Source organism: Bradyrhizobium sp. SZCCHNS1022, from assembly GCF_032484835.1.
GTDB lineage: Bacteria > Pseudomonadota > Alphaproteobacteria > Rhizobiales > Xanthobacteraceae > Bradyrhizobium.
Window position 1 is genome coordinate 2,119,898 of record NZ_JAUETT010000001.1, and the last position, 461,373, is coordinate 2,581,270.

Annotated in this window: 404 protein-coding genes, 1 tRNA gene, 2 other RNA genes, 5 pseudogenes and 1 riboswitch (2 of these 413 only partly in view); of the genes and pseudogenes, 256 read left to right on the forward strand and 156 right to left on the reverse strand. The window is 64.6% G+C overall.

Annotation, left to right across the window (positions count from 1 at the left end):
* Positions 1-49: the start of a hypothetical protein gene (locus tag QX071_RS09600; RefSeq protein ID WP_315701059.1), read on the reverse strand. 230 nt of this gene lie to the left of the window's left edge; 49 of the gene's 279 nt are visible here — the first part of the coding sequence; the start codon lies at positions 47-49; its stop codon lies beyond the left edge, outside the window.
* Positions 50-185: 136 nt separating this feature from the next.
* Here QX071_RS09600 and QX071_RS09605 point away from each other — a divergent pair, with 136 nt between their 5' ends.
* From QX071_RS09605 to QX071_RS09620, 4 genes are all read left to right on the forward strand, one after another.
* The gene (locus QX071_RS09605; RefSeq protein ID WP_315703085.1) at positions 186-551 is read left to right on the forward strand and encodes a hypothetical protein; all 366 of its coding nucleotides are present in this window, start codon (positions 186-188) and stop codon (positions 549-551) included.
* A 197-nt stretch (positions 552-748) separates the two neighbouring features.
* Positions 749-1,675 carry an SMP-30/gluconolactonase/LRE family protein gene (locus QX071_RS09610; protein WP_315701058.1) on the forward strand — a complete coding sequence of 309 codons (927 nt, stop codon included), beginning with the start codon at positions 749-751 and terminating at the stop codon, positions 1,673-1,675.
* A gap of 115 nt (positions 1,676-1,790) precedes the next feature.
* Positions 1,791-2,384 carry a GNAT family protein gene (locus tag QX071_RS09615; protein WP_315701057.1) on the forward strand — a complete coding sequence of 198 codons (594 nt, stop codon included), beginning with the start codon at positions 1,791-1,793 and terminating at the stop codon, positions 2,382-2,384.
* A 69-nt stretch (positions 2,385-2,453) separates the two neighbouring features.
* Positions 2,454-4,088, forward strand: coding sequence for a GMC family oxidoreductase (locus QX071_RS09620; protein WP_315701056.1), 1,635 nt, complete (start codon positions 2,454-2,456; stop codon positions 4,086-4,088).
* Between the two features lie 25 nt (positions 4,089-4,113).
* Here QX071_RS09620 and QX071_RS09625 read toward each other — a convergent pair whose 3' ends face one another.
* The gene (locus tag QX071_RS09625; RefSeq protein ID WP_315728520.1) at positions 4,114-5,796 is read right to left on the reverse strand and encodes a PAS domain-containing methyl-accepting chemotaxis protein; all 1,683 of its coding nucleotides are present in this window, start codon (positions 5,794-5,796) and stop codon (positions 4,114-4,116) included.
* A 212-nt stretch (positions 5,797-6,008) separates the two neighbouring features.
* Here QX071_RS09625 and QX071_RS09630 point away from each other — a divergent pair, with 212 nt between their 5' ends.
* The 8 genes from QX071_RS09630 to argC all read left to right on the forward strand — a co-directional run bounded on the left by QX071_RS09630 (position 6,009) and on the right by argC (position 16,269).
* Positions 6,009-7,214, forward strand: coding sequence for a PAS domain S-box protein (locus QX071_RS09630; protein WP_315701054.1), 1,206 nt, complete (start codon positions 6,009-6,011; stop codon positions 7,212-7,214).
* Between the two features lie 223 nt (positions 7,215-7,437).
* Positions 7,438-9,564 carry a phosphocholine-specific phospholipase C gene (locus tag QX071_RS09635; RefSeq protein WP_315728518.1) on the forward strand — a complete coding sequence of 709 codons (2,127 nt, stop codon included), beginning with the start codon at positions 7,438-7,440 and terminating at the stop codon, positions 9,562-9,564.
* A gap of 397 nt (positions 9,565-9,961) precedes the next feature.
* Positions 9,962-11,194 carry a branched-chain amino acid ABC transporter substrate-binding protein gene (locus QX071_RS09640; RefSeq protein ID WP_315701051.1) on the forward strand — a complete coding sequence of 411 codons (1,233 nt, stop codon included), beginning with the start codon at positions 9,962-9,964 and terminating at the stop codon, positions 11,192-11,194.
* Between the two features lie 136 nt (positions 11,195-11,330).
* Positions 11,331-12,278: a branched-chain amino acid ABC transporter permease gene (locus QX071_RS09645; protein ID WP_315701050.1), complete on the forward strand. Its 948-nt coding sequence runs from the start codon at positions 11,331-11,333 to the stop codon at positions 12,276-12,278.
* Positions 12,275-13,579 carry a branched-chain amino acid ABC transporter permease gene (locus QX071_RS09650; RefSeq protein ID WP_315701049.1) on the forward strand — a complete coding sequence of 435 codons (1,305 nt, stop codon included), beginning with the start codon at positions 12,275-12,277 and terminating at the stop codon, positions 13,577-13,579. The genes QX071_RS09645 and QX071_RS09650 overlap by 4 nt, the downstream gene beginning before the upstream one ends.
* Positions 13,576-14,325, forward strand: coding sequence for an ABC transporter ATP-binding protein (locus tag QX071_RS09655; protein ID WP_315728516.1), 750 nt, complete (start codon positions 13,576-13,578; stop codon positions 14,323-14,325). The genes QX071_RS09650 and QX071_RS09655 overlap by 4 nt, the downstream gene beginning before the upstream one ends.
* On the forward strand, positions 14,325-15,020 hold the full coding sequence (locus tag QX071_RS09660; RefSeq protein WP_315728514.1) for an ABC transporter ATP-binding protein: 696 nt from the start codon (positions 14,325-14,327) through the stop codon (positions 15,018-15,020). Before QX071_RS09655 ends, QX071_RS09660 begins: the two co-directional genes overlap by 1 nt.
* Before the next feature lie 271 nt (positions 15,021-15,291).
* The gene (gene argC / locus QX071_RS09665; RefSeq protein ID WP_315728512.1) at positions 15,292-16,269 is read left to right on the forward strand and encodes an N-acetyl-gamma-glutamyl-phosphate reductase; all 978 of its coding nucleotides are present in this window, start codon (positions 15,292-15,294) and stop codon (positions 16,267-16,269) included.
* A gap of 160 nt (positions 16,270-16,429) precedes the next feature.
* Here argC and QX071_RS09670 read toward each other — a convergent pair whose 3' ends face one another.
* Together QX071_RS09670 and QX071_RS09675 are read right to left on the reverse strand one after the other, a co-directional pair.
* On the reverse strand, positions 16,430-17,935 hold the full coding sequence (locus tag QX071_RS09670; protein ID WP_315701045.1) for an ATP-binding protein: 1,506 nt from the start codon (positions 17,933-17,935) through the stop codon (positions 16,430-16,432).
* 137 nt (positions 17,936-18,072) lie between these two features.
* Positions 18,073-19,542 (reverse strand): annotated as a pseudogene (locus QX071_RS09675) (chloride channel protein); the annotation flags it as partial.
* Between the two features lie 249 nt (positions 19,543-19,791).
* Between QX071_RS09675 and QX071_RS09680 the strand changes: the two are divergent.
* Together QX071_RS09680 and QX071_RS09685 are read left to right on the forward strand one after the other, a co-directional pair.
* Entirely contained in the window at positions 19,792-21,555 is a 1,764-nt protein-coding gene (locus QX071_RS09680) for an ATP-dependent Clp protease adaptor ClpS (protein WP_315701044.1), read from the forward strand.
* Between the two features lie 12 nt (positions 21,556-21,567).
* Positions 21,568-22,716 carry an AAA family ATPase gene (locus QX071_RS09685; protein ID WP_315701043.1) on the forward strand — a complete coding sequence of 383 codons (1,149 nt, stop codon included), beginning with the start codon at positions 21,568-21,570 and terminating at the stop codon, positions 22,714-22,716.
* Positions 22,717-23,474: 758 nt separating this feature from the next.
* On the opposite strand, the gene QX071_RS09690 is transcribed toward QX071_RS09685, so the two are convergent.
* The gene (locus QX071_RS09690) at positions 23,475-24,053 is read right to left on the reverse strand and encodes a TetR/AcrR family transcriptional regulator (RefSeq protein WP_315701042.1); all 579 of its coding nucleotides are present in this window, start codon (positions 24,051-24,053) and stop codon (positions 23,475-23,477) included.
* A gap of 208 nt (positions 24,054-24,261) precedes the next feature.
* Between QX071_RS09690 and QX071_RS09695 the strand changes: the two genes are divergently transcribed.
* Complete coding sequence (locus tag QX071_RS09695) at positions 24,262-25,401, forward strand: MFS transporter (RefSeq protein WP_315701041.1); 1,140 nt, start codon at positions 24,262-24,264, stop codon at positions 25,399-25,401.
* 242 nt (positions 25,402-25,643) lie between these two features.
* Here QX071_RS09695 and QX071_RS09700 read toward each other — a convergent pair whose 3' ends face one another.
* Positions 25,644-26,486, reverse strand: coding sequence for a MoxR family ATPase (locus QX071_RS09700; protein ID WP_315701040.1), 843 nt, complete (start codon positions 26,484-26,486; stop codon positions 25,644-25,646).
* 97 nt (positions 26,487-26,583) lie between these two features.
* Positions 26,584-26,829: a GlsB/YeaQ/YmgE family stress response membrane protein gene (locus QX071_RS09705; protein WP_315701039.1), complete on the reverse strand. Its 246-nt coding sequence runs from the start codon at positions 26,827-26,829 to the stop codon at positions 26,584-26,586.
* Between the two features lie 117 nt (positions 26,830-26,946).
* Between QX071_RS09705 and QX071_RS09710 the strand changes: the two genes are divergently transcribed.
* The 3 genes from QX071_RS09710 to sseA all read left to right on the forward strand — a co-directional run bounded on the left by QX071_RS09710 (position 26,947) and on the right by sseA (position 29,630).
* On the forward strand, positions 26,947-28,122 hold the full coding sequence (locus QX071_RS09710) for a VWA domain-containing protein (protein WP_315703084.1): 1,176 nt from the start codon (positions 26,947-26,949) through the stop codon (positions 28,120-28,122).
* 128 nt (positions 28,123-28,250) lie between these two features.
* Entirely contained in the window at positions 28,251-28,664 is a 414-nt protein-coding gene (locus QX071_RS09715; protein ID WP_315701038.1) for a rhodanese-like domain-containing protein, read from the forward strand.
* Between the two features lie 108 nt (positions 28,665-28,772).
* Positions 28,773-29,630, forward strand: a complete 858-nt coding sequence (gene sseA / locus QX071_RS09720) for a 3-mercaptopyruvate sulfurtransferase (RefSeq protein ID WP_315701037.1) — start codon at positions 28,773-28,775, stop codon at positions 29,628-29,630.
* Positions 29,631-29,642: 12 nt separating this feature from the next.
* On the opposite strand, the gene QX071_RS09725 is transcribed toward sseA, so the two are convergent.
* Positions 29,643-30,827, reverse strand: coding sequence for a hypothetical protein (locus tag QX071_RS09725; protein WP_315701036.1), 1,185 nt, complete (start codon positions 30,825-30,827; stop codon positions 29,643-29,645).
* 228 nt (positions 30,828-31,055) lie between these two features.
* Between QX071_RS09725 and QX071_RS09730 the strand changes: the two genes are divergently transcribed.
* Entirely contained in the window at positions 31,056-32,300 is a 1,245-nt protein-coding gene (locus QX071_RS09730; RefSeq protein WP_315701035.1) for a L,D-transpeptidase, read from the forward strand.
* 65 nt (positions 32,301-32,365) lie between these two features.
* On the opposite strand, the gene QX071_RS09735 is transcribed toward QX071_RS09730, so the two are convergent.
* Both QX071_RS09735 and QX071_RS09740 read right to left on the reverse strand, forming a co-directional pair.
* A complete protein-coding gene (locus tag QX071_RS09735) occupies positions 32,366-33,328 on the reverse strand; it encodes a D-2-hydroxyacid dehydrogenase family protein (protein ID WP_315701034.1) in 963 nt (320 codons plus the stop codon).
* A gap of 126 nt (positions 33,329-33,454) precedes the next feature.
* Positions 33,455-33,673 carry a hypothetical protein gene (locus QX071_RS09740; RefSeq protein ID WP_315701033.1) on the reverse strand — a complete coding sequence of 73 codons (219 nt, stop codon included), beginning with the start codon at positions 33,671-33,673 and terminating at the stop codon, positions 33,455-33,457.
* Positions 33,674-33,961: 288 nt separating this feature from the next.
* Between QX071_RS09740 and ettA the strand changes: the two genes are divergently transcribed.
* Both ettA and QX071_RS09750 read left to right on the forward strand, forming a co-directional pair.
* A complete protein-coding gene (ettA, locus tag QX071_RS09745) occupies positions 33,962-35,614 on the forward strand; it encodes an energy-dependent translational throttle protein EttA (RefSeq protein WP_315701032.1) in 1,653 nt (550 codons plus the stop codon).
* An 8-nt stretch (positions 35,615-35,622) separates the two neighbouring features.
* Positions 35,623-36,849, forward strand: coding sequence for a lytic murein transglycosylase (locus QX071_RS09750; RefSeq protein WP_315703083.1), 1,227 nt, complete (start codon positions 35,623-35,625; stop codon positions 36,847-36,849).
* Between the two features lie 73 nt (positions 36,850-36,922).
* Here QX071_RS09750 and QX071_RS09755 read toward each other — a convergent pair whose 3' ends face one another.
* Both QX071_RS09755 and QX071_RS09760 read right to left on the reverse strand, forming a co-directional pair.
* Complete coding sequence (locus tag QX071_RS09755; protein ID WP_315701031.1) at positions 36,923-37,207, reverse strand: hypothetical protein; 285 nt, start codon at positions 37,205-37,207, stop codon at positions 36,923-36,925.
* 219 nt (positions 37,208-37,426) lie between these two features.
* Positions 37,427-37,753, reverse strand: coding sequence for a hypothetical protein (locus QX071_RS09760; protein ID WP_315701030.1), 327 nt, complete (start codon positions 37,751-37,753; stop codon positions 37,427-37,429).
* Positions 37,754-38,385: 632 nt separating this feature from the next.
* Between QX071_RS09760 and QX071_RS09765 the strand changes: the two genes are divergently transcribed.
* Both QX071_RS09765 and bfr read left to right on the forward strand, forming a co-directional pair.
* Positions 38,386-38,664 carry a bacterioferritin-associated ferredoxin gene (locus QX071_RS09765; RefSeq protein WP_315701029.1) on the forward strand — a complete coding sequence of 93 codons (279 nt, stop codon included), beginning with the start codon at positions 38,386-38,388 and terminating at the stop codon, positions 38,662-38,664.
* Positions 38,665-38,782: 118 nt separating this feature from the next.
* A complete protein-coding gene (bfr, locus tag QX071_RS09770) occupies positions 38,783-39,265 on the forward strand; it encodes a bacterioferritin (protein ID WP_315701028.1) in 483 nt (160 codons plus the stop codon).
* Positions 39,266-39,420: 155 nt separating this feature from the next.
* On the opposite strand, the gene QX071_RS09775 is transcribed toward bfr, so the two are convergent.
* The 3 genes from QX071_RS09775 to QX071_RS09785 all read right to left on the reverse strand — a co-directional run bounded on the left by QX071_RS09775 (position 39,421) and on the right by QX071_RS09785 (position 41,187).
* Positions 39,421-39,774: a hypothetical protein gene (locus QX071_RS09775; RefSeq protein WP_409977735.1), complete on the reverse strand. Its 354-nt coding sequence runs from the start codon at positions 39,772-39,774 to the stop codon at positions 39,421-39,423.
* 20 nt (positions 39,775-39,794) lie between these two features.
* Positions 39,795-40,856 (reverse strand): alpha/beta fold hydrolase, encoded by a 1,062-nt coding sequence (locus QX071_RS09780; protein WP_315701027.1) that lies wholly within the window; start codon positions 40,854-40,856, stop codon positions 39,795-39,797.
* Between the two features lie 85 nt (positions 40,857-40,941).
* Positions 40,942-41,187 (reverse strand): DUF2188 domain-containing protein, encoded by a 246-nt coding sequence (locus tag QX071_RS09785; RefSeq protein WP_315701026.1) that lies wholly within the window; start codon positions 41,185-41,187, stop codon positions 40,942-40,944.
* 119 nt (positions 41,188-41,306) lie between these two features.
* Here QX071_RS09785 and QX071_RS09790 point away from each other — a divergent pair.
* A pseudogene (locus QX071_RS09790) lies at positions 41,307-41,571 on the forward strand (DUF2277 domain-containing protein).
* A gap of 33 nt (positions 41,572-41,604) precedes the next feature.
* On the opposite strand, the gene QX071_RS09795 reads toward QX071_RS09790, so the two are convergent.
* Complete coding sequence (locus tag QX071_RS09795) at positions 41,605-42,129, reverse strand: collagen-like protein (RefSeq protein WP_315701025.1); 525 nt, start codon at positions 42,127-42,129, stop codon at positions 41,605-41,607.
* 125 nt (positions 42,130-42,254) lie between these two features.
* The gene (locus QX071_RS09800) at positions 42,255-42,530 is read right to left on the reverse strand and encodes a helix-turn-helix domain-containing protein (protein WP_315701024.1); all 276 of its coding nucleotides are present in this window, start codon (positions 42,528-42,530) and stop codon (positions 42,255-42,257) included.
* Positions 42,531-42,795: 265 nt separating this feature from the next.
* Here QX071_RS09800 and QX071_RS09805 point away from each other — a divergent pair, with 265 nt between their 5' ends.
* Together QX071_RS09805 and QX071_RS09810 are read left to right on the forward strand one after the other, a co-directional pair.
* A complete protein-coding gene (locus tag QX071_RS09805; RefSeq protein WP_315701023.1) occupies positions 42,796-43,281 on the forward strand; it encodes a J domain-containing protein in 486 nt (161 codons plus the stop codon).
* A gap of 148 nt (positions 43,282-43,429) precedes the next feature.
* Positions 43,430-43,870, forward strand: a complete 441-nt coding sequence (locus QX071_RS09810) for a hypothetical protein (protein ID WP_315701022.1) — start codon at positions 43,430-43,432, stop codon at positions 43,868-43,870.
* 668 nt (positions 43,871-44,538) lie between these two features.
* On the opposite strand, the gene QX071_RS09815 is transcribed toward QX071_RS09810, so the two are convergent.
* The 6 genes from QX071_RS09815 to QX071_RS09840 all read right to left on the reverse strand — a co-directional run bounded on the left by QX071_RS09815 (position 44,539) and on the right by QX071_RS09840 (position 47,246).
* Positions 44,539-44,754 (reverse strand): hypothetical protein, encoded by a 216-nt coding sequence (locus tag QX071_RS09815; RefSeq protein WP_315701021.1) that lies wholly within the window; start codon positions 44,752-44,754, stop codon positions 44,539-44,541.
* Between the two features lie 43 nt (positions 44,755-44,797).
* Complete coding sequence (locus tag QX071_RS09820) at positions 44,798-45,334, reverse strand: mismatch-specific DNA-glycosylase (RefSeq protein WP_315701020.1); 537 nt, start codon at positions 45,332-45,334, stop codon at positions 44,798-44,800.
* Positions 45,331-45,849 carry an IS1096 element passenger TnpR family protein gene (locus QX071_RS09825; RefSeq protein ID WP_315701019.1) on the reverse strand — a complete coding sequence of 173 codons (519 nt, stop codon included), beginning with the start codon at positions 45,847-45,849 and terminating at the stop codon, positions 45,331-45,333. Before QX071_RS09825 ends, QX071_RS09820 begins: the two co-directional genes overlap by 4 nt.
* Positions 45,850-46,052: 203 nt before the next feature.
* A complete protein-coding gene (locus tag QX071_RS09830; RefSeq protein WP_315701018.1) occupies positions 46,053-46,328 on the reverse strand; it encodes a hypothetical protein in 276 nt (91 codons plus the stop codon).
* A gap of 261 nt (positions 46,329-46,589) precedes the next feature.
* On the reverse strand, positions 46,590-46,889 hold the full coding sequence (locus tag QX071_RS09835; RefSeq protein ID WP_315701017.1) for a hypothetical protein: 300 nt from the start codon (positions 46,887-46,889) through the stop codon (positions 46,590-46,592).
* 132 nt (positions 46,890-47,021) lie between these two features.
* Positions 47,022-47,246 (reverse strand): hypothetical protein, encoded by a 225-nt coding sequence (locus tag QX071_RS09840; protein WP_315701016.1) that lies wholly within the window; start codon positions 47,244-47,246, stop codon positions 47,022-47,024.
* A 255-nt stretch (positions 47,247-47,501) separates the two neighbouring features.
* Here QX071_RS09840 and QX071_RS09845 point away from each other — a divergent pair, with 255 nt between their 5' ends.
* Entirely contained in the window at positions 47,502-48,098 is a 597-nt protein-coding gene (locus QX071_RS09845) for a DUF4145 domain-containing protein (RefSeq protein WP_315701015.1), read from the forward strand.
* A 12-nt stretch (positions 48,099-48,110) separates the two neighbouring features.
* Here QX071_RS09845 and QX071_RS09850 read toward each other — a convergent pair whose 3' ends face one another.
* Positions 48,111-48,494, reverse strand: a complete 384-nt coding sequence (locus QX071_RS09850; RefSeq protein WP_315701014.1) for a RidA family protein — start codon at positions 48,492-48,494, stop codon at positions 48,111-48,113.
* A gap of 161 nt (positions 48,495-48,655) precedes the next feature.
* Here QX071_RS09850 and QX071_RS09855 point away from each other — a divergent pair, with 161 nt between their 5' ends.
* Entirely contained in the window at positions 48,656-49,456 is an 801-nt protein-coding gene (locus QX071_RS09855; protein ID WP_315701013.1) for a GNAT family N-acetyltransferase, read from the forward strand.
* 48 nt (positions 49,457-49,504) lie between these two features.
* Here QX071_RS09855 and QX071_RS09860 read toward each other — a convergent pair whose 3' ends face one another.
* The 7 genes from QX071_RS09860 to QX071_RS09890 all read right to left on the reverse strand — a co-directional run bounded on the left by QX071_RS09860 (position 49,505) and on the right by QX071_RS09890 (position 56,786).
* Positions 49,505-50,035, reverse strand: a complete 531-nt coding sequence (locus tag QX071_RS09860) for an REP-associated tyrosine transposase (RefSeq protein ID WP_315701012.1) — start codon at positions 50,033-50,035, stop codon at positions 49,505-49,507.
* A 479-nt stretch (positions 50,036-50,514) separates the two neighbouring features.
* Complete coding sequence (gene thiC, locus QX071_RS09865; protein ID WP_315701011.1) at positions 50,515-52,413, reverse strand: phosphomethylpyrimidine synthase ThiC; 1,899 nt, start codon at positions 52,411-52,413, stop codon at positions 50,515-50,517.
* A 341-nt stretch (positions 52,414-52,754) separates the two neighbouring features.
* Positions 52,755-53,381, reverse strand: a complete 627-nt coding sequence (locus QX071_RS09870; RefSeq protein ID WP_315701010.1) for a thiamine phosphate synthase — start codon at positions 53,379-53,381, stop codon at positions 52,755-52,757.
* Complete coding sequence (locus tag QX071_RS09875; RefSeq protein WP_315701009.1) at positions 53,368-54,150, reverse strand: thiazole synthase; 783 nt, start codon at positions 54,148-54,150, stop codon at positions 53,368-53,370. Before QX071_RS09875 ends, QX071_RS09870 begins: the two co-directional genes overlap by 14 nt.
* A gap of 328 nt (positions 54,151-54,478) precedes the next feature.
* On the reverse strand, positions 54,479-54,676 hold the full coding sequence (thiS, locus tag QX071_RS09880) for a sulfur carrier protein ThiS (RefSeq protein ID WP_315701008.1): 198 nt from the start codon (positions 54,674-54,676) through the stop codon (positions 54,479-54,481).
* A complete protein-coding gene (locus QX071_RS09885; protein WP_315701007.1) occupies positions 54,667-55,683 on the reverse strand; it encodes an FAD-dependent oxidoreductase in 1,017 nt (338 codons plus the stop codon). Before QX071_RS09885 ends, thiS begins: the two co-directional genes overlap by 10 nt.
* A riboswitch (TPP riboswitch) is annotated at positions 55,671-55,782 on the reverse strand. Its footprint overlaps the gene before it by 13 nt.
* Before the next feature lie 71 nt (positions 55,783-55,853).
* Positions 55,854-56,786, reverse strand: coding sequence for a lytic transglycosylase domain-containing protein (locus QX071_RS09890; protein ID WP_315701006.1), 933 nt, complete (start codon positions 56,784-56,786; stop codon positions 55,854-55,856).
* 642 nt (positions 56,787-57,428) lie between these two features.
* On the opposite strand from QX071_RS09890, the gene QX071_RS09895 reads away from it, so the two are divergent.
* Entirely contained in the window at positions 57,429-57,677 is a 249-nt protein-coding gene (locus QX071_RS09895; protein ID WP_315701005.1) for a hypothetical protein, read from the forward strand.
* A gap of 156 nt (positions 57,678-57,833) precedes the next feature.
* A complete protein-coding gene (locus tag QX071_RS09900) occupies positions 57,834-58,367 on the forward strand; it encodes a PRC-barrel domain-containing protein (protein WP_315701004.1) in 534 nt (177 codons plus the stop codon).
* A gap of 65 nt (positions 58,368-58,432) precedes the next feature.
* On the opposite strand, the gene QX071_RS09905 is transcribed toward QX071_RS09900, so the two are convergent.
* Positions 58,433-59,761, reverse strand: coding sequence for an ATP-binding protein (locus QX071_RS09905; protein ID WP_315701003.1), 1,329 nt, complete (start codon positions 59,759-59,761; stop codon positions 58,433-58,435).
* Between the two features lie 43 nt (positions 59,762-59,804).
* A complete protein-coding gene (locus tag QX071_RS09910; protein WP_315701002.1) occupies positions 59,805-60,548 on the reverse strand; it encodes a response regulator in 744 nt (247 codons plus the stop codon).
* A 284-nt stretch (positions 60,549-60,832) separates the two neighbouring features.
* Here QX071_RS09910 and QX071_RS09915 point away from each other — a divergent pair, with 284 nt between their 5' ends.
* Positions 60,833-61,444 carry a GNAT family N-acetyltransferase gene (locus QX071_RS09915; protein WP_315701001.1) on the forward strand — a complete coding sequence of 204 codons (612 nt, stop codon included), beginning with the start codon at positions 60,833-60,835 and terminating at the stop codon, positions 61,442-61,444.
* Positions 61,445-61,637: 193 nt separating this feature from the next.
* Here QX071_RS09915 and QX071_RS09920 read toward each other — a convergent pair whose 3' ends face one another.
* Positions 61,638-62,855 (reverse strand): ABC transporter substrate-binding protein, encoded by a 1,218-nt coding sequence (locus QX071_RS09920; protein ID WP_315701000.1) that lies wholly within the window; start codon positions 62,853-62,855, stop codon positions 61,638-61,640.
* A 714-nt stretch (positions 62,856-63,569) separates the two neighbouring features.
* Between QX071_RS09920 and QX071_RS09925 the strand changes: the two genes are divergently transcribed.
* The gene (locus tag QX071_RS09925; RefSeq protein ID WP_315700999.1) at positions 63,570-65,066 is read left to right on the forward strand and encodes a porin; all 1,497 of its coding nucleotides are present in this window, start codon (positions 63,570-63,572) and stop codon (positions 65,064-65,066) included.
* Positions 65,067-65,243: 177 nt separating this feature from the next.
* On the opposite strand, the gene QX071_RS09930 is transcribed toward QX071_RS09925, so the two are convergent.
* Positions 65,244-66,878 (reverse strand): DUF4403 family protein, encoded by a 1,635-nt coding sequence (locus QX071_RS09930; RefSeq protein WP_315700998.1) that lies wholly within the window; start codon positions 66,876-66,878, stop codon positions 65,244-65,246.
* Between the two features lie 617 nt (positions 66,879-67,495).
* On the opposite strand from QX071_RS09930, the gene QX071_RS09935 reads away from it, so the two are divergent.
* The 3 genes from QX071_RS09935 to QX071_RS09945 all read left to right on the forward strand — a co-directional run bounded on the left by QX071_RS09935 (position 67,496) and on the right by QX071_RS09945 (position 70,071).
* Positions 67,496-68,551, forward strand: coding sequence for a glycosyltransferase family 1 protein (locus QX071_RS09935; RefSeq protein ID WP_315700997.1), 1,056 nt, complete (start codon positions 67,496-67,498; stop codon positions 68,549-68,551).
* Positions 68,552-68,599: 48 nt separating this feature from the next.
* Complete coding sequence (locus QX071_RS09940) at positions 68,600-69,289, forward strand: class I SAM-dependent methyltransferase (RefSeq protein WP_315700996.1); 690 nt, start codon at positions 68,600-68,602, stop codon at positions 69,287-69,289.
* Positions 69,290-69,435: 146 nt separating this feature from the next.
* Positions 69,436-70,071, forward strand: a complete 636-nt coding sequence (locus QX071_RS09945) for a hypothetical protein (RefSeq protein ID WP_315700994.1) — start codon at positions 69,436-69,438, stop codon at positions 70,069-70,071.
* A gap of 320 nt (positions 70,072-70,391) precedes the next feature.
* Here QX071_RS09945 and QX071_RS09950 read toward each other — a convergent pair whose 3' ends face one another.
* Positions 70,392-72,056, reverse strand: coding sequence for an aminotransferase class III-fold pyridoxal phosphate-dependent enzyme (locus QX071_RS09950; protein ID WP_315700993.1), 1,665 nt, complete (start codon positions 72,054-72,056; stop codon positions 70,392-70,394).
* A gap of 35 nt (positions 72,057-72,091) precedes the next feature.
* Here QX071_RS09950 and asd point away from each other — a divergent pair, with 35 nt between their 5' ends.
* The 3 genes and pseudogenes from asd to QX071_RS09965 all read left to right on the forward strand — a co-directional run.
* Positions 72,092-72,958, forward strand: a complete 867-nt coding sequence (asd, locus tag QX071_RS09955; protein ID WP_315700992.1) for an archaetidylserine decarboxylase — start codon at positions 72,092-72,094, stop codon at positions 72,956-72,958.
* Positions 72,959-73,094: 136 nt separating this feature from the next.
* Complete coding sequence (locus tag QX071_RS09960; RefSeq protein ID WP_315700991.1) at positions 73,095-74,093, forward strand: NUDIX hydrolase; 999 nt, start codon at positions 73,095-73,097, stop codon at positions 74,091-74,093.
* Between the two features lie 210 nt (positions 74,094-74,303).
* A pseudogene (locus QX071_RS09965) lies at positions 74,304-74,821 on the forward strand (molybdopterin cofactor-binding domain-containing protein); the annotation flags it as partial.
* A gap of 25 nt (positions 74,822-74,846) precedes the next feature.
* Here the strand turns inward: QX071_RS09965 and QX071_RS09970 are convergent.
* A complete protein-coding gene (locus QX071_RS09970; protein WP_409977796.1) occupies positions 74,847-76,256 on the reverse strand; it encodes a type II and III secretion system protein family protein in 1,410 nt (469 codons plus the stop codon).
* A 449-nt stretch (positions 76,257-76,705) separates the two neighbouring features.
* Between QX071_RS09970 and QX071_RS09975 the strand changes: the two genes are divergently transcribed.
* The 4 genes from QX071_RS09975 to QX071_RS09990 all read left to right on the forward strand — a co-directional run bounded on the left by QX071_RS09975 (position 76,706) and on the right by QX071_RS09990 (position 80,189).
* Entirely contained in the window at positions 76,706-77,632 is a 927-nt protein-coding gene (locus tag QX071_RS09975) for a DUF3313 domain-containing protein (RefSeq protein ID WP_315700989.1), read from the forward strand.
* A gap of 68 nt (positions 77,633-77,700) precedes the next feature.
* A complete protein-coding gene (locus tag QX071_RS09980) occupies positions 77,701-78,585 on the forward strand; it encodes a DMT family transporter (protein ID WP_315700988.1) in 885 nt (294 codons plus the stop codon).
* Positions 78,586-78,680: 95 nt separating this feature from the next.
* Positions 78,681-79,067 carry an ester cyclase gene (locus QX071_RS09985; RefSeq protein ID WP_315700987.1) on the forward strand — a complete coding sequence of 129 codons (387 nt, stop codon included), beginning with the start codon at positions 78,681-78,683 and terminating at the stop codon, positions 79,065-79,067.
* A 201-nt stretch (positions 79,068-79,268) separates the two neighbouring features.
* On the forward strand, positions 79,269-80,189 hold the full coding sequence (locus QX071_RS09990; protein WP_315700986.1) for a DUF3313 domain-containing protein: 921 nt from the start codon (positions 79,269-79,271) through the stop codon (positions 80,187-80,189).
* Positions 80,190-80,208: 19 nt separating this feature from the next.
* On the opposite strand, the gene QX071_RS09995 is transcribed toward QX071_RS09990, so the two are convergent.
* Genes QX071_RS09995 through QX071_RS10005 form a run of 3 tightly spaced genes read right to left on the reverse strand, consistent with a single transcriptional unit; the run spans position 80,209 to position 84,999 of the window.
* Positions 80,209-82,191: a MacB family efflux pump subunit gene (locus QX071_RS09995; protein WP_315700985.1), complete on the reverse strand. Its 1,983-nt coding sequence runs from the start codon at positions 82,189-82,191 to the stop codon at positions 80,209-80,211.
* Between the two features lie 2 nt (positions 82,192-82,193).
* The gene (locus tag QX071_RS10000; protein WP_315700984.1) at positions 82,194-83,507 is read right to left on the reverse strand and encodes an efflux RND transporter periplasmic adaptor subunit; all 1,314 of its coding nucleotides are present in this window, start codon (positions 83,505-83,507) and stop codon (positions 82,194-82,196) included.
* Between the two features lie 25 nt (positions 83,508-83,532).
* Positions 83,533-84,999 (reverse strand): efflux transporter outer membrane subunit, encoded by a 1,467-nt coding sequence (locus QX071_RS10005; RefSeq protein ID WP_315700983.1) that lies wholly within the window; start codon positions 84,997-84,999, stop codon positions 83,533-83,535.
* 230 nt (positions 85,000-85,229) lie between these two features.
* Here QX071_RS10005 and QX071_RS10010 point away from each other — a divergent pair, with 230 nt between their 5' ends.
* Positions 85,230-86,006: a response regulator transcription factor gene (locus tag QX071_RS10010; RefSeq protein ID WP_315700982.1), complete on the forward strand. Its 777-nt coding sequence runs from the start codon at positions 85,230-85,232 to the stop codon at positions 86,004-86,006.
* The gene (locus QX071_RS10015; protein ID WP_315700981.1) at positions 85,993-87,375 is read left to right on the forward strand and encodes an ATP-binding protein; all 1,383 of its coding nucleotides are present in this window, start codon (positions 85,993-85,995) and stop codon (positions 87,373-87,375) included. The genes QX071_RS10010 and QX071_RS10015 overlap by 14 nt, the downstream gene beginning before the upstream one ends.
* A 52-nt stretch (positions 87,376-87,427) precedes the next feature.
* Here QX071_RS10015 and QX071_RS10020 read toward each other — a convergent pair whose 3' ends face one another.
* Together QX071_RS10020 and QX071_RS10025 are read right to left on the reverse strand one after the other, a co-directional pair.
* Complete coding sequence (locus QX071_RS10020) at positions 87,428-88,738, reverse strand: FecR domain-containing protein (RefSeq protein ID WP_409977738.1); 1,311 nt, start codon at positions 88,736-88,738, stop codon at positions 87,428-87,430.
* A gap of 121 nt (positions 88,739-88,859) precedes the next feature.
* On the reverse strand, positions 88,860-89,597 hold the full coding sequence (locus QX071_RS10025; RefSeq protein ID WP_315700980.1) for a DUF2147 domain-containing protein: 738 nt from the start codon (positions 89,595-89,597) through the stop codon (positions 88,860-88,862).
* A 360-nt stretch (positions 89,598-89,957) separates the two neighbouring features.
* Here QX071_RS10025 and QX071_RS10030 point away from each other — a divergent pair, with 360 nt between their 5' ends.
* Positions 89,958-91,211, forward strand: coding sequence for an extensin family protein (locus QX071_RS10030; protein ID WP_315700979.1), 1,254 nt, complete (start codon positions 89,958-89,960; stop codon positions 91,209-91,211).
* Between the two features lie 200 nt (positions 91,212-91,411).
* Entirely contained in the window at positions 91,412-91,654 is a 243-nt protein-coding gene (locus QX071_RS10035) for a hypothetical protein (RefSeq protein ID WP_315700978.1), read from the forward strand.
* Between the two features lie 24 nt (positions 91,655-91,678).
* Here the strand turns inward: QX071_RS10035 and QX071_RS10040 are convergent, their stop codons facing one another.
* Positions 91,679-92,293 carry a class I SAM-dependent methyltransferase gene (locus QX071_RS10040; RefSeq protein WP_315700977.1) on the reverse strand — a complete coding sequence of 205 codons (615 nt, stop codon included), beginning with the start codon at positions 92,291-92,293 and terminating at the stop codon, positions 91,679-91,681.
* A gap of 42 nt (positions 92,294-92,335) precedes the next feature.
* Entirely contained in the window at positions 92,336-94,681 is a 2,346-nt protein-coding gene (locus QX071_RS10045) for a TonB-dependent receptor (RefSeq protein ID WP_315700976.1), read from the reverse strand.
* 201 nt (positions 94,682-94,882) lie between these two features.
* Between QX071_RS10045 and nikR the strand changes: the two genes are divergently transcribed.
* From nikR to QX071_RS10080, 7 genes are all read left to right on the forward strand, one after another.
* Positions 94,883-95,368: a nickel-responsive transcriptional regulator NikR gene (nikR, locus tag QX071_RS10050; protein ID WP_315700975.1), complete on the forward strand. Its 486-nt coding sequence runs from the start codon at positions 94,883-94,885 to the stop codon at positions 95,366-95,368.
* 378 nt (positions 95,369-95,746) lie between these two features.
* Positions 95,747-96,664 (forward strand): HlyD family secretion protein, encoded by a 918-nt coding sequence (locus tag QX071_RS10055; RefSeq protein ID WP_315700974.1) that lies wholly within the window; start codon positions 95,747-95,749, stop codon positions 96,662-96,664.
* Positions 96,661-99,396, forward strand: coding sequence for a ribosome-associated ATPase/putative transporter RbbA (rbbA, locus tag QX071_RS10060; RefSeq protein ID WP_315700973.1), 2,736 nt, complete (start codon positions 96,661-96,663; stop codon positions 99,394-99,396). Before QX071_RS10055 ends, rbbA begins: the two co-directional genes overlap by 4 nt.
* Position 99,397: 1 nt before the next feature.
* Entirely contained in the window at positions 99,398-100,582 is a 1,185-nt protein-coding gene (locus QX071_RS10065; RefSeq protein WP_315700972.1) for an ABC transporter permease, read from the forward strand.
* A gap of 62 nt (positions 100,583-100,644) precedes the next feature.
* Positions 100,645-101,457, forward strand: a complete 813-nt coding sequence (gene ppk2 / locus QX071_RS10070) for a polyphosphate kinase 2 (RefSeq protein WP_315700971.1) — start codon at positions 100,645-100,647, stop codon at positions 101,455-101,457.
* Between the two features lie 391 nt (positions 101,458-101,848).
* A complete protein-coding gene (locus QX071_RS10075; RefSeq protein ID WP_315700970.1) occupies positions 101,849-102,787 on the forward strand; it encodes a hypothetical protein in 939 nt (312 codons plus the stop codon).
* Positions 102,788-103,109: 322 nt separating this feature from the next.
* Positions 103,110-103,787: an HAD hydrolase-like protein gene (locus tag QX071_RS10080; protein ID WP_315700969.1), complete on the forward strand. Its 678-nt coding sequence runs from the start codon at positions 103,110-103,112 to the stop codon at positions 103,785-103,787.
* 1,744 nt (positions 103,788-105,531) lie between these two features.
* Here the strand turns inward: QX071_RS10080 and QX071_RS10085 are convergent.
* Entirely contained in the window at positions 105,532-106,164 is a 633-nt protein-coding gene (locus QX071_RS10085) for a TetR/AcrR family transcriptional regulator (RefSeq protein ID WP_315700968.1), read from the reverse strand.
* 187 nt (positions 106,165-106,351) lie between these two features.
* Here QX071_RS10085 and QX071_RS10090 point away from each other — a divergent pair, with 187 nt between their 5' ends.
* From QX071_RS10090 to QX071_RS10100, 3 genes are all read left to right on the forward strand, one after another.
* Positions 106,352-107,683, forward strand: coding sequence for an HlyD family secretion protein (locus tag QX071_RS10090; RefSeq protein WP_315700967.1), 1,332 nt, complete (start codon positions 106,352-106,354; stop codon positions 107,681-107,683).
* Positions 107,684-107,948: 265 nt separating this feature from the next.
* Complete coding sequence (locus QX071_RS10095) at positions 107,949-109,541, forward strand: DHA2 family efflux MFS transporter permease subunit (RefSeq protein ID WP_315700966.1); 1,593 nt, start codon at positions 107,949-107,951, stop codon at positions 109,539-109,541.
* Positions 109,542-109,851: 310 nt separating this feature from the next.
* Positions 109,852-111,669 (forward strand): ABC transporter ATP-binding protein, encoded by a 1,818-nt coding sequence (locus tag QX071_RS10100; RefSeq protein ID WP_315700965.1) that lies wholly within the window; start codon positions 109,852-109,854, stop codon positions 111,667-111,669.
* A gap of 70 nt (positions 111,670-111,739) precedes the next feature.
* On the opposite strand, the gene rnpB is transcribed toward QX071_RS10100, so the two are convergent.
* Positions 111,740-112,175: RNase P RNA component class A (gene rnpB / locus QX071_RS10105), an RNA gene on the reverse strand.
* A 137-nt stretch (positions 112,176-112,312) separates the two neighbouring features.
* Between rnpB and QX071_RS10110 the strand changes: the two genes are divergently transcribed.
* Both QX071_RS10110 and QX071_RS10115 read left to right on the forward strand, forming a co-directional pair.
* The gene (locus QX071_RS10110) at positions 112,313-112,663 is read left to right on the forward strand and encodes a YciI family protein (RefSeq protein WP_315700964.1); all 351 of its coding nucleotides are present in this window, start codon (positions 112,313-112,315) and stop codon (positions 112,661-112,663) included.
* A 156-nt stretch (positions 112,664-112,819) separates the two neighbouring features.
* Complete coding sequence (locus QX071_RS10115; protein WP_315703080.1) at positions 112,820-114,067, forward strand: RNA polymerase sigma factor; 1,248 nt, start codon at positions 112,820-112,822, stop codon at positions 114,065-114,067.
* 4 nt (positions 114,068-114,071) lie between these two features.
* Here QX071_RS10115 and QX071_RS10120 read toward each other — a convergent pair whose 3' ends face one another.
* Complete coding sequence (locus QX071_RS10120) at positions 114,072-114,914, reverse strand: N-acetylmuramoyl-L-alanine amidase (RefSeq protein ID WP_315700963.1); 843 nt, start codon at positions 114,912-114,914, stop codon at positions 114,072-114,074.
* Between the two features lie 522 nt (positions 114,915-115,436).
* Here QX071_RS10120 and rsmH point away from each other — a divergent pair.
* The 7 genes from rsmH (at position 115,437) to murD (ending at position 124,222) form a co-directional block, all read left to right on the forward strand.
* Entirely contained in the window at positions 115,437-116,432 is a 996-nt protein-coding gene (gene rsmH, locus QX071_RS10125) for a 16S rRNA (cytosine(1402)-N(4))-methyltransferase RsmH (protein ID WP_315700962.1), read from the forward strand.
* Positions 116,433-116,435: 3 nt separating this feature from the next.
* Positions 116,436-116,831: a hypothetical protein gene (locus QX071_RS10130; RefSeq protein ID WP_315700961.1), complete on the forward strand. Its 396-nt coding sequence runs from the start codon at positions 116,436-116,438 to the stop codon at positions 116,829-116,831.
* The gene (locus QX071_RS10135; RefSeq protein WP_315700960.1) at positions 116,828-118,603 is read left to right on the forward strand and encodes a penicillin-binding protein 2; all 1,776 of its coding nucleotides are present in this window, start codon (positions 116,828-116,830) and stop codon (positions 118,601-118,603) included. The genes QX071_RS10130 and QX071_RS10135 overlap by 4 nt, the downstream gene beginning before the upstream one ends.
* Positions 118,604-118,651: 48 nt before the next feature.
* On the forward strand, positions 118,652-120,130 hold the full coding sequence (locus tag QX071_RS10140; protein ID WP_315703079.1) for a UDP-N-acetylmuramoyl-L-alanyl-D-glutamate--2,6-diaminopimelate ligase: 1,479 nt from the start codon (positions 118,652-118,654) through the stop codon (positions 120,128-120,130).
* Positions 120,127-121,506 (forward strand): UDP-N-acetylmuramoyl-tripeptide--D-alanyl-D-alanine ligase, encoded by a 1,380-nt coding sequence (gene murF / locus QX071_RS10145; protein WP_315700959.1) that lies wholly within the window; start codon positions 120,127-120,129, stop codon positions 121,504-121,506. Before QX071_RS10140 ends, murF begins: the two co-directional genes overlap by 4 nt.
* Positions 121,507-121,713: 207 nt before the next feature.
* Positions 121,714-122,820, forward strand: coding sequence for a phospho-N-acetylmuramoyl-pentapeptide-transferase (gene mraY / locus QX071_RS10150; RefSeq protein WP_315700958.1), 1,107 nt, complete (start codon positions 121,714-121,716; stop codon positions 122,818-122,820).
* 1 nt (position 122,821) lies between these two features.
* Positions 122,822-124,222, forward strand: coding sequence for a UDP-N-acetylmuramoyl-L-alanine--D-glutamate ligase (murD, locus tag QX071_RS10155; protein ID WP_315700957.1), 1,401 nt, complete (start codon positions 122,822-122,824; stop codon positions 124,220-124,222).
* Positions 124,223-124,475: 253 nt separating this feature from the next.
* Here murD and QX071_RS10160 read toward each other — a convergent pair whose 3' ends face one another.
* The 4 genes from QX071_RS10160 to QX071_RS10175 all read right to left on the reverse strand — a co-directional run bounded on the left by QX071_RS10160 (position 124,476) and on the right by QX071_RS10175 (position 128,028).
* The gene (locus QX071_RS10160) at positions 124,476-125,009 is read right to left on the reverse strand and encodes a DedA family protein (RefSeq protein WP_315700956.1); all 534 of its coding nucleotides are present in this window, start codon (positions 125,007-125,009) and stop codon (positions 124,476-124,478) included.
* A gap of 71 nt (positions 125,010-125,080) precedes the next feature.
* Positions 125,081-125,662: an SAM-dependent methyltransferase gene (locus tag QX071_RS10165; protein ID WP_315703078.1), complete on the reverse strand. Its 582-nt coding sequence runs from the start codon at positions 125,660-125,662 to the stop codon at positions 125,081-125,083.
* Positions 125,663-126,188: 526 nt separating this feature from the next.
* Positions 126,189-127,217, reverse strand: coding sequence for a glycosyltransferase family 1 protein (locus QX071_RS10170; protein WP_315700955.1), 1,029 nt, complete (start codon positions 127,215-127,217; stop codon positions 126,189-126,191).
* 85 nt (positions 127,218-127,302) lie between these two features.
* Positions 127,303-128,028 (reverse strand): phosphatase PAP2 family protein, encoded by a 726-nt coding sequence (locus QX071_RS10175; protein ID WP_315700954.1) that lies wholly within the window; start codon positions 128,026-128,028, stop codon positions 127,303-127,305.
* A 257-nt stretch (positions 128,029-128,285) separates the two neighbouring features.
* On the opposite strand from QX071_RS10175, the gene QX071_RS10180 reads away from it, so the two are divergent.
* From QX071_RS10180 to recN, 13 genes are all read left to right on the forward strand, one after another.
* Positions 128,286-128,960 carry a response regulator transcription factor gene (locus QX071_RS10180; protein ID WP_315700953.1) on the forward strand — a complete coding sequence of 225 codons (675 nt, stop codon included), beginning with the start codon at positions 128,286-128,288 and terminating at the stop codon, positions 128,958-128,960.
* The gene (locus QX071_RS10185; RefSeq protein WP_315700952.1) at positions 128,957-130,345 is read left to right on the forward strand and encodes a HAMP domain-containing sensor histidine kinase; all 1,389 of its coding nucleotides are present in this window, start codon (positions 128,957-128,959) and stop codon (positions 130,343-130,345) included. The genes QX071_RS10180 and QX071_RS10185 overlap by 4 nt, the downstream gene beginning before the upstream one ends.
* 114 nt (positions 130,346-130,459) lie before the next feature.
* A complete protein-coding gene (ftsW, locus tag QX071_RS10190) occupies positions 130,460-131,611 on the forward strand; it encodes a putative lipid II flippase FtsW (protein ID WP_315700951.1) in 1,152 nt (383 codons plus the stop codon).
* Positions 131,612-131,716: 105 nt separating this feature from the next.
* Positions 131,717-132,820, forward strand: coding sequence for an undecaprenyldiphospho-muramoylpentapeptide beta-N-acetylglucosaminyltransferase (murG, locus tag QX071_RS10195; RefSeq protein WP_315703077.1), 1,104 nt, complete (start codon positions 131,717-131,719; stop codon positions 132,818-132,820).
* A 159-nt stretch (positions 132,821-132,979) separates the two neighbouring features.
* Positions 132,980-134,383, forward strand: a complete 1,404-nt coding sequence (murC, locus tag QX071_RS10200; RefSeq protein WP_315700950.1) for a UDP-N-acetylmuramate--L-alanine ligase — start codon at positions 132,980-132,982, stop codon at positions 134,381-134,383.
* 209 nt (positions 134,384-134,592) lie between these two features.
* Entirely contained in the window at positions 134,593-135,516 is a 924-nt protein-coding gene (gene murB / locus QX071_RS10205; protein ID WP_315700949.1) for a UDP-N-acetylmuramate dehydrogenase, read from the forward strand.
* Positions 135,517-135,583: 67 nt separating this feature from the next.
* Positions 135,584-136,573 (forward strand): D-alanine--D-alanine ligase, encoded by a 990-nt coding sequence (locus QX071_RS10210; protein ID WP_315700948.1) that lies wholly within the window; start codon positions 135,584-135,586, stop codon positions 136,571-136,573.
* Positions 136,574-136,883: 310 nt separating this feature from the next.
* Positions 136,884-137,915: a cell division protein FtsQ/DivIB gene (locus tag QX071_RS10215; protein WP_315700947.1), complete on the forward strand. Its 1,032-nt coding sequence runs from the start codon at positions 136,884-136,886 to the stop codon at positions 137,913-137,915.
* Positions 137,912-139,231 carry a cell division protein FtsA gene (gene ftsA / locus QX071_RS10220; protein ID WP_315700946.1) on the forward strand — a complete coding sequence of 440 codons (1,320 nt, stop codon included), beginning with the start codon at positions 137,912-137,914 and terminating at the stop codon, positions 139,229-139,231. The genes QX071_RS10215 and ftsA overlap by 4 nt, the downstream gene beginning before the upstream one ends.
* An 87-nt stretch (positions 139,232-139,318) precedes the next feature.
* Positions 139,319-141,142: a cell division protein FtsZ gene (gene ftsZ, locus QX071_RS10225; RefSeq protein ID WP_315700945.1), complete on the forward strand. Its 1,824-nt coding sequence runs from the start codon at positions 139,319-139,321 to the stop codon at positions 141,140-141,142.
* Positions 141,143-141,488: 346 nt separating this feature from the next.
* Positions 141,489-142,454 carry a UDP-3-O-acyl-N-acetylglucosamine deacetylase gene (gene lpxC / locus QX071_RS10230; protein ID WP_315700944.1) on the forward strand — a complete coding sequence of 322 codons (966 nt, stop codon included), beginning with the start codon at positions 141,489-141,491 and terminating at the stop codon, positions 142,452-142,454.
* A 374-nt stretch (positions 142,455-142,828) separates the two neighbouring features.
* Entirely contained in the window at positions 142,829-143,713 is an 885-nt protein-coding gene (locus QX071_RS10235) for an outer membrane protein assembly factor BamD (protein WP_315700943.1), read from the forward strand.
* 183 nt (positions 143,714-143,896) lie between these two features.
* The gene (recN, locus tag QX071_RS10240; protein ID WP_315700942.1) at positions 143,897-145,567 is read left to right on the forward strand and encodes a DNA repair protein RecN; all 1,671 of its coding nucleotides are present in this window, start codon (positions 143,897-143,899) and stop codon (positions 145,565-145,567) included.
* A 117-nt stretch (positions 145,568-145,684) separates the two neighbouring features.
* Here recN and QX071_RS10245 read toward each other — a convergent pair whose 3' ends face one another.
* The gene (locus QX071_RS10245) at positions 145,685-145,972 is read right to left on the reverse strand and encodes a GIY-YIG nuclease family protein (protein WP_315700941.1); all 288 of its coding nucleotides are present in this window, start codon (positions 145,970-145,972) and stop codon (positions 145,685-145,687) included.
* Between the two features lie 75 nt (positions 145,973-146,047).
* Here QX071_RS10245 and ligA point away from each other — a divergent pair, with 75 nt between their 5' ends.
* Positions 146,048-148,201: an NAD-dependent DNA ligase LigA gene (gene ligA, locus QX071_RS10250; protein WP_315700940.1), complete on the forward strand. Its 2,154-nt coding sequence runs from the start codon at positions 146,048-146,050 to the stop codon at positions 148,199-148,201.
* 195 nt (positions 148,202-148,396) lie between these two features.
* Here ligA and QX071_RS10255 read toward each other — a convergent pair whose 3' ends face one another.
* The 3 genes from QX071_RS10255 to QX071_RS10265 form a co-directional block, all read right to left on the reverse strand.
* Positions 148,397-149,677: a multidrug effflux MFS transporter gene (locus QX071_RS10255; RefSeq protein ID WP_315700939.1), complete on the reverse strand. Its 1,281-nt coding sequence runs from the start codon at positions 149,675-149,677 to the stop codon at positions 148,397-148,399.
* A 243-nt stretch (positions 149,678-149,920) separates the two neighbouring features.
* Positions 149,921-151,744: an aminopeptidase P family protein gene (locus tag QX071_RS10260; protein ID WP_315700938.1), complete on the reverse strand. Its 1,824-nt coding sequence runs from the start codon at positions 151,742-151,744 to the stop codon at positions 149,921-149,923.
* Between the two features lie 432 nt (positions 151,745-152,176).
* Positions 152,177-153,091 (reverse strand): 50S ribosomal protein L11 methyltransferase, encoded by a 915-nt coding sequence (locus QX071_RS10265; RefSeq protein WP_315700937.1) that lies wholly within the window; start codon positions 153,089-153,091, stop codon positions 152,177-152,179.
* A 308-nt stretch (positions 153,092-153,399) separates the two neighbouring features.
* Here QX071_RS10265 and QX071_RS10270 point away from each other — a divergent pair, with 308 nt between their 5' ends.
* Entirely contained in the window at positions 153,400-153,564 is a 165-nt protein-coding gene (locus QX071_RS10270; protein ID WP_315700936.1) for a Flp family type IVb pilin, read from the forward strand.
* A 176-nt stretch (positions 153,565-153,740) separates the two neighbouring features.
* Here the strand turns inward: QX071_RS10270 and QX071_RS10275 are convergent, their stop codons facing one another.
* Positions 153,741-155,348 carry an NAD(P)/FAD-dependent oxidoreductase gene (locus tag QX071_RS10275; protein WP_315700935.1) on the reverse strand — a complete coding sequence of 536 codons (1,608 nt, stop codon included), beginning with the start codon at positions 155,346-155,348 and terminating at the stop codon, positions 153,741-153,743.
* Between the two features lie 213 nt (positions 155,349-155,561).
* On the opposite strand from QX071_RS10275, the gene QX071_RS10280 reads away from it, so the two are divergent.
* Entirely contained in the window at positions 155,562-157,841 is a 2,280-nt protein-coding gene (locus QX071_RS10280) for a fused MFS/spermidine synthase (RefSeq protein WP_315700934.1), read from the forward strand.
* 123 nt (positions 157,842-157,964) lie between these two features.
* Here QX071_RS10280 and QX071_RS10285 read toward each other — a convergent pair whose 3' ends face one another.
* A complete protein-coding gene (locus QX071_RS10285) occupies positions 157,965-158,744 on the reverse strand; it encodes a L,D-transpeptidase (RefSeq protein WP_315700933.1) in 780 nt (259 codons plus the stop codon).
* 276 nt (positions 158,745-159,020) lie between these two features.
* Between QX071_RS10285 and QX071_RS10290 the strand changes: the two genes are divergently transcribed.
* Positions 159,021-159,371, forward strand: coding sequence for a hypothetical protein (locus QX071_RS10290; RefSeq protein ID WP_315700932.1), 351 nt, complete (start codon positions 159,021-159,023; stop codon positions 159,369-159,371).
* A gap of 17 nt (positions 159,372-159,388) precedes the next feature.
* Here the strand turns inward: QX071_RS10290 and QX071_RS10295 are convergent, their stop codons facing one another.
* Together QX071_RS10295 and QX071_RS10300 are read right to left on the reverse strand one after the other, a co-directional pair.
* Positions 159,389-160,150, reverse strand: coding sequence for an ABC transporter permease (locus QX071_RS10295; protein WP_315700931.1), 762 nt, complete (start codon positions 160,148-160,150; stop codon positions 159,389-159,391).
* On the reverse strand, positions 160,147-161,067 hold the full coding sequence (locus QX071_RS10300) for an ABC transporter ATP-binding protein (RefSeq protein WP_315700930.1): 921 nt from the start codon (positions 161,065-161,067) through the stop codon (positions 160,147-160,149). The genes QX071_RS10295 and QX071_RS10300 overlap by 4 nt, the downstream gene beginning before the upstream one ends.
* A 294-nt stretch (positions 161,068-161,361) precedes the next feature.
* Here QX071_RS10300 and QX071_RS10305 point away from each other — a divergent pair, with 294 nt between their 5' ends.
* Together QX071_RS10305 and QX071_RS10310 are read left to right on the forward strand one after the other, a co-directional pair.
* Positions 161,362-162,090 (forward strand): hypothetical protein, encoded by a 729-nt coding sequence (locus tag QX071_RS10305; RefSeq protein ID WP_315700929.1) that lies wholly within the window; start codon positions 161,362-161,364, stop codon positions 162,088-162,090.
* A gap of 126 nt (positions 162,091-162,216) precedes the next feature.
* Positions 162,217-163,299 carry a LysM peptidoglycan-binding domain-containing protein gene (locus tag QX071_RS10310; RefSeq protein WP_315700928.1) on the forward strand — a complete coding sequence of 361 codons (1,083 nt, stop codon included), beginning with the start codon at positions 162,217-162,219 and terminating at the stop codon, positions 163,297-163,299.
* Here QX071_RS10310 and QX071_RS10315 read toward each other — a convergent pair.
* The 6 genes from QX071_RS10315 to QX071_RS10340 form a co-directional block, all read right to left on the reverse strand.
* Positions 163,251-163,874, reverse strand: coding sequence for an isoprenylcysteine carboxylmethyltransferase family protein (locus QX071_RS10315; RefSeq protein ID WP_315700927.1), 624 nt, complete (start codon positions 163,872-163,874; stop codon positions 163,251-163,253). The two genes, QX071_RS10310 and QX071_RS10315, sit on opposite strands and share 49 nt — an antisense overlap.
* 42 nt (positions 163,875-163,916) lie before the next feature.
* A complete protein-coding gene (locus QX071_RS10320) occupies positions 163,917-164,942 on the reverse strand; it encodes an NAD-dependent epimerase/dehydratase family protein (protein WP_315700926.1) in 1,026 nt (341 codons plus the stop codon).
* The gene (locus QX071_RS10325; protein WP_315700925.1) at positions 164,943-165,494 is read right to left on the reverse strand and encodes a DUF962 domain-containing protein; all 552 of its coding nucleotides are present in this window, start codon (positions 165,492-165,494) and stop codon (positions 164,943-164,945) included.
* Between the two features lie 441 nt (positions 165,495-165,935).
* Positions 165,936-166,643 (reverse strand): OmpA family protein, encoded by a 708-nt coding sequence (locus QX071_RS10330; protein WP_315700924.1) that lies wholly within the window; start codon positions 166,641-166,643, stop codon positions 165,936-165,938.
* A complete protein-coding gene (locus QX071_RS10335) occupies positions 166,643-167,056 on the reverse strand; it encodes a hypothetical protein (RefSeq protein ID WP_315700923.1) in 414 nt (137 codons plus the stop codon). Before QX071_RS10335 ends, QX071_RS10330 begins: the two co-directional genes overlap by 1 nt.
* A gap of 94 nt (positions 167,057-167,150) precedes the next feature.
* Positions 167,151-169,760, reverse strand: a complete 2,610-nt coding sequence (locus tag QX071_RS10340; protein WP_315700922.1) for an ATP-dependent helicase — start codon at positions 169,758-169,760, stop codon at positions 167,151-167,153.
* A 290-nt stretch (positions 169,761-170,050) separates the two neighbouring features.
* On the opposite strand from QX071_RS10340, the gene QX071_RS10345 reads away from it, so the two are divergent.
* Positions 170,051-170,224, forward strand: a complete 174-nt coding sequence (locus QX071_RS10345; protein ID WP_315700921.1) for a DUF1328 domain-containing protein — start codon at positions 170,051-170,053, stop codon at positions 170,222-170,224.
* Positions 170,225-170,354: 130 nt separating this feature from the next.
* Here the strand turns inward: QX071_RS10345 and QX071_RS10350 are convergent, their stop codons facing one another.
* The 4 genes from QX071_RS10350 to QX071_RS10365 all read right to left on the reverse strand — a co-directional run bounded on the left by QX071_RS10350 (position 170,355) and on the right by QX071_RS10365 (position 173,470).
* Positions 170,355-170,996, reverse strand: a complete 642-nt coding sequence (locus tag QX071_RS10350) for a hypothetical protein (RefSeq protein WP_315700920.1) — start codon at positions 170,994-170,996, stop codon at positions 170,355-170,357.
* Positions 170,993-171,844, reverse strand: coding sequence for an OmpA family protein (locus QX071_RS10355; protein WP_315700919.1), 852 nt, complete (start codon positions 171,842-171,844; stop codon positions 170,993-170,995). The genes QX071_RS10350 and QX071_RS10355 overlap by 4 nt, the downstream gene beginning before the upstream one ends.
* A 2-nt stretch (positions 171,845-171,846) precedes the next feature.
* A complete protein-coding gene (locus QX071_RS10360; protein WP_315700918.1) occupies positions 171,847-172,608 on the reverse strand; it encodes an MBL fold metallo-hydrolase in 762 nt (253 codons plus the stop codon).
* A gap of 64 nt (positions 172,609-172,672) precedes the next feature.
* Positions 172,673-173,470: a roadblock/LC7 domain-containing protein gene (locus QX071_RS10365; RefSeq protein WP_315700917.1), complete on the reverse strand. Its 798-nt coding sequence runs from the start codon at positions 173,468-173,470 to the stop codon at positions 172,673-172,675.
* Between the two features lie 342 nt (positions 173,471-173,812).
* On the opposite strand from QX071_RS10365, the gene QX071_RS10370 reads away from it, so the two are divergent.
* Entirely contained in the window at positions 173,813-175,312 is a 1,500-nt protein-coding gene (locus QX071_RS10370) for an amidase (protein WP_315700916.1), read from the forward strand.
* A 2-nt stretch (positions 175,313-175,314) separates the two neighbouring features.
* Here QX071_RS10370 and QX071_RS10375 read toward each other — a convergent pair whose 3' ends face one another.
* On the reverse strand, positions 175,315-175,824 hold the full coding sequence (locus QX071_RS10375) for a thioesterase family protein (RefSeq protein ID WP_315700915.1): 510 nt from the start codon (positions 175,822-175,824) through the stop codon (positions 175,315-175,317).
* A gap of 73 nt (positions 175,825-175,897) precedes the next feature.
* Here QX071_RS10375 and QX071_RS10380 point away from each other — a divergent pair, with 73 nt between their 5' ends.
* Complete coding sequence (locus QX071_RS10380) at positions 175,898-177,319, forward strand: FAD-binding oxidoreductase (RefSeq protein ID WP_315700914.1); 1,422 nt, start codon at positions 175,898-175,900, stop codon at positions 177,317-177,319.
* 1 nt (position 177,320) lies between these two features.
* On the opposite strand, the gene QX071_RS10385 is transcribed toward QX071_RS10380, so the two are convergent.
* Positions 177,321-179,012 (reverse strand): SulP family inorganic anion transporter, encoded by a 1,692-nt coding sequence (locus QX071_RS10385; RefSeq protein ID WP_315700913.1) that lies wholly within the window; start codon positions 179,010-179,012, stop codon positions 177,321-177,323.
* Positions 179,013-179,052: 40 nt separating this feature from the next.
* The gene (locus QX071_RS10390; RefSeq protein WP_315700912.1) at positions 179,053-179,970 is read right to left on the reverse strand and encodes a LysR family transcriptional regulator; all 918 of its coding nucleotides are present in this window, start codon (positions 179,968-179,970) and stop codon (positions 179,053-179,055) included.
* A 102-nt stretch (positions 179,971-180,072) separates the two neighbouring features.
* On the opposite strand from QX071_RS10390, the gene QX071_RS10395 reads away from it, so the two are divergent.
* The gene (locus QX071_RS10395; protein WP_315700911.1) at positions 180,073-180,507 is read left to right on the forward strand and encodes a DoxX family protein; all 435 of its coding nucleotides are present in this window, start codon (positions 180,073-180,075) and stop codon (positions 180,505-180,507) included.
* 37 nt (positions 180,508-180,544) lie between these two features.
* Positions 180,545-181,357 (forward strand): class III extradiol ring-cleavage dioxygenase, encoded by an 813-nt coding sequence (locus QX071_RS10400; RefSeq protein ID WP_315700910.1) that lies wholly within the window; start codon positions 180,545-180,547, stop codon positions 181,355-181,357.
* Positions 181,358-181,447: 90 nt separating this feature from the next.
* Here the strand turns inward: QX071_RS10400 and QX071_RS10405 are convergent, their stop codons facing one another.
* The gene (locus QX071_RS10405; RefSeq protein ID WP_315700909.1) at positions 181,448-181,942 is read right to left on the reverse strand and encodes a cytochrome family protein; all 495 of its coding nucleotides are present in this window, start codon (positions 181,940-181,942) and stop codon (positions 181,448-181,450) included.
* A 107-nt stretch (positions 181,943-182,049) separates the two neighbouring features.
* Here QX071_RS10405 and QX071_RS10410 point away from each other — a divergent pair, with 107 nt between their 5' ends.
* The 12 genes from QX071_RS10410 (at position 182,050) to QX071_RS10465 (ending at position 198,779) form a co-directional block, all read left to right on the forward strand.
* Positions 182,050-182,970, forward strand: coding sequence for a LysR substrate-binding domain-containing protein (locus tag QX071_RS10410; RefSeq protein WP_315700908.1), 921 nt, complete (start codon positions 182,050-182,052; stop codon positions 182,968-182,970).
* A 769-nt stretch (positions 182,971-183,739) separates the two neighbouring features.
* Positions 183,740-185,041 carry an MFS transporter gene (locus QX071_RS10415; protein WP_315700907.1) on the forward strand — a complete coding sequence of 434 codons (1,302 nt, stop codon included), beginning with the start codon at positions 183,740-183,742 and terminating at the stop codon, positions 185,039-185,041.
* Positions 185,042-185,128: 87 nt separating this feature from the next.
* A complete protein-coding gene (locus QX071_RS10420; RefSeq protein ID WP_315700906.1) occupies positions 185,129-186,376 on the forward strand; it encodes a cytochrome P450 in 1,248 nt (415 codons plus the stop codon).
* Between the two features lie 172 nt (positions 186,377-186,548).
* Positions 186,549-190,295 carry an AsmA family protein gene (locus tag QX071_RS10425; protein ID WP_315700905.1) on the forward strand — a complete coding sequence of 1,249 codons (3,747 nt, stop codon included), beginning with the start codon at positions 186,549-186,551 and terminating at the stop codon, positions 190,293-190,295.
* Between the two features lie 31 nt (positions 190,296-190,326).
* Positions 190,327-191,265 carry a LysR family transcriptional regulator gene (locus QX071_RS10430; protein ID WP_315700904.1) on the forward strand — a complete coding sequence of 313 codons (939 nt, stop codon included), beginning with the start codon at positions 190,327-190,329 and terminating at the stop codon, positions 191,263-191,265.
* Positions 191,266-191,387: 122 nt separating this feature from the next.
* Positions 191,388-192,269, forward strand: coding sequence for a shikimate dehydrogenase (locus tag QX071_RS10435; RefSeq protein WP_315700903.1), 882 nt, complete (start codon positions 191,388-191,390; stop codon positions 192,267-192,269).
* Positions 192,270-192,341: 72 nt separating this feature from the next.
* Positions 192,342-193,481, forward strand: a complete 1,140-nt coding sequence (locus QX071_RS10440; RefSeq protein WP_315700902.1) for an ABC transporter substrate-binding protein — start codon at positions 192,342-192,344, stop codon at positions 193,479-193,481.
* A gap of 70 nt (positions 193,482-193,551) precedes the next feature.
* Complete coding sequence (locus QX071_RS10445; protein WP_315700901.1) at positions 193,552-194,427, forward strand: branched-chain amino acid ABC transporter permease; 876 nt, start codon at positions 193,552-193,554, stop codon at positions 194,425-194,427.
* Positions 194,424-195,422 (forward strand): branched-chain amino acid ABC transporter permease, encoded by a 999-nt coding sequence (locus QX071_RS10450; RefSeq protein WP_315700900.1) that lies wholly within the window; start codon positions 194,424-194,426, stop codon positions 195,420-195,422. Before QX071_RS10445 ends, QX071_RS10450 begins: the two co-directional genes overlap by 4 nt.
* Positions 195,419-196,162 carry an ABC transporter ATP-binding protein gene (locus QX071_RS10455; RefSeq protein ID WP_315700899.1) on the forward strand — a complete coding sequence of 248 codons (744 nt, stop codon included), beginning with the start codon at positions 195,419-195,421 and terminating at the stop codon, positions 196,160-196,162. The genes QX071_RS10450 and QX071_RS10455 overlap by 4 nt, the downstream gene beginning before the upstream one ends.
* A gap of 11 nt (positions 196,163-196,173) precedes the next feature.
* A complete protein-coding gene (locus tag QX071_RS10460) occupies positions 196,174-196,911 on the forward strand; it encodes an ABC transporter ATP-binding protein (RefSeq protein WP_315700898.1) in 738 nt (245 codons plus the stop codon).
* The gene (locus QX071_RS10465) at positions 196,908-198,779 is read left to right on the forward strand and encodes a bifunctional sugar phosphate isomerase/epimerase/4-hydroxyphenylpyruvate dioxygenase family protein (RefSeq protein ID WP_315700897.1); all 1,872 of its coding nucleotides are present in this window, start codon (positions 196,908-196,910) and stop codon (positions 198,777-198,779) included. Before QX071_RS10460 ends, QX071_RS10465 begins: the two co-directional genes overlap by 4 nt.
* Before the next feature lie 2 nt (positions 198,780-198,781).
* Here the strand turns inward: QX071_RS10465 and QX071_RS10470 are convergent, their stop codons facing one another.
* Positions 198,782-199,705 (reverse strand): LysR family transcriptional regulator, encoded by a 924-nt coding sequence (locus QX071_RS10470; protein WP_315700896.1) that lies wholly within the window; start codon positions 199,703-199,705, stop codon positions 198,782-198,784.
* Positions 199,706-199,796: 91 nt separating this feature from the next.
* On the opposite strand from QX071_RS10470, the gene QX071_RS10475 reads away from it, so the two are divergent.
* Complete coding sequence (locus QX071_RS10475) at positions 199,797-200,588, forward strand: NAD(P)H-dependent oxidoreductase (RefSeq protein WP_315700895.1); 792 nt, start codon at positions 199,797-199,799, stop codon at positions 200,586-200,588.
* 20 nt (positions 200,589-200,608) lie between these two features.
* On the opposite strand, the gene feoB is transcribed toward QX071_RS10475, so the two are convergent.
* The 7 genes from feoB to ssrA all read right to left on the reverse strand — a co-directional run bounded on the left by feoB (position 200,609) and on the right by ssrA (position 206,196).
* The gene (gene feoB / locus QX071_RS10480) at positions 200,609-202,480 is read right to left on the reverse strand and encodes a ferrous iron transport protein B (RefSeq protein ID WP_315700894.1); all 1,872 of its coding nucleotides are present in this window, start codon (positions 202,478-202,480) and stop codon (positions 200,609-200,611) included.
* Between the two features lie 18 nt (positions 202,481-202,498).
* Positions 202,499-202,774 (reverse strand): ferrous iron transport protein A, encoded by a 276-nt coding sequence (locus QX071_RS10485; RefSeq protein WP_315700893.1) that lies wholly within the window; start codon positions 202,772-202,774, stop codon positions 202,499-202,501.
* Between the two features lie 107 nt (positions 202,775-202,881).
* Complete coding sequence (locus QX071_RS10490) at positions 202,882-203,169, reverse strand: ribbon-helix-helix domain-containing protein (protein WP_315700892.1); 288 nt, start codon at positions 203,167-203,169, stop codon at positions 202,882-202,884.
* Positions 203,169-203,354, reverse strand: coding sequence for a DUF4169 family protein (locus QX071_RS10495; protein WP_315700891.1), 186 nt, complete (start codon positions 203,352-203,354; stop codon positions 203,169-203,171). The genes QX071_RS10490 and QX071_RS10495 overlap by 1 nt, the downstream gene beginning before the upstream one ends.
* Positions 203,355-203,611: 257 nt before the next feature.
* Positions 203,612-205,036: a class II fumarate hydratase gene (fumC, locus tag QX071_RS10500; RefSeq protein WP_315700890.1), complete on the reverse strand. Its 1,425-nt coding sequence runs from the start codon at positions 205,034-205,036 to the stop codon at positions 203,612-203,614.
* 101 nt (positions 205,037-205,137) lie between these two features.
* Positions 205,138-205,653, reverse strand: coding sequence for an SspB family protein (locus QX071_RS10505; RefSeq protein ID WP_315700889.1), 516 nt, complete (start codon positions 205,651-205,653; stop codon positions 205,138-205,140).
* Between the two features lie 186 nt (positions 205,654-205,839).
* Positions 205,840-206,196: a transfer-messenger RNA gene (gene ssrA, locus QX071_RS10510) on the reverse strand.
* A gap of 95 nt (positions 206,197-206,291) precedes the next feature.
* Here ssrA and QX071_RS10515 point away from each other — a divergent pair.
* The 11 genes from QX071_RS10515 (at position 206,292) to QX071_RS10565 (ending at position 216,114) form a co-directional block, all read left to right on the forward strand.
* Positions 206,292-206,888: a chromate transporter gene (locus QX071_RS10515; RefSeq protein ID WP_315700888.1), complete on the forward strand. Its 597-nt coding sequence runs from the start codon at positions 206,292-206,294 to the stop codon at positions 206,886-206,888.
* Positions 206,885-207,418 (forward strand): chromate transporter, encoded by a 534-nt coding sequence (locus QX071_RS10520; RefSeq protein WP_315700887.1) that lies wholly within the window; start codon positions 206,885-206,887, stop codon positions 207,416-207,418. Before QX071_RS10515 ends, QX071_RS10520 begins: the two co-directional genes overlap by 4 nt.
* Positions 207,419-207,517: 99 nt before the next feature.
* The gene (locus QX071_RS10525; protein WP_315700886.1) at positions 207,518-208,297 is read left to right on the forward strand and encodes a tripartite tricarboxylate transporter TctB family protein; all 780 of its coding nucleotides are present in this window, start codon (positions 207,518-207,520) and stop codon (positions 208,295-208,297) included.
* Between the two features lie 8 nt (positions 208,298-208,305).
* On the forward strand, positions 208,306-209,817 hold the full coding sequence (locus tag QX071_RS10530; RefSeq protein WP_315700885.1) for a tripartite tricarboxylate transporter permease: 1,512 nt from the start codon (positions 208,306-208,308) through the stop codon (positions 209,815-209,817).
* Positions 209,818-209,967: 150 nt separating this feature from the next.
* A complete protein-coding gene (locus QX071_RS10535; protein ID WP_315700884.1) occupies positions 209,968-210,762 on the forward strand; it encodes a thymidylate synthase in 795 nt (264 codons plus the stop codon).
* Between the two features lie 4 nt (positions 210,763-210,766).
* Positions 210,767-211,252 carry a GNAT family N-acetyltransferase gene (locus QX071_RS10540; RefSeq protein ID WP_315700883.1) on the forward strand — a complete coding sequence of 162 codons (486 nt, stop codon included), beginning with the start codon at positions 210,767-210,769 and terminating at the stop codon, positions 211,250-211,252.
* Complete coding sequence (locus QX071_RS10545; protein WP_315700882.1) at positions 211,249-211,761, forward strand: dihydrofolate reductase; 513 nt, start codon at positions 211,249-211,251, stop codon at positions 211,759-211,761. Before QX071_RS10540 ends, QX071_RS10545 begins: the two co-directional genes overlap by 4 nt.
* A gap of 256 nt (positions 211,762-212,017) precedes the next feature.
* Positions 212,018-213,172, forward strand: a complete 1,155-nt coding sequence (gene hflK / locus QX071_RS10550; protein ID WP_315700881.1) for an FtsH protease activity modulator HflK — start codon at positions 212,018-212,020, stop codon at positions 213,170-213,172.
* A complete protein-coding gene (gene hflC, locus QX071_RS10555) occupies positions 213,169-214,095 on the forward strand; it encodes a protease modulator HflC (RefSeq protein WP_315700880.1) in 927 nt (308 codons plus the stop codon). Before hflK ends, hflC begins: the two co-directional genes overlap by 4 nt.
* Positions 214,096-214,217: 122 nt before the next feature.
* Positions 214,218-214,424 carry a DUF2065 domain-containing protein gene (locus QX071_RS10560; RefSeq protein ID WP_315700879.1) on the forward strand — a complete coding sequence of 69 codons (207 nt, stop codon included), beginning with the start codon at positions 214,218-214,220 and terminating at the stop codon, positions 214,422-214,424.
* A 193-nt stretch (positions 214,425-214,617) separates the two neighbouring features.
* Complete coding sequence (locus tag QX071_RS10565; RefSeq protein ID WP_315700878.1) at positions 214,618-216,114, forward strand: Do family serine endopeptidase; 1,497 nt, start codon at positions 214,618-214,620, stop codon at positions 216,112-216,114.
* 731 nt (positions 216,115-216,845) lie between these two features.
* Here the strand turns inward: QX071_RS10565 and arsH are convergent.
* The 4 genes from arsH to QX071_RS10585 all read right to left on the reverse strand — a co-directional run bounded on the left by arsH (position 216,846) and on the right by QX071_RS10585 (position 219,333).
* On the reverse strand, positions 216,846-217,559 hold the full coding sequence (gene arsH, locus QX071_RS10570; protein ID WP_409997635.1) for an arsenical resistance protein ArsH: 714 nt from the start codon (positions 217,557-217,559) through the stop codon (positions 216,846-216,848).
* A 176-nt stretch (positions 217,560-217,735) separates the two neighbouring features.
* Positions 217,736-217,972 carry a thioredoxin family protein gene (locus QX071_RS10575; RefSeq protein ID WP_315700877.1) on the reverse strand — a complete coding sequence of 79 codons (237 nt, stop codon included), beginning with the start codon at positions 217,970-217,972 and terminating at the stop codon, positions 217,736-217,738.
* A 12-nt stretch (positions 217,973-217,984) separates the two neighbouring features.
* Positions 217,985-219,040 (reverse strand): permease, encoded by a 1,056-nt coding sequence (locus QX071_RS10580; RefSeq protein ID WP_315700876.1) that lies wholly within the window; start codon positions 219,038-219,040, stop codon positions 217,985-217,987.
* Positions 219,037-219,333 (reverse strand): metalloregulator ArsR/SmtB family transcription factor, encoded by a 297-nt coding sequence (locus QX071_RS10585; RefSeq protein WP_315700875.1) that lies wholly within the window; start codon positions 219,331-219,333, stop codon positions 219,037-219,039. Before QX071_RS10585 ends, QX071_RS10580 begins: the two co-directional genes overlap by 4 nt.
* Positions 219,334-219,440: 107 nt before the next feature.
* On the opposite strand from QX071_RS10585, the gene QX071_RS10590 reads away from it, so the two are divergent.
* Entirely contained in the window at positions 219,441-219,971 is a 531-nt protein-coding gene (locus QX071_RS10590) for a helix-turn-helix domain-containing protein (protein WP_315700874.1), read from the forward strand.
* A gap of 12 nt (positions 219,972-219,983) precedes the next feature.
* Entirely contained in the window at positions 219,984-221,246 is a 1,263-nt protein-coding gene (gene fabF / locus QX071_RS10595) for a beta-ketoacyl-ACP synthase II (protein ID WP_315700873.1), read from the forward strand.
* Between the two features lie 89 nt (positions 221,247-221,335).
* On the opposite strand, the gene QX071_RS10600 is transcribed toward fabF, so the two are convergent.
* The 3 genes from QX071_RS10600 to serB form a co-directional block, all read right to left on the reverse strand.
* Positions 221,336-221,623: a hypothetical protein gene (locus tag QX071_RS10600; RefSeq protein WP_315700872.1), complete on the reverse strand. Its 288-nt coding sequence runs from the start codon at positions 221,621-221,623 to the stop codon at positions 221,336-221,338.
* A 263-nt stretch (positions 221,624-221,886) separates the two neighbouring features.
* Complete coding sequence (locus QX071_RS10605; RefSeq protein ID WP_315700871.1) at positions 221,887-222,321, reverse strand: GNAT family N-acetyltransferase; 435 nt, start codon at positions 222,319-222,321, stop codon at positions 221,887-221,889.
* 70 nt (positions 222,322-222,391) lie between these two features.
* The gene (serB, locus tag QX071_RS10610; RefSeq protein WP_315700870.1) at positions 222,392-223,282 is read right to left on the reverse strand and encodes a phosphoserine phosphatase SerB; all 891 of its coding nucleotides are present in this window, start codon (positions 223,280-223,282) and stop codon (positions 222,392-222,394) included.
* Between the two features lie 16 nt (positions 223,283-223,298).
* On the opposite strand from serB, the gene miaA reads away from it, so the two are divergent.
* From miaA to QX071_RS10655, 9 genes are all read left to right on the forward strand, one after another.
* Positions 223,299-224,225: a tRNA (adenosine(37)-N6)-dimethylallyltransferase MiaA gene (miaA, locus tag QX071_RS10615; protein ID WP_315700869.1), complete on the forward strand. Its 927-nt coding sequence runs from the start codon at positions 223,299-223,301 to the stop codon at positions 224,223-224,225.
* 31 nt (positions 224,226-224,256) lie between these two features.
* Positions 224,257-224,514 carry a FitA-like ribbon-helix-helix domain-containing protein gene (locus QX071_RS10620; protein ID WP_315700868.1) on the forward strand — a complete coding sequence of 86 codons (258 nt, stop codon included), beginning with the start codon at positions 224,257-224,259 and terminating at the stop codon, positions 224,512-224,514.
* Positions 224,511-224,936: a PIN domain-containing protein gene (locus tag QX071_RS10625; RefSeq protein WP_315700867.1), complete on the forward strand. Its 426-nt coding sequence runs from the start codon at positions 224,511-224,513 to the stop codon at positions 224,934-224,936. The genes QX071_RS10620 and QX071_RS10625 overlap by 4 nt, the downstream gene beginning before the upstream one ends.
* 496 nt (positions 224,937-225,432) lie before the next feature.
* Positions 225,433-227,202, forward strand: coding sequence for an acetolactate synthase 3 large subunit (locus QX071_RS10630; protein ID WP_315700866.1), 1,770 nt, complete (start codon positions 225,433-225,435; stop codon positions 227,200-227,202).
* Between the two features lie 151 nt (positions 227,203-227,353).
* The gene (ilvN, locus tag QX071_RS10635) at positions 227,354-227,896 is read left to right on the forward strand and encodes an acetolactate synthase small subunit (protein WP_315700865.1); all 543 of its coding nucleotides are present in this window, start codon (positions 227,354-227,356) and stop codon (positions 227,894-227,896) included.
* A gap of 3 nt (positions 227,897-227,899) precedes the next feature.
* Positions 227,900-228,589, forward strand: coding sequence for a class I SAM-dependent methyltransferase (locus QX071_RS10640; RefSeq protein WP_315700864.1), 690 nt, complete (start codon positions 227,900-227,902; stop codon positions 228,587-228,589).
* Between the two features lie 5 nt (positions 228,590-228,594).
* Positions 228,595-229,197, forward strand: coding sequence for a LysE family translocator (locus QX071_RS10645; RefSeq protein ID WP_315700863.1), 603 nt, complete (start codon positions 228,595-228,597; stop codon positions 229,195-229,197).
* A 150-nt stretch (positions 229,198-229,347) separates the two neighbouring features.
* Entirely contained in the window at positions 229,348-230,367 is a 1,020-nt protein-coding gene (ilvC, locus tag QX071_RS10650; RefSeq protein ID WP_315700862.1) for a ketol-acid reductoisomerase, read from the forward strand.
* Positions 230,368-230,970: 603 nt separating this feature from the next.
* A complete protein-coding gene (locus tag QX071_RS10655) occupies positions 230,971-231,240 on the forward strand; it encodes a hypothetical protein (RefSeq protein WP_315700861.1) in 270 nt (89 codons plus the stop codon).
* Positions 231,241-231,263: 23 nt separating this feature from the next.
* On the opposite strand, the gene QX071_RS10660 is transcribed toward QX071_RS10655, so the two are convergent.
* The 7 genes from QX071_RS10660 to QX071_RS10690 all read right to left on the reverse strand — a co-directional run bounded on the left by QX071_RS10660 (position 231,264) and on the right by QX071_RS10690 (position 237,079).
* A complete protein-coding gene (locus tag QX071_RS10660) occupies positions 231,264-232,532 on the reverse strand; it encodes an MFS transporter (RefSeq protein WP_315700860.1) in 1,269 nt (422 codons plus the stop codon).
* Positions 232,529-232,858 carry a hypothetical protein gene (locus tag QX071_RS10665; RefSeq protein ID WP_315700859.1) on the reverse strand — a complete coding sequence of 110 codons (330 nt, stop codon included), beginning with the start codon at positions 232,856-232,858 and terminating at the stop codon, positions 232,529-232,531. Before QX071_RS10665 ends, QX071_RS10660 begins: the two co-directional genes overlap by 4 nt.
* Before the next feature lies 1 nt (position 232,859).
* Entirely contained in the window at positions 232,860-233,423 is a 564-nt protein-coding gene (locus QX071_RS10670; RefSeq protein WP_315700858.1) for an isochorismatase family protein, read from the reverse strand.
* A gap of 44 nt (positions 233,424-233,467) precedes the next feature.
* Positions 233,468-233,923 carry a MarR family winged helix-turn-helix transcriptional regulator gene (locus tag QX071_RS10675; RefSeq protein WP_315700857.1) on the reverse strand — a complete coding sequence of 152 codons (456 nt, stop codon included), beginning with the start codon at positions 233,921-233,923 and terminating at the stop codon, positions 233,468-233,470.
* Between the two features lie 405 nt (positions 233,924-234,328).
* Complete coding sequence (locus QX071_RS10680; protein WP_315700856.1) at positions 234,329-235,564, reverse strand: ABC transporter substrate-binding protein; 1,236 nt, start codon at positions 235,562-235,564, stop codon at positions 234,329-234,331.
* Between the two features lie 68 nt (positions 235,565-235,632).
* Complete coding sequence (locus QX071_RS10685) at positions 235,633-236,169, reverse strand: MFS transporter (protein ID WP_315700855.1); 537 nt, start codon at positions 236,167-236,169, stop codon at positions 235,633-235,635.
* A gap of 31 nt (positions 236,170-236,200) precedes the next feature.
* Entirely contained in the window at positions 236,201-237,079 is an 879-nt protein-coding gene (locus QX071_RS10690) for an IclR family transcriptional regulator (RefSeq protein ID WP_315700854.1), read from the reverse strand.
* 147 nt (positions 237,080-237,226) lie between these two features.
* Here QX071_RS10690 and QX071_RS10695 point away from each other — a divergent pair, with 147 nt between their 5' ends.
* Entirely contained in the window at positions 237,227-237,622 is a 396-nt protein-coding gene (locus QX071_RS10695; RefSeq protein WP_315700853.1) for a rhodanese-like domain-containing protein, read from the forward strand.
* 17 nt (positions 237,623-237,639) lie between these two features.
* Here the strand turns inward: QX071_RS10695 and QX071_RS10700 are convergent, their stop codons facing one another.
* Both QX071_RS10700 and QX071_RS10705 read right to left on the reverse strand, forming a co-directional pair.
* Positions 237,640-238,299 (reverse strand): response regulator transcription factor, encoded by a 660-nt coding sequence (locus tag QX071_RS10700; protein WP_315700852.1) that lies wholly within the window; start codon positions 238,297-238,299, stop codon positions 237,640-237,642.
* Complete coding sequence (locus QX071_RS10705; protein WP_315700851.1) at positions 238,296-239,711, reverse strand: HAMP domain-containing sensor histidine kinase; 1,416 nt, start codon at positions 239,709-239,711, stop codon at positions 238,296-238,298. Before QX071_RS10705 ends, QX071_RS10700 begins: the two co-directional genes overlap by 4 nt.
* 224 nt (positions 239,712-239,935) lie before the next feature.
* Between QX071_RS10705 and QX071_RS10710 the strand changes: the two genes are divergently transcribed.
* Entirely contained in the window at positions 239,936-240,883 is a 948-nt protein-coding gene (locus QX071_RS10710; protein ID WP_315700850.1) for a DUF2380 domain-containing protein, read from the forward strand.
* Positions 240,884-240,906: 23 nt separating this feature from the next.
* On the opposite strand, the gene QX071_RS10715 is transcribed toward QX071_RS10710, so the two are convergent.
* Together QX071_RS10715 and QX071_RS10720 are read right to left on the reverse strand one after the other, a co-directional pair.
* Positions 240,907-242,469 carry an ABC transporter permease/substrate-binding protein gene (locus QX071_RS10715; protein ID WP_315700849.1) on the reverse strand — a complete coding sequence of 521 codons (1,563 nt, stop codon included), beginning with the start codon at positions 242,467-242,469 and terminating at the stop codon, positions 240,907-240,909.
* Entirely contained in the window at positions 242,466-243,260 is a 795-nt protein-coding gene (locus QX071_RS10720; protein WP_315703075.1) for an ATP-binding cassette domain-containing protein, read from the reverse strand. The genes QX071_RS10715 and QX071_RS10720 overlap by 4 nt, the downstream gene beginning before the upstream one ends.
* 167 nt (positions 243,261-243,427) lie before the next feature.
* Between QX071_RS10720 and QX071_RS10725 the strand changes: the two genes are divergently transcribed.
* The 5 genes from QX071_RS10725 to QX071_RS10745 all read left to right on the forward strand — a co-directional run bounded on the left by QX071_RS10725 (position 243,428) and on the right by QX071_RS10745 (position 248,086).
* The gene (locus QX071_RS10725) at positions 243,428-244,240 is read left to right on the forward strand and encodes an ABC transporter ATP-binding protein (RefSeq protein ID WP_315700848.1); all 813 of its coding nucleotides are present in this window, start codon (positions 243,428-243,430) and stop codon (positions 244,238-244,240) included.
* A 172-nt stretch (positions 244,241-244,412) separates the two neighbouring features.
* Positions 244,413-245,198 carry an ABC transporter permease gene (locus QX071_RS10730; protein ID WP_315700847.1) on the forward strand — a complete coding sequence of 262 codons (786 nt, stop codon included), beginning with the start codon at positions 244,413-244,415 and terminating at the stop codon, positions 245,196-245,198.
* A 219-nt stretch (positions 245,199-245,417) separates the two neighbouring features.
* A complete protein-coding gene (locus QX071_RS10735) occupies positions 245,418-246,446 on the forward strand; it encodes an ABC transporter substrate-binding protein (protein WP_315700846.1) in 1,029 nt (342 codons plus the stop codon).
* A 15-nt stretch (positions 246,447-246,461) separates the two neighbouring features.
* A complete protein-coding gene (locus QX071_RS10740; protein ID WP_315700845.1) occupies positions 246,462-247,178 on the forward strand; it encodes an NUDIX hydrolase in 717 nt (238 codons plus the stop codon).
* Entirely contained in the window at positions 247,175-248,086 is a 912-nt protein-coding gene (locus tag QX071_RS10745; RefSeq protein WP_315700844.1) for a polyphosphate kinase 2 family protein, read from the forward strand. Before QX071_RS10740 ends, QX071_RS10745 begins: the two co-directional genes overlap by 4 nt.
* A gap of 122 nt (positions 248,087-248,208) precedes the next feature.
* Here QX071_RS10745 and QX071_RS10750 read toward each other — a convergent pair whose 3' ends face one another.
* Together QX071_RS10750 and QX071_RS10755 are read right to left on the reverse strand one after the other, a co-directional pair.
* Positions 248,209-250,971 (reverse strand): EAL domain-containing protein, encoded by a 2,763-nt coding sequence (locus QX071_RS10750; protein WP_315700843.1) that lies wholly within the window; start codon positions 250,969-250,971, stop codon positions 248,209-248,211.
* Between the two features lie 38 nt (positions 250,972-251,009).
* On the reverse strand, positions 251,010-252,323 hold the full coding sequence (locus QX071_RS10755; RefSeq protein WP_315700842.1) for a FecR family protein: 1,314 nt from the start codon (positions 252,321-252,323) through the stop codon (positions 251,010-251,012).
* Positions 252,324-252,451: 128 nt separating this feature from the next.
* On the opposite strand from QX071_RS10755, the gene QX071_RS10760 reads away from it, so the two are divergent.
* The gene (locus QX071_RS10760) at positions 252,452-254,254 is read left to right on the forward strand and encodes a ShlB/FhaC/HecB family hemolysin secretion/activation protein (RefSeq protein WP_409997636.1); all 1,803 of its coding nucleotides are present in this window, start codon (positions 252,452-252,454) and stop codon (positions 254,252-254,254) included.
* A gap of 7 nt (positions 254,255-254,261) precedes the next feature.
* On the opposite strand, the gene QX071_RS10765 is transcribed toward QX071_RS10760, so the two are convergent.
* Positions 254,262-255,512: a multidrug effflux MFS transporter gene (locus QX071_RS10765; RefSeq protein WP_315703074.1), complete on the reverse strand. Its 1,251-nt coding sequence runs from the start codon at positions 255,510-255,512 to the stop codon at positions 254,262-254,264.
* 210 nt (positions 255,513-255,722) lie between these two features.
* Here QX071_RS10765 and QX071_RS10770 point away from each other — a divergent pair, with 210 nt between their 5' ends.
* From QX071_RS10770 to QX071_RS10785, 4 genes and pseudogenes are all read left to right on the forward strand, one after another.
* The gene (locus QX071_RS10770) at positions 255,723-256,043 is read left to right on the forward strand and encodes a YqfO family protein (RefSeq protein ID WP_315700840.1); all 321 of its coding nucleotides are present in this window, start codon (positions 255,723-255,725) and stop codon (positions 256,041-256,043) included.
* A 604-nt stretch (positions 256,044-256,647) separates the two neighbouring features.
* A complete protein-coding gene (locus tag QX071_RS10775; RefSeq protein WP_315703073.1) occupies positions 256,648-258,636 on the forward strand; it encodes a TonB-dependent siderophore receptor in 1,989 nt (662 codons plus the stop codon).
* Positions 258,637-258,653: 17 nt separating this feature from the next.
* Positions 258,654-259,778 (forward strand): annotated as a pseudogene (locus QX071_RS10780) (PepSY-associated TM helix domain-containing protein); the annotation flags it as partial.
* A gap of 371 nt (positions 259,779-260,149) precedes the next feature.
* Positions 260,150-260,794 carry a CAP domain-containing protein gene (locus tag QX071_RS10785; RefSeq protein ID WP_409997637.1) on the forward strand — a complete coding sequence of 215 codons (645 nt, stop codon included), beginning with the start codon at positions 260,150-260,152 and terminating at the stop codon, positions 260,792-260,794.
* Positions 260,795-260,839: 45 nt separating this feature from the next.
* On the opposite strand, the pseudogene QX071_RS10790 reads toward QX071_RS10785, so the two are convergent.
* From QX071_RS10790 to QX071_RS10810, 5 genes and pseudogenes are all read right to left on the reverse strand, one after another.
* Positions 260,840-260,995 (reverse strand): annotated as a pseudogene (locus QX071_RS10790) (Crp/Fnr family transcriptional regulator); the annotation flags it as partial.
* 85 nt (positions 260,996-261,080) lie between these two features.
* A complete protein-coding gene (locus tag QX071_RS10795; protein ID WP_315700838.1) occupies positions 261,081-262,157 on the reverse strand; it encodes a HAMP domain-containing sensor histidine kinase in 1,077 nt (358 codons plus the stop codon).
* Complete coding sequence (locus QX071_RS10800) at positions 262,144-262,836, reverse strand: response regulator transcription factor (protein WP_315700837.1); 693 nt, start codon at positions 262,834-262,836, stop codon at positions 262,144-262,146. The genes QX071_RS10795 and QX071_RS10800 overlap by 14 nt, the downstream gene beginning before the upstream one ends.
* Positions 262,837-262,950: 114 nt before the next feature.
* Positions 262,951-263,424, reverse strand: a complete 474-nt coding sequence (locus tag QX071_RS10805) for a hypothetical protein (RefSeq protein ID WP_315700836.1) — start codon at positions 263,422-263,424, stop codon at positions 262,951-262,953.
* A 168-nt stretch (positions 263,425-263,592) separates the two neighbouring features.
* Positions 263,593-265,050 (reverse strand): hypothetical protein, encoded by a 1,458-nt coding sequence (locus QX071_RS10810; RefSeq protein ID WP_315700835.1) that lies wholly within the window; start codon positions 265,048-265,050, stop codon positions 263,593-263,595.
* Between the two features lie 207 nt (positions 265,051-265,257).
* On the opposite strand from QX071_RS10810, the gene QX071_RS10815 reads away from it, so the two are divergent.
* From QX071_RS10815 to QX071_RS10845, 7 genes are all read left to right on the forward strand, one after another.
* Positions 265,258-265,458: a DUF2905 domain-containing protein gene (locus QX071_RS10815; protein ID WP_315700834.1), complete on the forward strand. Its 201-nt coding sequence runs from the start codon at positions 265,258-265,260 to the stop codon at positions 265,456-265,458.
* 1,230 nt (positions 265,459-266,688) lie between these two features.
* Entirely contained in the window at positions 266,689-268,260 is a 1,572-nt protein-coding gene (locus QX071_RS10820; RefSeq protein ID WP_315700833.1) for a 2-isopropylmalate synthase, read from the forward strand.
* 391 nt (positions 268,261-268,651) lie between these two features.
* Positions 268,652-269,614, forward strand: a complete 963-nt coding sequence (locus QX071_RS10825) for a TRAP transporter substrate-binding protein (protein WP_315703072.1) — start codon at positions 268,652-268,654, stop codon at positions 269,612-269,614.
* A 92-nt stretch (positions 269,615-269,706) separates the two neighbouring features.
* Positions 269,707-270,279, forward strand: a complete 573-nt coding sequence (locus QX071_RS10830) for a TRAP transporter small permease (protein WP_315700832.1) — start codon at positions 269,707-269,709, stop codon at positions 270,277-270,279.
* Complete coding sequence (locus QX071_RS10835) at positions 270,279-271,562, forward strand: TRAP transporter large permease subunit (protein ID WP_315700831.1); 1,284 nt, start codon at positions 270,279-270,281, stop codon at positions 271,560-271,562. The genes QX071_RS10830 and QX071_RS10835 overlap by 1 nt, the downstream gene beginning before the upstream one ends.
* Before the next feature lie 153 nt (positions 271,563-271,715).
* Positions 271,716-272,351 (forward strand): Spy/CpxP family protein refolding chaperone, encoded by a 636-nt coding sequence (locus QX071_RS10840; RefSeq protein WP_315700830.1) that lies wholly within the window; start codon positions 271,716-271,718, stop codon positions 272,349-272,351.
* A 177-nt stretch (positions 272,352-272,528) separates the two neighbouring features.
* Positions 272,529-272,604 (forward strand) — tRNA-Lys (locus QX071_RS10845).
* Positions 272,605-273,059: 455 nt separating this feature from the next.
* On the opposite strand, the gene QX071_RS10850 is transcribed toward QX071_RS10845, so the two are convergent.
* Entirely contained in the window at positions 273,060-273,431 is a 372-nt protein-coding gene (locus QX071_RS10850) for a c-type cytochrome (RefSeq protein WP_315700829.1), read from the reverse strand.
* 187 nt (positions 273,432-273,618) lie between these two features.
* On the opposite strand from QX071_RS10850, the gene QX071_RS10855 reads away from it, so the two are divergent.
* Together QX071_RS10855 and QX071_RS10860 are read left to right on the forward strand one after the other, a co-directional pair.
* Positions 273,619-274,791, forward strand: a complete 1,173-nt coding sequence (locus QX071_RS10855) for an FIST N-terminal domain-containing protein (RefSeq protein ID WP_315700828.1) — start codon at positions 273,619-273,621, stop codon at positions 274,789-274,791.
* The gene (locus tag QX071_RS10860; RefSeq protein WP_315700827.1) at positions 274,788-276,131 is read left to right on the forward strand and encodes a hybrid sensor histidine kinase/response regulator; all 1,344 of its coding nucleotides are present in this window, start codon (positions 274,788-274,790) and stop codon (positions 276,129-276,131) included. The genes QX071_RS10855 and QX071_RS10860 overlap by 4 nt, the downstream gene beginning before the upstream one ends.
* Here the strand turns inward: QX071_RS10860 and QX071_RS10865 are convergent.
* From QX071_RS10865 to QX071_RS10880, 4 genes are all read right to left on the reverse strand, one after another.
* Positions 276,085-276,834 (reverse strand): response regulator transcription factor, encoded by a 750-nt coding sequence (locus QX071_RS10865; protein ID WP_315700826.1) that lies wholly within the window; start codon positions 276,832-276,834, stop codon positions 276,085-276,087. The genes QX071_RS10860 and QX071_RS10865 overlap by 47 nt on opposite strands.
* Before the next feature lie 188 nt (positions 276,835-277,022).
* Positions 277,023-277,712: a response regulator transcription factor gene (locus QX071_RS10870; protein ID WP_315700825.1), complete on the reverse strand. Its 690-nt coding sequence runs from the start codon at positions 277,710-277,712 to the stop codon at positions 277,023-277,025.
* A gap of 57 nt (positions 277,713-277,769) precedes the next feature.
* On the reverse strand, positions 277,770-278,981 hold the full coding sequence (locus QX071_RS10875) for a c-type cytochrome (protein ID WP_315700824.1): 1,212 nt from the start codon (positions 278,979-278,981) through the stop codon (positions 277,770-277,772).
* 153 nt (positions 278,982-279,134) lie between these two features.
* Positions 279,135-280,826 carry a PQQ-dependent methanol/ethanol family dehydrogenase gene (locus QX071_RS10880; protein ID WP_315703071.1) on the reverse strand — a complete coding sequence of 564 codons (1,692 nt, stop codon included), beginning with the start codon at positions 280,824-280,826 and terminating at the stop codon, positions 279,135-279,137.
* 1,174 nt (positions 280,827-282,000) lie between these two features.
* Between QX071_RS10880 and QX071_RS10885 the strand changes: the two genes are divergently transcribed.
* Entirely contained in the window at positions 282,001-282,591 is a 591-nt protein-coding gene (locus tag QX071_RS10885; RefSeq protein WP_315700822.1) for an AraC family transcriptional regulator, read from the forward strand.
* Positions 282,592-282,657: 66 nt separating this feature from the next.
* Here the strand turns inward: QX071_RS10885 and nadC are convergent, their stop codons facing one another.
* The 5 genes from nadC to QX071_RS10910 form a co-directional block, all read right to left on the reverse strand.
* The gene (nadC, locus tag QX071_RS10890; RefSeq protein WP_315700821.1) at positions 282,658-283,506 is read right to left on the reverse strand and encodes a carboxylating nicotinate-nucleotide diphosphorylase; all 849 of its coding nucleotides are present in this window, start codon (positions 283,504-283,506) and stop codon (positions 282,658-282,660) included.
* Positions 283,503-285,044 (reverse strand): L-aspartate oxidase, encoded by a 1,542-nt coding sequence (locus QX071_RS10895; protein WP_315700820.1) that lies wholly within the window; start codon positions 285,042-285,044, stop codon positions 283,503-283,505. Before QX071_RS10895 ends, nadC begins: the two co-directional genes overlap by 4 nt.
* On the reverse strand, positions 285,041-286,027 hold the full coding sequence (nadA, locus tag QX071_RS10900; protein ID WP_315700819.1) for a quinolinate synthase NadA: 987 nt from the start codon (positions 286,025-286,027) through the stop codon (positions 285,041-285,043). The genes QX071_RS10895 and nadA overlap by 4 nt, the downstream gene beginning before the upstream one ends.
* Before the next feature lie 54 nt (positions 286,028-286,081).
* Entirely contained in the window at positions 286,082-287,032 is a 951-nt protein-coding gene (locus QX071_RS10905; protein WP_315700818.1) for an NrtR DNA-binding winged helix domain-containing protein, read from the reverse strand.
* 326 nt (positions 287,033-287,358) lie between these two features.
* The gene (locus QX071_RS10910; protein WP_315700817.1) at positions 287,359-287,778 is read right to left on the reverse strand and encodes an NUDIX hydrolase; all 420 of its coding nucleotides are present in this window, start codon (positions 287,776-287,778) and stop codon (positions 287,359-287,361) included.
* Positions 287,779-288,291: 513 nt separating this feature from the next.
* Here QX071_RS10910 and QX071_RS10915 point away from each other — a divergent pair.
* Positions 288,292-288,570 (forward strand): hypothetical protein, encoded by a 279-nt coding sequence (locus QX071_RS10915; protein WP_315700816.1) that lies wholly within the window; start codon positions 288,292-288,294, stop codon positions 288,568-288,570.
* 557 nt (positions 288,571-289,127) lie between these two features.
* Here QX071_RS10915 and QX071_RS10920 read toward each other — a convergent pair.
* A complete protein-coding gene (locus QX071_RS10920) occupies positions 289,128-289,682 on the reverse strand; it encodes a DUF4142 domain-containing protein (protein ID WP_315700815.1) in 555 nt (184 codons plus the stop codon).
* An 848-nt stretch (positions 289,683-290,530) separates the two neighbouring features.
* Positions 290,531-291,217, reverse strand: a complete 687-nt coding sequence (locus QX071_RS10925; RefSeq protein WP_315700814.1) for a Crp/Fnr family transcriptional regulator — start codon at positions 291,215-291,217, stop codon at positions 290,531-290,533.
* Positions 291,218-291,489: 272 nt separating this feature from the next.
* On the opposite strand from QX071_RS10925, the gene QX071_RS10930 reads away from it, so the two are divergent.
* From QX071_RS10930 to QX071_RS11040, 23 genes are all read left to right on the forward strand, one after another.
* The gene (locus QX071_RS10930) at positions 291,490-291,693 is read left to right on the forward strand and encodes a hypothetical protein (RefSeq protein WP_315700813.1); all 204 of its coding nucleotides are present in this window, start codon (positions 291,490-291,492) and stop codon (positions 291,691-291,693) included.
* A 453-nt stretch (positions 291,694-292,146) separates the two neighbouring features.
* Complete coding sequence (locus QX071_RS10935) at positions 292,147-293,181, forward strand: HoxN/HupN/NixA family nickel/cobalt transporter (RefSeq protein WP_409977794.1); 1,035 nt, start codon at positions 292,147-292,149, stop codon at positions 293,179-293,181.
* A gap of 108 nt (positions 293,182-293,289) precedes the next feature.
* Entirely contained in the window at positions 293,290-295,626 is a 2,337-nt protein-coding gene (locus QX071_RS10940) for a DUF1565 domain-containing protein (protein WP_315700811.1), read from the forward strand.
* Positions 295,627-295,811: 185 nt separating this feature from the next.
* Entirely contained in the window at positions 295,812-296,825 is a 1,014-nt protein-coding gene (locus QX071_RS10945; RefSeq protein ID WP_315700810.1) for a HupU protein, read from the forward strand.
* Positions 296,822-298,258 (forward strand): nickel-dependent hydrogenase large subunit, encoded by a 1,437-nt coding sequence (locus QX071_RS10950; protein WP_315700809.1) that lies wholly within the window; start codon positions 296,822-296,824, stop codon positions 298,256-298,258. Before QX071_RS10945 ends, QX071_RS10950 begins: the two co-directional genes overlap by 4 nt.
* Before the next feature lie 245 nt (positions 298,259-298,503).
* Positions 298,504-299,607, forward strand: coding sequence for a hydrogenase small subunit (locus tag QX071_RS10955; protein WP_315700808.1), 1,104 nt, complete (start codon positions 298,504-298,506; stop codon positions 299,605-299,607).
* A 21-nt stretch (positions 299,608-299,628) separates the two neighbouring features.
* Positions 299,629-301,419, forward strand: coding sequence for a nickel-dependent hydrogenase large subunit (locus QX071_RS10960; protein ID WP_315700807.1), 1,791 nt, complete (start codon positions 299,629-299,631; stop codon positions 301,417-301,419).
* A gap of 15 nt (positions 301,420-301,434) precedes the next feature.
* Positions 301,435-302,178, forward strand: a complete 744-nt coding sequence (cybH, locus tag QX071_RS10965; RefSeq protein WP_315700806.1) for a Ni/Fe-hydrogenase, b-type cytochrome subunit — start codon at positions 301,435-301,437, stop codon at positions 302,176-302,178.
* 10 nt (positions 302,179-302,188) lie between these two features.
* A complete protein-coding gene (locus QX071_RS10970; RefSeq protein WP_315700805.1) occupies positions 302,189-302,770 on the forward strand; it encodes a HyaD/HybD family hydrogenase maturation endopeptidase in 582 nt (193 codons plus the stop codon).
* Positions 302,771-302,796: 26 nt separating this feature from the next.
* Complete coding sequence (locus QX071_RS10975) at positions 302,797-303,087, forward strand: HypC/HybG/HupF family hydrogenase formation chaperone (protein WP_315700804.1); 291 nt, start codon at positions 302,797-302,799, stop codon at positions 303,085-303,087.
* Positions 303,088-303,303: 216 nt separating this feature from the next.
* Complete coding sequence (locus tag QX071_RS10980; RefSeq protein WP_315700803.1) at positions 303,304-303,765, forward strand: hydrogenase accessory protein; 462 nt, start codon at positions 303,304-303,306, stop codon at positions 303,763-303,765.
* A complete protein-coding gene (locus tag QX071_RS10985; RefSeq protein WP_315700802.1) occupies positions 303,762-304,625 on the forward strand; it encodes a hydrogenase expression/formation protein in 864 nt (287 codons plus the stop codon). Before QX071_RS10980 ends, QX071_RS10985 begins: the two co-directional genes overlap by 4 nt.
* Positions 304,622-304,831, forward strand: a complete 210-nt coding sequence (locus QX071_RS10990) for a rubredoxin (RefSeq protein WP_315700801.1) — start codon at positions 304,622-304,624, stop codon at positions 304,829-304,831. The genes QX071_RS10985 and QX071_RS10990 overlap by 4 nt, the downstream gene beginning before the upstream one ends.
* Positions 304,828-305,346, forward strand: coding sequence for a [NiFe]-hydrogenase assembly chaperone HybE (gene hybE / locus QX071_RS10995; protein ID WP_315700800.1), 519 nt, complete (start codon positions 304,828-304,830; stop codon positions 305,344-305,346). The genes QX071_RS10990 and hybE overlap by 4 nt, the downstream gene beginning before the upstream one ends.
* A complete protein-coding gene (locus tag QX071_RS11000) occupies positions 305,343-306,428 on the forward strand; it encodes a hydrogenase assembly protein HupF (protein ID WP_315700799.1) in 1,086 nt (361 codons plus the stop codon). The genes hybE and QX071_RS11000 overlap by 4 nt, the downstream gene beginning before the upstream one ends.
* Positions 306,421-306,762 (forward strand): hydrogenase maturation nickel metallochaperone HypA, encoded by a 342-nt coding sequence (gene hypA / locus QX071_RS11005; protein ID WP_315700798.1) that lies wholly within the window; start codon positions 306,421-306,423, stop codon positions 306,760-306,762. Before QX071_RS11000 ends, hypA begins: the two co-directional genes overlap by 8 nt.
* Positions 306,762-307,748 carry a hydrogenase nickel incorporation protein HypB gene (gene hypB / locus QX071_RS11010; protein WP_315700797.1) on the forward strand — a complete coding sequence of 329 codons (987 nt, stop codon included), beginning with the start codon at positions 306,762-306,764 and terminating at the stop codon, positions 307,746-307,748. Before hypA ends, hypB begins: the two co-directional genes overlap by 1 nt.
* A gap of 2 nt (positions 307,749-307,750) precedes the next feature.
* Positions 307,751-310,006, forward strand: a complete 2,256-nt coding sequence (hypF, locus tag QX071_RS11015) for a carbamoyltransferase HypF (RefSeq protein WP_315700796.1) — start codon at positions 307,751-307,753, stop codon at positions 310,004-310,006.
* A complete protein-coding gene (locus QX071_RS11020) occupies positions 310,006-310,239 on the forward strand; it encodes a HypC/HybG/HupF family hydrogenase formation chaperone (protein ID WP_315700795.1) in 234 nt (77 codons plus the stop codon). Before hypF ends, QX071_RS11020 begins: the two co-directional genes overlap by 1 nt.
* A complete protein-coding gene (gene hypD / locus QX071_RS11025) occupies positions 310,236-311,363 on the forward strand; it encodes a hydrogenase formation protein HypD (protein WP_315700794.1) in 1,128 nt (375 codons plus the stop codon). The genes QX071_RS11020 and hypD overlap by 4 nt, the downstream gene beginning before the upstream one ends.
* Positions 311,360-312,400 (forward strand): hydrogenase expression/formation protein HypE, encoded by a 1,041-nt coding sequence (gene hypE, locus QX071_RS11030; protein ID WP_315700793.1) that lies wholly within the window; start codon positions 311,360-311,362, stop codon positions 312,398-312,400. Before hypD ends, hypE begins: the two co-directional genes overlap by 4 nt.
* Before the next feature lie 19 nt (positions 312,401-312,419).
* On the forward strand, positions 312,420-313,874 hold the full coding sequence (locus QX071_RS11035) for a sigma-54 dependent transcriptional regulator (RefSeq protein ID WP_315700792.1): 1,455 nt from the start codon (positions 312,420-312,422) through the stop codon (positions 313,872-313,874).
* Entirely contained in the window at positions 313,849-315,216 is a 1,368-nt protein-coding gene (locus QX071_RS11040; RefSeq protein WP_315700791.1) for an ATP-binding protein, read from the forward strand. Before QX071_RS11035 ends, QX071_RS11040 begins: the two co-directional genes overlap by 26 nt.
* A gap of 15 nt (positions 315,217-315,231) precedes the next feature.
* On the opposite strand, the gene QX071_RS11045 is transcribed toward QX071_RS11040, so the two are convergent.
* Positions 315,232-316,539: an MFS transporter gene (locus QX071_RS11045; protein ID WP_315700790.1), complete on the reverse strand. Its 1,308-nt coding sequence runs from the start codon at positions 316,537-316,539 to the stop codon at positions 315,232-315,234.
* Positions 316,540-316,702: 163 nt separating this feature from the next.
* On the opposite strand from QX071_RS11045, the gene cyoA reads away from it, so the two are divergent.
* From cyoA to QX071_RS11115, 14 genes are all read left to right on the forward strand, one after another.
* Positions 316,703-317,875 (forward strand): ubiquinol oxidase subunit II, encoded by a 1,173-nt coding sequence (gene cyoA, locus QX071_RS11050; RefSeq protein ID WP_315700789.1) that lies wholly within the window; start codon positions 316,703-316,705, stop codon positions 317,873-317,875.
* 9 nt (positions 317,876-317,884) lie between these two features.
* Positions 317,885-319,894 (forward strand): cytochrome o ubiquinol oxidase subunit I, encoded by a 2,010-nt coding sequence (gene cyoB / locus QX071_RS11055; RefSeq protein ID WP_315700788.1) that lies wholly within the window; start codon positions 317,885-317,887, stop codon positions 319,892-319,894.
* Positions 319,891-320,520, forward strand: coding sequence for a cytochrome o ubiquinol oxidase subunit III (gene cyoC, locus QX071_RS11060; protein WP_315700787.1), 630 nt, complete (start codon positions 319,891-319,893; stop codon positions 320,518-320,520). The genes cyoB and cyoC overlap by 4 nt, the downstream gene beginning before the upstream one ends.
* Positions 320,517-320,894, forward strand: coding sequence for a cytochrome o ubiquinol oxidase subunit IV (cyoD, locus tag QX071_RS11065; RefSeq protein WP_315700786.1), 378 nt, complete (start codon positions 320,517-320,519; stop codon positions 320,892-320,894). Before cyoC ends, cyoD begins: the two co-directional genes overlap by 4 nt.
* Positions 320,895-320,929: 35 nt before the next feature.
* Positions 320,930-321,688 carry an SURF1 family protein gene (locus QX071_RS11070; protein WP_409977544.1) on the forward strand — a complete coding sequence of 253 codons (759 nt, stop codon included), beginning with the start codon at positions 320,930-320,932 and terminating at the stop codon, positions 321,686-321,688.
* 92 nt (positions 321,689-321,780) lie between these two features.
* A complete protein-coding gene (locus tag QX071_RS11075) occupies positions 321,781-323,124 on the forward strand; it encodes an ATP-binding protein (protein WP_315700785.1) in 1,344 nt (447 codons plus the stop codon).
* A complete protein-coding gene (locus QX071_RS11080; RefSeq protein WP_315700784.1) occupies positions 323,114-323,647 on the forward strand; it encodes a response regulator transcription factor in 534 nt (177 codons plus the stop codon). The genes QX071_RS11075 and QX071_RS11080 overlap by 11 nt, the downstream gene beginning before the upstream one ends.
* A gap of 299 nt (positions 323,648-323,946) precedes the next feature.
* On the forward strand, positions 323,947-325,101 hold the full coding sequence (locus QX071_RS11085) for a glycosyltransferase (RefSeq protein ID WP_315700783.1): 1,155 nt from the start codon (positions 323,947-323,949) through the stop codon (positions 325,099-325,101).
* 27 nt (positions 325,102-325,128) lie between these two features.
* On the forward strand, positions 325,129-327,408 hold the full coding sequence (locus QX071_RS11090) for an exopolysaccharide transport family protein (protein WP_315700782.1): 2,280 nt from the start codon (positions 325,129-325,131) through the stop codon (positions 327,406-327,408).
* Entirely contained in the window at positions 327,405-328,562 is a 1,158-nt protein-coding gene (locus tag QX071_RS11095) for a glycosyltransferase family 4 protein (RefSeq protein ID WP_315700781.1), read from the forward strand. The genes QX071_RS11090 and QX071_RS11095 overlap by 4 nt, the downstream gene beginning before the upstream one ends.
* On the forward strand, positions 328,559-330,079 hold the full coding sequence (locus QX071_RS11100; RefSeq protein ID WP_315700780.1) for a lipid II flippase MurJ: 1,521 nt from the start codon (positions 328,559-328,561) through the stop codon (positions 330,077-330,079). Before QX071_RS11095 ends, QX071_RS11100 begins: the two co-directional genes overlap by 4 nt.
* Positions 330,076-331,098 carry a polysaccharide deacetylase family protein gene (locus tag QX071_RS11105; protein ID WP_315700779.1) on the forward strand — a complete coding sequence of 341 codons (1,023 nt, stop codon included), beginning with the start codon at positions 330,076-330,078 and terminating at the stop codon, positions 331,096-331,098. The genes QX071_RS11100 and QX071_RS11105 overlap by 4 nt, the downstream gene beginning before the upstream one ends.
* Positions 331,091-332,275, forward strand: coding sequence for a glycosyltransferase (locus QX071_RS11110; protein WP_315700778.1), 1,185 nt, complete (start codon positions 331,091-331,093; stop codon positions 332,273-332,275). The genes QX071_RS11105 and QX071_RS11110 overlap by 8 nt, the downstream gene beginning before the upstream one ends.
* A gap of 207 nt (positions 332,276-332,482) precedes the next feature.
* Complete coding sequence (locus QX071_RS11115) at positions 332,483-333,394, forward strand: acyl-CoA acyltransferase (RefSeq protein WP_315700777.1); 912 nt, start codon at positions 332,483-332,485, stop codon at positions 333,392-333,394.
* Between the two features lie 65 nt (positions 333,395-333,459).
* Here the strand turns inward: QX071_RS11115 and QX071_RS11120 are convergent, their stop codons facing one another.
* Positions 333,460-334,458: an adenylate/guanylate cyclase domain-containing protein gene (locus tag QX071_RS11120; protein WP_315700776.1), complete on the reverse strand. Its 999-nt coding sequence runs from the start codon at positions 334,456-334,458 to the stop codon at positions 333,460-333,462.
* A gap of 336 nt (positions 334,459-334,794) precedes the next feature.
* Positions 334,795-336,069 carry a DUF2130 domain-containing protein gene (locus QX071_RS11125; protein WP_315700775.1) on the reverse strand — a complete coding sequence of 425 codons (1,275 nt, stop codon included), beginning with the start codon at positions 336,067-336,069 and terminating at the stop codon, positions 334,795-334,797.
* A 228-nt stretch (positions 336,070-336,297) separates the two neighbouring features.
* Here QX071_RS11125 and QX071_RS11130 point away from each other — a divergent pair, with 228 nt between their 5' ends.
* The 5 genes from QX071_RS11130 to QX071_RS11150 all read left to right on the forward strand — a co-directional run bounded on the left by QX071_RS11130 (position 336,298) and on the right by QX071_RS11150 (position 340,659).
* Positions 336,298-336,558 carry a hypothetical protein gene (locus tag QX071_RS11130; protein ID WP_315700774.1) on the forward strand — a complete coding sequence of 87 codons (261 nt, stop codon included), beginning with the start codon at positions 336,298-336,300 and terminating at the stop codon, positions 336,556-336,558.
* Between the two features lie 771 nt (positions 336,559-337,329).
* Positions 337,330-337,935 carry a secretin and TonB N-terminal domain-containing protein gene (locus tag QX071_RS11135; protein ID WP_316171701.1) on the forward strand — a complete coding sequence of 202 codons (606 nt, stop codon included), beginning with the start codon at positions 337,330-337,332 and terminating at the stop codon, positions 337,933-337,935.
* A complete protein-coding gene (locus tag QX071_RS11140; protein WP_315700772.1) occupies positions 337,932-338,663 on the forward strand; it encodes a TonB family protein in 732 nt (243 codons plus the stop codon). The genes QX071_RS11135 and QX071_RS11140 overlap by 4 nt, the downstream gene beginning before the upstream one ends.
* Before the next feature lie 176 nt (positions 338,664-338,839).
* Positions 338,840-339,382, forward strand: a complete 543-nt coding sequence (locus tag QX071_RS11145) for an RNA polymerase sigma factor (protein ID WP_315700771.1) — start codon at positions 338,840-338,842, stop codon at positions 339,380-339,382.
* A 278-nt stretch (positions 339,383-339,660) separates the two neighbouring features.
* A complete protein-coding gene (locus QX071_RS11150; protein WP_315728454.1) occupies positions 339,661-340,659 on the forward strand; it encodes a FecR family protein in 999 nt (332 codons plus the stop codon).
* Positions 340,660-340,693: 34 nt separating this feature from the next.
* On the opposite strand, the gene QX071_RS11155 is transcribed toward QX071_RS11150, so the two are convergent.
* From QX071_RS11155 to QX071_RS11165, 3 genes are read right to left on the reverse strand one after another with little or no spacing between them, the layout of a single operon-like run.
* Entirely contained in the window at positions 340,694-341,341 is a 648-nt protein-coding gene (locus tag QX071_RS11155; protein WP_315700769.1) for an ATP-dependent Clp protease proteolytic subunit, read from the reverse strand.
* Between the two features lie 32 nt (positions 341,342-341,373).
* Positions 341,374-343,734, reverse strand: a complete 2,361-nt coding sequence (gene gspD, locus QX071_RS11160; protein WP_315700768.1) for a type II secretion system secretin GspD — start codon at positions 343,732-343,734, stop codon at positions 341,374-341,376.
* 46 nt (positions 343,735-343,780) lie between these two features.
* Positions 343,781-345,784: a hypothetical protein gene (locus QX071_RS11165; RefSeq protein WP_315728452.1), complete on the reverse strand. Its 2,004-nt coding sequence runs from the start codon at positions 345,782-345,784 to the stop codon at positions 343,781-343,783.
* Between the two features lie 482 nt (positions 345,785-346,266).
* Between QX071_RS11165 and QX071_RS11170 the strand changes: the two genes are divergently transcribed.
* Entirely contained in the window at positions 346,267-346,791 is a 525-nt protein-coding gene (locus QX071_RS11170) for a hypothetical protein (protein WP_315728450.1), read from the forward strand.
* A gap of 432 nt (positions 346,792-347,223) precedes the next feature.
* On the forward strand, positions 347,224-359,286 hold the full coding sequence (locus QX071_RS11175) for a filamentous hemagglutinin N-terminal domain-containing protein (protein ID WP_315728448.1): 12,063 nt from the start codon (positions 347,224-347,226) through the stop codon (positions 359,284-359,286).
* 552 nt (positions 359,287-359,838) lie between these two features.
* Here QX071_RS11175 and QX071_RS11180 read toward each other — a convergent pair.
* Positions 359,839-361,674, reverse strand: a complete 1,836-nt coding sequence (locus tag QX071_RS11180; RefSeq protein ID WP_315700764.1) for a substrate-binding domain-containing protein — start codon at positions 361,672-361,674, stop codon at positions 359,839-359,841.
* A 366-nt stretch (positions 361,675-362,040) separates the two neighbouring features.
* On the opposite strand from QX071_RS11180, the gene QX071_RS11185 reads away from it, so the two are divergent.
* The 11 genes from QX071_RS11185 (at position 362,041) to gspM (ending at position 373,878) form a co-directional block, all read left to right on the forward strand.
* Positions 362,041-364,236: a tetratricopeptide repeat protein gene (locus tag QX071_RS11185; protein WP_315700763.1), complete on the forward strand. Its 2,196-nt coding sequence runs from the start codon at positions 362,041-362,043 to the stop codon at positions 364,234-364,236.
* A 76-nt stretch (positions 364,237-364,312) separates the two neighbouring features.
* Complete coding sequence (locus QX071_RS11190; protein ID WP_315700762.1) at positions 364,313-365,767, forward strand: tetratricopeptide repeat protein; 1,455 nt, start codon at positions 364,313-364,315, stop codon at positions 365,765-365,767.
* Positions 365,768-366,030: 263 nt separating this feature from the next.
* Positions 366,031-366,669, forward strand: a complete 639-nt coding sequence (locus QX071_RS11195; protein ID WP_315700761.1) for an RNA polymerase sigma factor — start codon at positions 366,031-366,033, stop codon at positions 366,667-366,669.
* 88 nt (positions 366,670-366,757) lie between these two features.
* Positions 366,758-368,476, forward strand: coding sequence for a GspE/PulE family protein (locus tag QX071_RS11200; RefSeq protein WP_315700760.1), 1,719 nt, complete (start codon positions 366,758-366,760; stop codon positions 368,474-368,476).
* A 5-nt stretch (positions 368,477-368,481) separates the two neighbouring features.
* Positions 368,482-369,687 carry a type II secretion system F family protein gene (locus QX071_RS11205; protein ID WP_315700759.1) on the forward strand — a complete coding sequence of 402 codons (1,206 nt, stop codon included), beginning with the start codon at positions 368,482-368,484 and terminating at the stop codon, positions 369,685-369,687.
* Positions 369,684-370,133: a type II secretion system protein gene (locus tag QX071_RS11210; protein ID WP_315700758.1), complete on the forward strand. Its 450-nt coding sequence runs from the start codon at positions 369,684-369,686 to the stop codon at positions 370,131-370,133. Before QX071_RS11205 ends, QX071_RS11210 begins: the two co-directional genes overlap by 4 nt.
* Positions 370,123-370,575 carry a type II secretion system protein gene (locus QX071_RS11215; RefSeq protein WP_315700757.1) on the forward strand — a complete coding sequence of 151 codons (453 nt, stop codon included), beginning with the start codon at positions 370,123-370,125 and terminating at the stop codon, positions 370,573-370,575. The genes QX071_RS11210 and QX071_RS11215 overlap by 11 nt, the downstream gene beginning before the upstream one ends.
* Complete coding sequence (locus QX071_RS11220) at positions 370,572-371,324, forward strand: prepilin-type N-terminal cleavage/methylation domain-containing protein (protein WP_315700756.1); 753 nt, start codon at positions 370,572-370,574, stop codon at positions 371,322-371,324. Before QX071_RS11215 ends, QX071_RS11220 begins: the two co-directional genes overlap by 4 nt.
* Positions 371,321-372,259, forward strand: a complete 939-nt coding sequence (locus QX071_RS11225) for a type II secretion system protein GspK (protein ID WP_315700755.1) — start codon at positions 371,321-371,323, stop codon at positions 372,257-372,259. The genes QX071_RS11220 and QX071_RS11225 overlap by 4 nt, the downstream gene beginning before the upstream one ends.
* Positions 372,249-373,304, forward strand: coding sequence for a PilN domain-containing protein (locus QX071_RS11230; protein ID WP_315700754.1), 1,056 nt, complete (start codon positions 372,249-372,251; stop codon positions 373,302-373,304). The genes QX071_RS11225 and QX071_RS11230 overlap by 11 nt, the downstream gene beginning before the upstream one ends.
* 1 nt (position 373,305) lies before the next feature.
* Entirely contained in the window at positions 373,306-373,878 is a 573-nt protein-coding gene (gene gspM, locus QX071_RS11235) for a type II secretion system protein GspM (protein ID WP_315700753.1), read from the forward strand.
* 23 nt (positions 373,879-373,901) lie between these two features.
* Here the strand turns inward: gspM and QX071_RS11240 are convergent, their stop codons facing one another.
* The 5 genes from QX071_RS11240 to QX071_RS11260 all read right to left on the reverse strand — a co-directional run bounded on the left by QX071_RS11240 (position 373,902) and on the right by QX071_RS11260 (position 377,884).
* Positions 373,902-374,858: a UDP-glucuronic acid decarboxylase family protein gene (locus QX071_RS11240; protein ID WP_315700752.1), complete on the reverse strand. Its 957-nt coding sequence runs from the start codon at positions 374,856-374,858 to the stop codon at positions 373,902-373,904.
* Between the two features lies 1 nt (position 374,859).
* On the reverse strand, positions 374,860-375,315 hold the full coding sequence (locus tag QX071_RS11245; RefSeq protein ID WP_315700751.1) for a hypothetical protein: 456 nt from the start codon (positions 375,313-375,315) through the stop codon (positions 374,860-374,862).
* A gap of 147 nt (positions 375,316-375,462) precedes the next feature.
* Positions 375,463-375,846: a VOC family protein gene (locus tag QX071_RS11250; RefSeq protein WP_315700750.1), complete on the reverse strand. Its 384-nt coding sequence runs from the start codon at positions 375,844-375,846 to the stop codon at positions 375,463-375,465.
* 12 nt (positions 375,847-375,858) lie between these two features.
* Positions 375,859-376,998 carry an MFS transporter gene (locus QX071_RS11255; protein WP_315700749.1) on the reverse strand — a complete coding sequence of 380 codons (1,140 nt, stop codon included), beginning with the start codon at positions 376,996-376,998 and terminating at the stop codon, positions 375,859-375,861.
* 109 nt (positions 376,999-377,107) lie between these two features.
* Positions 377,108-377,884, reverse strand: a complete 777-nt coding sequence (locus QX071_RS11260) for a DeoR/GlpR family DNA-binding transcription regulator (protein WP_315700748.1) — start codon at positions 377,882-377,884, stop codon at positions 377,108-377,110.
* 788 nt (positions 377,885-378,672) lie between these two features.
* Here QX071_RS11260 and QX071_RS11265 point away from each other — a divergent pair.
* From QX071_RS11265 to QX071_RS11295, 7 genes are all read left to right on the forward strand, one after another.
* Entirely contained in the window at positions 378,673-379,605 is a 933-nt protein-coding gene (locus tag QX071_RS11265) for a 2-dehydro-3-deoxygalactonokinase (RefSeq protein WP_315700747.1), read from the forward strand.
* A gap of 2 nt (positions 379,606-379,607) precedes the next feature.
* On the forward strand, positions 379,608-380,243 hold the full coding sequence (locus QX071_RS11270) for a 2-dehydro-3-deoxy-6-phosphogalactonate aldolase (protein ID WP_315700746.1): 636 nt from the start codon (positions 379,608-379,610) through the stop codon (positions 380,241-380,243).
* Between the two features lie 102 nt (positions 380,244-380,345).
* On the forward strand, positions 380,346-381,017 hold the full coding sequence (locus QX071_RS11275) for a phosphatase PAP2 family protein (protein WP_315700745.1): 672 nt from the start codon (positions 380,346-380,348) through the stop codon (positions 381,015-381,017).
* Positions 381,014-381,361 (forward strand): DUF3147 family protein, encoded by a 348-nt coding sequence (locus QX071_RS11280; protein WP_315700744.1) that lies wholly within the window; start codon positions 381,014-381,016, stop codon positions 381,359-381,361. The genes QX071_RS11275 and QX071_RS11280 overlap by 4 nt, the downstream gene beginning before the upstream one ends.
* Positions 381,361-381,933: a hypothetical protein gene (locus QX071_RS11285; RefSeq protein ID WP_315700743.1), complete on the forward strand. Its 573-nt coding sequence runs from the start codon at positions 381,361-381,363 to the stop codon at positions 381,931-381,933. Before QX071_RS11280 ends, QX071_RS11285 begins: the two co-directional genes overlap by 1 nt.
* Positions 381,934-381,986: 53 nt before the next feature.
* On the forward strand, positions 381,987-382,439 hold the full coding sequence (locus QX071_RS11290; protein WP_315700742.1) for a MarR family winged helix-turn-helix transcriptional regulator: 453 nt from the start codon (positions 381,987-381,989) through the stop codon (positions 382,437-382,439).
* Positions 382,436-384,331 carry an FUSC family protein gene (locus tag QX071_RS11295; protein ID WP_315700741.1) on the forward strand — a complete coding sequence of 632 codons (1,896 nt, stop codon included), beginning with the start codon at positions 382,436-382,438 and terminating at the stop codon, positions 384,329-384,331. The genes QX071_RS11290 and QX071_RS11295 overlap by 4 nt, the downstream gene beginning before the upstream one ends.
* Here the strand turns inward: QX071_RS11295 and QX071_RS11300 are convergent.
* The gene (locus QX071_RS11300; RefSeq protein ID WP_315700740.1) at positions 384,328-386,988 is read right to left on the reverse strand and encodes a flavin-containing monooxygenase; all 2,661 of its coding nucleotides are present in this window, start codon (positions 386,986-386,988) and stop codon (positions 384,328-384,330) included. The two genes, QX071_RS11295 and QX071_RS11300, sit on opposite strands and share 4 nt — an antisense overlap.
* Before the next feature lie 275 nt (positions 386,989-387,263).
* Between QX071_RS11300 and serA the strand changes: the two genes are divergently transcribed.
* Positions 387,264-388,511 carry a phosphoglycerate dehydrogenase gene (serA, locus tag QX071_RS11305; RefSeq protein WP_315700739.1) on the forward strand — a complete coding sequence of 416 codons (1,248 nt, stop codon included), beginning with the start codon at positions 387,264-387,266 and terminating at the stop codon, positions 388,509-388,511.
* A gap of 6 nt (positions 388,512-388,517) precedes the next feature.
* On the opposite strand, the gene QX071_RS11310 is transcribed toward serA, so the two are convergent.
* Genes QX071_RS11310 through QX071_RS11320 form a run of 3 tightly spaced genes read right to left on the reverse strand, consistent with a single transcriptional unit; the run spans position 388,518 to position 391,054 of the window.
* Positions 388,518-389,279 (reverse strand): ABC transporter ATP-binding protein, encoded by a 762-nt coding sequence (locus QX071_RS11310; RefSeq protein WP_315700738.1) that lies wholly within the window; start codon positions 389,277-389,279, stop codon positions 388,518-388,520.
* A gap of 3 nt (positions 389,280-389,282) precedes the next feature.
* Positions 389,283-390,050, reverse strand: coding sequence for an ABC transporter permease (locus tag QX071_RS11315; protein WP_315700737.1), 768 nt, complete (start codon positions 390,048-390,050; stop codon positions 389,283-389,285).
* Positions 390,047-391,054 carry an ABC transporter substrate-binding protein gene (locus QX071_RS11320; RefSeq protein ID WP_315700736.1) on the reverse strand — a complete coding sequence of 336 codons (1,008 nt, stop codon included), beginning with the start codon at positions 391,052-391,054 and terminating at the stop codon, positions 390,047-390,049. The genes QX071_RS11315 and QX071_RS11320 overlap by 4 nt, the downstream gene beginning before the upstream one ends.
* Positions 391,055-391,332: 278 nt before the next feature.
* On the opposite strand from QX071_RS11320, the gene QX071_RS11325 reads away from it, so the two are divergent.
* Complete coding sequence (locus QX071_RS11325) at positions 391,333-391,812, forward strand: TOBE domain-containing protein (protein WP_315700735.1); 480 nt, start codon at positions 391,333-391,335, stop codon at positions 391,810-391,812.
* Here the strand turns inward: QX071_RS11325 and QX071_RS11330 are convergent.
* From QX071_RS11330 to QX071_RS11360, 7 genes are all read right to left on the reverse strand, one after another.
* Complete coding sequence (locus QX071_RS11330; RefSeq protein WP_315700734.1) at positions 391,721-392,143, reverse strand: winged helix-turn-helix domain-containing protein; 423 nt, start codon at positions 392,141-392,143, stop codon at positions 391,721-391,723. The genes QX071_RS11325 and QX071_RS11330 overlap by 92 nt on opposite strands.
* A complete protein-coding gene (locus tag QX071_RS11335; RefSeq protein WP_315700733.1) occupies positions 392,140-392,730 on the reverse strand; it encodes a DUF2478 domain-containing protein in 591 nt (196 codons plus the stop codon). Before QX071_RS11335 ends, QX071_RS11330 begins: the two co-directional genes overlap by 4 nt.
* An 11-nt stretch (positions 392,731-392,741) precedes the next feature.
* The gene (locus tag QX071_RS11340; RefSeq protein WP_315700732.1) at positions 392,742-393,605 is read right to left on the reverse strand and encodes a xanthine dehydrogenase; all 864 of its coding nucleotides are present in this window, start codon (positions 393,603-393,605) and stop codon (positions 392,742-392,744) included.
* 200 nt (positions 393,606-393,805) lie between these two features.
* A complete protein-coding gene (gene modC, locus QX071_RS11345) occupies positions 393,806-394,909 on the reverse strand; it encodes a molybdenum ABC transporter ATP-binding protein (RefSeq protein ID WP_315700731.1) in 1,104 nt (367 codons plus the stop codon).
* Positions 394,906-395,589: a molybdate ABC transporter permease subunit gene (modB, locus tag QX071_RS11350; RefSeq protein ID WP_315700730.1), complete on the reverse strand. Its 684-nt coding sequence runs from the start codon at positions 395,587-395,589 to the stop codon at positions 394,906-394,908. The genes modC and modB overlap by 4 nt, the downstream gene beginning before the upstream one ends.
* Positions 395,590-395,679: 90 nt before the next feature.
* A complete protein-coding gene (gene modA / locus QX071_RS11355; protein ID WP_315700729.1) occupies positions 395,680-396,450 on the reverse strand; it encodes a molybdate ABC transporter substrate-binding protein in 771 nt (256 codons plus the stop codon).
* Positions 396,451-396,783: 333 nt separating this feature from the next.
* On the reverse strand, positions 396,784-397,716 hold the full coding sequence (locus tag QX071_RS11360; protein ID WP_315700728.1) for a LysR family transcriptional regulator: 933 nt from the start codon (positions 397,714-397,716) through the stop codon (positions 396,784-396,786).
* Between the two features lie 152 nt (positions 397,717-397,868).
* Between QX071_RS11360 and QX071_RS11365 the strand changes: the two genes are divergently transcribed.
* The 8 genes from QX071_RS11365 to QX071_RS11400 are packed head-to-tail and all read left to right on the forward strand — an operon-like array spanning position 397,869 to position 406,488.
* Positions 397,869-398,894: a class 1 fructose-bisphosphatase gene (locus QX071_RS11365; protein ID WP_315700727.1), complete on the forward strand. Its 1,026-nt coding sequence runs from the start codon at positions 397,869-397,871 to the stop codon at positions 398,892-398,894.
* 9 nt (positions 398,895-398,903) lie between these two features.
* Positions 398,904-399,779, forward strand: coding sequence for a phosphoribulokinase (locus QX071_RS11370; protein ID WP_315700726.1), 876 nt, complete (start codon positions 398,904-398,906; stop codon positions 399,777-399,779).
* A complete protein-coding gene (gene tkt / locus QX071_RS11375; RefSeq protein WP_315700725.1) occupies positions 399,776-401,803 on the forward strand; it encodes a transketolase in 2,028 nt (675 codons plus the stop codon). The genes QX071_RS11370 and tkt overlap by 4 nt, the downstream gene beginning before the upstream one ends.
* Before the next feature lie 30 nt (positions 401,804-401,833).
* The gene (gene fba / locus QX071_RS11380) at positions 401,834-402,916 is read left to right on the forward strand and encodes a class II fructose-bisphosphate aldolase (RefSeq protein WP_315700724.1); all 1,083 of its coding nucleotides are present in this window, start codon (positions 401,834-401,836) and stop codon (positions 402,914-402,916) included.
* A gap of 37 nt (positions 402,917-402,953) precedes the next feature.
* The gene (locus tag QX071_RS11385) at positions 402,954-404,414 is read left to right on the forward strand and encodes a form I ribulose bisphosphate carboxylase large subunit (RefSeq protein WP_315700723.1); all 1,461 of its coding nucleotides are present in this window, start codon (positions 402,954-402,956) and stop codon (positions 404,412-404,414) included.
* 12 nt (positions 404,415-404,426) lie between these two features.
* A complete protein-coding gene (locus QX071_RS11390; RefSeq protein ID WP_315700722.1) occupies positions 404,427-404,846 on the forward strand; it encodes a ribulose bisphosphate carboxylase small subunit in 420 nt (139 codons plus the stop codon).
* On the forward strand, positions 404,846-405,766 hold the full coding sequence (gene cbbX / locus QX071_RS11395) for a CbbX protein (RefSeq protein ID WP_315703069.1): 921 nt from the start codon (positions 404,846-404,848) through the stop codon (positions 405,764-405,766). Before QX071_RS11390 ends, cbbX begins: the two co-directional genes overlap by 1 nt.
* Complete coding sequence (locus QX071_RS11400; RefSeq protein WP_315700721.1) at positions 405,763-406,488, forward strand: HAD-IA family hydrolase; 726 nt, start codon at positions 405,763-405,765, stop codon at positions 406,486-406,488. The genes cbbX and QX071_RS11400 overlap by 4 nt, the downstream gene beginning before the upstream one ends.
* A gap of 8 nt (positions 406,489-406,496) precedes the next feature.
* On the opposite strand, the gene QX071_RS11405 is transcribed toward QX071_RS11400, so the two are convergent.
* Positions 406,497-407,813 (reverse strand): DUF3422 domain-containing protein, encoded by a 1,317-nt coding sequence (locus QX071_RS11405; protein ID WP_315700720.1) that lies wholly within the window; start codon positions 407,811-407,813, stop codon positions 406,497-406,499.
* A gap of 211 nt (positions 407,814-408,024) precedes the next feature.
* Positions 408,025-409,443, reverse strand: coding sequence for a M20 family metallopeptidase (locus QX071_RS11410; RefSeq protein WP_315700719.1), 1,419 nt, complete (start codon positions 409,441-409,443; stop codon positions 408,025-408,027).
* Between the two features lie 408 nt (positions 409,444-409,851).
* Between QX071_RS11410 and QX071_RS11415 the strand changes: the two genes are divergently transcribed.
* Positions 409,852-410,634, forward strand: a complete 783-nt coding sequence (locus QX071_RS11415; RefSeq protein WP_315700718.1) for a creatininase family protein — start codon at positions 409,852-409,854, stop codon at positions 410,632-410,634.
* 108 nt (positions 410,635-410,742) lie between these two features.
* A complete protein-coding gene (locus tag QX071_RS11420) occupies positions 410,743-410,988 on the forward strand; it encodes a hypothetical protein (protein ID WP_315700717.1) in 246 nt (81 codons plus the stop codon).
* A 43-nt stretch (positions 410,989-411,031) separates the two neighbouring features.
* Here QX071_RS11420 and QX071_RS11425 read toward each other — a convergent pair whose 3' ends face one another.
* Both QX071_RS11425 and QX071_RS11430 read right to left on the reverse strand, forming a co-directional pair.
* The gene (locus QX071_RS11425) at positions 411,032-411,220 is read right to left on the reverse strand and encodes a hypothetical protein (protein WP_315700716.1); all 189 of its coding nucleotides are present in this window, start codon (positions 411,218-411,220) and stop codon (positions 411,032-411,034) included.
* 567 nt (positions 411,221-411,787) lie between these two features.
* Positions 411,788-411,943, reverse strand: a complete 156-nt coding sequence (locus QX071_RS11430; protein ID WP_315700715.1) for a hypothetical protein — start codon at positions 411,941-411,943, stop codon at positions 411,788-411,790.
* Between the two features lie 176 nt (positions 411,944-412,119).
* Between QX071_RS11430 and QX071_RS11435 the strand changes: the two genes are divergently transcribed.
* From QX071_RS11435 to QX071_RS11465, 7 genes are all read left to right on the forward strand, one after another.
* The gene (locus QX071_RS11435; protein ID WP_315700714.1) at positions 412,120-412,695 is read left to right on the forward strand and encodes a cytochrome c oxidase subunit 3; all 576 of its coding nucleotides are present in this window, start codon (positions 412,120-412,122) and stop codon (positions 412,693-412,695) included.
* Between the two features lie 3 nt (positions 412,696-412,698).
* On the forward strand, positions 412,699-412,974 hold the full coding sequence (locus QX071_RS11440) for a cytochrome C oxidase subunit IV family protein (RefSeq protein WP_315700713.1): 276 nt from the start codon (positions 412,699-412,701) through the stop codon (positions 412,972-412,974).
* 124 nt (positions 412,975-413,098) lie between these two features.
* On the forward strand, positions 413,099-413,551 hold the full coding sequence (locus QX071_RS11445; RefSeq protein WP_315700712.1) for a cytochrome c: 453 nt from the start codon (positions 413,099-413,101) through the stop codon (positions 413,549-413,551).
* A 39-nt stretch (positions 413,552-413,590) separates the two neighbouring features.
* Positions 413,591-414,937 (forward strand): cbb3-type cytochrome c oxidase subunit I, encoded by a 1,347-nt coding sequence (locus QX071_RS11450; RefSeq protein ID WP_315700711.1) that lies wholly within the window; start codon positions 413,591-413,593, stop codon positions 414,935-414,937.
* 59 nt (positions 414,938-414,996) lie between these two features.
* Complete coding sequence (locus QX071_RS11455) at positions 414,997-415,809, forward strand: CbbQ/NirQ/NorQ/GpvN family protein (protein WP_315700710.1); 813 nt, start codon at positions 414,997-414,999, stop codon at positions 415,807-415,809.
* Between the two features lie 3 nt (positions 415,810-415,812).
* Positions 415,813-417,726, forward strand: a complete 1,914-nt coding sequence (locus QX071_RS11460) for a nitric oxide reductase activation protein NorD (protein ID WP_315700709.1) — start codon at positions 415,813-415,815, stop codon at positions 417,724-417,726.
* Positions 417,727-417,976: 250 nt separating this feature from the next.
* Positions 417,977-418,165 (forward strand): hypothetical protein, encoded by a 189-nt coding sequence (locus QX071_RS11465; RefSeq protein ID WP_315700708.1) that lies wholly within the window; start codon positions 417,977-417,979, stop codon positions 418,163-418,165.
* Between the two features lie 6 nt (positions 418,166-418,171).
* Here the strand turns inward: QX071_RS11465 and QX071_RS11470 are convergent, their stop codons facing one another.
* A complete protein-coding gene (locus tag QX071_RS11470) occupies positions 418,172-419,122 on the reverse strand; it encodes a LysR family transcriptional regulator (protein WP_315700707.1) in 951 nt (316 codons plus the stop codon).
* 173 nt (positions 419,123-419,295) lie between these two features.
* Here QX071_RS11470 and QX071_RS11475 point away from each other — a divergent pair, with 173 nt between their 5' ends.
* The 8 genes from QX071_RS11475 (at position 419,296) to QX071_RS11510 (ending at position 427,502) form a co-directional block, all read left to right on the forward strand.
* Complete coding sequence (locus QX071_RS11475; RefSeq protein ID WP_315728438.1) at positions 419,296-420,240, forward strand: N-carbamoyl-D-amino-acid hydrolase; 945 nt, start codon at positions 419,296-419,298, stop codon at positions 420,238-420,240.
* Positions 420,241-420,262: 22 nt separating this feature from the next.
* The gene (locus QX071_RS11480) at positions 420,263-421,087 is read left to right on the forward strand and encodes an ABC transporter substrate-binding protein (protein WP_315703068.1); all 825 of its coding nucleotides are present in this window, start codon (positions 420,263-420,265) and stop codon (positions 421,085-421,087) included.
* Positions 421,084-421,941 carry an amino acid ABC transporter permease gene (locus tag QX071_RS11485; protein WP_315700705.1) on the forward strand — a complete coding sequence of 286 codons (858 nt, stop codon included), beginning with the start codon at positions 421,084-421,086 and terminating at the stop codon, positions 421,939-421,941. The genes QX071_RS11480 and QX071_RS11485 overlap by 4 nt, the downstream gene beginning before the upstream one ends.
* The gene (locus tag QX071_RS11490; RefSeq protein ID WP_315700704.1) at positions 421,938-422,702 is read left to right on the forward strand and encodes an amino acid ABC transporter ATP-binding protein; all 765 of its coding nucleotides are present in this window, start codon (positions 421,938-421,940) and stop codon (positions 422,700-422,702) included. Before QX071_RS11485 ends, QX071_RS11490 begins: the two co-directional genes overlap by 4 nt.
* Positions 422,703-422,712: 10 nt before the next feature.
* The gene (locus tag QX071_RS11495; protein WP_315700703.1) at positions 422,713-423,531 is read left to right on the forward strand and encodes an ABC transporter substrate-binding protein; all 819 of its coding nucleotides are present in this window, start codon (positions 422,713-422,715) and stop codon (positions 423,529-423,531) included.
* Positions 423,518-424,405 carry a polysaccharide deacetylase gene (locus QX071_RS11500; RefSeq protein ID WP_315700702.1) on the forward strand — a complete coding sequence of 296 codons (888 nt, stop codon included), beginning with the start codon at positions 423,518-423,520 and terminating at the stop codon, positions 424,403-424,405. The genes QX071_RS11495 and QX071_RS11500 overlap by 14 nt, the downstream gene beginning before the upstream one ends.
* A 146-nt stretch (positions 424,406-424,551) precedes the next feature.
* Entirely contained in the window at positions 424,552-426,135 is a 1,584-nt protein-coding gene (locus QX071_RS11505; protein WP_315700701.1) for an ABC transporter substrate-binding protein, read from the forward strand.
* The gene (locus QX071_RS11510; protein WP_315700700.1) at positions 426,132-427,502 is read left to right on the forward strand and encodes an amidohydrolase family protein; all 1,371 of its coding nucleotides are present in this window, start codon (positions 426,132-426,134) and stop codon (positions 427,500-427,502) included. The genes QX071_RS11505 and QX071_RS11510 overlap by 4 nt, the downstream gene beginning before the upstream one ends.
* A gap of 49 nt (positions 427,503-427,551) precedes the next feature.
* Here QX071_RS11510 and upp read toward each other — a convergent pair whose 3' ends face one another.
* The 3 genes from upp to QX071_RS11525 form a co-directional block, all read right to left on the reverse strand.
* On the reverse strand, positions 427,552-428,181 hold the full coding sequence (gene upp, locus QX071_RS11515; RefSeq protein WP_315700699.1) for a uracil phosphoribosyltransferase: 630 nt from the start codon (positions 428,179-428,181) through the stop codon (positions 427,552-427,554).
* Positions 428,182-428,336: 155 nt separating this feature from the next.
* Positions 428,337-429,560 carry a URC4/urg3 family protein gene (locus tag QX071_RS11520; protein WP_315700698.1) on the reverse strand — a complete coding sequence of 408 codons (1,224 nt, stop codon included), beginning with the start codon at positions 429,558-429,560 and terminating at the stop codon, positions 428,337-428,339.
* Positions 429,561-429,570: 10 nt separating this feature from the next.
* Positions 429,571-430,827: a GTP cyclohydrolase II gene (locus QX071_RS11525; protein ID WP_315700697.1), complete on the reverse strand. Its 1,257-nt coding sequence runs from the start codon at positions 430,825-430,827 to the stop codon at positions 429,571-429,573.
* Between the two features lie 316 nt (positions 430,828-431,143).
* On the opposite strand from QX071_RS11525, the gene QX071_RS11530 reads away from it, so the two are divergent.
* Positions 431,144-432,373, forward strand: a complete 1,230-nt coding sequence (locus QX071_RS11530) for an amidohydrolase family protein (protein ID WP_315700696.1) — start codon at positions 431,144-431,146, stop codon at positions 432,371-432,373.
* Positions 432,374-432,753: 380 nt separating this feature from the next.
* On the forward strand, positions 432,754-433,683 hold the full coding sequence (locus tag QX071_RS11535) for an N-carbamoyl-D-amino-acid hydrolase (protein WP_315700695.1): 930 nt from the start codon (positions 432,754-432,756) through the stop codon (positions 433,681-433,683).
* Positions 433,684-433,686: 3 nt separating this feature from the next.
* Here QX071_RS11535 and QX071_RS11540 read toward each other — a convergent pair whose 3' ends face one another.
* The gene (locus QX071_RS11540) at positions 433,687-434,346 is read right to left on the reverse strand and encodes an aspartate/glutamate racemase family protein (RefSeq protein ID WP_315700694.1); all 660 of its coding nucleotides are present in this window, start codon (positions 434,344-434,346) and stop codon (positions 433,687-433,689) included.
* A gap of 145 nt (positions 434,347-434,491) precedes the next feature.
* Here QX071_RS11540 and hydA point away from each other — a divergent pair, with 145 nt between their 5' ends.
* The 8 genes from hydA (at position 434,492) to nikE (ending at position 444,603) form a co-directional block, all read left to right on the forward strand.
* Positions 434,492-435,961 carry a dihydropyrimidinase gene (hydA, locus tag QX071_RS11545; protein WP_315700693.1) on the forward strand — a complete coding sequence of 490 codons (1,470 nt, stop codon included), beginning with the start codon at positions 434,492-434,494 and terminating at the stop codon, positions 435,959-435,961.
* A 15-nt stretch (positions 435,962-435,976) separates the two neighbouring features.
* A complete protein-coding gene (locus tag QX071_RS11550) occupies positions 435,977-436,948 on the forward strand; it encodes an NAD(P)-dependent oxidoreductase (protein ID WP_315700692.1) in 972 nt (323 codons plus the stop codon).
* A 1-nt stretch (position 436,949) separates the two neighbouring features.
* Entirely contained in the window at positions 436,950-437,711 is a 762-nt protein-coding gene (locus QX071_RS11555; protein WP_315700691.1) for an SDR family oxidoreductase, read from the forward strand.
* 163 nt (positions 437,712-437,874) lie between these two features.
* Positions 437,875-439,323 carry an NAD(P)/FAD-dependent oxidoreductase gene (locus tag QX071_RS11560; RefSeq protein WP_315703067.1) on the forward strand — a complete coding sequence of 483 codons (1,449 nt, stop codon included), beginning with the start codon at positions 437,875-437,877 and terminating at the stop codon, positions 439,321-439,323.
* 79 nt (positions 439,324-439,402) lie between these two features.
* On the forward strand, positions 439,403-441,022 hold the full coding sequence (locus tag QX071_RS11565) for an ABC transporter substrate-binding protein (RefSeq protein WP_315703066.1): 1,620 nt from the start codon (positions 439,403-439,405) through the stop codon (positions 441,020-441,022).
* A 22-nt stretch (positions 441,023-441,044) separates the two neighbouring features.
* Positions 441,045-442,076, forward strand: a complete 1,032-nt coding sequence (locus QX071_RS11570; RefSeq protein WP_315700690.1) for an ABC transporter permease — start codon at positions 441,045-441,047, stop codon at positions 442,074-442,076.
* A complete protein-coding gene (locus QX071_RS11575; RefSeq protein ID WP_315700689.1) occupies positions 442,073-442,933 on the forward strand; it encodes an ABC transporter permease in 861 nt (286 codons plus the stop codon). The genes QX071_RS11570 and QX071_RS11575 overlap by 4 nt, the downstream gene beginning before the upstream one ends.
* A gap of 23 nt (positions 442,934-442,956) precedes the next feature.
* On the forward strand, positions 442,957-444,603 hold the full coding sequence (gene nikE, locus QX071_RS11580) for a nickel ABC transporter ATP-binding protein NikE (protein ID WP_409977543.1): 1,647 nt from the start codon (positions 442,957-442,959) through the stop codon (positions 444,601-444,603).
* A gap of 122 nt (positions 444,604-444,725) precedes the next feature.
* Here the strand turns inward: nikE and QX071_RS11585 are convergent, their stop codons facing one another.
* From QX071_RS11585 to QX071_RS11595, 3 genes are all read right to left on the reverse strand, one after another.
* A complete protein-coding gene (locus QX071_RS11585; RefSeq protein ID WP_315700687.1) occupies positions 444,726-445,451 on the reverse strand; it encodes an energy transducer TonB in 726 nt (241 codons plus the stop codon).
* A 258-nt stretch (positions 445,452-445,709) separates the two neighbouring features.
* Positions 445,710-447,083, reverse strand: coding sequence for an MFS transporter (locus tag QX071_RS11590; RefSeq protein WP_315700686.1), 1,374 nt, complete (start codon positions 447,081-447,083; stop codon positions 445,710-445,712).
* Positions 447,084-447,118: 35 nt separating this feature from the next.
* Positions 447,119-447,871: a GntR family transcriptional regulator gene (locus QX071_RS11595; RefSeq protein WP_315700685.1), complete on the reverse strand. Its 753-nt coding sequence runs from the start codon at positions 447,869-447,871 to the stop codon at positions 447,119-447,121.
* Between the two features lie 152 nt (positions 447,872-448,023).
* Here QX071_RS11595 and QX071_RS11600 point away from each other — a divergent pair, with 152 nt between their 5' ends.
* Positions 448,024-449,220, forward strand: a complete 1,197-nt coding sequence (locus QX071_RS11600; protein WP_315700684.1) for a mandelate racemase/muconate lactonizing enzyme family protein — start codon at positions 448,024-448,026, stop codon at positions 449,218-449,220.
* 10 nt (positions 449,221-449,230) lie between these two features.
* Here the strand turns inward: QX071_RS11600 and QX071_RS11605 are convergent, their stop codons facing one another.
* Together QX071_RS11605 and QX071_RS11610 are read right to left on the reverse strand one after the other, a co-directional pair.
* A complete protein-coding gene (locus QX071_RS11605) occupies positions 449,231-450,712 on the reverse strand; it encodes a mannitol dehydrogenase family protein (RefSeq protein WP_315700683.1) in 1,482 nt (493 codons plus the stop codon).
* Positions 450,713-450,720: 8 nt separating this feature from the next.
* Positions 450,721-451,731: a Zn-dependent oxidoreductase gene (locus QX071_RS11610; protein WP_315700682.1), complete on the reverse strand. Its 1,011-nt coding sequence runs from the start codon at positions 451,729-451,731 to the stop codon at positions 450,721-450,723.
* A 176-nt stretch (positions 451,732-451,907) separates the two neighbouring features.
* Between QX071_RS11610 and QX071_RS11615 the strand changes: the two genes are divergently transcribed.
* From QX071_RS11615 to ytfQ, 9 genes are all read left to right on the forward strand, one after another.
* Complete coding sequence (locus tag QX071_RS11615) at positions 451,908-452,912, forward strand: TRAP transporter substrate-binding protein (protein ID WP_315700681.1); 1,005 nt, start codon at positions 451,908-451,910, stop codon at positions 452,910-452,912.
* Between the two features lie 48 nt (positions 452,913-452,960).
* Complete coding sequence (locus QX071_RS11620; protein ID WP_315700680.1) at positions 452,961-454,823, forward strand: TRAP transporter large permease subunit; 1,863 nt, start codon at positions 452,961-452,963, stop codon at positions 454,821-454,823.
* A gap of 18 nt (positions 454,824-454,841) precedes the next feature.
* Positions 454,842-455,567 (forward strand): GntR family transcriptional regulator, encoded by a 726-nt coding sequence (locus tag QX071_RS11625; RefSeq protein ID WP_315700679.1) that lies wholly within the window; start codon positions 454,842-454,844, stop codon positions 455,565-455,567.
* Positions 455,568-455,629: 62 nt separating this feature from the next.
* Entirely contained in the window at positions 455,630-456,826 is a 1,197-nt protein-coding gene (gene uxuA / locus QX071_RS11630; protein ID WP_315700678.1) for a mannonate dehydratase, read from the forward strand.
* Positions 456,827-456,918: 92 nt separating this feature from the next.
* Positions 456,919-457,686, forward strand: coding sequence for a glucose 1-dehydrogenase (locus QX071_RS11635; RefSeq protein WP_315700677.1), 768 nt, complete (start codon positions 456,919-456,921; stop codon positions 457,684-457,686).
* A 21-nt stretch (positions 457,687-457,707) separates the two neighbouring features.
* Positions 457,708-458,739 carry an L-idonate 5-dehydrogenase gene (locus tag QX071_RS11640; protein ID WP_315700676.1) on the forward strand — a complete coding sequence of 344 codons (1,032 nt, stop codon included), beginning with the start codon at positions 457,708-457,710 and terminating at the stop codon, positions 458,737-458,739.
* 11 nt (positions 458,740-458,750) lie between these two features.
* Complete coding sequence (locus QX071_RS11645) at positions 458,751-459,674, forward strand: sugar kinase (RefSeq protein ID WP_315700675.1); 924 nt, start codon at positions 458,751-458,753, stop codon at positions 459,672-459,674.
* A complete protein-coding gene (gene eda / locus QX071_RS11650; RefSeq protein WP_315700674.1) occupies positions 459,671-460,315 on the forward strand; it encodes a bifunctional 4-hydroxy-2-oxoglutarate aldolase/2-dehydro-3-deoxy-phosphogluconate aldolase in 645 nt (214 codons plus the stop codon). The genes QX071_RS11645 and eda overlap by 4 nt, the downstream gene beginning before the upstream one ends.
* Before the next feature lie 284 nt (positions 460,316-460,599).
* Positions 460,600-461,373 carry the 5' portion of a galactofuranose ABC transporter, galactofuranose-binding protein YtfQ gene (gene ytfQ, locus QX071_RS11655; RefSeq protein ID WP_315700673.1) on the forward strand. Its footprint extends 195 nt past the window's final position, so 774 of the gene's 969 nt are visible here — the first part of the coding sequence; the start codon lies at positions 460,600-460,602; the stop codon falls past the right edge of the window.

A 461,373-nucleotide genomic window follows, 5' to 3' on the forward strand; every position in this document is an offset into this window, starting at 1 on the left:
GTTCGCCGCTGCCATCGAACTGCGCCAGCCGTTTTTCGCGCGTAGCCATTCTGTGCATCTCCCTCGAAACGGGTCCCAGCGCTTGCAACCTCAATGCGGGATTGAGGTCGCAGTATGGTATCATCAGGACAAGCGGTCTGTTCCATGCAAATTCATGTGTTTGGCGACGTGATGAGGAAATTGTGATGTGGTTGATTCGCGGCTTGTCTCCGCTTTGTTTCTGCGTTGCTCTTGCTGGTCAAACGGCACATGCGCAGGACGTTCCGGGAATCGAGATCTGCACGGTCGAGAAGACGATGGAACGTCGCACCTCGTGCCTGCAGAGCAATGTGGATTTCCTGCAGAAGACGATCACCAAGCTCTCACTCGACCATCAGCAGAAGATCGACGTCGCAAGCCGTCAGATCCAGGCGCTGAAGGCTGCGTTGATCAGCCAGCAAGGGACGATCGACGAGCTCAAATCGGCGCAGGCAAAGCTGCTCGATGAGCTGAAGAAAAAAGCAGATGCTCCGGTTGCGAAGGATGCCGCGCCGGCAGCAGCCGGTAAGTAGCTATAGAACCCGGCGCAGAAGGCCGCGGCGTAGCTTGCAACGCAGCCTTGCAACGCAGCCCTGCAACTCAGCCCTGCAGCGCATGGCAAGCCGGCTTGCTTGGCAAGCTCGTGCGCCTTTGCCATAAGAGCCCGCATAAGAACGTGCGGCGGGCGATCGAACATCCGCTTGCAGTCATAGAAGCGGGAGGTTGTCCGATGTCCAATCTGCGGGTGCTTGCTACCGATCTGGAATTTCCGGAAGGTCCGGTCGCGATGCCGGACGGCTCGGTCGTGCTGGTGGAGATCCGCGGCCGGCGCCTGACCCGCGTTTGGCCCGACGGCCGCAAGGAGGTGGTGGCGCAGATTCCCGGCGGTCCGAACGGCGCTGCGCTCGGTCCCGATGGCAAGATCTATATCTGCAACAATGGCGGCTTCTCCTGGATTCCGACGCGCAATACCGTCATGCCCGGGCCACAGCCGGAGGATTATCTCGGCGGCTCGATCCAGCGCGTCGACCTGCAGAGCGGCACGATCGAGACCGTCGTCACCAGATGCGGCGAGCATGCGTTGCGCGGGCCGAACGACCTGGTGTTCGACCGGCATGGCGGCTTGTGGTTCTCCGATCTCGGCAAGCGTCGCGCGCGCGACATGGATCTCGGCGCCGTCTACTATCTCAAGCCGGGGATGACCGAGATCGTCGAGGTGGTGCACGGCATGCTGCCGGCCAACGGCATCGGCCTGTCCCCGGACGAAAACACGGTCTATGTCGCGGAGACGCCGACCGCGCGGCTCTGGGCGTATGAGCTCTCCGAGCCGGGCACGCTGAAGCCGCGCGACGTGATCTACCGCGGCGAACGCGGCAAGCCGATCGCGGGACTGGGCGGCTATCAGATGTTCGATTCGCTCGCGGTGGAGGCGTGCGGCAATGTCTGCGTCGCGACTCTGGTGAGCGGCTGCATCAGCGTGATCGCGCCGGACGGCACCATCGTCGAGCAGGTGCCGACCGGCGATCGTGTCACGACCAACATCGCCTTTGGCGGGCCGGGACTGAAGACGGCCTATATCACGCTGTCCGGCAAGGGCGAGCTCGTCGCCATGGACTGGTCGAGGCCCGGATTGCCGCTGAATTTTTTGAACAAGTGACGAGGGCGTGGTAGTCCCGCCGTCATTGCGAGCGAAGCGAAGCAATCCAGCGCCCGAGCAGGATGGCACCGGATTGCTTCGTCGCTTGCGCTCCTCGCAATGACGGAAGTCAGCAATGCCGTTCCTCAATCCCATCACCCTCCGCGGCCAACACGCCAGCCTCCAACCGCTCTCGCCCGCGCATCACGACGCGCTCGTCGAGGCGGTGAAGGACGGCGAGCTGTGGAAGCTTTGGTACACGTCGGTGCCATCGCCCGAGACCATGGCCAAGGAGATCGAGCGCCGGCTGGGCCTGCAGGCGGCAGGCACCATGCTGCCCTTCACCGTATTCGACGCCGAGGGCCGCATCTCGGGTATGACCACCTACATGAATGTCGATGCGACCAATCGCCGGGTCGAGATCGGCTCGACCTGGTATGCGAAGCGTGTGCAGCGCAGCGCGCTGAATACGCAGTGCAAACGCCTGCTTCTCGCACATGCATTCGAGGCGCTCGATTGCATCGCGGTGGAGTTCCGCACCCATTTCTTCAACCACCAGAGCCGGCGCGCGATCGAGCGGCTCGGCGCCAAGCAGGACGGCGTCCTGCGCAGCCATCAGGTTGCGCCGAACGGCACGTTGCGCGATACCGTGGTCTTCAGCATCATCGCCTCCGAATGGCCGACCGTGAAAGCCCATCTCGACCATCAGCTGCATGACAAGCTGCGCTGATCGCGCTAAGGCGCGAGGTGCGCGCATGATGTGTTCGTGCGGCAGATGATGAGTGAACAGAAGATCAAGATGGATACATTCGACTATGTGATCGTGGGCGCCGGATCGGCCGGCTGCGTGCTCGCCAATCGTCTGAGCGAGGATCCGTCGGTAACGGTGTGTGTGCTGGAGGCGGGGCCACGCGACTGGCACCCTTACATTCATGTGCCGGCCGGCTTCATCAAGACCTTCTACATGAAGAGCATCAATTGGGGCTATCAGCAGGAGCCCGGGCCCTATACCGCCGGTCGCAGCATCTACGCTCCGCGCGGCAAGACGCTGGGCGGCTCCTCCTCGATCAACGGCCATATCTATAATCGCGGCCAGCACCAGGACTTCGACACCTGGGCGCAGATGGGCAATCGCGGCTGGAGCTATGCCGACGTGCTGCCTTACTTCAAACGCATGGAGCGGCGGATCGGGGTCGGCGAAGCCGAATATCGCGGCCGTGACGGCAACCTGACGGTCACCACCATGGAGTGGAAAGACCGATTGTGCGAGGCCTTCATGGATGGCGCGGTCTCGCTCGGCATTCCGCGCAACCCCGATTACAACGGCGCCATCCAGGAGGGCGTCTCCTACGTCCAGCGCACGATCCAGAACGGCCGCCGCGTGTCGTCGGCGACCGCGTTCCTGCGTCCGGCCAGCCGCCGGCCGAATGTCGAGATCCGCACGCATGCGCATGCGACCGGCGTCATCCTCGAAGGTAAGCGCGCCGCCGGCGTGCGTTACAGTCGCGGTGGTCGCGGCGGCGTGCCAATGGAGGTGCGCGCGCGCAAAGAGGTGATCCTCTCCGGCGGCGCCTACAACTCGCCGCAACTGCTGCAGCTGTCCGGCATCGGCGCACCGGATTTGTTGCGTGAGCGCGGCATCGAAGTCCGCCACGCGCTTTCAAGCGTCGGCGAAGGCCTGCAGGACCATTACGCGCCGCGCACGGTGGCGCGGGTCAAGAACATCAAGACCATCAACGAACTGGCGCGCGGTCTCAACCTCTGGGGCGAGGCGCTGAAATGGGCGGTGACACGGCGCGGCATCCTGTCGCTGTCTCCGACCATGGTCTACTGCTTCTGGCACTCAGGCGAGACCGCCGAGAGCTCCGACCTGCAACTGACCTTCACGCCCGCAAGCTACAAGGAGGGCGTGCAGGGTCAGCTGGAGGACGAGCCGGGCATGACGGTTGCCTCCTGGCAGCAGCGCCCCGAGAGCCGGGGCTATGTGCGGTTGCGCTCGGCCGATCCGTTCGATCCGCCGGTCATTCAGACCAATTATCTCGCGGCCGAGCTCGATCGCCGCGTCGTCGTCGCGGGCATGAAGCTCGCGCGACGGCTGCTGGCGTCGGCGCCGCTTGCGCCGTATTTTGCTTATGAGGATTTCCCCGGCCCCAAGGTGCAGAGCGACGACGAGTTTCTCGCCGCCGCCACGCAGCGCGCCACCACGACGTTCCATCCTGGCTGCAGCTGCCGGATGGGACCGGCCGACTCGACCTGGGCCGTGGTCGACGATCGCCTGCGCGTGCACGGGCTCGATGGTCTGCGCGTGGTCGATGCCTCGGTGATGCCGCGCATGATCTCGGCCAACCTCAATGCCTCGACCATGATGATAGCCGACAAGGCCGGCGATCTGATCCTGGGCAAGGGCACTGTCGCCGCGGAGCTTGGCGCTTAACGACGCCGGCAGGCAGGCTTGGTCCTTACGCGTTGGCGCGTGCGGCGATTGCCTGGGCTTCCGCAGCGGCTCTTTGCATGCTGGACGACATCTCGCCGGTCACCGTGCTCTGCTCTTCGATCGCGGCCGCCGTCGAGGTGACGTATTCGCTGACGTTCTGGATTTCCGTCTTGATCGCGTTCAAGGCGCTCACGACCTCGCTCGAGATCCCGGTCAGGCCGCCGATCTCCGCACCGATCTTGTCGGTGGCCGCCTTGGCCTGATTGGCCAGGTTCTTGACCTCCGAGGCCACCACGGCAAAGCCGCGTCCGGCATCGCCGGCGCGCGCCGATTCGATCGTGGCGTTGAGCGCCAGCAGGTTGATCTGTCCGGTGATGTCGCTGATGATCTCGACGATCCCGCTCATCGCCTGTGCAGCGTCGCTCAGGCGCTTGGCCTGCGAGTCGGCCGATGCAACGCGCTCCACCGCACCCATCGCGGTCTCGCGCGACTTCGTCATAGCTTCGGAGATCTCGCGGACGGAGGCGTTCAGCTCCTCGGCGCCTGCTGCGACCGATTCCATCATGCCGCGGACGCGCTCATTGCCCATCCGCACCAGCACCTGCTTGGTGACGTCGCTCGCGTATTTCACCACCTTGAACGGCTTGCCGTTGAGATCGAGGATCGGGTTATAGGACGCCTGAATCCAGACCTCGCGCCCGCCCTTGCCGATGCGCTTGTACTCGTTGGCCTGATATTCGCCGCGGTTCAGCGAGGCCCAGAACTCGCGATAGGCGGCGCTGCCGCGCTCGTCCGGATCGACGAACATCGAGTGGTGGCGGCCCTTGATCTCGGCGAGTGTGTAGCCGAGCGCGTGAAGGAAATTATCGTTGGCCGTGATGATGGTGCCGTCGAGATTGAATTCGATCACGGCCTGCGACTTGCTGATCGCCGCGATCTGACCGGCGAGATCGGCATTGCGGAGCTTCTGCTCGGTCACTTCGGTCGCGAACTTGACCACCTTGAAGGGCTGGTTCTGCTCGTTGAAGATCGGATTATAGGAGGCCTGGATCCATACTTCTTTACCGCCTTTGCCGATGCGCTTGTATTCGGCCGCCTGGTATTCGCCGCGGTTCAGCGCCGCCCAGAACTCGCGATAGGCGGCGCTGTCGCGCTCGCGCGGATCGACGAACATGCTGTGATGCTTGCCCTGGATCTCGGGCAGGGTGTAGCCGAGCGCTTTCAGGAAGTTGTCGTTGGCGGTCACGACGGTACCGTCGAGATTGAATTCGATCACCGCCTGCGACCGGCCGATCGCCGCCACCTGCGCCGCATAATCGAGGTTCTGCAGGCGAACGCTGGCATCGGACCACTCGACCACCGTCCCGGCGCGGGTTCCGTCCGGATGCTTCAGCGGCGTCGCGACGAGGTCAAAGACCCGGTTGCCGATCTTGATCGTTGCGCGGTGCTCGGAATTGAGCGCCTGGAGCATGCGCCTTTGGCGTGCCGGCTCCTTGTGGAAACCGTCGATGTTGGTTCCGATCAGTCTGTCGACGCTGAAATTCGGCAACTGCTTCTGCAGGTCAGCTTCGGCTTCGCGCAACAGCGTCTTCACCGCCTCGTTCATGTAGACGATGTTGAGCTTGTCGTCTGCGACCATGACCTTGGCACTGATCGCGCTCGCGGCCAGGGAGGCCAGCACCTCGCTTTGGTTCTTGCGGCCAAACATGAATATCTCCAATCGACCGAGTTCGAAAATACCGGCGGTCTGAGTCGTCCACATCTCCGCGAGATCGCATTGCTGGCGGTCCGGAGATGCAGGGAACGCTTCGTCGCGCGCGTTCGAACTTTCAAAATATCCGGGAAATTCCGGGGTTATCTCAATCTATCAGCTCGGCAGTAAGATTTGGTTAGGCAGTTTTCTGCAGCTCGGTTGGAATTGTGCACGGATGCCCGGCGTCGGAGATCCGACAATCACTCGGAATCGTACTAGCTTGTGTTGAATCAAATTTTCAGCGATTGCGCGCGTTAAATTGCGCGGCCAATCCAGGAGCGCCTCCGTCTCACTCCATGCCAGAGAAAGATCTTGCCGAAATCATCCAGATGCCGAGGGTGTTTCTCGACAGCCTAGGCATCGGCATTTCCGTGACGGATGTCGAGGAAGGCCGTATTCGCTTCGCCAACGCGGAGTATTGTCGCATCGTCGGCTATACGTTCGATCAGTTGAGGACGGACCGGATCTGCTTTCTCGAACTGACCCATCCCGATGATCGGGAGCGGAACCGCCTCCAGCATGCCCGCCTTCTCGCCGGCGAGATCGATCTGTACCAGATCGACGAGCGCTACCTTCGCAAGGATGGAAGCCTGGTATGGGCCCGCGTGACCGCCAGTCCGATACGCGACGTCGACGGCAGCATCCGATGGTATTGCGCTGTCGTCGAAGACATCACGGAAAAGAAGATCCTGGAAGGCCAGCTTGCGGCGGCCGAAAAACTGGCCGGCCTCGAGACGTTCAACCTCGTCGTCGAGGCCGAAGGGCGATCGCCCGGGGCTTCGATGTCGTCATCTCCAAGTCTGGCGGATATGATGCGACACGTTCACCCGGACGACAGGGACGCGCTGGAGAAGGTGCTTCGTCGGGCGATCGTGAAGCGGACCGGCTACACGCAGGAATACCGGATTGTCGCCGATAGCGGTGCCATCCGCTGGGTTCGCGCCATCGGGACGTGCGTCTACAGCCCGTCGGAAGCATGCACGCACCTCGTCGGCTCGACGATCGACATCACCGAAACCAGGGCAGGCGGCGAAGCGAACACGCCGGAGCCGATCCGCAAGATCCTGGATCACATCGAGAAGCACTGGAACCAGAAGATTTCGATCGAGCAGCTCGCAGCTCAGTACGGGATCAGCCCGCGCGCGGTTTATCAATATTTTTCCGCGCACGGCGCCTCCCTGGGAGAGAAGATCAAGCAGAACCGGATGCAGCATGCGCGCCGCATGCTCTGCAATCCCGATCCGGGCGAAACGGTGACATCGATCGCGCTGAAGTGCGGGTTCAACAATCCCGGTCATTTCGCCAAGGAGTACCGGAAGATGTTTGGCGAGACACCGTCGGAAACGCTGCGACCATTGCCGCCGCTCCAATAGCGACCGCGAACATCATCCCAGGGCGGCCTCTCGTGACGCAAGCGGCCAACTGTCTGCAGCCTCGTTCAGGGCGCGGGGCTCGCGTGCTGTTGCGCGTGCGGTCAATCGACGCGCCTCTGCTCGACCAGTTCGCGCTCCCGCCACACATCTTTAATCGTTCGGTCACGCAGCTGTTACCGGGCGCCCCTAATCGAGCCGACGCATCACTTTGGGGAGTGAATAGATGTCGAATGACAAGCGTCATGATCGTCGTGAATTCTTGCGCCTGCTGGGCGCGTCGGCCGCTACGGCCGCGCTGACTCAGAGCATCGAGCGGGCGCATGCGATTCCGGCCTTCAACCGTCAAGGCACCATCGAGGACGTCAAGCACATCGTGGTTCTCATGCAGGAGAACCGGGCGTTCGATCATTATTTCGGCAGCATGCGCGGCGTCCGCGGCTTCAACGATCCGCGTGCGGTGAAGCTGCCGAACGGCAATCCGGTCTGGCAGCAGCCGAACGGCAACACCAGCGTGATGCCGTTCCGCGTCGACAATGCGGCCAACACTTACGTCGAAGACGTGGCCCACGGCTGGAACGACGGCCAGAGGGCCTGGAATCACGGCAACTATGACCAGTGGCTCCCGAACAAGGGGACCACGACCATGACCTATATGAACCGTCAGGATCTGCCCTGGCACTACGCGCTGGCTGATGCCTTCACCGTCTGCGATTCGTATTTCTGCTCGGTGATGGGGCCGACCGATCCGAACCGCTATTACATGTGGACCGGCTGGGACGGCAATGACGGCAAGAACGGCGGCCCGGTCATCACCAACGCGGAAGCCGGCTACGATTGGTCGACCTTCCCTGAACTGTTGGAAAAGGCTGGGATCTCCTGGAAGATCTATCAGGATATCGGCGTCGGCCTGACCGCTTCCGGCTATTGGGGCTGGACCGAAAATCCCTGGATCGGCAATTACGGCGACAACTCGCTGCTCTATTTCCACCAGTACCAGAACTCGCAGCCCGGCAGCCCGCTCTATGAGAAGGCGCTGCGCGGCACCAACATCGCCAATGGCGGCAACTTCGAGAACCTGTTCGACATTCTGCGCAACGATGTCAGGAACGGCACGCTGCCGCAGGTGTCGTGGATCGCGGCGCCGGAGGCCTTCAGCGAGCACCCGAACTGGCTGCCCGGCCCCGGGGCCTGGTACGTATCGAAGGTGCTGGACATCCTGACCTCCAATCCGGAGCTCTGGAGCAAAACCGTTCTGCTGATCAATTATGACGAGGGCGGCGGTTTCTTCGACCACGTGGTCGGGCCTTATCCGGCGCCGTCCAAGGCGTATGGCCAGTCGACGGTGGACACCAGCACCGATCTGTTCGCCGGCGACGGCAGTCATGTCCCGGGTCCGTACGGGCTTGGCGTCCGCGTGCCGATGCTGGCCGTCTCGCCTTGGTCGCGCGGCGGCTTCGTCTGCTCGCAAGTGTTCGACCACACTTCGGTGATCCAGTTCATCGAGAAACGCTTCCATCGCACGGCGCCCGGCCTGTTCGAGAAGAACGTCCCGGCATGGCGTCGCGCGGTCTGCGGCGACCTCACCTCGGCCTTCAACTTCCGTTCGCCGAACGAAGGTTTGCCGCCGCTGCCGCCGACGGTTGCGCCGCCCGCCAGCGACGTCACCACCGGCACCCGCTATGATAACTATCATCCGGTCCCGCCGGCCAAGCAGGTGATGCCGGTGCAGGAGCAGGGCGTCCGTCCCGCCCGGCCGCTGCCCTATAATCTTCAGGTCGACGGCTCTGCCAATCTCGCGCAGAAGAGGTTCGCGATCCGCTTCGCCAATCCGGGCGATGCCGGCGTCTGCTTCCACGTGCGTTCGGGTAACAGCAATCTGGGTCCGTGGAGCTACACGGTCGAGCAGGACAAATCGCTGAACGATGTCTGGGATCTTGCCGGCACTGCCGGTCAGTATGATCTCTCGGTCTACGGGCCGAACGGCTTCTTCCGCAGCTTCAAGGGCGGCGGCTTGGGGGCCAATGTCGCCAACGTCGACATCGATTCGTTGGATTTCTCCAATGAGGACGCCGACAACGACGTGTACGGTCTCGGTCTGATCCTGACCAACAAGGGCGCGATCTGCACCGTGACGCTCGTCGATAACTACACCGGCAGGAGCCGGACGCACCGGCTGCGCCATGGCGAGAAGTTTGAGACCATGGTCCATGTGCACAACAACAACGGCTGGTACGACCTGACGGTGACGACCGATACCGATGCCGGCTTCAGGTGGCAGCTCGCCGGTCACGTCGAGAACGGCCGGAGCACGACCAGCGATCCCGCGATGGGCAAGATCGCGGCGACCTGACATTTGGTTCGGCAGCCATCGAGGAACGCCCGGGCGGAAGTCCGGGCGTTCCGCTTTTTGAAACTGACGCTGCCGATCCTACCCGGCAATCGTCCGCGTCCAGCATGCGGACGCGTTCGGTTGGCGCGGCAGGTGCCGGATCGCAGTTGCCTGTCGTGTGCGGCTCACGGAATTTCCAGCACGCGAGATAACGGCGCCATCGGCCGAGGCGACAGTGGCCGAGAGGCAGCGGCTCTCGCGCTTCGCCGTTAAATATCGCGAGACATTCTGAAGCAGGCGCACAGCTTGCGTCGCAGCAGGACTTGTCAACGCGGTTTCGTTCCCGCAGTATGACCGCAATTGTGCCGTGCGAGAGGCACCAATGCCAAGCGATCATGTCAGTGAGGAAACGAAGAAGATGCTGAAGATGACGAGGGTCATCGCCTTGACCCTGCCGATGCTGTGTGGAACCGCCTACGCGGAGGATACGGTCAAGATCGGCTATATCGATCCGCTCTCCGGTGGCGGTGCCAGCGTTGGCGAAGGCGGACTGAAGACGTTCCAGTTTCTCGCCGACGAGATCAACGCCAAGGGCGGCATTCTCGGCCGCAAGGTCGAGATCCTGCCGCTCGACAACAAGACCAACCCACAGGAAAGCCTGGTCCAGGCGCAGAAGGCGATCGACGCCGGTGCCCACTACATCACCCAGGGCAACGGCTCCTCGGTCGGCGCGGCGCTGGAGGATTTCGTCGCCAAGAACAACACGCGAAATCCCGGCAAGGAAGTGCTCTACTTCAACTATGCCGCGGTCGATCCGAGCATGACCAACGAGAAGTGCAGCTTCTGGCATTTCCGTTGGGATGCGAACTCCGACATCAAGATGGAAGCGCTCACCAACTACATGAAGGGCATTCCGTCCATCAAGAAGGTCTATTTGATCAACCAGGACTATTCGTTCGGTCAGTCGGTCCGCACCGAGGCGCGCAAGATGTTGGCCGCCAAGCGCCCCGACGTCCAGATCGTCGGCGACGAGCTGCATCCGCTGCTCAAGATCACCGACTTTTCGCCCTACATCGCCAAGATCAAGGCGTCCGGCGCCGACAGCGTCGTGTCCGGCAATTGGGGCCAGGACATCGCGCTGCTGCTCAAGGCCGCGGCCGATGCGGGCCTCAAGGTCAACTGGTACACCTACTATGCCGGCGGCGCCGGCGGCCCGACCGCGATCAAGCAGACGGGGCTCGACCATCAGGTGTTCCAAATCACCGAGGGCTTTGCGAACTCGGGCGATCAGGCCGCGATGGATTTCGAAAAGGCGTTCCGCGCCAAGACCGGCCTGTCGCTGTGGTATCCGCGCGCAGTCAACGAGATGCGCATGTTCAAGGCTGCGGCCGAAAAGGCCAATTCGCTCGACCCGGTGAAGGTCGCGGCCGCGCTCGAGGACATGAAGTTCGACGTTCTCGATGGCGGCAGCGGCGTGATGCGCAAGGACGACCATCAGTTCTTCCAGCCGATCTACATCTCCTCCTTCGGCAGCCGCAGCGAGAAGGAGCCGTTCGACGAGGAGAATACCGGCTGGGGCTGGCGCCTAGTGGCGAAGGTCGACACGCCGCAGACGATGTTGCCCACCACCTGCAAGATGGCGCGGCCCTGATGCGTGCCCGGCGCCTGTTCCGGATGGCCGGAGCAGGCGCCGAGATTTGCGCCGCCGTCCTGCCCGCGGGGCCGGGCGGGGCCGCTTTCAATTCTGCTGCTCCGCGCTTAGCGGAGCGAATGCTTATGGATGAATCGTGCTCGAGTTGATCGTGATTTCGACGCTCAACGGCGTCCTGTTTGGGATGCTGTTGTTCCTGTTGTCCAGCGGGCTGACTGTGATCTTCAGCATGATGGGCGTCTTGAACTTCGCCCATGCCAGCTTCTACATGCTGGGCGCATTCTTCGGTTATCAGCTCACGGTCTGGATCGGCTTCTGGCCGGCCCTGGTGCTCGCGCCTTTGCTGGTGGGCGCGGTCGGCATGGCGGTCGAGCGCTACGGCCTGCGCAACGCCCATAAGCATGGCCACGTCGCGGAATTGCTGCTGACCTTCGGTCTTGCCTTCGCCATCGAGGAAATCGTCTCGATGATCTGGGGCAAGAGTCCGGTGGATTATCGCGTGCCGGCGGCGCTGGATTTCCCGGCGTTTACGATCTTCTCCACCAACTATCCCGCCTACAAGCTCTTCATGCTCGCGGTCTCGATCGCGATCTTCGTCGCACTCCTGGTCGTGCTCAAGCGCACCCGGGTCGGGCTGATCGTGCAGGCGGCGCTGACGCATCCCCACATGGTCGGGCATCTCGGCCACAATGTCGGGCGTGTCTTCATGCTGGTGTTCGGGGTCGGCAGCGCATTGGCCGGGCTGGCCGGCGTCATTGCCGGGCCGGCGCTGGTGACGCAATCGGACATGGCGGCCTTGCTGGGGCCGATCCTGTTCGTCGTCATCGTGTTCGGCGGCCTCGGCTCGCTGCCCGGCGCCTTCATCGCCTCGCTCTTCATCGGGCTGGTGCAGACCTTTGCGGTTGCGCTCAACGGCTCGCTCTCGAGCGCGTTCGGGCCGCTCGATCCGGGCGTCGGCCCCTCGGTCCTCACCGACATCTGGAATGTCACGATCGCTCAGATCGCCCCGGTCCTGCCCTATGTGCTGTTGGTGGTGATCCTGATCGTGCGTCCCATGGGCCTGCTCGGAACCCGCGAAACATGACCTCGACCGTGACCTCAGCTCCGCCCATCGCCGCAACCCCATCCACCCAGAGCCTGCGCTTCTATGGCATCTGGGTGATCGGCGGCCTCGCGCTCGTCGTGCTGCCGCTGATCTTCTCCTCGGGCGGCTCGCTCACCTCCTTCAGCCTGATCGGCATCGCGATCATCTTCGCGCTGTCCTACAACATCCTGCTCGGCGAGACCGGGCTGTTGTCGTTCGGCCATGCCGTGCATTACGGGCTCGGCGCCTTCGCTGCCGTCCACGTCATGAATGCGGTCACCAGCTATGGCTGGCCGATCCCGCTGCCGCTGATTCCGCTGGCCGGCGGGCTTGGCGGGCTCTGCTTTGCGCTTCTGATCGGCTGGGTGATGACGCGGCGCGCCGGCACCGTGTTTGCGATGATCTCGCTCGGCATCGGCGAATTGGTCGCATCGTCCTCGCTGATTCTGCGCAGCGTGTTCGGGGGCGAATCCGGCATCACCACTGATCGCACGGCGCTGCCGCATGTGTTCGGCTGGAGTTTCGGGCCGCAGATCCAGGTCTACTATCTCATCGCCGCCTGGCTGTTGATCTCGGCGATCGCGATGTATGCGCTGACGCGCACGCCGCTCGGCCGCATCTGCAATGCGGTGCGCGACAATCCCGGCCGCGTCGAGTTCATCGGCTACGATCCGCACGTCGTGCGCTATCTCGCCTTCGGCTTTGCCGGGTTCTTCGCCGGCATTGCCGGTAGCCTTGCCGCCATCAATTTCGAGATCGCGAACTCCGCCTATCTCGGCGCGGTGCAGTCGGGCCTGGTGCTGTTTGCGACCTTCATCGGCGGCACCTCCTATTTCTTCGGTCCGATCGTCGGCGCCATTCTCGTGACCTACCTGCAGCTTGGGCTGACCAACCTCACCAGCGTGTGGCAGCTCTATTTCGGCATCATCTTCATCGGCATCGTGATGTTCGCGCCGAACGGCATCGCCGGCCTCCTGATGATGCACCGGCCGCTGATCCGGGCGCGGTCGCTTGGGCTGGTGATCCCGTCCTACCTGGTCGCGGCGCTGCCGACCCTGGCGCTCGCCTGCGGCGTCATCCTCTCGATCGAGACGGTGGCCCGCTATAGTGCGACCGCAAGCGAGGGCAGCATCATCAACCTGTTCGGCATCGCTTTCGATGCGACCAAGCCCGCGACCTGGGCGGTGGCTGCCGTCCTGGTCGTCGGCGGCGGCATCGCGGCGCGCATCACCTGGCGGCGGATTGCGGAAGCCTGGGACCGTGCCACCACTGTTGCCCGTGACCGGGGGGTTCTCGCGTGACCGCAGCCATCGAAGTCCGTGCCGTCGAAAAGCGCTTCGGCAATGTCAGCATCATCCACGACCTCAATCTGAGCGTCGCGCAAGGCGAGCGGCACGCCATCATCGGCCCCAACGGCGCCGGCAAGTCCACGACGTTCAACCTGATCAGCGGCTACATCAAGCCGACCTCGGGCGAGATCCGGCTGAACGGCGACCTCATCTCCGGCCTGCGGCCGTTCGAGATCAACCGGCGCGGCCTGTCGCGTTCGTTCCAGGTCACCAACGTCTTCGCGCGCATGAGCGTGTGGGAGAACGTCCGCTGCGCCGTGCTGTGGGCCACCGGCCATCGCTATGCCTTCTGGAAGAATGTCGACGATCTGCCGGAGGTGCGCCAGCGAACCGCCGAGATCCTGGAGGACATTCATCTGAGCCATCGCCGCGACGTGCCGGCGGGCCTTTTGACCTATGCCGAGCAGCGCGAACTGGAGATCGGCATCACCATCGCCGGCGGCGCCAATGTCATCATCCTGGACGAGCCGACCGCGGGCATGAGCCATGCCGAGACCGAGCGCGCGGTGGCGCTGATCCGCCGGCTCACGGAAGGGCGCACGCTTGTCATCGTCGAGCACGACATGAGCGTGGTGTTCGGCCTGGCCGACCGCATCTCGGTCCTGGTCTATGGCCGCATCATCGCCTCCGGCACGCCGGAGGAGATCCGCGGCAATCCCAAGGTCAAGGAAGCCTATCTCGGGCAGGAGGCGAACTGATGATCGAGGTCAGGGACCTGCACGCCTATTACGGCAAGAGCCACATCCTGCAGGGCGTCGACATGTCGATTGCGGCCGGCGAGGTCGTGAGCCTGCTCGGCCGCAACGGCGTCGGCCGCTCCACCACGGTGAAGGCGATCATGGGCGAGGTGCCGCCGCAGGGCGCCATCCGCTTCAAGGGCAAGGATATCGCGGGCCTGCCGAGCTACAAGATCGCGCGGCTCGGGCTCGGCTACGTGCCGGAGCATCGCGACATCTTCCCCGGGCTCACGGTGCGGCAGAATCTCCTGCTCGGCATCAAGGACACCCGCCGTCCCGGCAAGTGGCGGTTGGAGCAGATGCTGGAGATGTTTCCCAATCTCGCGGCGCGCGCCGACACTGCGGCCGGCGTGTTGTCCGGCGGCGAAAAGCAGATGCTGACGACCTGCCGGACGCTGATGGGCGACCCCGACCTGATCATGATCGACGAGCCGACCGAAGGCTTGGCGCCGCTGATCGTGCAGCAGGTCGGCGATCTGATCGCGCATATCGCCAAGGCAGGCGTGGCGATCCTCCTGGTCGAGCAGAAGCTGTCGATCGCGCTGCGGATCTCGCACCGGGTCTACATCATGGGCCACGGCCGCATCGTGTTCGAAGGCACGCCCGAGGCGCTCCGCGCCAACGACGCCGTCCGCAAGGAGTGGCTGGAGGTCTAGCAGGCTGCTGAGAAACTCTCGCTGCTGCGCAAGCTGCCGCTGCAATCACCTCCACCCGATCCGCTCGGACCGGCAACTGACGGAGCAATCCGCTGGTTTGTCAGCCTGGCGATGGATGTGCCGTTCAGCAAGAATCGCGACCGGTTCGCTTGACATGCCCGGCGACCCGCGCAACTGGCTGGTGTTCGTGGAACGCCAGCCTGGCCTGAGCCACCCTGCCGGCTGCGCGAGTTCGCTAAACTTGTCGCTCACTCAGCAGTAGGACACCACCATGAGCATTCGCGTCGGCATTGTCGGGATCAGCGGTTTTGGCGGCGGCGAGGCGATGCGCTTGGTCGCGAGCCATCCGTCTTTCGAGCTGATCTACGCCGCGGGCGAGGGCAGCGCCGGCAGCCGGTTGGTGGACCGCTTCCCCGGTGTGCCGGCCAAGCTGGCCGAGCTGGTGATCGAGAAGTGGGACCCTGCGAGCCTGCCGAAGCTCGACGTGCTGTTCGCGTCGCTGCCCACGGGCGCCTCGGCCGAGGCGCTGGCGCGCGTCCCGAAGGACGTGAAGATCGTCGACATCGGCGGCGACCACCGCTACGTCGAGGGTTGGGCGTACGGCCTGGCCGACGTCTGGCCAGCCCAGATCGAGGGCCAGATCCGCGTTGCCAACCCCGGCTGCTTCCCCGCGGCGACGCTGAACGCGCTGGCGCCGCTGCTGGTCAACAAGCTGATCGAGCCTGGCAACATCGTGATCGACGTCAAGACCGGCATCTCCGGTGCCGGTCGGGGTGGTGCCGACAGCAAGTTCGGCTACGCCGAGAGCAACGAGAACTTGCAGCCCTACGGTTTGCTCAAGCACGTCCACATGCCCGAGATTGCCAAGACGATCGAGCGGCTGAGCGGTGGCAGCGCGGCCGGGCTGGTGTTCACGCCACACTTGGTGCCGATGACCCGCGGCGTACTCGCCACCATTTACTGCCGCGGCAGCGCCACCACGGGCCAGTGCCTGGACGCGGCTAGGGGCTTCTACGCCGGGCGGGCGTTCGTCCGCGTGACCGACAAGCCGCCGCAGACCAAATGGGCTACCGGCTCGAACCTCGCCTTCGTCAGCTATGCGGCGGATCCAGAGCGCAACTTGGTGATCGCGATGGGCGTGGTCGACAATCTCGGCAAGGGAGCGGCCGGTCAGGCGGTGCAGAATGCGAACCTGATCTGCGGCCTGCCAGAAACCGCGGGACTGGACGGCGCACCTGTTTGGCCATGAAATTTTGCGCTCATGAAGCGCCTCGCTTCACCCACGCCTGTAGCGCCTGGCGTCACATGTGAAAGCATGGTCCGCCGCAAATTTGCGGCGGCTATCTTATGGCGGCTTGTTGCGCCTCTGAAAGAGATGAGATGATGCGATTCCTTCCTCGCATCATGATCTAAGAGCCGCAGCCTTGCTCGGCCGGCATCTCCTCGGCGTTGGGATCGGCCGGCGCGGTGGCCCAGGCGAGCTCGACCAGCGTCACGGTGCGCCGTCCGGCGCCGTCGAGCTGGCAGACGATGAGGCCCTGGTCCTCCATGTAGGTCAGCAGGCGCTGCGCGCGGCGCAGCGAATGCGAGCCATAGGCCCGTGCGATCGCGGCATCGCTCGGGCACGGCCGGCCTTCCTTCGCCGCACGCGCGATCATCATGAACACGCCCTGCATGTCCTCCGGCAGCAGCGAGGCGCGTAGCGAGACATCCTGCCAGGCCTCGTCCTCCGCCACATCGGCGCCGAGGCCGGCGCGGGCGCGCGCCAGCATGCGGCGGAAGTCGCTCAAGTCGGGCACGTCGGTGCCGAGACCCTCGATGCGGCAGCGGACCACGAATTCCTGATACAGCACGCCGACGGCGCGAAAGCCCGCCTCGGGCTCCGCGAGCAGCGCGACCAGGACGCGGTCGACGCGCGCGCGCCGCTCGGCGATCTCCTCGGCGCTGAGCGGCTGAATGGCCGGCTCAGGCGCCGCCTCCAGCGCGGCTGATTTCGCCGCCATCAGCTGCTCCAGCAGGTCGGGCGCCGGCGTGCGGCGCTGCGGCCGGGTGGTGTCCGGCGGCGGCGCGGCCAGGATGATGGCGCGTGCGTCTTCGAGGCTCGCTTCCGGCAGCGGCAACAGCCGCGGCGTCGCATTGCGCGGCTTGGTCTCGGTCGCACCGATGCGCAGGGCCAGCGGCCGGCGCGAGAGGGCAGGGCCGAGCGCCATGAAATGCCCGCGCTCGAGGTCGCGGAAGGCCTCCGCCTGCCGCCGCTCCATGCCGAGCAGATCGGCCGCGCGCGCCATGTCGATATCCAGGAAGGTGCGCCCCATCAGGAAGTTCGAGGCTTCCGCCGCGACGTTCTTGGCGAGCTTCGCCAGCCGCTGCGTGGCGATCACGCCGGCCAGCCCGCGCTTGCGGCCGCGGCACATCAGGTTGGTCATCGCCGACAGCGACAGCTTGCGCGCTTCGTCCGAGACTTCGCCGGCCACCGCCGGGGCGAACAGCTGCGCCTCGTCCACCACCACCAGCATCGGATACCAATGGTCGCGCCCGACATCGAACAGCCCGTTCAGGAACGCAGCCGCGCGCCGCATCTGGTTCTCGGCGTCCAGCCCTTCGAGATTGAGCACGGTGGAGACGCGATGGATGCGCGCGCGTTCGCCCGCGACTTCCAGGCCGCGCTCGGTCTGCTCCTCGCCATCGATGACGAGATGGTCGAACCGTTCCGCCAGCGTGACGAAATCGCCCTCGGGATCGATGATCGTCTGCTGCACCCAGGGTGCGCTCTGCTCCAACAGGCGCCGCAGCAGATGCGACTTGCCGGAGCCCGAATTGCCTTGCACCAGCAGGCGCGTCGCCAGCAGTTCCTCGAGGTCGACAGACGCAGGGCCCCCTGCCATCGTCTGCCCCATCTCGATCGCTACCGTCATGTGCCCCGACTCAAGACCAGCCTCGAAGAGAGAGGCGGTTAGCAAGCCGCAGCCGCCGCGTCGAGCGGTGAAGGCGGGTTGTCCCGCGTTCCACATGCGGGTGTGGATTCTTGGATCGATCGGGACGGCGCGCCCGATCACTCCACCGCGGCCGGGCGGGCGAACGAGGTGAAATAGGCCACCCTTGTCTCCTCCGCGGCCCGCCAGGTGCGGCGGATGTGCAGCAGGTCCTTGCGCGCAACCAGCCCGACGAGCTGCATCGTGGCGGGATCGACGATCGGCACCCGGCCGACGCCCTCGGCCGCCATGCGATCGGCGAGCTGGGACACGGTCTCGTCTGCATATCCCAAGATCATGGCATCGCCCGACAAGCGGTCGGCGAGGGTGACCTCGCCGGCGGGCGCTTCCGTGCGCCAGCGCAGGATGTCGGCCCGGCTGACCATGCCGACGATGCGGCCGTCCTCGGTCCGGATCGGATAGGATTTGTGGCGCGGCTCCTCGGTCGAGAAGAAATCGATTGCCTCTTCCAGGCGCATCTCGGCCGGAAGCGTGTCGACATCGCGCACCATGACGTCGCCGGCGCGCAGCAGCTCGAACGGATCGATGGCGTATTCACGCACGATGTGCTGGCCGCGCCGCGCGATCTTCTCGGTCAGGATCGATCGCTTGAGCATCAGGACGGTGATGGCGTAGCTCGTGCCGGTCGCGATCAGCAACGGCATGAGCAAAGAGAGATTGCCGGTCAGCTCGACCGCGAACAGCACGCCGGTCAAGGGCGAGCGCATGGTGCCGCCCATCATGGCGGCCATGCCGACCAGCGCCCAGGCGCTGGCATCGCCGGGCAGGTATTGCCCTTCGAGCCAGCCCAGGCATCCGCCGAAGATGAGCAGGGGCGCCAATACGCCACCGGAGGTGCCGGAGGCCAGCGCGACGATCCAGATCGTCGATTTGACGATGAGGATGAGCGCGACCTCCTTGGCCGTCACATGGTTTGCGAGCAGGTCGCCGATCACGTCATAGCCGACCGCCAGCGCCCTCGGCTCGATCAGACCGCCGAGCCCGACGGCAAGCCCGCCGAGCGCCGGCCACCACATCCAGTGGATCGGCAGCGCGCCGAACAGATCCTCGGCCTTGTAGAGCAGCCCGGTCAGCAGGCCCGATTGCAGTCCAGCGACGAGACCCACGCCGACGCAGATCAGCGGGACCCAGCCTGAGAGGTTCAGACTCCCGGAAAATGCGAACAACGGCCCGGAGCCGAGCACGTAAGGACGCAACACGGCCGAGAGTGCGCATGCCGTGAGCACCGGAATCAGGCTGCGCGGCTTCCATTCGAACAGCAGCAGCTCCACCGCCAGCAGCACGGCGGCGATCGGCGTGCCGAAAATCGCGGTCATGCCGGCGGTCGCGCCGGCCACCAGCAGGGTCTTGCGTTCGTTGGCGCTGAGGCTGAAGCACTGTGCAAACAGCGAGCCGATCGCGCCGCCGGTCATGATGATCGGCCCTTCGGCGCCGAACGGTCCGCCCGAGCCGATCGAGATGGCGGAGGAGAGCGGCTTCAGGACGGCCACCTTCGGCGACATGCGGCTCTCGCCGATCAGGATCGCTTCGCCCCGTCATGGTGCTGTGAGTTCGCGAACGGGTGTGTCTGCTGTTCGGAGCATCGTTTACGGCTAGCCGAAGTAACGCCGATGCAGGTGCGACAAAGCAACGCAAGCTGCAGTGTGACGCGGAGGGGACTAACCCGCGCGTTGATCGCTGCAATCTCTGAGCTCCCTGCGCGGGCTCTCTTGCAGTCGTGCGCGAGGGCGCGTAATCAGAACATTTGAGGTTGCAATTTCAATCACGGATTTTTTTTGATGCGTGATAGTCCGGTCGGGATCGGCGATCTGCAGATCATTTTCCACGATGACGACGAGACTCCGTTCGAGTTCGTCGTCGATCTCCTTCGTTTCGTCTTTGGGCGCTCGGAGATCGAGGCTGCCGCCTTTGCAGCGAGCGTCGGTCAGCTCGGCAGAGCGGTGTGCGGCACCTATCCCGCGGCTGTCGCCGAAGCGATGCTGCAGGCGGCCCGGCAGCGAATTGAGGCGGCACGCCATCCGTTGCTGGTGACCACGATGGCTTTCGGCGCGACGGCTGAAGATGGCGAGCCTCGCTGCGCGCTGTGTGGCGGCAGCGGTGAGGCGCAGCAGGATTCCTTCAAGGGAGAGCGTGGTTTCATTTGTGCGCCGTGCGCTCTGGCTGCCAGCACTCATCTGTCCCATGCCTTGCCGAGCGGGAAGTTCAAATATGCTCACGAAGCGATCGCCTGGCATTTTGCCGGACGGCAGCAGGATGAGATCGTCACGACATCGCGACAGTTTCCAGGGCATATGCGCGCCGACGTCCAGATCGCGTTCGACAAACTGTTTTCGGCGTCGCGGCTGCGCTTCTTCGGGCTCTATGACCAGTATCGCTATGAGACGCTCGGCTACGCGACCTTGATGAAGGAGAACCAGTATCCGGTCGCGATCGCGGCGGCGCAATTTCAGGAGGTCGATGTCGGCGAGGATGCGCCGATCAGGTGCCTCAACAATGGCTTGTGGTTGGGCCGCGAGGACGATTGCCCCTACGCGGTCGTGCTGTCGTTCCACCGCGAATACAGCCGGGAGCTCGGCATCTGCGTCGAAATCGCCGTTCCGGTCGGAGAGGACGGCCTCGATCTGGTGCAACGTTGTTTCGCAGAGCTGGAAGCGGCGATCGCCGTCGCGCGATCATATCGCGGCAAGGTGCTGTCGCTCGAAGGCGAGACCAATTACCGCGGCCGTGCCAAGGGCATCCTGGTTCACCGGCTGCCGCAGGTCCGGCGCGAAGAGGTGGTTCTGCCCACGCAGACATTAAATCTGCTCGATCGCAACGTAATCAGCTTCGTCGAGAGCCGGGACGCATTGCGAAAGCTCGGGCAGTCGACGCGCAAGGGCATTCTGCTGTATGGACCGCCGGGCACCGGCAAGACGCATACGATCCGCTACCTTGCGGCTAACCTTCCCGGTCACACGACGCTGATCATCACGGCCGATCAGATGGGGCTTCTGTCGCATTACATGGCGCTGGCGCGTCTGTTGCAGCCGGCCATGGTGGTGATCGAGGACGTGGATCTGATTGCCCGGAATCGCGAGTCCATGAACGGCGGATGCGAGGAAACCTTGCTCAATGCACTGCTCAACGAAATGGATGGGCTCAAGGACAACGCCGATATCCTGTTCGTGCTGACGACCAATCGGCCGGAGCAACTCGAGGCCGCGCTTGCCGGACGACCCGGTCGGATCGACCAGGCCATAGAAGTGCCGCTACCTGACGAGATCGGTCGCGAGAGGCTGGTGCGCCTCTATGGCGGTGGACTGACGCTGGCGAATGCCGTTGTGGCGGAGGCCGTCGTCCGCACGGCGGGCACCAGCGCCGCCTTCATCAAGGAGCTGATGCGGAGGACCGCGCAATCGAACATCATGCGCGGCGACGGCGGACTCGTAACCTCGGAGGACCTTTCGGAGGCACTGGACGATATGCTGTTCATGGGTGGCCGGCTGAATGCGACGCTGCTCGGGGGAGCGGACGGCAGGCCGCGAGCCTCGCGCGAGGCTTAGGACGAACCCGTCATGCCGCTCTCAGCCGTCCATATCGAGAACTACCGCTCGGTGCGTCATCTCTGGCTGCCCGTCGAGCAGCTGACCATCTTCGTCGGCGCCAACGGCGTCGGTAAGACCAACCTGTACAAAGCGCTGGCGCTGCTGCGCGCCGCCGCCGAGGGCAACATCACGCGTGCCATTGCAGAGGAGGGGGGCCTCGAATCCGTGCTCTGGGCCGGCCGGCGCAGGCATGGCAAGCCGATGCGGCTGGTGCTCAAGGCGCAGTTCGACGAACTCGAATATGGCCTCGAGATCGGGCTGCCGCATTCCTATGAGATCGAACTCGGCCTGTCGCAGCCCACCGAGGCAGCGTTCGGGCTGGAGCCACTGGTCAAGACCGAGCGCGTCGTCGTTCGCCATGGCCGCCGCGACGCCGTGATGATGGAGCGCAAGGGGCCGATGGTCATGCTGCGCAACGACAACGGCGAACGGGAAACTCACAAATCCGCGGTGCTGGCGTCGGAAACCGCGCTCGCCTCCTTCCGCGACGCGGCCCGCTATCCGGAACTCGAAGCGATCAGGCGCGAGATGCTGGAATGGCGACTCTATCACGATTTCCGCACCGACGCCGCCTCGCTGATCCGCCAGCCGTGCCATGCCATCACCACGCCGACGCTTTCAGCCGATGGACGTGATCTCGCGGCGGTGCTGGCGACCTTGTCGGTCATTCGCCAGGACACGACCGACCTCGATGCCGCGATCGATGATGCCTTCCCTAGGGCGAGGCTTCGTGCATGGGCCAAAGGCAGCTGGTGCCGGTTCAGCCTGACCTTCCCGGACATGCCGCGGCCGTTCCAGGCTCATGAATTGTCGGACGGGACACTCAAATATCTCTGCCTGCTCGGTGCGCTGATGGGTTATCGGCTGCCGCCGCTGATCGCGCTGAACGAGCCGGAGGCGAGCCTGCACCCCTCGCTGCTCGCGCCGCTCGCCCGCCTGATCGCGCGCGCTGCAGGCCGCGCACGCATCTGGATCGTCACGCATTCCGAAGATCTCGCGCGTCATCTGCAGGAGGAGACCGGCAAGCAGGCTCGCCGCGTCATCAAGTCCACGGGCGCTACGGGGATCGAGGGGCTGAAGCTCTCGGGCGAATATACCGAAGAGGAAGAGGAGGAATGATTGCCGGCTTCAGCTCGGTTGCTGCCGCCAGCCCATTCGCGACGGCTGACGAAATGCACTATTCGCATAACAGGGCTGGTATATGCGAACGCAATGTCAGGACATCGAAGCTGCGCAAGCCGTGCGCCAAAACGCGAAGTTCGCCAGCGATTTCAACCTGACTCGGCCTGTCCAGTCCTTCTGCGAAAAATTTTTCTGTTTCGTTTTTTCAGAAATTGTGGTTCTCTATGTGCATCCCGCCTCGAGCAAGGGGCGCTTCGCGATCGTCACGAACGTTGGGTGCGGGATGCGGTGGGCGTGTCGGGCTGCAGCGTGTTCATTCACGCCGACGAACAGCGCGACGCGCACGGTCAAGCCGCGTGGTCCTGGCGCCCCGGTGCTGGCGCTAAGTTCGCGATGATGCGTTTGGCGCGTCACGGACGACAGGGGCAAGAAAGCCGGTCCCTGGGGAGAGCGCGGAGTAAGCCGTAAAGCCATCGCGCAGGGAAGGCCGGGATGTTTCGGCCAAACCTGTGGTGACTGCCGCCTGCTTTTCTTTCTGCAGGCGGGCCATGGGGGCGGCGAGCTCCCGGCCTTCCCTGCTCCCTCTCGATTTCGAGAGGAGGCAAACCGGCAGCATCACTCGGGCACAACGTGCCGCGAGAATGAAATGGCATGTTTGGAACGGTCGTCCAACAAGCTCACCGTCATTCGGGGGACGCGTTCGGTGCGACGCGATGACAACGGAGAGAGCCTCTCGACGTCGGCGCAGGCCCAGGTCAGTCAGCGGGCTTGGCTGCCGCGGGCAGCGACCGCAGCCGCGCCAGCAGTTGACGGCAATAGGCCGGCGTCAGCGCGCAGTCGTCAAACAGGATGTGATAGACGATCGGGGCCACCACGTGGTCGATCACCTCTTCGATGTCGAACGGCTGTTCGCCTCGCGCCTTCGCCCGTGCCACGATGGTTGCAAGATGCGCGCGCGTGAAGCTGCAGCATTGTGCGGGGAAGCTTTCGCCCGAGGCCGACAGCACGTCGCGCAACAGGGATTGCCCGACCGGCGAGGACATTTCTTCCGCATATTGCTCGATGAAGGCGCGCAGGTCGGTCGCGACCGCGCCGGTGTCCTCGGGATCGCAGGCCGGCCGCAGCCGTTCGACCGCGACGTCCGCCAGCAAGGCGGGCAGGTCGCCCCAGCGCCGGTAGATGGTCGATGGGGTCACGCCGGCTTCAGTGGCGATCTGCGGCACCGTCAGCGCCTCGCGGTCGGTCGTCGCGCTCAGGCGCTTCACCGCCTCGTGCACGGCCGCTTGGATGCGCGCGCTGCGGCCGCCAACCCGGACACGTTCTTTGACCGCCACCATCCTGCTCCGTGCAGCCTTGCCATGCGAAAAGCGAAGCCGATCTTAAAGCAAATAATTTGCTTTAGCGTACGGGTTCACCTATCCTTAAAGCAATATATTGGCTTTAGGAGGTCCCATGCAAGGTGGTCCGGCCCCAGCGGTGGCTCCAGCAGTGGAGGTATCCGCGACGCCCAAACCAGCGGCCCGGGCGTTTTCGCTGGCCGCGATGACCCCATACAGCTTTGCCGGCGCGATGCTGATCGGGGCCAGCAGCAGCGCGGTGACGCCGCTGTACCGGCTCTATCAGCAATCGATGCAGCTGACGCCGTTCTGGATCACGGTCGTCTTCGCAAGCTATGTCGTGAGTCTGCTCGCCGCGCTGCTGACCGTCGGCGGGCTGTCCGACTATGTCGGGCGACGGCCGGTCATTTTCGTGGCGCTGCTCCTGAACGCCGCGGCGATGCTGATCTTCGCCGAGGCCGGCGGTCTGTGGCAGCTTATTGCGGCGCGCATGGTCCAGGGGCTGTCGGTCGGCATCGGCACCACGGCGTTTGGCGCGGCCATCCTCGATACCAGCCGGATGCGCGGTCCGTTGCTGAACAGCGTCACCGCCTTTCTGGGTCTGACGGCCGGAGCACTCGGGACGGTGGCACTGATGATGTTCGTTCCCGATCCGCTGCATGCCGTCTATTACGTGCTGCTGGGCCTTACGCTGCTCCTGCTCCTGCTGCTCCGGTTCATGCCGGAGAGTTGCTCGCCCAAGGACGGTGCGCTGGCCTCGCTGCGTCCGCATGTGGCCGTCCCCGCGCAGTCGAAGCCGGTTCTTGCGCGGTTGACGCCGGCCAATGTGGCGGCTTGGTCGCTCGGCGGGTTCTATCTGTCGCTGATGCCGACCGTGGTCGCGACGGCGATGCACGTCAACTCGCCCTGGGTCGGCGGCCTCGTGGTCTCAGCATTGATGCTGACGGCAGCCGTTGCGGTCGCGGCGTTCCGGAACTGGCCGGCGCGCCGGCTGATCCTGAGCGGCACCAGCATGGTCCCCGTCGGAGTCGCGGTCTCGATGCTTGGGATTGGGCAGCAGCAGGTGGCGGCGCTGTTCGCCGGCACCATGATCGCGGGTGTAGGCTTCGGTGCGACGTTCTCTGGGACGCTCCGCACATTGCTGCCGACGGCTCACGCCCACGAGCGCGCCGGGCTGCTCTCGGCGTTCTACCTGCAGTCCTATCTGGCGTTTGCCATCCCCGCTGTTGCCGCCGGGCTCGCGGTGCCGTGGATCGGGCTGTCGATGGTGGCCTATGTCTATGGTGCCGTCATCATCGTGCTGACGGTGATCTCGTGGGTAGCGTCACTGCTTGTGGAGCGCTGAAGATTGGCGATGGTGGTGTAGGATGGGTTGAGCGAAGCGATACCCACCTCCATCGTGCAGATCTATCGGTGGGTTTCGCTACGCTCAACCCACCCTGCGGACCTACGATCTACGGACCTGCGATCCCTGCGTTCGTTATTGCGAGCAAAGCGAAGCAATCCAGAGTCGCAAGGAAAGTCTGGATTGCTTCGTCGCCTTCGGCGACTCGCGATGACGGCCGTAGTTGTCGCCCCGTCGAGGTCTCACACTTCTCGCCGGCTGAGGAACGCCAGCCGCTCGAACAGATGCACGTCCTGCTCGTTCTTGAGCAGTGCACCGTGCAGTGGCGGGATCAGCTTGCGTGGGTCGCGCTCGCGCAGCTGCTCCGGGCCGATGTCCTCGTTGAGAAGCAGCTTCAACCAGTCCAGCAGCTCGGAGGTCGAAGGCTTCTTCTTCAGGCCGGGAACGTCACGCACCTCGAAGAAGATGCGCAGGGCTTCCTCGACCAGGCGCTTCTTGATGTTGGGGAAGTGCACGTCGACGATGCGCTCCATCGTGGGCGCATCGGGGAACTTGATGTAGTGGAAGAAGCAGCGGCGCAGGAAGGCGTCGGGCAGCTCCTTCTCGTTGTTCGAGGTGATGATGACGATCGGGCGCAGCTTCGCCTTGATCGTCTCGCCGGTCTCGTAGACGAAGAACTCCATCCGGTCGAGCTCGAGCAGCAGGTCGTTGGGGAATTCGATGTCGGCCTTGTCGACCTCGTCGATCAGGAGGACAGGGCGTTTCTCCGCGGTGAAGGCTTCCCACAGCTTGCCGCGCTTGATGTAGTTCTTGATGTCGGAGACGCGGCTGTCGCCGAGCTGGCTGTCGCGCAGCCGCGACACCGCGTCATATTCGTAAAGGCCCTGCTGCGCCTTGGTGGTCGACTTGATATGCCAGGTGAGCAGCGGCGCACCGATCGCTTTCGCCACTTCCTCGGCCAGCACGGTCTTTCCGGTGCCCGGCTCGCCCTTCACCAGCAGCGGCCGTTCAAGCACGATCGCCGCGTTGACGGCCACTTTCAGGTCATCGGTGGCGACGTAATCCTGGGTACCGGTAAATTTCATCGAGCGTTGCCTGTCTTGTTACTTGCGTTGAGTGGCTACGCGACCGTTCCGCCGCGCGCTGTGCTGGCGGTATCGCTGCCATTGCTGACCGATTTAATCAAGCGCGCCGGATCAGCGAGAGGATCACGAGCACGATCACGGCGCCGATCGTGGCGTCGAGGATGGCCCCGAGCGTGCCGCTGGCGAGCGCAATATGCAGCGCCGGCAGCAGGTAGCTTGCGACCAGGGCGCCGATGATGCCGATCACGATATTGCCGATCAGCCCGAAGCCGGCGCCGCGCACGATCAGGCCGGCCAGCCAGCCGGCGATGGCGCCGATGATGATTGCCGCGATAAGACTCATAGGAAGCCCCCATTCAGAACTCTGTTCCAGCGATTGTAGAGCAAAAAGGCGACCGGTCCAGTGCTGCAGGTTTCCGCAGCCCTTGACGTGTCAGCGGAGGCGGGCAATCTAAGAGCCATGTTCCTGCAATTCTTCACAGCACTGCGCGAGGCGCAGGTCCCGGTCTCCTTGCGTGAATATCTCACGCTGATGGAGGCGATCGACGCCGATCTGGCCGAGCAGTCGGTCGAGAATTTTTATTACTTGTCGCGCGCCGCGCTGGTGAAGGACGAGCGCAATCTCGACAAGTTCGACCGCGTGTTCGGCACCGTGTTCAAAGGTTTGGAGAGCCTTCTGGATGCGATGGAGAAGGCCGAAATCCCCGAGGAATGGCTGAAGAAGCTCGCCGAGAAATACCTCACCGAAGAGGAGAAGCAGCAGATCGAGGCCATGGGCTGGGACAAGCTCATGGAAACCTTGCGCAAGCGTCTCGAGGAGCAGAAGGAGCGGCATCAGGGCGGCAGCAAGTGGATCGGCACCGCCGGGACCTCGCCGTTCGGTGCGTATGGCTATAACCCCGAAGGGGTCCGGATCGGCCAGGAGAAGAACCGCAACAATCGCGCCGTGAAGGTGTGGGATCGCCGCGAGTTCAAGGATCTCGACGGCAATGTCGAGCTCGGCATCCGCAACATCAAGGTGGCGCTGCGCCGCTTGCGCAAATTCGCCCGCACCGGTGCGCCGGACGAGCTCGATCTCGACACCACCATTCGCGAGACCGCGAACCACGGCTATCTCGACGTGCACATGCGGCCCGAGCGGCGCAACGCCGTGAAGGTCCTGGTGTTCTTCGATATCGGCGGTTCGATGGATTCTCATGTCGAGCAGGTCGAGGAGCTGTTCTCCGCGGCGAAGAGCGAATTCAAGCACATGGAATATTTCTACTTCCACAACTGCCTTTACGAGGGCGTGTGGAAGCAGAACAAGCGGCGCTTCACCGACCGCACGCCGACCTGGGACGTGCTGCACAAATATCCGCACGACTACAAGGTCGTGTTCGTCGGCGACGCCTCGATGTCGCCATATGAGATCATGGTGCCCGGCGGCTCGGTCGAGCATGTCAACGAGGAGCCGGGCTCGGTGTGGCTCGATCGCATCGTCCGCACCTATCCGCATGCGGTCTGGCTCAATCCGGTGGCGCAGAAGCATTGGGACTATTCGGAATCCACCACGCTCATCCGCCGCATCTTCTCCGACCGGATGTATCCGATCACGATCGAGGGACTGGAGAACGCGATGAGGGAATTGGTGCGCTAATTCAATCCGGTCATTCCGGGGCGCGGCGAAGCCGCGAACCCGGAATCTCGAGATTGTTTCATTAGCTCCAGATTCCGGGTTCGGTCCTGGCGGACCGCCCCGGAACGACGGAGCAGGGAGGTCCAAGAATGGCCCAGAGCATCACCCGCGGCATCAAGGCGCTACTCGATGAGGCCAATGCCGAGATCAAGACGCTGTCGGCTGCGGAGGCGATCGAGGCCGCCACGCGCGACGACGTCGTGATCGTCGACATCAGGGATCCGCGCGAGATCGAGCGCGAGGGGCGCATCCCCGGCGCCTTCTCCTGCACGCGCGGCATGCTGGAATTTTGGATCGATCCGCAGAGCCCTTACGCCAAGCCGATCTTTCAGCAGGACAAGACCTTCATCTTCCACTGCGCCGGTGGCTTACGTTCCGCGCTGGCGGCCAAGACCGCGCAGGATATGGGGCTGAAGCCGGTCGCCCATATCGGCGGCGGCTTCGCCGCATGGCGCGAGGCGGGCGGGCCGGTGGAGAGATGGGAGCCGAAGAAGAAGGATTGATGACATCTGTCACACGCGGGCTTGACCCGCGTGTCCATCATTTTCACAGGATGGACGGCCGGATCGGATCCGGTCATGACGATCGAAAGCGATGCTGGAGTCTCGCAAATGACCACCCCCGACCATCCTCTCGTCTCAACGGAATGGCTTGCCGCGCATCTCGGCGATCCCAAGGTGAAAGTCCTCGACGCCACCTTCAAGATGCCGGGCGTGCTGCCGCTGCCGAAGGACGATTACCTGAAGGCGCATATCCCAGGCGCGGTGTTCTTCGATGTCGACGAGGTCGCCGATCATTCGAGCTCGCTGCCGCATATGTTTCCGAGTGCCGAGCAGTTCGGCCGCGACGTCGGTCGTCTTGGAATCAGCAATGACGACACGGTCGTGATCTATGATGCCGGTGGTTGGGTTGCGGGCCCGCGCGCCTGGTGGATGTTCCTGTCGTTCGGCCACCGCGATGTGCGCGTGCTCGACGGCGGCCTGAAGAAGTGGCTGGCGGAGGGCCGTCCGGTCGAGAGCGGTGCGGTCACGCCGAAGCCTGAGAGCTTCACCGCGACGTTCGATCAGGCTCGCGTGCGCAAGATCGAGCAGATGGTGGCAAACCTCGCAAGCCAGGCCGAGCAAGTGATCGACGCCCGGCAGGCGCCGCGTTTTGCAGGAGCAGTGCCTGAGCCGCGGCCGGGCCTGCGTTCGGGTCACATCCCCGGCAGCCGCAATCTGCCCTATGCCGAATTGTTCGATGCCGCGACCGGCATGATGAAGCCGCTCGATCAGCTGCGCCAGGCATTCGCCACGGCCGGTGTCGATCTGGCGAAGCCGATCGTCACCTCCTGCGGCTCGGGCGTGTCGGCGGCGGTGCTGACGCTCGCGCTGTACCGGCTCGGTCTCCGCGACACCGCGCTCTATGACGGCTCATGGTCGGAATGGGGGCTCGACGCCGGCCCGCCGGTCGCGACCGGACCGGCCTGATGCAAGCGCCTGCTATCGCCTTCGTGGCATGGCGGGCTGTTGCCCAAACCCAGGCTGTTGCCCAAAGGCGGCTTGCTGACCAAAGGCGGCTTGTTGACCAAAGGTCGCCTGCGGGCCGAACGGATTGGCAGCTTGCTGCTGCTGGGCAATCGCGGCCTCCTGCGCCGCGCGCGCCCGCTGCGCGAGGCGGCGCTGCTGTTGGACGCGCCGTGCCGCCAGCCGCTCCCGTTCCTTGGCGATCCGTCTCTTCGCGACGCTGCGGCGCAACTGCACGCTCGCGACCTTCACCGATGCCTTCTTCTCGCTATCCGCCGCGTGCCTGTCGCTGGGTGTGGACTGCTCCGCGAGTGCCGCGAGCTTCAGTGCGATCGGATCCGACGTCTTCCTCTCGGGCTCTGCCGCGGCAGATACAGGTGATGTCGCCGTCGCGCTGCTTGCCGGCTCGGCGCTCGCAGCCGGTTGGGCGGCGGGTGACGTTGCGTCGGGCTGAGAGCGGACGGCCTCGGTTACGATTGGTGTTGCGTCGGCGCTCTGCGCGGCCGGTACAACGGCGGATTTGGCAGTTTCCGGCGGGGCCGGATCGGGAACCGTCGGGACGCTGCGGGTGGCCTCGGAAGCACTGGTTTCGACGCTCGCGATGTCGGCCCGAGCCTCAGCTGGCGGAGATGCCGGCTGGTCGGCGGTCGCCGCTACCGTCTCCGGAGGTGTTGTGACCGGAGCGGCGTCGGTGGCCTGCTTGGGCGAGTTGCTGGGATCGGCAGCAGCGGGGCGGTTGGCGGATGCCACAACGCCGACGGTATCTTCTGCCGACTTGGGTGCCAGTTCGGTCACCGTCGTCGGGGCAGCCATCGGATCGGCCGGTTTCGGCTCGACCTGCAACATGGCCAGAACCGGCGGATCTGGCTGTGGCAGCAAGGTGCCGAAGCCTGTCGCAGGTGCCGCCCGCCATGTCGCATTGCTGGCGAATTGCTCGTGGGCCGCCCGCAGCAGCGCGGCGGCGCCGAGGCCGAAGACGAGAAGCGACAGCGAGCAGATGATCGCGGCGAGCAGAAAACGAAAGCCGGGAAGCATGGATGACGAACTCTCGCCTCGGCAATCGGGCCGATGCCATCGAGTCAGCGGGAACGCGGTGATCACAGGGATGGCCGCGTTCGCGATCGGGCAGCCATTGCTGCCGGGTCGCGAATCAGGCTGCAATCAGATTACCGCAGGCGACTTGTTTGGCTTGTTAATTCGAAGGCCCAGAATGCCATCGTAGGCGCTGGAAGCGATTTTTTGGCGGCGTGAGACTTCCGTGCAACGACGGAAACCGATCACAAATTGCCGAAATGGGGCAGGGTTGGTCGAAATTGTCTTGAATGCGCCGCTATCTTCGGCCATTTGGCGGATAACAATCCCGGTCGGCTTGGGGATTTTGCAAGGGCAATGATGATCAGACAGATCCTGACGATTTGCGCTGTCGCGGCGGCGGCGGGCGCGACGGCGGTTTCGCATGCCGAGGCACAGCAGGTCTATCAGACCGCACCCGGCGCCTACTCTCCGGCCCCAACTCCCTATCCGGTGGACGCGCGCGGCGCGGGGCCTGATTTCGATGCGACCGACGACGAAGCCAATGCGAACGGAGCTGCATTGCCGCCGCCTGGACCGGTGCTGTCGCCGGACGATCCGCGATATGGCCGACCGGCGAATGCGCCCGCCTATAGCAACGTCCCGACCGGACCGATTCTTTCCCCCGATGATCCGCGCTACGGCCGCCCTGCCAACGCGCCGGTCTATGGCGCTGCGCCCACCGGTCCGGTGATGTCGCCTGACGATCCGCGCTATGGCCGGCCGGCCGGACCTCCGCCCGTGATCTATGCCGACCGTCCGGCGTCTCCGCAGCCCTATGGTGGCGTGTATGGCAACAGTGCGCCCAATGGCGACGGCTCTGCACCGCGGCCGCCCGAGGGTGTCGGTGCCGCCGTCACTGGTGCTACGCAGCCGCCCGCCGGCGCAACGCCAGACAATCGCCCGATGACCGTCGCGGCCCTGCCGCCTGAGGAGCAGCCGGACGCGGCTCCCGCCGAGCTGCCGCCGAACCTGCGTCGGCAGGAGGTCGATTTCGTCACCAAGGAGCCGCCGGGCACCATCGTCGTCGATACGCCGCACACTTACCTCTACCTGGTCCTCGGCAATGGGCGGGCGATGCGCTACGGCGTCCGCGTCGGTCGTGACGGTTTCACCTGGACCGGCGTGCAAAAGATCTCGCGCAAGAAGGAATGGCCGGATTGGTATCCGCCGAGCGAGATGATCGAACGCCAGCCTTATCTTCCGCGCTTCATGGCTGGCGGTCCGGGTAATCCGCTTGGCGCACGTGCGATGTATCTCGGCTCGACCGTTTATCGCATCCACGGCACCAACCAGCCGTCGACCATCGGTAAGTTCGTTTCCTCCGGCTGCATCGGCATGCTGAACGACGACGTTTCCGACCTGTTCGACCGCGTCAAGGTCGGCACCCGCGTGGTCGTGCTGCCGGGCGGTCCGCCGCCGGGCGGAGCCAACACGGCGACCGCCTCGGCCGCGCCGGTGCCGGGCTCTACGGCCGCCACTCCTGTGCAGGCCCAGGCGGCTGTTCCCGGCACGCAGCCATCCACGATGCAGCCGCTGCCCCCGGCAGTGACGATTCGCTGAGCCAAACTCTCCTGAAATAAAAACAGCCTCCCGGTCGGGAGGCTGTTTTTATTTGTGGGAGCGGTTCACGCCAGCCGGCGCGGCGGCTCGCCGCCCTTGAGCCAGGTATCGATGCAGTCGACCATCTGGCCATAATGAGCCCGGAAGCTTTCCTCGGTCACGTAGCCGAGATGCGGTGTCAGCACCACGTTGTCGAGCTTGCGGAGCGGGTGCTCGACCGGCAGCGGCTCGACAGAGAAGGTGTCGAGCGCGGCTCCCGCGATCCTCTTTTGCTGCAAGGCCTGGAGCAACGCGGTTTCATCCACGATCGGCCCGCGCGCACTGTTGACGAGATAGGCGGTCGGTTTCATCCGCGCGATATCGGCAGCGCTCAACAGCCCGCGCGAGCGCTCGCTCAGGACCACATGGATGGTAATGATGTCGGCCGTGGCAAAGAGCTCGTCCTTGCTCGCGTAGCCGACCCCGGCTTCGGCGCAGCGCTCGGGCGTCAGGTTCGGACTCCAGGCGATCACCTTCATCCCGAATGCCTTGGCGAGGCTTGCCACCTTGGTGCCGAGCTTGCCGAGCCCGATCACGCCCAGCGTCTTACCTTCGATCTCGGTGCCGCCGAGCTTCTGCCAGGGCTCCCCGGCATGCATGCGCGCATTCTCCTGCCCGATCTTGCGCGTCAGCTCCAGGATCAGACCCATGGTCAATGGCGCGGTCGGATCGCGGCCATATTGGGTACCGCAGACGATCACGCCGCGCGCTTTCGCGGCGTCCATGTTGATGGCTGCATTGCGCATCCCTGAGGTAATCAGGAGTTTCAGTTTCGGCAGAGCCTCGATCAGCGGACGGGGAAAGGGCGTCCGCTCCCGCATCGCGCAGACGACGTCGACGTCCGCGAGCGCACTGGCCGCCGCCTGTTCGGAGGCGAAAGGATGTACGAAGGTGGTTACGTCGAGGCGGTCGCCGAGTTTTGGCCAGTCAGCCAGGGACAGGGCTGTATCGTAATAGTCATCAAGGATCGCACAGCGCAGCCGCGTCATCGGCAAAGGTCCATTCATGGCGTGGAACAGCGACGGGAAACGTCGCGGGATGGACGCGATGGTCGCGCGCGGAGGAACGCTGCGCAAGGACCCCAGCTTCAAAAGCCGGTGCGGGACGACGGGAAATCAGTCCAGATCGGCCTTCAGGCGGAAGGCTGCGGTGTTGCCGTATTTCGCGTGCCACGCTGGCCCCGGCCCGCGCATATAGTGCAGTTCCGGCCGATAGGGGCTGAAAGCCTGGGCGAAAAAGGCGCGCCAGAAGCTCTTGATCTCGGCGACTATGCCGGATGGTTCAACGGGTTTGACCCGCCCAGAGGGCAGGGAGGTTGACGTAAGGGTCGCCATGACGGGCTCTCGCTGTTGTCACTCTCGGCTTTTCGCCGTTGGACGCGCATTAGCGCGCCGGAAGCGAGTTTCCCGCCCAGTTGATTAAAAGATGGTTTCAATTGTCGTGATCGACCGCACACATGGTTATGATCCCGTAGTCATCCGTGGTGCGCGGAGGCTTGGCGCTGGCATTCTCCGATCTTTGCCCGGTCCGAACACCGGCTCGCCGGGTTGCCCTTTGGGTGCGGCGCAGTTACATCAGCGGCAACAATTTTCCGTAAATCCGGTGGTTTCCAAGGACACGCGATGGCGCGCCAATTCGTCTATTTCATGCAGGGTCTGTCCAAGACCTATCCGGGCAACCGCAAGGTGCTCGATAACATCCACCTGTCATTCTACCCGGATGCCAAGATTGGCGTGCTCGGCGTCAACGGCGCCGGCAAGTCGACCCTGCTGCGGATCATGGCCGGCATCGACAAGGATTATACGGGTGAAGCCTGGGTCGCCGAAGGTGCGCGCGTCGGCTATCTCGAGCAGGAGCCGCAGCTCGATCCGAAGTTGAGCGTCCGCGAGAATGTGATGCGGGGCGTCGCCAAGCAGAAAGCGATCCTCGACCGTTACAACGAACTCGCGGTCAATTATTCGGACGAGACCGCCGACGAGATGACCAAGCTTCAGGACGAGATCGAGGCCCATGGCCTGTGGGATCTCGACAGCAAGGTCGACCAGGCCATGGACGCGTTGCGTTGTCCGCCGGACGATGCCGACGTCACAAAGCTCTCCGGCGGCGAGCGCCGTCGCGTCGCGCTCTGCCGACTGCTGCTCGATCAGCCTGAACTGCTGCTGCTGGACGAGCCGACCAACCATCTCGATGCGGAGTCCGTGTCCTGGCTCGAAGGGCATCTGCGCAACTACCCGGGTGCGATCCTGATCGTCACCCACGATCGCTACTTCCTCGACAACGTCACCAGCTGGATCCTGGAGCTCGACCGCGGCAAGGGCATCCCCTACGAGGGAAATTATTCGTCCTGGCTGGTGCAGAAGCAGAAGCGGCTGGAGCAGGAGGGCCGCGAGGAAGCGGCGCATCAGCGCACGCTGGCGCGCGAGCAGGAGTGGATCGCGGCTTCGCCGAAGGCTCGTCAGGCCAAATCCAAGGCCCGCTATCAGCGCTACGAGGACCTGCTGAAGAAGGCGAGCGAGAAACAAAGCCAGACTGCGCAGATCATCATTCCCGTCGCGGAGCGACTGGGCAACAACGTCATCGATTTTGAAGGCTTGACCAAGAGTTTCGGCGATCGGCTCCTGATCGACAATCTCACCTTCAAGCTGCCGCCCGGCGGCATCGTCGGTGTGATCGGACCTAACGGTGCCGGCAAGACCACGCTGTTCCGGATGATTACCGGACAGGAGAAGCCCGATGCGGGCACGATCACGATCGGCGAATCCGTGCATCTCGGCTATGTCGACCAGTCGCGCGATGCGCTCGACGGCAGCAAGACCGTCTGGGAAGAGATCTCCGGCGGCAATGAGCTGATCCTGCTCGGCAAGCGCGAAGTCAATTCGCGCGGCTATTGTTCGGCGTTCAACTTCAAAGGGGCGGACCAGCAGAAGAAGGTCGGCTCGCTATCGGGCGGTGAGCGCAACCGTGTGCACCTTGCCAAGATGCTGAAGTCAGGCGCCAACGTGCTGCTGCTCGACGAGCCCACGAACGATCTCGATGTCGACACGCTGCGAGCGCTCGAAGAAGCGCTGGAGGATTTCGCCGGCTGCGCCGTGATCATCAGCCACGATCGCTGGTTCCTCGACCGTATCGCCACGCACATGTTGGCGTTCGAAGGCGACAGTCACGTCGAATGGTTCGAAGGCAACTTCCAGGACTATGAGAAGGACAAGATGCGCCGGCTGGGCCAGGACAGCGTCATCCCGCATCGGCTGAAGTACAAGAAGTTGACGCGGTGACGGATCTCATGAGGGGCGTGGCGCTCGTTGCGATAGCCATCGCCGCCTTATGTTGTGCGCCACCATCACGCGCCGCCGATGCGGCCTTCACACAATTCGTTGCCTTGCTGTGGCCGGAAGCCAAAGAGCAGGGCGTCTCCCGCGCGACCTTCGAGGCCGAGACGCGCGGGCTTGAGCCCGACTACAAGCTGCCGGATCTGCTGCTGCCTGGTCGTCCGGCGACGGGCGCTCCAGCCCAGGCCGAGTTCGTGCAGGTCCCGGCCGACTATATCAAGGAAGCTGGGATCGCACGGCTTGCGGCGTATGGCCAAAAGCTGATGCAACAATATCGTCCGGCGCTGTCCGAAATCGAACGGCGCTTCGGCGTGCCGGCGCCGTTCGTTCTGGCGATCTGGGGCCGGGAGACCGATTTCGGCCGGTACAAGTTGCCCTATGACGCGCTGCGCGTGCTGGCGACGCAGGCCTATGTCGGTCGCCGCAAGGACCAGTATCGCACCGAATTCATCCTGGCGCTGAAGATGCTCAGCGATCATGTCGTGACGCGCCAGGATTTGCGGGCATCCTGGGGCGGTGCCGTCGGCCTCACGCAGTTCCTGCCATCGGAATATTTCAAGCATGGCGTCGATCTCGACGGTGACGGCAAGGTCGATCTCTGGCACTCGGTACCCGACGCGCTTGCGTCGGCAGCGCAGCAGCTTGTCAACAAGGGCTGGCAGAGCGGGTTGCGCTGGGCCTATGAGGTGAAAGCGCCGGCCAATGTCGACTGTACGATGGGCGTGCCTGAGGTGAAGAAGCCAATCGGCGAGTGGCTGCGCGCCGGCTTCGTCCCCGTGCGCGGGCAGAGGCTCAGCACGGCTGAGAAGGCGCAGCCAGCCTCATTGTTGCAGCCTGAAGGCATCTATGGCCCGGCCTTCCTGACCACGGCGAACTACTTCGTGATCAAGGAGTATAACTTCTCCGATCTGTACGTGCTGTTCGTCGGCCATCTCGCCGACCGCATGACGAGCCCGCTGCCATTTGCGACGCCTTGGGCGGCCTCCGAACAATTGCGCACGAAGGATGTCGAGGCCATGCAGAAGGGCCTGACTCGGGTGGGTCTCTACAAAGACAAGCTCGACGGTAAGGCGGGCATGCAGACCCGCGCCGCGCTCGGCGCGTTTCAGAAATCTGCAGGTCTGAAAGTGGACTGCTGGCCGAGTGAAGCAGTGCTGCAGGCGATCGATGCGGCTCGCTGAGCGCAGATAGCAGCAGATAGCAAAAGCCCGGCCGTCGAGGCCGGGCTTTGCGTGTTATCGAACAGAATAGCGATCAGTAGCAGACGCGAACCGGGCGGACCACCCAGCCGTAACCGTCCCAATAGCGCTCACGGCGCCAATAGCACGGCGGGGGAGCCGGGGGCGGGGCTTCTTCGACGTAGACCGGGCCGCCATAGGCCGGGCGGCTTGAGGCGATCGCACCGCCGAGCAGCGCACCGCCGATCAGGCCGGCCGCAACGCCCGCACCGACGTCGCCAGCCTTGGCGGCGGGTGCAGACACGGCCATCGAGCCTGCGATTGTGGCAACCGCCACCAGGGCGGTCAGGATCTTCTTCATCTTCCGCGATCTCCTCGAGGAGGCGCCCGATCCGGACGCCGGGTTAGGGTGACAGACACACGATCAGGGGCGGCAGCTCGCAAGGAAACACGCGAATCTGTCAACCCTCCGTAAACTTTGTCCGTTCAGGTGCGCTGGAAAAGCGGTTTTTTCTGGTCATCCCGCGCGCCGAAGGCCGAAGTTCCAGTGGACCTTCAGCGATTTAATGAAGGTGAACCGCTATTCGCACACCCTGACGCGACGGACCCGCCAGCCATAGCCGTCCCAGAACCGCTGCCGCTGCCAGTAGCAGGCATAGCCGGGATCCGCGACATAGGCCGGGCCGCCGTAATAATAGGGGCCTGGCGCGTAATAATAGCCGGGGCCGTAGCCGTACCCATAGTAGGGACCGCCGCCAGCAATGGCGCCGCCGATCAGGGCACCACCAATAAGGCCGGCGGCGACGCCTGCAGCAACCCGACCGCCCCCCGCTTCGGCTGGGGCAGGTGCCATGGCCGATGCGGCCAGCGCGGCGGTGGCGACGAGGGCCGTGAGTGTCTTCTTCATGACCGTACCTTTCTCACAGGGTCTTCGCGGCGAAAAGACCTTTCGGCGCGAAAAATTTCACACTCCGCTTGAATATTCAATGAACGGGCAGCCTCCATAGGACGACTCGACAGGAGAAATGGTTCGATTTTCGTATCGCAAATGACCCGGAATGAAGCATGACCAGCGCCATAGGCCTGATTGTCGCAGTCGGAATGACCTCGGTGTTCTTCTACCTGCTCCTGACGACCCCGGCGGATCGGCAAGGATTCCGAGGACGATCGAGAGGCGATACTTCCGGCCCAGACGGAGGCAGTTCCTCCGATCATCGCGACAGCTTCAACTCGGCAGGTTGGTCGGGTCATTCCGCGACCGACAGCATGGGTAATCCGCTCGATAGCGGGGGCTCGGACGGCGGTAGCGATGGCGGCGGGGGAGATGGCGGCGGTGGCGGTGATTGAAGGCCCGCCCTTCCGAGGGCTACCGGGCCATGTCTTCACTGACCGGGTTTGATCTGCAGCAACAGGTCTCACTTGGATTCGTTCTAGGTTGAACAGGCAGTTTGGAATCGCTTCAAAAGACCTGTTTTGCCTTTGCGCCGCCCGGCGCGGATCACTATCGATGATGGAGCATCTCGGAAGGCTAGACGGTTCATGATTGTCTGCTCCTGCAACGTCCTCAGCGACCACGACATCCGCCAGGCGGTGGAAACGGCGGAGGAACTGCCACGCAACCCCAAGCAGCTTTACGGCTGTCTCGGATGCAGCGCGGAGTGCGGCCGGTGTGCCCGTACGATCAAGACCATCATCGACGACGCGTTGGGCCCCTGCGCACGTGCCTGCCAGGCTGGCTGCCTGCACCGCCAGGATCATGCCCACGCCGAGACTCCCGCCGAAGACGTCCAGAGCCGGTTTGCGCTGGCTGCCTGCTAACCCCCCCTCACCCAAGCATCCGTCGTGGTTGTCCCTGGCGGAGGCATGATCGGAGTCGTCTCGGCTCGGCGAACCTGTTATTGACCGAGCCGCGGTGTCTAATTTTCGGAGCACATCAATGCAGGGCGACCCCAAGGTCATCGAATATCTCAACAAGGGACTGCGGAGCGAGCTGACGGCCATCAATCAATATTGGCTGCATTACCGTTTGTTGCAGAACTGGGGTCTGCTCGAGATGGCCAAGGTGTGGCGCAAGGAATCGATCGAGGAGATGAACCACGCGGACCGCTTCACCGACCGCATCATCTTTCTGGATGGCTTTCCGAACATGCAGGTGCTGGACCCGTTGCGGATCGGCCAGAACGTCAAAGAGATCATCGAGTGCGATCTCGCGGCCGAAGTTTCGGCGCGCTTGCTTTATCAGGAAGCCGCAACGTATTGCCATGGCGTCAAGGACTACGTCACGCGCGACCTGTTCGAAGACCTGATGAAGGACGAAGAACACCACATCGACTTCCTCGAGACGCAGCTCGACCTGATCAATCGGATCGGCCTCGAGCTTTACACGCAGAAACACGTCGGCGGTCTCGAATCTTCGTAGTCCTGCTCGTGCTCCGCGTCCGAAGTTCGCATTTAAATCGAGGCACTCTCGCTGGCGAACTTCGGATCGTAGAGAGCACCAGCAAGTGATTGAAAGCCGGCTCCGGACAGATCGCCGTGCCGGCTCGTTACGTGATGGTGCTGCGCTCGGCCCTCTTACACGGCGTCGGCCGGAACGAAGCAGCTGATGACGATGCTGCCGCGGTGGTGGACGTACCACACCACGGCCTCACCGACGGGATTGCCGCGGTCGCGGATGACGGCATGCGCGGGAACCTGCATCCATTGCCCCTCGATCGGAACCCAATAGCTGCCGTCGCGCACTTGGTAGTCCGTCCGATGGCCATCGGAGATGTCGCAGCAGGGGACACCATTCGGCGCGATCACGCTCTTGAACCATGCGCGGATATCCGGCGGCACGTTCTCGAACTGGCCGTTGTCGAAAGCGAAGGCTGCCGTTGCGAAGGCCGCCAGACATGTCAGCATCGCGACCTGCGGGAGTCTTGGCATGGCAGCCTCCGTGGAACACGTCACTCCGCCCGCCGCGGCGCCGTCGCGAGCAGCTCGCGCAGCGGCTCGAGATAGAATTTCGCCGAGCCCGTCGTCAGATGGCCTCGCGTCTCCGTGGAAGCCGGGATCAGGTAGACCCTGCCGTTCTTGACCCGCTTCATAGCCTCAGCGGTGACGCCGGTCTCCGGCGGATTGCGCTCGTCATCGGCTGAGTTGATCAGGAGTACGCGCGCCTCGATCTTCTCGAGGTCCGCCGACGGATTGTAGTCGTGCGAGGACTCCCACTGGTAGATGAAGTCGTTGGCATCGGCCGGCATCGGCGCGGCAAGGCGCGCATCGACCATCTTGTCGGCCTTGGCGGCGGTCGGAGCCTGCGCCTGATAGGCCAGCGTGCCGCCGGCCGACGCGATGCCGTAGGCCACGACGGCGTATTTCATCATGCGCGGCTGGCTCGTGTAGTTGCCGCCATTGTAGTCCGGATCGTTACGGATCGTGTCCAGCATGATCCGGCGCAGCATCCAGTTGCGCGCCGCCATCTCGGTCGGCTGTGAAGCCATCGGCGCCAGCGCATCCATGAAATCAGGGTAGCGCGTGCCCCAGATCCAGCTGTGCATGCCGCCCATCGAATTGCCGATCACGAGCCTGAGATGCTTGATGCCCAGTCCTTCGGTCACCAGCCGGTATTGCGCGTCGACCATGTCGGCATAGTCGTAAGCGGGGAACTTTGTCTTCAGCCCGTCGGACGGCTTGGACGATTTGCCGTGGCCGATGCTGTCGGGAAGAATGATGTAGTATTTTGTGGCGTCGAGCGGCTGGTCCTTGCCGAACAGCTCGCCGGCAAAGGCAGGTGACAGCATGCTTGCCGCCGAGCCGCCGGTGCCATGCAACACCAGCACCGGTTGGCCGCTGGGCTCGCCGACGGTCACATAATGTAGCCGCAGCTCCGGCAGGCGCTCGCCGGTGTGGAACTTGAAATCCTTGACGACGAAGTCGCCTTGCTTGGGTGCCGGATAGTCGCTCGCCAGTGCCGCTATCGAGCTCAGCAGCAGCGCCGCAATAGCGGCGATGACTGATCGTGTCATGTTCGTCTCCCCCGGATGGACGCGCTCTGATGGCGGGCCTTGGTCGCAGATTAGCACGGAACCATCCGGCAGCCGAAAGGGCGATTCACGGCTTGTCCTCGATCTCGGTCTCGGGGCGATCGCCGCCGGAGGCCGTCTCGGTGTGCCATTTTCCATCGGCCGTCTCGTATTCGATCGCCTCGGTACGGCCCGGCGTGCGCTGTTCCTCAGCGGCGCGCTTGGCGGCGGCGAGCGCTTCGGCATGGGACGGAAAACTCTCCGAAAAAGCGCCGTCCACCGTGTAGGCCCAACCGCCATCATGCTGAACGATCCGATAGGTCACGTGTGTCATTCATGCCTCGCTTTGTCGACGTCGATTGCCGCAGGTGAAACGGCCGTCATTCTAGGCCAAGATAAGCGCGAGGCGATGTCTTTCGAGACCGGGAACCCCTATCCGAGCGGAGAAACGGGATGTGCCGCAACATCAAGACGCTGTTCAATTTCGAGCCGCCGGCGACGGAGGATGAGATCCACGCCTCCGCGCTGCAATTCGTGCGTAAGCTGTCCGGCTTCAACAAGCCGTCGCAGGCCAACGAAGCGGCGTTCGAACGGGCGGTGCAGGAGGTCTCCGAGGCGGCGCGGCGGCTGCTTACCTCGCTGCACACCCAGGCGCCGACGCGCGATCGAAGCGGCCAAGGCCAAGGAGCGCTCGCGGGCGAGATTTGCCGGCCGCTGAAACAGCACGATCGGCGCGCGGCGTGCGACAGCGTCAGAACGCCTCGTCGGGCTTATGCTTCTTGTGCTTCTTCTTTTTCTTGTCTTTTTTCTTCTTGTGATGGTGCGCGTCGTCGAGATGCGGATCGTCGTCCTCGAAGGCGTCGTCCAGCGCATCGTCGTGTTCGACGGCGGCAAAGATGTCGCGCACCGCAAGCTGGGTGGCGTCGCGCTCATGCGCCTCGCGCTCGCGCGTCCGCTTGTACTCTTCATACGCCTCGAAGAGCTGATGCAGCCAGGGCATGATCTGATCGATCGTCGGCAGGGTGCCGGGCGGACCCTGCTCGCCGCGGGGCCCTTGCGGACCCGGGGCGCCGGCCGGACCCTGCGGACCGATCGGGCCCGGTTTGCCGGCTTCTCCCCGCGGTCCTTGCGGCCCCGGCTTGCCCTGTGGACCGGGCTTGCCGTCCGGCCCCGGCTTGCCGCGCTGGCCGTCCGCTCCGCGTCGTCCCGGCTGCCCCTGTGGTCCTCGCGGACCCGCAGGTCCCTGATGCCCTCGACTCGCCGGATTTCGCGCCACGCGTACAACTCCTGATTCGCACGCGAATCTAGCAGACGCGCGACGAGACCAGCAATTATACGCGCCGGCCTTGCCCGATCGATCAACATCAAACGATGGCCGGCGCCGCGCTGTAAGCCCTGTGCTTACGTCCCATAGGCCGGCACGTCGACGCCATCAGCCGCATAGATCCGGATCTTGTTGCGCAAGGTGCGGACCGGCATCCCAAGCAGCCTGGCAGCATGGGTCCGGTTGCCGTGGCAGCGCGCGAGCGTCTGCACGATCAGCTCGCGCTCGACCTCCGAGAGCGGCATTCCGATCAGGAGCGGAACGACCTCGTTGGCGGGGCGCGCCGCCGCCGCGATCGAGCCAGGCTCGATGATGAATGGGCTTGCGGCATAGGGTGTGAACTCGCGTGACATGTAAACCTCCGGATTGAAGTCCCGCCTAAGTTGTATGTGGAGTCGAGACTCAACTAGCACCTGCCCGTAAACAAACTGGTCCGACAAAGTTAACGAGACCTTAACGAGGACTACCATTGCGGGTATTGGCGTGGGAAATCGCCAAAATGCCATTCTTTCGCGAGATCTCCGACCCATTTCGGCGCGGAATGTGGCGAAATGCAAAATTAACGGCCGCGCCAGCCGATGCTTGGCAGCCCGGCAACCGCGCGCCAGTGTGGCCGCCATGGCCGCGACCACCACGATATCCGCCGCATCGCTCAGAGCCGGGCTCGAACGGCTGCTGCAGGCGCCCGAGATCGATTGGCAAGAGGCGGCCGAGCTCGTCTCCGAGATTGCCCGGGACAGCTCCGAGCTGGCCTTGCGCCAGGCGGCAAGCCAGGCGCTGTCGATCGTGCGCGCGGCGGCGATGTCCCTCGCTGACCATGCCACGCACGAGGCGGCGCGCCGGCGCCTGCTCGTCGTGCTCGACGTGCTGGTCGAATTGACCACGCCGCGGTTCGGCCGGCGCGGCACCCAGCCGAAGCCGCTCAGCCCCGACCAGCGCGCCCGCAAGCTGTTGGGCCTGCCGATCGACGGCCCGCTGTCCAGCGCCGAGATCCGCGGCGCCTTTCGCCGTGCCGCCAAGCTGATGCATCCGGATACAGGCGGCAGCGCGGAGGCGTTTCGCGAGCTCGCGGCCGCGCAGGATGCGCTGATGAAAGCTCGCTGAGGTTGTATTTTGCCTCGCGGTCTCCGTCATGGGCGTCTACGCCAGGCGCCACATGTACTTCGCCGTGCCAGGAGCTAAATTCGGCCCTACCGATTCGATTGGTCTCACCGCGGCATCTCCCGTTCGACACCCACTGGAGCGTTTTTCAATGACCATTGCGTCCTTCCTTCGCACTGCGCTGGTGGCACTCACGACTGCCGCCGCCGCCGTGCTGCCCACCACGGCGCATGCGGATGGCGGCTTCATCACGCTGACCATCTACAAGGCCGGATGGATCATCGGCGGCTCCGGCGGCAGCGGCGTTCTGAACTTCCACGGCCGCGCCTATCCGCTTTCGACCGGCGGCCTCGACTACGGCCTGGTGTTCGGCGGCTCGCGCACCGTGCTGCGCGGCCGCGTCAGCAACATCTACCGTCCGTCGGACGTCGAGGGTGTCTATGGCGCGGCCGGCGCCGGCCTTGCGGTCGGCCGCGGCGTGCGCGGCATCGTGCTCACCAACCAGAAGGGCGCGGTGCTGGAGCTCTCCGGCGAGCAGGTCGGCCTGCTGGCCAATGTCGATCTGTCGGGGCTTGCGATTACGCTGCGGTAGACGGCGGGTCTTTCGACCGAACCAGCTGTCGTCACCCGCGAAAGCGGGTGATCCAGCATTCCAGAGACGCTTGTCGTCATCCAAGCCGTCTCGGCGCACGGGATCGGCGGGCAAGGTGGGCGCTGACAGCTGAGGGGCCGGCTTGCGGCCTGCCACGTGCTCCGTCGTGTCGAGCGAAGCGACATCGCTCACGCCGGTACATGACACGTCTGGCGACATCCCGAACTCCCCCTCCAAACAGCCTGGCACGGCTTCGCAGTCTCGCGGCGCATGACGCCCGAGTGATGCGGCAGTCAGTCCCTCCTGAAAATCGAGAGGGCGCAGGGAAGGCCGGATGCTTGGCCAGCACCCATGGCCCGCCTGCGAAAAAAATGCAGGCGGCAGGTACCACAGGTACGGCCGAACAACCGGCCTTCCCTGCGCGAAGGCTTTACGGCTTATACGTGATCTCCTCGGGGACCGGCTTTCTTGCCCCCGTTGCGACAATGCGCGGAGCGCATCGCGTGCGACAACGCTGACGCGTTGCGCAGGCATCAGCACCGGGATGCCAGGACCACACGACTTCACCGTCCGCGAAACGCCGGCGTTCGTCCAACGCGGCGCTCACGGCCATCGCAGCCCGGCTCCGCGTATCGTGACGACGCGTACGCCCTCTGCATGGAGGCGGGTCAGGCGTAGGAAAGCACAATTTCTGAAAAACGGAAGTAGAATATTTTTTGCCCGGCGGCTTTACATCGCGCGACGCGTTGAAAGTGCGGATGAAATTCGTCTGTCGGCGCGAGGATTTTCGGTGCGATTTTCCGGCTTTCCGCGAGGCCGTCGTGAGGCCATCGCGCATCGATTTGCCCGGCGGGCACAGGACCTGGCCAATCCATCGCCGTCATTGCGCGCGCGCTCGCTGTGCGTCCCGGAACGAGAGGAGAGCAGCTAAGCGCTCGCCACATGCGCCGCCAGTTCCAGCCACGGCTGAAGCGTCCAGGCGCCCGACGCGGCGCCGGAGGGGGAAGCAAGCACGAAGATGTCGGGGAAGTCAGCCGCCGGCGGCTGCCGGCCGAGTGCGATCCGGGTCGTCGGCCGGCCATAGAACAGGCTTGCAGCCTTCTTGCTGGTGAAAGCGACCGTGCGCGGCCGATGGCGCCGCATCTTCTCGACCAAGCCGGCGACATCGACGCCGGCCTGCAGCGCGACATGGTCCATGCCGGCGCCGTGCTTGCAGAGATCGGTGAAGCCGATGCCGAGCTTCAGCAATTCGGGAAACTCATGCGGCTGATACAGCCGCGGCGTCAGCCCTGTCGCGTGCAGAGTGCGCCAAAAGCGGTTGCCGGGATGCGCGTAATAGTGGCCAGTCGCGGCCGACCGCTCGCTCGCCGCCGTGCCGACGAAGACGAGGCGGAGGTTCGGTGCGAGCTGGTCGGGCAGGCGGTGCCGCACGTCCGCGCCGGCATGCCCAGGCGCTTCTTTCAAGATTTTCCGATCTTGATGATTTCGCCGGTGCGCGGATTGATCGCACGGGGCGGCCCATCCTCGTCGTCATCATCCTCGTCCGGCCCGGGATATTGCTCGGGCGCCTTGCCCTTGGCCGCAACCACGCGCGGATAGCGCAGCTTCGGCTGCTTCGTCCCGGTGGCCTTCAGCGTGATCCGGAACAGCCAGTCGTCGCCATAATCGAACAGGAACAGCAGCGTATGGCCGACCTCCGGGAAAGCCTGCGCGATCCGCGTCTTCTCGACGCCGAGCACTCCGGCGGCGGCCTCGCCGATATCGGCAAACAGCTCATATTGCGGATGGACGACCTTGATCTTCGACAGCGTCAATCCGGTGTAGAAGCCGAAGGCGTGGTCGAAGTCGAAACCGAACGCCTGCACGATCGCTTCGGCCAGCCTGTACAGCGACTTGGTCGGATCGATTTCGATGTCCCGATAGACCGAGCGCCCGCCGTCGAGCGCGGCGCGGAGGATGAACGTCTCGGTCTGAGCCATGCCGGTCTCCCCGGGCGAGCGGCAGCAGCACGCCCGCGACCAGCATATACGGCCGCGACCGTCCAAGCGAGGCCGGGAGCCGGCGTCGAACGCGATTGTCCCCCGTCACATGGCCCGCGGCAGAACTGTCAGCGCTCCGCCCATGGATCGGCGACCGCCATGTGGCGGCCGCCGTGGCACGGAGGCATACGCCGGGCCGGACCTTACAGGGTGCAGCGGCGCTCGTCGCGCAGCTTGAGCTGGATGGCGTTGGCTTCGCCGAAGGTCGCAACCGGCTGGCTCACGACCTTGTAGGTCGACGGCCATTCGACCGGCTTGGACTGCAAGTTGGTATTCCAGATCTGGCAGATGCCGGTGTTATCCCAGCGGATCACGTAATAGCCGGCCACGGGCGCAGCATGCCGAGGCGCGGCGAGTGCGGGCACGACGGAAGCGGCAGCAATACCGGTGGCGGCAACGAGAGCGGTCAAGCGACGCATCGGAAATCTCCCCTAACGAACAGAACCCCAGCCGCCACGGCCGACAACGCGCGCGACGACGCCGATCCGCGCCTGCGGATGGGCGATGGACTCCTGCGACAAAAGCGCGCTGCTGGCAAGGTGGCAGCGTGACCGCTCACAGCGATGTCAGGGGAGGGGCAGTGCGGCGACGCCGCAATGTGGGGCAAGATCAGAGGCGTGCTTCTCGGTCGTGCCAGATGCGCGTGATCAGGATGTCCTGCATTGAACCGATCCTTAGTCTCACTCGGGGTCGTCGTAGCAGATGTCGTGGGTCGTGATCCACTGCGTGCAGTTGCCGTTCGCGTCCCAGCCGATGCATTCCTTTCGGAAGTTGCACGGATGGATGTTGAAGCCCTGGCCGAACTGGCCCTTCTCCAGCACGGCAACTGGATCGATCTCGACCCCTCCGCCGATCGTCGCGGTCATCGGGCCGAAGGAGCGGACCCGTTCAACGAATTGTCGCACGGGTTTGCCGGTGGCATCGAGCAGGAATCGTCCGTCGGGTGAGATGGTCAGGGTTTCGCGCTTTTGATTCGACATCCGTTAGTCTCCGGCTGGGAGGAACTGTCTGGCACCAGGACTGTCGTGCGTCGGGCCTATGGAGTGTTGGACCGGCCCGGCTCGCAGGCGGGCCATACGCGCAGGTCTCGTGACGTTCAGACGGCGAAGGCCTCAGCACGTGATCGACGGCAAAGACCCCGTGCAGTCGCAGGTCGGCGACGGTGGCTCGCCGTCGGGATATGTGCAGGTCTTGCTGACGCAGCCCATGCCTTCACAGCAGCAGGTGACCGTGTAGCTGCCCTTGCCGCGCAAGCGGTGGATCAGCATGTAGCCGTGCGACGTCGGGCGGACGTCGATCTCGACTTCGATCCCCTGGCCCAGCGAGCGAACCTCCATCCCATCCTCCCACGGCTTGTCAGAATGGGAAAAAGGCTACCACAACCTGTGGATGTCGTTGCGTTGACATGTATCAAATCTAAGGGAGTGTCGGCGCCCTCAGCCGCTGCCGGGTCGTTCGCCGTGATACCGGAGCTATCATTTCCGAAGCGTGGCGATGCCCTCGATCTCGATCAGCATCTTCGGATCGGGCAGCGCTTGGCAATTCGCTCAACTTATGATCGATTGCAAATCCTCTAGACTTACGAGGCATGCATGGACTGGAAGCAATTCTTTGCCAGTGTTATCGGCGCATTGGCTTGGCCGGCGGCAACGGTGATAATCGTTCTGGTGTTTAGGGAACAATTGCGGCTCATAGTTCGCCATATTCGGAAATTTGGCGCCGGACCGCTGAATGTAGAACTCTCGGAGAAACTCGAACAAGTCGAGGCTGCTGGCGCAGCTCTGCAGTCGGAGCAGGGCGTGGAAGCGCCAGACCCGTCCTTGGATCCTGCAACTCTGGAGCTTGTCAAGTCCGCGCCGGATATGGCTTTCATTAAGTCTTTCAAGCAACTCGAACAGCTTCTTCTCGAGATTCGTACGAAGCTCCCGGATGGCAAGCCATACAGGAATCTGTATGAGGTGTTGCGAGCGTTAGAAAAGCAGCAGTACATCCCTGCAAGCGTGATCGCCTTGTTCCAAACGCTGCGCGAAGCGCGGAACGCGGCCGCTCATGGGACGGCTAGTGATGCATTGTCGTCAGCCGACGCTCTGGAATTTATTCGTCAGATAAAGTTGCTTCAGGGAATTTTGGAAACGGTGTCGGGGCAGCTCTCGGCGCAACCCAAGCGTATTGCTGACAGACGCATCTAGTAGATAGTAGCTTCACCTGACCAGCGCCGCCACGCCCTCGATCTCGATCAGCATCTTCGGGTCGGGCAGCGCGGCGACGACGCAGGTGGTGCGGGCCGGATAGGGCGCCGGGCCGAACGCCTCGGCGTAGAGCTTGTTCATGGTCGCGACATCGGAGGCGCGGGTCAACAGCACATTGACCTTGACGAGATCGCGCATCGTGGCGCCGCCTTCGGTGAGCACGCGCGTGAAGTTGGTCACGACGTTGGCGAACTGCGCCTCGAAGCTGTCGGGCAGCGCGCTATCAGCGTCGAAGCCGGGAATGCCGGAGATGAAGAGGAGATCGCCGATCCGAGTGCCGAACGACAGCGGCGGCGCCTCGACGTTCGATGGAGCGGGGATGTGGTGGAGGGGCATGCGTAAACTAGGGTGCGTACTCATAATTGCGACCATGTCCGCTTCGCTCCGATAGTGACCATCGATGTGCAGCCATAGCAACTGACGCGATGCGCCAATTGCTGACTTTCGAGGTCGAATGCCTTAGACAGAACATTCATCTGATCTTAGGACCACAAATTATGACCGCTGATCTGGCTCAGGAGATCGCCGAAGCTTACCGGTGGCAGCGTCGGCTCGGTAACACGAAGATCATGGGACCGGGTTGCCACCTCGTGGTCGATCCGGCACACCCGGATGTGTGGGACTCTAATCATGCCGACGAGGTCACTGCTCGGACCGACGCCGAGATTGACGCCGTTTTTGCAGCTATGGATCGACATCTCGATCACACGCCCTGGCGCGTGATCCATACCGATTGCTTCACACCAGATCCGTTTCTCGCCCGCCTCGCCTTCGATGATTTCGAAGAACGTCCCGTCACCATCCAGATGGCCTTACAAGGCGACCTCGCAAATCGGGATACAGAAGTCGAGCTGCGCCCCGTCATTAGCGATGCTGATTGGCAGATATTGCTACAACTCGTTCTCGCCGATCATGCCGAGGGCCGGCGCACTAGCAACACTCACGTGCCGCCGGACGTTAGTGCTGGCATGGTGGCCGGCTATCGCGCCAAGAGCCGCACGTATCATTTTCATCTTGGGGCACACAACGGTGTTCCGGTCGCGTACGGTGCCTACGCTGCTGCGCCCAATGGCGTAGGCATGATTGAGGATCTGTTCACACTACAATCTGCCCGGCGTCGTGGCATCGCGAGCGCCATTATAGCCGCATTCACCGAGCGCCTGCGCGCCGCTGGCTGCCACACCATTTTTCTTGGAGCGCTCGCCACCGAACAACCCAAGCGCCTTTACGCTCGTTTGGGCTTCAAGCCAGTGATGCTTGCCCGCACCTGGGTTCGGAGATTGTCTAAGATCGGTTGAGCAAGCGTAGGGTGGGCAAAGGCGCGTTTGCGCCGAGCCCACGCGGCGTCACTCTCCGAAGCTGCGGGTCGTATCTGCAGCATCGCCGCTCCAATCCGATGGCAAGAGGCCGCGTTCAACAAACCGATGGAAGCTGGAGTGCGACCAGTCCATGACACGGGACACCAAGCCGTGCTTGACCGGATTGTAGTGGATGTAATCGACGTGGCGCTCGAAGTCTCGGTCGTCGCGGATCGCGTGCTCCCAATAGCGACGCTGCCAGATGCCTTTCTCGCGCTTGGCGATCTTACTGTTGGACCGGGCGGCAGCGGCTGGCAGGCCGCGCGAAAATCCAGATTTGATCAGCATCCATCGCGTCGCGAAATCACTGTCGTTCACCGGCAGTGACCATAGCGCGTGCACGTGGTCGGGAAGAACGCAGATTGCGATCGTCTCGAATGGATCGCGATTCTTGGCGGCACGGTAGGCAGACCGGAATCGTTCGATCTCGTTGATCAGCAGATCGCTGGAGCGGTCGGCTAGGGTGACAGTGAAGAAGAATGTGCCGCCGGCGATCCCGGCCCGGCGATATCGCGACATGGCGTCCACGTCCCTCGCGGAGCAAGTAAGGTGGGCACGGCGCTTGCGCGCCTTTGCCCACCCTACGTAGGGGGCTTTAACTCATCATAACCGAAGAGCACGCGCCATGATTTCCCCCGTAGACTTGGGGAGGCTTCCAAAAATTCCTACCAGCGCGAAAGCTATCGGCCACAAGCAAGCGGCCAAGCCGAACAGCCAGTGTTGCTGCGACGCGCGTGAAGATCGCCCGGGCATCGGAGTCTCCTGCTTCGTTCGCGCGAAGGGTGCTGTCGTCCGCTAAGGGTGTTCCCTGTGGATAACTCGCTAGTCCTTCAAAATCGCGCTAAGCACTTGAAAGTAAACGTGTGCGTTACTCCTCCGCATGAGATTGCCTGCGGCCCGTATCTTTACTCACAAAAAAAGCCGGGCTTTCGCCCGGCTATGATGGATGGCCGGGTCTGCGCCCGGCCATGACGGTGGAGAGAGCTGAGCAGGCCGCCTCACAACGCCTTGTTGCTCTCCTTCACCTTCTCCGCATCGAGATAGACGCTGGAGCCCATCTCCTTGAACTTGGCGCTCATCTGCGCCATGCCGTCTTCGATGGTGCCTGAGATGCTCAGACCCACGCTCGCCGGATCGTTCAAGGTCGCCGCATAGTCGCGCACGTCCTGGGTGATCTTCATCGAGCAGAATTTCGGCCCGCACATCGAGCAGAAATGCGCGACCTTGTGGGCTTCCTTGGGCAGGGTCTCGTCGTGGAAGCTTTTGGCGGTGTCGGGATCGAGGCCGAGGTTGAACTGGTCGGTCCAGCGGAATTCGAACCGGGCGCGGGACAGCGCGTCGTCGCGGAGCTGCGCGGCCGGGTGGCCCTTGGCGAGATCGGCGGCGTGGGCGGCGATCTTGTAGGTGATGACGCCGGTCTTGACGTCGTTGCGGTCGGGCAGGCCGAGATGCTCCTTCGGCGTCACGTAGCAGAGCATGGCGCAGCCGAACCAGCCGATCATGGCGGCGCCGATCCCTGAGGTGATGTGGTCGTAGCCCGGCGCGATGTCGGTGGTCAGCGGCCCGAGCGTATAGAACGGCGCCTCGCCGCATTCCTTGAGCTGCTTGTCCATGTTGATCTTGATCTTGTGCATCGGCACGTGGCCGGGGCCCTCGATCATGACCTGGCAGCCCTTGTCCCAGGCGATCTTGGTGAGCTCGCCAAGCGTCTCCAGCTCCGCGAACTGCGCGCGGTCGTTGGCGTCCGCGATCGAGCCCGGACGCAGGCCGTCGCCGAGCGAGAACGAGACGTCATACTTGCGCATGAGGTCGCAGATCTCGTCGAAATGGGTGTAGAGGAAGCTCTCCTTGTGATGCGCCAGGCACCACTTCGCCATGATCGAGCCGCCGCGGCTGACGATGCCGGTGACACGGCTGGCGGTGAGGTGGATGTATTGCAGGCGCACGCCGGCATGGATGGTGAAGTAGTCGACGCCCTGCTCGCACTGCTCGATCAGGGTGTCCTTGTAGAGCTCCCAGGTCAGCTTCACCGGATCGCCTTCGCACTTCTCCAGCGCCTGGTAGATCGGCACGGTGCCGATCGGCACCGGCGCGTTGCGCAGGATCCATTCGCGGGTGGTGTGGATGTTGCGGCCCGTCGAGAGGTCCATCACGGTGTCTGCGCCCCAGCGGATCGCCCACACCATCTTGTCCACTTCCTCTTCCACGGACGAAGTCACCGCCGAGTTGCCGATATTGGCGTTGATCTTAGTGAGGAAGTTGCGGCCGATGATCATCGGCTCCAGCTCGGCGTGGTTGATGTTGCAGGGGATGATGGCGCGGCCGCGCGCGATCTCGTCGCGGACGAATTCCGGGGTGATGAAGGCGGGCACGGAGGCGCCGAAGCTCTCGCCGTCGGCGAGCGCGGCCTCGGCGCGCGCGAGCTGCTGCTTGCGGCCGAGATTCTCGCGCTCGGCAACGTAGATCATCTCCTTGGTGATGATGCCGGCGCGGGCGAATTCGAGCTGCGTCACCTTGTGGCCGGGAAGGCCACGCAGCGGCTTGTGATAGGCGGAGAAGGCTTTCGCTGCATGCGTGGCGCCGACATTGCCGTTGTCCTCCGGCTTGATGACGCGGCCCTCATATTCCTCGACGCCGCCGCGCTCGAGCACCCAGGCCTGGCGGTTGCGAGCAAGGCCCGCATTGACGTCGATGGTGACGTTGGGGTCGGTGTAGGGACCGGAGGTGTCGTAGACCGGCAGGTTCGGCTCGGCGGCGGCGTCGGAGAGGATGATCTCGCGCAGCGGCACCCGCAGATCGGGCGCCGTATCCGGCGTCGCATAGATCTTGCGCGAGGAGGGCAGGGGACCAGTGGTGACGGCGGGAACGGTCGTATCGGGATTGGAGCGGACGTTCATGGAGTCCTCCTTCTCTCAATTGTTGTTGTTCCGGGGCGCGAAGACGCGAGTCCGGAATCCAGAGGCGTTGATGGATTGAAGCGAGATGTCAGCGCGAAATGCGGTGCGCCCCCCTCCCCCTTGCGGGGAGGGGTTGGGGGTGGGGGTATCAGGAAGGCGGTGCCTACGATTGAGCGCTCTTCTGGAATGCAAAGTGCCGAGGGGTTTGGTCGCAACACCGACAGTTTTTGCGTGGACCCCCACCCCCGACCCCTCCCCGCAAGGGGGAGGGGAGGACACCGTGTTCGCGGCTGGCTGCCGCCAGCACTCACTCTCAGACGCATTCGCAATATCGGCGCGCATCATGCCAGCTCCGCGGTGGCTTCGAGCCAGGCGCGCACGCGCGCATCTGGATCGGCGTTCTGCGTGACGTCACTGACGACGGCGATGGAATCGGCACCGGCGGCGAAGATATCTGCGGCCTGCTCCAGCTTGATGCCGCCGATCGCGACCAGCGGAATGCTGCCGGCGCGCTGTTTCCATTCGGTGATCTTCGGGATGCCCTGCGGCGCGAAGCGCATCGCCTTCAAGGTGGTCGGGAAGATCGGGCCGAGCGCGATGTAGTCCGGCTTGGCGGCGAGCGCGGTCGCAAGCTCGGCATCGTCATGGGTGGAGAGCCCGAGCGTCAGCCCGGCCTCCTTGATCGCCGCGACATCGGCGTCGACCAGATCCTCCTGGCCGAGATGGACATGCGCGGCGCCGGCGACGATCGCGGCGCGCCAGTAGTCGTTGACCACCAGCTTGGTGTTGCTGCCCTTGGTGATGGCGAGCGCGTCGGTGACGATCTGCAGCGCCTCGCCGTCGTTGAGGTTCTTGGCGCGTAGCTGCACCGTGCCGACGCCCAATTTGGTCAGGCGCTCGACCCAGGCGAGCGAGTCGACGACCGGATAGAATTTATCAGGATACGCGTAGCGATCAGGATACGGCATGCCAGAACGGGGTCCCAACGACAGGGGTGGAGGGCGAGGCGAAATCGCGGGCGTCCATCAGCCCGGCCTCGTAGGCGGTGCGGCCGGCCTCGCAGCCGAGCCTGAAGGCGCGCGCCATCGCGACCGGATCGGCGGCCTTGGCGACCGCGGTGTTGAGCAGCACGGCGTCATAGCCGAGTTCGAGCGCGTGCGCCGCGTGGCTCGGCGCGCCCAGCCCGGCATCGACCACCAGCGTGATGTCGGGCAGGCGGTCGCGCATGAGTCTCAGGGCATCGCGGTTGATGATGCCTTTCGCGCTGCCGATCGGCGCCGCCCACGGCATCACCACCTTGCAGCCGGCATCGACCAGGCGCATGGCGACGGAGAGATCCTCGGTGCAATAGGGGAAGACCTCGAAGCCCTCCTTGACCAGGATGTTCGCCGCTTCGACCAGGCCGACCACGTCGGGCTGCAAGGTGTCGTTATCGGCGATCACCTCGAGCTTGATCCAGGAGGTGCCGAACAATTCGCGCGCGAGCTTGGCCGTGGTCACCGCCTCGCGCACGCTGCGGCAGCCGGCGGTGTTCGGCAGCACGGTCACGTTCAACTCGCGGATCAGCTTCCAGAACGCATCGCCCGACTTGCCGCCGGCGGATTCGCGCCGCAGCGACACCGTGACGATCTCGGCGCCGGAGGCGCGGATCGCCTCCTGCATGATTGCCGGCGAGGGATACAGCGCGGTGCCGATCAGGAGGCGCGAGGCGAAGGTCTTGTCGTAGAAGCTGGGCATCAGCGGTCTCTGTCATTCCAGACTGTGTTCGCAACGGAAGCCGTCATCCCTGCGAAGGCGGGGATCCAGTATTCCAGAGACGGTTCGGCCAAATCGATCGGCCGCGGCGTACTGGATCGCCCAGTCAAGCCGAGCGACGACGATAGAGCGGGTGGCGCGTTCTTTCTCTCCATGTCGTCCCGGCGCAGGCCGGGACCCATACCGCGTGATTTCGCGATCGGGCAGAGTGGCAGATATCGAGCGCTCCTACGACGGCCGGTGGCTATGGGTCCCCGCTTTCGCGGGGACGACAGTGAAGTATGTGGCGTGAGCGAGCGACACATGATGATCACCCTCCCTGCCGTGGCGTGATGATCTCGATCTCGTCGCCGGCCTTCACAGGCGTCTCCGCCCAGCGGCTCTTCGGCACGACGTCGTAGTTCAGCGCGATCGCGAAATGCGTGCCTTCGTAGTCGAGCTCGGAGAGCAGCGCGGCGACCGAGGTCGAGGAGATGTCGCGCGCCTCGCCGTTGACGGTCACGCGCATCGCATCACCTCATTGTCGATCTGGCCGCGCGCGACATAATTGAGCGTGAGTTCGGCCAGTGCCGGCGCGATCAGGAAACCGTGGCGATAGAGCCCGTTGACGCGGATCTCGGTCTCGCCCTTCACCGTGATGCGCGGCAGATTGTCCGGGTAGGCAGGACGCAGGCCCGAGCCGAATGCCAGGATGCGCGCTTCGCCGAAAGCGGGGTGCACCGAATAGGCGGCGCCGAGCAGCTCCAGCGCCGAGCGTAAGCTGACGCCGGTGTCCTCGGCTTCCAGCGAGGTCGCGCCCAGCATGAACAGATTGTCGGCGCGCGGGATCAGGTACAGCGGCCAGCGCGGATGCATCAGCCTGATCGGGCGGGCGAGTTGCACCTCCGAGGTCTCGATCAGGATCATCTCGCCCTTGACGCCGCGCAGCTCCGGCTCGGTGTCGCGGGCTTCGAGGCCGCGGCAGTCGATTACGAGGCCATCGAGGTCGTCGGCGGCGACGTCGCTGTTGAACAGAATCGTGCCGCCGGCCGCGATGATGCGTTCATGCAGCTTCGGCAGCACGCGGCGCGGCTCGACATGGCCTTCGGTCGGATAGAACAGGCCCTCGCGGAAGCGGCCTTCCAGCGACGGCTCGAGTTCGGCGAGCTGCGCGGCATCGAGCCGCCGATAGCCGGAAGTGCGGCGGGCGAAGCGCTCATAGTCGGAGCGGTCGCGCGGATGGGCGATCACCAGCGAGCCGTTGAACGGGGTGTCCGGCAGTTCGCGCCGCCACAGCTCCAGCGAGGCGAGCCCGAGCCGGCTGATCACCGGTTCGGAAATCTCGCTCTCGCAATAGGGCGCCAGCATGCCGCCGGCCCAATGGCTGGTGGAGAGCATCAAATCGGCGTTGCTGCGCTCATGCAGGGTGACCGCATGGCCGGCCTTGGCGAAGAGCAAAGCCTGCCAGGCACCGGCAATGCCCGCGCCGATGATGGAAACGGGGGACTCCCCGCGTGGAGATTTGGTCTGCTGCATCCCTGTCCCTTCGCCGGCATGACCCGGATCAGGTTCAAAGGGTCACCGCATCTCGCTGCGGTATCTCAGCTCCCCCTCGGAGCTCCCCTCGGAACGGCGCTAATGTAGACCGATCGCCGCGTCTGTCAACGGACTGTCATGCCCGCGGGAACCGGCTATGCCCGGCGAGGCTATCTCGCCGCGGTCCCGGCGTGCTTGGCCGGCTTGGCCGGCATGGCCTGGGCGACATGCTTCAGGCCCGCGAGCTTCGGGGTGATATCGAGCGGCGCGTGGACGCGCTCGGGCCTGCCGATGGCGGACGCCTCGGCGAAGCGTTGGCGCTTGGCCACCTCGTAGTAGCCCTTGGCGAAATAATGCACGGCGCGGTCGTGATCGCCATTGGCGGCGCGATAGGCGCCGGCCAGGTATTTCACGCCATAGGTCAGGTTGGTGTTGGGATCGTGCAGGCCCTGCGCATCGCCGGCGTAGCCGAGCCCGCGCGCGGTGCCGAGCTTGATCTGCATCAGCCCGATGCAGCCGCAGCTGCCGACCAGATCCTTCCGGTATTTGCTCTCGCGCACGATCACCCGATGCACCAGCGCTTCCGGCACATTGTTGGCCTTGGCGTGGATCGCGACCAGCGCGTCGATCTGCGGATGGCCGGTGTTCATGTGCTTCGGCTCTGCCTCGGCCGCCTTTTTGTCGGCATCCGGGCTCGCGGCGGCATCGTCAGGTCGTTCGGTGGCGCTGGCGTCCGCCGTTTGCGGCTGGCTGCTCGCCTCGGAGGCTGGCGCCTCGGCCGTCTCGGTTGCGCTCGCCAGCGGCACGGATGAAGGGTCGGTGGTGCTGACGGCCTCGATGGCTTCCGCCTCCCGCGCCGTCTTGGTCACCGCGGTCGGCATTTTGCGCAGCGCGGCGGCGGACGTCTTGCTCTGAGCCTTGCCGGTCTTGGTCTGGGTTTTGGCACCGGCCAGCTTCGCCGCGGCCGAGCTGCCGGTCTTTCCCGCGTCACTTTTGCCCGGCTTGGCGGCGGCTTCGGTGGAGGCATCTTCAGCCGCGGTGACCGGCGCAGCGCCCGCGAGCACAAGGCCTGCGAGCCAGGCCGACAGCACGAGACGTTTCATCGTTTCAGGATCCCCCGGGAACCAGGCGCGCGAAGCAACCCCCGCCCGCGCGCATACATGATTTACGCACCGTAAATGGCGCGTTCGCCGGGCAAGAATATGGCGAAAATCGGACTTACATTGCCGTGGCAGGCATGCTTGGGGGGCATTTACCCGAATTCTCGCCGGCGATGGGTTGGCGGATGCCGTCCAGGGACCTGCACGCGATGACGCCGTTCGTCGCCTACGCTGAGACTGCCGCTCACCCCGCAGGCGGCCTATTGCCGCTCTGGGTCGGGCGGGGCCTCTACGCGCTGCTCCTGGTCTCGCCGCATCTGCTCGCGCAGCCACCTGTGTTGGGCCGTTCCCGCTGCTGGTGGCGCTGCGGGCCGATCTGCACGGCGGCTTCGTCTTCGGCCTGCTCGTCGCCGATTTCGGCGCGCAACCATTCCAAACTGTTAGTTGAGGAAATTAGTTCCGCTACAGATCAGTTCCATCAAATAAAGTCGATCAGGCGAGGCGAGGTGTCGCACGCGTGCCGAAACGTCGTGAAAAAGCCGCGGTCCGGCCGTATGCTTCATGACAAGCAGATGAGTTGGACAGCCAAGCTTACTCACTCGAGCTTACTCATCAAAAAATCTTAAAACCGAGAGGGAGCGCGCCATGGCCCGCATGTCATCCGCCGATCTGTCGAATGGCTTTCTCCGCTCAACTCTTGCCGCGTTTGTCGCGGAGCTGCCGCATAACAACCCCTGCGCCCAATGTGGCAAGCCGATCGCTCTGCCCGAATGGGTGGAGAGCAGGGAGAACGGTACGGCCTATCTTTGGTACTGCAGCGCATGTGATTACCACTTCGAGGCGTTCGCATTTTCTCCCGATGCTGATTACGGCCACGGCGCGCTTGCGGCCTGATACGACCGGCGTGCGGTGCTCATTCCGATTGCGGCGTTCGCGCCATATCGCGGTGCACGATGGACGGCGCCGCCAATTGCGAAATCGTGGTTCCCGCGGAACGCTGACAGGCTCTTGCAGTTCTCTCGTCACCATTCACCGAGAGGGAGACATCCGATGGTGACGAAGACTGTTTTGACCGGCCTTGCCGGCTCACTGCTGCTTGCAAGCGCAGCATTCGCTGCAGAGACCTCAACCACCAGCACGACAACGACGGTTCGCGGCGATACCACCGCAGCGTCTTACAAGGGCGACTGGCGTGCCTCGAAGCTCTCTGGCGTCAAGGTCTACAACAACAACAACGAGAATATCGGTTCGATCGATGATCTGCTGACCGACAAGAACGGGCAGATCAAGGCGGTCGTCATCGGCGTCGGCGGCTTCCTCGGCATGGGCGAGCACCTCGTTGCGATCCCGTTCGACCAGGTGAAGTTCTCCGAGCAGCCGGTCGCCGCGAATACGGCCTCCAATGCACCGGCTTCGGGCTCCAACTCGGCAGCCCCGCCGGCTTCGACCACCACGACGGGCGCCGTCACGGGCTCTTCGTCTTCGAGCACCTCGCGCGCGAGCCGCTGGTATCCGGACCACGCGATGGTCAACGCGACCAAGGATCAGCTCAAGCAGATGCCCCAGTTCAAGTACTCGGAGTAAGCGGGTCCGGGTGATCTCGGCTGTGTCATGACAAGAGCGCGCTCGGCCTGTCCGGGCGCGCTTTACTATGCCGCGGGACGCAGCCGCGGCGCCTGGCGGAGGGGGAGGCGAATGCGGGCGATCAGCCCGTGCGGCTCGCGATCGTGCAATGATAGTTCCCCGCCATGCGCCGCAACGATCGATTTTGCGATCGACAGCCCCAATCCGAAGCCGGTGGCCTCATCCATGTTGCGGGCCTGGTCGCCGCGCACGAACGGCTCCAGCATCTGCGGCTTATGCGCATCCGAAATGCCGGGGCCGTCGTCCTCGACATCGATGGTCAAGACATCCGGCGCGACCGTGAGGCGGATGACGGTCTCGGTTCCGAACTTGACCGCATTGTCGACCAGGTTGGTGACGGTGCGCAGCAAATCGTCGGGCCGTACGGTTGCCATCGCATGCGCGGGACCGACATAGCAGACCTTGTGTCCCATGTCGGTGAACTGATCGGCCACGAGCTGCAGGATGCTGGCGACCTCGACCAGGGTCATCGGTTCGAGCTTGCGGCCGTGACGCAGGAACGACAGCACCGAACCGAGCATCGCATGCATCTGGTTGAGATCGGCGAGCATGCGGCCGCGCTGGATCTCGTCCTCGACGAATTCGCAGCGCAGCCGCATGCGCGTCAGCGGCGTGCGCAGATCGTGACTGATGGCGGCCAGCATCTTGGTGCGATCGTCGATCAGGGTGGTGATGCGCTCGCGCATGCGATTGAGGGCGCGCGCCAGGGAGCGGATCTCCTGCGGCCCGCGTTCGGGCAACAGCGGCGCGTCGCCGTCGAGGCTGAAGCTTTCGGCCGCCCTCGCAAACGAGGTCAGAGGGGCGGTCAACGCACGCGCCGCCCACAGGCCGAGCATGGTGATGCTGATCAGCGCGAACATCACCGTGGTGAACCACGGACCGCCCCAGAACGGTGGGCGGTGCGAACGGTTGCCGAATCTTGCGGAGATCATGCTGCCGTCGGGAAAGACGACGATCTCGCCCGGCCTCTCGCCCTCTGGCGGCAATGGGAAAAACTGGTAGCTCGGCCCGAGCGCCCGAAACCCGTGGTACACTGGCCGCGGTGCTTCGCCGCTCGGCAGCGGCCCTGAATAGCTCTTGATGTCGAAATCCGGAAAGGCCCGCGTGACGTCGGCCATGACCCTCGGCCGGTCGGATGCAGGCGCGTGGGCGAGAATCCGAACCACGGTGGTGAGCTGCGACGGTCCGAATTCGCTGTCCGGCTCACGCTGCTCCGCGCGGTGGAACACGAAGACGGCGGTGATGATGACGTGCAGCGCGATGATCGAGGCCGCCACCAGTGCCGTGATCTGGCTGCGGATTCCTACGAGCCTGAGAGAGCGAAACAACCTCATCGCGCGCGTTTGCCGGTTGCCGTCATCCGCACTCCTGCGAAGGTCAGTGGCTCTGTGTGGTCGTTGTCAGCACCTCGACCACGGGAGTGAACATGTAGCCGCCGGAGCGCACGGTCTTGATCATGGTCGCTTCCTGCGGGTCCGGCTCGATCTTGCGGCGGATGCGGCTGACCAGCACGTCGATCGACCGCTCGAACGAACCTGCGCTGCGGCCTTGCGTCAGGTCGAGGAGGCTGTCGCGCGACAGCACCCGGCCGGGCCGCTCGCAGAAGGTGCGCAACAGGTCGAACTCGGCGCTGGTCATCGCGACGCGGGCGCCCTCCGGGTTGCGCAATTCGCGCAGGCGGAAGTCGATCTTCCAGCCGAGGAAGGTCAGCGCGCTTGCGCCTTCGGTCGTGCTCGCGGTCATGGCCGCGGCCTGACGGCGCAGCACCGCATTGATGCGGGCGAGCAGTTCGCGCGGATTGAAGGGTTTCGGCAGGTAGTCGTCGGCGCCCATCTCCAGGCCGAGGATGCGGTCGACGTCCTCGCCGCGTGCGGTCAGCATGATGATCGGCACCTGCGATTCCGCACGCAGCTTGCGGCACAGCGTCAAGCCGTCTTCGCCCGGCAGCATCACGTCGAGGATCAGCAGATCGACGCGGTGGTCGCCCATGATCTTCGTCATCTCGCGGCCGTCGGTCGCGGTGGTCACGTTGCAGGAGTTGTTGCGCAGATATTTCGCGATCAGCGTCCGCGTCTCGCGGTCGTCCTCGACGACAAGGATATGGGGTGGTGTCTGGGCCATAAGCTCAGCATTGACCTAAGATTGGGACGGTTTGCGAAGAATTTTGTTTCGGAATATTTCCATCCAGTGCACTGAAACAGCAGGACAATCCCTGCACATCAGCTGGCAGATGAGGCGGCGCGCGTCAATCCGACCGTGGTGGAGATCCGGAAAGCACGTTCACACTCAGACATGATGGTTAGCGGCCATACTGGGCGAGCGCAGCCCCTCCACCTGCATGATGCTACCGACGGCACGTCGAAACGCCGATTATAGAGGCTCGCTGCAGGCAATCGGACCTCGTCATGCCGACAATCCGGCCGCTTCACGCCGATGATCTCGATGCGCTCTACCGCATCTCGCTTGCGACCGGCTTGGCAGGCCAGGATGCCTCGCAGCTCTATGCCGATCCGAGGCTGATGGGTCACATCTATTCCGCTCACTATGCGGTGCTTGAGCCGCGGCTTGCCCTGGTCGTTGAAGATCCGGACGGCGTCGCCGGTTTCGCAGTCGGCACGGCCGATACGATCGAGTGGGAAGACAGGCTCGAAACGCTCTGGTGGCCCGCGCTCCGCAAGCAATACGCATTCCCCGTTGAAGAGGATCCGGCGCGCTGGAGCCATGATCAGCAACGGATCGTCATGATTCACCACCCTACAGCTGCGCTCGCCTCGGTCGCCGCCAATTTCCCCGCGCATCTGCATCTGAACCTGCTGCCGCGGCTGCGGGGACGCGGTCTCGGCAAGAAGCTCTTTGATCAATGGCTGACTACCCTCGATGGCCAGCGAGCGGCGGCAACGCATGTCGCGGTGAATGGCGCCAACTCCGGCGCACTGCGCTTCTGGGAGAAAATGGGTTTTCGCGGCCTGCCACTCGGCGAGCCGGCGGGGCGCACCATCTGGATGGGGCGGTCGTAGTTCGGAGGGAGTCCGCCGATGCGCTGGTCCCGCTCATCGAACAGTTCTGCTGTTCGCTGAGCGGCATGACGCGGGACGCTTGAAGCCGGATCGCCGGCCGCCCGCCGGAGGCGGGCGTCCAAAGCTCACCGTGACGAGGCTGCCAGATGTCGGGATCTGGCAGCTCAAGGTTAGGCTGGCGGAGCCGACCCCGTCAGTTCGTCTTCACCAGCGGACAGCCGCCCTTGTCGAGCGGGCGGAAGGCCTCGTCGCCGGGCACGGTCGCGATCAGCTTGTAGAGATCCCACTCGCTCTTGGACTCCGAGGGCTTCTTGACCTCGAACAGATACATGTCGTGCACCATGCGGCCGTCGATGCGGATCTTGCCGTTCTTGGCGAAGAAGTCGTTGACCGGGGTCGCCCGCATCTGCGCCATCACCTTGGGCGCCTCGTCGGTGCCGATCGCCTCGATCGCCTTGAGATAATGCATCGTCGCCGAATACAGCCCGGCCTGGATCATGGTCGGCATATGCCCGACGCGTTCGTTGAAGCGCTTGGAGAAGGCTCGGGTCTCGTCGTTCATGTCCCAATAGAAGCCGTCGGTGACGATGAGCCCCTGGGTGGCATTGATGCCGAGCGAATGGGTGTCGGTGATCTCCTGCAGCAGCGCGATCATCTTCTGGCCGCCTTGCGTGAGCCCGAACTCGGAAGCCTGTTTCAGCGCATTGGTGGTATCGCCGCCGGCATTGGCGAGCGCGACCACCTTGGCTTTCGACGCTTGCGCCTGCAGCAGGAAGGAGGAGAAATCGGAATTGTTGAGGGGATGGCGGACATCGCCGAGCACCGTGCCGCCGTTCTCCTTGACGACGTTGGCCGCGTCCCGCTGCAGCGCCTGGCCGAAGGCGTAGTCCGCGGTGATGAAGAACCAGGTGTCCTCGCCACGCTTGACCATCGCCTTGCCGGCGACGTTCGAGAGCGCATAAGTGTCGTAGGTCCAATGCACCGTGTTGGGCGAGCACTGCTTGCCGGTGATGTCGGAGGAGCCGCCGCCGGAATTGATGTTGATCTTGTTCTTCTCACGCGTGAGCGCGGAGATCGGCAGCGCGACCGAGGAGGTCGGCACATCGAAGATGGCGTCCACTTTTTCGTTGTCATACCAGTTGCGGGCGATGTTGACGCCGACGTCCGGCTTGTTCTGGTGGTCGGCGGCGACCACGACGATCGGCTTGCCTCTGACCTTGGCGCCGTAATCCTCCACCGCCATCTGCACCGCCGCGAGCGAGCCCTTGCCGGTGGCATCGGCATAAAGGCTCGACATGTCCGTGAGCACGCCGATCTTGACGACATCGTCGGAAATGGTCTGCGCCGTGGCAGGCGCGCACAAGGCTGCAAGCGCAAGAATAGCGATGACGGCTTGGGCCGCGGATTTCATGCTTCTCTCCCTGATGTGCTCTTCTTGAACGTTTTGGCGAGCGCATGGAGTTTTACCCGGCCTTCAGGCTCTGTGCAAAGCCAAATGGCCCGCGACACGCTGGCTATCCGCCTGAAAACGGCGATGGCATTGGCCGGACTACCCTGTCCTTCCCGCCAGAGGAGAGCAGCCGAGAGTCCCGCCGCGTACGGGGGGCGTTCGCGATGCGTACACGCCCGAGCGCTTCTCGGGGGCGTGCGCCGGCTGAGCGTTCGTTGTGTGACGGCGTGTTCGCGAATGCCTCGGGTGCCCCGATCGCACGCACTCGTCCGCGAATCGGACACGGTCCGGTTGCGGACGATATCGTTTGTCTACAAATGAATTGTCATCTTTTTTAGTTCTGTGATTTTATAAGTGTTATTAGTTGACGAATTGCTCGCGTGATTTGCGAGTTCATGTGCCGACCTTCCATCAGCGGTAGTGAAGCATGCGCGTTCGCATGTCCTTCTTGCGTGGAGTGCGTGCATGTTTCCGTTTTCGCGATTTGTTGATCGCCATATTTCAGACGTAACCGGTTCGTCATTTTATATGATGACCGTCATCAGATATTACGGCGACATTTCGCGCGGGTGTCATCCGAAACCAAGCGGAGGGCAGGCGCGAAAATTTCGCTGAGCAAGAGGCGGCCGCGCGGGGGTTCGCGCGCGCCGCCGGTCAAGTTGGAGATTTTCTCAAATGAAAACGATTCGGGGCCTGCTTCTCGGTTCGGGAGCAGTGATGATGGCGTCCGTGGGGGCTCATGCCGCCGATCTTCCGTTGAAGGCCAAGGCGGTCGAATATGTGAAGGTTTGTTCGCTTTACGGTGCCGGCTTCTATTATATTCCCGGCACCGACACCTGCATCAAGCTGGGCGGTTACCTGCGCGCCGAAACCGCGCTTTGGACCAACAGCAATTATGGCGGCGCCTATAATGGCGTGGCCGGCGCCGACAACCGTCTGAGCAATCGTTACCAGGCTCGTTCGCGTGAAGACTTCAACATCGACACCCGGACCGCGACGGAATACGGCGTCGTTCGGACGTATTTCGATGCCGTGCTCACCTGGACTTCAGGCACCACCAGCGGTGCGGGCGGCGGTGCGACCTCCTACAGCGGCGACGGCATCTCCGGCGGCACGCTCGGCGTCTACTACGCCTTCATCCAGTTCGCGGGATTCACGATGGGTAAGGCGGTGTCGCAGTTCGACGCGCCCTGGACCAACTATCCCGGCAACAATTTCGACGGTCTGGTGGGCGGCGGCGGTACCGTCAATGGCGTCAACCAGTTCACCTATACCGCCGATTTCGGCCAGGGCATCACGGCTGCGATCTCGCTGGAGGACCAGGCTCAGTTCTTCACCAGCAACCTCTGGAACACTGCCGGCATCACCGCCGCCGGGGTCCTGAGCGGAACCTACGGGACGAGCAGCTTCGGCGGCAATGTGGCGCCGGACATTATCGGCATGGTACGGGTCGACCAGGCCTGGGGCCTGTTCCAGGCGTCGTTCGCGGCGCATGACAACCACGCCGCTTACAATGGTGCGACCGAGGTCACGGGGCACCCCGAGGACAAATGGGGGTGGGCCGCACAGCTGGCGCTGTCGATCAAGAACATCCCGACCGGTCCTGGCGACACTGTGAACATCCAGGGCGTCTATACCGATGGCGCAAGCCGTTACAACTTCCAGAGCCTCGCCGCGACCTCCTATGCGATGTATGGCGGCACCGGCATGGCCAATGCCTATCAGAGCATCGGCTTCGCCGGCGTTGCGGATGCGGTGTTCGCGCCTGGACGCGGTCTCTCCACGGTGCAGACCTGGGGCATGCGCGGCGCCTATAGCCACAATTGGGATCCGCACTGGAATACGGCGCTTTACGGCGCTTATGCCCAGGTGCGTTATGGCAGCACCGGCTCTGCTCTGATCTGCGCCGGCATTGCCGCGAGCGGCGTGCTGTCCGCCGGTTCGACCTGCAATCCGGACTTCAACCTGGGTCAGATCGGCCTGATCACGCGCTGGACTCCGGTCAGGAACCTGACCTTCTCGGCGGACGTGACCTACAGCCATCTGGACCAGAAGTTCTCCGGCACGGCGATCGCACCGACATTGGCGAGCGTTGCCAAGCCGGCCGCCGTTTATGAGCTCAAGGACCAGAACACCGTGAGCTTGCTGCTCCGCGCTCAGCGGAATTGGTGAAGTTGATCTGTTAAACCTCCAACAGCACCACGGACCTCCGGCGATGCCCCGCCGGAGGTTTGTGGTTTTGGCGCCTTTGCGTTGCGCGCCGATCGCCACTTTTCGCTGCTGATCGAATTCCCGCATGATCCAACGCGGTCGCGGCTCGCGCGTGATGAGAGGCGATGCTCGCGGGGCCTATAGGGCCGGCAGCGCGTTGACGCGAACGGTCATCGTACCCTCCGCCGAGGCGATGACGCGAAGTACGGTCGCGTCGAAGGCAATGTCGGTCAAAGCAAGATTGTTGATGTCGGTATCGATCCGGATACCGTTATCGTTCTTCTGGAACTCGGCGATCGATGCGCCGATCCGCTCGCGCAGATTGTCCGCGAAGGGCTTCAAGTCGATCACGGATTTCTGCAGCAGCGCGTCCTGGAGATATGGCACCGCGGCGCGGGCGGCCGCGCCCAGCAGCCCGAATGCGGCATCCGATTCGACGGCGAGCTGCAGGTCGGCCAACTGCAAGGTCTGCCGCGCCTGGTTGACGAGCGGGCGGCCCCAGATATGCAGGGTGGCGTCGGCACCGAGGCCGAAGAAGCTCGTCTTCTCCTTGGCCCGGACCTGCAGCGAGATCAGCAGCCGATTGCCGGACGGGATCACGCTCGCATGCTTGACCGTGACGGCGACCTGACCCGAGCCGTCCTCGGGAAAGGTGCGGCCCGACAGCTGGCTGTCGACCAGCTTGGTCAGTTCGGTGAAGGGTACGTCGATCGGCACCGCGACGTTGACGCCGCCCGATGTCGGCGGGATCACGGTGAGCTTGTCCGGGAAGGGGCAGTCGGGCCTGGTCTCGGTCGGCGTCACGCGCGTTTCAGCCTCGATGCCGATCACGGTGGTCACCGTATTGGCGTCGATCGCAGGCTGCGCCGCCAGCGCCCGCGTCGGCTTGATCTCCAGCCAGACCGTGGGCAGCCCGACGGCAGAGCCCTGCAGCGGCACCGAGCGGCAGGCCCTGGTCCATTGCGCCTGTGCGCTGCGCATCAGGGTCTGATCCTTGCGGATGCGCTCGCCGAGCTGGTTGAGCTGCTCACCAACGGTCTTGTCGATCACCGGCTTGACCTGGGCCGGAACGTTGACGCGGGCGCCGGCGACCGACAGCGTGGTGTCGCCGAGGTTGACCTGGGCGCCGAAATTCGGCTCCAGGAACCACGCCGCCGCGAGCCGCGGCCGCATCGTGATGATGACATTGCCCTTGATCTCGGCCGTCGCGTTGAGATTCTTGATGTTGATGGCGCCGACCTTGCTGGCGGCGTCGGCGCCGAGCAGGCTGCCGATGGCGTCGGTGACCGCGCCGGTCGCTTTCCCCGACAGCGTTCCCGTCACATTGAGTTTGCCGGTCAAAGGCGTCGCCAGCGACAGCGTGTCCTGCGCGCCGGCTACGGCGATCGCCCCGCGTGATGCGGTCCAACCGATGTCGGCATTCTGCAGCAGTTGAGACGCCGGATTGTCGGCTTTGCCGGCGAAGCTGCGCGGGGTGGCCTTTTCCGCGACGTCGCGGATCGCGCTCAAGGAGATCGACACCGGCGCCATGATGATCGAACTCTTCGTCATCGGCGGCAGCGGCGGCAGCGCGACGATCGGTGGCGTCGGCGTCGTGCCGCCCCCCGAAATCAGCTCGATGGCGATGACGCCGAGCAGAACCAGCGCAGTGGCCGCCGCCGTGCCGATCAGGATGAGGTTCAGCCGGCCTGGGCCGCGCGGCGGCCGCGGCGATTTCGGCGCGAGCGGATGCGGCTTGGCCTGCCAATCGGGGCGCGACGTCGGAAGCTTCATGTCGGTCTCAACACTTAACGAGAAATCATGATCGGCCCCGATCGGGCTGCCGGCGCCGCATCGTGCGGAACCGGCGGCGAGGTCATCGGCCGAACCAGCAAGTCTATAGGGGAGGGGACCGCGGCGCCAGATCGGCCAAAAATGCCGTGGGGCGGTCGGCCATGAAGGGCAGGCCTTCCGAACATGTCGACACATATGGCAACAGATGACGAGAGCGCCGGATCGAGGCGTGCGTCACGACCGCCATTGCGCTGGTATCACTCTTCGGGTCGGCGGGGGGCTACGCGGGGATCGCTCGAGCTAACAACTAACAGGAAGATACGAGCATCGGGGCCATGAATGAATTGGTCATAGGAGGCCGTCGAAGTTCATCGCCCACGCGTCGTGCGGATTGCCGGGACTCTGGCCATTTTAGCGCGGCAGAGAGGATTGGAGCGGGATCGTCGCCGGTCGCGCGCTCCAGTCCAGCCATTTGGTCTTTATGACGGTTTCGCGACGCGTCGCGTCGCGTTGGACCGCAAAAAGAATCTTCAACAGTTCGATGACGTCACACGTTTGAAATATCAATGTCGGATTTTGCAGCCGTTAAGAATCGATGCAGCTTATTCGGATCGCTCATGCGGATTTTAATCGCGACCGATGCCTGGCACCCGCAGGTGAACGGTGTCGTACGGACCTTGACGTCGCTGGCCCGCGCGGCAAGCGGGCTTGGTGCCGAGATCACGTTCCTGACACCGGAGGGGTTCCCGTCGTTCCAGGTGCCGACCTATCCGGGCTTGCGGCTCGCCATCACCAACCGCCGCGAGATCGCCAGGCGGATCGAACAGGCCGCGCCCGAGGCGATCCACATCGCCACCGAAGGCACGATCGGCTGGGCCGTGCGCAGCTACTGCCTGCGCAACAAGCTCGCCTTCACCACCTCCTACACGACGCGCTTTCCCGAATATGTCTCGGTGCGCACCGGCATTCCCGATGCAGTCGGCTATTGGGTGATGCGCCGCTTCCACGATGCGGCGGCGATGACCATGGTCGCGACTAACTCGCTGAAGCAGGATCTGGCCGCGCGCGGCTTCAAGCGGCTCGGCTTCTGGACCCGCGGCGTCGACACCAACCTGTTCAATCCGGATGAGCCGGCCAAGCTCGATCTGCCGCGCCCGGTGTTCATGACCGTCGGACGCGTCGCGGTCGAAAAGAACCTCGAGGCGTTCCTGTCGCTCGATCTGCCGGGCTCGAAGGTCGTGATCGGCAACGGCCCGCAGAAGGACGAGCTGGCACGCCGTTTCCCGGCGGCACATTTCCTCGGCGAGAAGAGCGGCAAGGATCTCACCTCGCATATGGCGGCCGCCGACGTCTTCGTGTTCCCGAGCCTCACCGATACCTTCGGCGTGGTGCAATTGGAGTCGCTCGCCTGCGGCACGCCGGTGGCGGCCTTTCCGGTGACCGGTCCGCTGGACGTGATCGCGGACAACCCGATCGGCGCCATCGACAACGATCTGCACGCCGCGTGCATGCGTGCGCTGACCATGTCGCGGCAGACCTGCCGGGCGTTCGCGCTCGAACGCTCCTGGGAAAACAGCGCGCGCCAATTCATCGGCAATCTGGCCGTGCTGCAGCCGAACCGGGCGCCGCGGCCGGCGCCCGTCGTCGCGGCACAGAGCGCGGTGCGCGGCTGACAGAACTTCGCGTCCACAAACCACGTCTAAAGTAAGCGAGATCTAACGATGGCAGAAACCATGAAGCTTGACGGTGCACGGGAGCTGGACTTCGACCGCCAGTCGGTCGAACAGGCCTATGACCGCTGGGCTCCGATCTACGACCTCGTGTTCGGGGGGGTGTTCGAGAAGGGCCGCAAAGCCGCGATATCAGCCACCAACAAGATGGGCGGCCGCGTGCTGGAAGTCGGTGTCGGCACCGGCATCTCGCTGCCGCTCTACGCGCCCAATGTCCGCGTCTTCGGTACCGATATCTCGGAAGCCATGCTGGCCAAGGCCAAGCGCCGCGTCGCCGAGCAGCGGCTGAAGACCGTCGAGGGGCTGGCGGTGATGGATGCCGAGCATCTCGAATTCCCCGACAACTCCTTCGACGTTGTGATGGCGCAATATGTCGTCACCGCCGTGCCGAACCCGGAAGCCGCACTGGACGAGTTCGCCCGCGTGCTCCGCCCCGGCGGCGAGCTGGTCATCCTGACCCGCGTCAGCGCCGACGACGGCCTGCGCCGCGTCATCGAGCAGGCGCTGCAGCCGGTGGTGCGCCGGCTCGGCTTCCGCACCGCCGAGTTCGCCTGGTCGCGCTATACCAAGTGGCTGTCGGGCGCGAAGGACATGGAGCTCGTCGAGCGTCGCCTGATCCCGCCGCTCGGGCACTTCTCGCTGGTGCGCTTCCGCAAGGTCGAGCTCGCTGCCGCCGCGTAACCGCGCGGCAGCTCCCCCCTCAGGGCGCTTTTGCCTCCCTTTTCCCTCGCGTGTTGTTGCGTCTGGCTATGTGACATTATGATGATGTCACATGATTTACACCGAATCTCTGTATTGGACGTGCAACTCACTCTTAGGAGCCACCGATGATCAAGAATTTCCTGGAGCAGCTGCGGATCCAGCGCTGGGATGACCACCGCTACTATCATCACAGCCGCATCAACCAGAGTCTGCACTTCGTCAGCGCCATCAGCTTCATGGTTGCTTACGTCATGATGTGGTTCGATCCGCTGGTGTCGGCCCTGATCGGCTGGCTCGTCTCCATGACCTCGCGCCAGGCCGGGCATTTCTTCTTCGAGCCGAAGGGCTATGACCACGTCAACCAGGCGACCCACGAGCACAAGGAAGAGATCAAGGTCGGCTACAACCTGCAGCGCAAGGTGGTGCTGATGTCGATCTGGGCCGCGGCGCCGGTCGTGCTCTACCTGCAGCCGAGCTTTTTCGGCCTGCTCTCGCCCTGGACCTCGGCGATCGACTTCGCCCGCGAGACCGGCAAGCTGTGGCTTGTGATCGGCATCGGCGGCCTGCTGTTCCGCACCGTGCATCTGTTCTTCATCCGCGATGTCGAGACCGGCCTCGTCTGGATGACCAAGATCATCACCGATCCCTTCAACGACTTCATGCTCTATCACAAGGCGCCGCTGGCGCTGCTCCGCGGCGAGCTGATCGATCCCGGCGTGCACCTGATGGAAGAGCATGGCCTCGAGGAACAGCACGCCTGAGCGGCTTCCGGTTCTGGATTAAGATGATGCCCGGGCTGGTCCCGGGCATTGTCGCTTTTGGTACTCGCCTTGATCCGGTGTCGTTGCCCCAGCGCAAGTGCGCTCCCTCCTCCCTTGCGGGGAGGGTTGGGGTGGGTGTCCTCAACGGCAGTCCTTGGGGGCTCCTCCCACCCCGAGCCCTCAGAGCGAGCTTCGCTCGTCTCGACCCCGCAAAGGGGGAGGGGAGCAGAGCGCAGGGCGCCGAAGCGACGAACTTCTTAAACGCAGACGGCCGGGACGAGACCCGGCCGCAAGACGACGATGACGTGAGAGGAGCGCCCTTACCGCCCGAAGGCGTGGCCGAGCATCTCTCTCAGGATCTTGCGCTTGATCGCTTTGTTGGTCAGCGAGCCGTCGTTCCACCACCATTGGTCCTGCTTCATCTTCTCCGCCGCGGCGACGAAACGTTTGGAAACTTCGGCAAAGTCGGCGTCGGTGTAGTTGAGGCTGAAGATGAAGCGGCCGGTGCCGACCCAGCTCAGGGCCAGGCCCTCGGCGCGGAGGTAATATTGCAGCATCCAGTTGTAACGCGAGGGGGTCGTGTACTCCACCATCCAGATCGACTGCAAATTGGAGACGTGGACCGGCAGGTCGCGCGCCTTCAGCATGTCGTTGAGCTGTTTGGCGCGACCGTTCCAGGTCTCGTCGAGGCCGTTGTAGATCGCCGAGAAGTTCGGGCTTTTCAGCCGGCTCAGGAACTCGTCCATCGCCGTCATGACGTAAGGATGCGAGTTGAAGGTGCCGCGGGCAAAGCAGATGTCGGCCGGTGCGTCGTCGCGGAAGCGCCGCATGAACCTGGACTTGCCGCAGACGACACCGATCGGCAGGCCGCCGCCGAGGCTCTTGCCGTAGGTGACCATGTCGGCGGGGACGCCGAAATATTCCTGGCAGCCGCCCGGCGCGAGCCGGAAGCCCAGAAACACCTCGTCGAAGATCAAGATGATACCGCGCTCGGTGCAGACCTCGCGCAGCTTCTTCAGCCATTCGGTGTAGGCCTCGCGGTCGAAGCCGCCCTTGCGCGAGGAATCGACCAGCGCGGAATCGCCGGGCGCGTTGCCGTTCGGATGCAGCCCCTGCAGCGGATTGACCAGCACGCAGGCGATGTCGCGCCGCGTCCGCAGCACATGCAGCGTCCGCTCCGACATCTCCGCCAGCGTATAGGTCTCATGCGGCGCGATCGGATTGCCGACGCCGGGCTGCACATCGCCCCACCAGCCGTGATAGGCACCGGCGAAGCGCACCAGATGCGTCCGGCCGGTGTGATAGCGGGCGAGCCGCACCGCCTGCATCACGGCTTCGGTCCCGGACATGTGGAACGAGACCTCGTCCATGCCGGACAGTTCGAGCAGCCGCTTCACATTCTCGGCCACGACCGGGTGATAGAAGCCGAGCACCGGACCCAAGGTCTGCGCGCGCTTGTCGGCGTTGGCGATGCATTCCTTGTAGAAATCATAGCCGAAGATGTTGACGCCGTAGGACCCGGCCAGATCGTAGAAGACATTGCCATCGAGGTCGGTCAAAGTGACGCCCGACGAAGCCTGCATGAAGGAGCCGGCGCCGAGATGTTCCTTGACCAGCCGGCTGTATTGGAACGGCACCCGGTAGACTTGCGTGAACTGCAGGTCGGAGATGCCGGCGGCCGCCTCGGACGTCAGGGCCCGGCTCTTGGCGAATTTTTCCTGGAACTGGGCGCCGAGCCGGAAGAATCCGTCCTGCCGCCTGGTCGCGACATCGCCCGGCGCGCCGTCCGAACGGAAGAAATCGTCGATCTCGAATTCGTAGCGCGGGATCAGTTTCGAGATCCGGCGCGACATCTTGGAATGCCCGGCGAGCGAGCGGTGCTTGGCCCGTGATAATTCGATGCGGGCCTTGACCTTCGGGGCGACAGCGGCTGTGACAGCAACCGCGCCGGCCGCGAGCGACAACAGAGGAATCGAGTTTTCCATGTCCACAAGCGCTACCCAGTCCTGCTGACAGATTCATGACAGTCAAGAGCCTGATCTCCACCTTCACCCAGCAGGAAGACCTCAACTTCCTGCTGACCAATCGCGTCCCGCGGGCGGCGCTGACCCGCTTCATGGGCTGGTTCAGCAAGATCGAGAACCCGCTGGTTGCGGATGCCTCGATCGCCCTGTGGAAGCTGTTCTCCGATCTCGACCTCTCGGAGGCCAGGCAGACGCAGTTCAAGAGCCTGCACGACTGTTTCACCCGGGAGTTGAAGCCTGGTCTGCGGCCGTTCGATCCGGATCCCGCCATCGTGACGAGCCCGTCCGACGGCATCATCGGCGCTCATGGCACGATCGAGGACGGGCAACTGTATCAGATCAAGGGCGCGCCGTATTCGCTGGCCGAGCTGGTCGCCGATCCCGCGGTGGTTGAAACCCACCGCAACGGCCGCTTCGTGACCCTGCGGCTGACCTCGAGCATGTATCACCGCTTTCATGCGCCCTACGACATGACGCTCGAGCACGTCGGCCTGATCCACGGCGACACCTGGAATGTCAATCCGATCGCCTTGAAGCGGGTCGAGCGGCTGTTCTGCAAGAACGAGCGCGCCGTCATCCGCACCCATCTCGCCACCGGCGAGCCGTTCACCATCGTGCCCGTCGCGGCGATCCTGGTTGCGAGCATCCGCCTGCATGCGCTGGGACGCGTCCTGAATGCCCAGACCGAACGTCCGCTGACATATTCCTGCGCCACGTCCGTGCGTAAAGGCGACGAACTCGGCTGGTTCGAGCACGGCTCGACCATCATCCTGCTCGCGCCGCAGGATTTCGAATTCTGCGGCGAGGTGCAGGAAGGGGCGCGGATCAAGGCCGGCGAGAAGCTGTGGCGCCGGCGCGCCTGAGAGCGGCGAATGCAAACGGTGCGGCGGCAAAACCTCGATTTCGCCGTTCACCGTCGCTATATCGTTTGCCTTAATCGACGAATCGCAGCGGGCGTTCCAAACCTGCGGATGCGAAACTGAAGATCTGGGAGACGCGATGGCGAGAGCGCCGGTCATGGCGGCGGGCGGCATTGTGCTGCGGCGGGAGCAACCGCCGCGGATCGCGGTCGTACGCCTGCGCAAGCGCGACGAATGGGTTTTGCCGAAGGGCAAGCTCGATGAGGGCGAGACTCCGCGCGAGGCTGCCAAGCGCGAGGTGCTGGAAGAAACCGGCCACAATGTCACGGTGCACGAGTTCCTCGGCACCTTGGTTTACGACACCGGCGCGCGCGCCAAGATCGTGCATTACTGGCGCATGGAAGCGAGCGGCGCACCGGCCCGCGCGTTGATGGACGATGTCCGCGCGGTCGATTGGCTGCCGCTCGACGCCGCGGTGGAGCGGCTGTCGCGTGACCATGAGAAGACGTTTCTGGAGAATGTCGGTCCGTATGCGCTGGCAGGGCTGATCCGCAAGACCAAGGACAAGGTCGCCGCCACGAGCAAGCCTGCGGCGGCCGTGGCCAAGCCGGCCGCGAAGGCTGCGCCGGCGAGCAAGCCCGTTGCAACACGCAAGCGCCGCGGCCGGGTCGCTGAGGAGCCGGCACAGCCGCTGCCGGAAGTTGCGGCTGCCCCTGCGGAGCCACCGAGTTTGCTGGCCGCAGATGCGGCCTTCGCGCAGATCGCCGCTGACATCATCGAAGCCGGGCGCTCGGCGGTCGCGGAGGAGGCTCCGATGGCGAGCGCCGAAGCAACACCGGCTGCGACGGCAGATGCAGGAGCCGAGCCGCCAGAAACCGCGACGTCCATGCTGGACGATGTCGATCGGGTCGAGGCCGTGGCTGCCGAGATCAAGTCGATGATCCCCGACGTAAGGCCGTCATCAAGGCCGTCGAACGATGCCATCGATCCAGGATTCCCGGAGCAGGATAGGGGGTCTGCCGGCGGCCAATCCGATGATGGTGCGGGTGATGACTCCGACGATCCGCGCGATCCCGACGATCCGCCACGCCCGACCTTGGCGCAGAAGATGCGTGCCTGGCTCGGACGCGCGGCCTGAGACGAGGCCGCTCGTTTTTTCCAAAGTGCGCTGCATTCTTCCAAATGGCACGCCTGCGCCAGGCTGTTGCCAGTTGGCGAAGAACTTCCTCTCTCTCATCCCGGGTTAAGGTGAGCTGTTTTGCGGCGGTCGAGACATGCCCGGAGAGGCACCGGTCTGCCGCCGCCACTCCGGAGAGATGTGGATGAGCTCGCCTCCGCCGCCCCATGCGGCGCCATCGTTGCGATCGCGGATCGCAACCGCAGCTTGGCCATGGCGGACGTGATGCGGCACGGCGGGCTGGAGCGCATCGAGAAGGAGCGCGGCTCGGATTTCGAACGGGTCCATAAGCACGCCCACAACGCCCACTCGGCGGTATTCGCGGAAGTGAAGGTCGCCGAGGAGCTCGGCGTCATCAGGGTGACGCGGGTGGTGAGCGCGGTCGCGGCCGGATGCATCATCAACACCAAGAGCGCGGCGAGCCAGATCAGGGGCGGCGTAGTTTGGGGCATCGGCATGGCCCTGCACGAAGAGGCGTCGATCGACCACCGCTTCGGCCGCGTCATGAATGCCACATCAAGGTGATCTTCGTCGACGAGCCCGATAGCGCCATCAACCGGATGGGCATCAAGGGCGTCGGCGAGATCGGCATCGTCGGCGTGGCAGCGGCGATCGCGAACGCGGTCTACCACGCGACGGGAAAGCGCGTGCGCGACCTGCCGATCACGCTGGATAAGCTCGCGGGCTGATCGTGCGCGGATTCCGGCACGCGGATCAGTCGATGATGAAACCGATGGCGCTGCCGCGGGATTCGCTTGGAGGCGGGCTGCCCTTGGTGCCGTAAATGCGGTTAATGGCGCCAATGAGATTGGCGTTTGAATCGCGTTCCGTAACGAAGCCGTCGTCGGGCCGCGAGAGGTCTCGCGGGGCCACCGCGCGGACGATATAGGGGGTCACAAGAACCATCAGCTCGGTTTCGTTGTTGACGAAGTCTTGGCTTCGAAACAGCGCGCCGAGAACTGGCACCTGCGCCAGTCCAGGCAGGCCGTTGACGGCTCGCTTGGTCTGATTTTGTATCAGTCCGGCGATGGCCATCGCGCCGCCGGAAGGAATCTCGAGTGTGCTTTCGGCCCGGCGCGTCTTGATGGACGGGACAGTCAGCGAGTTGGTCGTCGTCGAGCTTACCGCTTGGGAGAGCGTTATCGCGTTGTCATTCGAGGTCTCTGAGACCTCGGTCATGAGATGCATGCTGATGCGTCCTCCTGACAGGACCACCGGCGTGAAATTCAGCGAGATCCCAAACTTCTTGTAGCTGATCTGGGTCGTGCAGACATGCGTGGTCGGGTCGCATGAATAGCCGGCCGGAACCGGGAACTCGCCGCCGGAAGTGAAGGTCGCCGACTCTCCCGATATCGCCGTGAGCGTCGGCTCTGCCAGGGTGCGCACGACTCCGGTGCTTTCCATCGCCCTCAAGGTCGCGGTCGTTCCTCCCGCGGAAAGCGTCACGTTGTTGCCCGACACCAGGTTTTGTCCGTATGCGGTGAACGGATTCGAGTTGGTGAGGCTCACGGCGGTCGTGCCTGAACTCAGGCTCGAGCTGAGATCGATTCCAAGCTGTTTGACGATCGACCGCGAGACCTCCGCGACCGTGACCTTCAAGGTGACCTGGTCACGGCCTTGGACGGCGATGGAATTCATGACTTTGTCCGACGAGCCCACCAGGCGAGCGGCAATGTCGTTTGCTTGTTGCGCTTCGATCGGGCTCGCAACCACGCCGGTCAGGACGACGCCGTCGCCGAGACCGTCGATTTGGATATTGGAATGGGGCAAGAGCTGTCTCAGGGCCGCACGAGCACCGTTCAGGTCACGCTTCACGGCGATGTCGTAGGCGACCATCTGGTCGCCGCTCGCGTCGAAAAACACCACGCTGGTTTGGCCGATCGTCGCGCCGATGATGTAGGCGCGCCTTGCCGAGCGCACCACCGCATTCGCGATCTTGGGATCGGCGACCAGGACATCCTTGGCGTCGCGCGGCAGATCCACCACGATCGATTGACCGACGCCGAGTGATAGGAAACGCGGGTTGGATTGATGCGCCGCCGGCCCAGCCTGCGCGGGGGGCGAATGATCGGCTCCTGCCATGGCCTCTCCAAGGCGCGAGAGGACGACCGAGACAAGGAGGATTGAGAGCCATCGACGCAATGGTCGTGGCGAGAACCGTCCGACGCTGTTCACCGGGTATCCTTTCGACGCCATTCCGAAAACTCAACGGATCAACGCAGGCATTGCGCGACGCGTGCTTGAACGGGAGAGCGCATCGGGTCTGGCGCGGGAAAAAGGAAACGAAACAAATCTGGCACTCACGGGAGGGTCCGGAAACGGAAATCCGCCTCCCGTTACTTGCCGATGCTCCAACGAACTAAGTGAAAAGAATGGGAATAATAGGCGCCTGTCGTTATGGCTGCGCCTGCAAGCTGCGATGGCGCCGCATCGGTGGCGGCGAGCTGGCTGCAATAATTCATTACGCTTCGTAATATTTCTTAATCTCGTCGCTCCCATGTATTCACTATTGCTCACATAGATGTCGTGCGTCCGCGTGTCACGCGCGCAACGATGAGAGTGGGGGTAGCCGGATGCGTGGGGAAGACGTCGTGTCGCAGCCGGCGGCCGCGGTCGGCATTTGCGTGGCTGCCCGTCTGGCGCGCATTGCGACGCATGGCGCGGGCTTCATCGGCCTCGGCCTTGCGATCACGTTGTGCGGCTGCGCAACAGCGCCGATCACCCAGAGCGGCGCGCTTGCCTCCTATCAGGATCTCGCGCCGTCGAACGGCGTGCTGGCGAAGTCGTTGCTCCGCATTGACAAGGACGCCGTGCTGGCCGCGAAGACGGTCCGCATCTCGCCTGCCGCATTCTCGCCGACTGCCGCACCTGCGTTGTCGGACGAGCAGCGCAAGCTGGTCGCCAACGCGGTGAACCGGGCGCTTTGCATGGACTTGAGCGAGCGTTTCAAGATCGTGGGGCCGGGTGAGCCGGCCGATCTGACGACGCGTGCCGTTGTCACGCAGGCATCGCCGACCGACAAGGTGGCTGCCGGCGCCTCGAAGGTGGTTTCGGTGGTCCCGAGTGTGCTCGGTGTGCCGGCGCCGGTGCCGAGGCTGCCGATCGGGCTCGGCAGCCTCACGATCGAGGCCGAGGCGCTGGACCAGACCGGCCGGCAGCAGGCCGCGATGGTCTGGGCGCGCGGCGCCGATTCCTTCACCAACTCGCCGACCGTATCGAGTGCCGGCGACGCTTATGAGCTCGCGGTCGCGTTCGGCGGCGACTTCGGTCAGCTGCTGGTGACGGGCGAGACGCCGTTCGGCAAGCCGCCGAAATTGCCGTCGTTCGATAAGATGGGCTCCTCGCTCGGCGGCAAGCCGAAATATGCCGCCTGTGAGATGTTCGGTCGTGATCCCGGCCTCGTCGGCATGGTGGCCAACCGGCTTGGCGCGCCGCCGGAGTGGTCCGACAAGGGCGCGCCTCCCGAGCAGCAAGCAACCGAGACCGCATCACGACAATAGAGCAGTTTAATCGTAAGCTCGGCTCATTGGACGCGTAACATCGTCCGGTCGGGAATGGGCTTTCATTCGTGCTGTACGATCTGGCGGCGCTCGCAGCTGCGTTCAGTATTGCGCTGAGCAATTTGATTGCTCCCAGCGCCGTACGTCATCTCGGTCCCGTCGTCTTCAACGGCTGTCGGCTTGCGGCGGCGCTGGCCGTCGTAATCGGCCTCGTTGCGATCCGTGGCCGCTGGGTCTGGCCGCCGGCGGACCAGATCGTGCTGCTCGCCGCCTCCGGCGCGCTCGGCATCGTGATCGCGGATTCCTGCTTTTATGCCGCGCTGGCGCGGCTTGGCCCGCGACGGAGCGCGGTGGTCTACACCAGCTGGGCGGCCTTTGCGACGATTCTGGGTTACCTCGTGCTCGGCGAGAGAGTGTCGCTCATCAAGGCCGTCGGCATGGGCTTTGTCGTGGGCGGGATCGTGCTGGCCGTCATGTATCGACCGTCTGCCGCAGCGGATGCGGCTGACGGCAGCAAGGGAATCTCAATCTCAGGCGTGTTGTTCGGGCTGGCCGCAGCGCTGTGCGCGGCCGGCGCGGTCCTGATCGCGCGGCCGGTCATGGCCGCCGGCGTCGATCCGCCAACCGCCACCGCGATCCGGGCCGCGGTCGGCCTGCTCGGCCTTGTCGCAATGTCTCGCCTGCCGGGTTTTCGTGTGTCTGCGCCATGGACCGCCGCGATCGCGTTCCGATCAGCCGCGAGCGGTGTGTTGGGGATGGGCGTCGGCATGACATTGGTGCTGTTCGCGCTCGCCGGCCAACCGGTCGGCATCGTCTCGACGCTGTCCTCGACCACGCCGATTGCGATCCTGCCGCTGCTCTGGATGACGAGCGGAGTTCGGCCGCCGGCCGTGGCCTGGCTCGGTGCCGCGTTCGCTGTCGCTGGCGTTGCCGTGATCGCGGGCGGATACTGACCGGGAGGCACTACTCCCCGCGCCAGCGCGGTGGCTCGATGAAGCCGCGAGGCGCTGCGGCATGCAACCGAAGAACGGGAGCACGGAGGACTGCCATGACCAGGAACGAACTCTCTGACGTCTACCGTGACTACATCGCCTATCTCAACCGGCAGGACTGGCCGCAGCTCGGGCAGTTCGTCGCGGACGACGTGCACCACAATGGCCGGCTGATCGGGCTGTCAGGCTATCGCGCGATGCTGGAGCAGGATTTTCGCGAGATACCCGACCTTCATTTCAACATCGATCTGTTGATCTCGGATCCGCCCCATATCGCGAGCCGGCTGCGGTTCGAATGCACGCCGAAAGGAGAATTCTTAGGCCTTCCGGTCGACGAAAAGAAAGTCTCGTTCGGCGAAAATGTATTCTATCTGTTTCGTGAGGCCAGGATCTGGCGGGTCTGGTCGGTCGTCGATAAGGCAGCAATCGAGGCTCAGTTGTAGCGAAAGCGTGTCCAAAGCGGAAAAAGCGCGCAGCGCGCCGGCAGAGTGACGGCGACGGCGCGGCAGCAAGAGAAGCGAACTAAGCGCCTCAACACTTCGTTAGGCCGCGCAATATTCTTAATCACGCCACTCCCATGCACTCACTATTTTTCACACAGAGATCGCGCGCTTGCGTGTGGGATGTGATGTTGGGGCAGCCGGATGCGTGATGAAGACGTCGAGCGGCAGTCCGCCACCGCAGTCGGTATTGGCAAGGCCTGCGCTTCGGTATGCAACAGGGCGCGTCTCGTCAGTTTCGCGCTCGCCCTCATATTATGCGGCTGCGCAACTGCTCCGATGACGCAGAGCGGCACGCTCGCCTCCTATCAGGAGCTGGCGCCGTCGAACGGCGTGCTCGCGAAGTCGCTGCTCCATGTCAACAAGGATAGCGTGCTCGCCGCGAAAACCATCCGCGTGTCGCCGGCGGTCTTTCCGCAAAACGCGGCGCCCGCATTGTCGGACGAGCAGCGCAGGCTCGTTGCCAATGCCGTCGACCGCGCGCTGTGCGTTGATTTGAGCGAACGTTTCGTCGTGGTGGGGCGCGGCGAGCCTGCCGATCTGACCACCCACGCCGTGATCACGCAGGCGACCCCGACGGACAGGATAGCGGCGGGAGCATCGAAAGTGGTCTCGGTGGTGCCCGCGGCGCTCGGTGTCGCGGCGCCCGTCCCGGTGCCGCGGTTGCCGATCGGGCTCGGCAGCCTGACCATCGAGGCCGAAGCGCTCGATCATGCCGGCAAGCAGCAGGCCGCGATGGTCTGGGGGCGCGGCGCCAACTCCTTCACCAACTCCCCGACGCTGTCGATCGCCGGCGATGCCTACGAGCTCGCCGTCGCCTTTGGCGACGATTTCGGCCAGATGCTGGTCACGGGCACGACGCCGTTCGGCAAGCTGCCGCAGCTGCCGTCGCTGGACAAGATCGGATCGTCGCTCGGCGGCAAGCCGAAATACGCAGCCTGCGACGCATTCGGTCGCGATCCCGGCGTCATCGGACTGGTGGCCAACCGGCTGGGCGCACCGCCGGAATGGGCCGACAAGGGCGCGCCGGCTGACCAACAGGTGACCGAGACGGCGTCGCGATAATAGTGCCGCCAGCCAGCATCTACTCTCTTGCCAATGCGGTCGCCGGATCGAGCTGCGAGGCGCTGCGGGCCGGCATGTAGCCGAAGCCGATCCCGATCGCCATCGAGCTCGCGGCTGCGCCGACCATGGCGAGTGGCGAATAGATCAGGCGGAAGCCGACATCGAAGGCGTTGAAGACCGTGCCGAAGAGCAGCGCGGCGGCGATGCCGAGCGAGCCGCCGAGCAGGCAGATCAACACCGCCTCGATCAGGAACTGCATCAGGATGTCGCTGCGGCGGGCGCCGACCGCCATGCGCACGCCGATCTCGCCGACGCGCTCGGAGACCGAAACCAGCATGATGTTCATCACGCCGATGCCGCCGACCAGAAGCGAGATCACGGCGATGGCGGCGACCAGGAGCGTCAGCACCTGCGCGGTGCTCTGAATGGTCTGGCGGATGTCGTCGGTGTTGAGGATGAAGAAGTCCTTGGTGTTGTGGCGCGCCGTCAGCAGCGAGGTGACGGCGCGCTCGGCAGCGTCCATCGGCGTGGTTTCGGCGACGCGAATGCTGATCGAGCGCAAGATCTGATTGCCGAGGAAGCGCGCCTCCACCGTGGTATAGGGCAGGTAGACGGTCGGGTTGGCGCTGGAGCCGAAGCCACCCTGCTGCTGCTTGGTGACGCCGACCACCCGGCAGGGCACCTTGCCGATCAGGATCACGCTGCCGAGCGGACTGACGTCGGGATCAGGAAACAGCGCCTTGCGTGCATTGTCGTCGATGACGGCATCCTGGGCGTAGGAGCGCACGGTATCATGATCGAAGAAGCTGCCGTCAGCGAGCTTGGTGCCCTTGACTTGAAAATAATCTTCGCTGACGCCGCTGACCTGCGCGCTGACCTCAATCGCGCCGAAGCGCAGCGTGCTGGTGGTCGAGACCGTCGGCGAGATCGCGTCGACATAGGTCTCTTGCGCGAGCACACGCGCATCCGCCAGCACCAAGGTCCTGATCTTGCCGGAGCGGGTGTCGCCGAAATCCTTGCCCGGAAACACCTCGAGCGTGTTGGTGCCGAGGCTGTTGATGTTTTCCAGCACGCGTTCCTGCGAGCCGAGCCCGAGCGCCAGCACGCAGACCACCGAGGCGACACCGATGATGATGCCGAGCATGGTCAGGAAGGCGCGCAGCCGGTGCGCGTTCATCGCCAGCAGCGCCATTCGCGCGGCTTCGCGGAAGCGGTCGAGCCGGGCGTGCCAGGAACCTGACGTCGCATCGCCTGATGCGGCGGTCTCCTGCGCGGCTATGTCGGACGCGCGCGAGACAGCCATCCCTGTGCGTTCCGTATTGGCGCGATCGGACAGGATGCGGCCGTCCTGAAGCTCGATGATGCGGCGGGCGCGACGGGCGACGCCCGGATCATGCGTCACGATGATCACGGTGCGGCCGGTGGCGCTGATCTCGTCGAGGATCCGCAGGACCTCCTCGCCGCTGCTGCTGTCGAGCGCGCCGGTCGGCTCATCCGCCAGGATGACGTCGGGGTCGTTGACCAGCGCGCGCGCGATCGAGACGCGCTGCTGCTGGCCGCCGGAGAGCTGGCCCGGCCGGTGTTCGACCCGGCCGCCCATGCCGAGCCGCTCGAGCAGCCCCACCGCCTTGCGGCGACGGGCGCTCGGCGACAGTCCGGCATAGACCGCAGGCACCTCGGCATTGTCGGCGGCCGTGAGCTCGCCGAGCAGATGGTAGCGCTGGAAAATGAAGCCGAAATGCTCGCGGCGCAGCTCCGCCAGTTCGTCCGGATCGAGCGAGTTCATCTCGCGTCCTGCGATCCGGTAGCTGCCCGAACTCGGCCGGTCGAGACAGCCGAGGATGTTCATCAAGGTCGATTTGCCGGAGCCGGAAGCGCCGATGATCGCCACCATCTCGCCGCGCGAGATGGTGATGTCGAGCTCGCGCAGGGCATAGACCGTGTTCTCGCCGGAGGCATAGACACGGCTGACCTTCTCGATCGCGATGAGAGGCTCGGCCATGCCTATGGCCCTCCCGGCGGGGGCATGGTCGTCTTCTTCGGCGTCGTGTCCTCGACCGCGCTGGTCACGACGCGCTCGCCCTCACGCAGGCCCGACTGCACCTCGGCCGTGATCTTGTTGTTGAGGCCGATTCTGACCGCGCGCTTCTCGACATTGCCGTTGTTGCCGACGACGCGGACGGAATAGCTGCCGTCCGGACCGGCACGGCCGAGCGCGGATGCGGGCATAGTCAGTACGCGATGCGCTTCGCCGAGCAGGATGTGCACCTCGGCCGTCATGTAGGTCATCAGCTTGCCGTCGGCATTTCCGATGTCGAAGACGCCGATGTAGTAGATCGCCGACGAGCTGGTTGACGATGAGGAGGAGGACGAGGAGCTGCTGCTCGAGGATGTCGTGGTGCTCGACGACGAGAAGCTCGAGTCGCTCTTGATCGATTCCGGGGCCGGCTCGATATGGTGGAGTGTTGCCTCGAAGCGGTGATCGGGATCGCCGAGGATGGTGAAGTAGACCTTCTGTCCCGGCTTCACCTTGACGACGTCGGCTTCGGAAATCTCGGTCCGTACGGTCATGGTGTCGACCTGGCCGAGGACCACGATGGTCGGCGCCGACTGCACCGCGTTGACGGTCTGTCCCTCCTGGGTCACGATCGCCAGCACGGTGCCGTCGATCGGCGCGGTGATGCGGGTGTAGCCGAGATTGACCTTCGCCGTCTCGATCGCGACCTCGGCCTCGACGATCTGCGCATCGAGCTGCGCGATCTGGGCTTCGGTCTGCTTCTTGGTCGCCTCGGCGGAATCATAATCGGCGCGGGACGAAGCCTTCTGCGCCAGCGTGGTCTGCTGTCGCACCAGGTTGGCTTCGGCGAGCGCCAATGTCGCCACCTTCTCATCGCGCTGGGCGCGGACGTTGCGCAGGGCGGCCTCATTGGTGCGCAGCGTGTATTGCTGGGTCAGCGAGTCGATCTGGCCGATCAGGTCGCCGGCCTTGACGCTCTGGCCGAGCTGGACGTTCAGCTTCACCAGCCGGCCGGAGGCTTGGGCGCCGACGGCGACCAGCTTCACGGGCTTCAACGTGCCGGTCGCAAGCACCGTCTGCTCGACATTCCCGATCGTGACCGACGCGGTGGTAAGCTTGGAGGCGGTGTTGTCCGGCCATCTGGCGCGGGCAAACAGGCCGGCAGAGGCGACCGCGCCGGCAACGAGGACCCATAACAGCCAGCGGCGCGGCTGACGCGGCTTTGGCTGCGACGGCTTGCCGGGATCTTGCGGCTGCGCCGCCTCGATCGGACGCGGCGGATTGGCAAAGGGAGCGTTCATGCGGTCAGCCTCTCACAGCGGCTCATCAGCGGCTCTGACTCAGATGCGGGCCGGTGCCGACATCGACGACCTCCGGCTTGCGGACGTCGATCTCACCGTCCCAGCCGCCGCCAAGCGCCTTGGCGAGCGCGACATAATACTTCGCGACGTTGGCGCGGCTGGCGAGCAGGCTGTCTTCGGCGGAGAATTGCGAGCGCTCGGCATCGAGCACGTCGAGAAAGGTGTTCGATCCGGTCTCGTAGAGCGCGCGGGACAATCGCGCCGCCTCGCCATAGCGCTTGGCCGAATCGGCGAGGCTTACAATGCGCCGCCGTTCCTGGCTCAGATTCACGATCGCGTTCTCGACGTCTTCGAGGGCGCTCAACACCGCGCTGCGCCAGGCGACGTGATACTCATCGCGCTGGGCTTGCGCGATCTCGACCGCGGCCTGCAGCTTGCCGCCGTTGAAAATAGGAACGCTCACGCTCGGCCCGATCGACCAGCCGATGGTCGACGTCTTGCCGAGGTCGCCGAGCTTCAGCGCCGTGGTGGAGACCGAGCCGCTCAGGCTGACATCGGGATAGAGCGCGGCCTCGGCCTGGCCGATCTTGGCGGTGTATTGCGCGAGCTGGCGCTCGGCCTTGCGCACGTCGGGGCGCAGCGTCAGCACGTCGGCGGGGATGCCCTTCGGCAGCGGCAGGGTTGGCGCGGGGATCGGCGCGGTTTTGGCGAGCGACGCCGCGAGCGCGGTCGGGTCGCGCCCGAGCAGTACGCCGAGCCGATGCACCTGCTGCTGATAGGAGGCCTCATAGGTCGGGATCGTAGCTTCGGTGCTGGCGGCGAGCGCGTTGGCCTTCTCGCTGTCGACCGCGGAGGCCGAGCCGGCGGCGAGCTTGCGCTCGGTCAGCGCCGCGGTTTGCCGCTGCGAGGCGGCGGTCCGGCGCGCAAGCGCCGCGCGGGCCTGATAGCCGCGCGCGTCGATGTAATAGGACGCGACGTCGCCGACCAAGGTGAGCAGCGTCGCGCGCAGATCGTCGTCGGCGGCATCGACGCCGTACGTTGCCGCTTCGACGGCGCGACGGTTGGCGCCGAACAGATCGAGCTCCCAGCTCGCATCGAAGCCGGCCTGGTATTGGCCATAAGTCGCCGGACTGACGTCGAAGCCGCCGGTCGAACTCGCTGCCGTGCGGTTCTCGGTCGCAGAGCCGGAGCCCGTGATGGTCGGAAACAGCGCGCCCACGGCTTGCTGCCGCGTCGCGCGCGCCTCGCGGATGCGGGCCTTCGCCGCAGCGACATCGAGATTGCCGTTGACGGCTTCCGCGATCAGGTCGTCCAGCAACGGGTCCTTCAGATTGCGCCACCAACGCGCCAGCGCCGCCGGTTTCGGCCGCGTGTGGCGATCGCCGCTCCAGGCGGTCGGCAGCGTGAGCGCAGGCGTTACATAATCGGGACCAACGGCGCAGCCGGCGAGCGGCAGGGTGGCGAAACACAACAGGAGGAGAGGAGCCTTCACGTTCGACAATTTTGCTGCGCTTTTCGAAGATGGCCGCGCCGGCCAATCAGCCTTGCTGCGAAGACATCCCTGTGATCGGTTCGATGAGGCCGCACGATAGGCGCAGTGCCGATTGCGCTGGATTAAGAGGTGTCAAGAAATGTTTCCGCGTTAACAATTCAACTTGTTTTCGCCATGTTTGGCTGGGCTTCGCACTATTCTTTGCGACGGAAATCGACCATGTTACGCCCATGATGTCGTCACATAACGCGACCGCGGCTGCTGCGGATGTGGCCCTGCCGGGCAGTGCGCGCATCCTCTGCGTGGAGGACGATCGGGAGATCGCCAGCCTTCTGACCGAGGTGCTGCAGGATCACGGTTTCTCGCCACGCTTCGTCACTTCCGCCGCTGCGATGAGCGACGTCCTGCAGCGGGAGCCGGTCGATCTCATCATGCTCGACCTGATGCTGCCCGACGAGGACGGCATGAGCATTTGTCGGCGATTGCGCCAGACCTCGCGCGTTCCGATCATCATGGTCACCGCCAAGGGCGAGGACATCGACCGCATCCTCGGGCTCGAGCTCGGTGCCGACGACTATGTCGTCAAGCCATTCAATCCGCGTGAGCTGGTGGCGCGCATTCGCGCGCTGCTGCGCCGCGCCCAGGGCTATCCCGGCGCGGCAGGCGCACGCCGCTTGCCGCCGATGTCGTTCGACGGCTGGCGCATCGAGCCGGTGGCGCGCTCGCTGGTGGACCCCGACGGCGTCAAGATCACGCTGACCAGCGCGGAGTTCGACATCCTGCTCGCGTTTTGTCGCAATGCCGGGCGGGTGATGTCGCGCGAGCAGCTGATCGAGCTGGCGCATGGCGGCCAGGCCGGGCCGGTCGAGCGCAGCATCGACGTGCATATCAGCCGCATCCGGCAGAAGATGGAGCCGGGCGCGAAGAGCTGGACCATGATCAAGACCGTCCGACTGGGCGGTTATGTCTTCACGCCACGAGTCGAGACGATCGATGATGGAATTTAAACGGTTGCGATTGCCGTTCGGCATCACCACCCAGATCGTCGCGCTCGCCTCGCTGTCGGTGCTGCTCGGCGTGGCGCTGGTGATCGCGGCGGTGATGCTGATCTTCGATCCGCCGGACGAGCAGGAATCGCCGGCCTATGGCATCGTCCGCGTCGCCGACATTACCCATTTCATTCGGGCGGCGAAGGATGCGGGTGCCGTCGAGAGCGTGCTCTCGGGGGCGCGCGCCTCCGGGATCAACGTCTCGCTCGCGCCGTTGGCCGCGCTCACGCCGGTCGGGCGCGGCGATAAGCAAGGACCCTGGACCTCGCAGCTGGCGCGGCGCCAGCTTGCCGCGCAGCGTGACATCGGCGTCCTCAGCGGCGTGCGCTATGCCGACGGACCGCCGACGCAGGTCGTCGTCCAGGTCGACGCGGAGCGGGCGCTGGTGTTCGAGGACATTCCCCGCCCGCGCATCTGGCCGCTGCTCCTGAAGCCCACGGTGGGGGCTCTGATCATCACCGTGTTGATGGCGCTGTTGCTCTCGATCTATGTGGCGCGGGCGATCATCCAGCCGTTGTCGGCGGTGGCCGGCGCGGCCGCAGCCTTCGGCCGTTCGCCGGATGCGCATGTGCGCCTCACCGACCGCGGGCCGCGCGAGATCGTGCAGGTCAGCGAGGCCCTGAACGAGATGCGGGCGCGCATCCGCGCCCTGCTGGACGATCGGACGCGGATGCTGGCTGCGATCAGCCACGATCTGCGCACGCCGCTGACCCGGCTCCGGCTGCGCTCCGAACGCATCGCTCAGCTCGAGCTGCGCAACGCGATGTTACGCGACATCGATCAGGTCAGCCGCATGCTGGACGAGACGCTCGATTACCTGCGCGACGATTCCAAGGCCGAGCAGCTGTCGCGGATCGAGCTATCAAGCCTGCTCGAAACGATCTGCTGCGACTTCTCCGACGTCGGCCATGCCGTATCCTATGGCGGACCGGATCGGCTGGTCTGTGAATGCCGGCCGCGGGCGCTGGCGCGCGCGGTGACCAATGTGGTCGAGAACGCCGTGAAACACGGGACCGAAGTCGTCGTCAGTCTGGCCGCGTCGGCTGATGGCGTGATTGCGATCGAGGTCGCCGATGACGGCCCGGGCATTCCGCCGGCGTTGCAGGCGCGGGCGCTGGAGCCGTTCGTCAAGCTCGATCAGGCGCGCTCCGCCAGTGGCAGCGGCTTCGGCCTGGGCCTCTCGATCGCGCACGAGATCCTGAAGAAGCACGACGGCAGCATCGCGCTGATGCCGAACGAGCCGAGGGGATTGCGGGTCCGGCTGTCCCTGCCGTTGCGCGTGGCTGCACCCGTTGCGGCAGCCGACCGACCGGCAAAGGTCGCTTGATCCGAAAATTCGAACCGGCGCGGCCGAGATCGGATGCTCCGGTCCTGCAGTCTCATCGCGGCTCCAGCTGACGGCCGTCCTTCGGCGCCGGACGCCGGCGCTGTTGTGCCGGCCGCGGTGGCAAAGCCGGCCGCTGCAGCCGCGGTGCGAGCCGTTGCGCGGCCCCGGGCCGCACTTGCGCAGGAGGCGGAGGCAAGGTGGTCGCGGCCGGGCGTGCCACATCATTTGGATTTGGCTGCTGCGGCTGACGCTGGCCCTGCCGGCCCGGCAGCGTCGGCGGTTGCGGTTGAGCTGGCTGCTGATGCTGCCCGCCTTGTGGATGATCCAGCCGGCCGCCGCGGCGATCGGGCTGCGGCAGCTGCTTCTGCTGCGGCTGGCCCTGTCGGCTGTTCGGCGCGACGGGCGGCTGTCCACCCGGACGGTTGTTGTTCTGGCCGGGCGTTGGAGTCGGCCGCTGCGGTGCTTGCGGCGCGTTGCGGTTCGGCGCGAGGCCGGGATTGGCTCTGCGGAAGGCGCGCTGTTCGGTCACGATCTGGCGGCCGACGCTTTGCGTCGTATGCACCTGCCGTACGATGCCTTGGTCGCGCTGGATCTCGCGCGCGGCGATCACCATCGGCACAGCGGCAAAGCGCGCGCCGGCCGCGCCAGGCCGGATCGAGAAGCCGCTCGCCGCCGTCGTCAGCGCGCCCAGCCGTGCGCCGTTACGGTCGTTCACCTCGATGTGCCCGACGCGTCCATCCGCGTCCGGATAGAGCTTGATCGCGACGTTGTTAGCGGCCCCGCTTGCGGCCGAGATGGTTTTGGGCACGTCGACCACGCCGGTGGTGCCGCGAATGCCGAGCGTTGCGGTCGGTGTGTCGATCTTCATGTCGCCGGTCCTCGCCACCGCGGCGGCGACGAAGGCGACCGTGCCGCGGCCGATATTGAATACGGCGCTATTCTGCTTGCCGCCGTCCTTATAGACGTAGTTGTCGATCGCGATCTTGGCATTGGCCGACAGGTGAAACGTGGTGCCATCGTCGAAGGTGATGCCGAGCGAGGAGGAGGCCGAGGTCTGCACGACGTCGTTGAGGAAGATGTCGTCGCGCAGCTTGAGTGGCCGCGAATCCTTGTTGCGGATCACCGTGACGGTGCCGGTGAGCGCGGCGACATTGCCGATCGGCTCGGAGATGGCGGGCGCTGCCGCGCTATCAGCGGATGGCGGCGTCACCGGCTGTTGTGCCGGCTGCGCCTGTGCGATCTGCGTGCCGCCCGGTGCTGTCGCGCTTGCCGCCGGTGGCAGCGACGGGGCCGCACCAGCGGGGGCGCCGATCAGCACGGCGGCGACCAGCCAGGTTGCGAAGGCAAGCCGAAAAACGATCACGATCAAGTCCGCGGGAGGAGGTGAAGGGAGACTCGCGCGGATTTCAGCGGCACATGGCTGAATGCGTGATGAATGCGAAAGGCCCGGCAGTCCGGCGCCTTCTCCTAATGGCGAAGATCGCTTAGCTGATGCGCTTCCAGGTCTGGCCGCCGCAGAACAGGCCGCCGAACGCGCAGCCCTGGACCCTCAGCGTATTCGGCCCCTTCAGCGCGATGGTCGAGTCGTAATTGCCGCCGCCGTCGGGATCATGGATGCGGCCGACCCATTTGTTCTCCTTTGGCTTCATGTTGATGAGAACCTTCTCGCCGCTCTTCTCGGCGAAGCCGCAGAGATTGGCGCCGCAGGGCTCGATCCGCACATTGCCTTTGTTGTCCTCGGTCGCCCATAGGCCGGTCGGAGAGTTCTGCCCAGGCGAAAGCGCGGCGGCTGAAGCAGCCGGCGCGGTGACCGCGGGCGCGACAGGTGCCGCGGTGCTGGTTGCGACCGGGGCCGATGTCGAGGCGGCCGTCGCGGGCGTAACGGCCGGAGGGACCGCAGTCGCTGCGACCGGCGCGGGCGTCGCCGGAGCAGGGGCGGTGGCCGGTGGATTCATCGGAGCGGCCGGAGCGGTAAGCGTGGCCGCTGCGCTCGGTGCAGAGGCAGGAGTCGTGCGCGGCGCATCGTCGTCATCGGCGCTCCTGCCGCCGGATGTCAGGCCCTGCAGATCGATTCCGGAAATCTGCAGGCAGGACAGTGACTGACAGTTGCGCGGCGCGGTGACGCGGATCGTGTGGCCGTCAACATCGAAGGCGATCGAACTGCCGGCATGAGCGGCCTGGCTGGCCAGCACGAGCACAGCGGCAATACAGACGGATTTCATGGAGGGCTCCTCGGCGGCATCGACAAGCCGACCCTAGGCGCCCGCAGGAGCATGCTCTGTGACGGGCGTCACAGCAGCTCTGCGAAGCTGAAACAGATCAAGTTTTCTTGTTCAGAGCAGGCCGAGCACGATGGCGGCGACGAATGCAAACGCGAAATAGGCGGCGACCATGCTCAGCCGACCGGCTACGGTCATCGGAATGGCTCCGTTTTCGCGATCAACTCTGCGAGCACCGGATCATAGCGGATCAGAGGCGGCAAAAAGGACAGCCGCATTGCCACTTCCGTCGCTGTGCGGGGCACGCGGTATCAATGCACGGCATTGACAAGTCCTTAAGCAAATTGCCGCAAATCTCTGCGTATGACGCGCGGAGTTCGTTTGTATCTCGTCGGCTCCATCGTCCTTGTCACGCTTGCGGGTTGCGGCCGTGGATTTTTCCAGGAGCGCGAACCGTGGCGTGCCGAGGCCGAGATCGCCTGCCTGAAATCCGGTGCGGTGAAGGAAAGCGCCGAGATCGTGCGCATCGAGCCGATCTCCGGGCCCGGGATTTGTGGCGCGGACTATCCGCTGAAGGTGGCCGCGCTCGGCGACAGCGCGAGCTCATACGGCTTTGCCGACGAGGATTTGCGTCCGCCGGCTCCGATCGGCAATCAGCCGCGCTGGCCGATCAATCAGCAACAGAGCTCGCCGCCGCCGACCTATTCGCCGTCGTCCTATCCGGCGCCGCAGCCCTATCCCGCGCGGCCGCCTTATCCGCAGCAGTCGTCATATCCGCAGTCGTCCTATCAACCGCCGGCCGCCTATCCAGCCGACACAGTGCGGCAACCCTCTTACGCGGCGCCGAGCGGCCCGCTGTCGCTCAACCCGCCCGGCACGGCGCCCGGTGAGGACGACATCAATTTGCCGCCGGAAGGCACGCCGGGCGGATCCTATCCGCCGTCTGCGGCCGCGCCGCTGCGGCCCTATGGCCAGCAGTCCGATGCGCCGCCCCGGCTCGGGCCATCGCGCGGCGATCCTGTCGCGGCGGTCGGACCCGTCGCGGTGAAGCCGACCGCGACCTTGGCGTGCCCGATCGTCTCGGTGCTCGACCGCTGGATTGCCGAGACGGTGCAGCCGGCGGCGATGCGCTGGTTCGGCAATCGCGTCGTCGAGATCAAGCAGATCTCTGCCTATTCCTGCCGTGGCATGAACGGCAATTCGCACGCCCATATCTCCGAGCATGCCTTCGGCAATGCGCTCGACATCGCCGCGTTCACGCTCGCCGACGGCCGGCGGATCACGGTGAAGGACGGCTGGCATGGCTTGCCGGAGGAGCAGGGCTTTCTGCGCGATGTGCAGGGCGGCGCCTGCCGGGAATTCACCACCGTGCTCGCGCCGGGATCGAACGTCTATCATTACGATCACATCCATGTCGATCTGATGCGCCGTGCCAGCCGCCGTCTGATTTGCGAGCCTGCAGCGATCTCGGGCGAAGTGGTCGCCGCGCGCGCCCAGCAGCGCCGCTTTGGCTATGGGGTGCGCGATCCCGATCTCACGAGCTCCATCTCGAGCCGCAAGGAGGCGCGCTCGAAGCGGGAGAGGATCAACGAGGAAGACGAATTCCGGGACGAATGAGCCGCGAGGATTGAGCCGCTGTCGCACAGGCGCGATCCCACCCGCACGACGTCCTGGTTTGAGGCAGAGCGCTGCGGTTCGGCGAGCCTGCTAACCACTCGTTTACCAGATCAGAGGTCCGCCTTTGGCCGACACTAGACCTGCCACAGTCGCCAGGAACAAGGCGCGCGGGATCGTGTTGCCGGGGGTTGGAGGCGCATATGGCAGTGTATCGCATCGAGGCGCTGGGCTCGGGCTTCGCGGTCGGCAGCGAGGAGGGCGCCGTCTTGCTGTGCAGGACCATGAGGGCCGCGCGTCGGATCGTGGCCGACGCCGTGCGCCTGGAGCGAACACCGCGGCGTCCGATTCCTTCGCGCGCATCGCCCGCCTGCGACGAGGCTGGCGCCGAATTCGTCGACGTTGCCGAGCTGGATGATGCGGACCTGATGTGGCGTACCGCGTGAGGAACGGCGTCTTTTGCTGCGAGCTTACTTCAGCCGAAAGCGGCTGAACTGGAACTGCTGGACCGCGCCCCATGGCGTGTGATGTGCCTCGCTGCAGCTGTCGAGCAGCTCGAAAGCCGGCCCGAGCGTGCCGGCGAGACTGGCAGCGTCATAGCGCTGCACCGGAAGCCCGCTGCATTTCTCCGGACCATCAAGTGCAAAGGTGCCGATGACGATCTGTCCGCCAGGCATCACCGCTCGGCGCAGGTTCTCGATATAGGCGCGGCGATCGCGCTCCTCGGTGAGAAAATGAAACGCCGCGCGGTCGTGCCAGATGTCGTACTGCCGCTGCGGCGTCCATGTGGTGACGTCGGCCGCGATCCAGTCCACCTCCGCGGCGCGCTCGCCGATCCGCGCCCGCGCCACCTCGAGCGCCGCGGCGGAAATGTCGAGCACTGTCACTGCGCGGAACCCGGCGGCGAGCAGCGCGTCGACCAGCCGCGAAGCGCCACCCCCGATATCGATGATACGCGAAGCCGGCGTCGCGTTCGCATCGTGGATCAGGCGCAGCGATGTCGCAGGGTCATCCTGATACCAGCTGACGTCGGTCTCGGCCTTTGTGGTGTAGACGTTCTGCCAATGTGATGTGCGGTCGGACATGGGCTGCGTCAGGTTGAGGGGCGAGGTGCAGAGTAGCACGCTTCAAAACGTCCCCGCCACGGTCACCCGAAACGCCAGCGGCTCGACCGGATGCAGCACCCGGTCCATGACCCCGTTCTGGCACACCGCTGTGGGCACAGTGCTCGTCGGCGCCCCGTAGCAGGCCTTGTAGAGCTGGTCGGTCGGGAGCAGCGAGCCGTAACCGTAGGAGATCTGGTTGGCCTTGCTGTTCAACAGATTCAGCACGTCGAGCTGGATGCGCCAGCCATTGGCGTCGCGAAAGCCGATGCGGCCGTTGAAGATGCTGGTCGCGGTCGAGCGGAAGTAATTGTCCTCGGTCAGCGGCGTGGAGCCGAGATAGCGCCAGCGCAAGGTGCCGAACCAGCCGGTCTTCTCGCCGAGCGTGATGCCGGCGGAAGCCACCATCGCCGGCGCGTTCGGGATGTAGTTGCCGGGCGCGTTGCCGAGCTGGGCTTCCGGGTAACCGGCGAGCGAAGCATAGGTCGCAGCCTGCGCGCTGTCATAACCGACGAACCGGGCATGGGTCATGGCGAGATCGGCGTCGACATCGATCCAGGAGGCCGGGCGGTAATGGTTGGTGAGCTCGAAGCCATAGCGCCGGCTCGGCCGGCTGGCCTCGGTATCTCCGGCATCGCCCGAGAACAGGATCTCGGAATCCTGGTCGAGCATGAACAGGCTCAGCGACGAATCGAGCCCCGGGATGACCCGTGTGCGGACGCCGACCTCCGCGCCCTTGGTGCGGACCAGCAGCGGCGAGGAGGCGAGCTTGTTGGTCGGATCGGCCGGATCCTCGGTCGTGGTGGCGCCGCGCGCGTCGTTGCTATGCATGCCATAGCCTGCACCGACGAAGAACTCGGTCTTGTTGAAGGGTCCGATGGTCATGCGGAATTTCGGGCTGCCGATCCCGGCGCCGGCATTCCCGGTGTTGTTGCCGTTGAACAGCGAATAGACGTGTGCCTGGTAGGCGTCGCCGCGATAACCGACAGTGGTGCGCAGCCAATCGGTCCATTTGACCGTGTTCTCGACATAGATCCCGATCGAGCCTTCGCCGACCTTGTCGCTGCGGACGTTCGAGAGGAACGCGCGCTGGGCCGTGTAGCTGAGGGCGAGCGCGATATCGTCGTAACGCGTCTGTACGCCGAATGTGGTCTGCATCGGCAATCCATTGAGGCTGCCGTCGAGCGTGCGCGAGGCGTTGGCGCCGAGCATGAGCCGGTCGTCGTGCTGGTGGAACTGGTCGCCGGCCTGCTGATCGCGAAGATAGTAGGTGAAGTTGTTGTAGAGATCGAGCTGGCTCTTCACGGCGTAGGCGTTCGCCTTCCACGAGCCAGCATCGTCGGTCCCTGCCATGCGGGTCGACAGCGCGAAGCGGTTGGTCTTGCCGCCGTCGGTCGGGTCTCCCGAATCGTAGCGGCCGAGCAGGCCAGAGGTGATCGCACGTTCCGGCACCTGGTCGGTCGAGGTCCAGCGGTTGGCATAGGCCATGCCGGTGATCGAGAGGCCATCGGTCGCCGTGCCCTGGGTGTAGCGCACCAGGCTGTTGAGCTTCTGCATGTCGTCGGGCGTCGTCCACGGCCCGTCGTAATGCGCCGCTTCGCCCGCGATCAGAAGATTGCCGTTGCCGACCTTGGTCGAATCCATGCCGAAGAAGCGGCGATAGTCGAAGCTGCCGGCCGTGACCTGCGCGATCGCCTTCGGCACGCTGTCGATCAGGCCGATATGCACGCTGCCGGCGGACGCGAAATCGCCCTCGTCGGCGTAATAGGGGCCCTTGCGCACGTCGATCCGGCCGATCGTCTCCGGCATCAGCCAATTGAGGTCGGCATAGCCCTGGCCGTGCGCGTGGGTGCGCATGTTGACCGGCACGTCGTCGACATAGAGGGCGAGGTCGGTGCCATGGTCCAGATTATAGCCGCGCAAAAAATACTGATTGGCTTTGCCTTCGCCGGAATGCTGGGTCACGATCAGTCCGGGCACGGCTTCCAGCACTTCGCCCGGCCGCGACACAGGGCGCGCATTGATCTCCTCGCCTGAGATCACCACCTCGCTCGCCATGCTCTGCACAGGGGTAGGGCCTGAAGCGACGTTGGGCGCACCGGAGGGACCGCCGGCCGTCGGCTGCGGCGTGGGTGCCGTCGCCGCGGTGCTGCGGGTGCCGCTGGATTGCAGTCGCCGCGCCTCGCGCTTGATCTGGGGTTTCGGCCTGGCACTGTGCGCAGGCGCCTCGACATTCACCGCCGGCAGCGTGGCTGCAGCGGCTGACGGCTTGTCGGCCGTTGGCACCGTCGCCGTTTGTGCACATGCCACTCCGACCTGCTGGGCGATTGACAATGCCAGCAGACCGGCCCCCATCCCACGCAAACGCATTCCGTAACCGAGCCCCACCGTCCGATGCGGGCATGCATCGTCATTCGCCGCAGACGTTTGACTGGCCTGCGGCGAGGTCGCTTGGATCGCCCGCTTGTCGAATGTTAAACAACGCTAAGGTGACGCTGGTATGATGTCAACGTGGAAAGATCATACTCAGGCGGGTGGAAAACGCGCTTCAGTGCGCCCGGGAGACGATGCATGCAACGCCTGACGATCACGATCGACCACGACCTCTTGGCCGAAGTCGACGACTTCATGGCGCAGCGTGGCTATGCCAACCGGTCGGAAGCGTTCCGCGACCTGTTGCGCGGTGGGCTGGAGCGCGCCAACACCGAGAGCAGCGACAGCCGCAACTGCATCGCCACCTTGAGCTATGTCTATGATCACGCGGCGCGCGAACTGCCGAAGCGGCTGACGCAGGAGGCGCACGATCACTCCGGCCTCGCCCAGGCGACCTTGCACGTGCATATCGATCACGAGAGCTGCCTCGAAGTGACGGTGCTGAAAGGCAAGAGCACCGAAGTGAAGGCCTTCGCCGATCACGTCATCGCCGAGCGCGGCGTGCGCCACGGCCATGTCGCGATGATGCCGATCGAGGCTTCGCATTCTCATCCTCACGGGCACGGCCACGCGCATGAGCATGGCCACAGCCACGCCCATGGCGGGAAGGGCGGCAGGAAGTAGCACGCCTCAGCTCAGTCTCTATCGCAATGAGGAACTTGGACGCCGGCTGATCCGGCGCCAACATCTGCGCGTGCGTCGGCCGGAGCGACTGCCAGACCGGTCCGGTTTTGATCCAGCGCAACAACGCCGGGATCAATAGCTTCCATAGTTTCAACAATTGGATTTTCGGCCGGATCGTATCGGCCAGCGATATTCGACCTCGTTTCGTGAGAAGGTTTTCGCATTCGGAAGAGGCTCATAATGCGTTCTCGTCTATGCGGCACGCTGTTGGCGGCTTTCGTGAGCGCCGCGGTCCTATCGCTTGCACCATCTACGACCTGCTGTTCGGGAGTTGACTGGTTCGCCTCTGCCGCAGCGCGCCCCCAGCCGGTACGCAACATGATCGCACGGCTCCGCGGCAAGAAGATGCCGGCCGGCATCGTGCAGACCAACGGACGCATCGAGGCGACCCAGGTCGATGTCTCTGCCAAATACGCGGGGCGGCTGGCCGATGTCACCGTCGAGGAAGGCTCCAGCGTCAAGGCGGGGCAGGTCGTCGGGCGTGTTTCGTCTCCGGAAGTCGAGGCCCAGCTGAAGGCGGCGCTATCCGACGTTGACCGGGCCAAGCAGACCTTGACCCAGGCCGAGGCGGAGATCGCTTCGCGCCAGAGTTCGCTGGACTATGCCAAGACCGAGTTCGACCGCGGCGGCGAATTGATCAAGACCGGCGCCATCACCCAGAAGGACCTGGATCAGCGCCGTCGCAACTATGAATCGGCGGACGCATCGCTCAAGGCGATGCTCGCGCAACGGGACCAGGCGCTGTCTGCCATCCGCAAGGCGCAAGCCGAGGTCGAACGTATCCAGTCGATACTGCAGGACCTTGTGCTCGTCTCTCCGCGGATCGGACGGGTGCAGTATCTGCTCTTGCGCAGCGGTGAAATGGTCGCCGCCGGCGCCCCGGTCCTCACCGTCCTCGATCTGACCGACGTCTATATGACGATCTTCCTGCCGGCCGACGCGGCCGCCAAACTCGAGTTGGGAGGCGAAGCCCGCATCATCCTGGACGCCGCTCCACAGTTCGTGATTCCCGCGACGGTGAGCTTCGTTGCCGCCGACGCGCAGTTCACGCCGAAAACCGTCGAGACCAAGGACGAGCGCGAAAAGCTGATGTTCCGCGTCAAGCTGAAGATCGATCCGAAGATGCTGCTGGAGCATATCAGCAAGGTGAAGACCGGTGTGCGCGGCATGGGCATCGTGCGCACGGATAGCGAGACGCCCTGGCCGGCAGATCTTCAGGTCTCGCGGCCCAAATGACCGAGGCCGTCGCCAGACTCGTGAACGTATCGCACCGATACGGCGCCACGATCGCGGTGAATGACATCACCGTCGCGATCCCCCAGCGCGCGATGGTCGGACTCATCGGCCCTGACGGCGTCGGCAAATCGACCCTGCTGGCCCTCATTTCCGGCGTGCGCAGGATCCAGTCCGGCGCAGTCTCGGTGTTCGGCGGCGACATGGCCGACCAACGGCATCTGACCAGCATACGGCAACGCATCGCCTATATGCCGCAGGGGCTCGGTCGCAATCTCTACCCCACCCTCAGCGTGTTCGAGAATATCGACTTCTTCGGACGCCTGTTCGGACAAAGCGAGCCTGAGCGGCGGGCGCGCATCACCGAACTGCTCGGCGCCACCGGAATGAGCCCCTTCGAGGCGCGTCCCGCCGGCAAGCTGTCAGGGGGCATGAAGCAGAAGCTCAGCCTCTGCTGCGCGCTGGTCAACGATCCCGATCTGCTCATTCTCGATGAGCCGACCACCGGCGTCGATCCGCTGTCCCGGGGCCAGTTCTGGGATCTCATCAACACCATCCGCGGGCGGCGACCGCAGATGAGCGTCGTCGTGGCGACCGCGTATATGGACGAGGCGCAGGGCTTCGATTGGCTGGTGGCGATGGACGACGGCAGGATCATCGCCGAAGACACTCCGCAGCAGCTGCTCGCCAGGGCCGGCGAGAGCAGCCTCGACGACGCCTTCATCCGCCTGCTGCCGGAAGCCAAGCGCGTCGGATACGAGAAGGTCGTGGTGCGTCCGCGCGTCGCGCCGCTGGACGAGACCCCGGCGATCGAGGCCGAAGGACTGACGCGGCGGTTCGGCGACTTCGTCGCGGTCGATCATGTCGACTTCCGCATCGGCCGCGGCGAGATCTTCGGCTTCCTCGGCTCGAACGGGTGCGGCAAGTCGACGACGATGAAGATGCTGACCGGCCTGTTGCCGGCATCGGAAGGCCGCGCGACGCTGTTCGGCAGCCCGATGGGCGCCAACGACATGGAGATGCGGCGTAATGTCGGCTACATGTCGCAGGCGTTCTCGCTCTACGGTGAGCTCACCGTCCGGCAGAATCTCGAACTGCACGCGCAACTCTACCGTCTGCCGGCTGACAAGGCCGCGGCTCGGATCGCGCTGCTGCTGGAGCGCTATGATCTTCGCGGCGTCGCCGATAGCAGGCCCGAGAGCCTGCCGCTCGGCCTGAAGCAGCGGTTGCAGCTCGCCGTCGCCGTGCTGCACGAACCGCCGCTGCTCATTCTGGACGAGCCGACCTCGGGCGTCGATCCGATCGCGCGCGACGCCTTCTGGCGGACGCTGATCGATCTCTCGCGCGATGACGGCGTGACGATCTTCCTGTCGACGCATTTCTCGAATGAGGCCGAGCGCTGCGACCGCATCTCGCTGATGCATGCAGGCAAGGTGTTGGCGGTCGGCACGCCGAAGGAGCTGGTTGCCGCGCGAGGCAGCAGCTCGATCGAGGACGCCTTCATCGGCTACCTCGCCGATGCCGCAGGGATCGACCGTTCCAAGAAGGTCGAGCCTCCGCAGCAGGGCGCGACGGCGGCGGCGGCTGGCCCGGCGACGCCGATGCACGCCTTCAATCCCGGCCGGCTCTGGGCCTATGCGCGGCGTGAGACGCTGGAATTGCTGCGCGATCCGATCCGCCTTGCGTTCGCGGTGCTGGGTCCGGTCCTGCTCATGCTGGCGTTCGGCTACGGCATTTCCTTCGACATCGAAAACCTGCAGATGGCGGCGTTCGACCAGGACGACACGCCGCAGAGCCGGCAGTTGCTCGACGGCTTCAACGGCTCGCGCTATTTCTCGGTTCAGCCGCCGATCCGATCTGCCCAGGAGGCCGACCAGCGCCTGCGCAGCGGCAACACGCAAATCGTGGTCGAAGTGCCCGCGGGGTTCGGCCGCGACCTCTTGAACAAGCGGCAACCCGAAGTCGACGCCCGCATCGACGGCGCCATGACGTTCCGCGGCCAGACCGCGGTGAACTACGTCAACGGCGTCATCCGCAAGGAAGGGGATGAGCTGACCTCCAGACGCGCGGCCAAGACCACGGCCTGGAGCGATGACAACATCGAATTGCGCTTCCGCTACAATCAGGCGTTCCTCAGCGTCAACGCCATGGTGCCGGGCGTCCTGATGCTGCTGCTGTGCCTGATCCCGGCGATCATGTCGGCGATCGCCGTGGTGCGCGAGAAGGAGACCGGTTCGATCGCCAATTTCCGCTCGACGCCCATCACGCGGCTCGAATTCCTGCTCGGCAAGCAGCTTCCCTACGTGGCGATCTCGCTCGTGAGCTTCGTCGCGCTGATGTTGCTGGCGGTGTTCGTCTTCGACGTGCCGCCGAAGGGGCCGCTCCTCGTCCTGCTGCTCAGCACGGTCATCTATGTGATCGCGACCACCGGATTTGGGCAGCTGGTGTCGTCATTCACGCAGACGCAGGTCGCGGCGGTGTTCGCCACCGCGATCCTGTCGATGGTGCCGGCCGTCAACCTGTCCGGCCTGCTCGCCCCGGTGTCGTCGTTGTCGGGAACGGCCAAGCTGATGGGCCTTACCTTTCCTTCCGCATGGTACCAGCCGATCGCGGTCGGCGTGTTCGCGAAAGATCTCGGCATGGCGGATCTGTGGCCCGATATCGTCGCCATCACCGTCATCGCGGTCGCGTTCCTGCTGCTGTCGCTGCTGTTCCTTCGCAAGCAGGAGGCGTGATATGGCCGCATCCTCCGACACGCCAGCCTCGCCCCTCGTCAAAGCCAAGCCGCTAACGCTCGTCGATCATGTCGTCAACACCCTCAGGCTGGTGGTGAAGGAGCTTCGCAGCATCCGCGCCGACCCGACCATGCTGGTGCTCGTGGTCTACGCCTTCAGCATCTCGGTGAACACGGTCGCGACCGGCGCCGTGACCGATGCCACTCACATGTCGGTCGGCATCGTCGACGAGGACGGCTCCTCGCTTTCGCGCCAGATCGCCGAGGCGTTGCTGCCGCCGACCTTCCAGCCCGCGGTCCAGATCCGCGCCACCGAGATCGACGCCAAGATGAATCATGGTGACCTCCTCTTCGTGGTCGAGATCCCCCCGAACTTCGAGGCGGATCTTCGGGCGCAGCACAAGACGTCGCTGCAGATCAACATCGACGCCACGGTGGTGGCGCAGGCCGGCAACGGCGCCAACTACCTCAAGACCGCGATCAGCAACGAGATCCGGAGCTTTCTCTCAGGGCGTCCGGGCGCGAAGTCGGCGCCGATCAATCTCGTCGTACGGACCGATTTCAACCCCAATCTCATCACCTCGTGGTTCTCGGCCATGACCCAGGTGATCAATCAGATCACGCTGCTTACGGTCATTCTCACCGGCGCCGCACTCATTCGCGAACGCGAGCAGGGCACGGTGGAGCATCTTCTCGTGATGCCGGTGGTGCCGGCCGAGATCATGCTCGCCAAGATGCTCGCCAACGGTCTCGTCATCCTGGTCGCCGCGATGCTGTCGCTGCAGTTCGTGGTCCATTGGTGGATCGGCTCGCCGATCGCGGGGTCGCGGTTGCTGTTTCTGCTCGGCGCGGCGGAATACGCGCTGGTGGTTGCGGCGCTGGGCATCCTGCTCGGCACGCTCGCGACCACGATGGGACAGTTCGGTCTGCTCGCGATGCCGGTCCTGATGGTCACGCAGCTGTTGTCCGGCAGCAGCACGCCCATGGAGAGCATGCCGGTCTGGCTGCAATACCTGGTGCAGACGGTCAGCCCGACGCCTCATTTCGTCGCTTTCGGGCAGGCGGTTCTGTTTCGGGGCGCCGATCTTTCCCTGGTGTGGCAGCCGCTGGTGGCGATGCTCCTGATCGGCAGCGTCTATTTCGTATTCGCTCTCAGTCGTTTCCGCCGCGTCATTTTCGGAAGCTGAAAGGCCCGACGCGTCGCGACGAAAGGAAGACAGGTCCGGCGACAATTTTCGGAGAGATGGCGATGGCAAGACGGCAGACGGACATCCAGGCGCCGACGAAGATGAAGCGGAAGGCCTATGAAACGGCGCTGCGCAAGCTTCAGATCGAGCTGTGCTATCTGCAGGATTGGATCAAGCTCAAGGGGCTGCGCGTCATCATCGTGTTCGAGGGCCGCGACGCCGCCGGCAAGGGCGGTGCCATCAAGGCGATCACGGAGCGTGTCAGTCCGCGGGTGTTTCGGGTCGTCGCGCTTCCGGCCCCATCGGACCGGGAGAAGACGCAGCTGTTCATGCAACGTTACATCGAGCACTTTCCCGCCGCCGGCGAGATCGTGATCTTCGACCGCAGCTGGTATAACCGCGCCGGCGTGGAGTACGTCATGGGCTTCTGCACGTCCACGGAGCACGACCGGTTTCTCGCGCTCTGCCCCGCAGTGGAGAAGTACATCACCGACGGCGGCATCATTCTCATCAAGCTGTGGCTCGAGGTTGGCATGAGGGAGCAGGAGCGCCGCTTCATGGCCCGGATCGACGATCCGTTGCGGCAGTGGAAGCTGAGCCCGATGGACCTCGAATCGTACCGGCGATGGTATGACTATTCGCGGGCGCGCGACCAGATGCTCAAGGCCACGCATTCGATGCATGCGCCGTGGCACGTCGTCCACTCCGACGACAAGAAGAGCGCACGCCTCAATTGCATTTCACATATCCTGAATTCGATTCCGTTCAGTCGCGTGAAGCACGACAAGGTCAAGCTGCCGAAGCGCACGACCAAGGGCCGGTACGACGATCAGGCGTCCCTGCGCGATCTGGGGTTCGGTGCCGAGCCCGGCTGAAAGCCGGACACCGTCACGCGCAGAGACGCCAACGTTGTGCGCATCATGATGCGGATGAGCGCGCCGATTCCAGGGCATCGACCTTTCATCCGGCGCAGGATGAGAGCCCAACCGGAGCCCGAGCCGTCACGAGCCAGATCGCTGCATTCGGCTTCACTCCATCAGCTCTCCATCGTACGCCACCCAGACGCGTGATTTGCATATCTCACGATGGAAGGATCTATTAACTACGTCTTGCGGTATCATGATAGAACACACGTAAAGATTGCTTTTCTCCTCCATTTTTGAGTATCACCGTACCGGTTAGAAAGAGCGAGATTGCGCGCGCTCTCCGGAGCGTGATTGCGCAGAATATCAATTTTAACGTGTTTAGTTAAATAGAAGCAACCAGATGAATGTGCCTGCCCTCGTGATTGCAGCAGGCGTCGGCGCAGCGTTCTTCGCTGCGGGCTGCAGGTGGTACTACCAGCCCGACGTGATCAACCCGGCTGTTCTGAAGAGCACCTTCTCGACAGAACACATGAGAGCTCGCGCGGCGGTTCGACGGGTGCTGATCGATCCGGATTCTGCGCAATTCAACGGATTGCGTTCGGTCGAGGCGGATGCTGCGAAATACGTTTGTGGTGCGGTCAAAGCACGCGACAAAGACGGAAGCTTCGCCGATGTCGCCTTTGCCTATGCCGTGTCGCTCGACTTTGCCTACATCGACGATGACGGACGGCTGACGCACCAGCGCTCTTCGTTCAGACCCTGCCCGGCGACCGCGGAGGAAAAGGCAGGCAAGCCGGATGTGGCGATATCACCCGGAGCGATGTCGATGGTGAAGGCCGTCCAGAAGATCACTCCTCCCAAGGCTGATCCTTCGACGCTATCGACCCTGGCAACGCTGGCCCCCTCAGCCGGCGGCACGTCGAGTGGCGATACCATGGAGCAGCAGATCGGCCAGCTGGCTGGACGGACGGCAATGGCCGCGGACCAGGTGACTGGGCAGCAGCCGCATTCGACCGAGCAGGCCGGCGGCGGCAACGCCGTTGACTGGCGAGTCGATCAGCCTCCGCTCGCTTGGCCCACTTTCCCGTCGGCCCATCCTTTGGCCAAGCCGACCCGGAAGCGGACCACGTCCGAGGCACTGGCTTTGGCGGAAGATGTCGAGGATCGCTGGCACCGATCGGAGGCCGCCAGAGATACGACCAAGCGGCCTTCAGCGGAAGAAATCCATGAAGCCTGCAGAGCCTTGCTTACGATCGATACCTTGGACACGGAATATCGAAAGGCATGGGCGTCCTTTGTGCGACTTCAAGGAATGCATCGACAGATAGCCGCGAATTGAATCCGCACTCCCGCCATCCTGGCCCAAAACAACTAGGGAAGCGCGGGGGGCACTCTCATCGCCCACAGGCTCGGAATGTCGAGCCAGCCTGGGAGGAGCCCGGACGCTTCCGACGCCAGCTTGCAGTTGCGTCGACTGCCGCATCGGCCACCGAGATGGTAGCTTGTAGCCCTCATGAGCGAAGCGACATGCGGGGGCAGAGTCCCGGATCTTGCTTCCTTCATCAGGGCTACGCCGCTGGTCCAAAACGGACACTTTCCCCCGACGCCGGCGCGGATCAAATAGCCGTTTACCGGTCTCTGGCTGATCGCTATCTTCGGTCATGTCCGCGACCCACGCCGTTCTTCTAGACCTCGACGGTACTCTGATCGATTCGCAGCCCGGCATTGTCGCAAGCTGCCTGGCTGCGCTGCGCGCGCTCGGCCACGAGCCGGACGAAGCGCTCGATGTGAAGCGCTTCATTGGACCGCCGCTTCAGGACGTCATGCAGGTCTTGCTGCAGTCCTATGGAGATGATCGGGTTGACGAGGCGGTGCTCGCCTTTCGTCAGCACTACGGCGAAAGCGGTCTGCTCGGCAGCGAGTCGTATCCGGGAATTGGCCGTGCCCTTCAGCAATTGCGAGAAGTCGGATTGCGTCTCCTTCTGGCGACGTCAAAGCGCGAAGCTTTCGCGCGTCGCATCCTGCAGCACCTGGAATTGGCTGCATGCTTCGACGGCATCTACGGCTCGGTGCCGAGCGGAGAGCTGGATCATAAGCCGGAGCTGCTCGCGCACATCCTATCCGAACAGAGGATTCCGGCCTCGCGCTGCCTGATGATCGGAGACCGCCGCTACGACATCGCCGGCGCTCATGCAGTCGGGATGCGCAGCCTCGGTGTGCTTTGGGGGTATGGCAGCCGAGACGAGCTTGAAACCGCCGGAGCGGACCGGCTGGTGGAACAGGCCTCGGATCTGCCTTCCGCCGTTCTGTCAATGCTGACTAAGCATAGCCCTGGCTAAGGCCGGTTCTGACCTGCTGAATGACGACGAGCATCGATGCTCAGCGGCGTGACCATGGAATTTGGCGGCTGGCTTCCACGTCTCCCCCTGGAAAGCCGAAGGTGTTTGACGAGGTCTCACTGTTCACAGGCCGCCCTGATCGACGTGAACAGCGAGTAGCCCGCATGAGCGCAGCGACATGCGAGGTCAAAGTCCCGGATATCGCTTCGCTCATCCAGGCTACACGGCTGAGCAAGCCTCATGACCGATAGCCGGGGCATGTCGAAGCGGTTTTGCTGCGCGAGGTGCTTGGCGCCTAACCTAAGCTGATACGATTTTTGAGGTCCGGCTTCCGGACGAGAAGGGGTATCAGCCACGATACACATCGCTGCGCGGCGTCTAGTGCGTCAATTGATGAAGCGTAGGTCGCATCGGAATAGAACTGAACGGGCGTCCATCGGCCGCCATCTTCAACGTCCCGTCTGAATTCCTCAAATCCGTAGCTGCGGTCTGCCCTGCAGAAGAAATCCACGCACCTGTCGTGCTCCGAATTCTCGACGCTGACGAAGACCGTCCACGAGCTATCGATACGTCTCGACATCGGCTTCTCTCGTCTTTTTCCAAACCCGCCGCTGCGCGCCTCATAGGCCGCCCAACAGGTGAGATCAACCGCCGGCTTTGTAGTCTTTCATCTGTAGACGGACGAGAACCATGTGAAGTGACCGCAAATGTCTCCCTGCCGAAGACGCCCGCGACGTGAGAGCGATAGGTCCGCAATCACCGATGGTGGGTCGGATGGCCCTCGACAGCGGATAGCCCCGCGGCCCCCGGTGCGCACCTTCGAGGAGATGGCGGTCGAGCAGAGCGTCGATCCCGCCAGCCGAAATCGCGCGAAGGCCGCAGAGTCGCGTCCCAAAACGCGTGCGCCGAAACGCGAAGTTCGCCAGCAGTTTCAACGCGACTCCGCCTGTCCAGTCCTTCCGCTAAAAATATTCATATTTCTCTTTTTCAGAAATTGTGCTTGTCTATGGCCATCCCGCCTCATGCAAGGGGCGTACGCGCGGTCGTCACGATACGTGGAGTGCGGGAATGCGGTGGACGTCTCGAGCTGCAGCGTGATCTTTCACGCCGACGAACGGCCCGATGCGTACGGTCAAGTCGTGTGGTCCTGGCATCCCGGTGCTGATGCCTGCGCAATGCGCTTCGCGCATTGTCGCGACGCGATGATGCTTCGCATCACGCGGACAGGGGCAAGAAAGCCGGTCCCTGAGGAGAGCACGAAGCAGCCGTTAAGACCATCGCGCGGGGAAGGCCGGGATGTCTCGGCCGATCCTGTGGTGACTGCCGCCTGCTTTTCTTTCTGCAGGCGGGCCATGGGGGCGGCGAGCTCCCGGCCTTCCCTGCACCCTCTGCCTTTTCGAGGGTGATCGATCTGCAAGGCTCGGGCGCATGAGCGTCGCGAGAAGGAGAGCGCGTGTCTGTTGACGTCCACGATGCCCGTGGCGCAATCCCCGGCGTCATTGTCCGCCGCAGGGTCTCGCCTTCGGCTTACCCGAGGGCAGGCTCCAGCGGACGGTCTCGTACTCCGCGCTCCGCCGGCTCAATCACTGCGGTCCCTAGAGTACGTCGTCGTCCGGTCACGTCTTCGCCAAGGCCTCGACGAGGCTACAGGTTCATGGCACGCCGAAGCGTCAGCGAAGGCGGCAAGCCGAACGACGACAGCGAGGTAACCGAGCGGCAGCGCCCACGCCGCTCTGTCCGGCCGCTACCCTTTCACTCCATACGCCGCCAGGAACATCCTGACGGCGCTGGCGACCACTTCGCGGATGCGTTCGGAGGAGGGCGCCGGCGCGGCCTGGAAGATGAAGGGCAGGAACAGGGTGGCCTGGCACATCAGCTGGAATTGCGAGGCGGCAAGCTGGCAGTCGTCAATGGCGAGCTCGCCGGCTTTCACACGGCCGTCGAGATAGGCGGCGAGGCGGTTGATGGTGCCCTCCAGCACGCGGTCGTAATAGCGCCGGCCGACATCCGGCATCCGCTCGGCGATCGCCATCACCGTGCGGATGGCCGAGCCGCCGCCGGGGCGGCAGATCAGCGCGAGGTACGCCTCGCCGAAGCCGGCGAGATTGGCGGAAACGTCGCGCGAAAGGTCGAACCTGAACAAAAGAGAGGTGCGCGTCTCCTCCTCGACGATGGCCTGGAACAGCGCGTATTTGTCGGTGAAATAGACATAGAGCGTGCCCTTGGACACGCCGGCGGAACGCGCGATCTCCCCCATGCTGGCGCCGTCGAACCCGAGATCCATGAACACCTTGCGGGCGCCTTCGAGGATCTGGCGCCGCTTCGAGGTCTCTTCCTCGCCATGGGCCTGGACGGTGTCTGGGTGGGCTTCAATCATTGGTTCAGCGTCTTGGCAAAGATTCTGTCGGACGAAAAGGTCAGGGAAGGATGTGACCGCCTAGTTTGCACGTGCGAATGGATATATTGACCGAACCGTTCGGTCAATGCTATTGATTGGCAACGGGCCGGATGCCGGCCCAGGTGATGGTTTCGTGATCGCTCATGCGATCGTTCAGGGGTGTCTTATGGCCGTAGCGAGAGATCAGGCCGCACGAGTGCGCCGTCCGGAGCCGGAGGAGGCGACGGGCTCGGCCGCGCGCGAGAGCGCCGGGCTGGGTGAACAGCTGCGCGGCCATGTCGGTGACGAGGCCAAGCGCCGCGGACTGGAGACCTCGAACGAGGCGCCCGCCGGCACCCCGCCGGCAGCCACTCCGCCCGCCGACGAGCCGCCCGCAGCCACGGAAGCCGCCGCATCGGCGCCGCCGAAATCCGGCAAGCGCAAGCGGGTGATGATGGGCGTCGGCCTTCTGCTCGCGCTGGCGGCCGCCGGATATGGCGTGCATTATTATCTGGTCGGCCGCTTCTTTGTTTCGACCGACGACGCCTATGTCCGCGCCAACAACACCATGCTGGGAGCGCGCGTGTCCGGCCACATCGTCGAGATCCTGCCGCGCGACAACGCGGTGGTGAGGAAGGGCGACGTGATCTTCCGGATCGATGACGGCGATTACCGGATCGCCGTCGATGCCGCCCGTACCAAGATCGGAACGCAGGAGGCGACGATCGCCCGCATCGGCCGCCAGGTCGCGGCCCAGCAGAGCGCGGTCGAGCAGGCGCAGGCCAATCTTGCCTCGGCGGAAGCCGGGCAGAAGCGGGCCGATCTCGACTATGATCGCCAGCAGGCGCTGAGCACCAAGGGTTTCGCCTCGCACGCGGTCTTCGAACAGTCCGAGGCCGCCCGCGCCCAGGGTGTGGCGGCAGTGAAGGCGGCAGTGGCCGCCTACGATGCCGCGCGCGACAATGTCGAGGTGACCAAGGCACAGCAGGTCGAGGCGCAGGCGCAGCTTGCGGAATTGAAGACGTCGCTGGCGAAAGCCGAGCGCGATCTCGATTTCGCGACTGTGCGCGCGCCGGTCGACGGCACCTTCTCCAACCGTCTGGTCAACACCGGTGATTTCGTCGCGGTCGGCCAGCGGCTCGGCAATGTCGTGCCGCTCGAGGACGTCTATATCGACGCCAATTTCAAGGAGACGCAGCTAAGGCGCATCCGTCCCGGCCAGCCGGTGACGATCAAGGTCGATGCCTACGGCTCGCGCAAGTTCAAGGGCACGGTCGACAGCATCTCGCCGGCCGCCGGCTCGGTGTTCACGCTGCTGCCGCCGGACAATGCGACCGGCAATTTCACCAAGATCGTGCAGCGGCTGCCGGTGCGCATCCGCGTGCCGAAGGCGGTGGCGCGGCAGAATCTCCTGCGCGCGGGCATGTCTGTCTACGTCACCGTCGACAGCACGGATGGAGCCAAGGATGCCGACAGCGAGGAGGACCTGGACTCGCCGATGATGATCCATCCGCAGTGACGCGGCCGCTTTCGACTCATGGTCACGACGCGTTCGAACGCGCATGACTGATTTCTTGTGAGATGCTGCAGCATCGGAAGTGAGCTCCCTCCCCCCTTTGCGGGGGAGGGTTGGGAAGGGGGGTACTCCAAGCGAGACTGCAGTTGTGGACCCCCACCCCCGACCCCTCAGAGCGAGCTTTGCTCGTCTTGGCCCCGCAAGGGGGAGGGGAGCAGAGCGGAAGATGCGGCGGCGTTGAGGTTCCTCTCGACAACCGAACACACCCATGGCCAACGCGACGACAGCCAACCCAACCATGATCGAAGCGCCGGGCGCCGCGTCCGACTACGTGGCGCCGCGACGGTTGTTCGCGTTCCTGATCATGGTGTTCGGGATGTTCATGTCGATCCTGGACATCCAGATCGTCTCGGCTTCGCTGACGGAGATCCAGGCCGGGCTGTCTGCGAGCTCGAGCGAAGTCTCCTGGGTGCAGACCGCCTATCTGATCGCGGAAGTGATCGCGATTCCGCTGTCCGGCTTCTTGTCGCGCGCATTGGGCACGCGGCTGTTGTTTGCGATTTCGGCGGCCGGCTTCACACTGTCGAGCTTTTTGTGCGGTTTCGCCTCGAGCATCGAGGAGATGATCCTGTGGCGCGCGCTGCAGGGCTTCCTCGGCGCCGGCATGATCCCGACCGTGTTCGCCTCGGCCTATACGGTGTTTCCGCGTTCGAAATTCTACATCGTCGGTCCCATCATCGGCCTGGTCGCGACCTTGGCGCCGACCATAGGTCCGACCATCGGCGGTTACATCACCGATGCGATGTCCTGGCATTGGCTGTTCTTCATCAACATCCCGCCGGGCATCCTCATCACAATCGGCGTCCTGGCGCTGGTCGATTTCGACGAGCCGCATTTCGAGTTGCTCGACCATTTCGACTGGTGGGGCCTCTTGTTCATGGGCGGCTTCCTCGGCTCGCTCGAATATGTGCTGGAGGAGGGGCCGCAATATGAATGGATCCAGGACACCAGTGTCGCCGTCTGCGCCGCGATCTGTATCGTCTCGGCAGTGGCGTTTTTCTGGCGCGTGCTGACGGCGCGGGTGCCGATCGTCGACCTCTACGCGTTCGGCAATCGCAATTTCGCGGTCGGCTGCCTGCTGCAGTTCTGCATCGGCATCGGGCTCTATGGGCTCACCTACATCTATCCGCGCTATCTCGCGGAAGTGCGCGGCTACAGCGCGATGATGATCGGCGAGACGATGTTCGTCTCCGGCGTCACCATGTTCCTGATGGCGCCGATCGTGGGGCGGCTGATGCAGCGCTTCGACATGCGCTACATCATCGCCTTCGGCCTCGTCGTGTTCGCGATGGGCTCCTATCAGATGACCGGCATCACCCGCGACTACGATTTCTGGGAGCTGTTCCTGCCGCAGGTCTTGCGCGGCATCGGCATGATGTGCGCGATGGTGCCGACCAACAATATTGCGCTCGGCACGCTGCCGCCGGACCGGGTCAAGAACGCCTCCGGCCTGTTCAACCTGATGCGCAATCTCGGCGGCGCGGTCGGGCTCGCCGTCATCAACGAGGTGCTGAACGACCGCACCGACCTGCACATCAGCCGGCTGCATGACCGCGTCACCTGGGGCAATGCCGCCGCGGTCGAGACCTTGAACATGCTGCAGCAGCGGCTGCAGGGCATGGGCGATTCCACCGTGATGGCGATGAAGCAGCTGTCGCAGATCGTGCATCGCCAGGCCGTGGTGATGGGCTATGGCGATGCGTTTTTCATGCTGACCCTGTTCTATATCGGCCTCAGCCTGACCGTGATGCTGTTGAACAAGCCGAGCTCGCCGATGGCCGCTGTGGGCGGGGATCACTGACTGCGCACGCGCATGTGATGCATGCGTGTTGCCAAATCATACCGCCGCGTATATAGAACGATCATTGTCGCTCGAACCGGGGAGATTTGCATGGATATGTCGCATCTGCAGATCACATGCCCGCGTCCGAAGCTTGCGCCGGGGTCCCGCTCTTTTCGTTGAGCGCTGCCGACACCCGCTACGACTGCTAGCGCGGTCGCCGCACTTCCCACTAAGTCACTGATATTACGCCTGACGCTTGCGCGGCCTGCCGCGCGCGCTGGCATTGAACTGGAGCCGATCCGCGCGACACGCGTGGCCGGATGATGCCATGACCATTGAAGTCACTAAGTCGAAAGCCAAGGAGCGACCCGCCGCCATCCGCGTCGTGATGCCGTTCGTATTCCGGCACTGGCTGAAGCAGCCAGGCATGACGCTCGGCATCGGCGCGGCTTTGCTCGCCGCCACCGTCGCCGACCTGTTCATGCCGGTGTTCTCCGGCAAGCTGGTCGACGCACTGACGCTCGGCCCGGCCGATGCGGCCGCGCGCGATGCCGCGCTGACGGCGTTCGGCGCGATCGTCGCACTCGGCTTCGTGTCGATCGTGCTGCGGCTTGCCGGGCTGCAGCTGATCGTGCCCTTCACCTTGCGCCTCATGTCGGATGTGGCGCGCGACGCCTTCGTGCGCGTGCAGCGCTTCTCGACCGATTGGCACGCCAACAGCTTCGCCGGCTCGACCGTGCGCAAGATCACCCGCGGCATGTGGGCGCTCGATCTCTACAACGACACCATCCTGCTGGCGCTGTTGCCGTCGCTGGCGGTGTTGCTGGGCTCGATGGTGCTGCTCGGCCTGCATTGGACCTCGCTGGGCGCGGTGATCGCGCTGGGCGCCGTGCTGTATGTGACGATGACGGTCGTGTTCTCGACCCGCTACATCGCACCGGCGGCGCGCGTGTCCAACGCCTGGGACACCAAGGTCGGCGGCACGTTGGCCGATGCGATCAGCTGCAACGCGGTGGTGAAGTCGTTCGGCGCCGAAGCGCGAGAGGATGTCAGGCTGGCCCGGGTGATCAGCCGCTGGCGCAAGCGCGTCAATCGCACCTGGCTGCGCTACAACACCACGGCTGCCGTGCAGCTGTTCGTGCTGCTGTGCTTGCGTGCCTCGGTGATCGGCGGCTCGGTGCTGCTGTGGATCGCGGGCCACGCCTCGCCGGGCGACGTCACCTACGTGCTCACCAGCTACTACGTGATCCACGCTTACCTGCGCGATGTCGGAATGCACATCAACAACCTGCAGCGCGCGGTCAACGACATGGACGAGCTGGTGGCGATCCATGATGAGCCGATCGGCATCGTCGATGCTGCGGCGGCCAGGCCGATCCGGATCACGGGCGGGCATATCGTGTTCGACGAGGTCACGTTCCATTATGGCGGCCATCGCGCGCCGCTGTATGAGCGGCTGTCGGTCGACATCCGTCCCGGCGAGCGCGTCGGGCTGGTCGGCCGGTCCGGGTCCGGCAAGACCACCTTCGTCAAGCTGCTGCAGCGGCTGTACGACGTCAGTGGCGGGCGGATCCTGATCGACGGGCAGGACATCGCACTCGCGACACAGGAGTCGCTGCGCGGCCAGATCGCGATCGTGCAGCAGGAGCCGATCCTGTTCCACCGCTCGCTGGCCGAGAACATCGCCTATGCGCGTCCCGGGGCGAGCCAGGCTGCGATCGAGCAGGCGGCGAAACTGGCCAACGCGCATGAGTTCATCATGCGCCTGCCCAAGGACTACGGCACCCTGGTCGGTGAGCGCGGCGTGAAACTGTCGGGCGGCGAGCGGCAGCGCGTGGCGCTGGCACGCGCGTTCCTGGCCGACGCGCCGGTCCTGATCCTGGACGAAGCGACCTCGAGCCTGGATTCGGAATCGGAGGCGCTGATCCAGGAAGCGATGGAACGGCTGATGAAGGGACGAACCGCGATCGTGATCGCGCACCGGCTTGCCACCGTGCGCGGCCTTGATCGGATCCTGGTGTTCGACCGCGGCAGGATCGTCGAGCAGGGCAATCATGCTGCGCTGGTCGGACGGCCGGACGGGCTCTATCGCGGACTGTTCGAGCGGCAGGCCATCGAGATCGGCAAGCTCGAAGCGGCCGTATGAGAGGCGGCTATATGAACAGATTGGAAATGGCGAGGAGTCCGGCGCTTATCGCGCCGAACCCCTCATTGAACATATCAGCCGGCCTGTAAGCCGGGTTTTGTAGGGCACCGCGCCGCTTGCGCGGACATGGTACGTGACGGCCATTCCTCTGGGATCGCGCTTACACGCAACCTCGAGCAACCTACCCGGACGACGAGCCTGACATCGCTCCCGCGGGTGTTATCGCTTGCGCGAAGGGCCCGCGTTGCCGTCCCTATTCGGTCTTGCTCCCGGTGGGGTTTACCATGCCGGTTCCGTTGCCGGACCCGCGGTGCGCTCTTACCGCACCTTTTCACCCTTACCGCGCCGAAGCCCTGATGGGCGAAGGCGAGGCGGTTCGTTCTCTGTGGCACTGTCCCTGGGGTCGCCCCCGCCGGACGTTATCCGGCACCGCATGTCGATGGAGCCCGGACTTTCCTCCCCGGCGCCCTTTCGGCACCTGCCGGAGCGGCCGTCCGGCCGACTGACCCGCTCTGCATGGGGGTTTGCGCGCCGCCCGTCAAGTCGCCAGCTTTCGTCCAGAATATTTTATCCTGCGTTGTCGTTTCCAGCGTTGGCCGTTCGACAGGATGTCGGCAATCCAGCCGATCACAAGGAGCAAGCCATGCAGTATCTGCTGATGATCTATCAGAACGAGGTCGAATATGCGAAGCGGGACCCGGCCGAAGCCGAGAAGACGCTCGCCGAATATCAGGCCTTCACCCAGTCCATCATCCAGAACGGCAACTTCAAGGCCGGTGACCGGCTGCGGCCGACGACGACCGCGACCACCGTGCGCGTTCGCGATGGCAAGATCCTGACCACCGACGGTCCGTTTGCCGAGACCCGCGAGCAACTCGGCGGCTACTACCTGATCGAGGCCAAGGATCTCGATGAGGCGATCGGCATCGCCGCACGGATCCCCAGTGCGCGCTTCGGTTCGATCGAGGTGCGGCCTATCTGGGTGTATAATTAGCCAGCTCTCTCCGCCGTCATTCCGAGCTGCGCCGTCAGCCGCAGACCCGGAATCCATACTCCCGATCGTGATTAATCCATACTCCCGATCGTGATTATGGATTCCAGGCTCGTCCTTCGGACGCCGCGGAATGACGAATGCTGTAGGCGTACGCGCATGACCCCAGCCGCCATCGAACAGATCTTCCGCGACGAGTCCGGCCGTGCGCTCGCCACGCTGATCCGGCTGGTTGGCGATTTCGATCTCGCTGAGGACGCCTTGCAGGATGCGTTCGCCGCGGCGATCGCAAATTGGCGCGGCGGCGAACTGCCAGCCAATCCGCGGGCATGGCTGGTCAATGTCGGCCGCAACAAGGCGATCGATCGCATCCGACGGAGAAATGCCTTTCGCGACAAGCAGCAGCAACTGGCGCTCACGATCGAGCTCGACGCGGCAGCAGTTGAGGAGGCGGTCGATCCGCAGCAGATCGACGACGACATGCTGCGATTGATCTTCACCTGCTGCCACCCGTCTTTCGCGCCCGAGGTCCAGATCGCGCTCACTTTGCGCACCGTCTGCGGCCTGACCAACGGTGAGGTCGCGCGGGCGTTCCTGGTCGGCGAGGAGGCGATGGCGCAGCGCCTGGTCCGTGCCAAGCAGAAGATCCGGCTGGCCGGCATTCCCTATGAGGTGCCTGGGCGCGAGGCGCTGGAGGAACGCCTCAACGGCGTGCTCGCCGTCATCTATCTCGTGTTCACCGAAGGATATGTTGCGACCTCGGGTGACGATTTGATGCGGCCCAGTCTCGCGCGCGAGGCGATCCGGCTCGCACGTCTGCTCGATTGTCTGTTGCCGGCGAGGGGAGAGATCAAGGGGCTATTGGCCTTGATGCTGTTGCATGATGCGCGCCGGGAGGGGCGCGCGACCTCGTCGGGCGATATCGTATTATTGGAAGAACAAGATCGGAGCCTTTGGGATCGCGGGCAGATCGAGGAGGGCTTGCAGCTGGTCGATGAGGCTCTCAATATCAAGGGCCGGCCACATGCCTATCTCGTACAGGCTGCGATTGCCGCGCTTCACGCCCGCGCGCCCAGTTACGACGCAACGGATTGGCCGCAGATCGCAGGCCTCTACGAGGTGTTGCTGCGCATCGCGCCGTCGCCGGTCGTCGAGCTCAACCATGCGGCGGCGGTTTCGATGGTCGACGGACCGACGCGAGCGCTGGCGCTGGTCGACGCTCTCGCCGCGCGCGGTGGATTGAAGGATTACGACCTTGTGCCCGCCGTTCGCGCCGACTTGTTGCGTCGCCTGAACCGGCGGGACGAGGCGCGCGGCGCTTATCTCGCCGCGTCCGAAGCCACGCAACTTGCGCCGCTCAAGCGGCTTTATGCGCGCCGGCTCGCCGAGCTGAGCGCAGAGGATTGATTCGTCACCGCGCCACGACCTCGGTCGGCAGGCTCGTCAGCAGGGCGCCCAGGGTCAGCAACGTCGAATGGTCGGCGATGCCATCGACACGTTCGGGACGGAAATGGCGCTGGAACGCCGTCACCACTTCCAGGGTCGGGCCGTCGAACTTGCCGCTGATCGGCACGCCGTAGCCATATTTGGCGAGGGCCTTTTGCAGGTCGCGCACGTCGTCGCCGATGCTCCCGAGCTTGAGCGATGCGCCGCGCGTGATCGGGGCCGGCTGCACCCAGTGCCCGACGCCGGAATTGGCCAGCGAATGCCATGGGAATTTCTCGCCGGGGTCCTTCTTCCGCGCAGGCGCGACGTCGGAATGGCCAAGCACGCGATGCGGCGGAATGTTCCGGCGCAGCATGATGCCGCGGCAAAGCGCGATCACGGCCGCGATCTGCCGTGACGGAAAATCCGGGTAGCCCCATTCATGGCCGCGGTTGGCGATCTCGATGCCGATCGAGCAGGAATTGATATCCTCCTCGCCGGCCCAGGACGCGACGCCAGCGTGCCAGGCACGCTTGGCTTCCGGCACGGACTGGATGATCCGGCCGTCTTCCAGCACGATGTAATGTGCGGAAACGTCGGTGCCGGCCGTGCACAGTTTGGTGATCGCAGCCTCCACATCGGGCATCCCGGTGTAGTGCAACAGGATCATATCGGGTTGGCGGATGTCGTTGCGCTCGCCAAAATTAGGCGAGGGGACGACATCGGAGGCAATCGACGAATCCGGCGTGAACGGTTCCACACCTTCGCTGCCCTTTGGAATCGGCAGTGCCGGCTTTGAATCGGACTTGTCGGGTGGGGCAGGCGGCATGGAGCGACTCAAAGCAAGATTTCGGCGGACGGCCATAGCTCAAATCCGATGGAGCCTGCCACTATTCCTTTGCATGCACCACTCGCGATCGAACTTGCATGCATGGCCTGCGCCAAGCCGGCAATGCCGTCCGCGCATTGACAATCGGCATTGACAATCCCGTGGCTCGATGCAGTCCGCCTCAAATCCGCCCGAGATCGTCAACGGTTTCTTAACGCTAACGGTCGTTACTCAGGGGTGATGGGCCGATCAGGTCGAAAGGTCGGCAAGTGGCAATGATTGACGTTCCTGCACGCGAAGGAAGGATAGTTCGAGGTGTGGGGAACACCGGATTCCGGGCGATTGGACCTCATTCGCGCGTGCGTGGCCTTTCGAAGGTCGCAGGCGTGGCGGGGATGCCGCTCGGTGCACGGCGCTGCCTGGCAGCTTGACGCGTGGACTTGGCGCGAGGATCGAGGGCGCGATGAACTCGCTGCCGACCAATGGCTGTATGTCTCGCCGCTTCCTGACCGGAGCCGGCCGATGAGCGCGGCTGGCCAGCGCCATATCTCCGTGCTCGGGCCCGAGGCGGTCGAGATGCTGTCGCCGCGCGAGGGGGGCATTTATGTCGACGCCACCTTCGGGGCCGGCGGCTACAGCCGGCTGCTTTTGTCGGTGGCGGGAACCGAAGTGATCGGCATCGATCGCGACCATACCGCGATTGCCGGTGGTGCTGCGCTGGTCGGAGAAGTCGCGGGGCGGCTGACGCTGGTCGAAGGCCGCTTTTCGCAGCTCGCCGAGATCTGTGCGGCGCAAGGGCGCGATGCCGTTGACGGCATCGTCATGGATGTCGGCGTCTCCTCGATGCAGCTCGATGAGGCGGGGCGCGGCTTCTCGTTCCGGTCCGATGGCCCACTCGACATGCGCATGGGCAGTGACGGGCCGACTGCGGCGGATGTCGTCGCGCGCGGCTCGGAGCGCGACCTCGCAGACGTCATCTACATCTTCGGCGAGGAGCGGCATTCGCGCGCCGTGGCCCGTGCCATCGTGGCCGCGCGCAAGGACCAGCCGATCACGACGACCCGGCAGCTCGCCGACATTGTCGCGCGCGTGGTGCGCAGCAAGCCCGGCGAGATTCATCCGGCGACGCGAACCTTTCAGGCGCTTCGTATCTTGGTCAATGAGGAGCTCGACGAACTGCAGCTCGCGCTGTCGGCTGCCGAGCGCGTGCTGAAGCCTGGCGGCCGGCTTGCCGTGGTCTCGTTCCATTCGCTGGAAGACCGGATCGTCAAGACTTTCCTGGCCGAGCGCAGCAAGACCGGCGGCGGCTCGCGGCATCTGCCGGAAGTCGCGCAGATCGCGCCGAGCTTTCACCTGCTCACGCGCCGCCCCATGACGCCGGGGGACGCCGAGATCTCCGCCAATCCGCGGGCGCGCTCGGCGAAGCTGCGCGCCGCCGAGCGCACCGCTGCGCCCGCCCATCGCGCGGCGGATCTGCCGTCTTGGCCGCGGCTCGCCGACGTGATGAGGGGAGGCTGAGCCATGCGTCTCATCCACCTGCTCGTGATCGGCGCGCTGATCTTCGCTGCGGCCTATGTCTACCGGATCAAGATGGATTCGACGGCGCGGGTCGAACGCGTGCTGCAGCTGCGCGCCGAGATCCGCGAGCAGCGCGAGGCCATCGCGGTGCTGCGGGCCGAATGGGCCAAGCTCGATGCGCCGCTTCGGCTGCAAGGGCTGGTCGAGCGGCATCTGCCGCTCAAGCCGCTCAACGCGAACCAATATGACAACCTGAAAAACCTTCCCGAGCGGCCGCCGAGGTTCGCCCGGCCGAACAATCCGGACCCGATCGGCTCCATGATCGATGCGATCGACTCCGCCAATCAGGACGACCCCGCCGTGACGAGTTCGGTGCCTCATCCGGAGGACCAGCAATGACCAATCCAGCAAACCGTGCTCTGGTGCCGCAGGGGCGGGTCAACAAGGAGCGGACGAAGGAGCCCTGGCATCAGCGGCTGGTGCGCACGCTGCTTTACGGCCGCAATGTCGATCGCGCGGCGAAGGCCCGCGCACGCGTTGGTCTTGCCATGATCGCCTTCGCCGCGGTCTATGCCATCATCGGCGGACGACTCGTGATGTTTGCGCTCGGTGCCGATGGTCCGAATTCGCGCCGCGCCGCGCAGCAGGACGCAGTCGCCACCGCGAGGCCCGACATTGTCGACCGCAACGGCGAGGTGCTGGCGACCGACGTCAAGACGCCGAGCCTGTTCGGCGAGCCGCGTCGGCTGATCGACAAGGACGAGGCGATCGAGCTTCTGACCGCGACCTTGCCCGATCTCGACACCGCCGAGGTGCGCGACCGGCTGTCGTCCAAGAAGGGGTTTGTCTGGCTCAAGCGCGAGATCACGCCCCAGCAGCAATTCGAGATTCACAAGCTGGGCATTCCCGGCATCGGCTTCCTGCGCGAGAACAAGCGCGTCTATCCGACCGGCAACGAGGTCGCCCATGTGATCGGCCTCGTCAACATCGACAATCAGGGCATCGCCGGAATGGAGAAATGGCTGGACAATCAGGGCCTGGCCGACCTTCATCGCGCGGGCTTCGCGACCGACCGGCTGCAGCGTCCGATCGAATTGTCCGTCGATCTGCGCGTCGAGCACGCGTTGCGCGATGAGTTGCTCAAGGCGAAGGACAAGTTCCATGCCAAGGCAGCCTCCGGCATTGTCGCCAACGTGAATACGGGCGAGATCGTCGCGATGGTGTCGCTGCCGGATTTCGATCCGAATAGTCCGAAGGAGGCGCACGACCCAGACCGCATCAACCGCCTGACCACCGGCGTCTATGAAATGGGCTCGACTTTCAAGGCCTTTACGCTGGCGATGGCGCTCGATACCGGAAAATACGGACTGGATTCGATGTGGGATGCGCGCGGGCCGCTGCATTACGGCAAGTTCACGATCCATGACGACGAGCCGAAGGGTCGCTTCCTCAGCATGAAGGAGGTGTTCTATTTCTCCTCCAACGTCGGTGCGGCGCGCATCGCGCTGTCGCAAGGCGTGGACGCGCATAAGGCGTTCCTGCGCAAGATGGGACAGCTCGACCGCCTGCGCACCGAGCTGCCCGAGAGCGCGTCGCCGCTCGTTCCAAAGCGCTGGGGCGACTTGAACACGATCACGATCGCCTTCGGTCACGGTATGGCGGTGGCGCCGTTGCAGGCCGTGATGGGCGTGAGTGCGCTCGCCAATGGCGGGCTGCTGATTCCGCCGACCTTCCTGAAGCGCAGCGAGGAAGAGGCGCGCGCGATCGCCAAGCGCGTGATCAAGCCGGAGACCTCGGAGAAGATGCGCTACCTGATGCGCCTGAACGCCGAGGTGGGCACCGCGCGCAAGGCCGACGTCAAGGGCTATTATATCGGCGGCAAGACCGGCACCGCGGAGAAGGTCATCAACGGCCGCTATGCCAAGAAAAAGGTGCTGACCGCCTTCACCGCCATCATCCCGGCCGACAAGCCGCGCTATCAGCTTTTGATCATGCTCGACGAGCCGCAGCCGCTGAAGGAGACTTACGGCTTCATCACCTCCGGCTGGAACGCGGTGCCGACGGCCGGCAACGTGATTTCCCGGATCGGGCCGCTGCTCGGCATCGAGCCGCGGTTCGATCTGCCGCCGTCCGACCGTCAAATTCTTGCGGCATCGCGGCTGACGCAGTAAGCCTGACTTGAAGGCGCCGCAGGTTCCGCGGCGCTGCATGGGATGACGATGAAACTTGGCGACCTCCTGGGTGACGAGACGCGGCTCGATCCGCGCGTCGCTGCGACCGATGTCACCGGGCTTGCCGTCGACAGCCGCGTGGTCAAGCCGGGAAATCTGTTTTTCGCGCTGGCCGGCGCCAAGACGGATGGTGCGCGCTTCGTCGACGCGGCCGTCGCTGCCGGCGCCGTCGCTGTCGCGGGCGAGCATGCGCCCTCCGGCGAGCTTGCCGTTCCGTTTGTCGTGCTGCCGAATGCGCGGCGTGCGCTGGCGCTGGCCGCCGCGCGCTTCTTTCCCGCGCAACCGTCCACGATCGCAGCTGTCACCGGCACCAGCGGCAAGACCTCGGTTGCCGCCTTCACGCGGCAGATCTGGCAGCGGCTCGGCCATTCCTCAGCGAGTATCGGCACCATCGGCCTCGTCTCGGACAAACGTACGGTCTATGGCTCGTTGACGACGCCCGATCCGATCGCACTGCATCGTCAGCTCGATGAGATCGCGCACGGTGGTGTCACCCATCTCGCTTTCGAGGCGTCGTCGCACGGGCTCGATCAATATCGGCTCGACGGCGTGCGCATCGCGGCCGGCGGCTTCACCAACCTGTCCCGCGATCATATGGACTACCATCCTGACGTCGCGCATTACCTCAATGCCAAGCTCCGCCTGTTCCGGGATCTGATTCCGACCGGCGGCGCCGCGGTGATCTCGGCCGACCACGACTGCTCGCAACAGGTGATCGACGCGGCGAAAGCCCGTGGTCTGCGCGTGATGACGGTGGGCGCCAAGGGCGACGGGGCGGGCGAGGGCATCCGGCTGGTGAGTGCTGCGATCGAAGGTTTCGCGCAAGCACTTGCGATCGAGCATCGCGGCCGCATTCATAACATCCGCCTTCCGCTGGTCGGCGCTTTCCAGATCGAGAATGCGCTGGTTGCCGCCGGGCTTGCGATCGGCACTGGCAGTGATGCTGATGCCGTGTTCGACGCGCTCACCACTCTTGAAGGCGCCAAAGGCCGGCTCGAACTGGTCGGCGAACGTAACGGCGCGCCGATTTTCATCGACTATGCGCACAAGCCCGACGCGCTGGCGAAGGCGCTGCAGGCGCTGCGGCCCTACGCGAAGCGCAGGCTGGTCGTCGTATTCGGCGCCGGCGGCGACCGCGATACTGGCAAGCGGCCATTGATGGGCGCGATCGCGACCGAGAATGCTGACAGCATCATCGTCACCGACGACAATCCGCGCAGCGAAGATCCCGTGGCAATCCGCGCGGCGATCCTGGCGAAAGCTACGGAAGCGCGCGAGATCGGCGATCGTGCCGAGGCAATCCGCGTGGCGGTCGACGGACTTGAACAGGGTGATGCGCTCGTCGTCGCCGGCAAGGGCCACGAGACCGGCCAGATCATCGGCGACAAGGTTCTGCACTTCAGCGATCACGAAGCGGTCGCCGAAGCGTTGGCAAGCCTCGGAACCCAAGCATCGAGGACGATATGACGAAGGCGCCGTTGTGGACCGTGGCCGAAGTGGCGCGCGCGCTGAATCTGGCCGGCGATTTCCCGGATACGCCGATCGATTTCGTCACCCAGGACAGCCGCGCCGTGAAGCCCGGCAGCCTGTTCGTGGCCTTGAGCGGCACGCCGAGCGGCGGCTTCATCTCGAGCTTTGCCTCGAGCCGCGACGGCTGGGAGTTTGCGGCGAATGCGCAACAGGCCGGTGCCGTCGCGATGATCGTGCCGCACGCCATCGACGGCATCAGCGTGCCGCAGCTGATCGTATCAGACACATTGATCGATGGATTGTGGCGGCTCGCACGCGCTGCGCGTGCCCGCTTTTCTGGACCGGTGATCGGGCTGACCGGCAGCGCCGGCAAGACCTCGACCAAGGAATTCATCGCCGCCTATCCGAACGCGTCCGCAAGTCCGTCCAGCTTCAATAATTTCTGGGGCGTGCCGCTGACGCTTTGCAACGCCGATCCGAGTGCGTCGGTGTGGGTGGTCGAGATGGGCATGAACCAGCGGGACGAGATCGCGCGGCTGACCGAGCTGACCCGGCCGACCGTCGCGCTCGTCGTCAATGTCCAGCCGGTGCATCTGGAGAAACTCGGCAGCCTGGAGGCGATCCGCAAGGAGAAGGTCTCGATCGCGCGCGGCCTTTCTGACGACGGGATTTTGGTGCTGCCCGCGCAGCTGTCCGCGCCGGAATGGAGCGGCAAGATGGTCCGCTTCGGCGAGGGCGGCGAGGTGCGTGAACTCTCGCATGCCCCGCGGGGTGACAGTTGGGACGTCAGCGCAGAGGTGTGCGGCCGCAATGTTCAATTCACGCTCACCCCAGGTGCGCCGCATCGGGTGCAGAATGCGCTGGCCGCGCTTGCGTCAGTTGCGGCCGCCGGCCTCGACCCGGCGCGGCTTGCCGAAGAGCTCGGTGATGTCGGCATCATGACCGGGCGCGGCGTCGAGCAGACTGCCGGCGGCGTGGTGCTGATCGACGACAGTTTCAACGGCAATCCGGCGAGCATGGCCGCGGCATTGGACAGCCTGCAGGCGCGTCCCGTCGGTGGACGGCGGATCGCGGTCATCGGCGACATGCTGGAACTTGGCGCGGAAGCCCGGGCCTATCACGAAGGGCTGCTCCGCCATCTCACCGGCATCGACGGAGTCTACTGTGTGGGCCCTCTCATGCGCCACCTGTTCGAGATCCTGCCGGAGGGCAAGCGGTTCGGCTGCCATGATGACCCGGTGACGCTCGATCCTGCGTCGGTTGCGGCGCTTCTGAAGCGCGGCGACGTCGTTGTCATCAAGGGCAGCAAGAAGATATTCTGGGTGAACAAGTTCGTCCCACGGCTTGCCGCGGCATTGCAAGCATCAGTCTGAGATCGGGAGCTCGAAATAGGGCGAGATCGCGGCGCGTGTGCGTTGCTCTTCCCTTGCGTGAGCGGGGCAGGTATGCCCGCACAGGCACGAGCTGATTGCGACGATTCGCACGGAGGCCTCGTTCGTGGTTAAAGATTCCCCCAAACGTGGATTCGCGATAAGCGCCGCGGACCGGGCGGCCTCGGCGGGACGGCACAGGCGGACTGTATGTTTTACTGGTTGATCGACCTCACCAACACTTTCCCGAGCCTCGGGATGTTCCGCACCGCCCTGAACGTCTTCCGGTACATCACTTTCCGGACCGGCGGCGCGGTTGTGACCGGTGCACTGTTCGTGTTCCTGTTCGGCCCCTGGATCATCGACCATCTCAGGCTGCGACAGGGCAAGGGCCAGCCGATCCGCACCGACGGTCCGCAGTCGCACATCATTTCCAAGAAGGGCACGCCCACCATGGGCGGGCTGATGATCCTGTCGGGGCTCGTGGTCTCGACGGTATTATGGGCCAACCCGCTCAACCCCTATGTCTGGATCGTGCTGGCGGTCACGCTCGGTTTCGGCTTCGTCGGTTTCTATGACGATTATCTGAAGGTGACCAAGCAGTCGCATTCGGGCTTCGCCGGCCGTTTCCGATTGTTGATCGAGGGGGCCATCGCGCTGGTAGCCTGCTATGCGCTGGTCCGGCTCGGTCGCGATCCGTCCTCAACCGGGCTCGCCATTCCCTTCTTCAAGGATCTAGTCATCAAGTTCGGCTGGTTCTACGTGCTCTTCGGCGCCTTCGTCATCGTGGGCGCCGGCAACTCGGTGAACCTCACTGACGGGCTCGATGGTCTTGCCATCGTGCCGGTGATGATCGCATCCGCCAGCTTCGGCCTGATCGCCTATCTCGCCGGCAATGCCGTGTTTTCCGAATATCTGCAGATCCATTATGTCGCCGGCACCGGCGAGCTCGCGGTGCTCTGCGGTGCGGTGCTCGGCGCGGGCCTGGGATTTCTCTGGTTCAACGCGCCGCCGGCCTCGATCTTCATGGGCGATACCGGCTCGCTTGCGCTGGGCGGGATGCTCGGGGCGGTCGCGGTCGCGGTGAAGCACGAGATCGTGCTGGCGGTGATCGGTGGGCTTTTCGTCCTGGAGGCGGTGTCGGTGATCGTGCAGGTGGTCTCGTTCAAGCTGACCGGCAAGCGCGTGTTCAAGATGGCGCCCATCCATCATCATTTCGAGCAGCTTGGCTGGACCGAGCCGCAGGTCGTGATCCGCTTCTGGATCATCTCGGTAATGCTGGCGCTCGTCGGCCTGTCCACGCTGAAGCTGCGCTAACATGATCCCCGTCACTTCCTTCGCCGGAAAAACGGTCGCCGTGTTCGGTCTCGGCGGCTCCGGGCTTGCGTCCTGTCACGCGCTGCGCGCCGGCGGCGCCGAAGTGATCGCTGGCGATGACGGCGCGGACCGGCTCGCAGAGGCCGCCAAAGCGGGCTTCGCCACCGCCGATTTGCGCAGCGTCTCCTGGGCGAATTTCGCCGCGCTGGTGCTCGCACCCGGTATCCCGCTCACCCATCCGGCGCCGCATTGGAGCGTGCTGAAAGCGCGTGAAGCCGGCATCGAGGTGATCGGCGATATCGAGCTGTTCTGCCGCGAGCGCAAGCGCCATGCGCCGGATGCGCCGTTCGTCGCCATCACCGGTACCAACGGCAAATCGACCACGACGGCGCTGATCGCGCATCTGATGCGGGTTGCCGGCTACGACACGCAGATGGGCGGCAATATCGGCACTGCCATCCTGTCGCTGGAGCCGCCCCGGATGGGCCGCGTGCATGTCATCGAGATGTCGTCCTATCAGATCGACCTGACGCCCTCGCTAGACCCGACCGTCGGTATTCTCATCAATGTCAGTGAGGACCACATCGACCGTCACGGCACGATCGAGAACTACGCCGCGGTGAAGGAGCGCCTGGTTGCGGGAGTGACATCGCAGGGCACAGCGATCGTCGGCGTGGATGACGGTTTCTCGCGCGCTGTCGCGGACCGGCTCGATCAGGCCGGCAAGCGCGTCGTGCGTGTCTCCGTGAAGAACCCGCTGCCTGACGGCATCTATGTCGAACGCGAGACGATCCTGCGCGCCGCGGGCGGTGCCCGCAACGAGGTCGCGCGGATCGGCGGCATCGGCTCGCTGCGGGGCCTGCACAACGCGCAGAATGCCGCTTGCGCAGCGGCCTGCGCGCTCGCGCTCGGCGTGCGCGAGGATGTGTTGCAACAGGGGCTGCGCAGCTTCCCGGGCCTTGCGCATCGCATGGAGCAGGTCGGGCGTCGCGGTAACGTGCTGTTCGTCAACGACTCCAAGGGCACCAATGCCGATGCGGCCGCGCATGCGCTGTCGTCCTTCGCCGACATCTTCTGGATCGCCGGCGGCAAGCCCAAGGCTGGCGGCATCACCAGCCTCACCGGTTTGTTCCCGCGCATCCGAAAAGCCTATCTGATCGGGGAGGCCGCCGAGGAGTTCGCGAAGACACTTGGCCACGAGGTGCCGCATGCGATGTCCGGCACACTCGATGTTGCGGTGGCGCAGGCCGCCGCCGATGCCGAAGCCTCCGGGCTCAGGGATGCCGTGGTATTGCTGTCGCCGGCCTGCGCCTCGTTCGATCAGTTCCGCAATTTCGAGATCCGCGGGGCCAAGTTCCGCGAGCTGGTCCAGGCGCTGCCGGGCGTCACACCGGTGGTGTGAGGCCGCGGATACACTTTTCCACTGCATTTGCCCGTAACGACGGTCCATTGAGCAATTGGACTGCGATTCGACGGGGGCGCTCCTCGGTCTATGGGAGGCCAGCCGACTTCGGTGGCGGACCAGCCTTTGCGAGGAGCCGTGAATGACTGAACAGGGATCGTTGCTTGCGTATGCCCCTGAATCTCAGGGGGCAGGCCGGTCCTGCCACACTGCTCATGACGAATAGAGGTCAATGTCGTTGAGGCACTGCATTTCACTTGGTCATACTTCTGTGGAGCCGCAATCCCAAGAGGATCGTCATCTCAAGTCCGATGAGGGCGATCGAAGCCCAAAAGCCGACATTGACCGGATCATGATTGCTGCCGCGCAGGGCGTATCCGAGCGTCAGGAATGGCGTATTCCACAACAGGATGCCGAGGGCGGTCGCTGCGGTGAAGGAAGCAGGCCGGAGCTTCAGCACGCCGGCCGGCAACGCGAGATAGACACGTGCCACGGGTACGGTCTGCCCCATCAGAGTGACCCAGAACCGGTTTCGGCGATAAGCGCAGGCGAGGCGTCCATAGGCGCGCGAGCTGAGAAAGGCATACTTTCCAAATCGCGCGACAGCCGCCTCGACGCGTTCCTCTCCCAGGACGCGGCCAATCCCGTACCAGCCGATGGAGCTGACAAGAGAGCCGGTCGCCGTGGCCAGGATTGTCATGACGAGGCAGGCTCCGTCGGACGCCGTCATGCCAAGCAGCATTAGCGTGACATAGGATGGGATCATCGGCGCGAATTTTTCTGCCATGGCGATGCAGAACGCCCCCAGGAGCCCGGAGTTTAGGAAGAGCGCGACGGCGTATGAGTCTTGCATCCATATCAACCCGTCGTGACCTGGCGACGCACGATCCGATAAACGGATGCCGGAGGAAAGTTTCGGAATGTCGTGCCGATACAGGTCGCATGAAGGCCCAGCTCGTCGAGGGTAGCGTCTGATACCGAGCAGCGCGGACCGTAAGTGAAGAGAAAGAACGCTCCCTCCGGCCGTAGATAGCCGAACGCTCCCTTGAGGATTGCCGCGATCTTTTGCTGCGGCATGTTCAGGAATCCCAGTCCGCTCACGATCGCGCCGACTGGCGCCCCCTCATATAGCGGCTGCTTGTCCAGCCATGCGGCATCCATCCACAGGACACGTGCGTGGGGAAACCGCATCTGGAGCATACGTGCGAAATCAGAGCCGTATTCGACCAGCGTCAGGTCCCCTTGCCGGACGCCGCGCTCCAGCAGCACATAAGTGAAGGCCCCGGTTCCTGGACCAAGCTCGAGAACGGGACCGGTCTTTGCCGAGATTTCCCTTGTGATCAGCAATGCGAGGGCGCGACCTGAGGGAGCGACGGCCGCGACGCTCCGCGGATTGCGAAGCCACTCTCGAAAGAACGGAAACACGTCAGCGATCGACATGCGCAATCCCCATGGCCATGACGTGTGATACGGCGTGAGTGCCGCACATTATTTTTGAGAGCATTGCGAAAACCCGAGTTGTGGTGAAAATCAAAGTACGGCGCCCGGTCCATGCTTGTGGGGGTGCCGTTTGAGCAATGTCTCATGCGTGCATGTCGGCGGTCTGTCGTGCGCCGATCTTCAAGCGTTTTTTCCCATTCGTAGAATTCTCTGCATGGCTGTTGCCGTGAAGAAATCTTCGTAGGGATTCCCGGATGCCGCGCGAAGTCCGGTGGAGCACGAACTTCGCCGATGCATATGACGGATAGGAAGACATGGCCGAGACGGTGCCGCACGAACGCACACGTCCTGATAAGGCCGCGCAACAGGCCGCGGTCCTGGCTCGTCGGATTTAAGAGCGGTAATTGAATCGCGGGTTTGTTGGTACTCGTAGGTTTCCTTAGCTTGTGAAAGCTGCTTGCTGAGATGGTGCTCGGACTTCGGATTGCCGGGACTATCGGCGCTATACAGTTCGCGACAGCGGCAGTTAGTCTGTGATGCTACGGAATTCTTCTTTCTGCGATGCGGCCAGGTTGTCGAGGAACTGGCGGGCGCTCTCGCGCCAACTGAAAGTTTCTGCATGCGCCCGCGCTTTCCATCGGGGAATCTCCAAGGCCGATAGACAAGCGCGCCTGAGATCCTGATCGAGCACGCCGGCGCCGGATGTGCCGACGACATCGTGCGGGCCGGCCACCGGAAAGGCCGCCACTGGGAGTCCGCTGGACATTGCTTCGAGCAGCACGAGGCCGAAGGTGTCGGTGAGGCTCGGGAAAACGAAGACGTCGGCGCCTGCATAGACACGTGCCAGGTCGTTGCCGGACCGGCGACCTAGGAAGATCGCGTGGGGATAGGCGACCTCGAGCGCGCGCCGGGCCGGCCCGTCGCCGACCACCACTTTCGTTCCCGGAAGGTCGAGGCCCAGGAAGGCGGGCAGGTTCTTTTCGATCGCGAGCCGGCCTACGTAAAGGAAAACGGGGCCAGGCAACCCGAGACACGCACCCGGTCGTTGACGAAACTGATCGTGGTCGACCCCGCGCGACCATAGCATTAGCCGTTCAAATCCGCGGCACCTCAGATCGTTTTCGATGGATCTCGTTGCCACGAACGTGGCGGCGCCCGCATTGTGAAAGCGCCGTAGCAGAGCGTACGTCCAGCGGGGTGGGATGCGAGTCCGTTTGGCCACGTAGGCCGGGAAGTTGGTATGATAGCTTGTCGTGAAGGGGATGCCCCCCCGAAGACAATGAAGACGCACCGCGAGGCCAAGGGGGCCTTCGGTCGCCAGATGTACAAAGTCGAATGGCTCTGCCTCGACCAGCCGACCTGCCGTCGAGGCTCCGACCAGGGAAAGTCGGATCTCGGGATAAATAGGAAGGCCGATTGTTCTGAAGTTCTGCGGCGTCAAGAAGCGGAACGATGCACCGAACGCTGACGCCGCCGATGCCAGATTTTCCAACGTGCGGACTACGCCGTTGATTTGCGGGTGCCAAGCATCCGTCGCCACCACGACCTTGGTCATGACGCTCTCCGCTCCGCCCCTGCTGTCACATCCGGAGAATCTCGGCCGGTTGGACGATGTCCGAAGCATCGGTCAACGCGAGTCATCATTGCCCGAACCAAATGACGGTCAGCGGATAGCCGGTTACAAAAGCAAAGAACGCGCCGGCAATGACGTCGGTTGGATAGTGGTGGCCCGAGGCGACCCGAGCCCAGGCCATGGCCACCAGCACTCCCGCGCCATAGGCGGCCGAGCCTGGATCGACGTAGAAGGTCGGTACGAGAGTCGCCGTAAGTGTCATGATGTGGCCACTCGGGAAGGAGTGCTCGTCGAGCACGTCCAGTAGAGACGGCACATTGCGGTCGATCTTATAGGGGCGCTGACGGCCGACCCGTCGCTTGAAAGACGGATAGAACGCATGCAGCGTGGCAACGGTGCAGATCGCGATGGCGATAACGTGGAGCGCGCCTTTCCCGAGCCGCGCGAAGACAAAGATCAGAACGATGACATAGATACCGCCGTTCCCCAAGCGACTGAAAGTGATCGCTGAGAATCGAATCGGGCTCGGTCGGGCGCAGATGGAGACCAGCCGAACGAGCGCGAGGTCGATCTGAGCCAATCGGGCAAGGCCCGCCTCGGCGATGTGATGGACGGTCTCATTAGGTCTGGATGTCCATCTTTTTGGGCTCGTTGCTGTCGTTGTCAGGACGGCTTGGCCCCGCGGTTGCGGCTCGTCGACCGGCAGATCAAGGCCGCCAACCGCCCCCGTCTGCCGAATATCCACGGTTGTCGTGTGCTCGACGTTGGGACTGCACGTTTCTTTGGAGAACATTGTGAAAGCCCAATTCTCGGAAAACCCACTACTCGGGAAAGACCCATCGCGCGCGGCGCCTGATTGATTGGCTGTTTGCAACCGCTGTATTGAGCCGTGTATCGTGCGTGCATGTCGGCAGTCTGTCGTGTGTCCATCCACCGGGTATTTCTGGAGAAATCGCGTTTGCGGAGGTTCTTGCAAGGTTGACGCCATGAAGGTGCTCTAGAAGGGCTCCGCGTGAGGCGACCGGGCTTTGAGGTTTAGGAAATTCCCTGATGCGGGTGCTGTTGGTCGAGGATGAGCCCGAGATGGTGTCGGCGCTACGCGCCGCTCTCATGCGCCATGACATGATCGTGGATCACGCCCCCAGCCTCTTTGAGGCCGAGGAGATCGCCGCAGCGTGCAGTTATGACGTCTTGGTTCTGGACCGTCAGTTGCCGGATGGAGATGGCCTGACGTTGATCCCGAAGTTGCGCGCCCAGGGTAACGTTGTGCCAGTGCTTGTCCTCACGGTTCGAGGTGATCTTGCTGACCGTGTTGCAGGGCTCGACCGGGGGGCGGACGATTATCTGGCCAAGCCGTTCGCCTTCGAGGAGTTCCTGGCCCGACTTCGTGCGCTCCTGCGTCGGCCTGCGAACGTGCAATCCGATGTCTTTCGGGTCGGACGCCTGTCGTTTGATTTCATGAACCGTGAGGCCAGCATCGAGGGCCGCGTCATCGACCTGACGCGGCGCGAAATCCTGGTTCTGGAAGCGCTGCTCCGCCGCATGGGACGCATGGTGCCGCGATCATCGTTGATGGACGCTGTGTTCGCGCTGGACGACGAGGTTCAACCCAATGCGCTCGATACCCAGGTGTCGCGACTACGCCGCAAGCTTGCGGATGCTGACAGTGGCGTGATCATCAACGGAGTGCGCGGCGTCGGCTATCTCTTGCGGGAGATGTCATGAACTGGTGGCATCCCCGTTCGCTGAAATGGCAGCTTGTCGTGCGCCTTGCCGTGATGCAGGCGGCGATGCTGGGACTACTTGGCGTGCTCGTTCTCGTCGTCCTCGGCGCGATGTGGCGAAGCGGGGTCCTGGGGGACGACTATGAAGGTACCGCGATCGACGTCCTCACCGAGGCCGTGGGACGCAACGCCGATGGTGAATTGGTCCTGCGCCCGACGTCCGATCTCGCCCGTCTACGGTCGGAGAATGCCGATCTCTGGTTTATCGTGCGCGACGGTCAGGGGCATCGGCTGTCGGAAGGAATCGTGCCGGCAGACTTGGCCCAGATCGCCAATGCACTCGATCAGATCGGTGAAGCTCGCCTGGGGCAGGGGCGCGGAGAGGCCGTTCCGCCGGCGGCTATCGTGAGATGGGTTGATACGGCCGCAGGCAAGGTCCAGATGCTGACGGCGGCGAAGGGCCGCGTTTCGGTGCGCAAGGTCATCGCCACCGCGCAGCCCTTGTTTCTCAACGTCGTCTTGCCGATCATCGGGCTTATGACGCTTGCGACTCTCCTCGTAACCCCATTCGTGGTCCGACGCGCCATGGCTGGATTGGGGCGAGCGGCCGACGAGGCGAAACGAATCGATATCGATCGCAGCGGCGTGCGATTAACCATGGATGACGTCCCGATCGAGGTCGTCTCCCTCGTGAGAGCTGTCAATGATGCCCTCGGTCGTCTCGACAAGGGATATGAGGGGCATAAGCGCTTCCTTGCTGACGCTGCCCATGAGCTTCGAACCCCGATTGCGATCCTGACGGCGCGCGTATCCTCGCTTCCGCCCGGCCCCGAGAAGATACGCCTGCTTGAAGACACTACCCGGCTCACCGTCTTGACCGGGCAACTCCTCGACCTTCAGCGCCTCGATCAACAAGGCCTGCAGTCTGCCCCGGTGGATCTCGTCGGTGTCGCTGAGCGTGTCGTCCTCGACTTGGCGCCGCTCGCCTTCGCGGCCGGCTATGAGATGACCTTTGAAGCGGAGATCGAGCATGTCATGGTCGACGGAGACCAGACGGCGCTGGACCGGGCCCTGACCAACCTCGTGCAGAACGCCATCGACCACGGGGGCCGGCGTGGCACGATCACGGTCCGTGTGGCTCGTGCAGGATGGATCGAGGTTTGCGACGAAGGAAATGGCATTCCTTCTACCGATCACCATCAGGTCTTCGAGCCGTTTTACCGCCTCAGACAAGGTGGCCGCGGTGCAGGCCTCGGTCTCGATCTCGTCCAAAAGATCATGCGCCTCCATGGCGGTCATGCCGAAATTGTCGTCGGGCCGTCCAAGGGGGCTTGTCTGAGAATGGTGTTTCCGTGGGCCGATGCCGCACTCAACGCTGGGACATAGAGGGAGCGCGTGGGCGACGCGCCTGCTTGCCACCCGACGTAAGGAATTTCCTTAACCTTTCGGAAACCATCATGGGCGACCAATGAGGGCCGCCTTTGGCCGAAGGGACCACCCATGCTTTCCCGTGAAGAACGCAATCCGCTGTCGGACTGGTGGTGGACGGTGGATCGACCGCTGCTCGGTGCGATCATCGGGCTGATGCTGTGCGGGGTCATCCTGTCGCTGGCCGCAAGTCCCCCGGTCGCGACCCGCATCGGGCTCGATCCGTTCCATTTCTTCAATCGGCACGTGCTGTTCCTGCTACCGTCCTTCGTGGTGCTGATCGGCGTCTCCTTCTTGTCGCCGCGGCAGATCCGCCGCAGCGCACTGGTCATCCTGCTGATCAGCCTTGCGCTGATCGTGGTGACGCTGGCGATCGGACCCGAAGTGAAGGGATCGCGCCGCTGGATCACGCTGCTCGGCGTCAACATCCAGGCCTCCGAAGCGGCCAAGCCGGCCTTCGTGGTGGTCGCGGCCTGGCTGTTCTCGGAATCGGCGCGGCGGCCGGACATGCCGGCCACCTCGATTGCGCTGGTGCTGCTGCTGACGCTGGTCTCGCTTTTGGTCATGGAGCCGGACTTCGGCCAGACCATGCTGGTCCTGATGGTGTGGGGCGCACTGTTCTTCATCGCGGGCATGCGGATGATCTGGGTCGCCGGCCTTGCCGGCGCCGCCGCCGCCGGGCTGTTCGGCGCTTATCTGTTCGTCCCGCACGTCGCCGGCCGCATCAAGCGCTTCATGAACCCGGCTTCCGGCGACACCTTCCAGGTCGACACCGCAATGGAAGCATTTTCGAACGGCGGCTGGTTCGGGCTTGGGCCGGGTGAAGGCATCGCCAAGCGCAGCCTGCCCGACAGTCATACCGACTTCGTGTTCGCGGTGGCGGCCGAGGAGTTCGGCATCGTGCTGTGCCTCGCCCTGGTCGCATTGTTCGCATTCATTGTCATTCGCACGCTGTCGCGCGCCTATGCGACCGAGGATGGCTTTGCGCGCTTTGGCGCCTCGGGGCTTGCGATCCTGATGGGCGTGCAGGCGGCGATCAACATCTCGGTCAATCTGCAACTGATTCCGGCCAAGGGCATGACCCTGCCGTTCATTTCCTATGGCGGCTCGTCGATGGTCTCGCTGGCCTATGGGGTCGGCATGATGCTGGCGCTGACGCGACAGCGGCCGCGCATGGAGATCGAGGCCACCGACGCCGCCGGGGCTGCGCGCAGCTACGCCTAGCCGGCGCCCTGCGAGCGAAGCCATGCAGTGCAAGCCCTGAGCTCCCGGATTTGCTTCGTCGCTCCGCGCCTCGCAATGGCGACTCTTTGTGTGTAAAGAGGGGCCATCATGACCACTGCGCCTCTCATCCTGCTGGCCGCCGGCGGCACCGGCGGCCATCTGTTTCCCGCCGAAGCGCTCGGCGTCGAATTGATCAAGCGCGGCCTTCGCGTCCGCCTCGTCACCGACATGCGCGCGCAGCGCTATAGCGGCCTGTTCACCAAGGACATGATCGACGTGGTGCCGAGCGAGACGGTGCGCGGCCGCTCGCCGCTGGCGTTGGCGCGCACCGCGTTGATGCTGGGGACCGGAACGCTCGCGGCGTTCAGGCTGATGCGCCGCCTGAAGCCAGTGGCCGTGGTGGGCTTCGGCGGTTATCCGACGGTGCCGCCGCTCGTCGCGGCACGGCTCGCCGGGGTGCCCGGCATCATCCACGACGCCAATGCGGTGCTCGGCCGCGCCAACCGCCTGCTGTCCTCTTACGTCAAAGCGATCGCAACCTCGCTGCCCGGCGTGCTCGATCGCGATCCGGCACTTGCGCCCAAGACCACCACCGTCGGCACGCCGATGCGGCCGGCGATCCTGGAAGCGGCGGCAGTCGGCTACACCGCGCCGGCGGCATCCGGACCGTTTCGGCTGCTCGTCGTCGGCGGCAGCCAGGGCGCGCGGGTGATGAGCGACATCGTCCCCGGCGCGATCGAGCGGCTGGAGCCGGCGCTCTGGGGACGGCTGGTGCTGACCCAGCAGGTCCGGCCGGAGGACATGGCGCGGGTGCGGGCGGTCTATGACAGGCTCAAGATCCAAGCCGAACTCGCGCCGTTCTTCACCGATCTGCCGGCGCGGCTCGCTGCCAATCACCTGGTGATCTCGCGCTCGGGCGCCGGCACCGTGGCCGAGCTCGCCGCCATCGGCCGGCCTGCGATCCTGGTGCCGTTGCCCGGCGCGATCGATCAGGACCAGTTCGCCAATGCCGGGGTGTTGTCGCAGGCGGGGGGCGCGATGCGTATCGTGCAGACCGAGTTCACGCCGGACCGCCTGGCCTCGGAAATCTCGGCGCTCGCAGCCGAGCCGGCGCGCTTGGCTGCCATGGCGCAGGCGGCGCGCGGGGCCGGACGGCTCGATGCGGCGGAACGGCTGGCCGATCTGGTGGTCAAAATCGCCGGAATTTAGGCCCGCGGCACTGAAATATTCCCTTGTCACGCCCCGCGAAGGCGGGGCATCCAGTGTTTCGACGTGGCTGATTTGGTCTGCTTGGCAGACCGCCGCCCGGACATTCGATCGTCCGCCGGTGCGGCGATGACGCAAGGACGATGACGCAAGGACTTGGCCATGAGACTGCCGCGCGAGATCGGACCCATTCACTTCGTCGGGATCGGCGGCATCGGCATGAGCGGCATCGCCGAGGTGCTCTGCAATCTCGGCTATACGGTGCAGGGCTCGGATGCGGCCGACAACGCCAATGTCGCGCGGCTGCGGGAGAAGGGCATCACCGTCAACGTCGGCCACAAGGCGGAGAACATCGCCGGCGCTGACGTGGTCGTGGTTTCGACCGCGATCAAGCGCGACAATCCGGAATTGATGGCGGCGCGCGCACAGCGCATCCCGGTGGTACGGCGCGCGGAAATGCTGGCGGAACTGATGCGGCTGAAGAGCTGCGTCGCGATCGCCGGCACCCACGGCAAGACCACAACCACCTCGATGGTCGCGGCGCTGCTCGATGCCGGCGGCCTCGATCCGACCGTGATCAATGGCGGCATCATCAACGCCTACGGCACCAATGCGCGACTTGGCGCGGGCGACTGGATGGTGGTCGAGGCCGACGAAAGCGACGGCACCTTCCTGAAGCTGCCCGCCGATGTCGCGATCGTCACCAATGTCGATCCTGAGCATCTCGATCACTTCAAGACCTTCGACGCGGTGCAGGACGCGTTCCGCGCCTTCGTCGAGAACGTGCCGTTCTATGGCTTTGCGGTGATGTGCATCGATCATCCGGTGGTGCAGGCTCTCGTCGGCAAGATCGAGGACCGCCGCATCATCACCTACGGCCAGAACCCGCAGGCCGATGCGCGGCTGGTCGATCTGACGCCGGCAAGCGGCGGCTCGCGATTCACGGTCGTCTTCCGCGATCGCAAGACCGGGGCGACCCACGAAATCTCCGACATCGAGCTGCCGATGCCGGGCCGTCACAACGCCTCGAACGCGACCGCCGCGATCGCAGTCGCCCATCAGCTCGGCATCTCCGATGAAGCCATCCGCAAGGCGATCGCCGGCTTCGGCGGCGTCAAGCGCCGTTTTACCCGGACCGGCGAGTGGAACGGTGTCACCGTCATTGACGATTACGGCCATCATCCGGTGGAGATCGCCGCGGTACTCAAGGCGGCGCGCGAATCCACCAGCGGCCGGATCATCGCGGTGGTGCAGCCGCACCGCTACACCCGCCTGCAATCGCTGTTCGAGGAGTTCTGCACCTGCTTCAACGACGCCGATGCCGTCGTGGTCGCCGAGGTCTATCCGGCCGGCGAGGCGCCGATCGAGGGCATCGACCGCGATCACTTCGTGCTCGGCCTGCGCGCACATGGCCATCGCGATGTGGTGCCGCTGCCGAAGCCCGCCGATCTCGCCGGCATCGTCAAGAGCTTGGCGAAGACAGGCGATCTCGTCGTCTGCTTGGGAGCCGGCAACATCACGCAGTGGGCCTACGCGCTGCCCGGCGAATTGAAGGCTCTGGGGTAAATAAATATGAGCGTGGTGAGCTCCGAACTCACGGCAAGGCAAACTACTCTGTTCTCTCCCCCCTTGTGGGGGAGAGCTAGAGAGGGGGGTGTCACAAACGCAGGTGCTTGTGGCTTACCCCCCTCCCTGACCCTCCCCCACAAGGGGGGAGGGAACGGAGAGAGCGTGCCGGGCCTGACCCGATCGGGTTGCGTACTAAGAGGCGGGCATTGACCCTTCCCGACATCACGCCCGAGCTGAAAGCCGCCATGCCGCAGCTCCGCGGCCGGCTGCTCGCCAACGAGCCGCTGGCGCCGCTCACCTGGTTTCGTGTCGGCGGACCGGCGCAGGTGCTGTTCACGCCGGCCGACGCCGGCGACCTCGCCTACTTTCTGAAACACCTGCCGGCCGAGCTGCCTGTCTATGTGATCGGCGTCGGCTCCAACCTGATCGTACGCGACGGCGGCGTCCCCGGGGTGGTGATCCGGCTCGCAGCCCGCGCGTTCGGAGATGTCAAAACCGAGGGCGACATCGTCACCGCGGGCACGGCAGCGCTGGACAAGCGTGTTGCCGAGGCGGCGGCCGCCGCCAATCTGTCCGGGCTCGAGTTCCTGTTCGGCATTCCCGGCACGATCGGCGGCGCGCTACGCATGAATGCCGGCGCCAATGGCGGCGAGACCAAGGACGTTTTGGTCGAGGCGACGGCGCTGGACCGCCAGGGCAACACCCATCGCTTCAGCAATGCCGACATGAAGTTCAGCTATCGGTCGAGCGGCACGGATCCGGCGCTGATCTTCACGTCGGCGCGCTTCCGCGGCAAGCCTGCCGCGCCCGAGGCGATCCGCGCCCGGATGGCGGAGGTGCAGGCCCATCGCGAGACCGCGCAGCCGATCCGCGAGAAGACCGGCGGCTCGACCTTCAAGAATCCACCCGGCCACAGCGCCTGGAAGCTGATCGATGCGGCCGGCTGCCGAGGCCTCAAGGTCGGCGGCGCGCAGGTCTCCGAAATGCACTGCAACTTCCTGATCAATACCGGCACCGCAACCGGCCACGATATCGAGGCGCTCGGCGAGACCGTGCGTGAGCGGGTGAAGGCGAGTTCGGGAATTGAATTGCAGTGGGAGATCAAGCGCATTGGAATCAACGCGAGCTAATTCGCCTGCTTGAAGAATTGTCATGGCGTCTGAGAGCCCAGCCTGAGATCAACCCGGGAACGTATTGATGCGCATCACGATTCTGTTCGGCGGCTCCAACAAGGAGCGGCTCGTCTCGGTGGCGAGCGCGCAGGCGCTGCACGTAGCGCTCCCCGAGGCTGATCTCTGGTTCTGGGACGCCGACGATACGGTGCATGAGGCCAGTAGCAAGGCGCTGACCTTCCACACCAAGCCGTTCGAAGAGCCGTTCAAGGCCGATGGCGGGAAACTCGGCGGCCTCGCCGAGGCGCTCGACCGCGCCAAGGCCGAAGATCGCGTGCTGGTGCTCGGTCTACATGGCGGTCGCGCCGAGAACGGCGAGCTTCAAGTCATGTGCGAGATGCGGGGTATCCCGTTTACGGGCTCGGGCTCGGCGTCATCGCATCTCGCCTTCGACAAGATCGCGGCCAAACGCTTCGCCGTGCTCGGCGGCGTCCGCGCCGCGGAAGGCGTGGTGCTCGACGATGCGGAAGCTGCGCTGGCGAGGTATGGCAGGCTGATCGCCAAACCGGTGAAGGACGGCTCGAGCTATGGGTTGATCTTCGTCAACGCGAAGCAGGATCTCGTCGCGGTCCGCACCGCGGCCGAAGCCGAGGATTATCTGATCGAGCCATTCGTCTCCGGTGCCGAAGCAACCTGCGCCGTGCTCGAGCAGCTCGACGGCTCGCTGATCGCGCTGCCGCCGATCGAGATCGTGCCGGCGGAAGGTGCCTTCAATTATTTTGCGAAATACCTCGCCAAGACCACGCAGGAGATCTGTCCAGGCCGTTTCAGTCCCGATGTCACGGCGGCGATCCAGGCCGAGGCGATCAAGGCGCACCGCGCATTGTCCTGCGGGGGATATTCGCGGACCGACTTCATCGTCTCGGCCGATGGCCCGGTCTATCTCGAGACCAATACCTTGCCGGGGCTCACCGCCGCCTCGCTCTATCCGAAAGCGCTGAACGCGCAGGGGATTGCCTTCGTGGAATTCCTGCATCAGCAGATTGCGCTCGCCGAGCGTCGCGTCCGCAAGTAGCGGCGGTCGTTTGACCGGGGGAACCCGCCCGGGTTCCGGCCCGCGAGTTCCAACGGTCCGTAAAATACTTAAGAATCCGGCTCAAGGTGCTCATAAATCGGAGAAAAAATACGTCTCCCCGGATCGGCTTTACCTTTTGTTTACCAGGACGTCCGAAGGTTAACGCTGGCGATCCAGCGGTGCTCGGCCGCCGGTCCGCGCTGTCGTGACGATCTGCATGGCGATCGAGATCAGCGCTCCGGCCGGTTCGAGCCGCGAGGGTCGGGGCCCGCAACGTATCTGTGGGCATAACAGTTGATGAGCTCGTGCAATGGATGGTGCAGGACGCCTCGCTCGATCGCAGAGGCCTCAAGCTGACCTGAAGGCCGCTGCCCTTGGCGCGGCGATCTTGCTGCGCGAGTATCTGTCCGCCCAGTTCATCCGCCTCAAATCTGCGCGCCGGTCCGCGCACATTGCTGCCAACTCAGCGAGGCCCGTTCCGCTCGCGCCGCTGGTCGAGCGCGAGGCGCCGCCGCGCATCGTGGAGCTGGTCGAACGCTATCTGCCCCGCCGTGTCGGTTCCACCATGACGGTGGCGTTGCTGTTCGGCAGCGTCTGGCTCGGCATCGTCAAGGGCGGACACGCCGAGGAGTTCAGCACCGCCTTCAGCGATGCGCGCAACGCGCTCGCCAATTCGGTCGGCTTCCGCATCACCGCGGTCGCGATCAACGGCCGCAAGCAATTGACCCAGGACGAGGTGCTCGCGGTGGGCGGCGTGACCGGCCGTTCCTCGCTGTTGTTCCTGGATGCCGCCGCCGTGCGTGACCGGCTCAAGTCCAATCCCTGGATCGCCGATGCGACCGTGCAGAAATTCTTTCCGAACCAGCTGCGGATCGACATCGTCGAGCGCAAGGCGTTCGCCTTGTGGCAGGAGAACGGGCGGCTGTCCGTCATCGCCGATGACGGCGCCGTGCTCGAACCCTATGTGTCGCGCCCGTTCCTGACCCTGCCGCTCGTGGTCGGCAAGGGCGCCGAGAGTCATGCCCGCGATTTCCTGGCGCTGCTTGCGCGCTACCCGCAGGTGCGCGCGGTGACCAAGGCGGCCGTCTTCGTCGGCGAGCGCCGCTGGAACCTGCGCACCAAGGACGGGCTCGACATCCGCCTGCCGGAGTACGACGTCGGCAATGCGCTGGCCGCGCTCTCCCAGCTGGATCAGGAGGATCATCTGTTCTCGCGCGATATCGTCGCGATCGACATGCGCCTGCCGGACCGGCTCATGGTGCAATTGTCCGATGATGCGGCGAAGGCGCGCGAAGAGCTGTTCAAGGACAAGAAGTCCAAGAAGAAAGCCGGTGACGCATGACCGGCTTCGATCGCCAGACCCCGAAGACCCGTCCGATGTCGCAGAAGCGGACTGCGCTGGTGGCCTCGCTCGACGTCGGCACCAGCAAGATCGCCTGCATGATCGCACGGCTCAGGCCGGCGCCGCCGAGCGACGCGCTGCGGGGCCGCAGTCATGCGGTGGAACTGATCGGCTACAGCCAGATCCAGTCCCGCGGCGTCAAGGCGGGCGCCGTCGTCGATCCGGTCGCGTGCGAGCAGGCGGTGCGTCAGGCGGTGGCGCTTGCCGAACGCATGGCGAAGGTGAGAGTCGAATCCGTGTTGTTGCCGGTGGCGGGTGGCCGGCTCATGGGGCACCTGATCGAAGCGACGTCCGACATTCGCGGCGGCGCCGTGACCCAGGCCGATGTCAGCCGGGTGACCTCGACCGGCATGCATCATGCGACGGGCGAGGGCCGTGCAGTGCTGCACGCGCTGCCCGTCGGCTACACGCTGGATGGCGTGAAGGGCATCCGTGATCCCAGGGGCATGCTGGCGCGCCAGTTCGGCGTCGACATGAATGTCGTGACCAGCGATGCCACGGTCGCCAAGAACCTGATGCTGGTTGTCGAGCGCTGCCATCTCAATGTCGAGGCCATGGCTGCGAGCCCGTATGTTGCCGGATTGTCGGTCTTGACCGATGACGAGGCCGATCTCGGCGCGGCCGTGGTCGAAATGGGCGCGGGCACCACGACGATCGCGATCTTTTCCGGCGGTCGATTCATCCACGCCTCCGGATTTGCGCTCGGCGGGTACCACGTGACCATGGATCTTGCGCGCGGACTATCAGCGTGCATTGCGGATGCCGAGCGAATCAAGACGTTATATGGCACGGTGCTGACCGGCGGGTCTGACGCGCGTGAGTTGATGTCTGTTCCGACGGCCGGGGACAATGAGCGGGATCTCCCGCAGATCGTGTCCCGCGCCACCATCGCGAATATTGTCAGGCACCGCGCCGAGGAGATTTTTGAAATGGTCCGGGACCGGCTGAAGGATTCTCCCTTTGCGGCAGAGCCCAAGGCCCGTGTCGTTCTGAGCGGCGGGGCTTCGCAACTGACCGGCCTTGTCGAACTCGGCAGTCGGATTCTCGGCCGCCCCGTGCGGGTCGGCCGTCCGCTCGGCTTTGGCCGCCTGCCGAACGAAGCCAAGAACGCCGCCTTTGCTGTGCCCACCGGGCTCCTGGTCTATCCGCAATACGCGCACCTCGAACATGTCGAACCGCGGCATACGCGGCAGCTTGGAACAGGGACCGACGGCTATTTCGGAAAGGTCGGACGATGGCTACGCGAGGGCTTCTGATGAATTTTTTCCGCCCCATGCGATTTTCACCAACACCCGCGGCCGGCGGCCGTGGCGAACCCACGCGCGCGTGATCGAGAGGCAACCATGGCACTCACTATTACACCTCCTGATATCCATGAGCTGAAGCCGCGGATTACTGTGTTCGGCGTCGGTGGCGCGGGCGGCAACGCCGTCAACAACATGATCACCGCAGGCCTGCAGGGTGTCGACTTCGTCGTCGCCAACACCGATGCCCAGGCACTGACGATGTCGAAGGCGCAGCGCATCATCCAGATGGGCACGCAGGTGACGCAAGGGTTGGGCGCCGGTTCGCAGCCCGATGTCGGCGCGGCTGCCGCACAAGAGGTGATCGACGAGATCCGCGACCACCTTTCTGGCGCCAACATGGTGTTCGTCACCGCCGGCATGGGGGGCGGAACGGGCACCGGCGCAGCACCGGTGATCGCCAAGACCGCGCGCGAAATGGGCATCCTCACCGTGGGCGTCGTCACCAAGCCGTTCCACTTCGAAGGCCAGCGCCGCATGCGCACGGCGGAATCGGGCATCGGGGAACTGCACAAGGTCGTCGATACGCTGCTGATCATCCCGAACCAGAATCTGTTCCGGGTGGCCAACGAGAAGACCACCTTCGCCGACGCCTTCGCGATGGCCGACCAGGTGCTCTATTCGGGCGTGGCCTGCATCACCGACCTGATGGTCAAGGAAGGCCTGATCAACCTCGACTTCGCCGACGTCAGAGCGGTGATGAGGGAGATGGGCAAGGCGATGATGGGCACTGGCGAAGCCTCCGGCGAGAAGCGCGCGCTCACCGCCGCCGAAGCTGCGATCGCCAACCCCTTGATCGACGATTCCTCGATGAAGGGCGCCAGGGGGCTCTTGATCTCGATCACCGGCGGCAAGGACCTCACCTTGTTCGAGGTGGACGAGGCCGCGACCCGCATCCGCGAGGAGGTTGACCAGGACGCCAACATCATCGTCGGCGCCACCTTCGACGAATCGCTCGACGGGCTGATTCGGGTCTCCGTGGTCGCGACCGGCATCGAGCAGGCGCAGTTCAACCGCGGCGTGGCGCCGCCTTCTGCGCCGGTGCAGCCAGCCGTCGCGCCGGCTCCGTCGGTTGCGATGGGCGCCCCGGAGAGCCGGCTCGCCGATCTCACGGCGCGGTTGCGCGCCGACAATCAGCGCCTCGCCGATCGCGCGGCCAAGCTCGAAGCCCAGGCGGCGCAGATGGCGCCCGCAGCCCCGGCACCGGTCGCGCCGGCGCCTCGCCCGGCACCGAATCTCGAACGCGATACGCTGGCGGCCGTTGCCGCGGCGATGGCGAGCGAGCCCGCCGCCGCGGCTCCTGTACATCCGGCCTCCTACGGTGACGTGACCGTGCGTCCGATCGCTCAGAAGCCGTCGCTATTCCCGGAGCCCGAGACCATGCGCGCCGCACCGGTGGAACCGGCGGCGCCTCCGGAGACCTTCATCCCGCAGGCCGCCGAACGGTTGCCGGTCCGGGCCCCGCGGATGCCGAAATTCGAGGACCTGCCGATGCCGGCCCAGGCCGAGATTCGCCAGGCGCGGGGTGACGAGGCCGACGAGCATCCGCAGAAGTCCCGGATGTCGCTGTTGCAGCGGCTGGCCAATGTCGGTCTCGGCCGTCGCGATGAGGAGAGCGAGGCTCCGGTCGCTGGCCGTGGGGCAGGACCGGCCATGCCGGTGATGCCGCCGCTGCCCGAGCGCAAGCCGCAGCAGCGCACGGTGGCCCAGCAGGTCGCAGCCCACGAGCCGGTTTCGGAATATGCTCGTCGTCCGGCGCCGCAAGGTCTGGACATTCACGGCCGCCCCGCACCTGTGTCGCCGGCGCCACAGGGCGACGATCATTTGGATATCCCGGCCTTCCTCCGCCGGCAGGCAACCTGAGAATTGTTACAGCCCTGGCTGTGGAAAAGAGGCCCGGCTCGCAAGAGCCGGGCCTCTTCGCTTGGAGGGACCGAACACTCGGCGTCGTTCAAGCGACTGATTTTAAATGATTAATTATTCTTTCGGTGCTGTGATAGGGGCCATGGAGGGTAAAGGGCGCGTTCCAATTTGGTTAAGCCTTGGCGCGAATACGGCGGAGATAGGGTAACAATCCGTAAAGAAGCGTGAGTTGGCGCCCTTCGGAGCCCGTGATTAAGGTTTGGCGTGACTTGGGGAATACCTGACATTGAGTCGGCGCGAAGTAGCTGCCAGCCCGGTGTTAAGGTGGGGTCTTGGGCGATAGTCGATGAAATTCAGCCGGCAAACCACGCTTCGTTCGCAGGCCACCGTCACCGGTGTTGGTGTCCATTCCGGGGCGCCCGTGAGCTTGACTGTTGGGCCTGCGCCGATCGATGCAGGCCTTGTTTTTGTCCGCACCGGTCTCGATGGCGCCGACCGAGAGGTGAGGGCCACCGCTGGCTCGGTGATCGCCACCGAATTTGCAACGGTCCTCGGCGACTCCGAAGGTCCGCTGGTTTCCACCGCTGAACATGTGCTGGCCGCGCTGCGCGGCATGGGCGTCGACAACGCCACCATCGAGATCGACGGTCCCGAAGTTCCGATCATGGACGGCTCGGCAGCGCCCTTCGTTGCGGCGATCGAGCAGGCGGGCGTTGTTTCGCAGTCGGCGGCGCGCCGCTTCATCCAGGTCCTCAAGCCGGTGCAGGTCGCGATCGGCGCTTGTTCCGGCGAGCTCCGTCCGAATGCGACCGGATTCCGGGTCGAGGTTGAGATCGACTTCACCAATCCGGTGATCGGCCGCCAAGCCTACCAATTCGATCTCAATCCGGAGCGTTTCCGCCGCGAGATCGCCCGCGCCCGCACCTTCGGCTGCATGAGCGACGTAGCGAAGCTCTGGAGCGCCGGCTTCGCGCTGGGGTCGTCCTTCGAGAACACCGTCGTGTTCGATGAGGAGCGGCTCCTGAACCCAGAAGGGCTGCGCTACGCCGATGAATGCGCCCGTCACAAGGTGCTGGATGCCCTCGGCGACCTCGCACTCGCTGGCCTGCCGCTGCTTGGGACTTACCGTTCGGTGCGCGGGGGCCATAAGCTCAATCACGCGGTGCTGACCGCGCTGCTTGCCGACCGCACGGCCTGGCGGGTGGTCGAAGGCGAGCCGGCGGTGCGGCGTCCGCGCGTTGCGACCGAGGTCGCGGTGGGTGGAATGGTCGGCGGCATGATCGCTCCGGCTTACGGCCCGGACGTGTCCTGACGGGACGCCTCGATTCGCGGCTTGGCAGAGCCGGCTCACCCGAGTGAGTCTCTGATGACTGCTCGTTTCGCCCGGCGAGTCCTCCACGGGATTTTCGTTGCCGATGATTGCCGGGCGCGAGCGGGCTGCCGGGAGCGCCAAACTTCATAGGCTTTCCAGGGCTTTGCCAGGTAACCATGTGGACGGGTGCGTCCCGATGCCGCCTTAATCCGGGCGAAATGCCTGCCTATGCGGTTGGTTAACAAGGGCGTTTCGGCTAAAGAGGCGATGGCTGCACGGCAGGCGCCTGGACAAGCCCTGACCGGCGTTCATGATCGTAAAGTTCATGACGCGCGGCACACACCGGATCACAGGCGTCAGGTTCTGAGAAGCTCATGTCGACACAGCGTCTTCCGCACGAACTCTGCACCCCATTAGCCGGCCGCATCAGGCTGGCTGCATCGCTGATTGTGCTCGCACTGCCCTTGAGCGGATGCGGCACCGGCGGACTGTGGGACAAGTTCCTGGCCAAGGACGACACCTTCGTCGATGAGCCGGCGGACAAGCTCTATAATCAGGGCTTGTACATGATGAACGAGAAGAAGGATCCCAAGGGCGCGGTCAAGAAGTTCGAGGAAGTCGACCGTGAGCATCCTTATTCCGACTGGGCCCGCAAATCGCTTTTGATGTCCGCCTATGCCTCGTATCAGGCCGGCGATTATGATGGCTGCATCGGTTCGGCGACGCGCTACGTAACGCTGCATCCGGGCAGCCCGGACGCGGCCTATGCGCAATATCTGATCGCGGCCTCGCATTACGACCAGATCCCGGACATCAGCCGAGATCAGGGGCGCACCGAAAAGGCGATCGCAGCGCTGGACGAGGTGGTTCGCAAATATCCGACCTCCGAATATGCGGTCAGCGCCAAGGCCAAGCTGGAGGGCGCGCGTGACCAGCTCGCCGGCAAGGAAATGGATATCGGCCGCTACTATATGCAAAAGCGCGACTACACGGCGGCCATCAACCGGTTCAAGACCGTGGTTACGCAATATCAGACCACCCGTCACGTCGAGGAAGCGCTGTTTCGGCTGACCGAGGCCTACATGGCGATCGGCATCGTCGGCGAGGCGCAGACCGCGGCTGCCGTGCTCGGGCACAATTTTCCGGACAGCAAATGGTACAAAGACGCCTATGATCTCGTGAAGAACGGCGGCGTGGAGCCGGAAGAGAACAAAGGCTCCTACATCTCCAAGGCCTTCAAGAAGCTGGGCCTGGGCTGAACCCGGCGCGTCTCGATCGAGACGCTGCGTATTGGGCGCCCCTCCGGCCGCTCGCGGGCGAGGCTGAATGCGAGAGCGCCGTCCGGCCTCCGCGGAGGTGTGTTCTTGTTTTGTTCTACGAATCCTGCTAGCATTTGAGTCGATCGCTTCAGGGCTCTCGCCCTCAACGAGGACTCAACTGCCATGCTGGCGCGTTTGTCGATCCGTGACATTGTTCTGATCGAGCGGCTTGATATCGAGTTTTCGCAAGGGCTTGCGGTGCTGACCGGAGAGACCGGCGCCGGCAAGTCGATCCTGCTCGACGCCTTTGCGCTGGCGCTGGGTGGTCGAGGCGATGCGAGCCTCGTCCGCCAGGGCGCCGAACAGGGCCAGGTGACGGCCGTGTTCGAGGTGGCCAAGAACCATCCTGCAGCGAAGATATTGGCGGATAACGGCCTTGAGGACGACGGCGAGATGATCCTGCGCCGCGTCCAGTTCGGTGACGGCCGGACCCGGGCCTTCATCAACGACCAGTCCGTCAGCGTGCAGACCCTGAAGGCGGTCGGCGCGGCGCTGGTCGAGATCCATGGCCAGCACGACGAGCGGGCGCTGGTCGATGCCGCCACCCACCGCCGCCTGCTCGACGCCTTTGCAGGGCTGGAGAAAGACGTCGCGGCGGTCGAACTGCTTTGGGCGGCCCGGCGCAGCGCGGGCGCGGCGCTGGAGGCACATCGCGCCGGCATGGAGCGTGCCGCCCGCGAGGCCGATTATCTGCGCCATGCCTCGGACGAACTGAGGGCGTTGGCGCCAAAAGACGGCGAGGAGACCCAGCTTGCCGCGCGCCGCACCGCGATGATGCAGGGCGAGAAGATCGCTTCCGATCTGCGCGACGCCCAGGAAGCTGTCGGTGGCAACCAGTCGCCGATCGCCAGTCTTTCGGCTGCCGTGCGGCGCTTGGAGCGGCGGGCCGGCAGCTCGCCGGCCCTGATCGAGCCGGCCGTGAAGGCCATCGATGCCGCAATCAACGCGCTGGAGGAGGCTGACCAGCATCTGACGGCTGCGCTTGCCGCGACGGACTTCGATCCGCTGGAGCTGGAGCGCATCGAAGAGCGGCTGTTCGCGCTGCGTGCGGCTTCGCGCAAATACTCCACGCCGGTCGATGGTCTTGCGGCGCTCGCGGCGAAATATGCCGCCGACGTCGTGCTGATCGATGCCGGCGCCGAGCAGCTGAAGAAGCTGGAAGCCGCAGCCGCCGATGCCGGTTCGCGCTACGCCGCAGCGGCTGCAAAACTCTCGGCGGCGCGCAGCAAGGTTGCCGAGAAGCTCAATAGGGCCGTCAACGCCGAGCTCGCGCCGCTCAAGCTCGAACGCGCCAAGTTCATGACCCAGGTCGAGGCCGATGCCGAGATGCCGGGACCGCAGGGGATCGATCGCGTCGAGTTCTGGGTGCAAACCAATCCGGGCACCAGGCCAGGGCCGATGATGAAAGTGGCATCGGGCGGCGAGCTGTCGCGGTTCCTGCTGGCGTTGAAGGTGGTGCTGTCCGATCGCGGCTCGGCGCCGACCCTGGTGTTCGACGAGATCGATACCGGAGTGGGCGGCGCGGTGGCCGATGCGATCGGCGCCCGCCTGGCGCGGCTGGCCGGCCAAGTCCAGGTGATGGCGGTGACCCACGCGCCGCAGGTCGCAGCCCGTGCCGACCAGCATCTGTTGATCTCCAAAGCTGCGCTCGACAAGGGCAAGCGCGTTGCCACGCGCGTCAATGCCCTGCCGGCCGAGCACCGCCGCGAGGAGATCGCGCGCATGCTCGCCGGCGCCGAGATTACCGCCGAGGCCCGCGCCGCGGCGGCACGGTTGCTCGAGATGGCGGCTTAATTGCTGCTCAGTCGATGGTGCGACTTGCTACGTCATTCCGGGGCGATGCGAAGCATCGAACCCGGAATCTCGAGATTCCGGATTCGGTCCTGCGAACCGCTCCGGAATGACGGTTCTTTAACGGCAGATCGTCTCGTATAGGTCTTTCCACTCCGGATTGCCGGCCTCGATCAACTTCACCTTCCAGTCCCGCTTCCACTTCTTCAGCTCTTTCTCCCTGGCAATCGTGGAGATCGGATCCTCGTAGATCTCGAACCAAACGAGCCGTGTGATATTGTACCTAGACGTAAATCCCGGTACGGCCTTCTGCTGGTGTTCATAAACTCTGCGCACAAGGTCGTTGGTGACGCCGACATAGATTGCCCCATCCTTTCGGCTCGCGAAAATGTACACAGAGTAGGCCATAGGATCATGCCCATCATCTCTAGATTCCGGGTTCGATGCTTCGCATCGCCCCGGAATGACGGACTGTAGTAAGCAATGGCCAGAGCAGCAAAAGCAAGGAAGCCCGTCGACGTCGCCGATCTCACCAAGGCGCAGGCCAAGGTGGAATGGAAGCGGCTCGCGCTGGAGCTCGCGACCCACGACCGGCTCTACTATCAGGAAGACGCGCCGAAGATCTCGGATGCCGAGTATGACGCGCTGCGTCAGCGCTTCAACGCGATCGAAAAGCGTTTCCCGGAATTCGTTACGCCCGAATCGCCGTCGCAGAAGGTCGGCGCCGCGCCGTCCGGCCGCTTCAAGAAGGTGCGTCATGCGGTGCCGATGCTGTCGCTCGACAACGCCTTTGCCGAGGAGGACGTGCGCGACTTCGTCGGCCGCATCGTTCGCTTTCTGAAGCTCGCGGACGACAAGATCGACTTCTCCGCCGAGCCGAAGATCGATGGCCTCTCGATGTCCCTGCGCTATGAGGGCGGCGAACTCGTCACTGCGGCGACACGCGGCGATGGTGCGGAAGGCGAGGACGTCACCGCCAACATCCGCACACTCAAGGATGTGCCGCACAAGCTGCATGGCCGAAAGATCCCCGAGATCTGCGAGGTGCGCGGCGAGGTCTACATGACCAAGCAGGCGTTCCTGGCGCTGAACGAGCGGCAGAAGGCGGCAGGCGACACGGTGTTCGCCAATCCGCGCAATTCGGCCGCTGGGTCATTGCGGCAGAAAGACCCTGCCATCACGGCGTCGCGCCCCTTGGGGTTCTTCGCCTATGCCTGGGGCGAGATGAGCGCGGGCGCAATGCCTGCGGACACGCAGAGCGGCATGATCAAATGGTTCGAGCATTGCGGCTTTACGACCAATCCGCTGACACGGCTGTGTCATTCGGTCGAGGAACTGCTCGCGTTCCATCGTTCGATCGAGGAGCAGCGCGCTGAGCTCGACTACGACATCGACGGCGTGGTCTACAAGGTTGACCGCATCGATTGGCAGGAGCGGCTCGGCTTCGTGTCGCGCACGCCGCGCTGGGGCATCGCGCACAAGTTTCCGGCCGAACGCGCCATGACGGTGCTGAAGGACATCGAGATCCAGGTCGGCCGCACCGGCTCGTTCACGCCGGTCGGCAAGCTGGAGCCGGTCGGGGTCGGTGGCGTCATCGTGCAGAACGTCACCCTGCACAATGAGGACTACATCAAGGGCATCGGCAACAAGGGCGAGGTGTTGCGCGAGGGGCGCGATATCAGGATCGGCGACACGGTCGTGATCCAGCGCGCCGGCGACGTCATCCCGCAGGTGGTGGACGTCATCATCGACAAACGCCCGAAGGACGCCAAGGAATTCCATTTCCCGAAGAAGTGCCCGTGTCCCTTGCATACCGATGTGGTGCGCGAGGAGACTGCGACTGGTGAAGAAGGTTCGCGCGCGCGCTGCACCGGCGAGTTCGCCTGTCCGTTCCAGAAGATCCAGCATCTGCTGCTGTTCGTCTCGCGGCGCGCCTTCGACATCGACGGCCTCGGCGAGAAGCAGATCGAGTATTTCTTCGCGCAAGGCTGGGTGAAGGAGCCGGCCGAGATTTTCACCCTTGCCGCCCGCAACGCGAAACTGAAGCTGGAAGAGATCGAGGGGTACGGCGAGACCTCGGTGCGCAATCTGTTCAACGCGATCGAGGCGCGCCGCAACATCCCGCTCGAGCGCTTCATCTACGCGCTCGGCATGCGCCATGTCGGCGAGACCACGGCTTTGGCGCTGGCCCGCGGCTATGGCTCGTGGGAGGCCTTCCACGAAGCCTGCCTGAAGGTCGCTCACGGCGACGAGGAGGCGATCGCCGAGATGGATGCGCTGGACCAGATCGGCGATACCGTGATCAAGAGCATCGCCGCCTATTTCGGCGAGAGTCACAACCGCGGCATCGTCGAGCGCCTGACCGGGCAGGTCACGATCCAGGATGCGGAGAAGCCGAAGCGCAATTCGGCGATCGCCGGCAAGACCGTGGTGTTCACCGGCTCGCTGGAGAAGATGACGCGCGACGAGGCCAAAGCCACAGCCGAGCGACTTGGTGCGAAGGCGGCAAGCTCGGTGTCGAAGAAGACCGACTATGTGGTGGCGGGGCCCGGCGCCGGCTCGAAGCTCGCGGAAGCCGAGAAGCACGGCGTGCGGGTCTTGACCGAGGACGAGTGGCTGAAGCTGATCGGGGAGTAGCGTTTGTTGCTTTCGCCATCGTGGCCGACCCACGTTCCACGCTCCGCTGTCGTTACCCGCGAAGGCGGGTGACCCAGTATCCCAGAGCCAGTGATTGTTCAACTGATAGACCGCGGCGTACTGGATGCCCCGCCTGCGCGGGGCATGCCGACCTTGTGCTCGGGCGTGCAGCTTCGCTCGGATGACGAAGCGCCCTCACATCACGCCGGCCTCATCCTCTTCTGCTTCCTTGATCATCTCCTCGCTCACGGTCGCGTTGCCGCGCGGCACCAGGAAGATCATGCTGCCGGCGCAGGCGAACGACATCGCAAGGATGGCGGATGTCAGCGGTCGGGTCGTGGTGAAATGTCCGCCGAGATAGGCGCCAAACTGCGACACCAAGGCGCCGATTCCCATCTGCAGAAACCCCATGGCGCCCGATGCGGTGCCGGCCGCGCTCGGGCGCACGCTGATCGCGCCCGCCGCCGAGTTGGCCATGACCATCGCATTCGCAAACATCACCAGCATCTGGGTGCCGAACAGCATGACGGGGACCTGATTGAGGCCGAGCAGGCTCCAGCACACATTCAAGGAGCTGCCCGCAAGCTGTAGCGCTAGTCCGAACCAGATCAGCCTGTCGAGCGAATGTCGCGGCGAGAAGCGGACGCAGAACAGGTTGCCGACGAAATACGCAAAGCCGGTGGTCGCAAACCAGGCGCCATATTCGGCGCTCGAGCGTCCCATCTGGATCTCGACGATGTAGGGGCCGCCGCCGGCGAAGGTGAAGATGATCTGCGATGCCAGCACTTGGCACAGCATATAGCCGACGAAAGCGCGGCTCTTGAGCAGCACGACAACGTCGCCGCGGAAGCTGGCTCCTTCGGTGCGGGTCCGCCGGGTTTCCGGCAGCGCCAGCGTCACCGCGACCGCGATCGCGACCGACAGCGCCGCCACGACGTAGAAGATGGCGTGCCAGCCTAGCGCCGTCTCGATCAGGCCGCCGGTCAGCGGCGAGAGCATCTGCGCGATCATCATGACCGCGACGACCAGGCTGATCATGGCGCCGATGCGCTCGCGCGGATAGAGGTCGCGGATGATGGCGCGGCTGATCACCATGCCGCTCGCTCCGCCCAGGGCCTGCAGGAAGCGGGCGACGATCAGTTGCGGCAGGGTTTGCGCGAGGATGCAGCCGAGGCTTGCGACGATCGACAGCGCAAGGCCGGCCAACATCACCGGGCGGCGGCCGTAGCGGTCCGACAGCGGTCCTAACAGCAGCTGTGATAGCGCGATACCGACCATGTAGCAGGATACGGTCATCTGCACCACGGAGGCATCGCGGCCGAAGGTGGTGGCCAGCATTGGCAGCGCCGGAACCAGCAGATATAGCGAGATCGGCGCGAGCCCGGTCATCACGACCAACAGGACCAGCAGCAGGCGCGAATTCGCGACGCCGGCTTGCGCCGCAGCCTCGGCCGGCTTGCTGATCATTCCGTGCATTGCGGTGGCGCTCAGGTCGTTGCGAACGCGGCCGACTGTAGCGAGCTGCCACTTCGCCGAAATGGCTGTTTCGGCATACGCCTATGCCGCCAGCGGGACTGTTATCATCGCACGCGCAAGGATGTTGCAGGCGGTGATGCAAAACACGGCAGCTACAACCTCATCATTCCGGGTTCGAGACCTTTGGCCTCGTCCCGGAATGAGGGCGTGCTGATGCGCGTCCCGAAAGGACATCCCTTGCGGCTACAGCGCCGCGGTGACCGCATCGATCCAGCGCTGATCGGCCTCGTCCAACGCGTCGCGGACGGCGTTTCTGACCCGCGCATGATACGCATCGAGCCAGGCGCGCTCGTCCTCGCTCAACATCGCGGTGTCGATCAGGCGCCGATCGATCGGCGCGAGCGTCAGCGCCTCGAAGCCGTTCATCGGCTTCTCGGCTCCGGCAATGTCCTTTGCGACGACCAGCTCCAGATTCTCGATCCGGATGCCGAAGCCGTCGGTCTTGTAGTATCCGGGCTCGTTGGAGAGGATCATGCCGCGCTTCAGCGCGGTCGTGCCGAGCTTGGAGATCCGCGCCGGCCCCTCATGCACCGAGAGATAGCTGCCGACCCCATGGCCGGTGCCGTGCTCGAAATCGAGCCCGGCCTGCCAGAGGAACTGCCGCGCCAGACTGTCGAGCTGCGCGCCGGTGGCGCCATCGGGAAAGATCGCGCGGGCGATCGCGAGATGCCCGCGCAGCACGCGGGTGAAGCGGTCGCGCATTTCGTCGGTCGGGATGCCGATCGCGATGGTGCGGGTGACGTCGGTGGTGCCGTCCTGATATTGCGCGCCGGAATCGATCAGCAGCAGATCGCCGGGCATGATGCGCCGGTTGGTCTTGCGGGTGACGCGGTAATGCACGATCGCGCCGTTCGGACCGGTGCCGGCGATGGTCGGAAACGAGACGTCCTTGAGCGCACCGGTGTCGCGGCGAAACGTCTCCAGCGCTTCCACTGCGTCGATCTCGGTCAGGCTGCCCTTGGGGGCCTCGCGGTCGATCCAGGCCAGGAAGCGGGCCAGCGCGATCGCATCGCGACGGTGAGCGCGCCTTGTTCCCTCGATCTCGGTCGCGTTCTTGGCGGCCTTGAGCAGGCTGACGGGATCGGGACCTCGCACCGGCTTGCCGCCGGCGGTCTGGATCAGCCGGGTGAGCGCGTCGGCCGCGGTCGCGCTGTCCAGCGCAATCGTGGCACCGGATTGGGCGAGCTTGGTCAGGCTCGGCCCCAGGGCATCGGGCTCGACGACATCGGCGGACTGTTCGAGATGGTCGCGGGTGAGGTTGGAGAGTTTGCGGTGGTCGATGAAGATCGTCGGCCGGCCGGTCTTCGGCACCAGCGCATAGGACAACGGCAGCGGCGTATGCGCTACGTCGGCGCCACGGATGTTGAGGGCCCAGGCGACGTTGTGCGCGTCCGAGAGCACCAGCGCCTCGACGCCGAGCTTGTCGATCTCCTGGCGGATCCGCGCGAGCTTGCCGGCCTCGCTCTCGCCGGAAAATTCCGCTGCATGGATCGCGACCGGCGCCAACGGCGGCTGCGGCCGCTCGGTCCAGATCGTATCGACCGGATTGCTGTCGACCGCGACCAGTTCGGCTCCGGCCTTGGCGCAGGCCGCCGCCAGCCGTTCTGCCGCAGCGCTTGTGTGCAGCCAGGGATCGAAGCCGAACCGGTCGCCCGGCTGCAAATGGGCGGAAAGCCAGGTCTCCAGCGGTGGCTCGATCAGCGGTTCGACGGTCCACGCCTTGCCGTCGACCTGCTTGGCGGCCTGCAAGGTGTAGCGGCCGTCGACGAAAACCGCCGCCTTATGTGGCAGCACGACTGCCGCACCTGCCGATCCGGTGAAGCCGGTTAGCCAAGCCAGCCGCTCCTCGGAGCCCGGAACATATTCGTTCTGCTGCTGGTCGGCGCGCGGAACGATGAAGCCCGTCAGCTTGCGCTTGGCGAGTTCCTCGCGCAGCGCGGACAGGCGTGCGGTGAGAGCGACCCCGGCTTCGGGGTCCTCGAATGTCTGGAAGTGAGCTTCGAACATCGTCCGTCAGTCTACGGTCGCGCACGCGCATCCGCAATCAACCTTCCCCACCCGTCGTGTGCAGCGCATGAAGAATCTCCTTGCATTCGCCTGTGCAAAACGATTTGCTGTCTTACGCTAGTCATCCGAAAGAGATGCTGCGGGGAAACATAAAGACGTTGCGACGAAGGTCGAATGACCACGCTGTAGCGCCTTCAAGGAGTGCCTCAACTCAGCGGCGAGGGGACGCACGATGCCTGCCTTTACCTTCGAGAAGTTATCGACTCCCGCACCGGGAGGACCGGTAGAAGCGCCCGCCGAGAAGCAACGCAGTACGCTGGTTCAGCTGGTCAATCGTTTGGTGGCGCCACGCGTCAGACGCGATCAGCCAGCAAGAGATGAATCTTCCACTCGTCCGATCTCGAAGTAGTCGCCGCGCCGGCCGGCTCCGGCTCATCCCCGATCAGGCGTTTCCCCGACATATCGCAGCAGCAAGCTGCTCCAGCCTTCGATACGCCATTCGCGCACCGGCACCAGTCCGCGTGCGCGATAGGCTGCGACCACCCCGCGCGCCTGCGGGGTCAACAGGCCGGATAGGATGACGTGGGCGGAGGGCGCCAGGTGGCGCCGCATCGGACCTGCCAGCTGCCGCAGCGGGTTGGCGAGGATGTTCGCCATCACCAGGTCGAAAGGGCCCCGGCGGCCGAAGTCGGGTGCGGAGAAGCCCGTGGCGCCGATGACCTGCACCAGCGGTGCCACACCGTTGATCCGGGCATTGTCACGGGCGACCGCAACCGAGGCCGGGTCGATATCGCTGGCCAGGATGGCTTGGCGGCGCGCCTTGGCCGCGGCGATCGCGAGCACGCCAGTCCCGGTGCCAAGGTCGAGCACACGGCGGGGCTGATACGACTTCAACAGATGATCGAGCAGCAGCAGGCAGCCGCGGGTCGTGCCGTGATGGCCGGTACCGAAGGCGAGCGCCGCCTCGATCTCGATCCCGAGCTTGTTCGGCGGTACCCGGGCGCGGTCATGGCTGCCATGGACGATGAAGCGGCCAGCAGGCACCGGCACCAGATCGTCGAGGCTGGCCTTGACCCAATCCTTGGCCTCCACCACGTCGAAAGCGACGGTTTGGGCAATGTGCTGGCCAGCCGCTGCCGCGATGAGCTCGCGAACCAGCTCGCGATCCGGCTCTTCGGCGAAATGCACCGCGACATCCCAGTGTCCGTCCGGCCGCTCGAAAGAGGCCACGGCGGCATCGCTTTCGAAGAATATCTCGGTCAGGACGTCGACGGCACGACGGCCCGCACTCTCGTCGGGCAAGGTGAAGCTGGCGCGATAAGTGGCTGGGGTGGGAGATAGGGGCATCACGGGATCCGCAGGCAATTGGCCGCCGTGGTGAAGCGTTTTGGGCACCAAAGCAAGCGGGATCGGAAGCCGCATACGGAGTGGCTTCGGTTGCGAACTTCGGAATCCTGGAGCACCCGCCAATTTCCCGCACGGCTCACGACGGCGGAGCGCGGGCCGCTCGGCATGGTCGGAAATCACCGGGAAATTGCGTGGAATGTTCGGGAAAGTTGGATGATCCCCGTTTAAGCGATTTTAGCTTCCTGCGGGTATTGTTCCATCACGATCCCGACCAGCTCTGATCCAACGACAGGGGGAGTAAGGTGAGCATGAAATCAATGATTTTTAAGTTTTTGCGCAACGAATCCGGTGCCACTGCCATCGAATATGGCCTGATCGCGGCTGGCATCTCGCTCGCGATCATCGCGGCCGTCAATGGGCTCGGCACGTCGCTGGGCAGCAAGTTCGACTCGATCAACACGTCGCTGAAATAATCTTTTCGGCGCGGAATGCTTGGGCCGGGCGCTTGCGCTCGGCCTTTTTGTTTGTCACCGCGCGCAAGCGGGATCGCGGGGCGAACCTGTCCACCGCAGAAGCAGGCCTTTTCCACGACCTATCCCCAGACTTGTCCAACGCTCATCCACAGCCTCGTTCACGAGCTATTAGCCACTTACCCCCAGGCGAACAGCGCCCGATGGTCGGCCAGGATGGCCTGCGCGGCGTTGTGGCCGGGCGCACCGGTTACGCCGCCGCCAGGGTGGCTGCCGGAGCCGCAGTGATAGAGCCCCTTGAGCGGAGAGCGGTAATCGGCATGGCCAAGCATGGGCCGGGCCGAGAACAGCTGGTTGAGGCTGAGCGCGCCGTGGAAGATGTCGCCGCCGAGCAGCCCGAACTGCCGTTCCAGATCGAGCGGCGAGAGAATCTGGCGCCCGAGCACGGTCGAGGCGAAGCCGGGCGCGTAGCGGTCGACGGTCGCGATCATGAGATCGGCAACCTCGTCGCGATGATCATCCCAGGAACGGCCCTCCGGCAGCTCCGGGGCGACATGCTGGCAGAACAGGCTCGCCACGTGCTGGCCGGTCGGCGCCAGGCTGTCGTCGAGCGTGGAGGGGATCAGCATCTCGACCACCGGCTCGCGGCTCCAGCCATGCTCGCGCGCATCGCGATAGGCCCGGTCCATATAGGCGAGGCTCGGAGCGAGGATGATGCCGGCCGAAAGGTGGTCGCCATCGCCGGGGAGCACTGTGAAAGAGGGCAGGCGGCTCAGCGCCAGATTCATGCGGAAGGTGCCGGATCCGTTGCGCCAGTGCTTGATGCGCGCAAGGAAGTCGTCGGGCAGCGCATCGGCGGGGACCAGCTGCGTGTAGAGCAGCTTGGGGTTCACATTCGCGACGACATATTTGGCGCGGATGGTCCTGCCATCCTCCAGCACCACGCCCACGGCACGGTCGCGCTCGACGATGACTTCGCGCACGCCGGTATCGAGTTCGATCAGCGCGCCAAGGTCGCGCAACGCACGCGCCATGGCTTGCGTGATCGCGCCCATGCCGCCGATCGCGTGGCCCCATGCGCCCTTCTTGCCGTTCACTTCGCCAAAGGCATGATGCAGCATGACATAGGCCGAGCCTGCCGCGTACGGGCTTGCGTAATTGCCGACGATGGCGTCGAAGCCGAACAGCGCCTTTACCAGGTCATTCTCGAAGACCTCGTCGAGCATCTCGCCCGCCGAGCGGGTGAAGAGATCGAGCAGGTCGCGCTGCTGCTCCAGCGTCAGCGCGCGCAGCGCGTTGGCCGTAGTCAGCGCATTGACGGTCTCGCGCATGGCGGCGAGGCCAAGGCCTTCCACCAGGTTCGGCGGAGCGCGCAGCACGAAGGCGCGCAGGACGTCCGCGATCGCCTCGAGCCTGTACGAAAACGAGCCGATCGCCTCAGCATCATGCGCGCTCAACTTGGCAACCGAGGCGAGCGTGCGGCCCTCTCCCGTCAACAGATAGCGGCCATCGGGGGCGGGGAGGAAATTCTGCGCCCGCCGCTCGACGATCTTGAGCCCCCGCTCGTGCAGCTTGAGATCGGCGATGACGCGCGGATTGAGCAGGCTTACCGTGTAGGCGGCGACCGAATTGCGAAAGCCCGGGTGAAATTCCTCGGTCACGGCGGCCCCGCCGACAACCTTGCGCCGCTCCACGACATGCACCCGCAAGCCCGCCATCGCGAGATAGGCGGCGCAGGTCAGGCCGTTATGGCCGGCCCCGATGACGACGACGTCGGTTTCGTTCATGTCCGCTTCAAAAAGCCCTGATTAAAGAAGCACGGTTACGGCGACCGGAACCGGTTGTCCGGGACCGTGCTCTCGCGCCGCTGCGGCATGCCGTCAAGCGAAAGTGTGCTGCCGGCGCTGTCGCCTTACTGGCCTTCCATCCGCTATGTGTTGCCGGGACGTTGCGGACGGGCCATCCGCACCGACCTTGGCCGGATCACCGCCGGAGTTTCCATGACCTCAGTCGCGTCGTCCGTCGCCCATCAGCCCTCTGCCGCGCGGAATAGCCTGATCCTGGTGGTCTATACCGCCGCGATCTTCGTCAGCGCGCTGCTGTTATTCTCGGTGCAGCCGCTGTTCACCAAGATGGTGTTGCCGCGGCTCGGCGGCTCGCCTGCGGTGTGGTCGGTCGCCATGGTGTTCTTCCAGGCGCTGCTGCTCGCCGGCTATGCCTATGCGCATTTCCTGATGCAGCTTCGCAGCCGGGTGGTGCCGGTGGTCGTGCATCTCGTGCTGCTCATGGTGGCGATCCTGACCCTGCCGCTGTCGATCGCAAGCAGCTGGGGCGATCCGCCGACCTCGGGCTACGCGCTGTGGCTGCTCGGGCTGTTCGTGGTCTCGATCGGATTGCCGTTCTTCGCGCTGGCGGCCAACAACCCGCTGTTGCAAGCCTGGTTCGTGCGAACAGGCCATCCGGCCGCGCCCGACCCCTATTTTCTCTACGCGTCGTCTAACATCGGCAGCTTCCTGGCGCTGTTGTCCTATCCGTTCGTGATCGAGCCGATCTTCACCTTGCGCACGCAGAACCTGATCTGGACGGCCGGCTATGGCGTGCTGATCGTGCTGATTGCCGCGTGCGGGGCCTTGCTGTTGCGCGCGCCGGTGCAGACCGCCGTCCAGCTGGAGGCGGAGGGGAGCGATCTGCCGCCGCCGAGCTGGCTGTTGCGCGGGCGCTGGATCTTCCTGGCCGCGGTACCCTCAGGCCTTCTGATTGCGGTCACCGCGCATATCTCGACCGACGTCGCGGCGGCGCCGCTGCTCTGGGTGCTGCCGCTGTCGCTCTATCTGCTGACCTGGGTGCTGGTGTTCCAGTCGCGCCCGCTGCTGCCGCACAAATGGATGCTGGCGCTGCAGCCGCTGGCGATCGCCGGCGTCGTCGTGCTGCTGGCGGTCGGCGGCGAGCAGAACCTGTTGCTGACGCTCGGCGGTCATCAGCTCTGCTTCTTCCTGATCGCGATGGCCTGTCATGGCGAGCTGGCACGCACGCGCCCCGCGGCGAAATATCTGACCGGCTTCTATGTGGCGCTGTCGTTCGGCGGCATGGTCGGCGGTCTGTTCGCCGGGCTCATCGCGCCGTTCACATTCTCCTGGGTCGCCGAATACCCGATCCTGCTCGCGCTCGCGGCGCTATGCCGGCCGGCGGAGAAGGGCGAGCGACTCCCGCTCGTGACCCGCTGGTACTGGCTGGTGTTGGCGGTGCTTGCACTGGCGCTGATGGTGCCGGCGGAGATGACGAGCAAGGTCACGGGCTATCTGGAGGAGCATCGCGTTTGGGTGGTGGGATCGGTCGGGGTGCTGGCGGCGCTGCTCGCGATTTTGCTCAATGCCGACCGCTGGAAGATCTTTGCGACCGTGGTCGCTGCGCTGGTGCTGATCCGGCTTTATCCGGCGGATGACGGGCGGATCGAGACTGTCCGCAGCTTCTTCGGTGTGCACAAGATCGTGGTCACGGCGAACGGCCAATATCACGTGCTGATGCACGGCACGACCATTCACGGCGCGCAGAAATATCAGAACGACGACGGCTCGCCGGTCGCCGGACGCCCCGAGCCGATCACCTACTATCACAAGGACGGTGGCATCGGCCGCGCCATCACCGCCATTCGTGAACGCAAGGGTGCGCCGCTCAGGGTTGCCGTCATTGGGGTTGGCGCCGGCACGCTGACTTGCGCGGCCGAGCCCGGCGAGAGCTGGAAATTCTTCGAGATCGACCAGACCATGGTGGATACGGCGAGCGACCCGAAATATTTCAGCTATGTCAGGAATTGCGCGCCCGACTTCAAGCCGGTGATCGGCGATGCCAGGCTGACCTTCGCCAAGGAACCGGACGGCATCTATGACCTCATCATCGTGGACGCCTATTCATCGGATGCGATCCCGATTCACCTTGCGACCGAAGAGGCAATGGCGATCTACAAGGCGAAGCTCGCGCCGCAGGGCGCTGTCGTCATGCACGTGTCGAACCGCCACCTCGAACTCGAAAGCGTCGTCGTCGGCATTGCCGATGCCAACGATCTGAAGAGCTGGGTCTATGACGAGGATTCCGGCCGCGACGACGAATACATCTTCCCCACCGATGTCGTGGTGTCGGCGCGGGAGGAGGCCGATGTGGGCAAGCTCGCCTCGTCGGACAAGTGGACCGAGACCGAGCCGACCGAGGGCGAGCGGGTGTGGACTGACGACTATTCGAACATTCTCGGCGCGGTCTACCGCCGGCTCAGGGATGGCGACTAGCCGCGGAGCGTCGGCGTCGTCGCGTTTCCGCTCCTTCGCCGATCGAACCTTCTTTTTAGTGGGCTAAAAAACATGAACGGCGGGCTTTAGGGCCGCCTTTCATGTGTCGATGTCAGGACCAGCTCAGTCCCGATATGTGCCGCCGTAGTAGTAGTCCCGCGGCTGATAATAACGCTGGGGCTGCTGATAAGCCGGAGCGTTGTTGCCGTAATACTGGGGCTGCGGCTGCGGATAAGCCTGCGCATCGTAGACCCGACGGGTTACCCCACGCGGCGCGGGATAGCGCGCACCGTGGTCGCTGCCGTCGGCCGGGTAGATGTAGCCGTCGTCGGGCCGCTGCTGCGGCACGATCTGGCGACCTGGAAGCAATTGCGGCTGCGGCGTCAGCACCACCGGCTGGCCGGCGTCCTCATATTGTTGCGTGTCGCGGCGCGCCAGCGCAGTGCCTCGGTGCGGATTGCGCGCCAGCGCCACCGCAGCGGAGCCGGTCAAGGTCACGGTGGTGTTGAGGACGCCGTCCCTTTGGACGAGATCGTAGAGCGTGGTGGCATTGGCCTTCGACAGTCGCACGCAGCCATGCGAAGCAGGCGTGCCGAGGCGGCCTTCCGAATCCGTGCCATGGATCGCGTGCCCGATCTTGGTGAAGAAGATCGAGTGCGGCATCGGCGCGTCGTCGAATTCCTTGGAGTAGTGGTCCTCTTCCATGCGGAAGGCGCGGAAGGTGCCGCTCGGCGTTTCGCGCGAGGGAATGCCGGTCGAGACCGGCCAGTGATAGCGCTCCACGCCGTCGACCGCGACCGTCATCATCTGGTTGTTCTTATCGACGGTGATGTCGACCTTTGCCAACGCAGGCGTGCCGGTCAGCAGAATCAATCCGGCAAGCGCAAAAAGGGTGGTACGCATGTGACCTCTGGCCTCCGGGCCTTTGCAGTTCTAGTCCCCACCGAGCTCGTGTCCCTCGGCCTGCAATATGTCGGAAATTGCATATTTGTTCCAGCCTCAGGACCCTCTCATCCTTAATGGCCCGCGCGGCGCAAGCAAGTCGTGGGCGCGGCGGCGCGAGTGACATTTTCGCGAGTCGGCGTTCACCAGCACTGCGGCCGTCATATGCCTGCAACCATTTGGCCGGATCTGCGTTATATTGATCCTTCCCCGTCCACCTTCCGAAGCAGGATGACAATGCAAAAAGACAGAGCCAGGACGGCGACGGTCCGCGACCGCTCGCCGCAACGTCTGACGGGTGCCCTCGCGGCGCTCGCTCTTGCCGCCCTTGCAGCTGCGTGGCTGTCGTTGCCACCCCTCGCCCATGCCCAGGGCATCGTGGGCGGAGCGCGGGAGGGTTCCTACGAAGGCAATCGGATCGGCGGCCCGGTGGGCGGCGTCGTCGGCGGCGCGGTCGGCGCCGGTGTAGGCGGGGCGGTTGGTGCGGTCGAGGGCGTGTTCGGCGTCCCACACCGCTCCTATTACCACCGGCACTACCGCTGCCGCGGTTATCGCGACCGTTATGGCCGCTTCCACTGCTATCGCTGAGATCGGGCTGTCGCGGCTCAGCGCTTGAGCCGGTAACCGGTCTTGAAGATCCACCACACCAGCGCCATGCAGATGGCGAGGAAGGTCAGCGTCATGACGATGCTGACGACGACGTTGACGTCGGCGATCTCGTAGAAGCTCCAGCGGAAGCCGGAGATCAGATAGACCACCGGATTGAGCAGGGCGATCGAGCGCCAGGTCGGCGGCAGCATGTTGACGGAGTAGAAGCTGCCGCCGAGGAAGGTCAGCGGCGTCACCACCAGCATCGGGATCATCTGCAGCTTCTCGAAGCCATCCGCCCAGATGCCGATAATGAAGCCGAACAGGCTGAAGGTGACGGCGGTCAGCACCAGGAAGATCAGCATCCACACCGGATGATGAATCTGCAGCGGTACGAACAGGGCGGCGGTCGCCAGGATGATCAGGCCGAGAATGATCGATTTGGTGGCGGCCGCGCCGACATAGCCGAGCACGATCTCGAAATGGGAGATCGGCGCGGAGAGGATCTCATAGATCGTGCCGATGAATTTCGGGAAGTAGATCCCGAACGAGGCATTGGCGATGCTCTGCGTCAGCACCGACAGCATCACCAGCCCTGGCACGATGAAGGTGCCATAGCTCACGCCTTCGACATGGCTGATGCGCGAGCCGATCGCAGCCCCGAACACCACGAAATAGAGCGAGGTGGATACCACCGGCGAGACGATGCTCTGCAGGAGCGTGCGCCAGGTGCGCGCCATCTCGAACTTGTAGATCGCGCCGATTGCCCGGAAATTCATTGCCGCACCAAACTGACGAAAATGTCCTCGAGCGACGATTGCTCGGTCTCGAGATCGACGAAACGGATGCCGGCGGTCCTGAGATCGCCGAGCAGGCTGGTGATGCCGGTGCGCTCGCCCTTCGCATCGTAATCATAGCTCAAGCGCCAGCCGTCGTCGGACAGCGCGAGCTGGTAGGCGCTCAAAGCGTTCGGCACGGCATCGATCTTGTGCTGCAGATACAGCGTCAGGCGCTTCTGGCCGAGCTTCTGCATCAGATCGGCCTTGTCCTCGACCAGGATGATCTCGCCCTTGTTGATGACGCCGACGCGGTCCGCCATCTCCTCGGCTTCCTCGATGTAATGCGTGGTCAGGATGATGGTGACGCCGTTGGCGCGGAGTTCGCGCACGACATCCCACATGCCCTTGCGCAGCTCGACGTCGACGCCTGCGGTCGGCTCGTCCAGGAACAGCACCTGCGGCTCGTGCGCGAGCGCCTTGGCGATCATCACGCGCCGCTTCATCCCGCCCGACAGCGTGATGATCTTGGAGTCCTTCTTGTCCCACAGCGAGAGGTCCTTCAGGATCTTCTCGACCAGCGCCGGATCCTTCGGCTTGCCGAACAGGCCGCGGCTGAAGCTGACGGTTCCCCAAACGCTCTCGAACGAATCGGTGTGCAACTCCTGCGGCACCAGCCCGATCTGCGAACGGGCGGCCCGATAATCGCTGATGATATCGTGGCCGCCGACCGTGACCTTGCCGGCGCTCGGATTGGCGATGCCGCAGATGATGCTGATCAGCGTGGTCTTGCCCGCCCCGTTGGGGCCGAGCAGCGCAAAGATTTCGCCGCGCTGGATCTCGAGATCGATCTTCTTCAGCGCGGTGAAGCCGGATGCGTAGGTCTTCGTCAGACCTGAAACGGAAATGACAGGGGCCATAAGATGGGGCTGGATTGGGAGGGGACGGCAGGCAAACGGGCGGCGGTCGGGCAACTGCCGAAGGGCAGGCGACAGATAGGAAGGCAGCGGGTCGCACGCAATCGCGAGCCGCCGCGCAATTCGGTCGCTTTCGGGGTTTTTTAAAGGCTGAAAGCGATGATGTGTTGCAAGTGCGACACGATTCGGCGGTAACATGGCTTGGCAGGTTCGTCCGTGTTGCGTCTGCGAGCGTTGCGGGACTACGGTCGCGCCGTCGCGACATTTTATTCGCCTTATTCGCCGCGGAGGCCATCGATGACGCTACGAAGCCGCACCATGGGAACGGGTGCTGGGATTGTTCCGGTTGTCCGCTGGTTGAGCGCGGGTGCGCTTGCGTTGCTGTTGCTGCTGCCGCTCGGCGGCGTCTCGGCGCGGGCTGCGCCGACGGCGCCCGTGAATCCGGCCAGCACGACCCACGTCTATCTGCTGCGCGGCGTGCTCAACATCTTCTCGCTCGGGCTCGACGACATCGCCGCCAAGCTGGAATCCCAGGGCATCCCCGTGACCGTCGCCAATTTCGTGTCCTGGTCCTCGCTGGCCGACGAGGCGGCGGCGGGTTACCGTTCCGGCCGGATCAAGACGGTCATCCTGGTCGGGCACTCCTCAGGTGCCACGGCGCTGCCGGACATGATCGCCAAGCTTGGCCAGCTCGGCGTGCCGGTGAAGCTGGCGATCGGGCTAGATTCGGTATTCAAGACCAAGCTGGCCGCGGGCAATGCCGAGCGGTACATCAACTTCTACATCGCCAATGGTGCCGGCGAGCCGGTCCGCCGTGACGATGGTTTCCGGGGCAAGCTGGAAAATGTCGACGTCGAAGCGGTGCCTGGCGTCGGCCACATCACGATCGATAAGAACCTGATCATGCAGCAGAAGGTGATCGGGGCGATCGATTCGGTGGTGTTCAGCGGCAAGGGTGGGCGGCCCCAGCCCACGACCGTCGGTCGTCCGCAGCGCGCGGCGAGCGCGGTCGGCGCCCGCAACTGAGGTATTGGGCTGTTCCGTTCGGGCCTGGGGCCCGGGCGCGCCTCAAATTGTGCTGATTCCAGGGCGACAAGCGGCGGCGCAAGGCGATACCATTCGCCCTGCGTTTAATGTTGCAGGACGGCGCCCATGATCGGTCTGGGACGACCAACTTCCAAGAATTCCGTGAAGCTTCGCGCCTGCAAGGCGGCCATTTGGCTGGTCGGGGCATTGCTGCTCGCCGATGTCGCAGCGCTCACGCCGACGGCATGCCTCGCCGGTCCGGCCTCTCCCGTGGCGACCGGCGGCAAGCCGGCCGCACGCGCGGCCGTTGCGGCGGCACCTGCGGCCGTCGTCCCCGCCGACACCGCGCCGGCGGCCCCGCAATTCCCGCCGAAGGTCTATCTGTTTCGCGGCGCCCTGGGGCCGATCTTCTCCACCGGCATGGATCGTCTGGCCGAAAAGATCGAAAAGGCCGGCTTCTGGGCCAGCGTCTACGAATTCACGCTGTGCGATTTCATCGCTCTTCAGGTCGCCAAGAGCTACCGTGCCGAGCCCGCCCCGATCGTCCTGATCGGCCACTCGATGGGCGGCCTGTGCAGCGTGCGGATCGCGATCGCACTGCAGGAGGAGCATATTCCGGTCAGCCTGGTGGTGACGATCGATCCCGCGCATGCGACCAAGGACGTGCCGCCCAACGTGGAGCGCTTCTTCAACATCTTCCTGTCGGACAATGTGCTGGGTGGCGGCGATGTGAAGCCGCAGTCGGGCTATCACGGCCATTATGCGAGCTACGACATGAAGGATCATGACGAGGTCACGCATATCAACATCGACAAGATGAATGATGTCCACGCGCAGCTGGTCAACATGATCAGCCAGCTCAATCAGATCTCGGCGACGGCGGACCCCGATCCCGTGCCGCTGCGCTACCTGGTGCCGCCCAGCGTGTCGGTGGAGCTATGGGATAGCGGCACTCCGCTGACGGTACGGCCGGGCGACACGTTGGAGCAGATTGCGACGAATTATGGTCTGCCGCTGTGGGCAGTGCAGCAGGCCAATCCCGGAGCGGGCGGCACGCCGCTGGTTCCGGGCGAGCGCATCGTGATCCCGCGGCATCTTTTGCCGACCCCAATCAGTGCGGCGCAGGGCCAGCAGGGCGCCGACGCGGCGCCCGCTCCGGCTCAGCCGGCCGGCAAGAATGGGATGATCATCGGCACCCGGCGGCGATAGGCCGTGTAATCCGGGCCGAGCTCGGCGGAGAGGAAGACCTCTTCCATCTTGGCCTTCAGGCTCATGCCGAGCGAGATCAGGATCGCCCCCAGGATCGCGGAGATCGTGCCGACCGCGATACCCGTCGCCAGCATGCCGAGGATGAGCCCGGTATAGATCGGGTGGCGTACCATGCCGTAAGGCCCGGTATCGATGACCTTATGGCCTTCCTTGTGGGTGATCGCGTTCGACCAGAAGCGGCCGAGATGGATCCGCGCCCACCAGGTGAAGGCGATCCCTGCCAAGGTGACGATTGTCAGCAGGTAGACGCCCGTCGTGCCGGGGTTCCAGATCGGCTTCTCGCCGAGCACGCGCGACGTCCACGGCGTGAACAGGATGCCGCCGGCCACGATCAGGATGTGGTAGCGGCTCGCATGCAGCGTGGCGACATGCTTACGGGTCTGGCCCGACCAGAACGAGGCACCGACCCAGCTCGCCAGCCAGATCAGCCAGATGGTGGCAAGCAGGGAGGTCGGCCAAGTGGTGGTCCACCCGCTGAACGCGAACGTAATGACGTGGCTGAACTCGCCGGACATGTCCTGAAACCGTTATTTCGATTTAGATGCGGCCGCTCTTACCTATTCGGCCGCCGTACGAAAAGGGTGTTGTTTGACCTCGAGTCCGCTGCCTTGTTCGGCGGCGAGCAGGAAGGCGATGGTCTCCCGCAAGGTCGGTTCGATCGGGCGGGGCGTATAGCCGAGTTCCCGCCGGGCGCGGTCGATCGACAGGTCCGAGGCATAAAGCGCGATCCGTACGCCTTCGGCGGTGCCGGAGGGGGCGCGCCGCGTCACCTGATCGGAGATGAATTCCAGCAGCCATGCGGAGACTTCGGCGAGCTTGCCCGGCACCGGGATCGCCAGATGCTTGCGACCGCTGATCGCCGCGACCAGGTCGAGAATCCGGCTGAGCCGCAGGCTTTCGCCGCCGAACACGTAGCGGCCGCCGATCCTGCCGCGTTCCATCGCCAGGATCAGGCCTGCGGCGACGTCGCGGACATCGACCAGATTGACGATGAAGTCGAGATAGAGCTGGACCCGGCTGTCGAGGAAATGGCGCAGCATCTGCGAGGGCGGGGTCAGGTTGCTGTCATGCGGTCCGATCGGCATGGTCGGCGTGCCGATCACGACCGGGAATCCCTCGGCTGCGGCCTGCATCGCGCGCTGTTCGGCGAGCGCCTTGGAGCGCGTATAGGCGCCCGGCATGGCCGCGGCGGGCGGCGCGGTCAGGGCGGTCGCGGCGCCCTGGGTGCCCGGATAGTCGAACAGGATCGATTCGGTCGAGCAGTGCAGGAACCGCCGCACATTGGCATTGCGCGCGGCCGCCAGCACGGTTTCCGTGCCGATACAGTTGACGCGGTGGAAATCCTCGCGATCGGGCATCCACATCCCGGGCAGGCCGGCGAGGTGGTAAACCTGATCGACGCCGTTGACGGCCTCGCGCACGGCGGCCGCATCGAGCACCGAGCCCTCGAGATACTGGACTTCGGCGGTCATATGCGTGGGGCAACGGATATCGAGCACGCGCACGTCCACGTTCCGCGCGACGAGGGCGGAGACGAGGTGGTGTCCGATGAAGCCGCTACCGCCGGTGACGAGGACTTTCATTTAGGAATGTGAGTGCTGATCGCCTTGAAGCCGGTCCGATGCGCTCTGATCCGCTGACCAGGTGGGCGCGATGAGGTCTGCCACGGAAGGTCGGAAACCAAACGCCATGTACAATTTCGCCATCACAAACATCGGTCCGAGAAACAGATGGGCCGGGTGGTCCAGCAGCGAAGGATTGTTCCGCTCGAAGACCTTGTGACCGACCGTCTGGGACACGAAACCAAGGATCACAAGTCCGGCAAACAGGATCCATAGGGCCGTTCCGTGGACGTGATCCGCAATCATCATGGCCACAGCAAGGAGCAGGACCGCGAAGGCGAGAATGCCGGCGCCGAGCGCAGCATCGAGCAGGAGCCAGTAGGCGAAAACCGGCAGCGCCAGCACGGCGCCGAGGCTGATTCTCAAGCCCAACACATCGAAATGCCACAGGCTGAGTGGCAGGACGGCACCCGTGAACAGGAGAAGGATGCCGCAGACATGCATCAGGGCGTTGCGGGGATCTCGGTGGTACTCGACGTAATCGATCATCTGGCGTCGGAACAAGGCGTTCATGTCGGACTCGCTCGTCAATGATGACATCGATGCCGCGCAATCGACGGCCGCAAAGATGGGCCTATACCATCAAGAGGCAACATCGACAAACCGCGAATCGCCGCTCCTCAACCGGCTATTTTGTCGCGCTGGCCTCTGGTGCAGACCGGCGAATGCGGGTTCCAGGTCCGGTGCGGCATGTCTGAGGCTGAAGGACATGCCGAGTCCCGGCTCCAGTGCATGCTCCGGCCAACGCAGAGATGGTAGCAAATCCCTGATTTCAGTACGATTTTGAAGCTGCGGATTCGGGAGCCGGACTCCTGCTGCGGGCGGGAAACCCGGGTCCACCGCGACATGAACACGGCATTTTACCGATGGTCTTGTTTCAACTGCGTTTCAATTCTCGCATCGCACAGAAATCGTCGCGCAGTCCGTGTGCCAGCTTCAAGAGCGCGTCGCGAATTATCTGCGATGGCTTCGCAGCCCGTCAGTCTTGGCGCTCTTTCCAGCCTTGGTGCCGCCCTTCGCATCATTCTTGGGCTCGGCAGGGACCGCCGGCGCTGTGTTTTCTTCAGCCTTGGCGATCGTGATGATCTGGATCTGCTGGTTGACCGGCGCGGTCGGACGCGTCGGATCGAGCAACTGCTCCTCGCCGAGCCCGATCGATTGCAGTCGCTTGGCGGAAATCTTGAAGGTGTTGACGAGGATGTCGCGAATGGCGTCTGCCCGGCGCTGGCTCAAGATCACGTTGGCCTCGCGCTTGCCGTTCGCCTCGACGTGGCCGACGATCAGGAAGTTGTAGGGCAGCAGCGAGGAATGCACCATCGCGTCCGCAATGCGCCCCACGGTCTGGTAGGATTCCGGCTTCACGATCGGCGTGTCGACGTCGAAGGCGATATCCACATTGAACGTCGGCAGGTTCATCAATTCAGGCGCGATCGGCGGCCGCTTTTGTGGCGGCGGCTCGTTGCGGCCGCGCGATTTCGAGCGGTCCTGGGTCTGCTGCTTGAGGGCGGGCAGGTCCAGTGTCGGGGCCGCGTCCAGATGATCGAGCTGGCCGATGATGGCGTCGCGCGTCGCCTCCTGCGCGCGTGCAGGCAGGCTCCACGCCGCGCAGATCAGCAGCAGGATCACGACCGCGCCGAACGCAGCTTTCGCGGTCTGACGCATCAGCGATACCCCGCGTCCCCGATGGCCTGCTGACAGCGGGCGTTGACGCCGTTGCTGGTCACCAGACAGGGAACAGACTTGCTGGTTTCCTTGGTCGAGCCCCCGCACAGCTTGACGATTTCGCGTTGGCAGGCATTGGCGACGGCCACCCGTGCGCCGATCCGCTTTTGAATGGCGTCGAAGGCGCTCGGATAGGTCGCGCTGCATTGGGCAGAGAGGACGTCGCGGTTGCGCGACAGGCACTCCTTCAGACGCGAGGCATCGAGGTTGACGCCTCGGCAATTGGTGGTGATGTCGGCCGCGCAGTTCGCCGCGATCATTGCGGCTGCATCGCCAAAGCTCATCGTCTCGGCCGCCGCAAGCGACGGCACGACGAGTGCTGCGATGAGTGGAATGATGCCTCCCCGGACCATGGCCGCATCTCATACGATGGCGGCCGCCACGGTCAAGGCCCAACAAGGGCGAAGTTGTGCGTCCATGCGGCAGGACGCTGCACAATGTGTCTCGTCACGCCCGCTGCACGAAACTGTCGACGACCTTCTTCTCGCCGGCCTTGTCGAAGGCGATGGTCAGCTTGTTGCCGTCGATCTTCACCACATGGCCATAGCCGAATTTCTGGTGGAAGACGCGGTCGTCCAGGGCGAATTCCGAGGTCGTGCCCGTGGATTTCGCCACCAGTTCGCCCTCGATCGTCAGCGGACCGCGCCGGTTGCGTGACGAGAAGCCGCCGCCGAACGGATCGCGGCCGCCGAAGGGGGACTGGCTTTCCTCGAAGCCGCCGCGCTCCTGACTTTGCGCCTGACCCGGGCCGCGTCCGCTTGGGCCGCGATTGCGGGCCTGGGCGCGCTGCCAGCCCGGCGTCGCATAGGTCGAGCCGAACGCCTCGACATTGTCGAAGCGCGACGGCCCGTAGCCGCCGGCGCCGCCCCAGCCCGAGCCGCCCTTCGATTCGGTGATCTCGACGCTCGCCGCCGGCAGTTCGTCGAGGAAGCGCGAGGGGATGGTCGTGGTCCAGGTGCCGTGGATGCGGCGGTTGGTGGCGAAATAGATCTTGGCGCGGCGGCGCGCGCGCGTCAGCCCGACATGGGCGAGGCGGCGCTCCTCTTCCAGGCCGGCGCGGCCCTGTTCGTCGAGCGTGCGCTGGCTCGGAAACAGCCCTTCCTCCCAGCCCGGCAGGAAGACGTTCTCGAATTCCAGCCCCTTGGCCGAATGCAGCGTCATCAGCGACACCGCTTGTTCGTCGGCGGCACCCTCGCGGTCCATCACCAGCGAGATGTGCTCGAGGAAGCCGTGCAGGTTCTCGAACTCCTCCATCGAGCGGACGAGTTCTTTCAAGTTGTCGAGCCGCCCTGCGGCATCGGCCGAACGGTCCTTCTGCCACATCTCGGTATAGCCGCTCTCGTCGAGCACGATCTCGGCGAGCTGGGTGTGCGGCGTGACCTCGCTCTGCTTGCGCCAGCGGTCGAACTGCAGGAGGAGCCCACGTAAGCTTCCGCGCGCTTTCGGCTTCAGCTCGTCGGTCTCGACCACGGCGCGCGCTGCCTCGAACAGCGGGATGCGGCGCTTGCGCGCATGGTCGTGCAGCATCTGCACGGTGGCATCGCCGAGCCCGCGCTTCGGCACGTTGACGATGCGTTCGAAGGCGAGGTCGTCGGCGGGCGAATTGATCACGCGCAGGTAAGCCAACGCGTCGCGGATTTCGGAACGTTCGTAGAAGCGCGGGCCGCCGATCACCCGATAGGGCAGGCCGAGGGTGACGAAGCGGTCTTCGAACTCGCGCATTTGATAGGAGGCGCGGACCAGGATGGCGATCTCGTTGAGATGCTCGCCCTTGCGCTGCAGATCCTCGATCTCCTCGCCGATCGCGCGGGCCTCCTCTTCGGAGTCCCAGGCGCCGGTGACCGTCACCTTCTCGCCCTCGGCATCTTCGGTGCGCAGGGTCTTGCCGAGCCGGCCTTCATTATGGGTGATCAGATGCGAAGCGGCGGCGAGGATATGGCCGGTCGAGCGATAGTTGCGCTCCAGCCGAATGACCTTCGCACCGGGGAAATCGTGATCGAAGCGCAGGATGTTGTCGACCTCGGCGCCACGCCAGCCATAGATCGACTGATCGTCGTCGCCGACGCAGCAGATGTTCTTGGGGGGCGTGGGAGACTGCGCGGCATCGTCATTCCGGGGCGCGCCGCCAGGTGCGAACCCGGAATCTCGAGATGAGTCCCCATCAGTTCGAGATTCCGGGCTCGGCTCTTCGAGCCGCCCCGGAATGACGGAGGATGGGGTGACTGCGCGTGACTGACTCGGCGCCTGCGCCAGCAGCCGCAGCCAGAGATATTGCGCGACGTTGGTGTCCTGATATTCGTCGACCAGGATGAACTTGAAGCGGGTCTGATACTGCCGCAGCACGTCCGGGTTCTCGCGAAACAGCCGGATGTTCTCGAGCAGCAGATCGCCGAAATCGGCGGCGTTGAGGATCTTCAGCCGCTCCTGATAGCTCGCATACAGCTTGCCGCCCTTGCCGTTGCCGAACACGGCGGCCTCGCCGGAGGGCACCTGCGACGGCATCAGGCCGCGGTTCTTCCAGCCGTCGATCAGGCCGGCCAGCATGCGCGCGGGCCAGCGCTTGTCGTCGATGTTCTCGGCCTGCAACAGCTGCTTCAACAGCCGGATCTGGTCATCGACATCGAGCACGGTGAAATTGGATTTCAGCTGCACCAGTTCCGCATGGCTGCGCAGGATGCGGCCGGCGATCGAGTGGAAGGTGCCGAGCCAGGGCATGCCTTCGACCGCCTGGCCGAGCATGTCAGCAAGGCGCGCCTTCATCTCGCGCGCCGCCTTGTTGGTGAAGGTCACGGAGAGGATTTCGCTCGGACGCGCCCGGCCCTGACTCAGGATATGCGCGATGCGCGTGGTGAGGACGCGCGTCTTTCCGGTGCCCGCTCCGGCGAGCACCAGCACCGGCCCGTCCAGCGTCTCCACCGCCTCGCGCTGCTCCGGATTGAGCCCTGCGAGATAGCGCGGGCCGCCGGTTGCAGCCGCACGGGCGCGCGCCGCGATGCCGCCGGCGAGCGGCTGGTGGTCGGGCGCGGGAAAATGGCTCAGCTTATTCGGCTCGGTCATCAGCGAATCAATCTCATCTCCACGATGGCACCGCGGAGCGTCAAAGGGGAGCCTCATAGCAGGGATTGATGGCCATATGGGGCCGCCTGTCCCCGTTTTACAGACCTAAATGCGCCCGCCGATGCGGGGATTGCGCCTGCTACCGCCGATTCGTTCCAGTGACCGGCGAATTTTAGCCGTTTCCGGGCCCGGAACCATTGTTCCAGGGGCGGATTGTCCTGGCAACGCCACAGCGTCGGAGCGCTCCGGCCGCAATTGGAAAGACAGCTTCGAGAGATAGAGGTCGCGTCATGTTAGGCTGGGTTGTCACCTTCCTGGTCATCGCATTGATCGCTGGCATTCTCGGCTTTGGCGGCGTCGCCGGAGCGTCGATCGAGATCGCCAAGATCATCTTCTTCATCGCCGTCGTGCTGTTCCTGGTGTCCGCCGTGGTCGGCGTGGCCCGCGGACGCAGCCGCGTGTAGTCCGGCCTCATCCCTGACAGTGAGGTCGCGTCAAGGGCGCAGTGCCTCGGCGGAGGTGCTGCGCTCTTTGCTTTGAGTTGATGACGTGGTCCCGTTCGCTCGCGCTGCGCGCAAGCGCTGCTGGCGAACCTCAGGCGGGCATGAGTGCCAGCTCGATCTTCGTCACCGCCGGATCGAGCGCCACCGAGGCGAGCCGCGAATCGTTTGACAGGGCGGTCAGCGTCAGCTTCTGGTCCTGCACGCGGAAAATCCGGCACAGCGTCGTGGCATCGGAGGAATCGCGCAGCATGACCGAGAGCGGCGCGGCGCCATGCGCCTCTGCGATCTTCTCCGCCACCAGCGCCATCCGTGTCGCCGCGGCCGCGAGCCGCTCCTGGTGACGTGCGGCGGAATTGGCCGCGAGCGGCAATCCCTCCTCATTGGTCAGCAGGACCGTCTCGAAACGTCCGACCTCGGCGATCTTGTCGAGCAGCGGCACCAGCTCGCGACGCTCGCCGGCTTCGCTCGCAAGCTGCGCCAAGTCTAGCGAGATGCGCTCACGTTCGACCAGCGGGGCCAGCACGTCCTGGATCGTATTTCGCAGATTTGCATCCTGCTCCGTCACCTTCTGCCGGCTCTGCTCGCGCAGCTGGTCGAGGCTGGCGGCCTGAAGCTGCACCTGCCGGCGCAGAAGGTCGCGCGCCGTTGCACCCTTGCGGGCGCCGAACAGATAGCCCGCGCTCAGTAATAGAATAGCGGCGCCGAGGCCGCTCGCGATGGCAAAGATCGTCATGGTTTTTTCGCTGCCGCCTCAGGTCGGCCGCACTCCTCAACCCCGGCCATGCGCAGGATGGCGCTGCGCTCGCTTGCAGAGCCCGTGCCGCGGCCGCTCGGGGCTTCGCCCGCTCCGGCGGCACGAACCGCGATCTGTTTGGCCGGAACTCCGACGCGCTTGAGCTCGCCCGCGATCGCCTTGGCACGGGCATAGCTGAGCAGCAGATTGTAGTCCTCGGTGCCGGTCGTGTCGGAATGGCCTTCGATCAGCACCGTCGCCTCACCATGCCGCGGCAGCCAGCGGTGCAGCACCTCCAGCGATCGCCGCATGTCGCTCGGGTCCGGCCGGCTACTGTTGCGATCGAAGGCGATCGTCAGCGGCTGGAAACATTCCGTCGGCGTCGGCTTCGGGGCAGGCGGCTCGGTCACACTGAGCGTCGTCTTTGCCTCCGGCACGACAACCGGCGCTGGAGGCGTTTCTGGCGCAACCTGAGCGGCCACCGTCGCAGGTGCGGGACGCGCTTCCGCCGGTTGCGGCGGCCGAGGCGGCTCCGGAGGTCGAATGTCCTGCTGCGCGACCGGCTGGCGTTCAGCCGGCGGATTGACCCGCGGCCGCGGCGGCTCGGCCGGCACTGTTGCCACGGTGGCTGTGCGGAGCTGCGCGCTGAAGCTCTGCAGCGAGAGCTCTGCCGACGCCATCGCGATCATCGTGCCGGCGATCGCAAAGGCGATTGCGAGCCAGGCGGGGGCGTCCTCGCCGGCGACCGCACACGGATCGATGCCGCCGGCGTCGTGCCGGGGAAACGGCACGCGCTGGGTCAGCCTTTCAGGTGGTGGCGGGCCGGCAATGGAAGGCGGAGCCAGCATCTTCAGCCAACAGGAATCTTGAATTTCGGCGTGATCAGGTCGATGCCGCATTCGAGCTGCGCACACCAGTCGATGAACTGCCGGCTCATCGCTGCGGTGGGGAACAGCGCGCCGTGCTGCGGGGCGATGATCTCGATATCGAGCGGCCGGACCATGTCTGCCCAGGCCTTCATCACCTTGTTGGACGCGATGAAGCGCCGATGGAATCCTTCCATGTACTGCACATGCGCCTGGAAATCGCGGACCACCCTGTAGTCCGTTCCCAAGGAGGCGCCGAGGTCGCCGGAGTAGAGGATCTTCGAGATCGGATCGTAGAGCTGGAAGTTGCCTTCGCTGTGCAGGAAATGCGCGGGCAGCGCATACAGCTTGCTGCCGGCGAGATCGAACACCATGCCCTCGTCCGGGATCGGCTTCATCCGGTCGAGGACCATGTGGTCGAAGCAGAAATGCGAAACGAACCGGGTCCAGATCGAGGAGATATAGGCGTCGGCATCGGTGGTCATCAGCCAGCCGTTGATCGCCGCGACGATGTCCGGGTCCTGGTGCGACAGGAACAGATATTTCAGCTTGCCGCCGGAGAGCTGGCTGAAAGTCTCCGACAACACCTTGGCGTAGACCTTGTGGCCGCCGGGATCGAGAATCATGCCGACCCCGTCGTGAATGATCAGATGCTGGTTGGTCTGCACCGCGAGATCGCCCGCGGCGAAGTCTTCCAGCAGGATGTTCTTGTGAACGCCGTCGTCGTACAGGACGGTATTGGGCATGAACGCGTACTCCGCGCCGGTGCCGCCATGTGAAGCACGCGCCGGCCTGACTGATGTGACCGGCTTAGAGCACCTTCTGCAGCGAGCGGACTGCCTCGCGCATGTCGAAGAAGGTGAGCCCCAGTTTGCTGTTCTCGTTGGTCAATGCCAGCAGCAGGGCGCCGCGGCCGGCACTGACGAGAACGGCATAGCCGGACTCGCCGCGGATGATCACCTCCTGCAGATGGCTGCGGCCGAGCTCCATCGAAGCGCGTCCGCCAAGGCTGAGAAGCGTCGCGGTCATGCCGGCGACGCGGCTCTCTTCCATGTCGGCTGCGAGCACGCTGGCGATCATCAATCCATCTTCCGAGATCAGCGCGCACGCCTCGACCCCGAAGGAGTCGCTTTGCAGCTTGCGCAGAACGCGGTTGATTTCATCGAGCCGTGACATCGGCTTCTCCTCGACAATACGGGGGGAAAACATGGATTGAAATTGACTCTTGGCCATATCGTCGTGCTCGATTGTTGGCGTGGAATTGTCCGGAGCTGTGGCTGCCGGCAGCGGCGCTGCTGTGTCGTCGGCGTCCGATCGGGGGCCGTCGCTTGCGGCGGCGCGCGCCTCGATGGTCTCGACCGCGTCATCGAGGGCGCGCTGTTCGGCCTTGATCCGGGCCTTCGAGACCGGAGGCGTCATTGAATTGAGCTGGGAGATCAACGCGGCCCGCGCCGATTGATAGAACTCGGCCCGGCGCGCGGGATTGGCGTCCGGCAAGCTGTCCATCGCGCGCGACAATAGGATGAAGTAGTCGGCCGTCGTCACGCGATTGACGAACGGTTCCTCTTCCGAGCCTTGCGACCTCCGTAAGAGGTTTGCGATGCCCACAGCTACTCTCATCCTACTCAACGCAACACAACTGATCGGCAGCGTAACTTGTGTCTCACCTCGGCCCGAATGATCTGAATCAAATCACAATAAGATCACAATCTTCCCGGGATACCCTCCGTGGTAAGAGTTCACCGATTTGCGGGAGGAGTCGTCGCAGGTGATTTGCAGGTGCGACTCAAACCGGTCCGGTGATACGACGGACTGCAGGCAATCTTCGCAAAGTACGCATCGCATCGCCGCGTCTGTGCCGCTGCCGCGGCTGCCCCATGGGCAGCGGCCGCAATGTTAGCCGACGCTGGCGGGGACGACGAACCAAGACGATGATGAGGGGGAGGCCACGTGAAGTTCACGGAATATGTGCAGCGCGATGCCGTCGCGCTCGCCGAATGCGTCGACCGCGGCGAAACCTCGGCGGCAGAACTTCTGCAGATCGCATTGGCGCAGAGCGAGCGGGCGCAGCCGCGAACGAACGCGATTTGCCTGATGATGGCGGGCCAGGCGCGAGCCCAGTTCGCAAATCCGTCCAAGGGACCGTTTACGGGCGTTCCCTTTCTGATCAAGGATGCCGCGCAGGATTATGCGGGCCTGCCGACCAGCTATGGCAGCAAGGCGCTGTCGGGCCTCGTCGCCGCCGAGCATGCCCATGTGGTCCGGCGCTATCTCGAAGCGGGCTTCGTGATCTTCGGCAAGACCAACCTGCCGGAGCTGGCGCTGAAGGGCGTATCGGATAGCCGCCTGTTCGGGCGGACCTGCAATCCCTGGAATGGCGATCACACGCCGGGCGGCTCCAGCGGTGGCGCCGCGGCGGCGGTCGCCTCCGGCGTGGTGCCGATGGCGGCCGGCAGCGATGGCGGCGGCTCGATCCGCATTCCCGCCGCCTGCTGCGGCCTGTTCGGCCTGAAGCCGTCGCGCGGCTTGGTCTCGGCCGGGCCGGCGTTCGGCGAATATTGGTATGGTGCGGCAAGCGAAGGCGTGATCTCGCGCAGCGTGCGCGACACCGCGGCGGCGCTCGACGTCATCGCCGGAGCCGAGCCCGGCGATCCGTTTCTCGTCGCAGAGCCCGGCGTCGTCTTCGCACAGGCGATGAGCCGCGAGCCCGGCCGCCTGCGCATCGGCTTCACGGCGGCCTCGCCGATCGGCACCGCGGTTCACGCGGAGGCGAAGGCGGCGGTCGAGAATGCAGCGAAGCTCCTGAGCAATCTCGGCCACGAGGTCGAAGAAGCCTCGCCCGATATCGATGGCGCAGCGCTCGCGAAATCCTTCCTGCACATCTACTTCGGCCAGGTCGCAGCCCTCGTGGCCGATGCGCGCGCCAAAGGCGCAAAGCGTCAGGATTTCGAGCTGCTGACGCGGGTGCTGGCCACGCTCGGCGGCGCGATTTCCGCCGGCGCGCTGACCACGCAGCTGTTGAAGTGGAACGAGTTCGCGCGGGCGCTGGCGCGCTTCCATCAGCGTTACGACCTGTTGTTGACGCCGACGCTCGCGCATCCGCCGGTCCGGCACGGCCAGGGCGATCCGAGCGCGGCAGAGCAGACGCTGCTCGATTGGCTCGATCGCATCGGGCTGCTCGGATTGCTCGGCCGCGCCGGCCTGCTCGACGGCACCATCGACAAGATCGCGCGCGACAGCCTGCAATATGTGCCGTTCACGCAGCTCGCCAATCTCACCGGCACGCCGGCGATGAGCGTGCCCCTGCACTGGACGGCCGATGGCCTGCCGCTCGGCGTGCAGTTCGTCGGCCGGCTCGGCGACGAGACACGGCTGCTGCAGCTCGCGCATCAGCTCGAACAGGCGCAGCCCTGGTTCGACAAGCTGCCGGCCTGGGTCACGCAGGCATAGCGCTATGTCTTGACCGGCATGCCGATGGCGCGGCCGAGCCCGTCAGGGCGCGGCAGCGCCGCGTGCTGGCGTGCCACCTCCTGGATGCGCGCCTGGATGTCGTCGGGAAACGGCGCGACCTTGCGCTTGCTCATGTCGATATGGACGGACATGTTCTCCGAGGTGGCTGAGAGCCAGCCTTCGCCGGCGTGGCGCAGCTCTTCGAAGGTGTGCAGGCGCTTTTCGTCGGCGGCGATCAGCCACACCGCGATCTGCACGGGATCGCCCAGGTGGATCTCGCGCAAATAGCGCACGTGGCATTCCGCGGTGAAGGTCGAGCCCTGCCGGTCGTTCATATAGGCCGGGCCGATGCCGAGCGCAGCCCAGAGTTGATCGATGGCGCGGTCGAACATCACGTTGTAATAGGCCATGTTGAGATGGCCGTTGTAGTCGATCCATTGCGGCTCGATCTGCATCACCGAGGACAGGAACGGCCCGGTCCCTCGCGTGGTGGGCACTGCATTATCGCTCATCGGCTCTTCCGTTTGCTCCCTTGACCCCTGTGTCGTCCTTTGTCACGGTCCGCCGCAAATCGCGGAGGAAACAGTGGCGACGACGATCCCCCATCACGACCTGAAACGGCCCGAGCCGCAAGCGCTGAAGAACGCGCTGGACGCTCTTGCCGCGCGCTTCGGCAACCGCCTCATCACCTCGCAGGCCGTGCGCGAGCAGCATGGCCATACCACGACCTGGCTGCCGACGCAGCCGCCGGACGGCGTGGTGCTGGCGCAGGAGACCGCCGACATCCAGGACGTGGTGCGGATTTGCGCAAGCCATGGCGTGCCGATCATCCCGTTCGGCACCGGCACCTCGCTCGAGGGCCAGGTCAATGCACCTGCGGGGGGCATCTGCATCGATCTGCGCGACATGAACAAGGTGCTGGAGGTCCATGCCGAGGATCTCGACTGCGTGATCCAACCCGGCGTCACCCGCAAGGCGCTGAACGAATATTTGCGCGACCAGGGCCTGTTCTTTCCGATCGATCCCGGCGCCGATGCCTCGCTCGGCGGCATGGCCTCCACGCGCGCGTCGGGCACCAATGCGGTGCGCTACGGCACCATCCGCGAGAACGTGCTGGCGCTGAAAGTGGTGCGCGGCGACGGCGAGATCATCAAGACCGGCACGCGCGCCAAGAAATCCGCCGCCGGCTACGATCTGACTCACCTCTTCATCGGCGCCGAAGGCACCCTCGGCATCATCGCCGAGCTGACCATTCGCCTGCGCGGAATTCCGGAGACGATCGCGGCCGCGGCTTGCTCCTTCGAGACCGTGCGCGGCGCCTGCCAGGCCACGATCCTGGCGATCCAGACCGGCATTCCGGTGGCACGCATCGAACTTCTGAACGCCGCGCAGGTGAAGGCCTGCAACGCCTATTCGAAGCTGAGCCTGCCGGAAACGCCGCTCTTGCTGCTCGAATTCCACGGCAGCGAGGCCGAGGTGGCGGAGCAGTCGCGGAATTTCGGCGAGATCGCGCGCGAATGCGGTGGCGGCGAGTTCACCTGGACCACCAGGCCGGAGGATCGCACCAGGCTGTGGCAGGCGCGGCACGACGCCTATTGGTCGGTGAAGGCGATCCGGCCCGGCGCCGGCGTGGTGGCGACCGACGTCTGCGTGCCGATCTCGCGGCTGGCCGACTGCGTCACCGAGACCGAAGAGGATCTCAAGCGCCTCAATTTGACCTCGCCGATCGTCGGCCATGTCGGCGACGGCAATTTCCACTGCTCCTTGATGTGCGATGTCGACGACGCCGAGGAGATGGCGCGCGGCGAGGAGTTCATGCATCGCCTGGTGGAGCGCGCGCAAGGCATGGGCGGCACCTGCACAGGCGAGCACGGCATCGGCCAAGGCAAGCAGAAATATCTGGAGGCCGAGCTCGGGCCCGAGGCGCTGGACACGATGCGCGCGCTGAAGCAGGCGCTCGATCCGCAGAACATCTTCAACCCCGGCAAGATCATGCCGGCGGCATAGATCAGCCGCCCGGCGGCGCGAGCGCGCGCACGGCTTCATCGACGCTGTGGAACATGTGATCGCGCGGCAGCACGCCGTACAGGCCGAAGCGTTCGAACGCGTCCTGGGCGCGCAACGATTCCAGCCGCGCCACCGCGAAGCTGACGCCCTGTCGGTTGCACAGCTTGATCAGCTCCAGCAGCGCCTGTGCCGCCGTGAAGTCGATCTCGGGAATGCTGCTCGCTTCCAGCACCAGCAGCCGCGGCTGTTGGTTCTGCAGCAGATGCTGAACACCGGCGCGGAACGTCGTCGCATTCAGGAAGCTGAGCGGCGCCTGGAAGCCAACCACCGCTACGTCGGCCGACCTTTCGCCCTTGATGCTCGGATGCGCCGGCCACCAGATCGTCGTGCCCGGGACGCGTTCGAACCGGACGAGGTGCGCGCGCGTCGTGCTCCAGATGCCGTGCAACAGCGACAAGCCGATGCCGAGCGCCACGCCCTGTTCGATCGGCAGCACGACGATGGCAGCCGCGGTCGCGAGGATCAGCAGGAACTCGCCTTTCGACTGCCGGTAGATGCGCAGGATCTGCGACAGGCGGATGATGCGCAGCGCGATGAACAGGAGCACGCCGCCGAGCGCAGCCTCGGGCACATGGGCGAGCAGCCGCGCACCGAAGCCGATCAGCGCCAGCACGAGCGCGGCTGCGACCAGGCCGGACAATTGCGAGCGGCCGCCGGTTTCGGCGACGATGCCGGTGCGCGGTGGGCTTGCATTGACGGGAAAGGCGCCGATCAGGCCGGCCAGCAGGCTGCCCGCGGCGGCGCCGATGAAATCGCGATCGATGTCGGCCGGCTGGTCTGAGTCGGACGGAAACGCGCGCGAGGTCGCCGCGGACTGCACCATCACGACAATGGTGATCAGAAAGCTAAGCGGCACCAGCTTCGCCCATTGCTCGGGAGCGATCTCCGGAATTTTCGGCGTTGGCAGATTGCCGGACAGCGCGCCGACCACGTGCACGCCCTTGTCCTTCAGATGCGCCACGATCACCAGCAGGGTGGCGGCCATCAGCGCGATCAGCGCGCCGGGAATCCGCACGCTGATCATCTCCGATGTCGTGACGATGGCGACCACCCCGAAGCCGATCGTCATCGTGAACGGGTTGGCGTCCGTGACGTGCCGGGCCAGCACGGCGATGCGTTCGAGCGTCGGCCCGGCGGGCGAGGGGACGCCGAGCACCCCGGGCAGCTGCGAGACGATGATGTGGATCGCGATGCCCGCGAGAAAGCCGACGGTGACCGGCACGGAGAGCAGATCGGCGATGCCGCCGAGCTTGAACGCGCCGGCGCAGGCCAGCATCAGCCCGACCAGCAGCGCGAGCGCAGCCGCCAGCGCGAAATAATCCAGCGTGCCGCTCGTTGCGAGCAGCGCAAGGCCGCCGGCGAAGATCGGCGTGATGGTGGAATCCGCGCCGCACGACAGATAGCGGTTGGCGCCGAACAATGCGAAGCCGAGCGATCCTGCGATGAAGGCGAAGAAGCCGATCTCGGGCGCGAAGCCGCCGAGCCGGCTGGTCGCCATCTGCTCGGGGATCGCGATCGCCGCCAGGGTGAGCCCGGCGACGAGGTCGGCGGGCAGGGCGCTCAAGCTCCAGCCCCGCAGCGAGCGCAGCAGCGGCCAGCGTTTGTTGCCTGCGTTCGATGTTTGTCGGATCACGGTCACCTCCTGTCGTGCCACACAAGAGCGATTCATCGGGTCAGGCAAGCCCGTGATCCCATGGCGGCTCCGGCGCGAAGGCGGCGGCGATGAAGTCGATAAAGGCGCGGACCTTGGCCGAGGGCGAGCGATCCGGCAGGTACACGGCATAGACCGCAAGCAGATCGGAGGCCGGCAGCTCCAGCGTGATCGGCACCAGCCGTCCCTCACGGAGCGCGTCGGCGACGATGAAGGTCGGCTGATAGATGATGCCCTGGCCGGCGAGCGCGGCCGCCAGCAGCGCATCGCCATTGTTGGCGCGCAGATTGCCGGTGATGGAGATGTCGACACTCCTGGAGGTGCCCATGCGCCAGCGTCCTGCGCCTGCCTGCGCCAGGGTGTAGCCGAGGCAGTTGTGACCTGCGAGCTCCGCGGTCGTGCGCGGGGTCCCATGGGCTGCGAGATAGGATGGCGCGGCGCAGACCTCCATGCGGCAGGGCGCCAGCCGCCGCGCGACCAGGCTGGAATCGCGCAAGGTCCCGATGCGGATCGCCAGATCCCAGCCCTCCTCGGTGAGGTCGACCAGGCGGTCGTTAAGACCGAGTTCGACCGTGACGCCGGGATAGTGCCGGGCGAATTCGGCGAGCCGCGGCGCGATCTGACGGATACCGAAGGCGAGCGGCACGTTGAGGCGGAGCAGCCCGCGCGGCTCGATCCGATCGGCCGAGACCGCCGCCTCGGCCGCCTCGAAATCGCCGAGCACGCGTTCGGCGAGCTCCAGATAGCGCCGGCCATCATCGGTGATGGCGAGCCGGCGCGTGGTGCGATGAAACAGCTTGGTGCCGAGCCGGCTTTCCAGCGCCGCCAGATGCTTGGTCACCATGGTCTGCGACATCCCGAGCGCCCGGGCGGCGGCCGAGAGGCTGCCGCTCCCGGCGATCTTGGACATCACTTCGAGCCCGGTCAGGCGGTCGAGCATTCACTTCACTCTATTGGTGTGAACTATCTTTCCCGGATACCAGATTATCGCCCCTCGGGAAATGATCCATATCTTTGCGAGCGATTCCTACTGGAGGCTGAGATGATCGATTCCCGCACCGCACCCTATGCCGCGCTTCTGCTTCGCCTGACCCTGGGCGGACTGTTCCTGGCCCACGCCAGCCTGAAACTGTTCGTGTTCACCCCGGCCGGGACGGCCAAATTCTTCGGCAGCATCGGCCTGCCGGCGGAGCTCGCTTACCTCGTCATCGCCGCCGAGATCCTGGCCGGCATCGCGCTCATTCTCGGTCTCTACACCCGCTGGGCGGCGCTCGCCGCGGTGCCGATCCTGCTCGGCGCCATCTTCACCGTGCATGGCGCGGCCGGTTTCTTCTTCAACAATCCGAGGGGCGGCTGGGAATATCCGGCGTTCTGGGCCGTGGCGCTGATCGTGCAGGCGCTGCTCGGTGATGGTGCCTTCGCGTTGCGTGCGCCGCGCGCGAACCTTGCCAGCGGCGCGCTGCGCAGCGCACATTGACGGCTTGCGAGCCCGCTCCATTAGCCGAGGGTTGAACATGACACTGCCGAGCCTGTTCGTGTCGCACGGGTCGCCGATGCTGCCGCTGACAGACGCGCCAGCGCGGCAGTTTCTGATCGATCTGGGCCGCAGCCTGCCGCGGCCCAAGGCCATCCTGGTGATCTCGGCACATTGGGAGACGGCCGAGCCCGAGGTGAACGCGGTCGCCGTGAACGACACCATCTACGACTTCTACGGCTTCCCGCGTGCGCTCTATGAGCTGCGCTATCCCGCGCCCGGCGCGCCGGAGCTCGCACAAGACATCGCGGCACGGCTCAAGAGCGCCGGCTTCGCGGCATCGATCGACCGCAGCCGCGGTCTCGATCACGGCGCCTGGGTGCCGCTGCTTCTGATGTATCCGGAGGCCGATATTCCGGTGCTGCAGCTCTCGATCCAGACCGAGCGCGGGCCGCAGCACCATCTCGCGCTCGGCCGGGCGCTGGCGCCGCTCAGTGAGCAGGGCGTACTGATCATCGGCAGCGGCAGCTTCACCCACAATCTCGCCGAGTTCCGGATACGGCGGCCCGAGCTGAACGCTCCGGCGCTGCCCTGGGTCGATGCCTTCGCCGATTGGGTGCATGAGGCGGCGATCGCCGGTCGCATCGCGGATCTGCTCGACTATCGCCAGCTCGCGCCATATGCCCGCAACAACCATCCGACCGAGGAGCACTTCCTGCCGCTGTTTGCCGCGCTCGGGGCGGCCGGCGAGGGGGCGCGCGTCGAGCGGCTGCACAACAGTGCCAATTACGGCGTGCTGCGCATGGACGTGTACGCGTTCCATGCGGCGAATGAGACTGCCGCGGCCGCGTGATCGGGCCTGCAGGGGGCACGCTCCGCTCTGCCCAACCCTGCGCGTCTTGTACGAAAGCTCGCAGGTCAGGCGGTCACGATTCCGATCGAGTCACTGTGACCTCGGACCGAAATCCTGGTCGTCCAGGGCCGCATCCTGCGGGACCTTGATTGCGACGACGCCACGATTGAGGGCCTGGTGGCAGGAGTTGCAGCCAGAGGTCAGGTCGGCATAGGCCTTGTCGAATGCGGCCATGTCTTTCGCCTTCACCGCCGCTGCAAGTTCGGCGAACGGCTGCTGCGTGACAGCACTGACCATGTCGGGAAGCGAATTGTTCTCGACGGTCGGATGGGCGCGCCCCAGGCGATTGAAGGCGCCCCTGAGGTTGCCGAGCTCATAGGCGCCGAACTCCCAATTTCCCTCGTGAGCCGCGATCCATAGCCTGATGTGACGCGGCTGGATGGTCGCGATCATGAGATCGCTGACGCTCGGAACGTACGATACCGGCTCGTCCGCCGCGCCGGCCCGCAAGTCCAGCGCCGTTCCGAGATACACGAGCGTAGCGACGCTTGCCGCACCGGCGGAGGCAAGGACGCGAAAAACCATCGACCGTCTGCGCATGAGTGATGTCTCCAGATCTGACCGGAACCTACAGACGATTGATGATCAGCTCCAATCGTAGTATTTTTTGGACATAATAAGGAATTCTGATCATGAATATCTCCCTCAAGCAGCTGCGTTATTTCGATGCGGTCGCGCGTTTGTCGCATTTCGGCAGGGCTGCCGAACGGTGCGCGGTGACACAGCCGGCGCTCTCGATGCAGATCCAGGAGCTGGAGCAGACGCTCGGCGTGCAGCTTCTGGAGCGCAGCCGGAAGGGCGTGATCCTGACCGAGGCGGGCCGCGAGATCGCCGCGCGCGCCGAACGCGTGCTCGCCAGTGTGCGCGACATCATCGACACCGCGCACTGTCACCGCGGCGTGCTCGCCGGCACGCTGCATCTCGGTGTCATCCCGACGCTCGCGCCTTACGTGCTGCCGGTCGCACTGCCCTTGATCCGCAGAAGCTTTCCCGATCTGGACCTGCATTTGCGCGAGACCCAGACACAAACCCTGATCGCGCAGTTGCTCGACGGCGGGCTCGATCTGTTGCTGCTGGCGCTGCCGGTCGATCACCCCGATATCGAAACCATTCGCCTGTTTACCGATCGCTTCCTGCTGGCGCTGCCGAAATCGCGGGAGATTTCGACCAATCGCGTGCGCGCGACGCCCGAGCTGTTGCAGCAGGACCGGCTGCTGCTGTTGGAGGAGGGGCACTGTCTGCGCGACCAGGCGCTGTCGTTCTGCAACCTGCGCCGCGTCGACAACATCGACACCTTCGGCGCCTCGAATCTCTCGACCATCGTGCAGATGGTCTCGAACGGGCTCGGCATGACCTTGCTGCCCGAGCTCTCGGTCGACGTCGAATGCCGCCGCGGCGACATCAAGCTGATGCGCTTCTCCGATCCGGAGCCGAAGCGCGTGGTCGGACTCGCCTTCCGCAAGACCTCACCGCGCAAGGAGGACTTTGCCGCGCTCGGCAAGCTGATCGCGCAGGCCGCCACACGTCAGATCCGCGAGATGGCGGCGGTGTGAGTGATGTGTGACTGCCCGTCGTGCCAACGTGTCGCGGCCAATTTCGCTTGCGGCGTCGGGCAAATCACAACGATGATCCGTGCGTCCTGCACTCGATAAGAGGGCGTTTCGCGATCGTCACGAACGTTGAGCGCGGGATGCGGTGGACGTGATGTCATTGCAGCGCATCTCATGCGCGGACGAACGATGTCATCACGTACGGTCAAGTCGCGCGGTCCTGATACCCCGACGCTGGTATCCCGCGCAACGCGCGAAAGCGCGTTGTCGCGGTCGCGACGAGGCTTCGCCTCGCGCGGTTACGGTGGCCAAAAAGCCCGGTGCACCGAGGAGAACGCGAAGCAGCCGTTAAAGCCATCGCGCAGGGAAGGCCGGATCATCCGGCTGAGCCTGTGGTTCCTGCCCCGTGCATTTTTATCGCACGGGGGCCGCGGGTATCAGTCGATGCCCGGCCTTCCCTGCACCCTCTTTCTTGAAGAGGGTCACCGAATGAGCAAAGCTCGGACGCAAATCGCGCCGCGGGACTATGAACGCATGCCGCTTCCGTCATTGCGAGCGAAGCGAAGCAATCCAGAACCCAGTGAAGATTTTGGCGACGATTCTGGATTCCTTCGGAGCTCACGCTCATCGCAATGACGCCGCGAGCGCGTTGCAAACAAACATGGCCGTCTTGACCTCCGACGTAAGTGACATCAGCCGCTCCAACCCACAAAGTCCTTGACCCGTTCGCGCACAAATGATGCGAAGAGTGACCAGGGAGAGAAACGACACAATGCGACTGCCCTTCTTCTATGGCTGGGTCGTCGTCGCCGTGACCTTCGTCACGATGGCGATCGGCGTCAATGCACGAACCGCCTTCTCGCTGTTCTTCCCGCCGATCCTGTCCGAATTCGGCTGGGAGCGCGGTATCACCGCCGGCGCGTTCTCCTTCGGTTTCGTGATATCGGGAATCGTCAGTCCCTTGATCGGCCGGCTGATGGACCGCACCGGCCCGCGCGCGGTGATGGAGCTGGGCGTGGCGCTGATGGCCGGCGGGCTGTTGCTGGCCCCACTGACGTCGCAGCCCTGGCATCTCTACGTCACCATAGGCGTCATGGTCGGCGCCGGCAGCGTCTGCCTCGGTTATTCCGGGCAATCGCTGTTCCTGCCGAACTGGTTCATCCGCCGGCGCGGCCTTGCGATCGGCGTTGCCTTTGCAGGCGTCGGCATCGGCTCGGTCACGCTGCTCCCCTGGGTGCAGCATATGATTGCCGAAACCGGCTGGCGCACCGCCTGCACCGCCATGGGCCTCCTCGTGCTGATCGTGCTCGCGCCGATCAATCTGCTCCTGCGCAAAAAGCCGGACGAGCTCGGCCTGCGGCCCGATGGCGATGCCGTCCCATTGGCTTCGGCGGCGAAGCCGGTCTCCAACATCGTCGATCCTGCCTGGGCCGCCGTCGATTGGACCTTGCCGCGCGCGCTGCGCACGATGAGGTTCTGGTGGCTTGCGATCGGCTATTTCTTTGGCCTGTACATCTGGTACGCGGTCCAGGTCCACCAGACCAAATATCTGCTCGAGATCGGCTTCAGCCCGAACGTCGCGGTGTGGGCGCTCGGTGCGGTCAGCCTGCTCGGCATTCCCGGCCAGATCGCACTCGGTCATGTGTCGGATCGGATCGGACGCGAGGCCGTCTGGGTCTTGAGCTGTGTCGGCTTTGCCATCTGCTTCGCCGCCCTGATCGCGCTCAAGGCTTCGCCGACCCTGCTGCTGGTCTATGTCATGGTGGCGAGCCAGGGCGTGCTCGGCTACGGCATCACCTCGGTGATGGGCGCCGTGGTCCTGGAGATCTTTCAAGGACCGCATTTCGGGGCGATCTTCGGCACGATCATGCTGATCGGCCTGTGCGGCGGCGCGGCAGGCCCCTGGGTCACCGGCGTGCTCTACGATCTCACGGCGAGCTACACGGCCGGTTTTGCGATCGCGATCGCTGCGTGTCTCGTCTCGGCGGTCGCAGTGTGGTGTGCCGCGCCGCGGAAAGTCCGCGCGGTCGCCGGCCAATTGCACCGGCTGAAGCCGGCCACCGAGGTCCCATGATGGATTTAGGTGATCAGGATTTCGCTTGCCATGCCCCTCTCCAGATGAGCTAATCGGCCAAAACGAAAAATCAGGAGAGGAACGACCATGAACGAGCATGTCCAGGCCGAGACTGTCCAGGCGAAGCCGGCCGCGCCGCTGTTCAATCCGTTGTCGCCGCAGTTCATCCGCGATCCCTATCCTTTCTATCAGCAGCTGCGCGAAACTGACCCGATGCATGTGACGCCGTTCGGCGCCTTCCTCGCGAGCCGCCATGCGGAATCGAGCCTCGTCCTGCGCGACAAGCGTTTCGGCAAGGACTTCGTCCCCCGCAGCATCCGCCGCTACGGCCCGAAGATCATGGACGAGCCGATTTTCCGCAGTATGAGCCTGTGGATGCTGCAGCAGGATCCGCCCGATCACACGCGCCTGCGCAACCTCGTCGTGAAAGCGTTCACGGCGCGGCGGGTGGAGGACATGCGCCCGCGGATCCAGCAGATCGTCGACCAGACGCTCGACGAGGTGATCCCGCGCGGGAACATGGACCTGATCGAGGATTTCGCGTTCCGCCTTCCGGTGACCGTGATCTGCGAGATGCTCGGAATTCCGGAGGAGCACTGCGAAGCTTTCTATAAGAGTTCGCGCGAAGGCGGACGCCTGCTCGATCCGGTGCCGCTCTCGCCGGCCGAGATCGCGGAGGGCAATGCCGGCAACGCGGTCTCGAAGGCCTATTTCCAGCAGCTGTTCGAGTTGCGGCGACGCCAGCCCGGCGACGATCTGACAACGCAGCTGCTGCAGGCCGAGGAAGACGGCGCCAAGCTCAGCCATGAGGAACTGACCGCGAATATCATCCTGTTGTTCGGCGCCGGACATGAGACCACCGTCAACCTGATCGGCAATGGCCTGCTCGCGCTCTATCGCAATCCGGATCAGCTGGCGCTGTTGAAGGCGCGCCCGGAGCTGATCACCAATGCGATCGAGGAGTTCCTGCGCTACGACTCCTCGGTGCAACTGACCGGCCGCGTCGCGCTGGAGGATATCGAGGATCTCGGCGGCAAGCGCATCCCCAAGGGCGAGACCGTGCTGTGCCTGCTCGGCTCAGCCAATCGCGACCCGGCCGTCTATCCCGACCGCCCGGAACAACTCGATATCGCCCGGCCCAATGTGAAACCCTTGTCGTTCGGCGGCGGCATCCATCATTGCCTCGGCGCGCAGCTCGCCCGCATCGAAGCGGAGGTGGCGATCGGAACGCTGCTGCGCCGGCTGCCGGAGCTGAAGCTGGACGATCCGGACAATCCGGATTGGCGGCCGACCTTCGTGCTGCGCGGCCTGAAACGGCTGCCGGCCCATTGGTAACCATTTCGCTAACGGCGGTTGTGCGGCGCAGGCCATTTATCGCATGATGCTGTGACTTCGCCGCACTTCGTCCTATATGATGTGGCGCTCCGGCATCGATATCTGGTGGGGCGGCGCCGCACCGCGGGTTTGAGGGTTAGGCGCCGGAGCGTTGTCCTTTGAGGGAGACCCCGTGCAGACGACCCTGCTCGGATTGGCGATTGCCTTCATCCTTGCGCTCCTGGCTGCGCTGATTGGGCCTTATTTCGTCGATTGGAACCAGTTCCGGCCGCAGTTCGAGGCCGAAGCCAGTCAGGTGATCGGGGTGCCTGTGCGGGTCGCGGGCGCGCTCGATGCGCGCCTGTTGCCGACGCCGACCTTGCGGCTGCGCCAGGTTACGTTCGGCGGGGCGAATGATCTCGGCAAGCTGCGCGCCGACAAGCTCGATGTCGAGTTCAGCCTCGGCGACCTGATGCGGGGAGAATGGCGCGCCAATGAGCTCACGGTCAGCGGCATGGCCGCCGATCTCGGGCTCGATCCGAAGGGCCGCGTCGATCTGGCGGGCGGAGGCGGCCGGTTCAATCTGGCTGCGCTGTCGATCGATCGTCTGAACCTGACCGGCCGCGTCGCGCTGCATGACGCGGTCAGCCACTCGACGCTCGAGCTCACCGACATCGTGTTTTCCGGCGATGTCCGCTCGCTTGCCGGCTCGCTGCGCGGCGACGGCGCGGTTTCGGTTCTCGGCGTGCGCTATCCGTTCCGCGTGTCCTCTAGCCAGGACAAGGATTCCAGCGGCCTGCGCGTGCATCTCAACATCGATCCGGGCGAGCGTCCGGTGGCCGCCGATGTCGAGGGCCTGATCAGCTTTGCCAACCGCTCGCCGCGCTTTGCCGGTGCGCTGACCTTGTCCTCGCCGCCGCCCAAAGGACAGTCCAAGGAACAAGGCAAGGCCAAGCCGGTCGATGCCAAGGACCAAGCCATCGGCGATGCGCCCTGGCGGATGACGGCCAAGGTGGCAGCCGATTCTTCGGTCGCCAAACTGGACCAGATCGAGTTCAGCTTCGGCCGGGAGGAGCGGGCGCTGAAATTTGCCGGCAACGGCGATGTGCGCTTTGGCGCGGCACCGCTGCTGCGCGCCGCATTATCGGCGCGCCGGCTCGATGCCGACCGGTTGCTTGGCATCGACGGCAATACGGATCGCAAGGCGACCGTTCCGGCACAGGCGCTGCCGGAGCTGCGCAACTGGCTGGCGCGGCTGCCGACCTTGCCGCTGCCTGCGGACATCCAGATTTCGACCGAACAGATCACACTCGCCGGACGTCCGGTGCAGGATTTTTCAGCGAGGCTGCACAACGAGCCTGCGTCATGGAGCCTGGAACAGGTCGATCTCAAGGCGCCCGGCGCAACCCATCTGACGTTCAGGACAGCGGGGGCGTCGGCCGCTTCGACGTCGAGTGTTTCTGGCGCACTCGATCTCGATTCGGCTGATCCCGACGCGCTGGTCGCCTGGCTGCAGGGCCGCACCGAGACCAGCTATCGCAGCCAACGGCCGCTACGCTTGCGTGGCAATGTCAATATCGGGTCCGACCGTGTCGCTATCGAAAGTCTGAAGGCCGAGATGGACAGCGGGGCGGTCGAGGGCCGGATGGCACTGATCACCCCGTCCAGCGGCGCAGGATCGCGCTTCGAGGCGGCGTTGAAGGGCGAGCGGCTCGACGTCGATGCCGCCACGGCGCTGGCCCGCTCGCTCGCCGGATCATCGGGGCAGTGGCCTGACGAAGCGAGCATCGCGATCGACGTTGGACGCGCGACATGGAGCGGCCAGGACTTTCGTCCGTTCACAGCCAAAGCGTCGTACGGGCCGAAGAGCATCACGGTCGATCAGGTCAAGTTCAGCCAGGGAGGGGTGACCAGCGAGGGATCGGGCCGGTTCGACCGCACGGACGCAACCGGACGGCTCAGCCTGACCACGAACGCGGCGTCGCTCCACGACATCACGGCTCTGCTGCAGCCATTTGCGCCGAACCTGGCTGCGCAACTCGAGAAGGCCGCGGTTCAACCAGGGCCGGCGCGGTTCAAGCTTGCGCTTGATCTTGCCAGGGATCCGGCGAGCGCCGATCGCGCGCAGGCCAAAGCCGTGCTCGACCTTGAAGCTCCGCAAATCAAAGGGACGACGACGCTGACCGCAAAGCCGGCGGCCTCGGCGCTGCGCAATTTCGATCTAGATGCGATCAGCCGCACCGATGTCGGGTTGGATGCGAAGATCTCGGCGGAGCAGGGCAACCTGTTGCTCGCTTTGCTTGGCGTGAATCGCATCGCCGCGGCGGGCAGCGGCCCGGCCGTGCTCGATGCCGACATCAAGGGCAATTGGCGCGCGCCCTTGCGCGTCACCGCGAAGATCGCAGGCGTGGGTCTCGACGGGGATGTGCAGGGCACGCTCGAGACCACGTCCGGGTCCTGGTCCTTGCCCGCGGCCGATTTGCTCAAGGCTAATCTGAACCTGCGGGTCCGTAATGCGAACCTGGCGCCGCTCGCCGGATTCGGCGCGCAGGCTGCGGCGGCGCAGAACGCGCGGCTGTTCGCTCGCGTCGGTTTGGTCGCTGGCCGGCTCAGCCTGGACGACATCGATGGCCTCATCGGCGGAGCACGGCTGCGCGGGCGCCTCGCGCTCACGCTCGACGACGACAGGCAGATCGACGGCGAGCTTGGGCTGGACGCGCTGAACCTGCCGCAGATGTTCGCGCTTGTGGTCGGTGCGACCGGCCATGATGCCGCCGAGCCGCTCGGTCCGGGGTTCTTGAAGGGGTGGAGAGGTCGGGTGTCATTCCAGGCGCTCAGCGCTGCGCTGCCGGGCGGTGGCGAATTGCGCCCGATTGGCGGCACGATCAAGAGCGATGGGCAGAGCCTGACGGTCGAGAATTTGAAGGGGCGGCTTGGCGGCGGCGACGTCGCGGCGACGCTCGATGCACGGCCGAATGCCAATGGATTGGCGCTGAGCGGCCGCCTGGAGCTGTCGAACGTGGATGGCAACGCGTTGCACTACCGCAGCTTGGCGATGCCCGCCGGCCGCATCTCCGCGCAGATGGCGCTTGCGAGCGAGGGGCGCAGCGTGCAGGCGCTGACCAGCGCCTTTGCCGGCAACGGCACCGTCACGCTGGATGGTGTTTCGATTCCGGGTCTCGATCCACGCGCCTTCGATGTGGCGCTGCGTGCCTTCGACGCCGGCCAGATCACCGACGATGTGAAGCTTCGGCAGATCGTGGAGCCGCTGCTGACCACGGGATCGCTGGCGGTGGCGTCCGCGCAGATTCCGTTCGTCATCCGCGATGGGCGGCTGCGCGTCAGTGCGACGACTTTGGACGCCAAGGACGCGCGCGCGATCGTCTCCGGCGGTTATGATATCCCGGCCGATCAGGCGGATATTCGCGCCAGCCTGATCACGACGACGATCGGCAACGAGAGCAGCCGCCCGGAAATCCAGCTGTTCGTGGTCGGGACGCCCGACGGGCTGCAGCGCAGTGTCGATGTCACCTCGCTGTCGTCCTGGCTTGCGGTGCGCGCCATCGATCGCGAGACGCGGCGGTTGGATGCGATCGCGCGGGGCGAGCCGCCGCCGTCCTATCCCTCGTCCACCGCCTCCCTGCCGTCGCCCTCGGGGGCCGGGAGCGCACCGCCAAGCCTGACCGATGTGCCGGTGCCTGGACGCGATCCGCGCCGCACAAGGCCGGGTGGGCCCCGCCAGCAACCACCGCCGCAGCCGCCGCTGTCCGGTCCTCCGCCCGGATCGCCGCCGCTTCCGGTGCCGCCGGTGGCAGCGAACCAGCAGGTCGCCCCCTTGCCGCCGCCGGTTGAGGTTAAGCCCCCGCCGGGAGCCCTGCCGCCTAGGCCCAAGCCGATGCTGCGCCCGCCGCTGGTGCTGACGCCGCCTGGCAGTCCTTGATCTCGGTGCATCTCGGGGAGCATCCGCGCCGATGATGACGTTGCGTCAAGTGGAGGTCATTCGGGCCGTGATGGTGACCGGCACCATCAACGGCGCGGCGAAGCTGTTGAAGGTGTCGGCGCCGGGCGTCAGCCGACTCGTGAAATACACCGAACGCTCGCTCGGCATTCGTTTCTTTCAACGCCAGAACGGCCGGTACTTTCCGACCCCCGAGGCGCAGAACATCTTCGAGCAGATCAACAGCGTCTACGAGAAGGTCGATGATCTCAGCTACATCATCTCTAACATTGGCCGCGGCGCGCTCTCGGAATTGCGTGTCGGCTCGGTGCCAAGCATCGCGCAGGTGATGGTGCCGCGCGCCATCGAGCGCGTGCGCCGGCGCTATCCCGATCTCGGCATCGACATCAATATCCTCAAGATCGAGGAAGCGATCGATTATCTGATGCTCGGCAAGGGCGAATGCGTAGCGATGAGCTACCGGCTCGACCACTCCGGGCTTGATTTCCTGCCGCTCGCCTCCGGCGAATTGTTCTGCATCGTGCCGCCGGGGCACGAACTCGCCGGCCGCAAGCAGGTCTCCGCCGCCGAGATGACGCGCTATCCGCTGATCGGCATCGATCCCAACGATCCTTACGGCCGGATCATGGCCGAGATCTTCGAGCGCAACAAACTCGACTACAACATCTCGATCAAGGCTCGCTTCGGCACCACCGTGTGCGCGCTGGTAAAGGCAGGGCTCGGCATCGCCATCATAGACCAGTTCACGGTGGCCCACGGCGGCTATCCCGGCATCGAGCTTCTGAAGATCGCCGAGCCGACCCGGTTCGACACCTATGTCGCGGTCAAGCGCGGCGCCCCGCTATCGCTCTATGCGGAATACTTCATCGATGGCCTGCGCGCGGAGATGCGCGCGCTGGAGCCGGGACGACGTCAGGTGGCAAGGGCCAGCGCGGCCGGCCGCAAAAGATAACATCATGTTAGGTTCGGCGGATATTTGGGTAATTGTGTTAGCTGGCGAAAACATTATCGTCCGCATCTGATTTCACCGTCCTTACGGAGCCGCGACAGCTCCAACCGGAGACGACGACCATCGTGCCAGATATTTCCGCATCCGGAGGCCGCAAATTCCTGACCGGGTTGCTCGGTGCCCCGATCGCGCACTCGGCTTCACCCGCGATGCACGAGACGGCTGCCGCGGCGCTCGGGGTCCGCTGTCACTACCAGCTCATCGAGGTCGCCGGCGCCGACCGTGCCGAGCTTGCGATCCTGCTCGAAGGTGTCAGGCGGCTTGGCTTTGCCGGTGTCAACGTCACCTATCCCTACAAGGAGGCGGTCGTCGACCTGCTCGACGAGCTCGCGCCCAAGGCAGCCGCGATGCGCGCCGTCAATACCGTCGTGGTGCGTGATGGGCGGCTGATCGGCCATAATACCGACACGACGGGCTTTGCGCGTGCAGTGGCGCCCCTTGTTGCGGGTTCGGGCAACGGCGTCGTGGCATTGATCGGCGCTGGCGGCGTTGGCAAGGCGATCGCGTTTGCACTTGCGAACGTTGATGTCGCGGGCTTGCGCATCTTCGATACCGAGCGGGCGCGAGCAGAGAGGCTCGCCAGCGTGCTGCCTTCCGGGAAAGGCATCGTGGTAGCCGACAGCATCGAGCAGGCGGTGCAGGGCGCTGTGGGGATCGTGAATGGAACTCCGATCGGGATGCTGCCGAACCGCGGCACGCCGATACCCGACGCGCTGCTGCATGACGGTTTATGGGTGGCGGACGCAGTGTACTCGCCGCTCTGGACGCCTCTCTTGAAGGCGGCCAAAGCCAAGGGCGCGCGGGTCCTGCTTGGACGCGAGCTTGCGATCTATCAGGCGGCCGACGCGTTCGAGCTGTTCACTGGGCTTACGCCTTCGACCGACGTCATGGGGCGAGCTTTCGACGACCACATGGCGGAGAGATATCCGGCGGTTGACGCCGCCTGAGCAAACCGGCCAATACGAGCCGGAACATCGAATTCAAGAAACGCAAGAAGAGTAGAAACGAGGAGGAGACGCGTGCGATCGTTCATTTTGGCGAGCTTTTGCTCGGCTGTATTGCTGTCCGGCTCTGCGTGCGCACAGTCCGGGGCACCCATCAAGATTGCTGATGTTGCCGAGCTGTCGGGCGGTGGCGCCACCGTCGGTAACAATTGGAAGAATGGCATCGATCTGGCCGTCGAGGAGATCAATGCCAAGGGCGGTATTCTCGGGCGCAAGATCGAGGTCAGCCACGCCGATTCCCAGTCCAACCCGGGCGTGGCGCGCGCGCAGGTACAGAAGGCGCTCGACGCCGAGCCTTACGTCCTGCTCGGGCCGGGCTATTCCGGCTCCGTCAAGGTCACCGCCCCGCTCGCTGCCGAAGCGGGCATCACTCAGATCATGGGCGGCGAGGCGGCCGAACTGACGCAGGCCGGCAATAAGTTTCTGTTTCGCACATCCTTCGGTCAGCAGTCGTCGATGCCGAAGGTGGCCAAGTACATCAATGATGAGTTGAAGGCGAAGTCGGTGGCGGTCGTCTGGGTGAACAACGATTTTGGCCGCGGCGGACGCGACGTCATCACCAAGGAGTTCAATCGCCTCGGCATCAAGGTCGTCGCGGACCTGTCGACCGAGGCAGGCCAGGCGGACTTCGCAGCCGATGTCAGCAAGATCAAGGCCGCAGCCCCGGACGCCGTCTTCATCTATGTCAACGAAGAGGAAAGCGCGCGCATCCTCAAGGAGATCAAGCGCCAGGGCGTGACGGCGCCGCTGATCGGCGAGACCACGCTGGTTGGGCAGAAGGTCATCGAGCTCGCCGGCGATGCCGCCAATGGCGCCCGCGGCCATGTCGGCCTGACCACCGACGCGCCGGTCGAGGCCATCAAGGCGTTCCGGGACCGCTTCGTGAAGAAGTACAACTACGTGCCCGATCACAACGGCCTCAAGGGCTATCTCGCGGTCTACATGATCAAGGCGACCACCGAGAAGATGGGCAAGGTCGATTCCAAGGCGTTCGCGGATACCCTGCACGGATTGACCATCAAGACGTCTGACGAGCCGAACATCCTGATGGATGTGACCTTCGATCAGAACGGCGATATCGACCGGCAGGGCTTTCTGGTCGAAGTGGTCGACGGCAAGCAAGTCGTGGAGCAGGTGTTGCCAAAGCTCAACTGAGGCGAACGGGCGGCCGGTGGCGCCGGTCGGGATGTCGGGCGCCGCCTCACCCAAGGCTCACGGGGAAACCATGTCCAATCTGCTCGATCTGATCGTGGCGGGTCTCGCCACCGGCGCAATCTACGCGCTGATCGCGGTCGGCTTCACGCTGCTGTGGCAGACTTCACAGACCATCAACTTCGCCCAGGGCGAGTTCGTGATGCTGCCGGCGTTCCTGATGCTCGCGGTCATGCATCTCGGTGCGCCGTTCTGGCTCGCGGTCCTCGTCGGCATTCTGCTGTCTGCGCTGCTGCTCGGGCTCGCCTTCAAGATGCTCCTGGTCGATCCGATGCTGCGGCATGGCGTGCTGCCGCTGGCGATCGCGACGATGGCCTTGGCGATCGGGATCAAGGAAGCGGTGAAGCAGTTCTTCAGCGCTGAGGCGTCCCCGTTCCCGTCGATCGTGCCGGTGGATGATATTGTCCTGCTCGGCCGATCGGTCTCGCTGCAAAGCCTCGGCGTGCTCGCGGTCGCGGTTCTCGCCGTGTTCGGCTTGACGATGCTGTTGAATCGTACCTCACTCGGTCACCAGATGCAGGCGGCCGCGCAGAATCCGACGGTGGCACGTATCATCGGCGTGCCGGTCGAGCGCATGATCCTGCTGACGTTTCTGATCAATGCGGTGCTGGTGGCACTCGCATCGCTGCTAATAACGCCGATCTACCTCGCCAAGTTCTCGAGCGGCGAGGTGCTGGGGCAGGCGGCGTTCGTCGCAGCCATCGTCGGTGGCTTCAACCAGGTGCGCGGCGCGATCGCGGGCGGCCTGTTGATCGGTGTGGTCGACAATCTCGCCGCAGCCTATGTGTCGACGCAATACCGCGCCGCGGTCCCGATGGTGCTGTTGATCCTGGTGATCCTGTTCCGACCGCAGGGGTTGCTCGGACGCGCAGAGGAGCGCACCGTATGAGCACGAACGGTAAAGTGCTTCGCATCGCCATCGGCCTCGCCGTGATCGCGGGCCTGATCATCGTCCCGATGAACTTCAACCGCTATGGACTGTTCATCCTGAGCCAATGGGCCGTCATGACCGTCGCGGCCATGGGGCTCAACCTCACGCTGGGGTATGCCGGACAGGTGTCTTTGGCGCAGGGCGCCTTCGTCGGCATCGGCGCCTATGGTGCCGCGATCCTGACTACGCATGGCTGGCCGCTGGCTGCTGCGCTGGGCGTGGTCGTCCTGCTGTGCTTCGCCGTTGGCTGGCTGCTCGGCTATCCCGCATTGCGCGTCCAGCATCATTATCTGGCCTTTGTCACGCTCGCCTTCTCGACGCTGATGTTCCTGGTGTTCCGCAATGAGAGCTGGCTGACGAACGGCATCTACGGCATCAGCAACATTCCACGGCCGGAGATCTTCGGCTTTGCGACCCGCAAGCCTTTGCCGTTCTACTATCTCTGTCTCGGCTCGCTAGGTCTCGTCACGCTTGCAATGTGGTGGCTGATCCGCTCCCCCTGGGGGCGAGCCTTCATGGCCTTGCGCGAGAACCCGATCCGTGCGCAATCGCTTGGCGTCGATACCCGGCGCTACACCTTGATGGCTTTCGCGATCGGTTCGGTGCTCGGCGGCGTTGCCGGCGTGCTCTATGCGCCGCTGACACAGTACATCGATCCGGTGCCGTTCAACCTGCAGCTCTCGCTCGATCTCCTCATGATGGTGATCGTGGGCGGCTCCGGCTTCCTGTTCGGTCCGTTCCTGGGGGCCATGATCGCGGTGCTGCTGCCGGAATGGCTGCGCGTGGTTGAAGGTTATTATTTGATGCTCTATGCGGCAGCGGTGATCCTGCTGCTGATCTACTCGCCCACCGGTATCCTCGGCATCCTCGATCGCTATCTCAGCGCACGCCGTACCCAGGCGGCATCGACGCTGCGTGCCGCTGCGCAGTCCAAGCTGGAGGCGGTGCGATGACCGCGGTTCTGGACGTTCGCGAGGTGAAGAAGAGCTTTGGCGGTATCACAGCGGTGAACGGCGTCAGCTTCGACGTGCAGGAAGGGGAGATTCTCGGCTTGATCGGTCCCAACGGCTGCGGCAAGTCGACCCTGTTTAACTGCATCCTCGGTCAGCTCGTGCCGAGTTCGGGCGAGGTCCGCGTCGACGGCAAGGTCGTCACCGGGCAGCGGCCGTCCGAGCTGAACCGTCTCGGTGTCAGCCGGACCTTCCAGTTGCTGCAGGTGTTCCCGAAACTCTCGGTGCGGGACAATCTCATCCTCGCCGGCCAGGAGCATCGCGGCAGCATGCTGTCCCGCCTGTTCGGCCCGTCGGACGCCGGACTCACCGCAACTGCCGAGCAGATGATCGGCTTTTTCAAGCTCGAGCATCTCGCCAATGAGCCGGCCGGCGGCCTGTCCTATGGACAGCAGAAGCTGCTGGATGCGGCGATGGCCTTCATGGGCGGCCCTCGGCTGGTGTTACTCGATGAACCCGCCGGTGGCGTCAACCCGACAATGCTCGGCGATCTGAAGGAACGGCTGATCGCGATCAATCGCGAGCGGCGCGCGACCTTCGTGGTGATCGAGCACAACATGGAATTCGTGATGTCGCTGTGCTCGCGCGTCATGGTGATGGCGGAAGGCAGGGTGCTTGCGATCGGCAAACCCGACGAGATTCGTGCGAACCCTGCCGTGATCGAAGCCTATCTCGGACACTGATGGAGGCGGTCGTGAGCGACACCATCCTCGACGTTCAGAACCTCGTCGGCGGCTACGGCAAGATGACGATCCTGAACGGCACCAGCTTCTCGGTGCCGGCGGGCTCGATCACCACGGTCATCGGTCCCAACGGCGCCGGCAAGTCGACCGTATTCAAGGCGATCTTCGGCTTGCTCAAGCTGCGCGAGGGCAAGGTGATCTTCAAGGGGTGCGATGTCACCGGGCAGAGCCAGCGCGCGCTGCTCGCTGCCGGCGTCTGCTACATCCCGCAGGGACGCAACATCTTCGGCGAACTGTCGGTCCGCCACAATATCGAGCTTGGCGGCGTGGCCGCTCCTCGCGATATCGACATCGCCGCCCGGGTCGAGACCGCGCTCGATATCTTTCCGGTGTTGCGGAAGAAGGCGGAGCGGCAAGCCTCGACCCTGTCCGGCGGAGAACAGAAACAGCTCGAGATCGTGCGCGGCCTCTTGCTCGAGCCGCAGCTCGTGCTGATCGACGAGCCGTCGATCGGACTGTCGCCTCTGATGGTGCAGCAGACCTTCGATATCCTCAAGCAGCTGCGCGATCGCGGCGTCTCCGTGCTCCTGATCGAGCAGAATGCGCGCTCCGCGCTGGAGATCTCCGACTACGGCATTGTACTGGAGCTTGGTCGTACCCGGCTCATCGACAAGGCAGACCGCGTGCTGTCCGATCCGCGGATCGGACAGCTGTTCCTGGGCGGCGCCATGGAGGAGACCGCAGCATGAGCAAGCGTTCGATCGCGACCGTCTCGCTGAGTGGTGCCCTGGACGAGAAGTTGCGGGCCATCGCAGCGGCGGGCTTCGAAGCGGTCGAGATTTTCGAAAGCGACCTCGTGTCGTTCGGCGCCAGTCCGCGCGACATCGGCCAGATGTGCCGTGACCTCGGTCTGGCGATCTGCGCTTATCAGCCATTTCGCGATTTCGAAGGCATGCCCGAGCCGCAGCGTGCGCGCAACTTCGTTCGCGCCGAGCGCAAGTTCGACTTGATGCAGGAGCTGGGTACGGATCTGCTCCTGATCTGCAGCAATGTGTCTCCGGCTTCGCTTGGCGGCATCGATCGCGCCGCAGAGGACCTGCGTGAGCTCGGCGAGCGGGCGGCGCGCCGCAATCTGCGGGTCGGTTACGAGGCGCTGGCCTGGGGCCGGCATGTCAGCGATTATCGCGATGCATGGGAGATCGTGCGCCGTGCCGACCACAAAGCGATCGGCGTCATTCTCGACAGTTTCCATGCCCTGGCGCCGGCACTGCCGATCAACGCGATCCGCGCGATTCCCGCCGACAAGATCTTTCTGGTGCAGCTCGCCGATGCGCCGCGGCTCGAACTCGACGTCTTGTCCTGGAGCCGGCACTTCCGCAGCTTTCCGGGGCAGGGTGATCTGCCGGTGCTGGACTTCATGGAAGCGGTGGCTGCAACCGGCTATGCCGGACCTCTGTCGCTCGAGATATTCAACGACCAGTTCCGCGCCGGGTCGGCCGCGCGCACTGCCATAGATGGCATGCGCTCGCTCTTGCTGCTGGACGATGCGCTCGCTGCGCGAACGCCAGCGGCATCTTATGAGCGGCTCGCTCCCAGAGTGACGGCCAGGGGCATCGGCTTCATCGAGTTTGCGGTCAGTCCGGATAACGCGGGCGGGCTCGCCGAGCTGTTCGCCCAGCTCGGCTTCCGGAAGACCGGCCGTCATCGCAGCAAGGCGGTGGAACGGTGGTCGCAGGGCAGCGTCGATCTCGTCATCAATTGCGAGCCGGCGAGCTTTGCCCATTCGCATTATGTAACGCATGGTCCCGGCGTCTGCGCCATCGCGCTCGATGTCGACAGTGCCGAGCGGGCCATGGTGCGGGCGCAAGCGTTGAAGACGCGCACCTTCTCCCAGCCGGTCGGGCCGGGCGAGCTGGAAATTCCGGCCATCCACGGCGTGGGAGGCAGCCTCTTGTATTTCCTCGACACTCACGGAAAGCATTGGGACGTGGATTTCGAGGCCGTGGCCAACGACGACAGCGCGGCGCGCCTCCAGGCGGTCGATCACATCGCCCAATCGATGGCTTATGACGAGATGCTGTCATGGCTGCTGTTCTATGCCGGAATCATCGACCTCAAACGCTTGCCACAGATGGAAATCGCCGACCCAAGAGGTCTCGTGCAAAGCCAGGCCATCGTCAATGACGACCGCAGCCTGCGCTTCATCCTCAACGGTTCGGCAGCGAGGCGCACGCTGCCGTCGCGCTTCATCTCGGAGTTCTTCGGCTCCGGCGTCCAGCACATCGCATTTTCCACGGAGGACATCTTTGCCGCGGTTGCGGAGATGCGGGCCCGCGGTGCCGGCTTTCTCGACATTCCCGACAACTATTATGATGATCTCGAAGCCAGATATGATTTCGACGCCGGCACCTTGGCGGCCCTGCGCGCCAATAAGATCCTCTACGATCGCGAGGGCGACGGCGAATTCTTCCAGGTCTATACCCACATCTTCCAGGAGCGCTTCTTCTTTGAAATCGTGCAGCGGCGAAACTATCAAGGGTTCGGCGCGCCGAATGCTTCGATCCGGCTCGCCGCGCAGGCGCGCGAGGTCCGGCCGGAATCGATGCCGCGCATGTAGGGTCAGCGTTCTCTGCGGATACCCGGCAGGCGGCCGATCTCGTCAGCGAGATAGTCGATTGCCAGTCTGACGCGCGCGATGCCGGCGCGCTCCGGCACGATCAGCATGTTGAGCGGCACTGAAGACAGCCGGTAGTCGGGCAGGATCGCGGTCAGGCGCCCGGCCGCGAGGAGGTCGTGGACCAGCCAGTGGTGTGCGGCCGCGATGCCGCGTCCGGCCAGCAACGCTTCGCGCACGGCAAGGCCGTGATTGGCACGGAAGCGTCCCATGAACGGCACGTCATGATGCCGGCCATCGGCCGTCTGGAGCGTCAGAAGGTCGCTGCCCGCGACGTTCGTCATGCGGATGCCTTCATGGCCGATCAGGTCCTGGGGCACCCGCGGCGTGCCGTGCCTGTCCAGATAGTCGGGGGAGGCGACCATCAGGCGGTGCGAGTGACCGAGCCCGCGCAGCTTCATCGCGCTATCGGCGAGTGGGGCGAGGCGCAGCGCGATGTCGACGCCCTCGCGCACCAGGTCGATCCGCTCATCCGTCAGGCTGAGATCGATCGCGATCTCCGGATAGCGATCCTGGAAGGCAAAGACGAGCCGGGTGATGTGCAGGATGCCGAAGGCTGCCGTGCAGGAGATCCGGATCATGCCTGCAGCGGCGCCGCGTCTCCCGCGCGCTTCGTCGCCGGCCTCCTCAATCAGCCGCAGGATCTGGATGCAGTTCGCGTAATAGCGGCTGCCCTCGTCGGTCAGCATTACCCGGCGCGTGGTGCGGCTGAGCAGCGGCACGCCAATGGCGTCTTCCAACTCGTGCAGGTGGCGCGTGATCGTGGACTGCCCGACGCCGAACTCGCGGGCCACAGCCGACAGGCTGCCGCGTTCGGCCACCCGCACGAAGCTGCGCATATGCGCGAAGCTGACGTCAGACTTATCCATATTACGGCATTATATTATCGATATGCGCCATATAGTGGATAAATGTATGCGGGTCTATGTCATGGCTCGGTTCCACCGAAGGATCGATGCCATGAATGTCCTGCTCGTTTTCGCCCACCCAGAACCTCGCTCGCTGAATGGCGCCTTGCGCGACGCCGCCGTAGCTGAACTCAAGGCCCAGGGCCACGAGGTCAGGATCTCGGATCTCTATGCCATGGGTTGGAAAGGCGCCGCCGATCGCGCCGATTTTCCGCAACTCGCGCCGGACGCCAGGCTGAACGTCGCCGCTGCGTCCGGCGAGGCGTTCGCGGCACATAGGTTGACGGACGACGTCAGGGCGGAACAGGAGAAGCTGCTGTGGGCCGATGCCGTGATCCTGCAGTTTCCGCTGTGGTGGTTTACGATGCCCGCGATCCTGAAAGGCTGGGTCGATCGCGTCTATTCCTACGGCTTCACCTACGGTGTTGGCGAGCATAGCGATAAGCGGTGGGGCAACCGCTACGGCGAGGGTGTGTTCGCCGGCAAGCGCGCGATGCTCATTGTGACCACCGGCGGATGGGAGGAGCACTATTCAGCGCGCGGCATCAACGGTCCGATCGAGGATCTGCTGTTCCCGATCAACCACGGCATCCTGTTCTATCCCGGATTCGACGTGCTGCCGGCCTTCGTGGCGCATCGGGTCAATCGGCTCGATGAGGCGGGCTTCGCCGCGATCGCGGAGCGGCTTCGTGAGCGGATGCGTACGCTGTTCACCGCGACGCCAATTCCGTACCGGCGGCAGAACCACGGCGACTACCTGATCCCCACCATGCAGCTGCGCTCCGAACTCGGCGATCGAGCTGCGCACGGCTTCGCGCTGCACGTGGACGATGCCGCGGAGTGACGGCTGTCATGGGCGCGGGACTAACCCGCGCCCATCGCGACGGCGATGTGGTAGGTGGCAAAGCTCGCGGCATAGGCGAGTGCCAGCATGTAGCCGAAGGTGATGGCCATCCAGCGCCAGCTGCCGGTCTCGCGGCGGATGACTGCCAGCGTTGAGGCGCATTGCGGCGCGAAGATGTACCAAGCGAGCAGCGACAAAGCGGTGGCGAGGCTCCATTTGGCCGCCAGCACCTGACCGATCTGTTCGGCGGCCTCTTTGCCGCCTTCGATGGCATAGACGGTGCCGAGCGCTGCGACGGCGACCTCGCGGGCTGCCATGCCCGGGACCAGGGCGACGGCGATTTGCCAGTTGAAGCCGATCGGCGACAGCAACGGCGCGATGGCCTGCCCGATCATGGCAGCAAGGCTGTAATTGATCGCGGGCTCGGTCGCGCCCGTCGGCGGCTGCGGGAAGGATGCCAGAAACCAGATCAGCACCATCATCGCGAAGATCGTGGTGCCGGCGCGCTGCAGGAACATCTTGGCCCGGGTATAGACGCCGATCGCAATGCTGCGCAGCCGCGGCATCTTGTAATCGGGCAGTTCCAGCATGAACGGCGCGGGCTGGTAGTCGCGCATCATGAAGAACTTGATCAGGAAGGACATCAAAAGCGCGCTGACGATGCCGGCGGCGTAGAGCCCGAACATCACGAGGCCCTGCAGATTGGCGAAGCCCCAGACCTGCGTTGGCGGGATGAAGGCCGAGATGATCAGCGTATAGACCGGAATGCGCGCCGAGCAGGTCATCAACGGCGCGATCAGGATCGTGGTCAGCCGGTCGCGGCGGTTGTCGATCACGCGCGTCGCCATGATGCCGGGAATGGCGCAGGCGAAGCTCGACAGCAGTGGAATGAAGGCACGGCCGTGCAGCCCCGCGCCGCCCATGATGCGGTCCATCAGGAAGGCGGCGCGCGCCATGTAGCCGAAATCTTCCAATAGCAGGATGAACAGGAAGATGATGACGATCTGCGGCAGGAAGACGATGACGCTGCCGACACCGGAGATCACGCCGTTCTGCAGAAAGCTTTGCAGAAGTCCTTCGGGCAGTTGGTCATGGACGAGCTGGCCGGCGGCATCGAAGGCCGCGGATAACAGCTGCATCAAGGGCTGTGCCCAGGCGAATACTGCCTGAAACATCACGAACAGGATCAGCAGCAGGATGAAGAGGCCGCCGACCGGGTGCAGGACGACCGCGTCGATCCGCCCCGTCCAGGTGTCCGGCCGCTCCGGCAGGGTCACGGCGGAGGCGATGATGCGATCGGCTTCGCGCTGCGTGGCGCGGAGTTCCGACACGGTCAGCGGACACCAGGTATTCTGACGGTCGGGGGAGGGGCTTTGCGCCAGCAGTTCATCCGTCAGCTGGAGCAGGTCGGCAGTGCCGCCCTTGCGCACGGCAATCGAGGTGACGACAGGCACGCCGAGCGCCTCGGAGAGCTTGGGCACGTCGACGGTGACGCCGCGGCGCTTGGCGATGTCGAACATGTTGAGCACCAGCGCCAGCGGCCGGCCGGTGCTCTTCAGCTCGAGCAGAAGCCGGATCGTCAACCGTAGGTTGGTAGAGTCGGCAACGCACAACACCAGGTCGGGCAATATCTCGCCCGTGGCGCGTCCAAGCACGAAATCGCGGGTGATTTCCTCGTCCGGGCTACGCCCGCGCAGCGAATAGGTGCCCGGGAGGTCGACCACGGAGACTTGGCGCCCTTGCGGGGTCACGAAGGCGCCTTCCTTCCGCTCGACCGTGACGCCGGGATAGTTGGCGACCTTCTGGCGGCTTCCGGTCAGAGCGTTGAACAGCGAGGTCTTGCCGCTGTTGGGGGTGCCCACCAGGGCGACATGCATCAACGCACTTTCCATCGACCGGCGCCCCTGGCGCTATGCCACGATAATGGCCATCGCCTCGCGTCGGCGGACAGCAACGGTGATGTTGTCGACCCGAACTGCGATCGGATCACGTCCGACGATGCCTTCGTGCAGGATTTCCACCCGAGCGCCCTCGACGAAGCCGAGCTCGATCAGGCGGCTTTCGAGTTCAACTTCGGGTAGGGACGAGCTGGTCCCGCTCGCCGCCAGGTGTTGGATCGTTCCGGTATAGCCGCGCCGCGCCAAGCCAAGTGGCAGGTGCTGCCGATCATCGCAGATTTCGCTCATAACCTGTATTTTCAATCGCAACGCACAAGGTCAAGCGCCGCGTGCACGACGCCACTGCACCTTAGAGCGATTTTAAACAGGACCGAGCGAGCGGCTTCTGATCTGGCTCAAGCAGCCGGGGCGGAGGCCGGATGCCGGCTCTCGGCCGACGGCTTCGGCTCGGCCGCAGATGAAGCGGCTGCGCGGTTCTTGAAGTGATCGAGCACGAACAGCCGGATGGCCGACGACAGGTTGCCCTGCTGACGGTTGCTGTCGATCTCTCCCACCAGTTCGGAGAGCGTCATGTTACGCAATCCGGATATCTCCTTCATGCCGTTCCAGAACGCCTCCTCGAGGCTGACGCTGGTCTTGTGACCCGCGACGACAATTGAACGTTTTACGACCGGCGACTTCATCACGCGTCCTCGCCATTGATGCGATGTTGATCCAATAACTCGTTCGCACGCTTTTCGCGTTGCGCGTCGGCTGTGCGCTCGGCCTTCGTTCTGCCGAAGCTTGCGCGATTGGCGTCGGCCACCTTGCCGACCTGATCGCGTGCCATGCGCTTCTTGAAACGCTTCAAATTGATCACCTCTCCCATGCTCGCTCCATCATTACAGAGATCGCAGAGCGCGACAGTCATAACGAAAGGCATGACCTGCCGCGCATCGCGCAGTCGGCTCAACCGTCAGGTAGACCATCATGCCATCGCCCTCATACTGCCAGACTTCCGATCCCGCTTTGCGAAAGATGAACATAGTTGTGTCCGCGCACGCAGCAGAACTAGCTAGTTGACACTATCCTTTACGAGTTAACGGCAACAAATGCATTAGCCCCCGTAGTACTACGGAACTACCTTTATGATCGTCCAGGCCTGGTCATCTTTTCGGGCTGGACGAGCCGATCGAATTCCTCGTCTGACACGAAGCCCAGCCGTGTTGCCTCCTCCTTCAAGGTTGTTCCGTGCTGATGCGCCGCCTTGGCCACCTTTGCGGCGTTGTCGTAGCCGATCTTTGGCGCGAGGGCGGTGACCAGCATCAGCGATCGCTCCATCAGTTCAAAGATCCGCTTCTCGTCGGCGCGAATGCCTGTCACGCAATGTTCGGTAAACGAACGGGCGGCATCACCCAGCAGTTGAATGGAGCTGATCATGCAATGCGCCATGAGCGGCTTGTAGACGTTTAATTCGAAGTGCCCCTGGCTGCCGGCGACCGTGATCGCGGTGTGGTTGCCGAACACCTGACAGCACACCATGGTCATCGCTTCGCATTGTGTAGGGTTGACCTTGCCCGGCATGATTGAGGAGCCCGGTTCGTTTTCCGGCAGGATTAGTTCACCCAGACCTGAGCGCGGTCCGGATCCTAACAAGCGAATGTCGTTTGCGATCTTAAAGAGACCAGTTGCTGCGGAATTGAGTGCGCCATGCACGAATACGTAGGCGTCGTTCGATGCCAGCGCCTCGAATTTGTTTACAGCACTGACAAAGGCGAGTCCGGTAATCCCAGCAACATGCCTAGCAAATAGTTCTGCAAATCGCGGATCTGCATTGAGGCCGGTGCCGACGGCGGTGCCGCCCTGGGCGAGCGGGAAAAGGTCGCTTGCAGCCGTTCGAATCCGAGCGATGCCGCTTTCGACCTGCGCAGCGTAGCCGGAAAACTCTTGGCCGAGCGTCAAAGGCGTGGCGTCCTGGGTGTGAGTACGTCCGATCTTGACGATGTCGGCGAAGGCTTCTTGCTTGGCACGCAACGCAGCAAGGAGTTCGGTCAGGGCCGGGATCAGGTGGCCAAAGATCGCGCGAGCCGCAGCGATGTGCATCGCCGTCGGGAACGAGTCGTTCGATGACTGGCTCATATTGACGTGGTCGTTCGGGTGAACCGGCGCCTTGGCGCCGCGTTCGCCGCCAAGCAGCTCGTTGGCGCGGTTGGCGATGACCTCATTCAGGTTCATGTTGGTCTGGGTGCCGGAGCCGGTCTGCCAAACGACCAGCGGAAAGTGGTCGTCGAGCTTGCCCTCGGTGACCTCTTCGGCGGCCCGTGCGATCGCCTCGGCGAGCTTCCGATCGAGAAGGCCAAGCTCGAGGTTGGTCCGGGCAGCGGCCAATTTGACGACGGCCAGCGCACGGACGATCTGCATCGGCATCCGGTCCTGGCCAATGCGGAAATTCTGCCGCGAGCGTTCGGTCTGTGCGCCCCAATAGCGGTCTGCCGGCACCTCGATCGGGCCGAAACTGTCCGTCTCTGTGCGAGTGGACGGGGGATGGGGGGATTCAGCTGATGGCGCCATGAAACATGCCCTTGGTCGCGAACCGGCGCCGGCCGGTTCAAGCATGCTTCAATTAACTGAAATCGTGGCCGTTCCGCGGGACCTATTTTTGCGGATACGGCCTATTTCTTGCGGAAACGATCCAGCCGCACGACCTCCGCACCCTCGCTCGGCGGCTCGGGCTTCTCCGGCTCGGACGCCGCTGCCGGAGCAGGGGCGACAGTCGCGGAGGCGGCAGGGGATGCCGGCAATGTCGTGCCGGACGTCGTCTCGGCCCCCGTTTCGGACGGCTCGAATTGCAGGCCGAACTGCACCGAAGGGTCGAAGAAGCTCTTGATGGCGTGGAAGGGGACGACCAGCCGCTCCGGAATGCCGCCGAACGACAGGCCGACCTCGAAGCGGTCCTCGGTGACCTCGAGATCCCAGAACTGGTGCTGCAGGATGATCGTCATCTCGTCCGGATACTGGGCGAGCAGCCGTGGCGACAGCTTCACCCCTTCGGCCTTCGAGAGGAAAGTGATGAAGAAATGGTGCTCGCCGGGAAGGCCATGCGCGGCAGCATCGCTCAACACCCGGCGCAGTACGCCGCGCAGGGCGTCGCGTGCCAACACGTCGTAACGAATATGATCCGTCGCCATGATCGGTCCTGTATTCTGATGGTGCCGAGAGCCGGCCTGCGCCTAAGGGGACCGACTCGGGATTTTTGCCATCGTAACCCGACGGGCGGCAGAGGTCAGCATCCATCCCATGCCCGCGGTCACATGATCAGGTGAGAAATGAGAGCGGAGATCCCGACAGAAAAGGCCGGATCGCCGCAAGGAAGAAGTGGAGGCTTCTGTTGCCAGGTGCCTCCGGACCCCGCCTAGCGGAGCTTAACCCGCTAGGACTTTAAAGTGGTCTTTCAAACTGCGTTACGCAGCCTGAGCAACCGGAGCAAAGTTGTCGTTGGCAACTATTGCAGTAGCCCGATAACGGCGGAACAATACCGGGAAAAAGCTCGCCCTTTACGCCCTCGTCGATCCTATTTCGCCCCCGCCGAAACCCGCCGGAAATGGCGGGCTTGGGTGGAGGCGCCGGGTACCGCCCCCGGGTCCGAATGGTTTATTTCGACGGCGATTTATTTCCATAGCCGGCAAGCCGGCACCCCCAATATAGGGGGAGGGCGGTGAGAATGACAGTGCCCTTGGGGCCGCATTGGCGGACAAAAATGTGGGCGATCGCGGGAACAGATCGATTTGGATTGGTCCAGCCGACGAAGCGGCCCTAGATTGGCCGTATGTCGTCCCAAGCCGTGCCGGCGGCTCCTGCCGCACCGGATATCCACAACTCTCCGCCCAGTCTGGCTGTGCTCTTTATCGCATTTGCGAAGATGTCCCTGTCGGGCTTCGGCGGCGTCCTCGTGTTCGCCCGCCGTGCCATCGTCGAGGAACATCGCTGGATGACTGCGGAGGAGTTCAACGAGACCTTCGCGCTGTGTCATTTCCTGCCCGGGCCGAACATCGTCAATCTTTCCCTGGTGTTCGGCTCGAGGTTTCGAGGCATCGCCGGCGGAGTGGCCGCCTTTGCCGGGCTGGTCGGTCCGCCGATGCTGCTGGTCACGGCTTTGGCCGCCATCTACAGCCATTTCGGTCAGGTCGACGGCCTGAGGCGCGTGCTCGCCGGGGTCTCCTGCGCGGCGGTGGGCCTGCTCGTCTCCGCCGTGTTCCGGATGATGTTGCCGCTCTTGAAAAAACGTGACGTGCTGGGTCTGCTCGTGATGGGGGCGGTCTTCGCCGCGATCGGGCTGTCGCGGCTACCGCTGCCGGCCGTGCTGTTGGTCGCCATCCCGGTCAGCCTTGCGATCACCTATGCCAAGATCCGGTGGGCCAGATGAGTGATGACGGCAATCCGCTGTTCCAGCTGTTCTGGACCTTTGCCCTGATCTCGCTGTTCGCGGTCGGTGGGGCCAACGCCGCGATTCCGGAGATGCACCGCATCGCCGTCGACGTCCGGCATTGGATGACCGACAAACAGTTCGCCGATGCGTTTGCGATCTCGCAGATGTCGCCGGGCCCTAACGTCCTTATTGTCACCTTGATCGGCTATGTGGTCGCTGGTGTCACTGGCGCCGTCGTCGCTACGGTCGCAATGTGCGGGCCGACTGCCGCGCTCGCCTATGTCGTCAGCCGATGGCTCTCCCATTCGCGCAATGCGCGCTGGCCTGCGATCCTGCAGGCGGCCCTGGTGCCGCTCTCGATCGGACTGATGGCCGCAAGCGCATTGGTTCTGGCGCAGACCTCCGACCGGACCTGGACAGCCGTCTCGATCACGATCGCCGCGGCGCTCGTTGCCTCCCTGACACGTCTCAATCCGGTGTGGCTGCTTGTCGCCGGCGGTTGCCTGGGTTTCGCTGGCCTTCTCTAGGGAAAGCGATTACGCAGTACGAAGTGGCTCCTCGCCGAGCCCAACCGACGAACAAGAAGATTTTCGGCCACAAAGGCCGACCGGGGAGGAACATCGGACATGGCCGAAACAACGGGCCATCTGCCGGGTGGAGCAACTGCGGCATCGTCCGCGCGCAACCTGACCGGCGCCCTGGTCATTCTGCTGCTCGCCTTCGCGCCGCAGCTTGTCGAATTGCTGATCGCGCTGGCTGGATTGATCGTGCCTCTGTCCGGGCGCGGCCCGTTGCAGGTCCTCTCCGCCCATTCGGGCGCGCTCACGCAAGCAATTCCGACATTGGTGCAGCAAGCGGCCGGAGGGAGCAGGATTGCGCTGTCGTCCGATATGCTGCTGGCGGTGATCTACACCACTCCGCTGCTCGCCCTCGCGCTGTTCACGCGGCTCGCCCGGATTCGCGCGCCGCAGGACTATTATGGCGGCGTGGCGCTGATGGCCCTCGCCTTGTTTGCGTTGTGGGCCTCGAGCGACCTGCAGGGCATGCGCGGCTTTTCATTTGGCCCGGGGACCGCGCCGCGCATGCTGGGCGTGCTGCTGTTGGGGCTGGGCGCCGTGGTCGCTACCATCGGTGTGATCGCCGACGGCCCGGATATCATGCCGTATCACTGGCGCGGCCCTCTGTTCGTGTTCTTGGCCATTCTGACCTTTGCTGTCGCTATTCGTCCTTTGGGACTGGTGATCGCCGGGCTCGCCAGCTTTCTGATCTCCGCACTCGGCAGTTCGGAGACACGCTGGGGTGAGACGCTGGTCGTGGGCATCGCGCTCACCATCGGCTGTGCGCTGCTGTTCCCCTATGTGCTGGGGCTGCCGATGCCGCTGGTTCCGCGTTTCCTGGTGCCGTGAGGGCTTGAATGCTGGAGCTGTTCACGAACCTCGGGCACGGTTTCGCAGTCGCCGTCAGCCCGCTCAATCTGCTGCTCTGCCTGATCGGTGCGCTGGTCGGCACTTTGGTCGGCGTGCTGCCCGGCATCGGCACCATCGCCACGGTGGCGATGCTGCTGCCGATCACCTTCGGGCTGCCGCCGGTCGGCGCGCTGATCATGCTCGCCGGCATCTATTACGGGGCGCAATATGGCGGCTCGACGACCTCGATCCTGGTGAACATCCCGGGTGAGGCGACCTCCGTCGTCACCACGCTCGACGGGTTCCAGATGGCCAAGCAGGGGCGCGCGGGACCTGCGCTGTCGATTGCCGCGATCGGCTCGTTCATTGCCGGCTGTGCTGCGACCGTGCTGATCGCCGTACTCGGCGCCCCGCTGACGTCGATTGCGCTGGCTTTCGGCCCGGCTGAATATTTTTCGCTGATGGTGCTCGGCCTGATCTTCGCCGTGGTGCTCGCCAAGGGCAGTGTTCTCAAGGCGGTCGCGATGATCGCGCTCGGACTGCTGCTCTCGATGGTCGGCTCCGACATCGAGACCGGGGCCTCGCGCATGGCCTTCAACATTCCGGAGCTCGCCGACGGGCTCGGCTTCGCCACCGTCGCGATGGGCGTGTTCGGCTTTGCCGAGATCATTCGCAACCTCGATGCTGGTGCGGAGGGGGATCGCGAACTGGTGCAGCAGAAGATCACCGGCCTGATGCCGACGCGGAAGGACCTGATCGAATCCGCGCCGGCAATCTTTCGCGGCACCGTGCTGGGCTCGATTCTCGGCATCCTGCCCGGCGGAGGCGCGGTGATCGCGTCCTTTGCCGCCTACACTTTCGAGAAGAAGATTGCGCGCGATCCGTCGCGCTTCGGCCGCGGCGCCATCGCAGGCGTTGCGGCGCCGGAGAGCGCCAACAATGCGGCAGCGCAGACCTCCTTCATTCCGCTGCTCACGCTCGGCATTCCCCCGAATGCGGTGATGGCTCTGATGGTCGGTGCGATGACCATCCATGGCATCGTGCCGGGACCGCAGGTGATGCAGAAGCAGCCGGACCTGGTCTGGGGCATGATCGCCTCGATGTGGATCGGCAATCTGATGCTGATCATCATCAACCTGCCGCTGGTCGGGATCTGGGTGCGGCTGTTGCGGGTGCCCTACCGGCTGATGTTTCCCTCCATCGTGGTGTTCTGCGTGATCGGCATCTACTCGATCAACAATGCGCCCGTGGACGTCATCCTGGCCGGTGCCTTCGGTCTGTTCGGCTACTGGCTGATCAAGCACGATTTCGAGCCGGCGCCGCTGCTGCTCGGCATGGTGCTCGGGCCGTTGATGGAGGAGAACCTGCGCCGGGCGCTCTTGATCTCGCGCGGCGACTGGTCGGTGTTTCTCACCCGCCCGCTCTCGGCCTCGCTTCTGGTGGTAGCCGCCGTGCTCCTGGTGCTGGCGGTGTTGCCGATCCTGCGCCGCAAGCGCGACGAGGTGTTCGTGGAATCCTGACGAAAGCTGGCGGTTGTGGGTTCCGTCGCCGGACTTGCGGGCTGGTGCCGATGCTTTCCGGTGTATATTTGCTGGGGAGAGCGGCGAGTCGCGGCTGTCGGTCCGGCACCGGCTCCGCTACACCTGCGCCTTTGAAAGCGGCATCCGGCCATGCACCAATATCACGACCTGCTTGAACGCATCCTCGCCGATGGCGCGGAGAAGCATGACCGCACCGGCACCGGCACGCTGTCGGTGTTCGGCCACCAGATGCGCTTCAATCTTGCGGCCGGCTTTCCGCTGCTGACCACCAAGCGCCTGCCGCTGAAGGCGATCGTGCACGAGCTCCTGTGGTTCCTCAAGGGCGACACCAACATCAAATATCTGCACGATCACGGCGTCACCATCTGGGACGAGTGGGCCGATGCCAATGGCGATCTCGGCCCGGTCTATGGCTATCAGTGGCGGTCATGGCCGACCCCTGACGGCGGTCATATCGATCAGATCACCGATGTGATCGACATGATCAAGCGCAACCCGGATTCGCGGCGCCTGATCGTCACCGCCTGGAATCCGGCCGATGTCGGCAAGATGGCGTTGCCGCCGTGCCATTGCCTGTTCCAGTTCTACGTGGTGAACGGGAAGCTGTCGTGCCAGCTCTATCAGCGCTCGGCCGACGTCTTCCTCGGTGTGCCGTTCAACATCGCCTCCTATGCGCTGTTGACGCTGATGGTGGCGCAGGTCACGGGCTTGAAGCCGGGCGAGTTCGTGCACTCCTTCGGCGACGTGCACCTCTATTCCAACCACATCGAGCAGGCCCGTCTGCAGCTCACCCGCGCGCCGCGTCCGCTTCCGGTGATCAAGCTCAATCCGGACGTGAACGACCTCTTCGCCTTCACTTACGAGGACTTCACGCTGGAGGGCTACGACCCGCATCCGCACATCAAGGCCGAAGTGGCGGTGTGAGGGCATGACGCTTCTGATCCGCCGCGCCAGGCCGGGCGACGCTGCAACGGTGTTCGCTCTCGTCAAGGAATTGGCTGACTACGAGAAGCTGTCGCACGAGGTCGAGGCGACAGAGTCTGACATCGCCGAGGCGCTGTTTGGCGAGAGCCCGCGTCTGTTCTGCGAGATCGCCGAATGGAACGGCGAGGTCGCGGGTTTTGCGGTGTGGTTCATGAATTTCTCCACCTTCGCAGGCCGCCACGGCATCTATCTCGAGGACCTCTATGTGCGGCCGGCATTCCGCCGCAACCGCATCGGCCAGGCGCTGCTCGGCTATCTCGCGCTGGAATGCGTCGCGCGCGGCTGGGCGCGGCTGCAATGGTCGGTGCTCGATTGGAACGCGCCGTCGATCACGTTCTACAAATCGCTCGGGGCCGAGCTGATGGACGACTGGACGCTCTGCAAGGTGACGGGACCCGCACTAAGCAAGCTCGCCGAGCGCGCGCCATGATCGAGATCGTGCTCATCGTCGCCATGGCCGACAACGGTGTCATCGGCGCGGCCGGCGCGATCCCGTGGCGGCAGAAGAGCGACATGCTCCGCTTCAAGGGGATGACGATGGGGCGGCCGATCGTGATGGGCCGCAAGACGTTTACCTCGTTTCCGCGCCGGCCGCTGCCGGGGCGGACCAACATCGTCGTCACCCGTGATCCAGATTTTCGCGCCCCGGGCGCCGTCGTCACCCATTCGGTCGCGGAGGCGCTGAGCATCGCCCGCGGCGATGCGCTGCGGCGTTCAGCCGCGGAGATCGCGGTCATTGGGGGCGCCGAGATCTATGTGCAAACGATGCCGCACGCAGACCGGCTTGAGATCACCGAAGTGCATATGAGCCCGACCGGCGACACTGTTTTTCCCTCGATCGAGCGTTCGCAATGGAAGGAAGTCGCGCGCGAAACCCACCCCTCGGGCCCGGACGATCAAGCCGCATTTTCCTATGTGACTTACCGCCGCAAGCGGTAAGCTGATTGCGCGCGCGCCGCATCGCGAGTGGCTGTCAAGATAATCCGTTAAGGATGAACTTGCGCCGCTTGAGGGCGCGCGACCGACCGTCAGGCCGCGGCAAAGCAACGCTGTGCCTCTGTTTACATTGACAAAAGCCGGTTCGGGCTTAGCTGGAGCGCTACATTGTAAGGGGCTTGGCCGTCCCTTATAAAGCCCGCCGACGTTGCGAGGCTGGCTGCCTCAGGCGCCATCCGCCTCTCGAAGGAGATCATCGATGCCGTGGAAGAATCAGGGCGGAGGCCCTTGGGGTCAGGGTCCGAAGGGGCCCTGGGGCTCCGGACCGCAACCGGGCGGTCCAAGGCCCCCCGACCTGGAGGATCTCCTGCGGCGTGGCCAGGACCGCCTGCAGCAGATGCTGCCGGGCGGACAGTTCGGCAGCGTCGGCGTCGCGCTGATCGTGTTCGGCGCGATCGCGATCTGGCTGTTGTCGGGCTTCTATCGCGTGCAGTCGGAGGAGCTCGGCGTCGTGCTGCGCTTCGGCAAATATGTCCGCGATGAGCAGCCCGGCCTCCGTTATCACCTGCCGTACCCGATCGAAACCGTCTATCTGCCGAAGGCGCTGCGCGTGAACACGATCGCGATCGGGGTGACCCTTGGCGACGATGCGGGACGACGCAATCGCGGCGGTCGCGACGTGCCGGAAGAAAGCCTGATGCTGACCGGCGACGAGAACATCGTCGACGTCGATTTCACCGTGCTGTGGCGCATCAAGCCGAAGGGCGCGGCGGATTTCCTGTTCAACATCCAGAACCCCGAAGGCACCGTGAAGGCGGTGGCCGAAAGCGCGATGCGCGAGGTGGTCGGTCGCTCCAACATCCAGCCGATCCTGACCGGTGCCCGCACCCAGATCGAGCAGAACGTGCAGGAACTGATGCAGAAGACGCTCGACAATTACGGCTCGGGCATCCAGGTGACGCAGGTGCAGATGCAGAAGGTCGATCCGCCGGCGCAGGTGATCGCGGCGTTCCGCGACGTACAGGCGGCGCGCGCCGATCTCGAAAAGGCGCAGAACGAGGCCCAGACCTACGCCAACAAGGTCGTCCCCGACGCTCGTGGTCGCGGCGCGCAGATCGTGCAGAACGCCGAGGGCTACCAGCAGCAGGCGATTGCCGAAGCCAAGGGCCAGAGCGCGCGTTTTCTCAAGGTCTATGAGGAATACAAGAAGGCGCCCGACGTGACCCGCGAACGCATCTATCTCGAAACCATGGAGCGCGTGCTCGGCGGGGCCGACAAGCTCGTGCTCGACAGCGGCCAGGGCCCCGTGCCGCTGCTGCCGCTCGGCGATCTTGCGCCGCGTCGGCAAGGCGTAACCGGCGCGCTCGGCGCGACCACCGGATCGAGCACGTCGCAGAGCGGAGGCGTCCGATGAGGTCTCCCGTTGCAGGAATCGTCACGCTGGTGGCGGTGCTCGTGCTTGCGATCATCGGCTACAGCTCGGTCTTCACCGTGCAACAGACCGAGCAGGCGCTGGTGGTGCGGTTCGGCAAGCCGGTCGACGTCGCGACCGAGCCCGGCCTGCACTTCAAGGCGCCGTTCGTTGACACGGTCATCTCGATCGACAAGCGTATCCTCGACCTGGAGAACCCTTCTCAGGAGGTGATCGCTTCGGATCAGAAGCGGCTTGTGGTCGACGCCTTCGCGCGCTACCGGATCAAGAACCCGCTGCAGTTCTACCAGACCGTCGGCTCGATCCAGACCGGCAATCTGCAGCTCGGAACGCTGCTCAACGCGGCCCTGCGCCGCGTGCTCGGCGAAGTGACCTTCATCCAGGTCGTACGCGACGAGCGCGAAGCGCTGATGCGCAAGATTCGCGACCAGCTCGACCACGAGGCCGACGCCTACGGCATCGAAGTGGTCGACGTCCGTATCCGCCGTGCCGACCTGCCCGACGCCAACAGCCAGGCGGTCTATGACCGCATGAACAGCGAGCGTCAACGTGAAGCGGCCGAGTTCCGCGCGCTCGGCGGCCAGAAGGCGCAGGAGATCAGGTCGAAGGCCGACCGTGAGGCGACCGTGATCGTGGCGGAGGCCAATTCCCAGGCCGAGCAGATTCGCGGCACCGGCGATGCCGAGCGCAACCGGCTGTTCGCCGAAGCCTACGGCAACGACCCGGATTTCTTCGCCTTCTATCGCTCGATGACGGCCTATGAGAACGGGCTCAAGCCGGGCGAGACCCGCTTCCTGCTGCGGCCGGATTCGGACTTCTTCCGCTACTTCGCCAACCCCGCCGGCAAGCCGGCTACCGGGACTGCTGCGCCGGCAAACACGGCCACACAACCCGGCAAGCCGTGATCGCGGGGCGGGTCCATCAGAGTTGACGGGGGCGAGGCGTCGTTGCTTCGCCCCCAAAGCTCACGGAAAGCCCAGAGAAGACCGACACGGGGCTAACAAGGTTAAAGGGAGGTTCCAATCCGATGAGGTCCTTTGCGTTTTCCGATTTCCTCATCGGATTGGGAATCCTGTTCGTGCTCGAAGGCCTGATGTTCGCAGCCAGCCCGGAGTGGATGCGCAAGGCCATGAAGAGCGCGATGACCACGCCGGACAATATCCTGCGTATGGTCGGAATCGGCTCAGCGCTGGCCGGCCTGATCCTGATCTGGGTGGTCCGGCGGCCGATCTGATCGGCATCTGAAGCGCTCCCGGATTAGGAACGTTGGCGCATCCACGCCATTGTGACGCGCGACAGGCCCCGTTTTGCCGTATTAGGTTGTCTTCAATGAGGAATCCGCCGCGCTCGCCCGCGGCGCTTGCGCCGTCGCCCGCTTCGGGCGCACTGTAGTCTTTCGTATTTCGCCCTTTTGGAGATCCGCCCCTATGATACCCACCCTTGCTTTCAGCCAGCGCCTGCGCCCGATCCTGACCGCCGCCTGTGTTGCGGTGGCCGGCGCGCTGGTGTCGGCACCGGCGCAGGCGCGGGGGCCCGAGGGCATCGCCGATGTCGCCGAAAAGGTGATCGACGCCGTCGTCAACATCTCGACCTCGCAGACCGTCGAGGTCAAGGGTGGGAGCGAGGGCAAGGGCGCAGTTCCGCAATTGCCGCCCGGCTCGCCCTTCGAGGAGTTCTTCGATGACTTCTTCAAGAACCGGCGCGGTCCCGGCGGCAAGGGCGGCGGTGACCTGACGCCGCGGCGGACCAATTCGCTCGGCTCCGGCTTCATCATCGACGAGTCCGGTATCGTGGTGACCAACAATCACGTCATCGCCGACGCCGACGAGATCAACGTCATCATGAACGACGGCACCAAGATCAAGGCCGATATCGTCGGCATCGACAAGAAGACCGACCTCGCGGTGCTGAAGTTCAAGCCGCCGCGGCCGCTGACCGTGGTCAAGTTCGGCGATTCCGACAAGCTCAGGCTCGGCGACTGGGTGGTCGCGATCGGCAACCCCTTCAGCCTCGGTGGCACGGTGACGGCGGGCATCGTCTCGGCCAAGAACCGCGACATCTCCTCCGGTCCCTATGACAGCTACATCCAGACCGACGCGGCCATCAACCGCGGCAATTCCGGCGGTCCGCTGTTCAACCTCGATGGCGAGGTGATCGGCGTCAACACCTTGATCATCTCGCCGTCCGGCGGCTCGATCGGCATCGGCTTCGCCGTGCCGTCGAAGACGGTGGCGGGCGTGGTCGATCAGCTTCGCCAGTTCGGCGAGCTGCGCCGTGGCTGGCTCGGCGTGCGCATCCAGGGCGTCACGGACGAGATCGCCGAGAGCCTCAACATCAAGCCCGCACGCGGCGCGCTCGTCGCTGGCGTCGACGACAAGGGCCCGGCCAAGCCGGCCGGCATCGAGCCCGGCGACGTCGTCGTCAAGTTCGACGGTCACGACATCAAGGAGCCGAAGGACTTGTCGCGCATCGTCGCCGACACCGCGGTCGGCAAGGAGGTCGACGTCGTCATCATCCGCAAGGGCCAGGAGGAGACCCGCAAGGTCACGCTGGGCCGACTCGAGGATCCCGACAAGGCGCAGCCGGCCGCGATCAAGAAGGATGAGCCGGTCGATAAGCCGGTGACGCAAAAGGCGCTCGGCCTCGATCTCGCCGCGCTCTCGAAGGACCTGCGCACGCGCTACAAGATCAAGGACAGCGTCAAGGGCGTCGTCATCACCGGCGTCGACGCCAGCTCGGACGCCGCCGACAAGCGGCTCTCCGCCGGTGACGTCATCGTCGAGGTGGCGCAGGAGGCGGTGACATCCGGCGCCGACATCAAGAAGCGTGTCGATCAGCTGAAGAAGGACGGCAAGAAATCGGTGCTGCTGCTCGTCGCCAACGCCGACGGCGAGCTCCGCTTCGTCGCGGTGAGTTTGCAGTAGCAACGCCTCGTCGCGCTGCGCGGCCAGCTTCCATGGAAAGCCGCGAGCTCTCCATGGGGGGCCGCCAGCATTCCTATAGAAGACGGTGGTCGTCCCCGCGTTCGCGGGGACGACCACCGTATTTCAGGTGAGCACCGCACCCACCATCTCTGACCAGATTCACATCTCAAACAACGGCGGACACGACATCGCATTCCCGCGGCGGATCACGCCCGAGTTCTGCGAACGACATGCCCTTTCGAAAATCGAGAGGGCGCGGGGAATGCCGGGTGAAGGCCTCACCCATGGCCCGCCTGCAGAAAAAAGCAGGCGGCAGTCACCACAGGTGCAGCCGATCAACCGGCATTCCCCGCGCGGCGGTTTTAACGCATATATCGCGATCTCCTCGGTGTGCCGGGCTTGTTAGCCACCGTCGTCAGCAGAATCATCACCTGCGAACTTAGCGCCAGCGTCGGGGCGCCGGGACCACGCGACTTCACGTCCGCATCCGCCTCGTTCGTCCGCGTGAAGATCACGCGCCAAGGCGGTCACGTCCACCGCATCCCCGCCTCACGTGTCGTGACGATCGCGCGCAACGTCCCTCTGCTCGAGGCGGGATGGATGGAGTAGAGCTCAATTTCTGAAAAAGAGAAAGCGATTTATTTTGTTGCCGCCGGACTGGACAGGGCAAATCAGATTGAAATCCCTGCTGAAATTGGCTTTTAGGCGCGACCCGTTTTCGGCCACGCGACTCAAATGGAGGTTTGATTGACCCGCCTTGACAGTTCTTCCGCACTTTCCTTGCGCTCGGAATAGCGATCGACCAGATAGTCGGCCCGGTCGCGTGTCAGAAGCGTGAACTTGGTCAGCTCTTCCATCACGTCGACGAGGCGGTCGTAATAGGCCGACGGCTTCATGCGATCGGCACCGTCGAATTCCATGAAGGCTTTGGGGACCGACGACTGGTTCGGGATGGTGATCAGGCGCATCCAGCGACCGAGCACGCGCAGCTGATTGACCGCGTTGAACGACTGCGAACCGCCGCTGACCTGCATGACGGCGAGTGTCTTCCCTTGCGTCGGTCGCACGGCTCCGAGCGACAGAGGGATCCAGTCGATCTGGGTTTTCATCACGCCAGTCACTGCGCCGTGCCGCTCGGGCGAGCACCAGACCATGCCTTCGCACCAGGTCACGAGATCCAGCAACTCCCGAACCTTCGGATGATCGGGCTCGGCGTCATCCACCAATGGCAGTCCGCGTGGGTTGAAGGTCCGTGTCGCCGCGCCGTAGCGAGCCAGGATCCGCGCGGCTTCTTCGGTCAGGAGCCGACTGAACGAGCGCTGCCGAAGCGATCCATACAGCAGCAGGATACGCGGAGGATGCGAGGATCGCTGGGGCTCCAGGAGCTTCGCCTGATCGATCGGTCGGAAAGAGGCTTCGTCCAACTGTGGCGTCGTGTCAGGCAACCCGGCTTCCTCCGGTATCGGTCAGCGATAGGCCATACTCTTTCGAACGATCCCCGGCGGCGTGGTCGAGGAGGTCCATGTCCCATTTGGACGTTCGGATCACCGGCGGGCCTATTTGCGAACGTTAGAACAGGAACAACTAATCGAAGCAAGGTTGCATGAAGAACGCGCTGCCATTACGCCCCCAGCCATTTCGCCATGTCTTGGGGCTTCGGCAGGCCACCGGCATGAACAACCTTGCCGTCGATCACGACACCCGGGGTTGAGGCGATCCCGAACTTCGCAATCTCGGCGAAGTCCGTCATCTTTTCGAGCTCGATCTCGATGCCGAGCCTCTTTGCTTCGGCCGAAGCCATTTCGGCGGTCTGGACGCAGCGCTTGCAACCGGAGCCTAGAATTTTCACGTTCTTCATGGGTTTGTCCTTTCAGGAGAACAGGGCGTTGAAGAGATAGCCGACTGCGACGATGCCGGTGGCGACGACGCCGACAAAGACGGCGATCAGCCGCAGCTTCAGCACTTTGCGCAGGATGAGCATTTCGGGGAACGAAAGCGCGATCACGCTCATCATGAACGCGAGCACGGTCCCGAGCGCCGCGCCCTTTCCAAGCAGCGCTTCCACCACCGGAATGATCCCCGCGGCATTCGAGTACATGGGCACGCCGATCAGCACGACTGCCGGCACGGACCACCACCGCCCCTTGCCCATGATCGAGGCGAGCAGATCGTTCGGGACATAGCCGTGAATGAACGCGCCGGCGGCGATGCCGACAACGATCCAGAGCCAGACACGTCCGACGATGTCGCGCACCGCCTCGAGGCCGGCCTGAATTCGGTCGACGACCGTTTGAGCATCCGGCGGCAGATCCGTTTCGCCGGCACGCACGTTGCGGACCCAATCCTCGAGCCAGCCTTCGAGGTGGAGGTGTCCGATGATCCATCCTGCAACGATCGCGACGGCCAGACCAAAACCAAGATAGATCGCGGCCACCTTCCAGCCGACGAGCGCGAACAACAGGCCGAGCGCGACCTCATTCACCATGGGTGCGGAAATCAGGAACGAGAAGGTGACGCCGAGCGGCACGCCAGCCGACACGAAGCCGACGAACAGCGGGACGGCCGAGCAGGAGCAGAACGGGGTGAAAACGCCGAGGATTGCGGCAGCAACATTGCCGAGGCCCTGGCGCTCGCCGGCAAGCAGCGCGCGCGTGCGCTCCGGTGAAAAGAAGCTGCGCACGACACCCATGCCGAAAACGACCAGCGTCAGCAGCATCAGGACTTTTGGCGCGTCGAACACGAAGAAGCGCGCCGCTTCGTCCAGATGACTGCCGGGCGTGATCGGCAGCGACGAAACGACCCGCGCCGAGAAGTCTTCCAATTGCCAGTAGATCGCGAACCAGAGGCCGATCGCCGCCACCGTCCCCGCGGCCCACATCAGCGATGAAGCCGTGCGCGCCGGCTCAGCCGAAAGCTCAATCCTCATGCTGCCCTCCTTGCCGGCTCCGGGACGGTCGCCATGACCGCGGCGAGGATCGCGCGCTCGTCCGGCGTCAATTCGGGGCTGAGGTGGTATCGAACCCACTGTGCGTCGCGCCGATCGATCACGAGACCGACGGCTTTCAGGGCGGACATATGCCGGCTCATGCGCGACTGACTCGCGCCGAGCCTGGTCATGAGCTCGCAGACACAGTGCTCGCCGCCATCCCACAGGATGCGCAGCGCGGCGAGGCGGGTCGGTTCGGCAAGGGCAGCCAGAATTGAAACGGTGTTCAACATCCATCCATAATATGCGCTAATGCGCATTTGCGCAATAGCGCATATTAGGTGCTGTCCGTTCTCGTAACTAACTTGCAAAATGAAAGTTACTAGGCTAAGCTTCGCGCATGCAGTCGAAGGAGTTCACACTTGCGGAATGTCCGGCCGCACGCGCAGTCGAGTGCGTCGGCGAGTGGTGGAGCATTCTGATTTTGCGCGATGCCTTCCAGGGATTCACGCGCTTCGACGAGTTTCAGAACAGCCTGGGCATCGCCTCCAACATCCTGTCACGGCGCCTTGCGCATCTGACCGAGGCCGGCTTGTTCGAGCGACGGCTCTATAATGAACGTCCGCCCAGATACGAGTACATCCTCACCGCCAAGGGCCGAGACTTCTTCCCGGTCGTGGTGGCGATGTTCGCGTGGGGAAACAAGCACCTGGCCCCCGAAGGCAAATCGGTCGTGCTGGCCGATCGCAAAACCGGACGCACGCTCGATCCGATCGTGGCGGACGCCCGCAGCAAGACGCCGATCACGCCGGCGAATGCCGTGCTGCTCCCCGGTCCACGCGCAAGCACAGGCATGCGCAGTCGTCTTGCCTCGATCAGGGCGCTGCGCGCGGACGCGTCGTCATCGCCAACGTCGTCTTCGCCAACATAGTAGGGAAACAGCATGCGTCGGATCGTCGTCACCGGCTTGGGTGTGGTGTCCCCTTTGGGATGCGGTGTCGAACTCGCGTGGTCGCGCCTCCTCGCCGGCCGATCAGGGCTTCGCTCGTTGCCCGCCTGGGCCGCGGCGCTGCCGGCTAAGGTCGCCGGGATCGTACCCAGCAAGGTTGAGGATGCCGAAGGCGGCTTCGACGCCGACCGTGCGATCCCGCCCAAGGACCAGCGCAGGATGGATCGGTTCATACTTTTCGCGTTGGCCGCTGCCGCCGAGGCGATCGCACAGGCCGGGTGGGCTCCCGCTGACGCGCACGCGGCCGAGCGAACGGCGACGATCATCGCTTCGGGCATCGGTGGATTTCCGGCTATCGCCGAGGCAGTCAGGACGACCGAGCAGCGGGGCGTACACAGGTTATCGCCGTTCACCGTACCGTCGTTCCTGCCCAATCTCGCCTCTGGTCATGTCAGCATTCGGCATGGATTCAAGGGGCCCATCGGAACGCCGGTGACGGCGTGCGCGGCGGGCGTGCAGGCGATTGGAGACGCCGCACGCCTGATCCGATCAGGCGAAGCCGACATCGCGGTGTGCGGTGGCGCAGAAGCATGCATCCACCCGGTCAGCCTGGGAGGCTTCGCCGCCGCTCGTGCACTATCGACCCACTTCAACGACGCACCAGAGCGCGCGTCGCGGCCGTTCGACAAGGATCGGGATGGCTTCGTCATGGGGGAAGGCGCGGGCATCCTGGTGATCGAGGATTTGGCGAGCGCTCAGGCGCGCGGAGCCGAGCCGATCGCCGAGATCGTTGGCTACGGCACGACGGCTGACGCTTTTCACATCACGTCCGGGCCCGAGGATGGCGAAGGCGCGCGTCGGGCGATGGAGTTCGCACTGCGGCAAGCTGGGCTCGCGCCGGCGGATGTCCAGCATCTCAATGCCCATTCGAGCTCGACGCCGTCCGGCGATAGCAGCGAACTTGAAGCGATCAAGTCGGTGTTCGGACGTGACGGGCGCATTGCCGTGAGCGCCACCAAATCGGCGACCGGCCATCTGCTTGGGGCTGCCGGCGGAGTGGAATCGATCTACACCGTTCTGGCGCTGCGCGATCAGGTCGCGCCTCCGACCCGTAATCTTGATACGCCCGACGCGGCGGCCGAAGGCGTGGATATCGTCGGCGGCGAAGCTCGGCCCATGAGAATGGACCATGCGATCTCGAATGGGTTCGGCTTTGGTGGGGTCAACGCCAGCATCGTGTTCCGGCGCTGGTCGTGACCATTTCACTCCTTACCGCCGATCTGAAGTCCATGATTCGCGTGTGGCGAAATCGATACACGGACTTCAGATCGAGAAGCAGGTGTTGATTAGTTGCGTGCGGCGCCGACCGTGGTGACGGTTGCAGCCGCGGCGCTGCGGTGATGCGGCGTGAGCACCGAAAGCTGGACAGGGGTGGCCGGCATGTTGGCGCGGGTCAGCGTCGCAACGGGGGCCTGCTCGTCGGCGGCAGAGGCACCGACTACGGTGAGCTGGAGCGGCGTGGCCGGAAACGACGAGACGTCGTAGGTGGGGAGTTCGGCTGCAACTGCGGCAGCGCCGTGCAGGACAGCGAAAGCAACGAGTGCGCCGGGGAGGAGATGTTTGGCGAAGGTCATGGAAGCTGGTCCTATGGTTGGCGATTGGTCGATCGCGTGATCCGCAATCGCATTCCGCCTTCCTTGGCCGCTCCCTAAACGTGCATCCCTTCTAACTCATAAGAGCTCTTTTGACAACGATTTTTTTGCAGTGCAGCAAAAGGCAGTTTGGTACCTGTTCAATTCGATCGGCCAATGACGCGATTGCAAGCCGTGATCATTGTCGCTCGATTCACTCCATTAACCACGCGGGATCCGCGCGTGCGATCCGGTTACGGTGGAGCTCAAGGCCGAAGCCTCTTGCGCATCATCACGTGGGAGATGCCTGCTTCGTCGAAGACCGCTCCTTCTTCGATGTATCCAAGCTGCTTATAAAACTCACGTGCCGTGAATTGCGCGGCTAGGATGATTTCCTGGGCGCCGTCGCGGGAAGCCGCGGCCGCGGCGAACTCCATCAACTCTCGTCCAATCCCTTTTTTCCGTGAATGTGCCGATACCGCCATCCTGCCGATCTGCGCCGTGCGTTCATGGCGCACAATGCGCAGCGTTCCAATGACGTGGCCGTCAGAAAGTGCCGCAAGATGAGTGGCGGCCTTGTCGTTCTCATCGACTTCAAGGTCTTCGGGGACACCTTGTTCAATGACGAACACTTGCCGTCGCAAGGCATATACCGCGGACATGAGCTGATCAGTGGCCCGAATCTTGACTATCGTGGTCAATGCCAGCTCCTGTGACTTGGGAGCACGCTCCGTCTTGGCGAGCGGCCAGTTCACATCCCACGTCGGCTGATCAATCCACGAATTCGTCGCGCTTGTAGCCTTGCGCGTAGAGCAGCGCGGTGAGGTCGCCATGGTCGATGCGCGCGCTCGCCGCCGCCGAGACTGCGGGCTTGGCGTGATAGGCAACGCCGAGGCCGGCCGCCTCGATCATGCCGAGATCGTTGGCGCCGTCGCCCACCGCCAGCGTGTCGATCTCGTCGAGATCGAACGACTCGCGCAGTTCGAGCAGGGTGGCGAGCTTGGCGGCGCGGCCAATGATGGGCTCGCGCACTTCGCCAGCGAACTTGCCGCCGTCGATCACCAGCTCATTGGCGCGGTTCTCCTGGAAGCCGAGCTTGGCTGCGATCGCGTTGGTGAACAAGGTGAAGCCGCCCGAGATCAGGCAGGTATAGGCACCGTGCGCGCGCATCGTCATCACGAGCTCGCGGCCGCCCGGCGTCGCCACGATCCGTTTCTTCAGCACCTCGTCGACCACGCTGACCGGCAAGTCTTTCAGCAGTGCGACGCGTTCGCGCAGCGCCGGCTCGAAGGCGATCTCGCCGCGCATCGCGCGTTCGGTGATGGCGGCGACGCGTGGCTTCAGCCCGGCGAAATCGGCGAGCTCGTCGATGCATTCCTGGCCGATCATGGTGGAATCCATGTCGGCGAGAAAAAGCTTCTTGCGCCGGAACGCGGCAGGCTGCACGACGATGTCGATCGGCATGTCGCCGCGCAGGTCGCGCAGGCGAGCCTCGATCGCGTGAACCTCGCCCTCACCGCCGAACGGGATATCGATGGCGACCTCGTCGAACAGCCATTGCGGGGTGCCAGGCGAGGGCAGGACGGCGAGGAAGGCCTCGACAATCGTGGTATCGAGTGCCGGATCGGCCGGATTGCAGATGAAGGTGGCGACGAGAGACATCTAGGGTTTTCTTGAGGTGACTTCGGAGACTGACAACAAAGCCGTGCTTATCGCAGGCCCGACCGCCAGCGGCAAGTCGGCGCTCGCGCTCGAGCTTGCGGAAAAAAACGGCGGCGTCGTCATCAACACCGATTCGATGCAGGTCTATCGCGACCTCCGCGTCTTGACGGCGAGGCCGACGCGCGAGGAAGAAGCGCGCGTGCCGCATCGGCTGTATGGCCATGTCGATGCCAGCGTGAACTATTCGGCCGGACTTTATGTCGCGGATGCCGCAAAGGTGCTGGACGAGGCGCGCGGCGCGGGGCGGCGGCCGATCTTCGTCGGCGGCACCGGCCTCTATTTCAAGGCATTGACGCGCGGTTTGTCGCAGGTGCCGCCGGTGCCCGAGCAGATCCGTGACGCCGTGCGCGCGCGGCTCGATCGCGATGGCGTCGAGGCGCTGCACGCGGAACTGGCGCGGCGCGATCCCGAAGCGGCCGAACGGCTGAAACCGCGCGATCGCACCCGCATTGCCCGCGCGCTCGAAGTGATCGAGGCCACCGGCCGGCCGCTGGCCGACTGGCATGATCAGGCCCAGCCGCCGCTCTTGCGGGAAGGTGAGTATCAAGCGTTGTTCCTGGCGCCCGAGCGCGACGCGCTCTATGCGCGGATCGATGCACGGTTCGACATCATGCTGAAGGCGGGCGCGATCGCGGAGGTCGAGGCTTTGGCTGCGCGTGGCCTCGATCCGCTGTTGCCGGCGATGAAGGCGCATGGCGTGCCGGCGCTGATCCGTTACCTGAAGGGAGAGCTGACGCTGGAGGAGGCCGCGGCGATCGGCAAGGCCGACACCCGTCATTATGCCAAGCGCCAATTCACCTGGTTCCGGCACCAGCTGCCGGAGTTCCAGTGGATGACGCCGGAAGAGGCGAGGGTCTCTGTCTCGGCATTGATGATGAGATGATATCGTGATATCATCTACGTCTGAGGTTCGAATGGCCGATATCCTGATCCGCAAAGTGGACGAGGCGACGAAGGAGCTGCTGCGGCTTCGCGCCGAACGGCGCGGCAAGAGCCTGGAAGCTGACCTGCGCGAGACGCTCGAAAAGCTGGCCCGCGAGGAAGCGGAATCCCCTGATGACGCAGAGCCGTTTGGCAAGTGGCTCTTTGCGATTTCGAGACCAGGTGTCGACCTTGACGAGGCGCTTGAGCTGATTCGGTCAGCGCCTGTTCGGCCAGTTTCGTTCGAATGATCCTCCTGGACACCAACGTCATCTCGGAGGTGCTGAAACTGGCGCCGGCACCACAAGTCATCGGCTGGCTCGACGCAAATTTTTCGAACACTGCTATTTCAAGCATTACGATCTTCGAGCTTGGCGCCGGGCTGGCGTGGCTGAGTGACGGACGGCGAAAAGACAAGCTTCAGAACGCTATCGGCAGGGCGATCCGCCGCTTCGGAACGCGCGTATACGCGTTCGACGCTGCTGCCGCCCAATCGGCCGCACTGCTGTTGGCGCAGGCGCGTGCGCAAGGACATGCACTGCACCAAGTTCCAAAGAAGCTCGCGGACCTTCAGATCGCCGGCATCGCATCGGCCTATGGACTTCAGCTTGCTACACGTAACGTCGGCGACTTCGACGGATTGGGACTGGGGTTGATCAATCCTTGGGAGTGATCGGCGATCGGTGCTGCCCGATGGTGGCGCGATCCCTTGTCCTTCCGGGAGCGCGGAACGCCAACCCGAGACCTAGACGTCTGAGCAGGCTGTCGGTTCGGCCAACCACCGGGAGCAGCAATCTCAAGAGTCGGGTTCGACGGTGGCGCGTCGCCCTGGGGTGACAGCTGACTAAATTCCCTCTCGCCGAACCGCTCAAACCGCGTTAACCTGACAAAATCGCGCGGGTAGCCCTGCTTCGCCTTGACATTGAGGCATCTCGGGCTATGTTCGCGCAACCTTTGGGAAGTCCGCTCGGCATCATGCGCAACTTTATTACCATTCTCCTTATCGCCGTCGTATCCAGGCGCACCGCCGGGGATGGCTAGCGGCCATCTGAAATCCGAGCGGTGCGCAGGGCCTCCAGGGGCCCTTTTTTATTGCCCGAACGACCACGAAGCCGACCGACCACCAGGATACCTCGAAAGCCGTACAAGACAGCGATCCGGAGCCAGCCATGACCGACAAGAGCCACGATCCGAACCAGATGACCGGCGCCGCCATGATCGTGCGCGCGCTCATCGATCACGGCGTGCAGCACATCTTCGGCTATCCCGGCGGCGCGGTGCTTCCGATCTATGACGAGATCTTCCAGCAGAGCGAGGTCCAGCACATCCTGGTCCGCCACGAGCAGGGCGCCGGCCACGCGGCCGAAGGCTATGCGCGCTCGACCGGCAAGCCCGGCGTGGTGCTGGTGACCTCCGGCCCCGGCGCCACCAACATGGTGACGCCGCTGGCGGATGCGTTGATGGATTCGATTCCGTTGGTCTGCATCACCGGGCAGGTGCCCACGCATCTGATCGGCAACGACGCGTTCCAGGAATGCGACACGGTCGGCATCACGAGGCCCTGCACCAAGCACAATTGGCTGGTCCGCAACGTCAACGATCTCGCCAAGGTCCTGCACGAGGCGTTCTATGTCGCGACCTCAGGCCGGCCGGGGCCGGTCGTCGTCGACGTGCCGAAGGACGTGCAGTTCGCCACCGGCACCTATCATCCGCCGCGCAAGTCCGACGTTCACGTCTCCTACGCACCGCGCCTCAAGGGCGATGCGATGCAGATCAGGAAGGCGGTGGCGCTGCTCGCCTCGGCCAAGCGCCCGATCATCTATTCCGGCGGCGGCGTCATCAATTCGGGGCCGGAAGCCTCGAAGCTGCTGCGCGAGCTGGTCGAAGTCACCGGCGTTCCGATCACCTCGACGCTGATGGGACTCGGCGCTTATCCCGCGTCGGGCAAGAACTGGCTCGGCATGCTCGGCATGCATGGCACCTACGAGGCCAACATGGCGATGCATGATTGCGACGTCATGCTGTGCGTCGGTGCGCGCTTCGACGACCGCATCACCGGCCGCACCGACGCGTTCTCGCCGGGCTCGAAGAAGATCCACATCGACATCGATCCGTCCTCGATCAACAAGAACATCCGCGTCGACGTCCCGATCATCGGCGATTGCGGCGACGTGCTCGGCGATATCCTGCAGGTGTTCAAGGCGGAAGCGAAGAAGCCCGACATCAAGGAGTGGTGGGGCGAGATCGCCGCCTGGCGCGCGCGCAACTCGCTGGCCTACAGGGCCAACCGCGAGGTCATCATGCCGCAATATGCGATCCAGCGGCTGTTCGAGCTGACGCGCGGGCGCGACACCTACATCACCACCGAGGTCGGACAGCACCAGATGTGGGCGGCGCAGTTCTACGGCTTCGAGGAGCCGCACCGCTGGATGACGTCGGGCGGTCTCGGGACCATGGGCTACGGCCTGCCGGCCGCGATCGGCGTGCAGGTCGCCCATCCCGACAGCCTCGTCATCGACATCGGAGGCGACGCCTCGGTGCAGATGACGATGCAGGAGATGTCGACCGCCGTGCAGTTCGATCTGCCGGTCAAGATCTTCATCCTCAACAACAGCTACATGGGCATGGTGCGGCAGTGGCAGCAGCTGCTGCACGGCAACCGGCTGTCGCATTCCTACTCCGAGGCGCTGCCGGATTTCGTCAAGCTCGCGGAAGCCTATGGCGGCGTCGGGCTGCAGGTCTCTAAGCCTGCCGATCTCGACGGTGCCATCAAGGAGATGATCTCGGTCAAGAAGCCGGTGCTGTTCGACTGCCGCGTCGCCGCGCTGGAAAACTGCTTCCCGATGATCCCCTCCGGCAAGGCGCATAACGAGATGATCCTGCCCACGGAAGCCTCTGATCCGGCCGCCTTTTTCGCCAGCGGCAAGGCGCTGGTGTGAGGGGCACATTCATGAGGGCATTCGGCCTGCCACAAATACTGTCGTCATGCCCGGGCTTGACTCGGGCATCCAGGAAAGCGCGCCTTCTCTATTAAGACGTGGATGGCCGGGACAAGCCCGGCCATGACGGACGCGAGACACGGGGACAATCATGACACAGCCCGCATCGGCCTATTTCATCGAAGACCGTCAGGATCCGAACGAGACGCACACGCTTGCGATCCTGGTGCAGAACGAGCCCGGCGTGCTGGCGCGCGTCATCGGCCTGTTCTCGGGGCGCGGCTACAACATCGAGAGCCTCACGGTCTCGGAGACCGAGAGCCAGAAGCATCTCTCGCGCATCACTATCGTCACCACCGGAACGCCGATGGTGATCGAGCAGATCAAGCACCAGCTCGATCGCATGATCCCGGTCTACCGCGTCGTCGACATGACGCTGTCGGGCCGCGCCATCGAGCGCGAGCTTGCGATGGTCAAGGTGCACGGCACGGGCGATGCCCGCGTCGAGGCGCTGCGGCTCGCGGATGCGTTCCGGGCCCGGGTGATCGACGCCACCACCGAAAGCTTCGTGTTCGAGATCACCGGCAACACCGGCAAGATCAATCAGTTCATCGACCTGATGCGCCCGCTCGGGCTGGTCGAGGTGTCGCGGACGGGTGTGGCTGCGATCGGGCGGGGACCTGAGGGGATGTGAACCATGCTGGCGCGCGACTGGTACTATAACGAGGGAAGCCGGATCGGTCTGGACCATGCCGTCGCCTCGATCTACGGATCGGCCGACGATGCCGACCTGCGCGCCCGCGCGGCGCTGACGATGCTCGGGGTCAAGCCCGGCTGGCGCGTGGCCGATATCGGGTGCGGCAACGGCGTGCTCGCCTGCGAGGCTGCGCTGATGGGGGCCGAGGTCGACGCCATCGATATTTCGCCTGCGATGCTGGCGCTGGCCAAGCTCTACGCCCGCGACCGGCGTGCAACTGTGCGGCCGCAATCCGCGGGTTTGCTCTCGTTCGCTTATGCGCCGGAAAGCTACGATCTGATCGTCAGCGAGTTCACGCTGCATCACCTGCCCGATTTCTGGAAGGCGGTGGCGCTGTCGCGGATCTTCGCCGCGCTGAAGCCCGGGGCCCATTTCTACCTGCGCGACATCGTCTATGTCAGCGCGCCCGATGGCGCCGAGCGCTCGGTCGAGCAATGGGCCGATTTCAACATCAAGAACCATGATTTCTCGCGCGACAGCGTCATCGCGCATATGCGCGACGAGAACTCGACCTTCGCCTGGGTGATGGAGCGGCTGCTGATAGAAGCCGGCTTCAGGCTCGTGTCTGCCGACTATCACGCGCCGCTGCACGGGACCTATCTCTTGCAGAAGCCAGTGGGGCAGGGCTGAGCGCCATGTCGCAACAATTGCTGTTTGCCTTCGTGATCTTCGCGCTGGTGATGTTCTTCACGCCGGGGCCGAACAACGTCATGCTGTTGTCCTCCGGGGTCACGTTCGGCTTTCGCCGCACGGTGCCGCACATGGCGGGCATCACTTTCGGCTTCGCCTTTATGGTTGCCGCGGTCGGCTTCGGGCTCGGCACCGTGTTCATCGCCTATCCCGTGCTGCAGACCATCCTGAAATATCTTGGCGCCGCCTATCTGATCTACCTCGCCATCGCGATCGCGCTGTCAGGGCGGGTCGAGGCGGGCGCGAGCAGTTCGCGCGGTCCCATGACATTCTGGGGCGCGGCGATCTTCCAATGGGTCAATGCCAAGGGCTGGGTGATGGTGATCGGCACCATCACGGCCTACGCCGCGATCGCGCGCTTTCCGTTCAACATCCTGATCCAGACCGCGATCAGCCTCGCCATGGGCATCGGCTCGACCATCACCTGGACCCTGTTCGGGACTGCGCTGCGGCCGCTCTTGAGCTCCGAACGTGCCGTGCGGGCCTTCAACATCGTCATGGCCGTGCTGCTGCTTGCCTCGCTCTACCCCGTGTTCATGGACGCATGAGGGGCGCCTCCACCATGCGAGATCGGGGTTTCCAAGCCGGCCCAAAATGCTCTAGACACGGGCCGGATTTCGTCCGGGCGCAGCCGCCCGTGCCTCACCCAAGCGTCTGACTTTCCAGCCAATTCCGGCCATCTCAAAGAGGAAACGACAATGCGTGTTTACTACGATCGCGACGCCGATCTGAACCTGATCAAGGGCAAGAAGGTCGTCATCGTCGGCTATGGCAGCCAGGGCCACGCCCATGCGCTGAACCTGAAGGATTCCGGCGTCAAGGAGGTCGCGATCGCGCTGCGCAAGGGCTCCGCATCGGCCAAGAAGGCGGAAGCCGCCGGCTTCAAGGTGATGGAAGTCGCCGAGGCCGCCAAATGGGCCGACCTCGTCATGATGCTGACCCCGGACGAGCTGCAAGGCGACATCTATCGCGAGCACCTGCACGACAACATGAAGAAGGGCGCCGCGCTCGTCTTCGCCCACGGCCTCAACGTGCACTTCAATCTTCTTGATCCACGGGCGGATCTCGACGTGCTGATGATCGCGCCGAAGGGCCCCGGCCACACCGTGCGTTCGGAATATCAGCGCGGCGGCGGCGTGCCCTGCCTGATCGCGATCGCCAAGGATTCCTCCGGCAACGCGCATGATCTCGGCCTGTCCTATGCGTCGGCGATCGGCGGCGGCCGCGCCGGCATCATCGAGACCACGTTCAAGGAGGAATGCGAGACCGACCTGTTCGGCGAGCAGGCCGTGCTCTGCGGCGGCCTGGTCGAGCTGATCAAGGCCGGCTACGAGACGCTGACCGAGGCCGGCTACGCGCCGGAGATGGCGTATTTCGAGTGCCTGCACGAGGTGAAGCTGATCGTCGACCTGATCTATGAAGGTGGCATCGCCAACATGAACTACTCGATCTCCAACACCGCCGAATACGGCGAATATGTCACGGGACCGCGCATCGTCACGGCCGAGACCAAGAAGGAGATGAAGAAGGTGCTCGACGACATCCAGTCCGGCCGCTTCGCGCGCGACTGGATGCTGGAGAACAAGGTCAACCAGACCTCGTTCAAGGCGACCCGCGCCAAGCTCGCTCAGCACCCGATCGAGGAAGTCGGCGCTCGCCTCCGCGACATGATGCCCTGGATCAAGAAGGGCGCGCTGGTCGACAAGAGCAAGAACTAAGCTCGCGGGCGCCAGATCGCCTGGACGCGCTTTCAGGCGGGCGATGCTGACCTCGATGGCCGGGCAGAGTGCGTTGTCGCTCTTGCCCGGCCATCTGCGTTTTGCGGACCGAACTAACCGTCGCCGGATCGAAGCTCCGTAGAAACCCGGGCTAATGGAGACGGAAAATTAAGCCGGGCGGGCTAGCTTTGTTTTCGATGTCGGATGCAGTGCTTCACGTGATGTGTCAGCCGCCGATGATACGGGCTGTGAGGCGTTCCGAAAGCTGAGGCGGCCAAGGATTGGGAGCTGATCCGCAATCTTCGCAAGGCTTGCTCGATGGCGCGCTCTGTCGGCAAACCGCCTGCAGGAACAAGCAGCAAGCCCGGCTTCTTCATCTTCTTCCTTGATCGGAATATCGCCCGCTCCAGATCGGAGCTTGATAGAATTGTGCTTTAATGCACATTCTTGTGTCGGTCGGGTGCGCCCGAGACGCGGGCGTGTTTGTTTTGTATCGGGCGCCGGGCGGAAGGTGTTTCGGGACGTCGACCATCATCACGCCGGCTTCAGATGGCCAGCTGCTTGCGGTCTCGGCGTGCGTCTGATTCCGGGAGGCCAATCCTGATGGCGACGATCGGCAAGACGCCGGCGGAGTTGACCCGGCTGGTCGAGGACGCGATCCGCAGCGAGCCGGGATGCGAGACCGCGCAGGTTCGTGCGGTGACGCTGCTGCCGCATGTCCGCGAGGGGCGCAATTGGCAGATTCCGCAGGTCGTGCTCGGGGACAGCCTGATCAGCGATGTCGATCGCGCCGTGCTGAGCGTGCAGCGCCGGCTGGGGCGCGAGTTTCATCTGATCGCGGACGAGTCCGATCGTGAGGAAGCCCAACGCTGAGATTGCTGGAGCGACGCAGGCGGTCAGCGTCGCACGTGGCCGCCGCTCAACATGTCCTCGTGCGGCAGATGATCGCGTCGCATCATGGTGGTGACGGCGACGATCGCGGCGGCGAAGCCGGATGCCGCGCCGACGCCGAGCGCCCAGCGTGGCCCGAACTGGTCCGCGATCCAGCCGACGATCGGCGCCCCGATCGGGGTGCCGCCGAGGGCGACACCGACGCGGAGCGCCATCACCCGCCCGCGCATCGCGGGTGCGGTCGAAAGTTGCATCAGGCTGTTGGTGGTGTTGGTGAAGGTCAGCGCGGCCAGGCCGATCAGCACCAGGGCGGCTGCGAACATCCAGTAGGTCGGCGCGAGCGCGGCGAAGCTGCAGCCCAGCCCGAACAGCAGGGCGCCGACGAGCAGCGCGGCGAAGTTCGGCCGCGCCCGCGCAGCGCCTAGCAGAGCTCCCGCGACGGTGCCGACCGCCATCACCGATGACAGCAAACCATAGCCGCGGGCATCGGCATGGAAAACCCGGGTCGCCATGGTCGCGATGAAGATCTGGAAGTTCAGGCCGAAGGTGCCGATCAGGAACAGCATGATCAGGACCGCCTTGAGGTCGGCGCGCGACCACACATAGCGCAGGCCGCCGGTCAGCCTGCTCCCGAGGCTGCCCTGGTCGCGAGGGGCGCGGGCATGGCTGCGCAGTTCGGAACTGCGCAGCAGAGACAGCGAAGCCAGCACGGCGGCGAAGGAGGCGCCGTTGATCAGGAAGGCCCAGCCGGTGCCGGCGGCTGCAATGACGATGCCTGCGATCGCCGGTCCGATCATGCGGGCGGCGTTGAACGAGGTCGAATTGAGCGCCACCGCGTTGGGCAGGTCGGCATCGCCGACCAGTTCGCCGACGAAGGTCTGGCGCACTGGCGCATCGAAGGCGGCCGCGCAGCCGAACAGGAAGGCGAAGCCGTAGACATGCCACAGCTGGACCACGCCGCCGACGGTGAGCAGGCCGAGCGCGAGCGCCAATGCGCCCATCGTCGCCTGTGTCGCCATCAGGAGCTTGCGCTGGTTGAAGTGATCGGCTGCGTAGCCGGTCCAGGGCAATAGCAGAAGCTGCGGTCCGAACTGCAGCGCCATCACGATGCCGACCGCCGAAGCGTTGCGGTCGGTGAGCTGGACCAGCACCAGCCAGCTTTGCGCGGTCCGCTGCATCCAGGTGCCGACATTGGAGATGAAGGCGCCGGCGGTCCAGACGCGATAGTTGCGGCTGCGCAGCGAACGGAACATGTCCGCCGCAGCGCGCCTCATGGGCGCTCCCGCAGATCGCCGCCGTGGAGGGAGCCGAAGTGCCGCGCCGCATAGAGAGCCATCACCAGCATGCCGAAGCCCAGCGCAAGCGCGTCAGCCGTATGCCGCAGTCCGAAATCGCCGACCCGGCAGACCAGCAGATAGAAGACGACAAGGTTGAGAAAGCCCCAGAGCACGTTCAGCGTCGAGGTGGAGAGGCCGCGCCCCGGCGGCGATGCGAACGGCGTCTGGAATGGCATGCCCGTCACGCCGCTGACGAAGTGCGGCACGGCATTGCTGAGGAAGGCGCCGCCGAAGAAATAGGAAACCAGATGCAGCAAGGTCATGTCAGGCCGTCCTCGTGTTCAGGAGTCCAATGATCTCTCGGGTCGTTCCGGTCTCGCCTAGTCGCGGAAAGACCTGTGTCGTGCTGTACTCATGCGCTTCGGCGCGCGTGTCGGTCATGGCATCGAGGGCGAGCGTGACGTTGAAGCCCTGCTCATAGGCCTGCCGCGCGGTCGACTCCACGCCGGTGCCGGTGGCGACACCGGCCACCACGACCTGCGTGACATTGCGTGCCTTCAGCTGCCGTTCGAGATCGGTGCTCGCGAAGGCGCCCCATGTGCGCTTGGTCACCACGATATCGTTCGGTTGCCGGTTCAGCTCGGGGAGGAGTTCGGTCCATCCTTCCGGGAGTGCATCGATACGGCGCGGCTGCTCGGTGCGGCCTGGTGCACTTCCGGCGACGTTGATGAGCACGACCGGGAGGGCACGTGCGCGGAACGCATCGGCCAGCACACGGGCGTGCTCCACGATCTCATTGATTGGATGAACGCAGGGAAGTCCGACGAGGCCCTTCTGCAGATCGACGACGATGAGAGCGGTGTTGGAATCGAGCGTCGTGAGCGCCATGGTGTGTCCTTCAATTGCCGCGCCTCGATTGCGCGCAAGCGCCATCAGTCGTCGATCAGCCGCTTGAGTAGCGCGATGGCTGCGCGCAGCTGCTCCTGTTCCTCAGCGGAGAGGCGCTGGTCGATCGTGCGTGACAGCCAGTCCTGCCGCGCCGCGCGTCCCTCTCTGATCCTGTCCAGGCACTGGTCCGTCAGTGCGATGATGGTCTGCCGTCCGTCACTTGGGTCCGGCGCGCCCTTCACCAGACCCGCTGCCTCGAGCGCAGCGACGATCGGACCCATCGACTGGGCGCGCATGCCCTCGGCGCGCGCGAGTTGCGACGCCGTCGCCGGGCCGTCCTTTTCGAGCCGCAGCAGCACGGCGATCTGCGAGACCGTCAGGTCGCCGACATTGGCCTGCTCACGCAGCCTGCGTTTCAATTTGCCGATCAACCCGCGCAGCTCGGCTGCAAGCGCCGAGGCGCGCGGGCCGGGGACGGCATCCCCTGGGGCGCGGTTCATGGGGGCAGCAAATAGGCTACCGGAGTCAAATTGTACAGCTAGACTTATAAGTTTAACTTAACGAATGCGTGAACGTTACCGCAGCGCGGCGGCAAGAACTTCCAGGCTTAGGAATGTCGCGGGGCAGAACGCCCGCTGAGCGCGAGGCGAGGGAATGCGGAAGGGGACGACCTCTCGACCGTCCCTTCCGCAGCAAGGCTATCGCATATGGGACGAACTCGACCGACGATCTCTTCTGCGGCCGTCCTTCGAGACGCTCGCCTGCGGCGAGCTCCTCAGGACGAGGGCCCATTTTGCGGCCGATAGACCCTCATGGTGAGGGCGCGGCGAAACCGCGCGTCTCGAACCATGAGGCCCGAGGCGCCACGGCCATATGCCGTGGCCCTGCTTCCGCAGCGGCTCGCTCTACTCCGGCGCTTCGTCGGTGATGATGCCGCCGATGTTCTGCCAGCGCTCGCCGTCGAACTGGATCATCTGCAGCTGCTTGTTGACGCGATAGTCGGTTGGCGAGGTCGAGATGGTGATGCCCGGCAGCAGCAGGTCGAGCTGGACGTGGTCGAGATGCGTGGCCTGCTTCAACACGTTCTCGCGGGTGAGATCGTCACCGCACTGCTTCAGCACCTGAACCAGAAGCTCGGCGGTGATGTAGCCGTAGACGTTGAAGTTCGAGCCCTTGTCGCCGTCGGGATAATACTTCGCCATGAAGTCGAGATAGCGCTGCACGCCGGGATCGTTCTTGAACGTCTGCTCGAGCGGGTCCTTGACGTAGTTGACGCTGATCAGACCCTTGGCGTTCTCCGGCCCCGCCGGCTTCAGCGTGGCGGTCAAGGAGTTGGCATTGATGTCGACGATGTGCACCGGATGCCAGCCGAGCTCGGCGACCTTCTTGATGGCTTGGGCCGCCTGCTTCGGGGTCGAGGCGCTGAACAACAGGTCCGCGCCGGCATCCTTCAGCTTGAGGATCTGCGAGTCGATGGTGGGCTCGGTGATCTCATAGGAGGTCTCGGCGACGATCATCTTGGCGGCCTTGTCGCCGAGCCCCGCCTTCAGTCCCGCGAGATAGTCCTTGCCGAGATCGTCGTTCTGATAGAGCACGCCGATCTTGGCGTTGGGATAGGTCTTCAGAATGTACTGGCCGTAGATGCGGCCTTCGACCAGGTAGGAGGGATTGAAGCCCATCGTCCAGGGAAAGTGCTTGGGATCAGTGAAGCGCGCGGCACCGGTGGCCGCAAACAGCTGCGGCACCTTCTTGCCGTTCAGATATTTCTGCACCGCGACATTCGGCGCGGTGCCGATGATCTGGAACGTCAGCAGCACCTCGTCGCCTTCGACCAGCCGGCGCACCTGCTCGACCGTCTTCGGCGGCGAATAGGCATCGTCGTACTGGATCAGGTTGATCTTGCGGCCGTTCACGCCACCCTGGTCGTTGATCATCTTGATATAGGCGGCTTGCGCCTTGGCGATCGTCGCATAGGCCGACGCAGGGCCGCTCGCCGGGATGGTCTGGCCGACCTTGATCTCGGTGTCGCTGGCGCCGGTGTCGTATGTCTTCTCCGCGGCCGCAGACGAACAGAACGTGGCCCAGACAAGTGCGCTGGCCGTGATCAGGTTTGCAAGGCTGATCCTAAGGCTGATCCTCATGAGGTGTCTCCCTTCTTCTTGTATTTGTTTCGGCCTTGATGCCGGCTTCGCCAACGTGCAGCCCAGCGCTACGACTGAAGTGCCGGCACGCCGCTGCCGACAGCTGCGCGCTCGCGCCGCGCAAAGCGCCTGAGGTCGTCCTTCGGATTGATGATGACCATCGCCAGCGCGCCGCCGGCGACGATCAGCAGGCCCGCAAACATGAAGCCGTCGCGAAAGCCCTGGGCCGGATTGGCGCCGATATCGACGATATGGCCCATCAGCCAGGGCGCGATCAGGCCGGCCAGCGTGAAGGTGCCGTTGCAGATGCCGAGCATGGCGCCGCGCTGGTGCACAGGGCTGATCTCGCCGATCAATGGCGGTCCGAGCGCATAGGTGACACTGCCGACGGCGAAAGCGACCATCACCAGCGGAATCTGCACGAGCTCGCCGGTCGATTTCGACAGCAGCATCATCGCCACGCCCGCCAGCATCACGCAGCAGCAGGTGAGCACGCCGCGCGAGATGCGGCTGGAGACGCCGCGGGCGAGCAGCCGTTGCGACAAGGGCGCGGCGACGATGGTCGCGATGTCGAGAACCTTCAATCCTTCAAGCGGCCCGCTCACCTCGGCCTCCTGGTCCGGCGTGTCCTGCCGCTCATTTCCTGAGTTTTGCGTCCTGCGCGGCGAGCGTCGGCTCCCGCTCGTTCATCTGGGCGCGGATGCTGGCGGCGAGTGCCCGGATGCGCGGGCCGATTTCGGCCTCGAGCTGCCCGGGCTGCAGGCGGAAGGCGGGAATGCCGCAATTGATCGAGTAGCATCGCGTCGTGTTGGCGGCCTGAAACAGCGGCACCGCCACGGCGTGGATCGCGGCCATGTATTCGCCGAAGCAGGTGCAGAAGCCGCGCTCGGCGCATTGCGCGATGCCGGCGCGATAGGCGTCACGGTAGGCCGACCATTGCTCCGCGTCGGACGCATCGAGCTGCTGTTCGAGCCGTGCGGCATCGCGCGCCGGCAGCAGGGATGCGGCGGCGCGGCCCATCGCGGTGCCGACGACCGGGATCGGCATGCCGATATCGGGCACATGCGGCCCGACATCGCCCGAGCGGGCCGTCTCGACATAGATCATGGAGGTGCCGTCGAGCAGCCCGATCGACACGGTGCCGCGCACGCTCTGCGCCACCTCCTGCATCAGGGGCCGCGCGCTCTGGCGGAAAGGCATGTCGGCGAGCAACGGGTGGGCGATCCGCAGCGCGCGGATGCCGACGCGATACCGGGCGCGGTCGGCGTCGTAGTCGAGATAGCCGAGCTCGGCCAGCGTGTGCGTCAGCCGCGCCACCGTGGGGCGCGGGATGCCGGTGCGTGCGGCGATCTCCATGTTGCCGAGCACGGGTGACCCCGCCTTGAACGCCTCCAGCACCATCAGCCCTTTGGCGAGCGTGGTGGCAAAGGCGGCGTCGCCGGCGCTGTCGGCGAGCATGGCATCGACGGGGAGGGGGCGAACGGCACTCGGCCGGGGATCGGTGAGGGTAGACATGTCCATATGAATGGGACATTTCACATCATCTGTCTACATAGCTGATAAGAATTATCGTATATGTCCATTATATGGACATAAGCTAGTTTTGACGACCGACGCCGCAGATCGCGGGCATAATCTCCGCTCATCGCTGGAGGTCCCGAAATGTCAACGACGGTCAAGCAGATGCTGGAGGCGGCTAATGCCGCAGTCCCCAAGATCACACCTGGCGAAGCGCAGGCGATGATCGCCAAGGGCAACACGCTCGTGGTCGATGTGCGCGATGCGCCGGAGGTCGAGAAGAGCGGCAAGGTTGCCGGCGCGGTGCACGTGTCGCGCGGCATGCTGGAATTCCGCGCCGATCCCGACTCGCCCTATCACGACAAGAACTTTGCCAAGGACAAGACCGTGATTCTGTATTGCGCCTCGGGCGGCCGTTCGGCGCTATCGGGCAAGACGCTGAAGGATCTCGGCTACGACAAGGTCTACAACGTCGGCGCGTTCAAGGACTGGGCCGAGAGCGGCGGTGCGATCGAGAAGCCGATCGAGCCCGGCATGTAGTTCGGTGCAGCTCGAGGTCAGGCCGGCGGCAGGGGCTGCGAGAGCAGGCCTTGCCGGAGCGCCAGCCTGACGAGCTCGATATCCGATCCGACGCCGAGCTTGTCCTTGATGATCGAATGCAGATTGGCGACCGTCTTCGGACTGAGATGGAGCGCGTCTGCGATCTCGTCCGTGGTCCGTTCCGCCAGCAGCATCTGCAGCACCTCGAATTCGCGCGCCGTCAACACGTCGGCGGCCGAAGTCTCGCCCGCGAGCCTGCCGAGCGCGAGCTCATGAGAGATGTCCGGGCTGACGGCCACGCGTCCGGCGAGCACGTCGCGCGCCGCCTGCACCAGCACTTCCGGCGGGCTGCTCTTGGTCACATAGCCCTTGGCGCCGGCACGAATGGCCTGCACGGCGAAGCCGGCATTCTCATGCATGGTGAACACCAGGATCCTGGCATTGCGGTCCCATTGCCGGATGCGGCGGATCGCTTCGATGCCGCCGACCTCCCGCATGCTGAGATCCATGATGACGAGATCCGGCTTCGCTTCCTTGAACAGCCGGTAGGCTTCCGCGCCGTCGGAGGCTTCGGCGACCACCCGCAAGCCCGGCTGTTTCTGCAGCACCGACCGGTAGCCTTCGCGCACGACCGCATGATCGTCGACCAGCAGGATGGTCGCCTCGGAGATGCTCACGCGGCGCACTCCGCGGCCGCGCGCTCGTCGCGCAAAGGCTCGCTGCGCGCGGCGAAGGGGATGGCGACAAGCAGGCGCGTGCCGCCGGTTGCCCTCGCCTCGAAATTCAATTGCCCGCCCAGCGCCGCCACGCGTTCGCGCATGCCGAGCAGCCCCATTCCCGGCTTGCCGGGCGGATCGGCAGAACGGCCGTCATCCTCGACCGTGAGCTCGATCGTTGCGGCCGCGTCGTCTGGCTCCTGCAATATCAGCTGCAGCAGCACCCGCTTGGCGTCGGCGTGCCTTGCCGCATTGGTCAGCGCCTCCTGCGCGATGCGATAGAGGTTCAGGCCGATCGTGCTGGGCAAGCTGTCGACAGCCCCCGAAAGGCTGATCTCGAAGCGCGTCCGCCCGCACTGGCGTTTGCTCCAACCCGCGACCAGGCCTTCGAGGCTTGCGGCCAGTCCAAGTTCATCGATATCGGGCGGCCGCAGCCGAAACAGCGCGCCGCGCAGCGCGGTCATCATGCCGGTCGCCGTTCGCGCGATGCTGTCGCATTCGGACGACAGTTCGGGACAGGTCTGGGCGGCGCTCTGGCCGGCAGCGGAGGCCAGCGCGCGGATGGCGGCGAGAGACTGGCCGAACTCGTCGTGGAGCTCGCGGGCAAGATGGCGGCGCTCGTCGTCCTGCAATGCGATCAGCCGCCGCGTCAGCGCGTTGCGCTCTGCGATGGCCGCCGTGAGGTTTTCGGCAAGCTGGTTGAAGGCGTCGCGGATCGCCGACAGCTCGGCAAGATCGAACGGCGGCAGCCGCGCCGTCAGGTCGCCCGCGGCGATCCGCTCGATCCCTGCATGGATCAGCCGCGTCGGCCGTAGCGCCCGCGCCAGCGCCGCATAGGTCAGCAGGCAGAGCAGCACGAGCGCACCCGCGAGCACGGGCAGCAGCCGACTGAGGTCGCGCCATGCCTCCGCGGTCACGATGGAGGGATCGATCCAGGCTACGGCCTCGCCGACCCGCCGGTCGCGCGATAGCACAGGTCTTGCGGTCTCCTGTCCCGGATCGAAGATCGTGCGATGCAAGACGGCAAAGGCGCGCGGCGGATCGGCCGCGGTTTGCGCTCCGCCGCAGAACTGCTGAACCATCTGGCCGTTGCCTGCGCGGTAGGCGATGCACAGGCCCGGCCTCATCACCGGGGCGGCGATGCTGTCGAGGTCGGGAAAGGTCGACGGCGGATTGTTGACCCAATGCGTCTTGCTGAGCTGCAATTGCAGCGTCCTGGCCGTGATGTCGGCAATGTCGCCGAGCTCAGTGCGAACGGACCGGTCGATGTCATACAGGACGACTGCGGAGATTGCTGCAAAGCACAGCGCCGAGACGGCCGATATCCGCAAGGTCAGGCGGTATTTCAGATCGCTGTTGGCGAAGGTCCACATCGTCGAGGCCTCGCGCGTGGGGCTTGCTTCACGGCATGCGCCGCCGTGGCATTTAACGGCAGAAACGATGCGGCGAAAAGGACGGCCGGGCGCAGCGACCTGACGTCGTGAAATTTTCCCGCTCCCGACCGGGATGCGCGCCGTTTCGGGCCGCGGACCGCGCCCCTAGCTTGCCGATGCTTCTCGCCTCTGCCCGGCGGACCAGCAATTCGGAAGGAGCTCTCATGATCAGCCATTCACGCCTGCTGCGCCATCTCGCGATTGCGAGCCTGATATTTGCACCGGGCTTCCGCCCGGCCGGGGCGGAGCCGCAGTCCGCTCCTGTTCCGGCCGTCGTGGTGGGAGATTTCAGCTATCTCGATACATCCGGCGAGCCGACCGATCAGAGCGCCGTCCATCAGCGGCGGCTGCAGGCCTTCATCGCCGCACTCCACCGCGACGTTGCCGCCGACCAGCGCCTCCATTTGCGCGATCCGTCCTGTGCACCGTCCTGTCTTTCCGCCGACACCTCGCCGGACCAGCTTCGTCGCATCGCTCGCGAGGCCGGAGCCCAGGTCGTCGTCATCGGCAGTATTCAGAAGATGAGCACGCTGGTGCAGTGGGCCCGCGCCGCCGCGATCGATGTCGCATCCAACCGCGTGATCTTCGAGAAGCTGTTCACGTTCCGCGGCGACAACGACGAGGCGTGGGAGCGGGCCGAGACCTTCGTCTCCCGTGAGATCCGCGATGCGGTTGCCACTGCGCCAGCACCGCTCCGGCTTGCGCTGCTGCCGTTCACGCTGGAGGACACCAGCGCTGCGGCCGGGGCAGTCGCCGAGACGGAGTCCGATCTCAAGGGCCTGACTGACGCGACCGAAGCCGTTCGCCAGCTCCTCGATCGATCCGGCCGCTATCGGCTCGTCGAGGTGAATGCTGCGGCAAAGCCGCAGAACGGCTGCGCTGACTGCGAACTGCGGCTCGCCCAGGAGCTGGGTGCGGACCAGTCGCTGATCGGCGTGGTCGGGCGGATCAGCCGCACCGAATACACGATCCGCTTCCAGCTCCGCGATGCCAAGACTGGAGCCGTCATCGCCACGGGCGACAGCGGGCTTCGCATGGGCGCCAACTATTCCTGGGGGCGCGGCGCGGTGCGTCTGGTGCAGGAGCGCTTGCTTGGCGATGAGATAAGATGACCGCGCCTGCCGCAGCCATCGCGCTATTTCGTCCGCGCCACTTTGTCCCACAGCCAGCGCGCTACGGCCTCGGGCGAGGAGTTCGCGTCGCTGCCGGAGGCGCGCAGGTTGGCCTCGCGCATCGTGGCGATGTCGATCCTGCCGAGCAGAGGCAGCAGCGCCTTCTGCAGGGCCTGATCGGAAGCGCGCTTCGGCGATAGCAGCATGATCGCGTCGTAGGGCGGAATGGCGTGCCTGACGTCATCGAGCACGACGAGGTCGTATTTCTTGATCAGCCCGTCGCTGGTGTAGCCCGCGATCACGTCGACCTCGCCGGAAGCTGCCGCCGCATACATGAAGTCCGGCTGCATCTGGCGCTGGGCGCGAAATGCAAGGCCGTAGGCCTTTTGCAGCCCGGCCCATTCCGGCCGCGAGAAGAACTCGTAGTCCCCCGCAATGGTCATGGTGCCGGCATGGCTTGCGAGATCTGCGATCGTATGAATATGAAGCGCCTCCGCACGCGCCCTCGGCATCACCAGCGCATAGGCGTTCTCGAAACCGAGCTCGCCGAGCAGGGTCACGCGCTCGCGCGCAAGCTCGTTCTTCAGGGCCTCGAGCAAGGCGTCGCGCGACAGCTGCTCGCTGTGGTGGAACTGATTGGCCCACAGCGTGCCGGAATAGTCGACGTAGACGTCGATGTCGCCGCTCCGGAGCGCCTCGTAGATCACGCTGGAGCCGAGCCCGGCGCGCGTCGTCGCCGGCAGTCGAGCTGCCTGCAGCCGCTCGCTGATCAGGGCCGCCAGCACATATTGTTCGGTGAAGGTCTTCGCGCCGACGACATAGCGCGCGCCCGATCCGGCCAGCGCCGGCACAAGGCTGGCTGCGACCAGCGCCGCAATGCCGGCACTGCCCAGGCTCGCGCGGATGCGGCTGCCATTGCGCAGGCCGGTCTCGATCAGCGCCAGCAACTGATCGACCGCGAGCGCCAGCGCCGCGGCTGCGACGCAGCCGAACACGACCAGCACCCAGTTCTGCGTCTGCAGCCCGGCGAAAATATAGTTGCCGAGGCTGGTCTGTCCGATCGGCGTCGACAGCGTTGCGGTCCCGATCACCCACACGGCCGATGTCCGGATGCCGGCCATGATGACGGGCAGCGCGAGCGGCAGCTCCACCATGACGAGCGATTGCCGCGCGGTCATGCCGACGCCCTTCGCTGCTTCGAGGAGGGCCGGCTCGATGCCGTTGAGGCCGGTGATGGTGTTGCGCAGCACCGGCAGCATCGAATACAGCGCAAGCGCTAGTACCGCGGGTAGAAAGCCGAAGGCGGAGAAGCCGACGCCAAGCCACCGAATCGCGAGCGCGCCGAGCGCAAGCAGCAGCGGATAGAACAGCGCGAGCAGCGCCAGTCCCGGCACGGTCTGCACCACGCTGGCGGCGCCGAGCAGCAGGCCGCGCGGCAGCGGCCGGTTGCGGACGATCAGCGCCAGCGGAAAGCTGACGACGAGCCCGAGCGCCAGTGCTGCGATGCTGACCCGCAGATGACTGCCGAGATAGTCCGCAAGATGCGACGACGCTTGAATGATGCGGGGATCGGACAGCAAGTTCATGCGGTGCCGCGCTCCGCGAGCTGCCTTTGCAGCCGCTCGGCCTGTCGGCGCGGCGTCTGCAGCAGCTCCGTCACGTAGGGCTCAGGGTTGGCGGCCAACTCGGCCGGCGTGCCGGTTGCGACCAGTCGACCGGCGTGCATCACGGCGATGCGGTCGGCCAAAAGAATTGCTTCCGTCATGTCATGGGTGATCATGACCGTGGTGAGCTCGAGCCGATCGTGCAGAGCGCGATAGTCGTCGCCAAGCGCGTCGCGCGTCAACGGATCGAGCGCGCCGAACGGCTCGTCCATCAGCACGATGCGAGGGCGCGCGGCGAGCGCGCGCGCCACGCCGACACGCTGGCGCTGGCCGCCGGAGAGCTCATGCGGGAAGCGGTCGCGATAGGCGGCGCGATCGAGCCTCACCAGGTCGAGCAATTCGTCGACACGCGCCGAGATGTCCGGGGGCGAGGTGCCGAGCAATCGCGGCGTGATGCCGATATTGGCGGCGACGCTCATATGCGGAAACAGTCCGCCGCTCTGAAACACGATGCCGATGCGCCGCCGCAAGGTGACCGGATCGAGGCGGCTGATATCCTCGCCTGCGATTCGGATCTCGCCGGAATCCGCCTCGATCAGCCGGTTGGTCAGCCGGAGCAGCGTGGTCTTGCCGGAGCCTGAGGTGCCGACGATGGCGAGGAATTCGCCGTCCGCGATGCCAAGCGAGACGTCCTTGACCGCATGCACGCGCTCACCGTTGCCGGCAAAACTTTTGGAGACATGGCTGTAGGTGATCAGCGGCGTCTGCTGCATCGGCCGTTCGAGCTCAGGTTGGAGCAGCAACTCACGTCTTCACTCTCTCGTTGACGGCTGGGCACGATCTTGCGGCGCACCCCGCCCTGCCTAGCACGTCCTGCGGCCGCGTTGAACTTCGCCGCTCAAGACGCTAAGCCATCATCCGCAATTGGGAGGACGATAAGGTGACGCAGGCAAGGACCGCGGCCGTCGCGCTGGCGGAGACGACGGTGGCGTTCCGTCTCGCCGGCGGACGGGTCTATACCGCGGTGGACAAGGCGGATCTGAACGTCGGCGACGGCGAGTTCGTGGCCATCGTCGGGCCGACCGGCTGTGGCAAGTCCACGCTGCTCAACGTCGCCGCGGGGCTGCTGAAGCCCGCGGGCGGCGCGGTACGGATCTTCGACCGGCCGCTCGCCGGACTCAACCGCGACGCGGGTTATCTGTTTCAGGCCGATGCGCTGTTTCCCTGGAAAACCGCGCTGGAGAATGTGGCGATCGGCCTGGAAACAGCGGGCACGCCGCGCGCCGAGGCGCACGAGCGGGCACAGGCCTGGCTGGCGTCGGTCGGTCTTGCAAGCTTCGGCAATCGCTATCCGCACATACTTTCCGGTGGCCAGCGCAAGCGCGTCGGCCTCGCCCAGGTCCTGATCCGCGATCCCAAGATCATCCTGATGGACGAGCCGTTCGGTCCGCTGGATGCGCAGACCCGGCAGATCATGGGCAATCTCCTGCTCGAGCTCTGGAGCGCCGACCGCAAGGCGGTGCTGTTCGTCACTCATGATCTCGAAGAGGCGATCGCGCTGGCCGACCGCGTCGTCATCATGTCGGCAGGACCGGCATCGCGGATCATCGGCGACTGGCGGGTCGAGCTGCCGCGCCCGCGCGACATTTTCGAGGTGCGGCTCCGCCACGAGTTCCATGAGCTGCATCGCGAGATCTGGCACATGCTGAAGGCGGAGGTCGAGAAGACTTACAAGCAGGCAGAGGCGGTGTGATGGTGTCCTCGTCGATCTCGACTGTCCGCCAAGCGCTGGGGCCGAACTCCCCTCCCCGTTGCGGGGAGGGGGTAGGGGGGACCTCACGCACAGCTGTCCTCGTGGACCCCCCACCCCAACCCTCCCCCGCAAGCGGGGAGGGAGCGCACCGAGCAAGTGGTGGAGTCCTTTGATGTCGCGTCTCGGTCTGCTCGCGCTGCAACTGCTCGTCGCCGTCGTGATCATCGCGCTGTGGCAGCTGTTCTCCACCGTGCCGGTGTTCGGCCGCATCCTGCTGCCGCCGTTCTTCTTCTCCAATCCGCTCGACGTCTTCGCGCAGGTGATCGATTGGTTCGCGACCGGCGCGATCTGGAAGCATCTTGCGATCACGCTGTGGGAATCGATCCTGGCCTTCGTGATCGGCTCGCTCGGTGGCGTGCTGGTCGGTTTCTGGTTCGCGCGCAAGCCGCTGGTCGCGGCCGTGTTCGATCCTTACGTGAAGATGGCCAATGCGCTGCCGCGCGTGGTGCTGGCACCGATCTTCACGCTGTGGCTCGGCCTCGGCATCTGGTCCAAGGTCGCGCTCGGCGTCACGTTGGTGTTCTTCATCGTCTTCTTCAACGTCTACCAGGGCGTCAAGGAAGTCTCGACCGTGGTGCGCGACAACGGCCGCATGCTCGGCATGAACGAGCGGCAATTGATGCGCCACGTCTATTGGCCCTCGGCGCTGTCGTGGATGTTCTCCTCGCTGCACACCTCGGTCGGCTTTGCCGTGGTCGGCGCGGTGGTCGGCGAATATCTCGGCTCCGCAGCCGGGCTCGGTTATCTGATCCAGCAGGCCGAGGGCGTGTTCGACGTGGCCGGCGTGTTCGCCGGCATGTTCGTGCTGTCGGCGTTCGTGATCCTGATCGACATCGGCGTCACGCTGGTCGAGCGCCGGCTCCTGGTGTGGCGGCCGGAGCGGGTGGAGGAACGGTGATGCGCGAAGCTAAGGACGACACATTCGGCGTCGTCCCGGCGCAAGCTGGGACCCATACCGCGGAATTCATCGTGGGACGATGCTGGCCGACGACCATGCGACCCACGCCAGCCGGTGGTTATGGATCCCCGCGTTCGAGGGGATGACGTTATGTTTGGTGCGACGGTGTCGATCCAGGCCCGCCGCTTTGGGCTCGAGACAATCTGAACGGAGGAAACAATGAAAACCATCATCGGCCGACTCGCGGGCTCGCTGCTCGCCTTGACCCTGACCACCGGCCTCGCGAGCGCCGCGAGCAAGGTGACGATCGCCGTCGGCGGCGGTGCCTGCTTGTGCTATCTGCCGACCGTGCTGGCCAAGCAGCTCGGGGAATATGACAAAGCGGGGCTCGCGGTCGAACTGGTCGATCTCAAGGGCGGCTCGGATGCGCTGAAAGCCGTGCTCGGCGGCAGCGCCGACGTCGTCTCCGGCTATTTCGATCATTGCGTGAACCTCGCTGCCAAGAAGCAGGAGCTGCAATCCTTCGTGGTCTATGACCGCTATCCCGGCCTGGTGCTGGTGGTGGCTCCCGGCCACAGCAAGGAGATCAATTCGATCAAGGATCTCGCTGGCAAGAAGGTCGGCGTCAGCGCGCCGGGCTCCTCGACCGACTTCTTCCTGAAATATCTGTTGAAGAAGAACGGGGTCGATCCCACCGCGACGGCCGTGATCGGCGTCGGTCTCGGCGCCACTGCGGTCGCCGCGATGGAGCAGGGGCAGATCGATGCCGCCGTGATGCTCGATCCCTCGGTGACCGTGCTGCAGGGCAGCCATCCGGACCTGAAGATCCTGAGCGACACCCGCACCCAGCATGATACGCTCGACGTGTTCGGCGGCGAATATCCGGGCGGCGCGCTGTATTCGACGGCGACCTGGGTGGCCGCACATCCGACCGAAACGCAGGCGCTGACCAACGCCATGTTGGCGACGCTCGCCTGGATCCATTCGCATACGCCGGAAGAGATCATGGCGAAGATGCCTGCCGAGATCGTCGGCAAGGACAAGGCGCTTTATCTGGCCGCGCTGAAGAACACGATTCCAATGTATTCGGAGACCGGCAAGATGGACCCGAAGGGCGCGGACGCCGTGCTCGCCGTGTTCAGCGTCGGCTCGCCTGAGGTTGCCAAGGCCAATGTCGACGTCAGCAAGACCTTCACCAATGCGTTCGTCGAGAAGGCGAAGGGCGCCACGGCTGCGAGCCCCAAATAGAAAGCAGGGCTGTGCATGAGCGATGTCGTCATCCATCGCGTGACCGCGCTCGACTTGAAGGTCGAGCCGTGGGACTGGCCGTTCGCACGCGAGCGGCGCGCCGACATCGACGCTCATTTTGAGCAGCGGCAGCGCGCGATACCCGCGCTATTCAACGGCCGCGTGCTGCTCGGGCGCGCCCCCGTTTTCGCGGATGGGCGGCTATCGGCGAGCTATTTCGAGACCGACTTCGCCAACCTGCTCGCCTGGCGCGATTGGGGCTTTCCGGATCGCTCCGTGTTCAACGGGTTTGGCATGGGCGCGCTGCGCGCGGCCGACGGCGCCTTCGTGCTCGGCGTGATGGGCGGGCAAACCGCCAATGCCGGCCGCATCTATTTTCCGGCCGGCACGCCCGATCCCGAGGACGTCAGCGACGGCAGCCTCGATCTCGCGGCCAATGTGGCGCGCGAGGTCGAGGAGGAAACGGGGCTGCTGCCGTCGGATTATAGGGGCAGCGCCCATTGGGATTGCGTCGTCACCGGCGCAACCATTGCGATGATGCGTATGCTCGACGTCGAAAGCCCGGGCGGTCAACTGCAAAGCCGCATCGAGGCCAATCTCGCCGGGCAGGCCGAGCCGGAACTCTCCGCGATCGTGTTGGTTCGATCGAGGGACGATCTGACGGCGACGATGCCGCGCTTCGTCACCGCCTTTCTCGAAGCGCAATTTCACCACGGCGAAACCATCTCATGAGCAAGACAACGACGCCCTCGCTCGACCGGTTCATCTCGCCGTTCCGTGTCGATGGGGCCGAGCGATTTCACCTGAAGTCGCACAAGACCAGTGCCAAGGGCGGCATCGACAAGGAGGAAGGCGAGGCGATCATCGAGCAGAACCGCAAGCGGCTGTCCGATTTTCAGGACAAGCTCTACGCCCAGGACCGCTGGTCGCTGCTCTTGATCTTTCAGGGCATGGACGCCTCCGGCAAGGACAGCGCGATCAAGAGCATCTTCGAGGGCGTCAATCCGCAGGGCTGCGAGGTGACATCGTTCAAGCAGCCGACCTCGAAGGAGCTGGATCACGATTTCATGTGGCGCAGCTTTCTTGCGCTGCCCGAGCGCGGCCGCATCGGCATCTTCAATCGCTCCTATTACGAGGAGTGCCTGGTGACGCGGGTGCATCCCGAATTGCTGAAGGCGGAGAAGCTGCCGCCCAGGCTCGTCACCAAGAACATCTGGCGCGAGCGCTTCGAGGATATTTCCGCGTTCGAGCGGTACCTCACCCGCAACGGCACCGTGGTGCTGAAGTTCTTCCTCAACGTCTCCAAGGAGGAGCAGCGCCAGCGTTTCCTCGACCGGCTGGATCAGCCGGCGAAGAACTGGAAGTTCTCGATGAACGATATCAGCGAGCGGACGCGCTGGCAGCGCTACCAGGCCGTCTATCAGGAGATCGTGCGCCACACATCGACGTCCTTTGCGCCCTGGTATGTGGTCCCGGCGGATCATAAATGGTTCGCGCGGGTGGTGATCGGCTCGGCGATCGTGGCGGCGCTCGAGAGTCTCGATCTGCGCTATCCGCGCGCCGATCCCGCTTCGCTCAAGGAGTTCAAGGCGGTCCGTAAGGCGTTGGAAGCGGAAGCGAAGGGGCGGAAGAAGGCGTAACGACGATTAGCGAGACGTTAAGGTGGGCAAAGGCGCGTCAGCGACGTGCCCACCATGATCTCTGGTTTCTATCTCGGTGGGCACGCTGCGCTTTGCCCACCCTACAAATCGCCGGCAAGACCTCACGCCGCGCCGCGCTGGTCCTCTGTGGGGCTCTCGCCGACATGCTTCGCCAGGAATTGACGTTCGAAATCGGCGGCCGGCATCGGTTTGCCGAAGAAATAGCCCTGTCCGTGTTCGCAGCCGAGCCGCAACAACAGGTCGGCGGTGGCCTGGTTCTCGATGCCTTCAGCGATCACCGCGAGCCCCAATTGACGGCTGAGGCTGACGGTGGAGCCGACGATCGCCGCATCGTCGCTGTCGGTCAGGATATCGAGCACGAAGGAACGATCGATCTTGAGGCCGTCGAGACGGAATTTCTTCAGGTAGCTCAGGCTGGCGTAGCCGGTGCCGAAATCGTCGAACACGATGCTGATGCCGAGGGCCTTGAGGCGCTTGAAGATGTCGAGCGCGCGCGGCTCGTCATGCAGCAGGATGTCCTCGGTCACCTCGAGTTCGAGCAGAGCCGGCGAGAGGCCGGTTTCGTGCAGGAGCTTGCCGACGGTGGCGGCAAGATCGCCAGCGTGCAGCTGCGAGGGCGAGAGGTTGATGCCGACACGGACGGGGGTGCCGGCGAGCTCCCATTGCCGCGCCTGCCGGCATGCCGTCACCAGCACCCAGCCCGCGACCGCCTCGGACAGCGCCGATGTGTTGACCACGGGAATGAAGACGCCGGGCGGCACGAGGCCACGGGTCGGATGGCGCCAGCGGATCAGCGCTTCCGCCCCGATCGGGCGTCCGTCGAGCAGGTTCACCTGCGGCTGGTAGAACAGTTCGAACTCGTTGCGTTCGACCGCGAGCGCAAGCTCGGCCTCCAAGGTGAGGCGCGTCTCGAGCTCGCTGCGGATCGTCTCCTCGAAGATCACATGACTGCCGCGCCGCACGGACTTGGCGCGGCAGAACGCGAGGTGGCTGTTGCCCAAGAGCTCGTCCGCGGTGCGTCCGCCTTCGGGATGGACTGCGACGCCGATGCTCACCTTGACGTGGTGCTGGCGCGGCCCGGCCTGCAGCGGCAGGTCGAATAGACGGGCAACATGTTCGGCAAGCTCCGCGACCGTGCCGCCGACCGCCGCGCAGGGAACCGCAATGGCGAACTCATCGCCGCTCAAGCGAGCGACAATGCCGGTGTCGCCGATCTCGGCCGTCAGCCGCTCGGCTACGCCCTTCAGCACGAGGTCGCCATAGGCGTGACCGAGCGTGTCGTTGATCTGATGGAAGCCGTCGAGCCCGATCACGAGCAGCGCGATATCGCGGTCGCGGGCGTCCGCGGCGCTGAGCATGGCGTTGATCCTGGCCTGCAGCGTGATGCGGTTGAACAGCCCGGTGAGCGCGTCGTGCTCGGCGAGATAGCGGATGCGCTCGGCCTCGCGCTTGCGGACGGAGATGTCGCGCAGGATCGTGCCATATTGCAGCCCGTCCGGCCCGTGCCAGGCGGAGACGCTGGCCTCGGCGGGAAACGATTCGCCGTCCTTGCGGCGCGCCTCGAATTCCACCACCGATCCGCTTGCCGCAGGTGTCTGGGCTTGCGCGGCATCTCGCGTGGTGAACAGCTCAATGCCCACGGCCGGATCGGCGCAAAGCATCCGCAACGGCTGGCCGACCATCTCCGCCGGCTGATAACCGAAGATCGCCGTGGCGCCCGGATTCCACAGCGTGATCAGTCCATCCCGATCGGTGCAGACGAGTCCGTCGCCAAGCGACATCGCGATCCGCTGGAAACGGTTCTCGGCGACCCGGCGGAGCAGGCCGCGGAAGTCGATCTCATCGAGCGCGATCGTCGCGAGGTAGACGACGACGGCGATCTGCAGCAGCGAGCTGTCGACGATGAGGGCGTACCGCACATGTAGCCACAGCGCGACGGCTTCGATCGAGATCGCTGTCCCAACCAGGAACAAGGCGCGCCATCCGGCGGCGAGCCGGCGCCAGGTCAGCATCATGAGCGTAAGGATGACGGCAAGACCCGCGAGCGTGACGGCAGACGAAGTTGCCCGCAGGGTCCGCCCCTGCAGTATCGACTCCGCCGCGAGCGCCTGCAACAGCGGGCCGGACACGATCTTTCCGTTGGGCACGCTGAAGCGATCGCCAAGCTCGAGCGCGGTGCCGCCGATGATCACCTTCTTGCCTCTGAGCTGCGCCAGCGTTGCCGGGTCGCCATCGATCACGTCGGCATAGGACACCCTCAGCACCGAGGCGGGAGCGATGCCGAAATCGATCAAAAATGAGCTGTCGCTGGCGAAACTCTGTCCGGTCAAGGCTGCGGCCATCGAGGGCACGAAGTTGCCGTCGAGCTTTTCGCCAAACCTGTACCGCCGGACGCGGCCGTCGGGCGATACCGTGACGTTGACCAAGACCGGCCAGGCATTGGCCTCGAATTGCGGCAAGGGGCGATTGATATGAAGGGCCGTCGGGTCATTCGCCGCCGGCTGTTTGAAGGTCGGCAGGAGCACCGACCCATCCGCCTCCCGCAACGCTTCACTGAAAGCCAGATCGGAGAGAGGATTCGACGGCGCACTGAAGTCGACATCGAAGGCGATGTCCTGGGCGCCGGCGCGGACGAGCTGATGCAACAGTTCGGCGTGCAATGTGCGAGGCCAAGGCCAGGCGCCGATGCGTGTGATCGAGCGCGCGTCGATCGCGACGATGGCAATCTCTCCGCTCGCCTGGCGTTGGTCCCATGCGAGCCGGAGGTCGTCCAGGCCGTTGCGCAGCACCTCGTGCCAGCCGGACAGGCCGACCGTCACGAGTGCGATCAGCACCAGAATATGCGGCCGCAAATGCTTCAGCATCCTCCCCTGGTCCCCATTCGCGCGCGTCGCGCCTTCAGTTAGCTCTTGTTGTGCCCGGAAGCGTGACCGTTGCCGTTGCCCTGCGCACCGCTGTTTCCGTGGCCGGAATTGTTGCCGCTATTTCCATTGGCGTTCGCGTTGTCGTTGGCATTGCCGCCGGCGTTGTTGCTGGCATTGCCGCTGCCGCCGGCATTGCCGCCGCCATTGTTCGCAGCGGCGTTGCCGTTTCCATTGCCGCCGTTGCCATTGCCGCCATTGCCATTGCCACCATTGCCACCATTGCCGTTGCCGGCATTGCCGTTGCCGACGCCGATCAGTCCGCTGGACGAGCCGACCGCGGTCGTCACGGCCGTCGCGATCGAAGCGTCTCCGGTTGCGCTGGTGCTGGCGTTGCTGGCGCTGGTGCTGCTGCTGTTGCCGGGGTTGCTCACTCTCGTTTTGGCGTCGCTCCAGACCGTATCGTTTCGCGATGCGCTACGAACCCCGGGTTTGGTCTCGCCGTGGGCGAGCCCATGCGTGGCCTGGTGCACATTCAACTTCACCTCGCCGATGGTGGTCGAAATCCGCACCACGTTCGGCTTCGCGAGGCCCGCGGCCTTGCCGGCTTGCGACGCCAGCGGCGCGGCGGCAGAGTTGATCACGGAACCGCCGGTCGCGTTGAGCGCGTGGATGATTTGCCCCTTGGCCGTGTCACGTGGTGCCTGCAGGCCGCCTTTCGGGACCGGGACGCGCTCGATGCTCGAGGCGCGCGGGCGACCCTGCTCGATCGGGCTGAAAGCGCCGGAGCCGCTCAGGCTCAATCCGGTCTTGCCATTGGCGAACGCAGTCGCGGTCTGACCGGGCAGCACCTGCGCGATCTGGCCGGACTTGAAATCCGCGACCTCGACCTGGCCGCGGCTGACTTCGACGCGTGTGCTGTTGGCACTGATGGTGACGCTGAAATGCGTGCCCTTCACCACGGCAGCCAGATAGGGCGTCTCGACCTCGAAATGTTTGACGTTGCGCTTCTCGACGTCGAGCAGGATGGAGCCGGCGCGCTGCAGAATGGTGGTCGCCATGCCGTCCTTGGCTTCGGTCGGCAGGCCAATGACCGAGTTCGGCGCGATCAGAATGGTCTCCGCGCCGCGTGTCAGCAGTACGCGGCCATTGCGGCCGGTGCGGATCGTATCGCCGGGATTGAGCACGTCGTCACGGCCGAGCGAAACCTGTGCTGCGCCTTGCGTGCTGACCCATACGTCACCGGAGGATTTGCTCACCGACCAGACCTCGCCATCGGCCGCCCAGGCGGCTCCAGTCGAGCCGGCGATGAGCGCGGCCGTCACGATCCGTTTCAGGCTGCGGATTCCCAGCATGGTGGCCTCTCGCGTTGGTTGCCGAGGCCGCAAACTAACGGAAATGTTTCAAGAGACCCTTGAGCGATGCTTCGGTCTTTCAGCGCCGCCTTAACCGTTCGTTGACCATAAGAAGTTAAGAAAAAATTATGCGGTCTTCGGGCGTTCCGGTACTCACGATATCTATTCCCTTTATCGATGCTGGCGCTCCACCGCCGATTGCCCTCAGCCGGAGACGAACTCGCACACTGATTGTGGCGGTTGTTCTTGCTGCCGCAGGTAGCGCGACGGCGCAAGCGGACCCTGCCAGCGCCCCTGCGTTCGATCCGCGGCAGACCGAGAAGTTCTTCGAGGACCTGCAGTCGCGACCGGCACCGGCACCGCCGGCAAGGCCACGCCTTACGACTGCGCCGCAGCCGGAGGTGCAGGGCAAGGGACGACCGCTGTTCGTGCTGCGCGGCGTCGTGCTCCACGGTGCAGCAACTCTCGGTCGCGATCAGCTGGCCGCCGCCTACCAGCCTTATCTCGGCAAGCCGGTATCGCAGGATGATCTGGCCGCGATCGCGGCTGCCATCACCGGGCAATATCGCGCGGCCGGATTTCATCTCAGCCGCGCCATCGTGCCGCCGCAGGACATCACGGGCGGCCGGGTCCGCGTCGAGGTGATCGAGGGCAGCATCACCGAGGTGAGCCTGAAAGGCGCCGGCGCCGAGGAGTTCGGCGTGCGGCCGCTGCTCGATCCCGTGCTGGCCGAGCAGCCGTCGCGCCTTTCGACACTGGAACGCCAGTTGCTGCTGATCAACAGCCGCGGCGGCGTGCGCATTGCGGATTCCGCTCTGGAGGAGATCGGCGGCACGACCGGACGCTTCCGTCTGGTGCTCGAACTGAAGACCTGGCACGTCTATGGCTTCGTCGGCCTCGATAATCTCGGCTCATCCACGGTCGGCCCGTGGCAGAGCTACGCCACCGCCGCCTTCAACTCCTATCTGCTGCCGGGCGATACGCTCGCAGTGAACCTGTCGACCACGCCGGGCGATCCGCGCCAGCTCAGCTTCGGACGGCTGTCCTATGACGCTCCCGTCGGCACTGACGGCGCCCGTGTCGGCGCCTCCGCGCTCTATAGCGAGGTGCGGCCCGGCGACATTCGCCGGATCTACAACGACGACACCACGACCGAGACATTCGAGGTGCATGGCAGCATCGCGCCGATCCAGTCGCAGCAGTCCTCGTTGATCCTCACCGCAGCCGTGGCGTTCAGCAACGTATCTGAGCGGGACGTGTTCGGGACGATCTACCAGGATCGTATCCGCTTCCTCACGCTGACCTCGGACTATCGCTGGGGTGATCGGTTCGGCGGCGACAGCTACCTGGCCGTGAGCTATCGCCAAGGCCTCGATATTCTTGGCGCGACACCGTCCGGCGATCCGATGGCCTCGCGCGACGGTGCCTCGCCCAGCTTCTCCGTGCTCAATGCGTGGTTCACGCGCTACCAGACCCTGTCCGATGCCTGGTCGATCAAGATCGCCGGCGCCGGCCAGCTGGCCTCGGGGCCGCTCTATAACTCGCAGCAATTCTATCTCGGCGGTTTCGCCTTCGGCCGCGGCTATGGCAGCGCGGAGATCAGCGGCGACAATGCGCTTGCCGGAACGTTCGAGCTGCGCTTCGACCAGAAGCTGAACTGGGCCTATCTGTCCGGCTATCAGCTCTACAGCTTCGCCGACGCCGGTCTGGTCTGGAACGACGGCTACCGGCCCTCGGACGGCGCCGCGTTGACCTCGGTGGGCGCCGGCGTACGCCTCACCTTTCCGAACGAATGGCGCGCCGATCTGGGCGTCGCGTTCCCGCTCTCCTATCGCGCCCCCTCCAACGAGACACGCAGCGCGCGCTTCCTGCTGACGCTGTCGAGCGCGCTGAAGCTCTGTCCGCAGCGCGGCCAGGGGCCGTGCCTCTAGCTTGTGGCTAAACTGCGCCTGGCTGGTGCGAATGGAACAGCCGGCCCTTCTCCGTGATCAGCACGATCACAAGCGCGGTCGCGCTGCAGGCCAGGAAGCCGGTCGCGAACGGGAGGGGCGTGCCGTCGAACGCCTGGCCGACGATGGCGCCGGCTCCCATGCCGAGCAGTGTCGTGATTGAGCCATAGAGCGAGGAGGCGGTGCCGGCATTGGCACGCTGCGGCTCCATCGCCAGCGCCGTGAAGTTCGCGAATATCAAACCCGAAGCGAACATCATGCCGGCCGACACGGCCATGAATAGCGGTAGGGACAGCATGTTCAGACACGCCGCGGCGAACGTCACGATCGCCGTAGCGAAGCTGCCGAGCAGTGCGCAATGCGAAATCATCCGCATGCCGAGCCGGCCGACCAGCCGCGCATTGAGAAAGCCCGCGATTGCGATCGACGCCGCGATGGCAGCAAAAGCGAGCGGGAAATAACGGCCGAGATGATAGATCCCGGTGAACAGCTGCTGCGAGGAGAAGACGTAGCCGAGCAGCGCACCGAAGACGCCGCTGGCAGCGAGCGCATAGCCGAGCGTCTGGCGATTGGTCAGGGTCTTGCGGAACGCGTCGAGAATTTCGCCGGCCGAGAACGGCTTGCGCTCGGAGGGCGGCAGCGTTTCGGGCAGCCGCGCCATGGTCCAGACCAGCGCCACCAGCCCGTACACCGTCAGCACGATGAAGATGCCGCGCCATTGCGTGAGCAGCATCACCGCCTGGCCGAACGACGGCGCCACCACGGGCACCGCGATGAACACCATCATCGCGAGCGAGACGACGCTCGCCATGCGCCGCCCGGCATAGCAGTCGCGCACGATCGACGTCGCGATCACCCGCGTTGCAGCGGTGCCGAGACCTTCCAGCACGCGCGCCAGCAGCAGCATCTCGAAGGAGTGTGCGGTGATCGCGAGCACGCTGGCGCAGGAATACAGCACCATGCCGCCGAGCAGCACAGGACGGCGGCCGAAACTGTCCGACAATGGGCCGATGGCGAATTGCCCAGCGCCGAAGCCGACCATGAATGCCGAGAGCACCAGCTGCAGCCGGTTGGCCATATCGATATCGAATGCCGCGCCGATATTCGGCAGCGCCGGCAGCATCATGTCCATGGCCAGCGGGTTCAGCGACATGATGGTCGCGATCACGATGACGAATTCGGCGAACCCCATCGGCCGGTGTCGGACGACGACGAGGGTGTCGGCATTGGTGTCGGCCAAGTCGAGAGCCTTCCAGGTGTGCATGCTTGGGATGCAAGCGATTTTGATTGGCTTTGCTGCGTCGCACAACCCACGTTTCGGAATGGCAGGTCAACGAGCTCAGCCCCAGATCGACTGGCATGATCGTGAGCGCGGCAGCATTTGGCGCAAATCGCGTCGTTTCGATTACCATGATAACGGGCGCGTGATCGCGGCTTCGAGGGCCTGGAGATGAAGAGCTACAAGATCGTCGTTTACGTGCCTGAGGCGCAGGGCGAGGCGGTCCGGGCCGCGATGGGTGAGGCCGGCGCCGGGCGCATCGGCAATTATGATTACTGCTCCTTTACCGTGAAGGGCACCGGCCGGTTCCGGCCGCTTGCCGGAGCCAACCCGACGATCGGCGCGCTCGGACGGCTGGAGACGGTGGAGGAAGAGCGCATCGAGACCGTCTGCGCCGAGGATCGGCTGCGCGGTGTGTTGAGAGCGATCCGGGCCGCGCATCCTTATGAGGAGCCCGCGATCGACGTCTACCCGATCGAATTGATCGATTAGTTGATCATCCTCCAAGCACCATCTGTTCAGGCGCTTCGCCGATCGCTTGCGCCGCTGCCGCTTTCGATACCGGCTGGACTGAGCGATCGCGTTTTTGCTCTAGTTTGTAAGTTGTCGACGAACGGCGGTCGCAATTAGCCCGCGATCTTTAGCCGTTCTAATCTGGATGGATTCCAGCGGGCAGGTTCCGAAAATCCGTTGATGCGCTGTGAGCGCAGCGGCAACGTACTACCGAGAAATTTCGGGGGACGTTATGTCAGGCGTTGGGTTCAACGCGCCCGCGTATAGCGGCGCGCGAGCGTATTGTTGTTGTTTGCTGACGAGTGTCTGTTTGCTTCCGTTCATCATGCAAACCTCGGCTGCCGCTCCGGCGCAGACGGCGGCCGATGCGCACACGTTGCCGCCTGTCACCGTCGATTCGCCCGCGCTGCGCGTCCGCCAGGCGCGCCGTCCAAAGCGCGGGGCCGGTGCTGCGGCCAACACCGCACGTCAGCGCGCGGCCGGGGCGATGCACGTCCCGGCGCAGGCCGCTCGGTCGTCGTCTGCATTCGAGCGCGGTACCGATCCGGTCCGCGGCTTCGTACCCACCGTGAGCTCGGCCGCGATGAAATCCGATACGCCGATCCTGGAAACGCCGCAGTCGGTCTCCGTCGTCAGCCGCGATCAGCTCGATGCGCGCGGGGTCACGACCCTGGTGGAAGGTCTGCAATATGTCGCAGGCCTTGCCGTGCAGACCGGCGGCACCGATCCTCGCTTCGAGAACGTCCAGATCCGCGGCTTCGACATCAACGGCTACGGCAATTATCGCGACGGCCTGCGTGAGGTCGGCGATCCCAACTACTTCTCGCTCTTTCGCACCGAGCCCTATGGGCTGGAGCGCATCGACGTGATCAAGGGACCGAGCTCGGTCATGTACGGGCAGGGCGCGCCGGGCGGTCTCGTCGACAGCATCAGCAAACGTCCGCCGGACAAGGCCTTCGGTGAGGTCGTCGGCCTGTTCGGCAATTACGATCGCTACCAGGGCGCGTTCGATGTCGGTGGTCCCGTCACCAAGGACGGCTCGCTGCTCTATCGCGTCACCGGGGTGTTCCGCGATGCGGATGCCCCGATTGCGCATTTCTCCAACGATGTGAAGGACAATCGGACGTATATCGCGCCGGCGGTGACCTGGAAGCCGACCAGCGACACCACGCTGACGATCCTCGCCGACTACACCAAGGATCTCACAGGCAGTGCGTTTCCGCTGTCGGTGTTTCATGTCACCTCGGCCGGGATCGCCGGCGTGAAGGCGCTGCCGATCTTTCTCGGCGATCCCAGCTACAATGGATTCGCGCAGGAACAGGAGCGGGTCGGCTATCAGTTCGAGCACCGCTTCAGCAACAACCTGGTTTTCGAGTCGAAATCCCGCTATGGGCACTCCGATCTCGACTATCGCTATCTGACCTTCCTGGCCAATCCGCTCGATACGCTGACCTCCTTCTCGCGGCGCGCCAATCGCATCGATGTGACCAGCGATTCCTTTTCGACCGACAATCACCTCGTCGCCAAGCTCGGCACCGGACCGTTCCAGCATACGCTGGTGTCCGGCCTCGATTACCAGATGCTGAGCCTGACGGACCGGACCTACACGGCGACGGCCGGCGTGCCGGCGCTCAACAGCCTCAATCCGGTCTACGGTCAGGCAATTCCTTTTCCGACGACACTTTACTCGGGATCGGCGGACCAGAAGATCGACCAGGTCGGGGTCTATCTGCAGGATCAGATCAGGATCCGGAACTGGATCCTGACGCTCGGTGGCCGGTTCGATGTGGCGGAACAGGACACGCTCAGCCTCGTGACCAACGGCGTGGCGACAAGCACGCGTACGAAGACGCAGGACACTGCTTTCACCAAGCGCGGCGCCATCGCCTATGAGTTCGATGGCGGGCTGGTTCCTTACTACAGCTATTCGGAATCCTTCCTGCCGACGCCCGGCACCGACTTCAATGGCTCGCCGTTCAAGCCCACGACCGCGCAGCAGCATGAGGTCGGCGTCAAGTTTCAGCCGTCGCGCAGGCTGTTGGTCACGGCAGCGGCCTATGACCTGACCCGGCAGAACTCATTGACGACGGACCCCAGCCATATCGGGTTCTCCGTGCAACTTGGCGAGGTGAATTCTCGCGGCTTCGAACTTGAGGCGGTGGCTGAGCTCATTCCGGGTCTCAACGCTATCGCGACCTTCACCAGCCAGGATGTCAAGGTGACCCAGAGCTCCACCGCGGCCGAGATCGGCAAGGTGCCGACCTTGGTGCCGGCCAACATGGCCTCCGTCTATCTGGACTACACGTTCCAGAGCGGCGTCCTCGCCAATTGGGGATTGGGCGGGGGCTTCCGTTACAACGGCGAGACCTTCGCCAACACCACGAATACGATCGTCAACGAGGGCTACGTCGTGTTCGACGCAGGCCTCCATTATCGTCAGCCGAAAGGCATCAATCTGGCTTTGAACGTGAAGAATATCGCTGACCGCGTGACGACCGCCTGCACGACGTCCGGCGGCTGCCAATACACCAGCCCGCGCACCATCACCGGCACCATCAGCTATCGCTGGTAATCGAAGGGCAAGCAGGCATGGCACGCGCGCGCACCGTCCGCATATGGTCGTTCGTCCACACCTGGACGTCGCTCGTCAGCATGCTGTTCCTGCTGATGCTGTGCATCACCGGACTGCCGCTGATCTTTCATGACGAGATCGACGACCTGCTCGAACGGGAGATCGCGGCGCCGGAAATGCCGGCGACCACGCCACGCGTCTCGCTGGACCAGGTGATCGCAGTGGCACAGGCGCGCTTTCCCGGACAATACGTGCTGTTTGCGAACCTGAAGCAGAGCGAACCGCTGGTGACCGTCGCGCTGTCGCCGACCCCGGTCCCTGCGCCGGGCGCGTTTCATCGCATCACCGTCGATGCCCGCTCCGCGGCGGTACTAGGCGAGGAGGTGCCGCATCTGGACCTGATGGACATCGTGCTGAGCGTCCACCGGGACATGTTCACCGGGCTGCCCGGCGAACTGTTCCTGGGGGCGATGGGACTTCTCTTCGTGCTGTCGCTGATCTCCGGCCTCGTGCTCTATGGGCCGTTCATGCGGAAGCTGGATTTCGGCACCATTCGCAGCCGGGCCTCGCCGCGGCTGACGTGGCTCGACGGCCACAATCTGCTCGGCATCCTCGCCGTGAGCTGGATGCTTGCGGTCGGATTGACCGGCATCGTCAACACGCTGGCGACGCCGCTGTTCGACCTCTGGCGGGCGCAGCTGCTTCCGAGCCTGCTCTCCCCTTATCAGGGCAGGCCGGTCGCGAAGGCCGCATCGGTCGAAGCGGCCTTGGCCAAGGCGAGAACGCTGTTTCCGGACCGGTCGATCACCTCCGTGACCTTGCCGACTGCAGCCCGCTTTGGCAGCCCGCAGCATCTGATCGTCTGGACCAAGGGCAGCACGCCATTGTCGGCGCGGATGTTGCGGCCGGTGCTGGTCGAGGCGGAGAACGCGGAGCGTATCGTCGCGCCGGCGATGCCGTGGTATCTGCAGGCGCTTCAGCTGTCGCGTCCTTTGCATTTCGGCGACTATGGCGGCTTGCCGCTGAAGATCGTCTGGGCGCTGCTCGACCTGATCGCCATCGTCGTGCTTGGCAGCGGACTTTATCTTTGGGCGGCGCGGACGCGCATCGTGCAGGGTCGACGGGCGCCGCCGGTTACGGCCCGCGGCCGCGAGGGGCGCCTTGCCGTGAAGCAGGATGCGGGCCGCACAGCGGCGCTGCGGCACCTCGGACATCGGCGTCCCCAGCAGGTGTTTCGTGCGCCGCTGATGGTTGCCCTGGCCGCCACGCTTGGCTTGGTGTCGGCACTGTTCGGCGATGGCCTCTGGGACGGCCTGTCGTGGCTGGCGCTGTCCGTTCCCGTGATCCTGGGCTTGATCTACGGCCTGCGGGCGGCAGCGGGACGCTGAGACGGCGCACGTGGGCCGGACTTTGCGATCAGCGAAAAGGTCTGTATAGCCGCTCCTCGAGAGGGGGACGTGCCGTTGTCGGGCCGGGCCTGCCTTGTTGTCCAAGTGGGGGCATTCAATCGATGATGTTCCGTGCATGGAACGCGGCCGTGACCGCGCTGATTCTCGCCGTGTCGATCCATACGGCCATCGCGGCCGATAGCTCGCCGGCCGAGCAGATCTCCGAGTTCCGCCTGAAGCATGGCGAGGTTCGCGTGGCGCGGGATGCCACGCTCGACCGCATCGCCGCCGAGCAGGCGCGGGCGATGGCCGAGAAGGACGATCTGAGCCACGAGGTGCTCGGCCCGTTCACGCGCCGTGTCGCCCCGTCGAAGGCCGGCCGCGCGGCGGAGAACATCGCCTATGGTTATGAGACCTTCGACAAGACGCTCGGGCAGTGGATCAATTCGCCGCCGCATCGCAAGAATCTGCTTCTGCACAACGCGACCAAGGTCGGCATCGCCAGCGCCAGGAATGCCAGCGGCAAGCGCACCTATTGGGCGATGGTCATCGCCGGCGATTACGAGACCAAGCCGCCGGTCAAGAAGAACGACAAGGGCAAGCCCGACAAGAACAAGAACGACAAGGGCAAGCCGGCCGTCGTCGCGCAGGCGAAGTCGACCGGCAAATCCGAGACCAAGACTGAAACCAAGTCCGAAGCGGCCCACAAATGGGGCGCCTCGCCGAAAGAGTGCCATCTCAATATCAAGCTGCTGGGCCTGTGCATCTGACGCCTGACGTCCCGTGAGTTGGCGGCGTGGCAGGCTGGGATCGCCTCACAGCGGCGGCTTGTTCAGGTGCAGGTAGCCCGGTTCGAATTCGCCTAGCCCGGCGAGCTTCGGCCAGTTGTGGATCGTCAGCGTGCCGGCGCGGAAATCGACGGTCCGGCTCGCGCGCAACTCGGCCAGCGTCCGGTTCACGGTGGCGATCGCGTTTTCTGCACGATGCTGCCGAGACTAACACGGATCGTATTTGTCTCAATCACGCGCGGATATCAAATCTCGTCTGATCCCTGGGCTAGAGCGCGGATGGCGGCGGAAATCTGAGCTCGACGATCAGCCCGGGAGCATTGTCGTGCAGCGCGATGCCGGCACCATGCAGCTGCGCGACCGCCGCCGCGAGGCTCAAGCCCAGTCCATTTCCCGGCGTGTAGCGGCTGCGCTCCAGCCGGTAGAAGCGCTTGAACACCTGGTCGTACTGGTCTGCGGGGATGCCGGGGCCATTGTCGGCGATGGCGATCGCCGCGCCGCCATTCTTCGTCGCGCAGGTTACGGTCACCTGGCCGTGCGCGCGGCCGTGCTTGATGGCGTTGTCGACGAGATTGGCGATGGCATCGAACAGCAGGTCGCGGTCGCCGGTGACCTTCACCTCGCGCTCGCCCGCAAGGCTGAGACGGGTCGCAACCTGCTCGGCCGCGGCATCGTAGAGCTCGACGACTTCGCCCGCGATGTCGACCAGGTTCAGCTCGCGGAATGCGCCCTTGCGCGCTCTGCTCTCGATCTCGGAGATCCGGGTGATGGAGGCGAACATGCCGAGCACGGCATCGAGGTCGGCGATAGTGTCGCCGATCAGCGCCGCGTCGGCTTCGCTATTGCGCGGGGCATGATAGGCTTTCTCGAGCCGTCCGCGCATGCGCGTGAGCGGTGTGCGCAGGTCGTGCGCGACGTTGTCACCGACCTGCTTGACCTCGCTCATCAATGTCTCGATACGGTCGAGCATCTGATTGAGGTTCTCCGCGACACGGTCCCATTCGTCATAGCTGCCGCGGAGGGGGATACGCTGGTCGAGGCCGGAGAGCATGATGGCGCGGCTGGTGGCATTGATCTGCTCGATTCGTCCGACCGTCCGCCGCGTTACCAGCACGGCGGCGACGATAGCCAGCACGAGGACCAGCACCGCGACCGCGATCAGGGCCAGCGCAATCGTCTCCGTGAAGCCGTCATGATCGCCGAGGTCGCCGACCCGGCCGCGCACATAGGCCAGGGTTCCGAAATAGACATAGGCGATCATCGCGCCGACGATCAGGCCGAAGATCCCGATCGCGATCAGCGCCAGGCGAAACGTCGATGAGCGGAGTGTCTTAGCCAGGAGCACGGAGGCGATACCCGATGCCGCGGATGGTGTGGATCAGCGGATAGGCTTGGGCATCGTCGACCTTGCGTCTGATCCGACCGACATAGACGTCGATGATGTTGGTGGACGGATCGAAATGCAGGTCCCAGACATGCCGCAGCAGCATCGCGCGGGAAACGACGCGGCCCTCGTTGCGGACGAGGTATTCAAGCAACTGGAATTCGCGCGGCAACAGCGGGATCTTCTTGCCGCCCCGGCTGGCGCTGCGCGAGATCAGGTCGATGGCGAGATCGCCGACGCGCAGGATCGTCTCCTTGGCGATCGTTTCGCTGCGGCGTCCGAGCGCCTCCAGGCGCGCCAGCAGCTCGACGAACGAGAACGGCTTCACCAGATAGTCGTCGCCGCCGGCGCGCAGACCGCGGACGCGCTCGTCGACCTCACCGAGCGCGGAGATGATCAGGAAGGGCGCGGCGATGCCATCCTCGCGCAGCTGCCGCATCACCGTGATGCCGTCGGTATCGGGCAGCATGCGGTCGATGGTGATGACGGCATAGTCGCGTTCGCTGCCGCACCTGAGCGCCTCGAGGCCGGTCCCGGCAAGATCGACCTCGTAGCCGGATTTCGTGAGCTCGTCAGCAAGCTGCCCGGAGGTCTCCGAATCGTCCTCGACGACGAGAATGCGGCGGTGACCTCCCGTCATGGCTCAACTCCGCGGTGGCGGCGGAACGCGAGTGCTCCGATTGGCGAAGTTCGCATCATATCGCGGCGAATTCGTGCGAGCGTCGCAAATTGAGAGCACTAGCAATCATTTGATCTAGTACCAATATTCGCCGCACGCATTGAACCACTGCCAGCCCCAGGGTGTCCACCTGCGGTGCCAGCAGCCGTCGTAATAGCCATAGCCGGCATAGATGAACGGCCCGCCGAAGAAGGCGAAGCGGCGATGATGGTGGAAGAAGAAGGCGTGGCGGCCGCCGAAGTGCCCGCCGTGCCAGCCGGCGCCGGCGAAGCGCGGTCCGAACGCCGCATGCGCGCCGATGGGTCCACCGGCGAAGCCCGCGCCGCCGAAGCGAGCGCCACCGAAAGACCCTCCAAAATGAGGCCCGCCCATGCCGCCCATGCCGCCCATGTGCATACCGCCGCCACCGAAATGTCCGCCACCGCCGCCAAAGCCGCCATGTCCGCCACCGCCAAAGCCACCGCCGCCGCGCGCGAGCACGGGTGAAGCAACTGTCAGCGAAGCGGCGAGCGCCGCCGTGACGAGGCCGGTGAGAAGCCTGTTGGTCATCGGAAGATCCTCCATGCCATTGCGCGAGCGTCTCGCTGCGGGATGAGGACCAGATGAAGCGACGGCAGCCTCTCCTTCAACTTACAAATGCGCCAGTTTCTGACGCCGAAGTCAGAATGCGCCACTCTCGACTCCGTCTCGCCGTCTTTGCGGCAGGTCCATGGCCGGTCACGATCTCGAACGTAGCAGCACGGCGCTGGCGGGCGGCATGTGGATCAGCGTCGTCTGCGCGGTGATGGGCACCATCGTCTGATTGTGTGGCGACCAGCTGCCGTCGGCAGACACGATGGCGTTGTTGAGCGTCTGCCCGCTGGTCGCGGCGAGGGCCGCGCCGGTCAGCCAGAACGACTCCAGCGTCGAGGCGCTCTGACCGAGCGTCAGCTGCGCATCGACCGCAGTCTCGGCTTCCTTGTTGATCATCACCACGTTGACGCCGCCATCCTCGCGCAGCGTGCCGTAGGCATTGACGCGAAGATGCGGAGAGCCTTCGATAACGCCGCGAACGCTGGTGCCTTGCGCGCCCAGAGCGAACAGCAGCAGGCCATCATAGACAGGCCTCACCTCGACGACCCCGCCATTGTCGTCGGCGATCGGCGTATAGCCAGGGCCGTGGCCTCCGCCGTGCAGGTTGACGCCGTTGCAGCCGTTCAGCGCACACTGGAACATGAAATCGATGACCCAGAGCGCGGTGCCATACGCGTTGGAGATGTGGGGCGCGCCGCCGTTGAAGAAGGAATTGCACTCCGCCATGCGCCAGCCCAGCGGCAGGTTGTTGTCGCGGACCGCCTGGCTGATGTGTCGGAGTTCGCCGGCCAGAGCAGGGTCGTCCCGCAGCAGCAGGTCGAGCGTGGAGCCTGGGTCGCGGCCATCGGCACGGTAATAGTGCTGGGTCACCAGGCTGATCTGCGCGGCGGCGTCACGCGCGAAGGGCAGGGCGAATTCGGTCGCGAAGGAGGCGGCTGCAGGGCCCGCAAGGCGGGCCGACGGAGCAGCAGCTGTGATCGCCTCGGCCATCGCGCGCCACTCGGACAGGAAATCATCATAGCGCCAGCTCATGGGACGATAGCCGTTGTGCGCATAGAGGTCCGGCTCGTTGCCGATCTCGAAGGCGAGCAACTGATCCCCGAGAATCCGGGCGGCATAGGCGGCTTCGGCCGCGCCGAGCGCGGTGGTGTTATTGGCGAGGTTGATGCCATAGATCACGTGCCAGCCGGTTTGTTTGGCAAAAGCGGCGAGCGCGTCGACCATCGCCGGCTGAATCGGCATCAGCCCTGGGATCGCGCCGAGCCAGACGCAGCGATCCACCGCATTGGCCCCGATGCGCAAGACGCCCGGACCGAGCAGCCGGCAAAGTCTGAGCTGGGCGCCATTATCCGCCGTGAACATCGGTTGCCCGAGCTTGTCCTTCTCGTAGCTCAGGCCGACGAAACGGCTGGTCAGCGTTACGCCGGGCGTATCGCGGTCGAGCCGGACGGTGACATTTGCACGGACGGTGCTACCGAGGGATGTGGACGCGGCCGGAGAGGCGGCATTGCCGCGGCTGGGAGTGTAGCCGAGCCAACCGCCGATGCCGATCGTCGAAAGGAGTGCGACGACCTTGCGGCGCGGTATGGTGCGATCGGACATAGAGTTCTCCTTGATCGCGTGTGCGCGCCGCCGCGGCGCGGCTCGCTCGCTGCTGGCGCCCATTCTTTAACGTCCGAAGACGGCAATGGCCGGCCCATGCAGGTGGAAAGATCGGCCGGGATTCATAGATGACACGTGTTGGTCCGAGATGGTCTCGGTTCGCCCGAAGCAGGATCCGGCATCTCGCGGGCGACATGGAGAACACCGATGTCTCGTGCGCTCATCCTCTTCGGCCTTGTCTTGGTCGTGGTCGGCTTGCTGTGGCCCTACATCGGCAAGCTCGGCCTCGGCCGACTTCCCGGCGACATCGTCGTCGAGCGGCCGGGCTTCTCGTTCTATTTTCCCCTGATGACGTCGTTGCTCCTCAGCGTCGTCGTGAGCCTCGTGCTCTGGCTGGTCAACCGATAGGAGAGGGGCCTGCCTGGCGGGCAAATCACCGTGAGGTTTCGCCGCGCCGGCCTGGCGCTGCGGGACGAGAGGCGGCTGAAAGGCGTTGCGCCAAACGGGAGATTTCGTGAACGCAATCAAGGCCGACTCGGCTGTCCAGACGACTCGTGAAAAATATTCAGCTTTCGTTTTTCAGAAATTCTGCTTTCCTGAAGCCAGCCCGCCTCATGGAAGGGGCGTACGCGTCGTCACGATACGTGGAAGCGGGCTGCGATGGACGTGAAGGCTGCGCCGGACGAGCGCAGTCTGGCACGGACGGCGAAGTCGTGCGGTCCTGATACCCCGACGCTGGTATCACGCGCTGATGCGCAAGCATCATGCGCAATGGTGGCCAACAAGCCCGGCGCACCAGGGAGACCACGTATAAGCCGTAAAGCCATTCGCGCGGGGAAGGCCGGGATGTCTTGGCCGAACCTGTGGTTCCTGCCCCGTGCATTCTTCACTGCACGGGGGCCATGGGGGCGGCAAGCTCCCGGCCTTCCCTGCGCCCTCCGTTTACGAGGGGGCGTTGCCGAGCATGACCCGGGCACGCCGTGCCGCGGGACGGTGAAGATGTGTTTGATTGGACGTAGGAGGAGTGCGATGCCGAAGCCACAACGCTCGGTGTCATCATCCGCGAAAGCGGATGATCCAGTATCCCAGAGGCTTCGTTCTAGGATGCAGTTGGTGCCCTACAATCAGCCGGCCTCCTGCTCGCAAATGGCTCGGGCTCGGGGCGCTATCCCGGCTCACTTTACCGTCTCTGGGATACTGGGTCACCCGCCTTCGCGGGTAACGACGGGGAGCGGGGCTCCCAATACGTCACCCATTCTGACCCTTATTCGGCGTTGCGGTGGTCGGGTTTTCTCGGCTAAAAAGACGCCAGAGGACGCGTCGGCAACCAAGCATCAATGGTTTTGCCGCACGCTGTTGGCGTTCTCGAAGGGTCTGGCAATGCTGATTCGCGGCGCAAGGATTGGAGCATGCGACGGAGCGGTTTCCGCACCGACGATTGCTGCCGCGCCGCTGCTGCCCACCCGTGGCGCCCATGGCCCCCTTGGCCCGACCCTTTCGCTTGGGCTCCTGCTTCTTAGCCGCCCCTGAGGGCCGGCTGGGCGCGATGCGCCTGGGCACTCAGGGGTTCGCGCGAGATCACGAAAACCCTCCAGCGCCGTCAAGATAAGCGCACCAGCGAACAAGGAACTTAAATCCATGTCCACCGCACCGAAGTCCGACAAGGACCGCGTCATCATTTTCGATACCACCCTGCGCGACGGCGAGCAGTGCCCCGGCGCCACCATGACCTTCGAGGAGAAGCTCAACATCGCAGCGCTCCTGGACGGCATGGGCGTCGACGTGATCGAGGCCGGCTTCCCGATCGCCTCGGACGGCGACTTCGAGGCGGTCAACGAGATCGCCAAGCGCACCCAGAACGCGGTGGTCTGCGGCCTGTCGCGGGCCGGCGCCAAGGACATCGACCGCTGCGCGGAGGCGATCCGCCCCGCCAGGCGCGGCCGCATCCACACCTTCCTGTCCACCTCGCCCGTGCACATGAAGTACAAGCTGCAGATGGACGCGCAGCAGGTCTATGAGCTGGTGATCTCCTCGGTGACGCGCGCGCGCAACCATACCGATGACGTCGAGTGGTCGTCGGAGGACGGCACCCGCACCGAGTTCGACTTCCTGTGCCGCTGCGTCGAGGCCGCGATCAAGGCCGGCGCCACCACGATCAATATCCCGGATACGGTCGGCTATGCCGTGCCGGAGGAATATTACGACCTGTTCAAGCGCGTGCGCGAGACCGTGCCGAACTCCGACAAGGCGGTGTTCTCGGTACACTGTCACAACGATCTCGGCATGGCGGTGGCGAACTCGATGGCCGGCGTGCGCGCCGGTGCGCGGCAGATCGAATGCACCATCAACGGCATCGGCGAGCGCGCCGGCAATGCGGCGCTGGAAGAAGTCGTGATGGCGATGCGGGTGCGCAACGACAAGCTGCCGTTCTGGAACAACATCGACACCACCCAGCTGACCCATGCCTCGAAGGTGGTGTCGGCAGCGACATCGTTCCCGGTGCAGTACAACAAGGCGATCGTCGGCCGGAACGCGTTCGCGCATGAGAGCGGCATCCATCAGGACGGCATGCTGAAGAACGCGCAGACCTACGAGATCATGCTGCCGGAGACGGTCGGCGTGAAGCAGACCTCGCTGGTGATGGGCAAGCACTCCGGCCGCCACGCCTTCATCCACAAGCTGGAGGAGATGGGCCACAAGCTGTCCGGCAACCAGCTGGAAGACGCCTTCGTCCGCTTCAAGGCGCTGGCCGATCGCAAGAAGCAGATCTACGACGAGGATCTGGACGCGCTGATCGACGAAGGCATGGTGCATGCCCATGACCGCATCAAGCTGGTGTCCTTGAGCGTGATCGCCGGCACCCGCGGGCCGCAACGCGCCACCATGAAGCTCGATGTCGACGGCGAGACCCGCATCGAGGAGACCGAGGGCAACGGCCCGGTGGATGCGGTGTTCAACTGCATCAAGGCGCTGGTGCCGCATGAAGCCAAGCTGGAGCTCTATCAGGTGCATGCGGTGACCGAGGGCACCGATGCGCAGGCCGAGGTGTCGGTGCGGCTGTCGCAGGACGGCCGCTCGATGACGGCGCGCGCCGCCGATCCCGATACGCTGGTCGCGTCTGCCAAGGCCTATCTCGGTGCGCTCAACAAGCTGGTGATGAAGCGCCAGCGCGATGTGACGCAGGCCAACGCGGCGGCTGCGGCGAGCTGATAGGGGGGCGGTCGGCCCACGATGCCGGACCGCCTCACATTCCGTCATTCCGGGGCGAGGCCGTCAGGCCTCGAACCCGGAATCTCGAGATTGTCTTGCGAGGGCGCCTGCCACGTCGAGATTCCGGGTTCAGCCGCTGGCGCTGCTGCCCCGGAATGACGGAAGGACAAGGACGACAACGCGGTGCGCAATTTTGCGCTGCAGCGACAGATTCCGGTAGCTCCTCCTAACGGGCAATGGCTTTCCGTCGGCCTTATGGCTATTGATGCCTTGGCATACAAGCGGGAGCTGCGTTGCACGGCTCCCCGGAAAATTCGGGAGGCATGCTTTGCGTGATCTGACACGTCGTCACTTGCTCGTCTCCGCCGCGTCGCTCGCGGCGGCCGCCAAGATCGGCCCGGCTGCGGCCGCAGATGAGCCCATCGTCATCAAGTTCAGCCACGTCGTGGCGTCCGACACGCCGAAGGGCAAGGCCGCCGACAAGTTCAAGGAGCTGGCCGAGAAATACACCAACGGCCGGGTCAAGGTCGAAGTCTATCCGAATTCGACGCTCTACAAGGACAAGGAAGAGCTGGAGGCGCTGCAACTCGGCGCCGTGCAGATGCTGGCGCCGTCGAACTCCAAGTTCGGCCCGATCGGGATCAAGCAGTTCGAGGTGTTCGATCTGCCCTATATCCTTCCCGACCTGAAGAGCCTGCGCAAGGTGACCGACGGCCCGCTCGGCGGCAGGCTGCTCAAGCTGCTGGATTCCAAGGGCATGAGCGGCCTTGCCTATTGGGACAACGGCTTCAAGCAGATGACCGCGAACAAGAAGCTGATCACGCCCGCCGACTACAAAGGCCTGAAATTCCGCATCCAGTCGTCGAAGGTACTGGAGGCGCAGTTCCGGGCGCTCGGCGCAATCCCGCAGGTGATGGCGTTCTCGGACGTGTACCAGGCGCTGCAGACCGGCGTGGTCGACGGCCAGGAGAACACCTGGTCCAACATCTACACCCAGAAAATGCACGAGGTGCAGAAATACGCCACCGTCACCAATCACGGCTACATCGGCTACGTCGTGGTCGTGAACAAGAAGTTCTGGGATGGCATGCCGCCGGATGTTCGCGCCGCCTGCGAGAAGGCGATGAAGGAGGCGACCGACTTCGGCAACAGCCAGTCGGCCAAGGAGAACGACGAGGCGCTGGAGGAGATCAAGAAGGCCGGCAAGACCGAGATCGTGACCCTCACCCCCGAGCAGGACGAGGCGATGCGCAAGGCGATGATGCCGGTCTACAAGGAGGTCGCCTCGCGGGTCAGCCAGTCGCTGATCGACGAATTCTTCAAGGAGACCGGCCGCAGCCCGATGAACGGCTGAATGGGAATAGCCGAGACTTTCCGCGGCGGCGCGCCGCGGAAAACGTCTGATCGGGCGCTGATGGGCGCCGTCCGGTCGCTTGGGGACCTCTGATGCTGCTACGTATTCTCGACCGGCTCGAGGAGATCATCATCGCCAGCCTGATGGGCGCCGCGACCCTGATCACCTTCATTACGGTTGCGCATCGCTTCCTGGTCGATGTGCCGTTTCTCTACCCTTACCTGTTCCAGATCGATCTCTCCTGGTCGCAGGAGCTCTGCATCTACATGTTCATCTGGATGGCCAAGTTCGGCGCCGCCTACGGCGTGCGCACCGGCATCCATGTCGGCGTCGACGTCTTGATCAACCGCCTCAACGACCGCTGGCGCAAATGGGTGATCCTGTTCGGCCTGCTCGGTGGCGCGGTGTTTACCGCCGTCGTCGGCACCATGGGCGCGAAGTTCGTGATCGAGCTGATGCACACCGACCAGACCTCGCCCGATCTCGAGATCCCAAGCTGGATCGTCTATGCCTGCATCCCGCTCGGCTCCTACCTGATGTGCTTCCGCTTCATGCAGGTGATGTGGACGTACTTCTGGACCGACGACCTGCCGCATCACGACGCGTCCCATGTCGACGACATCGAGGTCAGTCCCAAGGCGCCGATCGCGCTCGGAGAGGCCTGATGAGTGCGGCGCTGATCTTCGGACTGCTGTTTGCCCTGATGCTGACGGGCATGCCGATCTCGATCTCGCTCGGCCTCACCGTGCTCACCTTCCTGTTCACGATGACGGAAGTGCCGATCGAGAGCGTCGGTCTGAAATTGTTCTCCGGCCTCGACAATTTCGGGATCATGGCGATCCCGTTCTTCATCCTGGCCGGCACGTTCCTGACCCGCGGCGGCGTCGCGCGGCGGATGATCGCGTTCACGACCTCGCTGGTCGGGCATCTGCCGGGCGGTCTTGGCCTTGCGGGTGTCGCTGCCTGCGCGATGTTCGCGGCGATCTCCGGCTCGAGCGTGGCGACCGTGGTCGCGATCGGCTCGATCATGATGCCGGCGATGGTCGATTACGGCTATCCCCGCCGCTTCGGCGTCGGCGTGATCTCGACCTCCGGTGCGCTCGGCATCCTGGTGCCGCCCTCGATCATCCTGGTGCTCTACGGCGTCTCCACCAACACCTCGATCGGCGCGCTGTTCATGGCGGGCATCGTGCCCGGCGTCATTCTCGCCTTGATGTTAGCCGCGGTCACCTGGTTCGTCGCCTATCGCAACGGCTATCCGCGGATGAAGCGGGCGACGCTGAGCCAGCAGTTTACGGCCTTCCGCGAGAGCCTGTGGGGGCTGCTGCTGATCGCCATCGTGCTCGGCGGCATCTATGGCGGCGTCTTCACGCCCACCGAGGCGGCCGCGGTCGCCGCGGTCTACGCCTTCTTCATCACCGTCTTCGTCTACAAGGAGCTGAAGCTCACCGAGGTTCCGAAGGTGTTGCTGCAGGCCGCCAGCATGAGCTCCATGCTGCTCTACATCATCACCAACGCGGTGCTGTTCTCGTTCCTGATGACGCATGAGCAGATTCCGCAGGCGATGGCGGCGTGGATCGTCGACAAGCACTTCTCGATCTGGATGTTCTTGCTCGTGGTCAACGTCATCCTGTTGCTTGCCGGCAATGTGATGGACCCGTCATCGATCCTCTTGATCATGGCGCCGATCCTGTTTCCGCTGGCGACCAAGCTCGGCGTGCATCCCGTGCATCTCGGCGTGCTGATGATCGTCAATACCGAGGTCGGCCTCTGTCATCCTCCGGTCGGGCTCAATCTCTACATCGCTTCCAGCATCGCCAAGATGGGCATCAGCGAGATCACCATCGCGGTGCTGCCTTGGCTGCTGGCGATGCTGGCCTTCCTCGGACTGATTACTTACGTGCCGGAAATCTCGCTGTGGTTGCCGAAAGCGCTCGGCATGATCTGAACGGTATCGCAATGATCTGAAACAAATCGCCAAGATTTCGCTTTGCTGACAGGTGGTTACATCGGCGTAATGCGGACGACTCTATCCAAACTGTAAGTTGATCGCGCCCGGACAGGCGCTCATGCTGCGGCAGCCTTTCCAACGGAGGTTCGCATGAAAAGGTTCACTCTTGCCGCAGTCGCCGTGCTCGCCATCGCGGGCTCCACGGCTGTTTACGCTCAGCGCTCGTGGTTTGCCGATCACATGCACCACATGCGAATGAGTCCTGAAGACCGTGCCGCGTTCCTGGACGCGCGGATCGCTGCCGTCCATGCCGGGCTGAAGCTGACGCCCGACCAGGAGAAATCGTGGCCGCCGGTCGAGAGCGCCGTGCGCGACTTGGTCAAGCTGCGCTTCGATCGTGCCAATGCCCGCATGAAGGCGGCCGACGACAATCAGGATGGGCAGAAGGCGGACGATCCGGTGGCCCGCCTGCGCGAGCGCGCCGACACGATGGCCGCGACCGCCGAGGCCATGAAGAAGATCGCCGATGCGGCCGACCCGCTCTACAAGACCCTGGACGATGGCCAGAAGCGCCGGCTGTCGATACTCACCCATCATGCCGACCGGTTCGGTCCGGAGGGGTGGCGCCATCATTGGCGGGAGCGAGGCGAGGGGGACGGTCCGGGCTTTGGCGAGCGCCGCTTCGGCATGGGGCCGATGCCGCACATGGGAGCGATGGACCACATGGGTCCTCCCATGGAGCATATGGGACGTCTGGATGAAGAGGGCGACTCCGGACGGCTCTGAACGGGGGGCGCCGATGGGCCGTTCGCCCTCAGCGAGCCGGGCTATATTGGGAAAACCGCCGGTAGCGGCCGGTTTTCCTGGTGTGGAAAGGCAAAAAATCGCCTTCTCTTGCTGGACATCCGGGAATCGCTTTGCTAAACGACCGGCTCTTGCGAAGGCCTTCCGGACGCAAGCTCCGGGCGCATAGCTCAGTTGGTAGAGCAGCTGACTCTTAATCAGCGGGTCCTAGGTTCGAGCCCTAGTGCGCCCACCAAGGTTTTCAATAGCTTAGGTGTCTCTCGCCGTCGCCATCCGTGAAGAACGGATAAGTGAGCGATCGGGAGTCGGTTTTCGGACATTGGTGAATTTGGGATTGCAGGCTCTGTAGGGCCTCCTCGGAAGCCTGCATTTGCAGCTTGAGATTCCCCTTCACCGGCGAGATGTTTTTCCAGCACGCATTTCCGCACAAACGCTCGGACCTGAGGGCGACGCGGTCAACTCGTCCTCACTACCGTCGGTCACAATCCGCCGCGTCCTCGCATGGCCGAGGACTTGGCTGGCCGCAATTCCGGTCGCTCTTTGGCACGCAGGCGTAGGCCGTCCTGCGGTCAAGCCGGCTTCTTAACGGACGACTTTCGTATTTCGGCTTTGGTCAGTTCGCAGAAGCGTGGGCACTCGGCGAAGAACCTCGATGCGATCGGCGATGAGAATGCGACGCCGCAAGCCCCGCTATCTCAACGTCGACAGATAGGCGACGATGTCGGCCCGCTCCTTCCCGTCCGCCAGCCCCTTGAAGTACATCTTGACGCCGTGGACGTCCCCGCGCGGATCGGCGATGTAGGCATCCAACGCCGCGGCGGTCCAAGGTGTCTTGTTGTTCTTCATGCCTTCGGAATAGGCATAGTCCGGTACGGCCGCCGGCTGGCGTCCGACGATATTCCAGAGGCTCGGACCGACCTTGTTGATCCCGATCTCGGAGGAGTGGCAGTTCTGGCAGATGCGCTGAAAGATGCTCTTTCCTGCGACAGGGTCGCCATCCAGCGCCCCGGCGCTGGACGCAAGACTTGCGAAAACAACGATAAGAACGACGCGGCGGAGCATGCGAATCTCTTCCTCTCGACCCGGAGCGAGCGGACAAGCCTCACGGCTACGCCGCTCAGTAGATCGGCGCAGATGATTGGACAAAAGCCAGGCTCAAGTCCTTGTTCTGGATCAAGCCGCGTAGTTGCCGTTGCTGCTCAATTGCCCTAATCTTAAAAAAAACAACGAATACTATGGGAGGTGCCTGGTGGGAGATGCCGATCCTCGGCCTGCACGCCCGTCTGGTGTGATCGCTGCAAAGTCGAAGGCTGCAACGGAGAAAGCTGCGGCGGCTGACATCTGCGACCAATTAGCGGCCGACGGCTTGGCCATGGTGCTGGTCTTCCTGTCGCCCCACTATGATCCGAACGAATTCATCGCGGAGGTGACGACGCGTCTTACAGGCATCCCGGTGTATGGCTGTACGACAGCGGGAGAGCTCTCGCCGGATGGCTGGGAAGACAACAGCGTCGTTGCTCTCGCCTTTGCCGCAGACGATTTCACCGTGTTCGCGCAGCCCATCTTCGGGTTATCGGGCTTTCGCGTCGATGAAGGGCGTCGCCTCGGCAACCAGTTGAGGCAGGAATTGTTTCGGCATGGTGGTCGTGACGACGAAGGCGTGTTCGGACTAGTTTTGATCGACGGCATGTGCCAGCGGGAAGAGGCGATCATGTCGGCGATTTATGCGTCGCTTGACAATATTCCTCTGGTTGGCGGGTCGGCTGGCGATGGCCTGCGCTTTGAGCGCACCTGGGTTTTCCACGATGGCAAAGCTCATACCGACATGGCGGTGTTGATCTTGATCAGGACGTCTTTGCCGTTCCGGTTGTTCAAGTGCGACAATTTCGAGCCGACCTCGGTCAAGATGGTGGTGACGGAAGCCGATCTCGAACAGCGTATCGTCAAGCAGCTTAACGCCGAGCCGGCGGCGGAGGAATATTGCCGCGCGGTCGGTATCGCGGATTCCGAGCTAGACCCGTTTCTGTTTGCAGCCCATCCGGTCCTGGTGCGTGTCGGCGGCTCTTATTTCGCGCGCTCGATTCAGCGCGTGAGCCCTGACGGCTCGCTCCGATTCTTTTGCGCGATCGACGAAGGAATGGTGCTGACGGCCGCGAGGTCGCGCAACTCGGTGGCCGCCGCACGCGAGATGCTGGCTGAGGTCCGCGACGAGATTGGCGAAGTCTCGATCTTCATCGGCTTCGAGTGCATTCTCAGGCGTCTCGACGCGGAGCAGCATCAGTTCGCCCGGGAAATGTCCGAACTCTATCGCGACAACCGGATCGTCGGATTCCATACCTATGGCGAGCAGTACGGTTCCATGCACGTCAATCAGACGCTGACGGGTGTCGCGATCGGCATACGGGCAGGGGCGGAGCGATGACGGCGTCCGGCTCGCTGGAACACCTGCAGCGCGAAGCGGCCAAGCTAAGGAAGATCAACGCTGCGCTGATGTCCCGGGTCGAACGCTCGATGGACCAGCAGTTCAACGCGTTCTCGCTGTTCGAAACGGCGATCGCGCTCGATCAGCAGGTCCGCGAACGGACGCGGCAGTTGCGGGATGCGCTGCATTCGATCGAAACGGCCAACAAGGACCTCTACCGGGCCAAGCAGCAGGCCGAAGCGGCCAGCTCGCTGAAATCATCGGTTCTCATCTCGGTGACACATGACCTGCTCCAGCCGCTGAATGCCGCGCGCCTGACGCTGTCGGCCCTGGCGGACGAGGTCCAGTCCGAGCGCGGAACGACCATGGTCGGGCAGATCGACCACTCGCTAGCCATGCTCGAGGATCTGCTGCGATCTCTGCTCGAAATTGCCAAGCTGGATGCCGGCGCCTTGCGCCCGGATCTCCGGCCCGTTCTGCTCACCACCTTGTTCGAGCCGCTCGAACGCGAATTCGCTCCGATCGCTGCGAAACGCGGACTGACGTTGCGCATCTGTCCGTCCTCGGTTGCCGTCGTCTCAGACGCCATGATGTTGCGGCGTATTTTGCAGAACCTGCTGGCCAATGCCCTGCGCTACACTAGGCGCGGTGGCGTGGTCATGGGCTGTCGGCCGGGGGCCAGCCGTGTTCGTATCGAGGTCCACGATACCGGCCCGGGCATTCCCAAACCGCAGCAGGAGGCGATCTTCCTCGAATTCCAGCGCGGTCGGCCGAGCGCCGAGGATCAGGCCGGCTTTGGACTCGGCCTCTCCATTGTCCGGCGGTTCGCCAAAGCATTGAATCACGAGGTCCGGTTGGCCTCACGGGGCGGCTACGGATCCACTTTCACGCTCGAACTCGACCGGGCAGACCCAGCAGCGGTCCTGCCGGACTCGCATCCGTCGAATGACGTCGACCATGAATATGGCGGGCTCGAAGGTGCCAAGATCCTGCTGATCGAAAACGACCTGGCGAGCGCCGAGGCCATGGTCAGTCTGCTGGAGAAATGGGGCTGCGACGTCGTGGCCACCGTGTCGTTGAAGGACGCATTGCAGCGCTTGAGCGCGCTCGGCGCGGTCCCTGAGACAATCATTGCCGATCTCCATCTGGACGGCAACGAGAGCGGACTTGCCGCGGTGTGGAGCATCCGGCAACTCATCGGCGACGTTCCGGCCATGATCGTGACCGCAGATTATTCGGAAGCTGCGGCCCAAGAAGCCAGCCTTTACGGGCTCGAGGTTCTGACCAAGCCGGTCAGGCCGGCGGAGCTTCGCGCTCTGTTGTCGTTTCTGCTGTCATGAGCGTCTCGGTGTCTTCTCCGCGGGCGTGGATCGGCGCGCGGCTACGCGTCTCGCCGATCAGATTCACGAAATCGATCCTTTCCATTTCGATGATCGCCTTGGTCCGGCTCATGACTTGGAGCTTTCGCAGGATCTCCGACACGTGGCCCTTCACCGTGGTCTCGCAAATCCTCAGTTCGTAGGCGATCTGCTTGTTCTGTAGTCCGCAGCGGATCATGTCGAGCACCCGTAGCTGCTGCGGCGTCAACTCATGAAGACGCTTCAGCAGATCTCGAGCAGGAAGCTTGACCCGCCGCGCACTTGCAGGACCGACTGCGCCGGCCTGAACGTGAGCCTCGCCGCGAAGGACGCTCCGGATCGCATCAGCCAGTTGCTCCTTCGATGTCGATTTCGAGATGTAGCCGGCAACTCCCAGAGAGAGGACATGGGCGACAAGCCGCGGGTCCTGATGCGCTGAAACCACGAGGACCGGAGTCCGCGGCGCGGTCTTGCGGATGCGAAGAAGGCCGGATAATCCGCTCGTGCCGGGAATCGAGAGGTCGAGCAGGATCAGGTCAAATCCCGGCGCGGATGACAGAAGATCGGTGGCGATGTCGATGGACGTCGCCTCGGACAGCTCGGCATCCGGCAGGGTGATGCGTATTGCGTTCTCCAACGCCTCGCGAAAGAGTGGATGATCCTCGACCATCAGCAATCGAGCCACTGCCTGTCACTCCCCGTCCTGATCGAAGATCCCGTCTTTCTGGTGTGGCGGATCCTACATTTGCAAATGTAGCTTGTGGCAAACGGATACGATTGTCAAAGCCGGGACACCCGCGGTTCTGTTCTGTCCAGATCGATCATCGCGCTCCATCGACATCGCGACGTCCGTGGTCTGTTTCCGCGGCGTGACTACTGCTGCTTTCCGCGGACCGCGGTCCTCGATCCCGGGCGGCCTGTCTGAAGGCGCAGTTCGATCTTGCCGATTTCGATCACGGCCTTGTTGCGGCTGAACAGCCGGAGTTTTCGCAGGATTTCGGTAATGTGCGCCTTGATGGTCGATTCCGAAAGCCGCAATTCGGTGGCGATTTCGCGATTCTGGAAGCCCCGCCTGATCAAGTCCAGAACACGGAGCTGCTGTGGCGTCAGCTGTTCAAGGCGGGCCTGTAACGCGCGCGCGGAGCGATCGCCGTCCCGTTCGGCCGTGGGCAAGAAGTCCTTTGGAACGGAGATCGAACCGCTGAGCACGCGTTCGATCGAGGAGGTCAGCTCGCGCTTCGAGGTTGACTTCGGCAGATAGCCGGCAGCGCCAAGCGAGAGCGCCTCCCGCACGATATTCTGATCCTCGTCACTCGACACGATCGCGACCGGAAGCCGCGGATGGCTTGCGCGCAGCCGCAGGAAGCCAGCGAAGCCAACCGCATCGGGCAGCGTCAGGTCGAGCAGCGCCAGATCAATTCCGGGGTCGGAGGCGAGGACGTGAAGTGCATCGGCGATCGAGACGGCCTCGAAGATCTCCGCCTCCGGATGCGCAAGGCGCACGGCGTTGCCGAGAGCCTCGCGAAACAGCGGATGATCGTCGATGATCAGAAAGCGCGTCATTCCCGACCTCGGTCGTATCGCCGGCAGACTTCGGGCGACCGGCGGCACCCGCCTGCTTCAATTCGTCGTTTCCGGCGACTGCACAGTCAGCAGGAACGTATAGATGCTCTCGAACTGGTCGTCGGTAAAGACCTCCTTCCATGCCGGCATGCCTTTGGACGGGCGGCCTTCATGCACCGTGGTCCAGAATTTATCGCGCATGTCCTCGCCGTAGCGAATGCGCAGCCGTCGCAAGTCGATCCGGCGCTCCGCCTGCACGGCATCAGGGCCATGACAATGTGCGCAGGTCCCGTTGAAGATCTCTTTGCCGAGCGTCATCGTCTCGGCCCTGGGATCGGTCGCATTGGATTCCGAAACCCTGATCACCGAGGCCTCAGCTGCCGGCTCCTGGACGGGGGAAGCAGGACCCGCAAGCGAGGCCAGCTTGATCGGGCTCGGCACAGCGCCGAGCCTGATCGGCGGATCGCCCGGCAGCCCGTATTTGATAGCCAATTCGGCAATTCGTGGTCCGAGCTGCGCCAAGGCAGCGTCAATCTGATCGCGCAATTGCGTGGAGGTTCTGGCGAACCCGATCGCAACATCCCAGGACAGGCCGGCGCCTTCGACCGGCTGGATCCGGAAGCGACTTTCGTAGGCCGTCTTGTTCAGCCAGCCTGCAATCGGCGCCCAGATGAAAGCGACGTCGGCATTGCCCTGGGCGAGAGCTGTCATGCCCTCGTCCGGCGTCAGCACGGTGATCTTCTTGATGTCGTCGCGCTCGGCCAGCAGATTTTGCGGTGTGGTCTGGTATTGCACCGCGACGCGCTTGCCTCGGAGGTCGTCGATGCTGCTGACCACAAATGTTCCTCGGCTGACGAGCGCATAGGTCTCGGTCGTAATCTTCTGCGAGAAGATCACCGTTGGTCCCATGAAATCCGACGACAGCGGTAGGCCTATCATGGCGTCGCACTGTTTGCCCAGCAGCGTCACGCGTACAGTTCGCTTGCCGAAATAGGATTTGTACCAGTCGTAAGTGACGGGGCGGCCGAGCTGCTGCGACAGGGCCTGGCCGACCTCGAGATAAAATCCCGGCTGCGATGGATCGTCGCTCGAGAACGGGAGATTGGTCGGATCCGCGCATAGCCGCAGCGGGGCCGCCTGGTTTGCCAATCCGGCGACCGACGATGCCAGCAGGGTGGAGACCGTCAATACGGCGAGAGACGTCGCACGTGCTGACAATTCGGCGGCGGCCTGCCAATTCGAGCCGGTTTGACGACGATTCAGGCGCATCCTCGATCCCTCGATCTTGTCATCTTGTTTGTTGTTTGTCCGGGCCGGCTCGGTCCTCGCGGCCGCGCCATGCTCTTTCGCTTCGTGCGGATTGACTGGGCGGTGCGCGTGTCCCGGTTCCAGGGACACGCGCTTCTGTCGTGGCCGCCGCGGTTATTGGACCGCGAAGACGAACAATGCGCCGCCCTCGGGAGCCGCGTTCGTTATCTTTTTGCCGATCTCGCCCAGGAACGCCGGGATCGACGCGGTGCGTCCGACAACGACGGCGACGTACTGCTTGCCGTCGACCGAGTAGGTCACCGGACCGGCGCCAATGCCGGAGCCGAGATTGCGCTTCCACAGGATCTTTCCGGATTTGGCATCGATGGCGCGGAAATCACCGTGCAGATTGCCGGAGAAGACCAAGCCGCCTGCGGTGCTGAGTGTGCCTCCGTTGAAGGGAAGGTCTTCCTGGATGGACCAGACCTTTTTGTTGTTCACGGGATCCCAGGCGATGAGCTGACCGAGGAAGCCGCCCGGACCTTCCTTGGTAGGGAATTCAGCACCGAGATAGAACACGCCGCGCTTGTACGAGACGTCGCTGACCGCCCAGTCCATGCAGACATTGTTGGCCGGGATATAGACGAGGCCGGTCTGCGGATTGTACGACATCGGCTGCCAGTTCTTGCCGCCGATCAGGTTCGGACAAACGTCCTTGACGGGATGTCCTGGGCCCGGCCGCTTGTCCGGGTCCTCGACCGCGCGCAAGGTCGAAATGTCCCATTTCTGCGCCCAGTTGGCGAAGACGTATTTCTCGGCCGAGATCACCTTGCCGGTTTCGCGGTTTGCCACGAAGAAGAAGCCGTTGCGGTCGGCCTTCATCAGGGTCGGAACCGACGCGCCGCCGATCTTCAGGTCGGCAAGGATGGCCTCGTTGACGCCGTCATAATCCCAGGCGTCGGCAGGGGTGGTCTGGATGTGCCACTTGATCTTGCCGGTGTTCGGATCGAGCGCCAGCGTGGACGCGGTATACAGATTGGTCAGCTTGCCGAAATCACCATTGCCGGTCGAGCGCACGGCGGTGTTCCAGGGACCGGGATTGCTGGTGCCCCAATAGACCGTGTCGCTCTTCGGATCATAGGAGCCGACCAGCCACGCCGCCCCGCCGCCGTGCAGGCTGGTGTCGCCTTTCCAGGTCTCGCTGCCGGGCTCGCCGGGAGCAGGGACGGTGTAGGTCTGCCACAGCGCCTTGCCGGAGTTGATGTCGAAGGCCTGCAGCGACCCGCGCACGCCATACTCGCCGCCGCCGAAGCCGGTGATGACCTTGTCGCGCACGACCAGCGGCGGTGATGTGATGACCGAACCCTGCTTGTAGTCGACCACCTTCGACGTCCAGAGTTCCTTGCCGGTTGCGGCATCGAGCGCGGTCAGCTTGCCGTCGAGCCGTCCGACGAACAGCTTGCCGTCGGCGTAGGAGATGCCGCGGTTGTTGACGTCGCAGCAGGCGTATTGCAGCACGTCATCCGGAATGTCCGGCTCATAGGTCCATTTGCGCGCGCCGGTGGCGGCGTCGAGCGCATAGACGTATTTCGGGCCCCAGGAGGTTGATACATAGAGCGTGTTGCCGATCACGATCGGCGAGGCTTCGTTCGAGCGCAGCGAGGCGAGCGAAAACGAATAGACCAGTGACAGCTTGCTTGCGTTCCCGGTGTTGATCTCCTTGAGCGGGCTGAACCGGGTGTTGCTGTAATCATGACCCGCCATTGCCCAGGCCCCGGGCTCGCTGGCGGCCTTCAGCGCCGAATCATTGGCGCGGACACCTGCGGTGCCGGTCACAAGCAGGCCGACGACCGAGATGCCAGCCAAGAATCTCCTGTTCGTGAAATTCATCAGTTCCCTCCGCGTTTGTCTTTGTTGTGGTCGCGTAGCGCGCGCCGCGCCGAGCCCCGATGTGCAGTCGCGCTGCAAACATCGGGGTGAATTACACCACCACCTCTTCCGGGCTCTCATAGGCGGAAGGTAGTAGGCCGACGCGCGGGCGTTGAACGCCGATTCACGCGCTGTTTCCGGGGCTTGCCGGGATTTTTGATGTCCAGAGCTGCGCGCCGAGGCTCATCCGATCCGTCGGCAGACCTCGATTGTAGGCTCCGGCCGGTTGGAGTTGGAGCTCAGCCCTTCCCCTTGGAAGCGCTTAAGATCGCAGAGTTCGAGTCGGGCATGCACGAGATCGCGCGCGCATTTGTTGCTGCCGGCAGCCCCCTGCTGGCGATTCGCAGGCGCTTCGAGAGTCTCGTCGCGGCATTTGGTCTGGAGGCCTGTCGAGGGGGTGTCGCGCGGCGGAAGATCCCGCGTCCGCCGCTCTCGCCTGGTGCTTGATGCCCGCCATATCGACCGGGGCCGGAGTATGCCCGCACGCGTGATGAGCCGAAGCTTGGCTTCGCTGGCTTGTCTCGATTCTGCTGTGCGATCACTTTCGACCCTTGCCGCCGCATGGCGAGCTATTGCTGTTAACGCAAGCCGGGGCAACTCGCAGCAATGCGGCCAAAGTCCCCGCGACAGGATTGCGTACTTACCGAGTGCGACGGGAGAACCGATCGTGATCGCTTGTCCTTCTCTGCAATTCGGCGTGCGGCCAGTGCCGACCGATGACGCGCAGCTCGTATCTCATTATTCCGGAGGAACTGATGCCAATTCGACTTGCACCCAAACTTCTGGCCGAGTTCGTCGGCACCTTCGCATTCGTGTTTATCGGCGCCGGTACCGCCGCGGTGGTCGGTGACGCTCGTCGGAGACGGTCCAGCGAGAATTCGGAAGTTGGCCTGGCGTGAGAGTCGAGACTGTTCAAGCGCTGAAGCTATCGCCGTTTGAGTATCGGTTTCGGGCGCCTTGCCATCTCCTGATCGCGGCAGAGCTTGCGGAGCGAGATGGCGGAGAGACTTTCGTCGAAGGTCTGCCTCGCTCGACCCAACGCATTTTCACTCGAAAATTGACCTTTGTTCCTGCCGGACACGACTTCCGGGGCTCGCAGCAGCCGCGTGCATTGACCCGTATCGCGTGCTTCTACATCGATCCGGACGGATCTCTTGCCGATCCTGCGCTACGCTTCAGCGAGATCGAGTTCAGACCCCGTTTGTTCTTCCATGATCGGGACCTCTGGGAGACTGCTATCAAATTCAAGTTTCAGATCGAAAGACCCGGCCTGATGCACCGACAATATGGCGAGGCGCTTTCGATCCTGCTCGCGCACGAACTCGTTCGCTTCAACGGCAATGCCCGCCGGGGCGGAGGACCTTTCGACAGAGGCGGGTTGGCGGGATGGCAGCAGCGGCGCGTGACCGAGTACATCGAGGAGCATCTGGCTGAGGACATCGGGCTCGCAACCTTGGCTGAGCTGGCGCAGCTAAGTCCGTATCATTTCTGTCGCTCGTTCAAGAGGTCATTCGGCATTCCGCCACATCGATATCACGCGGTTCGCCGCATCGAACGGGCGAAACTGCTGTTGGCGAACCGCGACATGTCGATCACCGCGATTGCGATGGCGCTCGGTTTCAGCGAAACCAGCACCTTCACGACAGCCTTTCACCGGCTTGCTGGGCAGAGGCCGAGCAGTTACCGTCATCAACTCAATTAGAACAAAACAGAATCTTCCACCGGTCGCTTGGTGATCATCTCGACGCGCGGAATAGCCGCTCCCGTCTCAAAGGTGGTCCAGCCCGATATCCAGCGCGGCGGCGGAATGCGTGATCCAGCCGGCCGAGATCAGGTCGACGCCGGTTGCGGCGATCGCGGGCGCCGTGGCCGCAGTGATACGCCCTGAGGCTTCGGTGATCACCGTGCCGTGCGCCATGGCAACCGCGTGCTTGAGATCCTCGACCGTCATGTTGTCGAGCAGCACCGCATCGATGCCGAGTGCCAGCGCCTCCTCGAGTTGTGCCAGATTGTCGACCTCGACCTCGATCTTGACGAGATGGCCGACATGGGCCTTTGCGCGCGCGATGGCGGCGCGGATGCCACCGGCAAGCGCGATGTGATTGTCCTTGATCAGGACGGCATCGTCGAGCCCAAAGCGATGATTGCTGCCGCCACCGGCGCGCACCGCGTATTTTTCCAGGGCGCGTAAGCCTGGCGTGGTCTTGCGGGTGCAGACGATCTGCGCTCGCGTATCCTTCACGGCCGCCACAAGGGAGGCGGTCGCAGTCGCGACCCCGCTCAAACGGCAGAGGAAGTTGAGCGCGGTGCGCTCGCCGGTCAGGAGCGCACGCGCTGGACCATCGATGGTCGCGATCGTCTCGCCGGGCGCAACTGCGCTTCCGTCGGGGCGCTCCACCTCCATCCGGACGGCCGGTGAGATCATTTGAAACGCGCAGCGCGCCACCTCGAGGCCGGCAATGACCCCGTTCTGACGCGCCCTGAGTGCGAGCGAACCGCGCTGCTCGACAGGGACGATCGCGTCCGTGGTGATGTCGCCGGCGCGCCCGAGATCCTCCAGCAGAGCTGTGCGCACCAGCGGTTCGTAAAGCAAGGGTGAGAGCGGGGCGAGAGTCATGGCAGGACGCTCCTGAGCGGGCGCTCGGCCTCGGCGATGTCGCGTGCAGCGCCGAGCGCTTGTGAAAGCGTGAGGGGGGACGATTCCGCAGCTGGCAGCGGCTCGGGAAAATCGTTGCGAAAATGTGCGCCGCGACTCTCTTGGCGATTGTAGGCCGCGACCGCGATCATCAGCCCGACCAGGGCGGGATCGGCCGCGGCGCTGGAGCCTTTCGCCGTCGGGAGGAGATTACGAAGCGCGTCTGCCATTGATTGGCGATCACGCAGGACGCCGAGCGCTTTTGACAGCAGCGGCCGAACCGCGGACGGGTCCGATGTGGGCGGAAGCGCGACCGCTCCACTCGACTTGCCAGTGCGGCCGGGCGCTCCGGCGACGCTCTCGGCAACCCATTGCGCGCAGACGATCGCTTCCATCAGCGAGTTGCTCGCGAGCCGGTTGGCGCCGTGCAGCCCGGTGCGGCTCGCTTCGCCGCAAGCCCAAAGGCCCTCGACCGAGCTGCGGCCCACATGGTCAACGGCGATGCCGCCCATGTGGTAGTGCACAGCGGGCCGCACCGGGATCGGATCGGCGGCCGGGTCGATGCCCGCCATTCGGCAGAAGCTGCTGATTACAGGGTAGCGTGCAGCAAAATCCTTGCCTGGCTTCATGCGCGTATCGAGGAACACGCGATGTCCTTGCGCGCGATGGCGCCAGACTGCTCGCGCCACGACGTCGCGTGGCGCAAGCTCGTCCTCCATGAAGCGCGATCCCGTTTCGTCGATCAGGATCGCGCCATCGCCGCGGATCGCTTCGGTCAAAAGCGGCATCGGCCGCGATGGCCCGTCAAAAGCGGTGGGGTGAAACTGTACGAATTCGAGGTCGGACAGTGCAGCGCCGGCACGGGCAGCAAGCGCGAGACCCTGGCCGAAGCAGCCGGCTGGATTGGTGCTGTCGAGGAACAGGCCACCGATGCCGCCTGTCGCGATGACCACGCGCGCGGTGGCGAGGATCACCGGGCCGTCAGGACCAGCGGCGATTACGCCCCGGATCGCGTTGTCCTCGACGATCAGCCTGCGCGCCTCGAATCTCTCCAGCAGCGTGATCGACGGGCAGCGGCGCGCGGTGGCGATCAGCGCGCGCATGATTTCGCGGCCGGTACCGTCGCCGGTCGCGTGCACGATCCGCTTACGGCTGTGCGCGGCTTCAAGGCCCAATCGCCAGCTACCCTCGTCAGCCCCACGATCGAACGCGACTCCGAGCTGCGCCAGGCGATCGGCCGCGGCCGGCGCCTCCCTCACGATGCGGGCCGCGGCCGCCTCGTCGCACAGCCCAGCACCCGCGGCGATCGTGTCCTGCAGATGCAGGGCAGGGGAATCGTCCTTACCCACCGCTGCGGCGAGACCGCCTTGCGCCCACATGCTCGAGGCCTCGGCCCCGAGCGGCGACTTCGAGAGGAGCACGACGGGCTCGGGGGCGAGCTGCAACGCGGTCATCAGGCCGGCGGCACCTCCGCCGATGATCACGGGCTGCCCGGTCAGTCCTGAAATGTCGATGCTCATATCGCCAGCATCCTTTCCACCGAACGCCGGGCGCGATCGACCATTCCCGGATCGATGGTGACCTCATGCGCATTGGCTTCGAGCGCGTGGCGGATGTTCTTCAGCGTGATCCGCTTCATGTGCGGGCACAGATTGCACGGCCGGATGAATTCGATGTCGGGATGCAGCACGGCGACATTGTCGCTCATCGAGCATTCAGTCAGCAGCACCACGCGCGAAGGCCGCTCTCTGCCGACGAAGTTCGACATCGCGGCCGTTGAACCCGAGAAGTCAGCCACATCCACCACCTCCGGTGGACACTCCGGATGCGCCAGGACCGTGATGCCGGGATGGCTCTCGCGAAGCGCACGGACGTCGTCGGCGCTGAACCGCTCATGAACCTCGCAGTGACCCTTCCACGCCGTGATCTTCACCTTGGTCTGCGTGGCGACGTTGCGAGCGAGATATTCGTCCGGCAGCATGATGACGTGCTCGGTGCCGAGCGACTCGACGACGGCGAGCGCATTGCCGGATGTGCAGCAGATATCGGATTCCGCCTTCACCGCGGTCGAGGTGTTGACGTAGGCGACGACGGGCGCATCCGGATAGTGCTCGCGCATCAGCCGCACGTCCTGCGCGGTGATGGAATCCGCCAGCGAACAGCCGGCCTCGAGGTCGGGGATCAGCACCGTCTTCTCGGGATTGAGCAGCTTGGCTGTCTCGGCCATGAAGTGCACGCCCGCGAGCACGATGATGTCGGCGTCGACCTTGGTCGCCTCACGCGCGAGCAACAGGCTGTCGCCGACGATATCGGCCACGCCGTGGAAAATCTCCGGCGTCTGGTAATTGTGCGCGAGCACCACCGCGTTGCGCTTGCGCTTCAGTTCGAGGATGGCCTCGACATCCTCGGCGAAGGTCGCCCATTCGGGCGGCGGGATCACGCGTTTGACACGGTCATAAAGCGGCGCAGTGCGCGCAAGCGCATCCGATCGAAGTGAGGCCATTTATACTCTCCATGAGCATAACATGGCTTATACTTATCCTGAGCATAACCGAAGTCAAGAGCGGGACAGCGGGAGCTTGGTTCCGATCACGGCCCGTTCGGCGAGCACACCCTGGCGGAAGCGAAACAGCTTGGCCGGACGCCCGATCGTGTCCGCGGCAATTGCGCCAGTCTCTTCAACGAGTTCCTGCTGCTCGATGAGGCGGCGGAAATTCTGCTTGTGAACCAGCCGCCCTGCGAGCGCCTCAACGCTGCGTTGCAGCTGCAGCAGGGTGAACTCCACCGGCATCAGCTCGAACACCACGGGGCGATATTTGATCTTGGCGCGGAGACGGGCGATGCCGGTGGCGAGGATGCGGCGGTGGTCGGCGGTCATGGCGCGGCCGGGCACCGCCGGCTCGCCGTGCCCCTTGTCGCGCACGGCCTCGGCGATCAGCGAAGTTTCGTAGAGCAACTCATAACGCTGCAGCGCCAGCTCTTCATTCCAGTCGCGGCCGTCAAGGCCGAAGGTGATGGCAGCGCGGCGCCATCGCTCCTTCTGAAGCCCCGGATTGGCCTCGGCTTTGGCCCAGCCACGCAGCTTCGGCGCGATGGTCTTTGCGATCAGCGCGGGCGGTCCGGCGCGATGGTCCTCCCAAGGGAAATAGTCGTACCAGGACGACCATCGCGCCTCGGACCCCTCGCGGATCAGTTCCTCGCGGGTGAGACCGAGATAGCTGATCGAAATGCGATGCGGCGCTTCGGGGTCTCCGGAGCGGCCGCGATCGGCGAAAGTATAGAGTTGCTCGACGTAGCCGAGCGGATGGCCGGTCTGGGCTTCGACCCAGGCGCGCAGGCCCATCTGCAGCGAGCGATGCGCGAACTGAAACGGACCGCTCGGCAACGCGCCGGCGTTCGCGATCGTCATGATCTTGGGATTTCCCTCGGTCACCGCGACCAGCACGGCCACCAGGTCCGCGGTGATCGCATCCAAAGCCGTGACGGTCTTCTGCGGCCCCTTACCCACCTTCTGTCCGATCCGTTGACGCGTGCTCCGATTCCGAAGTCGTACCGTCGAAGTAGCAGGAGCCACATGTCTCGCCAAGCGGTCTGGCAAGCTGCGGCCGCCGGGCCGGAGCCCGCGCGATCCGTTCTCGAAATTGCCAAAGCGTCAACCGAGGTCGAATCCGCCGAAGGCATCGAGCGGGCCGCCGTTGCGGTCGAGAGCGAGATGCGCAAGCGACTCCGCGCGTCTTTGTGCTCTTCGTCACACCGCCGACCTGCGCAGGTTGCCGGGCGGCTCGCGACCGGTGCTTCCAGGAGGCGCGGGTGAGGGCTTTACTCAGCAGCGAATCAGTGCCGCTTCGTCTGCTTGCGCGCGAAGCTCTCGATCAGCTCCCGCAGCTTTGCTTGGCGGATACGGCGCGCGGCCTTGGCTGCCGGAAGCCAGATCACCTTGCGTTGCCCGCGCTCGGGCCAGCGCGTGTGCTGCTTCCTCACCTCGAGCGGAAACAGTTGGACCTCGCAGGTGATCTTTCGCTTGCCCTTGCGCTTGCGATGCTTGAACTGCCCGACCGCCCTGCGGCTGATCTTGCCGCGCAGGCCGGCCTCCTCATAGGCTTCGACCGCAGCGGTCCGGTGCGGACGCTTGCGCGCGATGGGCCAGCCTTTTGGCACGGACCAGCGCCGTTTCCCGCGAGTCGTGATCAGGAGGATGCTGAGCTCCATGTCCTCGATCCGGAACGGCAAGGCGGCCACTTGCTTGTTCTTCATCAAGACCCCCGTTTTGAGCTGAACCAGCGCGCGATCCCTTGGTTTCCTGGTCCAGGCCTTCCGGACCTCATACGCAATAACACTCGGAAAAGGCAACCCGGTCCAAGTCCGGGGGGCAAATTCAAAAGTCCAAGTACAGAAATCCGATTCCGACAGTCTTCAAGTCCGACCGTGAGCATCCGGAAGGTCAGGCGCAAGGCCGGGCGTTTCAGCCGCGAGGCCGCCGCAGCGTCGAGCTGAACAGAGGTTGCTCTGATTCGTGCCGGACAAGCAAACGGTGCCCGATGGTGTCGGTACTCCCTTGCGACGCAGCCCGCGATGTGCGACGAGCAGGCGCTCAAACACCCGCATGCTGCGCGAACCTGCGGCGGCCGGTCGCATCCTTCACACGTGTCGCCTGTCATGAGGGGGCCACAAAATCATGGCATCAGGCCGCGCATCGGCCGCTGCGTCACGCCATCTTTCCCGCGAGCGTGACAGCAGCCGAGAGCTTAACATATTTGATATTGCGGCTTGCCGATCCGGATTAACTTGCGAAGCCTGGGTACGGAGCTGATGATGCACGACCCGTACGAAAATCCCGGCACACACGAGAGCGACAAGCGCTCGGATCAACATGCTGCGGCCAGCGGTTTCCAAACCGCGCGGCGGCTCGAAGCCTCGCCCGCGCTGCAGCCGAATCGTGAGCCATCCGATTCATCTGGCCCAGGCGCGAATCATGACGTTCCGGTTGCCGCCGATCACGCTGGCGCGGAGAAGGTGCAACTCGTGGTGCCGACGATGTGGCGCTGAACGGCGCCAGTTCGTTCTCTTGCGGCCATTTGAAGTTTCAATCAGCCAGTCCGCTCTGACCGCCCACATGGCAGACTAGCCGAGCGCGAACAGCGCCTGGCCAAATGCAAGAGCGCGAGCTTCGTTCTCTGTAGGCGTTGTCATCCAGCGCCGCGCGCGCTGCAAGGCCGCTCGCAATTTTCATTCGCACGGCATCTCCCATTTCCTCCCCACCGTCGAAAGGTCAGGAGCAACCCGCGCCGTACGAAGCGATCGCTGCAGCGGGTTTGCCTGGATGCGGCAGGGATCGCTGCCGGAGATAAACGATAGGGGCAGCCGAGTAGCCGCGGCCAAGGTGTTGAACTCTTCCGATCAACTCACGCTCCAAATGCGAATGCCGGTCCGCTGCAGTGGAGACGGCGCAAATCTGGTGCGAGTGCGAATACAGCGGCGGTGGCGGGGCGCCGCTGCCACAGCGCGGAATCGCGGCCCGGGGTCCACCGCAGCGCGGTTCGCTCGCACGAAGAAAAACGCCGGCGGAATGCGCCGGCATTTTTCTTCGATCACGTTGAGGCCGTCTATTTTCTGGACTGGCCTACGCTCGGCGCCTTGTTCAGCTCCTGCGCCATGTCCAGGTGCTGGCGCAGCGTCGGCAGGGTCTTGCCGGCCCAATCCTTCAGTTCGGCGTTGTCGCCGCCCTTGGCATAGCGCTCGAACAGCGAGACCGCATCCTTATGGGCACTGACCTGGTCCGAGGCGAAATCCGAGCTGAAGTCCTTGCCGCTTTCGCCCTTGAGCTTGTCGAGCTTGCTCTGATGGGAGTTGTCGAGCGCGGTCGGCAGCTCCGCCTTGACCTTGCCGGAGGTGACCATGCTCTTGAGCCCGCTGCTGGTCTTGGTGTGATCGGTCACCATCTGGCGAGCGAAGGTTTTCTCCTGCGCGGTGCCCTTCTCCTCCCCAAGCTTGCTCGATTCGATCTCGAACATGTCGCTGATCGCGACTTCCTTGACGAAGTCGGCGGTGGCTGGCGCAACGCCAAGTGCGGAGTTGACGCTGGTCTTTTCACCGACCGATTGAGCAAGCGCCGGGCCTGCGAGCAGCATGCAGCCCGCAACAATCATCAAGCGTTTCATGATGTCGTTCCTCTGGGTTTCACCGCGGGTCCACTGAAGTTTCACTGGCCGCGACCTGCACAACCAAACCGGGGCCCGGAACGTTTGTTCCCAATTCGGAGAGCCTGCCGCTTGTCACCTGTTTCGGCCGCTTGGCCGATCGTCACCGCACGTCGGCCGCCGCGGCGCCACCCTGCCGCCGAACCTGTCGCTTACGCGGCGGCGCCGTGCACGGCTTGGGATCTTGCGTCGCTAGCGACAGGGTGAAATAGGCAATCGTGGCCTCGATACCCTTTTCGATCGGGATCGTCGGTTGCCAGCCCAATACATGCTTCGCCGCGTCGATCGTGGGTTTGCGGCGTTAGGGGGCGTCCACGGTCAGGGCCTTCGTCCTGCCAAAGCACGGCCAGCTTGCCGTCGGGGTGGTTTGGGAAGGCGGAGCCTGGGACGCCAGGCGCGCATTGCCACCGTCGTTGGTCAGCGGACTTCGGATACCTGGCGCCCAACTCTACTCGCTTCAGCGGGGGAGGGCCGCGGCGGCCGCACCGCAGATCGAGGCGATCGACATCAGTACCCCAGATCTGAACGAACTTGGTTGCCGGATGCGACAGCTCGACCTTGTCATTTCGGTCGATACCATGGTGGCCGCATCTGGCGGGGGCACTTGGCATCGACACTTGGATCCTGCTTCATTCGGATTGCGATTGGCGCTGGCCGACGACGGGCGAGTACACTTATTGGTATCCGAGCGCGCGTCTGTTTCATCAGGACGCCACCGGCGACTGGAAGGGCGTTTTCGGACGAGTGCGCGCCGCGACGCAAGAACGCTCGACGCGGTGATCGCCGCGATCAGGACCTTGACGGCGCAGTCAGGCGCGCAGTTCGGTGATGGCCGGAAGGAAGTCCTTTGTTGTCGGCAGTGGCGGCTTGCGCAAGCCGAGATAGTCCGGCTGGAATCCGGCCAAGCGGGCAAGGCCGCCCCAATCCGTGATCTCGATGGTTCGGGACGTCCATTGCAGCAGGCGGCGCCGCCGCAATTCCTGAATGGTCCTGTTGGCATGGACTGCAGAGATGGCGCAGGCGGCCGCAAGATCGGTCTGGGTGAAGGGAGACAGGAAGCGAAAGTCCCGAGCCTGGCCGACGGCTTGCAGTCGCACCGTCAACTCGCAGAGCAGATGGGCGACGCGCGCCAATGCATCCCGCGTTGCGAGGTTGCAGATCCAGTTCCGCAAGCACCAGACATCTGTCAGCATCAGCAATGACAGCGCACGCGCCAGCCGCGCCGACGACTCGTTCACCTCGCGAAAAAAGCGGTGGGGGACAAAGGCGACCACCACCGGTCCGAATGCGGTCAGATCGAATTGAAGCTGAGGAGCGGAGATGGATTGAAGGTCCGGGACATCGCCTGGGACGTGGAGCGAAGTGATCTGCTGCTGACTCTCCCCGTCGGCGGTCCAGCAGAGATAGCCCTGCAGCAAAAGAGAGCAGGTCGACGGCAGGTCGCCCTTGCGCGCGACGATGTCGCGCGATCCGAAATGGCCGATCGTGGCGGGCATCTTGGCAAGGAGATCGAGGTCATCTGGAGAGAGTTCTACGAGGCTTGCGAGTCGGTCGGCGAATTTTGTGAATGGAAACCCACTTTGCATACTCTGACCTGTTCGTATGATTTCCTGCCTGGCAAATGCTACAGGGTAAGTCGGTTTCGTCTTTAACCTTTGTTAGAAGCGGTCAGCTGCCACAGCGGAACTCCGCAACGTCGCCGGCGCGAACGTAGCTGGAACATCGCGCTACTGCATGCGTTGCATCGCCATCGCGGGAGGAGAGGAACATGGCTGTCGCTGAATACGCGATCGTATCGGTTCGGGATCAATGGGGCGTGCTGCACGACGGCGAGATCAAAGGGGAATATGCCACCAAGGAAGCTGCGTTCGAAACTGCCGCCGCAGCCGCCTCGCTTGCCATACGCCAGGGCCATGCGGTCCGTCTGAGCGTGCCGGGTCGGGAAGCGGGTGAATCCGCACTCGGGCGTTAGCCCGAACTATCGGCTGCACCTCGCGCAGGGTTTCCATGAATGAGCCGTCGCGTCGAGGACGGGGCTACGAGCGTTCGCTGCAGGGACCTTCAATCCACCGCACGATCGTTGCACGTGTCCAAGCTGTCTTTCCGTGACCGCCGGCTCTAGCGCCTCCGATTCGCTGCATCGTTCGAGCGAGCCGTCTCGACACACGCGAGCAGAACCACCCCCGCGGCTTCTCCAACAGCTTTCCACTCCGGCGGACAGCAGCTTACCAGCCCGGACGGCCATCATTCGGGCGGCCGGCATTGAATCATCACGATATTTTGCCGCACGCGCACAGTTGCGGATTGGCGCGAGCTTTGCTTTAGCGACAGTATGACGATTTCTCCAAAACATCATTCGCAGTCCCGTCGATGGCTCCTCCGCTTGGGGCTCCCCCGTTTCTGGCTCCGTAGCGGCGCGGCTTCGCTGCTGGTGGCCGGACTCGCGGTTGCGAACGGGCTGGCTTGGATTTGGGCCTTTCTGCTCTACGGGGACAATCCCGCGATCGTCGGGCCGGCCCTGCTGGCCTGGCTGTTGGGCTTCCGCCATGCGGTCGATGCGGACCACATTGCCGCGATCGACAACGTGGTCAGGAAGCTGATGCATGACGGCCAGGCACCCCGTGCCGCGGGCCTGTATTTTGCGCTCGGCCATTCCACCGTCGTGGTTGCGGCCACGGTGGCGTTGGCGAGCGCCGTGGCGATCGGCCTCGCAGACAGCGAGAGTCTGCTCCGATCGTTCGGCAGCGTGGTCGGCACCTCGGTATCGGCGGCATTTCTGCTGCTGATCGCCGTCGCCAATCTCGTCGTGCTGTTCGGCCTTTGGCGGAAGTTGCGGGCACGCGGCCGCTCCGAGCCGAGCGCGCAGGATGTTAGCCCCGCGATCCCGGCCAACGGATTTCTGGTTCGCTTGCTGGGTCCCGTGTTGCGGATGGTGAGCCGCAGCTGGCATATGTACCCGCTCGGTTTCGTCTTCGGTCTCGGCTTCGACACCGCAACCGAGATCGGCCTGTTGAGTATGTCGGCGACCGAGGCCGCGCGCGGGGCGCCGCTGGTGCATGTCCTCGTCTTCCCGGCGCTGTTCGCCGCAGCGATGGCAACGGTCGACACGGCCGACAGCATGGTGATGACCGAGGCCTACCGCTGGGCGCAGACGGACCCGGATCGCAGGCTGCGCTACAACCTGCTGATCACCGGAGCCTCGGTCGTGATCGCATTGCTGATCGGCAGCGTCGAGGTGTTCAGCCTGCTCGCGCCGCGGCTGGGCCTTGTCGGCGGGACATGGGAGGCAATCGCGGTTCTGAATACCAATCTCGCCAATCTCGGTATCGTCGCGATCGGCCTCTTTGCCATGGCTTGGATCGGAGCGGTTGTGATCTCCCGACGCGCGAGCGCTGTAGCGGCTTGCCGCATCGACGACAAGCCGGGCGCCGGCGACTGTCTCACGGCAGAGCCAGTGTAAGCCCAGGGCCTTCGGCAAGCCCAGGGCATTGTTCGCCTGCACATCGCGTCACGAGCCATTCGAATCGGGTCCCAGAGGAGGCCCGCGAATCCATATTGACGAGGATCAATGATCGTTTCGAGCTCGCCCCGAGTATTGATAAGGCGATCCGAATCGGTTCTTTCGAGGCCACGACATGAGAAGCCGTGGCCGCTATGGATTCATGAAATGAGAAGAACGGTACAGAATTTTCACGCACTTTTAGTGGCGGCATTTGCGGCAGTTTTCGCGCTCGTCGGGACAGCCTGGGCCGCGCCTCAGTCGGACAAGGTCTGGTATGTCAATCAGAACAGTGCGGCGCCGGGTGATGGGCGGAGCTGGAAGGCGGCATTCGCATCTTTGCAGGATGCCTTATCCGCAGCCGCGACGGGTGATGAGATCTGGGTGGCGGCCGGCACTTACTATCCGGATGTCAACGACGTATCGAAGTCCTTTGTACTCAAACAAGGCGTCGCTTTGTACGGCGGCTTCACCGGCAAGGAGACCTCGCGGGGCGAGCGAGATTTTCGAAAGAACCTGACAACACTCAGCGGCAACATCGGCAAAGGCGACAAGATCAAGAACAGCAGGACCGTCGTGGTGGGCGCCGATGGCGCGATCCTCGACGGCTTCACGGTCTCGGATGCCTACGCAACCGATACCGCCCGCATGCATCTCGTGCCCGACGACATTCTCAAGGGCAACATGGTCGCCGGCGGCGGCATGCGCAACTTCATGACGAGTCCGATCGTTCGAAACGCCGTTTTCAAGAACAATTATTCTCCGAAGGGCGGAGGCGTCTACAACGTCCACAAACCCGGCGCGGACCAAGCGACATTCATCAATGTCGATTTCATCGATAATGTCGCCGAGCTTCGTGGCGGCGGCGTGAGCAACGATCTCGGCGCCATGCCGCACTTCGTCAACTGCCGGTTCATCGGCAATAAGAGCATGGACAAGGGCGGCGGTCTCTATAACGATTTTGCCGCCTCGCCGCTGCTGTTCAACGTTCTCTTCAAGGACAACTCCGCGATCACCGCCGGAGCGATCGGCAACGACGGCGGATCGGCGCCATTGCTCGTCAACGTGACCATTGCCGGGAACAAAGCGAGCAGCGAGTTGGGGCCGGACCTTTATCAGGGGACGGGTAGGAACAGCAATCCCATCCTCGTCAACAGCATGGTCGACAACATCTATAACTGGCACGAGGATGTGGTCGCGGAAATCGGCTCAATCGCACCGCGCGGCAAGACCATCGCGCTTCGCGCGTTCTTGGCCATCAGCAACTTGAAAGGGGAGTTGCAGCCGAACGATCTGCAGTCCGCCCCGCGATCTGGGCGCGGCTATCGCGCAGGCTGGGACGGCTCCATCCTGCTCAAAAACGGCCTGATCGAAAAACTGGTCGCGCTTTATGAAAAGAACAATGGCGCGGTCGAATATCGCGACGAATATACGCGGCCGAGCATCAGCCGCGAGGCGGTTTCGGGGGCGGCCATTTATGTGGTCCCGCGATCTTCGGCGAAGACGAAGGATGGACGTTCCTGGGCGACTGCGTTGACCGATCTTCAGGCGGCAGTCGAGCTGGCGTCGGTCTCGAAACTTCCGGTCTGGATCAAGGCAGGCACATACCGTCCGACCAAGCGGGATGGCCGGATCGCGGCCTTCATCCTGTATGACGGCGTGAAGCTCTATGGCGGCTTTGCAGGCTCTGAAACGACCTTGGAGCAACGTTCCACGTCTGGGCGGCAGACGGTGCTGACTGCGAAGGCTGCGGGGGGAGGCTATCGCTATCCGCATGTGCTCTACGGTGCCGACGACGTCGTGCTGGATCGGCTGACGGTGCGCGATGGCAATGCGACCGGTTTCACCTACAACGGCAAGGGTGGAGGCCTGCTCGCCTACCACGCTGGAAAGACCTTCCGGCCTCACGACAATCCGATCGGCTTCACGATGACGATCCAGAACTGCCGGTTTGAGGACAACGTGGCCTTGGAGGGCGGTGCGATCTATACTTTCGGCAAGGCCACCTTGTCGATCTCCGACACGACCTTCCAGCGCAATCGTGCAAGCTATGGCGGCGCCGTCGTCGATCGCGAAGGCTCGAAGGCCGCGCACCGGAAGTCATTGTTCTTGGACAACCGGGCCGCGCAAGACGGCGGAGCGACCTATGAGGACTATGGTTCGCACGTTGCGTTCGATCAGTCCGAGTTCAAGGCAAATCGGGCGCGGCACGACGGCGGCGCAATCTACCTGCTCAGCCGCGCCTCGCAATTGGAGGCAACGGTTGTCTCCATCAAACAGAGCCGGTTCGTCGGAAACAGAGCGGCGCAAGGAGCAAGCATCTACAACCTTGACGACAGTACCTTAACCATTGATCAATCCGAATATTCGGCCGGATCAATTCATAATCCGTCTTCGGCGAAGTAATCGGCCACCGCGGGGCCTGTCGGATCACTTCCTGCAGTTGCGGGGAGTGGCCCGCCCTGGCATTGACGCGGGCAGGGACCGGTCCGGAGGTCCCCCTCAGTGTTTCGCCAGCGGCGCTGGCGTTCGCGCGAGAGCCGCGTTAAACGTGGGCGGCGCTCCATTGGTGGAGCCGAAGGACGCTCGATATGGTCGCGAAGCGGACTGCCAGGATGCTCTGGCTGCAGGGAGCGAGCTGCGGCGGATGCACCATGTCGATCCTGGAGAGCGGCGCCTCTGGCTGGTTCGACGAACTCCGGCAGTCCGGTCTCGAATTGTTGTGGCATCCTTCGGTCAGCGAGCAGACCGGCGAGGAAGTGCTGGACCTCTTGGAAGCCGTGCGCGACGGACGTGAACGGCTCGATCTGCTGGTGCTCGAAGGTTCGGTGGCGCGCGGGCCCAACCTGACCGGCCGCTTCAACATGCTCGCCGGGACCAACCGCTCGATCTTTCACTGGATCTCGGAGCTCGCGCCGCTGGCCGATTATGTGGTCGCGGTCGGTAGCTGCGCCGCCTATGGCGGGATTCCGGCCGCCGGCTCCAATCCGACCGACGCGGTCGGGCTGCAGTTCGAGGGCACGGACAGCGGCGGCGCGCTCGGCGCTGGATTCAAGTCGAGGCGAGGGTTGCCGGTCATCAATATCGCGGGATGCGCGCCGCATCCGGGCTGGATCATGGAAACCCTGTTGGCACTCAGTACGGGTGATCTCGCAGGTTCCGATCTCGACGGATATGGCCGGCCGAAATTCATCGCCAACCATCTGGCGCATCATGGCTGCTCCCGCAACGAATTCTATGAGTTCAAGGCGAGCGCCGAGGCGATGTCGGAGCGCGGCTGCCTGATGGAGCATCTCGGCTGCCGCGCAACGCAGGCGGTCGGCGACTGCAATCAGCGCTCTTGGAACGGCGGTGGCTCCTGCACCAAGGGCGGCTATGCCTGTATCGCCTGCACCTCACCGGGTTTCGAGACGGCGCAGAATTATCTGGAGACGGCAAAGCTCGCCGGCATACCTGTGGGGCTGCCGACCGACATGCCGAAGGCGTGGTTCGTGGCGCTGGCGGCGCTGTCGAAATCCGCAACTCCGCGGCGGGTGCGGGTGAACGCGACGTCGGACCACGTCGTGGTGCCGCCGAGCCGGACCAGCGGCAAACGCGCGCCATGACCCGGATCACGGTCGGTCCGTTCAATCGCGTCGAGGGTGACCTCGAGGTTCGGCTCGACATCGCGGACGGGCGCGTGGCGCGGGCCGAGGTGACGGCCCCGCTCTATCGCGGTTTCGAACAGATCCTGGAGGGACGTCCGCCGCTCGACGCGCTGGTGATTGCGCCGCGCATCTGCGGCATCTGCTCGGTCTCGCAGTCGATTGCCGCAGCAAGCGCTTTGCGGGCTGCAATGGCGCTCGAGGCGGCGCCCAACGGCCTGCTCGCGACCAATATTGCGCATGCAGCCGAGAATGCGGCCGATCATCTGACGCATTTCTATGTGTTCTTCATGCCGGACTTTGCGCGTGAAGCCTATGCCGCGCAAGCGTGGCACGCTGCGGCAGTAGAGCGCTTCAAGGCGACGCACGGCAGCGCGGCGCGCGAGGCGCTGCCCGCCCGCGCGCGGCTGTTGGAGATCATGGGCGTGATCGCCGGCAAATGGCCGCACAGCCTGGCCTTCCAGCCGGGCGGCACGACACGCGCGATCGAGCTTGGCGAGCGCATCCGGCTGACCGCGATCGCCGCGGCGTTTCGCGGCTTTCTCGAGCGCGTGGTGTTCGCCGACACGCTGGAGAATGTGCTGGCCATCTCCAGCCCCAGCGAACTCGATCGCTGGCGCGCAGGCCGTAGCGGTGATTTCGCGCATTTCCTGCGGATTGCCGATGGGCTTGCGCTCGCCGATCTCGGCAACGGCATCGGGCGCCTGATGAGCTTTGGTGCCTATCATCATGAGGGCACATATTTCAGCGCGGGCGTCCTCAGCTCGTCAGCGCTGGTTGGAGCGCTGCCGCTCGATCAGATCACCGAAGATGTCTCGCACGCCTGGATGCGCGACACATCGCCAGATCCGGCGGAGAGCTCGAGCGTGCCTGATGCCGACAGGCCGGACGCCTATAGCTGGTGCAAGGCGCCGCGGCTTGCCGGCCAGCCAGTCGAGGTCGGTGCGCTGGCGCGACAGGCCGTCGATGGTCAAACGCTGATCGCAGCGCTGGTCGCCGAGAGCGGCAGCAATGTCCGCAACCGTGTCGTTGCACGCCTGATTGAGACGGCGCGTCTGGCGATCGCGATCGAGACTTGGATCAAGGCGCTGCGCCTCAACGAGCCATTCTGCGTCAGCGCCCGCGAGATCCCGGATGGTTGCTGTACCGGTCTGGTCGAAGCGGCGCGTGGCAGTCTTGGCCACTGGCTTGCGGTCCGCGACGGTCAGATCGCGCGCTATCAGATCATCGCGCCGACTAGCTGGAACTTCTCGCCGCGCGATGCGGATGGTGTGGCCGGACCGCTCGAGCAGGCGCTGGTCGGGACGGAAGTCGGCGCGGCCGGTGCGCGCGCCGTGACGATTCAGCACGTGGTGCGCTCGTTCGATCCCTGCATGGTGTGCACCGCGCATTGACGTTGCTGCATCGCGAGGCGTCGATCAGGGCGCCGGAAACTTCGTTATCGACTGTAAAGTCCGTTGTTTCCGCTTTCTCTTGATCTCGCGCCCATACGCTCACGCCCGAAACTGCAGCACGTTTTCAACTGCTTGGAATCATTCTGATTTTAAATAGCAGCCAATCCTGGCCTGCTTCTTGCTGTCCGCCTTCGAACGATCGCGACCAGTTTCGGTCGCCAACGCGATTATTCCAGGGAGGGCTCATGGGCGCGGCAACGGAAACCTTTTACAGCGTGATCAGGCGTCAGGGCATTACGCGACGCAGCTTTCATAAGTTCTGCAGTCTGACGGCAACGAGCCTTGGACTCGGCCCGCTCGCGGCAAGCCGCATTGCGAACGCGCTGGAAACCAAGCCGCGCATCCCCGTGATCTGGATGCATGGGCTCGAATGCACCTGCTGCTCGGAGAGCTTCATCCGTTCCGCGCATCCGCTGGTGAAGGATGCCGTGCTGTCGATGATCTCGCTCGACTATGACGACACGATTATGGCGGCCGCCGGCCATCAGGCCGAAGAGATTCTCGAAGAGACTCGCGCCAAGTACAAAGGTCAATATGTGCTCGCGGTCGAAGGCAACCCGCCGCTCAACGAAGGTGGCATGTTCTGCATCGACGGCGGCAAGCCGTTCGTCGAGAAGCTGAAGATGATGGCGGAAGATGCCATGGCCATCATCGCCTGGGGCGCCTGCGCCTCGTGGGGCTGCGTGCAGGCCGCAAAACCCAATCCCACCCAAGCCACCCCGATCGATAAGGTCATCACCAACAAGCCGATCATCAAGGTGCCGGGCTGTCCGCCGATTGCGGAAGTGATGACCGGCGTCATCACGTTCATCACGACCTTCGGCAGGCTGCCCGAGCTCGACCGCCAGGGGCGGCCGAAGATGTTCTATTCGCAGCGCATCCACGACAAGTGCTACCGCCGACCGCATTTCGATGCCGGCCAGTTCGTTGAGGAATGGGACGACGAGAACGCTCGCAAGGGCTTCTGCCTCTACAAGATGGGCTGCAAGGGCCCGACCACCTACAACGCCTGTTCGACGGTACGCTGGAACGGCGGCGTTTCGTTCCCGATCCAATCCGGCCATGGCTGCATCGGCTGCTCGGAGGACGGTTTCTGGGACAAGGGCTCGTTCTACGATCGCCTGACCACGATCAATCAGTTCGGCATCGAGCACAATGCGGACCAGGTCGGCATGGTTGCGGCCGGCGCGGTTGGCGTTGCGGTTGCCGCGCATGCGGCGGCCACAGCGGTGAAGCGGCTCGCGGGCAAGCGCGAGGACACCAAAGAAAACGCCGGCCAGGACAACTAATTCTCTTCAGGGTAGGTAACGATGGGCATTCAGACACCCAATGGGTTCAATCTCGACAATTCCGGCAAGCGGATCGTTGTCGATCCCTTGACCCGGATCGAGGGGCATCTCCGCGTCGAGGTCAACGTCGACTCCGACAACGTGATCCGCAACGCGGTTTCGACCGGCACGATGTGGCGCGGCATCGAGACCATCCTGCGCAACCGCGATCCGCGCGACGCCTGGGCCTTCACCGAGCGGATCTGCGGCGTCTGCACCGGAACCCATGCGCTGACTTCGGTGCGCGCGGTCGAGAACGCGCTCGGCATCTCGATCCCCGAGAACGCCAACTCGATCCGCAACATCATGCAGCTCTGCCTGCAGGTGCATGACCACCTCGTGCATTTCTATCATCTGCACGCGCTCGACTGGGTCGACGTGGTCTCCGCGCTGAAGGCGGACCCGAAGGCGACCTCGGCGCTGGCGCAGTCGATTTCCGATTGGCCGCTGTCTTCGCCCGGCTATTTCAAGGACCTGCAGATCCGCCTGACCAAGTTCGTCGAGTCCGGTCAGCTGGGTCCGTTCAAGAACGCCTATTGGGGCCATGCGGCCTACAAGCTGCCGCCCGAAGCCAACCTGATGGCGGTGGCGCATTATCTGGAAGCGCTCGACTTCCAGAAGGAGATCGTCAAGGTCCACACCATCTATGGCGGCAAGAATCCGCATCCGAACTGGTTGGTCGGGGGCGTGCCCTGCGCGATCAATGTCGACGGCACCGGCGCGGTCGGCGCCATCAACATGGAGCGGCTGAACCTCGTCTCCTCCATCATCGACCGCTGCATCGAGTTCACCGAGCAGGTCTATCTGCCGGATGTCGCCGCGATCGGCTCGTTCTACAAGGACTGGCTCTATGGCGGCGGGCTCTCGGGCAAGAGCGTGATGGCCTATGGCGACATCCCGGAAAACGCCAACGACTATTCGGCCAAGAACCTCAAGCTGCCGCGTGGCGTCATTCTCAATGGCAATCTCAACGAGGTGCTGCCGATCGACCACGCCGATCCCGAGCAGATCCAGGAGTTCGTGACCCACTCCTGGTACAAATACCCTGACGAGACCAAGGGCCTCCATCCCTGGGATGGCGTCACCGAGCCCAACTACCAGCTCGGGCCGAACGCCAAGGGCACCAAGACCGACATCAAGGAGCTCGACGAAGGCGGCAAATATTCCTGGATCAAGGCGCCGCGTTGGCGCGGCAATGCGGTCGAGGTCGGGCCGCTCGCGCGCTACATCGTCGGCTATGCCCAAGGCAAGCCGGAGTTTAAGGAGCCGACCGAGAAGTTCTTGAAGGATCTGAACCTGCCGGTCACGGCGCTGTTCTCGACGCTCGGCCGCACAGCGGCGCGCGCGCTGGAGTGCCAATGGGCGGCGCGGCAGATGCGCTATTTCCAGGACAAGCTGGTGGGTCGCATCAAGGCCGGCGATTCCTCGACCGCCAATGTCGACAAGTGGAAGCCGGAGAGCTGGCCGAAGGAAGCCAAGGGCTTCGGCTTCACCGAGGCGCCGCGCGGCGCGCTCGCGCACTGGATCAAGATCAAGGATACCAAGATCGACAACTACCAGTGCGTGGTGCCGACCACCTGGAACGGCTCGCCGCGCGATCCCAAGGGCAATATCGGCGCCTTCGAAGCATCGCTGATGGATACGCCGATGGCGGATCCCGAGAAGCCGTTGGAGATTCTCCGCACGATCCATTCCTTCGATCCGTGCCTGGCATGCTCGACCCATGTGATGAGTCCGGACGGCCAGGAGCTGGCCACCGTCAAGGTGCGATAACGTGGGAGCGGTGCCATGATGGATGCAGTTGCACGTCCGGCGGAGTCCGAACAGAACCTTGCCGCGATCGCGGCCGACGCTGCCGGTGAGCATGCGATCGGCCGCCCCACTGTCTATGTCTATGAAGCGCCGGTGCGCATCTGCCATTGGGTGAACGCTCTCGCGATCGTCGTGCTGATGGTCACCGGCTATTTGATCGGAACGCCGTTGCCCTCGGTCGGCGGCGAGGCTTCGGCTCATTTCGTGATGGGCTATATCCGCTTCACGCATTTCGCGGCGGGGCAGGTGCTGGCGGTGTTCTTCCTCGCCCGCATCCTGTGGGCCTTTGTCGGCAATCATCACTCCCGGCAGATCTTCTACTTGCCGGTCCACCGCCTGCAGTTCTGGAAGGAAGTGCTGCACGAGATCCGCTGGTACGCGTTCCTGGAGCGCGAGCCGAAAATGTATGTCGGCCACAATCCGCTGGCGCAGACCGCGATGTTCACGGGCTTCACGCTGTTCGTGGCCTTCATGATCATCACCGGCTTTGCGCTCTATTCGGAAGGCACGGGCATCGACAGCTGGCAGCACAAGCTGTTCGGCTGGGTATTTGTGATCTGGCCGAACAGCCAGGATGTCCACACTTGGCACCATCTCGGCATGTGGGCGCTCGTCATGTTCGTGACGGTGCATATCTACGCCGCGATCCGCGAAGACATCATGTCGCGCCAGAGCATCGTCTCGTCGATGATCTCCGGCGAGCGGCAATTCCGCAAATAAGGGCTTCGATATGAGTGAGGCCAGGCAGGAGCGGATCCTGGTGCTGGGGATCGGCAATATCCTCTGGGCGGATGAAGGCTTCGGCGTGCGGGTGGTGGAGGAATTCCACCGCCGCTACGCCGTTCCCGACAACGTCACCATTCTCGATGGCGGCACCCAGGGTCTCTATCTCGTGAACTATGTCGAGGAGGCCGACAGTCTCATCGTGTTCGATGCGATCGATTACGGTCTTACGCCGGGTGAATTGAAGCTGGTCCGCGACGACGAGGTGCCGCGCTTCACCGGTGCCAAGAAGATGAGCCTGCATCAGACCGGATTTCAGGAGGTCCTGAGCGCGGCCGACCTGCTCGGCCGCTATCCGAAGCGTCTGGCCTTGATCGGCTGCCAGCCGCTCGACCTGGAAGATTGGGGCGGGCCGCTGACGGAGCCGGTGCGGGCGCAGATCGAGCCGGCGATCCAGCTCGCCTGCGAGTTGCTGGCGCAGTGGGGCGCGCCGGCGGTCGCGCGCACTGAGCCGCTTGTGCCGGCCGAGCGGCTGCTCGCGAACGATATCGACCATCAGAATTACGAGATGCGGGCGCGCTCGGCTTGAGTCGCTCGCCGTTGGAGAACATAGCGATGTGCCTGGGCCTGCCGATGACCATTGTCGAGACTGACGGCACGTCGGCGCTCTGCCGCTACGCCGATGAGCTGCGGCGGGTCTCGGTGCTGCTGCTGTCCGATCCGCCGGTCGGCGCGAAGGTGCTGGTCTATCTGGACAATGCCGTCCGCCTGCTCGGCGACGAAGAGGCCCGCTTGATCGGCGACGCCATCGAGGGGCTGCAGGCGGCGCTCAATGGCGAGGATTGCGACCGCTTCTTCGCCGATCTGGTCGATCGCGAGCCGGAATTGCCCGAGCATCTGCGATAGCTGGCCGTCAGCCGGTAACTTAGTGTCCGATATGGAAATTATCTTTCCAGTCCGATACGGAAATCTGCTTTCCGGCTGGCAAGGTTTGAGACAGATCAATAGAAATTATTCTCATTTTCAATAGGTTAGAGCGTCCGTCGCGATCGGGCCGCTCTGGCACATCGATTGCTAACCCGCTGGGGAGGCAACGAGAAACTGGACAGGAAGGAGCGCCGAATGGAGTTTCAGGAGCGCGGTCGCGCGCATGGGCGGAGTGGGCTCGGGCGAGGCGGGCTGCCCGAAGTCGATGGCGCGAATATTGATGAATTTCTTGCCGCAACCGATCGGGCTGGGAGCGTCGCGGTCCTGTTGTCCGCGGGCGATCCGGCGCGCTTCCCCGAAGCGCTCGACGTTGCCATCGTGCTCCCCGAACTGATCACGGCGTTTCAGGGCCGGCTGCAAGGAGCCGTCATCGCGCGCGACGCGGAGGCTGCGCTGGGCGAGCGCTTTGGCGTGCGGGTGCAACCGAGCCTGATCTTCTGCCGCGGCGGCGCGACGCTCGGTCTGATCGCCAAGATTCAGGACTGGTCCGTTTATGTCGAGCGCATCTCGCGGTTGATCGACCGGCCGACATCCGGCGTGGCGACCGTCGTCGCCAGCATCATTCCCACCCACAGCGCGCAAGGTGCCGAGCGATGAAAGCAGGTTTCTGGATTGCCCCGGAAGGGGCCGAGCAGCCGGTCAACATCTTTCCGATCGGGGAAGAGAGCCTGGATGCGACGCATAAGGGCCTGACCGCAGCGGGGGCGCTCGCGAAGCTTGCGACCTTGGATAGCGCCGAGCTTGCACGCAGCTGCCCGAACGCGATCACGCTGCTGTCGCAGGTCGCCGAAAGCCTTGCGCGCCAGACCAGCGATGCACCGACCCAGTTGTTCCGGCTCGCAGGCCTCAACGATCTGGAACGGCAGCTGATCGACGACGTGCTGGGCGAGGGCGAGGTGGCCGGTCTGGTCGCTTTGCCCGACGGATCGCTGGCGCAGATCCAGGAATCGGTGCTGGCCGGAGTCTGGCGCGTGCGCTTTGAGGCGGATGGCCAGCTCGACTACATCGAGATCGGCCCGGTGCCGGAAATCGTGACCCGCGCGGCGGCCGATCTGACCGCGCCGGATTTTCAGATCGGGACGCCGCCCGAGGGCATCATGAATGCGCTGCCGGTGCTTGCCGAAATCCATGAGCGTGCGCTCGCCTGGAAGCCCGGCATGCGCACGCAGACCATCAATTTTACGCTGCTGCCGATGAGCCCGGCCGACATGGGTTTTCTGCAGGACACGTTGAAGAACGGGCCGATCCAGCTGGTGTCGCGCGGTTACGGGACCTGCCGCGTGCTGGCGACCGGGGTGCGCAATGTGTGGTCTGTGCAATTCTTCAACGCGATGGACACGATCATCCTCGACACGCTGGAGGTTGGCGGCGTGCCGGTGGTGGCGCTTGCGGCTGACGAGGATTTCGAGGATTCGGCCGAGCGGCTGAAGGAGATCATCGAGGCCTATTTCACATGAGCGGCTTCGAGAATTTCGGCATTCCCAGCGGCCTCGCCGACGACGTCAGCATGGAATGCGGCATCTGCTGGACCCACTATGATCCGGCGCAGGGCGATGCGGTGGCGCAGATTCCCGCCGGCACGCCATTCTCAGCCTTGCCGGAGGACTGGCGCTGTCCGACCTGCGACGCGCCGAAATCGAAATTCATGGCGGTCGAGTCATGAGCGCGGTCGCGGTACAGCCAGGGTGGGCTCCCCTTGACGATCCGGTCGCATGGGGCGAACGCCTTGCTGCAGCCTATCGCGACATCGGCGCGCGCAGCATGCGCGAGCTGCCGATCTATCACGATGCGCTCGATGTGGAGGCGATCGGATTCCAGCGGATACAAGACAACATTGTCGGCATCATCGTCACGCCCTGGTTCTTGAATGTGGTCACGCCTGCTGACGGGCTCGCCGTGGATCCTCCCGGCACAGTCCTGCAGATAAGCTTTCCCGCAGGCACGATCCCGTTCACGGTCAGTGAAATCCCGCCGCTGGGGCTCATCGCGAGCTGTTCGCTGTTCTCGCCGATGTTCGAGTTCGCCGATATGGACGCGGCACGTGCCGCGGCGCATGCGGCGCTGGTCGAATTGATGATGAGCAGTGACGAGCGGTCGCCGGCCGCCGTCGAGCCGAAAGCGAGCGCGATCGACCGCCGCGCCTTTCTCCGTGGCACGTTGACGGAGCGGCGTCCGTGAGCCTGGGTGTCCGCGATCAGATCGATCTGACGCTGTCGATCGCCGACGGCCGGATCGCCGCGGTCGACATCGGGCCGAGAACGCGCCCGCCTTTGGGCCGGCTTTTCGCAGCCAAGCCCGCGGAAATCGCCTTGGCGGCGTTGCCGCGTTTGTTTTCATTGTGTGCTGCCGCGCATCAGGTGGCATTTCTCTCCGCGCTGGACGCAGCACAAGGACACGATCTCGCCCCGCCGGCGCGCCAACGCCGCCTCAACGCCGTCCTCGCCGAGCGGCTTGCCGAACTGCTGCGCGGTTTGCTGATGGAATGTCTCGCGCAGGACCGGCGTATGGCCGCGGCGGTCCGTACGCTGCTGCAGGCAGCGTCGTCTCTCGTCGTGGAAACGGCAGATGGCGCTCGCGTCGAAACCTTGTCACAGATCAAGAGCGGGCTGGCGGCGCTCGGCTTATGCTTTGAGCCGGAGGGGATCGTTCCGGGACGTCCGCTGGCATCGATCATGACGGCCGCCCATAGCCGGGAATGGAACCAGGACATGCCCGCGGATCGAGGCTACTTGTCGGCGGACAACGATCTCGGCGTCGTGACGCGTCTGCTGGACGAAGGCGCTTCGTTCGCCGAGCATCCCGATCTTGAGGGAAGCGTGCCCGAAACCGGGGTCTGGGCCCGCTACGCTCGGAGTGCCTGTGTTGCTTCGCACGGGACGCTGGTGGAACGGCTGCAGGCCAAGGTCTCCGAAATCGTCCTACTCCTGCGTTGGCTGGAGGACGGGCAGGGCGATGATGAGACATTCGAGCGCGGTAGCATCGAGAACTATGCGCTCGGCGTCGGGCGTGGCGCCGCGGCGGTCGAATGCGCCCGAGGCCGACTCTATCACGCCGTCGAACTCGACGATGCCGGCCGGCTTGTTCACTGCGAATTCCTGGCGCCGACCGAATGGAATTTCCATCCGCGCGGGCCAGTGGTGAGGCGTTTGACCGGTGCCATGATCTCCACCTGCGGCCGCAACACCGTCGAAGCGCTGGTCAGCGCCTTCGACGCGTGCGTCGGCGTTCGCCTCGACATCAGGGAGCTGGCCGATGCATGAGATGGCCCTGTGCCAAGGCATCGTTGAGATCGTCGAGCAGGAGGCGCGCAAAGGCGCGTTCTCGAAGGTCAAGACGGTGTGGCTCGAAATCGGGGCGCTCAGTCATGTCGCGCCGGAGGCATTGCGTTTCTGCTTCGAAGCGGTCACTGCGCGGACGGTGGCGCAAGGTGCCGCGCTCGAGATCATCGCGCAGCCTGGAACTGCTTGGTGTCTCAACTGCTCGCAAAGCGTCGAGATCGCCCAGCGCTATGAACCGTGCCCGTCCTGCGGCAGCTATCAGCTGCAGGTCACTGGCGGCGAAGACATGCGGGTCAGGGAATTGGAGGTCGAGTGATGTGCACGGTTTGCGGCTGCAGTGAGGGCAAGGCTTCCATCGAGGCCGGAGATGACCGGCACCATCATCACGGCGATCATGATCATTCCCATGGCCACCATCACCATGGTGATCATGTACATGATCACGACCACGACCATGGTGATCACGGCCACCATCACCACCACGGGCACGGCCATCATCACCATGATCACGCTCACGATGACCATCATCATCATGACCACAGCGATGCCGACCGTATCGACTGCGCCGCCAATCCGGCCGGTCAGGAGATCGCGGGTCTCTCCTCATCGCGCATCATTCAGATCGAGCGCGACATTCTCGGCAAGAACAACGGCATCGCTTCCGATAATCGCGCCCGCTTTGCCGCCGACGAGGTACTCGCCTTCAATTTCGTTTCCAGCCCGGGGGCGGGCAAGACCACGCTGCTGGTCCGCGCGGTCTCCGAGCTGAAGCAGAGCCGGCCCGTTGCCGTCATCGAAGGCGATCAGCAGACCTCCAACGATGCCGAGCGCATCCGTGCGACCGGCGTGCCGGCAGTCCAGGTCAATACCGGCAAGGGCTGTCATCTTGATGCGGCAATGGTGGATGAGGCCTATCGCAAGCTGCCGTCTTTGCGCGGCGGCATCCTGTTCATCGAGAATGTGGGCAATCTGGTGTGCCCGGCGGCCTTCGACCTCGGGGAGGCCTGCAAGGTCGTGGTGTTCTCGACGACCGAGGGCGAGGACAAGCCGCTGAAGTACCCCGATATGTTCGCGGCCTCCGCGCTGATGCTGATCAACAAGATCGATCTCGCGCCGGCGGTCGATTTCGATCTGGCGCAGACGATCGAATATGCCCGCCGCGTCAATCCGAAGATCGAGGTGTTGACGATCTCGGCGCGCACCGGCGAAGGCTTTGCCACCTTCTACGCCTGGATCAGGAAGCAGTCGGAAAAGGCCAGGGCAAACATCGAGGCACGCGCCCTGAGCGCAGTTACGGGCTGATCATGAACGGCGGCGCCCAGGCACAGCATGGCACCAGGCTGCGGCTGCGCGTTCGCGGCGCCGTGCAGGGCGTCGGCTTTCGTCCCTATGTCTATGGATTGGCGAAGCACTACCGGCTCGGCGGCTTCGTCGCCAATGATCCGCAGGGAGTCCTGATCGAGGTCGAGGGCGACAACGCTGCCGATTTCGTCGAAGCCTTGCCGCGCCAGACGCCGCCTTTGGCGCGCATCGACGACATCTCGGTGGAGCGCGTCGCGCCTGCCGCAAGCGATGCCTTCCAAATTCGCGAGAGCGGACGCGGACAGATCGCGACACGGATCGCGCCGGACGCCGCGACTTGTCCGCAATGCTTGGCCGAACTGTTCGACCCCAAGAGCCGCTTCCACCTCTATCCGTTCGTGACCTGCACCGACTGCGGTCCGCGCTTCACCATTGCCGAACGGCTGCCCTACGACCGCGCCACCACGGCGATGAAGCGGTTTCCGTTGTGCGAGGCCTGCGCTGCCGAATACGAGAATCCAGCCGGCCGGCGCTTTCACGCCGAGGCGATCTCATGCCCGTGCTGCGGGCCGCAACTCAGCCACGGCCTCGACGAGATTGCCGCAGCGCTTGAGGAGGGCCGCATCGTCGCGATTAAGGGGCTCGGCGGGTATCAGCTGCTCTGCGATGCGCGCAACGAAGCGACGGTGGGGCAACTGAGATCACGCAAGCAGCGCGACCAGAAGCCATTCGCCGTGATGGTGGCAGTAGCGGATGCGGCGGTCGCGTTCGCCGAGGTCGATGCAACCGAGCGGGCTTTGCTTCAATCCGTCGCACGACCGATCGTGCTGCTGAAGTCGCGTCACGCTGTGGCGCCATCGATCGCGCCGGGGCTCGATAGAATTGGAGTGATGCTGCCGGTGGCGCCGCTGCATCATCTGATCTTCCATGCGCTCGCCCTGCGCGACGCGCCGGGTGAAGTGGCGCATTGGGCGCTCGTCTGCACCAGCGCCAACCTCAGCGGCGATCCGCTCCTGATCGACAACATGGAGGCTGAACAGCGGCTTGCCGGCATCGCCGATCTGGTCGTGACCCATGACCGCGCCGTCGTGACCCGCGCCGACGATTCCGTGCTGTCGGTGGTGGCGGGGCGGCCGCAATTCATCCGCCGCGCGCGTGGCTATGTGCCCGAGCCGATCCGGCTTGCGCGCAAGGTGCCGCCGATCCTGGCGGTGGGCGGGCATTTCAAAACGACCGTGACCTTGACGCGTGGCGACGAGGCCTTCGTCTCCCAGCACATCGGCGACCTCGATACTGCAGCGGCTATCCGCTTTTTCGAAGAGACGATCGATCATCAGACCCGCGTTCTCGACGTCGAGCCGGTGGCGATCGCGCATGATCTGCATCCCGACATGGCTTCGACGCGCTTTGCCGAGGCCAGCGGGCGGCCGACAATGGCTGTACAGCATCACCACGCCCATGCCGCGTCCGTGCTGGCCGAACATGGTCACGTTGGGCCTGCGCTTGCACTGGTGCTGGACGGCTACGGCTATGGTTCGGACGGCGGCAATTGGGGCGGCGAGCTGCTGCTCTGTGACGGCGCAGGCTTTCGCCGCATCGGCCATCTGGCCCCGCTGAAAATGCCGGGCGGCGATCGCGCAGCACGGGAGCCCTGGCGGATGGCGGCGGCGCTGTTGCATGGACTCGGACGGGGCAACGAGATCCCGCGCCGGTTTTCCGCTCACCTGCAGGCGAAATATCTGCTGCCATTGCTCGAACGGGCCGATGTGCCGGTGACGACCAGCGCCGGACGGCTCTTCGATGCGGCGGCCGGGCTGCTCGGTGTTTGTGCCGTGCAGAGCTACGAGGGCGAAGCGGCGATGAAGCTCGAAGCGCTGGTACGCAAAGCCTCGGTGCTCGATGGCGGCTGGGAGATTCGCAACCGTGTGCTGTCGCTGAGGCCCTTGTTTGAACGCCTGCTCGCTGACGGCGATGCGGTCGAAGCCGCCGGCCTCTTCCACGGCACCTTCGCTGCCGCTTGCGTTGATTGGGTTGTTGGCGCTGCGCGTTGGCTGAACGTCTCCGACATCGTGTTGAGCGGCGGCTGTTTCCTGAATGCTCACCTGGTGGAGCAGATCGAGCATGGCTGCCGCGCCGCCAGATTGAATCCGCTGCGGCCACGCCAGCTGCCGCCCAATGACGGTGGTTTAAGTCTGGGGCAGGCCTGGGTCGCCGCGCTCACGCTTGCCCCGCAATCGCATCTTGGAGGATCGACCTGATGTGCCTTGCCATTCCCGCTGAGGTGATCAAGCTCTTGCCCGACGACATGGCGATCGTCTCGATCGACGGCGTCAGCAAAGAGGTCTCGGTCGCGCTGGTCGAGGACCTCGCGGTCGGCGACTACGTCATCCTCCATGTCGGCTATGCGCTGGCCAAGATCGATCCGGCGGAAGCTCAAGAGACGCTCAATCTGCTCCGGCAGTTCGGCGAACAGGCGGAGGCGCAGCCATGAAATATGCCGACGAGTTTCGCGACAAGGAGATTGCAACAGGACTGGCGCGCGCGATCCGTGCCAAGGCGGACCCGCAGAGGTCTTACCGCTTCATGGAGTTCTGCGGCGGCCACACCCATGCGATCGCGCGCTACGGTCTCGAGGACATGCTGCCCGCCAATGTCCGCATGATCCATGGCCCCGGCTGCCCGGTTTGCGTGCTGCCGGCGGGACGCATCGACATGGCGATCCAGCTTGCCGAGCGGCCCGAGGTCATTCTTTGCGTCTACGGCGATCTGATGCGGGTGCCCGGCTCGCGCGGCACCTCGCTGCTACGGGCGAAAGCGCGTGGCGCCGACATCCGCATGGTCTATTCGACCCTCGATGCGATCAGGATCGCAGAAGACAATCCGGCCCGCGAAATCGTGTTCTTCGCCATCGGCTTCGAGACTACGACGCCGCCGACCGCAGTCATGCTCAAGCTCGCTGCGAAGAAGGATCTGCCGAACTTCAGCGTGTTCTGCAATCACGTGCTGACCCCGCCGGCGATGCGCGCGATCCTGGATAGCGAGAATCCGGTCGAGATCGACGGCTTCGTTGGCCCGGCGCATGTGTCGACCGTGATCGGCACCGCGCCTTATGCGCCATTCGCCGAGGAGGATGGCAAGCCGGTGGTGATCGCGGGTTTCGAGCCGCTTGACATGATGCAGGCGATCCTGATGCTGGTCGAGCAGGTCAATGACGGCCGCCACGAGGTGGAGAACCAATATCGCCGCGCCGTGGCTCGCGACGGCAATCCGCGGGCCAAGGCCGATGTGGCTGAGATCTTCGCGCTGCGTGATTCGTTCGAATGGCGGGGCTTGGGATCGATCCCGCATAGCGGACTCAAGTTGAGCCCGGCCTTCGCGCGCTTCGACGCCGAGCTGCGCTTTGCGATGGGCGAGAAGATCGTCGCCGACAATCCCGCCTGCGAGTGCCCGGCGATTCTGCGCGGGCTGAAGAAGCCGGTCGACTGCAAGCTGTTCGGCTCCGCCTGCACGCCGGAAACCCCGATCGGTTCCTGCATGGTGTCGTCGGAGGGCGCGTGTGCTGCGCATTGGACTTATGGCCGCTTCCGGGACCACCAGCGGAGGCTCGCATCATGAGCGCCCCGCAGCGCCGACTCGATCTCAGGAACGGCTGTGTCGACCTGTCGCATGGCGCCGGTGGACGGGCGATGGGACAGCTCATCTCCGGCATCTTTCATGAGGCATTCGGCAATGAATGGCTGGCGCGAGGCAACGATCAGTCGGCCTTCGACGTGCGGCCCGGGCGCATGGTGATGACCACTGACGGCTACGTGGTGTCGCCCTTGTTCTTTCCCGGCGGCAATATCGGCTCGCTCGCGGTGCATGGTACGGTCAACGACATCGCGATGGCGGGTGCGAAGCCGCTTTATCTCTCGGCGAGCTTCATCATCGAGGAAGGCTTCGGCCTTTCCGATCTGAAGCGAATTGCCGATGCGATGGGCGAGGCGGCGCGGTCCGCCGGCATTGCCATCATCACCGGCGATACCAAGGTGGTCGAGCGCGGCAAGGCCGACGGTCTCTTCATCTCCACTGCGGGCGTCGGCGTGCTGCCCGATGGTCTCGATCTGTCCGCGGACAAGGCGCGCCCGGGCGATCGCGTGCTGCTGTCGGGCAGCCTCGGCGATCACGGCGTCGCCATCATGTCGAAACGCCAGAACCTCGCTTTCGAAACCGAGATCGTGTCCGATTCTGCGGCACTGCACGACCTCGTCGATGTCATGGTCGCGGCGGGAGGGCAGGGCATCCGGTTGATGCGCGATCCCACTCGTGGTGGGCTTGCGGCGACTATGAACGAGATTGCCCAGCAATCGCGGCTTGGCTTCCGCTTGCAGGAGGAAGCTATCCCGGTGAAGCCGGCCGTGGCCGCCGCCTGCGAACTGCTCGGGCTTGATCCGTTGCATATCGCCAACGAAGGTAAGCTGGTCGCGGTGGTCGCGCCGGAAGTGGCGGCGTCCGTCCTGGCTGCCATGAGAGCGCATCCGCTCGGTCGCGATGCTGCCGATGTCGGTGAGGCGGTGGCTGACGACCACCGCTTCGTCCAGATGGCGACGAGCTTTGGCGGCGGGCGGATTGTCGACTGGCTGTCTGGCGAGCAGTTGCCAAGGATTTGTTGAGCAGGGATCTGTTGAGGCGATGAGCGTGCAGGGGACGATACTGATCGTCGACGACGAGGTTCGCTCGCAGGAGGCGCTGCGACGGGTCCTCAATCAGGATTTCGAGGTGCTCTGCGCCGGCAGCACGGCAGATGCCGAGAAGCTGCTCGAAGGCGAGATCGTGCACGCCGTGATCTGCGACCAGCGCATGCCGCAGGAATCCGGCGTCAGCTTCCTCAAGCGTGTTCGCGAGTTGTGGCCCGATCCGGTCCGGATGATCATCTCCGGCTATTCGGATTCGGAAGACATCATTGCCGGCCTGAACGAGGCCGGCATCTATCAATACATCACCAAGCCCTGGCAGCCGGAGCGACTGATCGAGATCGTCCGCGAGGCCGTCCAGCTCTATCGGCTGCAGAAGGAGACCGAGACCGCCGGCGTCGACGTCAAGGCGCGGCCTGCGCATGTCAAGAAGGTGGTCTCGGTCAAGCGCGGCGCCGCCAAGCAGCTCTATGATTTCGAGCGCATCCTGCACGCGCCTGACAGTCCCATGCGCGGCGTGATCGAGCTCGGCCGGCGCGCGGCGGATTACGACATCTCGGTGCTGATCACCGGCGAGTCCGGAACCGGCAAGGAGCTCCTGGCGCGCGCCATCCACTATGGCTCCGCGCGCGCAACCAAGGCCTTTGTGATCCAGAATTGCGGTGCTCTGCCGGACGAACTGCTGGAGAGCGAATTGTTCGGCTGCAAGAAGGGTGCGTTCACCGGCGCTTATCAGGATCGTATCGGCCTGTTCGAGGTCGCCGATGGCGGCACCATCTTCCTCGATGAGATCGGGGAGACCTCGCCCGCCTTTCAGGTGAAGCTGCTGCGCGTGCTGCAGGAGAGCGAGATCAGGCCATTAGGCGCGCAGCGGGTGCGCAAGGTCGATGTCCGCGTCGTCGCCGCCACCAATCGCGATCTGGAAGCCGAGGTCGAGGCTGGCCGCTTCCGTCGTGATCTTTACTACCGGCTTGCGGCGTTTCCCGTGCATATGCCGGCGCTGCGCGACCGCCCCATGGACATTCCGTTGATTGCCGAAGGGGTCCTGTCGGCAGTCAAGACCTCGTTCAACCGGCCGCATCTGCGCTTCGTGTCATCGGTGCTGGAGGAGTTCTCCAGATATCACTGGCCCGGCAATGTGCGCGAGCTGCAGAATGAGATCCAGCGCATGGCCGTGTTGGCCGATGCCGACGAGCTGCGCTGTCCGCCCTTCGCCGGACGCCGCAGCGCGCGCCGTGTAGCTTCGGCGGCCAATGGCAAGCTCAACGGCTCAGCGACCCTCAAGGACAAGGTGGAAGATCTCGAAAAGACGGTCATCGTCAGCTATCTTGAGAAATACGAGGGGAATATCAGCCGGGTCGCGAACGAGCTCGGCCTGTCGCGCGTGGGCTTACGCAATAAATTGTCCCGATATGATTTGAGAAAAAATGGCAAAGGCCACGTCCTCTCCTGAGATGCCGGGGTCAGAAACCCTGTTGAAGCTGATCGCCGGCCGTGGCTCGCTTGAGTTCGACAGCGAGCGCGAAGGGGTGTGGATCGAAGTGATCCGCAAGATGGACGAGGTCTATTCCGATCTCCTCCGCTACGAGGTCGATCTCGAGCACAAGAACGCCGAGCTCGAAGAGGCGCAGGCCTTCGTCACCAATGTGATCGAATCGGTGTCCGACATCCTGGTGGTCTGCGATGCCGGCGGCACGGTGCAGCAGGCAAATTCAGCGTTTCAGCAGACCACTGGCCGCGCCATGCAGGAGATCGTCGGCGGCAACGTCGCCGATGTGATCGATGCCGGCGACAGGACCAAGCTGCCGCCGCTGCTGAAGCCGCGCGGTGCGGCGGAGGTGGTCGACAGCGAGCTGCGCTTCCTCAACGAGCAGGGCAGTTCCGATCTGTTCGCCATCAACAGCTCGCCCCGGCATGATCATCGCGGCCGCTTTATCGGCGTCGTGCTGACCGGTCGCCCGATCGGCGAGCTCCGCCGCGCTTATGAGGCGCTCCACAAGGCGCATCGGGAACTCCAGCGGGCGCAGCGCCAGCTGGTCGAGCAGGAGAAGATGGCGAGCCTCGGCCGGCTCGTCGCCGGCGTCGCGCATGAGCTGAACAATCCGATCAGCTTCGTCTACGGCAACATCCATACCTTGATGCGCTATCGGACGGCGCTCGTCACCTATCTCGATGCGATTCACGAGCAGCCGATCGCTCCCGAGGTTGCCCAGCTGAAGAGCGAGCTTCGCATCGATGCCATCCTGGAGGATTTCGGCTCGCTGATTGAGGGCACCCTGGAGGGCGCAGTCCGCATCAGCGAAATCGTCAAGAACCTGCGCCGGCTGTCATTTTCCAAGATCGGCGAGGTCGAGCGGGTCAACATCGAGCGGCTTATCAATACCGCAGTGCTGTGGGCGGTTCGGACCAAGCAGCGGCATCTGGATGTCCAGATCGAGGTCGGGCCGGATCTCTGGATCTCGGGCAATGAAGGCCAGTTGCATCAGGTGATCGTCAACCTGGTCGAGAACGCGATCCATGCGATGCGTACGACGGAGGTGCCGCGGCTCATAGTATCGGCCCAGCGCGAGGGCAATGAGATCCTGTTCAGGGTCTCCGACAACGGCCCCGGCATCGACCAGGATCACTTGAGCCACGTCTTCGAGCCGTTCTTCACCACCAAGCGGGTCGGCGAGGGAACGGGCCTCGGGCTCTGGATCAGCTATGGCATCGTGCGCGAGCACGGCGGCGAACTCATTGCCGGCAACGCGCCCGAGGGCGGCGCAACGTTTTCCTTCGCATTGCCCGCGGCCTGATGACCGATCGCCGCTCTAACGCTGGATCTGCTGCGGCCCGCTGAGCCACAGCGCGAGCACGGTCCAGATCGCGCCGGACAGCAGATAGGCGCCGGCCGACATCAGCCCGAAATTGGCAGCCAGCAGCAGCGCCGCGAGCGGGGCAAATCCCGCGCCGAACAGCCAGGCAAGATCGGAAGTCAGCGCCGAGGCGGTGTAGCGATAGGCGCGGGCGAAGTTGGAGGCGATCGCGCCTGAGGATTGCCCGAACGACAGCCCGAGCAGGACGAAGCCGAGCACCATGTAGGTCGTCTCGCCGATTGCGCCGGCGTCGAGCAGTTGTGGGGCAAAGCCGGAGAACACGGCGATTGCAATCGCCGAGCCCATCAGCAGCGGCTTGCGTCCGATCCGGTCGGCCAAGAGGCCGGAGGCCACGATCGCGATCACGCCAAACACTGCGCCGACGGTCTCGATCACGAGGAAGCGCGTCGGGCTCTCCCGCGTGAACAGGAACACCCAGGAAAGCGGAAACACCGTCACCATATGAAACAGCGCGAAGCTCGCCAGCGGTGCGAATGCGCCGATGACGATGTTGCGGCCCTCGTGACGAATGGTGTTGGAGATGCGGGCCGGCTGCAGCTCACGGCTCTCGAACAGCTCGGCATATTCAGGCGTCGCCACCATGCGCAGCCGGGCAAACAGCGCGACCACGTTGATCGCGAAGGCCACGAAGAACGGATAGCGCCAGCCCCAGTCGAAGAAGTCCGCGGCGGACAGATAGCCGGCGAAGAACGCAAACAGCGTGCTGGCGACGATCAGGCCGAGCGGTGCGCCGAGCTGCGGGATCATCGCATACCAGCCGCGCTGGTTTTCCGGCGCGTTCATGGCGAGCAGCGAGGCCATGCCATCCCAGCTGCCGCCCCAGGACAGACCCTGGCCGATGCGCGCCAGTGCCAGCAGCCAGATCGCCGAGGCGCCGATCGTGTAATAGCTCGGCAGGAAGGCGATCGCGACCGTCGAGGTCCCGAGCAGGACCAGCGCGGTGATCAGCTTGGCATTCTTGCCGTGGCGGCGGTCGATCGCCATAAAGATCACGCTGCCGAAGGGGCGGGCGATGAAGGCGAGCGCAAATAGCGCGAAAGAATAAAGGGTCTGGTGCAAATCGTCGGCGAACGGAAACACCAGCCGCGGGAACACGATCACCGAGGCGATGGCATAGACGAAGAAGTCAAAGAATTCGGACGTGCGCCCGATGATGACGCCGATGGCGATCTCGCCCGGATGGGCTTCGTGGCCGTGGGAAGCGCCGGGGATCGCATCAGCCGTTGCCGCCGCATGTGTCATCACGATTCCAGTCTACCTTAAGTGATCCTGTCGGGCCTTGAGCCCTGCTTGTGTTTGGCCGCGCTGCCGCGGGCTCGGTATTGGACAAATTGTCCAATGTTGGATGCGCTGCAGCATCGCTACCTCTCCGCCGGAAAAAATCCGTCGCTTGATGGGGTTAAGCGTGCGTCATCTGAAACTCTTGGCTTTATTGCCGCTTGGTCTCGCTCTTGGCGGGTGTGATTTCGTGGTCCTGTCGCCGGCTGGCGACGTGGCCGCGCAACAGCGCGACCTCGTTGTTATCGCCACCGTCCTGATGCTGTTGATCGTGGTGCCCGTCATGGTGGCGACCGCCGTGATCGCCTGGCGCTACCGGCAGTCGAATACGTCGGCTACGTACACGCCGGAGTGGGATCACTCCACTCAACTCGAGTTGATGATCTGGGCGGCGCCGCTTCTGATCATCATCTGCCTTGGCGCCGTGACCTGGATGGGCACGCATCTGCTCGATCCCTACCGGACGCTCGGGCGCATCGCCTCGGATCGTCCGGCGAGCCCGGACAACAGGCCGCTGGAGGTCGATGTCGTCGCGCTCGACTGGAAGTGGCTGTTCATCTACCCGGAATATGGCGTCGCCAGCCTCAACGAGCTTGCCGCACCCGTCAACCGGCCGCTCGATTTCAAGATCACGGCCTCTTCGGTGATGAACTCATTCTACATTCCCGCGCTCGCCGGCCAGATCTACGCGATGCCGGGCATGCAGACGCGGCTGAACGCGGTGATCAATGCGCCCGGCAGCTATCGCGGCTTCTCCGCCAACTATTCCGGCGCCGGCTTCTCGCACATGCGCTTCACCTTCCAGGCGCTGGCCGATGCCGATTTTGACAAATGGATCGCCAAAGCGAAGTCGGCCAACAGCCGGCTCGGCCGGCAGGAGTATCTCGCGCTTGAGCGCCCCAGCGAGAACGAGCCGGTCCGCTTCTACGCGCCGGTGGACGAGGAGCTGTTCCCGGCGATCCTCAACATGTGCGTCGAGACCGGCAAGATGTGCACCAGTGAGATGATGGCGATCGACGCCAAGGGCGGCATGGGCCTTGCCGGCATCCGGAACACGCTGCCGCTGACCTACGACAAGTTCGCCGCGCGCGGCGCCGTGTTCGGTCCCGAGCCCAGCTATATCACGGGCGGGGTCTGTCTGCCCGGCGACCAGATCAGCCGGATGTCGGACGCCTCGATCATCGTTCCCGCGCCGCGCGATGCGACGCCGTTGCGCGGCAGCGGATTGGCGCGTCCCGGTTTCGCGTTGAAGTCTTCGACCTCCTTCATCTTCGGCCGCAGCTCCAGATCGGATTCGTGAGATAGAGCCATGTTTGACACCCACGATCTCACCAGGCTGATCTTCGGACGGCTCACGCTGGAGTCGCTGCCGCTGCACGAGCCGATCATCGTCGGCACCTTCGCGGTGGTCGCGCTCGGCGGCATCGCGCTGCTCGGCGCCATCACCTATTTCCGGCTCTGGGCCTATCTGTGGCGCGAATGGTTCACCAGCGTCGACCATAAGCGCATCGGTATCATGTACATGGTGCTCGGCATCGTCATGCTGCTGCGCGGCTTTGCAGATGCGCTGATGATGCGCATGCAGCAGGCGATGGCCTTCAACGGCTCGGACGGTTTCCTGCCGGCCCATCACTACGATCAGGTCTTCACGGCGCATGGCGTCATCATGATCTTCTTCGTGGCGATGCCGCTGGTCACCGGGCTGATGAACTTCGTGGTGCCGCTGCAGATCGGGGCCCGCGACGTGTCGTTCCCGTTCCTGAACAATTTCAGCTTCTGGATGACGGTCGGCGGCGCGGTGCTGGTGATGGCCTCGCTGTTCATCGGCGAGTTCGCGCGCACCGGCTGGCTCGCTTATCCGCCGCTGTCGAATCTTGCCTATAGTCCAGACGTCGGCGTCGATTACTACATCTGGGGGCTGCAGGTGGCGGGCGTCGGCACGACGCTGTCGGGCATCAACCTGATCTGCACCGTCGTGAAGATGCGTGCGCCCGGCATGACCATGATGAAGATGCCGGTGTTCACCTGGACCTCGCTCTGCACCAACGTGCTGATCGTCGCCTCCTTCCCGGTCTTGACCGCGGTTCTCGCGCTGCTGTCGCTGGACCGCTACGTCGGCACCAATTTCTTCACCAACGATTTCGGTGGCGATCCGATGATGTACGTGAACCTCATCTGGATCTGGGGCCATCCGGAGGTCTACATCCTCGTGCTGCCGGTCTTCGGCGTGTTCTCTGAGGTGACCGCGACCTTCTCCGGCAAACGCCTGTTCGGCTACACCTCGATGGTCTACGCCAGCGTCGTCATCACCGTCCTGTCCTACCTGGTGTGGCTGCACCATTTCTTCACGATGGGCTCGGGGGCGAGCGTCAACTCGTTCTTCGGCATCACCACCATGATCATCTCGATCCCGACGGGGGCGAAGATGTTCAATTGGCTGTTCACGATGTACCGGGGGCGAATCCGCTTCGAACTGCCGATGATGTGGACGGTCGCCTTCATGCTGACCTTCGTGATCGGCGGCATGACCGGCGTGCTGCTCGCGGTGCCGCCGGCGGACTTCGTGCTGCACAACAGCCTGTTTCTGATCGCGCATTTCCACAACGTGATCATCGGCGGCGTGGTGTTCGGCGTGTTTGCCGCCATCGCCTACTGGTTCCCGAAGGCGTTCGGCTTCAAGCTGGATCCGTTCTGGGGCAAGATGTCGTTCTGGTTCTGGGTGGTCGGCTTCTACTTCGCCTTCATGCCGCTCTATGTGCTGGGGCTGATGGGCGTGACGCGGCGGCTGCGCGTGTTCGATGATCCGTCGTTGCAGATCTGGTTCGTCATCGCCGGCATCGGTGCGCTTTTGATCGCCTGCGGCATCGGCTGCTTCCTGGTCCAGATCGCGGTCAGCATTCTCCGCCGCAAGGAGCTTGCTGACGTCACCGGCGATCCCTGGGACGCCCGCACCTTGGAGTGGGCGACCTCCTCGCCGCCGCCGGCCTACAACTTCGCCTTCACGCCCATGGTGCATGACAACGATGCCTGGTGGGACATGAAGCGTCGCGGCTACGCGCGGCCCTTGGCCGGCTTCAAGGCGATCCACATGCCGAGCAACACCGGCACTGGCGTGATCCTGGCGGGGCTTGCGACCGCGATGGCGTTCGGCTTGATCTGGTACATCTGGTGGCTGGCGGCGGTGAGCTTCGTTGCGCTGCTTGCGGTCGCGATCCGCCACACCTTCAACTATCATCAGAGTTTCCATATCGCCGCCGACGAGGTCGTGCGCACCGAGCGTGCACGGACCGAGCTGCTCGCGGCAGGAGGGAAGGCATGACCATTGCGATGGGATCGATGAAGGCCGGCGAGCCGGTCTTCTACGTCGTCGACGAGCACGAGCATCCGGAAGGCCACAGCACCATGCTGGGCTTCTGGATCTATCTGATGAGCGACTGCCTCATCTTCGCGATGCTGTTCGCCGTCTATGGCGTGCTCGGCGGCAAATATGCCGCGGGCCCGGCGCCGAAGGATCTGTTCGACCTGTCGCTGGTCGCGGTCAACACCACGTTCCTGCTGCTGTCGTCGCTCACCTATGGTCTTGCCATGCTCGCCATGGGACAGTCGCGCGCCGGCGCGATGCAGGCTTGGCTGGTGGTGACCGGCCTGTTCGGTCTCGGCTTCCTCGGCATCGAGCTGTCCGAGTTCGCGCACATGATCCATGAAGGCGCGACGCCCCAGCGCAGCGCCTTCCTGTCGTCATTCTTCACCCTGGTTGGCACCCACGGCCTGCACGTCACCTTTGGCCTGATCTGGCTGGTGACCCTGATGGTGCAGGTCCGGACCCATGGTCTGATCGAGGCCAACCGCCGCCGGCTGTTCTGCCTGAGCATGTTCTGGCACTTCCTCGACGTCATCTGGATCGGCGTCTTCACCGTCGTCTATCTCATGGGAATGCTGCGATGAGCACGGATGTCCACGCCCAAGCCCACATCCACGGCGCGGATGCCGGGGACCACAGCCACGGCACCCGGTCCGATCTGTGGATCGGCTTTGCAGCTTCGGTCGTCCTGACCGCGCTGCCGTTCTGGCTGGTGATGAGCGGAACGCTCGACAAGCAGGTGGCTGCGCTCGTCATCATGGCGCTGGCGGCTGTGCAGGTCGTGGTCCATATGGTCTACTTCCTGCACATGAACTCGCGCGCGGAAGGCGGCTGGACCATGATGGCGCTGATCTTCACGATCATCGTGGTGGTGATCGCCCTGAGCGGTTCATTGTGGGTCATGCACCATTTGACCACCAACATGATGCCCGTACACGAGATGAGCCCATCGCCGTGACAGAGCCTCCCACGGAGGGGGCCGAGCACGAGGGGATCGATTGTGAGCGCCGCAACGCGCGCCGGCTGTCGTCCCTGTTGCTCGGGCTCGCGTGGGGCGTTTGCGTTGCGGTGCTGCTGGCGCTCGGTGTCTGGCAGCTGGAGCGGCGCGTCTGGAAGCTCGATCTCATCGACCGGGTCGAACAGCGCGTCCATGCCGCGGCGGTGCCAATGCCCGGCCTGGCATCGTGGTCGGCAGTCAATCGCAGTGAGGACGAATACCGCCGGGTTATCGCCAGCGGCCGCTTCCTGAATGATCGCGAGACGTTGGTGCAGGCCCTGACCGTCGAGGGCCCGGGCTATTGGGTCGTCACACCTCTCGAGACAACCGATCACACGATCGTGCTGATCAACCGGGGCTTCGTCCCAGTAGACCGTCGCAATCCCGCGACGCGAGCGGAAGGGAACCCGATGGAACCCGTCGCGGTGACCGGGCTGCTGCGGATCTCGGAACCGGGCGGGGGCTTCCTGCGCAAGAATGATCCGGCTACCAACCGCTGGTATTCACGTGACGTCGGGGCGATCGCGGCGGCGCGGGGCCTGCCGCAGGTTGCGCCGTTCTTCATCGACGCCGATGCGACCCCAAATCCGGGCGGTTGGCCGCGGGGCGGCTTGACCGTGATCTCCTTTCCGAACAATCACCTGGTCTACGCGCTGACCTGGTTTAGCTTGGCAACCATGCTGGCGGGGGCTGGACTGCACCGCCTTGTCCAGTTGCGCCGGTCGCCCGGCCGCCGTCCGCAGGAGGCAACTTAGCGGCAATGCCGCCGGGACAAGCTGAAGGTCTTCTGATAGGCCAAGCTTTGAGGTTGATGCGCAGTCGACACGATGAGATCTCGGGACTTGCCATGAGGAACGAAGCCGCGACCTTGCCGGTCGCAGCCAATGCCACCGAGGCGCTCGGTTCGCCGCTGCCGGCCGCGGATACGACCAACCGCAAGAACATGGCGCTGCTGATTCAGCTGCGCTGGACCGCGGTGGCCGGACAGATCGCCACCATCACGTTCGTCACCTGGTGGTTCGATATCAGCTTGCCGCTTGCACCGATGGCGGCCGTGATCTGCGCGCTGATTGCGTTGAATGTGATCAGCGAGACCTGGCTCAGATACCGTGACGACGTCAACAACCGCGATCTCCTGATCGCGCTGATGCTCGACGTCGTGGCGTTGACGGCCGAACTGCATCTGGCCGGCGGCGCCTCCAATCCGTTCACCTGCCTCTATCTGCTTCAGGTGACACTCGGCGCAGTGCTGCTCGACGCACGTTCGAGCTGGTCTCTGGTCGCGCTGACATGCGTCAGCTTCATCTGGCTCGTCGTCTCCTATCGGCCGTTGCAGCTGCCGCACCACAGCGCCAGCGAGGTCTTCAGCCTGTATGTCACAGGCACCTTCGTCGGCTTCGTGCTCGACGCCGTTCTGCTCGTCGTATTCGTGACCCGTATCAACCGGAACCTCCGCGAGCGCGATGCCAAGCTTGCCGCCTTGCGCCAACATGCCGCCGAGCAGGATCACATCATCCGGATGGGCCTGCTGGCCTCGGGCGCGGCGCACGAACTCGGCACGCCGCTCGCCTCGCTGTCCGTGATTCTGAACGACTGGCGGCGTATGCCGGCGATCGCCTCCGATCCCGCGATCGCGGACGATTTCGCCGAGATGGAAGCCTCGGTGCAGCGCTGCAAATCCATCGTCACGGACATCCTGGTATCGGCCGGGCAGGCGCGCGGCGAGGGATCTGCGCCGACCACGCTGAAGCGCTTTCTCGCCGCCCTGGTCGACGAGTGGCGCACCGCGCGCTCGGCCCGCAATCTGATCTTCCGGAACGAGTTTGGCGATGACCTCGCGATCGTCTCCGACGTCGCGCTGAAGCAGGCGATCGTGAACGTGCTTGACAACGCCTACGAAGTTTCGCGCGATTGGGTAGAGCTTGTCGTCGAACGTGACGGCGACATGCTGCTTCTGAGCATCAGCGACCGCGGCCCCGGCTTCGACCGTGCCATTCTCGCGCAACTCGGCCGGCCGTATCAAAGCAGCAAAGGACGGCCGGGCGGCGGTCTCGGCCTGTTCCTGGTGGTCAACGTGATCCGCAAGCTTGGCGGTGTCGTTTCGGCCTGGAACCATCGGGGGCGTGGCGCGACGGTGCGATTGTCATTGCCGCTGTCGATGCTTGCGATTGGAGAATGCGGTGGAGAGTGACCGATCCCTGCTCATCGTCGAGGACGACGAGGGTTTTGCGCGCACTTTGAAGCGCTCCTTCGAGCGGCGCGGCTACGACGTCGTGGTTGCCGTGTCTTGCGATGAAGTCGGCGAGATCCTGAAAGTGAAGTCGCCCGGTTACGCCGTGGTCGATCTCAAGCTCGGCGGCGCATCGGGCCTCGTCTGCGTCGAGACGTTGCATGCGCATGATCCGCAGATGCTGATCGTCGTGCTGACCGGCTATGCCAGCATAGCTACGGCCGTGGAAGCCATCAAGCTCGGGGCCTGCCATTACCTGGCAAAACCGTCCAATACCGATGACATCGAGGACGCGTTTCGCAAGGCGCAGGGCAATCCGCAGGTCGCGCTCGCCGACCGGTCGACCTCGATCAAAACGCTGGAATGGGAGCGGATCCATCAGACCCTGATCGAGACCGACTTCAACATCTCGGAGACCGCGCGGCGGCTCGGCATGCATCGCCGTACCTTGGCCCGCAAGCTCGAGAAGCGGCAGGTCAGGTAGGCGCCCGTCTGACGACCAGGGCTGCGGATCTGATCCAGGCAATGGCCTGTTAATCTAAAAATTCTACGATCAGCACGTGTGCCAGAACAGGACCCGCGCGTATCTGTGCTCGGTGCACGCAAAGATGTTCCGGCATGACGCGGACTTTCCTGCGCGTGTCCTTTCCGCTTCCTTACCTGTTAACCCAAAAACAGCGGGCGTGAAGCGAACAGCGATTAACTAGGAATTTAGGATCGGGTTGTGCGCGTCGATACCTCCCTTAAGGGTTTCATTAAATTGCCCTGGACTCGGAGGTCCCGATGCGCGTCGCTATAGTTCACGATTGGCTGTACGTCCTGGGCGGCGCCGAGCAGGTCCTGCGCGAAATCCTGCGCTGCTATCCGAATGCGGACGTCTTCACGCTGTTCGATCTTCTTCGTCCCGAAGACCGGCGCAAGCTGGGGTTCGAGACGTCCCACACCAGCTTCCTGCAGAAGATGCCGTTTCTGCACAAGCGCCACCGCTCCTATCTGCCGCTGATGCCGCTTGCGATCGAGCAGTTCGACCTGTCGAGCTACGATCTCGTCATTTCGAGCAGTTGCGCCGTCGCCAAGGGCGTGCTCACCGGACCGGAGCAGCTGCATGTCGCCTATGTGCATTCGCCGATGCGATATGCCTGGGATCTGCAGCACGTCTATCTGAACGAAAGCGGCTACGCGACCGGCCTGAAAGGCGCGATGGCGCGCATGCTCCTGCACCGGATGCGGATCTGGGACGCACGCACCGCGCATGGTCCCGATGCGATCTTCACGAATTCGCAATTCGTCGCCCGCCGGATCAAGAAGATCTATGGGCGCGAGGCCAAGGTGATCTATCCGCCGGTATCGCTGGCCAATCGCGATGTCATCCTTCCCGTGGGCAATCACTTCCTAGCCGCCAGCCGGCTCGTCCCCTACAAGCGCATCGAGCCGATCGTGCACGCCTTCAACGGGCTGCCGGATCTGGAGCTGATCGTCGCCGGCGACGGCCCGGAAGCTGATCGGCTCAAGGCGATTGCCGGGCCGAACATCAAGTTCGTCGGCTTTGTCCCCGACAAACAGCTGCGTGACCTGATGGCGACCGCGCGGGCATTCGTGTTCGCGGCGGAGGAGGATTTCGGCATCGTTCTCGTCGAGGCGCAGTCCGAAGGCGCGCCCGTGCTGGCTTTAGGCCGCGGCGGCGCGCGCGAGTCGATCCTGGCCGGCGGACCGCGGCCGACCGGAATGTTCTTCGAGGCGGCCGATCCGCAGTCGATCGCCGCATGCGTGCTGTCGTTCGTCGCCAAGGAACGGTCGATCTCGCGGCTCGACTGTCGCCAGCGGGCGGCCTTCTTCTCTGCCGAGCGGTTCCGCAGCCAGTTCGTTGCGGCCGTGAACGAAGAGTTCGAACGCCTGCATGGGGGGGATCAGAGCCAGGCAGCGCGGCTGATCGCGTAACGGGACCGTTGGGGTGAGACCAGGAAGATGAGCCACGCGAGCAGATCCGATAGCCTGGCCGGCCTTGCGATTGCCGGCACGGTGTGGCGTCGCCGCCGCGTGTTCGGCGCGGTGTTCGCCGCCATTCTGGGCTTGGCCGTGCTCGCGCTGGTCTTGTTGCCGGTGCGCTATCTCGGCACTGCATCCGTCATCGTCGCCGAGCAGGAACCTGGCGCGGCCGCCAATGCCTCTTCGGCGTGGGCCCAGAAGGTCGGCGATCCCGCCGATATGGAGAGCCAGCTGCTCGTCATTCGTTCGCCCCGGCTGTTGCGGCTGGTGATGAGCACCCCGGGCGTCATTCCGGCGGTGGTCGAGGAGTGCGAGCGCGGACGGCTGCTGGGTGGCGCGGGCAGCTGCGACAAGCTCAAGACCGATGCGGGCGCCTTCATCGAGCATGTCGACGGTCGCTTCAGTGTCGCATCCGCCGGCCGCTCCCGCGTGATCAATATCTCGTATCAGTCGGGCATTCCCGAAGTGGCGCAGACGCTGGCCAATGCACTGACCCAGGCGTTTCTCGACGACCAGCGCAACGAAGGCGCCAACAGTCGCGAGGTCGCAAGCTCCTGGATCTGGCGGGAGCTGAAACAGCTCGATCAGCAGCTGCGCGCTGCCGACGAGAAGATCCAGCAGTTCCGCCGCACCAAGGGGCTGATGCGCGGCGCCAATGCGCCGATCTCGTCGGAGCGGCTCACCAGCATCGGCCAGCAGCTTTCGCAGGCGGAAGCCGCGCGGGCCGAAGCCGCTGCGCGGCTGCAGGAGATCAAGTCGGAGCAGGAGCGGGGGCCGACTGATGCGCCCTCGGTACTGTCGAGCCGAACCATTGCGGATTTGAAGCAGCAGCTGACGGCAGTCAGCGCGCAGCTCGCCAGCGCGGCGACGATGCTCGGCCCGAAGCATCCCTCGATGCTGGCGCTGAGCCGCGAGCAGGCGATGATCCAGCAGCGGCTGGTCGAGGAGATGCAAAACATCGCCGCAAGCGCCAAGAAGGCCTATGACGCGAACGATGCCCTGGTGAATTCGCTCAAGACGCAGATGGATGCGGCGAAGGCGGAGGCCGGCTCGGCCACGCTCGACGAAGCCTCGATCGAGAGCATGGTGCGCGACACCGAGATCAAGCGCCAGCAATATGCCGAGCTGTACAAGAAGGCGAGCGAGCTCGAGACCGAGCGGCGGGTCCTGCAAGGCAGCACCCGGCTGGTGAGTCTGGCCGAACTGCCGAACAAGCCGTTCTTTCCCAAGAAGATCCCATTCCTGGCCGCAGGCACCACGCTGGCGCTGATCTTCGGCATCGGCGCCACCATGCTGGCCGATAAGCTCAGCCGTTCCGCGACGGGCGAGGCCGCGCCCCAATCTGCGCAGCCGGTCGCGCCTCAGCCGATGCCACCGTCCGCGCCTGCCGTCGCCGAGATCGAGCAGGCGCCGGCGCTGGCGCCACAAAGTGTGGAGCAAACGCCCGATCCGCCCATCGCGGAGGTCCCAAGGTCGCAGCTGCCGAAGATCGCCGATGTACCGATCCTGGCCTGCCTGCCACGGCTCAAGACATTGCGGCAGCTGTCGGCGGTCGGCGCCATTCTCCAGGATTACCGCAACCTCGCCCTTCCGCAGGTACTGCGGCTGGCGTCGGAAGACGCCGAGTTTCAGGCCGGTATGCGTGCGCTGGTCCAGGCGCTTGGCCTCGTCGAATCCGGGCCGACACGGCGCATCGTGGTGACGTCGGCGGGGGACGGCGAGGGCAAGACGACCTGCGTATTGTCGCTCGCCGAGCATCTGGCCGCCGCGGGCCGCCGCGTCCTGATGGTCGAGTGCGAGCCCGTCCATCCTGATTTTGCGCAGGTGTTATCGCTGCCGGCGAGTCCCGGATTGTCCGGCGTACTGTCCGGCGCGGCAGCGGTGAGCCAGGCAGTGATCAGGACGGACCGTCCCAACCTGCACGTGCTGCCGTTCGGCGAGAGAACCGGGCGGGTCGCCAGTGTGCTGTTCGGAGCGAAGATTGCCGAGCTGTTGTCCGGACTGGGTGACTACGATGCGGTGCTGATCGACAGTCCGCTGCCTGCGCTCGAGAGCTTGTGTCTCTCTAAGATTGATAACCTGCTGCTATGCGTCAGGAGCGATCGCTCCGTCATCGAGCCGGTGATCTCCGCGATCACCCGTGTCAAATTGCTGGGGGCCGACGACCTCGCCATCGTCGTCACGATGACCGACGCAGAACACGGTGGTCGGCCGCAACCGGCGTTCACGGCAACAGACGCCTATGCCAGGGCAGGGTGATGTCAAGCGCGCGCGTGCTGTTTGTTGATCACACCGGCCAGATCGGCGGCGCCGAGCTGATCCTGCTCGACGTCGTCGCGGGCCGGCAGAACTCATCCGCCTTTCTGTTCGAGGACGGACCGCTGAGCGCGGCGCTGGCCGGACGCGGTCTGAAGCTCATCATCTCGCAGCATGGCCGCGGCCTGTCGCGCTTCCGCCGTGATAGCTCAGCATTGGCGGCGCTGCCGCTGCTCGGCCGGCTCGCGGCGATCGTGGTCGAGATCGCGAAAGCGGCGCGCGGCCACGATCTCGTCTATGCCAATTCGCAGAAGGCATTCGTGCTGGCGGCGCTCGCCAGTGTCGTGGCGCGGCGGCCGCTGATCTGGCATCTGCACGACATCATCAGCCCGGCACATTTCGGCGCCGCGCAGCGGCGCATGCAAGTCCTCCTTGCAAACCGGTGTGCACTGAAGGTGATCGTTCCATCCGACGCGGCGGCCGCGGCTTTCATCGCCGCCGGCGGGCGGCGCAGCCTCGTCGAGGTCGTACCCAATGGGCTTGCCTTGCAGCGGGAGCAGACCCTGCGCTGCGACCTCCGACAGGCGCTCGGCCTGCCGGAGGGGCCGCTCGTCGGTGTGTTCAGCCGGCTCGCGCCCTGGAAAGGCCAGCACGTCCTGCTCGAAGCGCTCGCGGCGCTTCCAGGTGTCGGCTGTATCGTGGTCGGCGATGCGCTGTTCGGCGAGCAGGACTATGCGGCGCAGCTGCAGCAGATGGTGGCCGAGCTCGGCTTGGCCGGGCGCGTGCATTTCCTCGGCCATCGCAGCGACGTGCCGAAACTGATGCAGGCGGTCGACGCGATGGTGCATCCCTCGATCGATCCCGAGCCGTTCGGCCGTACCCTGGTCGAAGCGATGCTGTCGGGCGTGCCGGTGATCGCGACCGATGCCGGCGCGGCTCCTGACATCCTGGAGCGCGGTCGCGCTGGAACCTTGATCCCGCCGGCCAATCCGCGCGCGCTGGCGGCCGCGATCGCCGCCGTATTGGCAAGGCCGGATCAGCTCGCAACCCAGCTGGAATATGCTGCGCAGCGCGCGCGTGCCGAATACAGCCTGGCGCGCATGTGCGAGGCGATCGGGCTTCTGATCGCCAAGGCGCAGGCCGGAGCTGCCGCGTGAGTGCGCATCAGCATTCGCTGCGGCGCTTCAGTGCACTGCTGATCAGCGGCGCGCTGGCGAGCAAACTGCTCGGCTTCGCGCGCGAAGTGATGATGGCGCATGTGCTCGGCGCCTCGCTGATCGCCGACGGCTTCCGCTCCGCCACGACCGCCGTGCTGATCCCGATCGCTTTCCTGCAGAACGAAAGTGTGCCCGCGATCATGATCCCGATGCATCGCGCGGCGCTGCAGGGCGACAACCCGTCGCGCAGCCTCGGCGCGCTGACGATCGTGATCGGAGCGCTATCCACGCTGGTGATGCTGATCGTGCTCTTGCTCGGCGAGATATGGGTCGATACCATCGTCGGCGGATTTTCGCGCGAGGGCCGCGACCTGACCTTGCATTTCGTGCGGATGATGGCGTTCAGCATGCCGGCCTCCGCCGTGCTCAATGTGCTCGCAGCCGGCGAGATCGCGCTTGGTCGTACGCGCCTCACCAATATCCGCGCCAGCCTGTTGAACCTCGCCGTGCTCGCCGGCATCGCGCTTTTGATGCTCACCGGCGACGCCTACGTCCTGGCCTGTTCCTTCACCTTGGCCTTCAACGCGCTGGCGCTGTGGGGCCTGATCACGCTGTGGCGCGAGGGCGTGCTCGGCTTCTCCGGCCTGACAGTCCCGATCATTTTTGCCAAGGCCACTGATTTCTTCCGCAGGCTACGCGTCCTTCTGGCGCTACCGCTCGCCGAGCAGGGCAATGTCTGGATCGAGCGGCTGACCGCCTCCCGCCTCACGACCGGCGCAGTGGCCTCGCTCGATTACGCCCGCTCATTGACCGAAAGCGCGCTGCTGCTCATCAGCCAGCCGCTCGGCATGGCGGTCCTGTCGCATCATGCGCCTCAGGATCCGCGCAGCCAGTTGGATACGCTGCTGCGGCCGCTGTTGGCGTTGACCTTGCCCGCCTCGGCGTTCCTCCTGATGTTCGCGACCGATATCGTGCGCCTGATCTATTTCCGCGGTGCCTTCGGCGACGAGGCCCTGCTGCTGACCTCGCACGCGCTGAAGGGCATCGCCTGCGGTGTCTGGGCGGCGACGCTCGGCTGGATCCTGATCCGCCTGCTCAACGGCGCGGGCCGCAACGGCGCGGCCGCGCTGATCATCGTGTCGGGCTACGCGGTCAATATGGGCTTCAACCTCCTGATCCCGATGGTCGAGACCTCGCCCGCGTCGGGCATGCAACTACTCGGCATCGGCGAGGCGCTGCGCAGTCTCGTCCTTCTGCTCGGCGTCGTGGTCGTGCTCGGCGAGCGGCGGAAGGTGCTGACATCGATCGGCCTCGCGCTTGTGCCGACTTTGTTGATGGCGGTGCTGGGTCAGTTCATCCAGGATGCCATTGCCGGCCTGCTGCCGCGCTTAATCGCCGGCGGGTTTGCCTATCTCCTCTGTCTCGCTTTCGCCGTGGGCTTGCTGATGCCGGCGCAATTCAGCGCGGCATTCAATCAGGTCCGCAGATCATTCAAGGTGAGGGGAGAGCTGAGTTGAGCCTGGCCGCACTCGCTGTCGCAAAAGCCATGATGGGAACCAAAGCCTTCGTCCTGCCGTTCGCCAAGGCCTATGATCGCGTGCTGGGCCGCCGCGGATGTTTTTTCACCTTTCACCGCGCCGCGCCGTCTGCGCTCTGGGAGCGGCTGCCGAACCGCGACTTCCATATCGACCTCGATTTTCTCGATCGGTTCCTGACACATCTGCGCCGCGACGGCTGGGACGTGGTGACGATGAGCGAAGCGCTGCGCCGCGCGGCGGACGCAACTGATCGCAGCCGTTACGTCAATTTCTCGATCGACGATTGCTATCGCGACACATACGAATGGGTGCTGCCGCTGTTTCGTCGGCACGCGGTGCCGGTGACGCTGTTCGTGAGCACTGGGATTCCCGACGGCACGCTGCCGCTGTGGACGGCCGGTCTGGAGGATGTGCTGCTCCACCACGACGGCGTGCGGGTCGATGACGGGGTGGTCGAACTGACGACGTCCGAGCAGCGCCGCGCAGCCTTTGCGTTGATAGCCGCGTCCTGGGATGGTCCCGAGGCCGGCCGCCACTATGCTGCGTTCTGTGCGGCGAACGACATCGATATGACCACGATGCACTGGAAGCACGCGATCTCCTGGGACATGCTGCAGGAGTTGGCCACGGATCCTTTGGCGGAGATCGGGGCTCACACCGTCACGCATGCGCGGGTTTCGGATCTCTCGCCGCAAGCGGCCTTCGACGAGCTGGTGCAGTCGCGCCGCCGTTTGAACGAACGGCTCGGGATCGATGTGCAGCACTTCGCATTTCCCTATGGCCGTGCAGCCGATTGCGGTGCGCGCGATTTTGCGCTCGCCCGGCAGGCCGGATTCAGCAGCGCCGCGACCACGCGCAAGGGCCTGGTTCGTCACGGCCAGGATCCGTTCTCGCTGCCTCGCAATACCATCAATGGCGCGCATCGTGATCTTGCGGTCATGGAGATGCATCTGACCGGCCTCAGCGGCACGGCGGCGAGGATCATTGGCCGTGTCTAATCGGATGCCCATACGGATCGTGTCGATCGCGCATCCGGCCGCAAGCAGCGAGGCCGGCTTCCTGCGTTACCGCTCGCTCGCAGCCAGGACCAACATCGATCTGCATCTGGTAATGCCGGCGGTCTGGAAGGAGTTCGGCCGCACCATCGTCGCCGAGCCACCGCGTGCGGAGGGCTTCTCCATTCATGTGCTGCCGATTCGTTTGCCGCAGGCCGGGCCGATGAAATGGTATCTGCACTTCTATCCGGCACTGCGGCACCTGCTGTCCGAGATCGATCCCGACGTGATCCATCTCTGGGAGGAGCCGTGGAGCGTCGTCGCGCTGCAGGCGCAGCTGCTGCGGCGGCGTGCGGCTGTCGTGCTCGAGGTCGATCAGAATATCCTCAAGCGGCTGCCGCCGCCGTTCGAGACCATCCGCGGATTTGTGCTGGGCCGGACCGATCACATCCTGTCGCGCAGCCCCGATGCGACCGAGGTGGTTCGCGCGTGCGGCTATACGGGCCCAGTGACGCCGATCGGCTATGGCGTGGATCTGGCGACCTTCGTGCCCAGCGCCGAGCCGGTCAGCACGCCGCGCACCCGGCCGCTGACGATCGGCTATGTCGGCAGGCTGGTTGAGGAAAAGGGACTCGACGATGCGCTGGACGCGATTGCGCAGGCCACATCGCCGGTCCTCCTTAACATCATGGGCGAGGGGCCCGATGAAGTCCGCTTGCGCCGGCGCGCGAAAGCCTTGGGGCTTGGCGATTGCGTGACGTTCCGCGGCTGGGGCTCGCCGCAGAAGGTCGCCGCGTTCCTACAGGAGCTCGATGCGTTGGTGCTGCTGACCCGCACCACCAAGGCAGTGCGCGAGCAGTTCGGGCGGGTGATCATCGAGGCGCAGGCTTGCGGCATTCCGGTGATCGGGTCGAGCGGTGGTGCGATTCCGGATGTGGTCCGCGAGGGCGGCTGGATCGTGCCGGAGCGTGATCCCGAAAGCCTGCGGCAACTGCTCGACAGGCTGGCCGCCGATCCCGCCGTGCTGCGGGCAAAGGCGAGTGCCGCGCGTGCCAATGTGCTGGCGCGATTCACCTATGACGCCGTAGCGACGGCGATCGAAGCGGCCTGCCGCGCCGCCGCCAGCGATAGGGCCGCCGCGCGGCTGAAGCCGACACAGCTGCTCGGCGTCGGCAGCTAGCCCGATGGCCGGCATCTTTCCGCTGCGCGAACTACGCGGTGGTCAGTCTGTTGCCGCACAGCTCAAAATACGAGGGCCTCACGCAGCGATCGATTAACGTAAAGGCGAGCCTAGGGAACCGGTTGCTCGCGCAGCACGGCATCTTTGATTAGAATTGCTGACAATGCCGTGTTCGAGGTGAGCCCGTGGAGACCTGAGCGTCGCTGAATGCAATTCGGTCGTGAAGCAGACAATTCCAATGCAGCGCAGCCCGTGACGGCAACTCGCCCGGGCGTTCGCGTGCGTGAGATCGGCGAGGCCGATCTGGCGGCGATCGCCGCGCTGTTGAACCGTGGCTTTCCGCATTGCTCGCAGCAATATTGGCTGCGAGGCCTGCAGCGGCACGCAACGCGCCCGCGTCCGCACGGCTATCCGGCATTCGGATACTGTCTCGAACAGGACGGAGCCGCGGTCGGCGTGATCCTGCTGTTGTTCTCCGAGGTGCTCGCGGGATCTGAGACCGTCGTCCGCTGCAATGTCTCGAGCTGGTATGTCGAGCCTGAGTTTCGCGCCTTCAGCTCGCTCCTGGTGAGGGCCGCCACCCGCGACAAGCGTGTGACCTATTTCAACATCACGCCGGCGCCGCACACTTGGCCGCAGGTCGAGGCGCAGGGATTCTCGGTCTATTGCCGCGGCCAGATCTACGCGGCGCTCGCACTGTCGAAGCCGGTGTCGCGGGCGACGGTGCGGCCGCTCGCTGCAGGCGAGAGCGCCGGCCTTTCCGACTATGAGGTCGACTTGCTGCGGCGGCATGAAGAGTTCGGCTGCCTCAGCCTCGTCGTGCAGGATGGCAACAACTATCATCCTTTCGTGTTTCAAAAGCACTTGGTCAGGAATCGCGTGCCGGTGTTCCGGCTGCTCTATTGCCGCGATATTGGTGATCTCATCCGCTTCGCCGGCAATCTCGGCCGCTTCCTGGTCCGCCGCGGCGGTCTCCTCGTGCGCTTCGATTCGAACGCGCCGGTGCCGGGCCTGATCGGCTGGTACTCGGAACAGCGAGGCCGCAAGTACGCCAAGGGCCCGCATCCGCCGCGGCTCGGCGACCTCGCCTTCACCGAAGCTGCGCTGTTCGATAGTTGACGCGGCTCGATCGGATCGGCCCGCCAGTGGTTCGATACGAGTCTTAAAGTCGCGGGTGCCCTCTCTCACAAGGCCGCGGCGCGCGTATCGGTCTTAGCCTCTGCCAGCGCACACAGGCCGATGGCCTGTTCCTTGCCGCGCAGCCGGATCAGGCCCAGCGACCGCGCTGCAATTCCCGGCGGAAGCGTCAGGCCATCGAGAAGCTCGGCCGAGGCAATCACCGTTTCACCGCGCTCGCGGCAGGCGTCGACCAGGCGCGCCGTGGTGTTGAGCGCATCGCCCGACAAAGCGATCTCCTTCTTGATCGATCCCATTTCGCCGACCACCACCTGTCCGCAATTCAGGGCGGCGCGCATCTGCGCCGTGATTCCGAACTCGCGCTCATAGTCCGCTTTGTGCGCAGCCAGCCGCGCGAGCGCGGCGAAGCAGGCGCGCACGCATGCCGCGTCCTTCAGCCCTTGGGCGAGCGGCCAGGTGGCGATCAGCTCGTCGCCGACATATTTGTAGATCCGGCCGTGGTGCAGCACGATCGGCCCGCTGAGATCGGTCACGAGGCGATTGAGCAGCCGATGAAAGTCGACTTCGCCCAGTCGTTCGGCCGCTGCGGTCGAGTTCTTCATGTCCATGATCAGGAACACGCGCTGCTCGACCTTTGGACGATGATAGCGTCCGGTTACGAAGGACAGCAGCACGTTCTGGCCCAGAAGACCGCTCACCTCGAACAGGAAGCTGACTACGAAGGTGGCGGCAAAGCAGAACAGGACGTCATCGCCGGAGATACTGATCGGCCGGGCCGGCGGATGGTTGGGAATCAGCAGCTGCCCGATAGCCATGGCCACCAGGAAGACCACGAGATAGACCAGGGAGCGCACGGCGACGATGACCATGAACGACGTGCGCGCAAGCCGCGAGCCGGGCGCCTGCAGGACGAAGAAGCTGAGCCAGCTCACGGCGGTGCCTATGAGCACGCCGGTCACGGCGCCCCGGATCAGCCCATGAAGGCCCGCGCCGGCGGCAATCGACGTCGCATATCCGTATGGCGCCCCGATCGCTGCTGCGATCATGACGTAGCTCAGTAGCGTTGGGGCGAGGAGACGGAGGCGCTCGTCGACAACCATGACGGACAGGAACCGGTACGACCGTGATCGGCCAATCTTAGCAGACCAGCATGCGCACGAACGAGAAAAGATTTGCGCCGGCGGATGGGCGGGGACTCGAACGATCGTTCGCCGCTGGGTCAATTGCAGATCGTGCAGAGTAGGCAAGGGCGAGTTTACCGCCCGGTGCCGACCACATGCGATGGAACAAGCGCCGTGCCCGCCATCATGCGTTGATCGGTGGTGGGGACGCGCTACGCGCTTTGCCCACCCTACGCGCCGTTACAACCGATCAGGCGTGCTTTATTCCGCGGCCTCGCCGTTTGCCTCAATGAGGAGAACGTCCAGGCTCTCGATCTCCTGCATGGCGCGTCCGGCGATGCCTTGAAGATCGCCATAGAGTCCCGCGGTCGAGTCGAGCACGCCCCGGAGCTGCTCTTCGCGCTTGGCCCATAGCCGCATCATGGTCTTGCGCTCGCGGTCGAGATCGGACTGCATCTCGGTGAAGCGCTCGACGATCGCATCGATGCGGTGACGGAACCTAGGGCCGGTGAGATAGACATAGACCAGCTCCATCTTGCTCTGCTGGCCTTCCTGCGCGAGCCGGCTGCTCGCCAAGTCGATCAGCGACTGGCGTAACGCCAGCGACAGCGGAATCGCGAAGCGCGGCTCCGCCACCCAGACCCCGTCGATCAGGTCGAATCCGTCGACGCCTTTGGGCAACGCCGTGGAGACGATCATCGCGATATCCGCTTTGGCGGCGCGCTGATCGTCGCGCAGCTTGGCAAGCCAACCGTCGCTCCAATTCTTGGTGCGCTTGGATTCCCACAGGATCGCGCCGCAGGCCTGGCCGTTCGGCCCGACCACCCGGTGCACTACGTCGCCGCCGAATTCGCCTTTCGGCACCGGCTCGATCAGGTCGCGGGGAAAGCGCGCGCGCAGCTGCGACTCCAACGCGATCTCCAGGGTCTCGCCCTGCAGCTGCTGCGAGCCCTGTTCGGCCTTGCGGCGCAGCTCTTCGATCTGGCGCTGCATGCCGGCGATCTGCGTCTCCTTCTCCGCGACCTTGGCCTTCAACGCGTCCTCGGCTTCGAGCCGCGCCTTGTCGCGCACGGCTGTGAGACTCTCCTGGACTTTCTTCTCGACCGTGAGCTCGATCTCGCGCCTCGCTTCGTCGAGCTCGCGCTGCTTGCGAAGCATCTCGGCCTGGGCCTTCTGGGCCTCGGCGAGCTTGGCGTCCTGGTTGGAGAGAACCTGCTGCAGCTCGGCGAGCTTCTGATCGCGGGCGCCGATCTCGTCCGCCAGCGCCTGCCGTGCCTTCGTGGCTTCGGCCTGCACTATCGCCCCACGCTCGGTCTTCAGCCGGCTTGCGACCTGCTCTTCGATCGCAGCCTTTGCCTTGGCAAGCTCATCCTGCGCCTTCTTGATGATCTGCTCGCGACGGCCGAAATCGGCCTCCTTGGCAGCGAGCTGGGCCTGGAACCTGCGGCGCGTCTCCTCGATCAGCGGGGCGGCGAGCTGCTCGGTCAGATGGATCTCGGTGCGACAGTTCGGGCAGACGATCTGGGGATCGGGCACGTTGCGAATCCTGCAGTGATGATGCGGTGAGTCTACCGCGCTCGTCCGCGCCCTTTAACCCATGTCCAGCCCGAATTCCCAATGAGCTGTGGACGATAGGGAGGTATTCGACGGCAGAGGCCGCTCGTTCCGCCCGAACCTGACTGGCACCCCGCTTGCTGCTGTCGGCGCTGGGGTCACGGAGTGGTCCGTGATCTGTGCCAATGCCGGACAATCGAGGTCAATGTGATGATGCCCTTGCTCCGTTCCGAAACAATCGATCGACAGCCGTCTAATGAGGTCACGCGCGTCCGCGGTCTCATCGACAGTCTCAGGGTCAATCTCGACACCATGACTGCCGACATCGAGGCCGAGGAGCGGCAATGCCAGATCTCGGACGTGGCCCATGTCAGCTATCCGACGCTCGCAAAGTCGTTGCGTGCGCGGCGTGACAATCTGGAAGCGACGATCAATCTTCTCTCCGAAACACTCACGCATTTCGAGCGATGATCGTCGGGCGGAGCGCGCAGGCTCCGAGCCCGTATCCAGCGTGGCGGCATAGACTGCTTCAGCAGCGAAGCTCTGTTGCCTCTCGCCGATAGGACGGCCGTCGGCGTATGCCGAGCCGTCTCCGCTTCCTCCACTAGCGAGGTTGCGGGTAAGACCGATCGGAGCGGGCGCAGGTGTATTCCGGGTGGCACATTCATCTGTATTGCGCCACCGCGTATTCGGCGGAACGAGCGAACTGGGATCGACGGAGCATATGTCGCTCCGCCCTTGGCGAAAGATATTCGGATTTCTTATTTTCAGAAATAATGATTGTTGGGGGCAGCCCCCTCGAATGAAAAGAGACGTCGGCATCGTCATGAAGTCACTGCCGAGCCAAGGTTTTCAACCTTCAGAAGCTTCTTAAATGGAACTCACTTGGAACGGGTGGTTAGACGGCTGTCACATTTGAGCGATACCACAGCGCAAGCCGACCCCGCGGTTCACGCGCTGCCGGCTCTTCCGATCTCAAGTCGTGCATAATGAAGAGCTGAATGGCGTCTCGCTGTCATGACCGAATGCACCCGACATGCGAAGGCCTGCATCACCGCTCTGCCATTGACTTCGAGCCGACTCGGAGAAAGCCTCGCGATGCGGTGCGTGCGCAACGCAGGTCACTGCGTCCCACGTTCGTCGTTCGGCGCACGCAAGAGCTGGCTGGCTGCGATGCTGGGATCGATCCTGGTCATCGGGATCGCCGCTGCAGCAGCAGAGGATGGGCTCCGGTCCAGCCAGGTGGCGATCGCCTTTCATATCCCTGCGCAACCGCTGGCGAACGCCTTGCAGGTCTATGGGGAAAAAGCCGGCGTACAGGTGCTGTATGAAAGCCATTCCGCAGTCGGTCGCACGTCAGCCGCTGTCGAGGGCAACTACACGCCGGCAGAAGCGCTTGCGACGCTCTTGAGCGGGACCGACCTGAAGGTTCAGTATGCCCGACCGAACGCCGTCACGCTCGCTCTGCGCGACGCGCCGTCCGGGGCTGCTTTGATGAGCGTGCCGGCAGCAACGGAGCTGTCCTTGGGCACGCTTCGCGTGCGCGCGACGGAAGAAGCAGACGATGCCGGCCGGCTGCGCGATTACAGCGAGGGCCTGCAGGCCGACATTCAGAAAGTGCTGCAAAAGAATTCGGAGACGCGCGGCGGCAATTATCGCGCGACGCTCGATCTGTGGATTGATCCGCTGCGCACCGTTCAGCGGGTCGCGCTGGTCCGCTCAACCGGCAGTGAGGGCCGCGACGCTGCAGTGGAGGCGGCGCTACGAGGCCTCACCGTCAGCCGACCGACACCGGCGCACGCAGCACAGCCGGTGCGGGTCGTCATCGTCGTGAGGTCGATGCAATGAAGGGCGAGGCCGGCGGCGGACAGGAGCGGGCTCCCGCGCTGTGGGCGACGAGTCCTTTCGTCGCGGCCGCGTCTCAAGAATCCTGGACCCAAAGCGAAGCGCTCCGGCTGGTGCTGGTTCCGACGGTCGTCACCTTGCTCTATGTCGGCGGCATCTATTGGATCCGCTCGCAACTGTCGGCGGAGACGTCCGCACGGGAGCGAAGTGCGATGGTGCAGGTCCAATTGCTGCCCCGGCCGGCGCCGGCGTCGATTCCCGTTGCCGCAACGGAGCTACCTTCGGCCGGCCACGTTGCGAGCCGCGTCGATAGCCCGATCAACGATGCGGACGCCGCCACAGTTGATCTCGCCGCATTGACGCCGATGACTCCGTCGCTGCCGACCGAGCGACCCGCGTCGGGCGCGGTTGCCTTGCCGGCGCCGCTGGAAGCTCCGCCGAACGGAGCCACGGCGCGCTTCCAGCAGGCCTTGCTGCGTCACGTTGCGCGCTACCAGCGCTATCCCAGGGCTGCTCGCTCGGCGCGGCTGCGCGGCGCGGTGGATGTGCTGTTTTCGATGCGCCGGGATGGCACGCTGCTCGGCGTCTGGGTGAAGACCAGTTCGGGTCAAGCCGTGCTCGACAAGGAAGCGATGGACGCCATCCGCCGGGCGCAGCCGCTGCCGCCGATTCCACCGGAATTGCCCGACCTGCTCAATGAGCGGATCACGCTCGAGTTCGATCCGTCATGATCCGGCGACCGCAGCTCACGGAGGGAACGGAGGGGCCTGCCCGGCCTGTGTTTCCACACGCGCTGGACTCGCGTCATAAATGTGTCGTCCAGCGCCGCTACCTCCAGGGGCGCTGCGGACATGGCTCGCGCGCACGAGCGAGCCGGGCTTGAGCCGGCCTTGGGGGGCGGCGGAACGTGGCTGACGTCAATCGTATCCGGCTGCGGGGGCAGCTCGTCGAGAATTACGATAGCTTGATCAGGAGGCTGACGCGGTGCCTCGGATCCGCCGACTTCGCCTATGAGGCGTTGCACGAAACATTTTTGCGGCTCGAGCGGGTGACCGACGGCGTGACGGTGCGCAGCCCCGCCGACTATATCTTTCGCATCGCCGTCAACATCGCCAATGACCGCCGCAAGGCGCAGAATTACCGGGTCAGCAGCTCGGAGATCGACGCGCTGTTGGATTTTTGTGACGAGGAGCCAGATCCGGCGCGGGTGGTCGAGGCACGCTCGGAGGTCGATGCCTTGAAACGCGCTCTCGCCGAATTGCCGACGCGGGCGCGCGAGGTGCTGCAGAGCATCGCGATCGACGGGGAGCCGGCGCGCGAGGTCGCCACGCGGCTTGGAGTCAGCCCGCGCACCATCGACAATGATCTGAGGCTGGCGCTCAAGCACTGCGCAACGTCGCTGGACTACACCCTGGTTCGCCGGCTCGGCGGTCCGCGGCCTCGCTCATGACACGCATGAAACGGACGCGATGAGAGGCCCGCAGGCCGGAACGACCGGGTATTTCGGTAAGCAGAAGTGGCATTTCCGTCATGGCCGGCTGAAATTTGTTGGTTTCGGCAGGTTTTTTCTGCGGGATAGCGAGGCTCCAGTCGTCTATCGGGTAAGAGCTCGATCGCGCCGGATGCGATGGACGCGTGTTGCGGCGTCCGGCGCAGAACTTTTCCCATGGCGGGATTGCCAAGCGGGCCGAGCTTGGAGCTGGCGGAATTGGATATGAGCGATCGATTGTGACCGTGCCGACGTGGACGCCCGAATTCGATCCGTTACTGGACGAGGCTCTCGATTGGGTCATTCGTCTGAAGACGGGCGCGCCGCTTCGGTCCGATCTGGACGCTCTACGGCACTGGCGCGAGCAAAGTGCTGCGCATGATGAGGCGTTCAAGACAGCGGCGCGCTTGTTTCGCCAGGCGGGCGTTGCTGCGCGCGAGCTCGCCCACGAGCAGGAGGACCAGCGGGCGACGAGGGCGCCTCGCGGGGCCTCGTCACCGCAATTGCCGTCGCGTAGCGTGACGCGTCGTCTGGTCCTCAGCGGCTCGATCGCCGCGGCGGCCGCCTACATGGTCGTGCACCCGCCATTCGGCCTCTGGCCTTCGATCAGCGAGTTCTCGGCCGATTACCGCACCACCAAGGGCGAGCATCGCAAAGTGATGCTGACGCCCGACATCGCGCTCGAACTCAGCACGCAGACCAGCGTTGCGTTGCGGCCTGCGCCGGACCAACTCCGCATCGAGTTGATCGCCGGAGAGGCATCAGTCACAGCGCGGCTCGCGTCGCAGAAACCGGTCGAGCTTGTCGCCGCGGGCGGGCGCGTCAGCGCATCCCAAGCGGATTTCAATGCACGATGCCTGGATGGCGTCGTCGCGGTCACCTGCCTCGACGGCAGCGTTGCCGTCGCGCAGGACGGCCGCGTGGTTCAGCTGCGGGCATCCGAGCAGGTGAGCTATTCGGCAGCAGGTCTGCAGGCCGTCATACCGGTCGACACGGCCCAGGTGTCGGCGTGGCGAACCGGGTTGCTGATCTTTCGCGATCGGCCGCTCGCCAGCGTGGTGGAGGAGGTGAATCGCTATCGCTCCGGCAAGATCATCATCACGAATGACGATCTCAAGCGCCGCCTCGTGAACGGCACGTTCCAGCTCGATCGGCTCGACAATTTCGTCGCCCAGGTGGAGCAACTGTTCGGCGCTCGCGCGGTTTCGCTGCCGGCCGGGGTGGTGCTGTTGAGTTGAGCCGGCGAGCATGACCCGTTAGCCGCCACAACAGCTACGGTTCATCGGCGCGATGCGGTGCACGTACCAGCCATCGCCGGGCCGGCCCTGCCGGTTTGCTGGCCGAAACGGGCGGAGCAGGCTGCTCCACGCGGTCCGTCATGATTGCTCCCATGGAGCGGAGGTCGTCCGGCGAGAGCCATGCGATGGCATCGGGCCGCGTGACGATCATGCGGCCGACGATGCGGGGCGGGACGCCGAACAGGCCGGCAATACGCGCCATCGCCAAGGTCGCCGCTTCGGTTTGTGCGCTCTGGTGGCCCAATCTGTCGGAGACGCCGTGAACCCCGATGGCGGCACCGAAGCTTGCAAATTTTTCAACTCCGGCCGCGAACACGATGAAGCAGGCCGACGCGCAGCGGGCTCCGCTCACCACCACGGTCGGCAGCTTGGCCCTACGAATGAGTTCGGCGAGCTTGATCCCCTCGGCGAGGCTGCCTCCCGGCGAGTCGAGCCGGATCGCCATCACCAGCCGCCCGTCGTCATTCGCGGTCTTGATCAGCGCCTCGGTCCCGTCGGCGTCGCCTTCCTCGATGTCTCCGCGGAGGGCGATGATCGTGGCGTTATCCTCCGTCCGCACCCCGGTCAGTTCGGCTGCTGCGACCGTGCCGGCTGCAACCGCCGCCCCCAGAATGCCCAGCATGGACCTGCGCAGATACATCGGCGCGTGCTTTGCTATCTGCGTGGGCCCGCTGCTGTCGCGTTTGCTCCGAAGCTCGATGGATTTCGACGCATCGTATCCAACCGCTCGCGGAATTCTTCCGCGACCACTTGGGCATCCTGGCTGTTGCGGATCAGCTTGGTGGTGACGAACACGATGATCTCGGAGCGGCTCTTGATGTCGGTTTTTTGGCTCAGCAGGTCGCCGAGATATCTGATCTGGGCGAGCCCCGGAATGCCTTCCACGGTCCGCTCGTCATCCTCCTTGATCAGGCCCCCGAGCAGCACGGTCTGGCCGCTGCTCGTGCCGATGGTCGAATGGATGCGCCGCTGCGAGATCGTCGGCGTGAGGTTTTGCGCACTGATCCCGGCGGGGTTGACCACGTTGGAGATCTCCTGCTCGATCTCCAGATCGATCGCTCCGTTCGGATGCACATGCGGCAGGACCTTGAGGATGATGCCGGTGTTGTGCAGCGTGATCGTGTTGACCACCGTGTTCGAGCTCGACAATACGGTGGCTGTGCCGGTCGAGATCGGAACCTGATTGCCGACCTCGAGAATGGCCGGCTGGTTGTCTGCGACCACGAGAGAGGGGGCCGACAGCACCTTGACGGTGGTCAAGGTCGACAATGCGTTCAGGATCAGCTTGGGATTTGCTTCGGCCCCGAGCAGGAGATTGAAGCCGGGCAGCACCCGCGCGAGCAGGGCCGATTGCGTCGCTGACTGTGCCGCGTTGAACAGGCCGACCGAGCCTTTATCGGTCCCGAGGCCAGCGTTCGCGCTGGTGAGATAGGCCTGCACGCCATATTGCAACTGATCGGTCAGCGTGACTTCGGCGACCATGGCATCCACCGCCACCTGAAGCCTGGGTCGATCGAGCGATTCCAATGCCCGTTCGATCACACGATAGTCCTCCTGATTGGAGTAGATCATGACCGAATTGGTGGTGGTGTCGGCCGTGATCCGGACGTTCTGGAACAGCCCGCGTGGCATTGCGCCGGTGCCTGAGCTGCCGAGCCCGTTCGCGTCATCCTGCTGTGCGTCCTTGCGGTCGCCAAAGCTGTCGAAGGCGGCCTGGATCGGCGTGCTGCCCTTGCCCGGCGTGCCGGAGCTGTCGGCGGCTGTCGTCCCGCTGTTGCCTTGATTGCTCAGCGTTCCGCTCCCGAGCGAGTCGATGCGCGAGGTGGCCGCCGTCTGTCCCGGAGCGGTTGGGCTTTGTTGGCTGCTGTCTGGGCTGCCTTGCCCGGAACGGCCGACGAACATCTCGTTGAGAATTCGGGCAATGGCGCGTGCATTGCCGAACCGCAATCCATAGGTTCGCACCGTGGTGCCGCTGAGATCGGAGCGATCCAGCCGTTGCACCCACTGGGTCGCGCGTTCGAGCACCTTGCTGTTGCGGCTCACGGCCAGTACGGCGTTCATCCGCGACACCGGCTGGAATTTGATCACGCCCTGGCCTTGGCCGCCTTCTGCTGTATCGAATACCTTGTCGAGCTCGCGGATCATGGTCTCGGGCGCGGTCGATTTCAGCGGATAAAGCGCCACCGACTGATTGCGTAGCCATTCGACATCGAGCGTTGCGATTACGCCGAGGACCGCTTGGCGTTCGGACGTGGTGCCCTGGATCAGAAGCAGGTTGCGGGCCTGGTCGGCGCGCACTGCGCCAGGCCGTGACAGGAAGCTCTCCGCCGTCTTGGCGGTCGAGGCCGCGGACACGTAGCGCAGCGGCACGATCGACACGCCAAAGCCTGGTTGTCCCGTGCCGAAGCTCGCGGGACCGGCACCCGACGCCTCGGGCAATGGCACGATGCGGATCAGGTTGTCCTCGCGCAGCAGGGCGACGTTCGTCATCCGCAGGACACTCTCGAACACCGGCAGCACGTCCTTGCGCGGGATGGCCTGCGCGGAAGCGAGCGTGATCACGCCCTGGACGCGCGGATCGATCACGTAGTTCAGCCCGAGGCTGTCGCCCAGCACGGACTTCGCGACCGACTGGATGTCGGCATTCTCGAAATTCAGCTCGACCTCGCCGGCCTTGTTCGGGAGATCGCCGTCGAGCGCGGTCGCGAGGCGCGTTGATCCCGTCGCTTCCCGGAGCAAGGACGGGGTAGCGGGATTTTGCTCGATGCCCGGGTACATCATCGGCTGGATCGGACGGGACGCCGCTGCAGCACCCGGTTGGACATTGACCGGACCGTTCCAGCGGGCACGAAGATCGGCATCGCGGATCGGATCCGTCACCTGGTCACGCGCCGGCAGATCGATGCTCTTGTCGATCATGCAGCCACCCAGCAGGCCGCCGATTGCGAGCCAGGCGCCGGCCAGGGCGCCGAGCGAGGCGATGCGCCCTCGGTGGGACTGTTCGATGAAGGGCACGGCTGCTCTCCCCTGTAATGCGCGGTCCAGACCGGCATCGCTGTGGTCATTGCGCATCGCGCGCCGCTTTCCACGGACGATCCGCAGGTCCCAGGCTCTGTCCGGCAAGGTCCTCGACCTCGTTGATCAACGTCTCGGCGCGGGTGACGAGCCTGCCCGCATAAGCAGGGTCGATTGCGACGTGCGCAAATGCGGCACCGTCGAGCAGCGTTTTCATCTCCAGAGCCAGCGCATCGCGCCGCGTTTGGACAGCGCCAATGGCGCCGAGATAGCGTTCGTAGAAGAGATCGCTGCCTCTGATGGCCTGCGTCGCGAGCGCCAGGCCGGCCCGGCCAAGCGGCCCGAATGGCGCGTTCAAATTCCAGTAGGCCCGGGCCAGCCCGGCGTAGACGTCGCGGGACCTGGCTATCTCCGGCGGCAGCGCCTGGCTTTCAAGTGCGTCGGCGAGCACGACGCCGTCATGGACGTAAGCATCATCGAGCCCGAGCAAAGCAAGCAGTGTGGGTCGCAGATCGGCAGGATACGAGACAATGTCGGTTTGTCCGAGCTTCGCAACGCCGGGCCCGACGAGGCCGAACCAGCCGCCGCCGTCGGCTTGCTGGAGGTCCCCGGCGACCCAGGGAGCCCGAGGGTTGATCGCGACACAAGCAGGAGAGGCAGCGCAATCATCATGACTGTTCGTGGTGCGATACACATAGTTCGTATCGCCGAACATGAGGAAACTCGGCGTCCGCTTCGGGCTCGCCGTGATCATGTGCATCAGTTGCATCTGTGCGCGGTCGGCGAGCTGGGCCGCGAGCCTGTCGGTCTTCGTCGTTACCGGATTCAAAGCCGTGAGCTTGCCGACGTCCTGCTCGAGGGTGCGGGTCAGTGGATCGGTCGGCCGCGGGTTGCCCTGGATGTAGAAGGCGGGTGTACTGCTGCGCTGGATATCGAAGCTGGTCACATTGCGGCGCTGGGAGGCGACCAGTCGATCGATCGCGACATCGATTGCGCCGATAGGTCCGTAGCCGCACGGCGCGTGAGAGCTGTCGCATGTCGGTGTTTGCGGTGGTCCGCCGGTGAAGCGGTCATTGCCGGTCGAAATGACGACAAACAGCGTGTTGCTCTTCGTGATTCCGCGCTTGGCGAGTCTGTCCACGAGCGATCCGAACGCAGCATCGTAATCGGCAAGCCTTATCAGATAGTCCGGCTCACCGGGGCCAGAGCCACGCGGGTCGCCGTCTTTGTGAGCATCACCGATTGCGACATAGACTACCTGCACGCCGGCTTCGAGCATCGCCACGGCGTAGCCGAGCGACTGGGCTGCCGTTGGATTCGAGCCGGGAAAACCGGCATGGCCGGCGTGATCCGCAATCACCCTGCCGTCGAGCCCCTTCACCGGGCCGTCGGGTGATATCGCTGGTTGCACATGACGATTGCCGAGCAATCCGCTAAAGCCGATATAGCCGTTGGGTTCGTCAGGCAGCACATCGGGTCGTGCGTGGCCATCAGCGCAAATTTGGCTGTTGCGCGCACAATGGATGGCGATGCCGAGGAGATCCGCCTCGGCGCTGGCGGGATCGCGGGCAGCGGCCTCTGCTTCCGAGCTCCCCAGTACGTTCGCGACCTCAGCGTCCAGCGCCTGAAGCGTGAGGCCGGTCACTGCGAACGCGCCTACGTCGCAGCCCGCTCGGGTGAAGGGAACCCACGGCGCCGCCGCCATCTTGCCGCTGTCGGCCAGCATCAGCGGCTTGCCGTCGCCTCCGCTTGCTGTCCAGTAGCCGAAGGCCGGTGAGAAATCGACGCTGCCGTCGCTGCGAAAGCTGCCGTAACTGTCGCCGATGGAAACGCCCATGCGGTCGCCAAGCAGTCCAGTCAGGACGGCCAGGACATCAGGAGCCCGCTGTGACGGCGGCGCAGTCGGGCGATTGCTGCCGATGGTTCCGTTGCTGGCGAGAAACGCACGCAAGCGCGGCATCTGTTCGAGATCCGAGGGGACGAGCGGTTCGTCGCGAGAAAGATGCACATTGTCGAGCTGGATCTGCACCACGCGCGTGATCGTTCCCATCCGCGCGTGCAGTTCGCAGGCCGCGAGCGCTTGCCCAAGACCCAATGTGCATCCCACGACCGCGAGCGAGGCGAACGTCACACCTCCGCGCAGTAAGGATGCGAGACCGGCCGAGAGGCCGGCGGAAGTGCGACGCGAACGCATGACGCGATGGGTCTTTGATGGATGTGTCTTTGATGATTGTCTTGGTGCCGATCGTGGACTGCAACGTCAGCAAGCCGCTTTCGCTGAAGCATGCGGAGTGTGTTCGAATTCGATGACGTCGTTGTAACGACGATGAGCTCATCTCGCGCATAGCGAGAATGCTTAGTTGTGATTCGCCTTCATCGATTTGACGCAAACAGCCTTGGTTCGCTCGGAACCTCCGCAGATTGGTTTGCAAGACCTGCAATTTGCAGGACTTGCAAGACGTCGTCGCCTGACGCAGGTTATGCTCGCATGTTCGGATGACGCTCATATCGACGGGCGGTGGGAGAATAGGCATGGTCGGGCTGACGACACGCAAGCATGCTGCCGGCGGTCGGCTTTTTATCTCCGTCACCCTGGTCCTCGGCATCGCGCTGATCGCGATCGCTCCACTCGCTGCCGGCGAGGAGGTTGCCATCCGTAATCCCGTTGAACTGCAGCCGTTGCAGCAATTGACGGCCACGCATCAGCGTCCGCTATTCTCACCGTCCCGGCGACCGCCACCGAAGGTGGCGACCCCAGTTGTGGTGCGGCAAGAGGCAGCGCCGCCGGCGCCGCCGCCCAGCCTGGTTGTGCTTGGCATCGTCAGCGAGAACGGGGAGGGCCGTGCGATGATCCGTGCGGCCGATAGACGTCCGGCCGACAAGGTTGTCCGCGTGCGGACCGGTGACGACATCGGCGGCTGGAAGGTCGACAAGGTCGAGTCGCGGCGGATCGTGCTGACCCAGGGCGAGCGCTCAGTCGACTTCGTCCTGTTTGGGGCTGCTGAAAAAGGCATCAAGTCGGCGGATGCGACGGCGAGAGCGCGGCGCGATCGCTAGTCGCGGCGAATATGACGGTCCGATCAGCGAGGCCGGTACGCTTTCGATCTGAACTGCCTGAGGAGAGGCTGCCGCAAGCGCGCAAGCGAGCTCCAGATCGGCAGCGTTCAACTCCGCGTTCTCTCGATGTTCGCGTTCATGTCGCGGCTCCTGCTCCTGGCTGAACTCAATCAATATAGCCGAAAATTTTTGTCGCCGGGGCTGCGTGTTAGGGGTCTGCAGACAGTCTTAGAGATGAGGAGAGGCGCATCCCCGAGTCGTCGGGCGCGTTCGCTTGGGTGCAGGCGGGCGTCGCGGCGGTTTGGGGAGGGCTGATCGCTCGACCTGCTTACGTTGATCTGATGACGCAGCCTGTCGATTGCGTCACAGGCCGGCTGCCGCCGGCCGATGCGCCTGTGGGTCTGATTTGTTGTCGCTTCGAAAGGCCCCCGCATGCCTGCGCATTTCTGGACCCGCTTCGCTTCACGTCGTGCCTTGCTGCTCGTCGGCGTGAGTACGATTGCGATCGCGATTGCGGCGAGTTCGGCAGTGAGCGCGCGTCCGTTGGGAGGCGCCGGGCCGGTGTCGTCGGCGACCGCCGCCGCAGCAGCCGCGGCCGCAGCGGCGGCGCAACAGGCCCAGCAGGCAGCGCAGAACAGTCAGCAATCGATGACGCGGGCGTTGAGTGCGATCCAGGCCATGCAGGCGGCGCAGAGCGCGGCTCGCGCTGCTGCTGCGGCGGCGCAGGGGGCCATCCCAAGCGGGTTGGCAGCCGGCGGGCTGGTGCCGGACAGTGGCCTTGCCGCTCCGGGCGTCGCCAACCCCGTCACCACCTGGGTCGGCGCGAATACCCCGACCCAGAGCAAAGGCAACGGCCAGACCACGGTCACCATCGACCAGACCCAGTCGCAGGCGCTGTTGAATTGGCAGAGTTTCAACGTATCGCGCGATACCACGGTCGTGTTCAACCAGCAGGGCCACCGCGATTGGTCGGCGCTGAACAGGATCGCGTCGGGGATCGCGCCGAGCCAGATCCAGGGTGCGATCAAGGCGGATGGCGCCGTCTACATCATCAACCAGAACGGCATCATCTTCACCGGCACCAGCCAGATCAATGTGCATACGCTGGTCGCATCGACGCTCGACCTGTCGGCCAATCTCAGCGGCAACAATTATCAGCAGTATCTCCAGAGCGGGTTGTTTTCGGACACCATTCCGTCCGACTTCAACAATCAGGTTGCAGGAGCCGCAGTGTTCTCGCAGGGGAGCGGCGGCACGGTCGTGGTTCAGGCCGGCGCGCGGATCGACACCACCGGAAGTCTGAGCTCCGGTGGCGATGGCGGTTATGTGGCGCTGCTCGGCGCCGGCGGCGTCAGCAACGCCGGCGCGATCACCACGCAAAACGGCCAGATCATTCTGGCTGCGGGCGCTCAGATCACGCTGATGACGCCGCTGTCGAGCCTAGTCGGCGTCAAGACTGCACAGCAGGTGCGCGTCGAGGGCAGCACCACGCCCGTCGCCAATGCCGCCAACGGCCTCTTGATCTCCAATGATGGCGCGGTCACGCTGGCCGGCGGGCAGATCGACCAGCTCGGCGCCATCGTATCGACCACCAGCACCACGCGCACCGGCTCGATCCTGCTCAGCACGGTCACCAGCGGCATCACGGCCACCACCGGGAATATCGTGCTCGGTGCCGACAGCTTGACCGCGATCCTGCCCGACGAGAGCAGCGGCACGCTGCCGACATCGACCCTCACATCCCCCACCAATGCGAACGGCGCCAATAACGCGGATTATTTCAAGACCGTGCTGCAGCCGCAGCTCACGATCCAAGCTTTGGGCGGCGTCGATGTCCAGGGCCACGGTTCGGGCCTCGGCGGCGCCTTCATCAAGGCGCCAAGCGCGACGTTGACCATCAGCGGCGACGGTACCAGTGGCAGCGTTCTGCTCGAGGCCGGCAGCGCCGTGGATGTCTCCGGCATCGCCGGTGTGACCCTGCCGATGTCGGTCAACCAGATCGACATCCTGGTGACCCAGGCCGAGGTGGCCGACACGCCGCTGGCCGCCGCCCTGATTGGCAAGACCGTGAGCATCGATGCGCGGTTGACCGGCACCCGCGCCGACGGCCTGCAATGGGTGGGATCCCCGCTGCTCAATGCGTCCGGCTATGTCGGCCTGATTCCGCAAAGCATCGACCAGATCCTGACGGTGGGCGGCAGCTTTACCTCGTCGGCCAAGAACGTCGTGCAGATGCCGGGCTCGAGCGTCAACGTCTCCGGCGGCTATGTGCAATATGCCGGCGGCGTCATCACCACGACGCGATTGCTCGGCTCCAACGGGCGGCTCTACGATATCGGCAGTGCCGATCCGAACCTGTCATACACGGTTTATACGGGCTTCACGGTCGATCATTCGCGCTGGGGCGTTACGGAGACCTATGCGGGGCTGGCCGGCAGCGGGGCGCATTACGAACGCAGCTACGTCGCGGGCGCCAATGGCGGTGCGATCAATGTGACGGCGCAGGCGCCGATCCTCGCCGGCGACATCGTGGCTACCGTGATCGCCGGAAGCCGCCAGCGCGCCCTGGCCGGATCGTCGAATGTCGCCGCTGCCGACAAGATGCCGAGCGGTGCCTCGCTGGGCCTCACCTTGACCCCCGCCGGTGCCACTGCATACGACGTGTCGCTGGAATCGCAGGCCAATGCTGGCGCCGATCCCTATGGCCTTGCGGGGGTGAGCTTTGCGACCGCCGCGACATGGTCGCCGACCTTGGCGAACGGCATGTTGCCGATCTTTACCGATTCGCTGTCGAACCTGTCGCTTGGCTCGATCTCGATCAAGGGCGCTCACACGCTGAGCATGGAGACGGGGGCGACCCTGTCCGTGCGCGCGGGCGGCAGCATCACGCTGGATAACGTGGCCACCATCGATGGCACGTTGTCGGCGCCCGCCGGCAGCATCAGGCTCACCGGCTTCACTTATCCCGTCAACCGGCCGCAGACGCCGCCAGTCGCTGCGGTCGTGATCGGCTCCCGGGCCGTGCTCGACGTGCACGGGCTCTGGGTCAACGACAGCGGCCTGTCGGGCGACGAGGTGCAGGGCGCCGGCTTCGTCAATGGGGGCAGCGTCAGCATCAGCACGCTCGCCGCCAGCAATGGGCCGTCGACCGGCACCGGCGTGTTCACCGACGCGACGCAGAGCATCGTGTTGGCAGCGGGCAGCATCATCGACGTGTCCGGCGGCGGCTATGTCGGGACTACGGGCAAACTGAAGACCGGATCCGATGCGCTGCCGGTCGGCAAAGGCGGTAGCCTGTCTCTCGTGACCTATGCCGGCGGTTTCAACGGTTCGATTGTGACCCCGGGTTCAGGGACCGGCGGCAACAATAGTTTCAACGTTCGTCCCCAGGGAGCCGACGGGACTTCGAGCCCGGCGAACTTCGCGAGCGTGGTGCTCGGCAGTACGATCTATGCCGACGGGCTCGACGGCGGCGGCACGCTGACCCTGCAGGTGCCGACCGTGACCGTCGATGGCAAGGCCACGCAGGCGACGTCCTACGTGTCGAGCAAGACCGCAGCCGCATTGGCCGGCACCGGCGCGTCCGCAGTAGCGAGCTACGCGGTTTCGGATGCGCATGCCGGCGAACTGGTGCTGCCGAATTCGTTCTTCACCAGCGGCTTCTCACAGGTCGTCGTCAATGGTGCCGATGGCGGCGCCAAAGTGACGTCCGGCACGCATGTGACCCCGCGCCAGATCAACGCGATCGTGAACGGCAACCTGCTCGCGGCGCCGACAGGGGCGCTGGTACGCAACTATGCTTCGGTTGGGCTGCTGCCTGATGGCTGGCGCAAGCCGGCCGGCCTGACGCTGGCCTCGGCCAATGCGGGCGTTCTGCTCGATGTTGGCGCGAGCATCGAGGCAGACCCGCAGGCCGTCGTGGCGCTGAGCGCGACAACGACGGCCGACATCCGCGGCAGCGTCATCGCATCGGGCGGCACCATCAACGTGTCGGGCGGTGACATCCTGATCGGCTCGACGGCGCTGCTCGATGTGAGCGGCACCTTCGTGCCCAATCCCAAGGTCGTGGCCTATTCCACTGGAACTGTGCTCGACGGCGGCACCGTTACGCTGACCGCAACGGTCAATGCCACGATCGGCACCACTGGCAGCATCATCGCGCAGTCCGGTGCGCAGTTCGATCTGCGGGGATCTGCGGTTTCCGCTGCGAGCGGGCTGGTCCGCTTCTCGCCACGCGATAGCGGGCAGGATGCCTGGAGCAATGGCGGCAGCCTGCAGCTTAGCGGCAACAAAATCTACTTCGCCAGCGTGGTCGACGCGGCCGGCGGCGCGCCGCAGGCCACAGGCGGCAGCTTGAGCGTCGCGGTCGGGTCTGGTTCGCTCGTGATCGAGCCGGCCGGCATCGTCGCCGCAAACCTGCCGGCGCTCGGCGCAGGCCCGGCGGGCGCCTTCATCGGCGCCGACACCCTGAATAACAGCGGCTTCGATTCCGTCACGCTCTCCGCGAATCGCAGCATCGCATTCGGCGGCTCGGTCGATGTGTCCGTGCCCGGCGCGCTGACGCTGATCGCCGGCAATGGACATGTCGTTCTGCTGCCGAATAGCGGCGGGTTGCTGCCTGCGGGAGTGAGTGATGCGGCCGCGTATACCGCGCCGAGTTGCGGCACGACGGCATGCATCCCCAGCGTCGGCGGTACGACGGTCAATCTGAAGGCGAGCTATGCCCGTTTGGTTGGGATTTCGCGGGTAGATGGAATGCTCACGGCGCCGTCGCTTGCCGACGGCACATTGAACGTCTCGGCCAAATGGATCGATCTGCAACGTTCGATCGCGCTGGACAACGTCGCAAACGCAAATTTCGTGAGCAGCAGCGCCATTCGGCTACTGTCCTCCGATTACGGCTTCGTCGGAACCAACCAAATCGTCAATGCCGGCGCGCTGGTCACGTCGGGCAATCTGACCCTGCAGGCAACGGAGATCTATCCGGTCACCGGGACACAGTTCTTGCTGGTCTCCACGGGTACGGTCGACTCCGCGAGCACGCTGACCATCCTGCCGAACGGTCAAGCCACGGCGCCGCTGTCCGCCGGAGGCGGGGTGGTGCTGAGCGCGAAGACAATCAATCAGGACGGCACGCTTTGGGCGCCGCTCGGCACAATGATCGTAGGCACGCCGACCACAATGCCTGCGGCAATTGCGGCGCTGTTCGACGGTACCGGCACCAAGCCGCAATTCGTGACCACCGACACCGTCACACTGGGCAAGGGTAGCCTCACCTCGGTCTCCGCCGCCGGACTCGATATCCCCTATGGCATCACGGTCGACGACACCACCTGGTACTACGGCGTGCCTACGAGCATCGGCGGCAATGTCCTGCCGCCGATCCTGACCGCGCCGCCGAGCAAGTCGATCAGCCTGTTCGGCAACAACGTGACCACGCAGTCCGGCGCGGTGCTCGACCTCAGCGGTGGGGGCGACATCTACGCGACCGAATTCGTCGCCGGCAATGGCGGTTCCCGCAACGTGCTGACGTCATATCAGCAGAACGTGTCCACCGGCGCCACTTCACCAACCTATTCTGACGGGCGTCAGGTCTACGCCCTGGTCCCGACCTATGAAGCGCCGGTCGGCGCCTATGATCCGACTTTCGCGCAATATCCCTATTATTCCGGCGTCACCGTGACGCCGGGCTCGAATTTCAATACGGCCGGTAACAGTCCGAACGCGATCGCTCCGGGGCAAACCGTGACCATCGCCGGCGGCAGCGGCATCGCCGCCGGCACCTATGTGCTGCTGCCCGGCATGTATGCGACTTTGCCCGGCGCCTATCGCGTCGTCCAGGTGGCGAGCAATGTCAGCTCCAGCACGACCAAGAGCGCGACGAGCGCCGACGGCTCGCAATATGTCGTCGGCAAGCTTGGCAACGCGCTCACTGGCGCGAGCTCGTCGCAATCGGCGCTGTTCCAGGTGCAGTCGAAGTCGGTCTGGTCGAAATATTCTCGCATCGACGTCACCTCCGGCACCACGTTCTTCCGCAACCAGGCGATCGCCGTCGGCCAGACCCCGCCGCCGCTGCCGATCGACGGCGGCACCTTGGTGCTCGGAGCCGTCAAGTCGCTGAACCTTGCAGGCACCAACCTGTTCGGCCCCGGCACCAGCGATCTGGCGCCAGGCCTGGTCGGCAGCGGCGGCCAGGTGCAGATCGGCGGCAGCAACATCGTGATCCTGGCGTCCGACCAGGCGCTCCCGCTTGCGGACTGCCTGGCCGGCAGCGCGCCGGGCTGCACGGGATCGGCGAATTATCTCGTGCTCGACGCCGACCAGATCAGCAATCTCGGCGCGAGCTCGGTCCTGATCGGCGGCACCGCATCGATCGTGGGCGGCGTCCAGAACATCACCGCGACCGCGCTCAATCTCGAGGTCAAGACCGACGCGGCGCACGCCCTGACCGGGCCGGAGCTGATCCTGGTTTCGCTGGCCCAGATCCCCGGCGTCACGTCCGGCAATGGCCTCACCGTCGATGCCGGCAGCGTGATTCAAGCCAAAGGCGCTGTGCCCGGCGGCACCAGTCGCGACATTTCGTTCGGCACCAATCCGGTGGCGACGAAAGACGGCGCTGGCAACGTAACTTACACTGCCGGCGTCAGTGGCGACGGCGCGATGCTGCGGGTCTCCAACGGCAAGCTGGTGAATGTGACCCGGACCTACCTGCCGGGACAATATGGCGGTCCGGGCCCGCTGCCGCCCGCCGCATCGCCTCAAGGCAAGTTCTCGATCGGGGTCGGTGCGGTGATCGATGGCGGCAACGCGCTGACGCTGGACACCAGCGGCGGCGGCGCGCTCGACGCGACGGCTTCGCTGAAGGCCAAGAACTACGAGATCGCCGGCTCCGTCATCAACATCGGCAATGGCACGTCCGGCATCTCGCTGAACCCGGCCGTGCTCGCCAACTTCAACGGTGCCAGCACGGTCCGGCTGCGCAGCGCGACCGTGATCAATCTCGTCGATTCCGGCAATCTGATCGTCGGCGCCGATCCTGCAAACCCCATCAATACCCTGATCTTCGATAGTGCCGGCCTGATCAGCCAGGGCGGGCAGACCACCGTCAATGCGACCAACATTCGCCTCGCCAACAGCCGCGGCGTCACGGCGACCGGCAGCGCGGGCAGCGGCAGCCTGACGCTGAGTGCCGGCGATACCCTGACGGAGGATGTCGGCGCCAAGACGATCGGCGGCGTCAGCCAGGTCGTCCTCAAGGCCGGCCGGGCGATCGCGTTCAGCGGCACCGGCAGCCTCAATGCCGGCGCTGCGAACATGCAGCTTTCGGCCCCGGTGCTCCTGGTCAACAGCGGCGCGACCCAGTCCATCACCACCACGGGCGCCGTCAACCTGATGACAGGGGCGGGGACCGCGCCTGCCGCCGTCGCCAGCAATATCGGCGGCGCCCTCTCCATCACCGCCGCATCGATCCTCGATACCGCGAAGATCCAGGCGCTATCCGGCAATGTCAGCCTGATCGCGACCGCGGGCGACGTCGAGCTCGGCAACGGAGCTTCGATCCGTGCGTCCGGCTCCGAGGTCACGGTGCTCGACATCGTCAAGGATGCGCCGGGCGGCAAGGTCCGGCTGGTGTCGAGCACCGGCAACGTGCTGATCGACAACGGGGCGAGCGTCGACGTCTCAGGCGTGGGCATCGGCTTTGCCGGGTCGCTGACCATGCAGGCCCCAGGCGTTGTCAGGCTGGCCGGCTCGCTGGACGGGCACGCCGCCTTCAAGGATCTCGGCGGCGACTTCACGCTTAAGGCCGGCACGCTCGAGGCCGGCAGCGTGCTGCCGACGAGCTTCACCGGCAGCGTCGCGGTGACCTTGCAACAGGGCGACATCGTGATCGGCAATGTTGCCGGTACGCGGGCGTTGGCCCTGAACGCCGGGCAGATCATGCTCGATGCCGAGAACGGCAGCGTGCAGGTCTATGGCAGCGGTGACGCCGGCAACCCCGCCAACCAGCTCACGGTGCTCGATGCCAGCGGCCTCAACGGCCAGATCTCGCTCTACGGCTCCAACGGCGTGAGCATCGGGGCCGGGACGCGGCTGACTGCGGCCTGGGTCGCAGATGATCCGAACAATCCGAACTACGCCAAAGGCAGCTCGCTGCTGGTGCAGAATGGCGGCATCATCAAGCTCGGCACCTCGGGTACGCCGGCGGCAGACGGCTCGCTGAATTCGACCTATGGCTATGAGAACGTGACATCCTCGGGCGCGATTTCGGTCGCCGCCAACACCACGTTGGATGTCAGCGGCGGCCCCGGTGGCGCCAACATCTCGAACACCGGCGGGCAGGTGATCCTGCGCGCACCGATCCTGGCCGGCGGCGGCTTCAATGCGCAATTCCACGGCACCATCGCCACCAGCGCGGGTGCCAGCGGCCAGCCGAGCGGCGGCGGGCTGGTGCTCGATGCCTATGCGGTGTGGAGCACCACGGACGGATGCTCGCTGATTGCAGCCGGCTGCGGCTCCATCACCACGGTCGCCCAGTACAACGCGCTGAGCGCGGCGCAAAAAGCGCAGATGGACCAGCATTTCGACGGCATCATCGATCCCGCCGGCTTCTTCAATGGGGCGGGTACGCAGGTCGTCACTCCGACCGCCGTGACCGGCTCGACGGGCATCTATCCGACCTCGTATTATAACGCTGCGACCGGGAATGCGACCGCGGCCGCGGGCGCCTATCTGGCGCATCTGGATTTCTATCAGAACACGCTGGTCAAGTTCGTCCAGCAGACCAGCCTGACCGGCTATGACCTGTCCGGTGCGACGATCAGGACGACGGCGCCCGGCGCGGCGGCGCAGAGCCTGACGCCGGGCTCGACCTTGCACCTGCGGCCCGAGATCGCCCTCGTCAATCCGTCGACGGCCGTCAACGGCGGCAACATTACGGTCGCCAGCAACTGGAATCTCGGCGGCATGGTGCCGACGAGTGCGAGCGTCCCGACGTCGAGCCGAAATGTGCCGCTGACGAGCTACACTCCGGCCTATCGCTCCACCGTGAGCGGCTTTGCCGGCGATGCCGGCACGCTGGCGCTGCGCGCCGCCAACAACGTCGCCATCAATGCCACCATCAGCGACGGCTTCTACGAGCCGTTCGACGGCTTCAGCAAGAATGCCGCAACGAGCTACAGACTGGTCGCCAACCTGATCGCCAACAATCCGGCGCAGACCTCGGTTTCCGGTGCGGTCGTCAGAGACCTCAACACCACCTCAGCGGCGAGCCTGATGTCGATCACGCAGGGGACCAACAACGGCTCGTTCTCCTACGACTTCGTCGCCGGCGCTGTGCTCGGCACCACGCCTTCGGCCAATCCCAATGCCGTGGTGGCGATCTCCGATCCGGCGTCCGCCAGCAACACCACCGGCAGCGTGCTGATCAATGGGCATACGACCTATCTGGATGCGGCGGTCTCTGGCACACAAATCTATATCCCCACGCTGGTCCGGACCGGCACCGGATCGATCGACATGACCGCAGCCGACAACGTTGCCTTCATCGACCAGGCGGCGCCCGGCGCCGTCTATACGGCGGGCGCAAGGGTCGTGACGCCGGCTGGCTACACCGTGCCTGCGGCCGGTGTTTTCTACAAGACCACTCCGAACGGCCTCGTCGGCCTGCCGGCCTGGTCGAGCGGCGGCGGCGCGGTGACGGTGACGGCCGGCGGCTCGATCATCGGCATCGAGACCCCCACCGATAACTCCACCGGCAGCCAGTACGGCATCCCGAATGGGCCGACCGGCGAGTTCTGGAGTTCGTGGTACATCCATTACGGCTTGTCGAACGGAACGGCGACGCCATTTACGAACACCGTCAATTGCCCCGCCCCCAAGAACTGCCAGACGGCCGCCTGGATCAATTTCAACACCTTCTTCCAGGGCTTCGGCGCGCTCGGCGGCGGCAACATCACGCTGACGTCGGGCGCCGACATCGTCGATGTCGGCGCCTCCTTGCCGGAAACCCTGGTGGTCAGCGGCGGCACCGGCGCCCGCGATGCCAGCGGCAATTTGATCGGCCCTGTGGCTACCTATTATGGCGGCGGCAATCTGGTGGTGAAGGCCGGCCGCGACCTCCTGAGCAGCGACTTCCTGGTCGGCCGCGGTACCGGCATGATCCAGGTCGGCGGTTCGGTCCAGGTCGATCCGTCGAATCCGATCACCCAACAACAGACGATGTTGTCGCAGGTGGCGCCATTGCCGGGGTCGAGCATCATCATCCCCGCCGTCGTCGGACAAATCCCGCTGCCGCTGCTGCTGGCGGTGCAGGACGGCTTTGTGACCGTCACCGCGCGTGGATCGATCACTCTCGGTGGGGTCTATGATCCCGCATCCCTTCCGTCTGATGGCGACGTGCGCACGCCGTTGGGCTTCTGGCCCAACGGCAGTGGGGCGTTGGCACCGGGCTGGGGCAATCTTTTCACCACGTTCGGTCCCGGCAGCGGTATCGCACTGGCGAGCACTGCCGGCAACGTGACCGCCCTGACCATCGATACGACGACCCAGAATAACGTGGGTGGTCTATTCTATCACACCCTCACGTCATTTAGCTCGAATGGAGCAAGAATAGGATTGTCGCTGCCAGCCACGCTCGACGTGGTATCGCTGCAGGGCAATGTCGATCTCAGCGGCGCAACCGCGGCCAACCTGGTCCCGATTCCGACCCGAAGCGGCAGCGATACCGGCACTCTTAGTATCGTCGCGGCACAGTCGATTTTTCTTGGGCCTTCGCTCAACATGCCGGACCTCGTCACGACGTCGACCCAGGTGGTCGGCAACAGTCAAGTCAGCCTCTCCAGCTACATCAGCCCGCTCGGGCTGGTGCTGCCCAGCTTGACCGAGGCGCTGCACGCCAACGATCCGCAGCCGGTGATCATCGCCGCAGGGCAGGATATCTACGCGGTCAACCCCGCCACGACCGTCCCCACGAACATGACGCTGATCAAGCCGGCGCGGATCGAGGCTGGCAACAACATCTACGCGGCCACGGCTACGGGAAACGTGGTGGCGACAACGGGCAGTGGTCCGCAGATCACAGGCTTCCAATTTACCGGCCAGAATAACAATGCCGGCGACATCACCAGCATCGTCGCCGGCAACGATCTGGTCGGTGGCAACTACCTGCTCTATGGTCCCGGCACCCTCCTGCTGCAGGCTGGACGTGACCTCGGTCCCTTCACAACAAATGGGCAAGGCGTCCTCACGGTCGGCGACGGCAGCGCACTGACAGCGGCGAACAACGGAAGCACTCTTGCGACCGTCAAGCACTATCTCCCATCGCAGGGCGCCGAGCTCGATATCCTGTTCGGCGTCAAGCCGGGTATCGACTATGCGGCAGCGATCGCGCAGTACGTCGATCCGGCCCGGGCCGGCAGCGGCGGCATCGATTTCCTCGCCGACATCGCGGCCGCGCTGGGCCAGTCGCGTGACCAGGCCTGGACCACTTTCCAGGGCTTGTCGGCGACGCGGCAGCATCTGCTGGTCGACCGCGCGTTGCTGGATCTGCTGATCCGGGTCGGCAAGGACGCCAAGGATCCGGCCAGCCAGTATGCTGGAAAGTACGCGCGCGCCTATGCTGCCATTTCGACCCTGTTCCCCGCCGCTCTCGGCTACACCGACAACGCTACGGGCGGCGCCAATGGCGCGGCGGCGAAGGTCGCAACCGGCAAGATGAACGTCGCCTCGTCGGTGCTGGAGACCCAGAAGGGCGGCGACGTCAACATCATCGGCCCCGGCGGCGGCATTACCGTCGGCCACAGCTCCACCGACGTGCTGTCGCCGAGCCAGGAGGGCATCCTGACGCTCGGCGGCGGCAACATTCGCATCTTCACCGACGATTCCGTCGCGGTGAACCAGAGCCGCATCATGACACAGGAGGGCGGCGACATCGGCGTGTTCGTCGCCAATGGCGACATCAGCGCCGGCTCCGGGCCGAAGACTTACGCCTCGAGCCCGGCCGTCGGCGAGATCTGCACCATGGACGGCTATTGCTACGTCAATCCGCAGGGCCTGGTCACCGGCGCCGGCATCGCCGCGCTGCTGACCCTGCCGGGCCAGGATCCGAGCAAGAGCAACGTCACTTTGGTGGCGCCGCACGGCACCATCGACCTCGGCTCCGCGGGCCTGCGCGGCACCAGCGTCACCCTGGCCGCGCTGACCGTGCTCAACAGCTTCAATGTCCAGGCGACCTCGGTCACCGGCCTCAGCTTCACGCCGCCGCCAAACACGGCGGCATTGACCTCGGCCTCCAACGCGACCGCGGCGACCCAGCAGGCCGCACCGGTGACGCAGCCGCAGTCCAACGACCGGCCGTCGATCATCATGGTCGAGGTGGTCGGCTATGGCGGCGGAAGCGGCGGCGCCAGCCTCGATACCCAGCCTCCGGCCGGAGGCACTGCGAGCAAGCCGGCCGACAAGGACGATGGGCGCCGACGCGGACAGCCGCAGCCGTGAAGCACGATGCGGCAGCCTTATGAGTCGGCCGCACTCAGGCTACGCAGTCGCATCTGCTTGTATCCGTGACGTCAGCGCGCTCCCTGTCCCTCTGAAGCGGCGGCCAACGCATCGGAGAGAGCGGCGCGATCCGGCGACGACGCGCGGATCACGCCGCCGTCCCACGTGATGACCCATCACGGGTGATGACGTGCGGCAACCGTCGACCTGACTGCCGGCTGCATTGCTGCGATCGCGCTGGCGCCAGCTTACTGCTGGGCTTGCAGATGCTGGCTCTGGACCGCCCACGCCCGGGCCGGATCGGGCTCGCGGAGCCTGTTGTCGCGGATGACCGGAGCCACGTCCGATCGTATTACGGATTAGCTGCGCTCGAGGGGAACCGGGCTGTAGGCCGGCACCTGGACCTTCCGACTTCTTTTCTGTCCAGCGCGGTCTCGCCCGTATTTGGAGATTAAGAGAAAAACCGGGCGCCTCGGATGAGACGCCCGGTCGCTGTCGTCAGAGCTGAGATGCCGGATCAGGCGCAGTCATCCGATCCTGCATCGTCACGCATCACGGATTGGCGCCGCCGGTGACACCGGTGCAACCGTCCGCGCTGCCGCCCGAGGCGAGGGCGAGGGCGACGCCCGTGCCCGGGGTCAGATAGACGGCCTGGACAGCAGTCAGCCACTGCTTATTCAGCGGCGAGAAGCTGTTGTTGTTCAGGATGTTTTTGACGTTCACATCGCTTGTTGGATACTGATAGTACCAGTTCAGGAAGTTCAGCAGGTTCTGGCCATTGGTCGCGTTGCCATAGCAGCTGTAGGTCGCCATGAACGTGGTGCCCGAGAGCGGATAGGCACCGGTCTGGTTGGTGAGCGGCAGAACCGAGAGGCCGGCCACCGCGACGCCGCCATGGAGCGGTTCGGTCGACGCGAAGTTGATGCCGTAGACGTTCCAGTTCGCCCAGGTCGACGTAGCTGACGGAGGCGTCAGGCGGGTGTCACCCCAGGCAAGGTCCACCGCCGCCGGCGTCGGCGGGATGAAGGTCAGCGTGGTCGCCGCAGTGGCCGGAGTGGTCACGCCTGCGATACGCTGGGCCTCGTTCTGCACCGATGCCGCATACGGCGCGTTGGTTGCGATCGCATAGGGCTTGACGAAGTCGCCGCTGACATAGCCGATGCGGCCCGCCTGCGCCGCGGCCGTGCCGACCGCGGCCTGAACGCCGCCGCTGCCGCTGCTGCCGGCCCAGGCGCCAGCGACGGTCGATGCTGCGTTCCACGGGCCGTTGCCACGGGCCGCGGCGATGTTGGAGATCAGGTTCGAGAAGCTGGTGCTCGGCAGGTTCGCAGCACCGAAGATGGACTTGTACTTGTAGGTGTCGGTCGGGTCGATCAGCGGGCAGACCGCCTTCAGGTAGTTGGTGATGATGAAGCTGGTGCCGCTGCCGTCCGAGCGGTACGCCACCGAGATCGGCAGCGAGGCGCTGGCGTAGGGCTGCGCGGTCCCGACGCCGTTGCCGACGTTGGTGTAGTTGAACGCTTGGTTCACAACGGTGCCCGTGCTGGAAAGCGTCGGGATGGTGGCGACGCTGTTCCAGTCGGTGACCAGGCCCGAGAAGATCGCGCAGAGCTGGGCGCTCGAGAGCTGGATCGCGCCGCCGGTCACGATGGCGCCGCCGGACTTGATCTGCGAGTTGATGGTCAGCAGGGTGCTGTTGACGTTGACCGGGATCGCGACCGGAACCTCGAACGCCGGCAACTGGACCGGGTTGCCCCAGGCAGCCACGTTGAAGCTCACCGGGCTGCTGCTTCCGACGGCGACCTGGGTGGTCGCAGTGGCGCCGCCGCTGGCCCAATTGGCCGACGGAGTGAAGCTGAACGCCGCCGTGGTCAGCGCCGCAAGGGTCGAGGCCAGCGGCGAGTCGGACAGGCCGACGTCGACGCGCGGATAGGGATAGCTGCCGAAATTGGTCGAGTTGAGCGTGTCGACGTAAGGCGGCTGGGCGGCCGGGAACGGCGTCGCGACGACGGAGCCCGCGGTCACGTTGCCGCTGTACCACTGCGACGGAGTGTTGCTGATATAGCCGCGGAAGCCGTTGCCCGAACCGACGCCGGCATACATGCCCTGGACGGTGGTGTCGACGCCGGCACAAGCCGCCGGCAGCAGACCCGGGGTCGGGCCGGCCGCATTGAAGCTCGCCGAGAAGCTGAAGCCGTCATTGCCGACCGTCGCGCCGGTGTAGCAGTCGAAGATCTGGCGGAACGCTTCGGAGGCGAGCGTGCTGCCGCCGAAGTAGAGGCCGTTGGTCGCTTGCGCGTTGGCCGGCTGAACGGCCGAGAGCATGGCAGCGGCCGACAGCACCAGCGCCGACGACGTGCCGAGCAGATACTTGGTAGTCGATTGCATGTTCATCTCACTCATCTCGAGGGTTGTAACCATCGGCGCTGCGGCGTCACTCCGTCGTCATGAGATCGACAAGTATACATCAGAATATCTGATGTATTATTCGTCAATTTTGATAGGCCTAATAGATATATCTAAAATAGGCCTAAGTATCTCGTGCGCCGAAGGAATGTCTCCGTTCGTCGATGATTGGCTAACGTCTCATAGACAACTCGAAGATGAGATTCGCGCAGAGAATATTTCTAGCAATAGTTTGAAAAAGCTCTTGGCAATACCGCCTGACGTGATCTATGGAAACGCGGCGCGATCGTGTTGCTTAGTCGTTAATATGCAACCTTTGCGCAAGTGGCGGTGAGGCGGGGCTTCCACATGGAAGACAATTCGAGCGGGCGACTTGCGATTCGCGTGGAGCATGGCGGTCATGCATTGTTGGCCCGCCCGCTGTCGTATGGCGGTCATCATTCGGGGCCTTCGGGCAATGTGAGGCGTGCGCAGGAGCTGCATCAGCAGGGCATCGCGAATGCACGGGAGGAGCGCTGGCGCCAGGCGCTACGCGCATTCAATGAAGCGGTGCGGCTTGCGCCCGATCAGCCCGGCTTCAACTACTGCAAGGGTGTGGCGCTGTGCCGGTTCGATCGCTTCGACGATGCGCGGCGCGCCTTCATGGCGGAGCTGCAGGTGACGCCGACGCATGCGCCGGCGCTGGCTGAGATCGGCACCTGTCTTGCGCGCACCGGCCGCCCGCGCGAGGGCATCCCCTATCTGCAGGAAGGCTTGCGGCTGCTGCCGAACATGCCGCTGGCGCAATACAGCCTCGGCCTTGCGCTGCTCACCGAGAACCGGCGCAAGGAGGCGCTGGAGGCGCTCGATCAGGCCGTTGCTCTCGATGCCGGCTACGCCGAGGCCTATCGGACCCGCGGCCTCGCTCATGTGATGGACGGTCAGTTCGACAAGGCGGTCGAGGACCTGCAGGCCGCATCGACCATCGACAGCCAGAACTACAAGGCCATGCTCGAGCTCGGCATGAACTTCGGCGCGGCAGAGCGTCCCCAGCAGGCTGCGCGGCTGTTCGAGCTCGCCGCCGAGAGCGCGCCGAACGTCGCGTTGCCGCAATATCTCTACGGCCACTTCCTGATCAATCAGCGCCAGTTCGAGCGCGGGCTCAGCTATGTCGACCGCGCGCTCGCGCTCGATCCGCTGCAGGCCGAGCATCACATCGCGCGCGGCTTCGGTTTCCTTGGCCAGGGCCGGGTGGAGGACGCCGTCGCAGCCTTTCGGCGTGCCGGCGAGCTCGATCCGGCAAATGCGGCGGTCGCCGGTACGGTCTTGTTTGCGCTCCAGCACAAGCCGGGTGTGACCCGCGAGGAGCTGTTGCGCGAGCACAAGCGCTGGGCCGCGCTGTACCGTCCCAGCATGCCGAACGGCCGGCTGGCGTTTGCCAACCCGCCGGATCCGACCCGCAAGCTGCGGCTCGGTCTGGTCTCGGCGGACCTGCATCGGCACGCGGTGTCGTTCCTCACCCTGCGCGCCTTCGAGCAGCTCGCCGCGCTCGGCTATGAGATTTTCTGCTACAAGACCGACAGCAAGATTCAGGATGACGATTTCAGCGAGCGCTACAAGGCGATATCGCTCGCCTGGCGCGACGTGTCGAGCATCGACGATGCGGCGCTCGCGCGACAGATCGCCGAGGATAGGGTCGATATCCTGTTCGATCTTGCCGGTCACACCGCCGGCAACCGTCTGTCCCTGTTCGCCGGTCGTGCCGCGCCGATCCAGCTCGGCTGGGCCGGCTATGTCGGCACCGTCGGGCTCGATACCTATGACGGCCTAATCGCCGATCCCGTGGAGATTCCGCCGGAGCATGATGCGGGCTATGTCGAGCGGGCGATCCGGCTGCCGGATTGCTACGTCTGCTACCAGCCGCCGATCGGCGCGCCCGATGTGGCGTCGCTGCCGAGCGAGACGAGCGCGTGTTTCACCTTCGGTTGCTTCAATCGTCCGGCCAAGCTCAACGCCGAGGTGGGCAAGGCGTGGGCGCGCATTCTCGCCGAGGTACCGGATTCGCGCATCCTGATGGTCTATGGCGGCCTCGGCGAGGCCTCTACGCGCGAGGCCGTCTACGCCGTGCTGGAGCGCGGCGGCCTTTCGCGCGAGCGCGTCGAACTCGTCGGGGAGAGCGAGCAGGCCAAGCTGCTCGAAGCCTATGGCGAGGTCGATCTCGCGCTCGATCCGTTTCCTTATTCGGCCGGCGTCACCACGCTCGAAGCCATGTGGATGGGCGTGCCGACGGTGACTTTCGCCGGCGACACTTTCGCCGGTCGTCACTCGGCCACGCATCTGACTGCCGCGGGCCTCGGCCAGTTCTGCACCTCGAGCGTCGACGATTATGTCGCGCTTGCCGTCGAATGGGCGCGACGGCGCGGTGAACTGGCGGAGCTTCGCCGCTCTCTGCGCGAACGGGTGGCGGCGTCGCCGCTCTGCGACGCGCCGCGCTTTGCCGACAATCTGTCGCGCGCCCTGATGCAGCTCTGGACCGAGTGGTGCGCCGCGCGCAGCGCCGCCTGACGCTGGCCTCTGAAGCTTCGTTGGGGGCGCACGGCTGCTGAACTGTTTGTGAGGCGGGCACGGAAGGGACGTGGTGATGGCGGGAGCGGAGACCTCTGAGGCGCAGGCATCGAGAGCCGCGGCGGCCATGCTGAAGCAGGCCTCGACCGAGCGCCAGGCCGAATTCGCGCAAGCCGTGTTGGACCGCGCTTTCGCGCTGTTCCGCAACGGTCAGCTCGACAGTGCGGATGTGCTGCTCGAAACCATGGAGCAGGAGCTCGTGGTCCGGCAGCGGGTCATGCACCTGCGCGGTGTGATCGCTCTGTATCGCGGCGAGGACGAGAACGCGCTCGATTTCCTGGAAGAGGCGATCAGGCTTGAACCCGCCGACGCGGACGCGCACGCCAATCTCGGCGGGCTGCTGTTGAAGTCGGGGCAATATCCGCAGGCGCTGGCGGCCTATGCCGCTGCCTTGACGCTGCAGCCGGATAACGCCGCGGCGCGGCTCGGCCTGCCGCGCGCCTTGGCCGGCTCCGACCTGCCCGATCTTGCCGTCGCCGCCTTTCGCGACGGACTCACGGCCTCGCCCGAACCGGCCGAGGCGCCTGCGGCTGCGGCGCTGGCAGAATTGCTCGACGCGCATGGCGGGCGCGAAGATGCCAAGGCGCTGTTGGACGAGATGCTGGCGCGCCATCCAGACCATGAGGCGTTGCTTCGGATCGCGCACGAACCTGCCGAACCGGCCGATGGCGCCGAAGAGGCTGCAGGCGCCGTGGATATGGCCGCCAACGCCGACCGGGGGACCGATCCGGTGACGGCCGTAGCGCTGCGGATGACTGCGACGCCGCGTGTCGCCAGCGCCACGCTGTGCGAGGCCCTGTTCATGGAAGGCTGCCGCCACCATCGCGGCGGTGATATCGCGCGTTCGAGGCGGTTCTTCGAGCGCATTCTCGAGATCGATCCGGCTCACGTCAACGCGCTGTGCAATCTCGGATCGATCACCCTGGCGCGCGGCGACGTCGCGCGAGCGCAGATCTTGTTGCAATCTGCCGTAACCCTGGCGCCCGGGCTCGCGCCGGCGCGGATCGCTTTCGCCGATGCCTTGATGGCCGGCGGCAGGTTCGAGCAGGCGGGGGCTCATTATCGCAAAGCATTGGAGCTCCTTCCCGACAGCGACTTGGCGCACGCGCAATATGCGATGGCGCTGCGGCAACTCGGCGATCTCGACGGCGCGATGACGCATTTTCTCGCGGCGACCAGGATCAATCAGCAGCAGTCGCCGCGGTTCTACGAAGCCCTGGGCCGGACCTGTGCCGCGCGCGGCAATTCGCAAGGGGCCGAGATCAGCCTGAAGCACGCGCTCGCGCTCGATCGAAGGTGCGTGAGCGCCCATCATGCGCTTGGCGAGTTGTATCTGGGGCTTGGCCGGCCGGCCGACGCGGAAGCCGCGTTTCGCGCCGCGCTCGCTCTCGATCCGAGCGATACCGACGCGCAAAGCGGTGTGGAACGCGCGCGCTCTGTACGCGCGTGCGAGGCAAGCGGAGCGCCGTAACATGCGTGTAGTTCGCGCAACTAATGCAGGGCCTGCGAGTGCCGTCTTGCGACGAGGCGCGGGGCCTGTGTCTGTTGTGGCCGTACAGTCCAGTCGATCGCGCGATGCATCACTCATCGTGCGTTGTATGTGTTGGCGGTCGCGAGCATCGCGCGATGTCGCTTCCGCGGTTGAGTTCATTGCTATGTCATCAACTTTGGTTATGAACAGCGCGGCTGAACTCAAGCGAGTAGAACGCTGCGGCCGGGGATGGGGTCCCAGCTATGAGCGACACCAATCGAGCGGCGTTGCTCAGCCTTCTCGTCGCGAGCTACGACGATCTCAGATCGCGCTTGGTGCGACGTGCCGGTTCTGCGGAGCTGGCGGACGAGGCGCTTCAGGATACATTCCTGCGCCTTTCGAACGCGACGGGAATAGGACCGGTCCGCGATCTGAAGGCATATCTGTTTCGGGTTGCGCTGAGCATCGTCAGCAATCGGCGCGTCGCGGAACGTCGTCGTCGCACCGTATCGGAAGGCGATGCAGTGTTCGAGATGGTGGACGACAAGCCGGGACCCGATCGGGTGATCGAGGCGCGTTCCGAGATCGGCGCACTGAAGCGGGTGATTTCGGAAATGCCGCCCCGCCGCCGCGAGATGTTCATGGCGACCTTTGTCGACGAAGTGCCGTTGCGGGAAACGGCGCTGCGCTTCGGCGTCAGCGTCCGGACCGTGCAGGTGGAGCTCAAACAGGCGTTGGTCCATTGCGCGGCGCGTCTCGAACGGACGACGCAGGACTCGCCGCCGCTCCGGCCCCGGAATCACGTCTATCAGCAAGGTCGCGCGCTCCGTGCAGTGTACTGGACCCGGACAGTTGCTATCGGCGATCAGTCGTGCGCGGCAACGCCGGACGAGCCGTTGTGAATTTGCGCGCCTCGGCTGGGAATCCTCGCCCGGATGTCCTGGCCGGAAGGTGCCGGCACGCCCGTTGGGGCCATGAGGTCGGACGCGCATGAGCTTGGCTGCGCAGAAGAGAAAGCTTGCAATGCCGTGGCCGCTGCCGGCCGATTTCATGACGCATCTCGCCGCGCGAGGTGCGTTGCGCGACGGGCAGGGCGCTGCGGTCGCGCGGGCGTCCCGTCAAGGCGATGGGCTCTCCGGGCCGCCCGATTGGAGTGCGTTGACCAAGCTCACGGCATCGACGCTGGCCGATGAGCTCGCAAGCTTCTACGGTTGCAGCCGGGTGAAGCGCGACGATCTCACGCAGAACCGTTTTGCCGGCGGCGACATGTCGATGCGCTTCCTGAAGGAAGGCCGGTTGTTTCCTTATGAGAGTGCAGGCGGCGCGTTCAAGCTGGCCGTGGCCGCGCCGATCGACGACGAAACGCTGCGATCGATCGAAATCGCGTTGCGCGAGCCAGTGGTGTTGGCGGTGGCCACCGCCGACGATATCGATGCGGCGCTGTCGCTGCAACTTGAGGCGGAGCAGAGCCAGGCTGCGCCGCAGGCCAGCTTGCATGCGGGTGAGGACGACCTCGACAACCTTCGCGACCTCGCGCGCGGCGCGCCGGTCGTGCGCGCGCTGGACGATCTGTTTCGAATGGCGGCCGAGCAGCGCGCGACCGATCTGCACATCGAGCCCAACGGCGAAGGCCTGCAGGTGCGCCTGCGGGTCGATGGCATGCTCAAGAACGTCCCGGCGCCGCCGATGAGCATGGCCAAGGGCATCCTGTCGCGTCTGAAGATCCTGGCCGGCCTCAACATTATCGAACGCCGTTTGGCCCAGGACGGCCGGGCGCATATCGCGGTCGGCGGCACCGAGATCGATCTGCGCGTCGCCACCATGCCGACCATGCATGGGGAGTGCGCCGTGATCCGCCTGTTGCGCAAGGGCTCGGGCCTCGCCGCGCTGAACCAGATCGGGCTCAGCCCCCGCGACGAAGCCATCCTGCGCAAGGCGTTGCTCGCGCCTTATGGCATGGTCATCGTGACCGGGCCGACCGGCTCCGGCAAGACCACCACGCTCGCCGCGTCGCTCGCCGTCATCAACGAGCCGACGCGCAAGATCCTGACCATCGAGGATCCGGTCGAATACCAGATCCCCGGCATCAACCAGACCCAGGTCCATCCTGCGATCGGACTGACTTTTGCATCGGCGCTGCGTTCGTTCATGCGGCTCGATCCCGACGTCATCATGGTCGGCGAAATGCGGGATTCCGAAACCGCGCATATCGGCGTGCATGCCGCGCTTACCGGGCATCTGGTGCTGACGACATTGCACACCAACACCGCAGCCGGCGCGATCACGCGGCTGATCGACATGGGAATCGAAAGTTTTCTGTTGGCCTCCTGTGCGCGGGTGATCGTGGCGCAGCGCCTGGTGCGCATCCTCTGCGACCATTGCAAGGAGGCCTGTCGCCTGACGGCTGCAGAGATCGCCGCCGACGAGCGTTATGCCGCGCTCGGCATCGAACCGGGGGAGACCGTCTGCCGGCCGAAGGGCTGCGAGTGGTGCGGCTTCACCGGCTTTCGCGGCCGCAAGGGCGTGTTCGAGATCATGGAGATCGGCCCCGCGCTGCGGCGTGCAATCGGTCCGAAGACGGACGCCAGCGATCTCGAAGCCGCGGCGCGTCGCGAAGGCATGACGACGATGACGCAGGACGGCATCATCAAGCTCCGCGCCGGGCAGACCACGCTCGACGAGATCTTTCGCCTCACCACGAGCCTGTAGCGGTCATGCCCCATTATCGCTACCGCGCGCTGACCCGGGCCGGAGAGATCATCCTCGGCGACGTCGAGGCGCCCTCGCGCGAGGAGGTGCTGCGGCGGATCGAGTATCTCGGCCACCTTCCGGTCGAGGCGGAAATCGCCGGCGGCGGCGTGACACGAACCAATATCGTCAGCCGAGGATCGCTCGGCGGTCGCGAGCTGACGACGTTCCTGCGGCTGCTTGCGCTCCTGCTGCGGTCCGGATTGAATCTCGAAGCCTCGCTGCAGACGCTGGAGGACGACACCAACAAGTCGGTGGCGCGCTTTGCGGGCGGCCTTCGCTCCGCCGTGTCCGGCGGCGACGGCTTTGCCGAGGCGCTGGAGCGGCAGGCCGCGCTGCTCGAGCCGATGTATGTCGCCATGGTCCGGGCCGGCGAGGCGTCGGGCAAGCTCGAAATCGTCCTGCGCGCGATCGTCGAGGACCGGACCCGGCGCGAGCAGATGTCGCAACGGATCACCACCGCGGTCCGCTATCCGCTGTTCCTGGTCGGAGCGGCGATCGTGATCCTGTTCTTCTTCCTGCTTTACGTGGTGCCGCAGTTCGAGCCCATCTTCAGCGAGATGCAGGGCCATTTGAATGCGGGGGCGGCATTCGCGCTCACCGCCTCGACCTGGTTGCGCGCCCATCTCGACCTGCTGCTCGGCGTCGGCACCGGCGTGCTGCTGGTCGGCTGGCTCGTCCTGCGGCAGCCGGCGGCGCGAGCGCGACTGATGGCCACGTTCACGGCACTGCCGGGAATTGCCGGGCTGATGCACGATCGGCGCGCCGCGCGCTTCATCGGCACGCTCGGGCTCCTGGTGGAGAACGGCGTGGCGCTGCCGGCCGCGCTCAAGATCCTGCGCGACGTCGTGAGCGAGCCCGATTATGTCGCCGCGGTCGAGCAGGTGCATGAGCAGGTCCGCAACGGCCGCCGCTTCATCGAGGCGCTGGCCGACAGCGACCTGGTGCCGCCGCTGGCCGTGCGCATGCTCCGCGTCGGCGACGAGACCGGCGACCTTTCGGCGATCGCGCAGCACGCATCGCAGTTCTACGAACAGCGGCTCGCCATAGGTCTCGATCGCATGATGGGTGCGATCGGCCCGGTCACCATCATCCTGGTCAGTATCGGCATCGGCTCGTTGATCGTCTCCATCATGAGCGCTTTGCTGAGCATCACCGAGCTCGCCAAATGACGGACGCCATCGAGACAGATCCGCGGGCCGGCTCGACCTTGATCGAGATGATGGCGGTGATGGTGATCATCGCCATGCTGGCCTCGCTGGTCGGCGTGCTGCTGCCGGGCACCGGCCGCGGCCGGCTGAAGGCGCTCACATTGCAGACGGCCGCGATGATGCGGCGTGAGCGTCTCGTGGCGGTGCTCACCGGAAGCAGCCGCCGCATCTCGCTCGATACGAGCGCGCGTACGCTCGTCGGAGACAGCGGGGTGATCGCGATTCCGCGCGACGTGGTGGTCGATGTGGTCGGCGTGGACGAAACGTGGGCGGGACGGCAGGCGGTGGTGCGGTTCGAGCCGGATGGCGCTTCGACCGGCGCCGCGGTCAAATTCTCCTGGGACAAGGTGCGTTATGAGGTCGATGTCTCCTGGTACAACGGCCGTGTCGCGGTCGATGTTCAGTGAACGCCGCGCCGCTCGCGCAGGGTTCACGCTGATCGAGGCGCTGGTAGCGATGACGCTGCTGCTCGCCTTCGTCTCCGTGCTGGGGCCTCAGCTGTTCCACGCGCGCCGCATTGCCGATCGCATCGACGGGCGTATCGCGGCGCAGGCGCTGCTGCGCTCCCTGCTCGACGCGCCGCCGGACCGTGTCGCGCTTTCGCGGGGACCTCGCGACGGCGAAACCGGCGGCATGCGCTGGCGCATCACCGCGGAGCCGATGTTCATCGACGCCATGATCCCGCCGAAGGCTGAGTTGGTCCCGGCCAAGACCGCGAAGCCGGACGCACCCGTCGAGAAGCGCCCGAACTGGATCGCCTATCACCTGACCGCGACAGTGTCCTGGGCGCCGGGGCGAACGGTCACTGCCGACACATTGCAGCTGGGCCTGCCTGGGGAAGATCAATGATCATCCTCCGGCTTCCCGCGCGCCGCCAAGCCGAGCACGGCTTTACCCTGATCGAAGTGCTGGCGGCGCTTGCCATCGGGGCGGCGGTGATCGCGGGCGTGGCGGCGTTGATCCACAATGTCGCGCTCAACTTCGATCGGGGCACCGGCCTTGCGGGCAAAGCGGATCAGCTGCTGCTGGCGGCGGAGCGGATCGGCGCGGATCTGGGGTCGGCGCGCCAGCTTCCGCGCGGGCGCGACGCCAAGGCGGGCGTGGCCTTTGTCGGCGAGCCGGGGCAGCTGAGGTTCATCGCTGCGGGTGGGGTTGCTGCCGGACCGCAAGGTGAGGAGGTGGTCAGTCTCACGGTCGAGGATGTCGAGGGGACTGCTCATCTGATCCGACGCCGCGCGCCGTGGTCCGGGCCGCGTACGCTGTTCGAGAGCCTGGCCCTACGCGACCCGATCGATCTGATCGAAGGCAATGTCGATATCGCTTTCGCGTTTGGCAGCTTCGGAGCCGACGGCAATCTGATCTGGAGCGACAGCTGGCGCAGCCAGCCGCTGCTGCCTCGGCTGGTTCGGCTCACGATCCGGGATCGGGCCAGCGGCGCCGAGCTGCTTCCGGGTCTTGCGTTCCGGCTGCGCTCCGACGCGCCGCTTGGCTGCGCCCAGGCCGATGCGAGCGCCGATTGCCTGAAGGCAGGCGCGCCGACGCAGGCTGCGCCAAAGCAGGATCGACCCAGGACTGAGCCCGCTGGAGCGCGTGGATGAGTGTGCGGGATCGCGAGCGCGGAATGGTTCTGTTCGCCGTGCTGTGGGCGATTGCGTTCTGCTCGGTGCTGGTGATGGCGACGTCGATGACCTTCCGCAGCCTTGCCGGGATCGTGGCGATCGACCGCGACCGTGTCCAGGCCGATGTGCTGCTCAGCGCCGGGCTGGAGGTCGCGGCCGGCATGTCCGCTGCGCTCAAGGATGCGCCGCTCACCGCGCGCAGTACCGTCGTGACCTTGCCGACCGGGGAGGTGCGTGTGAGTGTCGGCGACGAGACCGGCCGCATCGATATCGGCCGGGCGCCTGCCGACGTGCTGGCTTCGCTGCTGCGCCATGTCGGCGCCGATGATGACGAGGCCGACGCTCTGGCGAAGGCCATCGTGGCGCTGCGCGATCAGGATCACGCTGCGCCGCCCGCAGACGGCGCGCAGCGCCAGCGGTCGGTGGTTGACAAGAAGCCCGAGCAGCCTACCGCTCCACAAGCGCAGTCGCCGTTCAGCGACATCCGGCAGCTCGCCGCGGTGCCCGGCATACGGCTGGAATGGATCACGGCGATGGCGCCCTTGATCACCGTCTATGGCAGCGAGGCTGTGAACCCCTTGACCGCCCCAGTCGCGGTGATCAGGGCGCTGCCGTTCTTTGAGGAAGCCCGCATGGAGAGCTTTCTTGCGACGCGCGGGACGCCGCTGGTGGATGGCGAGCGGCTCGGCTTTCTGCTTGGCCGCACCCAGCAATATCTGAAGGTTCAGCAGAGATCGGTGATCTCGGTCGAGCTCGCGGCGCGCACCACGGACGGATATTCGGTCAAAGCGAGGGCTTTCATCGTCCTGCTCAAGGGCGACAAACAGCCCTATCGTGTTCTGGCCTGGAATCCTGGCGGACGGCGCGTTGCGCGAGACGCCGCGATGGTGTCGGGGGATACCGATGGACCTTGAGACGATCGCAAAGGCCTGGATCGATCATCTCGCGCGGCTCTGGCTTGGCTGGCGCGACCGGCGCCGCGCCCGCAACTGGCTCAAGCTTCGTCAGGACGATGACGATCTGATCGTGCGGCAGAGCGACGGGACGCAGCAGACCTGGCCCGGCGCCTTGTCGCCGGGAGCCGCCCTTCCGGGCGAGCTTGCGCGCTCGGCGCAGCGCGCTTTCGTGATGCTGGAGCTCGGCAGCGAGGAGATCGTCTCGCGCCGCATGAGCGTGCCTGCGCAGGCCCGCGAACTGTTGCCCGGCATCGTTCGCAACCAGATCGAACGGCTCTCGCCCTGGCGCGCAACCCAGGCCTGTTACGGCTTCGATGTCCAGGATAGTGCCGAGCCAAATCACCTCGATGTCCGGGTTCTGATCACGCCGCGCGCGGTCGTCGACGACGCGCGTCATCGCATGGCGGCACTGGGCCTGCACGTCGACGCGGTCGTCGCCGGCGGAGCATCGGCGGGAGCAGCCAACGGCATCACGCTGTGGTCGCGGCTTGCGGATGCCGACGGTACACGCCTGATCCGGCTGCGCTGGATCATCGGCGGTGCGATGGCTGCGGCAGTTGGCCTCGCCGTGGTCCTGAATGTCTGGGCGTTCATGGCGGCCGCGGCGGCTGATGCCGAGAGCGGCGAGATCGTCGCAGAGATCGCCAGACTGCAGCGCCAGGTCAAAGGCACTTACTCGCCGCAGTCGATCGCATCGCTGCCGGCCGCCGAACGGGCATGGGCGCTGAAGGAGACCTCGCTGGTGTCGGCGATCGTGATCGAGGCGCTGTCGCGGGTGCTGCCCGACAGCGCCTATCTGACCGAGCTGAACATCGACGGTTCGACGGTGCGGATCGCCGGTATTGCCACGGACGCGCCCGCGCTGATCGCGCCGCTCGAACAATCAGGCCAGTTCAAGGACGTTCATTTCTACGCACCGACCACGCGCAGCGCCGATGGCGCCCGTTTCATCTTTCACATCGAGGCGCGCGTCGAGCCGCATCCGACGATGGCCGGAGGCTGACATGCCGAAGCTGAACCTCAAGCTGAAGCTTGACCTCAACCGCGAGCAGCTGCTTGCGGCCGGCGCCTTCGGCGCGCTGCTGCTGATCTGCATGCTCACCACTGCCAACGCGCTGCAGACCTGGATCGAAGCGGCGCAAAGCCTTGGCGAGCGCCGCGATCAGCTCGCGAGCCTGCAGTCGCGCGTCGGCGCGACGGTCAAGCAGCGCAAGTCGCAAGCCATGGCGGCGCCTGCGCTCGCCTTTCTCGACGCGCCGACCGGCGGGCTCGCAGCGGCGCAATTCCAGGCCTATCTGTCGCAGCTGATCGCGGATCAGAAGGCGGTCCTGGTTTCATCGGGGATTCAGGCCGCCGAGCGCGACGACAAGAGCGATGCGATCAAGCTCCAGCTCGCACTGACGGCGACGATCCCTGCGCTGCAGGAGCTGCTGTACCGGCTGGAGAGCGGAATGCCCTATGTGTTCGTGGATTCGCTTCTGATGCAGCTCGGTGGCTCGACCGAGCGCAACGCGGCCGATCCGGTGTTGAAGGTCACGCTGACAGTGCATGCGTTCTGGCGCCGCCCGAGCGCTTGAGCGGCGCGCCGCAACCGCCGCACTTACTCTGCCGCTTCGGCCGCCGTGTTCACCAGGCGCCGGAAATCGGCGATGGTCTTCTGCAGGCCCTCGTCGAGCTGGACGCGTGGCATCCAGTCGAGCACGGTGCGGGCCAGCGAAATGTCGGGCTGGCGCTGGCGCGGATCGTCTGCAGGCAGCGGCTTGAAGATCAGCGAGCTGCGCGATCCCGTCAGCGCGATCACGCGCTCGGCCAGCTCGCGGATGGTGAACTCGTTGGGATTGCCGATATTGATCGGGCCGGTGAAGTCGTCCGGCGTGTCCATGGTCTGGATCATGCCCTCGATCAGGTCGTCGACGTAGCAGAAGCTGCGCGTCTGGTTGCCGTCGCCATAGATGGTGATGTCCTCGCCGCGCAGGGCCTGCACGATGAAATTCGACACCACCCGACCATCGTTCGGATGCATTCGCGGCCCGTAGGTGTTGAAGATCCTGACGACCTTGATGCGCAAGCCGTGCTGGCGCCAGTAATCGAAAAACAAGGTCTCGGCGCAGCGTTTGCCTTCGTCGTAACAGGAGCGGATCCCGATCGGATTGACGCGGCCCCAATAGCTTTCGGGCTGCGGGTGGATTTCCGGGTCGCCATAGACCTCGGAGGTCGAGGCCTGCAGGATCTTTGCCTTTACGCGCTTGGCGAGGCCGAGCATGTTGATCGCGCCATGGACGCTGGTCTTGGTCGTCTGCACCGGATCGAACTGATAGTGGACCGGCGAGGCCGGGCAGGCGAGATTATAGATCTGGTCGACCTCGACATAGAGCGGGAACGTCACGTCGTGACGCATCACCTCGAAATACGGATTGCCGATCAGATGCGCGATGTTGGCCCGGCGGCCGGTGAAGTAGTTGTCGACGCAGAGCACGTCGTCGCCGCGATCGAGCAGGCGTTCGCACAGATGCGAGCCGAGAAATCCGGCGCCGCCGGTCACCAGCACCCGGGCCACGTCAGTCCTTCCTTATGATCGGAACGGCGGCGGAATCCGTCGGCCAGGCCCACGGCCGCGGCGTGGTCGGAACGAAACCCGCGATATGCGAGCAATCGCCGCTCTGGGAGCCAAACACGGTCCACTGCGTCACCTTCCAGAGCGTCCGTCGGCGCAGGTTCGCGCCGGCGATGACGCAATTGTTCCAGGGCGCGACAACGAACTGGATGTCGTAACAGCCGGCGGGCAGGTTCGAGACCGTTGCAAGCCGGGACGGCGCAAGCGGCTCGGCGAGCTGGTCGGGGCCCCACTGCCGCACATGACAGGGCGAGACATAGAGGTGCTGCAGATGGACGGGCGATGCGTTGACGATGGAGAATTCGGCCGCCTGCACGCACGACGACGTTGCTGATAGCGACGTGATCGCCGCGACCGATGCCCAGACAAGCGCGCGACACGCCGCGAGCCGGATGCGCATCCCATGTCGTCGGCCTATCATCGCTGCACTGTCCCGCTGCCTTGTTGGACAGCAGTAGCAGCCTGCCATTGCAGATTTGTGGCACCTACAACGTGTGCAGGAATTTCAAACAACTGTCATCGCGTGAAATCGCCGATGTCGGCGCTGCTACGCCGTGACCTCGACGCGGCTTCCGTCAGGCATGGCGATCACCGCCTCGTAGAAGCCGTCGCCGGTCGTGCGTGGCGCCGAGACGAGGACGCCATCGACCGCGCAACGTTCAGCGAGCGCATCGACGTCAGCCGCACTGCCGAGCGCAACGGCGACGTGATCCCAACCGATGCAGTCAGACGCATTCGCACCGGCAAGCCACGGGCCGGTCATGAGTTCGATCCGCGTGCCGCCACCGGGCAGCGTGGCGAAGCGCGAGACGAAGCCGGCGCGGCGCGTGCTGTGATATGCCGGGCTCACGGTTGCATGGAAGTAGCGTTGCCAGAACGCTGCTGCGGCGTCGAGATCGCTGGTCCAGAGCGCGACATGGGCGAGATGCATAGGGAGGTCCGTTCAGTTCTGTTCCGCGCCGGCGCGCTGCGCCGACAACGTCACGATGCCGAGCAGCGCGGCCAGCATCCAGAATGCCGCCTGCAGGCTGACGAACTCGGCGACGAAGCCGATCGCTGCGGGTCCTAACAGAACGCCGGAATAGCCCGTCGTGGTGACCGCTGCGACGGCGAGGCTGACCGGCATGGCGTCCTGCGTGCCTGCCTTACGGAACAGGATCGGGACGAGGTTGGATGCGCCGAGGCCGATCAACAGAAAGCCGGTGATGGCGACGGCGGCAAAGGGAATGGTGAGCAGGACGACGAAGCCCGCGATTGCGATCAGGCTGCCCCAGAACAGGGTGGCGCGGTCGCCGGTGCGGCTCACGATGGCATCGCCGCCGAGCCGGCCCGCCGTCATGGCGATCGAGAACAGCATGTAGCCGAGGCCCGCTTGCGCCTTGGGCAGGTGGTCCGCAGCCGTGAGCAGCAGCGCGCCCCAGTCGAGCATGGCGCCTTCGACCAGAAACATGATGCCGGCCAAGGCGGCCAGCAGCACCACGAAGCCATGTGGGAGAACGAAGAGCGGTCCGGCCTCGGACGGCCGCGCGCGCAGGAGCCGCGGCGTGGTGAGCCCCATGGCTAGGCCCATGAGGCTCGAGCAGACGAGGGTGCTGATCAGCGCATCGGCCCCCATGGCCAGCAACAGCGTCATCATGCCGGCTCCGACGAAGCCGCCGATGCTGAACTGGGCATGAAAGCCTGACATCAGCGGCCGTCCTTCGGCACGCTCGACTTCGATCGCATGAACGTTCACGGCGACGTCGAGCGAGCCCAGCGAGGCGCCGAAGGCGAATAATGCGGCTCCCAGCATTGCCGGCGTGGCTGCAAATGCCAGCAGGGGCAGGATGATTGCGAGCCCAAAGCCGCCCGCGACGATGATCGGCTTGCTGCCAAGGCGGCTCGTCAGCACGCCCGTCAGCAGCATTGCGGCCACCGCGCCGATGCCGAGGCAGAGCAGAAGCAGGCCTAGCGTCGCATCATCGACCGCGAGCCGCTGCTTGGCGAACGGCACCAGCGGTGCCCAGCAAGCGATGCCGAACCCGGCGACGAAGAACCCGAGCCGTGTCGCGAGCTTGGCCGCGCGCTGAACAGAAGACGACATGATGAACTCTCAGGCTAGGGCGCAGGGCGCTCGTCCCGCAAGTGGGGACAGGTGAGCGACGAGCAGGTGCGATCCGCGTTCATCGGGCCGCATGATGGTTTGGCTGTCGTCATGCCGGTGGACCGGCTTTGAGAATGGAGGCGCCGGCCTTCGTAAGGGCCTTGAGCTGAGCGGTGGGCGCGTCATGCTCCACGACGAGGTGTGCGATGTCCTTGATCGCGGCGACGCGATGTGGTGCGCGGGTCTCGAGCTTGTCCGTGGTGGCCAGCACGAGAGTCTCTCGACTGACCGAGAGCAGCGTGCGCTTGAATATCGCGTCGGCAGTGTCGATCGCACTGATCCCGCTCTTGGCTGACACCGCACAGGCGCCGAGAAACAGCCGGTCGACGTTCATCTGCCCGATCGTGAGAACCGCACCGGCATCGACACTGCCGCCGATCACCGGATCGACGGCGCCGCCGATCATGATGAGCTTCAGGTCCTGGCGTTGCAGCACCGCAGTTGCGATGTCGATCGAATTGGTCGCAATCGTGAGCTCGGCATCCTCGGGCAGGAATTCGGTCAGCGCCAGATTGGTGCTGCCGCTGTCGAGAAAAATGAATTCGCCGGTCCTGATCGCCGTAGCCGCAGCACGCGCCAGCGCTTGCTTGCGCTCACGATCTGCGCCGATGCGAGCCGCCATCGGCAACCATCCCGGCGTGATCGGCAGCGCCCCGCCATAGACGCGGCGACAAAGTCCTTCGGCCGCCAGCGCCCGCAGATCGCGCCGGATCGCGTCCTCGGAGACGTCGAATTCGGCCGCCAGCGCTGCTGCAATGACCGATTGTCCCTGTGCCAGGCGTTCGCCGATCAGGTCCCGCCGCGCCATCGGAATTTCGTCTGACATGGCCGAGACCCTATCATGCAAAAACAAGAATAACAACGTGCATAAACGTGCAAACATCCGAAGGTCAGCGCGGATCGTCCTTGCCGGCCTTCGCCGGATCTCCCTGCGTGCCTTGAATATCGATGCGTCAAAAAGCCAAATTTGCTTGAGCTTCCAGGCGGATCACCCCAGTCCAGATGCTCTGCGAAAAATATTTTGATTTCTATTTTTCAGAAATCGTGGTTGTCTAGGGCATCCCGCCTCGATGAAGAGGGACGTGCGCATCGTCGCGATACGTGGAGGCGGGGAGCGGTGGCCGCGAGAGTGTCAGGCGCTGTTGCGCAAGACGACTGACGCTGTTGCGGACGGCCAAGCCGCGTGGTCCTGACACCCCGACGCTGGTGTCCTCGCGCTGATGCGTCTGCATCATGCGCGGATATGGTGGCCAACAAGCCCGGTGCACCAGGGAGAGCGCGGAGCAACCGTTAAACCCATCGCGCAGGGAATGCCGGATCGTTCGGCTGGACCTGTGGTACCTGCCGCCTGCATTTTTTTCGCAGGCGGGCCATGGGTTGCGGCCAGCGCCCGGCATTCCCTGCGCCTCTTTGCTTTCGGAGGCGGCTCACGATCCATAATTCGGGCGCGAACGCGCCGCGAAGGCGAGGAGGCGCGCCTTGCTCGTCCCGGTCCGGGCGGAACTGGCGTGACCGATGCTGCGGATCGTCGGCGTTCGGTCGCTTGACCTTTTGTCGAAATGGGGCTGGATGCGAGATGGATTTACCGGTGCAGGCGCGCGTGAGGAGAAGTGAGTGAGCGCAAAGTCAGTGGACGCCAAGCCCGCCTTTGTTGCTGTCGATTGGGGCACGTCGAGCTTTCGCGGCTGGCTGATATCGGCAGCAGGAGACGTGCTTGCCGAAAGCCGCGGGCCCGAAGGCATGTTGCATTGTGCGGCGACCGGTTTCGCGCCGGTGCTGCGCGATCATCGCGCCAAGCTCGGCGCGCCCGACGATCTGCCGGTGTTGATTTGCGGCATGGCCGGCGCCAAGCAGGGCTGGGTCGAGGCGCCGTATGTGCGGACGCCGACCCGGCTCGACAGCCTGCATGAAGGAGCGGTTCATCTCGAGGCTGGTGGTGACATCCGCATCCTGCCTGGGCTCGCCCAGGCGCGAGCTGATCAGCCGGATGTCATGCGTGGCGAGGAAACGCAGCTGCTCGGCGTCACCGAGCCCGATTTCACCGGGCTGGTCTGCATTCCCGGCACGCACAGCAAGTGGATCGCGATCGAAGCCGGCCGCGTGAGCGAATTCACGACCTACATGACGGGAGAGCTGTTTGCGGTGATCTCACAGCACAGCATCCTCGCCCATGCGGTGGAGCCGTCGGCTGCGCCAGCAGCGGAGAGCACGGCGTTTCGCGACGCGCTTGCCGCCGCGCAAGTCTCTCCGAGCGGATTGACCACGTCGCTGTTTCGGCTGCGGGCCGCGCAGCTGCTCGGCTTCGCGCAGCGCGCCGACGGGGCTGCGACCCTGTCCGGTCTCCTGATCGGCACGGAACTCGCCGATGCGTCCCGACGTTTCCGCGGCGAGCGGGCCGTGCGTCTGATTGGCGCCGGCGCGCTCGGTCTGCTCTATCAGCAGGCGCTGGCGCAGGCCGGCTTTGCCGTCACCGTCGTCGATGCCGAGCAGGCCTCGCGGCAAGGCCTTGCCAAGGCCGCTTTGCAGATTTGGGGAGCTCAGTTCTGAACATGACGCAGTCGGTATCCTGGCCCAAGGTGAAACGTTCGCTGGTCGCGATCCTACGCGGCATCAAGCCGGAGGAAGCGGAGGCAATCGTCGGTGTGCTGATCGAGAGCGGCTTCGAGCTGATCGAGGTGCCGCTGAACTCGCCCGATCCCTTCGTGTCCATCGAGCGCCTGTGCAAGCGCTTCGGCAGCGACGTGTTCATCGGCGCCGGCACCGTGCTCAGCGCTGCCGATTGCGCGCGCCTCGCCGATGTCGGCGGCCGGTTGATGGTCAGCCCCAATGTCGATCCCGATGTGCTGGCGACGGCGGGCGCGCGGGGCCTGGTGACCATGCCCGGCGTGTTTTCGCCGACGGAAGCCTTTCTGGCGCTGCGCTCCGGCGCGTCCGCGCTGAAGTTTTTTCCGGCTTCCGTGCTCGGGCCTTCGGGCATCTCGGCGCAGCTCGCCGTGCTTCCGAAGGGCGTGGTGGTCGGCGCCGTCGGCGGTGTGTCGGACAAGAATCTTTCCGATTATGCCGCGGCGGGAGTTCGCGCCTTCGGCTTGGGATCAAGTCTCTACAAGCCGGGCATGACGGCCGCGCAGGTGCGTGACACCGCGCTTGCCTCCGTGCGCGCCTATGATGCCGCAATGGCGCGATGAGCAGGGCGAACCGAGCGGGGAGCAGCGGAACCCGTGCGACGGTTTTGTGAAACTTCTTTGACGCGGGAGCGTTGGAACGGAACCCTTTCATGAAGCTCCAGGATGCCCGTGTTCGACGCGTTGGAGAAGGTGACGCATTCGCCGCTTGCCGGCATGTTCGACAAAGCTCATCCGAAGCCGCTGGTGAGGGTGCAGCCGACGAAACCCGATATCGCCATCGCCGATGCAATCGCACATCACGCAAGGCCCGCACCTGAAAAGCTCGGGCGCGCTCTCTCCTGGGGCGCAGACGAGCATGTGCTGCTTGCACTGGCTGCTCTGGGCTGGGTTGCTACACGCGGTCAGGAGAAATCGGTGCGCCGCGTGGCCGATCACATGCTGCTGCTGACGGCCGCCGCGTCGGTGCTGCCGCATCTCCTCAAGAGGTACATCGATCAAACCCGCCCTGACCGCGAGACCCTGCTCGGTCATATCAACGGGATTTCCTGTTCCGGCAAACGCGAGGACGCTTTCCCCTCCGGCCACGCCTTGCACATGGGAGCGGTCGCCTCCGCGGCAGGCCTGCTGCCCTCGCGCCCGCGCGCGCTCATTCGCAGCGTTGCCGTTGGCCTGTCGCTGACACGGGTGCTCATCCTGGCGCATTGGGCCAGCGACGTCGTCGCAGGCTTCGTCATGGGCGTGGCGCTCGACCGCATTCTCCGCCTGGTGACCGGATGTCCGACGCAGCTCTCGCTGGCGCCTGTTCGCGACAAGAAGCCGGAGGGGCGTTCATGAGCGAATATCTGCTTCGCTTCGTCCTCGGCGGCCTCGTGGTCTCCGCTTTCGCCGTGCTTGGCGACGTGCTGCGTCCAAAGACTTTTGCCGGCCTGTTCAGCGCGGCGCCGTCGGTGGCGCTGGCGACACTTGGCATCGCGATCGCCGTCCATGGCGCCGAATATGCCGCCATCCAGAGCCGCTCGATGATGTTCGGTGCCATCGCGCTCGCGATCTACAGCATCGTTGTTTGCCAACTCCTGATGCGGGCGCGCATGCGCGCCTTCTCCGCGACCCTGCTTGCGCTCACGGTCTGGCTGATCGCGGCGCTCGGCCTGCAGGCGCTGTTTCCGGGAGGCGCCTGATGCTGATCGGCTTCTCGCTGTCCTCGCTGAAGGAGGGCCGCTGGTACGAACACGTCGTGCGCTTTGCCCTCGGCGGCGCCGTGACCGTGGTGGCCGGATTGATTGCGCGCGGGTTCGGTCCCGCGCTCGGCGGCCTGTTCTTGGCTCTGCCCGCGATCTTCTGCGCCAGCGCCACGCTGATCGAGGGGGACGAGAAACGGCGCAAGCGCGAGGCCGGCCTCGGTGGGACCAGGCGCGGGCAAGAGGCTGCGGCCCTGGATTCGGTCGGCGCCACGGTTGGCAGTCTTGGCCTGCTGGCCTTTGCAGCTTGTTTTCTGCTGCTGGTCCGTCACAGCATTCCCGCCGCCTTCATTGCAGCCTCCGCTGCATGGCTCGGGGTTTCGGTCGGTGTCTGGTGGGGCCGCCAACAGTGGCGGGCAGCACTTCGCCGACGCGCGACGGAGACCGCGAGCCCCGAACGGATCCGTCCGTCCGGTAAGTCGCTGTCGCATGCCGGAGCGTCGCGGCGAGGTCGATGGCTGCGGGCAGAGACGCGTTCAGGGCGGCGTGGGAAGCAGGGCAGCGTTGCGTGATTTTGTGGGAAAATAGATTGAATTCAAACAATTTTACTTCAAGTAATTACCCAATGCAAGGCTCCGCTTCAAATGCCCGTCTGCGCTTCGGTTTTGCCCTGGTCGGCCTCGGCCGCCGTTGGCGGCGCGCGCTCGACGCGCGAATGGCCGCGCTCGGCCTGTCGGATGCCGCCTGGCCGCCGCTGGTGCATTTGGATCGGGCCGGCGATGGCATCACCCAGAACGAGCTCGCCGTCCGCTGCGGCATCGACGGGTCGACCTTGGTGCGGCTGCTCGACATTCTCGGCGAGCAGGGGCTGGTCGAGCGGCGGGTGTCGCCGACCGACCGTCGCGCGCGGCTCATCTTTCTCACCGCAAAGGGGCGGCGCGCGCTGACGTCGGTCTATCGCATCCTGCACCAGGCGGAGGTCGCGATGCTGAAGGATGTCGACGACGAGCACCTGCAGGCGACGCTCGAGGTCTTCGCGCAGATCGAGCACCGGCTGGCAAAGGAAGACAAGCCATGACGATCCAAGCGCTCGCGCGCCTCGGCTTCGAGCCGCCGAAGCTCGCCTTCGCCTTGCGCACGGCGATTGCTGCCTCGCTCGGGCTTCTGCTGGCCTGGCTACTCGGGCTCGAACATCCGCAGTGGTCTGCGATGACGGTGTGGGCGGCGTCGCAGCCGCTGCGTGGCCACCTCCTGGAAAAAAGCGCTGCACGGTTCGCCGGCACCATCGTCGGCGCGCTGTTCGGCATGGGCCTGGTGCTGATGTCGCGTGGAGAGCCCTGGGTGCTCGTGATCGGCATCGCCGCGTGGATCGGCCTCTGCGCCTTCATCGGCAATCTGGTTCGCGGCTACGCGTCCTACGCCGCGATGCTGTCCGGTTATTCCGCTGCGATGGTGGCGCTGCTCGATGCCGCCCATCCCGAACATGTGCTGGCATTGGGGATCGACCGGGTGCTCACGGTCGCGGTCGGTATCGTGGCGGCCTTGATCGTAGGCCTGCTGTTCGCAGCTGCCGGCGACGACGTCACGGTGATCGAAAAGGCGCGCAGTCTGAGCGCCCGTATTGTTGGCGATCTCGTCGCGCGATTGCATGGGGCTCCGGTTTCGGAGAACGAGCAGCGGTCGATCCTCTCGGACATTGCCGCCCTGGAAGGCACGCTCGATCTGCACAGTGCCGGCTCGCGCCAGGGGCGCCGGCTGGTCAAGAAGATTCGGGCGCTGCTGGCCGCGCAGGTGGCGGCTGTGCTGTGGCTGCGATCGGATGTGGCCCCAGCGATTATGCTATCCGACCAAATCCTCGAGGGAGCCGAACGGTGCGCGACATCGGATCCGGAGCGGGCGCTTGAATTGCTGCGTCAGGCCATCGGCGCGGCAGATCCGAGGGATGATCTCACGACGGTGCTGGACGAACTGGCGGCCGCAACCTGCGACCTTGGTGACCTCGAAGGCGATTCCGCCGCCGAGCTCGATCTGCATCGCGATTGGCTGCTGGCGCGTCGCGCCATGCTGCGGGCCATGATCGGACTGCTTGCGACCGGCGCCATCTGGCTTGCGACCGGCTGGGACATGGGCGGCTTCATGATGCTGGGCACCGCGATCATGCTGTCGATCTTCTCGACCTTCGAGAACCCGGCATCGATGCTGCGCCATGTCCTGGTCGGACAATTGCTCGGTACTGCGTTCGCCCTGATCTGCCGCTGGCTGGTCTGGCCGCTCGCGAACGGCCCGCTCGAGCTGGTCGTGGCCATGATGCCCTTCATTCTGCTCGGCGCGCCCTTGTTTGCGCACCGGCTGACGCAGCGCATGGCGTTCGACTACAATATGGTGCTGCTCTTGATGTTGCAGCCGGCCTGGCCGCAGACGATGACGCTCGAACATTCGCTGATGGCAAGCCTTGCCGTCATCATCGGTCCTGCTGTTGGCCTGGTCGCGTTCCAGCTGATTTATCCCATCGACAGCCGCGGGCGCTACGAGGCCGTCCGCACCGCCATGATCGACGATCTGGAGCACCTTGCGGCAAGCGCGCTTCGGTCGACACGGCGACGGAGATGGCGCGCGCTGCTGCATCATCGCATTCTGCTGGCGACTTATTGGGGCGAGCGCGCCTCATTGCCGGCGTCGCGGCTGGCCGAGGATGCGCTGGCGCTGCTCTGCGTCGCAGAGGCAATCGAGCATCTTGCCGACTTTGCGATCGTCGCCTCCTCGCAGGGGCTCCAGCGGCGACTGACTGCAACGTTGAAGCGCCTGCACCGGGTGGGCGCGGACCCCGCACGCGCGGCGCGGGCCTTACTCGCTGCCGCGCGAGGGTTATCCGTGGAGACCTCCGGCACCGCGCAGGTTCTGGCGCAAGCGGCCGGCAAGCTCATCGAGCGGCCCGCAGCTTTTCGCAAGCTGCGGGCTGCCACTGATTAGCTGGCCGCGGCATGGATCTCCGGCGGCGCGCTGACGGCTTCATCATGCGATCGCGCGAACACCTGCAGAGCCTCGGCCATCTGCATGCGCCCGCTGACGCCGGTGATGATGACGTCGACCATCGTGAACGACGAATGGAAGTGACCATGCGCCTTCAGCTGGCTGACCGGAACGCCGGCAGCCGCCAAGGCCTCGGCATAAGCAATGCCTTCGTCGCGCAACGGATCGAACTCGCAGGTGACGATATAGGCCGGCGGCAGGTCGGCGAGCTTGCCGCGCAGGGGCGAGACGCGCGGATCGGTGCGGTCGGCCGGCGAGCAATAGATGTCCCAGAACCAGTACATCAGCGAGCGGGTCAGGAAGTAGCCGGTCGCGTTCTCGGTATAAGAGGGGCGATCGAAGCTGCAGTCGGTGACCGGACAAATAAGCAGCTGCCCGCCGATAGCAGGTCCGCCACGGTCGCGCGCGAGCTGGCAGGTGGCGGCAGCGATGTTGCCGCCCGCGCTCCAGCCCGCGACCAGCACCGGGCCGTTGCGGCCGCCGAGTTCGGCCGCATGGTCGGCGACCCAGCGCGTCGCCGCGTAGCCGTCTTCCGCTGCGGCCGGGAAACGGTGCTCCGGCGCGTGGCGGTAGTCCACGCTGACGAAGATCATGTTGGAGCGGCGGCACATGTCGCGGCAGAACGGATCATCGGATTGCTCGTCACCAAGCACCCAGCCGCCGCCATGGAAATAGACCACGATCGGATGTGGTCCCGGTGTTGCCGGGCGATACAGCCGATAGCGCAGGGGACCATCGGCGCCTTGCAAGGTGCCGTCCTTGACTTCACCGACCGGCCGGCCCGGCGGCCGCGTTGTATTGAACTGCGCGACGAACTCGCGCGCGCCTTGCGCGCCCATGGATTCGATCGGCGGCAGGTTCATCTCGGCGAGCATGTTCAACACCAGCCGCACGTCCGGCTGCAGCCGCACGATTTCGCCGTCGTTACATTGCGTGGCGCCGTTCGGTCCGCTCAGCTTGAAGCCGAGCATGCCGCGGCTGACAATTTCGTTGCAGATGCTGCGGTAGGGACCGACGCCGCCTGTATAAGGCATCACGCCCTGCGGTTTGCCCGGCACGTTGGCGCCCGTATACCAGGTGTTGGCCAGGCGATGCAGCGTCAGCATCGCGCAGTCGGCCATGTGTCGCGCCCAACCGGCCTGCGCGGTCTCGGTCGCTTCCATGGCAGTGAAGCCGGACTCGCGCATCGCGATCAGCCGATCGACCACCCAGTCGACATGCTGCTCGATCGAGACCGCCATATTGGAGAGCACCGACGGGCTGCCCGGCCCGGTGATCAGGAACAGATTGGGGAAGCCGGTAACGGTCAGGCCGAGATAAGTCTCGGGACCGTGGGCCCAGAGGTCGGACAACGATTTGCCGCCGCGTCCCATGATCGGATGCACCGCCCTGATCGCGCCGGTCATCGCATCGAAGCCGGTTGCGAACACGATGATGTCGATATCGAAGCTGCGCTTCTCCGTCTTGATGCCGTTCGCGGTGATCGCCGTGATCGGCTCCTGGCGCAGGTTGACCAAGGTGACATTCGGCCGGTTGAACGTGGCGTAGTAGTTGGTGTCGAGGCAGGGCCGCTTGGCGCCGAACGGATGATCGTGTGGGGTCAATGCCGCCGCGGTGTCGGGATTCTTGACGATCTCGTGGATCTTCTCGCGGATCAGATCGGCGAGCAGTGCATTGCCGTCGGGGTCGACGCCCTGATCCGCCCAGAGCTGAGTCAGCATGCCGACGAGATCGCCTGCCGCCCACAGCGTCTCGAACCGCGCGCGGCGTTCGGCCTCGTTCATCTGCCAGCTATATTCGGTCGCGGGCGGCAACGGCACGCCGGCGAGCGACCACCGCGCCTGTTCGCGGAAGGTGGCGCGATCCTGCGCCAATTGGGCGGCGCGATCCTGCGGCACCGGGCCGTTATGTGCTGGAAGCGCGAAGTTCGGTGTGCGCTGAAATACGATCAGCTGCGCGGCCTGCTCGGCGATCACGGGTATCGACTGGATCCCGGACGATCCCGTGCCGATGACGGCAACGCGCTTGCCGGCGAATGTCACCTCGTCTTTCGGCCAGCGGCTGGTGAAGTGGATCTCACCCTTGAAGTCCTGGACGCCATCGATCTCCGGCGGCTTCGGCTGCGACAGGCAGCCGGTCGCCATGATGTAATGGCGGCAGGATACGGCAGGTCCCTTGTCGGTGGTCAGCAGCCAGCGCTCGCTGGTTTCGTCCCAATTTGCCGCGATGACCTTGGTGCCGAAACGGATATCGCGCCTCAGATCGTAGCGGTCGGCGACGAAGCCGAGATAACGCAGGATCTCAGGCTGGGTGGCGTATTTCTCCGACCAATGCCAAGCGCTGTCGAGCTCTGGGTCGAAAGTGTAGCTGTAGTCGACCGTCTGGATGTCGCAGCGCGCGCCGGGATAGCGGTTCCAATACCAAGTGCCCCCGACGTCATCGGCAGTGTCCAGCGCCAGAACCGAAAAACCGGCCTTGCGCAGGCGGTACAGCGCATAGAGGCCGGCGAATCCCGCGCCGACCACCGCAACATCGACCTGTTGCGTCTCGCTGGAGCCCGATTGTGGAGCACTTGCCGTGACCGTTGCGTCTGACATGCGATTCCTCCCGATGATTTTATGGTTGAGACAGGAGGCTAGTTCTGCGCGCGAGATTTGTCATCATGCCAGAAAGCAATCTATGATTGCTGCGCTGCGGTCACATCAGGACGGTGCTGATCTTGCATTGCCGGTGAAAATCCGGCGCGCTGTAGACAACGGCTTGAGAAAGCGACAGAAAGCGCCTTGCGGCAGCGCCGTCCGTGAAGTTTAACGCTTGGCGGGTGTCAGAACCGCTACACTGTCGCAAACCGAAGACTGATTCAGGTACGCCCATGCCGCTATCGCTGCCGAAACAAAAAATTCGTGTCCTGCTCCTGGAGGGCGTGAACGACTCCGCCGTTCGCATGTTCGAGGCCAACGGCTATACCGAGGTGGACCGGCTGCCCAAGGCGCTCGGCGCGGCCGAACTGAAGCGGATGCTGTCCGGCGTGCACATGCTCGGCATTCGCTCGCGGACCCATCTGACCGCCGAAGTGCTGGAGGCTGCCGATCGCCTGATGGTGGTCGGCTGCTTTTCCGTCGGGACCAACCAGGTCGATCTCGACGCGGCGAAGCGGCTCGGCATTCCCGTGTTCAATGCGCCGTATTCGAACACGCGCAGCGTCGCGGAACTCACCATCGCCGAAGTCGTGATGCTGTTCCGCCGCATCTTCCCGCGTTCAGTCTCGGCGCATGCTGGCGGCTGGGACAAGTCGGCGGCGGGCAGCCGTGAGGTCCGCGGCAAGACGCTCGGCATCGTCGGCTACGGCAATATCGGTTCGCAACTATCGAACCTCGCCGAGGCGATGGGCATGCGCGTGATCTTTCACGATCTCACCGACAAGCTTCGTCATGGCAACACCGAGCCGGTCGAGAGCCTCGACGAGCTGTTGGCCATGAGCGATGTGGTCACGCTGCATGTGCCGGAGACGCCGGCCACCGCGAACATGATCGGCGAGCGGCAGATCAGGCACATGAAGGATGGCGCCTATCTGATCAACAATTCGCGCGGTACGGTGGTGGATATCGAGGCGCTTGCAAGCGCGCTGCGCGAAGGCAAGCTCGCCGGTGCCGCGGTCGACGTCTTCCCGGTTGAGCCGGCCTCGAACGCCGATCCATTCGTCTCGCCGCTGCAGGGTCTGCCCAACGTGATCCTCACGCCTCACATCGGTGGTTCCACCGAGGAAGCGCAGGACCGGATCGGCGGCGAGGTCGCGCGCAAGCTGATCGACTATTCCGACGTCGGCTCGACCTTTGGTGCGGTGAATTTTCCGCAGGTGCAGCTGCCGGCGCGCCCGACGGGCACGCGTTTCATCCACGTCCATCGCAACGTGCCGGGCGTGCTCCGCCAGATCAACGAAGCCGTGTCTCGCCACAACATCAATATCCTGGCGCAATATCTGCAGACCGATCCGGAAGTCGGCTATGTCGTGCTGGAAACCGACGTGGTCGGCGGGGAGGGCGAGGCACTGCTCGCCGAGCTGCGGGCGGTCGACGGCACGATCCGGGTGCGTGTGTTGTACGATCACGACCGGCCGTAAGCCGTCCTATCCTTCGGCGGCATATGTAAGGGATCTCTGGCGTCGCGGCGGCCCAGTCCGGAGCAGGGCTTGTTCGACGCCTGGCGTGCGCAACAGCTTCGCCGCGGATTCGAACATCAACGCCTCGTCGTCGCAGGGATGGTTGAGCAGTTCTGCGACGATCCGTCCGGGGCGAGGCGACAGCACAACGATGCGATCGGCGAGACGTACGGCCTCGGCGACGTCGTGAGTGACCAGCAGGGCAGCGATGCCGGCCGTGTCGACCTCGTTTCGGATCAGCCGCTGCATATCTCGCCGCAGGCCAACATCGAGCGCCGAGAACGGCTCGTCCAACAATAACAGATCCGGCGCCACGGCAAGCGCACGCGCGAGGCCAACGCGTTGACGCATGCCGCCGGATAATGCGTGCGGTCGCTTGGCGAGGTCGGCAGTCTCCAGCCCCAGCCGAAGCAGGATGCGAGTCGCGGCGGTTTCCCGCGCGCTCCTCGCCATTCCAGCGGCTTTCAGGCCGAAGCCCGCATTTTCGAGCGCGGTCATCCACCCCGCAAGACGCGCATCTTGGAACACGAACGCGCTGCGCCGGAAGCTGTTGCCGACGGTCCCGGCGCTTGGATGGAGCACGCCGGCTGCAAGCCGCAGCAGCGTGGTTTTGCCGCAACCGGACGGGCCAAGTACGGCAACGAATTCGCCGGATCGCACTGTAAGCGTCAGGCTGTGGATCACGGCTACGTCGGCAAAGTGCATGGCGAGGTTCTCGATCCGGAGCATGCGTCAGCCTGCCTCGAAGCTGGGCGCACGCCGTGTCGCCGCCCACAGACGGAGCGGAGCAACCAATGCGAAGTCGCAGGCCAGCACCAGCAGCATCACGAGAATGATCCAGGCCATCGTTTCCGCCAGGTCGAGATGGGCGCGGGCGGTCGCCAGCCGGCCACCAATCCCCGTCCCGCTCCCCATCACCTCCGACATGATGCAGACCTTCCAGGCGAAGCCGAGCGCGGTTGCAGCTGCCGGCACAAGATGGTCGAGCAGTTGCGGCAAGTCGATGTCGATCCATGTCTGCCGGCGCGATGCGTGATAGAGCCGCGCCATTTCGGCAAGGCCCGGATCGCGCGCATCGAGCCCTTGCAAGGCCGAGAGGAAGAGAACCGGGAAAATCGTGATCGCGACCGTGAAGGCCGGCATGAAGCCCGACGCCCCGAACCAGAGAAAGGCGAGCACGAGCCAGGCGACCGGTGGAACGCCGAGAAAGGCTGTCGTAACCGGCCTCAGTGCAAAGCGGAGACGTCGCGATGCTGCCGCGATAGCGGCGAGACCCGTGCCGAGAACGCAGCCGCAGCTCCAACCGGTCAGCGACTGCACGGCCGTGAGCTTCAAGGCCGCGCTAACCTCTCCGCTTTCGGTCAGAGTCAGCAGCTTCCATGCTGCATCCGAAGGTCGAGGCAGCACCAGCGGACCGAATGCACGGGACCCGAACTCCCACGCCACCCACACGGTCGCGAGCCCGGCCGTTCCCCACAGGATGCGTCCCGGAATGGTCACGGTGCCAGATAAAAATCGTCGCCCGGCAGCTTGCCTGCCAGCGCGTCGGGCGCAAGATCGAGGATGGCTTGGTAGAACCGGGTGAGTTCGGTACGTGCGGCTTCCGCCGGAACGATGCTCATGTTGAAATGCTCCAGCGCCTTCTCGAAGATCATCGGGCGCATCTGCATCTTGGCCTCGGCCAGGGCTGCGGCCTCGCTGCGGTTCGCCAGGACCCAATCCTTCGCCTGCGGCAGGCTCTTGCGCAGCGCATTGATCAGCTCCGGCGAATCGTCGAGCAGGCTGGCATGCACGGCGACACCGACCATGGGAATGCCAGTCGTAGCGCCATTCTTGGCGCCGTGCTTGGTCCAGACCTGTTGCAGGCTGATGGCGCGATGAAGCGTGCGGCCCTGTTGAGCGGCCATCATGATCGCGGCGGTGGCTGGCGGCTCCGACAGGATCGCGGCCGTGGCGCGCCCCGCCGCCAGCATTTGTGCCGCCTCCATCCCGGTCTGCACATAAGACAATTTGAGGTCCTCGTCCGGGTCGAGGCCCTCCATCTTGGCACAGGCGCGGAAGACCAGATCCGGCATGTCGTTCCGGAAAAAGCCGAGCACCGGCTGCCCGGCGAGATCGGCGAAGCTCTTGATCCTCTCGTCTTCGGCGACCACCGTGAGGTGCCCCATGCCGAGCAGGCACAACAGCTTCAACGGCATGCCGCGATTGGCGAGGTTGGCGGGTACATGGGTCGGCGTGGAGAACAGTTTGGTATGGCCGCTGACGACAGCGGCGCGCAGATCGTCGGTGTCCCGCCAGAGTCGGAACGTTGCTTCAGGTGCCGCCGATGACAATGCGCCGGAGGCGAGCGCCCGCACCAGCGTAATGGTGGCGCCCGTCGGCGCCCCCAGGATCTCAAGGCCGGGCACCACCTTGGCGAGGCTGCGTCCAAGCGGCAGGGCGGCCAGCGCCGCACCGGCAACGAGGCTGCGACGGGAGAGGAGAGGGAGCGCGGAATGACTCATGGCAGAACTCCGCAAGTTATATCCATGTCAATATAGCATGAGCCGCGCGAAACGGGACGCTGGCGTATTGTCCGGCACATGCCGTGGCGGTGCTCATGGAGCAATCGTCATGCCAGCTGTATTATGGGCGAAACAGCTCAGGAAGCCGCCTGGCCGCTGTCGCCTTCGGGACAGGCCTGTTGATTTGCCTACAGCCTGACAATGCGGCAGAGTGCGTCGATGATATCGCGTTCTGGCTTTGCCTCTGAGAACGACGGCCTCGCGCTGTCGAGATGATGATGACCGGTCAACCGTTGCCTGTGGCGGCTGCTTCCACTGTTCTGAGCACGACAGTGCCGGCGCGGGTGCTGCGACACGACCCACAATACGGGATGTCGACGCTGTTCTTTGCCGACGGCGAGTTGCGGGTGCCGATGGTCGATGCGCCGGTCGACGCGGGTGTGTCGGTGACGATCGAAGCGCGCGACGTCTCGATCGCGTTGTCGCGTCCGATGGACGTTTCCATTACCAACCGCCTGCCCGGGAAAATCGAGGAGATCCTGCCGCTGGAGGCGCCTTACGTCCGAGTCACGCTTGGTCTCGGCGCAACGCGGCTACACGCGTTGGTGACCCTGGAATCGGTCGAGCGCCTGGCGCTCGAGGCCGGCCTGTCGGCCTGGGCGATGATCAAGAGCGTCGCGATCGGACCCGGCGCGGTTCGGCCTTCGGAGCTGCCTCGGCCACGCCGTTGGCCCGCTTCTGATAGTCCGGATCAGTAGCCTTCTGCAGCTCGCCGAGCGCGGCCGTCGTCGCCGTGCGCGTGCGCCGCTCCATCGAGCGGTACAGCGCGATCAGCCGCTCGCCGAACGGCGTGATTTCTGCTCCGCCGCCGCGCCGTCCAGGATGGGTCTCGAACACCGGGGTCTCGAAGGTGCGGTTGAGCGCATCAACCATCAGCCAGCATTTGCGGTAGGAGATGCCGCTTGCGCGCGCTGCCCCGAGAATCGAGCGCTCTCTCCTGATCGTCTCAATCAACAGAAGATCCTCCGGCGTGAGGCGGCCGCCATTGCCGAAATTGATCGTCAGTTCGATCTGTGCCGCGTCCTTCATCCGGTGCCGATCCAGTCGTTGACCGGCCTGATCATGTCACGTGCGTAGGAGGCTGTCACCACCCGGCCCGACCACCCCTCGAGCCAACCGGGGCGCTGTGCGATCTCGGCCTGGACGCATTGGCCAAACTCGCCAGCGAAGTTCCGCCATTCGCTCATCAAGGCCGGCGATACCGATGTGATGATCGGCACCCCCGCGGCAATTGCGGTGCCGAAGGCATCGCTCAGGCCGCGCCCCATCGCCTCCTGCTTGCCGAACTTGCTCAGGATCACGATGTCGGTGCCGCGTGCGATCTGCTCCTGGACCGCGGCGCAGGCGAGCGCAAGTCCTTCGGGGGCGAGACTGCAAGCCTGTGAGCCGGGGCCGAGATCCTGCGAGATCGAGAACACACGGTCGTCATCGAGGCTGCGCAGGACCATGGATTTGCACGGATGGTCATGGTCGGCTGCGCTCTCGACCACGCCGACGACCCGCAGGCCGGTTGCAGAAAGACGCGCCGCGAAGTCGTGCAGCATGCCCTGGATGACTGCGGAGGCGGCACCCTGCAGCGCCACGATCTGACACGTTGCGATCTCGGCAATACCCATGGCAATTCTCCTCATGCGTTGGCGGAGACGCGGCCCGCCTTCCGGTCGGTCTGCATAATGGCGGTGATCGCGGCGATCGCGCTGGTGCCGATGGCATGGCCGCGCTCGTCGATGCCGCTCCAGGATGCGTGCCGACCGCGCGGATCGATCTCCAGCAGCTTGACATCTGCCGGCACGCGCGAGCCGTCACGAGCAATGCCCCGGAGCGCACCGTCCAGCGGCGCAAACACGGGCACTCCGCCGAGCGAGCCGAGCTGAAGTCCCTTGTAGACGCGGGTCCCGATATCGACCGGCGTGTGCCAGATGCCCTCATGATCCGAATAGACGAAGCGTTCGCGGCCGGCACCGCCGAGGCTGCGCGCCTTTCCGTCCGCAAGTTGCGTCGTGCCGTGTGAAATGATCGCCCCCGTTGCGCATGGGTGGGTTTCGATCGCGACGTCGCAGTTGAAGCCGACCGCAAAGTGCGGTCCGATGCCGACTGCGACGCGGGCGACGCCGCGCAGGTCCGGCGTTATGAGGCGCTTCTGCATGCGACCGTCGACGATCACTGCGGGATAGCGGAAGGCGATGATGTCAGTGAGATGCATCTCGGTGACGGCAACGCGGTCGGGCTCCCGATGAATCCGGACGATGTCGGCGACCCCCTCGGCACGCTCACCGACAATGCCTGCGAGTTCGCGACGTTCGCCGAACAAGACGTCGTGAAACGCCATGCCGCGGCGGATCACCGGGGGAAAGGGGTCGTGACACATCACCACCGCAAACCGTGCGTCATTGAGCTTGGTCGCGACGGCGGAGGCGATTTCGTTTGTGCCAAGCACAAGCGCGAGGGGTCTTGGTGCGTTGGGGTGCCAGGTGACGGCGGCGGGCTTCATAGGGAGACCTCGTGTTGCGAGATCCTTCATAGCAAGCACCGCGCCAACGGTCGGGAGCGATCTTAAGTATTTGGATTGTCATCAGAAACGGCTGGTCTGGTGTTTTCTCGAGAGTTCCAGCTGTATTGTCTCGTATATAACAACGCATCCTATATTGTCGCGGATATAACAGCGATATGATCGTTTGGATTTGCGGCGCGTCAGACGGACGGCTGTTCGCGGCGTACCAGCGCGACACCTTTGACTTGAGCGTAGACTTCGAGTCCCACCGCGAGATCGAGCTCTTTCCAGGAGCGTTGGGTGACGCGCGAGAGCAGACGTGCGCCGCTGCCGTCGAGGCCGAGGCCGAGCAGCGCGGTCACCCGGTGGTCCGACTGGCTGCGGATGCTCAGGATCTTGGCGCGGAGCACATTGACGATCGTGCTCCGGCTGGGCTGCTCGCGGGCCAGGCTGACGTCGTCGGCCAGGATCCGCAGACGACGATGGTCGCCAATCCGCAGGGGCTCGGCGGGTAAGAGGAATTGGCCGCCGGGCACTGCCAGCGTCGTCATGCCATCGGCTTCGTCTTGGGCGACCACCGTTGCATCGAGGCTGACTGCAGCATCGCGCGATACTGCGAGCGGCAACGCCAGATCAGCCTGCAGGTCGGTGAGCAATCCTGCCGCAATCACACGGCCGCTTTTCATCAGTACCAGCTGATCCGCGAGCCGTTCGACCTCCGCCATATCATGGCTGATATAGAGGATCGGCAGGTCGAGCGCGCCGTGCAGCCGCTCCAGATAGGGCAGGATCTCGTCTTTGGTCATCTGATCGAGTGCCGAGAGCGGCTCGTCCATCAGCAGGAGCTTGGGCTGGCTGAGCAATGCGCGGCCGATCGCGACGCGCTGCCGTTCGCCTCCGGACAGGTTGCGCGGTGAGCGGTCCAAGTGCCGGTCGATCCCGAGCAGCGCCACGACCTCGTCGAAGGCGATCGCGCCGGGATCTGTTTTCGCGGGACGGCCGTACGTCAGGTTGCGGCGGACCGAGAGGTGTGGAAACAGATTGGCTTCCTGGAACACGTAGCCGATCGGACGCTGGTAAACCGGACGGAAGGATTTTTCGTCCTGCCACACATCGCCGGCAACCGAACAGAACCCGGCCTTCATGCGGTTCAGACCCGCGATACAGCGCATCACCGCGGACTTGCCGCAGCCCGACGGACCGAAGATGGCGATCACGCCGCGCGCCGGCAGCTCGAATTGGGCGTTCAGTTCGAAGCTTCCAAGGAGCCCGCGAAAATCGACCTTGATGGTGTTGGACGTCATGATGCTAATCGGCTGACCTTCTTCTCGATCAGCATCATGGCGAGGATCACGCAAAAGGAGAAGATCACCATGCCGAGCGCGAGCACCGAGGCCTCGGTCCATTGCGACGTCTCGACATAATCGTAGATCGCGACCGACAGCACCTTCGTCTTGCCGGGGATGTTGCCGCCGATCATCAAGACCACCCCGAACTCGCCGACCGTGTGGGCGAAGCCCAGAATGGCGCCGGTGAGGAAGCCTGGGCTTGCGAGCGGCACCGCGACGGTCCAGAACGCCCGCCAGGGCGAGGCCCGCAAGGTTGCCGCAGCTTCGATGGGCTTATCGCCCATCGCCTCGAACGCGTTGCGGATCGGTTGCACGACAAACGGCATCGAGAACAGCACGGAGCCGATCACCAGCCCTGGGAATGTGAAGGCCAGCGTACGGGCCCCCCATAGCGCCGCAAGCATGCCGCCAGGACCATTCGGCCCCAGCGCCACGAGGAGATAGAATCCGAGCACAGTCGGCGGCAGGACGAGCGGGATCGCCACCAGCGCGGCGATAGCTTCCTTCCACCAGCGTTTCGAGCGCGCGAGCCACCAGGCGATGGGCGTTCCCACGATCATCAGAATGACAGTCGTGAGCGAGGCAAGCTCCAGCGTCAGCCGGACCGGCTGCCAGATATCGCCGGAGAGAGTCATGACGCGCTCAAGCCCAGGGTCTTCCGCTCTCCAACGGGGGCGGCCAACTCTGTGGCCGACATGCGCAGGCGATCAGTATACATCCAACTCCTACGAACCCGACTTCGGATCCAGAGCATAGCCGTATTTCTCGACTACTGCGCGAGCCTCCGGGCTCCTCAGGAAGGTGAGGAACGCGGTGGCGGCTTCGTTACCGGCGGAGGTTTTCAAGAGCACGGCGTCCTGGCGAATCTCCGTATACAGATTTTGCGGCACCAGCCAGCGCGAGCCGCCGGCATTGGGCATCAGCTGCGACAGGGCGACGAAGCCGATCTCGGCATTGCCGGTGTCCACGAACTGAAAGGCCTGCGAGATCGTATTGCCCATCACGATCTTGGGCTGCACCGTGTCGTAGAGTTTGAGCGCCTTCAGGGTCTCGACCGCGGCGGCCCCATAGGGGGCGGCTGTGGGATTGGCGATCGAGAGCTTGTTGAACGCGCCTGCCTTCAGCGTCTCCTCGCCTTTCACGGCATTCGGATCCTTGCTCCAAAGCACGAGCTTGCCGATCGCATAGGTGAAACGGCTGTCCGGCACGCCGAGACCTTCAGCGACCAGCTTTTTCGGCCGTTCATCGTCGGCGGACAGCAGGATGGCGAAGGGCGCGTTCTCCTTGATCTGGGTGTAGAACTGACCCGACGCGCCGAAGCTCAGCACGACCTCATGGCCGGTCTTGGCCTTGAACAGCGCCGCGATCTCCTTCGCCGGCTCGGTGAAATTGGCGGCAACCGCGACGTTGGCGCTGCCGGCAAAGGCGGCCGCGCTGGTGAACAGCCATGTCGTGGCGCAAAGGGCGGCGACCAGTACCGAACGGATCAGTTTCATCACATTAACCTCATTCATCGCGCCGGTCCGGCGCCGCACCCGACAGTTGCCTGTCGCGGCTCGATCGCCTCCGGGCCTCAATGTCTCGAAGCCGACGCTGCCATCGGCGACCCGAAGAGCGGTGCAAGTGCCGTTCCATTGTCGGGGAAGCGTCCAGCTTGATCAGCAGTGAAGCTATATCACTATGTATATACCACGGTAAATGGGATGCGGCGTTATCGTCAACCGCCCTCGGCGGTCGGTGCGCCAGCGGGCGATGTGGACCGTAGCCGCTGGCGCGTCCGCGCCTGTCGGATATCCGACAATCAGGCGGACGAAGCTTTTTGCGAGTGGTCAGGGCTTGGCGGCATCGGGCAAATAGCGCGCACCCTCCCGGCCAAGGAAATCGAGCATGGCCTGGGCGGGGGGCAACAAGAGCTTGTCGGCCCGCCGGATGGCGTGCCACTGGCGAATGATCGGCAGCCCCGGGATTTTCAGCGCGACCAACCGGCCCTCTTCGAGCTCGTGGGAGACCGTATGCTGCGAGATGAAGGCGACGCCGAGGCCTGCGATCACGGCCTGCTTGATGGTTTCGTTGCTGTCCATCTCCATGCTGGTCTTCGGCTGCAATCTGTTCTTCCGGAAAAAGTCCTCCATCAGCATGCGCGTGCCGGAGCCGATCTCGCGAGTGATGAAGACTTCGCTGGCGAGATCGGCTGCAGTAATCCGCCGCTTCTTCGCGAGCCAGTGGTTGGCGGATGCGATCACGACGTGCGGATGCTTGCCGAGCGGCCGCATGTCGACCTGAAGGTCGGCGGGCGGACGTCCCATGATCGCAATGTCGAGATCGTAGCCGCGCAGCGCCTCGCGGATCGTGTCGCGGTTGCCCACTCGCAGCGACACGTCGATCTTCGGGAAGCGGCGGGAGAATTCGGCGATTGCGAACGGCACGAAATATTTTGCGGTGCTGACCGCGCCGATCGACACCCGTCCGCCGCTGCGGCCGGCGATCATCTCGAGCTCCTGCTCGCAATCGAGCAGCGCAGCCTCGACGCGTTCGGTCAAGGCGAGCACGCTGCGCCCGGCATCCGTCAGGACCATGCCGTCGGCGGTGCGTTGGATCAGCGGCAGGCCGGCAAGCTCCTGCAGGTTGCGAATCTGCAGGGTCACCGCGGGCTGGGTCAGGTGAAGCCGGCCGGCCGCGGAGGTCACGGAACCGGAGGTCTGAACCGCGGCGAGCGCACGCAGCTGCCGGATCGTCAGGTCGCGCGAAAATCGCTTCGCCATTGTTCTCCCACCATAAAAAATTCTTTTGTTGTTCCAAAGATAAAGAAATTTCACTAATTATGCAATTCGCGGCTTGATAGGCGGACGGCGATGCCGAGACGCCGCAAGCGTCAAGCCCGAACAACGATGGCTGACGGCACGGGAGGGGCTTTATGGACCGACATCTGACATTGCAGGCACATCTTGCGGCGCAAGGCGCGGAGGCCTCCTGCGCCGCCGTCATCGTGGCGCTGGCTGGAGCGGCGCGCGATCTCTCTCGGCTGATCGCCATCGCGCCATTGTCCGAAGGGAATGGCGGTGTAGCGGGAACCAATTCCGACGGCGACAGCCAGAAGCCGCTCGATCTGATCGCCGATGGACTCATGCGTGAAGCTCTCCGGAACGCACCGGTGGCCGGCATCCTGTCCGAAGAGGTCGATGCGCCGGAAACGCTCGATGCGGCGGCGCCGCTTTGTGTCGCGATCGATCCGCTCGACGGCTCGGCCAACATCGAGAACAACATCTCGGTCGGTACGATCTTCTCGATCAGGCCACGAGGCCGCGATGTCGTTTCGAGCTTCTTCGAGCCGGGCACTGTCCAGCTCGCGGCGGGGTTCTTCATCTACGGACCGCAGACATCGCTGGTGCTCGCAATCGACGGGCGCGTCGATCTGTTCGTGTTCCATCCGTCATTGCGGGAGTTCGTGCTCGCGAAGACCGGCTTACGGATTCCTCAGGACTCGCCGGAATTCGCGATCAACGCATCGAACAAGCGGCATTGGAATGGTGCGGTGCGCGATTACGTGGACGAATGCCTGTCCGGCGCAGCCGGTCCGCGCGGCCGCGACTTCAACATGCGCTGGGTCGCATCACTGGTCGCGGAAGCCTATCGCATCCTGATGCGCGGCGGAGTGTTCCTCTATCCGGCCGATGCTCGTCCCGCCTATCGCGAAGGCCGCCTGCGGCTGGTCTACGAAGCGCATCCGATGGCGCTGATCATGGAGTGGGCGGGCGGCGCGGCGTCCAACGGGCGATCACGCGTTCTCGAACTCTCGGCGCGCTCGCCGCACCAGCGTGCACCGTTGATGATGGGCGATTCCCGCGCGGTGCGCGATATCGACATCCTGCACGAAGGTGTCGAACCCTTGTTCGAAAGCAGCGACGCGCCTCTGTTCGCGCGCCGCGGCCTGTTCCTCTGAGGGGCCGCTATGTCACGTCGTCATCCCATCATCTCGATCACCGGCTCATCCGGCGCAGGGACCACATCGGTCAAGAAGACGTTCGAGAACATCTTTCGTCGTGAGAATGTCAAAGCTGCCTACATCGAAGGCGACGCCTTCCATCGCTACGACCGCGAGGAAATGCGGCGCAAGATGGTCGAGGAGCAGGAACGCGGCAACAAGCATTTCAGCCACTTCAGCCCCGATACCAATCTGTTCGAGGAACTGGAACGGACGTTTCGCGATTACTCCGAATCCGGCACCGGCATGACCCGCCATTATGTCCATGATGACGAGGAGGCGAGCCTTTATGGGGGAAAGCCAGGAACCTTCACGGACTGGACGCAGCTGCCGGGCGATTCCGATCTGCTATTCTACGAAGGACTCCACGGCGCCGTCGTCACCGAGAAGGTGAACATCGCCAAATATGCCGATCTGAAGATCGGCGTTGTCCCGGTGATGAATCTGGAATGGATCCAGAAGCTGCATCGCGACCGCGCCTCGCGCGGCTATTCCACTGAAGCGGTGACCGACACGATCCTGCGGCGCATGCCGGACTATGTGAACTACATCATTCCGCAGTTCTCGGAGACCGACATCAACTTCCAGCGCGTGCCGACGGTCGACACGTCGAATCCCTTCATCGCGCGCTGGATCCCGACGCCGGACGAATCGATGGTGGTCATCCGCCTGAAGAACCCGCGCGGCATCGACTTTCCCTATCTGCTCTCGATGATCCCGCAGAGCTTCATGTCGCGTGCCAATTCGATCGTGATCCACGGCGCGAAGCTCGATCTTGCGATGCAGCTGATTCTCACGCCGATGATCCTGCAACTGATGGAACGAAAGAGGCGCACGCTATGACCGCAATCGCCCTGCAAACCGTGGCCGCGAAGCCGGAGATCGGCCACGCCGAGATGGCGAACGCAATCCGCTTTCTCGCGATCGACGCCGTCGAGAAGGCGAAATCGGGACACCCTGGCATGCCGATGGGCATGGCCGACGTCGCCACCGTGCTTTTTCGAGAGTTCCTGAGATTCGATCCCACCGATCCGGCCTGGCCAGATCGCGACCGTTTCGTGCTGTCGGCAGGGCACGGCTCGATGTTGCTCTATGCGCTGTTGCATCTGACGGGCTACGAGGCCGTTACGCTGGACGAGCTGAAATCTTTTCGCCAGTGGGGCGCCAAGACGCCGGGACATCCCGAGTATGGCCATACGCCGGGCGTTGAGACCACGACCGGGCCTCTCGGTCAGGGCATTGCGACCGCGGTCGGCATGGCGCTTGCCGAGCGCATGATGAATGCGCGGTATGGCGATGACCTCGTCGATCACTACACCTATGTGATCGCGGGCGATGGCTGCCTGATGGAAGGCATCAGCCACGAGGCGATCTCGCTTGCGGGGCATCTCAAGCTCAGCCGCCTGATCGTGCTGTTCGACGACAATCATATCTCGATCGACGGCTCGACTTCGCTGTCCTGCTCGGATGATCAGTTGGCGCGCTTTGCGGCGTCAGGCTGGGCGACGTGCCGGATTGATGGTCACGATCCAAGTGCGATTTCCAATGCGATTGCGCAGGCGCGGCAAAGTGATCGTCCGAGCCTGATTGCCTGCCGTACCACCATCGGTTTCGGCTCGCCGGGACGACAGGGGTCGGAGAAGGCGCATGGCGCGCCGCTCGGCGCGGAAGAGGTCGAGAAAACGCGGGCTGCGTTGAACTGGCCGCACCCTCCGTTCCAGATTCCGGGCGAAATTCTGGCGAACTGGCGCGCGGCTGGTGCGCGCGGGCGGATCGAACGCCAGGCCTGGAAGGAGCGTGCGCGGCGGCTGTGCGCGGGCGACCGTTCGCCCTGTCACGACGCGCTGAACAAGAAGTTGCCGGCGACCTATGCCGAGCGGATGTCCAGCCTGCTGGCGCAACTGACGACCGAACAGCCGAAGATCGCGACGCGCCAGGCTTCGCAGGTCACCATCGATGCCATCGCGGAAGCGCTGCCCAATCTGCTGGGCGGCTCGGCCGACCTGACCCATTCCAACTTGACCAAAGCGAAGACGCAGAGGCCGGTCACACCCGAGGCAATGGACGGCAACTACATCCACTACGGCGTGCGTGAGCATGCGATGGCGGCTGCGATGAATGGCATCGCGCTGCACGGAGGCTTCATTCCCTACGGCGGTACGTTCCTGGCGTTCGCCGATTATAGCCGGCCGGCGATCCGGCTGGCGGCGCTGATGGGCATCCGCGTCATTCATGTGATGACGCATGACTCGATCGGCCTCGGCGAGGATGGGCCGACGCACCAGCCGGTGGAGCACTTGGCGGCTTTGCGCGCGATTCCGAACCTTCTGGTGTTCCGGCCGGCCGATGCAGTCGAGACCGCGGAAGCCTGGGATTGCGCGCTGCGGACCGAGACCGCACCGTCCGTGCTTTGTCTCTCGCGCCAGGCGCTGCCTCCGTTCCGGACCGAGCCATCCGACCTTAATCGCGTCGCGCTCGGTGCCTATGTCGTGGATGAGCCGGAGGGCGGGCGCGACGTCACGCTGATCGCGACGGGCTCCGAAGTCGCCATCGCACGTGACGCGGCCAAGCTGCTTGCTGCCGACGGCGTGCGCGCTGCGGTGGTCTCAGCGCCCTGTTTCGAACTGTTCCGGCAGCAGCCTGCCGCCTATCGCGCCGATGTTCTCGGGGAGGCGCCGCGGATCGGCATTGAAGCTGCGATCGAAGGCGATTGGGCGCGCTGGCTCGGCGACAGCGGCGAGTTCGTCGGCATGCAAGGGTTCGGCGCATCGGCGCCGGCCGAGGTGCTCTACCGCGAGTTCGGCATCACGCCCGCGGCGGTAGCCGACGCCGCCTTGCGCTGCATCATCCGCGCGCGTGCATCTTAAGCAATCAGACAACAGGGACGGAGACAGATCATGGCGCGGATCACTTTGAGGCAGCTATTGGATCATGCGGCCGAGCGAGGCTACGGCGTGCCGGCCTTCAACATCAACAATATGGAGCAGGGGCTTGCGATCATGGAGGCGGCGGCGGCTGTCGACGCGCCTGTCATCATCCAGGCTTCGCGCGGCGCGCGTTCCTATGCCGGCGACATCATGCTGTCGAAGATGATCGATGCCTTGGAGGAGATGTATCCGCAGATCCCGCTGTGCCTGCATCAGGACCACGGCAACGACGAGGCCACCTGCGCCACGGCGATCAAGCACGGCTTCACCTCGGTGATGATGGACGGCTCGCTCAAGGCGGACGCCAAGACCGCGGCTGACTACGACTACAATGTCGATATCACGCGGCGCGTGGTCGAGATGGCGCACTGGGTCGGCGCTTCCGTCGAGGGCGAACTCGGCGTGCTCGGCTCGCTCGAGCATGGCGGCGGCGAGCAGGAGGACGGCCACGGCGTTGAGGGCAAGGTTAGCCACGACCAGCTGCTGACCGATCCCGTGCAGGCCGTCGACTTCGTCCGCGCCACCAAGGTCGACGCGCTCGCGATTGCGATGGGCACATCGCATGGCGCTTACAAATTCTCGCGCAAGCCGGACGGCGACATTCTCGCGATGCATGTGATCGAAGAGATCCATCGGCGGCTGCCGAATACGCATCTGGTTATGCACGGCTCGTCTTCGGTCCCGCAGGCGCTGCAGGACATGTTCAATGCGTTCGGCGGCGAGATGCCGCAGACCTGGGGCGTGCCGGTGGAAGAGATCGTCCGCGGCATCCGCCACGGTGTGCGCAAGGTCAACATCGATACCGACTGCCGGCTCGCCATGACCGCAATATTCCGAAAGGTGGCGTCGCAGTCGAAGAGCGAATTCGATCCGCGCAAATTCCTGAAGCCGGCGATGGATTCGATGCGGGAGCTGTGCCGCGAGCGGTTCGAGCAGTTCGGTGCTGCCGGAAACGCATCCCGGATCAAGGTCGTCCCGCTGGCGGAGATGGCCAGGCGCTATCGCTCAGGCGCGCTCGATCCACGCATCGGGGGAATGACAGAGGCTGCGTGAGCAGCGGACCAGCATGCAGAAACACGAGGAGGAACACATGAACGACCAGTCCATCACGGTGCGCGGCAAGGATCGTTACAAGTCCGGCGTCATGGAATACAAGCGCATGGGCTATTGGGAGCCGTCCTACCAGCCCAAGGACACCGACGTCATCGCGCTCTTCCGCGTCACCCCGCAGGATGGCGTCGACCCGACCGAGGCCTGTGCTGCGGTTGCGGGCGAATCCTCCACCGCGACCTGGACCGTGGTGTGGACCGACCGGCTCACCGCGGCCGAAAAGTATCGTGCGAAATGCTATCGGGTCGAGCCGGTCCCGAATTCGCCTGGCAGCTATTTCGCCTATATCGCCTACGATCTGGACCTGTTCGAGCCGGGCTCGATCGCCAATCTCACCGCCTCGATCATCGGCAACGTGTTCGGCTTCAAGCCGCTGAAGGCACTGCGTCTCGAGGACATGCGGCTGCCGATCGCCTATGTGAAGACCTTCCAGGGTCCGGCCACCGGAATCGTGGTCGAGCGCGAGCGGCTCGATAAGTTTGGCCGGCCGCTGCTCGGCGCCACGGTGAAGCCGAAGCTCGGCCTTTCCGGCCGCAACTACGGCCGCGTCGTCTATGAGGCGTTGAAGGGCGGCCTCGACTTCACCAAGGACGATGAGAACATCAACTCGCAGCCCTTCATGCATTGGCGCGAGCGGTTCCAATACTGCATGGAGGCGGTGAACAAGGCCCAGGCTGCGACCGGTGAGGTCAAGGGCACCTATCTCAACATCACCGCGGCGACGATGGAAGACATGTATGAGCGCGCCGAGTTCGCCAAGGAACTCGGCTCGGTCGTCGTCATGATCGATCTCGTGATCGGCTACACCGCGATCCAGTCGATGGCGAAGTGGGCGCGCAGGAACGACATGATCCTGCACCTGCACCGCGCCGGCCATTCCACCTACACGCGGCAGCGCTCGCATGGCGTCTCGTTCCGCGTGATCGCCAAGTGGATGCGGCTCGCCGGCGTCGACCACATCCATGCCGGCACCGTGGTCGGCAAGCTCGAGGGCGATCCCAACACGACCCGCGGCTACTACGACATCTGCCGCGAGGATTTCAATCCGATGCGGCTCGAGCACGGTGTGTTCTTCGACCAGAATTGGGCGAGCCTCAACAAGATGATGCCGGTCGCCTCCGGCGGCATCCATGCCGGCCAGATGCACCAGCTGCTCGATCTGCTCGGCGAGGATGTCGTGTTGCAGTTCGGCGGCGGCACCATCGGCCATCCGCGCGGCATCGCCGCCGGCGCGACCGCCAACCGCGTCGCATTGGAAGCGATGATCCTGGCCCGTAACGAAGGGCGGGACTACGTGCACGAAGGCCCGGAGATCCTGGCCAAGGCAGCGCAAAGCTGCACGCCGCTGCGCGAGGCGCTCGAGGTCTGGAAGGACGTCACCTTCAACTATGAATCGACCGATACGCCGGATTTTGTGCCGAGCGTCACGGCTGCGGTCTGAGAGGAGATCACAATGCGCGTCACCCAGGGCTGCTTCTCTTTCCTTCCCGATCTGACCGACGAGCAGATCACGGCGCAGGTCCAATACTGTCTCGACAAGGGATGGGCGGTGAACATCGAGTTCACCGACGACCCGCATCCACGCAACATCTATTGGGAAATGTGGGGGCTGCCGATGTTCGATCTGCGCGATGCGGCCGGCATCATGCGCGAGCTTGCCGATTGTCGGAAGATCTATGGCGACCGCTATATCCGCATCTCCGGCTTCGATTCCAGCCACGGCTGGGAATCCGTGCGTATTTCCTTCATTGTCAACCGGCCACAGCATGAGCCGGGCTTCCGGCTCGACCGGCAAGAAGCCGCCGGGCGCAACGTACGCTATGCCACGCATGCATATGCGACCGGGCGGCCCGAGGGCGAACGGTACTCATGATGCAGACCACGCAGGCGAACGCGGCCCAGGCGACGCCGGTCGACACCATCGACCTGCGTCGCGAATTCGAGGACGTCGACATCGCGCCGGTGCTCGAACAGCTCGATCGCGACTTGGTCGGGCTGGCGCCGGTCAAGACACGGATCCGCGAGATCGCCTCGCTGCTTCTGATGGAACGCATTCGGCAGAAAATGGGGCTTGCGACCACCTTCCCGACCTTGCACATGTCGTTCACCGGAAATCCCGGCACCGGCAAGACGACTGTGGCGCTGCGCATGGCCGGCATCCTGCACCGGCTCGGCTTCGTTCGCCGCGGCCACGTCATCAGCGTGACGCGCGACGACCTGGTCGGGCAGTATATCGGCCACACCGCGCCGAAGACCAAGGAGGTGCTGAAGAAGGCGATGGGCGGCGTCCTGTTCATCGACGAGGCCTATTACCTCTATCGGCCGGAGAACGAGCGCGATTACGGCCAGGAGGCGATCGAAATCCTGCTGCAGATCATGGAACAGCAGCGCGAGGATCTCGTGGTCATTCTCGCCGGCTATGCCGACCGGATGGAGAAGTTCTTCCAGTCCAATCCCGGCTTCCGCTCTCGCATCGCGCATCACATCGACTTTCCCGACTATTCCGAACCGGAACTCCTCACCATCGCCGAGCTGATGCTGGAAGGACAGAACTATCGTTTCACCCCCGAGGCTCGCGTGGCGTTCGAGAAATATATCGCGGTGCGCAGGACGCAGCCGCTGTTCTCCAATGCGCGCTCGATCCGCAACGCACTGGATCGCGTCCGCCTCCGGCAGGCCAACCGGCTGGTGTCGCGGCTCGACCGGGTGCTGACCTCGAATGACGTCATGTCGATCGAGGCGGCGGATGTGCTGGCGAGCCGGGTGTTTCGCAACGCGGAGCAGCAAGCATGAACCTCGCGCTGGCGACGGCGACCACGCCGCTCGACGAGATCCGATATCGGCTGACTGAAGCTTCCGCGCTGATCTTTGACGTCGACGGCACCTTGGCCGAGACCGAGGAGCTGCATCGCGAGGCCTTCAACGAGGCTTTCGTGCAGCTTGGCCTCGACTGGCATTGGGGACCACGCATCTACAAGGAGCTGCTGCAGGTGGCCGGCGGCAAGGAGCGCATCCGCGCTTTCGACCAGATGCGGCGGTCCGGTCCACCTTTGACCGATGCCGTGGTCGCCGAGTTGCATGGTGTGAAGACCGCGCGCTTCGCTGCCCTGATGGCGGAGAAGGGCTGTCCGTTGCGGCCTGGAGTTCGGCCGCTGCTCGATGCGGCGCTGGCGCGCGGGCAAACGCTGGCGATTGCGACCACCACGACGCGCGCCAATCTCGACGCATTGCTCGCGCCGGCGCTGAGCCAGGCCTGGGAAGCCAGGTTTGCCGCGGTCGTTGCGGCCGACGATGTCGCGCGCAAGAAGCCGGCGCCTGATGTCTACCTCGAGGTGTTGTCGCAGCTCGACCTCTCGGGAGAACGCTGCTTGGCCATCGAAGATTCCGGCAACGGCCTTCTCGCCGCAAGGCGTGCCGGCATTCCGGTGCTGATCACCCGCAGCCGCTATTTCAGCGATGACGATTTCGACGGCGCGCTTGCTGTTGTCGACGATCTCACCGAACTCGCCATTTGATCGCTTGGTCATAACGGCTCGTTGATATGTTCGCGGCGGATGTGGCGCACCCGCAGCCAGATCGTCAGCGCGGCCAGCGGCACGAACACGGCAATGGCATAGCCCGGTTCGAAATGCAGCGTGCCGGTCTCATGCGCGGCCTTCACGAGATAGGAGAACAGTCCGGTCAAATAGTATGTGATGGCCGCGACCGAAAGACCTTCGACCGTGGTCTGCAGCCGCAGCTGCAGCCGGGTCCGCGCGTTCATCGACTTCAGCAGTTCCTGGTTCTGTTGCTCGAGCTCGACGTCCACGCGTGTGCGCAGCAGATTGGCGGCGCGCGCCAGCCGCAGCGACAGCGCGGCTTGCCTCGCTTCAGCCGTCATGCAGGTCCGGATCGCCGGCGCCATGCGCCGCGCCAGGAACGATGACCAGGTCGGAAAACCCGGCATCTTGCGTTCGCCGATGCTGTCAAGGCGCTGCGTGACGATCTCGTCATAGGCGCGGCTCGCGCCGAAGCGGAACAGGCTCGCGGCGGCACCCGCCTCGACCTCGGCGGCGAGGGCGGTCAACTCGTCGAGCATCTGATTGTTGTCGGACAGGTCAGTGGCGCTGCGCATCCGTTCGGTGACCTCGGCAAGGCGCTTTTCCGCCGCGTTGATCGAGGGCGCCAGCCGTTGCGCCTCGGGCAGGCCGAGCAGCGCGAGCGTCCGATAGGTTTCGATGTCGAGGAGATGCTGGACGGTGCTACCGATCCGCGCCGGACTCATGCCGCGATCGAGCAGCAGGATGCGCACGTAGCCTTCCGGATTGGCCTGGAAGTCGGTGGCGTAGATGCCGGTGCCGTCGGCGATCTCGGCCATGGCGAGACTGACGGAATCGAACATCGCAAGCAGGCTGCTGCTGGCGTCGTCATCGGGCAGCACGTTGAGATCGACCGCGACCAGCAGCGGTCCCGGCTGCGGCACCAGCCGCATCGGCGCGGCAAGCGAAGCAGCCGACGGATGAAAGGCGCCGGCATTCGGGTCGACCGGCACTTCCCAGGTATAGGTCGTGAATTCGGAATGCTGCTCCCAGCGCAGCACGGTGCCGCCGAGCGAAACCCGGAAATGCTTGTCCTGCGGCAGCGGTGGCGGCACGCCGCGCGATCTGCACAATTCGATCAGCTGGGTGCGATCGGCGAGCGCCCGCGGACCGGACGTGTCGAAGCCGAAATGCAGGATGCGCGCCGGCACCGTCACGGGATGCGACGGCCGGGCATGAACCTCGCCGAGAATTGCGGTCCGCAGCGCATGCGGCGCCAGACGCGCCTCTTCGCTGTCCCCGATCAAGACGATATCGCTCATGCCGATCAGCCCACAGATCGCCGTTTCCGCCAGCTATCAACGCATATTCGTCGACGCAAGTCGACATGGAGTTGGCGACGACATGGTGACTGCGCGACGACGACGCGCGCGTGACAGAGCCGGGCGGAGCTTACGGAGACACGGGATGGAAACTTTGCTTCCATCGGTCAGCTCCCGTGCCTCCTTACCATCAAGCGATGGACACCTTTTCTCAAGCGATGGACATCGTCAGCGGCGGCTCGACCTTGTCCGGCAATGGACTGACATAGGGCGTCCGCGCCGTGCGCTGCTTCAAGTCGGCCTTGGCGGCTTCGATCAGCTCAGGTTCGTTCAGCGCCTTGACGCCGAGCGCCGCCATCGCCTTGGCGGCCTGCACCATGGCCTTGTGCGCGGCCGGCGACTTGCCCTGCGCCACCACCTGCCAGGTGTGGAACGGCGTGCCGATCGCGACCGTCGGCGCATGCACCTGGACGGTCGGCACCACCCAACTGACATCGCCGACGTCGGTGGAGCCGATCTGCGGATTGCGCTTGGTATCGAGCGGCACCAGGAAATCCGCAAGCGGCCGGTCGCTCGGCTCCATGCCGATGCTGTAATAGACCGAAGAGATGTCCTTGTCGGTCAGCGTCGCCTGGATCTGGCGCGCGAAATCCTGGTCGGTTTCGTCGAAGCGCGGCGGCCCGAGCTCTTCCATGATCCTGTAGAGCGCCTGCTCCAGCGGCGCATTCGGCAGGATGTTGGAGACGGCCGAGATGATCTTCATCTCGACCTTGGTCTCGGTCATCAATGCCGCGCCTTGCGCGATCTTGTGCACGCGCTCGACCAGCTCGTTCATCCCAGGCAGATCGCGGGCGCGGATCGAATAGCGCACCCGCGCATGCGCCTGCACCACGTTCGGCGCGATGCCGCCGGTGTCGAGCAGCGCGTAATGCACGCGGGCATCGCTCGGCATGTGCTCGCGCATGTAGTTGACGCCGACATTCATCAGCTCGACCGCGTCGAGTGCGCTGCGGCCGAGATGCGGCGAAGCAGCTGCGTGCGAGGTGCGCCCGGTGAAGATGAAATCGGCGCGGGTGTTGGCGAGCGATGGCGTCATCACCACTTCCCAGAAGCTCGATGGATGCCAGGTGAGCGCGATATCGGCATCTTTGAAAGCGCCCGAGCGCACCATAAACGCTTTCGCGGCGCCGCCTTCCTCGGCCGGGCAGCCGTAATAGCGCACGCGCCCCGGCACCTTGTTGGCGGCGAGCCAATCCTTGACGGCGGTGGCGGCAAGCAACGCGGCGGAGCCAAGCAGGTTGTGGCCGCAGCCATGGCCGTGGCCGCCGGTCTCGACCGGCCGGTGTTCGGCGACGCCAGCCTCCTGGCTCAAGCCGGGCAGGGCGTCGTACTCGCCGAGAAACGCGATCACCGGGCCGCCTTCGCCCCATTCGCCCATCAGCGCAGTCGGAATCCCGGCGACATTCTCGGTGATGCGAAAGCCCTGGTGGCGCAGCTCGGTGAGGTGCTCGGCGGCGGAGCGCGCCTCGGTGTAGCAGACTTCCGGCATGCCCCAAACCCTGTCGCTGAGTTCGATGAAGCGGGGCTTGATTGCGTCGACGTCACGCCAGATGTCGCTACGGTTGTCCATCTTAGGTCCCTGAAGTGTGATGTTGGTTGGGATGCTGCATGGTTATCAGCTTCGCTTTCCCGCGCCTAGCACGCTCGCCGTTAGCAGCCATGCGCGGCATCATGAGACCGCCTCTGTGTGCTCGAATCTGAGTGCACGTTGTGCATTGTACTGGGCAACATGCCGCCTTCTGCAGCGCAACGGCGCTGACCGTGATGTCAGGCCGCCTCTCTCCCAGTCGAGGCTCGTTTTCTGGAACTGCTCGGGGGTCTCCTGCGCTTGCAAAAGACGTGAGGACCGCCGCCTTGGCGGCGCGATGGCTCTTCGACGATTCGGCGCATCGTATATAACGATGGGCAACGAAGGCCGGTGAGGGGCGACGAAGGCGCGTACCGACCGTATTCCGCAATCCGACCAGTCGAGCACGCCATGACCGAAAATGCCTGGAACAGAATGTCTGCCGAGCGCCTGCGGGCGCTGGCCACAGCGGACGCAATCGTCCTGCTGCCGGTCGGATCGACCGAGCAGCATGGGCCGCATCTGCCGACCGGCGTCGACGATTTCCTCTGCAGCGAGGTCTGCCGGCGCGTTGCGGTGCAGCTTGCGCCGGACTGTCCGGTCGTAGTCGCGCCGACGCTGTGGTGCGGTCTTGCCGACCATCACGTCGCGTTCGGCGGCACCTTCAGCCTGAGCCTTGCGACCTATTACGCCGTACTCAAGGATCTCTGCCGATCGATCCTCAATGCCGGCTTTCGCCGCATCGTCATCGTCAATGGTCATGGCGGCAACATCCAGGCGCTGGCGACCTTCACCGGCGAGCTGACGCGCGAGCTGAATGCGCCGATCGCAACGGTGACTTATTTCATGGAAGGACGCGAGGGGATGCGTGGCCTTTTGGAGGACCAGGACGGCGTGATGCACGCCTGCGAGGCCGAGACATCGATGATGATGGCGGTTCATCCTGCCCTCGTCGACGCGGGCCGGCTCGGTGAAGCGCATGGGCCGAAATTCGACATCATGGGCTCCCTGGTGCCCGAGCTGAAGATGTTCCGCTCCTTTGCCGAGCTCACGCCATCCGGCGTGGCCGGGGATGCGCGCAAGGCCTCCGCCGAAAAGGGCAGGCAGCTGCTCGATGCCTGCACCGCCGCGCTTGCTGCGCGTCTCAGGGCAGGGGAGCCATGGGCGCCGGCTCGCCAGGGGATAAGACAGTGAGTTCTGCTGTGGCGACGATCTCGTGGGGAGCGCCGACGCGGTTGCGGGAATAGGCCGGCGGGAACGATTGCGGCCGCGGTCCGTTCTTGCTCGAAGGAGCGCTGCCTCATGCGAGCAGGATCGATTGCAGCCATCGCGGCAATGTTGGTCATTCTGGCCGGTGCGGTGGCCTTCGCCTATCTCGGGCTGACGACGCCGGGTGAGCCGATGCCGACCCAGGGCTGGATCGCGCTCACGCTCGGTGTCGTGTTCTCGTTGATCGTGGGCATCGGACTGATGGCGCTGGTATTTTATAGCAGCCGCCATGGCTACGACGAGCAGGCGCAGTACAGGCCCGAGAACCGCCGCGACTAGGCTGATAGCCGCTGACGCGGTATCAGGCGGTTCGGTCGCGCGGTCACACCGGCCGCGGCGGATGTTCGGTGCGCGGGTGGCGTTCGTGCAGCAGTCTCGCCAGATCATGGCGCAGTTCGTTGCGATCGCGCATCGCGGTCTCGAACAGCGCTTCCTGAATGTCCCGCGGCATGTCGCCCCAGACGCTGATCGCGGCCTGGCCGAGCAACTGGGCGAATCTTGTTTCGTCCATGTGGCACCTCCGAGGCTCTTACGTCCGGGCACCATAAATGTTCCCAATACCGGAAGTTCCTGTTGATGGGCGAGCAAGACCCCTCTCGCGGCGCCGTGCGCCCGAGTTGATCAGGAGGTTCACCCTGCTCGCATGCGAGAGGGTGCAGGGAATGCCGGGTGAAGGCCTCACCCATGGCCCGCCTGCAGAAAAGAAAGCAGGCGGCAGTTACCACAGGTGCAGCCGATCAACCGGCATTCCCTGCGCGATGGTTTTAACGCTTATACGTGATCTCCCCGGGGACCGGCTTGATTGCCCCCGCTGCGCATGACGCTTTCGCGTCAGCACGACCTCAGCACCGGGAGGTCAGGACCACACGATTTCACGTCCGCATCGGCGTTGTTCGTCGGCGCGATCAGATCACGCTGCAACTCCAACACGGCCATCGCATCCCCGCCTCACGTGTCGTGACGATCGGCCGAAACGTCCCTCTGCTCGAGGCGGGATGCACGGAATGATCGTCGTGATTTGCCCGACGCGGCAAGAGAAAACCTCTGCGGCAGATTGGCACGACGGGCAATCCCGCGATCATTGCGTGGTGAACAGCACGACCGCAATCGCGACCGAGAGCGCGACGGCGGAGACGGTGCCGGTCGTCGACAGCACGCCGATGCGCCGGAGAGCTGCTGCAAAGACGATGATGATGGGTGTGACCGTGATGAGCCCCCATTGCGCTTCGCTCATGACTCCGTCCGCCGTTCCTTGATCCGTTGCTGCGGCTCTTATCGCATCTCTCTGCGCGGCAATTTGCGCCCCAGCAACGATCCGGACCGTTCGCTGCCGTCCCCGTGTTTGTGCTCCGACAAAGAGGCGCCTCGCCACGAGCGCTAGCCTCCTGGCGTCGGGAAGCGGAGAGAGCGATGTCGGCGGTTGACTGCGAACTGGAACAAGAGAGCTGGGGGGGCTTCGACGGGCTGCCCGGCGATCCCATGATGTGGGTGCTGATCGGCAGCGAGCTCGTCGCCTTCGGCCTTTTGCTCGGCGCGTTCGCGGTCGCGCATGTCGTCAATCCCGCATCGTTCGCGTCCGGGCAGGCGGTGCTCGACGTCCGCTTGGCGGGACTCAACACGATCGTGCTGGTCACGAGCGGCTGGGCCGCGGCGCGGGGAACCGCAGCCGCGGGTGCGGCCAGGCCGGGCCGTTCGCGTCGCTTCTTGTTGCTGGCGATGGCGCTTGGCGCCGCCTTCATCGCCATCAAGCTCACCGAATATCGCGGTGAGATCGCCGGCGGCGCTGTGCTGGATAGCGGTCCGTTCTTTACGTTGTACTTCCTGCTGACCGGCTTTCACTTGCTGCATGTGTTGCTCGGCATCGTCATCATCGCCGTCGTCTGCCGCCGCGCGCAGCCCACGCACGTCGAGACCGCGACTGCGTTCTGGCACATGGTCGACCTAGTCTGGGTCGTCATGTTCCCAATGCTCTATCTGGTGCGGTGAGCCATGTTCCATCTCGATCGGCTGGATGTCGCCTGGATCATGCTGCTCGGCCTCGCGGTCGCAACCATCGCGATCTTCTCGAGCGCCGGCGACGCGCTGCTTGGCAATACGGGCAATGCGCTCGTGCTGACCCTGGCCGCGATCAAGGGCCGCAAGATCATCCTCGACTATCTCGATCTGCGTGCAGCACCGGCGCTGTGGCGCGGCCTGATCACGACCTGGGTCGTCGCGGTGACGGCGTTCGCCTGGGCGACAGCTGCGCTGCGCACCTTCATCTGAGAGACTTCCATCTGAGAGGCTTCCCACGCCATCGCCGCGCTGATTGCGCCGCGACAAAGAACCGGCCGGGCGCGTCGGTAGACTGCTTCAGCACCTCGACTCCTCCAACCGGAAAGGACGTGTCATGGCTGAACGCCTGACCAAGTCGGCCGCCAGAAACGTGTTCTATGGCGGTTCGGCCTTCTTCTTCGTGATCTTTCTCGCGCTCACGGCGCACAGCCATTACTACATGGTCACGACCTCGACCAACGCCTCGACGCTGACCGCCTCCGTCGCGCGGGGCAAGCATGTGTGGGAGAGGAATTCCTGCATCAACTGTCACACGCTGCTGGGCGAGGGCGCCTATTTCGCGCCGGAGGTCGGCAATGTCTGGGACCGTTGGGGCGGCAGGGAGGACCCTGCGGCCGCGCGCGAGATGCTGAAATCCTGGATGCAGTCTCAGCCTTCCGGCGCGCCGGGCCGCCGGCAGATGCCGCAGTTCAATCTCTCCGACCAGGAGCTGAACGATCTCGCCGACTTCCTGCAATGGACCGACAGCATCAAGCGCCAGGACTGGCCGCCGAACAAGGCGGGTTGAGTCGGATCCCGTCCTCCCTCCACACAGAGAGCCTCATCGATGAAATACGAAACCCAGAAGGTCGCGATGCTGTATTTCTACGGCGCGCTGACGCTTTTCCTCGCCCAGGTCGCGTTCGGCGTGCTGGCCGGCACCATCTATGTGCTGCCGAATACGCTGTCGGTGATCCTGCCGTTCAACATCGTGCGCATGATCCACACCAACGCGCTGATCGTGTGGTCGCTGATCGGCTTCATGGGCGCGACCTATTTCCTGCTGCCCGAGGAAACCGAGACCGAGCTGTACAGCCCGCTGCTGGCGAAGATCCAGTTCTGGCTGTTCTTCGGCGCCGCGGGCGCCGCCGTGGTCGGCTATCTCTTCCATGTCCACGAGGGGCGCGAATTCCTCGAGCAGCCGTTCCCGATCAAGATCGGCATCGTCGTGGTCTGCCTGATGTTCCTGTTCAACGTCACGATGACGGCGCTGAAGGGACGCAAGACGACGGTGACCAACATCCTGCTGTTCGGCCTGTGGGGCGTTGCGATCTTCTTCCTGTTCGCCTTCTACAACCCGGCCAATCTCGCGGTCGACAAGATGTACTGGTGGTACATCGTCCATCTCTGGGTCGAGGGCGTCTGGGAGCTGATCATGGCCTCGGTGCTGGCCTTCCTGATGATCAAGCTGAACGGCATCGATCGCGAGGTGGTCGAGAAGTGGCTCTACGTCATCATCGGGCTGGCGCTGTTCTCCGGCATCCTCGGCACCGGTCACCACTTCTACTGGATCGGCGCTCCCGGCTATTGGCAATGGATCGGCTCCCTGTTCTCGACGCTCGAGGTCGCGCCCTTCTTCACCATGGTGATCTTCACCGTGCAGATGACCTTGAAGGCGGGGCGCAGGCATCCGAACCGGGCGGCGCTGCTCTGGTCGGTCGGCTGCTCGGTGATGGCCTTCCTCGGCGCCGGCGTCTGGGGCTTCCTGCACACCCTGTCGAGCGTGAACTACTACACCCATGGCACCCAGATCACCGCCGCCCATGGCCATCTCGCCTTCTTCGGCGCCTATGTGATGCTCAACCTCGCGGTCGTGGCCTACGCGGTGCCGCAGCTGAGGCAGCGCGCGCCCTATAATCAGTGGCTCTCGATCGCGAGCTTCTGGATCATGTGCACGGCGATGATGGTGATGACCTTCGCGCTTACCTTTGCCGGCATCATCCAGGTGCATCTGCAGCGCGTGCTCGGCCAGAGCTACATGGACGTGCAGGATCAGCTTGCGATGTTCTACTGGGTCCGGCTTGGCTCCGGCGTGTTCGTCGCGATCTCGGCCTTGATGTTCGTCTGGGCCGTACTGGTGCCGGGCCGCGCCAAGCAGCCGGCGATCTCCGGCGCGCTGCAGCCGGCCGAATGACAAGCGGCAGGCGGCCGCATTGCCGCGGCCGCCTGTATCCCCGATCGCGGAGAATGATGATGAAAGCCGCCCTTCACGCCGTCGAAGCCTCGACGCTCGACCTCCCGGCCTACACGCCGAGCGGCAATGAATGTGCATTGTTCGAACACGCCTGGCGGCATCGGCTGCCGGTGCTGTTGAAGGGCCCGACCGGCTGCGGCAAGACCCGCTTCGTCGGCCATATGGCGGCGCGGCTCGGCCTGCCGCTGCATACGGTGGCCTGCCACGACGATCTCACGGCCGCCGATCTCACCGGCCGCTATCTGCTGAAGGGCGGCGACACGGTCTGGACCGATGGACCATTGACCCGGGCGGTGCGCGAAGGCGGCATCTGCTATCTCGATGAGGTCGTGGAGGCGCGCAAGGACGTGACTGTCGTGCTGCATCCCCTGACCGACGACCGCCGCATCCTGCCGCTGGAGCGCACCGGTGAGGAACTGGTCGCGCCTGACGGCTTCATGCTGGTGGTCTCCTACAATCCCGGTTACCAGAGCCTGCACAAGGCGCTGAAGCCATCGACGCGGCAGCGCTTCATCGCGATCGAGTTCGGCTTCCTGCCGGCCGACCAGGAGATTGCGGTAGTGGCGTCGGAGAGCGGGCTGGCGCCTGAGCGGGTGCGGCCGCTGGTTGCGCTTGCTCATCGCCTCCGCGCCCTGCAGGGGCACGACCTGGAGGAGGGGGTCTCGACCCGGCTGCTGGTCTATTGCGCGACGCTGGTGGCGGCGGGAACGTCGGTGAAAGAAGCGGTGCTCGCGGGCATGATCGAGCCGCTGACCGACGATGCCGAGGTCAAGATGGCGCTGCGCGAGGTTGCTCATGCGGTGATTGGGTGAGCCATGCTCGACTTCCTCGAACTGGAGGAGACGGTCGGACGGGCCTGGCACCGCCTCGTCGGCGCGACTGCAAGCTATCCGGTTCACGCCGAGCATGCGGTGGCGCTCGCCGACATCCAGGGCCAGATCGCGGTGATGTTCCGCGCGCTCGGCGGCGAGACGGGCGTGCAGATCGCGCCAGCCAAGGCGCGCAAATCCGGCCACCGACTCGGCTGGCGTCAGCGCATCGGGCTGGGTGACGAATGTCTCGATCAGCCCGGGCGCGACGGCGCCACCATATTTCTTCCGGAGTGCATCGCGCTGTTTCCGGACGCTGATCTCAACGCGATGCTGTATCGCTGGCTCGCCGCGTGGTTTGCGACCGGGCCGTCGCCTGGCCTCGATGCGCTTGATCCGCTGCAGCGTGATCTCTCGACGCTGCGGCGGGCCTGCGGGATCACGGCGCTGGTCATTGCGCGTTTTCCAGGGCTCGCCACGCCGTATGCGCGACTCGCTCAGGCGATGGCGGTTGCGCGGCCGCGTCGGCCGCTGCCTCGCGTCGAACAGGAGGTCGAACACATCGTGATGGCGCTGCTCAGCAGCGGCGGTTCGTCCGAGCGCGCGCTGTGGGACGCCGCAATGCGGTCGCGCGAATTGCCTGGCCGCGCGCCGCCCGGCTATCAGGCGATGTTGCCCTGTCCGCTGTGGGGCGATTGCTGGTCCCGCGAGGCCGTCCCTGTGCAGGCCGACGATGACGATCTCCTCGCACCGAGCGAGGAGGCCACAGCACCGGACCCGCGCAAGCGCTTCGCCACGCGCGAGCGCGACGATGCGGCCAAGCGCGATCCCTTCATCCTCAATCGCTTCGAGAAGATCATGGCCATGGCGGAGATGGTCAATGTCGATCGTCCGTCCGACGACAGCGAAGACGAGGACGCGCGCAAGGCGGCCGATGACCTCGATGAACTCGCGATCTCCAGGTGCAAGGGCAAGCCGGCCACCAAGCTGAAATTCGATCTCGACCTGCCGCCCGAGGCTGTCGATCCCTCCCGGCTCGCCAGCGGCCGGCTCTATCCGGAATGGAACTATCGCAGCGGCAACTACATGGCCGATCATTGCCGCGTGGTCGCCGGCGATGCGCCGGAGACCGGCGAGAGCTGGATGCCGGATGATGCCATGCGCCGCCGCATCCGCCAGGTACGGCGGAGATTTGAGGCGCTCAGGCCGCGACACGAGGTGATGCGCGCCCAGGACGACGGCCATGATCTCGACCTCGATGCGCTGGTCCGCGCACGCTGCGATCTGCGGGCCGGAAGCGGCGCGCTGGATCGGGTGCATCTGGCGATGCGTCCCCAGGGACACGATCTCGCCGTCACCCTGCTGGTCGACGTCTCGCTGTCGACGGATGCCTGGGTCGATGGCTATCGCGTGCTCGACGTCGAGAAGGAGGCGCTGCTGGTGCTGGCCCATGGACTTGCGGCCTGCGGCGACACCAACAGCATTCTCACCTTCACCTCGCGCCGGCGCGACTGGGTGCGTGTCGAAACCGTCAAGGGATTCGGCGAGCCGATGAGTGCGCAGGTCGAGCGGCGAATCGGCGCGCTGCGGCCCGGCTATTACACCCGGATCGGTGCCGCCGTGCGTCACGCCGCGGCGGAACTGTCAGGGCAGCCGCAGCGCAAGCGCCTGCTGCTGGTTCTGACCGACGGCAAGCCGAACGACGTCGATCATTATGAAGGCCGCTTCGCCGTCGAAGACACGCGCAAGGCGGTGCAGGAGGCGCGGCGGCAGGGTGTCTCGGTGTTCGGCGTGACCATCGATGCAGCGGCGCAATCCTATTTTCCGACGCTGTTCGGCCGCGGCGGCTACGCGATCGTCGGCAATATCCGCCGGCTGCCGGCGGCGCTGCCCGCGATCTATCGCCAGGTCGCGCATTGACGGCTCGCTGTGCTTGACATCCAGAAGTCGCTTTGCGGTCATTTACAGGCAGAGAGTGAGTCGCATCTAGCTCGGTTGTGTAGAACGCTTCTCCGCTTGCCCCTGCCGGCAGACTCACCTTAGATCGAGGTCGTTCAAAGCGCTGCCACCGCGTCCCCTCAACTCAATCGACGTCTGCAACGAAATGCCCAAGCCTGCTCAAGAGAAATCTGTCCAAGAGAAATCGGCTCAAGACAAGTCTTCCAAGGATATGTCGAAGGATCTGTCGCAGGGCGGCTACGCCGTCGTTGTCGATGGCCAGGTCAAGACCGAATTCAAGACCAAGGAAGGCGCCCAGAACGGCGCAAGGGACCTGAAGCGGCGCTTCCCGATGCTGCAGATCAAAGTCTATGACGTGGCGACCCGCCAGGAACAGGAGATCGAGCTGGCGAGGGGGTGAGCCCGGTCAAACGCGGCCGGATTCCAGTCTCGGCTGCGCCGAGGACTGGTATGCAGTCTCTGTGGATGTGCAGCCGGTCAATGTCCGGCTGGCGTTGCGCACCTCGCTGCGGAAGGTCTTGGCGAGGTTCGACAGCGGCTTGGCTTCCGACCACAACATATAGGCCGACACAGGCGTTTTCGGCGTGAAGGGACGGACCACGAGATCGTGGCCGCCCTGCTGCGGCGAGAACGGATCGACCACCGCAGCGCCGACGCCAGTCGCGGCGAGCACGCAAGCCGTGTTGCAGTAGCGCACCTCGACGCTGGGCTGGAACGTTGCACCGGCTTGGGCAAAACTTTCGCGCACGGCTTCACCGAGCCGCGTGCCGCGTTCGAGCCCGATCAGCGGAAAGCCGGCAAGATCGGCTGCCGAGATCATCAGCCGCTCCGCCAAAGGATGCTTCGGCGGCAGCACGCAGACCATTTCACCGGTATGCACCACCTCATGGGCGATGCCCGGATGATCGGATAGCCCGAGCGCGAATCCGAGCTCGGCGACATTGCCGAGCACGCCGTCGATGATTCCCTCATAACGCCGCACGTCGAAGAACACGCGCGTCTGCGGGCGCCGGCGCAGGAAGCCCGACAGCGTCGGCGGGATGATGCTGTAGGCGAGTGGCGGCGTCGCCACGATCGAGAGATGGCCGGTGCGCTGTTCGCGCAGATCGCGGACGCGGTTCTCCAGCCGCGCATGCAACGTGAAGATCGCCTCGCTCTCCTCATAGAGCGCCATCGCCTCGGCGGTCGGGAACAGCCGGTTGTTGATGCGCTCGAACAGCGTGAAGCCGGCCTGGGCTTCCATCGCCTTCAACGCGTTGCTGATCGCAGGCTGCGACAGCGCGAGCTCCTCGGCGGCGGCGACGGTGGTGCGGTGGCGAATGACCGCACGCAGGATTTCGAGCTGGCGCAGGTTCATGGGATGAACGCCTTATAAGCTGTCGTTATGGTCGCGGGCAAAATATCATAGCGCGAGGCTTTCGTGGCCCGTTGCAAAACTTGCGCCGCTTCCGCGTAATCGCCCCTCTCGCATTGCGCCAAGGGCAAGGCTGTGCCGCCTTGGAATTCAGCAATGCGCACAGATCGGAGGCAATGTTGAGTCGTATTGTCCGCGCCGCCGCTGCCCAGATGGGGCCGACCCAACGGGCCGATTCCCGCGCGCACACGCTGGCGCGCATGATCGCGCTGCTGGAGCAGGCCGCCGGCCAAGGCGCACGGCTCGTGGTGTTCCCGGAGCTGGCCTTCACCACCTTCTTCCCGCGCTGGCTCCTGGAAGACGATGCGCTCGATACGCATTTCGAGCGCAGCATGCCGAATGCGGATGTGCAATTCTTGTTCGACCGCGCCCGTACGCTCGGCGTCGGCTTTTATGTCGGCTACGCCGAACTGACCGCCGAGGGCCGGCGCTTCAATTCCTCCATCCTGGTCGATCGCGAAGGGCAGATCATCAGCAAGTACCGCAAGGTGCATCTGCCGGGCTCGGTCGAGCCGCGGCCGGGCGCCAAGTATCAGCAGCTCGAGAAGCGCTATTTCGGTTATGGCGATCTCGGCTTTCCCGCCGTGCGCACTGGGCCCGATTGGGGCCGCGCCATCATCGGCATGATGATCTGCAACGATCGTCGCTGGCCGGAATCCTGGCGCGTGCTCGGAATGCAAGGCGTCGAACTCGTCTGCATCGGCTACAACTCCGCGGCCTATGATCCGAACGGTGGCAACACCGAGGATGCATCGCTGCGCACCTTCCACTCGACGCTGGTCGCACAGGCCAACGCCTATATGAACGCGACCTGGGCCATCGCCGTGGCCAAGGCAGGCGACGAGGACGGCTCCGGGCTGATCGGCGGCTCCTGCATCGTCGATCCCAACGGGCGGATCGTTGCGCAAGCGACATCGCTCGCCGACGAGGTGATCGTGGCCGACATCGATCTCGATCTTTGCCGGCAGGGCAAGGAGAAGATGTTCAACTTCGCGGCGCATCGCCGGCCCGAGCTGTACCGCGTCATCACCGAACGCGCCGGCGCAGTCGAGCCGGCCTAGCGTTGGCGAGGGGAGGGACATGATGCGTCGTTGGTTCGGCATCTGTGTGATGGGGCTGGCTTCGCTGATATCGGCCGCAGCGGCGGCGGAACTCCCGGCCGAGATCAGGCAGTCCGGCATGTTGCGGCTGACGGTCAATTCGACCTACGCGCCGATGGAATATCGCGATCCCGCGACCAACGAGCTGAAGGGGCTCGACATCGATCTCGCCAATGAGTTGGCCAAGCGGCTCAAGCTGAAGATCGTCTGGAGCGAGACGCCGTTCGCGGAATTGATCCCCTCGCTGCAGACGAAGCGCGCCGATTTCATCATCTCAGGGATTTCGGACCGCGCGTCGCGCCGCGGGACCGCCGATTTCGTCGACTATCTCGTCACCGGCCCACAATTCTTCGTGCTCACCGAGAGCGAGGCCAAGATCGCGGCCGATCTCTGCGGCAAGAAGATCGGCACCACGCGCTCGACCAGTTTTCCGGCCGAGATCGAGAAGTGGAGCAAGGCGGTTTGCGAGGCGGCCGGCAAGCCGGCGGCGCAATATGTGCCCGGCGAGAACTCGATCGACGTGCGCAACCAGCTGAAGCAGGGCCGCATCGACGCCGCGGTGCAGGGCAGCGAGACCTTGCCCTATGCGCAGTCGCAGGAGGCCGGCAAGTATCGCATCGTCGGCGAGCCGATCGCGTACGGTTATCAGGGCATCATGGTCCGCAAGGACGACGGCGCGTTGCGCGATGTGGTGACCGAGCAGCTCAAGGCGATGATCGCCGACGGCAGCTACAAGGCGATCCTCGACACATGGGGCCTCGGCGCCAATGCGGTGCGCGAGCCGATGCTGAACGCGGCGCCGCAATGAAACGCGCCGACGCGCTGGCCGACGGCTTCCCCGATCTTACTTCGTTGCCGGTGGCCCGGCAGGCGCATTGGGGCCGCTGGATCACGGCTGCCGTGATCCTCGTCGTGCTGGTGGCGATCGGCCGTGCCTTTGCGCGCGGGCAGATCGAATGGTCCTATGTCAACCGTTTCCTGACCGCGCCGGTGATCCTGCACGGCATCGTCAACACGATGATCATGGCGGTGCTGGCGATGGCGCTCGGCATCGCACTCGGCGTCATCGTCGCGATCATGCGGCTGTCGCCCAACCCGGTGCTGAAGGCGGTCGCCGCGGGATATACGTGGCTGTTCCGCGGCACGCCGCTGATCCTGCAACTGCTGCTGTGGTTCAACCTGGCGCTGGTGTTTCCGACCATCGGCATTCCCGGGCTCTGGAGCGCGCGTGCCGTCGACGTGATGACGCCGTTCCTTGCCGCATTGCTAGGGCTCGGCATCAACCAGGGCGCCTACACGTCGGAGGTGATGCGCGCCGGGCTGCTGTCGGTCGACATCGGACAATATGAGGCGGCGCAGGCGATCGGCATGGGCCGCCTGCAGGCGCTGCGCCGGATCATCCTGCCGCAGGCGATGCGCGTCGTGCTCCCGCCGCTTGGCAACGAGTTCATTGGGCTCGTCAAGGCGACTTCGCTTGCCAGCGTGATCCAATATCCGGAAGTGCTGCACTCGGCGGAGAACATCTACTACGCCAATTCGCGTGTGATCGAGCTCTTGATCGTCGCCGGCCTCTGGTATCTGCTTGTGGTCTCCATCCTCACCCCGCTGCAGATGCTGCTGGAACGGCGCTTCGCCCGCGGCATCGTCCAGGTGGCGCGATGAACACGCCGTTGGTCGCGATCCGCAAGGTCAGCAAGCAGTTCGGCGACTTCCAGGCGCTGAAGCAGGTCTCGCTGGACGTCTGGGCCGGCGAGGTCGTGTGCCTGATCGGCAAGTCCGGCTCGGGCAAGACCACGCTGCTCCGCTGCGTCAATCAGCTGACGGCGATCGATAGCGGCGGCATCTGGCTGGACGGCGAGTTGCTCGGCTGTCGCGAGGATGCTGGTAAACTGCATCGTCTGAACGACCGGGAGATCGGGCGGCAGCGGCTGAAATGCGGCATGGTGTTCCAGCGCTTCAACCTGTTTCCGCATATGACCGCGCTCGAGAACGTCATCGAAGGGCCGGTGCAGGTGCAGCGGCGGAAGGCGGCCGAAGCGAAGCTCGAAGCGATGGAGCTGCTCCGCCGCGTCGGGCTTGCCGAGAAGGCCACATCGTATCCCTCGCAACTCTCGGGCGGCCAGCAGCAGCGTGTCGCGATCGCGCGGGCGCTGGCGATGCGGCCTCAACTCGTGCTGTTCGACGAACCGACCTCGGCGCTCGATCCGGAACTGGTCGGCGAAGTGCTCGCCGTCATGAAGGAGCTTGCGACGTCGGGCATGACTATGCTGGTGGTGACGCACGAGCTCGGCTTCGCGCGCGAGGTGGCCGATCGCGTCGTCTACATGGACCAGGGCGCGATCGTGGAGGCTGGTCCGGCCAAGGACGTGCTCAATGCGCCGCGCGAGGCGCGCACCCGCGCCTTCCTGGCTGCGGAAGTGTGAAGGGGGATCGATGCGACTGACTATGTTTGCCCTGACCGCGTTGCTTGGCGCTGTCGTCACCGGCCCGGCGCTGTCGGCAGAGTTGCCGGCCGAGATCAAGCAGAATGGCCTTCGGATCGCGGTGGTGCCGAACTATCCGCCGATGGAATTCAAGGATCCCGCTACATCAACGCTGACCGGATTCGACGTCGACCTCGGCGAGGCGCTGGCCAGGAAGCTCGGCGTCAAGGCGGTCTGGCAGGAGACCAGCTTCGATCAGCTGATGCCGGGACTCGCGACCCAGCGTTTCGATATCATTCTCTCGGGGATGACGGACACCAAGAGCCGGCAGGATTCTGCGACCTTCATCGATTATCTGCGCAGCGGCCCTCGCTTCTTTGTGCAGGCGTCGCGCGGCGACGAGTTCAAGGACGCACAGGCGCTGTGCGGCAAGAAGGTCGGTGCCAGCAGGCGCACAAAGTTTCCCGAAGAGATCGCAGCCTGGAGCGCAAAGAATTGTGGCTCGAGTCCGATCCAATTCGTCGGCACCGAAGGCTCTGCCGATGCGCGCACGCAGCTGCGGCAGGGCCGTATCGACGCCGCGGTGCAGGGCAACGAGACCTTGCCCTACATCATGGACCAGGAGCCGAACGCCTATGTGCCGGTGGGCGAGATGATCGCGATCCAATATACGGGGCTTGCCACGCCGGTAAAGGCCGCGGAGTTGCGCGAGGCACTGCAGGGCGCGCTGGAGGAGCTGATCACCGAGGGCAGCTACAAGGCGTTGTTGGCGAAATGGAAGTTGAGCGGCAACGGGATCGAGAAGGTGGTGATCAATGCTGGACAGTAAGGCGCTTCGAAGCATCCCGCTCATCCCCGCCAACACGGCGCCGGCGGCCCCGGACTATCCCTGGCCGAAGCCGTTCACCTCGGCGATGTTCCTGTCGTTCGATGTCGATGCCGAGGCCGCCTGGACCTCGAAGGACCCGGCGCACGCGGCGCGGTTGGTCACGATGAGTTATGGCGGCTACGAGGCGCGGGTCGGCACGCCGAAGCTCCTGGAACTGCTCGGCGAGCTCGATCTGAAGGCGACCTTCTTCGTCACCGGCTGGTCGGTCGACGCACACCCGGCGATGGCGGAAGCCATCCTCAAGGCCGGCCACGAGATCGGCCATCACGGCTATCATCATCTGCTGCCGGATCCCGGCGATCCCTACCTCGAAGAGGAATTGGAGAAGGGGTTCGAGGCGATCAAGCGACGGCTCGGTGTCACACCGATCGGCTATCGCGCGCCGTTCGGGGAATTCACGGAAGAGCTGCGCGTCGCACTGATGCGCCATGGCATCGTCTACACGTCCTCGTTCCGCGATGATGTCAGGCCGTACCGCCATCGCCTCGCCGACGGCAGGCCCGGTACGATCGAAATTCCGGTCACCGCAAGCTATGACGACTGGATGCACGGGCTCTCGGCGCGGTTCTCGCCGCGCTCGATCTTCCCGAAGGAGCACGTGCTCTCGATGTGGAAGGACGAACTCGACGAGGTCAGGGAGTGGGGCGCGATGGTCACGACCGTGCTGCATCCGCAGGTCTCCGGCCGTCCGATGCGCTTCCGGCTGCTGCGCGAATTCCTCAGCTACGCCAAGTCCTGCAAGGACGTCTGGATCACGACGGGGGCTGAGATCGCGGCGAATTACCGGCACCACGAGGCGGCCGGGCAGCGGTAGTTCCTCATGGTGAGGAGGTGCGTTAGCGCCGTCTCGAACCATGAGGGCGATGTCGGACCTCATTCCTTCGAGACGCTTGCTTACGCAAGCCCCTCAGGATGAGGGGAAGAAGTCGTTTTCGATGTAGCGGTGTCAAAAGGATGTCCATGCGCATTTCCCGCCGTTCGCTGCTTGGCGCTGCCGCCACGCTTCCCGCGCTGTCGATGCCGGGACTCGTTCGCGCCGAGGCGCAGACCACCTTGCGCTTCATTCCGGTGATCGATCTCGCCTTCCTCGATCCGATCTTCTCGACAGCGCAGGTCACGCGCAATCACGGCTTCATGGTCTACGACACGCTCTATGGCATGGATGCCGCGCTCGACGTGTCGCCGCAGATGGTGGCCGGTCATGCCGTCTCCAACGACGGCAAGCAGTGGGATCTGACCTTGCGCGAGGGCTTGGTCTGGCATGACGGCGAGAAGGTGCTGGCGCGCGACTGCGTCGCCAGCATCAAGCGCTGGGCCGCGCGCGATGGCTTCGGCGCCGAGCTGATCGCGGCGACGGATGAGCTCTCCGCGTTCGACGACAAGACCATCCGCTTCCGGCTGAAGCGGCCGTTTCCGCTGTTGCCGCAGGTGCTCGGCAAAGCCGCGGTACAGCCAGCCTTCATGATGCCCGAACGCCTCGCGAGCCAGGACCCGATGAAGCCGCTCACCGAGGTGGTCGGCAGCGGGCCGTTCCGCTTCGTGAGGGACGAGCGCGTGCAGGGCATCCGCAACGTCTACGCCAAATTCGAGCACTATCGGCCGCGCAGCGACGGCAAGCCGAATTGGACCGCCGGTCCGAAGATCGTGCACTACGACCGCGTGGTGTGGTCGACGATGCCCGATGCCGGCACCGCAGCCGCGGCTTTGCGCACCGGCGAACAGGACTGGCAGGAGACGACCCCACACGATCTTCTTCCGGTGCTGAAGGCCGAGGAGGACATCGTTGTCCGCGTCCTCGATCCGCGCGGCTATGCCTGCATGATGCGTGTCAACCACTTGCATCCGCCGTTCAACAATCCGGCGATCCGCCGCGCGCTGTTGGGGGCGATCGATCAGGCCGCCTTCATGACCGCGGTCGCCGGCAGCGATCCTGCCTATCAGTCCACGCCGATCGGCTTCTTCGCGCCTGGCACCTCGATGGCGAGCGACATCGGCCTCGATGTGTTCCGCGGCCCGCGTAGCATGGAGAAGGTGAAAGCGGACCTGAAGGCCGCCGGCTACGGTGGCGAGAAGGTCGTGCTGCTGGTGCCCGCGAATTCGCAGGCGCAGCGGCCGCTCGGCGAGGTGGCGGCCGACATGATGCGGCGCGCCGGCATGAATGTGGAGTATGTCGCGCTGGATTTCGCTGCCGTCTTGCAGCGCCAGCTGAAGAAGGATCCGATCGAGCAGGGCGGCTGGAGTGCCGCGGTCGGCAATTGGCAGGGCATCGACTGGCTCAATCCGGCCGGGAACACCAATCTGCGCGGCGAGGGCGCGGTGGCCGGCTGGTACAGAAGCGAGAAGATGGGCGCGCTGCGTAGCCAGTGGCTGGCGGCGCCCGATCTTGCCGAGCAGCAGCGCATCTGCCGCGAGATCCAGGCGCTGGCATTCGAGGAGATCCCGTATTATCCGATCGGTCTCTACAAGCAGCCGACGGCGTATCGCAAGAGCATCACCGGCATCCTCGACGGCACCGCGGTGTTCTGGAATGTGAGGCCCGCATGAGCACGGCGATCTTCGGCAGCTATATGCTGACGCGCGACGCGGGCGCGCAGAAGGTGCTGCGCGACCATTGGGTGCTGATCGAGGGCAGGCGTGTCGCGGCGATCACGCCAGACAAGCCGGCCGCCGATGAGGTGTTCGACCGCCCTGGCCGCTTCGTGCTGCCGGGTCTGTTGAATCTGCACAACCATATTTTCAGCGAGGCGATCGCGCGGACCTTGACCGAGGATGGCAACGGCCGACGCAACAACAAGAGCATCGTCTATACCGTGCTGCTGCCGCTTTCCAAGCGCGGCGCCGAGATCCTCTCGGCTGAGGAACGGCGCGCGGTCGGACGTATGGGCATGCTGCAACTGTTGAAAGGCGGGGCGACCACGGTGATGGAGCCGTCGCGCAACACGATCCCCGAGCTGTTCGATGCGGCAGAGGAGATGGGGATCCGGTTCTATGGTGCGCCCTATCTGTTCTCGACCGGCGATGCCAAGGCCGGCGCCGACGGTATCGTGCATTATGCCGGCGACGACGGCGAGGCCGACATGGCGACCTGGAACGCGCTGTATCAGCGCTGGCATGGGCAGGCGCAGGGTCGCATTCGCCTGGCGATGAGCCCGCACGCGACCGACACCTGCGGCCCCGATCTGCTGCGCGCCGCGGCGGCGCGTGCGCGCGAACTGAATGTGCCGATCACGATCCATATGGCGCAGAGTCAGGGTGAAGTCGCCACCATTGCCGCGCGCTATGATGGCCGCACCCCGGCGGAATATCTGGATTGGCTCGGCGTGCTCGGCGACGACCTGCTCGCCGCGCACTGCCACGCCTCGACGGATGCGGACCTTGCGCTGATGGCGGCGCGCGGCACCGGCGTCCTGAACTGTCCGCGCGTGTTCGCGCGCGCCGGGGTCACTGCCGCCTTTGGCCGCTTCGCCGCCCATGGCGTGCGTACCGCCATCGGCACCGACGGCTACAACATGGACCTGCTCGGTGAGCTCAACGCGGCGTCGCTGATCTCCAAGGTTGCGCTGGGCAACGCGGAGACCGCGAGCGCACCGGAACTGATCGATGCGGTCACTGCGACCGCCGCCGCCATGATCAGGCGCGACGATCTTGGCGTGATCGCGCCGGGCGCCACTGCCGATCTCACCGTCGTTGACATGACGCATCCGCATCTCCAGCCATTGCACGATCCCCGCCGCGGCCTGATCGCGCTCGCCAACCGCGCCAACATCGATCAGGTCATGGTCGACGGCCAGTTGCTGATCCACGACGGTCGTTATCTGCATGGCGATGAGGCGGCCATCACTTCGGCCGGAGCTGCTGCGATCGAGAAAATCTGGGCGCTGCCGGAAGCGCAGGCGGCGTTCGCGGGATAAATTCGGGCCGCGGAGCGATACGTCTCGACATCCAGAGATGCCGGCCGTCTCACCGCGTGCCGTAGGCCCGGTCGCCGGCATCGCCGAGGCCGGGCACGATGAAGGCGTTGTCGTCGAGGCCGTCGTCGATCGCAGCGGTCCATAGCGGCACGTCCGGGTGCAGGCCGCGCACCCGCTCGACACCTTCGGGCGCTGCGATCATGCAGACCATGCGGATGTCCTTGGCGCCGCGTTCCTTCAGCCGATCGATGGCGGCGACCGCTGAATTGCCGGTTGCGAGCACCGGCGAGACCACGACGGCCAGCCGCTCGCCGAGGTCAGACGGCGCCTTGAAGAAATATTCGACCGCGACGAAGGTCTGCGGCTCGCGATAGAGCCCGATATGGGCGACGCGCGCCGTCGGCACCAGATCGAGCATGCCGTCGACGAAGGTGACCCCGGCGCGCAGCACCGGCACGAAGACGAGTTTCTTCCCGGCGATCTTGGCCGATTGCATGCGCGCCAGCGGCGTCTCGACTTCGACCTCGGTGAGCGGCAGGTCGCGCGTCACCTCGTAGCAGAGGAGCATGCCGATCTCCTTCAACAACTCGCGGAATGACTTGGTCGAGATCGACTTGTCGCGGATCAGCGTCAGCTTGTGCTGGACCAGCGGATGATCGACGACCGTGACGCCCTGCATCAGTTATCTCCTATGCTCACCAACGTCGTCATTGCGAGGAGCGAGGCGACGAAGCAATCCAGGCTTCCTTCTTGGCGCTGGATTGCTTCCGCCTTCGCCCGTTGGGCTTCGGCGGACACGTCGCTTCGCTCACAATGATGTGTTCCGCGATCACGCTAGAACACCGTGCCGTCACTGATCACCTTGAGCGGCGGCGAACCGTCGGGGCGACACTCGAAGGCGAGCTTGCGTCCTGCGGCCCAGCTGCCGCCTTCGAGAATCTTGGCGAGTGGCAGGCTCTCGGCATCTTGCCCCATGCGCTGTCGGATGACGATTGCAAGCCGGTCGAGCAGGGCGACGGTAAGCGCTCGCCACTCGACCACCAGCGCGGAGTCGACCGCATGTGCGCGCGTCGCGTCGTTCCCGTCGCGCAATACCAGCACGCCGCCGTCAACGAACAGTCCGCCGTTGCGATATTCGGCGAGCCCGGTGAGGCCGTCGATGTCGGTCACGGTGAAGCCCGCGCGCTGCAGCGGCTCAATCAGCGAATAGGTCAACCATTGCGACAGCTTGTGCAGCGGCACCAACTCGCTCGTCCTATTCTCGGTTTTGAGCGCTGGATGGCGCCAACAATCGCCGAGCGCGACGCCATCGAGCGTGATGCGCGACGGCCAGATCGGTCCGAGCTGAACCAGCACCTCGGCGAGGATCGCGGGCGCGGCGATGCGGCCGCTCTCCGCGCGCGCGGCGAGATGGTCGAACAAGCCGCCGGGCCGGGCGCTGTCTTTCCTCGCGAAGACGTCGGGCTTGCCGCCGATCAGGCCGCCGAGCCGGCGTAACAGGTCGGTCCGTCCTTCAAGTCCGAGCAGCGAATTCTCGGCACTGACCTGGAAGCCGCGTTCGAGATCCGCGACGGTGATCTGCGCAAGCCTTGAAGCGTCGGCGCGCAGGGGTGCTGTGACCTGATCCGAGAATGCGCCGTGCGCGAACATGTCGAGGCTGGCGAGCGCCAGTCCCTCGGACCGGCCGACGCGGGTGCCGCTCACCGCATCATGATAGCGCCATGCGGCGCCGGCGCCGGCATCGAGCAGTACGCTGACGATGGCGAGATCGAATTCCGCCCGCGCCCGCGCCGCCGCATCGGGCCAGCTCACCTTGTCGGCGACCGCTGCCCAGCGATCCTGGCCTGCGATCACGAAATGCCGCCAGCGCGAATGGAACGGCACGTCGCCGCTCGGATAGGCCTTGTGGGTCACCGCGAGCACAAGCTCCGCGACCGCATCGAGCCTGGTCAGATCGATACGGAAATGCGGCAGCTTGTCCTCAAGGCCGAGAGCAAGCAGCCGGTGCGCCCGCTCGCGCACCGCCCGGGCCGACAAGAGGGAGGAGGCATCGACCATCTTGGTTTGCTCAGTACTTCTCGAGTGGGCGCCCGACCGTATCTCCGAGCTCCTGCGGCTTCTGTGGTTCGAGCGAAAAATAGCCCGCCGCCTTCTTGGCCGCGATCTCGACATGGGCGTCGGCCGGAATCAGTTCGTCCGGGATCGGCACGCGTTCGACGATCTCGACGCCCTGGCCCGTCAATGCATCATGCTTCATGTCGCTCATCGAGATGAAGCGGTCGATACGCGTGATGCCGAGCCAGTGGATCACGTCGGGCATCAGTTGCTGGAAGCGCGCATCCTGCACGCCGGCGACGCATTCGGTGCGCTCGAAATAGGCGGCCGCGGCATCGCCATCCTCCTGGCGCTTGCGCGCATTGTAGACCAGGAACTTGGTGACCTCGCCGAGCGCGCGGCCTTCCTTGCGGTTATAGACGATGATGCCGAGACCGCCGGTCTGGCCGGCGCGCACGCATTCCTCGATGCCGTGAATGAGATAGGGGCGGCAGGTGCAGATATCCGAGCCGAATACGTCGGAGCCGTTGCATTCGTCGTGGACGCGGCAGGTGATCCTGGTCTTGCCATCGTTCAGCTTGTCGACATCGCCGAACAGATACACGGTGGTGCCGCCGATCGGCGGCAGGAATACCTGCAGGTCCGGCCGCGTCACCAGCTCCGGATACATGCCGCCGGTCTGCTCGAACAGGCCGCGGCGCAGATTGGTCTCGCTGGTGCCGAACCGCGCTGCGACGCCGGGTAGGTACCACACCGGATCGATCGCGATCTTCACCACGGAGACGCTGCCGTTGGCGTGCACGACATCGCCGTCTGTCGTGATGCGTTTTGCCGCCAGCGCTGCGTGAAGCTCCGGCAGGTCGAGCCGCGCCTTGGTCACCGCGATCGTCGGCCTGATATCGATGCCTTCGGCGATCTCGGCGCCGAAATTCTCCGCGACCAGATGCCCCCATGGATCGAGCGCGACGATCTTGGCGGGATCGCGCCATTGCGCGAACGGCCCGATGCTCGCGGCCGGATGGGTGTTGGTGAGGTCGGGGCGGCGGATCGGATCGAGTGCGCCGGAGGAGACCGCGAGCGCCCGATAGACCGTGTAGGAGCCGCCATGGCTGCCGATCACGTTGCGGTCCTGCGGACGCGAGACGGTGCCGATGATTGGCCCGCGTTCGCGCGCGCTCGGGGCGCCCCATTGGAGTGGGAAATTGTGCTTGGCGCCCGGAACCGGATGCGAGGTCAGGCGGATATGGTCAGTGCGGTTGGAGCGCGTCATCTCAGAGTAACCCCATCAGAGCCACCCCCAAAACGGCAACGGCCCGCCGAGATGACGGGCCTGACCGAAAAGAGCTGTTAGTTTCCATGCATCAATATAGCATGTTCCCGGCCCAAAACAAGGGTTCCGGGATGCTGCTCCTGCGAACGCCGCGAGCGCCTTGTTTGTAGGCAAATGGTTACGTGGATGCCGACAGTTCGTTTCATCATGTTGACACATCCGCTTTCGCGATACGCTTTCCAGCTGGCGGTGGCACGGCCCTTGCCTTTGGTGGGCTCTGCGGCCAGCAGGGGCCGCACCCTCGGGGAATGACGTGTTGGACCTGATCATTCGCAATGCTTCGCTGTGGTGCGAGGGCGAGACCCGCTGCACTGACATCGGCATCGGCGATGGCAAGATCGTCGCGATCGAAGCGGCGCTGCAGGCCGGCGCGCGCGAGCGTGACGCCGAAACCTGCCTCGTCGTGCCCGGCCTGATCGAGACGCACATCCATCTCGACAAGACCTGCATTCTCGACCGCTGCCGGATTGCGGAAGGCACCGTCGCCGAAGCCGTGCGCGAGACCGCCGCGGCCAAGCGCAACTTCACCACCGAGGATGTCTACGCCAGGGCGAAGCAGACGGTCGAGCGCTGCATCAGTCATGGCACGATGCGCATGCGCACCCATGTCGAGCTCGATCCCGGCATCGGCATGATCAGCTATGATGCCATCGAGCAGCTCAAGCGCGATTACGCCTGGGCCATGGATATCGAGCTCTGCGTCTTCCCGCAGGAAGGGCTGACGAATTATCCGGGGACCGAGGAGCTGCTGATCGAAGGGCTGCGGCGCGGCGCGCGCACGCTCGGAGCCGCACCGTATTTCGACACCGATCCCGCGGCGCAGATCGATCGCATCTTCGCCATCGCCCGCGAGTTCGATGTCGACATCGACATGCATCTCGATCTCGCCGAGACGCTCGACCGCATGCAGATCGAATATGTCTGCCGCAAGACCGAAGAGTATGGCTGGGGTGGGCGCGTTGCGGTCGGCCATGTCACGCAGCTGTCGCTGCTGCCGCCGGAGCGCTTCAACGCGATCGCGATGCAGCTCGCCAATGCCGGCGTCGCCGTCACCGTGCTGCCGTCGACCGATCTGCACCTGATGGGACGACGGCAGGATCATGCGATTCCCCGCGGCGTGGTGCCGCTCGAGCCGCTCCGCGCCGCCGGCGTCACCTGCTCGATCTCGACCAACAATGTGCTGAATCCGTTCACGCCTTACGGCGACGGCTCGCTCATCCGCATGGCCAACCTCTATGCCAATGTCTGCCATGTCTCGCGTCCCGATCATCTCGCCGGCTGCCTCGACATGATCACAAGCGATGCCGCGCGGCTGATGCGGCTTGGCGACTACGGCGTCAAGCTCGGCGCGCCGGCCGATCTCGTCTGCATCGACGCGCGCAGCCCGACCGAGGCGATCGCAACGCTTGCGCAGCCGCTGTGGGGATTGAAGCGCGGCCGGCCCTCGTTCACGCGCCCGCGGCCGATGCTGCATGGACCGGGGTGATGCGGGCGGGCGACGATGAGATGATTGCTCGTCATTCACCGTCATTGCGAGGAGCGCAGCGACGAGGCAATCCAGAATCCCCGTGCAGCCCTGGATTGCTTCGCTTCGCTCGCAATGACGGATACCGAAGCGTAGGGTGGGCAAAGGCGCGTTGCAACGATGTCTCGACATTCGCAAGTGGACGAAGCGCCGTGCCCACCGTCGGGCGCCGCGCGATATCGCGGTGGGCACGCTTCCGCCGACGCCCTTCGGGCTATGGCGGACAAGTCGCTTTGCCCACCCTACGACGTCAGGTGTCATCGCGAGCGCGGCGATCCGGACTCTCTCCTCGTCTGGATCGCTCGTAATGACGTTGGAGTTTTCGACCAAGGAGTGACACCATGCGCGTGATCAATGTTGCCGCCGCCCAGATGGGGCCGATCCAGAGGGCCGACAGCCGCGAGGTCGTGGTCGCGCGGATGATCGCGCTGATGGACGAGGCCAAAGCCAAAGGCGCCGATCTCATCGTCTATCCGGAGTTGGCGCTGACCACCTTTTTTCCGCGCTGGTATATGGAGGATCAGGCCGAGGTCGACACCTGGTTCGAGCGCGCGATGCCGAATGCGGCCGTGCAGCCGCTGTTCGATCGCGCCAGGCAGCACCGGATGGCGATGAACTTCGGCTATGCCGAGCTGACGCCGGACGGCCATCACTACAACACGGCGATCCTGACCGATCGCGACAGCAACATCGTCGGCAAATATCGCAAGGTGCATCTGCCGGGTCACGAGGAGTACGATCCGACGCGCAGCCACCAGCATCTGGAGAAGCGCTATTTCGAGCCCGGCGATCTCGGCTTTCCGGTGTGGCGCAATCTCGGCGGCATCATCGGCATGGCGGTGTGCAACGACCGCCGCTGGCCCGAGACCTATCGCGTAATGGGCCTGCAGGGCGTCGAGATGGTGCTGATTGGTTACAACACGCCGTCGGTCAACTCGCAGAAGAATGCCGAGGGACCGGAACAGCGGCTGTTCCATAATCGTCTCTCGGTGCAATCAGGCGCGTATCAGAACTCCTGCTGGGTGGTCGCGGTCGCCAAAGCCGGCGTGGAGGACGGTCATCCGCTGATCGGCGGCAGTCTGATTGTCGATCCGGACGGCGGGATCGTCGCTGAAGCGACGACCGAAGGCGATGAGGTGCTGGTCGCGCGTTGCGATCTCGACGCGACCAAGTTCGGCAAGGAGACGATCTTCGATTTTGCCAGCCACCGCCGCATCGAGCATTACGGCCTGATCACCAGCCGCACCGGTGCGATTCCCCCGGAGGAGTGAAGATCAGTGCGCGAACGCCACCGCGCCGAGCGCCATGGTGACAGCCGCCTGAGTCGGGTCGATCACGGGAATGCCGAGCGCATCTTCCAGGCCCTTGCGATGGCGCGCCATGCCGGCGCAGCCCATCACGATCGCGCCGGCGCCATCCTGCTCCTTCAGCGCGCGGCCGACCGCGATCATCCTGGCCAGCGTGCCTTCGCCAGAAGCGGTCTCGGCCACCGTCATGTCGAGCGGCCGCTCGGCGGCGAGCCGGTCCATCAGCCCCATCTGGCGGAGATAGCGTAGATGTCGCCGGATCGAGCGCTGGGCGATCGCGATCACGCCAAGACTGTCGGCGCGGGTCAGTGCGGTCAGCACGCCGCATTCGGCGATGCCGAGCACCGGCCGCGCCGTCGCCTCGCGGCAGACATGCAGGCCGGGATCGCTGTAGCAGGCGATCACGAAGGCGCTCGACGCGTTGTCGGTTTCGACGAACCGCCGCAGCGGCATGGTCACGCTGTCGGCGTCCTTCTGGCTTTCGATTCCGTACGGGCCTTCCTTCAGGGTCTCGCAGACGATCTCCGGTCCGTCGGCAAACATCAGCGGCTTCAGTGCCTCGGCGAGGCCGTCGGTGACTATCTGATTGGAGTTCGGATTGATCACCGTGATGCGCGGGCGGGACATGGGAGCTTCCTGCTTGAGACGTGTTGACGCAGCGTGAAACGCAATCACTATGCCACGTGGCGCATGCGATCGTCATGCGCCGGGCGCAACGGCGCGCCGCGACATCAGCGGTGTTCCATTGGGCAGAACTGATAAGGGGACCGCCATGACCGAGCCAGCCTATGAGTTGATGATCCGGGGAGGGCGCGTCGCCACGACGACCGACATATTCGAGGCCGACGTCGCCATTGCGGGCGAGAGCATCGTCGCGATCGGCCGTGGCCTTGGTCCGGCCAAGTGCGAGATCGATGCGCGGGGCAAGTTGGTATTGCCTGGCGGAGTCGACAGCCATTGCCATATCGAGCAGCTATCGGCAGCCGGCATCGTCAACGCCGATACGTTCGAGAGCGCGACCACTTCGGCCGCCTTTGGCGGCACGACCTCGGTGATCTCCTTTGCCGCCCAGCATATCGGCATGAAACTGCCGCAGGTGTTGGAGGAGTATCATGCGCTCGCGCGCAAAGGTGCCGTGATCGACTACGCCTTCCACATGATCGTCGCGGACCCGACCAAGGAGACGCTGGAGCACGATCTGCCCGCGCTGATCAAGCTGGGGCACGGTTCGATCAAGATCTTCATGACCTATGATCTCCTGAAGATCGACGATGAGCCGTTGCTCGATATTTTGGTTGCGGCGCGCGAGGGCGGCGCGATGCTGTGCGCGCATGCCGAGAACCACGGCATCATCTCGTGGATGGTGAAGCGGCTGCTGGCGCGCGGCTATACCCATCCGAAATACCACGCCATCAGCCACGCGCGCTTCTCCGAAGCGGAAGCTTTCAACCGCCTGATCGGGATGGCTGCGCTGATCGACCAGCCGATCATGATCTTCCACGTCTCGACCGCCGAGGGCGCCAAGGTCATCCGCGACGCGCGCGGCCAGGGGCTGAAGGTGTTCGCCGAGACCTGCCCGCAATACCTGTTCCTCACGGCCGATGATCTCGACAAGCCCGGCGTCGAGGGCGCGAAATGGATGTGCAGCCCGCCGCCGCGCCGCGCCTCCGACCAAGATGCGCTGTGGCAGGCGCTCTCGCTCGGCGACCTGCAGACCATCTCTTCCGACCATGCGCCCTATCGCTTCGATGAGACCGGCAAGCTGCGCGCCGGCCCCAACCCGAACTTCAAGCAGATCGCCAACGGCCTGCCGGGGCTGGAGCTGCGGCTGCCGCTGCTGTTCGACGCGATGGTGTCGAAGGGCCGGCTCGGCCTCAACAAGTTCGTCGAGCTGACCGCGACGGCGCCGGCCAAGATCTACAATCTGCATCCGAAGAAAGGCGCGATCGCGATCGGCGCCGACGCCGACATCGCGATCTGGGATCCGGAGAAGCGTGTCACGATCAGCGACGCGATGATGCACGATCGCGCCGGCTACACGCCGTTCGCCGGCCGCTCCGTGCAGGGCTGGCCGGTGACGGTGCTGTCGCGCGGCCGCGTCATCGTCGAGGACGGCAAGTTGTCGGCGCAGGCCGGCTCAGGCCGCTTCCTGGCCCGCAGCGGCGGCGAGGCAGCGAAGCCGACCGGACGCCTGGTGGCAGACATGGACCCCGAGCAGAATTTTGGCGCGCGGCTGCTGTAGGCTGGACGGAGCGCCATGCACGTCCTGATCTTCGGCGGGTGCGGCTTTGTCGGACTCAATGTCGCGCAAGCGCTGCTCGCGCGCGGCCATCAGGTGACCTTGTTCGACCACGCCGATCTGCCGAACGCCGCGCAGCGTGCCTTTGCGGTCTATGGCAAACAGCTTTGCGTGCTGCAGGGGGATGTAACCAATCATCAGGCCGTTGCCGCCGCGATCGCATCTGGTTGCGATACCCTGGTGCTGGGCGCGGCGATCACGGCCGGTGTCGAGCGCGACGCGGCCGAGCCGGAGCGTATTCTTGCGGTCAACCTGCTGGCGCAGGTGCCCATGCTGCAGGCCGCGCGCCGCGCCAACGTGAAGCGTGTCATCAACCTGTCCTCCGCCGCAGCCTATGGCGCCAGCGGACAGCGCTTTCAGTTCCTGGATGAGACAACGCCTTGCGATCCGGTGTCATTGTATTCCATCACCAAGTTCGCCTCCGAACGCGTCGCCGCGCGCCTGGGCGATCTCTGGCAGACCGATGTGATCAGCGTGCGGCTATCAGCCGTGTTCGGGCCGTTCGAGCGCGCAGGTGGCGTGCGCGATACGCCATCGCCGCAGGCCCTGATCCTCGGTTGCCTTGCGCGTGGCGAGCCGGCGCTCTTGAGCGACGCTGGCGCAAGGGACTGGGTCTATGCGCTCGATGTCGCGGACGCGATTGCGCTGCTGCTGGAGGCGGCTAAGCCGCAGTACACGCTCTACAACATCTCCAGCGGCGTAACCTATACCGTGGAAGCGTGGGGCGACCGCTTTGCTGACCTGCGGCCGGGCTTCGTCTGCCGGCTGGCTGAACAAGGCGAGAGGCCCACAATCGCCGTGCATGGGCCGGCGCGTGCGCCGTTGTCGACGGCGCGACTGGCTGATGAGTTCGGCTGGCGTGCCCAATTCAGCTGCCAGGACTCGGCGGCGCATCTGAGCCGCTGGTTCGATGAGTACCTTGGAGCATAGCATGAGACTCGCGGGAAGGACCGTCATCATCACCGGCGGCGGCTCGGGCATCGGCCGCGCCAGCGCGGTCGCGTTCACGCGCGAGGGCGCCTTCGTTGCCCTTGTGGACCGCGACGCGGCAGGCGCTGAGGCAACGCTGGCGCAGCTGCAGGAGGCTGGCGGCGAGGGCAGCATTCATATCGGCGACGTCGGCGAAATCGATTTCGCCACGACGACGGTCGAAAGCGTGGCCGCAGGCCGCGGCCGGCTCGATGTGCTGCTGTGTGCGGCTGGCTTCTCCTGCGGCGGCACCATCGTCACGACCGCCCCTGCGGATTGGGATGCGGTGTTCCGCGCCAATGTCGGCGGCACCTGGTTGTGGGCCAAGGCCGCGGTGCCGGTCATGCAGCGCCAGCAGAAGGGGGCGATCATCACGCTGGCCTCGCAGCTGGCGATTGCCGGCGGCAAAGGCAACAGCGCCTATATCGCCGCCAAGGGCGCGATCATCAGCCTGACCCGCACCATGGCGGTCGATTTCGCGACCGACGGCATTCGCGTCAATGCGATCGCCCCGGGAGCTATCGATACGCCGATGCTTCGCCGCAGCTTCGCGCGCCATGCCGATCCGGACGTCGTGCGCGACGCCTCGCGCCAGCGCCACGCGATGAAGCGCTTCGGTGAGGCCGAGGAGGTCGCTTCCGCCGTGCTTTACCTCGCCAGCGATGAAGCCTCTTTCGTGACCGGCGTGGTGCTGCCGGTCGATGGCGGCTGGCTCGTGGCCTGAGGCTTCGGTCTATAAGTCCGGTGAATAGTCCCCAGCAAATTGAGATTTCTGCCGCTGAAGATGCTTTGCTAGGCTGCGCCGGCCGGATCAGGAATGCATGGAGCGGGCGTGGGCGAGATCGATCGTGTCGGGCGCGACACTGCAACGCGTCCCGGTGCGCGCCATGAATGACGGGCTCGCCGCGCTTGCCGCTCAGGTCCGGCGCGATCTCGACAGGATCGCCCACCCCAAGATGCCTTGGCTGAAGCCGGTGCCTGGTCCCGACGGTCGCCCCGCGCTGGACGTGCTGATCGTTGGCGGCGGCCAGTCGGGCCTTGCGACGGCCTTCGGGCTCATGCGCTCGCAGGTCACCAACATCATGGTGCTGGACAAAGCGGAGCAGGGGCGCGAGGGGCCGTGGCTGACCTATGCGCGTATGCCGCGCCTGCGCTCGCCCAAAGATTTTACCGGTCCGGATCTCGACATTCCCAGCCTCACCTATCAGTCCTGGCACGAGGCGAAATTCGGCGAACAGAGCTGGCGCGATCTTGATCTCATTCCGCGCGAATATTGGGCAGAGTATCTCGCGTGGTATCGGAGCGTGCTCGACCTTCCGGTGCGCAACGGCTGCGAGGCGATCGATATCGCACCCGCCGCCAATGGCTTGTTGCAGGCGAGCGTTCGGAGCCGCGCCGGCGAAGAGGCGCTCTATGCGCGCAAGATTGTGCTTGCCACCGGCCAGGAGGGGATGGGCGATTGGAGCATTCCGGCGCCGTTGCGCCATCTGCCTGCTACGCGCTGCGTCCACTCCGCTACCGCGATCGATTTCGAGACGCTGCGCGGCAAACGTGTTGCCGTCATCGGCGCCGGCGCCTCGGCCTTCGACAATGCGGCGACGGCACTGGAAGCAGGCGCAGAGCGCGTCGATCTGCTCTGCCGCCGCGCCGAGATCCAGCTGGTGCAGCCCTATCGCTGGCTGACCTTCCGCGGATTCTTGCGGCACTTCTCCGAGCTCGACGATGTCTGGCGCTGGCGTTTCATGCGGGCAGTCCTGGAGCTGCGCGAGGGCTTTCCGCAGCACACCTACGACCGCTGCGCGCGCCATGCGGCCTTCCGTCTGCATGAGGGAGTGCCGGTCGAGGCAGCACGGGAGACGCCCGACGGCGTCGTGTTGCAAACGCCGCGCGGCGAGATCGTTTGTGATTTCGTCGTCAGCGCGACCGGCATCGCGACGGATTTCGCCGGCCGTGCCGAGCTGAAGCGCTTCGCGCACAACATCGCGCGCTGGGGCGACCGCTACACGCCGCCGGCCGAAGAGCGCAACGCGAGGCTTGGCGCATTCCCCTATCTCGCCGACGACTACGCGCTGTGCGAGCGAACGTTCGGGGAAACGCCGTGGATCGCCAACATCCACGTGTTCGCGATCGCCTCCACCATGAGCTTTGGCGCGTCCGGCTCGTCGATCAACGCGATGACGACGGCGGTGCCGAAGCTGGTGCATGGGCTGACGCGGGGGCTGTTCCGCGCTGACCTCGACAAGCACTGGGCGGCATTCCAGGCCTATGACGTTCCCCAGGCGGCGGTGCGGCGCGAGCCGACGAGTGGATCTTCGAAGTGTCCTGCTGGCACATGATTTGCTGCTTTTCGGACTCTCGCAGACCGAGACACGGCCGGGCCGTTGGGCCCAGACAGATGAGGCGAAGGGCATGAGCATGAGCTTTTCGATTTCCAAACGGATATTGGTCGCGGCAGCAGCATTGCTTGCGGTGGCACCAGCCGTGCCAGGCGCACATGCGCAGAGTCGCGCCGAGACGCTGCGCTATGTCACTGGCGCCACCGTCAACACGCTCGATCCCAACATTCCGGGCTCGACCCGCGAGGCCTTCGCGCTCTCGATGAGCAGCTATGACCGGCTGGTGTCGTTCGGCCGCAAGCAGCTCAATGGCAAATGGGTGTTCGATCTCGACACCATTTCCGGCGAGCTCGCGGAGTCCTACAAGGTCAGTCCGGATGGCCTGAAGATCACCTTCAAGCTGCGCCCCGATGCCAAATTCCAGGATGGTTCACCCGTCACCGCCGAGGACGTGAAATGGTCGCTCGACCGCTGCGTCAGCGCGCCGATCCTCGGCAAGGCGCAGCTGCTCACGGGCTCACTGACGTCCCCCGATCAGTTCAAGGTGATCGATCCCCTGACGTTCGAAGTGACCTTGCCGAAGCCGGACAAGCTCGCGCTGCCGAACCTCGCCACGGTCTATCCGATCATCATCAACTCCAAGCTCGCGAAGGCGCATGCGACTGCCGACGATCCGTGGGCGCTGAACTGGACCAAGGAGAATGCCGCGGGCAGCGGCGCCTATCTCGTCGAGACCTTCAAGCCAGGCGAGCAGGTGATCGCCAAGCGTAACGAGGCCTGGAATCGTGGCACGCCGGACAAGCCGGCCGGGTTCAAGCGACTGATCATCCAGTCGGTGCCGGAGCCCGCCACACGCGCCAATCTGGTCGAGCGCGGCGATGCCGACCTTGTCATCGATCTGCAGGCGAGCGACGTGCAGGCATTGGAAGGGAAGGGCAAGCTGAAGGTGATCTCGACGCCGCAATACAATGCGGTAAACTTCATCTCGATGAACAACAAGATTCCGCCGTTCGACAATGTCAACGTGCGGCGCGCGATCGCCTATGCGTTGCCCTATGACGATATGTTCAAGGCGGCGCTGTTCGGCCGTGGCGCGCCGCTGTTCGGCGTGACCTGGGCTGATGGCAAGCCGCCGAGCGGCGCCTATCCGATCCCGCAGCCGGTCAAGCTCGATCTCGACAAGGCGAAGGCCTATCTCAAGGACGCCGGCATGCCGGACGGCTTCTCCACGACGTTCAGCTTCAATGTCGGCCAGGCTGCGACCGCCGAGCCGATGGCGGCGCTGGTCAAGGAATCCTTGGCCAAGATCGGCATCAAGGTCGACATCCAGAAGCTGCCGGACGCGCAGATGTCGACCGCGATCAATGAGAAGAAGCTGCCGTTCTTCACGGAAGGAATCGTCGCCTGGTTGCCGTCGACCGACTATTTCTACCGCAACTTCTACACCGGCAATCAGCGCTGGAACTATTCCTCCACCGACAATGCGGAGTTGGAGAAGATCGCGCAGGCCGCGCGCTTCGAGCCCGACAGGGAGAAGTACGAGGAGGAGGGCAGGGCGCTCAATGCCATCCATTTCGACCAGATGTTCCAGATTCCGATCTGGCAGGCGGCGCAGGATGCGGTGATGCAGCCGAACGTCGAGGGGTATGTCTACCAGTTCACGCGGCAGGTGGATTACCGCAATCTCAGCCGCAAGTAGGCGAGCGAGAACAGCGCGAAGCATGGGCACGATCGGCGCAACTCTGATCCGGGCGGGGCGGCGGTTCATCTCGTCGATGCCGGCGCTGTTCGGCGTGCTGGTCTTCACCTTCCTCTTGATGCGGGTGCTGCCCGGCGATCCCGCCGTGTTCTTCGCATCCGGGCCCAATGCCGGCAAGGAGGAGATCGAGGTGATCCGCAAGCAACTCGGGCTCGACAAGCCGTTGCCGAACCAGCTGGCGATCTATCTCTACGACGTCGGCCGCGGCAATCTCGGCCGCTCGATGATGACCGGGCAGCCGGTCGCCAAGGACCTGCGCGAACGTCTGCCGGCCTCGCTCGAATTGACACTGGCGGCACTGCTCATTGCGCTGGTGTCGGCGGTGCCGCTCGGCGTGATCGCCGCACTTCGACCGGGCTCGCTGATCGACCATGGCGTGCGGCTGTTCTGCTCGCTCGGCGTCTGCGTGCCGACCTTCGTGTCCGGCCTGCTCCTCATCTACGTATTCTACTATTTGCTCGGCCTCGCGCCGGACCCGACCGGCCGCGTCGACATCTTCACCACGCTGCCGCCGTCGAGCACCGGCTTCCTGATCGTCGACTTCCTGCTCGCCGGCGATCTCGAAGGCTGGTGGGCGGCGGTGCGGCAATTGATGCTGCCGGCCTTCACCATGGCGCTGTTCGTGATCGCGCCGCTGGCGCGCATCACCCGCGCCTCGATGCTGGTCTCGCTCGGCAGCGACTTCGTCCGCACCGCGCGCTCGGTCGGACTGTCCGGGTGGCGCATCGTCGTCACCTATGCGCTGCGCAACGCCATCCTGCCGGTCATTACCATCGCCGGCATCGTCTTCTCCACCATGTTAGGCGCCAACGTGCTGGTCGAGAAGGTGTTCTCCTGGCCGGGCGTCGCCTCCTACGCGCTCGATGCGCTGCTCGTCTCCGACTACGCGCCGGTGCAGGGTTTCGTGCTGCTGATGGCCACGATCTTCGTCATCGTGAATCTGCTCGTCGATGTGCTCTACGGCATCGCCGATCCCCGGGCGACGGTTGCATGAGCACGATGGAAACATCCTCGACGCTCCGTCACACCTCCTGGGTGTTGCGCGGCAATCCGGTGACCGCCGTTGCCGCTTGCGGCGCGCTGCTGCTGGCGATCGTCGCCATCCTTGCGCCTTGGCTCGCGCCTTATGATCCCATTGCGTCGGATGTGCCGCAGGCCTTGCAGGCGCCGAGCGCGGCGCATTGGGCCGGCACCGACCAACTCGGCCGCGACGTCTTCAGCCGCCTGGTCATCGCTACGCGCCTGGATCTGGCGATCGCGGTGAGCGCCGTCGCGGTCTCCTTTGCGATCGGCTCGGTGATCGGTGCGCTGTGCGGCTATGCCGGCGGCCGGCTCGACAAGGCGATCGGCCGCTTCGTCGATGTCTTGATGGCCTTTCCGCTGTTCGTGCTGGCGATGGCGATGGTCGCTGCCCTCGGCAACCGCGTCGAGAACATCGTGATCGCAACCGCGATCATCAACCTACCGTTCTACATCCGCTTCGCCCGCGCCGAGGTCAACATCCGCCGCAATTTGGGCTGGGTCGAGGCCGCGCGCGCTAGCGGCGAAGGCCACGTTGCGGTGGTGTTGCGCTTCCTGCTGCCGAATGTGCTGCCGGCGATGGCCGTCCAGATCTCGCTCAATCTCGGCTGGGCCATCCTCAATGCCGCCGGCCTTTCGTTCATCGGTCTTGGCGTCAAGCCGCCTACACCGGAATGGGGCATCATGGTCGCCGAAGGCGCGCGCTTCATCTCGACAGGGCGTTGGTGGCTGGTGGCGTGTCCGGGTTTTGCACTGATGCTGACGGTGCTGTGCTTCAACCTGCTCGGCGACGGCTTGCGCGACATCCTCGATCCGAGGATGAGAACGTGATAGCATTGGGAAACACCGCGCCGCTGCTCGAGGTCGAGAACCTCAAGGTGACCTTCTCCACCCGTCGCGGCATCGTCGAGGCCGTGCGCGGCGTGTCGCTGTCACTGCAGCCGGGCGAGATGCTGGGCCTGGTTGGCGAGAGCGGCTCCGGCAAGTCGGTCACCGGCTTTGCCATCACCCATCTGCTCGACAAGGCCGGCCGGATCACCGACGGCTTGATACGCTTCAAGGGCCAGGACATCACCCGCGCCGGCGGCGCCGATCTGCGCAGCCTGCACGGCGCCGCGATGGCGATGATCTTCCAGAATCCGCGCGCGGCGCTGAACCCGATCCGCGCCATTGGCGAGCAGATCGCCGACGCCATCCTCGCGCATCGCCGTATCTCGGCGAAGGAAGCGCGCGGCGAGGCCTTGAAGCTGTTGCGCGCCGTGCAGATCCGCGAGCCCGAGCGGCGCATCAATGCCTATCCGCACGAGCTGTCAGGCGGCATGTGCCAGCGCGTGATGATCGCGATCGCGATCTCCTGCAATCCGCAGCTTCTGATCGCCGACGAGCCGACCACCGGCCTCGACGTCACCACGCAGAAGGTGGTGATGGATTTGCTTGCGACCATCGCCGCTGAGCGCGGCATGGCGACCATCTTGATCACGCACGATCTTGGCCTCGCTGCGCGCTACTGCCGCCGAGCCGTGGTGATGGAGCAGGGACGGTTGGTCGAAGAAGCCGAGCCGCTGGCGCTGTTTCAGCGGCCGCAGCATCCGTACACGAAGCGCCTGGTCGCGGCCTCACCGACCGCATCCTCGCGGGTGGAGGACCTGGTGCCGGATGGCGAGCCGGTGCCGCTGGTTCAAGTGAGCGAACTGCCGCCTCCACCGCATGGCACGCCGCTGCTGCTCGACGTCAAGCGCATTGGTAAGCACTTCGACGACGGCACGCTCGGCGTCGCCGATTTCTCGATGACGATGCGTCCCGGTGAGAGCATCGGTCTGGTCGGCGAATCCGGCTCCGGCAAGAGCACGACCTCGCGCATGATCTGCCGGCTGATCGATCCGAGCGCGGGCGAGATCCTGTTCGACGGCCAGGCGATCGGCCAGATTCCGGCGCGCGACTTTCACCGCTCTGAATTCCGCAAGGACATCCAGATCGTCTTTCAGGATCCGAACGACAGCCTCAATCCGCGCTACACCGCGTTCGATTGTATCGCGCATCCTTTGACCCGGCTGATGGCGATGCGATCGGGCGATGCGTTGCGCCGCCGCGTCGAGGAATGTGCCGATCGCGTCGGTCTGCCGAGGGAGCTCTTGTCGCGCTTTCCGCACCAGCTGTCCGGAGGGCAGAAGGCGCGCGTCGGCATTGCGCGGGCGATCGCCTGCAAGCCGCGGCTCCTGGTCCTGGACGAGCCGACCGCCGCGCTCGACGTCTCGGTGCAGGCGGTGGTGCTGCAGCTTCTGAACAGGCTGCGCCGCGAGGACAATCTCGCCTTCCTGTTCGTCAGCCACGACCTCAACGTGGTCCGCATGATGTGCGACCGCACCATCGTGCTGCGCGCAGGCCAGATCGTCGAGCAGGGCGAGAGCCGGGCACTGTTCGCGAATCCGCAGACCGACTACACCCGCGAGCTGGTCGAGGCCGTGCCGCATATCCAGCAGGCAGAATTGGCACCGGCTTAGTGATATGTTTAGTACCACTGTCATTGCGAGCGAAGCGAAGCAATCCAGACTGCCGCCGCGGAAACAGCCTGGATTGCCTCGGCGCAAGGGCGCCTCGCAATGACGATAAGGCTGGCAATAAACTAACAGCCCCGGCAGACGCCGCTCACCTTTCGCCTGGTTTCCTCGTCGTTCCAGATGCTTTTCGGACTGAACACGATTTCTGCCGTGAGCTTCATCGGGACCTTCACTTCGGATGGCGGCTTAGGAAAGGGTTGGAGCTTCCTGAGCCAGGCGAGCGTGTCGTCATTCGTGGCTTTGGGGCCGGAGCTCTTCGTGATTCTCGCGTCCAGAAGCGTGCCATCACGATCGATCGAAAATTCGACGATCGAGTGCGCGTCGTTCAGCTTCTGCGTATCATCGGGCAGCTTCAGCGGATGCGCCTGGAGATAATGAAGGATATCCCCGCGGAATGCGATCTCCGGGCCGGAGGTACTGGACGTCATGGTCCACTTCAGATCGACGAAGCCGACGCGCGTCTGCGCAAAAAATGTGAACGGTATCCTGACTCTTAAGGGGACTTGAACGTCGGCAGGAACCTCCGGAAACGCGGACATTCGGCGGAGGCCGGCGAGGACGTTCTGATCGTCTTGCGGCACCCCCGAGCTGCGGGCGATATCGGCACCCAAGAGCTTGCCGTCCCGGTCGATCGTGAGGATGACGTCGATGTCCGCGGGCCGGCCCTTAAGCTCGTTGCGAAATTCCTGGGAGTTTTCCAAGAGGTAGCGGGCCAGCCGCTGCCTGTAAGTGGCTTCGTCCGCACCAGCGGTCGTGAGGCTGGACAACGAAATGAAGAAAATGGCTGCCAAACGTCGCATCGCTAACACTGCCCCTCGGAACGCAGTGTAACCTCCGCTGCTGCTGGCGTCGCGCATTTTCTGGTGAGGCCGTCTCCTTCGCGACTTTGCGGATCGCAGAGAACGCAGGGCGGGCAAAGCGACTTGTCCGCCATAGCCCGAAGGGCGTCGGCGGAAGCGTGGCCGCCCTGTTTGTTGTCGAACTCGCGGCGGTGGGGACGGCGCTGCGCGCCGTTACCCACCCTACAGGTCCCTACACTGCAAATCCGCTCAATCCGCCTCGTAGCCGTAGACCTCCGGCAGGATGAAGATCGCAGCCAGCAGTCCAATCAGCGGGAAAATGGCGACGAACAGCGTCGCGTTGGCCTGGCCGATCGCGGTGAACAGCATCGGGAACAGGAAGATCGCCAGGAACGAGGGCAGCTTCACGAACATGTAGGCGAAGCCGCTGGCGGTGCCGCGATAGCGCGGCCGCGCCACCATGGTCGGGATCGTCATGCAGTTCGAGGCATCCCAATAATGGCCCCACAGCATGCCGGCCGCTGCAAACGGCAGGATGTATTTGTGGTCGGTGTAGAGCGCGGCGGCGGCGACCAGCAGCGACACCAGCACGATGCCGAAGCCGGCGATGCCGATGCCGCGATGGCCGATCTTCGGCGTCAACAGCGGTCCGACCCAGCCCGAGATTGCAGCAAAGCTGAACAGCGCCATGGTGACGAGATTGTTGCCGAGCACGCTGGACACGCCGACCATCGCAAACAGCACCGGCAGATAAAAGGCGAAGGTGGAGAACTCGCTGCCCTGCGCGAAGCAGGCGATCCAGCCGTAGATCGTGGCGCGCCAGCGGATCGGGTCCTTGCGCAAATCGGCGAGGAAATCCCAGGTGCTCGGCTTCTCGACGGCGACGTCGTGGTTCGGCAGCATCGCCAGATCGTCGTTATACATCTGCTGCGCGACCGCCTTGGCCTCCTTGAAGCGGCCATGCTGCACCAGCCACACGGCGGTCTCCGGCACGTCGTGGCGCAGGAACAGGATGATCAGGGCCGGCACGGCGCCGAGCCCCAGCGTGACGCGCCACAGTGTTTCGTGGTTGAGCTCGATCACCAGGAAGATCGCGATCACGCCGAGGGTCAAGACTTCGCCGACGGCGAACATGAACTGCCAGCGATTGCCCATCACCTCGCGCTGGCCCTTGGCCATCGATTCCATGATGTAGGTGTAGCCGGTCGAGATGTCGCTGCCGAGCGGCACGCCGAGCAGGAAGCGGATGACGATCAGCCAGGTCATGCTGGGCACGAAAGCCTGCGCCAGCGCCAGCACCACGAACATGGTCATGGTGCCCAGGAACATCCAGCGGCGGCCGATCTTGTCGGAGAGCCAGCCGCCGAGCAGGGCGCCGATCAGCGCGCCGCCTTGCGTGCCGGCCGCGGCGAGTCCGAGCTCGAGCGGACCGGGGTTATATTGCTCCTTGATGAAGATCAGCACGAAGGCGATGGAATAGAGATCCCACGCCTCGACCAGGATCGAGGCCATCATCAGCCAGCCGACCCGGTTGCCCTTGGGGCTGTAGTTCTGAATGAGATAGCGGACTGCGCTATCGATCTCCGCCCGCTGCGGGACCTCGGTCGTGGCTGCGATACTCATAACTGGTCCTTCCTTGTTGTTATTGGTCTGAAAGCTCAAGCGACCGGCAGCGGCTCGATGCTGCAGTCGAGCAGGCCGGGATCGATCCCCGCCTCCATTTCTTCGAACATCTGATCCATGAACGCGATCAGCGTATCGCTCGCCTTCACCGCTCCGGCGGCGCGCTGGCTGGCCACGGCACTGAGGATCGCCAAATGGCGGTCGATCGTGCCGCTCAGGTCGTGATCCGGCAGCAGGCGGTGATAGATGTAGCCGATGCGGCGATAGATCGTGTGCAGCGGGCGCATGGTGTGCACCAGGAAAGGCTCGCCGCTCGCGGCAAGGATGAGCCCGTCGATGCGGCGGTCGAGCTGGTTGAACTCGTCGATCGTCAGCGTGTTCCGGCGCTCGCTCAGCACGCGCGCGATGTGCTGCATCTGGTTGCGGTGCGAAAGGCCGGCCCGTTCGGCCGCCAGCCGCACGACGAAGCGCTCCATGTCGCGGCGCAGGCCGAGCAGCAGGCGCTCGCGGGCGAGATCGATCGGCGCGATCTGCAGCCCATGGCGTGGCCGGATGATGATCAGCGTATCGGCGGCGAGGCTGTTGACGGCGGCATGCACCGGTGTGCGGCCGAAGCCGGTCACGCTTTGCAGCTCCTGCACGGTGAGAAACCGGCCGGGCTTCAGCGTGCAATTCACCAGGAGCTCTTCGATCCTGAGATAGGCGGCCTCGAACAGATTGCCCGCGCCGCGCGATGGCGCCGCGTCGTCGGCATCCGGTTTTACGAGAGCGCTTTTGCGGCGCGCCATCTGTGGTGTCCTCGGCGTTTCCTCTGGCCACTTCTTCCTCGGGGCCCGGTGATCAGCAATAAACATATTGTGATATATTACAAGGGGGCGTATGCCTGGGCCGCGCATGTAACACATGCAAGACAGAACCGGTCATTGGGAGGACGGCAGCCGTGAAGATCACCGCGATCGAGACCTTGCGGACAGAGGAATTCGCCAATGTCATCTGGGTCCGCGTCCACACCGATGCCGGCGTGATCGGGCTCGGTGAGACGTTTTACGGCGCGGGCGCGGTCGAGGCCCAGATCCATGACACCTTTGCCGGTCGGCTGCTCGGGCGCGATCCGCTGCGGATCGAAGCCATCCACCGCGATATGCTCAATCTGCCGATGGCGCAGTCTTCGACCGGCGTCGAGTATCGCGCGGCGTCTGCGATCGACATCGCGCTCTGGGATCTGTTCGGCAAGGTCTGCGGCCAGCCGGTGCACCAGATGCTGGGTGGGCTCTGCCGCGACAAGCAGCGCATCTACAACACCTGCGCCGGCACCCGCTACGTGCGCTCGACCAATATCAGCCCGGTATCGAACTGGAGCCTGGAGACGCAAAGTCCTTACGAGGACCTCGACGCATTCATGAACCGCGCCGACCAGCTGGCCGAGAGCCTGCTCGAGAGCGGAATCTCTGCGATGAAGATCTGGCCGTTCGATCCGGCGGCACAGGAGAACCAGGGCCTCTACATCACCGCGGCGCAGATGAAGGTGGCGGTCGCGCCGTTCGAGAAGATCAGGAAGGCCGTCGGCGACAGGATGGAGATCATGGTGGAATTCCACAGCTTGTGGAATCTGCCGACCGCCAAGCAGATCGCGCGCGTGCTCGAGGATTACCAGCCGACCTGGTACGAGGATCCGATCCGGATGAACTCGCCGCAGGCGCTCGCCGAATACGCCCGCTCCACCCATGTCTGGGTCACCGCCAGCGAGACGCTCGGCTCGCGCTACCCGTACAAGGACATGCTCGATCGCGATGCCGCGCATGTGGTGATGGCCGATCTGTGCTGGACCGGCGGGCTCACGGAAGGGCGCAAGATCGCGGCCATGGCCGAGACCTATCACCGCCCCTTTGCGCCGCACGATTGCATCGGCCCGGTCGGCTTCATTGCCGCGGTGCACATGTCGTTCAGCCAGCCCAACACGCTGATTCAGGAATCGGTGCGAGCCTTTTACAAGGGCTGGTACAACGAGCTTGTCACCACCATGCCCGTGATCAAGGATGGCTATGTCTATCCGATGGAAGGGCCGGGGCTCGGCGTCGATCTCTTGCCGGCCGTGTTCGACCGCTCCGACCTGACCGTCCGCCGCAGCCAGGTATGAAGGCGCGGGATCAGCGTGTTGCCCGGCGGGTCTGCTCGACCGTCGTGCGGGTCCCGTTTCGCAAAAGACTTTCCAGCGCCGTCATCACCGCCGTCGTAAAGCGCGCATCGGCTGGCAGGTCGCTGCCGAAGATCGAGGTCAGGGACAGCAGCGTGGGAGCAAGGCGGCCGGCGACTGGACCGGCGTCGTCGGCGAGCGCACGCAGTCGCCCTGCCAGAGGGTCGCGCAGCTCGATCGGTGCGCCCTGCTCGTCGGTGCCGCTGACGTAGCGCATCCATGCCGCAACGGCGAGAGCCAGGCGCGTGATCGGCTGGTCCCGCGCCAGCCGGTCGCGGATGGTGTCGAGCAGGCGCTGCGGCAGCTTCAGCGAACCGTCCATCGCGATCTGCATGGTTCGGTGCTTCAGCGCGGGATTGCGGAAGCGCGCCAGCAGCGCCGTCCGATAGGCGGCGATGTCGAAGCCGCCGAGCGTCGGCAAGGTCGGTGTGACTTCGTCACGCATCATGTCCTCGACGAGTCCGGCGAGATCGGGCTTAGCCATGGCCGCAGCGACTGTGGGACATCCCATGAGATAACCGAGATAGGCGAGCGTCGAATGTGCACCGTTCAGGAGCCTGAGCTTCATCAGTTCGAACGGCGCAACGTCGCGCACGAACTGGGCGCCGCTACGGTCCCATGCGGGACGGTCGCCGCCGAAATCGTCCTCGATAACCCATTGACTGAACGGCTCGGTCACGATCGGCCAGGCATCGTCGAGGCCGAGCGCAGCGCGGACCTCGTTGCGATCGGTCTCGGTGGTGGCCGGCACGATGCGATCGACCATGGTCGAGGGGAAGCGGACTTCGCCCGCGATCCATGTGGCGAGATCGCGGTCGACCAGTTCGGCAAAGGCGATGACGAGGCCGCGCAGCGTGTGGCCGTTGGTCGGAAGATTGTCGCAGGCCAGCACCACGTAGGGCGGCAGTCCCTGCTGCCGCCTCAGGCGCAATCCGCCGACGATGACGCCGAGCGTGCTGCGAGGATGCGTGAGGTTGAGGCTATCGTGACGGATATCGGGATCATCGGCGCGTAGCGCACCTGTCGCCGGATCATGGCTGTAGCCCTTTTCGGTCACGGTGGTCGAGACGATGCGCACGGCGGGATCGGCGAGACGCGCGAGCAAGCCCGCGGGATTTTCAGGCGCGACAGCAACGTCGGTGAGCGCGCCGATGACGCGACGCCGATGGCCGGCGCCGTCGCTGGCACTGACGCTGTAGAGCCCGCCTTGCGGCCGCAGCGCATCGCGGGCGTCCGGCGAGCGCAGCGAGACGCCGAGGATGCCCCAGCGCGGATCGTCCTTGAGCAGCGCATCCGTATAGACGGCCTGGTGACCGCGATGGAAGGCACCTAGTCCGAGATGGACGATCCCGGTTGCGACCGTCGTGCGGTCGTAGTCCGGCCGGAGGATGCCGGCAGGCAGCCGGTCGAGCGTGGCGAGGCTGAGGCGGTCCATGTGGTACGTCAGAAGATGAGCTGCACTTTGCAGCATTCGGTCTGATTGTGCTCGAACGTGTCGAACGCGGTGGCGTAAGCATCGAGCCCATAGCGATGGGTGATCAGACGCTCGGGTTGCAGGGTGCCGCTGGCGAACCAGTCGATCACCTTGGCAAACTTGCCGCTGTTGAGCCTGGAGGCGTGGATCGCAAGCTCCTTGGCCGTGACCTTCTGCTGCACGATCGTCGACGGCTCGGCCGAGAAGCCGAGCAGGCCGATCCGCGCCGCGGGCGAGGCGATCTCGATCGCCTCAGTGAGAATGGCGGGATGGCAGGCGGCATCGATGATCAGCGTCGGCGGCAAGGATGCAGCGGCGAGCGCTGCAGGCAGGGCGGTCTGTGCGGTGTTGATGACGCGGTCGGCGCCGTTGTGTCGCGCAGCTTCGAGCCTTGCGTCGATGCGGTCGGTGACGATCAGTTCCTTCACGCCATAGACGCGCTTGAGCACCTGGATCACGGTCAGCCCGATGGGGCCCGCGCCATAGACCAGCGCCACGTCGGAAGCGAAGACGCGGGTATGGTCGGTGATGTTGGCGGCGATCGAGAACGGCTCGACCAGCGGCGCCTTGTCGTCGTCGACGCTGTCCGGCAGCAGATGCACGTTAGCGGCTGGCACGCAGGTATATTCGGAGAAGCCGCCGTCGCGGTGGACGCCGAGCACGGCGAGATGCGCGCAGACATTGGGCCGGCCGACCGAGCAGGGATAGCAGTTGCCGCAGGCGACCACGGGATCGATCACGGCGCGGACGCCGAGCCGTGCGGTGACGCTGTCGCCGAGCTTGTCGATGCGGCCGAAGAATTCGTGGCCGATCACGCGCGGATAGCGCGCGAACGGATTGCTGCCGTGGAGGATGTGGATGTCGGAGCCGCAGATGCCGGCGCGTTCGACCTTGATGCGGACCTCGCCGCTCGCGGGCTCGGGGATGGCGCGCGTTTCGATCGACAGGCGGCCGGGCCGCTCCACCACCAGGCTCTTCACGCGTTTCTCCCATCCCTTGCGCGCTCATCTCGACTGTGAGCTGAAGTCGTATAGCAATGCTAAAACTTGGATACAAGTTATGTATTGAAACGTTATTTGGTATCCATTATAGGGCTTGGGTATAGGAATGACATACAAAAAGGCCCCGTAGTGGGCCGGCAGGGGAGGGTTTGCCAATGTCCATGTCTCGTCGCAGCTTCGTCGGCACCACGCTCGCGGGGGCTTCAGTCCTGGCGCTCGGGCGCGCCCAAGCTCAATCCGCCAAGTACCGCCTGCGTTACGGCACGGCCTTCCCCGCAAGTCATCCCGGCGTCATCCGCATCATCGAAGCCGCTGAGATCATCAAGAAGCAGACCAGTGGCCTGGTCGATCTGCAAGTCTATCCGAACAGCCAGCTCGGCAGCGAGCCCGACATGTTCTCGCAGGCGCGCACCGGAGCGCTCGACTTCATGTCGACCTCGGGCGTGAACCAGACCATCGTTCCGATCGGCGGCATCAACGCGGTCGCTTTCGCTTTCGAGAGCTATGACCAGGTCTGGTCGGCGATGGACGGCGATCTCGGTAACCATGTGCGTGGCGAGTTCGCCAAGGTCGGCCTGCACGTGCTGCCGAAATGCCTCGACAACGGCTATCGCAACATCACCTCCGGCGCCAAGCCGATTACGTCCCCCGATGATCTCAAGGGCTTCAAGATCCGCGTGCCTGGCAATCCGCTGTGGGTGACGCTGTTCAGGACGCTCGGTGCGGCGCCGACGCCGATCAATTTCGGCGAGCTCTATGCTGCGCTGCAGACTCACATCGTCGATGGCCAGGAAAATCCGCTGGCCCTGATCCAGAGCGCCAAGCTCTACGAGGTGCAGAAATACATCGCGCTGTCCGGCCATATCTGGGACGGCCACTACATCTTCGCCAACGCCACGCGCTGGAGCAGCCTGCCCGCCGACGTCAGGGAGACGGTCACGGCGGCGCTGTCGGATGCGGCCATCAAGGAGCGGCAGGACATTCAGAGCTTCAACGAGAAGGTGCAGACCGAGATGCAGGGCGCCGGCGTTGTCTTCAACAAGGTCGACACCAAGCCGTTCCGCGACGCACTGCGGACCGCTGGCTTCTACACCGAATGGAAGACGAAGTTCGGCGCCGAGGCCTGGGGCCTTCTCGAACAGTCGGCTGGCCAGCTTTGAGCCTGATGCTGCGTCCGCGAGTCGGAGCAAACCTGCGGGGAGGATGGAATGGCCGTTGACATCACGGCGACGACCTCTGTGCCGTCGCATGGCGCATTCGCGCGGTTCGACCAGCTGCTCGGCCGTACGGTCGAGGCGTTGGCCGCCGCCCTCGTGGTCGCCGAATTGGTCCTGCTGGGTGCAGCGACGATGGCCCGCTACGTCTTCAACGCACCGCTGATCTGGTCCGACGAGCTCGCCACCGTGCTGTTCGTGTGGCTGGCAATGCTCGGCGCCGTGGTCGCGCTCCGCCGTACCGAGCACATGCGGCTGACCGCCTTCGTGCGTAACCTGTCCCCTGCTTGGCGGGCGCGCACCGATGCGCTCGGCCTGATGCTCGTCTGCACGGTTCTGGTCGCGCTGATGGTGCCGTGCTGGGATCACCTCGAGAGCCACATAATCAGCCAGATGCCGGTGCTCGAGATCAGCGAGGGCTATCGCGAGGCCGCGATGCTGGCCGGCGTGCTCCTGATGTTGCTGACCGCAGTCGACCGTCTGATCCAGCAAGCGAGCCTGTTGCAGATCGTCGGTGCGCTGGCCGTGGTGCTGGCCGGGGCTGGCGCGCTCCATGCGGCGGCCCACGTGCTCGAGGATCTCGGCAACTACAATCTCCTGATCTTCTTCTTTGCGCTCGTCGCGGCAGCGATGGCGATCGGCACACCGATCGCCTTCACCTTCCTGCTCGCAACCGTCGCCTATCTGCATTTCAGCACGACGGTGCCGGTCTTGATCGTGCCCGGCCGCGTCAGCGAAGGGATGTCGCACATGGTGCTGCTGGCCGTGCCGATGTTCGTGCTGCTGGGCGCTTTGGTCGAGATCGCGGGGCTGGCGCGGGCCATGATCGCGTTCCTGGTCTCGCTGATCGGCCATCTGCGGGGCGGCCTGCAATATGTACTGCTCGGCGCGATGTATCTGGTCTCCGGCATTTCCGGCGCCAAGGCGGCCGACATGGCGGCGGTTGCGCCCGCGCTGTTTCCGGAGATGAAGCAGCGCGGCAGTCCGGAAGGCGACCTTGTGTCGCTCCTGTCGGCGTCGGCCGTGATGTCGGAGACGATCCCGCCCTCGATCGTGCTGATCACGGTCGGATCAGTCACCGGCGTGTCGATTGCGGCGCTGTTCACCGGCGGACTCCTTCCGGCGGTGGTTGGCCTCATCGCGCTCTCCGTCGTGGTCTTCATGCAGACCCGCAAGGAGGACATGAGCGGGGCGCAGCGCTTCGACGCCAAGACGCGATTGCGTCTGTTCGCGATCGCCATCCCCGGCCTGGGGCTTCCGATCGTGATCCGCTCGGCGGTCGTCGAGGGCGTCGCCACCGCGACCGAGGTCGCAGCCATCGGCGTCATCTACACGGTGCTGGTCGGCATCTTCTTCTATCGCCAGTTCGACTGGAAGCGCGTCTATCCGATCCTGGTCGATACGGCCTCGCTGTCCGGCGCGATCCTGCTGGTCGTGGGGGCCGCGACCGGCATGGCCTGGGCGCTGACCCAGTCCGGCTTCTCGCAGCAGCTCGTTGACATGATGGTGGCCGTGCCCGGCGGCCGCTGGGGCTTCCTCTTGATCTCGGCGCTCGCCTTCGTGGTGCTCGGCAGCGTGCTCGAGGGCGTGCCGGCGGTGGTGCTGTTCGGGCCACTGTTGTTCCCGATCGCGCGCATGATGGGCGTGCACGAGGTGCACTATGCCGTCATCGCGGTGTTCGCGATGGGGCTCGGCTTGTTCACGCCGCCTTTCGGCGTCGGCTTCTATCTCGCCTGCGCGGTCGGCCGCGCTTCGCCCGACGACGTCATTCGCCGCGTCTGGCCGCATCTCGCCGCGCTCGTGATCGCGCTGCTCCTCATCGTGTTCCTGCCGTGGATCTCGATCGGCTTCCTGTGAATCGGATAGACTGGCGCGATGGATGACGATTTGCCACGGCTGACGAGGATGGATGGCAAGGCCGGACGGCGGCTCGCCGATCAGGTCTATGAGCGGCTCTTGGACGACATCGTCTCGGGCGCGCTGCCGCCGGGGACACCGATGGCCGAGCTCGATCTGTGCGAGCGGCTCGGCGTCAGCCGGACGCCGGTCCGTGAGGCGCTGATCAAGCTTGCCGACGTGGATCTCGTGCGCATTTATCCGCAGAGCGGTAGCGTGGTCGCGCCGGTCTCGCGCGAGGCGTTCAGCGAGGCCCAGTTCATTCGCGAGCACCTGGAATGTGCGCTGGTGTCGGAAGCCGTGCGCTACATCGATGCGACGTCGCTGCGTGAATTGAACGAGTTGATCGAACGGCAGCAGGCGGCCGCCACGCCGGCGGAGTTCTATGCCCATGACGAGGCGTTCCATCAGACCATCGCCCGCACCAGCCGCCACCCGCATGTCTGGCAGGTGATCCGGCAGACCAAGATCCATTTCGATCGGGTGCGACATCTGACCTTGCAGGAGGACGCCGGCCACATTCCGCTCCTGATCGCGCAGCATCAGGAGATCCTGGATGGGCTCGCCGCCTGCAACGAGGCCCAGGCCGTGGCGGCGATGCGCCGTCATCTGCGAGAGGTGTTCCGTCGCGCCGACGGCATCTTTGCACGGCAGGAGGAGACGGCGCAGGGCGAGCCGCGCACGCGAGCGCGGCGCCGACGCTGATGCCGCGAAGCGAGTTGCTCGTCGTGGCGCGGTGACATGCAGTTTTCAGAAAGGTGGACGACATGGAACAGACGTGGCGCTGGTTCGGACCCGATGATCCGATCAGCCTGCCGCAGGTCCGTCAGGCCGGCGCGACCGGCATCGTGACGGCGCTGCATCACATTCCTTATGGCGTGGTGTGGAGCGCGGACGAGATCGTCAAGCGCATCGGCATGATCGAGGCGGATTCGTCGCTCCGGCTGCGCTGGAGCGTGGTCGAGAGCCTGCCAGTGGCGGAAGCGATCAAGCTTGGCGAGGGCGATCTCGCGCCGCTGTTCGACAATTACCGGCTGTCGCTGCGCAATCTCGCCGCCTGTGGCGTGACCACCGTCTGCTACAATTTCATGGCCGTGCTGGACTGGACGCGCACGGAGCTCGCCTTTCGGCTTCCCGGAGGCGCAACCGCGTTGCGCTTCGATGCCGATCGGTTCGCAGCGTTCGATTGCTACATCCTGGAGCGGCCAGGCGCCGAGGCGGAGTTCTCCTCCGACGTGCTCGACCGCGCCCGGGCCTGGATGGCCCAGGCCTCGGAATCCGACAAGCACCGTCTGCTTGCGACCATCATGGCGGGATTGCCCGGGGCGTTCGATCGCTACGATGTGCCCGGCTTGCGCCGCATGCTCCAGCGCTATCGCGATATCGGTCATGCCGAGCTGCGCGCCAACTATGCGCGCTTCCTGCGTGAGGTGGTGCCGGCGGCGGAGGAGTGTGGCGTCAGCCTCTGCGTCCATCCCGACGATCCGCCGCGCGATCTGTTCGGACTGCCGCGCGTGGTGTCGAATGCCGAAGATCTGCAGTTCATCGTGGATGCCTGTCCGTCGCGGGCCAACGGCATCACCTTCTGCACCGGCGCGCTTGGGGCTGGCGGCCAGAACAACGTGCCGGCGCTGGCCGAGCGGTTCGCGCCGCATATCCGTTTCGTCCATTTGCGCAACGTCACCAAGATGCTCGATGGCTCCTTCATGGAGGCGGAACATCTGCGCGGCGACGTCAACATGGTTTCAGTGGTGACGACGCTGTTGAAAGAGCAAGCCCGTCGCAACGCTGAGGGCGAGCCGGACTGGCGGATTCCGTTCCGGCCCGACCACGGCCACGAACTTGCCGACGACATTGGCCGCGGCACCCATCCCGGCTATCCGCTGGTCGGCCGGCTCAAGGGCCTTGCCGAGATACGCGGTGTCATGACGGCGATTGCCGCCATCAACCGGCTGCCCGTCTGACGGAAACCGGGCGGCGCGCTGAACGGCGGCTTGTCAGCGCTCGTTCCGTGATTGAGGATGCCTGTCCGAATTTTTTCACATGAGTTGAACCGATGTTGACCTCGCTCTTCGATCTCACCGGCCGCACCGCCCTTGTGACGGGTTCCTCCCGTGGCCTCGGCCGTGCCATTGCCGAAGGCTTTGCACGCGCCGGCGCGCGGCTTGTCATCAACGGCACCGATCCGGCGCGCACGGACGCGGCTGCCGCGGAGTTTCGTGCCACCGGTCATCAGGCGGAGGCGTCTGCCTTCGATGTGACCGACGAAGCCGCCGTGATCGGGGCGTTCGAGCGGCTCGATGCCGCCGGCATTGCGATCGACATCCTCGTCAACAATGCCGGCATTCAGCATCGCAAGCCGCTGCTGGAGTTCACCTCAAGCGAATGGCGCAGGGTGATCGAGACCAATCTCACCAGCGCCTTCATTATCGGCCGCGAGGCGGCGAAACGCATGATCCCGCGCGGCCGCGGCAAAATCATCAATATCGGCTCGCTTGCGAGCGAGCTTGCGCGGCCCACCGTCGGGCCCTATACGGCGGCGAAGGGCGGCATCCGCAATCTCACCCGGGCGATGGCGGTGGAATGGGCGCAGCACGGCGTCCAGGCCAATGCGATCGGTCCGGGCTACATGCTGACCGACATGAACCAGGCTCTGATGCAAAATCCTGATTTCAACAGCTGGCTGATGTCGCGCATACCCTCCAAGCGCTGGGGAAGACCTGACGAGCTGGTAGGCGCAGCCATCTTCCTCGCCTCCGAGGCGTCGGCTTATGTCAACGGCCAGACCATCTATGTCGATGGCGGCATGCTCGCCGCGATGTAATTGGGAAGCGGAGAGAGGCTCATGCGCGCCGTCGTCATTCACGCGCCGAAGGATTTGCGGATCGACTCGTTTCCGGACTCGGCGCCCGCTGCAGGTCAAGTGCGCGTGCAGATCGCCAACGGCGGCATCTGCGGCTCCGATCTGCATTACTATCATCACGGCGGCTTCGGCACCGTCCGGATTCAACAGCCGATGGCGCTGGGCCACGAGATTGCAGGCGTGGTTGCCGCGGTGGGCGCGGGCGCAACTGAGCTTGCGGAAGGGATGCGCGTCGCCGTCAATCCGAGCCTGCCTTGCGGCTACTGCGCCTATTGCCGCGAGGGGCTGCGCAACCAGTGCCTCGATATGCGCTTCATGGGCAGCGCGATGCGTAATCCCCATGTGCAGGGTGGCTTCCGTGAATTCGTCACGGTCGAGGCCTCGCAGGTGGTTCCGATCGCCCCGACATTGTCGCTCGCGGAAGCCGCCATGGCAGAGCCGTTGTCGGTCTGTCTGCACGCCGCGCATCAGTCCGGATCGCTGCTCGGCAAGCGCGTGCTGGTGACCGGCTGCGGGCCGATCGGCGCGCTGTCGGTTCTGGTCGCGCGTTACGGCGGCGCGGCGGAGATCGTGGTCACCGATATCGCCGATGCGCCGCTCGCGTTCGCCAAAAAGCTCGGCGCAAGTCACGCGCTCAATGTCGCACATGAGCCCGCTGCGCTTGAGCCGTGGCGCGCCGGCAAGGGGACGTTCGACGTGCTGTTCGAGGCCTCCGGCAATCAGGCCGCGCTCCGTAGCGCGCTGGACGTGATGCGGCCCGGCGGCGTGATCGTGCAGCTCGGGCTCGGCGGCGAGATGACCTTGCCGCTGAATACGCTGGTCACCAAGGAACTGCAGTTGCGCGGCACCTTCCGCTTCGACCGCGAATTCGTGCTGGCGCTCAAGCTGATGGGCGAGGGCCTGATCGATGTGAAGCCGCTGATCACGGCGTCGCTGCCGTTCGAGCAGGCGGTTGCAGCGTTCGAGCTCGCCAGCGACCGCGCGCAATCCATGAAGGTTCAGCTCACCTTTTGACGGGTGTTTCGATGAAAATCGCCTGCATCGGCGAGTGCATGGTGGAATTCGCGCAGGCCGACGGCGATCTGTTCCGGCGCGGCTTCGGCGGCGATACACTCAACACCGCGCTCTATCTCTCGCGTCTCGGGATCGACACCTCCTATGTGACGGCGCTCGGCGACGATCCCCTGAGCGAGATGATGCTGGCGGCCTGGCGCGCCGAGGGCATCAAGACCGACGAGGTGATGTGCATCTCCGGCCGCGTGCCCGGGCTCTACATGATCGAGCGCGACGCCAAGGGCGAGCGCAGTTTCCTGTATTGGCGCGACCGCGCGCCGGCGCGGGAGCTCTTCGATCGGGCCGACGATGCGATGCTCGACCGGCTCGCCGGCTTCGATTGGCTCTATTTCTCCGGCATCAGCCTGTCCCTGTATGGCGAGACCGGCAGGGCCAGGCTGCGGGAGCTCTTGGTCGCCACGCGCGAGCGCGGCGGCCGGGTCGCGTTCGACGGCAACTATCGCCCGCGCGGCTGGGCCGACAAGCAAGCCGCGCAGCGGGCGTTCGATGCCATCCTGCCGTTGGTCGATCTCGCGCTGCCGACGCTGGAAGACGAGCAGATGCTGTTCGGCGATGCGACAGCCGACGCCTGCATGGAACGGTTGAAGGCGATCGGCGTCAGCGAGATCGTCGTCAAGCGCGGTCCGCTTGGATGCCTGATCCATGCCGGCGGCAAGAGAACCGAGGTTCCGCCGCATCAGGTGGTGCAGCCGATCGACACGACTGCGGCCGGCGACTCCTTCAATGCGGGCTATCTCGCCGCCCGCATCAGCGGCGCTTCACCCGGCGATGCGGCCCATGCCGGGCACCGGCTGGCGGCTGCGGTCATCATGGCGCCAGGCGCGGTGATCCCGCGTGCGGCGATGCCGCAGCGTATTTTCGAAAGAGAGCAATGATGAGCATGCAGGACAAGCGCGCGAAGCTCGACGCGATCTTTGCGCTGGCACCGGTGATCCCGGTCATCACCATCGAGGACGCCAAACAGGCCGTGCCGCTCGCACGCGCCCTGGTCAAAGGCGGACTGCGCGCGATCGAGATCACGCTGCGTACCCAAGCCGGTCTCGATGCGGCACGCGCGATCATCGCCGAAGTGCCGGAGGCCTCGGTCGGCATCGGCACCGTGCTGACATCAGCCGACTATGAACGCGCGGCAAAGCTTGGCGCTGCTTTCGCGATCAGTCCCGGCCTGTCGATCGAACTGTTGGAAGCAGCGGCGCAGGGCACGCTGCCGTTCGCGCCGGGCATCCAGACCCCGTCGGATCTGATCGCCTGCGTCACCAGAGGCTATGAGCTGGTGAAATTCTTCCCCGCGGTGCCGGCCGGTGGATTGGCTGCGCTCGATGCGCTCACCGGCCCGTTCCCGACCGTCCGCTTCTGTCCGACCGGCGGCATCAACGCCGGTAACGCCGCGCAATGGCTCGCGCACAAGAAGGTCGTCGCGATCGGCGGTTCCTGGGTGGCACCTGCGGCCGACATCAAGGCAGGTGCGTGGGATGCGATCGAGAGCCGCGCGCGGGCCGCCGCCGCGCTGCGATAGAGCTGTCATGATCCTCAGACTGAAGCCGCTGGCGGTGTCGTGCCGCCAGCAATCTTGCCAAGATTACGGAAACTTCTAAAACTTACGGTTGGTGTTCCGAAGGGCCGCCAGCCAGGCATCCCCCTCTCTTCCGCAAAACGTCTAATAGTCAAATAATATGACTAGTCAGAGTGCCGCTTCCGTGAAATAACGGCCGCGCTGGCCACGAGGCCGGCCGGAAAGGTGCAACAGCACCTGCGACGCGGGATCGAACCCGCCGGATCGTTATTGGGAGAACGCGCCATATGACTCTTAAAGCCCTTCTTCTTGCGGCCTCCGCTACCGCCGCTTTGATGTTCGCGCAGCCGGCGAGCGCCGCCCAGCTCACCATTGGTTTCTCCCAGATCGGATCGGAATCCGGCTGGCGCGCGGCAGAAACCTCGGTTTCCAAGCAGGAGGCGGCCAAGCGGCAGGTCAATCTGAAGATCGCCGACGCGCAGCAGAAGCAGGAGAACCAGATCAAGGCGATCCGCTCGTTCATCGCGCAAGGCGTGGATGCGATCTTCCTTGCTCCCGTGGTCGCGAGCGGCTGGGACGCCGTGCTGAAGGAAGCCAAGGAAGCCAAGATCCCGGTCGTGCTGCTCGACCGCGACATCGATCCCTCGGGGAAGGATCTGTATCTCACCGCCGTCACCTCCGACAGCGTGCATGAGGGCGAAGTTGCCGGCGAGTGGCTCGCCAAGACCGTCGGCGAGAAGGCCTGCAACGTCGTCGAGCTGCAGGGCACGGTCGGCGCCAGTGTCGCCACCAATCGCAAGAAGGGCTTCGACACCGTCGTCGCCAAGCATCCGAACCTGAAGGTGGTGCGCAGCCAGACCGGCGACTTCACCCGCGCCAAGGGCAAGGAGGTGATGGAGAGCTTCATCAAGGCCGAAAACGGCGGCAAGTCGATCTGCGCGGTCTATGCGCATAATGACGACATGATGGTCGGCGCGATCCAGGCGATGAAGGAAGCGGGTCTCAAGCCCGGCAAGGACATCCTCACCATCTCGATCGACGCTGTGCCGGACATCTTCAAA

Excerpts from the sequence above, each read along its gene's own strand:
- QX071_RS09605 (WP_315703085.1), top strand. The coding sequence starts at position 186 with ATGTGGTTGATTCGCGGCTTGTCTCCGCTTTGTTTCTGCGTTGCTCTT.
- QX071_RS09610 (WP_315701058.1), top strand. The coding sequence starts at position 749 with ATGTCCAATCTGCGGGTGCTTGCTACCGATCTGGAATTTCCGGAAGGT.
- QX071_RS09615 (WP_315701057.1), top strand. The coding sequence starts at position 1,791 with ATGCCGTTCCTCAATCCCATCACCCTCCGCGGCCAACACGCCAGCCTC.
- QX071_RS09620 (WP_315701056.1), top strand. The coding sequence starts at position 2,454 with ATGGATACATTCGACTATGTGATCGTGGGCGCCGGATCGGCCGGCTGC.
- QX071_RS09625 (WP_315728520.1), bottom strand. The coding sequence starts at position 5,796 with ATGTTTGGCCGCAAGAACCAAAGCGAGGTGCTGGCCTCCCTGGCCGCG.
- QX071_RS09635 (WP_315728518.1), top strand. The coding sequence starts at position 7,438 with ATGTCGAATGACAAGCGTCATGATCGTCGTGAATTCTTGCGCCTGCTG.
- QX071_RS09640 (WP_315701051.1), top strand. The coding sequence starts at position 9,962 with ATGCTGAAGATGACGAGGGTCATCGCCTTGACCCTGCCGATGCTGTGT.
- QX071_RS09650 (WP_315701049.1), top strand. The coding sequence starts at position 12,275 with ATGACCTCGACCGTGACCTCAGCTCCGCCCATCGCCGCAACCCCATCC.
- QX071_RS09660 (WP_315728514.1), top strand. The coding sequence starts at position 14,325 with ATGATCGAGGTCAGGGACCTGCACGCCTATTACGGCAAGAGCCACATC.
- argC (WP_315728512.1), top strand. The coding sequence starts at position 15,292 with ATGAGCATTCGCGTCGGCATTGTCGGGATCAGCGGTTTTGGCGGCGGC.
- QX071_RS09670 (WP_315701045.1), bottom strand. The coding sequence starts at position 17,935 with ATGACGGTAGCGATCGAGATGGGGCAGACGATGGCAGGGGGCCCTGCG.
- QX071_RS09680 (WP_315701044.1), top strand. The coding sequence starts at position 19,792 with ATGCGTGATAGTCCGGTCGGGATCGGCGATCTGCAGATCATTTTCCAC.
- QX071_RS09685 (WP_315701043.1), top strand. The coding sequence starts at position 21,568 with ATGCCGCTCTCAGCCGTCCATATCGAGAACTACCGCTCGGTGCGTCAT.
- QX071_RS09695 (WP_315701041.1), top strand. The coding sequence starts at position 24,262 with ATGACCCCATACAGCTTTGCCGGCGCGATGCTGATCGGGGCCAGCAGC.
- QX071_RS09700 (WP_315701040.1), bottom strand. The coding sequence starts at position 26,486 with ATGAAATTTACCGGTACCCAGGATTACGTCGCCACCGATGACCTGAAA.
- QX071_RS09705 (WP_315701039.1), bottom strand. The coding sequence starts at position 26,829 with ATGAGTCTTATCGCGGCAATCATCATCGGCGCCATCGCCGGCTGGCTG.
- QX071_RS09710 (WP_315703084.1), top strand. The coding sequence starts at position 26,947 with ATGTTCCTGCAATTCTTCACAGCACTGCGCGAGGCGCAGGTCCCGGTC.
- QX071_RS09715 (WP_315701038.1), top strand. The coding sequence starts at position 28,251 with ATGGCCCAGAGCATCACCCGCGGCATCAAGGCGCTACTCGATGAGGCC.
- sseA (WP_315701037.1), top strand. The coding sequence starts at position 28,773 with ATGACCACCCCCGACCATCCTCTCGTCTCAACGGAATGGCTTGCCGCG.
- QX071_RS09730 (WP_315701035.1), top strand. The coding sequence starts at position 31,056 with ATGATGATCAGACAGATCCTGACGATTTGCGCTGTCGCGGCGGCGGCG.
- QX071_RS09735 (WP_315701034.1), bottom strand. The coding sequence starts at position 33,328 with ATGACGCGGCTGCGCTGTGCGATCCTTGATGACTATTACGATACAGCC.
- QX071_RS09740 (WP_315701033.1), bottom strand. The coding sequence starts at position 33,673 with ATGGCGACCCTTACGTCAACCTCCCTGCCCTCTGGGCGGGTCAAACCC.
- ettA (WP_315701032.1), top strand. The coding sequence starts at position 33,962 with ATGGCGCGCCAATTCGTCTATTTCATGCAGGGTCTGTCCAAGACCTAT.
- QX071_RS09750 (WP_315703083.1), top strand. The coding sequence starts at position 35,623 with ATGAGGGGCGTGGCGCTCGTTGCGATAGCCATCGCCGCCTTATGTTGT.
- QX071_RS09755 (WP_315701031.1), bottom strand. The coding sequence starts at position 37,207 with ATGAAGAAGATCCTGACCGCCCTGGTGGCGGTTGCCACAATCGCAGGC.
- QX071_RS09760 (WP_315701030.1), bottom strand. The coding sequence starts at position 37,753 with ATGAAGAAGACACTCACGGCCCTCGTCGCCACCGCCGCGCTGGCCGCA.
- QX071_RS09765 (WP_315701029.1), top strand. The coding sequence starts at position 38,386 with ATGATTGTCTGCTCCTGCAACGTCCTCAGCGACCACGACATCCGCCAG.
- bfr (WP_315701028.1), top strand. The coding sequence starts at position 38,783 with ATGCAGGGCGACCCCAAGGTCATCGAATATCTCAACAAGGGACTGCGG.
- QX071_RS09775 (WP_409977735.1), bottom strand. The coding sequence starts at position 39,774 with ATGCCAAGACTCCCGCAGGTCGCGATGCTGACATGTCTGGCGGCCTTC.
- QX071_RS09780 (WP_315701027.1), bottom strand. The coding sequence starts at position 40,856 with ATGACACGATCAGTCATCGCCGCTATTGCGGCGCTGCTGCTGAGCTCG.
- QX071_RS09785 (WP_315701026.1), bottom strand. The coding sequence starts at position 41,187 with ATGACACACGTGACCTATCGGATCGTTCAGCATGATGGCGGTTGGGCC.
- QX071_RS09800 (WP_315701024.1), bottom strand. The coding sequence starts at position 42,530 with ATGTCACGCGAGTTCACACCCTATGCCGCAAGCCCATTCATCATCGAG.
- QX071_RS09805 (WP_315701023.1), top strand. The coding sequence starts at position 42,796 with ATGGCCGCGACCACCACGATATCCGCCGCATCGCTCAGAGCCGGGCTC.
- QX071_RS09810 (WP_315701022.1), top strand. The coding sequence starts at position 43,430 with ATGACCATTGCGTCCTTCCTTCGCACTGCGCTGGTGGCACTCACGACT.
- QX071_RS09815 (WP_315701021.1), bottom strand. The coding sequence starts at position 44,754 with ATGACGGCGATGGATTGGCCAGGTCCTGTGCCCGCCGGGCAAATCGAT.
- QX071_RS09825 (WP_315701019.1), bottom strand. The coding sequence starts at position 45,849 with ATGGCTCAGACCGAGACGTTCATCCTCCGCGCCGCGCTCGACGGCGGG.
- QX071_RS09830 (WP_315701018.1), bottom strand. The coding sequence starts at position 46,328 with ATGCGTCGCTTGACCGCTCTCGTTGCCGCCACCGGTATTGCTGCCGCT.
- QX071_RS09835 (WP_315701017.1), bottom strand. The coding sequence starts at position 46,889 with ATGTCGAATCAAAAGCGCGAAACCCTGACCATCTCACCCGACGGACGA.
- QX071_RS09840 (WP_315701016.1), bottom strand. The coding sequence starts at position 47,246 with ATGGAGGTTCGCTCGCTGGGCCAGGGGATCGAAGTCGAGATCGACGTC.
- QX071_RS09845 (WP_315701015.1), top strand. The coding sequence starts at position 47,502 with ATGGACTGGAAGCAATTCTTTGCCAGTGTTATCGGCGCATTGGCTTGG.
- QX071_RS09850 (WP_315701014.1), bottom strand. The coding sequence starts at position 48,494 with ATGCCCCTCCACCACATCCCCGCTCCATCGAACGTCGAGGCGCCGCCG.
- QX071_RS09855 (WP_315701013.1), top strand. The coding sequence starts at position 48,656 with ATGACCGCTGATCTGGCTCAGGAGATCGCCGAAGCTTACCGGTGGCAG.
- QX071_RS09860 (WP_315701012.1), bottom strand. The coding sequence starts at position 50,035 with ATGTCGCGATATCGCCGGGCCGGGATCGCCGGCGGCACATTCTTCTTC.
- thiC (WP_315701011.1), bottom strand. The coding sequence starts at position 52,413 with ATGAACGTCCGCTCCAATCCCGATACGACCGTTCCCGCCGTCACCACT.
- QX071_RS09870 (WP_315701010.1), bottom strand. The coding sequence starts at position 53,381 with ATGCCGTATCCTGATCGCTACGCGTATCCTGATAAATTCTATCCGGTC.
- QX071_RS09875 (WP_315701009.1), bottom strand. The coding sequence starts at position 54,150 with ATGCCCAGCTTCTACGACAAGACCTTCGCCTCGCGCCTCCTGATCGGC.
- thiS (WP_315701008.1), bottom strand. The coding sequence starts at position 54,676 with ATGCGCGTGACCGTCAACGGCGAGGCGCGCGACATCTCCTCGACCTCG.
- QX071_RS09885 (WP_315701007.1), bottom strand. The coding sequence starts at position 55,683 with ATGCAGCAGACCAAATCTCCACGCGGGGAGTCCCCCGTTTCCATCATC.
- QX071_RS09890 (WP_315701006.1), bottom strand. The coding sequence starts at position 56,786 with ATGAAACGTCTCGTGCTGTCGGCCTGGCTCGCAGGCCTTGTGCTCGCG.
- QX071_RS09895 (WP_315701005.1), top strand. The coding sequence starts at position 57,429 with ATGGCCCGCATGTCATCCGCCGATCTGTCGAATGGCTTTCTCCGCTCA.
- QX071_RS09900 (WP_315701004.1), top strand. The coding sequence starts at position 57,834 with ATGGTGACGAAGACTGTTTTGACCGGCCTTGCCGGCTCACTGCTGCTT.
- QX071_RS09905 (WP_315701003.1), bottom strand. The coding sequence starts at position 59,761 with ATGAGGTTGTTTCGCTCTCTCAGGCTCGTAGGAATCCGCAGCCAGATC.
- QX071_RS09910 (WP_315701002.1), bottom strand. The coding sequence starts at position 60,548 with ATGGCCCAGACACCACCCCATATCCTTGTCGTCGAGGACGACCGCGAG.
- QX071_RS09915 (WP_315701001.1), top strand. The coding sequence starts at position 60,833 with ATGCCGACAATCCGGCCGCTTCACGCCGATGATCTCGATGCGCTCTAC.
- QX071_RS09920 (WP_315701000.1), bottom strand. The coding sequence starts at position 62,855 with ATGAAATCCGCGGCCCAAGCCGTCATCGCTATTCTTGCGCTTGCAGCC.
- QX071_RS09925 (WP_315700999.1), top strand. The coding sequence starts at position 63,570 with ATGAAAACGATTCGGGGCCTGCTTCTCGGTTCGGGAGCAGTGATGATG.
- QX071_RS09930 (WP_315700998.1), bottom strand. The coding sequence starts at position 66,878 with ATGAAGCTTCCGACGTCGCGCCCCGATTGGCAGGCCAAGCCGCATCCG.
- QX071_RS09935 (WP_315700997.1), top strand. The coding sequence starts at position 67,496 with ATGCGGATTTTAATCGCGACCGATGCCTGGCACCCGCAGGTGAACGGT.
- QX071_RS09940 (WP_315700996.1), top strand. The coding sequence starts at position 68,600 with ATGGCAGAAACCATGAAGCTTGACGGTGCACGGGAGCTGGACTTCGAC.
- QX071_RS09945 (WP_315700994.1), top strand. The coding sequence starts at position 69,436 with ATGATCAAGAATTTCCTGGAGCAGCTGCGGATCCAGCGCTGGGATGAC.
- QX071_RS09950 (WP_315700993.1), bottom strand. The coding sequence starts at position 72,056 with ATGGAAAACTCGATTCCTCTGTTGTCGCTCGCGGCCGGCGCGGTTGCT.
- asd (WP_315700992.1), top strand. The coding sequence starts at position 72,092 with ATGACAGTCAAGAGCCTGATCTCCACCTTCACCCAGCAGGAAGACCTC.
- QX071_RS09960 (WP_315700991.1), top strand. The coding sequence starts at position 73,095 with ATGGCGAGAGCGCCGGTCATGGCGGCGGGCGGCATTGTGCTGCGGCGG.
- QX071_RS09975 (WP_315700989.1), top strand. The coding sequence starts at position 76,706 with ATGCGTGGGGAAGACGTCGTGTCGCAGCCGGCGGCCGCGGTCGGCATT.
- QX071_RS09985 (WP_315700987.1), top strand. The coding sequence starts at position 78,681 with ATGACCAGGAACGAACTCTCTGACGTCTACCGTGACTACATCGCCTAT.
- QX071_RS09990 (WP_315700986.1), top strand. The coding sequence starts at position 79,269 with ATGCGTGATGAAGACGTCGAGCGGCAGTCCGCCACCGCAGTCGGTATT.
- QX071_RS09995 (WP_315700985.1), bottom strand. The coding sequence starts at position 82,191 with ATGGCCGAGCCTCTCATCGCGATCGAGAAGGTCAGCCGTGTCTATGCC.
- QX071_RS10000 (WP_315700984.1), bottom strand. The coding sequence starts at position 83,507 with ATGAACGCTCCCTTTGCCAATCCGCCGCGTCCGATCGAGGCGGCGCAG.
- QX071_RS10010 (WP_315700982.1), top strand. The coding sequence starts at position 85,230 with ATGATGTCGTCACATAACGCGACCGCGGCTGCTGCGGATGTGGCCCTG.
- QX071_RS10015 (WP_315700981.1), top strand. The coding sequence starts at position 85,993 with ATGATGGAATTTAAACGGTTGCGATTGCCGTTCGGCATCACCACCCAG.
- QX071_RS10025 (WP_315700980.1), bottom strand. The coding sequence starts at position 89,597 with ATGAAATCCGTCTGTATTGCCGCTGTGCTCGTGCTGGCCAGCCAGGCC.
- QX071_RS10030 (WP_315700979.1), top strand. The coding sequence starts at position 89,958 with ATGACGCGCGGAGTTCGTTTGTATCTCGTCGGCTCCATCGTCCTTGTC.
- QX071_RS10035 (WP_315700978.1), top strand. The coding sequence starts at position 91,412 with ATGGCAGTGTATCGCATCGAGGCGCTGGGCTCGGGCTTCGCGGTCGGC.
- QX071_RS10040 (WP_315700977.1), bottom strand. The coding sequence starts at position 92,293 with ATGTCCGACCGCACATCACATTGGCAGAACGTCTACACCACAAAGGCC.
- QX071_RS10045 (WP_315700976.1), bottom strand. The coding sequence starts at position 94,681 with ATGCGTTTGCGTGGGATGGGGGCCGGTCTGCTGGCATTGTCAATCGCC.
- nikR (WP_315700975.1), top strand. The coding sequence starts at position 94,883 with ATGCAACGCCTGACGATCACGATCGACCACGACCTCTTGGCCGAAGTC.
- QX071_RS10055 (WP_315700974.1), top strand. The coding sequence starts at position 95,747 with ATGATCGCACGGCTCCGCGGCAAGAAGATGCCGGCCGGCATCGTGCAG.
- rbbA (WP_315700973.1), top strand. The coding sequence starts at position 96,661 with ATGACCGAGGCCGTCGCCAGACTCGTGAACGTATCGCACCGATACGGC.
- QX071_RS10065 (WP_315700972.1), top strand. The coding sequence starts at position 99,398 with ATGGCCGCATCCTCCGACACGCCAGCCTCGCCCCTCGTCAAAGCCAAG.
- ppk2 (WP_315700971.1), top strand. The coding sequence starts at position 100,645 with ATGGCAAGACGGCAGACGGACATCCAGGCGCCGACGAAGATGAAGCGG.
- QX071_RS10075 (WP_315700970.1), top strand. The coding sequence starts at position 101,849 with ATGAATGTGCCTGCCCTCGTGATTGCAGCAGGCGTCGGCGCAGCGTTC.
- QX071_RS10080 (WP_315700969.1), top strand. The coding sequence starts at position 103,110 with ATGTCCGCGACCCACGCCGTTCTTCTAGACCTCGACGGTACTCTGATC.
- QX071_RS10085 (WP_315700968.1), bottom strand. The coding sequence starts at position 106,164 with ATGATTGAAGCCCACCCAGACACCGTCCAGGCCCATGGCGAGGAAGAG.
- QX071_RS10090 (WP_315700967.1), top strand. The coding sequence starts at position 106,352 with ATGGCCGTAGCGAGAGATCAGGCCGCACGAGTGCGCCGTCCGGAGCCG.
- QX071_RS10095 (WP_315700966.1), top strand. The coding sequence starts at position 107,949 with ATGGCCAACGCGACGACAGCCAACCCAACCATGATCGAAGCGCCGGGC.
- QX071_RS10100 (WP_315700965.1), top strand. The coding sequence starts at position 109,852 with ATGACCATTGAAGTCACTAAGTCGAAAGCCAAGGAGCGACCCGCCGCC.
- QX071_RS10110 (WP_315700964.1), top strand. The coding sequence starts at position 112,313 with ATGCAGTATCTGCTGATGATCTATCAGAACGAGGTCGAATATGCGAAG.
- QX071_RS10115 (WP_315703080.1), top strand. The coding sequence starts at position 112,820 with ATGACCCCAGCCGCCATCGAACAGATCTTCCGCGACGAGTCCGGCCGT.
- QX071_RS10120 (WP_315700963.1), bottom strand. The coding sequence starts at position 114,914 with ATGCCGCCTGCCCCACCCGACAAGTCCGATTCAAAGCCGGCACTGCCG.
- rsmH (WP_315700962.1), top strand. The coding sequence starts at position 115,437 with ATGAGCGCGGCTGGCCAGCGCCATATCTCCGTGCTCGGGCCCGAGGCG.
- QX071_RS10130 (WP_315700961.1), top strand. The coding sequence starts at position 116,436 with ATGCGTCTCATCCACCTGCTCGTGATCGGCGCGCTGATCTTCGCTGCG.
- QX071_RS10135 (WP_315700960.1), top strand. The coding sequence starts at position 116,828 with ATGACCAATCCAGCAAACCGTGCTCTGGTGCCGCAGGGGCGGGTCAAC.
- QX071_RS10140 (WP_315703079.1), top strand. The coding sequence starts at position 118,652 with ATGAAACTTGGCGACCTCCTGGGTGACGAGACGCGGCTCGATCCGCGC.
- murF (WP_315700959.1), top strand. The coding sequence starts at position 120,127 with ATGACGAAGGCGCCGTTGTGGACCGTGGCCGAAGTGGCGCGCGCGCTG.
- mraY (WP_315700958.1), top strand. The coding sequence starts at position 121,714 with ATGTTTTACTGGTTGATCGACCTCACCAACACTTTCCCGAGCCTCGGG.
- murD (WP_315700957.1), top strand. The coding sequence starts at position 122,822 with ATGATCCCCGTCACTTCCTTCGCCGGAAAAACGGTCGCCGTGTTCGGT.
- QX071_RS10160 (WP_315700956.1), bottom strand. The coding sequence starts at position 125,009 with ATGGCAGAAAAATTCGCGCCGATGATCCCATCCTATGTCACGCTAATG.
- QX071_RS10165 (WP_315703078.1), bottom strand. The coding sequence starts at position 125,662 with ATGTCGATCGCTGACGTGTTTCCGTTCTTTCGAGAGTGGCTTCGCAAT.
- QX071_RS10170 (WP_315700955.1), bottom strand. The coding sequence starts at position 127,217 with ATGACCAAGGTCGTGGTGGCGACGGATGCTTGGCACCCGCAAATCAAC.
- QX071_RS10175 (WP_315700954.1), bottom strand. The coding sequence starts at position 128,028 with ATGTTCTCCAAAGAAACGTGCAGTCCCAACGTCGAGCACACGACAACC.
- QX071_RS10180 (WP_315700953.1), top strand. The coding sequence starts at position 128,286 with ATGCGGGTGCTGTTGGTCGAGGATGAGCCCGAGATGGTGTCGGCGCTA.
- QX071_RS10185 (WP_315700952.1), top strand. The coding sequence starts at position 128,957 with ATGAACTGGTGGCATCCCCGTTCGCTGAAATGGCAGCTTGTCGTGCGC.
- ftsW (WP_315700951.1), top strand. The coding sequence starts at position 130,460 with ATGCTTTCCCGTGAAGAACGCAATCCGCTGTCGGACTGGTGGTGGACG.
- murC (WP_315700950.1), top strand. The coding sequence starts at position 132,980 with ATGAGACTGCCGCGCGAGATCGGACCCATTCACTTCGTCGGGATCGGC.
- QX071_RS10210 (WP_315700948.1), top strand. The coding sequence starts at position 135,584 with ATGCGCATCACGATTCTGTTCGGCGGCTCCAACAAGGAGCGGCTCGTC.
- QX071_RS10215 (WP_315700947.1), top strand. The coding sequence starts at position 136,884 with ATGGATGGTGCAGGACGCCTCGCTCGATCGCAGAGGCCTCAAGCTGAC.
- ftsA (WP_315700946.1), top strand. The coding sequence starts at position 137,912 with ATGACCGGCTTCGATCGCCAGACCCCGAAGACCCGTCCGATGTCGCAG.
- ftsZ (WP_315700945.1), top strand. The coding sequence starts at position 139,319 with ATGGCACTCACTATTACACCTCCTGATATCCATGAGCTGAAGCCGCGG.
- lpxC (WP_315700944.1), top strand. The coding sequence starts at position 141,489 with ATGAAATTCAGCCGGCAAACCACGCTTCGTTCGCAGGCCACCGTCACC.
- QX071_RS10235 (WP_315700943.1), top strand. The coding sequence starts at position 142,829 with ATGTCGACACAGCGTCTTCCGCACGAACTCTGCACCCCATTAGCCGGC.
- recN (WP_315700942.1), top strand. The coding sequence starts at position 143,897 with ATGCTGGCGCGTTTGTCGATCCGTGACATTGTTCTGATCGAGCGGCTT.
- QX071_RS10245 (WP_315700941.1), bottom strand. The coding sequence starts at position 145,972 with ATGGCCTACTCTGTGTACATTTTCGCGAGCCGAAAGGATGGGGCAATC.
- ligA (WP_315700940.1), top strand. The coding sequence starts at position 146,048 with ATGGCCAGAGCAGCAAAAGCAAGGAAGCCCGTCGACGTCGCCGATCTC.
- QX071_RS10255 (WP_315700939.1), bottom strand. The coding sequence starts at position 149,677 with ATGCACGGAATGATCAGCAAGCCGGCCGAGGCTGCGGCGCAAGCCGGC.
- QX071_RS10260 (WP_315700938.1), bottom strand. The coding sequence starts at position 151,744 with ATGTTCGAAGCTCACTTCCAGACATTCGAGGACCCCGAAGCCGGGGTC.
- QX071_RS10265 (WP_315700937.1), bottom strand. The coding sequence starts at position 153,091 with ATGCCCCTATCTCCCACCCCAGCCACTTATCGCGCCAGCTTCACCTTG.
- QX071_RS10270 (WP_315700936.1), top strand. The coding sequence starts at position 153,400 with ATGAAATCAATGATTTTTAAGTTTTTGCGCAACGAATCCGGTGCCACT.
- QX071_RS10275 (WP_315700935.1), bottom strand. The coding sequence starts at position 155,348 with ATGAACGAAACCGACGTCGTCGTCATCGGGGCCGGCCATAACGGCCTG.
- QX071_RS10280 (WP_315700934.1), top strand. The coding sequence starts at position 155,562 with ATGACCTCAGTCGCGTCGTCCGTCGCCCATCAGCCCTCTGCCGCGCGG.
- QX071_RS10285 (WP_315700933.1), bottom strand. The coding sequence starts at position 158,744 with ATGCGTACCACCCTTTTTGCGCTTGCCGGATTGATTCTGCTGACCGGC.
- QX071_RS10290 (WP_315700932.1), top strand. The coding sequence starts at position 159,021 with ATGCAAAAAGACAGAGCCAGGACGGCGACGGTCCGCGACCGCTCGCCG.
- QX071_RS10295 (WP_315700931.1), bottom strand. The coding sequence starts at position 160,150 with ATGAATTTCCGGGCAATCGGCGCGATCTACAAGTTCGAGATGGCGCGC.
- QX071_RS10300 (WP_315700930.1), bottom strand. The coding sequence starts at position 161,067 with ATGGCCCCTGTCATTTCCGTTTCAGGTCTGACGAAGACCTACGCATCC.
- QX071_RS10305 (WP_315700929.1), top strand. The coding sequence starts at position 161,362 with ATGACGCTACGAAGCCGCACCATGGGAACGGGTGCTGGGATTGTTCCG.
- QX071_RS10310 (WP_315700928.1), top strand. The coding sequence starts at position 162,217 with ATGATCGGTCTGGGACGACCAACTTCCAAGAATTCCGTGAAGCTTCGC.
- QX071_RS10315 (WP_315700927.1), bottom strand. The coding sequence starts at position 163,874 with ATGTCCGGCGAGTTCAGCCACGTCATTACGTTCGCGTTCAGCGGGTGG.
- QX071_RS10320 (WP_315700926.1), bottom strand. The coding sequence starts at position 164,942 with ATGAAAGTCCTCGTCACCGGCGGTAGCGGCTTCATCGGACACCACCTC.
- QX071_RS10325 (WP_315700925.1), bottom strand. The coding sequence starts at position 165,494 with ATGAACGCCTTGTTCCGACGCCAGATGATCGATTACGTCGAGTACCAC.
- QX071_RS10330 (WP_315700924.1), bottom strand. The coding sequence starts at position 166,643 with ATGCGTCAGACCGCGAAAGCTGCGTTCGGCGCGGTCGTGATCCTGCTG.
- QX071_RS10335 (WP_315700923.1), bottom strand. The coding sequence starts at position 167,056 with ATGGTCCGGGGAGGCATCATTCCACTCATCGCAGCACTCGTCGTGCCG.
- QX071_RS10340 (WP_315700922.1), bottom strand. The coding sequence starts at position 169,760 with ATGACCGAGCCGAATAAGCTGAGCCATTTTCCCGCGCCCGACCACCAG.
- QX071_RS10345 (WP_315700921.1), top strand. The coding sequence starts at position 170,051 with ATGTTAGGCTGGGTTGTCACCTTCCTGGTCATCGCATTGATCGCTGGC.
- QX071_RS10350 (WP_315700920.1), bottom strand. The coding sequence starts at position 170,996 with ATGACGATCTTTGCCATCGCGAGCGGCCTCGGCGCCGCTATTCTATTA.
- QX071_RS10355 (WP_315700919.1), bottom strand. The coding sequence starts at position 171,844 with ATGCTGGCTCCGCCTTCCATTGCCGGCCCGCCACCACCTGAAAGGCTG.
- QX071_RS10360 (WP_315700918.1), bottom strand. The coding sequence starts at position 172,608 with ATGCCCAATACCGTCCTGTACGACGACGGCGTTCACAAGAACATCCTG.
- QX071_RS10375 (WP_315700915.1), bottom strand. The coding sequence starts at position 175,824 with ATGAGCGATAATGCAGTGCCCACCACGCGAGGGACCGGGCCGTTCCTG.
- QX071_RS10390 (WP_315700912.1), bottom strand. The coding sequence starts at position 179,970 with ATGCTCGACCGCCTGACCGGGCTCGAAGTGATGTCCAAGATCGCCGGG.
- QX071_RS10395 (WP_315700911.1), top strand. The coding sequence starts at position 180,073 with ATGATCGATTCCCGCACCGCACCCTATGCCGCGCTTCTGCTTCGCCTG.
- QX071_RS10400 (WP_315700910.1), top strand. The coding sequence starts at position 180,545 with ATGACACTGCCGAGCCTGTTCGTGTCGCACGGGTCGCCGATGCTGCCG.
- QX071_RS10405 (WP_315700909.1), bottom strand. The coding sequence starts at position 181,942 with ATGGTTTTTCGCGTCCTTGCCTCCGCCGGTGCGGCAAGCGTCGCTACG.
- QX071_RS10410 (WP_315700908.1), top strand. The coding sequence starts at position 182,050 with ATGAATATCTCCCTCAAGCAGCTGCGTTATTTCGATGCGGTCGCGCGT.
- QX071_RS10415 (WP_315700907.1), top strand. The coding sequence starts at position 183,740 with ATGCGACTGCCCTTCTTCTATGGCTGGGTCGTCGTCGCCGTGACCTTC.
- QX071_RS10420 (WP_315700906.1), top strand. The coding sequence starts at position 185,129 with ATGAACGAGCATGTCCAGGCCGAGACTGTCCAGGCGAAGCCGGCCGCG.
- QX071_RS10430 (WP_315700904.1), top strand. The coding sequence starts at position 190,327 with ATGATGACGTTGCGTCAAGTGGAGGTCATTCGGGCCGTGATGGTGACC.
- QX071_RS10445 (WP_315700901.1), top strand. The coding sequence starts at position 193,552 with ATGTCCAATCTGCTCGATCTGATCGTGGCGGGTCTCGCCACCGGCGCA.
- QX071_RS10450 (WP_315700900.1), top strand. The coding sequence starts at position 194,424 with ATGAGCACGAACGGTAAAGTGCTTCGCATCGCCATCGGCCTCGCCGTG.
- QX071_RS10455 (WP_315700899.1), top strand. The coding sequence starts at position 195,419 with ATGACCGCGGTTCTGGACGTTCGCGAGGTGAAGAAGAGCTTTGGCGGT.
- QX071_RS10465 (WP_315700897.1), top strand. The coding sequence starts at position 196,908 with ATGAGCAAGCGTTCGATCGCGACCGTCTCGCTGAGTGGTGCCCTGGAC.
- QX071_RS10470 (WP_315700896.1), bottom strand. The coding sequence starts at position 199,705 with ATGGATAAGTCTGACGTCAGCTTCGCGCATATGCGCAGCTTCGTGCGG.
- QX071_RS10475 (WP_315700895.1), top strand. The coding sequence starts at position 199,797 with ATGAATGTCCTGCTCGTTTTCGCCCACCCAGAACCTCGCTCGCTGAAT.
- feoB (WP_315700894.1), bottom strand. The coding sequence starts at position 202,480 with ATGGAAAGTGCGTTGATGCATGTCGCCCTGGTGGGCACCCCCAACAGC.
- QX071_RS10485 (WP_315700893.1), bottom strand. The coding sequence starts at position 202,774 with ATGAGCGAAATCTGCGATGATCGGCAGCACCTGCCACTTGGCTTGGCG.
- QX071_RS10490 (WP_315700892.1), bottom strand. The coding sequence starts at position 203,169 with ATGAAGTCGCCGGTCGTAAAACGTTCAATTGTCGTCGCGGGTCACAAG.
- QX071_RS10495 (WP_315700891.1), bottom strand. The coding sequence starts at position 203,354 with ATGGGAGAGGTGATCAATTTGAAGCGTTTCAAGAAGCGCATGGCACGC.
- fumC (WP_315700890.1), bottom strand. The coding sequence starts at position 205,036 with ATGGCGCCATCAGCTGAATCCCCCCATCCCCCGTCCACTCGCACAGAG.
- QX071_RS10505 (WP_315700889.1), bottom strand. The coding sequence starts at position 205,653 with ATGGCGACGGATCATATTCGTTACGACGTGTTGGCACGCGACGCCCTG.
- QX071_RS10515 (WP_315700888.1), top strand. The coding sequence starts at position 206,292 with ATGTCGTCCCAAGCCGTGCCGGCGGCTCCTGCCGCACCGGATATCCAC.
- QX071_RS10520 (WP_315700887.1), top strand. The coding sequence starts at position 206,885 with ATGAGTGATGACGGCAATCCGCTGTTCCAGCTGTTCTGGACCTTTGCC.
- QX071_RS10525 (WP_315700886.1), top strand. The coding sequence starts at position 207,518 with ATGGCCGAAACAACGGGCCATCTGCCGGGTGGAGCAACTGCGGCATCG.
- QX071_RS10530 (WP_315700885.1), top strand. The coding sequence starts at position 208,306 with ATGCTGGAGCTGTTCACGAACCTCGGGCACGGTTTCGCAGTCGCCGTC.
- QX071_RS10535 (WP_315700884.1), top strand. The coding sequence starts at position 209,968 with ATGCACCAATATCACGACCTGCTTGAACGCATCCTCGCCGATGGCGCG.
- QX071_RS10540 (WP_315700883.1), top strand. The coding sequence starts at position 210,767 with ATGACGCTTCTGATCCGCCGCGCCAGGCCGGGCGACGCTGCAACGGTG.
- QX071_RS10545 (WP_315700882.1), top strand. The coding sequence starts at position 211,249 with ATGATCGAGATCGTGCTCATCGTCGCCATGGCCGACAACGGTGTCATC.
- hflK (WP_315700881.1), top strand. The coding sequence starts at position 212,018 with ATGCCGTGGAAGAATCAGGGCGGAGGCCCTTGGGGTCAGGGTCCGAAG.
- hflC (WP_315700880.1), top strand. The coding sequence starts at position 213,169 with ATGAGGTCTCCCGTTGCAGGAATCGTCACGCTGGTGGCGGTGCTCGTG.
- QX071_RS10560 (WP_315700879.1), top strand. The coding sequence starts at position 214,218 with ATGAGGTCCTTTGCGTTTTCCGATTTCCTCATCGGATTGGGAATCCTG.
- QX071_RS10565 (WP_315700878.1), top strand. The coding sequence starts at position 214,618 with ATGATACCCACCCTTGCTTTCAGCCAGCGCCTGCGCCCGATCCTGACC.
- QX071_RS10575 (WP_315700877.1), bottom strand. The coding sequence starts at position 217,972 with ATGAAGAACGTGAAAATTCTAGGCTCCGGTTGCAAGCGCTGCGTCCAG.
- QX071_RS10580 (WP_315700876.1), bottom strand. The coding sequence starts at position 219,040 with ATGAGGATTGAGCTTTCGGCTGAGCCGGCGCGCACGGCTTCATCGCTG.
- QX071_RS10585 (WP_315700875.1), bottom strand. The coding sequence starts at position 219,333 with ATGTTGAACACCGTTTCAATTCTGGCTGCCCTTGCCGAACCGACCCGC.
- QX071_RS10590 (WP_315700874.1), top strand. The coding sequence starts at position 219,441 with ATGCAGTCGAAGGAGTTCACACTTGCGGAATGTCCGGCCGCACGCGCA.
- fabF (WP_315700873.1), top strand. The coding sequence starts at position 219,984 with ATGCGTCGGATCGTCGTCACCGGCTTGGGTGTGGTGTCCCCTTTGGGA.
- QX071_RS10600 (WP_315700872.1), bottom strand. The coding sequence starts at position 221,623 with ATGACCTTCGCCAAACATCTCCTCCCCGGCGCACTCGTTGCTTTCGCT.
- serB (WP_315700870.1), bottom strand. The coding sequence starts at position 223,282 with ATGTCTCTCGTCGCCACCTTCATCTGCAATCCGGCCGATCCGGCACTC.
- QX071_RS10620 (WP_315700868.1), top strand. The coding sequence starts at position 224,257 with ATGGCCGATATCCTGATCCGCAAAGTGGACGAGGCGACGAAGGAGCTG.
- QX071_RS10625 (WP_315700867.1), top strand. The coding sequence starts at position 224,511 with ATGATCCTCCTGGACACCAACGTCATCTCGGAGGTGCTGAAACTGGCG.
- QX071_RS10630 (WP_315700866.1), top strand. The coding sequence starts at position 225,433 with ATGACCGACAAGAGCCACGATCCGAACCAGATGACCGGCGCCGCCATG.
- ilvN (WP_315700865.1), top strand. The coding sequence starts at position 227,354 with ATGACACAGCCCGCATCGGCCTATTTCATCGAAGACCGTCAGGATCCG.
- QX071_RS10640 (WP_315700864.1), top strand. The coding sequence starts at position 227,900 with ATGCTGGCGCGCGACTGGTACTATAACGAGGGAAGCCGGATCGGTCTG.
- QX071_RS10645 (WP_315700863.1), top strand. The coding sequence starts at position 228,595 with ATGTCGCAACAATTGCTGTTTGCCTTCGTGATCTTCGCGCTGGTGATG.
- ilvC (WP_315700862.1), top strand. The coding sequence starts at position 229,348 with ATGCGTGTTTACTACGATCGCGACGCCGATCTGAACCTGATCAAGGGC.
- QX071_RS10655 (WP_315700861.1), top strand. The coding sequence starts at position 230,971 with ATGGCGACGATCGGCAAGACGCCGGCGGAGTTGACCCGGCTGGTCGAG.
- QX071_RS10660 (WP_315700860.1), bottom strand. The coding sequence starts at position 232,532 with ATGAGGCGCGCTGCGGCGGACATGTTCCGTTCGCTGCGCAGCCGCAAC.
- QX071_RS10665 (WP_315700859.1), bottom strand. The coding sequence starts at position 232,858 with ATGACCTTGCTGCATCTGGTTTCCTATTTCTTCGGCGGCGCCTTCCTC.
- QX071_RS10670 (WP_315700858.1), bottom strand. The coding sequence starts at position 233,423 with ATGGCGCTCACGACGCTCGATTCCAACACCGCTCTCATCGTCGTCGAT.
- QX071_RS10675 (WP_315700857.1), bottom strand. The coding sequence starts at position 233,923 with ATGAACCGCGCCCCAGGGGATGCCGTCCCCGGCCCGCGCGCCTCGGCG.
- QX071_RS10680 (WP_315700856.1), bottom strand. The coding sequence starts at position 235,564 with ATGAGGATCAGCCTTAGGATCAGCCTTGCAAACCTGATCACGGCCAGC.
- QX071_RS10690 (WP_315700854.1), bottom strand. The coding sequence starts at position 237,079 with ATGTCTACCCTCACCGATCCCCGGCCGAGTGCCGTTCGCCCCCTCCCC.
- QX071_RS10695 (WP_315700853.1), top strand. The coding sequence starts at position 237,227 with ATGTCAACGACGGTCAAGCAGATGCTGGAGGCGGCTAATGCCGCAGTC.
- QX071_RS10705 (WP_315700851.1), bottom strand. The coding sequence starts at position 239,711 with ATGTGGACCTTCGCCAACAGCGATCTGAAATACCGCCTGACCTTGCGG.
- QX071_RS10710 (WP_315700850.1), top strand. The coding sequence starts at position 239,936 with ATGATCAGCCATTCACGCCTGCTGCGCCATCTCGCGATTGCGAGCCTG.
- QX071_RS10715 (WP_315700849.1), bottom strand. The coding sequence starts at position 242,469 with ATGAACTTGCTGTCCGATCCCCGCATCATTCAAGCGTCGTCGCATCTT.
- QX071_RS10720 (WP_315703075.1), bottom strand. The coding sequence starts at position 243,260 with ATGCAGCAGACGCCGCTGATCACCTACAGCCATGTCTCCAAAAGTTTT.
- QX071_RS10730 (WP_315700847.1), top strand. The coding sequence starts at position 244,413 with ATGTCGCGTCTCGGTCTGCTCGCGCTGCAACTGCTCGTCGCCGTCGTG.
- QX071_RS10735 (WP_315700846.1), top strand. The coding sequence starts at position 245,418 with ATGAAAACCATCATCGGCCGACTCGCGGGCTCGCTGCTCGCCTTGACC.
- QX071_RS10740 (WP_315700845.1), top strand. The coding sequence starts at position 246,462 with ATGAGCGATGTCGTCATCCATCGCGTGACCGCGCTCGACTTGAAGGTC.
- QX071_RS10745 (WP_315700844.1), top strand. The coding sequence starts at position 247,175 with ATGAGCAAGACAACGACGCCCTCGCTCGACCGGTTCATCTCGCCGTTC.
- QX071_RS10750 (WP_315700843.1), bottom strand. The coding sequence starts at position 250,971 with ATGCTGAAGCATTTGCGGCCGCATATTCTGGTGCTGATCGCACTCGTG.
- QX071_RS10755 (WP_315700842.1), bottom strand. The coding sequence starts at position 252,323 with ATGCTGGGAATCCGCAGCCTGAAACGGATCGTGACGGCCGCGCTCATC.
- QX071_RS10760 (WP_409997636.1), top strand. The coding sequence starts at position 252,452 with ATGCGGTCTTCGGGCGTTCCGGTACTCACGATATCTATTCCCTTTATC.
- QX071_RS10770 (WP_315700840.1), top strand. The coding sequence starts at position 255,723 with ATGAAGAGCTACAAGATCGTCGTTTACGTGCCTGAGGCGCAGGGCGAG.
- QX071_RS10775 (WP_315703073.1), top strand. The coding sequence starts at position 256,648 with ATGAAATCCGATACGCCGATCCTGGAAACGCCGCAGTCGGTCTCCGTC.
- QX071_RS10785 (WP_409997637.1), top strand. The coding sequence starts at position 260,150 with ATGTTCCGTGCATGGAACGCGGCCGTGACCGCGCTGATTCTCGCCGTG.
- QX071_RS10800 (WP_315700837.1), bottom strand. The coding sequence starts at position 262,836 with ATGACGGGAGGTCACCGCCGCATTCTCGTCGTCGAGGACGATTCGGAG.
- QX071_RS10805 (WP_315700836.1), bottom strand. The coding sequence starts at position 263,424 with ATGACCAACAGGCTTCTCACCGGCCTCGTCACGGCGGCGCTCGCCGCT.
- QX071_RS10810 (WP_315700835.1), bottom strand. The coding sequence starts at position 265,050 with ATGTCCGATCGCACCATACCGCGCCGCAAGGTCGTCGCACTCCTTTCG.
- QX071_RS10815 (WP_315700834.1), top strand. The coding sequence starts at position 265,258 with ATGTCTCGTGCGCTCATCCTCTTCGGCCTTGTCTTGGTCGTGGTCGGC.
- QX071_RS10820 (WP_315700833.1), top strand. The coding sequence starts at position 266,689 with ATGTCCACCGCACCGAAGTCCGACAAGGACCGCGTCATCATTTTCGAT.
- QX071_RS10830 (WP_315700832.1), top strand. The coding sequence starts at position 269,707 with ATGCTGCTACGTATTCTCGACCGGCTCGAGGAGATCATCATCGCCAGC.
- QX071_RS10835 (WP_315700831.1), top strand. The coding sequence starts at position 270,279 with ATGAGTGCGGCGCTGATCTTCGGACTGCTGTTTGCCCTGATGCTGACG.
- QX071_RS10840 (WP_315700830.1), top strand. The coding sequence starts at position 271,716 with ATGAAAAGGTTCACTCTTGCCGCAGTCGCCGTGCTCGCCATCGCGGGC.
- QX071_RS10850 (WP_315700829.1), bottom strand. The coding sequence starts at position 273,431 with ATGCTCCGCCGCGTCGTTCTTATCGTTGTTTTCGCAAGTCTTGCGTCC.
- QX071_RS10860 (WP_315700827.1), top strand. The coding sequence starts at position 274,788 with ATGACGGCGTCCGGCTCGCTGGAACACCTGCAGCGCGAAGCGGCCAAG.
- QX071_RS10870 (WP_315700825.1), bottom strand. The coding sequence starts at position 277,712 with ATGACGCGCTTTCTGATCATCGACGATCATCCGCTGTTTCGCGAGGCT.
- QX071_RS10875 (WP_315700824.1), bottom strand. The coding sequence starts at position 278,981 with ATGCGCCTGAATCGTCGTCAAACCGGCTCGAATTGGCAGGCCGCCGCC.
- nadC (WP_315700821.1), bottom strand. The coding sequence starts at position 283,506 with ATGACTCTCGCCCCGCTCTCACCCTTGCTTTACGAACCGCTGGTGCGC.
- QX071_RS10895 (WP_315700820.1), bottom strand. The coding sequence starts at position 285,044 with ATGAGCATCGACATTTCAGGACTGACCGGGCAGCCCGTGATCATCGGC.
- nadA (WP_315700819.1), bottom strand. The coding sequence starts at position 286,027 with ATGGCCTCACTTCGATCGGATGCGCTTGCGCGCACTGCGCCGCTTTAT.
- QX071_RS10910 (WP_315700817.1), bottom strand. The coding sequence starts at position 287,778 with ATGAAGAACAAGCAAGTGGCCGCCTTGCCGTTCCGGATCGAGGACATG.
- QX071_RS10920 (WP_315700815.1), bottom strand. The coding sequence starts at position 289,682 with ATGAAACGCTTGATGATTGTTGCGGGCTGCATGCTGCTCGCAGGCCCG.
- QX071_RS10925 (WP_315700814.1), bottom strand. The coding sequence starts at position 291,217 with ATGCCCGCCACGATCGGCCATTTCGGATCGCGCGACATCGTCGCGCGC.
- QX071_RS10930 (WP_315700813.1), top strand. The coding sequence starts at position 291,490 with ATGGCTGTCGCTGAATACGCGATCGTATCGGTTCGGGATCAATGGGGC.
- QX071_RS10940 (WP_315700811.1), top strand. The coding sequence starts at position 293,290 with ATGATCGTTTCGAGCTCGCCCCGAGTATTGATAAGGCGATCCGAATCG.
- QX071_RS10945 (WP_315700810.1), top strand. The coding sequence starts at position 295,812 with ATGGTCGCGAAGCGGACTGCCAGGATGCTCTGGCTGCAGGGAGCGAGC.
- QX071_RS10950 (WP_315700809.1), top strand. The coding sequence starts at position 296,822 with ATGACCCGGATCACGGTCGGTCCGTTCAATCGCGTCGAGGGTGACCTC.
- QX071_RS10955 (WP_315700808.1), top strand. The coding sequence starts at position 298,504 with ATGGGCGCGGCAACGGAAACCTTTTACAGCGTGATCAGGCGTCAGGGC.
- QX071_RS10960 (WP_315700807.1), top strand. The coding sequence starts at position 299,629 with ATGGGCATTCAGACACCCAATGGGTTCAATCTCGACAATTCCGGCAAG.
- cybH (WP_315700806.1), top strand. The coding sequence starts at position 301,435 with ATGATGGATGCAGTTGCACGTCCGGCGGAGTCCGAACAGAACCTTGCC.
- QX071_RS10970 (WP_315700805.1), top strand. The coding sequence starts at position 302,189 with ATGAGTGAGGCCAGGCAGGAGCGGATCCTGGTGCTGGGGATCGGCAAT.
- QX071_RS10975 (WP_315700804.1), top strand. The coding sequence starts at position 302,797 with ATGTGCCTGGGCCTGCCGATGACCATTGTCGAGACTGACGGCACGTCG.
- QX071_RS10980 (WP_315700803.1), top strand. The coding sequence starts at position 303,304 with ATGGAGTTTCAGGAGCGCGGTCGCGCGCATGGGCGGAGTGGGCTCGGG.
- QX071_RS10985 (WP_315700802.1), top strand. The coding sequence starts at position 303,762 with ATGAAAGCAGGTTTCTGGATTGCCCCGGAAGGGGCCGAGCAGCCGGTC.
- QX071_RS10990 (WP_315700801.1), top strand. The coding sequence starts at position 304,622 with ATGAGCGGCTTCGAGAATTTCGGCATTCCCAGCGGCCTCGCCGACGAC.
- hybE (WP_315700800.1), top strand. The coding sequence starts at position 304,828 with ATGAGCGCGGTCGCGGTACAGCCAGGGTGGGCTCCCCTTGACGATCCG.
- hypA (WP_315700798.1), top strand. The coding sequence starts at position 306,421 with ATGCATGAGATGGCCCTGTGCCAAGGCATCGTTGAGATCGTCGAGCAG.
- hypB (WP_315700797.1), top strand. The coding sequence starts at position 306,762 with ATGTGCACGGTTTGCGGCTGCAGTGAGGGCAAGGCTTCCATCGAGGCC.
- hypF (WP_315700796.1), top strand. The coding sequence starts at position 307,751 with ATGAACGGCGGCGCCCAGGCACAGCATGGCACCAGGCTGCGGCTGCGC.
- QX071_RS11020 (WP_315700795.1), top strand. The coding sequence starts at position 310,006 with ATGTGCCTTGCCATTCCCGCTGAGGTGATCAAGCTCTTGCCCGACGAC.
- hypD (WP_315700794.1), top strand. The coding sequence starts at position 310,236 with ATGAAATATGCCGACGAGTTTCGCGACAAGGAGATTGCAACAGGACTG.
- hypE (WP_315700793.1), top strand. The coding sequence starts at position 311,360 with ATGAGCGCCCCGCAGCGCCGACTCGATCTCAGGAACGGCTGTGTCGAC.
- QX071_RS11035 (WP_315700792.1), top strand. The coding sequence starts at position 312,420 with ATGAGCGTGCAGGGGACGATACTGATCGTCGACGACGAGGTTCGCTCG.
- QX071_RS11040 (WP_315700791.1), top strand. The coding sequence starts at position 313,849 with ATGGCAAAGGCCACGTCCTCTCCTGAGATGCCGGGGTCAGAAACCCTG.
- QX071_RS11045 (WP_315700790.1), bottom strand. The coding sequence starts at position 316,539 with ATGACACATGCGGCGGCAACGGCTGATGCGATCCCCGGCGCTTCCCAC.
- cyoB (WP_315700788.1), top strand. The coding sequence starts at position 317,885 with ATGTTTGACACCCACGATCTCACCAGGCTGATCTTCGGACGGCTCACG.
- cyoC (WP_315700787.1), top strand. The coding sequence starts at position 319,891 with ATGACCATTGCGATGGGATCGATGAAGGCCGGCGAGCCGGTCTTCTAC.
- cyoD (WP_315700786.1), top strand. The coding sequence starts at position 320,517 with ATGAGCACGGATGTCCACGCCCAAGCCCACATCCACGGCGCGGATGCC.
- QX071_RS11075 (WP_315700785.1), top strand. The coding sequence starts at position 321,781 with ATGAGGAACGAAGCCGCGACCTTGCCGGTCGCAGCCAATGCCACCGAG.
- QX071_RS11085 (WP_315700783.1), top strand. The coding sequence starts at position 323,947 with ATGCGCGTCGCTATAGTTCACGATTGGCTGTACGTCCTGGGCGGCGCC.
- QX071_RS11090 (WP_315700782.1), top strand. The coding sequence starts at position 325,129 with ATGAGCCACGCGAGCAGATCCGATAGCCTGGCCGGCCTTGCGATTGCC.
- QX071_RS11115 (WP_315700777.1), top strand. The coding sequence starts at position 332,483 with ATGCAATTCGGTCGTGAAGCAGACAATTCCAATGCAGCGCAGCCCGTG.
- QX071_RS11120 (WP_315700776.1), bottom strand. The coding sequence starts at position 334,458 with ATGATCGCAGCAGCGATCGGGGCGCCATACGGATATGCGACGTCGATT.
- QX071_RS11130 (WP_315700774.1), top strand. The coding sequence starts at position 336,298 with ATGATGCCCTTGCTCCGTTCCGAAACAATCGATCGACAGCCGTCTAAT.
- QX071_RS11140 (WP_315700772.1), top strand. The coding sequence starts at position 337,932 with ATGAAGGGCGAGGCCGGCGGCGGACAGGAGCGGGCTCCCGCGCTGTGG.
- QX071_RS11155 (WP_315700769.1), bottom strand. The coding sequence starts at position 341,341 with ATGCTGGGCATTCTGGGGGCGGCGGTTGCAGCCGGCACGGTCGCAGCA.
- QX071_RS11165 (WP_315728452.1), bottom strand. The coding sequence starts at position 345,784 with ATGGGAACGATCACGCGCGTGGTGCAGATCCAGCTCGACAATGTGCAT.
- QX071_RS11170 (WP_315728450.1), top strand. The coding sequence starts at position 346,267 with ATGGTCGGGCTGACGACACGCAAGCATGCTGCCGGCGGTCGGCTTTTT.
- QX071_RS11175 (WP_315728448.1), top strand. The coding sequence starts at position 347,224 with ATGCCTGCGCATTTCTGGACCCGCTTCGCTTCACGTCGTGCCTTGCTG.
- QX071_RS11180 (WP_315700764.1), bottom strand. The coding sequence starts at position 361,674 with ATGCAATCGACTACCAAGTATCTGCTCGGCACGTCGTCGGCGCTGGTG.
- QX071_RS11185 (WP_315700763.1), top strand. The coding sequence starts at position 362,041 with ATGGAAGACAATTCGAGCGGGCGACTTGCGATTCGCGTGGAGCATGGC.
- QX071_RS11190 (WP_315700762.1), top strand. The coding sequence starts at position 364,313 with ATGGCGGGAGCGGAGACCTCTGAGGCGCAGGCATCGAGAGCCGCGGCG.
- QX071_RS11195 (WP_315700761.1), top strand. The coding sequence starts at position 366,031 with ATGAGCGACACCAATCGAGCGGCGTTGCTCAGCCTTCTCGTCGCGAGC.
- QX071_RS11200 (WP_315700760.1), top strand. The coding sequence starts at position 366,758 with ATGAGCTTGGCTGCGCAGAAGAGAAAGCTTGCAATGCCGTGGCCGCTG.
- QX071_RS11205 (WP_315700759.1), top strand. The coding sequence starts at position 368,482 with ATGCCCCATTATCGCTACCGCGCGCTGACCCGGGCCGGAGAGATCATC.
- QX071_RS11210 (WP_315700758.1), top strand. The coding sequence starts at position 369,684 with ATGACGGACGCCATCGAGACAGATCCGCGGGCCGGCTCGACCTTGATC.
- QX071_RS11215 (WP_315700757.1), top strand. The coding sequence starts at position 370,123 with ATGTTCAGTGAACGCCGCGCCGCTCGCGCAGGGTTCACGCTGATCGAG.
- QX071_RS11220 (WP_315700756.1), top strand. The coding sequence starts at position 370,572 with ATGATCATCCTCCGGCTTCCCGCGCGCCGCCAAGCCGAGCACGGCTTT.
- QX071_RS11225 (WP_315700755.1), top strand. The coding sequence starts at position 371,321 with ATGAGTGTGCGGGATCGCGAGCGCGGAATGGTTCTGTTCGCCGTGCTG.
- QX071_RS11230 (WP_315700754.1), top strand. The coding sequence starts at position 372,249 with ATGGACCTTGAGACGATCGCAAAGGCCTGGATCGATCATCTCGCGCGG.
- gspM (WP_315700753.1), top strand. The coding sequence starts at position 373,306 with ATGCCGAAGCTGAACCTCAAGCTGAAGCTTGACCTCAACCGCGAGCAG.
- QX071_RS11245 (WP_315700751.1), bottom strand. The coding sequence starts at position 375,315 with ATGCGCATCCGGCTCGCGGCGTGTCGCGCGCTTGTCTGGGCATCGGTC.
- QX071_RS11250 (WP_315700750.1), bottom strand. The coding sequence starts at position 375,846 with ATGCATCTCGCCCATGTCGCGCTCTGGACCAGCGATCTCGACGCCGCA.
- QX071_RS11255 (WP_315700749.1), bottom strand. The coding sequence starts at position 376,998 with ATGTCGTCTTCTGTTCAGCGCGCGGCCAAGCTCGCGACACGGCTCGGG.
- QX071_RS11260 (WP_315700748.1), bottom strand. The coding sequence starts at position 377,884 with ATGTCAGACGAAATTCCGATGGCGCGGCGGGACCTGATCGGCGAACGC.
- QX071_RS11270 (WP_315700746.1), top strand. The coding sequence starts at position 379,608 with ATGACGCAGTCGGTATCCTGGCCCAAGGTGAAACGTTCGCTGGTCGCG.
- QX071_RS11275 (WP_315700745.1), top strand. The coding sequence starts at position 380,346 with ATGCCCGTGTTCGACGCGTTGGAGAAGGTGACGCATTCGCCGCTTGCC.
- QX071_RS11280 (WP_315700744.1), top strand. The coding sequence starts at position 381,014 with ATGAGCGAATATCTGCTTCGCTTCGTCCTCGGCGGCCTCGTGGTCTCC.
- QX071_RS11285 (WP_315700743.1), top strand. The coding sequence starts at position 381,361 with ATGCTGATCGGCTTCTCGCTGTCCTCGCTGAAGGAGGGCCGCTGGTAC.
- QX071_RS11290 (WP_315700742.1), top strand. The coding sequence starts at position 381,987 with ATGCAAGGCTCCGCTTCAAATGCCCGTCTGCGCTTCGGTTTTGCCCTG.
- QX071_RS11295 (WP_315700741.1), top strand. The coding sequence starts at position 382,436 with ATGACGATCCAAGCGCTCGCGCGCCTCGGCTTCGAGCCGCCGAAGCTC.
- QX071_RS11300 (WP_315700740.1), bottom strand. The coding sequence starts at position 386,988 with ATGTCAGACGCAACGGTCACGGCAAGTGCTCCACAATCGGGCTCCAGC.
- serA (WP_315700739.1), top strand. The coding sequence starts at position 387,264 with ATGCCGCTATCGCTGCCGAAACAAAAAATTCGTGTCCTGCTCCTGGAG.
- QX071_RS11310 (WP_315700738.1), bottom strand. The coding sequence starts at position 389,279 with ATGCTCCGGATCGAGAACCTCGCCATGCACTTTGCCGACGTAGCCGTG.
- QX071_RS11320 (WP_315700736.1), bottom strand. The coding sequence starts at position 391,054 with ATGAGTCATTCCGCGCTCCCTCTCCTCTCCCGTCGCAGCCTCGTTGCC.
- QX071_RS11325 (WP_315700735.1), top strand. The coding sequence starts at position 391,333 with ATGACCGGTCAACCGTTGCCTGTGGCGGCTGCTTCCACTGTTCTGAGC.
- QX071_RS11330 (WP_315700734.1), bottom strand. The coding sequence starts at position 392,143 with ATGAAGGACGCGGCACAGATCGAACTGACGATCAATTTCGGCAATGGC.
- QX071_RS11335 (WP_315700733.1), bottom strand. The coding sequence starts at position 392,730 with ATGGGTATTGCCGAGATCGCAACGTGTCAGATCGTGGCGCTGCAGGGT.
- QX071_RS11340 (WP_315700732.1), bottom strand. The coding sequence starts at position 393,605 with ATGAAGCCCGCCGCCGTCACCTGGCACCCCAACGCACCAAGACCCCTC.
- modC (WP_315700731.1), bottom strand. The coding sequence starts at position 394,909 with ATGACGTCCAACACCATCAAGGTCGATTTTCGCGGGCTCCTTGGAAGC.
- modB (WP_315700730.1), bottom strand. The coding sequence starts at position 395,589 with ATGACTCTCTCCGGCGATATCTGGCAGCCGGTCCGGCTGACGCTGGAG.
- modA (WP_315700729.1), bottom strand. The coding sequence starts at position 396,450 with ATGAAACTGATCCGTTCGGTACTGGTCGCCGCCCTTTGCGCCACGACA.
- QX071_RS11360 (WP_315700728.1), bottom strand. The coding sequence starts at position 397,716 with ATGGCGAAGCGATTTTCGCGCGACCTGACGATCCGGCAGCTGCGTGCG.
- QX071_RS11365 (WP_315700727.1), top strand. The coding sequence starts at position 397,869 with ATGGACCGACATCTGACATTGCAGGCACATCTTGCGGCGCAAGGCGCG.
- QX071_RS11370 (WP_315700726.1), top strand. The coding sequence starts at position 398,904 with ATGTCACGTCGTCATCCCATCATCTCGATCACCGGCTCATCCGGCGCA.
- tkt (WP_315700725.1), top strand. The coding sequence starts at position 399,776 with ATGACCGCAATCGCCCTGCAAACCGTGGCCGCGAAGCCGGAGATCGGC.
- fba (WP_315700724.1), top strand. The coding sequence starts at position 401,834 with ATGGCGCGGATCACTTTGAGGCAGCTATTGGATCATGCGGCCGAGCGA.
- QX071_RS11385 (WP_315700723.1), top strand. The coding sequence starts at position 402,954 with ATGAACGACCAGTCCATCACGGTGCGCGGCAAGGATCGTTACAAGTCC.
- QX071_RS11390 (WP_315700722.1), top strand. The coding sequence starts at position 404,427 with ATGCGCGTCACCCAGGGCTGCTTCTCTTTCCTTCCCGATCTGACCGAC.
- cbbX (WP_315703069.1), top strand. The coding sequence starts at position 404,846 with ATGCAGACCACGCAGGCGAACGCGGCCCAGGCGACGCCGGTCGACACC.
- QX071_RS11400 (WP_315700721.1), top strand. The coding sequence starts at position 405,763 with ATGAACCTCGCGCTGGCGACGGCGACCACGCCGCTCGACGAGATCCGA.
- QX071_RS11405 (WP_315700720.1), bottom strand. The coding sequence starts at position 407,813 with ATGAGCGATATCGTCTTGATCGGGGACAGCGAAGAGGCGCGTCTGGCG.
- QX071_RS11410 (WP_315700719.1), bottom strand. The coding sequence starts at position 409,443 with ATGGACAACCGTAGCGACATCTGGCGTGACGTCGACGCAATCAAGCCC.
- QX071_RS11415 (WP_315700718.1), top strand. The coding sequence starts at position 409,852 with ATGACCGAAAATGCCTGGAACAGAATGTCTGCCGAGCGCCTGCGGGCG.
- QX071_RS11420 (WP_315700717.1), top strand. The coding sequence starts at position 410,743 with ATGCGAGCAGGATCGATTGCAGCCATCGCGGCAATGTTGGTCATTCTG.
- QX071_RS11425 (WP_315700716.1), bottom strand. The coding sequence starts at position 411,220 with ATGGACGAAACAAGATTCGCCCAGTTGCTCGGCCAGGCCGCGATCAGC.
- QX071_RS11430 (WP_315700715.1), bottom strand. The coding sequence starts at position 411,943 with ATGAGCGAAGCGCAATGGGGGCTCATCACGGTCACACCCATCATCATC.
- QX071_RS11435 (WP_315700714.1), top strand. The coding sequence starts at position 412,120 with ATGTCGGCGGTTGACTGCGAACTGGAACAAGAGAGCTGGGGGGGCTTC.
- QX071_RS11440 (WP_315700713.1), top strand. The coding sequence starts at position 412,699 with ATGTTCCATCTCGATCGGCTGGATGTCGCCTGGATCATGCTGCTCGGC.
- QX071_RS11445 (WP_315700712.1), top strand. The coding sequence starts at position 413,099 with ATGGCTGAACGCCTGACCAAGTCGGCCGCCAGAAACGTGTTCTATGGC.
- QX071_RS11450 (WP_315700711.1), top strand. The coding sequence starts at position 413,591 with ATGAAATACGAAACCCAGAAGGTCGCGATGCTGTATTTCTACGGCGCG.
- QX071_RS11455 (WP_315700710.1), top strand. The coding sequence starts at position 414,997 with ATGAAAGCCGCCCTTCACGCCGTCGAAGCCTCGACGCTCGACCTCCCG.
- QX071_RS11460 (WP_315700709.1), top strand. The coding sequence starts at position 415,813 with ATGCTCGACTTCCTCGAACTGGAGGAGACGGTCGGACGGGCCTGGCAC.
- QX071_RS11465 (WP_315700708.1), top strand. The coding sequence starts at position 417,977 with ATGTCGAAGGATCTGTCGCAGGGCGGCTACGCCGTCGTTGTCGATGGC.
- QX071_RS11470 (WP_315700707.1), bottom strand. The coding sequence starts at position 419,122 with ATGAACCTGCGCCAGCTCGAAATCCTGCGTGCGGTCATTCGCCACCGC.
- QX071_RS11475 (WP_315728438.1), top strand. The coding sequence starts at position 419,296 with ATGTTGAGTCGTATTGTCCGCGCCGCCGCTGCCCAGATGGGGCCGACC.
- QX071_RS11480 (WP_315703068.1), top strand. The coding sequence starts at position 420,263 with ATGCGTCGTTGGTTCGGCATCTGTGTGATGGGGCTGGCTTCGCTGATA.
- QX071_RS11485 (WP_315700705.1), top strand. The coding sequence starts at position 421,084 with ATGAAACGCGCCGACGCGCTGGCCGACGGCTTCCCCGATCTTACTTCG.
- QX071_RS11490 (WP_315700704.1), top strand. The coding sequence starts at position 421,938 with ATGAACACGCCGTTGGTCGCGATCCGCAAGGTCAGCAAGCAGTTCGGC.
- QX071_RS11495 (WP_315700703.1), top strand. The coding sequence starts at position 422,713 with ATGCGACTGACTATGTTTGCCCTGACCGCGTTGCTTGGCGCTGTCGTC.
- QX071_RS11500 (WP_315700702.1), top strand. The coding sequence starts at position 423,518 with ATGCTGGACAGTAAGGCGCTTCGAAGCATCCCGCTCATCCCCGCCAAC.
- QX071_RS11505 (WP_315700701.1), top strand. The coding sequence starts at position 424,552 with ATGCGCATTTCCCGCCGTTCGCTGCTTGGCGCTGCCGCCACGCTTCCC.
- QX071_RS11510 (WP_315700700.1), top strand. The coding sequence starts at position 426,132 with ATGAGCACGGCGATCTTCGGCAGCTATATGCTGACGCGCGACGCGGGC.
- upp (WP_315700699.1), bottom strand. The coding sequence starts at position 428,181 with ATGCAGGGCGTCACGGTCGTCGATCATCCGCTGGTCCAGCACAAGCTG.
- QX071_RS11520 (WP_315700698.1), bottom strand. The coding sequence starts at position 429,560 with ATGGTCGATGCCTCCTCCCTCTTGTCGGCCCGGGCGGTGCGCGAGCGG.
- QX071_RS11525 (WP_315700697.1), bottom strand. The coding sequence starts at position 430,827 with ATGACGCGCTCCAACCGCACTGACCATATCCGCCTGACCTCGCATCCG.
- QX071_RS11535 (WP_315700695.1), top strand. The coding sequence starts at position 432,754 with ATGCGCGTGATCAATGTTGCCGCCGCCCAGATGGGGCCGATCCAGAGG.
- QX071_RS11540 (WP_315700694.1), bottom strand. The coding sequence starts at position 434,346 with ATGTCCCGCCCGCGCATCACGGTGATCAATCCGAACTCCAATCAGATA.
- hydA (WP_315700693.1), top strand. The coding sequence starts at position 434,492 with ATGACCGAGCCAGCCTATGAGTTGATGATCCGGGGAGGGCGCGTCGCC.
- QX071_RS11550 (WP_315700692.1), top strand. The coding sequence starts at position 435,977 with ATGCACGTCCTGATCTTCGGCGGGTGCGGCTTTGTCGGACTCAATGTC.
- QX071_RS11555 (WP_315700691.1), top strand. The coding sequence starts at position 436,950 with ATGAGACTCGCGGGAAGGACCGTCATCATCACCGGCGGCGGCTCGGGC.
- QX071_RS11560 (WP_315703067.1), top strand. The coding sequence starts at position 437,875 with ATGAATGACGGGCTCGCCGCGCTTGCCGCTCAGGTCCGGCGCGATCTC.
- QX071_RS11565 (WP_315703066.1), top strand. The coding sequence starts at position 439,403 with ATGAGCTTTTCGATTTCCAAACGGATATTGGTCGCGGCAGCAGCATTG.
- QX071_RS11570 (WP_315700690.1), top strand. The coding sequence starts at position 441,045 with ATGGGCACGATCGGCGCAACTCTGATCCGGGCGGGGCGGCGGTTCATC.
- QX071_RS11575 (WP_315700689.1), top strand. The coding sequence starts at position 442,073 with ATGAGCACGATGGAAACATCCTCGACGCTCCGTCACACCTCCTGGGTG.
- QX071_RS11590 (WP_315700686.1), bottom strand. The coding sequence starts at position 447,083 with ATGAGTATCGCAGCCACGACCGAGGTCCCGCAGCGGGCGGAGATCGAT.
- QX071_RS11595 (WP_315700685.1), bottom strand. The coding sequence starts at position 447,871 with ATGGCGCGCCGCAAAAGCGCTCTCGTAAAACCGGATGCCGACGACGCG.
- QX071_RS11605 (WP_315700683.1), bottom strand. The coding sequence starts at position 450,712 with ATGGACCGCCTCAGCCTCGCCACGCTCGACCGGCTGCCTGCCGGCATC.
- QX071_RS11615 (WP_315700681.1), top strand. The coding sequence starts at position 451,908 with ATGTCCATGTCTCGTCGCAGCTTCGTCGGCACCACGCTCGCGGGGGCT.
- QX071_RS11620 (WP_315700680.1), top strand. The coding sequence starts at position 452,961 with ATGGCCGTTGACATCACGGCGACGACCTCTGTGCCGTCGCATGGCGCA.
- QX071_RS11625 (WP_315700679.1), top strand. The coding sequence starts at position 454,842 with ATGGATGACGATTTGCCACGGCTGACGAGGATGGATGGCAAGGCCGGA.
- uxuA (WP_315700678.1), top strand. The coding sequence starts at position 455,630 with ATGGAACAGACGTGGCGCTGGTTCGGACCCGATGATCCGATCAGCCTG.
- QX071_RS11635 (WP_315700677.1), top strand. The coding sequence starts at position 456,919 with ATGTTGACCTCGCTCTTCGATCTCACCGGCCGCACCGCCCTTGTGACG.
- QX071_RS11640 (WP_315700676.1), top strand. The coding sequence starts at position 457,708 with ATGCGCGCCGTCGTCATTCACGCGCCGAAGGATTTGCGGATCGACTCG.
- QX071_RS11645 (WP_315700675.1), top strand. The coding sequence starts at position 458,751 with ATGAAAATCGCCTGCATCGGCGAGTGCATGGTGGAATTCGCGCAGGCC.
- eda (WP_315700674.1), top strand. The coding sequence starts at position 459,671 with ATGATGAGCATGCAGGACAAGCGCGCGAAGCTCGACGCGATCTTTGCG.